Source organism: Vreelandella sp. ssv (assembly GCF_059448525.1).
Genome location: NZ_CM182545.1, coordinates 2,419,217 through 2,880,589, shown reverse-complemented (window position 1 = coordinate 2,880,589; position 461,373 = coordinate 2,419,217). Strand labels below are relative to the sequence as shown.

Annotated in this window: 393 protein-coding genes, 7 tRNA genes, 3 rRNA genes and 1 riboswitch (1 of these 404 running past the window's edge); of the genes, 244 read left to right on the top strand and 159 right to left on the bottom strand. The window is 54.1% G+C overall.

What is annotated here, in order from left to right; translation table 11 throughout:
* Positions 1-81 precede the first annotated feature (81 nt).
* The 4 genes from AC5TBW_RS13130 to AC5TBW_RS13115 all read left to right on the top strand — a co-directional run bounded on the left by AC5TBW_RS13130 (position 82) and on the right by AC5TBW_RS13115 (position 3,237).
* Complete coding sequence (locus tag AC5TBW_RS13130) at positions 82-573, top strand: metallophosphoesterase family protein (RefSeq protein WP_495508991.1); 492 nt, start codon at positions 82-84, stop codon at positions 571-573.
* A 102-nt stretch (positions 574-675) separates the two neighbouring features.
* Positions 676-1,407 carry an oxygen-insensitive NADPH nitroreductase gene (gene nfsA, locus AC5TBW_RS13125; RefSeq protein ID WP_495508990.1) on the top strand — a complete coding sequence of 244 codons (732 nt, stop codon included), beginning with the start codon at positions 676-678 and terminating at the stop codon, positions 1,405-1,407.
* Between the two features lie 95 nt (positions 1,408-1,502).
* Positions 1,503-2,468 (top strand): zinc-binding metallopeptidase family protein, encoded by a 966-nt coding sequence (locus AC5TBW_RS13120; RefSeq protein ID WP_495508989.1) that lies wholly within the window; start codon positions 1,503-1,505, stop codon positions 2,466-2,468.
* A 145-nt stretch (positions 2,469-2,613) separates the two neighbouring features.
* Entirely contained in the window at positions 2,614-3,237 is a 624-nt protein-coding gene (locus AC5TBW_RS13115; protein WP_495511968.1) for a hypothetical protein, read from the top strand.
* Positions 3,238-3,272: 35 nt separating this feature from the next.
* Here the strand turns inward: AC5TBW_RS13115 and AC5TBW_RS13110 are convergent, their stop codons facing one another.
* The 4 genes from AC5TBW_RS13110 to AC5TBW_RS13095 are packed head-to-tail and all read right to left on the bottom strand — an operon-like array spanning position 3,273 to position 8,629.
* Positions 3,273-4,076 (bottom strand): PEP-CTERM/exosortase system-associated acyltransferase, encoded by an 804-nt coding sequence (locus tag AC5TBW_RS13110; protein ID WP_495508988.1) that lies wholly within the window; start codon positions 4,074-4,076, stop codon positions 3,273-3,275.
* A 27-nt stretch (positions 4,077-4,103) separates the two neighbouring features.
* The gene (locus tag AC5TBW_RS13105) at positions 4,104-6,938 is read right to left on the bottom strand and encodes a bifunctional diguanylate cyclase/phosphodiesterase (protein ID WP_495508987.1); all 2,835 of its coding nucleotides are present in this window, start codon (positions 6,936-6,938) and stop codon (positions 4,104-4,106) included.
* 37 nt (positions 6,939-6,975) lie between these two features.
* Positions 6,976-8,187 carry a hypothetical protein gene (locus AC5TBW_RS13100; protein ID WP_495508986.1) on the bottom strand — a complete coding sequence of 404 codons (1,212 nt, stop codon included), beginning with the start codon at positions 8,185-8,187 and terminating at the stop codon, positions 6,976-6,978.
* Entirely contained in the window at positions 8,156-8,629 is a 474-nt protein-coding gene (locus AC5TBW_RS13095; protein ID WP_495508985.1) for a hypothetical protein, read from the bottom strand. The genes AC5TBW_RS13100 and AC5TBW_RS13095 overlap by 32 nt, the downstream gene beginning before the upstream one ends.
* A gap of 631 nt (positions 8,630-9,260) precedes the next feature.
* Here AC5TBW_RS13095 and AC5TBW_RS13090 point away from each other — a divergent pair.
* On the top strand, positions 9,261-10,154 hold the full coding sequence (locus AC5TBW_RS13090; RefSeq protein ID WP_495508984.1) for a dihydrodipicolinate synthase family protein: 894 nt from the start codon (positions 9,261-9,263) through the stop codon (positions 10,152-10,154).
* Positions 10,155-10,208: 54 nt separating this feature from the next.
* On the opposite strand, the gene AC5TBW_RS13085 is transcribed toward AC5TBW_RS13090, so the two are convergent.
* The 4 genes from AC5TBW_RS13085 to AC5TBW_RS13070 form a co-directional block, all read right to left on the bottom strand.
* Complete coding sequence (locus AC5TBW_RS13085; protein ID WP_495508983.1) at positions 10,209-11,408, bottom strand: acetate/propionate family kinase; 1,200 nt, start codon at positions 11,406-11,408, stop codon at positions 10,209-10,211.
* Positions 11,405-12,829, bottom strand: a complete 1,425-nt coding sequence (locus AC5TBW_RS13080) for a bifunctional enoyl-CoA hydratase/phosphate acetyltransferase (RefSeq protein WP_495508982.1) — start codon at positions 12,827-12,829, stop codon at positions 11,405-11,407. The genes AC5TBW_RS13085 and AC5TBW_RS13080 overlap by 4 nt, the downstream gene beginning before the upstream one ends.
* Positions 12,816-13,061, bottom strand: coding sequence for an SDR family oxidoreductase (locus AC5TBW_RS13075; protein ID WP_495508981.1), 246 nt, complete (start codon positions 13,059-13,061; stop codon positions 12,816-12,818). Before AC5TBW_RS13075 ends, AC5TBW_RS13080 begins: the two co-directional genes overlap by 14 nt.
* A gap of 170 nt (positions 13,062-13,231) precedes the next feature.
* Positions 13,232-15,013 (bottom strand): PHA/PHB synthase family protein, encoded by a 1,782-nt coding sequence (locus AC5TBW_RS13070; protein ID WP_495508980.1) that lies wholly within the window; start codon positions 15,011-15,013, stop codon positions 13,232-13,234.
* A 252-nt stretch (positions 15,014-15,265) separates the two neighbouring features.
* On the opposite strand from AC5TBW_RS13070, the gene AC5TBW_RS13065 reads away from it, so the two are divergent.
* The gene (locus tag AC5TBW_RS13065; RefSeq protein ID WP_495508979.1) at positions 15,266-16,207 is read left to right on the top strand and encodes a DnaJ C-terminal domain-containing protein; all 942 of its coding nucleotides are present in this window, start codon (positions 15,266-15,268) and stop codon (positions 16,205-16,207) included.
* A 3-nt stretch (positions 16,208-16,210) separates the two neighbouring features.
* The gene (locus AC5TBW_RS13060) at positions 16,211-16,525 is read left to right on the top strand and encodes a chaperone modulator CbpM (RefSeq protein WP_495508978.1); all 315 of its coding nucleotides are present in this window, start codon (positions 16,211-16,213) and stop codon (positions 16,523-16,525) included.
* A 41-nt stretch (positions 16,526-16,566) separates the two neighbouring features.
* Here AC5TBW_RS13060 and AC5TBW_RS13055 read toward each other — a convergent pair whose 3' ends face one another.
* Positions 16,567-16,803 (bottom strand): hypothetical protein, encoded by a 237-nt coding sequence (locus tag AC5TBW_RS13055; protein WP_495508977.1) that lies wholly within the window; start codon positions 16,801-16,803, stop codon positions 16,567-16,569.
* Between the two features lie 164 nt (positions 16,804-16,967).
* Between AC5TBW_RS13055 and AC5TBW_RS13050 the strand changes: the two genes are divergently transcribed.
* A complete protein-coding gene (locus tag AC5TBW_RS13050; protein ID WP_495508976.1) occupies positions 16,968-17,732 on the top strand; it encodes a Crp/Fnr family transcriptional regulator in 765 nt (254 codons plus the stop codon).
* Here the strand turns inward: AC5TBW_RS13050 and AC5TBW_RS13045 are convergent.
* The 9 genes from AC5TBW_RS13045 to atpD are packed head-to-tail and all read right to left on the bottom strand — an operon-like array spanning position 17,695 to position 24,271.
* Positions 17,695-18,531 carry a F0F1 ATP synthase subunit gamma gene (locus AC5TBW_RS13045; RefSeq protein WP_495508975.1) on the bottom strand — a complete coding sequence of 279 codons (837 nt, stop codon included), beginning with the start codon at positions 18,529-18,531 and terminating at the stop codon, positions 17,695-17,697. The genes AC5TBW_RS13050 and AC5TBW_RS13045 overlap by 38 nt on opposite strands.
* Positions 18,528-20,087: a F0F1 ATP synthase subunit alpha gene (locus AC5TBW_RS13040; RefSeq protein WP_495508974.1), complete on the bottom strand. Its 1,560-nt coding sequence runs from the start codon at positions 20,085-20,087 to the stop codon at positions 18,528-18,530. The genes AC5TBW_RS13045 and AC5TBW_RS13040 overlap by 4 nt, the downstream gene beginning before the upstream one ends.
* A complete protein-coding gene (locus tag AC5TBW_RS13035) occupies positions 20,077-20,814 on the bottom strand; it encodes a F0F1 ATP synthase subunit delta (RefSeq protein ID WP_495508973.1) in 738 nt (245 codons plus the stop codon). The genes AC5TBW_RS13040 and AC5TBW_RS13035 overlap by 11 nt, the downstream gene beginning before the upstream one ends.
* Positions 20,815-20,818: 4 nt before the next feature.
* A complete protein-coding gene (locus AC5TBW_RS13030) occupies positions 20,819-21,064 on the bottom strand; it encodes a F0F1 ATP synthase subunit C (RefSeq protein ID WP_495508972.1) in 246 nt (81 codons plus the stop codon).
* 13 nt (positions 21,065-21,077) lie between these two features.
* Positions 21,078-21,776 carry a F0F1 ATP synthase subunit A gene (locus tag AC5TBW_RS13025; RefSeq protein ID WP_495508971.1) on the bottom strand — a complete coding sequence of 233 codons (699 nt, stop codon included), beginning with the start codon at positions 21,774-21,776 and terminating at the stop codon, positions 21,078-21,080.
* Entirely contained in the window at positions 21,773-22,159 is a 387-nt protein-coding gene (locus AC5TBW_RS13020) for an N-ATPase subunit AtpR (RefSeq protein WP_495508970.1), read from the bottom strand. Before AC5TBW_RS13020 ends, AC5TBW_RS13025 begins: the two co-directional genes overlap by 4 nt.
* Positions 22,114-22,401: an AtpZ/AtpI family protein gene (locus AC5TBW_RS13015; protein ID WP_495508969.1), complete on the bottom strand. Its 288-nt coding sequence runs from the start codon at positions 22,399-22,401 to the stop codon at positions 22,114-22,116. Before AC5TBW_RS13015 ends, AC5TBW_RS13020 begins: the two co-directional genes overlap by 46 nt.
* On the bottom strand, positions 22,398-22,808 hold the full coding sequence (locus tag AC5TBW_RS13010; RefSeq protein WP_495508968.1) for a F0F1 ATP synthase subunit epsilon: 411 nt from the start codon (positions 22,806-22,808) through the stop codon (positions 22,398-22,400). The genes AC5TBW_RS13015 and AC5TBW_RS13010 overlap by 4 nt, the downstream gene beginning before the upstream one ends.
* Positions 22,805-24,271: a F0F1 ATP synthase subunit beta gene (atpD, locus tag AC5TBW_RS13005; protein WP_495508967.1), complete on the bottom strand. Its 1,467-nt coding sequence runs from the start codon at positions 24,269-24,271 to the stop codon at positions 22,805-22,807. The genes AC5TBW_RS13010 and atpD overlap by 4 nt, the downstream gene beginning before the upstream one ends.
* 164 nt (positions 24,272-24,435) lie before the next feature.
* On the opposite strand from atpD, the gene AC5TBW_RS13000 reads away from it, so the two are divergent.
* The 3 genes from AC5TBW_RS13000 to AC5TBW_RS12990 all read left to right on the top strand — a co-directional run bounded on the left by AC5TBW_RS13000 (position 24,436) and on the right by AC5TBW_RS12990 (position 26,464).
* Entirely contained in the window at positions 24,436-25,125 is a 690-nt protein-coding gene (locus tag AC5TBW_RS13000; protein WP_495508966.1) for a VIT1/CCC1 transporter family protein, read from the top strand.
* Between the two features lie 95 nt (positions 25,126-25,220).
* A complete protein-coding gene (locus AC5TBW_RS12995; protein WP_495508965.1) occupies positions 25,221-25,850 on the top strand; it encodes an SDR family oxidoreductase in 630 nt (209 codons plus the stop codon).
* Between the two features lie 8 nt (positions 25,851-25,858).
* Positions 25,859-26,464 carry a class I SAM-dependent methyltransferase gene (locus AC5TBW_RS12990; RefSeq protein WP_495508964.1) on the top strand — a complete coding sequence of 202 codons (606 nt, stop codon included), beginning with the start codon at positions 25,859-25,861 and terminating at the stop codon, positions 26,462-26,464.
* Positions 26,465-26,470: 6 nt separating this feature from the next.
* Here AC5TBW_RS12990 and AC5TBW_RS12985 read toward each other — a convergent pair whose 3' ends face one another.
* Positions 26,471-27,385: a LysR family transcriptional regulator gene (locus tag AC5TBW_RS12985; RefSeq protein ID WP_495508963.1), complete on the bottom strand. Its 915-nt coding sequence runs from the start codon at positions 27,383-27,385 to the stop codon at positions 26,471-26,473.
* Positions 27,386-27,530: 145 nt separating this feature from the next.
* On the opposite strand from AC5TBW_RS12985, the gene trpB reads away from it, so the two are divergent.
* On the top strand, positions 27,531-28,760 hold the full coding sequence (gene trpB, locus AC5TBW_RS12980) for a tryptophan synthase subunit beta (protein WP_495508962.1): 1,230 nt from the start codon (positions 27,531-27,533) through the stop codon (positions 28,758-28,760).
* Between the two features lie 20 nt (positions 28,761-28,780).
* Positions 28,781-29,617 (top strand): tryptophan synthase subunit alpha, encoded by an 837-nt coding sequence (gene trpA / locus AC5TBW_RS12975; RefSeq protein WP_495508961.1) that lies wholly within the window; start codon positions 28,781-28,783, stop codon positions 29,615-29,617.
* Between the two features lie 89 nt (positions 29,618-29,706).
* On the opposite strand, the gene AC5TBW_RS12970 is transcribed toward trpA, so the two are convergent.
* Entirely contained in the window at positions 29,707-30,054 is a 348-nt protein-coding gene (locus tag AC5TBW_RS12970) for an antibiotic biosynthesis monooxygenase family protein (RefSeq protein ID WP_495508960.1), read from the bottom strand.
* Positions 30,051-30,398 (bottom strand): NIPSNAP family protein, encoded by a 348-nt coding sequence (locus AC5TBW_RS12965; protein ID WP_495508959.1) that lies wholly within the window; start codon positions 30,396-30,398, stop codon positions 30,051-30,053. Before AC5TBW_RS12965 ends, AC5TBW_RS12970 begins: the two co-directional genes overlap by 4 nt.
* A gap of 74 nt (positions 30,399-30,472) precedes the next feature.
* Here AC5TBW_RS12965 and AC5TBW_RS12960 point away from each other — a divergent pair, with 74 nt between their 5' ends.
* The gene (locus AC5TBW_RS12960) at positions 30,473-31,177 is read left to right on the top strand and encodes an ArsR/SmtB family transcription factor (protein ID WP_495508958.1); all 705 of its coding nucleotides are present in this window, start codon (positions 30,473-30,475) and stop codon (positions 31,175-31,177) included.
* A 45-nt stretch (positions 31,178-31,222) separates the two neighbouring features.
* Positions 31,223-31,543: a hypothetical protein gene (locus AC5TBW_RS12955; RefSeq protein ID WP_495508957.1), complete on the top strand. Its 321-nt coding sequence runs from the start codon at positions 31,223-31,225 to the stop codon at positions 31,541-31,543.
* Here AC5TBW_RS12955 and AC5TBW_RS12950 read toward each other — a convergent pair.
* Together AC5TBW_RS12950 and AC5TBW_RS12945 are read right to left on the bottom strand one after the other, a co-directional pair.
* The gene (locus AC5TBW_RS12950; RefSeq protein ID WP_495508956.1) at positions 31,527-32,138 is read right to left on the bottom strand and encodes a LysE family translocator; all 612 of its coding nucleotides are present in this window, start codon (positions 32,136-32,138) and stop codon (positions 31,527-31,529) included. The two genes, AC5TBW_RS12955 and AC5TBW_RS12950, sit on opposite strands and share 17 nt — an antisense overlap.
* A 29-nt stretch (positions 32,139-32,167) precedes the next feature.
* Positions 32,168-32,998, bottom strand: a complete 831-nt coding sequence (locus AC5TBW_RS12945) for a helix-turn-helix transcriptional regulator (protein WP_495508955.1) — start codon at positions 32,996-32,998, stop codon at positions 32,168-32,170.
* A gap of 141 nt (positions 32,999-33,139) precedes the next feature.
* Between AC5TBW_RS12945 and AC5TBW_RS12940 the strand changes: the two genes are divergently transcribed.
* The 4 genes from AC5TBW_RS12940 to AC5TBW_RS12925 all read left to right on the top strand — a co-directional run bounded on the left by AC5TBW_RS12940 (position 33,140) and on the right by AC5TBW_RS12925 (position 36,048).
* Positions 33,140-34,219, top strand: a complete 1,080-nt coding sequence (locus AC5TBW_RS12940) for a DUF3541 domain-containing protein (protein ID WP_495508954.1) — start codon at positions 33,140-33,142, stop codon at positions 34,217-34,219.
* A gap of 11 nt (positions 34,220-34,230) precedes the next feature.
* Positions 34,231-34,590 carry a VOC family protein gene (locus AC5TBW_RS12935; RefSeq protein ID WP_495508953.1) on the top strand — a complete coding sequence of 120 codons (360 nt, stop codon included), beginning with the start codon at positions 34,231-34,233 and terminating at the stop codon, positions 34,588-34,590.
* 442 nt (positions 34,591-35,032) lie between these two features.
* Positions 35,033-35,500 (top strand): 2TM domain-containing protein, encoded by a 468-nt coding sequence (locus AC5TBW_RS12930; RefSeq protein ID WP_495508952.1) that lies wholly within the window; start codon positions 35,033-35,035, stop codon positions 35,498-35,500.
* A gap of 89 nt (positions 35,501-35,589) precedes the next feature.
* On the top strand, positions 35,590-36,048 hold the full coding sequence (locus AC5TBW_RS12925; RefSeq protein ID WP_495508951.1) for a nucleotidyltransferase: 459 nt from the start codon (positions 35,590-35,592) through the stop codon (positions 36,046-36,048).
* Positions 36,049-36,072: 24 nt separating this feature from the next.
* Here the strand turns inward: AC5TBW_RS12925 and AC5TBW_RS12920 are convergent, their stop codons facing one another.
* Positions 36,073-36,846, bottom strand: a complete 774-nt coding sequence (locus AC5TBW_RS12920; RefSeq protein WP_495508950.1) for an SDR family oxidoreductase — start codon at positions 36,844-36,846, stop codon at positions 36,073-36,075.
* Positions 36,846-37,172, bottom strand: a complete 327-nt coding sequence (locus AC5TBW_RS12915; protein ID WP_495508949.1) for a nuclear transport factor 2 family protein — start codon at positions 37,170-37,172, stop codon at positions 36,846-36,848. Before AC5TBW_RS12915 ends, AC5TBW_RS12920 begins: the two co-directional genes overlap by 1 nt.
* 92 nt (positions 37,173-37,264) lie before the next feature.
* On the opposite strand from AC5TBW_RS12915, the gene AC5TBW_RS12910 reads away from it, so the two are divergent.
* Together AC5TBW_RS12910 and AC5TBW_RS12905 are read left to right on the top strand one after the other, a co-directional pair.
* Positions 37,265-37,639, top strand: coding sequence for a winged helix-turn-helix transcriptional regulator (locus AC5TBW_RS12910; protein ID WP_495508948.1), 375 nt, complete (start codon positions 37,265-37,267; stop codon positions 37,637-37,639).
* A gap of 10 nt (positions 37,640-37,649) precedes the next feature.
* Positions 37,650-38,093 (top strand): GNAT family N-acetyltransferase, encoded by a 444-nt coding sequence (locus tag AC5TBW_RS12905; RefSeq protein ID WP_495508947.1) that lies wholly within the window; start codon positions 37,650-37,652, stop codon positions 38,091-38,093.
* 91 nt (positions 38,094-38,184) lie between these two features.
* Here the strand turns inward: AC5TBW_RS12905 and AC5TBW_RS12900 are convergent, their stop codons facing one another.
* The 5 genes from AC5TBW_RS12900 to phnC are packed head-to-tail and all read right to left on the bottom strand — an operon-like array spanning position 38,185 to position 42,609.
* Positions 38,185-39,045 carry a LysR family transcriptional regulator gene (locus AC5TBW_RS12900; protein ID WP_495508946.1) on the bottom strand — a complete coding sequence of 287 codons (861 nt, stop codon included), beginning with the start codon at positions 39,043-39,045 and terminating at the stop codon, positions 38,185-38,187.
* Entirely contained in the window at positions 39,039-40,049 is a 1,011-nt protein-coding gene (locus tag AC5TBW_RS12895) for a phosphonate dehydrogenase (protein WP_495508945.1), read from the bottom strand. The genes AC5TBW_RS12900 and AC5TBW_RS12895 overlap by 7 nt, the downstream gene beginning before the upstream one ends.
* Before the next feature lie 9 nt (positions 40,050-40,058).
* On the bottom strand, positions 40,059-40,889 hold the full coding sequence (gene phnE, locus AC5TBW_RS12890; protein WP_495508944.1) for a phosphonate ABC transporter, permease protein PhnE: 831 nt from the start codon (positions 40,887-40,889) through the stop codon (positions 40,059-40,061).
* 8 nt (positions 40,890-40,897) lie between these two features.
* Positions 40,898-41,767: a phosphate/phosphite/phosphonate ABC transporter substrate-binding protein gene (gene phnD, locus AC5TBW_RS12885; protein WP_495508943.1), complete on the bottom strand. Its 870-nt coding sequence runs from the start codon at positions 41,765-41,767 to the stop codon at positions 40,898-40,900.
* Positions 41,764-42,609, bottom strand: a complete 846-nt coding sequence (gene phnC / locus AC5TBW_RS12880) for a phosphonate ABC transporter ATP-binding protein (RefSeq protein WP_495508942.1) — start codon at positions 42,607-42,609, stop codon at positions 41,764-41,766. Before phnC ends, phnD begins: the two co-directional genes overlap by 4 nt.
* 299 nt (positions 42,610-42,908) lie before the next feature.
* On the opposite strand from phnC, the gene AC5TBW_RS12875 reads away from it, so the two are divergent.
* Positions 42,909-44,585 carry a methyl-accepting chemotaxis protein gene (locus AC5TBW_RS12875; protein WP_495508941.1) on the top strand — a complete coding sequence of 559 codons (1,677 nt, stop codon included), beginning with the start codon at positions 42,909-42,911 and terminating at the stop codon, positions 44,583-44,585.
* Between the two features lie 87 nt (positions 44,586-44,672).
* Here the strand turns inward: AC5TBW_RS12875 and AC5TBW_RS12870 are convergent, their stop codons facing one another.
* Complete coding sequence (locus AC5TBW_RS12870; RefSeq protein ID WP_495508940.1) at positions 44,673-44,774, bottom strand: ester cyclase; 102 nt, start codon at positions 44,772-44,774, stop codon at positions 44,673-44,675.
* Between the two features lie 89 nt (positions 44,775-44,863).
* On the opposite strand from AC5TBW_RS12870, the gene AC5TBW_RS12865 reads away from it, so the two are divergent.
* Together AC5TBW_RS12865 and AC5TBW_RS12860 are read left to right on the top strand one after the other, a co-directional pair.
* A complete protein-coding gene (locus AC5TBW_RS12865) occupies positions 44,864-45,199 on the top strand; it encodes a zinc ribbon domain-containing protein YjdM (RefSeq protein ID WP_495508939.1) in 336 nt (111 codons plus the stop codon).
* Positions 45,200-45,266: 67 nt separating this feature from the next.
* Positions 45,267-45,962 carry a haloacid dehalogenase type II gene (locus AC5TBW_RS12860; protein WP_495508938.1) on the top strand — a complete coding sequence of 232 codons (696 nt, stop codon included), beginning with the start codon at positions 45,267-45,269 and terminating at the stop codon, positions 45,960-45,962.
* A 44-nt stretch (positions 45,963-46,006) separates the two neighbouring features.
* Here AC5TBW_RS12860 and AC5TBW_RS12855 read toward each other — a convergent pair whose 3' ends face one another.
* Positions 46,007-46,885 (bottom strand): LysR family transcriptional regulator, encoded by an 879-nt coding sequence (locus AC5TBW_RS12855; RefSeq protein WP_495508937.1) that lies wholly within the window; start codon positions 46,883-46,885, stop codon positions 46,007-46,009.
* Between the two features lie 171 nt (positions 46,886-47,056).
* Here AC5TBW_RS12855 and AC5TBW_RS12850 point away from each other — a divergent pair, with 171 nt between their 5' ends.
* From AC5TBW_RS12850 to AC5TBW_RS12825, 6 genes are all read left to right on the top strand, one after another.
* Positions 47,057-48,331: a YbfB/YjiJ family MFS transporter gene (locus tag AC5TBW_RS12850; RefSeq protein WP_495508936.1), complete on the top strand. Its 1,275-nt coding sequence runs from the start codon at positions 47,057-47,059 to the stop codon at positions 48,329-48,331.
* Positions 48,331-48,933 carry a glutathione S-transferase N-terminal domain-containing protein gene (locus AC5TBW_RS12845; RefSeq protein ID WP_495508935.1) on the top strand — a complete coding sequence of 201 codons (603 nt, stop codon included), beginning with the start codon at positions 48,331-48,333 and terminating at the stop codon, positions 48,931-48,933. Before AC5TBW_RS12850 ends, AC5TBW_RS12845 begins: the two co-directional genes overlap by 1 nt.
* 203 nt (positions 48,934-49,136) lie before the next feature.
* Positions 49,137-49,931, top strand: coding sequence for a carbon-nitrogen hydrolase family protein (locus AC5TBW_RS12840; protein WP_495508934.1), 795 nt, complete (start codon positions 49,137-49,139; stop codon positions 49,929-49,931).
* Between the two features lie 84 nt (positions 49,932-50,015).
* Positions 50,016-50,336: a DUF427 domain-containing protein gene (locus tag AC5TBW_RS12835; RefSeq protein ID WP_495508933.1), complete on the top strand. Its 321-nt coding sequence runs from the start codon at positions 50,016-50,018 to the stop codon at positions 50,334-50,336.
* 220 nt (positions 50,337-50,556) lie between these two features.
* The gene (locus tag AC5TBW_RS12830; RefSeq protein WP_495508932.1) at positions 50,557-51,585 is read left to right on the top strand and encodes a potassium channel family protein; all 1,029 of its coding nucleotides are present in this window, start codon (positions 50,557-50,559) and stop codon (positions 51,583-51,585) included.
* A gap of 181 nt (positions 51,586-51,766) precedes the next feature.
* Positions 51,767-52,237 carry a DUF4365 domain-containing protein gene (locus AC5TBW_RS12825; RefSeq protein ID WP_495508931.1) on the top strand — a complete coding sequence of 157 codons (471 nt, stop codon included), beginning with the start codon at positions 51,767-51,769 and terminating at the stop codon, positions 52,235-52,237.
* Between the two features lie 809 nt (positions 52,238-53,046).
* On the opposite strand, the gene AC5TBW_RS12820 is transcribed toward AC5TBW_RS12825, so the two are convergent.
* Positions 53,047-53,961, bottom strand: a complete 915-nt coding sequence (locus tag AC5TBW_RS12820; RefSeq protein ID WP_495508930.1) for a LysR substrate-binding domain-containing protein — start codon at positions 53,959-53,961, stop codon at positions 53,047-53,049.
* A 154-nt stretch (positions 53,962-54,115) separates the two neighbouring features.
* Between AC5TBW_RS12820 and AC5TBW_RS12815 the strand changes: the two genes are divergently transcribed.
* From AC5TBW_RS12815 to leuD, 4 genes are read left to right on the top strand one after another with little or no spacing between them, the layout of a single operon-like run.
* Positions 54,116-55,621: an SLC13 family permease gene (locus AC5TBW_RS12815; RefSeq protein ID WP_495508929.1), complete on the top strand. Its 1,506-nt coding sequence runs from the start codon at positions 54,116-54,118 to the stop codon at positions 55,619-55,621.
* A gap of 49 nt (positions 55,622-55,670) precedes the next feature.
* Positions 55,671-56,582, top strand: a complete 912-nt coding sequence (locus AC5TBW_RS12810; protein ID WP_495508928.1) for an alpha/beta fold hydrolase — start codon at positions 55,671-55,673, stop codon at positions 56,580-56,582.
* Positions 56,582-57,997: a 3-isopropylmalate dehydratase large subunit gene (gene leuC / locus AC5TBW_RS12805; RefSeq protein WP_495508927.1), complete on the top strand. Its 1,416-nt coding sequence runs from the start codon at positions 56,582-56,584 to the stop codon at positions 57,995-57,997. Before AC5TBW_RS12810 ends, leuC begins: the two co-directional genes overlap by 1 nt.
* Entirely contained in the window at positions 57,994-58,635 is a 642-nt protein-coding gene (gene leuD / locus AC5TBW_RS12800) for a 3-isopropylmalate dehydratase small subunit (RefSeq protein ID WP_495508926.1), read from the top strand. The genes leuC and leuD overlap by 4 nt, the downstream gene beginning before the upstream one ends.
* Before the next feature lie 501 nt (positions 58,636-59,136).
* On the opposite strand, the gene AC5TBW_RS12795 is transcribed toward leuD, so the two are convergent.
* Positions 59,137-62,172, bottom strand: coding sequence for an EAL domain-containing protein (locus tag AC5TBW_RS12795; RefSeq protein ID WP_495508925.1), 3,036 nt, complete (start codon positions 62,170-62,172; stop codon positions 59,137-59,139).
* 512 nt (positions 62,173-62,684) lie between these two features.
* Here AC5TBW_RS12795 and AC5TBW_RS12790 point away from each other — a divergent pair.
* The 11 genes from AC5TBW_RS12790 (at position 62,685) to AC5TBW_RS12740 (ending at position 74,748) form a co-directional block, all read left to right on the top strand.
* Entirely contained in the window at positions 62,685-64,052 is a 1,368-nt protein-coding gene (locus AC5TBW_RS12790) for a carboxylesterase family protein (protein WP_495508924.1), read from the top strand.
* Between the two features lie 296 nt (positions 64,053-64,348).
* Positions 64,349-65,398 (top strand): T6SS phospholipase effector Tle1-like catalytic domain-containing protein, encoded by a 1,050-nt coding sequence (locus AC5TBW_RS12785; protein ID WP_495508923.1) that lies wholly within the window; start codon positions 64,349-64,351, stop codon positions 65,396-65,398.
* A 14-nt stretch (positions 65,399-65,412) separates the two neighbouring features.
* Positions 65,413-65,652, top strand: a complete 240-nt coding sequence (locus AC5TBW_RS12780) for a hypothetical protein (RefSeq protein WP_495508922.1) — start codon at positions 65,413-65,415, stop codon at positions 65,650-65,652.
* A 203-nt stretch (positions 65,653-65,855) separates the two neighbouring features.
* Positions 65,856-66,176 (top strand): DUF427 domain-containing protein, encoded by a 321-nt coding sequence (locus AC5TBW_RS12775; RefSeq protein ID WP_495508921.1) that lies wholly within the window; start codon positions 65,856-65,858, stop codon positions 66,174-66,176.
* A gap of 194 nt (positions 66,177-66,370) precedes the next feature.
* Complete coding sequence (locus AC5TBW_RS12770; RefSeq protein WP_495508920.1) at positions 66,371-67,183, top strand: sigma-70 RNA polymerase sigma factor region 4 domain-containing protein; 813 nt, start codon at positions 66,371-66,373, stop codon at positions 67,181-67,183.
* Positions 67,184-67,220: 37 nt separating this feature from the next.
* Complete coding sequence (locus AC5TBW_RS12765; protein ID WP_495508919.1) at positions 67,221-67,742, top strand: hypothetical protein; 522 nt, start codon at positions 67,221-67,223, stop codon at positions 67,740-67,742.
* Between the two features lie 139 nt (positions 67,743-67,881).
* On the top strand, positions 67,882-71,133 hold the full coding sequence (locus AC5TBW_RS12760) for a UvrD-helicase domain-containing protein (RefSeq protein ID WP_495508918.1): 3,252 nt from the start codon (positions 67,882-67,884) through the stop codon (positions 71,131-71,133).
* Between the two features lie 81 nt (positions 71,134-71,214).
* Complete coding sequence (locus tag AC5TBW_RS12755) at positions 71,215-72,129, top strand: multiubiquitin domain-containing protein (protein WP_495508917.1); 915 nt, start codon at positions 71,215-71,217, stop codon at positions 72,127-72,129.
* Positions 72,126-73,526: a ThiF family adenylyltransferase gene (locus tag AC5TBW_RS12750; protein WP_495508916.1), complete on the top strand. Its 1,401-nt coding sequence runs from the start codon at positions 72,126-72,128 to the stop codon at positions 73,524-73,526. The genes AC5TBW_RS12755 and AC5TBW_RS12750 overlap by 4 nt, the downstream gene beginning before the upstream one ends.
* A gap of 2 nt (positions 73,527-73,528) precedes the next feature.
* Complete coding sequence (locus AC5TBW_RS12745) at positions 73,529-73,897, top strand: ubiquitination-like system serine protease family protein (RefSeq protein ID WP_495508915.1); 369 nt, start codon at positions 73,529-73,531, stop codon at positions 73,895-73,897.
* Between the two features lie 149 nt (positions 73,898-74,046).
* A complete protein-coding gene (locus AC5TBW_RS12740; protein WP_495508914.1) occupies positions 74,047-74,748 on the top strand; it encodes a hypothetical protein in 702 nt (233 codons plus the stop codon).
* Between the two features lie 133 nt (positions 74,749-74,881).
* Here the strand turns inward: AC5TBW_RS12740 and recD are convergent, their stop codons facing one another.
* Together recD and recB are read right to left on the bottom strand one after the other, a co-directional pair.
* Entirely contained in the window at positions 74,882-77,110 is a 2,229-nt protein-coding gene (gene recD / locus AC5TBW_RS12735) for an exodeoxyribonuclease V subunit alpha (RefSeq protein ID WP_495511967.1), read from the bottom strand.
* Positions 77,111-77,130: 20 nt separating this feature from the next.
* Entirely contained in the window at positions 77,131-80,988 is a 3,858-nt protein-coding gene (recB, locus tag AC5TBW_RS12730) for an exodeoxyribonuclease V subunit beta (RefSeq protein ID WP_495508913.1), read from the bottom strand.
* A gap of 159 nt (positions 80,989-81,147) precedes the next feature.
* Between recB and pncB the strand changes: the two genes are divergently transcribed.
* Positions 81,148-82,329, top strand: a complete 1,182-nt coding sequence (gene pncB / locus AC5TBW_RS12725) for a nicotinate phosphoribosyltransferase (protein ID WP_495508912.1) — start codon at positions 81,148-81,150, stop codon at positions 82,327-82,329.
* A gap of 5 nt (positions 82,330-82,334) precedes the next feature.
* On the opposite strand, the gene recC is transcribed toward pncB, so the two are convergent.
* Positions 82,335-85,973 (bottom strand): exodeoxyribonuclease V subunit gamma, encoded by a 3,639-nt coding sequence (gene recC, locus AC5TBW_RS12720; RefSeq protein ID WP_495508911.1) that lies wholly within the window; start codon positions 85,971-85,973, stop codon positions 82,335-82,337.
* A gap of 144 nt (positions 85,974-86,117) precedes the next feature.
* Between recC and ilvD the strand changes: the two genes are divergently transcribed.
* Both ilvD and chrA read left to right on the top strand, forming a co-directional pair.
* Complete coding sequence (ilvD, locus tag AC5TBW_RS12715) at positions 86,118-87,800, top strand: dihydroxy-acid dehydratase (protein WP_495508910.1); 1,683 nt, start codon at positions 86,118-86,120, stop codon at positions 87,798-87,800.
* An 88-nt stretch (positions 87,801-87,888) separates the two neighbouring features.
* Complete coding sequence (gene chrA, locus AC5TBW_RS12710) at positions 87,889-89,082, top strand: chromate efflux transporter (RefSeq protein WP_495508909.1); 1,194 nt, start codon at positions 87,889-87,891, stop codon at positions 89,080-89,082.
* A 140-nt stretch (positions 89,083-89,222) separates the two neighbouring features.
* Here the strand turns inward: chrA and AC5TBW_RS12705 are convergent, their stop codons facing one another.
* Complete coding sequence (locus AC5TBW_RS12705) at positions 89,223-89,495, bottom strand: XRE family transcriptional regulator (protein ID WP_008958942.1); 273 nt, start codon at positions 89,493-89,495, stop codon at positions 89,223-89,225.
* A gap of 220 nt (positions 89,496-89,715) precedes the next feature.
* Here AC5TBW_RS12705 and purE point away from each other — a divergent pair, with 220 nt between their 5' ends.
* The 3 genes from purE (at position 89,716) to AC5TBW_RS12690 (ending at position 93,148) form a co-directional block, all read left to right on the top strand.
* A complete protein-coding gene (gene purE, locus AC5TBW_RS12700) occupies positions 89,716-90,231 on the top strand; it encodes a 5-(carboxyamino)imidazole ribonucleotide mutase (RefSeq protein WP_495508908.1) in 516 nt (171 codons plus the stop codon).
* Positions 90,232-90,243: 12 nt separating this feature from the next.
* Complete coding sequence (locus AC5TBW_RS12695; protein ID WP_495508907.1) at positions 90,244-91,395, top strand: 5-(carboxyamino)imidazole ribonucleotide synthase; 1,152 nt, start codon at positions 90,244-90,246, stop codon at positions 91,393-91,395.
* A 178-nt stretch (positions 91,396-91,573) separates the two neighbouring features.
* Positions 91,574-93,148 (top strand): diguanylate cyclase domain-containing protein, encoded by a 1,575-nt coding sequence (locus AC5TBW_RS12690; RefSeq protein ID WP_495508906.1) that lies wholly within the window; start codon positions 91,574-91,576, stop codon positions 93,146-93,148.
* Positions 93,149-93,168: 20 nt separating this feature from the next.
* Here AC5TBW_RS12690 and AC5TBW_RS12685 read toward each other — a convergent pair whose 3' ends face one another.
* The 7 genes from AC5TBW_RS12685 to AC5TBW_RS12655 all read right to left on the bottom strand — a co-directional run bounded on the left by AC5TBW_RS12685 (position 93,169) and on the right by AC5TBW_RS12655 (position 99,279).
* Positions 93,169-93,987 (bottom strand): TraX family protein, encoded by an 819-nt coding sequence (locus tag AC5TBW_RS12685; protein WP_495508905.1) that lies wholly within the window; start codon positions 93,985-93,987, stop codon positions 93,169-93,171.
* Between the two features lie 287 nt (positions 93,988-94,274).
* Positions 94,275-95,048 (bottom strand): transporter substrate-binding domain-containing protein, encoded by a 774-nt coding sequence (locus AC5TBW_RS12680; protein ID WP_495508904.1) that lies wholly within the window; start codon positions 95,046-95,048, stop codon positions 94,275-94,277.
* 176 nt (positions 95,049-95,224) lie between these two features.
* A complete protein-coding gene (locus AC5TBW_RS12675) occupies positions 95,225-95,956 on the bottom strand; it encodes an ABC transporter permease (RefSeq protein ID WP_495508903.1) in 732 nt (243 codons plus the stop codon).
* The gene (locus AC5TBW_RS12670; protein ID WP_495508902.1) at positions 95,956-96,660 is read right to left on the bottom strand and encodes an ABC transporter permease; all 705 of its coding nucleotides are present in this window, start codon (positions 96,658-96,660) and stop codon (positions 95,956-95,958) included. The genes AC5TBW_RS12675 and AC5TBW_RS12670 overlap by 1 nt, the downstream gene beginning before the upstream one ends.
* 15 nt (positions 96,661-96,675) lie before the next feature.
* Entirely contained in the window at positions 96,676-97,446 is a 771-nt protein-coding gene (locus tag AC5TBW_RS12665) for an ABC transporter ATP-binding protein (RefSeq protein ID WP_495508901.1), read from the bottom strand.
* A gap of 226 nt (positions 97,447-97,672) precedes the next feature.
* Positions 97,673-98,650: a succinylglutamate desuccinylase gene (locus tag AC5TBW_RS12660; protein ID WP_495508900.1), complete on the bottom strand. Its 978-nt coding sequence runs from the start codon at positions 98,648-98,650 to the stop codon at positions 97,673-97,675.
* A 188-nt stretch (positions 98,651-98,838) separates the two neighbouring features.
* On the bottom strand, positions 98,839-99,279 hold the full coding sequence (locus AC5TBW_RS12655; protein ID WP_495508899.1) for a hemerythrin domain-containing protein: 441 nt from the start codon (positions 99,277-99,279) through the stop codon (positions 98,839-98,841).
* Between the two features lie 202 nt (positions 99,280-99,481).
* Here AC5TBW_RS12655 and wrbA point away from each other — a divergent pair, with 202 nt between their 5' ends.
* Positions 99,482-100,081, top strand: coding sequence for an NAD(P)H:quinone oxidoreductase (wrbA, locus tag AC5TBW_RS12650; protein WP_495508898.1), 600 nt, complete (start codon positions 99,482-99,484; stop codon positions 100,079-100,081).
* Between the two features lie 110 nt (positions 100,082-100,191).
* On the opposite strand, the gene AC5TBW_RS12645 is transcribed toward wrbA, so the two are convergent.
* Together AC5TBW_RS12645 and AC5TBW_RS12640 are read right to left on the bottom strand one after the other, a co-directional pair.
* Positions 100,192-101,220 carry an SMP-30/gluconolactonase/LRE family protein gene (locus tag AC5TBW_RS12645; protein ID WP_495508897.1) on the bottom strand — a complete coding sequence of 343 codons (1,029 nt, stop codon included), beginning with the start codon at positions 101,218-101,220 and terminating at the stop codon, positions 100,192-100,194.
* A gap of 153 nt (positions 101,221-101,373) precedes the next feature.
* On the bottom strand, positions 101,374-102,447 hold the full coding sequence (locus AC5TBW_RS12640) for a tartrate dehydrogenase (RefSeq protein ID WP_495508896.1): 1,074 nt from the start codon (positions 102,445-102,447) through the stop codon (positions 101,374-101,376).
* Positions 102,448-102,582: 135 nt separating this feature from the next.
* On the opposite strand from AC5TBW_RS12640, the gene AC5TBW_RS12635 reads away from it, so the two are divergent.
* Complete coding sequence (locus tag AC5TBW_RS12635) at positions 102,583-103,509, top strand: LysR family transcriptional regulator (protein WP_495508895.1); 927 nt, start codon at positions 102,583-102,585, stop codon at positions 103,507-103,509.
* Here AC5TBW_RS12635 and AC5TBW_RS12630 read toward each other — a convergent pair whose 3' ends face one another.
* Entirely contained in the window at positions 103,510-104,046 is a 537-nt protein-coding gene (locus tag AC5TBW_RS12630; protein WP_495508894.1) for a lipocalin family protein, read from the bottom strand. It abuts the gene before it with no gap.
* Between the two features lie 188 nt (positions 104,047-104,234).
* Here AC5TBW_RS12630 and AC5TBW_RS12625 point away from each other — a divergent pair, with 188 nt between their 5' ends.
* Both AC5TBW_RS12625 and AC5TBW_RS12620 read left to right on the top strand, forming a co-directional pair.
* Positions 104,235-104,663 carry a secondary thiamine-phosphate synthase enzyme YjbQ gene (locus AC5TBW_RS12625; RefSeq protein ID WP_495508893.1) on the top strand — a complete coding sequence of 143 codons (429 nt, stop codon included), beginning with the start codon at positions 104,235-104,237 and terminating at the stop codon, positions 104,661-104,663.
* A 78-nt stretch (positions 104,664-104,741) separates the two neighbouring features.
* Complete coding sequence (locus AC5TBW_RS12620) at positions 104,742-106,988, top strand: glycosyltransferase (RefSeq protein ID WP_495508892.1); 2,247 nt, start codon at positions 104,742-104,744, stop codon at positions 106,986-106,988.
* Here the strand turns inward: AC5TBW_RS12620 and AC5TBW_RS12615 are convergent.
* The 3 genes from AC5TBW_RS12615 to AC5TBW_RS12605 form a co-directional block, all read right to left on the bottom strand.
* Positions 106,970-107,674, bottom strand: a complete 705-nt coding sequence (locus tag AC5TBW_RS12615) for a TVP38/TMEM64 family protein (RefSeq protein WP_495508891.1) — start codon at positions 107,672-107,674, stop codon at positions 106,970-106,972. The two genes, AC5TBW_RS12620 and AC5TBW_RS12615, sit on opposite strands and share 19 nt — an antisense overlap.
* 98 nt (positions 107,675-107,772) lie before the next feature.
* Positions 107,773-108,711, bottom strand: coding sequence for an ABC transporter substrate-binding protein (locus AC5TBW_RS12610; protein ID WP_495508890.1), 939 nt, complete (start codon positions 108,709-108,711; stop codon positions 107,773-107,775).
* Between the two features lie 62 nt (positions 108,712-108,773).
* A complete protein-coding gene (locus tag AC5TBW_RS12605; protein ID WP_495508889.1) occupies positions 108,774-109,961 on the bottom strand; it encodes a TauD/TfdA family dioxygenase in 1,188 nt (395 codons plus the stop codon).
* 139 nt (positions 109,962-110,100) lie between these two features.
* On the opposite strand from AC5TBW_RS12605, the gene AC5TBW_RS12600 reads away from it, so the two are divergent.
* The 3 genes from AC5TBW_RS12600 to AC5TBW_RS12590 all read left to right on the top strand — a co-directional run bounded on the left by AC5TBW_RS12600 (position 110,101) and on the right by AC5TBW_RS12590 (position 112,041).
* Positions 110,101-110,967: a LysR substrate-binding domain-containing protein gene (locus AC5TBW_RS12600; protein WP_495508888.1), complete on the top strand. Its 867-nt coding sequence runs from the start codon at positions 110,101-110,103 to the stop codon at positions 110,965-110,967.
* A gap of 134 nt (positions 110,968-111,101) precedes the next feature.
* A complete protein-coding gene (locus AC5TBW_RS12595) occupies positions 111,102-111,710 on the top strand; it encodes an FMN-dependent NADH-azoreductase (protein WP_495508887.1) in 609 nt (202 codons plus the stop codon).
* A gap of 31 nt (positions 111,711-111,741) precedes the next feature.
* A complete protein-coding gene (locus AC5TBW_RS12590) occupies positions 111,742-112,041 on the top strand; it encodes an MGMT family protein (protein ID WP_495508886.1) in 300 nt (99 codons plus the stop codon).
* Positions 112,042-112,097: 56 nt separating this feature from the next.
* Here AC5TBW_RS12590 and AC5TBW_RS12585 read toward each other — a convergent pair whose 3' ends face one another.
* Both AC5TBW_RS12585 and AC5TBW_RS12580 read right to left on the bottom strand, forming a co-directional pair.
* Positions 112,098-113,666: a GNAT family N-acetyltransferase gene (locus AC5TBW_RS12585; RefSeq protein WP_495508885.1), complete on the bottom strand. Its 1,569-nt coding sequence runs from the start codon at positions 113,664-113,666 to the stop codon at positions 112,098-112,100.
* Positions 113,667-113,705: 39 nt separating this feature from the next.
* Positions 113,706-114,623: a DMT family transporter gene (locus AC5TBW_RS12580; RefSeq protein WP_495508884.1), complete on the bottom strand. Its 918-nt coding sequence runs from the start codon at positions 114,621-114,623 to the stop codon at positions 113,706-113,708.
* Between the two features lie 160 nt (positions 114,624-114,783).
* Here AC5TBW_RS12580 and AC5TBW_RS12575 point away from each other — a divergent pair, with 160 nt between their 5' ends.
* The 5 genes from AC5TBW_RS12575 to AC5TBW_RS12555 all read left to right on the top strand — a co-directional run bounded on the left by AC5TBW_RS12575 (position 114,784) and on the right by AC5TBW_RS12555 (position 123,174).
* Positions 114,784-116,805 carry an FAD-dependent oxidoreductase gene (locus tag AC5TBW_RS12575; protein ID WP_495508883.1) on the top strand — a complete coding sequence of 674 codons (2,022 nt, stop codon included), beginning with the start codon at positions 114,784-114,786 and terminating at the stop codon, positions 116,803-116,805.
* 191 nt (positions 116,806-116,996) lie between these two features.
* On the top strand, positions 116,997-118,043 hold the full coding sequence (locus AC5TBW_RS12570; protein ID WP_495508882.1) for a threonine aldolase family protein: 1,047 nt from the start codon (positions 116,997-116,999) through the stop codon (positions 118,041-118,043).
* 295 nt (positions 118,044-118,338) lie between these two features.
* Positions 118,339-120,261, top strand: a complete 1,923-nt coding sequence (locus AC5TBW_RS12565; protein WP_495508881.1) for a PrkA family serine protein kinase — start codon at positions 118,339-118,341, stop codon at positions 120,259-120,261.
* 36 nt (positions 120,262-120,297) lie between these two features.
* Positions 120,298-121,584 carry a YeaH/YhbH family protein gene (locus AC5TBW_RS12560; RefSeq protein ID WP_495508880.1) on the top strand — a complete coding sequence of 429 codons (1,287 nt, stop codon included), beginning with the start codon at positions 120,298-120,300 and terminating at the stop codon, positions 121,582-121,584.
* Positions 121,585-121,608: 24 nt separating this feature from the next.
* A complete protein-coding gene (locus AC5TBW_RS12555; protein ID WP_495508879.1) occupies positions 121,609-123,174 on the top strand; it encodes a SpoVR family protein in 1,566 nt (521 codons plus the stop codon).
* A gap of 93 nt (positions 123,175-123,267) precedes the next feature.
* On the opposite strand, the gene AC5TBW_RS12550 is transcribed toward AC5TBW_RS12555, so the two are convergent.
* Positions 123,268-123,582: a high-potential iron-sulfur protein gene (locus tag AC5TBW_RS12550; protein ID WP_495508878.1), complete on the bottom strand. Its 315-nt coding sequence runs from the start codon at positions 123,580-123,582 to the stop codon at positions 123,268-123,270.
* Between the two features lie 270 nt (positions 123,583-123,852).
* Here AC5TBW_RS12550 and AC5TBW_RS12545 point away from each other — a divergent pair, with 270 nt between their 5' ends.
* Entirely contained in the window at positions 123,853-124,128 is a 276-nt protein-coding gene (locus tag AC5TBW_RS12545; protein ID WP_008958975.1) for an Lrp/AsnC family transcriptional regulator, read from the top strand.
* A 96-nt stretch (positions 124,129-124,224) separates the two neighbouring features.
* A complete protein-coding gene (locus AC5TBW_RS12540; RefSeq protein WP_495511966.1) occupies positions 124,225-125,085 on the top strand; it encodes a DNA/RNA non-specific endonuclease in 861 nt (286 codons plus the stop codon).
* Between the two features lie 88 nt (positions 125,086-125,173).
* Here AC5TBW_RS12540 and AC5TBW_RS12535 read toward each other — a convergent pair.
* From AC5TBW_RS12535 to AC5TBW_RS12525, 3 genes are all read right to left on the bottom strand, one after another.
* Positions 125,174-125,260: transfer RNA gene (locus AC5TBW_RS12535), tRNA-Leu, on the bottom strand.
* Between the two features lie 60 nt (positions 125,261-125,320).
* Positions 125,321-125,407 (bottom strand) — tRNA-Leu (locus AC5TBW_RS12530).
* A 65-nt stretch (positions 125,408-125,472) separates the two neighbouring features.
* Positions 125,473-125,559, bottom strand: a tRNA-Leu gene (locus tag AC5TBW_RS12525).
* A 249-nt stretch (positions 125,560-125,808) separates the two neighbouring features.
* Here AC5TBW_RS12525 and rnr point away from each other — a divergent pair.
* From rnr to AC5TBW_RS12480, 9 genes are all read left to right on the top strand, one after another.
* Entirely contained in the window at positions 125,809-128,241 is a 2,433-nt protein-coding gene (gene rnr, locus AC5TBW_RS12520) for a ribonuclease R (RefSeq protein WP_495508877.1), read from the top strand.
* A 2-nt stretch (positions 128,242-128,243) separates the two neighbouring features.
* Entirely contained in the window at positions 128,244-129,029 is a 786-nt protein-coding gene (gene rlmB, locus AC5TBW_RS12515) for a 23S rRNA (guanosine(2251)-2'-O)-methyltransferase RlmB (protein WP_495508876.1), read from the top strand.
* A gap of 235 nt (positions 129,030-129,264) precedes the next feature.
* Positions 129,265-129,642, top strand: coding sequence for a 30S ribosomal protein S6 (gene rpsF, locus AC5TBW_RS12510; protein WP_007113338.1), 378 nt, complete (start codon positions 129,265-129,267; stop codon positions 129,640-129,642).
* Between the two features lie 33 nt (positions 129,643-129,675).
* Positions 129,676-129,903 (top strand): 30S ribosomal protein S18, encoded by a 228-nt coding sequence (gene rpsR, locus AC5TBW_RS12505; RefSeq protein WP_008958980.1) that lies wholly within the window; start codon positions 129,676-129,678, stop codon positions 129,901-129,903.
* A gap of 12 nt (positions 129,904-129,915) precedes the next feature.
* Positions 129,916-130,767 carry a hypothetical protein gene (locus AC5TBW_RS12500; RefSeq protein WP_495511965.1) on the top strand — a complete coding sequence of 284 codons (852 nt, stop codon included), beginning with the start codon at positions 129,916-129,918 and terminating at the stop codon, positions 130,765-130,767.
* 15 nt (positions 130,768-130,782) lie between these two features.
* Positions 130,783-131,229 carry a 50S ribosomal protein L9 gene (gene rplI, locus AC5TBW_RS12495; RefSeq protein WP_495508875.1) on the top strand — a complete coding sequence of 149 codons (447 nt, stop codon included), beginning with the start codon at positions 130,783-130,785 and terminating at the stop codon, positions 131,227-131,229.
* Positions 131,230-131,503: 274 nt separating this feature from the next.
* The gene (dnaB, locus tag AC5TBW_RS12490; protein WP_008958983.1) at positions 131,504-132,892 is read left to right on the top strand and encodes a replicative DNA helicase; all 1,389 of its coding nucleotides are present in this window, start codon (positions 131,504-131,506) and stop codon (positions 132,890-132,892) included.
* Positions 132,893-133,043: 151 nt separating this feature from the next.
* A complete protein-coding gene (locus AC5TBW_RS12485) occupies positions 133,044-133,337 on the top strand; it encodes a hypothetical protein (RefSeq protein WP_495508874.1) in 294 nt (97 codons plus the stop codon).
* A gap of 231 nt (positions 133,338-133,568) precedes the next feature.
* A complete protein-coding gene (locus AC5TBW_RS12480) occupies positions 133,569-133,871 on the top strand; it encodes a DUF6482 family protein (protein ID WP_280104006.1) in 303 nt (100 codons plus the stop codon).
* A gap of 15 nt (positions 133,872-133,886) precedes the next feature.
* Here AC5TBW_RS12480 and AC5TBW_RS12475 read toward each other — a convergent pair whose 3' ends face one another.
* Both AC5TBW_RS12475 and AC5TBW_RS12470 read right to left on the bottom strand, forming a co-directional pair.
* Positions 133,887-134,285: a thiol-disulfide oxidoreductase DCC family protein gene (locus tag AC5TBW_RS12475; protein WP_495508873.1), complete on the bottom strand. Its 399-nt coding sequence runs from the start codon at positions 134,283-134,285 to the stop codon at positions 133,887-133,889.
* Between the two features lie 9 nt (positions 134,286-134,294).
* Positions 134,295-135,881 (bottom strand): cryptochrome/photolyase family protein, encoded by a 1,587-nt coding sequence (locus tag AC5TBW_RS12470; protein WP_495508872.1) that lies wholly within the window; start codon positions 135,879-135,881, stop codon positions 134,295-134,297.
* Positions 135,882-136,024: 143 nt separating this feature from the next.
* Here AC5TBW_RS12470 and hemH point away from each other — a divergent pair, with 143 nt between their 5' ends.
* The 12 genes from hemH to rloA3 all read left to right on the top strand — a co-directional run bounded on the left by hemH (position 136,025) and on the right by rloA3 (position 147,097).
* On the top strand, positions 136,025-137,104 hold the full coding sequence (hemH, locus tag AC5TBW_RS12465) for a ferrochelatase (protein WP_495508871.1): 1,080 nt from the start codon (positions 136,025-136,027) through the stop codon (positions 137,102-137,104).
* Between the two features lie 235 nt (positions 137,105-137,339).
* Positions 137,340-139,691 (top strand): putative monovalent cation/H+ antiporter subunit A, encoded by a 2,352-nt coding sequence (locus AC5TBW_RS12460; protein WP_495511964.1) that lies wholly within the window; start codon positions 137,340-137,342, stop codon positions 139,689-139,691.
* Positions 139,684-140,115, top strand: a complete 432-nt coding sequence (locus tag AC5TBW_RS12455) for a Na+/H+ antiporter subunit B (RefSeq protein ID WP_495508870.1) — start codon at positions 139,684-139,686, stop codon at positions 140,113-140,115. Before AC5TBW_RS12460 ends, AC5TBW_RS12455 begins: the two co-directional genes overlap by 8 nt.
* An 18-nt stretch (positions 140,116-140,133) precedes the next feature.
* Entirely contained in the window at positions 140,134-140,481 is a 348-nt protein-coding gene (locus AC5TBW_RS12450) for a Na+/H+ antiporter subunit C (RefSeq protein WP_495508869.1), read from the top strand.
* Complete coding sequence (locus AC5TBW_RS12445) at positions 140,478-142,082, top strand: Na+/H+ antiporter subunit D (protein ID WP_495508868.1); 1,605 nt, start codon at positions 140,478-140,480, stop codon at positions 142,080-142,082. Before AC5TBW_RS12450 ends, AC5TBW_RS12445 begins: the two co-directional genes overlap by 4 nt.
* Positions 142,079-142,552, top strand: a complete 474-nt coding sequence (locus AC5TBW_RS12440; protein WP_495508867.1) for a Na+/H+ antiporter subunit E — start codon at positions 142,079-142,081, stop codon at positions 142,550-142,552. The genes AC5TBW_RS12445 and AC5TBW_RS12440 overlap by 4 nt, the downstream gene beginning before the upstream one ends.
* Complete coding sequence (locus tag AC5TBW_RS12435) at positions 142,552-142,821, top strand: MrpF/PhaF family protein (RefSeq protein ID WP_008958995.1); 270 nt, start codon at positions 142,552-142,554, stop codon at positions 142,819-142,821. Before AC5TBW_RS12440 ends, AC5TBW_RS12435 begins: the two co-directional genes overlap by 1 nt.
* Complete coding sequence (gene mnhG / locus AC5TBW_RS12430) at positions 142,814-143,218, top strand: monovalent cation/H(+) antiporter subunit G (RefSeq protein ID WP_495508866.1); 405 nt, start codon at positions 142,814-142,816, stop codon at positions 143,216-143,218. Before AC5TBW_RS12435 ends, mnhG begins: the two co-directional genes overlap by 8 nt.
* A 191-nt stretch (positions 143,219-143,409) precedes the next feature.
* Positions 143,410-143,556, top strand: coding sequence for a DUF2256 domain-containing protein (locus AC5TBW_RS12425; protein ID WP_495508865.1), 147 nt, complete (start codon positions 143,410-143,412; stop codon positions 143,554-143,556).
* A 145-nt stretch (positions 143,557-143,701) separates the two neighbouring features.
* A complete protein-coding gene (locus tag AC5TBW_RS12420; protein WP_495508864.1) occupies positions 143,702-145,108 on the top strand; it encodes a DASH family cryptochrome in 1,407 nt (468 codons plus the stop codon).
* A gap of 132 nt (positions 145,109-145,240) precedes the next feature.
* Positions 145,241-146,509, top strand: coding sequence for a lytic murein transglycosylase (locus tag AC5TBW_RS12415; protein WP_495508863.1), 1,269 nt, complete (start codon positions 145,241-145,243; stop codon positions 146,507-146,509).
* 33 nt (positions 146,510-146,542) lie between these two features.
* Positions 146,543-147,097, top strand: a complete 555-nt coding sequence (gene rloA3 / locus AC5TBW_RS12410) for a retropepsin-like aspartic peptidase RloA3 (protein ID WP_495508862.1) — start codon at positions 146,543-146,545, stop codon at positions 147,095-147,097.
* Between the two features lie 41 nt (positions 147,098-147,138).
* On the opposite strand, the gene AC5TBW_RS12405 is transcribed toward rloA3, so the two are convergent.
* Positions 147,139-147,852: a 16S rRNA (uracil(1498)-N(3))-methyltransferase gene (locus tag AC5TBW_RS12405; protein WP_495508861.1), complete on the bottom strand. Its 714-nt coding sequence runs from the start codon at positions 147,850-147,852 to the stop codon at positions 147,139-147,141.
* A gap of 134 nt (positions 147,853-147,986) precedes the next feature.
* Between AC5TBW_RS12405 and phaR the strand changes: the two genes are divergently transcribed.
* The 7 genes from phaR (at position 147,987) to AC5TBW_RS12370 (ending at position 152,628) form a co-directional block, all read left to right on the top strand.
* On the top strand, positions 147,987-148,517 hold the full coding sequence (gene phaR / locus AC5TBW_RS12400) for a polyhydroxyalkanoate synthesis repressor PhaR (protein ID WP_495508860.1): 531 nt from the start codon (positions 147,987-147,989) through the stop codon (positions 148,515-148,517).
* An 82-nt stretch (positions 148,518-148,599) separates the two neighbouring features.
* A complete protein-coding gene (gene purD, locus AC5TBW_RS12395) occupies positions 148,600-149,886 on the top strand; it encodes a phosphoribosylamine--glycine ligase (RefSeq protein ID WP_495508859.1) in 1,287 nt (428 codons plus the stop codon).
* 77 nt (positions 149,887-149,963) lie between these two features.
* Positions 149,964-150,404 carry an acyl-CoA thioesterase gene (locus tag AC5TBW_RS12390; protein WP_495508858.1) on the top strand — a complete coding sequence of 147 codons (441 nt, stop codon included), beginning with the start codon at positions 149,964-149,966 and terminating at the stop codon, positions 150,402-150,404.
* Entirely contained in the window at positions 150,404-151,276 is an 873-nt protein-coding gene (locus AC5TBW_RS12385) for a phosphoribulokinase (RefSeq protein ID WP_008959627.1), read from the top strand. The genes AC5TBW_RS12390 and AC5TBW_RS12385 overlap by 1 nt, the downstream gene beginning before the upstream one ends.
* 97 nt (positions 151,277-151,373) lie before the next feature.
* Positions 151,374-151,715, top strand: coding sequence for a histidine triad nucleotide-binding protein (locus AC5TBW_RS12380; RefSeq protein ID WP_495508857.1), 342 nt, complete (start codon positions 151,374-151,376; stop codon positions 151,713-151,715).
* Positions 151,716-151,753: 38 nt separating this feature from the next.
* Complete coding sequence (coq7, locus tag AC5TBW_RS12375; RefSeq protein ID WP_495508856.1) at positions 151,754-152,395, top strand: 2-polyprenyl-3-methyl-6-methoxy-1,4-benzoquinone monooxygenase; 642 nt, start codon at positions 151,754-151,756, stop codon at positions 152,393-152,395.
* Positions 152,396-152,469: 74 nt separating this feature from the next.
* Positions 152,470-152,628, top strand: coding sequence for a DUF1328 domain-containing protein (locus tag AC5TBW_RS12370; RefSeq protein ID WP_495508855.1), 159 nt, complete (start codon positions 152,470-152,472; stop codon positions 152,626-152,628).
* Between the two features lie 84 nt (positions 152,629-152,712).
* Here the strand turns inward: AC5TBW_RS12370 and ettA are convergent, their stop codons facing one another.
* From ettA to AC5TBW_RS12350, 4 genes are all read right to left on the bottom strand, one after another.
* Positions 152,713-154,374, bottom strand: a complete 1,662-nt coding sequence (gene ettA, locus AC5TBW_RS12365; protein WP_495508854.1) for an energy-dependent translational throttle protein EttA — start codon at positions 154,372-154,374, stop codon at positions 152,713-152,715.
* A 168-nt stretch (positions 154,375-154,542) separates the two neighbouring features.
* Entirely contained in the window at positions 154,543-154,755 is a 213-nt protein-coding gene (locus tag AC5TBW_RS12360) for a PA3496 family putative envelope integrity protein (RefSeq protein WP_495508853.1), read from the bottom strand.
* 187 nt (positions 154,756-154,942) lie between these two features.
* Positions 154,943-155,377, bottom strand: a complete 435-nt coding sequence (locus AC5TBW_RS12355; RefSeq protein WP_495508852.1) for a PAS domain S-box protein — start codon at positions 155,375-155,377, stop codon at positions 154,943-154,945.
* A gap of 216 nt (positions 155,378-155,593) precedes the next feature.
* Positions 155,594-156,907, bottom strand: coding sequence for an MFS transporter (locus AC5TBW_RS12350; protein ID WP_495508851.1), 1,314 nt, complete (start codon positions 156,905-156,907; stop codon positions 155,594-155,596).
* A gap of 95 nt (positions 156,908-157,002) precedes the next feature.
* On the opposite strand from AC5TBW_RS12350, the gene AC5TBW_RS12345 reads away from it, so the two are divergent.
* From AC5TBW_RS12345 to AC5TBW_RS12310, 8 genes are all read left to right on the top strand, one after another.
* Complete coding sequence (locus AC5TBW_RS12345; protein ID WP_495508850.1) at positions 157,003-157,272, top strand: Rdx family protein; 270 nt, start codon at positions 157,003-157,005, stop codon at positions 157,270-157,272.
* Positions 157,269-158,141 carry a DMT family transporter gene (locus AC5TBW_RS12340; protein ID WP_495508849.1) on the top strand — a complete coding sequence of 291 codons (873 nt, stop codon included), beginning with the start codon at positions 157,269-157,271 and terminating at the stop codon, positions 158,139-158,141. The genes AC5TBW_RS12345 and AC5TBW_RS12340 overlap by 4 nt, the downstream gene beginning before the upstream one ends.
* Positions 158,142-158,386: 245 nt before the next feature.
* On the top strand, positions 158,387-160,243 hold the full coding sequence (locus AC5TBW_RS12335; protein ID WP_495508848.1) for a TolC family outer membrane protein: 1,857 nt from the start codon (positions 158,387-158,389) through the stop codon (positions 160,241-160,243).
* Positions 160,244-160,453: 210 nt separating this feature from the next.
* The gene (locus tag AC5TBW_RS12330) at positions 160,454-162,529 is read left to right on the top strand and encodes a type I secretion system permease/ATPase (RefSeq protein WP_495508847.1); all 2,076 of its coding nucleotides are present in this window, start codon (positions 160,454-160,456) and stop codon (positions 162,527-162,529) included.
* Positions 162,529-163,959 (top strand): HlyD family type I secretion periplasmic adaptor subunit, encoded by a 1,431-nt coding sequence (locus AC5TBW_RS12325; protein WP_495508846.1) that lies wholly within the window; start codon positions 162,529-162,531, stop codon positions 163,957-163,959. The genes AC5TBW_RS12330 and AC5TBW_RS12325 overlap by 1 nt, the downstream gene beginning before the upstream one ends.
* Complete coding sequence (locus AC5TBW_RS12320; protein ID WP_495508845.1) at positions 163,959-164,585, top strand: response regulator transcription factor; 627 nt, start codon at positions 163,959-163,961, stop codon at positions 164,583-164,585. Before AC5TBW_RS12325 ends, AC5TBW_RS12320 begins: the two co-directional genes overlap by 1 nt.
* Before the next feature lie 204 nt (positions 164,586-164,789).
* Positions 164,790-177,044, top strand: coding sequence for an immunoglobulin-like domain-containing protein (locus AC5TBW_RS12315; protein WP_495508844.1), 12,255 nt, complete (start codon positions 164,790-164,792; stop codon positions 177,042-177,044).
* Positions 177,045-177,147: 103 nt separating this feature from the next.
* A complete protein-coding gene (locus tag AC5TBW_RS12310) occupies positions 177,148-177,471 on the top strand; it encodes a tryptophan synthase subunit beta like protein (protein WP_495508843.1) in 324 nt (107 codons plus the stop codon).
* Between the two features lie 67 nt (positions 177,472-177,538).
* On the opposite strand, the gene AC5TBW_RS12305 is transcribed toward AC5TBW_RS12310, so the two are convergent.
* The 3 genes from AC5TBW_RS12305 to AC5TBW_RS12295 form a co-directional block, all read right to left on the bottom strand.
* Positions 177,539-179,443 (bottom strand): bifunctional diguanylate cyclase/phosphodiesterase, encoded by a 1,905-nt coding sequence (locus AC5TBW_RS12305; protein ID WP_495508842.1) that lies wholly within the window; start codon positions 179,441-179,443, stop codon positions 177,539-177,541.
* A gap of 14 nt (positions 179,444-179,457) precedes the next feature.
* Positions 179,458-180,162 carry a transglutaminase-like cysteine peptidase gene (locus tag AC5TBW_RS12300; protein WP_495508841.1) on the bottom strand — a complete coding sequence of 235 codons (705 nt, stop codon included), beginning with the start codon at positions 180,160-180,162 and terminating at the stop codon, positions 179,458-179,460.
* 94 nt (positions 180,163-180,256) lie between these two features.
* The gene (locus tag AC5TBW_RS12295) at positions 180,257-180,943 is read right to left on the bottom strand and encodes an arylesterase (protein WP_495508840.1); all 687 of its coding nucleotides are present in this window, start codon (positions 180,941-180,943) and stop codon (positions 180,257-180,259) included.
* On the opposite strand from AC5TBW_RS12295, the gene AC5TBW_RS12290 reads away from it, so the two are divergent.
* The 4 genes from AC5TBW_RS12290 (at position 180,942) to AC5TBW_RS12275 (ending at position 186,578) form a co-directional block, all read left to right on the top strand.
* Positions 180,942-181,814 (top strand): ABC transporter ATP-binding protein, encoded by an 873-nt coding sequence (locus AC5TBW_RS12290; RefSeq protein WP_495508839.1) that lies wholly within the window; start codon positions 180,942-180,944, stop codon positions 181,812-181,814. The genes AC5TBW_RS12295 and AC5TBW_RS12290 overlap by 2 nt on opposite strands.
* Positions 181,811-184,390, top strand: coding sequence for an ABC transporter permease (locus AC5TBW_RS12285; protein WP_495508838.1), 2,580 nt, complete (start codon positions 181,811-181,813; stop codon positions 184,388-184,390). Before AC5TBW_RS12290 ends, AC5TBW_RS12285 begins: the two co-directional genes overlap by 4 nt.
* Before the next feature lie 227 nt (positions 184,391-184,617).
* Complete coding sequence (locus AC5TBW_RS12280) at positions 184,618-185,523, top strand: alpha/beta fold hydrolase (RefSeq protein ID WP_495508837.1); 906 nt, start codon at positions 184,618-184,620, stop codon at positions 185,521-185,523.
* Positions 185,524-185,537: 14 nt separating this feature from the next.
* On the top strand, positions 185,538-186,578 hold the full coding sequence (locus AC5TBW_RS12275) for a patatin-like phospholipase family protein (RefSeq protein ID WP_495508836.1): 1,041 nt from the start codon (positions 185,538-185,540) through the stop codon (positions 186,576-186,578).
* A 3-nt stretch (positions 186,579-186,581) separates the two neighbouring features.
* Here AC5TBW_RS12275 and AC5TBW_RS12270 read toward each other — a convergent pair whose 3' ends face one another.
* Positions 186,582-187,151: a Smr/MutS family protein gene (locus tag AC5TBW_RS12270; RefSeq protein WP_495508835.1), complete on the bottom strand. Its 570-nt coding sequence runs from the start codon at positions 187,149-187,151 to the stop codon at positions 186,582-186,584.
* 177 nt (positions 187,152-187,328) lie between these two features.
* Here AC5TBW_RS12270 and prmB point away from each other — a divergent pair, with 177 nt between their 5' ends.
* The 5 genes from prmB to phaC all read left to right on the top strand — a co-directional run bounded on the left by prmB (position 187,329) and on the right by phaC (position 192,576).
* Positions 187,329-188,288 (top strand): 50S ribosomal protein L3 N(5)-glutamine methyltransferase, encoded by a 960-nt coding sequence (prmB, locus tag AC5TBW_RS12265; protein WP_495508834.1) that lies wholly within the window; start codon positions 187,329-187,331, stop codon positions 188,286-188,288.
* A gap of 13 nt (positions 188,289-188,301) precedes the next feature.
* Positions 188,302-189,393: a chorismate synthase gene (gene aroC / locus AC5TBW_RS12260; protein WP_495508833.1), complete on the top strand. Its 1,092-nt coding sequence runs from the start codon at positions 188,302-188,304 to the stop codon at positions 189,391-189,393.
* Positions 189,394-189,484: 91 nt separating this feature from the next.
* Positions 189,485-189,892 carry a hypothetical protein gene (locus AC5TBW_RS12255; RefSeq protein ID WP_495508832.1) on the top strand — a complete coding sequence of 136 codons (408 nt, stop codon included), beginning with the start codon at positions 189,485-189,487 and terminating at the stop codon, positions 189,890-189,892.
* A gap of 238 nt (positions 189,893-190,130) precedes the next feature.
* Positions 190,131-190,541, top strand: a complete 411-nt coding sequence (locus AC5TBW_RS12250; RefSeq protein ID WP_495508831.1) for a phasin family protein — start codon at positions 190,131-190,133, stop codon at positions 190,539-190,541.
* A 139-nt stretch (positions 190,542-190,680) separates the two neighbouring features.
* Positions 190,681-192,576: a class I poly(R)-hydroxyalkanoic acid synthase gene (gene phaC, locus AC5TBW_RS12245; RefSeq protein WP_495508830.1), complete on the top strand. Its 1,896-nt coding sequence runs from the start codon at positions 190,681-190,683 to the stop codon at positions 192,574-192,576.
* A gap of 178 nt (positions 192,577-192,754) precedes the next feature.
* On the opposite strand, the gene ahpF is transcribed toward phaC, so the two are convergent.
* A complete protein-coding gene (gene ahpF / locus AC5TBW_RS12240) occupies positions 192,755-194,311 on the bottom strand; it encodes an alkyl hydroperoxide reductase subunit F (protein WP_495508829.1) in 1,557 nt (518 codons plus the stop codon).
* Positions 194,312-194,497: 186 nt separating this feature from the next.
* Positions 194,498-195,061 (bottom strand): alkyl hydroperoxide reductase subunit C, encoded by a 564-nt coding sequence (ahpC, locus tag AC5TBW_RS12235; protein WP_495508828.1) that lies wholly within the window; start codon positions 195,059-195,061, stop codon positions 194,498-194,500.
* Positions 195,062-195,458: 397 nt separating this feature from the next.
* Here ahpC and AC5TBW_RS12230 point away from each other — a divergent pair, with 397 nt between their 5' ends.
* The 4 genes from AC5TBW_RS12230 to AC5TBW_RS12215 all read left to right on the top strand — a co-directional run bounded on the left by AC5TBW_RS12230 (position 195,459) and on the right by AC5TBW_RS12215 (position 199,627).
* On the top strand, positions 195,459-196,562 hold the full coding sequence (locus AC5TBW_RS12230; protein WP_495508827.1) for a polyamine ABC transporter substrate-binding protein: 1,104 nt from the start codon (positions 195,459-195,461) through the stop codon (positions 196,560-196,562).
* 100 nt (positions 196,563-196,662) lie between these two features.
* Complete coding sequence (gene potA, locus AC5TBW_RS12225; RefSeq protein ID WP_495508826.1) at positions 196,663-197,844, top strand: polyamine ABC transporter ATP-binding protein; 1,182 nt, start codon at positions 196,663-196,665, stop codon at positions 197,842-197,844.
* Between the two features lie 47 nt (positions 197,845-197,891).
* Positions 197,892-198,800, top strand: a complete 909-nt coding sequence (locus AC5TBW_RS12220) for an ABC transporter permease subunit (protein WP_495508825.1) — start codon at positions 197,892-197,894, stop codon at positions 198,798-198,800.
* Positions 198,800-199,627 carry an ABC transporter permease subunit gene (locus tag AC5TBW_RS12215; protein WP_495508824.1) on the top strand — a complete coding sequence of 276 codons (828 nt, stop codon included), beginning with the start codon at positions 198,800-198,802 and terminating at the stop codon, positions 199,625-199,627. Before AC5TBW_RS12220 ends, AC5TBW_RS12215 begins: the two co-directional genes overlap by 1 nt.
* A gap of 21 nt (positions 199,628-199,648) precedes the next feature.
* On the opposite strand, the gene AC5TBW_RS12210 is transcribed toward AC5TBW_RS12215, so the two are convergent.
* Entirely contained in the window at positions 199,649-199,858 is a 210-nt protein-coding gene (locus tag AC5TBW_RS12210; protein WP_495508823.1) for a zinc ribbon domain-containing protein, read from the bottom strand.
* A 144-nt stretch (positions 199,859-200,002) separates the two neighbouring features.
* Between AC5TBW_RS12210 and AC5TBW_RS12205 the strand changes: the two genes are divergently transcribed.
* Complete coding sequence (locus AC5TBW_RS12205; RefSeq protein ID WP_495508822.1) at positions 200,003-200,431, top strand: DUF3617 domain-containing protein; 429 nt, start codon at positions 200,003-200,005, stop codon at positions 200,429-200,431.
* A gap of 139 nt (positions 200,432-200,570) precedes the next feature.
* Here the strand turns inward: AC5TBW_RS12205 and AC5TBW_RS12200 are convergent, their stop codons facing one another.
* Both AC5TBW_RS12200 and AC5TBW_RS12195 read right to left on the bottom strand, forming a co-directional pair.
* On the bottom strand, positions 200,571-203,711 hold the full coding sequence (locus tag AC5TBW_RS12200; RefSeq protein WP_495508821.1) for an efflux RND transporter permease subunit: 3,141 nt from the start codon (positions 203,709-203,711) through the stop codon (positions 200,571-200,573).
* Complete coding sequence (locus tag AC5TBW_RS12195; RefSeq protein ID WP_495508820.1) at positions 203,711-204,793, bottom strand: efflux RND transporter periplasmic adaptor subunit; 1,083 nt, start codon at positions 204,791-204,793, stop codon at positions 203,711-203,713. Before AC5TBW_RS12195 ends, AC5TBW_RS12200 begins: the two co-directional genes overlap by 1 nt.
* Positions 204,794-204,941: 148 nt before the next feature.
* Here AC5TBW_RS12195 and AC5TBW_RS12190 point away from each other — a divergent pair, with 148 nt between their 5' ends.
* Positions 204,942-206,126, top strand: a complete 1,185-nt coding sequence (locus AC5TBW_RS12190; RefSeq protein ID WP_495508819.1) for a BaiN/RdsA family NAD(P)/FAD-dependent oxidoreductase — start codon at positions 204,942-204,944, stop codon at positions 206,124-206,126.
* Between the two features lie 34 nt (positions 206,127-206,160).
* On the opposite strand, the gene AC5TBW_RS12185 is transcribed toward AC5TBW_RS12190, so the two are convergent.
* The 4 genes from AC5TBW_RS12185 to AC5TBW_RS12170 form a co-directional block, all read right to left on the bottom strand.
* Positions 206,161-206,472, bottom strand: coding sequence for a YqjK family protein (locus AC5TBW_RS12185; RefSeq protein ID WP_495508818.1), 312 nt, complete (start codon positions 206,470-206,472; stop codon positions 206,161-206,163).
* On the bottom strand, positions 206,447-206,851 hold the full coding sequence (locus AC5TBW_RS12180; RefSeq protein ID WP_495508817.1) for a phage holin family protein: 405 nt from the start codon (positions 206,849-206,851) through the stop codon (positions 206,447-206,449). The genes AC5TBW_RS12185 and AC5TBW_RS12180 overlap by 26 nt, the downstream gene beginning before the upstream one ends.
* Positions 206,851-207,183 carry an ElaB/YgaM/YqjD family protein gene (locus AC5TBW_RS12175; protein ID WP_495508816.1) on the bottom strand — a complete coding sequence of 111 codons (333 nt, stop codon included), beginning with the start codon at positions 207,181-207,183 and terminating at the stop codon, positions 206,851-206,853. The genes AC5TBW_RS12180 and AC5TBW_RS12175 overlap by 1 nt, the downstream gene beginning before the upstream one ends.
* Positions 207,184-207,260: 77 nt before the next feature.
* Positions 207,261-208,292, bottom strand: a complete 1,032-nt coding sequence (locus tag AC5TBW_RS12170) for a phospholipase A (protein ID WP_495511963.1) — start codon at positions 208,290-208,292, stop codon at positions 207,261-207,263.
* 205 nt (positions 208,293-208,497) lie between these two features.
* On the opposite strand from AC5TBW_RS12170, the gene mscK reads away from it, so the two are divergent.
* Positions 208,498-211,809: a mechanosensitive channel MscK gene (mscK, locus tag AC5TBW_RS12165; RefSeq protein WP_495508815.1), complete on the top strand. Its 3,312-nt coding sequence runs from the start codon at positions 208,498-208,500 to the stop codon at positions 211,807-211,809.
* A gap of 22 nt (positions 211,810-211,831) precedes the next feature.
* Here the strand turns inward: mscK and AC5TBW_RS12160 are convergent, their stop codons facing one another.
* The 3 genes from AC5TBW_RS12160 to AC5TBW_RS12150 are packed head-to-tail and all read right to left on the bottom strand — an operon-like array spanning position 211,832 to position 215,917.
* Positions 211,832-212,590, bottom strand: coding sequence for a TlyA family RNA methyltransferase (locus AC5TBW_RS12160; protein WP_495508814.1), 759 nt, complete (start codon positions 212,588-212,590; stop codon positions 211,832-211,834).
* A gap of 30 nt (positions 212,591-212,620) precedes the next feature.
* Positions 212,621-214,663 (bottom strand): hypothetical protein, encoded by a 2,043-nt coding sequence (locus AC5TBW_RS12155; RefSeq protein ID WP_495508813.1) that lies wholly within the window; start codon positions 214,661-214,663, stop codon positions 212,621-212,623.
* 30 nt (positions 214,664-214,693) lie between these two features.
* The gene (locus AC5TBW_RS12150; RefSeq protein WP_495508812.1) at positions 214,694-215,917 is read right to left on the bottom strand and encodes an ATP-grasp domain-containing protein; all 1,224 of its coding nucleotides are present in this window, start codon (positions 215,915-215,917) and stop codon (positions 214,694-214,696) included.
* Between the two features lie 206 nt (positions 215,918-216,123).
* Between AC5TBW_RS12150 and AC5TBW_RS12145 the strand changes: the two genes are divergently transcribed.
* The 3 genes from AC5TBW_RS12145 to AC5TBW_RS12135 all read left to right on the top strand — a co-directional run bounded on the left by AC5TBW_RS12145 (position 216,124) and on the right by AC5TBW_RS12135 (position 217,863).
* Entirely contained in the window at positions 216,124-216,453 is a 330-nt protein-coding gene (locus tag AC5TBW_RS12145; protein WP_007113264.1) for a DUF1820 family protein, read from the top strand.
* 88 nt (positions 216,454-216,541) lie between these two features.
* Positions 216,542-217,177, top strand: coding sequence for a TIGR04211 family SH3 domain-containing protein (locus AC5TBW_RS12140; RefSeq protein ID WP_495508811.1), 636 nt, complete (start codon positions 216,542-216,544; stop codon positions 217,175-217,177).
* Positions 217,178-217,230: 53 nt separating this feature from the next.
* Complete coding sequence (locus AC5TBW_RS12135) at positions 217,231-217,863, top strand: class I SAM-dependent methyltransferase (RefSeq protein WP_495508810.1); 633 nt, start codon at positions 217,231-217,233, stop codon at positions 217,861-217,863.
* 68 nt (positions 217,864-217,931) lie between these two features.
* On the opposite strand, the gene AC5TBW_RS12130 is transcribed toward AC5TBW_RS12135, so the two are convergent.
* The gene (locus AC5TBW_RS12130; RefSeq protein WP_495508809.1) at positions 217,932-218,525 is read right to left on the bottom strand and encodes a YajG family lipoprotein; all 594 of its coding nucleotides are present in this window, start codon (positions 218,523-218,525) and stop codon (positions 217,932-217,934) included.
* Between the two features lie 178 nt (positions 218,526-218,703).
* Here AC5TBW_RS12130 and AC5TBW_RS12125 point away from each other — a divergent pair, with 178 nt between their 5' ends.
* Positions 218,704-219,321, top strand: a complete 618-nt coding sequence (locus tag AC5TBW_RS12125; RefSeq protein ID WP_495508808.1) for an alpha-ketoglutarate-dependent dioxygenase AlkB family protein — start codon at positions 218,704-218,706, stop codon at positions 219,319-219,321.
* Positions 219,322-219,378: 57 nt separating this feature from the next.
* Here the strand turns inward: AC5TBW_RS12125 and AC5TBW_RS12120 are convergent, their stop codons facing one another.
* Genes AC5TBW_RS12120 through cysP form a run of 4 tightly spaced genes read right to left on the bottom strand, consistent with a single transcriptional unit; the run spans position 219,379 to position 223,188 of the window.
* On the bottom strand, positions 219,379-220,473 hold the full coding sequence (locus tag AC5TBW_RS12120) for a sulfate/molybdate ABC transporter ATP-binding protein (protein ID WP_495508807.1): 1,095 nt from the start codon (positions 220,471-220,473) through the stop codon (positions 219,379-219,381).
* Complete coding sequence (cysW, locus tag AC5TBW_RS12115) at positions 220,470-221,297, bottom strand: sulfate ABC transporter permease subunit CysW (RefSeq protein ID WP_280103941.1); 828 nt, start codon at positions 221,295-221,297, stop codon at positions 220,470-220,472. The genes AC5TBW_RS12120 and cysW overlap by 4 nt, the downstream gene beginning before the upstream one ends.
* Positions 221,297-222,151: a sulfate ABC transporter permease subunit CysT gene (cysT, locus tag AC5TBW_RS12110; RefSeq protein WP_280103940.1), complete on the bottom strand. Its 855-nt coding sequence runs from the start codon at positions 222,149-222,151 to the stop codon at positions 221,297-221,299. Before cysT ends, cysW begins: the two co-directional genes overlap by 1 nt.
* Before the next feature lie 26 nt (positions 222,152-222,177).
* Positions 222,178-223,188, bottom strand: coding sequence for a thiosulfate ABC transporter substrate-binding protein CysP (gene cysP, locus AC5TBW_RS12105; RefSeq protein ID WP_495508806.1), 1,011 nt, complete (start codon positions 223,186-223,188; stop codon positions 222,178-222,180).
* Between the two features lie 223 nt (positions 223,189-223,411).
* Between cysP and rpe the strand changes: the two genes are divergently transcribed.
* Positions 223,412-224,107: a ribulose-phosphate 3-epimerase gene (gene rpe / locus AC5TBW_RS12100; protein ID WP_495508805.1), complete on the top strand. Its 696-nt coding sequence runs from the start codon at positions 223,412-223,414 to the stop codon at positions 224,105-224,107.
* A 49-nt stretch (positions 224,108-224,156) separates the two neighbouring features.
* Here the strand turns inward: rpe and AC5TBW_RS12095 are convergent, their stop codons facing one another.
* Positions 224,157-225,455, bottom strand: coding sequence for an NAD(P)/FAD-dependent oxidoreductase (locus tag AC5TBW_RS12095; protein WP_495508804.1), 1,299 nt, complete (start codon positions 225,453-225,455; stop codon positions 224,157-224,159).
* A gap of 219 nt (positions 225,456-225,674) precedes the next feature.
* Between AC5TBW_RS12095 and AC5TBW_RS12090 the strand changes: the two genes are divergently transcribed.
* Both AC5TBW_RS12090 and trpE read left to right on the top strand, forming a co-directional pair.
* Entirely contained in the window at positions 225,675-226,394 is a 720-nt protein-coding gene (locus AC5TBW_RS12090; protein WP_495508803.1) for a phosphoglycolate phosphatase, read from the top strand.
* A gap of 2 nt (positions 226,395-226,396) precedes the next feature.
* Positions 226,397-227,884, top strand: a complete 1,488-nt coding sequence (gene trpE, locus AC5TBW_RS12085; RefSeq protein WP_495511962.1) for an anthranilate synthase component I — start codon at positions 226,397-226,399, stop codon at positions 227,882-227,884.
* A gap of 32 nt (positions 227,885-227,916) precedes the next feature.
* Here trpE and AC5TBW_RS12080 read toward each other — a convergent pair whose 3' ends face one another.
* A complete protein-coding gene (locus AC5TBW_RS12080; protein WP_495508802.1) occupies positions 227,917-228,837 on the bottom strand; it encodes a metal ABC transporter substrate-binding protein in 921 nt (306 codons plus the stop codon).
* Positions 228,838-229,034: 197 nt separating this feature from the next.
* Here AC5TBW_RS12080 and AC5TBW_RS12075 point away from each other — a divergent pair, with 197 nt between their 5' ends.
* From AC5TBW_RS12075 to trpC, 5 genes are all read left to right on the top strand, one after another.
* Positions 229,035-230,786, top strand: coding sequence for an NAD(P)H-dependent oxidoreductase subunit E (locus tag AC5TBW_RS12075; protein WP_495508801.1), 1,752 nt, complete (start codon positions 229,035-229,037; stop codon positions 230,784-230,786).
* Entirely contained in the window at positions 230,783-233,572 is a 2,790-nt protein-coding gene (gene fdhF, locus AC5TBW_RS12070) for a formate dehydrogenase subunit alpha (protein ID WP_495508800.1), read from the top strand. The genes AC5TBW_RS12075 and fdhF overlap by 4 nt, the downstream gene beginning before the upstream one ends.
* A 120-nt stretch (positions 233,573-233,692) precedes the next feature.
* Positions 233,693-234,283, top strand: coding sequence for an anthranilate synthase component II (locus AC5TBW_RS12065; RefSeq protein ID WP_495508799.1), 591 nt, complete (start codon positions 233,693-233,695; stop codon positions 234,281-234,283).
* Between the two features lie 36 nt (positions 234,284-234,319).
* On the top strand, positions 234,320-235,336 hold the full coding sequence (gene trpD, locus AC5TBW_RS12060) for an anthranilate phosphoribosyltransferase (RefSeq protein WP_495508798.1): 1,017 nt from the start codon (positions 234,320-234,322) through the stop codon (positions 235,334-235,336).
* 40 nt (positions 235,337-235,376) lie between these two features.
* Positions 235,377-236,180: an indole-3-glycerol phosphate synthase TrpC gene (trpC, locus tag AC5TBW_RS12055; RefSeq protein ID WP_495508797.1), complete on the top strand. Its 804-nt coding sequence runs from the start codon at positions 235,377-235,379 to the stop codon at positions 236,178-236,180.
* A gap of 12 nt (positions 236,181-236,192) precedes the next feature.
* Here the strand turns inward: trpC and AC5TBW_RS12050 are convergent, their stop codons facing one another.
* From AC5TBW_RS12050 to AC5TBW_RS12030, 5 genes are all read right to left on the bottom strand, one after another.
* Complete coding sequence (locus AC5TBW_RS12050) at positions 236,193-239,336, bottom strand: efflux RND transporter permease subunit (protein ID WP_495508796.1); 3,144 nt, start codon at positions 239,334-239,336, stop codon at positions 236,193-236,195.
* A gap of 17 nt (positions 239,337-239,353) precedes the next feature.
* Positions 239,354-240,415, bottom strand: coding sequence for an efflux RND transporter periplasmic adaptor subunit (locus AC5TBW_RS12045; RefSeq protein ID WP_495508795.1), 1,062 nt, complete (start codon positions 240,413-240,415; stop codon positions 239,354-239,356).
* A gap of 247 nt (positions 240,416-240,662) precedes the next feature.
* Positions 240,663-243,764 carry a D-2-hydroxyglutarate dehydrogenase YdiJ gene (gene ydiJ, locus AC5TBW_RS12040; protein WP_495508794.1) on the bottom strand — a complete coding sequence of 1,034 codons (3,102 nt, stop codon included), beginning with the start codon at positions 243,762-243,764 and terminating at the stop codon, positions 240,663-240,665.
* A gap of 102 nt (positions 243,765-243,866) precedes the next feature.
* Positions 243,867-244,457 carry a DUF4202 domain-containing protein gene (locus tag AC5TBW_RS12035; protein ID WP_495508793.1) on the bottom strand — a complete coding sequence of 197 codons (591 nt, stop codon included), beginning with the start codon at positions 244,455-244,457 and terminating at the stop codon, positions 243,867-243,869.
* Between the two features lie 155 nt (positions 244,458-244,612).
* Positions 244,613-245,860, bottom strand: a complete 1,248-nt coding sequence (locus AC5TBW_RS12030; protein WP_495508792.1) for a dicarboxylate/amino acid:cation symporter — start codon at positions 245,858-245,860, stop codon at positions 244,613-244,615.
* Positions 245,861-246,203: 343 nt separating this feature from the next.
* Here AC5TBW_RS12030 and serS point away from each other — a divergent pair, with 343 nt between their 5' ends.
* Positions 246,204-247,481, top strand: coding sequence for a serine--tRNA ligase (gene serS / locus AC5TBW_RS12025; protein ID WP_495508791.1), 1,278 nt, complete (start codon positions 246,204-246,206; stop codon positions 247,479-247,481).
* Here serS and AC5TBW_RS12020 read toward each other — a convergent pair.
* Positions 247,426-248,280: an SIMPL domain-containing protein gene (locus tag AC5TBW_RS12020; RefSeq protein ID WP_495508790.1), complete on the bottom strand. Its 855-nt coding sequence runs from the start codon at positions 248,278-248,280 to the stop codon at positions 247,426-247,428. The two genes, serS and AC5TBW_RS12020, sit on opposite strands and share 56 nt — an antisense overlap.
* A gap of 217 nt (positions 248,281-248,497) precedes the next feature.
* Here AC5TBW_RS12020 and AC5TBW_RS12015 point away from each other — a divergent pair, with 217 nt between their 5' ends.
* Positions 248,498-249,601 carry an AI-2E family transporter gene (locus AC5TBW_RS12015; RefSeq protein WP_495508789.1) on the top strand — a complete coding sequence of 368 codons (1,104 nt, stop codon included), beginning with the start codon at positions 248,498-248,500 and terminating at the stop codon, positions 249,599-249,601.
* 48 nt (positions 249,602-249,649) lie between these two features.
* Here the strand turns inward: AC5TBW_RS12015 and trxA are convergent, their stop codons facing one another.
* Positions 249,650-250,033, bottom strand: a complete 384-nt coding sequence (gene trxA / locus AC5TBW_RS12010) for a thioredoxin (protein ID WP_495511961.1) — start codon at positions 250,031-250,033, stop codon at positions 249,650-249,652.
* 314 nt (positions 250,034-250,347) lie between these two features.
* On the opposite strand from trxA, the gene cysB reads away from it, so the two are divergent.
* Positions 250,348-251,322, top strand: a complete 975-nt coding sequence (cysB, locus tag AC5TBW_RS12005) for an HTH-type transcriptional regulator CysB (protein WP_495508788.1) — start codon at positions 250,348-250,350, stop codon at positions 251,320-251,322.
* Between the two features lie 13 nt (positions 251,323-251,335).
* Here cysB and AC5TBW_RS12000 read toward each other — a convergent pair whose 3' ends face one another.
* Together AC5TBW_RS12000 and pabB are read right to left on the bottom strand one after the other, a co-directional pair.
* Positions 251,336-251,956 carry a phosphoadenosine phosphosulfate reductase domain-containing protein gene (locus AC5TBW_RS12000; RefSeq protein ID WP_495508787.1) on the bottom strand — a complete coding sequence of 207 codons (621 nt, stop codon included), beginning with the start codon at positions 251,954-251,956 and terminating at the stop codon, positions 251,336-251,338.
* 117 nt (positions 251,957-252,073) lie between these two features.
* Entirely contained in the window at positions 252,074-253,429 is a 1,356-nt protein-coding gene (gene pabB, locus AC5TBW_RS11995; protein ID WP_495508786.1) for an aminodeoxychorismate synthase component I, read from the bottom strand.
* Between the two features lie 255 nt (positions 253,430-253,684).
* Here pabB and AC5TBW_RS11990 point away from each other — a divergent pair, with 255 nt between their 5' ends.
* The 6 genes from AC5TBW_RS11990 to prpD all read left to right on the top strand — a co-directional run bounded on the left by AC5TBW_RS11990 (position 253,685) and on the right by prpD (position 262,216).
* Positions 253,685-254,458 carry a GntR family transcriptional regulator gene (locus AC5TBW_RS11990; RefSeq protein WP_495508785.1) on the top strand — a complete coding sequence of 258 codons (774 nt, stop codon included), beginning with the start codon at positions 253,685-253,687 and terminating at the stop codon, positions 254,456-254,458.
* A 35-nt stretch (positions 254,459-254,493) separates the two neighbouring features.
* Positions 254,494-255,384, top strand: a complete 891-nt coding sequence (gene prpB / locus AC5TBW_RS11985; protein WP_495508784.1) for a methylisocitrate lyase — start codon at positions 254,494-254,496, stop codon at positions 255,382-255,384.
* Positions 255,385-255,600: 216 nt separating this feature from the next.
* The gene (prpC, locus tag AC5TBW_RS11980) at positions 255,601-256,728 is read left to right on the top strand and encodes a bifunctional 2-methylcitrate synthase/citrate synthase (RefSeq protein ID WP_495508783.1); all 1,128 of its coding nucleotides are present in this window, start codon (positions 255,601-255,603) and stop codon (positions 256,726-256,728) included.
* A gap of 67 nt (positions 256,729-256,795) precedes the next feature.
* Positions 256,796-259,405: a Fe/S-dependent 2-methylisocitrate dehydratase AcnD gene (gene acnD, locus AC5TBW_RS11975; RefSeq protein ID WP_495508782.1), complete on the top strand. Its 2,610-nt coding sequence runs from the start codon at positions 256,796-256,798 to the stop codon at positions 259,403-259,405.
* A gap of 88 nt (positions 259,406-259,493) precedes the next feature.
* On the top strand, positions 259,494-260,693 hold the full coding sequence (prpF, locus tag AC5TBW_RS11970) for a 2-methylaconitate cis-trans isomerase PrpF (protein ID WP_495508781.1): 1,200 nt from the start codon (positions 259,494-259,496) through the stop codon (positions 260,691-260,693).
* A gap of 38 nt (positions 260,694-260,731) precedes the next feature.
* Entirely contained in the window at positions 260,732-262,216 is a 1,485-nt protein-coding gene (prpD, locus tag AC5TBW_RS11965; protein ID WP_495508780.1) for a 2-methylcitrate dehydratase, read from the top strand.
* A 79-nt stretch (positions 262,217-262,295) separates the two neighbouring features.
* Here prpD and AC5TBW_RS11960 read toward each other — a convergent pair whose 3' ends face one another.
* Complete coding sequence (locus AC5TBW_RS11960) at positions 262,296-262,577, bottom strand: ComEA family DNA-binding protein (RefSeq protein WP_495508779.1); 282 nt, start codon at positions 262,575-262,577, stop codon at positions 262,296-262,298.
* 269 nt (positions 262,578-262,846) lie between these two features.
* Here AC5TBW_RS11960 and pyrF point away from each other — a divergent pair, with 269 nt between their 5' ends.
* Entirely contained in the window at positions 262,847-263,548 is a 702-nt protein-coding gene (gene pyrF, locus AC5TBW_RS11955; RefSeq protein ID WP_495508778.1) for an orotidine-5'-phosphate decarboxylase, read from the top strand.
* A 23-nt stretch (positions 263,549-263,571) separates the two neighbouring features.
* On the opposite strand, the gene lapB is transcribed toward pyrF, so the two are convergent.
* The 3 genes from lapB to AC5TBW_RS11940 all read right to left on the bottom strand — a co-directional run bounded on the left by lapB (position 263,572) and on the right by AC5TBW_RS11940 (position 265,479).
* Positions 263,572-264,777 carry a lipopolysaccharide assembly protein LapB gene (gene lapB, locus AC5TBW_RS11950; protein WP_495508777.1) on the bottom strand — a complete coding sequence of 402 codons (1,206 nt, stop codon included), beginning with the start codon at positions 264,775-264,777 and terminating at the stop codon, positions 263,572-263,574.
* Positions 264,778-265,083: a lipopolysaccharide assembly protein LapA domain-containing protein gene (locus AC5TBW_RS11945; protein ID WP_495508776.1), complete on the bottom strand. Its 306-nt coding sequence runs from the start codon at positions 265,081-265,083 to the stop codon at positions 264,778-264,780. It lies immediately after the preceding gene.
* A 99-nt stretch (positions 265,084-265,182) separates the two neighbouring features.
* Positions 265,183-265,479: an integration host factor subunit beta gene (locus AC5TBW_RS11940; protein WP_007113226.1), complete on the bottom strand. Its 297-nt coding sequence runs from the start codon at positions 265,477-265,479 to the stop codon at positions 265,183-265,185.
* Between the two features lie 206 nt (positions 265,480-265,685).
* Here AC5TBW_RS11940 and AC5TBW_RS11935 point away from each other — a divergent pair, with 206 nt between their 5' ends.
* Both AC5TBW_RS11935 and AC5TBW_RS11930 read left to right on the top strand, forming a co-directional pair.
* On the top strand, positions 265,686-265,979 hold the full coding sequence (locus AC5TBW_RS11935; protein ID WP_495508775.1) for an FAD assembly factor SdhE: 294 nt from the start codon (positions 265,686-265,688) through the stop codon (positions 265,977-265,979).
* Positions 265,939-266,370 (top strand): hypothetical protein, encoded by a 432-nt coding sequence (locus tag AC5TBW_RS11930; protein ID WP_495508774.1) that lies wholly within the window; start codon positions 265,939-265,941, stop codon positions 266,368-266,370. The genes AC5TBW_RS11935 and AC5TBW_RS11930 overlap by 41 nt, the downstream gene beginning before the upstream one ends.
* Here AC5TBW_RS11930 and nadB read toward each other — a convergent pair.
* The 7 genes from nadB to uvrY form a co-directional block, all read right to left on the bottom strand.
* The gene (nadB, locus tag AC5TBW_RS11925; protein ID WP_495508773.1) at positions 266,364-267,977 is read right to left on the bottom strand and encodes an L-aspartate oxidase; all 1,614 of its coding nucleotides are present in this window, start codon (positions 267,975-267,977) and stop codon (positions 266,364-266,366) included. The genes AC5TBW_RS11930 and nadB overlap by 7 nt on opposite strands.
* A 274-nt stretch (positions 267,978-268,251) precedes the next feature.
* Positions 268,252-268,338, bottom strand: a tRNA-Leu gene (locus AC5TBW_RS11920).
* A gap of 59 nt (positions 268,339-268,397) precedes the next feature.
* Positions 268,398-268,471, bottom strand: a tRNA-Cys gene (locus AC5TBW_RS11915).
* 76 nt (positions 268,472-268,547) lie between these two features.
* Positions 268,548-268,622 (bottom strand) — tRNA-Gly (locus AC5TBW_RS11910).
* Between the two features lie 84 nt (positions 268,623-268,706).
* Positions 268,707-269,255, bottom strand: coding sequence for a CDP-diacylglycerol--glycerol-3-phosphate 3-phosphatidyltransferase (pgsA, locus tag AC5TBW_RS11905; protein ID WP_495508772.1), 549 nt, complete (start codon positions 269,253-269,255; stop codon positions 268,707-268,709).
* Positions 269,256-269,349: 94 nt separating this feature from the next.
* On the bottom strand, positions 269,350-271,164 hold the full coding sequence (gene uvrC / locus AC5TBW_RS11900) for an excinuclease ABC subunit UvrC (protein WP_495508771.1): 1,815 nt from the start codon (positions 271,162-271,164) through the stop codon (positions 269,350-269,352).
* 41 nt (positions 271,165-271,205) lie between these two features.
* Positions 271,206-271,856, bottom strand: coding sequence for a UvrY/SirA/GacA family response regulator transcription factor (uvrY, locus tag AC5TBW_RS11895; protein ID WP_240718451.1), 651 nt, complete (start codon positions 271,854-271,856; stop codon positions 271,206-271,208).
* Between the two features lie 203 nt (positions 271,857-272,059).
* On the opposite strand from uvrY, the gene AC5TBW_RS11890 reads away from it, so the two are divergent.
* Positions 272,060-272,135, top strand: a tRNA-Ala gene (locus AC5TBW_RS11890).
* 58 nt (positions 272,136-272,193) lie between these two features.
* Here the strand turns inward: AC5TBW_RS11890 and argF are convergent.
* Complete coding sequence (argF, locus tag AC5TBW_RS11885) at positions 272,194-273,114, bottom strand: ornithine carbamoyltransferase (protein WP_495508770.1); 921 nt, start codon at positions 273,112-273,114, stop codon at positions 272,194-272,196.
* A gap of 210 nt (positions 273,115-273,324) precedes the next feature.
* Here argF and grxD point away from each other — a divergent pair, with 210 nt between their 5' ends.
* The 8 genes from grxD (at position 273,325) to AC5TBW_RS11845 (ending at position 279,474) form a co-directional block, all read left to right on the top strand.
* Positions 273,325-273,675: a Grx4 family monothiol glutaredoxin gene (grxD, locus tag AC5TBW_RS11880; RefSeq protein ID WP_007113218.1), complete on the top strand. Its 351-nt coding sequence runs from the start codon at positions 273,325-273,327 to the stop codon at positions 273,673-273,675.
* Positions 273,676-273,867: 192 nt separating this feature from the next.
* A complete protein-coding gene (dnaX, locus tag AC5TBW_RS11875) occupies positions 273,868-275,895 on the top strand; it encodes a DNA polymerase III subunit gamma/tau (protein ID WP_495508769.1) in 2,028 nt (675 codons plus the stop codon).
* A 70-nt stretch (positions 275,896-275,965) separates the two neighbouring features.
* On the top strand, positions 275,966-276,292 hold the full coding sequence (locus AC5TBW_RS11870; RefSeq protein WP_290696077.1) for a YbaB/EbfC family nucleoid-associated protein: 327 nt from the start codon (positions 275,966-275,968) through the stop codon (positions 276,290-276,292).
* 3 nt (positions 276,293-276,295) lie between these two features.
* Entirely contained in the window at positions 276,296-276,901 is a 606-nt protein-coding gene (gene recR / locus AC5TBW_RS11865; RefSeq protein ID WP_495508768.1) for a recombination mediator RecR, read from the top strand.
* A 47-nt stretch (positions 276,902-276,948) separates the two neighbouring features.
* A complete protein-coding gene (rnd, locus tag AC5TBW_RS11860; RefSeq protein ID WP_495511960.1) occupies positions 276,949-278,085 on the top strand; it encodes a ribonuclease D in 1,137 nt (378 codons plus the stop codon).
* The gene (locus AC5TBW_RS11855) at positions 278,082-278,396 is read left to right on the top strand and encodes a YcgL domain-containing protein (RefSeq protein WP_495508767.1); all 315 of its coding nucleotides are present in this window, start codon (positions 278,082-278,084) and stop codon (positions 278,394-278,396) included. Before rnd ends, AC5TBW_RS11855 begins: the two co-directional genes overlap by 4 nt.
* A 12-nt stretch (positions 278,397-278,408) precedes the next feature.
* Positions 278,409-278,984 (top strand): acyl carrier protein phosphodiesterase, encoded by a 576-nt coding sequence (locus AC5TBW_RS11850; protein WP_495508766.1) that lies wholly within the window; start codon positions 278,409-278,411, stop codon positions 278,982-278,984.
* 34 nt (positions 278,985-279,018) lie between these two features.
* Positions 279,019-279,474, top strand: a complete 456-nt coding sequence (locus tag AC5TBW_RS11845) for a YcgN family cysteine cluster protein (protein WP_495508765.1) — start codon at positions 279,019-279,021, stop codon at positions 279,472-279,474.
* A gap of 11 nt (positions 279,475-279,485) precedes the next feature.
* Here AC5TBW_RS11845 and AC5TBW_RS11840 read toward each other — a convergent pair whose 3' ends face one another.
* Together AC5TBW_RS11840 and AC5TBW_RS11835 are read right to left on the bottom strand one after the other, a co-directional pair.
* Positions 279,486-279,641, bottom strand: coding sequence for a hypothetical protein (locus tag AC5TBW_RS11840; RefSeq protein ID WP_495508764.1), 156 nt, complete (start codon positions 279,639-279,641; stop codon positions 279,486-279,488).
* Between the two features lie 211 nt (positions 279,642-279,852).
* The gene (locus AC5TBW_RS11835; protein ID WP_495508763.1) at positions 279,853-283,326 is read right to left on the bottom strand and encodes a putative bifunctional diguanylate cyclase/phosphodiesterase; all 3,474 of its coding nucleotides are present in this window, start codon (positions 283,324-283,326) and stop codon (positions 279,853-279,855) included.
* Positions 283,327-283,856: 530 nt separating this feature from the next.
* On the opposite strand from AC5TBW_RS11835, the gene AC5TBW_RS11830 reads away from it, so the two are divergent.
* From AC5TBW_RS11830 to AC5TBW_RS11820, 3 genes are read left to right on the top strand one after another with little or no spacing between them, the layout of a single operon-like run.
* The gene (locus tag AC5TBW_RS11830) at positions 283,857-288,422 is read left to right on the top strand and encodes an EAL domain-containing protein (protein ID WP_495508762.1); all 4,566 of its coding nucleotides are present in this window, start codon (positions 283,857-283,859) and stop codon (positions 288,420-288,422) included.
* Between the two features lie 7 nt (positions 288,423-288,429).
* Positions 288,430-289,911, top strand: coding sequence for a GAF domain-containing protein (locus AC5TBW_RS11825; RefSeq protein WP_495511959.1), 1,482 nt, complete (start codon positions 288,430-288,432; stop codon positions 289,909-289,911).
* Positions 289,904-290,467, top strand: a complete 564-nt coding sequence (locus tag AC5TBW_RS11820) for a biliverdin-producing heme oxygenase (protein WP_495508761.1) — start codon at positions 289,904-289,906, stop codon at positions 290,465-290,467. The genes AC5TBW_RS11825 and AC5TBW_RS11820 overlap by 8 nt, the downstream gene beginning before the upstream one ends.
* Here AC5TBW_RS11820 and AC5TBW_RS11815 read toward each other — a convergent pair.
* The gene (locus AC5TBW_RS11815) at positions 290,436-292,538 is read right to left on the bottom strand and encodes a S9 family peptidase (protein WP_495508760.1); all 2,103 of its coding nucleotides are present in this window, start codon (positions 292,536-292,538) and stop codon (positions 290,436-290,438) included. The genes AC5TBW_RS11820 and AC5TBW_RS11815 overlap by 32 nt on opposite strands.
* A gap of 62 nt (positions 292,539-292,600) precedes the next feature.
* Between AC5TBW_RS11815 and AC5TBW_RS11810 the strand changes: the two genes are divergently transcribed.
* The 16 genes from AC5TBW_RS11810 to arsJ all read left to right on the top strand — a co-directional run bounded on the left by AC5TBW_RS11810 (position 292,601) and on the right by arsJ (position 313,051).
* The gene (locus tag AC5TBW_RS11810; RefSeq protein WP_495508759.1) at positions 292,601-293,026 is read left to right on the top strand and encodes a hypothetical protein; all 426 of its coding nucleotides are present in this window, start codon (positions 292,601-292,603) and stop codon (positions 293,024-293,026) included.
* A 46-nt stretch (positions 293,027-293,072) separates the two neighbouring features.
* Positions 293,073-293,852, top strand: a complete 780-nt coding sequence (locus tag AC5TBW_RS11805) for a class II glutamine amidotransferase (protein ID WP_495508758.1) — start codon at positions 293,073-293,075, stop codon at positions 293,850-293,852.
* A gap of 214 nt (positions 293,853-294,066) precedes the next feature.
* Positions 294,067-295,737 (top strand): AMP-binding protein, encoded by a 1,671-nt coding sequence (locus tag AC5TBW_RS11800; protein ID WP_495508757.1) that lies wholly within the window; start codon positions 294,067-294,069, stop codon positions 295,735-295,737.
* Positions 295,738-295,995: 258 nt separating this feature from the next.
* Positions 295,996-300,030, top strand: a complete 4,035-nt coding sequence (gene hrpA, locus AC5TBW_RS11795) for an ATP-dependent RNA helicase HrpA (RefSeq protein ID WP_495508756.1) — start codon at positions 295,996-295,998, stop codon at positions 300,028-300,030.
* 126 nt (positions 300,031-300,156) lie between these two features.
* On the top strand, positions 300,157-301,278 hold the full coding sequence (locus AC5TBW_RS11790; RefSeq protein ID WP_495508755.1) for a beta-ketoacyl-ACP synthase III: 1,122 nt from the start codon (positions 300,157-300,159) through the stop codon (positions 301,276-301,278).
* A 42-nt stretch (positions 301,279-301,320) separates the two neighbouring features.
* The gene (locus tag AC5TBW_RS11785) at positions 301,321-302,160 is read left to right on the top strand and encodes an MlaA family lipoprotein (protein WP_495508754.1); all 840 of its coding nucleotides are present in this window, start codon (positions 301,321-301,323) and stop codon (positions 302,158-302,160) included.
* Positions 302,161-302,168: 8 nt separating this feature from the next.
* Positions 302,169-303,362 carry a PP2C family protein-serine/threonine phosphatase gene (locus tag AC5TBW_RS11780; protein ID WP_495508753.1) on the top strand — a complete coding sequence of 398 codons (1,194 nt, stop codon included), beginning with the start codon at positions 302,169-302,171 and terminating at the stop codon, positions 303,360-303,362.
* A complete protein-coding gene (locus AC5TBW_RS11775; protein ID WP_495508752.1) occupies positions 303,352-303,870 on the top strand; it encodes an STAS domain-containing protein in 519 nt (172 codons plus the stop codon). The genes AC5TBW_RS11780 and AC5TBW_RS11775 overlap by 11 nt, the downstream gene beginning before the upstream one ends.
* A 178-nt stretch (positions 303,871-304,048) precedes the next feature.
* The gene (locus AC5TBW_RS11770) at positions 304,049-305,236 is read left to right on the top strand and encodes a multidrug effflux MFS transporter (RefSeq protein ID WP_495508751.1); all 1,188 of its coding nucleotides are present in this window, start codon (positions 304,049-304,051) and stop codon (positions 305,234-305,236) included.
* A 44-nt stretch (positions 305,237-305,280) separates the two neighbouring features.
* Positions 305,281-306,012 carry a sulfite exporter TauE/SafE family protein gene (locus AC5TBW_RS11765; RefSeq protein WP_495508750.1) on the top strand — a complete coding sequence of 244 codons (732 nt, stop codon included), beginning with the start codon at positions 305,281-305,283 and terminating at the stop codon, positions 306,010-306,012.
* 128 nt (positions 306,013-306,140) lie between these two features.
* The gene (locus tag AC5TBW_RS11760; protein WP_495508749.1) at positions 306,141-307,154 is read left to right on the top strand and encodes a substrate-binding domain-containing protein; all 1,014 of its coding nucleotides are present in this window, start codon (positions 306,141-306,143) and stop codon (positions 307,152-307,154) included.
* A 153-nt stretch (positions 307,155-307,307) separates the two neighbouring features.
* Positions 307,308-308,558 carry a phosphate ABC transporter permease subunit PstC gene (pstC, locus tag AC5TBW_RS11755; RefSeq protein ID WP_495508748.1) on the top strand — a complete coding sequence of 417 codons (1,251 nt, stop codon included), beginning with the start codon at positions 307,308-307,310 and terminating at the stop codon, positions 308,556-308,558.
* A gap of 18 nt (positions 308,559-308,576) precedes the next feature.
* Complete coding sequence (gene pstA, locus AC5TBW_RS11750; RefSeq protein ID WP_495508747.1) at positions 308,577-309,743, top strand: phosphate ABC transporter permease PstA; 1,167 nt, start codon at positions 308,577-308,579, stop codon at positions 309,741-309,743.
* Positions 309,744-309,767: 24 nt separating this feature from the next.
* Positions 309,768-310,607: a phosphate ABC transporter ATP-binding protein PstB gene (pstB, locus tag AC5TBW_RS11745; protein WP_495508746.1), complete on the top strand. Its 840-nt coding sequence runs from the start codon at positions 309,768-309,770 to the stop codon at positions 310,605-310,607.
* A 175-nt stretch (positions 310,608-310,782) separates the two neighbouring features.
* The gene (locus AC5TBW_RS11740; protein WP_495508745.1) at positions 310,783-311,814 is read left to right on the top strand and encodes an ArsJ-associated glyceraldehyde-3-phosphate dehydrogenase; all 1,032 of its coding nucleotides are present in this window, start codon (positions 310,783-310,785) and stop codon (positions 311,812-311,814) included.
* A gap of 16 nt (positions 311,815-311,830) precedes the next feature.
* Entirely contained in the window at positions 311,831-313,051 is a 1,221-nt protein-coding gene (gene arsJ / locus AC5TBW_RS11735) for an organoarsenical effux MFS transporter ArsJ (protein WP_495511958.1), read from the top strand.
* Positions 313,052-313,058: 7 nt separating this feature from the next.
* Here arsJ and arsB read toward each other — a convergent pair whose 3' ends face one another.
* Positions 313,059-314,129, bottom strand: coding sequence for an ACR3 family arsenite efflux transporter (gene arsB, locus AC5TBW_RS11730; protein WP_495508744.1), 1,071 nt, complete (start codon positions 314,127-314,129; stop codon positions 313,059-313,061).
* 151 nt (positions 314,130-314,280) lie between these two features.
* Between arsB and AC5TBW_RS11725 the strand changes: the two genes are divergently transcribed.
* From AC5TBW_RS11725 to AC5TBW_RS11715, 3 genes are all read left to right on the top strand, one after another.
* Positions 314,281-314,694, top strand: a complete 414-nt coding sequence (locus tag AC5TBW_RS11725; RefSeq protein ID WP_495508743.1) for an arsenate reductase ArsC — start codon at positions 314,281-314,283, stop codon at positions 314,692-314,694.
* A gap of 25 nt (positions 314,695-314,719) precedes the next feature.
* On the top strand, positions 314,720-316,420 hold the full coding sequence (locus AC5TBW_RS11720) for a methyl-accepting chemotaxis protein (RefSeq protein ID WP_495508742.1): 1,701 nt from the start codon (positions 314,720-314,722) through the stop codon (positions 316,418-316,420).
* 143 nt (positions 316,421-316,563) lie between these two features.
* Complete coding sequence (locus tag AC5TBW_RS11715) at positions 316,564-317,637, top strand: SLC13 family permease (protein WP_495508741.1); 1,074 nt, start codon at positions 316,564-316,566, stop codon at positions 317,635-317,637.
* Between the two features lie 45 nt (positions 317,638-317,682).
* Here AC5TBW_RS11715 and AC5TBW_RS11710 read toward each other — a convergent pair whose 3' ends face one another.
* Positions 317,683-318,870 carry an acetyl-CoA C-acyltransferase gene (locus tag AC5TBW_RS11710; protein WP_495508740.1) on the bottom strand — a complete coding sequence of 396 codons (1,188 nt, stop codon included), beginning with the start codon at positions 318,868-318,870 and terminating at the stop codon, positions 317,683-317,685.
* A 126-nt stretch (positions 318,871-318,996) separates the two neighbouring features.
* Between AC5TBW_RS11710 and AC5TBW_RS11705 the strand changes: the two genes are divergently transcribed.
* The 7 genes from AC5TBW_RS11705 (at position 318,997) to rrf (ending at position 329,802) form a co-directional block, all read left to right on the top strand.
* A complete protein-coding gene (locus AC5TBW_RS11705; protein ID WP_495508739.1) occupies positions 318,997-319,566 on the top strand; it encodes a TetR/AcrR family transcriptional regulator in 570 nt (189 codons plus the stop codon).
* 207 nt (positions 319,567-319,773) lie between these two features.
* A complete protein-coding gene (locus AC5TBW_RS11700) occupies positions 319,774-321,444 on the top strand; it encodes an AMP-binding protein (RefSeq protein WP_495508738.1) in 1,671 nt (556 codons plus the stop codon).
* 26 nt (positions 321,445-321,470) lie between these two features.
* A complete protein-coding gene (locus tag AC5TBW_RS11695) occupies positions 321,471-322,238 on the top strand; it encodes an SDR family NAD(P)-dependent oxidoreductase (RefSeq protein ID WP_495508737.1) in 768 nt (255 codons plus the stop codon).
* Positions 322,239-322,492: 254 nt separating this feature from the next.
* A complete protein-coding gene (locus AC5TBW_RS11690; protein ID WP_495508736.1) occupies positions 322,493-324,298 on the top strand; it encodes an acyl-CoA dehydrogenase C-terminal domain-containing protein in 1,806 nt (601 codons plus the stop codon).
* A 515-nt stretch (positions 324,299-324,813) separates the two neighbouring features.
* Positions 324,814-326,346, top strand: a 16S ribosomal RNA gene (locus AC5TBW_RS11685).
* Positions 326,347-326,655: 309 nt separating this feature from the next.
* Positions 326,656-329,547, top strand: a 23S ribosomal RNA gene (locus tag AC5TBW_RS11680).
* A gap of 139 nt (positions 329,548-329,686) precedes the next feature.
* Positions 329,687-329,802 (top strand): 5S ribosomal RNA (rrf, locus tag AC5TBW_RS11675).
* The 16S, 23S and 5S rRNA genes sit together here, the layout of an rRNA operon.
* Positions 329,803-329,909: 107 nt before the next feature.
* On the opposite strand, the gene rnk is transcribed toward rrf, so the two are convergent.
* The gene (gene rnk, locus AC5TBW_RS11670; protein ID WP_495508735.1) at positions 329,910-330,323 is read right to left on the bottom strand and encodes a nucleoside diphosphate kinase regulator; all 414 of its coding nucleotides are present in this window, start codon (positions 330,321-330,323) and stop codon (positions 329,910-329,912) included.
* Between the two features lie 294 nt (positions 330,324-330,617).
* Here rnk and rlmM point away from each other — a divergent pair, with 294 nt between their 5' ends.
* Positions 330,618-331,685: a 23S rRNA (cytidine(2498)-2'-O)-methyltransferase RlmM gene (gene rlmM, locus AC5TBW_RS11665; protein WP_495508734.1), complete on the top strand. Its 1,068-nt coding sequence runs from the start codon at positions 330,618-330,620 to the stop codon at positions 331,683-331,685.
* An 18-nt stretch (positions 331,686-331,703) separates the two neighbouring features.
* On the opposite strand, the gene AC5TBW_RS11660 is transcribed toward rlmM, so the two are convergent.
* Positions 331,704-331,991, bottom strand: a complete 288-nt coding sequence (locus tag AC5TBW_RS11660) for an antibiotic biosynthesis monooxygenase family protein (protein ID WP_495508733.1) — start codon at positions 331,989-331,991, stop codon at positions 331,704-331,706.
* Between the two features lie 29 nt (positions 331,992-332,020).
* On the opposite strand from AC5TBW_RS11660, the gene tusA reads away from it, so the two are divergent.
* The gene (gene tusA / locus AC5TBW_RS11655) at positions 332,021-332,275 is read left to right on the top strand and encodes a sulfurtransferase TusA (protein WP_495508732.1); all 255 of its coding nucleotides are present in this window, start codon (positions 332,021-332,023) and stop codon (positions 332,273-332,275) included.
* A 173-nt stretch (positions 332,276-332,448) separates the two neighbouring features.
* Here the strand turns inward: tusA and AC5TBW_RS11650 are convergent, their stop codons facing one another.
* The 3 genes from AC5TBW_RS11650 to AC5TBW_RS11640 all read right to left on the bottom strand — a co-directional run bounded on the left by AC5TBW_RS11650 (position 332,449) and on the right by AC5TBW_RS11640 (position 335,679).
* Positions 332,449-333,144, bottom strand: coding sequence for a hypothetical protein (locus AC5TBW_RS11650; protein ID WP_495508731.1), 696 nt, complete (start codon positions 333,142-333,144; stop codon positions 332,449-332,451).
* A gap of 124 nt (positions 333,145-333,268) precedes the next feature.
* Positions 333,269-334,210: a DUF3080 family protein gene (locus AC5TBW_RS11645; protein WP_495508730.1), complete on the bottom strand. Its 942-nt coding sequence runs from the start codon at positions 334,208-334,210 to the stop codon at positions 333,269-333,271.
* 50 nt (positions 334,211-334,260) lie between these two features.
* On the bottom strand, positions 334,261-335,679 hold the full coding sequence (locus AC5TBW_RS11640) for an MATE family efflux transporter (RefSeq protein ID WP_495508729.1): 1,419 nt from the start codon (positions 335,677-335,679) through the stop codon (positions 334,261-334,263).
* A gap of 120 nt (positions 335,680-335,799) precedes the next feature.
* Between AC5TBW_RS11640 and AC5TBW_RS11635 the strand changes: the two genes are divergently transcribed.
* On the top strand, positions 335,800-336,402 hold the full coding sequence (locus AC5TBW_RS11635; protein ID WP_495508728.1) for an elongation factor P hydroxylase: 603 nt from the start codon (positions 335,800-335,802) through the stop codon (positions 336,400-336,402).
* Here the strand turns inward: AC5TBW_RS11635 and AC5TBW_RS11630 are convergent.
* Together AC5TBW_RS11630 and AC5TBW_RS11625 are read right to left on the bottom strand one after the other, a co-directional pair.
* Positions 336,399-336,878, bottom strand: a complete 480-nt coding sequence (locus AC5TBW_RS11630) for a hypothetical protein (protein ID WP_008959945.1) — start codon at positions 336,876-336,878, stop codon at positions 336,399-336,401. The genes AC5TBW_RS11635 and AC5TBW_RS11630 overlap by 4 nt on opposite strands.
* Positions 336,879-336,891: 13 nt before the next feature.
* The gene (locus tag AC5TBW_RS11625) at positions 336,892-337,743 is read right to left on the bottom strand and encodes a TatD family hydrolase (protein ID WP_495508727.1); all 852 of its coding nucleotides are present in this window, start codon (positions 337,741-337,743) and stop codon (positions 336,892-336,894) included.
* 131 nt (positions 337,744-337,874) lie between these two features.
* On the opposite strand from AC5TBW_RS11625, the gene AC5TBW_RS11620 reads away from it, so the two are divergent.
* The gene (locus tag AC5TBW_RS11620; RefSeq protein WP_495508726.1) at positions 337,875-339,791 is read left to right on the top strand and encodes an ATP-binding cassette domain-containing protein; all 1,917 of its coding nucleotides are present in this window, start codon (positions 337,875-337,877) and stop codon (positions 339,789-339,791) included.
* Between the two features lie 61 nt (positions 339,792-339,852).
* On the opposite strand, the gene AC5TBW_RS11615 is transcribed toward AC5TBW_RS11620, so the two are convergent.
* Positions 339,853-340,305 (bottom strand): universal stress protein, encoded by a 453-nt coding sequence (locus AC5TBW_RS11615; RefSeq protein WP_495508725.1) that lies wholly within the window; start codon positions 340,303-340,305, stop codon positions 339,853-339,855.
* A 196-nt stretch (positions 340,306-340,501) separates the two neighbouring features.
* On the opposite strand from AC5TBW_RS11615, the gene AC5TBW_RS11610 reads away from it, so the two are divergent.
* On the top strand, positions 340,502-341,068 hold the full coding sequence (locus tag AC5TBW_RS11610; protein WP_495508724.1) for a preprotein translocase subunit YajC: 567 nt from the start codon (positions 340,502-340,504) through the stop codon (positions 341,066-341,068).
* Here AC5TBW_RS11610 and slyA read toward each other — a convergent pair.
* Positions 341,047-341,499: a transcriptional regulator SlyA gene (gene slyA, locus AC5TBW_RS11605; protein ID WP_495508723.1), complete on the bottom strand. Its 453-nt coding sequence runs from the start codon at positions 341,497-341,499 to the stop codon at positions 341,047-341,049. The two genes, AC5TBW_RS11610 and slyA, sit on opposite strands and share 22 nt — an antisense overlap.
* Before the next feature lie 76 nt (positions 341,500-341,575).
* Positions 341,576-342,730: a DUF5924 family protein gene (locus AC5TBW_RS11600; RefSeq protein ID WP_495508722.1), complete on the bottom strand. Its 1,155-nt coding sequence runs from the start codon at positions 342,728-342,730 to the stop codon at positions 341,576-341,578.
* A gap of 256 nt (positions 342,731-342,986) precedes the next feature.
* On the opposite strand from AC5TBW_RS11600, the gene fadB reads away from it, so the two are divergent.
* Positions 342,987-345,173, top strand: coding sequence for a fatty acid oxidation complex subunit alpha FadB (gene fadB / locus AC5TBW_RS11595; RefSeq protein WP_495508721.1), 2,187 nt, complete (start codon positions 342,987-342,989; stop codon positions 345,171-345,173).
* 23 nt (positions 345,174-345,196) lie between these two features.
* A complete protein-coding gene (gene fadA / locus AC5TBW_RS11590) occupies positions 345,197-346,375 on the top strand; it encodes an acetyl-CoA C-acyltransferase FadA (RefSeq protein WP_495508720.1) in 1,179 nt (392 codons plus the stop codon).
* Positions 346,376-346,465: 90 nt separating this feature from the next.
* On the opposite strand, the gene AC5TBW_RS11585 is transcribed toward fadA, so the two are convergent.
* The 4 genes from AC5TBW_RS11585 to AC5TBW_RS11570 all read right to left on the bottom strand — a co-directional run bounded on the left by AC5TBW_RS11585 (position 346,466) and on the right by AC5TBW_RS11570 (position 351,567).
* The gene (locus AC5TBW_RS11585; protein ID WP_495508719.1) at positions 346,466-347,554 is read right to left on the bottom strand and encodes a histone deacetylase family protein; all 1,089 of its coding nucleotides are present in this window, start codon (positions 347,552-347,554) and stop codon (positions 346,466-346,468) included.
* A gap of 300 nt (positions 347,555-347,854) precedes the next feature.
* Positions 347,855-348,325, bottom strand: a complete 471-nt coding sequence (locus AC5TBW_RS11580; RefSeq protein WP_495508718.1) for a flavodoxin family protein — start codon at positions 348,323-348,325, stop codon at positions 347,855-347,857.
* Between the two features lie 150 nt (positions 348,326-348,475).
* On the bottom strand, positions 348,476-349,816 hold the full coding sequence (locus AC5TBW_RS11575) for an HlyD family type I secretion periplasmic adaptor subunit (RefSeq protein ID WP_495508717.1): 1,341 nt from the start codon (positions 349,814-349,816) through the stop codon (positions 348,476-348,478).
* Positions 349,813-351,567 carry a type I secretion system permease/ATPase gene (locus AC5TBW_RS11570; RefSeq protein WP_495508716.1) on the bottom strand — a complete coding sequence of 585 codons (1,755 nt, stop codon included), beginning with the start codon at positions 351,565-351,567 and terminating at the stop codon, positions 349,813-349,815. The genes AC5TBW_RS11575 and AC5TBW_RS11570 overlap by 4 nt, the downstream gene beginning before the upstream one ends.
* A gap of 751 nt (positions 351,568-352,318) precedes the next feature.
* On the opposite strand from AC5TBW_RS11570, the gene AC5TBW_RS11565 reads away from it, so the two are divergent.
* The 5 genes from AC5TBW_RS11565 to AC5TBW_RS11545 all read left to right on the top strand — a co-directional run bounded on the left by AC5TBW_RS11565 (position 352,319) and on the right by AC5TBW_RS11545 (position 369,460).
* Positions 352,319-367,192: a carbohydrate-binding protein gene (locus tag AC5TBW_RS11565; RefSeq protein WP_495508715.1), complete on the top strand. Its 14,874-nt coding sequence runs from the start codon at positions 352,319-352,321 to the stop codon at positions 367,190-367,192.
* A 317-nt stretch (positions 367,193-367,509) separates the two neighbouring features.
* Positions 367,510-367,884: a thiol-disulfide oxidoreductase DCC family protein gene (locus AC5TBW_RS11560; protein ID WP_495508714.1), complete on the top strand. Its 375-nt coding sequence runs from the start codon at positions 367,510-367,512 to the stop codon at positions 367,882-367,884.
* 197 nt (positions 367,885-368,081) lie between these two features.
* On the top strand, positions 368,082-368,483 hold the full coding sequence (locus AC5TBW_RS11555; RefSeq protein ID WP_495508713.1) for a hypothetical protein: 402 nt from the start codon (positions 368,082-368,084) through the stop codon (positions 368,481-368,483).
* Between the two features lie 37 nt (positions 368,484-368,520).
* On the top strand, positions 368,521-368,997 hold the full coding sequence (locus tag AC5TBW_RS11550; RefSeq protein ID WP_495508712.1) for a YbhB/YbcL family Raf kinase inhibitor-like protein: 477 nt from the start codon (positions 368,521-368,523) through the stop codon (positions 368,995-368,997).
* Positions 368,998-369,121: 124 nt separating this feature from the next.
* Entirely contained in the window at positions 369,122-369,460 is a 339-nt protein-coding gene (locus AC5TBW_RS11545; protein ID WP_495508711.1) for a zinc ribbon domain-containing protein YjdM, read from the top strand.
* Between the two features lie 70 nt (positions 369,461-369,530).
* Here AC5TBW_RS11545 and AC5TBW_RS11540 read toward each other — a convergent pair whose 3' ends face one another.
* On the bottom strand, positions 369,531-369,734 hold the full coding sequence (locus tag AC5TBW_RS11540) for a putative motility protein (protein WP_495508710.1): 204 nt from the start codon (positions 369,732-369,734) through the stop codon (positions 369,531-369,533).
* A gap of 302 nt (positions 369,735-370,036) precedes the next feature.
* Here AC5TBW_RS11540 and AC5TBW_RS11535 point away from each other — a divergent pair, with 302 nt between their 5' ends.
* The 7 genes from AC5TBW_RS11535 to AC5TBW_RS11505 all read left to right on the top strand — a co-directional run bounded on the left by AC5TBW_RS11535 (position 370,037) and on the right by AC5TBW_RS11505 (position 376,864).
* Entirely contained in the window at positions 370,037-370,501 is a 465-nt protein-coding gene (locus AC5TBW_RS11535; RefSeq protein WP_495508709.1) for an SUF system Fe-S cluster assembly regulator, read from the top strand.
* Positions 370,502-370,579: 78 nt separating this feature from the next.
* Positions 370,580-372,022, top strand: a complete 1,443-nt coding sequence (sufB, locus tag AC5TBW_RS11530; RefSeq protein ID WP_071695926.1) for a Fe-S cluster assembly protein SufB — start codon at positions 370,580-370,582, stop codon at positions 372,020-372,022.
* 73 nt (positions 372,023-372,095) lie between these two features.
* Complete coding sequence (gene sufC, locus AC5TBW_RS11525) at positions 372,096-372,845, top strand: Fe-S cluster assembly ATPase SufC (RefSeq protein ID WP_495508708.1); 750 nt, start codon at positions 372,096-372,098, stop codon at positions 372,843-372,845.
* Positions 372,842-374,182, top strand: coding sequence for a Fe-S cluster assembly protein SufD (gene sufD / locus AC5TBW_RS11520; RefSeq protein ID WP_495508707.1), 1,341 nt, complete (start codon positions 372,842-372,844; stop codon positions 374,180-374,182). Before sufC ends, sufD begins: the two co-directional genes overlap by 4 nt.
* Before the next feature lie 69 nt (positions 374,183-374,251).
* A complete protein-coding gene (locus tag AC5TBW_RS11515) occupies positions 374,252-375,517 on the top strand; it encodes a cysteine desulfurase (RefSeq protein ID WP_495508706.1) in 1,266 nt (421 codons plus the stop codon).
* 36 nt (positions 375,518-375,553) lie between these two features.
* Complete coding sequence (sufT, locus tag AC5TBW_RS11510; RefSeq protein ID WP_071693604.1) at positions 375,554-376,123, top strand: putative Fe-S cluster assembly protein SufT; 570 nt, start codon at positions 375,554-375,556, stop codon at positions 376,121-376,123.
* An 18-nt stretch (positions 376,124-376,141) separates the two neighbouring features.
* Positions 376,142-376,864 (top strand): SanA/YdcF family protein, encoded by a 723-nt coding sequence (locus AC5TBW_RS11505; RefSeq protein WP_495508705.1) that lies wholly within the window; start codon positions 376,142-376,144, stop codon positions 376,862-376,864.
* On the opposite strand, the gene AC5TBW_RS11500 is transcribed toward AC5TBW_RS11505, so the two are convergent.
* The 4 genes from AC5TBW_RS11500 to AC5TBW_RS11485 all read right to left on the bottom strand — a co-directional run bounded on the left by AC5TBW_RS11500 (position 376,861) and on the right by AC5TBW_RS11485 (position 379,860).
* A complete protein-coding gene (locus AC5TBW_RS11500; protein WP_088700490.1) occupies positions 376,861-377,307 on the bottom strand; it encodes a hypothetical protein in 447 nt (148 codons plus the stop codon). The genes AC5TBW_RS11505 and AC5TBW_RS11500 overlap by 4 nt on opposite strands.
* Before the next feature lie 87 nt (positions 377,308-377,394).
* On the bottom strand, positions 377,395-378,303 hold the full coding sequence (gene rimK / locus AC5TBW_RS11495) for a 30S ribosomal protein S6--L-glutamate ligase (RefSeq protein WP_071693601.1): 909 nt from the start codon (positions 378,301-378,303) through the stop codon (positions 377,395-377,397).
* A 42-nt stretch (positions 378,304-378,345) separates the two neighbouring features.
* Positions 378,346-378,786 (bottom strand): ATP-dependent zinc protease family protein, encoded by a 441-nt coding sequence (locus AC5TBW_RS11490; RefSeq protein WP_280103839.1) that lies wholly within the window; start codon positions 378,784-378,786, stop codon positions 378,346-378,348.
* A gap of 36 nt (positions 378,787-378,822) precedes the next feature.
* Positions 378,823-379,860, bottom strand: a complete 1,038-nt coding sequence (locus AC5TBW_RS11485; RefSeq protein WP_495508704.1) for a DUF3549 family protein — start codon at positions 379,858-379,860, stop codon at positions 378,823-378,825.
* Positions 379,861-380,172: 312 nt separating this feature from the next.
* Here AC5TBW_RS11485 and AC5TBW_RS11480 point away from each other — a divergent pair, with 312 nt between their 5' ends.
* Complete coding sequence (locus AC5TBW_RS11480; protein ID WP_495508703.1) at positions 380,173-380,508, top strand: YqcC family protein; 336 nt, start codon at positions 380,173-380,175, stop codon at positions 380,506-380,508.
* Positions 380,509-380,590: 82 nt separating this feature from the next.
* Here the strand turns inward: AC5TBW_RS11480 and AC5TBW_RS11475 are convergent, their stop codons facing one another.
* From AC5TBW_RS11475 to AC5TBW_RS11450, 6 genes are all read right to left on the bottom strand, one after another.
* On the bottom strand, positions 380,591-381,217 hold the full coding sequence (locus AC5TBW_RS11475; protein ID WP_495508702.1) for an OmpW/AlkL family protein: 627 nt from the start codon (positions 381,215-381,217) through the stop codon (positions 380,591-380,593).
* Positions 381,218-381,615: 398 nt separating this feature from the next.
* Complete coding sequence (gene putA / locus AC5TBW_RS11470; protein ID WP_495508701.1) at positions 381,616-385,281, bottom strand: bifunctional proline dehydrogenase/L-glutamate gamma-semialdehyde dehydrogenase PutA; 3,666 nt, start codon at positions 385,279-385,281, stop codon at positions 381,616-381,618.
* Positions 385,282-385,404: 123 nt separating this feature from the next.
* Positions 385,405-386,898, bottom strand: coding sequence for a sodium/proline symporter PutP (gene putP, locus AC5TBW_RS11465; protein ID WP_495508700.1), 1,494 nt, complete (start codon positions 386,896-386,898; stop codon positions 385,405-385,407).
* Positions 386,899-387,315: 417 nt separating this feature from the next.
* A complete protein-coding gene (locus AC5TBW_RS11460; RefSeq protein ID WP_495508699.1) occupies positions 387,316-388,149 on the bottom strand; it encodes a helix-turn-helix domain-containing protein in 834 nt (277 codons plus the stop codon).
* Positions 388,150-388,173: 24 nt separating this feature from the next.
* Positions 388,174-388,533, bottom strand: a complete 360-nt coding sequence (locus AC5TBW_RS11455) for a hypothetical protein (RefSeq protein ID WP_240719348.1) — start codon at positions 388,531-388,533, stop codon at positions 388,174-388,176.
* A gap of 269 nt (positions 388,534-388,802) precedes the next feature.
* Positions 388,803-389,207, bottom strand: coding sequence for a CBS domain-containing protein (locus tag AC5TBW_RS11450; protein WP_495511957.1), 405 nt, complete (start codon positions 389,205-389,207; stop codon positions 388,803-388,805).
* Positions 389,208-389,450: 243 nt separating this feature from the next.
* On the opposite strand from AC5TBW_RS11450, the gene AC5TBW_RS11445 reads away from it, so the two are divergent.
* The 8 genes from AC5TBW_RS11445 to AC5TBW_RS11410 all read left to right on the top strand — a co-directional run bounded on the left by AC5TBW_RS11445 (position 389,451) and on the right by AC5TBW_RS11410 (position 395,704).
* The gene (locus AC5TBW_RS11445) at positions 389,451-389,993 is read left to right on the top strand and encodes a YqaE/Pmp3 family membrane protein (protein ID WP_495508698.1); all 543 of its coding nucleotides are present in this window, start codon (positions 389,451-389,453) and stop codon (positions 389,991-389,993) included.
* Positions 389,994-390,081: 88 nt separating this feature from the next.
* Complete coding sequence (locus tag AC5TBW_RS11440) at positions 390,082-390,951, top strand: carboxylate/amino acid/amine transporter (RefSeq protein ID WP_495508697.1); 870 nt, start codon at positions 390,082-390,084, stop codon at positions 390,949-390,951.
* A 135-nt stretch (positions 390,952-391,086) separates the two neighbouring features.
* Positions 391,087-391,992, top strand: coding sequence for an NAD(+) kinase (locus AC5TBW_RS11435; protein WP_495508696.1), 906 nt, complete (start codon positions 391,087-391,089; stop codon positions 391,990-391,992).
* Between the two features lie 2 nt (positions 391,993-391,994).
* Complete coding sequence (locus tag AC5TBW_RS11430; protein ID WP_495508695.1) at positions 391,995-393,011, top strand: metallophosphoesterase; 1,017 nt, start codon at positions 391,995-391,997, stop codon at positions 393,009-393,011.
* Positions 393,012-393,223: 212 nt separating this feature from the next.
* On the top strand, positions 393,224-394,075 hold the full coding sequence (locus AC5TBW_RS11425) for a rhomboid family intramembrane serine protease (protein WP_495508694.1): 852 nt from the start codon (positions 393,224-393,226) through the stop codon (positions 394,073-394,075).
* Positions 394,076-394,085: 10 nt separating this feature from the next.
* Positions 394,086-394,370, top strand: a complete 285-nt coding sequence (locus tag AC5TBW_RS11420; RefSeq protein WP_495508693.1) for a YeaC family protein — start codon at positions 394,086-394,088, stop codon at positions 394,368-394,370.
* Positions 394,354-395,199, top strand: a complete 846-nt coding sequence (locus AC5TBW_RS11415) for a DUF2797 domain-containing protein (protein ID WP_495508692.1) — start codon at positions 394,354-394,356, stop codon at positions 395,197-395,199. Before AC5TBW_RS11420 ends, AC5TBW_RS11415 begins: the two co-directional genes overlap by 17 nt.
* Positions 395,200-395,278: 79 nt before the next feature.
* Entirely contained in the window at positions 395,279-395,704 is a 426-nt protein-coding gene (locus tag AC5TBW_RS11410) for a CopD family protein (RefSeq protein ID WP_495508691.1), read from the top strand.
* 10 nt (positions 395,705-395,714) lie between these two features.
* On the opposite strand, the gene AC5TBW_RS11405 is transcribed toward AC5TBW_RS11410, so the two are convergent.
* The gene (locus AC5TBW_RS11405; protein WP_495508690.1) at positions 395,715-396,176 is read right to left on the bottom strand and encodes a DUF2231 domain-containing protein; all 462 of its coding nucleotides are present in this window, start codon (positions 396,174-396,176) and stop codon (positions 395,715-395,717) included.
* Positions 396,177-396,212: 36 nt separating this feature from the next.
* Between AC5TBW_RS11405 and coxB the strand changes: the two genes are divergently transcribed.
* From coxB to AC5TBW_RS11385, 4 genes are read left to right on the top strand one after another with little or no spacing between them, the layout of a single operon-like run.
* Positions 396,213-397,256, top strand: a complete 1,044-nt coding sequence (gene coxB / locus AC5TBW_RS11400) for a cytochrome c oxidase subunit II (RefSeq protein ID WP_495508689.1) — start codon at positions 396,213-396,215, stop codon at positions 397,254-397,256.
* Positions 397,253-399,793 (top strand): cytochrome c oxidase subunit I, encoded by a 2,541-nt coding sequence (ctaD, locus tag AC5TBW_RS11395; RefSeq protein WP_495508688.1) that lies wholly within the window; start codon positions 397,253-397,255, stop codon positions 399,791-399,793. Before coxB ends, ctaD begins: the two co-directional genes overlap by 4 nt.
* Positions 399,794-399,797: 4 nt before the next feature.
* Positions 399,798-400,154 (top strand): hypothetical protein, encoded by a 357-nt coding sequence (locus AC5TBW_RS11390; protein ID WP_495508687.1) that lies wholly within the window; start codon positions 399,798-399,800, stop codon positions 400,152-400,154.
* Positions 400,155-400,159: 5 nt separating this feature from the next.
* A complete protein-coding gene (locus AC5TBW_RS11385) occupies positions 400,160-402,349 on the top strand; it encodes a heavy metal translocating P-type ATPase (protein WP_495508686.1) in 2,190 nt (729 codons plus the stop codon).
* Here AC5TBW_RS11385 and AC5TBW_RS11380 read toward each other — a convergent pair.
* Both AC5TBW_RS11380 and AC5TBW_RS11375 read right to left on the bottom strand, forming a co-directional pair.
* A complete protein-coding gene (locus AC5TBW_RS11380) occupies positions 402,346-402,645 on the bottom strand; it encodes a winged helix-turn-helix domain-containing protein (protein ID WP_495508685.1) in 300 nt (99 codons plus the stop codon). The genes AC5TBW_RS11385 and AC5TBW_RS11380 overlap by 4 nt on opposite strands.
* Positions 402,646-402,687: 42 nt before the next feature.
* On the bottom strand, positions 402,688-403,770 hold the full coding sequence (locus AC5TBW_RS11375; RefSeq protein WP_495508684.1) for a PA0069 family radical SAM protein: 1,083 nt from the start codon (positions 403,768-403,770) through the stop codon (positions 402,688-402,690).
* A 171-nt stretch (positions 403,771-403,941) separates the two neighbouring features.
* Between AC5TBW_RS11375 and AC5TBW_RS11370 the strand changes: the two genes are divergently transcribed.
* Positions 403,942-404,673 (top strand): SDR family oxidoreductase, encoded by a 732-nt coding sequence (locus AC5TBW_RS11370; protein ID WP_495508683.1) that lies wholly within the window; start codon positions 403,942-403,944, stop codon positions 404,671-404,673.
* A 70-nt stretch (positions 404,674-404,743) separates the two neighbouring features.
* Positions 404,744-405,280 carry a DinB family protein gene (locus AC5TBW_RS11365; protein ID WP_495508682.1) on the top strand — a complete coding sequence of 179 codons (537 nt, stop codon included), beginning with the start codon at positions 404,744-404,746 and terminating at the stop codon, positions 405,278-405,280.
* A 130-nt stretch (positions 405,281-405,410) separates the two neighbouring features.
* On the opposite strand, the gene pgi is transcribed toward AC5TBW_RS11365, so the two are convergent.
* The 4 genes from pgi to ptsP form a co-directional block, all read right to left on the bottom strand.
* Positions 405,411-407,075, bottom strand: a complete 1,665-nt coding sequence (gene pgi, locus AC5TBW_RS11360; RefSeq protein WP_495508681.1) for a glucose-6-phosphate isomerase — start codon at positions 407,073-407,075, stop codon at positions 405,411-405,413.
* Between the two features lie 185 nt (positions 407,076-407,260).
* Complete coding sequence (locus AC5TBW_RS11355; RefSeq protein ID WP_495508680.1) at positions 407,261-408,994, bottom strand: PTS fructose-like transporter subunit IIB; 1,734 nt, start codon at positions 408,992-408,994, stop codon at positions 407,261-407,263.
* Positions 408,991-409,974, bottom strand: a complete 984-nt coding sequence (gene pfkB / locus AC5TBW_RS11350) for a 1-phosphofructokinase (RefSeq protein ID WP_495508679.1) — start codon at positions 409,972-409,974, stop codon at positions 408,991-408,993. The genes AC5TBW_RS11355 and pfkB overlap by 4 nt, the downstream gene beginning before the upstream one ends.
* Positions 409,974-412,844: a phosphoenolpyruvate--protein phosphotransferase gene (gene ptsP / locus AC5TBW_RS11345; protein WP_495508678.1), complete on the bottom strand. Its 2,871-nt coding sequence runs from the start codon at positions 412,842-412,844 to the stop codon at positions 409,974-409,976. The genes pfkB and ptsP overlap by 1 nt, the downstream gene beginning before the upstream one ends.
* 297 nt (positions 412,845-413,141) lie before the next feature.
* On the opposite strand from ptsP, the gene cra reads away from it, so the two are divergent.
* Positions 413,142-414,119, top strand: a complete 978-nt coding sequence (gene cra, locus AC5TBW_RS11340; RefSeq protein WP_495508677.1) for a catabolite repressor/activator — start codon at positions 413,142-413,144, stop codon at positions 414,117-414,119.
* A gap of 18 nt (positions 414,120-414,137) precedes the next feature.
* Here the strand turns inward: cra and AC5TBW_RS11335 are convergent, their stop codons facing one another.
* Positions 414,138-414,614, bottom strand: a complete 477-nt coding sequence (locus tag AC5TBW_RS11335; RefSeq protein ID WP_495508676.1) for a methylglyoxal synthase — start codon at positions 414,612-414,614, stop codon at positions 414,138-414,140.
* A gap of 215 nt (positions 414,615-414,829) precedes the next feature.
* Here AC5TBW_RS11335 and gap point away from each other — a divergent pair, with 215 nt between their 5' ends.
* Positions 414,830-415,834: a type I glyceraldehyde-3-phosphate dehydrogenase gene (gene gap / locus AC5TBW_RS11330; RefSeq protein ID WP_495508675.1), complete on the top strand. Its 1,005-nt coding sequence runs from the start codon at positions 414,830-414,832 to the stop codon at positions 415,832-415,834.
* A gap of 15 nt (positions 415,835-415,849) precedes the next feature.
* Here gap and AC5TBW_RS11325 read toward each other — a convergent pair whose 3' ends face one another.
* Positions 415,850-416,899, bottom strand: a complete 1,050-nt coding sequence (locus tag AC5TBW_RS11325) for a LacI family DNA-binding transcriptional regulator (RefSeq protein WP_495508674.1) — start codon at positions 416,897-416,899, stop codon at positions 415,850-415,852.
* Between the two features lie 567 nt (positions 416,900-417,466).
* Here AC5TBW_RS11325 and AC5TBW_RS11320 point away from each other — a divergent pair.
* The 4 genes from AC5TBW_RS11320 to AC5TBW_RS11305 all read left to right on the top strand — a co-directional run bounded on the left by AC5TBW_RS11320 (position 417,467) and on the right by AC5TBW_RS11305 (position 421,067).
* Entirely contained in the window at positions 417,467-418,966 is a 1,500-nt protein-coding gene (locus AC5TBW_RS11320; RefSeq protein ID WP_495508673.1) for a carbohydrate porin, read from the top strand.
* A gap of 186 nt (positions 418,967-419,152) precedes the next feature.
* Positions 419,153-419,674, top strand: a complete 522-nt coding sequence (locus AC5TBW_RS11315) for a DUF3455 domain-containing protein (RefSeq protein ID WP_495508672.1) — start codon at positions 419,153-419,155, stop codon at positions 419,672-419,674.
* Between the two features lie 107 nt (positions 419,675-419,781).
* Complete coding sequence (locus AC5TBW_RS11310; RefSeq protein ID WP_495511956.1) at positions 419,782-420,336, top strand: sigma-70 family RNA polymerase sigma factor; 555 nt, start codon at positions 419,782-419,784, stop codon at positions 420,334-420,336.
* Positions 420,333-421,067: an anti-sigma factor gene (locus AC5TBW_RS11305; RefSeq protein WP_495508671.1), complete on the top strand. Its 735-nt coding sequence runs from the start codon at positions 420,333-420,335 to the stop codon at positions 421,065-421,067. The genes AC5TBW_RS11310 and AC5TBW_RS11305 overlap by 4 nt, the downstream gene beginning before the upstream one ends.
* Before the next feature lie 56 nt (positions 421,068-421,123).
* Here the strand turns inward: AC5TBW_RS11305 and trkA are convergent, their stop codons facing one another.
* A complete protein-coding gene (trkA, locus tag AC5TBW_RS11300; RefSeq protein ID WP_495508670.1) occupies positions 421,124-422,497 on the bottom strand; it encodes a Trk system potassium transporter TrkA in 1,374 nt (457 codons plus the stop codon).
* 206 nt (positions 422,498-422,703) lie between these two features.
* Between trkA and kdpF the strand changes: the two genes are divergently transcribed.
* Genes kdpF through AC5TBW_RS11270 form a run of 6 tightly spaced genes read left to right on the top strand, consistent with a single transcriptional unit; the run spans position 422,704 to position 430,606 of the window.
* A complete protein-coding gene (kdpF, locus tag AC5TBW_RS11295) occupies positions 422,704-422,784 on the top strand; it encodes a K(+)-transporting ATPase subunit F (protein ID WP_495511955.1) in 81 nt (26 codons plus the stop codon).
* A 9-nt stretch (positions 422,785-422,793) separates the two neighbouring features.
* A complete protein-coding gene (kdpA, locus tag AC5TBW_RS11290) occupies positions 422,794-424,485 on the top strand; it encodes a potassium-transporting ATPase subunit KdpA (protein ID WP_495508669.1) in 1,692 nt (563 codons plus the stop codon).
* Positions 424,486-424,495: 10 nt separating this feature from the next.
* Positions 424,496-426,532, top strand: coding sequence for a potassium-transporting ATPase subunit KdpB (gene kdpB, locus AC5TBW_RS11285; RefSeq protein ID WP_495508668.1), 2,037 nt, complete (start codon positions 424,496-424,498; stop codon positions 426,530-426,532).
* A 10-nt stretch (positions 426,533-426,542) separates the two neighbouring features.
* Positions 426,543-427,202, top strand: a complete 660-nt coding sequence (gene kdpC / locus AC5TBW_RS11280) for a potassium-transporting ATPase subunit KdpC (RefSeq protein ID WP_495508667.1) — start codon at positions 426,543-426,545, stop codon at positions 427,200-427,202.
* Positions 427,203-427,206: 4 nt separating this feature from the next.
* Positions 427,207-429,894 (top strand): ATP-binding protein, encoded by a 2,688-nt coding sequence (locus tag AC5TBW_RS11275; RefSeq protein ID WP_495508666.1) that lies wholly within the window; start codon positions 427,207-427,209, stop codon positions 429,892-429,894.
* Positions 429,884-430,606, top strand: a complete 723-nt coding sequence (locus AC5TBW_RS11270; protein ID WP_495508665.1) for a response regulator — start codon at positions 429,884-429,886, stop codon at positions 430,604-430,606. The genes AC5TBW_RS11275 and AC5TBW_RS11270 overlap by 11 nt, the downstream gene beginning before the upstream one ends.
* Here the strand turns inward: AC5TBW_RS11270 and AC5TBW_RS11265 are convergent.
* Positions 430,603-432,093 carry a TrkH family potassium uptake protein gene (locus tag AC5TBW_RS11265; protein WP_495508664.1) on the bottom strand — a complete coding sequence of 497 codons (1,491 nt, stop codon included), beginning with the start codon at positions 432,091-432,093 and terminating at the stop codon, positions 430,603-430,605. The genes AC5TBW_RS11270 and AC5TBW_RS11265 overlap by 4 nt on opposite strands.
* Before the next feature lie 289 nt (positions 432,094-432,382).
* Here AC5TBW_RS11265 and zwf point away from each other — a divergent pair, with 289 nt between their 5' ends.
* The 4 genes from zwf (at position 432,383) to AC5TBW_RS11245 (ending at position 437,144) form a co-directional block, all read left to right on the top strand.
* Entirely contained in the window at positions 432,383-433,888 is a 1,506-nt protein-coding gene (zwf, locus tag AC5TBW_RS11260) for a glucose-6-phosphate dehydrogenase (RefSeq protein WP_495508663.1), read from the top strand.
* 1 nt (position 433,889) lies between these two features.
* Entirely contained in the window at positions 433,890-434,555 is a 666-nt protein-coding gene (pgl, locus tag AC5TBW_RS11255) for a 6-phosphogluconolactonase (protein WP_495508662.1), read from the top strand.
* A gap of 72 nt (positions 434,556-434,627) precedes the next feature.
* The gene (locus AC5TBW_RS11250) at positions 434,628-435,290 is read left to right on the top strand and encodes a bifunctional 4-hydroxy-2-oxoglutarate aldolase/2-dehydro-3-deoxy-phosphogluconate aldolase (protein ID WP_495508661.1); all 663 of its coding nucleotides are present in this window, start codon (positions 434,628-434,630) and stop codon (positions 435,288-435,290) included.
* Between the two features lie 258 nt (positions 435,291-435,548).
* Positions 435,549-437,144 carry a solute:sodium symporter family transporter gene (locus AC5TBW_RS11245; RefSeq protein WP_495508660.1) on the top strand — a complete coding sequence of 532 codons (1,596 nt, stop codon included), beginning with the start codon at positions 435,549-435,551 and terminating at the stop codon, positions 437,142-437,144.
* A gap of 97 nt (positions 437,145-437,241) precedes the next feature.
* Here the strand turns inward: AC5TBW_RS11245 and AC5TBW_RS11240 are convergent, their stop codons facing one another.
* From AC5TBW_RS11240 to AC5TBW_RS11220, 5 genes are read right to left on the bottom strand one after another with little or no spacing between them, the layout of a single operon-like run.
* Positions 437,242-438,138 carry an SMP-30/gluconolactonase/LRE family protein gene (locus AC5TBW_RS11240; RefSeq protein WP_495508659.1) on the bottom strand — a complete coding sequence of 299 codons (897 nt, stop codon included), beginning with the start codon at positions 438,136-438,138 and terminating at the stop codon, positions 437,242-437,244.
* A gap of 15 nt (positions 438,139-438,153) precedes the next feature.
* A complete protein-coding gene (locus AC5TBW_RS11235; RefSeq protein ID WP_495508658.1) occupies positions 438,154-438,759 on the bottom strand; it encodes a 2-dehydro-3-deoxy-6-phosphogalactonate aldolase in 606 nt (201 codons plus the stop codon).
* 22 nt (positions 438,760-438,781) lie between these two features.
* Complete coding sequence (locus AC5TBW_RS11230) at positions 438,782-439,765, bottom strand: 2-dehydro-3-deoxygalactonokinase (protein ID WP_495508657.1); 984 nt, start codon at positions 439,763-439,765, stop codon at positions 438,782-438,784.
* Between the two features lie 18 nt (positions 439,766-439,783).
* The gene (dgoD, locus tag AC5TBW_RS11225) at positions 439,784-440,932 is read right to left on the bottom strand and encodes a galactonate dehydratase (protein WP_027957639.1); all 1,149 of its coding nucleotides are present in this window, start codon (positions 440,930-440,932) and stop codon (positions 439,784-439,786) included.
* Positions 440,933-440,975: 43 nt separating this feature from the next.
* The gene (locus tag AC5TBW_RS11220; protein WP_495508656.1) at positions 440,976-441,695 is read right to left on the bottom strand and encodes a FadR/GntR family transcriptional regulator; all 720 of its coding nucleotides are present in this window, start codon (positions 441,693-441,695) and stop codon (positions 440,976-440,978) included.
* Between the two features lie 149 nt (positions 441,696-441,844).
* Here AC5TBW_RS11220 and AC5TBW_RS11215 point away from each other — a divergent pair, with 149 nt between their 5' ends.
* Complete coding sequence (locus AC5TBW_RS11215) at positions 441,845-442,552, top strand: inorganic diphosphatase (RefSeq protein ID WP_495508655.1); 708 nt, start codon at positions 441,845-441,847, stop codon at positions 442,550-442,552.
* Between the two features lie 102 nt (positions 442,553-442,654).
* Here AC5TBW_RS11215 and AC5TBW_RS11210 read toward each other — a convergent pair whose 3' ends face one another.
* The 4 genes from AC5TBW_RS11210 to edd all read right to left on the bottom strand — a co-directional run bounded on the left by AC5TBW_RS11210 (position 442,655) and on the right by edd (position 447,455).
* Positions 442,655-443,617 (bottom strand): carbohydrate kinase family protein, encoded by a 963-nt coding sequence (locus tag AC5TBW_RS11210; protein ID WP_495508654.1) that lies wholly within the window; start codon positions 443,615-443,617, stop codon positions 442,655-442,657.
* Between the two features lie 66 nt (positions 443,618-443,683).
* A complete protein-coding gene (locus AC5TBW_RS11205) occupies positions 443,684-444,553 on the bottom strand; it encodes an aldo/keto reductase (RefSeq protein WP_495508653.1) in 870 nt (289 codons plus the stop codon).
* Between the two features lie 47 nt (positions 444,554-444,600).
* Positions 444,601-445,566, bottom strand: coding sequence for a glucokinase (gene glk, locus AC5TBW_RS11200; RefSeq protein WP_495508652.1), 966 nt, complete (start codon positions 445,564-445,566; stop codon positions 444,601-444,603).
* Positions 445,566-447,455 (bottom strand): phosphogluconate dehydratase, encoded by a 1,890-nt coding sequence (edd, locus tag AC5TBW_RS11195; protein WP_280103791.1) that lies wholly within the window; start codon positions 447,453-447,455, stop codon positions 445,566-445,568. Before edd ends, glk begins: the two co-directional genes overlap by 1 nt.
* Before the next feature lie 282 nt (positions 447,456-447,737).
* Here edd and cobT point away from each other — a divergent pair, with 282 nt between their 5' ends.
* The 12 genes from cobT to AC5TBW_RS11135 all read left to right on the top strand — a co-directional run bounded on the left by cobT (position 447,738) and on the right by AC5TBW_RS11135 (position 458,792).
* Entirely contained in the window at positions 447,738-448,787 is a 1,050-nt protein-coding gene (gene cobT, locus AC5TBW_RS11190; RefSeq protein WP_495508651.1) for a nicotinate-nucleotide--dimethylbenzimidazole phosphoribosyltransferase, read from the top strand.
* Complete coding sequence (locus AC5TBW_RS11185; protein WP_495508650.1) at positions 448,784-449,476, top strand: adenosylcobinamide amidohydrolase; 693 nt, start codon at positions 448,784-448,786, stop codon at positions 449,474-449,476. The genes cobT and AC5TBW_RS11185 overlap by 4 nt, the downstream gene beginning before the upstream one ends.
* Complete coding sequence (gene cbiB / locus AC5TBW_RS11180) at positions 449,473-450,477, top strand: adenosylcobinamide-phosphate synthase CbiB (RefSeq protein WP_495508649.1); 1,005 nt, start codon at positions 449,473-449,475, stop codon at positions 450,475-450,477. The genes AC5TBW_RS11185 and cbiB overlap by 4 nt, the downstream gene beginning before the upstream one ends.
* Positions 450,474-451,580, top strand: a complete 1,107-nt coding sequence (cobD, locus tag AC5TBW_RS11175) for a threonine-phosphate decarboxylase CobD (protein ID WP_495508648.1) — start codon at positions 450,474-450,476, stop codon at positions 451,578-451,580. The genes cbiB and cobD overlap by 4 nt, the downstream gene beginning before the upstream one ends.
* Entirely contained in the window at positions 451,564-452,115 is a 552-nt protein-coding gene (locus tag AC5TBW_RS11170; protein WP_495508647.1) for a bifunctional adenosylcobinamide kinase/adenosylcobinamide-phosphate guanylyltransferase, read from the top strand. The genes cobD and AC5TBW_RS11170 overlap by 17 nt, the downstream gene beginning before the upstream one ends.
* A gap of 16 nt (positions 452,116-452,131) precedes the next feature.
* Positions 452,132-452,902, top strand: a complete 771-nt coding sequence (gene cobS / locus AC5TBW_RS11165; RefSeq protein WP_495508646.1) for an adenosylcobinamide-GDP ribazoletransferase — start codon at positions 452,132-452,134, stop codon at positions 452,900-452,902.
* Positions 452,839-453,492 (top strand): histidine phosphatase family protein, encoded by a 654-nt coding sequence (locus AC5TBW_RS11160; RefSeq protein ID WP_495508645.1) that lies wholly within the window; start codon positions 452,839-452,841, stop codon positions 453,490-453,492. Before cobS ends, AC5TBW_RS11160 begins: the two co-directional genes overlap by 64 nt.
* Positions 453,444-453,869, top strand: coding sequence for a bifunctional adenosylcobinamide kinase/adenosylcobinamide-phosphate guanylyltransferase (locus AC5TBW_RS11155; protein WP_495508644.1), 426 nt, complete (start codon positions 453,444-453,446; stop codon positions 453,867-453,869). The genes AC5TBW_RS11160 and AC5TBW_RS11155 overlap by 49 nt, the downstream gene beginning before the upstream one ends.
* 80 nt (positions 453,870-453,949) lie before the next feature.
* Positions 453,950-454,185: riboswitch (cobalamin riboswitch) on the top strand.
* Positions 454,186-454,329: 144 nt separating this feature from the next.
* Positions 454,330-456,147, top strand: a complete 1,818-nt coding sequence (locus tag AC5TBW_RS11150) for a TonB-dependent receptor domain-containing protein (protein WP_495508643.1) — start codon at positions 454,330-454,332, stop codon at positions 456,145-456,147.
* 34 nt (positions 456,148-456,181) lie between these two features.
* Positions 456,182-457,051: a cobalamin-binding protein gene (locus AC5TBW_RS11145; RefSeq protein WP_495508642.1), complete on the top strand. Its 870-nt coding sequence runs from the start codon at positions 456,182-456,184 to the stop codon at positions 457,049-457,051.
* The gene (locus AC5TBW_RS11140) at positions 457,051-458,022 is read left to right on the top strand and encodes a FecCD family ABC transporter permease (protein WP_495508641.1); all 972 of its coding nucleotides are present in this window, start codon (positions 457,051-457,053) and stop codon (positions 458,020-458,022) included. Before AC5TBW_RS11145 ends, AC5TBW_RS11140 begins: the two co-directional genes overlap by 1 nt.
* Positions 458,022-458,792, top strand: coding sequence for an ABC transporter ATP-binding protein (locus AC5TBW_RS11135; RefSeq protein ID WP_495508640.1), 771 nt, complete (start codon positions 458,022-458,024; stop codon positions 458,790-458,792). The genes AC5TBW_RS11140 and AC5TBW_RS11135 overlap by 1 nt, the downstream gene beginning before the upstream one ends.
* A 3-nt stretch (positions 458,793-458,795) precedes the next feature.
* Here the strand turns inward: AC5TBW_RS11135 and AC5TBW_RS11130 are convergent, their stop codons facing one another.
* Positions 458,796-459,686: an NAD-dependent epimerase/dehydratase family protein gene (locus AC5TBW_RS11130; protein WP_495508639.1), complete on the bottom strand. Its 891-nt coding sequence runs from the start codon at positions 459,684-459,686 to the stop codon at positions 458,796-458,798.
* 141 nt (positions 459,687-459,827) lie between these two features.
* On the opposite strand from AC5TBW_RS11130, the gene AC5TBW_RS11125 reads away from it, so the two are divergent.
* Positions 459,828-461,141, top strand: coding sequence for a cobyrinic acid a,c-diamide synthase CobB (locus tag AC5TBW_RS11125; RefSeq protein ID WP_495508638.1), 1,314 nt, complete (start codon positions 459,828-459,830; stop codon positions 461,139-461,141).
* 88 nt (positions 461,142-461,229) lie between these two features.
* A protein-coding gene (locus tag AC5TBW_RS11120) for a YtoQ family protein (protein WP_495508637.1) crosses the window boundary here: on the top strand, positions 461,230-461,373 show its beginning. It continues 291 nt past the right edge of the window; only the first 144 of its 435 coding nucleotides appear in the window; its start codon is at positions 461,230-461,232; the stop codon falls past the right edge of the window.

Below are 461,373 nucleotides of genomic sequence, written 5' to 3'. Positions count from 1 at the left end.
TATTACCTATTTGTTCTAAAGATATTTTGCTAACAGTGAGCAGCATGCGGTGCAATTTAGCAACACCAATGGAGGGTGTTAATGAGCCTATCAATATCGCGTTACAACATCGTCTCTCCCGTCGGGGTCATTGCCGATACCCATGGGTTGTTACGTGATGAGGCGCTTATATTATTACAAGGGTGCGAGCTAATCCTGCATTTAGGTGATGTAGGCAATAAAGACGTGGACAAAGCGATTTTAGAGCGTCTGGAAACGCTGGCACCCGTTCACTGTGTACGAGGCAATATCGATACGGCCGCTTGGGCGGGGAGCTTGCCGATGCAGCAAGACATCATTGTTAATGATCGCCATCTGCACCTCGTTCATCGCTTAGAAGATTTTGATCCGACGACTTCTTGCGATGTCATTTTGCACGGCCACTCACATAAACCCCGTAATGAGCGTCAAGCGGACAAGCTGCTGTTCAACCCTGGCGCCGCCGGAAAGCGCCGTTTTAATCTGCCTTTAACGCTGGGTAAACTATGGATAAACCAACGCGGGGTGCGAGGCGCGGTTATCCATTTGTTTTAGGCAGCTTTTGGTGCAACAGGCTAACCCTGTCATCTTGTACAAATCTGTTACCCTGTATTCAGTTGTTATTCAGATAAGTGTTACCCAGAAAAGAGAGGCTCCATGAACGACGTAATTGAGTTACTTAAATCCCACCGTTCCATTCGTAAATTTAGTGATCGGAAGATACCGAGCGAGTTACTACATGAATTGATTCAAGCCGGGCAGGGGGCTGCTACGTCCAGCCATGTTCAGGCATACACCGTCATCCATGTGAAAAATCAGGCGAATCGCGAAAAGATCGCCGAGCTTGCCGGTGGACAAGATTACGTTGCCTCGTGTGCTGACTTTTTAGTGTTTTGTGCTGATATGAAGCGTCCCACCGAAGCATCTGAGCGCACAGGGGCGAACGTTGTGCGTGGCATGACGGAACAATTATTAGTAGCGACTGTGGATACGGCGCTCATGGCGCAAAATGTAGCGGTGGCTGCAGAATCTGAAGGATTGGGTATCTGCTATATCGGCGGTATCCGTAACAACCCGCAAGAAATTAGTGACCTATTACACTTACCCGAACACGTTTACCCCGTATTTGGCATGTGTCTTGGCTATCCAGATCATGACCCTGAAGTTAAGCCGCGCCTACCAGTGGAAGCAGTTCTTAAAGAAGACTACTACACTGAAGACAGTGAGCAGGTGAAAACCTTTGATGACACCATGCAGGCTTACTACCAAGCCCGCAGCAGCAGTAATAAAGATACCGATTGGTCGCATAATCTTAAGCCGCTTTTCGACAATAAGCTTCGCCCCCACATGCGTGATTTTTTAATCAAGCGTGGTTTTGAGATGAAATAGGGGCTCAGCACACTTTTTAATGGAATTTTTGGAAAAGAGAAGGCTCTGTTCGTTATTAGAGATTCTCTTTTCCTCGCTATCAGGAGCTTCACCGCATGCGCGTATTTGCTAACCCCGTCGGTTCCGGCTCTCTTTGGTTCGACAACCTCACCACTGCTGACGGAACGCCCGTTGCCTATGACCCTCAGGCCCGTGCTTTTGTCCCAATGCCGCCGTTCTGCATCAATCGAGACATTATTGGCTGTAATTGGATCGCACCTGAAGAGGGCGCTTTTTGCCGCTCTTGCGCCATGACAGCTTTAGCACCCGATCCAGAACTACCCAACGCGATACCTAACTGGGCGAAAACCGAAGCGGCCAAACGCTGGGTGCTGGATAACCTGGGTCGATGGCACTGGTTCCGTCCGGAAGACCCCGGCGCACCGCCAGCCTTCCATCTGCTGGCAGAGGGGCGCTCACCCGTGCCGATGGGACATATAGAAGGCGTGGTGACCATTAGTGTGGCGGAAGTAGATCCCGTTCTTGTCACAACCCGTCGCGAGGCACTAGAAGAGCCTTATCGCACGATGATTGGCCACATGCGACACGAAATCTCGCACATGCTTTGGTGGCGGCTTAGCCTGCGTGAGGATTTTCTTGATGCGTTTCGTGAGATGTTCGGTGACGAGCGCCAGGATTATACGGCCGCGCTTCAGCGCCACTACACAGAGGGCCCGCCGCCGAACTGGAAGGAGAGCTTTCTGACGACTTATGCGTCTGCCCACCCTCACGAAGACTGGGCCGAGACTGCTGCACATCTGCTGCATTTAACGGATATAGCCGATAGTTTTGCAGCCTCAGAACTCTCATCGCCGCAACTGCCAAGCCATCAGTGGGAGCCGTATGCAGAGACAGATGCTGAGCGTTTGATTTATGTAGCAGCAGAGCTCACGGTGGGCGTTAATCACGTTAACCGTTCAATGGGCTTGCCGGATCTGTACCCCTTTGTGCTTTCTGAAACGGCTCGCCATAAGCTTGCGTTTGTACATGATTGGCTACGTCGGGGAGCGCAAGGGCTGTAATAGAACTATACATTTGGATATCGCCGCGTCATAAAGCAGTCGCGGCATTGCCTCAACGTTATAAGCATGGTGATAACGAAAGATAATAACAACAAAGGCCGATTATCCACGCATAATATCGGCCATACAGTATGGAGAATGAATGATGAACCTAGATCGCGCTTACCGCCTTTTAGCAGCTTTCTACACACTGATACTTATCATTGGTGCCATCGCTATATTGGCAGGAGGTGGAACGCTGCTTTCACCTGTGTATTTGCTGTTGGGGGCACTAGCAGTGATTGGGCTGTGGGGGTATATCCTCAAGCGCCGGTTTATGAACCCGCGCATGTGGCGGCCTCTAGCGGTGGTATTAGCGATTGGAATTGTGCTTCAGTTATTCATCATGCTCACTACACCGCTGTCGAGCGTCCTTTTAACCTGGATGCTTACCAGCAGCATTTTTTCAGTCATGTTAGTCATCATGCTTTACCATTATGGAAATCGTGATCAACCGCTATGGGCCACCGAAGAAGAGCAGGCGGATGCTCGCCAGTTGGATGATTTATTAGCGACTAGCTCTCCAATAACGGCCGTTACACGTGATGGGGCTCGGGAGAATAGCGTTAAAGTGTCAAAATATGAGGGTGGCTATCAAGCGAGCGTTACGCGACGTACACAAGATGGCCAAGAGCGATTTGAAGAGCGTTTCAAGTATCCTGAAACACTAGTCTTTTTTTTGGAGAAATTTACTAGCGTTAAGGTTAATGACTTTAATGAATCTACATAACTTTGAAACTATAGTTGCCTGGAGAGGTTGAGAGTTTAAATTCTAATTAGATGATGAGGTTGTGATTTTCGAGAGATTGTTTGAATAGCAAGCTCTTTTTCTATACATGTGTATAGCGGTATTAGTTGTGGTGGTAAGTTTGCAATAGCTACATTCTGGTCGATATAATATGCTGCTCGATTTCCACAATAGTTTATAATTTCGCCTACTTGTTGAAAGTGAAGGCCAGATGCCTTAAGCAGTCTATTAAATCTTGGTTCTAACATTGCAAAGACGTGTCTTCTGTGCGCTAAACCGACAATGGCCGTGGCGGCAAGGAATAAGCTTAAACTAATGACTGAGTGATTTCCGATGTCGTTATTTAAATCGATATAGTTGATTGGAGGGTTTTTTTTCTTTCTGAATAGCGGGTTGACTGCTAATCTAGAAACTTCGCAAATAGAGTTTTTAGCCATTTTTTCTGGATGGTAGTCAGGGTTGGTTAAGCTATTAGAGCAGTAGTCTTCAAGGGGTAAAGTTTGTGGAAAGCCGTTAATATTTTGGTCTATGACGACAATTCTTAAACATCCAGCATCGATTCCACTTTCTCGATGCTGAAGAAGACAAAGTATTGAGTGTTGGTCATGTGAGTCTTTTTCTAGAGTGGAGCTTTTTTTATCTCCAATGTTGTAGTTCAACTCATCATTGAAAACTTGATGGCGTAATAAAAATGCGCGTTTCTTCTCATCAGGAGAGTGGGCGATAATGAATTTAAAATTATTGAAAAATTGATGTGGGTCTATGCTTGATTTTAATGGTAATGCAGCTGGCTCTAAAATATGGTCGATTTTTGTTGACATCTTTGATTCCTTGGTTTTGTGGTGTTTTTAATATATAGATGTGATTAGTTTCTGAAGTTGCGATGGCTTCCCTAAATAAAAACCTTGACCATAAGTTATTCCATAGGATTTTAAGATAGGTATAAGTGCTTCCTGATCAACAAATTCAGCAATCGTTTGCTTGCCAAAACCTTTAGCAATGTCAGCAATAGCGCGAACAATGACGCGACTGTCAGGACTAATTAGCAAACTGCGAATAAAAGAGCCATCAATTTTAATGTAATCGACGGGCAGTTGCCCGAGGTAGTGGAAACTGCTGAAGCCTACCCCAAAGTCATCCAGTGCGGTACGGCAACCCAGATCGCGAACTGCTTGTAATACTCCCCGTGCGGTAGAAAAGTCAGTAACCGCAGCTGTTTCTGTTACTTCCAATATTAAGTGGTGAGGATCAGCGCCACTGGCCGTCAGCTCGTCTGCCAAATACTGTTTTAACCCTCCATCGTGTAGGGACTGGCCAGAGAGGTTCACCGCTAGTGTGATACCCCGATCCTGTAATTGGCTAAGTGCCTTTAAGCTGTGCCGCAATACCCAGCGATCGATTAAGACAATTTGTCCGCTCTGCTCAGCAATAGGAATAAAGTGCGCGGGAGCAATGAGGCTGCCATCTGCGTCAAGCATTCGCAGCAGTACCTCATGGTGTTTTACGTCTTGGTCTTCCAGGCGCATGATGGGTTGGATCATTAGCTCAAAGCTATTTTCTTCAAGCGCATCGTGGATGCGTTCAACCCAGTAAACGCGTTCTTGTAGCTCGTCTTTGGCATTTTCCGACTTGGAAAGTATATGCCAATGCTGGATACCGCTTGCCTTGGCTTTGTACATAGCCACGTCGGCACTAGCCAGTATGTCGGCAGGCGTATTGCCATGGGTTGGGAATAGGGCAATACCAATGCTGGCCGTTACCCGATGTCGTCGCTCTCCGACAACGAAGCCGATGCCGTCTAATAACTGCACTATATATTGCGCGACTCTGATCGCTTGTTCAGCATTAGCATCTTCCAGGAGCAGCGCAAACTCGTCACCTCCTAGGCGGGCAATGACGCCGCGGCGGCCTAGATTATGAAAAAGCGTGTCTGCTACTTCTCGCAATAACTTGTCACCCACATGATGCCCGCTCAGTTCATTAACTTCTTTGAACTGGTCTAAGTCCAGCAGTAGCACGGCTCCTTTTGCATTGGCAGCGCGTTCAATGGCGATTTGTAGCGCATTTTGGAAGTAGCGTCGATTGTAAAGCTCCGTGAGCGGGTCACGTTCGGCAAGCCACGTAAGCCGGGCTTCAGCGGCCTTGCGTTCGGTAATATCGAGGCCAACTGAAATGCGTGAAACCTTCCCGTCGTTACCTGTATGCAAAGGCGCGTGATACCAGGCGATGGTGTGGATGTGTTGGTCAGGTGTGCGTAGCGTTTTCTCTTCTTGCTGAGGAAGGGTAAATGAAGCCACCGAGGTGGTAATGCCAGCATCAAATACATCCGCAAAAAGACGACCGAGCAGGGAGGATTGACTCATGCCTAACACTAGCTGGGTATATGCATTGACTAGACTGATGCGGCCTGTGCTGTCCTGGGCAATGATAAATACCTGAGCAGTATCCAGTAAGCCATTGACGAAATCACGCTCTTTGGCTAGCTCATCAATCCGCTCAGCTAATTGGTTCCCGCGCTCCTGGACTTCACATTGAAGCAGTTCAAGTTGGCGTGAAAGCTCAAGCGTGGTGCTTTCAAGTACGTCTATTTCGTCTGGAATGCCACGGCGATGGTTGGGGATGGCGGCATGGATATCGCTAAACTTTCCGTTGGCCAGGGCAGGCAGCAAGCCGGCGACACGGCGCAATCGAGCCATAGGGCCAAGGAGTATGACGAGGAGCAGTAGCTCAGCGGCAAACCAGCCGAGCACCCCTACGAACAGCAACGTGCGAGTATCCTGATTAATGGCTTCAATTTGGCCAGTAATATCCGATATCAGCAGGAAATAGCCAATATTGCTACGCTCGTTGTCCTCTTCCATTCGTACTGCGCTGAGTTCCAAATGCCTGCCCGCGTGCTCAAGGCTTAATGGTGTTTCCATCAAACGGCGCACTGGCACTGCCTCCGCCGCACGCTTCAGCGGTCCCAGGCTTTGTTCTTCACTGGTTAACGCTAACAGATGACCGTTCCATGCTTTCAACTGACGAGCGGCTGTTATATTGCTTTCTTCCGCTAAGCCTGTAACCAGTAACGCAACTTCGCTCCCAGAGACTTCTTTTGCTTGCCGAGTGACATCAGCTAATGAGCGGGAAAGCACAACCATGCCAACGCTCTCGCCTTCTACCAGCACCGGCACAGCCGCGAATTGTTGGCAACTTATTGAGCAGCGAAGCGTTGTTAATGGCCGTTCGGTATTCATGACACGCCGCACCCAACTGAGGATGGGGAGCTGCATTTCTGAATTACCTGAGCCCCAGTTGCCAAGCACCTGGCCACGAGTGTTAATGATTAAAATTTCATCGATGCCCGCTTCAAGCTGAAGTGCTGGCCATTGGGAGTCCAGCGCTTGTTCCACATCAACGTTATTACCTGCTAGTAAAGGAGGGCCTAAGCTAGCAGATGCAGCAGTTAAGCCAGCCAACTGGCGTAAATTCTCAGAGGAACGAGCAAGCGCTAAACGAATTTCACGCTGCTGGCGCTCATGGTGTTGGCTACGGCTTTCTTGAAACTGGCGAGTAAGGTTTTCGTGGCCCAGCCAAGTAAATAGTGTCACTAGTGCTAAAAGCAGTAGGCTACTTAAGGCGATGACGCGCCATGTTAAGCTAAGGCGCCGAGGTATCCGAAAGAGGTTAGGTGATTTCATCGCAGCAGCAGCATCCTAGCCAGGAACGAGTAAAACGTCAGAAACGTAGCGATAACTGAAACAGCCACATGTTCCATCTTCGGCTAGTTGCGGCTGAGTCTGGATTATCCTGATTCGGTAGCCAACCAGTACCATCAACATGGTGATATTCACCTGCCAACATTACTTGAGGGTACGGTGTCCACTGCAGGCCAAATGTTAGATCGTCTGCAAATTGAGAGTGAGCAGATCCTAGACCGTTTGCTTCAAAAGACTTTCCAGAACGGTCATTATTATTATTAATTAAGCTGTCATATCTAACAAGCCAACTCCACTTTTGATTAATAATGCGCTGATACTGCACATACCAGCTTTGTCCGGTGATTTCAAAGTTCCTGGGGATATTACGCCCTTGAAGAGATTGTTTCCTAAGCGCAAATTCAGTAGTGAGGCTCCACAGCTCTTGGTTATATTGTATTGATGCAATCCACGGTTGAAAGTCAAAAGTGCCTGCCCCTGTAGGAAAATTGACATTTAATTTAACATCAGCTGCGCTGATGGCAGCAACAAAATTGCTATTTTCGTGTTCGTATAAAAGCTGGGCTATTGCTGAATAATCTTCTGAAGAAACATTTGGTCTAACATTACCAGCAAAAAGCTGTCTTGCTAGGTCTGAGCCTGTTTGCGGGCGCCCTAAACCGCTTCGAATACGTAGCGAGCCAGTGGGTATTCGTTCGTCTAGATATAAACTGATCCCGTCTGCAGCAATACCAATTGACCGAGTGCGGTCAAAATAAATAGATTGGGGCAGAAGTATGCTAGGGCGTGTAAAGGCTACATCACGAGTTTGGTTATAAAATCCGAAAGGATTCTTGAACCTTCCTAGCTGAACACCAAAGGTACGTTCTTGGTCCGAAATCATTTGGTAATCAATTAGACCATAATCCAGCTTAGGCTCAGCATCGCTGCTATCGCCACCAGCTCGACGACTCAGCACCTGAGCAGCAACAAGCACATCCTGATGAGGTCGTAATGATGCGTTGAGGCCGATTTCTGTGAATTCTAAGCTGCCTTCCTCACGGCTACTGTGGCCAAAGAAGTTGTTATGGTCAGTAACGACTAGCGCCTGACTCAAAAAACCGTGCACCTGGAGGGTGTCCGTCATGCCTTCATCACTTTGGGCGTAAGCAGAAAAAAACATCACCACAGCACCTACCAGCGCGGCTAAAGCTGGATATTCAATCCATCGAAATGACTTGGACACTATCATCCAGATACTCCCTTTCAAGGTAGCCAATGGCGCCGGGTGTGGTTGCAACATGCTCGCGCATCGCCGCTTGGTCACTTACTCGGTCTGGGGCTTGCCCAGTCCCAGAGAAGACCATGCGGTCCCAGGCCAACTGCAGCTGATGCGGGTAAACCGCCAATTGCTCTTTGGCAAAGCGAGCATGCACGGGATTGCTATTATTTAATACGAAGACTCTGACAGCCTGGCCGTCCGGCCATGAGCGCTGACGCATGGCGAAAATCGCACGGGTGGTATCGCGATTCAGCCAGCGGGTGGCGACATCAGGATGAGCCACTAAACAAAGCGGTGCTTCCCGAGCAACGGCATTCGTTCCAGCGAAAGTGAGCCCCACCAGTAAAAAGAAGGTGGTCACTAGAAGTAAGGCCAATCGTAATGAAGAACCGTTCACAAGGGGTGATGACATTGGCGGTGGCTTACTGCTTGATTGCTGAACGCCAGGATCATGCACGATGCAGATACGTTCTGCACTTTAGATGTGTATGAGTTAATGACGTGTTCTCCCTCGTAGCCCTAATGGCATTGTTCTTTTAAAATCAGAGCTAATTATAATGACTGAACGATTCGCACGAAAAAAACAACTATGCCATATCGATACAGCACATACACAAACACTACATTAATCCGAGAAAAATAACAGGAAGATATGTCAACGAATAGGGAGGGTCCGTTGCTGTTGTTATTCTGTAAATCAAGACATAAGCGGAACCCAACCATGTTCAGAACCAATCGAAAACGATACAGCGACCAGCAATCCTGCTATCTCCTAATTAAATCCCTAATGATCCCAATGCTATTAATACGGTTATCTACCAAGCGGCGCGCATCCTGAATAAGGATTTTATCTCGACGAAAGTCAGCCGTACTTTCGCAGCCAAGTACATCAGCGAACAGCGGCTTGAGTTGCCCATGCCGACCCTTCTCTGGTTAATCCCTGCGGCTAGCTTATGCTCCCCCTGCCGATGAATGCTTGTACATGATGCATAATCGTCTGTGCGACACTATTTGCAATTGGCATCTTAAAAGGATCATTCACCATGTTTACCGGCCTAAGTGCATTTCCACTAACCCCTATGAACGAGCACAGCATTCAGGAACGTGAGTTTAGTTGTTTAGTGCAAAACGTGGCCGCAGCTGGCGTGGACTCCATTGGCGTGTTGGGATCGACGGGCAGTTACGCCTATTTAAGCCATGACGAGCGTGCTCGTATTGCCAAACTTAGCGTGGAAAGCGCAGGAAGTGTGCCGGTTGTCATAGGGATTGGTGCGTTACGTACCCGCGATGTGCTGGTCAATGCCGAAAACGCCCAGCAAGCCGGTGCCAGCGGGGTGCTGCTGGCACCGGTTTCTTACCAAAAACTCACCGATGATGAAGTATTCGACCTTTATGAAACCGTCTGCCGATCGCTGAGTGTTCCGCTATGTGTGTACGACAATCCTGCCACTACTCACTTTGAGTTCAGCGATGCGTTGCATGGACGTATCGCCCAATTGGCGCAAGTTCGTTCAATCAAGATTCCGCCGGTGGCTAACGACGTAGAGATTGCCCGAAAGCGTGTCGCAAAGCTGCGTAAGCTGATTCCCTGTGATGTCACCATCGGCATCAGTGGCGACCCGGCAGCAGCAGCAGGGCTAAATGCTGGCTGCGATGCTTGGTACTCTGTTATCGGTGGGCTTTATCCAAAAGCCGCACTAGCGCTAACGCGGGCTGCGCAAGAGGGGAATGCGCAACAGGCCAGCATGCTTTCCGACACCCTTGAGCCCTTATGGGCGCTATACCGTAAGTACGGTGGTAGCCTGCGGTTAGCCGCTACCATGGCAGAAATAACCGGAAAGGTAAGCCACCCGTGCTTGCCCCAGCCGCTTAAAACCCTTCAAGGGGATGACCGCAAACGCGTTGAGCAAGTGCTGGAGCAGCTTGGTTTCGATTAACACCCGGTAGTAGATTAATGCCAAGTGGGAGCCTCTAGCTGCCGATTAACCATGCTATGAGACAGGGAGGTTTCCTGTGGTTAGTCGGTGAGTAGAGCCCGCCACCACGATCTCCTCGTCGGTCGGAATGATAAGTACGTCGACACCTGATCTCTCGGTACTGATGCGTATGGCATGCTGTTCGTTGGCGTCGGCGTCTAATGCGACCCCTAGCCATGCCAACCGTTGGCAAATGAGACCACGGACTAGTGCCGAATGCTCGCCAATCCCGGCAGTGAACACAATCGTCTCGAGTCCTCCGATCGCCGCTGCCAGCTTGGCAAGCTCTCCTGCCGCGCGATAGCAGAATAGCTCAATGGCTTCTCGCGCTTCGAAATCAGTGCTGGATTGAAGTATCTCCATATCGTTGCTGATGCCCGACACGCCGAGGAGACCCGACTCTTCATAAAGAAGGTGCTCAAGCTCTGGGGCCGTCATTCCCAAACTGGTAATAAGATGTAGGAGAACACCAGGATCAATCGTACCGCAGCGCTGGCCCATCATTAGCCCATCAAGGGCAGTAAACCCCATGCTGGTGGCCACACTGCGACGGGCCTTCATGGCACACATACTGGCACCATTTCCAAGGTGAGCCACGATCACACGCCCATCAGCTCTAGCGCCGATGTGGTGAGGCAAGGTATTGGCGATATAGTCGTAGGAGAGACCGTGAAAGCCATAGCGAATAATACCCGATTCCGTCAGTGCTCGGGGCAGTGCAAACAGCTGGGCTAAGCGGTCTTGGGTCCGGTGAAAGCTGGTATCGAAACAGGCGACTTGCGGCAGGCCTGGCAGAGTAGACGAGACGGAGCGAATTGCCCTTAAACTATGTGGTTGGTGAAGTGGTGCCAAAGGTACGAGTGCCGTAAGTTCGTCGAGCAGTGCTTCAGTTACCTTCGCTGGGCCAGCATGGTTGCGTCCGCCGTGCACGACTCGATGTCCTGCGGCGATGATATTGACACCACCACGGTGGTTGTTGAGCCACTCAAGGAGTATGGGAATAAGGTCATCTAACGCTGCGCCGGCTGCTAGAGATAACCCTTCGCTGTCCGGTAGGGTGAGGCCTTCTCTGTCACGTGCTGAAAAAACGCAATGGCTGCCAATACCCGCAATTTTACCCCGCAAAAGAGCAACTGCCGGGGTGGCAGTATCAGGATAGAGGGCAAACTTGAGGCTCGATGACCCCGCGTTCAAGACCAGAATCGCGTCAGTCATGCTACTTTATTTTCTCTGTTGTTTATAAAGCACTGTGCCAGGGCACATGAAGCGAGACGAGCCATTGAGCTATCCGCCCGGCTGGTCAGAATGATTGGTACGCGCGCGCCGAGCACAATGCCTGCTGCGTCGGCACCGGCCAAATAAATTAGCTGCTTGGCCATCATATTAGCCGCTTCGAGGTCGGGGGCGACCAGTATGTCGGCGTAACCAGCAACCTCAGACACGATGCCCTTGTTTGCCGCTGCCGAAGCAGAAATGGCATTATCGAAGGCAAGCGGTCCATCGATAAGGCCACCGGTGATTTGTTGCCGATCAGCCATTTTGCACAGCGCCGCTGCATCGAGCGTCGAGGTAATACGAGGGTTAACGGTCTCGACCGCGGATAATATCGCCACCTTTGGCTGTGGGATGCCTAATGAATGAGCAAGATCGATGGCGTTCTGCACGATATCACGCTTAGTCGCGATGTCGGGATAGATATTAATAGCAGCATCAGTGATAAAAAGCGGCTTGGGATAGGGAGGGGCATCAAGCACATAGACATGGCTCATCCGCCGTTCCGTGCGCAGGCCTGCTTCTGCACTCACTACCGCATTCATCAGCTCATCGGTATGCAGTGACCCCTTCATAAGCATGTCCGCACGAGAGGCACGTACCAAAGCCACGGCAGCTTCCGCAGCTGCATGGCTATGCGCTGCATCGACTATTTCGATGCCTTCGAGGCTCTCACCTGCGGCGCTGGCCGCTGCCTGGATCTTGGCCGTCGGCCCCACTAGAATCGGCACAATCATACCTTGGCGTGCAGCCTCAAGCGCCCCTCTGATAGAGAGCTCGTCACAAGGGTGAACCACAGCGGTACGAATAGCGGCAAGATGATGCGTCGCAGCGATCAACTTGGCATATTGCGCCCCTTGCACGTGCAAATGTACTTCGGGCAACACGACGCGAGGGCGTCGCACCTTTTCGCGTGGTGCAATCACTTCAGCAGTGCCTTCAATGACTAAAGTGTCGTGCTGGTTGAAACATGTGCAGGCCAGGATTAAACGGTCTTTACTGTGTTTTTCGATGACCTCGACCCTAACAACGACCGTATCCCCCAGGCCCACTGGGGCAATGAATTTCAGGCTCTGAGTGATAAAGATAGTACCGGGACCGGGGAGCTGAGTGCCAAGCACTGCCGAGATCAATGCGCCCCCCCACATACCATGCGCAATGACTCCATGAAAGATATCGGTTTTAGCGTATTCAGCATCAACATGCGCGGGGTTAACGTCGCCTGACATAACAGCAAAGAGTTCAATATCTTGAGTTTTTAATGTCCGGGTCAGTTCTGCGTGATCCCCGATGGAAATCTCATCGTAGGTTTTGTTCTCTATATACTGAATGGTGTCAGCGTCTGTTGACTCAAGCTTGGACATGGAAACCTCCCTCGACGTAGGCAGTATCGCCTGAAACGCAGCGCGCTTGATCGCTGGAAAGCATCACCGCCATATTGCCGACCTCCTCTACCGTAACAAGCACTTGTTCCGGCGCCTGCAAGCGTGCTGCATCAATCAATGCATTAAAGTGTGCAATCCCCGAGCCCACCCTGGTCATCAGTGGCTCGGCAAGGTGTGCCATGTGTATCAGTGAGTGAACGGATATATCCATCGCCCTTGAAAATCCAGTATGCGAGTAATCAGTGACACGGCCATGAATATCCTCGACAGGACAATGAAGACAGTCCTTAAGACAGCCCTTAAAACTGTGTTTAAGACAGTGCTTAAGACAGTTTTCAGGGCCGCTTTTAAGTTCGTTTGCAAGGTCGTTGTGAAGAGCTTTCATGTTTGCCTCACATAAGTGCCGGGCGCATCGCCAAGCACCGCAAACCGTCCTGAAGTAGCACCCATGGGCGGAGGAGGGATAGGCTCAGACGAATGTTCTGCAAGCCAGGCCGCGAACGAGGGCCACCATGACCCCTCCTGTGAAGCAGTATCAGCACACCATTCGGCAGGTGAACGGTAAGTGGCATCAGCCTGGGTGTGGGCGATGCGAAAATGTCGATTATGGTGACCTGGAGCCGACACAATGCCCGCATTGTGTCCGCCACTGGTGAGAACGAAGGTCACATCCATATCAACGAACAGGTGAAGTTTGTAGACGGAACGCCAGGGAGCGACATGGTCGTCCTCTGTACCGACGGCAAAGATGGGGGCACGAATGTCGGTAACCGCGATGACTTTTTTACCCACATGATAGCGCCCTTCGGCCAAGTCATTATTCAGGAAAAGCCAGCGTAGATACTGTGAGTGCATCCGGTAGGGCATGCGTGTCGCGTCAGCATTCCACGCCATTAGGTCAAAGGAATGACTCTGCTTGCCCAGTAAATAACGCTGGATAGCGGGAGCCCAGATCAGGTCTCGAGCACGCAATAAGGCAAAGGCTCCGGCCATCTGTTCCGAAGACAAATAGCCTGTATGCGACATCATGTCTTCAATCATGGTCACCTGGGAGTCGTTGATAAACAAACGCAACGGCCCCGCCTCGGTGAAATCAATTTGAGCGGCTAGAAAGGTAATTGTCGCGCAGCGCTCATCGCCTTCGCGTGCCATGGCCGCTGCCGCAATGGCCAGCAGTGTACCACCGAGACAGTAACCTACCGCATGGAGCGTTGGCGCGTGGGTAATCGCCTGAATAGCATCGATGGCCTCCATGATGCCAAGTTGTCGATACTCCTCCATGCCTAGTTCGCGATCCTCAGCATCGGGGTTTTTCCAAGAGATGATGAAAACGGTAAATCCCTTATTTACCAAAAAGTTAACAAGTGAATTGGTCGGCGATAAATCAAGGATGTAGTATTTCATGATCCAGGCAGGCACGATTAAAACGGGTTCGGGACGAACCGTTTCGGTGCTGGGGGTATATTGAATTAATTCAATCAATTCGTTACGGAAAACGACTTTGCCGGGGGTGACCGCAAGATTACGCCCGACTTCAAAGGGCTGCGGCCCCTTGGGCTGAGATAGGCCTGCTTTGTGATAGAGATCGTCAGCAAATTGCTTTGCGCCTCGGATAAAGTTCTGACCCCCTTCGGCGTACATTGCGGCCAAGACTTCTGGATTGGTAAGGGTAAAATTGGAAGGCGCTGCCGTGTCAATCATAAGACCGGCCACAAAGGCCATGAGGTTTTCATGCGCGGGCGCAACGCCATGAACCCCCGTCATAGCCTCTTGCCACCATTGCCAGTTCTGTTGATGGACCTGTGCCAACAAGTTAAAAGGATAGTGCTGCCAACCCTCCCCAGCGAACCGCCGGTCCAAGGTGGCGGTCTCGTCGCTTATTGGTTGGGGGTTTAGCGCTTGAGTCCATAGCATCTGCGTATTACACATCGCTGATGCCATCAATTGCAGCTGCTTGCCAGGCGAAACTGTCAGGTGCACAGCCCAGTCCATCCACGCCTCACCCAGAACCGATGGAGCAAGTCCAGACGTGGCTTTTGCCACAGCCCGGTGGGCAATTTGGTCTATAGCTTGATAGAAAGTGGGTAAACCGTTGTGCTTAACAGGACAGTCGATATCAGCAGGTGTCGTATCAGCCGCCGCTATTGCCGAACGTTGTAACATCGTTCCTCCCTGGGGATGGTATTGCTATTCCATCCTCTATAAGACGAGATGTTAGTCGTTTCACTGCTGTGCCAAACTGATCAACATCAATTATCTTCGCTAAAGTAGGTTTTTTTTACTTATTTCAGAACCTGTGTACCGAGCTTCTCCCTTCTGATCATTTTCAACTATCTTTGAGTCAATTGCTGCTTGTCGTCCGGGGGGGCTTTGGCTATCGCCTGTCGCCCATTCCGGCTGCCGGAGGCCCCACACATGGAATTCAAAGATTATTATCAGATACTCGGCGTGGCGAAGACCGCCACTACCGATGAGATCAAGAAAGCCTACCGCCAACTGGCACGCAAATTTCATCCCGATGTGAGTAAGGACCCGGAAGCCGAGCAGCGCATGCAGGAAATTAATGAGGCTAAGGCGGTATTGTCCGATCCGGAGAAACGCCTCGCCTACGATCAACTGGCTCAGCAGTATCACTCTGGTCAGGATTTCCATCCGCCTCCGGATTGGGATGCGGGTTTTGAGTTCAGCGGACGAGGCTTCGAGGAAGCTGATCTAGGTGTGTTTAGTGACTTCTTCGCCAACTTGTTTGGTCAGGGCGGGCGGGCAGGTCGAGGCAGACGTGACCATCAGATGCGCGGCGAGGATCGCCATGCCAAAGTCGTCATTGATCTTGAGGATGCCTACCATGGCGATATCCGGACGATTACGCTACAGGTGCCGCAGGTTGATGCCATGGGACGTGTTACCTCTCAGCAACATACTCTCAATGTGCGCATACCGAAGGGCGTTAAAGAGGGCCAACATATCCGTCTTTCGGGACAGGGCAGTCCTGGGATTCGAGGAGCCCCAGCAGGAGATCTGTTTCTCGAGATTCACTTTCGTACAGATCCACGCTACCAGATTGACGGGCGGGATATTTATCAAACGGTGCCGGTCACGCCTTGGGAAGCCGCCTTGGGGGCAAGTATCAAAGTATCCACTCCCTCGGGAGTAGTAAAAGTTAAGGTACCCGCAGGCTCCCAGACCGGACGCCGGTTGCGCCTGAAGGGGCGCGGTATTCCGGGGCCTGCTCCAGGCGATCTTTATATAGCGCTTGAGGTAGTATTGCCCCCAGCGAATACTGCCAAGGCACGTGAATTTTATCAGGCTATGGCGCGTGAGCTTGCGTTTGATCCACGCCGCCACAAAGGAGGCTAGGACATGGCACAGCCGTTCATTGCTAGCGGTGAACTCATTGACGATACGACCTTATCTCTCGATGAGTTGGCTCGCGCCTGCTCGGTAGCCACCGAATGGGTCGTGGAGCGCATCGAGAGCGGCCTGCTGGCTGATGGCTCACCCTATGTGGCGAGCTGGCGCTTCACCAGTCGTGATCTAACGCGTGCGCGACGGCTGTGTCAATTGGAGCGGGACTTTGAAGCCGCACCCGAACTCGCTGCCCTGACGACCGACCTGATCGAAGAGAACCAGCGTCTAAAGGAACGGTTACGGGCCGCTGGGTTAAGAGTCAAATGATATCCAAATAGTGAGCGCCGACGAAACGCTACCCGCTGCATTTAAAGCCGTCGCACCGAATTCCCACCTTCGATAATGCGGTTGATCAATGCCACAACCCCTAGGTGTGCTTGCGTTTCATCGTCCAGCCCTTCTGCATTCGCATGGGCATTGGCGGCGTCCTGCAGAACACCAATAATTTCACTTTCCGAAAGGAGTTGGTGGTCATTCAAGGCAAGTAGTAGCGATTCACAGATGGCCAGTGCCGCCAATCCTGCATAGTCATGTTGTTTTGACATGTGAGTTTCTCCATGTGGGTAAGTGGAGAGTGTTGGAGAGTGTAAAAGCAGCGAAGCATCCCGCCTGATTAGCAGCGAATTGATAGAAACCCCGCTATGCTAGGCTAATCAAAAGCAGTCACGCTGTGGCTTTTTGATTATATTTTACTCCATTGGGAAAGGTTATGACGGCGATTGAAACTCTCCCGCTTGCCCGTAAACTTGGGGCATATATGGCGTTGTCGCAGGCCGAACGTACTCTTATCTCGGACTTGCATCAGTCCTGTAAACCAGTGGCGGCAGGAAGACACTTAGTCGATCAGGGACAAACAAATCATTTAGCTTATATTCTCGCGGCAGGGTGGGCCTGTTCGTATAAGATCCTGCCCAATGGCGCTCGCCAAATCGTAGATTTTCATATTCCGGGCGATTTCCTGGGTCTGCGACATGTATTGCTGCACACATCTGATCACACTATTGAATCCATTACCGATAGCGAAGTCGCTGACGTACCAGTGAAAGAGCTGCTTGAAATTCTATCTCGCAATCCGCGGCTTGCAACAGCTGTCCTGTGGGCAGCGTCGCGGGATGAAGCCATGGTGGTTGAGCATCTCGTTGATATTGGCCGACGCAGTGCCGTGGGGCGCATGGCACATTTTCTGCTGGAACTTGGCTCAAGACTCAAACTTGTGGGTTTAGGGGATAAACAAGGGTATGTTTGCCCACTCACCCAATACCATCTGGCCGATGCGTTAGGGTTGACGGCGGTCCACGTTAATCGTGTGCTCAGGCAATTGCGCGAAAATGGGTTACTGACCTTTCGTCATGGGGTGGTGACCTTCGACAATTATCATGCGCTGAGTACAATGGTCGATTTTGATCCCACGTATTTGGATCAAGCGGGCACCGCTTCTATCGTGACAATGCGAAACCGGTGCCCAGCTCAATGAGCTCTGCGGTGATCGTCTCCTGCCTGACTCGACGCAACGTGGCCTGGAATACCCCCAATTCTTGCTCGATCTGGCTTCCCGCCGCAGACATCGTGGACATGCGTGCTTCATTTTCTGCGCTAAAGGCATGCAGTGCCGCCTTGCACACCAGGGCATGAAAATAGTGTCCACTCAGGTCGCTGATCAACGTTTCCAGGGGGGTTTGTGTCAAATAGCGTTTCCCTGTGCTCGGTGGAAAAGTTGAATGGTCAATGGGGAAAATGCCCTGTCGGATGATCGTGGGATGGCCAGCATTCCAGGCAGTGAAGAGGACATCCAGACGCTCGATCTCCCCTCGTTCGATATCGCGATAGATTACTTTGGTGATCTCATCCGCCAGCTTGGATATACCCAGCGTTCGTGCTGGCATTGCCAGACTCCAGCGTGGTACTAAGCCGCGGGCTAAAGCAATGAACTCCCCGCGCGTACCGACCATAAACAATGGCTGGGCTTCAGGGCTGGCGATACTATCCAGCACCCGCTCGCTAAATGCGCCAGCGAACCCCTGTTCGGCACAGAATACCAGCAGCCCCCGTTTGTATTGTGGGGAGCTAGCCTGCGCTTCGATAGGGTAAGGGGAGGGGCCAATAACGCTAGAGATTGCAGTGGCAATGGCCGCCGCATAGCTGTCGATAGCTATGATCTGTGTTCGCGCAGTATAGGCACGTGAGGCTGCGATGCTTTTCATGGCATTCACGACAGCGCCTAGCTGGCGGACGCTTTTGATTCGAGCACTGATATCCGCCAACCGTTCGGTCATGGGGCTGTTACCTCGTTAGGGGGCGCGGTGATCCTTATATCCGCTTTGTCGTCTGATAAGGCGTTGGCAAAGCGTGTCATCACAGACATGAGTGTCTCGTGGATTTCGCTGTTCAGCGCTCCCGTTTCGGCAATCATTGCCACCGCTTCCGCAGCGTGGGTATCCAATATGGCCGGTAGACCTGAGCAGAATGTCGCTATCGCGTCCAGTGAGAGTGGGTCAAGCAGGCCTGCCTGAACGGCTAGCACTAAGCCGACTTCATCGGCTAGGCGTAAAGGCATATGCTGCGGCTGGCGCAAAATGGCTCGAATTCGCCCGCCGCGGGTCAACTGCTGGCGCACACGGCTATCGGGCATGCCACCAAACCGGGTAAATACCTCCATCTCCAGGAACTGAGCATAGTCAAGCCGCAGAGTGCTGGCGGCCTCGCGTAACGCTACCGCCTGTGTCTTGCCGCCCACTCGGCTGACGCTAAGTCCCACATCGACCGCCGGTTTTTGTCCTTGATGGAACAGCCCCGCATCGAGCACTATCTGGCCATCGGTAATGGAAATAAGGTTGGTGGGGATGAAGGCTGAAAGGTTGCCCGCGTCGGTGTCGGCAATCGGTAGTGCGGTCAGCGAGCCACCTCCGCGTGCCTTTGATAGCTTGGCGGCGCGTTCCAACAACCGGGCATGAATGTAAAAAACATCTCCTGGATAGGCTTCGCGCCCCGGTGCCTGACGTGTCAGAAGCGCGATTTCGCGGTGGGTGGCCGCATGTTTGGAAAGGTCGTCAATCACGATCAGGGCATGCTGTCCCTTATCGCGAAAATATTCCGCCATCGTGATCCCAGCATAGGGTGCAATCCATTGAAGCCCAGGAGCGCTTGCAGACCCCGCCACTAGCACGATGCAACGAGTGAAGTCCCCCTGGGTTTGCAGGGCATCAATGACGCGCCGAACGCTGGATGTCTTTTGCCCAACCGCCACGTAAACACAAATCATATCGCTCGACTTCTGAGCAATCAGCGCGTCGGTTGCCAGCGTGGTTTTCCCCGTGGCGTGGTCGCCAACAATCAGTTCGCGTTGGCCGCGGCCTAGGGCAAATAGCGTGTCGACCACCAATATCCCGGTCTGAACCGGTTCGGTGACTAGATCACGTTCGATAATCGAAGGTGCGGGGCGTTCGATGGGTAAGTGAGTGGTGACCTCTATCGGTGCCTTACCATCGAGTGGGCGGCCCAGAGGATCAATCACCCGGCCGAGTAGTGCCTCGCCCACAGGAACGTTAACCACTTCACCAGTGCCGAATACGGCGTCACCTGCTTTTACATCGGTCGCCGCGTCAAAAAGAACGCAGCCAATCAGGTCGGCATCCAGAACGTGGGCAAAGCCAAGCTGCCCCCCTTCGAACCTCATTACCTCGTCAAGGCGGGCATTACGAAGTCCCGAGATCAGTGCCACGCCATCGCCAATTTCCTCAACCCGGCCTTTGTGTTCAGTGTAGCTGCCGATCGATAAACAAGAGACTTTGCGTTGTGTGGCCGCAAGCCAGTCGAGAGTGTTATACGGCATGGTTGAGTGCCTGAATGATCTTGGCGAGATCCGACTGCCAGCTATTATGAAGCGCAAAATAGGGAGTGCGCATCTCAACGCCCGCCACCAGTTCGGGATCCACCTGAAAGGTTAGCGCTGGTGTTCGGCCGAGGGCCTGACCAACCGCTTGCGTTAGGGTTACCTTGTCTTCCTCGTCAAGCTCTGTTGCGCTGATCACTTCAATAGCATGCTCTGCTTCCATGAGTGCCTGTCGGTCTTGTGCGGAAAGCTGGCCGATGGCCTCAACGAGGAGCCCCAGAAAGGCACTTTTGACAACGGGGGTGTTCAGTCGCGTGAGTAGCTTTTGGGCAATGTCCACGGCAAGCAGGGAGGCGTGAGACGTGAGTTCGACGCGCAGCGCATTGGCCTCTCGGGCGTTGCTAAGCTTGGCTTCCTCAATGAGTGCTTCTGCCTTTTTGTTGGCGTTTGCCAGCACACTGTTGGCTGCGCGTTCCGATGCCTTCTTGGCTTCGTTTAGCATTGTGTCACGCTCGGCTGCAATGTCTTCACGGGCAGCGGTCAACTCAGCAAGGACGGTCTCGGCATTGGTTTTGGCCGTTTGTGCATCACTTAGCAGGGCTTGCGCGGTTTCCTGGCGGTTCTTAATCGCGGCAGCTACTGGCCGCCAGAATACGCGCGACAGCAACCAGACCAAGATAAGGACGTTAACGGCCTGCAGTCCGAGGCTCCAAAAGTCGATAGTCATGCCGTTACCCCAGTAACGGATTAGCGAACAACAGTAGAAGCGCGATGACCAGACAGTAGATGGCCGTTGTTTCTATCATGGCTAGGCCGACGAAGAGGGTTCGCGAGATAGTATTCGCTGCCTCGGGCTGACGCGCGATGGCATCCATTGCCGCCGCGACGGCACGCCCCTCTGCCAGTGCCGGACCGATAGCGCCAAACGCCACCGCTAAGGCGGCACTGATAATACTGACCAGGCTGAGATAGTCCATCACGACTCCTTCTCTATAGGCGGTGGTGCGGTTGCTGGTTATCCGGTGCTCGTTGACCTTCTTCGATTGTCGCTGCGATAAATACCATCGCCAGCACGGCGAAGATGTAGGCTTGTACCAGCCCCGTCAGCAGGTCGAGCGCCATCAAGGGAATGGGAACCAGAAGGCTCGCCAGAGAGGCGATAATGCCAATGACAAAAACGCCGCTCATCACGTTGCCAAACAAACGGACAAACATTGAAAAAATCCGGGTGACGCTTTCCAGAATATTAAGTGGAATCATCACCAGATTGGGTACGGCGAAGGATTTAAGATAACCCTTCAGTCCCCCTTGACGGACGCCGAACCAGATAATCGATAGAAAGACGAGCGCCGCCAACGCCGCGTCGGTTTCGAACTGCGCCGTCGGGGGTGTCACCCCAGGGATAAGGGAGGACCAATTCGCGACCAGGATGAAAAGAAAGAGTGTGCCGATGAAACTACGATATGGTGCCGGTTCAGCACTGGACGTCTCGCGGATTTGAGTATCCAGTGTAGTGACAATAAGTTCGAGTGCTGCCTGGCGCTTATTGGGTCGTGCATCAAGGCGCCGGGTGAGTAAACACGCACCCAGGACGAGGACCGCGATGATGGCCCAGGTCGTGACAACAGCCTGGGTGATCGGAATCGGTCCGAGTTGAAAAAGTGGGGTCGTCTCTAGAGGGGAGTTCATGGGGTGATATGCCCTAGTTTGCGGAGCATGAGCGTTTTGGCGGATACAATACCTGTCAGCATGGCCAAAAGCGTTAAGGCGCCCATCAGTACGGCGACGTAAAGCCCAAGGACAAGTAGTGTAAGCCGCCCCAGTGTGAGGGTCATTGCCATCAAGGGGCGCCCGTGACTAACGTTCACAAACAGATCGATCGTTTTCTGAAGGGCGTAAAAGTAGATATAACCGAGCGCCAGCCCACCCAGAAAACACAACGGTATCTTGAGCAGCAAGGGCCACGTTAATAGCAGGGGTAACGAGCCTTGTGGGAATGATAAGAGCGGTAAAGAGAGAGTGTTCATCATCGTGCGTTCATCCACTTCCAGGCGATCCATCCGCCAAGGCATAGGCCAATCACCAACAGTGGCATGGTCCATAATGTGCCGGTCCCCAGTTGGCTATCCAGCCAACGTCCGAAAAACAGGCCTGCCAGGGTCGGTACGATAAATATCCAGCCGAGTACCCCAATTTGGGCGAGACGGCGTCCAACGGACATATCACCTTCACGCAGCCAGCGTTCATGCCGATCGTGCCGCCGCCGAGCCTCACTGACCAGAGGGTCATCCTCGGGGGGGCGATCTGCGCTCACTGGAACTCGCCTTTATTAGAGCTACGATGAAGGCGGCTGATCATCTGGCGGATAACGTTGAGCTGCAGGCGAACACTTTCGATATGCTCTGCCCGTTCCTCTTCCGCCTCCGTCTCGAAGCGCGCTAAAACGTCGGCATCCAGTGTGGCAAGGTCATCGCCCATGACCGCCTCCCGAGTCGCGATCTCAATGTCGCCACTGTTATCCACGGTGAGTACACCCCCTCTAATCGCACAGAAGTGCTCGGCGCTAGCCACCCGCCAACTGATGATTGAGAGCGTCAGAGAGGTCAGAAATGGCGCATGATGTGCCAGAATGCCAAAGCTACCGCTTGCGTCCTCGGCACGCAGGCTATCAATCTCCTCTTCAACAACGATAGCCAGCGGGGTAACGATGGAGAGATTCATGCCGCACCCTCACTGAGCGGGGTGTCTTTGTCATTTGCTTTCGTTGCCACTTCCTTAGCACGCGCCTGCTCTAGTGTGCCCACCATATAGAGCGAGCTTTCCGACCAATTGTCGGTAGCGCCATCTAGAATAGCTCGGCAACCCGCTAGCGTTTCTGCCAGGGCAACGCTAGCGCCAGGGGTGCCGGTAAAGGCTTCAGTAACCATGAACGGTTGGGTAAGAAAGCGTTGCAGTCGGCGTGCGCGATTGACGATCAGTCGATCCTCGGTGCCTAACTCCTCGATGCCCAACAACGAGATGATATCGCTCAACTCCTTGAACCTTGCCAGCGCCTGTCTGACATCCTCAGCAGTTTGGTAGTGTTCGTCACCTACCACCGATGGATCAAGCAGCATGGACGATGAGGCAAGCGGGTCAATAGCGGGATAGAAGCCCTCCGCCGCTTGGGCGCGGGATAGCATAATGACGCAATCCATGTGGCTGGAAATGGTGGTGACGGCAGGGTCGGTGAAATCATCAGCAGGCACGTAGACGGCCTGAATAGCCGTTACAGCAGCCCCGGCCACCGAGGCGATGCGCTCCTGAAGTCGCGCGACTTCGGTAGCCAAAGTGGGTTGATACCCAACGCGTGATGGCAGCCTCCCCAGCAGGTTGGATACTTCGGCACCTGCTTGGACAAAACGAAACACATTGTCCATTAACAGCAGTACATTTCGGTGCTTCTGATCACGGAAATACTCCGAGATCGTCAGCGCTGTCAATGGTGCCCGCCAACGCGCCCCAGGAGGCTCGTTCATTTGGCCATATACCAACACGGTGCGGGTTAACACCCCTGATGCCTGCATTTCAGTCAGTAGTTCGTGCCCCTCACGCGAGCGCTCCCCAATCCCCGCGAACACCGAAATGCCTTGATATTTTTCGACCATAGCTCGAATGAGCTCCATCACCAGTACCGTTTTGCCGACGCCCGCACCGCCAAACATGGCGGCCTTGCCGCCCTGTGCCATTGGGGTCAATAGGTCAATTACCTTGATGCCTGTCTCAAACACCTGCGTGCTGGTGGTTTGTGTTCTCAGCAAGGGGGGAAGCGCATGAATCGAGCGGCGGGGTATATCGTCTGGTAACGCAGTGCCGTCATCTTGGGGGTGGCCAATAGCATCCAGTAGCCGTCCTAGTACCGCCTCTCCCACAGGCACGGTGACAGGGCTTCCCGTTGCACGCACCACCACTCCACGCGATAGTCCAGCGGTTGATCGAAACGCTACCGCGCGAAGCGTCGTCATATCAAGGTGGCTATGTACCTCAAGAAGCAGCACCGTGGGCTGGTCCCACTCCACGTTTAACGCGGCGTTAATGGGCGGCATCACGCCATCTTCAAACACCACGTCAACCACTGCACCTCTCACTGCATGTACCACGCCGCAAGCGGTGATACTTTCTGACTCCGCGCTATCGAGTGCCATAGTGAGCTTCCCTATGTGAACCCACTGAACCCATGGGGGCCGCAATCTATCTAGACATGTTAGAGGTGTTTAAAAACCGCCGCGCTGATCTGTGTCAGTATTAAAGGGTACCTGCCACTCCCCCCTTAACAGACAAAAGGGGAGGACCATCATAAGGTGATGCCATGCAACATATTGAATCCCATCGATCGCACCGTACTGGATGGCTGCGCGCTGCGGTGCTAGGCGCCAATGACGGTATTGTTTCCACCAGCAGTCTAATACTCGGTGTCGCAGCGGCCAGCTCGGTGCATAACGACATCCTGCTGGCGGGTATTGCGGGGTTGGTGGCTGGCGCCATGTCGATGGCGGCGGGGGAGTATGTCTCGGTCAGCTCGCAAGCCGACACTGAAAACGCCGACCTCGACATTGAGCGCAAGGCGCTGGCGGAGCACTACGAACTGGAGCAGGAAGAGCTTGCCAATATTTACGAAACCCGCGGCCTGACGCCAGAGCTGGCGCGGCAAGTCGCCGAGCAACTAATGGAGAACGACGCCCTGGGCGCGCACGCACGGGATGAAATTGGCATCACCGACACCAGCCAGGCACGCCCCCTGCAAGCCGCGCTTTCCTCGGCTGTGTCTTTCACAATGGGGGCATTACTCCCACTGCTGGTCGCTTGGCAGGCGCCGCCATCACTGTTATTTCCTCTGGTCGCACTCTTCTCACTACTTTTTTTGGCTCTATTGGGTGCCATTGCAGCCCGTGTAGGTGGGGCGCCAATACTAAAAGCTGCGGCAAGAGTGATGTTCTGGGGCGCGCTCGCGATGGCCTTAACATCCGCCATCGGTCACGTGTTTGGGGTGATAGCTTAAATGCCTCAACTACTGCGGCGTGCCACGCTTCAGGGTTGAATTCCGCCTAAATGCCTGCACTCATATGAGGAGTAAGCAATCCACAAGGAGGCGTTATGACGACGTTAGTGATTGGTGCGAACGGACAGATTGGCAAGCAGTTTTGTGAACTGGCCCAAAAAGCGGGCACGCCTATCAAGGCGATGATTCGCAGCGAAGACCAGGCAGCTTGGTTCAAAGAGCACGGCATTGATACCGTGGTCGCCGATTTAGAAGGTGAGTTTGAACAAGCCTTTGAAGGCTGTGACCAAGTGGTCTTCACGGCGGGATCAGGCCCACACACCGGGCCGGATAAAACTTTGATGATTGACCTTTTCGGCGCCATTCGGACTGCCGATATCGCCAAGCAAAAAGGTCTCTCCCGCTACATCATGATTAGCGCCATGCGTGCAGAACAGCCGCTAGAGGCGCCCGAGAAAATGCGCCCCTATATGGCCGCAAAATTTGCCGCCGATGCGCACCTTCGCAACAGCGGTGTTCCCTACGTCATTCTCAAGCCTGGTCGTTTGACCGACGAAGCTGCTAGCCAGCAGTTCGCCAGCTCACTGGATGAAGCAGGCGACAACCAAATCTCACGTGCCAACGTAGCCCATGCGCTACTTCACGCTGTGCAAAAGCACGATGTGGTCAATCAGGAGTATCTGCTGCTGGATGGAAAACGCTCGATTGGCGAGATCATTGAATAAGGTTGCCTATGAACCCTATCGATATTGGCAGCGCCTACGATCAGATTACCCACCTTTGGCAAAGTGAGAAATTCAATCTCGCTAACGGGATGGAAGCGCACAAGAGGGCGCTTTCGTTTGTGAAAGGCCGGGGTAAGGCACTGGATATCGGTTGCGGGTGTACCGGCCGCTTTATCGACTTCTTGCAACAAGAAGGTTTTACGCCTGAAGGCGTGGATGTTTCCGATGAAATGTTACGTTTGGCTAAGCTGAAGCATCCCGAGGTGATCTTTCATCATCAGGATATTTGCCAGTGGCTGCCGCCGGAAAAATATGACTTCATCACCGCCTGGGACAGCATCTGGCATATTCCGCTAGCGCAGCAGGAAAGTGTGATGACCAAACTCATCGAAAGCTTGAATGAGGATGGGGTGCTGATCTTCTCTTTCGGCGGTACCGACGAACCCGGTGAGCATAGCGACAGCTTCATGGGGCCAGAGGTCTATTACTCTACGCTTGGCACCAACGGCTTCTTGTCCCTGCTGATTAAACTAGGCGCGGTGTGCAGACATCTGGAGTACGACCAGTACCCGGAGCTGCATACTTATTTGATAGTGCAGAAGGGACAATCATAAAAAGTATTAGCAGTATGCAACCCCCAGCTCCCGCTTGAACCATTCTGCCAGCGGCTCGCAGCGACGGGGGTGAGTTAGAAGTTTGGTTTGGTTGGGTAGCCACAGACAGAGGCGCGCAGGGGTTTGGATACTTCCCCAAGGGGCCACAAGCCGCCCACTCTTTAGATCATCTTCGACTAGCAATCTGGGTGCGATCGCGACACCTAAGCCCGCCACCGCTGCCTCCATCAAGTAATAAAGGTGATCGAACCCCTGGCCTTTGCTTAGCGCCGCATCAAGCTGTGCCCGCTCCAGCCCTTTGGCAGTCGCCCACTGCGGCCACGCCTGGGGTCGGGAAGAGGTATATAAAAGCTTATTCGCAAGCAGCGATTCAGGCTTGGTCGCATCGCACTGGGCCGCCAGCTGCGGGCTTGCCACCGCACATATCTGCTCTGCCATCAGCTCGAATACCTCTACACCTGCGGGCCAGGGCGGCTCGGCAAACGCCAGGGTGGCGCTGGCATCCGTTTGCGTGCCCGGCTGCTCGCTTTCACTCACCACTACCTGCAATTTCAGCTGGGGCAGCTCGCGGTGCAGGCGATCCAGGCGGGGAATCAGCCAACGGGCCAAAAGACTGCCAGGGCAGGCTAGAGTGAATGGCGCCTCTTCGACATCACGCTTGAGCGCTGCACAACTATCCTTCAAGCGTGAGAACGCTTCACTCACACCACTCTGCAGCTGCTCCCCGTGCGCGGTCAGTACAATGCCTCGGCCCGCTTTGGCAAAAAGCGCGACAGCAAAATGTTCATCCAGGCTCTTTAGCTGGCGGCTAACAGCGCCGTGAGTCACGCTTAGCTCATCGGCCGCAGCCGTCACGCTGCCTAACCTGGCGGTGGCTTCAAAGGCGCGCAATGCGCTAAGCGGGGGCATGCTGTGTTGCATGGGGTATCCTGCTAACAGTTGACTTAAACTCACGTATTGATGACATCTTATCGATTTTTATCCCCACCTGCTTGCGCTATTTTCATTGGACTGTTTTCACTGAACGGTTTTCACCGACTGTTCGATAACGCATTCAGAGGTCGCGATGAATCAACCTGTAGACGTATCCAAAAGCCTGCCCGATGCCAACGGGCTATTTGGCAGCTTCGGCGGTCGCTTTGTCGCTGAAACGCTTATGCCGCTGATTTTAGAGCTGCAAGACGAATACGCCACCGCTAAAAATGATCCCGAATTTCAGCGCCAGCTGGCCTACTTTCAGGGTGACTACGTGGGTCGGCCCAGCCCGCTCTACTTTGCCGAGCGGCTGACTGAGCACTTTGGCGGGGCAAGTATTTACCTAAAGCGCGAAGAGCTGAATCACACCGGCGCGCACAAGATCAACAACTGCATTGGTCAGGTGCTGTTGGCCAAGCAGATGGGCAAAAAACGCATCATCGCGGAAACCGGTGCGGGTATGCACGGCGTGGCTACTGCCACCGTGGCGGCGCGCTTCGGCCTGCCCTGCGTGATTTATATGGGCAACACGGACATCGAACGTCAGCAGCCCAATGTATTCCGCATGAAGCTACTGGGTGCGGAAGTCATCCCCGTGACCTCGGGCACCGGCACGCTAAAAGACGCCATGAACGAAGCGCTGCGCGACTGGGTAACCAATGTAGACGATACCTTTTACATCATTGGCACCGTCGCGGGGCCGCATCCTTACCCGGCCATGGTGCGCGACTTCCAGGCCGTGATCGGCCACGAAACCCGCGCCCAAATGCTGGAAAAGAAAGGTCGCCTGCCGGATTCCCTGGTGGCCTGCATTGGCGGCGGTTCAAACGCCATGGGACTGTTTCACCCCTTCCTCCTTGACCTTGATGTGAAGATGATTGGCGTGGAAGCCGGCGGTAAGGGCGTGAAAAGCGGCCTACACGCCGCCAGCCTGAACGGTGGAACGCCCGGCGTGCTGCACGGCAACCGCACATACTTGCTGCAAAACGAAGATGGCCAGATTATCGACGCTCACTCGATTTCCGCCGGGTTGGACTACCCCGGTATCGGGCCAGAGCACGCCTGGTTGCACGAGCAGGGGCGGGTCGAGTACGTCTCAGCCACTGACGACGAAGCGCTGGAAGCCTTCCAGGTTTGCTGCCGTCAGGAGGGCATTATTCCTGCCCTGGAAACTGCCCATGCATTGGCGGAAGTTGCCAAGCGGGCGCCCAGCTTGCCCCGTGAGCACTTAATGGTGGTCAACCTCAGCGGTCGGGGTGACAAGGACATGATGAGCGTGGCCCATCACCTGGGGGATAAATTCGGGGTGAAAAACGCATGAGCGCACCACAGGAGATTATGATGAACACTACTTCTCGTCTTGAAAGCTGCTTTGCTGCGCTCAAGCAGCAAAACCGCCCGGCGCTGGTCAGCTACCTCACCGCTGGCGACCCGGATCCGGACACTTCGCGCCGCCTGTTGCACGGGCTGCCAGAGGCGGGGGTGGATATCATCGAACTGGGTATGCCGTTCAGCGACCCCATGGCCGATGGCCCCGCCATCCAGAAAGCCGCGCTGCGTGCCCTGAATAACGGCCAGACCCAAGCCAAAACGCTGGAAATGGTGCGCCGCTTCCGTGAACAGAACAGCACCACGCCCATTGTGCTGATGGGCTACTACAACCCCATTTACTGCTACGGCGTCGAGCGTTTCTTGACCGATGCCGCCAAGGCCGGGGTAGACGGCCTGATCGTGGTAGATCTGCCGCCCGAGCACGACGAAGAGCTCTGCCAGCCAGCAGCGCAACACGGCATTGATTTTATTCGCCTGGCCACACCTACCACCGATGCCAAGCGCTTACCCAAGGTGCTGGCGAACGCCTCCGGGTTTATCTACTACGTTTCCGTTGCCGGTGTCACTGGTGGAAGTGCCCCTACGCCAGAACGGCTGGAAGGCGCCGTAGCAGGGCTCCGAGAACATACGGAACTGCCCATCGCCGTGGGTTTTGGTATTCGCACTGCGGAACAAGCCGCCACCATTGGCCGCTTCAGCGATGCGGTCGTCGTTGGCTCTGCACTTGTCGACTGTATCGAAAATGCCAACACGCCTGATAAAGCCGTTGAGGGAGTGCACGGACTGGTGAGCGAACTGGCCGAAAGCGTAAGGGCGTGTCGTACGGCACTGAAGCCTGTATTGTGATTTGCGCTATCAACGGATCCCACGCAACGCCTCGCTATTGAAAAATTTAGCTATCGAGAACAGCTGCTCAGTGGGCTAGCCCGGCTGCTTCAAGATGGGTGCGCGTCAAGCGAATCCTTCGGTGCCTCGCGGCGGTCATTCATTCCGTAGTCTCGGATGACGGAAGCGACGCGGAGCCGGTAGTCAGCAAAGATATCCTGCCGGCCCGCTTTCTGGACGCATCGGTGAGGTTCGAACGTGCGCCACTGCCTGACGGCTTCTTCGTCCCGCCAAAAGGAGATCGACAGGATCTTTCCAGGATGCGTGAGGCTCTCGAAGCGCTCAATCGAGATAAAGCCGTCGGTGTCTTCCAGGTGCTGGCTCAGTCCGCTGGCTGCGTCCAGGTAGTCCTGCTTACGGTTCGAATGCGGTAGCACTTCAAATATCACGGCGATCATAAAACACTCCACGGATAGACAGATTCAACGCCCAGTGTGCCGTCCACCACCTCGACGAAGCTGCGCTCCTCCTTGAGAATAAACTTGTTCTCTTGAGCCATGATGAAGTTCGCATTCCCACCTTCGTCAGATTTCAGCCGGGCACGGTAGGCTTCATAGGTAGCCAGGCTATCGAATGCGATTAGCCCCCATGCAACATTGTTAGTGCCCTCGTAGGGAAGAAAATAACCGATAAGGTGGCCACCGCACCGGGGGATGATTTGCCCCCAGTTCTCGGCGTACGTCTTGAAGACGTCCCGTTGGAAGGGATCAATCTCGTAGCGGATAAAGCAGGTAATGCTCATGGGGTATCTCCTTTGAACGGTGGCTAGGACGATACCGCGTTGTCGCCCCCTGATGGTTCGACTAGAATCGAACCATGAGTGAAGGCCCTAACATCGTGCGCGTTGCAGCGCTTATCGGCGATAACGCTCGGGCGGAGGTTCTCTCCGCCCTGATGTCTGGTCGTGCGCTGACGGCGACCGAACTGGCGTACACGGCCGGTGTTACCAAACAGACCATTAGTTTTCATCTTGGCAAACTGCTAGACGCAGGGCTGATCACGGTTGAGCAGCAAGGCCGACACCGCTACTTCAGCCTAGCGGGTCCGGATATTGCTAACCTCCTGGAGTCACTGATGGGCCTCGCTTTCCACAGTGAGGGGAACCGCCTTTTTACCGGGCCACGCGATCCCGCCCTGCGCAAGGCCCGTATCTGTTACGACCACCTTGCCGGAGAGTTGGGTGTTTCAGTTTATGAACAGATGCTGCGAACGAATATCCTTCATCAACACCCAGGGGGGCTAAAACTCACTGAGAAGGGAAGGGTTTGGTTTAATCAATTTGGCATCGATACAGACGCGCTTGCTTCTTCAAAACGCTCATTTTGCAGGGAGTGTCTTGATTGGAGCGAGCGCAGGCATCATCTAGCGGGCGCGCTTGGCAGTGCGCTGCTTACCCGAATTCAGGAGCTTGGCTGGGCAAAGCGAGAAAAAAATTCTCGCGTTATCGTATTCAGCGCTCAAAGGGAGAAGTTGCTATGGGCAATGTTTGAACCGCAGAATGCGCCATCCGTTTCAGCCTAACAAGCTGCTGTCACCTTTTAAGATTCTATAAAACTGAGATAAATAATGGGAAAGCTCTTTTCACTGGTTGTATTGGTAGCGCTTGGCTATGCCGGTATCTACTTCTATTACGGCGTTGTCGTTGAACGGGAAATCCAAGAACAGCTGGATGACCGCGGCCTTTCAGCTGTTAACATCGATAACGTTGAGTATGATTTGCTGGCGCCCGTTAGCACCTCTGCGGAAATCGCCGTTACCGTCACTTATCGCGGCTCTCAAGCAACGCTGGATTTGGCAGTGCAGGGCCACCCTCTGTTTTCTGATGAAGTCACGGTCGAATTTGATGGCCTACAAGCGCTACGGCTGGGCATCAGCTTCGGGCAGTGAGCGGCAGCCACACATGCTCCACGCCTATAGAAACCGCCACAGCTACCAGCAACCCCGCCATTAGCCAATTAAACCCCTTAACGATGGCAGGGCTTTTAACACGACTGCCTACGGCGCTGCCAATCGCCATATAGCTACCGGGGGCGCCCGCGGCCAGCAGCGCCAACCCGCACGCCCATACCACTAAACTAGGCCCATGAATGTCAGCGGCAGGAAACTGCAGTGTGGTAATGGGTAGGGTGGCTACAATGGCTTTGGGATTCAGTAACTGCATGACCAGTCCATCCCGAAAACTTAACAGCCGAGGGGCGTTATCCGGCTCGCTTAAATCAACGCTAGAACGGGCAATTTTACTCGCTAGATAAACGATATAACTGCATCCCAGCGCGCTGACTATCACCAGTGCGCCATCATCGATCCATGCAGCGCCCGCCCAGCCCAATACTAATAAGTACGCCAGCATCGCGGTGCCCACGCCAAGGCAAAATCCCACCGACTGCCTGGCTTGGCCATTGATGCCAACGTTCAAGCCAAGCAGGTTCACAGGCCCAGGGGTGTACATGACGCCCAGGGCATAGGCGACGATTGCTAACATGGTGAAACCTCTATTTGCGTATTTAGGTATTAGCGGGCGATATCACGCTGGTACTGGTGGGGTGTCATGCCATAAATGCGCTTAAAGCGGCGATTGAAGTGGCTAAGGTCGGCAAACCCGAAGCGCAGAGCGACCTCCGTTAGGGAGGCGCCTCGGTCTAGCGCGGAACGAGCCGCATTGATCCGGCAATTGATCACATATTGATGCGGCGTGATGCCGTAATGCTGACGAAACAGTCGCAAGAAGTGGTATTTGGAAAGGTGAGCCGCTTGGCTAATGTCGTCGAGGGAGATGTCCGTATCCAAGTGGGCGTGTATATACGCTTTCGCTAGCCCCAGAAGGGCATCGGGGCGTGTGGTCAGTTGGCTTGGCTGATTAATACCGCCCAGTTGCACAGTGCGCTCGATCACCTGATAAAGCGCATTCTCCTGATCGATACAGCTACCTGTGTGAGACGTGACCAAACGCGCCAGTTCCAAAATGGCGTTGCGCAGCTGAACATCCTGAATCAGCGTGCTCCGTGAACGAAAGCTAGCCGATTTTTCGTGCCCCAGGAGTTCCGCAAACTGCGCGTTAACCTGTTCAGGGTGCACATATACCATCAGGTAATCCAGCGCGTGCTCGCCGCCGGGTTCACCATCGTGAACTTGCTCTGGGTTGAACAGAATAACGTTGCCGGGAGGGCTGCGGTGAAAACGCCCACCGCTGAAAAAATCCTGACGTCCCGCCAGGGTGACACCGAAGGCATACTCCTCGTGGGCATGGCGGTCGTAGCTGAAATCCTCAATGGCCGCGTGCAGCACCGTCAGCGTTGGCACGTGCTGGCTTTTAATAAATTGAAACCGGCTTGCGTTACCCATGCCGCCCCCTCCTGATAAGTCACACCAACTCGAAACACAGCCCTAGCTTAGGTCGGTAGCGCTACGGATGCTTGTACATAATTGCTCATCGACTGTGCAATGATGGCCTAACGATAGTGAACACACCACCAAGGGGCCGTCATGAAAAAACTCTTTTCACTGATGATTGTGCTGGCGTTGGCCGGCTGCGCCGCCATAGCACCGCACGAGGAGCGTGACGTCCAGCACGACGTCGGTTTGGCCATCCAAGAGGTCTACGAGCGGGCGCTGCCGACGCTGTCCGAGAGCAAGCAGCGCCACTTTGCCCAGCGGCTCTACCGCCTGACTGGCGAGCAGCGCTGGTGGGCCCTCAATCATGCCTATGGCGAGCGTCTAATAACGCTACTTGAGGATGACATCGTCGGCCTAGCCAAGCTCGGGTACGCGGCTGCCCGCAGCCGGGTGATCGTTGCCGACTACTCGCAACGCACGGCCAAGCAGCGCGCCCGGCGCGCCATGCTGGGTAAGTGGGGGGAGATCGCCTTCGTCCGTTCGCTGCTGTTTCGGTTGGTCCAGGCCGAATACTACGGCCTGCTGCCGACCATTGAAAACCACGAGCGGGCGCTGGGCTATCAGGCAGAGGTTGACTGGGCAGCCTTCCTGACCGACCCCGCGGTGATCGGGATTTATGCCGCTCAGGTTGCCAACCAAACGTACTTCCTGCATCAACTCGGCGTGATGGATCTGCGCCGGGAGGTGGAGGCGGCCTTCCGACGACACTATCCGCCTGATCGAGTCGCCGGGCTCGACGACGCCGAGTACCGTAACTGGCTCTATGGCCTGACTCATTTCGTCATCGCTGACAGCCGCTATTACCAGCGGAAGGTGGACCCGGAGGTGCACGCCTGGGTGCTGGAAGCGCTGGCGCGGGAGACGGCCGGCATCATGGCCCGGGCCACGGCCGACATCCAAGCCGAGGTGGCATTGACCTTCCTGCTTGCCGACCGCGAGGATCATCCGCTGGTGGGCCGGGTGCGTGAGGCGCTGGTGGCGGCGGTGGATCCAGCTAGCGGCATCATCCCCGCGCCCACTGGGGAAAAGGGACTGACGAGTGGTGAACACCGCAACGTTTTGGCAATAATGGTATTGCGCTGGCCGGGCCGCTTGCATCCCGGCCCCGATCTCGGACGGGCTTGGCAGGCGCTCAGCGGAATTCACAGACAGCCGCCATCCACAAAATAAAGGAGCAGGGCATGAACCAACATGAAAAGCTCAACTACGTCGAGCTCGCCGCCAAGGACTTGAACGCCACCAAAACCTTTTTCTCAGCGGTGTTTGGCTGGGAGTTCACCGACTACGGCCCGGAATACAGTGCGTTTTCCAACCAGGGCTTGGATGGCGGCTTCTACCAGGCGGACGCCTGCAGCCGTACCGACAACGGCGCCGCCCTGCTGGTGTTCTACAGCGATCACCTGGAAGCTACTTACAAAAAGGTGGTGGACCACTGCGTCCAGATTATAAAGCCAATTTTCGAGTTCCCAGGTGGCTTTCGTTTTCACTTCATCGAGCCCAGCGGCAACGAGTTTGCCGTGTGGTCAGAGGCACGGGCATAGTGCAGCGGGCAGTGCAATCAGCGCTGGCCGAGCCTTGGTGAGGCGGACGCGTTAGAAAATAGCCAGCAGGCCTATTCCCTATAGGAGGATTCGTGCACCAGTTAGCCGCCCAATGGATAGTGGGGTTATTGAAGGATCGCCATATTCCTTTTCAAATCTGCTTATATAAGCCTTGTGCTAATTACATGATGCTAGCGGCTTCAATTCAAATAGGCATATTGCGCACCTAAACATTTTTAATGAGCTAAGCTTTGAAAATTCCATAGCTAATTAAGTACTTGGTGCTGGCGAGAGCCAAACCGCAGTTTTAAGAAGTATGAACAGATATGGAGTTAAGCTTCTGAAAATAAAGAGGTGTCAGGCAAATGTCATGTTTGTGACGTCACTCTCAGTACATGCTAGATCATATAGTGATTTTTGGAACAGTAGGAAGGATTCAATAATGTTTGTTAGAAAACTTAGATTACAGCGAGGTTGGTCTCAAGACCAGTTGTCTCAATTCAGCGGATTAAGTGTAAGAACTATCCAGCGAATTGAGGGAGGACAAAAACCAGGTCTTGAATCTCTTAAATCGTTGGCTGCTGTATTTGAAATTAACGTCGCAGATCTTGAAAGGGAGCCTGAAATGAACAATGAGATACAAGTGACAGAGAATGAAAAAGTCGTTATAGAGCAAGTAAGAGCAATCAAGGACTTTTATACACACCTCACTTCTTATGTGTTAGTTATCGCAATGCTGTTTGTTATTAACGTTGTGACTGGGAGCGGGTATATGTGGGCATGGTGGCCAGCCATGGGTTGGGGGATAGGCATTATAAGTCATGGTCTAAGCGCCTTTGAAGTGTTGAATTTTTTTGGCCCAAATTGGGAGAAAAAGCAAATTGAAAAAAGGTTAGGAAGAAAACTGTAGTCGACATCTCATTAGACGTTAAGAGAGCTAAACAATATGACCTTTATAATTCAGTTTTGCTGTCGTCTTTACGGATAAAAGGAGGATGCGTGCACCAGTTAGCCGCCCAATGGATAGTGGGGTTATTGAAGGATCGCCATATTCCTTTTCAAATCTGCGGAGGCCTCGCCGCAAAGGGGTATGGCGCTGAGCGAGCGTTGAACGATATTGACCTGTTCGTACCCGGCGAACATTTTTTGACGGTGGTGCAAGCTGGCCAGGCGTATGTATCCAAACCCGCCGCGCACCGCTGCGAGGAAGGCTGGGATTTAACCTATGTTCAGTTCAAGTATGCAGGCATCAAAGTGGAGGTTGGTAACGCTGACGGCGCGCAAATTTTTGATGCCGCCAGCCAAGTCTGGGTGCCGCTAAATATAGAGTTTGACCGCTATGAAACAGTCAGCTTACTGGGCCTGGAGCTTCCCTTAATGTTGAAGGAAGACTTGATCCGCTATAAGGCCTTGCTCTCGAGACCCGTCGATACTGACGATATTCGCGCCATACGATAGGCAATCGCCATTTCACCGTCACCCTCATACAACCGGCACAGTGCCACCATCAATCACGTATTCCGTTCCCGTGATGGTAGCTGCCAGCGGTGATGCTAGAAACCCAATCAGGTTAGCCACTTCAGCAGGCTTCGAAGGGCGGCCAATCGGGATACCCCCCAGCGCATCCATGATGAGCTGCTTGCCGCCTGCGTAATCGGTGCCGGCCTCTTGGGCGATCCGCTCGGCCAGCGCAACGGCCGCTTCCGTCTCGATCCAGCCTGGCGACACTCGAACCACGCGCACCCCTTTGGGTGACACTTCTTTGGACAAGCTCTTGCTATAAGTGGATAGCGCTGCCTTAGCCGCCGCGTAAGCAGTGGTGGATTCGGGCAGGGGGAGCTCACGCTGAATAGAGGTCACGTGGATAATCACTCCATCGCCCTGGGCCAGCATGCCGGGCAGCAGGGCGCGATCCAGCCGCACGGCGGGAAACAGATTGAGATCAAGCTCCCGCTGCCACTCCTCCTCCCCAAGCGCTGCGAACCCACCGCCGGGCGCGGATGAACCACCCAGCACATGAACGATAATATCCACTCCGCCCCAGCGTTCGTTGACCGCATCGGCCACCGTGGCACAGCCTTCGGTCGTCGTCAGGTCAGCGGTTACCAACAGCGCATCAGGTAGGTCGGCGGGGCGAGTACGGGCGGCGGTCAGCACTTGCGCGCCTTCCTCGCGAAAGAGTGACACCACGGCCGCGCCAACCCCTTTGCTGCCACCGGTGATCAATACACGTCGTCCGCTCAAGTTCAGGTTCATTAGTGGATCTCCAATGACTGGATTAGCGTTTCGGCAATCAGGAAAGCGTGGTCAAGTTGTACCGGGCTGCCGGGGAAATTACCGGTCACGGTGGCGGTCACCACCAGGGTGTTGCCTTGCTGGGAAACACTGACCGGCTCGACGCGATACTCAATTTTGGCACGGGTAGCGCGCAGCCAGGCTTGAATAGCGGTTCGCCCGCGGTGCGTCTCCCCCTCATCAAACACACAGGCATCCTGGGTGAAGCATTCGCCAAGCTGGGAATCATCCGCCCCGTTACTGATACTGAAGTAAGTGGTAATCGCGTCTGGCAGTGACAAACTCATGATGGTCATCTCTCGCAGGGGTTAATATGCGAGAATCTTCTGCCTAGACTGACGCGTTAACAAGAACGCACAAAAAGGTAAGTGGCTTACCCATGAGAAAGATTTATACGCCCGCTACCGCCGCAAGCGATGTGGAAAATGTATTAAAAATGCTGGAAGGGCGCTGGAAGCTCATCATTCTCTTTCATCTCTTCGATGGAAAAGTGCAGCGCTACTCCGATTTTGAAAAACTCATTCCTGACATCTCCCAGAAAATGCTGGCCCAACAGCTGCGCCAACTGGAAGCGGATGGCATCGTGGCGCGCAAAGTCTATCCCCAGGTGCCGCCGAAAGTGGAGTACCGCCTGACCGAATGGGGGCAAACGCTCTGCCCGGCGCTGGATGCTTTACTGAAATGGGCCGAGCACAAGGATGACTTCAACGACCCAGCCCAGCAGAACAACCAAGACGATGCCGCCACCCAATGAGAGCCGCCTAATGCACTACCGCACCATGACCATCAACGACTATGAAGCCGCCATTGCCCTGTGGAGCGAAAGTGAAGGCGTGCGCCTGCGCGATACCGATTCACGGGAAGGCATCGAGAAATATCTGCTGCGCAATCCCGGCCTGAGCTTTGTGGCAGAAGTAGAAGGCGAAGGAGAAGAAGAACTGGTGGGAACGATCATGGCGGGCCACGATGGCAAGCGCGGCTATGTTCAGCACTTGTCGGTAGCAGATTCTCACCGCCGGTTAGGCATCGCCACGCGGTTGGTAAGCCTCTGCCTGGAAGCACTCAAAAGCGAAGGCATCCAAAAATCTCACCTGATGATTCTTCCCGAGAACGAAGCTGCCCAGACGTTCTGGACCAATCAGGGCTGGGCCTACCGATCCGATATTCTGCTCTATTCATTTGTGAATGGGGATAATCATAACGTTTAGTTTCAGCGAAGCTTGCGAGGGTCTCAAAGGTACCTATTCTTAGTCACCCATACGCCTTCCCTGGCTCTAAACTAAAGAGGTCACTCGGTTTTCACTGACATATATGGCTGACGAAAGTGGAGACTGGCGGTTGCCTTGCTAGAGTCTCAGGGCAAATGACCACCAGTTTTTTTGCCAATGCGGCATCACTGACCGGGATGGCACACAAGGTACCCGCTTGAACCTCCGCTTCGACGCAAGCCGCCAGGACCAGTGATACGCCAAGGCCAGCTTTGACAGCCTGTTTAACCGCTTCGGTACTGCCAAGTTGCATTGAAACCTTCGGGAACGGCCCTCTTTCGCCGAAGAAATTCGCCAGCAACCGGCCAGTACCTGTTCCGGGTTCACCACCAAGCAAGCTCATTCCGGCAAGGGTTTCCCGGTCTATTTCATGCCATCCCGCATAAGGGTGATCTGGGCGGGTAATTAAAACCACTGGTTCCTGTCGCCAATCCATTGCCTGGAAGCCAGGTTTTGGGTGCCACCACTCCATAACCGCTATATCCAGCTCGCCGCTAGTCAGTTGTCTAGCAATGTTAGGATTGTTATCTATCACAAGATCCAGCTCAGGTACCGCCGGAATGTCCTTGAACGTGCTCACGTAGGGCTGGAGCATGTAAATACCTATGTTGGAACTTGCCCCTACGCGTAAACGCGTACCGCTAACAACTTCTCGAGCACGCTCATCCAGTTGCAACATACTAAGCGCTAGAGGCATAAGTGCCAGGGCTGCTTTGGTGGGCTCGCAACCCGTTTTGCTACGGCGTATCAACAAGGCGCCTAGCTGTTCTTCAAGTTTTTGAATATGCAGTGAAAGCGTGGGTTGGGCGATACCAAGGGCTTGGGCGGCGGCCTGAAAACGTCGGTGCTGAACCAGGGTGGTAAAACTTTTCAGCCAGACCAAGTTCAGCATGGAGTCTCCTCATAGTTGGTTAGCGAATTAGCCGCATCTTGCGGGCGTTCTCCTTGTAATGCTTGAAGAATATTGTCGGCAGCCCGCTGTTCAATCATCAACCGCACATCCTGAACAGCAGAGCCGATGTGCGAAGTGAATAGTGTGTTCGGATGGGCCCGCAATTCGGGGCAAATAGCCTGCGGACGATCCTCTCGAGCCCAATCCTCCATTTCAAAAACATCTGCTGCGTAGCCGCCTAACTGCCCTGACTCCAAAGCTTCCAAAACGGCAGCTTCATGCACTACAGAACCCCGACATGGGTTGATCAAAAAGGCGCCTGGTTTCATCAGAGCCAAGCGCGCAGAGTTCATGGTATGCAGGGTTTGTTTATTGAGCGGCAGGGCCAAAATGACAATGTCGGCTTGCCCGAGCAGTTCTTCAAGCGACTTGCGCGCCATGCCGAGCGTTTCCTCCTCAGCGGCGGGCAAGGCGTCTGGCTGAGAATAGAGCAAGCTCGCGCCCCACCCCTGGAGCCGTGTTGCCACTGCCTTGCCGATGGGCCCCATGCCGACGATACCCACGGTAGCGCCTGCAATTCCAAGTCCATAAAACGTTGGCTGCCACCCCCTGAACTGGCCAGAACGAACGTGCTCGTCGGCCGCCCGAACATGTCGGATTAAGCTAATGGTTAGCCCTATGGTTAGTTCAGCCGTTGGCACTGTCAGCAAATCCGGTACGAAGGTCAGCCAAACACCATGTCGCGTACAGGCCTCCACATCGAAATTATCGTAACCCTTCAGGGCGGCGCCAATCACTTTCAGGTTGGGGCAGCCAGCTAGAAATTCTTCGCTGACCTGGTCCGGCATAAACACCATCATGCCATCTGCGGTTGCCGCGCGGGCCTTGACCACGGCGGCGGGCAAGGTAGTGTCTGACTGGTTGGTGATTAAGTCACAACTCTGTTCCAGCTTTTTCAGCACGCTGTTGTGTACCCGGTGGGTAATGAAAACCCTTGGTTTCATTTGAATTCCTTACTTGAATTTCTTACGAAGGTGGCCGCTAAGGCTATCCACCATCGTCACCATAACGAGTATGACAATCAGGATGGCGCTGACTTCCTGATACTGCATGACGCGTAAAGAGCCCATTAGCTCGAAGCCGATCCCGCCAGCCCCCACCATCCCCATGACCGTAGAGGCGCGAAAATTGTATTCCCAGCGATAGATGGAAACATCGGCAAACTGCGGAAGAACCTGCGGCAGCACCGCGTGCCAGTGAACCTGTAATCGAGTCGCGCCAGCGGCATTGGCGGCTTCCACTGGGGCTGGGTCGACATGCTCGATCGCTTCGGCAAAGAATTTACCCACCATGCCGATAGAGTGAAGGCCGAGCGCGAGCACGCCCGGCAAGGCGCCAAACCCCACGGCAGCAACGAAGATAATGCCCATAATCAGCTCGGGTACCGAGCGCAGAGCGTTTAGCAACGTGCGGGTTACGTGGAAGACCACGGGATGGGGCGACGTATTGCGAGCAGCCAGGAACGCCAGGGGTACGGAAGCGATGACCGCTATTGCCGTGCCAGCAATGCTCATGGCGAGCGTATCGACCAGCGGAGACATCCAATCACTGGCATTGGTGAAATCGGGCGGTAGTGATTCACCCAGCAGGGTAGCGATGGCAGGCACCCCGTTGGCCAGGGTGCGAAAATCCAGCAAGTCCACGTACCAACTCGCCAGGAGAACCACTGCCAGTAACGAGCCCACTTGGAAGAGCTTGCTCCGCCAGCCGCGCGCGTGTTCGGCCAGCACCGCGTCAGAAGAAAATGATGAAACGGCCGGCGGGTCCGTTTTGGTCTGATTCATCATGCCCCTTACATCTCGCCGAAGTCGAGGTTGAGCAGACTACCCATTTCCCTGATCACATCGTAATCGGCGTCCGTGATAACGGCGAAACCTTCGGCTTTTAGGTTGTCCAGAATCTCTTCATCATCGATGCTGATGAAGGCATCCTGGATCTGCTGCTTGAGTTCTGGGTCCAGATTGGATCGCATCGCCCAAGGGTACTGAGGGTACTCCCCGCTGTGACCCAACACCCTAACCTGGTTGCGGTCTATCAGGCCGCGGTCTATTACGTGCTCAAAGATCACTTCCGATAGCCCGCCTGCATCCGCATTACCATTGGCCACGTTCACCGCCACGGCATCATGGGAGCCAACGAAATGGGCTTCATAGTCCTCGCCTGCTTCCAAACCAGCCGATTCAAGCAACACGGTTTTGGGAATCAGGTGGCTTGAAGTAGAGGCTGGGTCGCCATAGGCCATCTTCATGCCCTCGATATCGGCATAGGACTCAACGCCGGAATCGACATTGGCAATGATGATGGAGCGGTAGGTGGGCTTGCCATCCACAATCATGGCCGCAAAGGGTTCGATCTCGCTTTTGCTTTTTGCCATCACATAGGAGAGGGGCCCGAAGTAGGCGAGGTCGATGCGACCAAAGCGCATGGCTTCGATCATGGAGGAATAATCGGTAGTGACGATTAGCTCAATTTCTTTGCCAAGCGTGCTTTCAAGATAGTCTTTCAATGGCTGGTTGCGTTTGATCAGTTCAGAAGCGTTTTCATCCGGGAGCAGTGCGACTTTTAACAGGTCTGGATTTGGATCAGGATCCGCAGCTAAGGCCGACACGGTCATTCCAGCCATAAGACAGATAGCGAAGAAAAAGCTGAATAGCGGTTTCATTGTGCAGTCTCCAGTTTTATCGAAGGGGTATTAGCGGATTGAGAGGTGGACTTGGTGGTTTCATCGGCTTCGGGCAAACCCCCTGGCGCACCGTGGTAAATCTCATCCAGGTGGCATTGCTGTAACTGTGCCGGGGCTGCATCAAAAACGATTTGGGCATTCGCCAAACCAATAATGCGGTCAGCAAACCGCTGGGCATATTCCAGCTGGTGCAGTGAAATAATGGCGGTAATACCATCTTCACGGCATATGTCTCGCAGTAACGTTAGAACTCGCTCAGACGTGGCTGGGTCAAGGCTGGCCACTGGCTCGTCCGCCAAGATCATGGCGGGCTGCTGCGCCAAGGCGCGAGCAATACCCACGCGCTGCTGCTGCCCTCCGGACAGTTGATCGACTCTGGTAAGCGCCTTCTCAGCCAGGCCTACGCGGTCCAGGCAGTGCAGGGCAAGCTCCTGTTCCTGCCTGGGTAGTGGAAACAAACTGCGCCAGGTGCTGTGGTAAGCAAGCCGACCCGTCAGCACATTCTGGAGCGCCGTGTGGCGTTCAATCAGCTGGTGGTGCTGGAAAACCATGGCGGTTTTGCACCGATGGCGGCGTACCGTATTAATGGTTTCGAGCGCACCTAGTTCGGCCGAGATCACTTTGCCAGTGCTGGGCCGCACCAAGTGGTTAAGGGTGCGCAGTAACGTAGATTTACCTGCACCGGAAAGACCGAGTAGAACCGTAAACTCGCCTTTGTGGAAATCAACGGTGGTGGGTCGGAGTGCGAGAATATTCCCAGGATATGTCACCCCCATTTTCTCGATGCGGAGCATTAAGTCAGAGGATTGAACAAGCTCCATTGGATCACCTTCTGCAATGTATAAGCTCACTTTATTGTGACTTACAATGCAACGTTAGCGCTCCTAGGTGACAAAGCTGTGTCATGCAGATGATAAGTTAATGACCATCAAAAGGGCGGGTGGCATTAATGACATAAGAAATTGGCGCTTTATAAGTTAAAAAATTTAATGTTTCTGAGCGTCTGCCGATAGTGCTCATTGTTGGTAGCAAGATCCGCTCTGTGAGAGCGCTTTCGGTTACCGAGATAGTCACCCCTACCCAAGGCAGCGCGCTAAGGGTTTTATGAGATCCCTACTCCATGCTATTTCTGAATCGAAGCGTCAAACTGCGCCTTGCCGTGAGTTTAGGCGCCTGCATCCTGATGTTAATCGTTATCGGTACTATCGGTCTCTATAGTCTCAGTAAAACCAACGATGCCCTCAATCGGACTTATGAGGGGAACGTGCTCACATTGGGTAATCTTACACAGATCAACCAGGCACTGGTCGGTAACCGGGTGAAAGTGACGGCCGAACAGCGCGACCGGAATCCAGCCTCTGCGATAACCACGCAGCAGGAGGTCGCTGAGAACGATGCCATTATCGACGCCGCTTGGAATGACTACTTTCCTGATCGTGTGAGCAGTGACAATGAACGCGAAGTAGCCGGTGACTTCATCGAATCGCTGGCCAGTCTGCGCGCCGGTATTGACGAGATTAACGCAGCCATGATTGGCAACGATTTTGACGGTGCGAGAGTCATTGCCACCACCACGCTACGTGCTGAATACCCCAAAGTGCTAACGGCAATCCAGGAGCTGATCAACCTTAACAGCATGCAAGCCGCCGCCAATAACCAACAGTCCTCAAGCGACTATGTTTGGACGCGTAACTTCGTGATTAGCGTGATGGCGGCAGCGGTCATCTTCGGCATTCTGCTCGCGATATGGTTGATTCGTGGCATCATGACCCCGCTGGGCAAGGCGCAAGAGCTCGCCAACGCCATGGCTCAAGGAAGGCTTGATAACAACATCGACATTACCTGTAAGGATGAATTTGGTGTGATGCTCAGGGCGTTAAAGAGCATGGAAACCAAGTTCTCGCAGGTGGTCATGTCCGTTCGCAATAACGCCGAGTCCGTGAATGTGGCCGCTGACGAAATCGTGCTAGGGACCGACGATCTGAGTCGCCGTACTCAGGAGCAGGCCTCAAATATCGAAGAGACCGCGGCGTCAATGGACGAAATCACCTCGACCGTGCGTCAGAATGCAGACAACGCTGCCGAAGCAGACAAGCTCGTGTACGAGGTCAGCCAGCAAGCCAACGCAGGCGGTGAGATCGCTACTCAAGCTGTCACAGCGATGGAGGGAATCAATGCCTCAAGCCGCAAGATTGCCGGTATCGTGGGCTTGATCGATGAAATCGCCTTCCAGACCAATTTGCTGGCGCTGAACGCGTCGGTTGAAGCCGCTCGTGCGGGCGAACAAGGTCGCGGCTTTGCGGTCGTGGCTAACGAAGTGCGCAACCTGGCAGGGCGCAGTGCCAACGCCGCCAAAGACATCAAAAAGCTCGTCGAGGAGAGCATCGGCCAAGTCGATACCGGCTCAAGCCTGGTCAATCAAGCAGGCAAGTCGCTCGAAGGTATCGTCCACGGCGTTCAGCGTGTCTCTGTGTTGATGGGTGAGATTGCCACCGCCAGCCGAGAGCAGTCCCAAGGCATCGACCAGGTCAACACCGCCGTCTCGCAAATGGACAGTGTCACCCAGCAGAATGCGAGCCTGGTAGAAGAGTCCAGTGCAGCAGGGCGTTCACTGCAAAGCCAAGCAGAGGCGTTGTTGAACGAGGTGTCGTTCTTTAGAGGAGCGACCACCGGCCAAAATCAACGCGCGCTACCCGCTACGCCAAAACCGCGTGACAGCCAGCCCAGGGCCAATAAAAGCTTGCCGACTCACGTGATTGGTGGCAAGCAAGACACCGAAAAATGGACCTCTTTCTAATCATTTGAAGCCACGAAAAGCGCCCCACCTGGGGCGCTTTTTTTGTGCTTACATCCGAGGGCAAAACCATGCGCACGTGGGTGCCGCTTAACCAAGTTGAGCTTCGATCGCCGTCTTGTCGATAACCGACCAGACTTCCTGAATCTTATTATCTTGGAAGCGATAGAACGCGTTCTCGCAAAACGTCACTTATTCCTGGGCAGGCGTGAGGCATTCGCCAAGGGTACACAGGCTCAGTATCATAAGCAGCCTAACCCAAGCCACAGAAGTCATCCTTCATGTCGTGTCCACCTTGCCCACACTGCCAATCCGAATTCGTCTATCAGGATCAAAGCCTGTTCATCTGCCCCGAGTGCGCCCACGAATGGAACCCCGCTGAGTCTGAGGCGGAAGACACCGTGACGGTAAAAGATGCCCACGGCACGCTGTTAGCGGAAGGCGACAAGGTAACTATGATCAAAGACCTCAAGGTCAAAGGCAGCTCACTGGTACTCAAGGTGGGTACCAAAGCCGTGATCAAGCGATTAATGGACAGCAGGGATCACCAACTAGACTGTAAAGTAGACGGCGTCGGCGACATGATGGTGACCGCCCATTTTGTGAAAAAAGCCTAAATAAGCCCAGGATTTTCTAGCTACCTCACGACGCAGTCAGCAATAACCAACCAACAAGGAGACTCTAATGAAAGCGATCGTGTTTGACGTGTTTGGCACTATTGTTGATTGGCGCTCCAGTTTGATTAATCAATTCAATGAGCTAGAGAAAGAGCTGGGAATTGAGCTGCCCAGTGACGTATTGACTGATCAATGGCGCCATCAGTATGCCCCTTCGATGAATAGGGTACGCCAAGGCGAAATTCCATGGATGGGGTTGGATGACCTGCACCGAGAAAGCCTCGTCAAACTACTCGATCAACACGGGATTGCGCTAGACGAGGCGACCATTGATCGCATCAATCACTTTTGGCACCAATTAGAGCCCTGGCCGGATGTTCAGAACGGCCTACAGCGCTTAAAAGAGCACTATATTATCGGCACGCTGACCAACGGCAATTTATCACTAATGGTGGACGTGGCTCGTCACGCCAAACTGCCCTGGGACATGGTGTTTTGCGCCGAGCTGTTCCAGCACTATAAACCTGACCCAGAGGTCTATTTAGGGGCCTGCCGCCTGCTGCGCCTGCCGCCTGAAGAAGTGATGCTATGCGCAGCGCATAATTATGACCTGGGTGCTGCCCGTGCACTGGGAATGAAAACGGCGTTTATACCCAGGCGCACAGAGTATGGCCCCCAGCAGAGCAAAGATTTAGCAGCAGAAGAAGCATGGGATTTTGTGGCTGAGGACCTCGTCGCGTTGAGCGAGCGGCTAATAGAGTGAGCCAACAATCAGTAGCGTAAATGCAGGGTAGGGGGTTAGTACCATTAAGTCCCTGCATTCACCACCGCGTCACGTAACGTGTCAGCGAAGCTTGCCAGGGCGGGTGTCCAGGTCTCCGGTTCGGGGGCGACAAAATAGGTATCGACATTGGCGATGGCCGCGGGCAGTTCCAGCGTGTGAATCCCGAACCGGTGCTGGTGGGCGTCAACCGTCCCACGGGGGAGCACCGTGTAACCCATTCCGGCAGCAACGCAGCCAAGCATCGCGTCCAGCGAACCAAACTCAAAAATCCGACCTGCATTGACACCCTGGGACGCCAGCAACAGCTCGATACGCTGGCGGTAACTGCACCCCTGGCGAAACGCCAAGAAGGCAGAGGTCAGCAGCGCTTGTGAAGAGGGCATCTTCATCATCGGCGTTGAGCCCACTAAAACAAGCTGCTCGCTAAACGCTTTGAGCGAGTAGTAGCGGTCATGCTCGAGCCGCCCGGCCACGAAGACACAGTCCACCTGCCCGTTAAGCAACAACTCGACCAACTCAGCCGTTGGCCCGGTCTTGATCTGGATATCGACGTCAGGCTGCGCTGCGTGAAACGCCGCCAGTATCGGCGGGAGGCGCAACGCCGTCGTGGTCTCCATGGCGCCGATGCGCAGCCGCCCACACGCCTTCTCCTGGCCTTTGAACAGCGACACCGCTTCGTCGTGGGCCGTCAGCATGCGCTCGGCGTACTCCACCAGCGCCAACCCGGCACTCGTAGGGCGGACCCGCCCCGCACGGTGAATCAGCTGTGCGCCTAACTCCTCCTCGAGCTTTTTAATGTGGGTGGTCACATTGGATTGCACCGTGTGCAGGCGTTTGGCCGCCGCCCCAAAACTGCCGGTTTCGGCCACGGCCACGAGCAGTCGCAGCGATTTAAGTTGCACGCGCCGTCTCCCTGTCAGGTTATCTATAAACAAGCCTATTTAGATTATCTATAAAAAAGATAGTAGCGATCAAAACTAATCGTTTCTAGAAATAATTTATCGTGCGTAGTCTGGCGGTGTACCAACGTGCTGCCAACCCACCAAGGGGCGGCAAAAACAGGAACTGGCGTGATGAAGCGAACACTCACTACCCACGATCTGCCCGCTCTGATGACAGGCATAATGGCGACCCTGGCGGCGATTGGCATCGCACGCTTCGCCTATACGCCGCTACTACCCGCAATTATTCAAGAGGGTTGGTTCACCGCGAGCCAAGGCGCCTACCTGGGGGCCGCTAATCTACTGGGGTATTTTATCGGCGCACTCGCCGCCCACTCGCTGAGTGAGCGTTTTTCTCCTCGCATGGTGATGGCCGCAAGCTTCGCGGGTATCGCGCTCAGCTTTGTGCTCTGCGCCGGGGCGGGCGGTTTCCTCTGGTTCTTCTTCTGGCGGTTGGTCTCGGGGGTTGACGGGGCCATCTTAATGGTCGTTGGCCCCTCGCTGGCGCTGGCGGCCACGCCGCCTGAAAGGCGAACGCGTGTCGGTGCCATGGTGTTTACCGGTATTGGCTTTGGCGCACTGCTGTCGGCCTTCATCGTACGGTTACTTCTAGGGTTAAGCCTCTCCGTCACCTGGGGCACGCTTGGGCTGCTGTGTATTGCCGCTGGCCTTTTGTGCGACTATTTTTTGCAACAACAGGGAGTAGCTCACTTAGCCTCACCGATCACAGCTAGCCCAAGGGGGAATAGCCCCACAGGGGGTGCGGGTGTAAAGATAATCGTACTGCTGGTGATTGGCGCTTACGCCCTGGATGCGATTGGCTTTGTGCCCCATACCGTGTTCTGGGTGGACTATCTCGCCAGGGAAAACGCCCTGGGTAATCAAGCGGCTTCCCTGCAGTGGGGGATCTTCGGATTGGGCGCCCTGTGTGGGCCGTTTATGGTCGGCGCGCTGGCGCATCGAGTGGGTTGGCAGGGTGGCTTAATGATCGCCTTTGCGGCGAAGGCCGCCGCCGTCTTGCTGCCGGTGTTCTCGCTTGCACTGCTCAGCCAGTCGGTTTCCTCGTTCATGGTTGGGGCGATGATTCCCGGCATTGTCGCACTCACCTCTGGCCGCCTTGCTGAGTTGGTAGGGCCAACCGCCCACAAGAAGATCTGGGGGCAAGCCACCGCTGCTTTTGCTGCCGCCCAGGCAGTGGCAGGCTATGCCATGTCGGCGCTTTATGGCACCTGGGGCAGCTACACGCCACTGTTTGCCATCAGCGGACTTATCCTCGTCGCGGGCTTTTTGCTGGTGCTGCTTAGCCGTGGCGTACAGCAGCGCCAAGCGCAACTTTCTGCCCAACAACTTACAAAGCACTCTACACAGCACTCTTCAAAGCACTCTACACACCACGGGAAGCAATAATGGAACTCTACCTGAACGCAACTTCGCCCTATGCGCGCCTAGTGCGCATCGTATTACTGGAAAAAGGCCTAACGGACACCGTGACGTTGAAGTGGTGCGACCCCTGGGCAGACGATGCCGATCTATTAAAAGCCAACCCTGCCGGGCGTATTCCCGCGCTGGTAACAGAGGAGGGCACCACGTTAAGCGAATCCATGCTGATTGCCGTTTACCTGGATAGCGTAAGCCCCAACAAGCCAATGCTGCCAGCCGCCAGCCTGGGGGATGTGCTGCACCTAGCGGGGCTAGGCCAAAACCTGATGGATGCCGCGTTCACGACCGTGATTGCCAGAAAGCATTATGGCAACGAGATTGACGAGAGCGAGCTGGGCCAGCGCCGTTCGCGAGCCATTCAGCGGCTACTAAAACAGCTGAACAGTGAGCTTGGCGAAGAGCAGCAGACCTCACCGATTAACCTGGGCGAAATCGCCACCGCAGTAGCGCTAGATTACTTGTCTTTCAGGCTGCCAGAGGTGAACTGGAAAGAAGAGTATTCGCAGCTTCAAGTTTGGCATTCTGGTGTGACCTCACGTGCGAGCTTTCAGCAGACTGTATTCGCTTAGCAAAGCCTACACACATGCTCTGGCTGGCAGTATCGCCTCGCGACTGCGGAGTGTTATCGTTTGGTCAAACCTTACCTAGCCGCTTTTTTTGGTCTAGAAGCGATACTTACCTTCTTGTATGGCAAAAAGCCGTATGACAGGCGCAGTGGGAGGTGGCTTTAGCCCGCGACCTTTTCAGCACCCAGCCAGCTAAGCGATAAAAAATGACAACCACTACAGCAGCACCCATCACCATTGCCCTTGCCCAACTGCCCGTCAGCAAAGCGGCGGTAGACGAAAATCTACAAACCCACCTGGCCTACATAGAACGCGCCGCCGCGCTGGGGGCCAACGTGGTGGCCTTTCCTGAACTCTCGCTCACCGGCTACGAGCTGGCGCTACTTAGCCAACTGGCCATGCACCGCAACGATAAAACCTTTGCCGAACTCAGCGCCGCCGCTGTGGCTACCAATACAGTAGTGATCGCAGGCTGCCCGTTGCACAACCCCAACGGCAAGCCCTTCATCGCGGCCGTGATCTGCTTCCCCAACGGCGAAAACACTTTCTACCTAAAACAGCATCTTCACGAAGGGGAGGATGTTTATTGTGCTCCCGGCCACGAAGGCGGCCTGATCAACGTCAACGGCACCCGCATAGCCTTAGCCGTTTGCGCCGACTTTACCCACCCCAGCCACTCGGCCATTGCCGCCGCACAACAAGCGGACGTTTATCTAGCCAGTGCACTGATCTCCCCAGGCGGGTACGCCAAAGATGCTGAGCTACTTGCTGCTATCGCTCAGCACCACCAACTACCGGTACTGCTCGTTAACCATGTTTCCACCACGGGCGGCTGGCAAACCTGTGGGAATAGCGGCGGCTGGAACGCAGCAGGCGAGTTAAGCGTGAAAGCCAACGGCACCCAGCCCAGCTTAGTACTGTGCCAAATTAATCACGGTGCCATAAGCGGTAGAGTGGAAGTGATGACTTACCCTCATTACAAAGAATCATTTGTCGACTAAATACTAAGCTGTCGAGGTAGGCTTAACTTATATTTGCTGCTAGTCTCGAAGCATTAGAGCGAACAACGCCGCAGGGAATTTATAATGCATGATGCCCGCATAACGCTTCACCCAAGCAAGCAGCGCATGCAAGTTCAGGTTGATGGCATTCTGATAGCCGACTCCACCAATACACTTGAACTCCGCGAATACGGCTACCCGCCACGTCACTACTTCCCACGTAAAGATGTGCGGATGAACTTACTTACGGTTTCAGAAACGTCCACTTATTGCCCCTTTAAAGGGCATACGGTGTATTTTTCGCTGGGTGAAACCCAGGATGTTGCTTGGAGTTATGAGGAGCCGATTGATGGGATGGAGGCTTTAGCAGGTAGGGTGGCCTTTTATGAAGAAGTGCGCGAATGACTCTTTTCGACCCAAAGCGGCCATTCCGGAAAATGCAGCAGGAGCGCGAATTTTGGCGATGCGCCCTAATGAAAATTAATATCCCTAAGGATCATAGGCTTGTGAGAATCTGTCAGGCTGCATTTGCCGGAAAAAAGTTCCAGCACGTTCATTCAATCATAGAACGCGCTGTCTAATACACTGTTAGGTGTCATAGTCATCATAAAATATGAAGAAAAAAATGAGTTCAAATAAAATAAACCTAATGGATCCCCATAAAAAGGACTACCTTACAACGAGATTTGGTCGACGTGTCGACTCGATCTCCTACCTTCAACTGCTAGGTGGCACTTTCATTATTTGGTTATGTGTTAGTTTGTATTTTGTAATTGCGACATATTTCCAACAAGGTATGAACTTTGACCCGACTTGTATTATTGATACAAGCAATCAATGTACCGAGAGAACTTTGATTGAAGTGGTTTTGTCCGCATTGTATTTCTCGGGAGTAACATTAACTACGCTTGGTTATGGTGATATATCACCTATTGGGTTTGGGCGTGCTATAGCTGTTTTGTTATCAATGTCTGGTTTGACTATTATTGCTATTTTGATAGCAAAAATTTCATCTGAGCGACAGTCTTCATTGTTGCTGCTTCTGCATACTAGTGATGTTGAAAGAAGAATGTCAGATTTTGTGACTCAAATTGAGATATATAATAATGAAATATCAGATAGCTTTAAAGCTAATGATATAAACTTGACTCACAAAAACCTTAGAGGCTTAAGATCCCTTCTGGAAGCAGTTAGCAGTTATATAGCTTTTCATGTAAACCAAGCAATGTTTCTTGAAATCGGCACAGATACGACCATAAAGTCTTTAATGTCAGAAATGGGGGAAGTACACCCTGTTTTAGAAAGTTTGGAGCCAATGGCTCTAAATGCCGAAAAGGTTGAAATCGGATGTTTAAGTGTTGCGAAAAGAATGAGAGATATTGAAACATTTTTGGTTGCTCAAAATGAACATAAAGGAACCGATGTACGAAATATAGATACCTCGAAGCTTGAACAGAAATATATAAAGCTACAGCAGAAATACAACTCTGCATTTACTGAAACAAAGATTACTAAGGTGAAAAGGTTACTACCTAACATCCCGAGAGGTCAATGGCCTAAAAAGCTTAACCGAACGATCGCTGATGAACTAGGTGTGTCAGTTAAAATGGTCAAGAAGTGTATAAATGAACTAAAAAACCGAGGTGAGTGCTAGCAAACAACTAACAAAAAAATTTAAGCGTACTGAATCACTCTTAAATTTTTTGTTCGGGTCTAGTTTAGTGATTACGGCGTTCAATTTGAGTGTTGTGTATGCCTGCTTTACACCTTAATTGGGCGTTAGGTGAATCAGGAAGTGTAGTGTATGCAACGACCAATAATAACAAAAAAATAATATGCTAGAAGCTGATTCTGAACAGCATTTTAGGGAGGTAATGCCAAGAGGATGGACTGCGAATAAACCGAATCCAGATATTGGTTTAGACCTTGTAGTCGGTATAATTGAACGTAATCGAGCATCATCAAGGGAATTACTTTTTCAATTAAAAGCATCACAAGAATCAAATGTAACTTCTGACGGGTTATATGAGCGGGTAACACTAGATGTATCAACATATAACTATTTATGGGATCTTTTACCTGTAGCAATACTTATTAAGTACGTAGCTTCCGAACGAGTTGCTTACTGGCAGCTTATAAGCCAAGTGGCTGAGCCTAATCAAGAAAATTTGACCATGACTGTTAAACTTCCGCGTTCACAGGTGCTCAATGATGAGAGTTGGCAAATAATAAGGCGCTACGTCGAAGCAATTCATTTAAGAAAACTCGGTGCTAGAGAAAGAGTTGATTTAGCGCAATTCACCTAACAAGTTGCTCAAACGGACAAAAAACAGTTGGCTTTTGCTTTTTCCTCGCTAATTTTAGCCAATAATTTTTCGCCGCTTAGCAAGGCGTTATATCAGCACTACCTCAAAGACCGCATTTAGCCGAAACCGGTATGCACGAACATAGGCGCTATCGACCCAAAGCCGACCTCCATACCTGACATAGCATCTGGCTGGCAGTCTATTGCTGCCGTGGGCCCGAAAGGTTGAGCCGAAGTTCGCTCCATGGATGGCTAAAGTCAGTTTGTGGCCGAGAACTGCCGTAACCAGCATCGGTATTGTCAGTTTTGATTACAACCTCTCCAACCCGCTCACCCTCATAACCTTCCTAGTAATCGCATCATTTAACATTCCGCGTTTGGCTTCGATGAACGTGGGCTAGTCGCGTGTTTCGTATCTGGGGGTGACCTCTTTGTTTGAATAGGGGCGTGAGGTTGCCTTCCTTGCAGGTCATGTTTATGTCTTCACGCAGGCCTTAGCAGCTTCCATATCAACTGGGGGTGTGTCATAAGTCACCTCCTTCCTCTTAGGGTAAAAGTGACACAGAATTCTGAACACTACTGATTTGCGCCCAGCCAGTAGCAAGGGGAGCCACAACACTGCAGCCCAGCTGTTTGAATTCAAGTGAGACAAGAAGGCTTCAACTACCTGACCTGGCTTATCTTGGTTGGGAAAAAGCCAAAAATTTGATCAGGCGAATTCATACTTTTTTCTGGAGGATGACCGGATTACTAACGATGCCCAAGGACCGCAGAGGCTACAACTTGATAGTTGTCGTCCACTCTAAGCCATTAGTCCTGTAGCTGGCCGAAGTACTGCTCCAAAAAATCTAGGCACACACGTAGCTTGGCCGAATTAGCCGCCCTAGTCGAATAGATCGCCCAGACATCAGCGTTCTCGCTGTATTCATCCAGTATCCGTACCAATTTATTCTGCTCCAGCAACGGCCCAACATCCCACATAGAACGCAGCAATATGCCACGACCATGCAATGCCCACTGAAGCACTATCTCGCCGTTGTTTGAAGACAATGGGCCACTAACTCGAACACTTTGTGTCCTTCCATCACACTCTAGATTCCATACTCCAAAAACATTATTTCTTTCTTTAATCACAAGACAATCGTGCTGAGCCAGATCTTCTAAAGAGGACGGAATGCCACATCTTTCTAGATAAGAGGGAGCTGCACATAGCACCCGTTGGTTAGAGACCAATAGACGGCTAATGTGCTGGCCTGGAAGGTCGTCGCCGACACGGATTTCCAAATCGAAACCTTCACCCACGATATCGACGACTCTGTCGAACACTTCAAGACGAACCTCCAACTCCTGAAACTGCTCAGCAAGTTTTGCCACGGCCGGCGCTACATGGTTACGTCCAAAACCAAAACTGCTGCAGATATGTAGCAAACCACGAGGAGTCTGCCGTGCCTTGCTCAGGTCGTCGAATAGCGTGTTCATATCATCTAGGATCTGCACCGCCGAACGCTCTGCCAATACTCCTTCATTGGTTAACGCGCAGCGCCGACTCGTTCTATGAAATAGGCGGGTATTTAAAGCCTTCTCAAGAACCCCGATACGCTTGCTCACATAGGCTGGTGATACACCTAGTTCATCAGCAGCTGCCGTAAAGCTCTGCTTTCGGATGACAGTCAAAAATACACGAAGGTCTTCTGGAAGCGGCCATCTATCACGAAACGTGTTCATAGTCCTCACGATTTGCCACTTAAAAATACGTTTTGTAAATAATAGTATTGCTGCCACAAGACTTTAAGACAAGTCTGAAACACATTCATTTTCGATCAACTGCTAACGAGCAACTCTAACAATATCTAATAAGTATAAATAAAGGAAAAACTCAATGAACCATGATCACTCCACTCCACCACCCGCAGACCAAGTGCTGGAGCATTCACTTAAAGATGAAACTGTTTCCAGAAATCTTACTGCTAGGATAGGTTTTTATCTTGCCCCACTTCTGCTGATTATTTGTCTAGTCACTTCCCCACCATTGGGTATGTCGAGCTCCGCATGGGTAACAGTAGGAATGACACTGTTGATTGCGATTTGGTGGTCTACAGAAGCTATTCCGATTCCAATTACCTCTTTATTGCCGATCTTACTGATTCCAATGCTAGGCATTAGTGATATTAAAAGTGCAACTGCCCCATATGCCAACCCAATCATCTATCTGTTTCTAGGTGGCTTTATGATTGGTTTAGCGATGGAACGGTGGAATTTACATCGACGCATCGCGCTAAACACTTTGGTGCTAGTGGGTAGTCGCCCCTCTCACCAAATCGCAGGTTTCATGTTGTCCACAGCATTTATAAGTATGTGGGTTAGTAACACTGCGACCACTATTATGATGCTGCCGATCGGCATGTCAGTGATTCACTTACTAGACTCCACCGGAAACGGCTCGGATAAAGTCGAGCGTTCGCGCTTTGCAACGGCTCTGTTACTGGGTATTGCCTATGCAGCAAGCATCGGTGGAGTTGCAACGCTAATTGGTACACCGCCGAATGCGATGCTGGCCGGTTTTCTGCAAGCCAATTACAAGGTGACAATCGGCTTTGGCCAGTGGATGTTGCTGGGTATCCCAGTAGCAGCGTCGATGCTGTTATTTTCGTGGTGGTGGCTGACTCGACGCGAGTTCAAATTTGAGGGCGAGAATAGCCAAACCCTAATACGTGAGGAACTTGCGTCGCTCGGCCCCTGGTCCAAGGGAGAGAAGTTGGTTTCGATAGTTTTCATCCTCACCGCACTTGGCTGGATCTCCAAGCCGTTCATAGAAAATTATCTTCCTGGTATCAACGATACCAGCATCGCGCTAGCAGGTGCCTTGTCGTTATTTCTGATCCCCGTTAACACCAAGCAACGCATTTTTCTCATGCGTTGGGAAGATGCCATCAAGCTCCCGTGGGGGGTATTGCTGTTATTCGGTGGTGGGCTGGCGTTAGCTTCAGCTATTCAATCATCTGGTCTAGCTGAGTGGATCGCCAACAGTATCGGATCGCTGGCAACCCTACCGTTATTGTGGATGATCGCATTAGTCGTACTAGCCATCATATTTCTGACCGAGGTGACTTCTAATACCGCGACAGCAGCAACTTTTATGCCATTGCTTGCGGCTGTTGCCGTAGCTCAGGGATTCCCTGTGGAAATGATCGCAATACCTGCAGCTATTGCCGCTAGCTGTGCCTTCATGATGCCTGTCGCGACACCCCCAAACGCTATCGTTTTCGGCACCGGTCACATGCGAATCCAATCGATGGTAAACGCTGGTTTTGGATTAAACCTTGGTGGGGTCGTTCTCGTGACGCTGCTGACATACTTCATCGTGGGAGCCATTTGGAGCCACTAGAACTATCCGTTTAAACGATCAACCAGAAACCGAAAAAACAGGAGAAAAAATGATGTCTCCAAATATCAGCAAGCTCTTCCCAGGCTTTGAAACGAGACGTATCGAAGTTCAGCCACAGATATACATCAACGCTGTTATCGGCGGTAGCGGGCCACCGTTGCTTTTGCTGCACGGTCACCCGCAGACGCTCGCGATGTGGCATAAGGTAGCTCCAGCGCTCGCTGAGCAATTCACCGTTGTTGCCGCCGATCTACGTGGTTACGGTGACTCGTCAAAGCCGACTGGCTTACCAAATCATGAGAACTACTCTAAACGAGTGCTAGCTCAGGATCAGGTGACGTTGATGCGCCATCTTGGCTATGAGCGCTTTGACCTAATTGCGCATGACCGCGGTGCCCGTGTCGCGCACAGGCTCGCAGTCGATCACCCCCAAACCGTATCACGCTTAGTCCTGCTTGATATCGCGCCGACACTTTCCATGTACCAGCAGACGAGCGATACGTTCGCGCGCGCCTACTGGCACTGGTTCTTTCTAATTCAGCCTGCGTCACTCCCCGAACGCCTAATTGAAGCCGACCCAGCGGAATACATCATCAATATTATGGGACGGCGCAGTGCCGGTCTGGCCCCGTTCGATCCCCTTGCTCTCAATGAGTATCAGCGGTGTATGTCGATTGAGGGGACCGCTCATAGTATCTGCGAAGATTATCGTGCCTCAGCTGGTATCGATATGGAGCACGAGCGCATTGATATTGAGAATGGTCGCAAAATAGAAGCACCTTTACTCGTTCTTTGGGGCAAACAAGGTGTGATCCACAAGTGTTTCAAACCTCTTGATGAGTGGCGCCGTTTGGCCAACAAGCTTGAAGGCGAGGCTCTGGCCTGTGGCCATTATATCGCAGAGGAAGCACCAGATACGCTGATCGCCAAGGTTATACCTTTTCTGTTTGAGGAAGACTGATGGAACCAAAGTCTCTATATCGCAAGCTTGTTGACTCGCACACGATTGCAAAACTCGACAACGAGAACTTACTGCTCTTTTGTGATCTGCACCTGATGAACGAATATACCAGCCCTCAGGCTTTTGCAGGCTTATACGAGCAGGGCCGTGATGTATCCATGCCAGGCCAAAACGTTGCAGTCGTGAGTCACATCATTCCAACGCACCCATCCAGAATTCGAGTTATAGAAGATGCACCATCAGCACTTCAGGCAACGAATCTGAAAAAAAACTGCGACCACTTCAGTATCCCCTTATTTGATACCAATGACGCATTACAAGGCATTGAGCATGTAGTGGCTCCAGAGCACGGAATGATCCGCCCTGGCATGGTGGTGATCTGCGGCGACAGCCACACTACGACGTATGGCGGGCTTGGTGCTCTTGGGTTCGGAATCGGCACAACCGAGGTGGAGCATGTGTTGGCGACACAAACACTGGTCTACCGTATTGCCAAAGACATGCGTATCCGTATCGATGGTACCTTGCCTTTTGGTACGACGGCTAAGGATCTAGTGCTAGCGATTATAGGCCACATTGGAGCACAAGGTGCACGCGGGTACGTCGTGGAATACTGCGGCACTACAATCGACGCGCTATCGATTGAGGCTCGTTTCACCTTGTGTAATATGACGCTAGAAGCAGGCGCACGCGGTGCTCTTATAGCACCTGATCAAAAAGCGGTTGACTATGTGATGGCCCGCGCACCTGACATCGCTACTGAGCATCGGCAAGAGGCCATCGCGGCATGGCAAGAACTGTACTCCGATTCTGAAACAGTTTTCGATATCGAATACCAATTCGATGCCAACGACGTTGCACCTCAGGTCACTTGGGGTACTAGCCCAGACCAAGTAGTTGCCATTGATGGTCAGCTTCCAATGCTTAATGAACTCCCGGATGGCCCTATTCGCAGCAGTGCTAGCCGCGCACTAAATTACACAAAACTGCAAGAAGGAACAGCCATCCAGGGCACACCAATTCAGCACGTTTTTATCGGCTCTTGTACCAACGGCCGGATCGAGGATTTGCGTGCTGCAGCCAGCGTATTAAATAAAAGACACGTTGCTCAGGGTGTGCGAGCGATGGTGGTACCGGGTTCAGGGGCTGTCAAAGCGGCGGCTGAAGCGGAAGGCTTGGATCAGGTTTTTATTAAAGCAGGATTTGAATGGCGTAATTCAGGGTGCTCAATGTGCCTAGCGATGAATGACGATGTCCTTGCAGCTGGCGTGCGCTGCGCTTCAACAACCAATCGCAATTTCGAAGGCCGACAAGGCCGGGGGGCCATCACGCACTTAGTGAGTCCAGCGATGGCGGCAGCTGCGGCAATTACTGGGTGCCTTACCGACGTACGCCAATTGGAGCTTCAACCATGACTGAGCATCATCGTATAAAAGGGTACGCTGCGGCACTTCGTATAGAAAACCTTGATACAGACCAAATCATGCCTAAACAGTTTCTACGCGGCATTGATAAAGCAGGGCTCAAGGAAGGCTTGTTTTACGACCTGCGTTTCGATGAACAAGGCCAGCGTCGGCCCGACTTCGTACTCAATCAACATTCATACGCAAATGCATCTATTTTGATTGGTGGCTCTAATTTTGGGTGTGGATCAAGCCGAGAACACGCCGTATGGGGCCTACAGCAGTTCGGAATTAGGGCCGTGATAGCGTCGAGTTACGCCGAGATTTTCTACTCGAATGCTATGAACAATCGACTGCTACTAGTAACTTTGTCACCAGAAGAGGTTACAAAGTTAATGGACGATGCAGATGATATAAATAGAAACAGAATTGAGATAAATATTGAAGAACAATCAGTAGTTAGCCACAGTATTCAGACGCATTTCAAAATGATCCCTCGTCACCGCCAGATGTTTCTGGAGGGGCTGGATAGTATCGGTCTGTCGTTGACGCACAAAGATAAGATATCCAGCTTTGCTAATGCTTATTGGGCTCGCTACCCTTGGCTGCGTAATGTCGCGTCAGTTACCAGACGGCGTCTCGAACATTAGATATTTGGATCGTTTTTATACCGAAAATTTTGAAGCCTTGCGCAGTACATTACTATCTCTTTAAAGTGTCTCAGCAGGTAATTAGCTTGTTGAGCCACTTTCTATAAGCAACATCGAAACTCCAGCTATACAAAATTTCAGCCTATGGTTATAAGAGATTTAATATAGATGCATGGTTGTTAAAATAGACTGGCGATTTCTCTGGTAATAGGGCGGTCACGCCTGGGCGAAAAAGAGGGATCGTGGTTGTATTTGATGTCATTGGAATCTCTCCTTAGTGGGTTTGTTACTAAGGAAAGGCTAGCGAGATACAGTGATTATGAATAATGAAGATCTGGTCAGGGACACCCATCAGCAGGTGCCCCGCGATTATGGGTTGTTGCATGGCACTCACCGCCTAAGAAGTTCAAGCAACTTTCAACCCAGTATTTCCTCTAGCCGTTTCAGGCTTTGTGTCATCTCTGGCTGACTATGGTACCGCTAAAATAGCCATTCATATGATCAACGCCGTGCTGCATTGATGGCCTCTTGATAGGGTAGTGGCGGAGAAAACAGGTACCCCTGAGCTTGGTCACAACCGCGCTCATGGAGCATTGCCAGTTGCTCCTCGGTTTCTACGCCTTCAGCAATCACCTTTAATTTTAAGCTGTGTGCCATCGCAATGATCGTATTGACGATAATCTCGCTGTCCGGGTTCGTGGCCACTTCGGTAATGAAAGACTTGTCGATTTTGAGAGTATCGATCGGGAAGCGTTTCAAGTAGCTCAAACTGGAATAGCCGGTACCAAAATCGTCAAGAGAAATGCTAACGCCCAAGCCTATCAGTTCTTCCATCGTGGTAATGGCCGACTCGACATTGTAGATCAGCGCGCTTTCGGTGATTTCTAGTTCCAAGTCGGCTGGCGGCATACCGGTTTCTATCAAGATCTGTTGGACGACAGCGACAAGGTTATCCTGGTGGAACTGTCGCGCAGACAGGTTCACCGCCATTTTCAGACCCGGGGTAGCGACTGCTTGGCGGCATGCCTCGCGCAGCACCCATTCGCCGATGGGTATGATCAGCCCTGTCTTTTCCGCCAACGGAATAAACCTATCCGGAGCGATCATGCCTTGCGTGGGATGCTCCCAGCGTATCAGGGCCTCCAGCCCCACGACCTTTCTGGAAGTAATGTCGATCTGAGGCTGATAGAACAATTGGAACTGATCTTGTGCCAGCGCATGTCGCAATGAGGTTTCCAACGCCAGACCATCACTGTGAGTGTCCTTGCTGCCAGGCACGAAGTGCTGATAGTTGTTACCGCCATGCGCTTTAATAGCGGCCATTGCGCTCCTGGCGCCGTTGATCAGCACGTCCATATCCCTACCACTCCGCGGATATTCTGCAATCCCTATGCTGCAGGAGATGAACAACTCCTGACCATTATCCAGGATGATTACCGAATGCAATTTGTCAGTAATACAGTTAGCAATGGTCGTCACTTCTGCAGCACTTTGACCTGGCAGCAAGACAATAAATTCATCGCCGCCCCAGCGGGATATCGTATCGGTCTTGCTAATACACGCTCGTATACGGTGCGCTACCTGACGTAGCACTTCGTCACCACCCGAAAGTCCAAGGCTCTCGTTAACCTGTTTAAAGCGGTCGATGTCCAGATACAAAATACTCAGAACATCCTGGAGTTTATCGACCTGATACATTGCTTGAAGCAGCCGGTCGGTGAGAAGCATACGGTTCGGCAAATCGGTGACATTGTCGAAATGCGTTAAGTACTCAAGTCGCTGGTTCTTTTCCAGAGTAGTAATAGCGAACGATATATCGCCTGCCACCTCTTGCAAAAGCTTCATTTCAGTTTGATCAAAGGCAAACGGCTCGCGCCGGAAAAGTACGAATGCCGCCTTCTTTGATCCCTGCGGAAGCGTCAGCGGTAAAGCCGCCATGGCCTGTATGTCGAGCGCTATCAAATCCTTTAACTGAGCGTCGTGAGGTTGCGCTCTCAGATCGTTGTGCACCACGGCGCAATGCTTTTCCAGGCATTCGCGAATCGTGTCTGTTTCAAATTCTGAAAGCGGTCGAGTTTCTATCGCTTTGTGGGCAGCGTGTACATACAAAATCTTGCAACGTCCTGCTTCATGATCGTATTCCACGACCAGGGCGGCAAAAAGTTCGCCTTCTTCCACCGTAATGCGCGTGGCTTCCTCGCATAGAACGTCACGACTCTGGGCTCTTACAATTAGGGTATTGATGCCGCTTAATACTTTGTGTGTACGATTAAGGCGCAGAATTTTCTGCTCAGCCTGGATACGCTCGGTAATATCGACAACCGCCGTCATCACAAAGCGTGCTTCCGCCGTTTTGACTGGGTTGAGCGCGATTTCAGCAGGAAACTCGGTTCCATCCTGACGCAAGGCAAACAGATCTCGACCTGTGCCCATCATCCGCTGTTTGGGGTCATTGATGTACTGTCGGCGGAACCCAGAATAGTTCTGATGGAACCGCTCAGGTATCAATCTTTCTATTGGCTGCCCCACTAACTGGTGGGCCTGATAGCCAAAAAGCGATCGTGCCAACTGATTCGCCATTTGGATGATGCCATTTTCGTCGACCATGAGGGTCGCAACAGGTGCGCTGTCGAGCGTCGAGCGAAAGCGTTCCTCCTCGTAGTTGAGAGCAGCCGCTCCAAGCCAACCAACAAGAACAAGCACCATAATGCTGAACATGCTGCTCAGCGCGAAACCAAACTCATCGGTATAGTAGCCAGCGGCGACACCCTGCATGCTCAGCCAGGAGGTCAGTAGCGGCGTTAACACGATATAGGGCAGCAAGCGCCGCAAAGAGCGACCGCCGATATAGGCACTGGCCGCAGAACTCATCAAGCCTTTGCCAGGGCGGGCTAGAAGCATGCCGACACTACAAATCGCGAATAGAATTGACGTGTGAAGGGCCATCGTCGAAAAAACAGACAACCTAAACTTTTGAACGCCAAATAAATAGCCGGTTAACGCCGAACCACTGATGGTGATGGTAATCAGTGCAGCGATCTGCAGCATTAGGGAGGAGTAGCGCACGGGGATTATCGTGGTTAGCCACCCGATCCCTATCAAGCAGAAGCAGATGGCCGTGCCAACCGACATCCGCCCCGGCCAGTTCTCAGCCGGCGTGGCCTTATCCATGATCAAAAGGTTGTCGATACCTATCGGCCAGTGCAATGCATATTCTAAAAGCGTAAGCCCTGAAACCATCAATATAAAAGCAGCCAGCATAGCGACCACTGAATGTTTTGCGCTGGTGATAACGGGCTGAGAGGCAAGCCATAAAATGAACCCGCAGGCGAGAAAGCACAGTGCCGTATTGACTTTCATTGAATCGAAGTGAGGCAGTATGTGTTTTCCAGCCTCCAAATCAAAGGCCCATGACAACAACACTAGCGTGCTGATAGCGATGACTGTCCAGCCAATATAGCCAGTGGTCGTTCTGTAAATTTGGTGGTAAAGCTCCTCGGCATCTATGTTCGATGGGTTTGTCTCTTCCCTAGACATTATTACTAACTCCCGATTATTTTTGTGACGCTACCCAGCAAGCGACATCGCAGCCTAATATCAGTGTATCCACGTCAACACATAAACCACCAGGCTAGCTACTAGCGTCTATCTCCATAACGTACGCCTGATGACGCATATATAAAAGGTGGGTATTTATTCAAGTACAAGCTGACAGAGCGAAAGTAGAAACCAGCGAGCGCTATTGTAGTGTCAATCTTCCTTCCTAATATGAATTAATCATAGACCTAAACTGAAAAGAGTATCTAATGCCACAATATACGAACAATCCATGGTCTAACCCGTCATAGCGGATCGTTCGTTTGTCGTGTTCTATATAGGCGTTCTACTGGGACTTTTCATGCTGGATAACGATGCGTTTAATGCCCTGACCCTGCGACCTCAATGATGCCCGGTGGCCAGAGCTTATGGCTGTACGCTGGCGTATCAGGCATTGTTGGCACTTAGCAGCATTGCTGCGCGTATTTCATACTAGGAACCCAAGGAGCGGCATGCGCTACGTTGATTTAACTGACCGTGATGAGCTAAACCACAACGATGCCCCGCGCTTTACCACCCCTGCAGGTGAGATCATCGGCTGGCGGGATCGCGGCGTTATCCGCGCCACGGGCATACGCTATGCCCGCACCCAGCGCTTTTGCGCCCCAAAAGATGAGTTGCCCTCAACCGCGCCTATCCAAGCCACCGAGTGGTCGCCTTGCGCGCCGCAAAACCTCATTCCCGAGCTAAACGCTGTGCTGGGGATTAGCGCCCAGGCGTTCTCCCCCTGCGAAGGCGCGTTACATTTATCGGTCACCCTGCCGGAAAGCCCCTCGCCAACGCCGCGCCCCGTCATGGTCTGGATACACGGTGGTTCTTACGTGTTTGGTGCCGGGGATCTCCCGGTGTTCGACGTACGCCCGCTGGCGCTTGAGCAAGACGTGATCGTAGTGGCGGTGACGTACCGGCTTGGCTTGTTAGGTTTTCTGGGCGGCTACGCCAATCGGCCTGCTAATTTAGGCCTGCTCGACATGATCTCGGCCCTGCGCTGGGTGAACACCAATATCGCGGCCATGGGGGGCGACCCAGCCAATGTCACCCTGTTTGGCCAGTCCGCCGGGGGCGACGCAGCGGCGCATCTGATGATTGCCAAAGGCACCGAGGGGCTGTTCCAGCGCGCCATTATTCAGAGCGCGCCGTTGGGCATTAGCCGTGGCCGGGCGAACATGTACGCCAAGATGAGCCAACAGGCGGCCACGCTAAACGACGATGCACCGCTTGATGAGGTTTTGCGCCGACAGACCCAGGTGGCGGAAGCTGCCCGTGGCTTTGGCCTAAAAGCGGCCATGCCGTTTGGCACCCAGTACGGCCACTACCCGCTGCCCACTGAGGCCGAGGCCGATGCGGCCTGGCGCCGCGCCGCCGCAAAGATTGACCTGTTTATGGGCTATACCGCAGAAGAGAACACGCTGTTTGTGGTGATATCGCCGAGCCTGATGCGGCTGCGCAACACGCCCTTGGTGGGGGAGGCGCTCAGCAAAGCGATGGTGGCCGTCACCACACGCAAGGTCTACATACGCGATGCGCATAAGTTTGCCCGCCGCCATGCGCAAGCGGGTGGGCGCGCTTACCTGTATCGGCTGGACTGGTGCAAAGGCCGCTACCCGTTTGGCGCCGCCCACACGATCGACCTGCCGCTGCTACTGGGCGAGCCATCCAGCTGGCAACATGCCGATTTGGTAAAAGGCGTGGACGAAGCCACCCTGCTTGAACACGGCCAACCTATGCGCGCCCTATGGGCAGACTTCGCGCGTACCGGCCAGCTTCCGGCCACCGGCCACATCGAGCCGCAGGTGCTTGAGTGGTGGGAGGTGAGTTGAGCGACAAGCGCCTGCATTTAAGAACGCATTTGCCGACTGGCCCCCGGCGGCTGGCCGGTGACGCGCTTAAAAGCACGGCTTGGTTTGTCCAAATACGAGATAGCAGGAGCGCCCGCATCGGGAGCGCTGCTTCAAATCGACTATCGCCAGGTGACGGAATGAATTTACGACTAACCTTCATTAAATAATGTGGAGGTCGCAGGTACGCCTTGCCCAAGAGAGCATCGCGCATTGTCTGCCTTTCATTTAGCGGTCATGAGCACTGTTCAAAGGTGCGCATCATCATGGGGAACACAATGACAAAACAAAAACTGATCCTGCTATTTGATGGAACGTGGAACGACCCTGAAGACCAAACCAATGTTTATCGTATTACCCGGCTGATCCAGGATGATGATGACGGTATCAGGCAGCGGTTCTATTACGACCCCGGTGTAGGGACATCCAAGTTTCAGCGCTTTACCGGCGGAGCCTTCGGTCATGGGCTGAGCACAAACCTACAGGAAGGCTATGACTGGCTGGCAAGGCGTTACAGTGAAGGAGATGAAATCTGGATATTCGGGTTCAGCCGTGGTGCCTACACCGCCAGAAGCCTGGTGGGGATGATTCGTAAATGCGGGCTAGTGCATGTCGTCACGCCAGGGTTGCTCGATAAGGCCGAAAGTATTTATCGAAACCGCGATTTGCACCCCGATTCTGACGTATGCAAAGGGTTCAAGGAGAGTTTCAGCCGCCAGCCCAGGATTCATTTCATTGGTGTGTGGGATACCGTTGGTGCACTGGGCGTGCCCGGAACCAACCTGTTCAAAAGCAAATACGATTGGCACGACACCGAGCTTTCCAGCATTGTGGATCATGCCTATCAAGCAGTCGCGCTGGACGAACACCGGTCGACCTACAATGTATCGCTTTGGACGAGCAAGGATGGCAAGCAGAAAACGGGTAATCGCGACGTAGAGCAGTGCTGGTTTATCGGTGCCCACGCCAATGTAGGCGGCGGCTATGGCGCTGATGACACGCTGGCCGACATATCGCTGAGCTGGATGTTAGCCAAGGCGCAAAAAGCAGGCCTAAAAGTGGCACCCTACGAAGTTGTTGAGAATGCCTGGAAGACAGCACCAAAAGACTCGTTTTCTGATTTTCTGAAGGGGCTCTACGCCAGATACAAACGCCTTGGAAAGACAACTGACGGCCGTTTTTACCGACAATATTCGGAAGTGATGCAAGGGCAGTGTGCGGTCAACATTTCAGTGGATGACAGTGTCTGGAAACGCTGGGCCGATACAACGTGTGAGTACCGGCCGCGTACCTTGACTGATGTCCCCCTTTCCCCACCGGAGGAGTAGGCGGGCGGGCACTTTTGATTAACATAGGCAGCCTTCAGGTTAGCACCCACCCCAGCCACTCCGCCGCCCAACAAGCGGACGTTTACCTAGCCAGTGCGCTGATCTCTCCAGGCGGTTACGCCAACAATGCTGAGCTGCTTGCCACTATCGCAAAGCGCCACCAACTGCCGGTACTGCTCGCCAACCACGTTTCCAGCACGGGCGGCTGGCAAACCTGCGGCAACAGCGGTAGCTGGAACGCAGCCGGGAGCTAACCGTTAAAGCTGACGGCACCCAGCCCAGCTTAGTGCTGTGCCACATTCATAACGGTGAATTAAGCGGTCGCGTTGAAGCGATGACTGGCCTAGGTCACGAAGTATCCACTATCGACTAAAAACTAAGTATTCAAAGTAGGCTTAACCTAAATTAACTGCTAGTCTCGAAGTATTAGAGCGAAAAACGCCGCAGGGACAATACGATGCAGAATGCCCGCATAACGCTTCACCCAAGCAAGCAGCGCATGCACGTTCAGGCTGATGGCATTCTGATAGCCGACTCCACCAATACTCTTGAACTCCGCGAATATGGCTACCCGCCACGCCACTACTTTCCACGTGGAGACGTGCGGATGGATTTACTCACCGTTTCAGAAACCACAACTTATTGCCCCTTTAAAGGGCATACGGTGTATTTTTCGCTGGGTGAAAGTCGGGATATTGCTTGGAGCTATGAGGAGCCGAGTGAAGGGATGGAAGCTATCGCGGGTAGGGTGGCTTTTTATGAAGAAATTCGCGAATGACGCTTTTCGACCCAAAGCGGACGTGCATTGTCCTTAAAGTATCGACTAAATCCAGAACCCAAATACAGTCATAACTATAGTCTTAAGTCAACTACGCTGAGTGCGCTTAATGAATTTGATAAGAGAGAAATATTAATAAAAATATCCGCTTAGGAGTTCTGTTAGATTCCAACTTGAATATGGATGTCGATTAAGTGAATGATACAATCAAAGTACCGCCCTTGCGCAAAGTTAAGCTGGATGGTCAGCTATACTGCCGTTTCCAGCCGATAGAAACCATGCTGGTCGAACTTACAAGCGTTCCATTCGAAGTGTTTGCAGAACGTGCGCGCATACCTGATCGACGTTCGCCAGATTACATACCTTCGGAAGTTCTAGTTCATTGGATTCGGCAAACGCGAGACCAAAAATCTGACGCACAATTCAACGCTCTCTATTCACTGCTAGAACAGCGCATTCGTCGTGCTTGTCCGAAGAAGGAATTTCGAGCGGGTTCTATTAATGCTGAAGTCGGTACTTATGCCGATCTTCAGGAACATGTCCTTGAGCGTGTAGTTAGGCTAATTCTCAGCGATCGGTCAAACTACGAAGAAAAGCTGGACATTTATGAAGTCGTCTTTGATCGCGCCGTTGCAAAGCTTCGCGATAGTGCCTTTCGAAGTGTTTTTGCCAAAGAAAACCCACTGACGCCGCTCGAGTATGACGAAAGTGGTGATGTAGCTACTGAAGTAGAAGAGAGCATATGCGGATATCGGCCAGCAGGTATGGCGCCAGCAGAAGAAGCAACTTACCGGTTTCAGCTGCGTGCTGCGATTGGCTCTCTCCCAAAGGATGAAAGGAGGCTGATCGATATGGAAGAAGCGGGCTATCCTGACCAAAGTGAAGATCCAGAAGTACAAACGATTGCAAAGCTACTTGGGCGTACACCAAAGACAGTCCGGGCAGTGCGTAAGCGTGCTTATCAAAAAATCCGCGAACGCCTCTGCATTGAGGTGCAAGATGACTAGTGACATTAATATGGAAGACATACTCGATGAGCTTACAATGGAAGAACCGCTGAACCATACGGTTCTTAAGAGCTATATCGACAGATACCCCAGCTTGGCATTGGAATTGACAGACCTTTACCATGAGTTGGTATTGACGGATGCGCGGAGTGATATAGAAGGCGCGCAGCTGGAAACAAGGCACTTAGTTTCCGCAACGGCACCTGGCCGTACTGGGGTTGAAGCAGCACTGGCTGGCGATGAACTTCGATCTTTGGCTCGGAAAGTTGGGTTGCCTAGAGACTTTTTTGCTGGTTTTCGGGACCGCAAAGTTCGGCTTGGCTCTATTCCGGAGCCAGTTGTAACAGGTTTAGCCCGCGAACTGGGTGTTGCGGTTCACTCTTTGGTTAACTTCTTGCGGAGTCAGCCTCGGAAGAACACAGGTTTTGCTTTCAAGGCCGATGGAAAGCCAGATGAAGGAGCTGTTCTTGAGTACAACGAGTTCCTTGATAGTCTCGGTTTGAGTGATCAGGAAGAGCGCGCACTGTGTCGGCTCTGCGAAGTAGATGGACGTAGTTGAATTCGCCCGACAACGTGCAGCCGCGCTGCATGATGACCTCGTCTGCACCGGATATGATCCAGCGGAGTCGTATACATTCGTCTTGGCGGAAGCCGCTAGACGGGATATTGAGGTTCGAGGGTATCCGCCAGGACACGCCATGCTCAATGGTGGCCGAGCACTTTATGACCCTGCCGGAACCATTCGACACGAACTTACGGGCGATGAATTTCTGGATGCATTTTTCGTTGCCCATGAGATTGGACACGCCGAGCTCGGTGGGCACGTTGGAATCACGGCGAGCTCAGAGATTGATCCTACCCGTCCATCGGACGGCGGTGTATCCGGTGCCGAACGAGCCGTTGATTACAGTCGGAAAGCTCGACAGGAAGTGCAAATGGATCTCTTTGCGCGCGAGTTTTTGTTTCCACGAGCGCTTGCTCGCCGCTGGTATCTCGAAGAAGGACTTTCCGCTCAGGCAATAGTGGAAAAACTTCGGGCGCCTTATGATCTGGTCGCGGTTCAGATATTTGATGCAATCTGGCTTCCTACAGTTGCAGAATCGAAAGTGTCAGAAAACGATCCGCCGAAGCCATTAAACGACGCACAAAACTGTGCTGCACGCCACCGTGGTGGGCCGTTGCTTCTGCGAGCAGGACCCGGCACTGGGAAAACTCAGACGCTCATCGGTCGGTTGGCGGAGCTTAGGGATTCTGCGGTCGATCCATCTTCCATTCTTGTCCTGACATTTTCAAATAAAGCTGCTGGTGAAATGACCGACCGGGCGATGTCTGCATGGCCAGAGGCGGCAGGTGAGCTGACTATCGGCACCTTTCACTCATTCGGACTGGACATACTTCGGCGTTTTCATGAGCGAGCGTCACTGCCAGCTGAACCGCGGCTACTTGATACAGCAGAAGCTGTCGCCTTGGTCGAGAATGAGTTTGTTGGGCTGAATCTCCAACACTATAAAGAGTTACGTGATCCGACAGATGTTCTTAGGAACCTGCTAGCTGCAATTTCCCGTGCCAAAGACGAAGTGGTAGACCACCAAGATTATAAAATACTTGCTCAATTGACATACGACTCGGCTCTAAACGATGAAGAACGCATTCATGGCGAGAAGTGTTTGGAAATTGCCCAAGTGTATGAGGCATATGAGGCGCTTAAAGCCCAACATGGAGCGGTCGATTTCGGCGATCTGGTAGCCCGTACCGTTAGTCTTATCGAGAAGGATCCAGGCGTGTGTGGGCAGCTATGCTCACGTTACTCTCATGTCCTTGTAGATGAGTACCAAGATGTCAATCGCGCAAGTGTCCGGTTATTAAAGGCGTTGAAGCCTGACGGGCAAGGCCTGTGGGTTGTGGGAGATGCCAAACAGTCAATTTATCGTTTTCGTGGTGCCTCATCAACCAATATGGTGCGATTTGAGACCGACGACTTTCCTGGTGGTCAGGCAATGGGGTTAACGGTTAACTATCGTTCTGTCCAAGAGATTTGCGATGCTTACGCAGGATTCGCATGTGCAAATATGAAAGCTGCCGAAGCTGGGTTTCAGTCGGAAGCATACCGAGGCCTATCCGGCCAAAAGCCCGTTTTTGTGCGCGTAGGTACGAAAGACGACGAACTGAATGAGCTTGCTACTCGGATCAACGCCTGTAAGGATAGCGGGATCACCTACATGAATCAGGCTGTCCTCTGTAAGTCCAATGAACGGTTGGCAGAGGTGGCCGCCAGCCTTGAAGCGCAAGATGTACCCGTCCTATTTCTGGGCCCCCTTTTCGACCGGCCAGAAACCAAAGAGGCACTCTCGTTACTTTCTCTTCTCGTCGACTCGCGTGCGATAGCACTCGTAAAGGTTGCGACAATTCCTGAATTTTCAGTGCCGTTGGCCGACGTTGTGGCCGCTGCAAAGGCCTTGGCTAATGCCTCTCCGTTGGAGCCGCTCGCCTGGCGCGACTTACTTCCTACAGGTGGCGCAAATTCGTCTGAAGGTGCAAGCGGGTTTACAGCTCTTGCAAAGGCATTTCATGGACTTAAGCCCGAGGCAACGCCGTGGAGGGCTTTCGCTTCGCTTTACCTTGATCGTACACGACTTGCTGCCCGATATGCACATGGCCTGACCGAAAATGAGCCTTTGCCTGCGATCGCACTGTGGCAACTGCAAAATTTTCTAAGATCGACGTATATTGAGCGGCATGGTTACCCAGTTGGTGACCTGCTGGATCATATTCGTCGACTCGTCATTTTGTCGGACGAGAGAGACTTGAGGGATCTTCCCGTGGCCGCTCAATCCCTTGATGCTGTCCGCCTTTTGACGATTCATAAAAGCAAAGGGCTTGAGTTCAAGGCGGTGCATATGCCCTCACTGTCTGCCGGTTCATTGCCTCAATCTGCCAATCAAATTCGGGCCTTGTCGCCCCCAAATGGATTAATTGATGGGGAAGGTATTCGGGGCCTCGATGCACTTAAGCCTGGGCATGATGAAGAACAGGAGTGTCTCTTCTTCGTCGCTTTGTCCCGTGCAGAAGACCGCCTCTTTCTCTACGCGCCTTCGAAACAGCGAGGCGCGCAATCACAGGGAGGCGCCAAATCCCAGAGGTCGTCACCGTTTATTGACCGTCTCGGTGATACGGTGAGCATCGAAGCGCCGCTGGCTGCAACCGAGGTGCCACCGCTTTTGTCAAGCTGCGTAGATGTCCGGTTTGAGGAAACGGTTACCTTGACGCCTGCACAACTCGCGCTCTTCGACAAATGCCCGCGCCGCTTCTTGTTCACGCACGTCCTCAAATTAGGTGGGCGTCGTACGGAAAGTGCTTTTATGCAAATGCATGCCGCTGTTCAAGGTGCAATTGATGCTCTTTTAAACGACCCTTCGAATGAAATTCCCGACTTTGATGAGCACTGGCAGGCACGTGGCCCGGCTGAGAACCCAAATGCAGAAGACTATGAAGTCGCTGGACGCAGGCTGTTCGACTTTTTGATTACCCTCCGAAAAGGCGACAAACCACTAGCTCCGTGCAACCTCGAAATCGACATAGGTGCGGCTAAGATAGTGGTTAAGCCTGATGATTATGTCGAGAGGAGCGACGGTCGGCTTGTATTCCGTCGCATCTGGACCGGTCGTAAGACTTCCAACTCTACCGAGTCACTCGATGCTGCAGCATACCAGTTAGCGGCTGGTCGGGGTGCAGAAGTAGAGTTTGTTTTCCTGACGGATGAGGTAGCCGCTCCTATTTCACTGAGCCAGAGGAAGCTAAAAAATCGCCAAGACAAGATCGTTGACGCTGTCGGTAAAATTCTATCTGGCGATTTCCCACCCAACCCCAATCGAACTTGCCCCCGTTGTCCGCACTTCTTCGTTTGTGGCGATCCACCAGATGGGCCGCTCATCAAAAAAAATCTCAACTGATTTACCGGTCTTGTGGAAATGCTGCGATTAACCTTCTGAAAGCGGGGCACAGTGCCCCGCAACTACAGAAGGAAGTGCCTTATGACTGATAATCCTCAAGACCAGAATGTAGATGATCTCTTTGACGCCGTTCGTGATGGACGCCCGCTCAAGCCTGGTGCCCATTTTCGGGTATTAATCGCGGATGAAACATTGGACTTCAAAAAACATATTTTTGATGACCCTATGCCTCTGGGTCGCCAGTTCATCGAAGCGGCAGGTGGTGCTCCCGTTCACGAATATACAGCGACGGCAATTCTCCCCAGTGGTGATTTCGAGGATATTCGCCTCGATGAATCCTATGATCTGCGTGGTCGTGGCGCTGAACGAGTACTGGTCGCCCAAACCGACCGCAAGTTTCTATTCAAGATTGATGACAAGGATCTCGAATGGCCGAAGAGTTTCATTTCCGGCTTCGTTGTCAAAAAACTTGCTGCTCTTGCGCCTAACTATGCGCTTTGGCTGGATGTTCCGGGCGGTCATGACCAGAAAATCAATGATAGCGATCTCATCGATCTCGGAAAACCTGGTGTCGAACGTTTCATCTCGATCATTGACCAGACTACAGAGGGCAGGGAGTTAATCCCATCTGGGGATCGTGCCTTTCTTGAAAGCCGAGCCCTTAGTTTCGACGTCGTTAAGAGTGGTGGCATGATCGGGGTCATTCTCACAGCTTACTCATTACCGGAAGGCAAGTACGACCATGATATGACTGATGTCCTGATCATCTTGCCCCCCGGATATCCGGACACTCCGCCCGACATGTTTTACACATCACCGCGAATCAAGTTATCTGCCAGCGGACAGGAAGCTCGTGCAGCGAATGTGGACCACAATTTTGCTGATCGAGTCTGGCAGCGGTGGTCGCGTCATTGCTCGGCCTGGCGTCCTGGAGTGGATGGCCTGCAAACGATGGTGGCCAGGGTTCGTGTGGCTCTCGAAGAGGCTCGTCCATGATGATTAACTTTGATCTTGTTCTTCAGGCTTCACACGAAATGCAGATCAGGTCGCTGCTTGAAAGTTCAAGCGGCCATGAGGCCGCGGCAACACTGTTATTTGGTGTCGCCGATATTGAAAAGGATCCGTGGTCTGGAGTTCGACGTCGCCGGTTTGTCAGCCACTCCTTTCAGCATATCGCCCGGAGCGAGGTGGTCGACACTTCGCCGGTTCACATCACCTGGACGACAGATAGCTTGATGCTTCTGTTTGGAGAGGCCGCGCGTGAAGGATGGATTCCGGCAATCGTTCACACACATCCAGGTGGGATTGCTGAGTTTTCGGAACAGGATGATCGCAATGAAGCTGAGCTTGCCCGTACGGCAGAATTGAAGGGTACGCAGGGCCTGATCAGCATCGTAATCAATAGCGATGGTGTAATGGCTGCACGGATATGGATCACGCGCGATCAAGTTGAGCCGATTGACCGTTTTCTTCATGCTGGACCACGCATTGCCTTGACCTCACCCAAAGTCAACATCGCACCTCCTGATTTTCTTGATCGGCAGCAGCGGCTATTCGGGGATACTGCAAATCGCACTCTTTCAAATCTTCGGGTAGGTGTAGTCGGTGGTGGTGGCACGGGCAGTGCGGTGCTTCCGCTGCTGATGCGTCATGGAGTCCAGCAGGCGATATTGTTCGAAAGAGATAAGGCGGAGCTTTCCAATCTTAATCGGCTTCACGGCAGCCGTCGCAAGGATGTCGAAGATCAAACGTCCAAGGCGGAAATTCATCAACGTATGGTTCAAGAAACTGACATTGGAATGAAACTTGTCACGATCGACGCATTTGTTGGGGATCCTGGCACAGTGGACGCCCTAAAAGCTTGTGATGTCGTGTTCTCTTGCACAGATGATCACGCTGGCAGACTGATCCTGAATAGGTTCAGCCGATTCTATGGCATCCCTGTTATTGATGTCGGCCTTGCCATGCAGCGACGGTCGGACAGCGGTTTTGATCTCTTTGCTCGTGTCTCAACCTTAGTCGACGGCCATCCGTGCCTGCTATGTGGCCGACATATTGATCCGCGGCGTGCTCATGAGGAAGCACTTAAACGCCGTGATCCGGTAGGGTATGAAGCCTTAAAACAGGAGGCCTATGTACTTGGTGAGGGAGACCCAGCCCCAGCGGTAGCTGCATTTACGACAGAGGCCGGATGCATGGCTATAAGTGAACTCCTCGCTGCGCTTACCGGCTTTCATGGGCAGTCGGGCATGCATGCGACGCGTATCCGGCGCTTTCATGCCAGTGACGATCGGTTTCCTGGTGTGACCTCAATACCTGGCTGTCCTGCTTGCCATGATCTCAATACTCTTGGTCGGGCAGATGTCGAACCCTGCCTAAATATGGTGATCTAGTTATGAAAGCGTGGATTATAAATACTGCGAGAAGGCTCGGGTTATTTAAGGCTGACTTCACCGCGGAGGTACGGACAAGGTTGCCCCCGCGTGAACAGCGTGCAGCTGAAAGCTTTGTTTTAGTCTGTGACAGCGGTATATCTAAATGGGCCACATTTCGATGCCCTGGAGGTTGCGGAGAGCGAATTGACCTTTCGCTCAATCCTCACCTGCGACCACATTGGAAAGTTACTTTGGACTGGTGGCGTAGACCCACCGTCGTGCCTTCAGTCCATCAACGAAACAACTGTGGCTGCCACTTTTGGATTAGAAAAGGCAAAGTAGATTGGTGCAAAGGTGGGCAACCTTCTAAAATCCGCGATCGATTCTAGAAGCTGAGTGAGTAGCTTATCATTTTATGTTGATGCTAATCGACTCAACATACTCTTCTTCGTAAAGTGCTCAGCACAACAAGACCTATTTTTTAATTTTAAATATAAGCTTTTCGTTATGAAGAGTTTCATTTTGGCTGGAGGTGTTCTTGGACAAGTATCTAAACGCTTTAAGGGAAGCAGGTGTTGCGGATAGTATCGCTCTTGCATTTGTTCTTTTTATCGTAGTTACGCCAGTTTTTTGGAAGCTATTGAAAGAAGCTGTTTCATTAAGGAGATCTTCGCGTAAAGATAAGTTGGAGGGAGTTTTCGAGGTTCTTAGTAACGAAGGAGTCAAATCTCATCCGCTACGCGTTGAGCTGGCCTTCAGAGAGCTTTTTAATATCCGTATGACATTTTCTGAGATCACATATTTCCTCAATGATACAAGTCCGCTGTCTAGTATTACTGACTACAAATATGGACGAAGATATATTAGTTTTAAAGAATCAATGTCTCATCCTATTTTGTCTCGAAGCTACCTTAAACTATGGTGGCAAGACAAATTGTCAGTGGTTTTCTTCATAGTGTCTGCGCTCATGCTTATCATGTCCCTTCTTTTCACAGCGGCTGCTATGTCTACTGACATTGCTGAAGACGTTGCTATAATTGGGGGCGTTGCGGTGATAGCAAGCTTAATGCTGGCTTGGTTTTGTTTAGATTCAGTACGAGCTGTGAACGCGGCCGTCCGCATTTCTGGTGGGTGGTCTGTGATAAAGGAGGAAGCAAGCTCTCAGGCCGATGAGACTAAAGCGTCTCCTCAAGTCCATGCCACTAAAAACCCTAATACATCCATATGTTCTTCGCGATGATCGGTAGCGGTTAGTAGCGGAGTTAGCATAGAACGATCAACTAGAAGTTATCCAGAGTTGGGCTTCCAGTCTAGCTCCAACAAGATGCTAAAACCTATAGCAATAGAACTTGTGAGGTTGAGGTGGATTTTAATTAACACCCAACCCCACTAACCCTAATAACCTCCCTAGTTATCGCATCATTCAAGATCCCGCGCTTGGCTTCAATCAGCGTGAGCCAATCACGGGCGCGGGTGATGCCGGTGTAGACCAGCTCTCGGGTGAGAATTGGGTTGGGCGTTTGCGGTAGCAGTAGGGCGGTGTGCTGAAACTCCGAGCCTTGGGATTTGTGTACCGTCATCGCGAACACGGTTTCCACCGCGTGCAGGCGGGAAGGCAGCACCCAGTGGATTGGGTTTTCTGAGTCGCTAGTTGGAAAGGCGACTCTTAGTAGCGACCTACCAGGGGTGCGGGGATCTGGCACCGCCATTGTGATGCCGATATCGCCGTTCATCAGTTTTAGGCCGTAGTCGTTTTGGGTGACCAACACGGGGCGGCCTTCAAACCAACCTTTTTCCAGCGTGTGGTCGTTGCCGAACAGCAGCTTTTCGCGGCGCAATGTTTTGGCGATGCGCAGGTTTAATACTTCTATCCCCCAGGGGCCTTTGCGTAGCGCACACAGCAGCTGAAAGCGGCTGTAGGCCTTAAGTACTTCCTTAGCCCAGGCATCGTAAGCTTCACTGTTCTCTTCAAATGCTAGCGATGTATCAGGCCGTTCGCTCGCCAGCGTATTCAGGTAGTACTGGTAGCCGGTGGGCGGTGCAATTGGCTCGCCCTTGAAATTGGTGCGGCCTTCGCCTGCGTTGGGAAAACGTTGCGGGCTGCCGGTGATCACTAGGCGCTCCAGGGCGCTGTCTTCGTTTTGCGCGTCTGGTTTCAACACTAAGTGGTGAAGGTCGGCGTAGCCGTTATTCAGTACGCCATGCACCGCTTGGTGTTTATCCCGTTCCCGCATTGCCTCACTTAGCGGCTGGTTAATCGCCTGGGCGAGCTGGCCGATGCCGCTTGTTTCAGTAAAGCGGTGGCTTACCCGCAGCATGGTAATGGCTTGGTCCAGAGGTTGGCCGTATGGGTCGATTAATTCATCCGGCAGCGGGTGGTCGGTGAGTTCGGCCAGCCATTGCGCCGTGGCGGGTGTGTAGTGGGCGGCGTCCGCTCGGCGGCATAGGTCGCCCAGCACGGCGCCTGCTTCCACGGATGCCAACTGATCTTTATCCCCCAACAGCACCAGCTTGGCGCTGGCGGGCAGGGCGCTGAGCAGCGCTGTCATCATTTCGATATCCACCATCGAGGCTTCATCCACCACCAGCACATCCAGCGCCAGCGGGTTGGCGGCGTTGTGGCGGAAGTGGCGGGTGTCGGCGCGGGCGCCCAGTAGCCTGTGGATCGTGGTCACTTCCGTCGGAATGTCTATGGCGTTCGATGAGGAAGCGGCTGAGTGCTCATCTAATAGCGATTCCAACCCGCTAACGGGTAGATCCTTCACCTGCCCGGCGATGGATTCATTCAGCCGTGCGGCGGCTTTGCCGGTAGGGGCAGCCAGTCGAATGCGCAGCGGGTGGGCGTTGGGCTGGGCCAGTTGCAGGGTTTGTAACAGGGCCAGCAGGCGCACCACGGTGGTGGTTTTGCCGGTGCCGGGGCCGCCGGTGATTATCGCGAACGGGCTGCGGGCAGCAAGGGCGCAGGCGTTTTTTTGCCAATCCAGGCTGTCGCTGGCGGGGAATAGCGTATTTAGTGCGCTTTTGAGTAGTGGGCTATCCGCTTCATTACCGGCGCTAACTCGGTTGGCGATTTCTTGGTGCAGGGTTTGCTCGAACTGCCAGTAGCGGCGCAGGTAGAGTTTGCTGGTGTTGCCGCTGTGGCTTACCACCAGCGGCGTATTGCCGGGGCCGTCGCTGATCAGCGTGGGGTGGTTGAGCGCGGCTTGCCACTCACTCAGCGTTAGCGTGGCCAGCACATGGCTGGGCAGCGGTGGCGGGTCGTTCAGGTCGTCGCCTTCCGGCGGCAGCGAAAGCGCAAAATCCGGGGCTTCCAGCGTCGCGGCTATGTCCAGGCAGACATGGCCACGGCCAAGCTGGTGGCTGGCCAGTGCCGCGCCCAGCAGTAGCAGCGGCGGGGCGTTTTGGGTTTCGCGGTCGAGGAAACGCACCAGGGCCAGATCCAGATCCCGCAGCCAGCCACGGGAAACCCAGCGCTCACACAGTAGGAATAGCGCGGCGGTGTCGCTTAGCGCGGGGTGCGGCTGGGCGACTGATTCTGTCGGTGGTGTTACCGGTGCGGTTGAATCGGGCGGCGCGTCATCGGCGAACAGGTCTAGGTTCATAGATTGTGTGTCTCTATTACTCATACCACCGCCTCTAGGCCTGTTTCTGATACTGCATCTGCTGCCGTGCCTCTAAAGAGCGCATCCAGCGCCTCGATCAGCGCGACTGGCGCTGGCACGGCGTGTACGCCGCGGGCGGTGGTGCGGCTGCCGCGTAGAAATACTGTCATTGAGCCGCCCAGGTGTTGGTGCGGGTCGTAGTCGGGCAGGCGCGCTTTCAGTAGCCGGTGGAGGGCGAGCATATATAGCGCCGCTTGCAAGTCGTAGCGTTTTTCAAGCATGGCATCGCGCAGGGCGTCAGTGGTGTAGGCGCTGTCGTCACTGCCCAGGTAGTTGGATTTCCAGTCGAGCACATAGAAGCGGCCTTCATGCTCAAAGGCGAGATCGATAAAGCCCTTGAGCATGCCGTTGAGGGTGTCGGCGTCCAGCGCGGGGCGCGATACCCCAGGCAGTAAGTGGTCACTTACCAGTTCGTCCAGCTTGCGCGTTCCAACCTGATGGGCGGCAAACCAGAACTCCAGCTCTACCTGATAGCTTTCGAGTTCGCATAGGGCTACCTGGCTGCCTTCTCTTGGCTGTGGCAGGGGGAGCGGCGTGGCGAGCAGTTCTTCAAACCAGCCCGCCAGGGTGTCGTGCCACGCCTGCCAGCCGCGCAGCTGTACGCGCCGTCGCAGCATATCTTCCCGGGCGGCGGGGTCTTTCAGGGCGCTGTTAAAACCTAGCTGGCCCGCCCACTCTAAAAGCCCGTGTAGAAAGGTGCCGGGGCCTGGGCCACGCGGAAAACGGTGCAGGTGAAACGCTTCGGTGTTGATGGCGTTGTCGTGGGGCTCGTCCAGCACTTCCAGGGTGGTGGCTTCCTGGGGCGTGGTGGGTTCGGGCTCGGGCGTTGTCAGCGGGGTGGTGCTAGATCCAGAGACGGCCCCAGAAGTACGCAGCGCCGAGTAGCTGGCGATCCACCACTGTTCCCGAGCGGGGCGCAGCGGGGTGCGGGCGTGGCCCAGTGCCTGCTGTTCCGGTGCCGGGGTGAAACGCAGCGCGGTGGGTTCCGGGGCGGTGCTTAAATCGATATCGCTGCCTTCCACCAGTTCGCCTAACGCATGGGTAAAGGCGCTGGGGGCGATGGCTTTGCCGCCGTTGATCAGGTGGCCGATGGCGCTGTTCTCGCTGCCTTTTAGTGGTGCAAGCCCCAGCCAGGTGGCGTGGCGGGCGCGGGTGAGCGCGACGTAAAGTTTGCGCAGGTCTTCCCCCAGCCGTTCGCGGTCGGCGGTGGCCAGCGTTGCTTCATCGGCGCTTAGGCTGAGTTGCAGCGTGCCTTCGTTGTCGTGCCAGCGCAGCGGTAGGTCGGTGTCGCTCACCGGGCGGTGGTTGGCGATAAACGGCAGGAACACCAGCGGGTACTCCAGCCCCTTGGATTTGTGAATGGTCACTACCTTGACCAAATCGGCGTCGCTCTCCAGGCGCAGCTTGTGGCTGTCGCCGTGGCTATCCGGGTCGGCAATGGCTTCGGCTAGAAAGCGAATCAGCGCGTGTTCGCCGTCCAGTTCCTGGCTGGCGTGCTGCAGCATTTCACCCAGGTGGAGAAGGTCGGTTAGCAAACGCTCACCCTCGGCGAACTCGCCCAGTAGCCGCGCGGCGATATCAAAATCGACCATCAAACGGCGCACCAATGGCAGTACGCCTTGGCGCTGCCACAGGCGGTGGTAGTCGCTGAACTGCTCGACCCGTTGCTCCCAGGCCAGCTCGCTCTGGTTGAGGTGGTCGAGTGCTTCAAGGCTCAGCCCCAGCACCGGCGTTGCCAGGGCGGCGCGCAGCTTGGCTTCCGCCTGGCGGGAGTTGGCTTGGGGCTCGGCGCAGGCGCGCAGCCAAATGGCTAGCTGCGGGGCGATGGGGGAACTGAACACCTTATCGTGATCGGAAAGGTAAACGCTCTTGATGCCCCGACTGGCCAGTGCCAGACGAATCGCTCGCGCTTCCTGCAGGCCGTTGACCAGCACGGCCATGTCTGAGGGGGCCAGCGGAGTGAGTGATTGCTCTCCGTTATCGTCGCTGTCATCGGCGGCTTTCGCATAGCCCTTCGCAAAGCCCGCTTGCTGTTGGCGGCCTGCTTCTAAAAGCATGGCCATATGTGAGGCGCAGCGCTCGGCCATCTCCGCTTGGTAGGCAGTTTTGGAGAGCGGCTCGTCGCTTTCCAGTGGCCACAGGGTCATTGCGGGTAGCGGTTGGCCGTTGATTACCAGCGTTTCCTTGGTGCCTTTGGCGTTGACGGGGTTGAACGGCAGCGGGTTTTCGCCGCCATCGGCACGGAACAGGAAAGCGCCGGCATCGTGTTGGTCGGCGTAGCTGAAGCAGTGGTTGACCGCCGCTACCATGGCGCGGCTGGAGCGGAAGTTGGTACCCAGCGTGACGTGGCGGCCATCGGTGTCGTGGCGGGCCTGCAGGTAGGTGAAGATATCCGCGCCGCGAAAGGCGTAGATCGCCTGCTTGGGGTCGCCAATCAGCAGGATGGCGCTGTCACGGCGGGGCGTTGCGACGTCATACACGGCGTTGAAGATGCGGTACTGGATCGGGTCGGTATCTTGGAACTCGTCGATCAGTGCCACGGGGAACTGGCGCTGGATCTGCGCGGCCAGGGCCTCTTTGTTGGGCCCTTTCAGGGCGCGATCCAGGTGGGTGAGCAGGTCGTTGGGGCCCATCTCGGCGCGGCGTTCCTGTTCGCGTTCCAATCGGGCGCGGCACCACTGTACGGCGTGAATCAGCAGGTCGTTGCGCGGCTCGGGCAGAGCATTCAGTGCCGCCGGTAGCTGCGCCAGCGCTTCCCAGGCTTGCGGGCAGGGCGGTGCGCCCTCTTTCCAGATATCGGCCATGCCGTCGGGCGTCATGCGTTTCCAGGCGGCGTCGGTGAGCGCGGGGCGGTCGGTATCCGTGTCGCACCACTCGCGCAATGCGCCTAGCCAGTTGGCGCGGCTTTTGGCGTTGAAGCTCTGGCCCTTGAAGGCTTTGCGCGTGGCGGCGTCTTCCAGGGCGGGTATCAGATCATCCAACCAGGCGGCCCAGGGGGCTTTGAGTTCGCTGAGCTGGGCGGCGCGTTCGGCCTGGGTGGCGGCCAGGGTCTCGCTGGGCTTGGGCTTTGCGTCGCCTAGCGCTTCGCTTTCTGGCAGTAGCCGTTGCAGCGGGGCGTGCAGGTCGTCCGGTGATTTCCAGTAACGGGTGACTATGCCGAGGGCGTCGCTGTCCAGCGGGTAGTAGAAGCTGCGCCAGTAGTCGCGCACCACTTCCTGTTCCAGTTCGCGCTGGTCGTTTTCCAGGTTGAGGGAGAACAGGCTGCCGCTGTCGAAGGCGTGTTCGCGCAGCATGCGGTAACACCAGCTGTGGATGGTGGAAACCGCGGCTTCGTCCATCCATTCGGCGGCCAGCGCCAGGCGCCGCGAGCAGGCGGGCCAGGTGGCGGGGTCATATTGGTCGCGGAGTTGGAGCAGCAGGGGATCATGAGCAGGTGGCACGGAAGCAGGCAACTGCGAGGGCGCTGTGAACCCGTCCTTGGGCGCTACTTTTTCCATCCCTGGAAAAAGACCCTCTTCGTGACCTGCTTCCTTAGCATCTGGAGCCTCACGAAACACTTCTGCGGCTTCTACCAGCCGGTTGCGGATGCGTTCGCGTAGCTCTTGGGTGGCAGCGTTGGTGAAGGTAACGACCAGAATTTCCGGCGGCGTGAGCGGGCGGATAAACGCGGTGTCGTCGTCAACGCTGTGGCCGCCGAGTACCAAACGCACATAGAGCAGCGCGATGGTGAAGGTTTTGCCGGTGCCAGCGCTTGCCTCTATTAAACGGCTGCCGTGGAGCGGGAGGCTTAGTGGATTGAGTGGTTCAGGCTGGCTCATCACTGATCTCCGGTCGCTGGCAGCAGAAAGCAAATCGGCCCAACATGGGGCCTAGACTGTATGAGAGCCCCGCCACCTGATAATCTTGTCGCCGAGCCACTCTTGGTGCAATGAGTTTACGCTACCGGCGGCTTCGGTTCACTCTAACGATGGGATCTCATGCTGACATCGCTGCTGGATAATGACTTTTACAAGATCACGATGCAGAACGCCGTGATCAAACGCTTTCCCTATGCCCAGGCGCGCTACGCGTTTATCAATCGTGGCGAGCACGAGTTTCCTGATGGCTTCGGTGCTGCGCTGCGCCGCGAAGTGGATCAGATGGCGACGCTGCGCCTGAGTGATGAGGAAAAGCGCTATCTCGAAACGACGTGCCCCTATCTCGACCCTACTTATCTCGATTTTCTGGCCGGGTTTCATTACGATCCCGCCGAGGTGATCATCGAGCAGCAGGGCAGTGACCTCTCGGTGATTATCGAAGGGCCGTGGTACCGCACCATTCTGTGGGAAGTGCCGTTGATGGCGCTGATCAGCGAGCTTTGGTATCGGCTGCGTGGTGTGTCGGTCACCCATGAGGCCGATGCGATGATCGAACAGCGCGCCCAGGAGAAGATCGAACTCTACCGCCGTCTTGGGTTGAAGATTGCCGAGTTCGGTACCCGTCGGCGCTTTTCGTTCGATGTTCATGACCGGGTGGTGGGCGCACTTTGCCACCATGGCGGCGAGGCGTTCAGCGGCACCAGCAATGTGCTGCTGGCCATGCGCCATGGGGTTAAGCCGATCGGCACCCACGCCCATGAGTGGTTCATGTTCCACGGCGCCCGCTTCGGTTTCAAGATGGCCAACAGCCTTGCCCTAGAGCATTGGGTGGATGTGTATCGTGGTGATCTGGGCATTGCCCTGACCGATACGTTTACCTCGCGGGCCTTCTTCGATAGCTTCGATAAGAAGTTCGCCAAGCTGTTCGATGGCGTGCGCCATGATAGTGGCGACCCGATTGATTTTGCCTCCCAGACCATCGCCCACTACGAGCGCCTGGGCATCAATCCGTTAAGCAAGACGATTATCTTTTCCGATGCGCTGACGCCGGAGAAGGTCGAGCATATTCACGCGTTTTGCAAAGACCGGATTGGCATGGCGTTCGGCATCGGCACCAACTTCACTAACGATGTGGGCGTCGAGCCGATGAACATGGTGATCAAGATGGTCGAGGCGCGTCCGGAAGGGCAGCAGTGGCTGCCGGTGATCAAGCTTTCCGATGTGCCGGACAAGCACACCGGCGACCCGGAGATGATCTCGCTGGCGAAGCGGGTGTTAACCCTGGGCTGGAAGAGTCATTAGATTTTTCAGCCTTTCACGGCACGATGCAGCGGCGCGTAGAGCGCTTCGGTCAGGGTGGAGAAACGGTGGCCCAGCGCCTGTTCGCTGAATAGCCGTTCGAAGCTCGGCCATTGGTGGGTAAGGTAGGCGCTTTGGGCAACTTCGCCGGTCTGGAAGCGCCCCCCTTCATAGGCGGTTTCGGCGGCGGCGTAGGCATCGCTATCCGGTTCGGATTCCGGCGTGCCCAGCTTTGCCAACCAGGCGAAAGCGGCCTGTGGGGCCAGCGGCAGCGGCGCCTGCATGCCGCCGCACCAAGTGCTTAGCAGGTTTTGTAGCTGGTAGCGGGCATTCTCGGCCTCTAATGGTTCCAGGCGCACATGGCCCGCTTTGGAAAGTAGCTGGGTGGTCATCGGGTGCTCACTGTTGCCCGCCAAGTGCGCGACCCAGGGCCGCAGCAGATGCTGCCAGCGGTACTGACCACGGCCACGCCCCTGGCTGACCAAGCTGCTGCTGAGCAGTAACAGGCGGCAGCGGTTGCCCGCCTCATCCTGACGCAGTTCTCCCAGCCAGTCCTCCAGCGTTATCTGTCCTTCAGCGCTTTCAGCTCGTTCAGCTCGTTCAACAACAACATGCACCGCCTGTGGCGCGGCTACTACTTGGGGCCACTCTTGGAGTGCCTCTTCGTAGGCGCCGAATAGTGCTTCCATCGGTTCCGCCAGCGCTTCACGCATTCGCTCGCCAAAGGCGCCCACGGCCAGCACGCCCTGGCCTTTAAAGCGTTCCAGTGCCGCATGCAGCGCTTCCATGCGCGGCTGGCCGTTATCCACGGCGTGGCGTTGGGCGGCGATTAATTGATCCTGCAACTGCCAGTTCTGTAGCCCGTCCAGGGTGAAGGGCTCGACGTCTAGTTGGGTAAGCTCTTCCTGCTCGAAATAGACCCCCAGGCGGGTGTTGAAAAAGGCCTTGGCGGGGTCGCGTAGAAAGCTGCCCAACTGATTAAGGGTTAGCGTGCTTTGCTGTTCGCTGTCTGCCTTTAGCGCTGGTGGCTTTGCGCCTTGAGTACTTTCGCCGTTAGAGGTGTGCAGGGCGTGCCACTCGTGGGCATACGTAAACAGCCGTGCCTGGGCGGGTGAGTCGCTTGATGGTTCGGTAAAGTAGCGGCGACTGAATGGCTGCAGCGGGTGCTCGGTCGTTAACGCTTCCAGCAGCGGCTCGCCGTTTTGCGTGTGCCAGCCCGCTTCCAGGTGGTCACGCAACTGACCGACCAGTACCGAGGGCGGCATGGGGTTGTTGTCGATTTGGCTGCGGCCCACCCAACTGATATAGAGCTGTTGGCGGGCGGAAAGCAACGCTTCCAGAAACAGATAGCGGTCGTCTTCGCGACGTGATCGGTCGCCGGGGCGGTAGTCGCTGCCCATCAGGTCAAAATCCAGCGGCGGCTGTGAGCGCGGGTACTCGCCATCGTTCATGCCCAGCAGGCACACGTGTTTGAAGGGAATGGCCCGCATCGGCATCAGGGTGGCGAAGTTGACCGCACCCGCCAGAAAGCGCTGGGAAAGACTGTGCTCGTCGATTTGCCCCAGCCAGTGCTCGCGCACCATGGAGAGCGGCAGGGTATCAACAAGCGCGGCTTCTTCGGTGCTGTCCAGCAACTGCTGTAGCGCGGTTTCCAGCTTGGTGAGCATGACGCTTTCTTGGGCGTCGTCGGTCAGGAAGTAGGTTTCCAGCAGTTCGCGCAGCCGGGCCACCCAGGTGGCGGTATCGGTTGGCTGGCAGAAGGTTTCCCAGGTACTTTCCAGCTTCTCCAGCAGATTTGCCAGCGGGCCTGCCAGGGAGGCTTCCAGTCCGCCAATGTCGTCAAATGGCTCGATGCCTTGCCACGACTCGGCATTGCCCACGGTGTACCCCAGCAGCAGGCGGCGCAGGCCAAAGGCCCAGGTGTTTTGGGTCAGGCCTTCGGGGAGATCCAGCCGGGTGCGCTGCTCCGCATTGAGCCCCCAGCGGATGCCCGCGCCCTCGATCCAACGGCTGAGGGTGGGGAGGTCGTGCTCATCGATGCCAAAGCGCGTGCGTAGCGCGGGGACTTCCAGCAAGTCGAGCAGATCGCTCACCGAGAGGCGCAGTTCCGGCAGGCGCAGCAGTTTTTCCAGCGCGATCATCATCGGCAGGCGGTGGCGGCTGGCTTGATCCGAAAGGGTATACGGAATGTAGCGTGGGTCGTCGGCTCTCGCATTCGCGTGATAGCCACCAAAAGCGGCGCGGTACTGACCGAACACGGCTTCAATGTGCGGCGCGTAGCGGTCGATATCCGGCACCATGACGATGATATCCCGCGGGCGTAGCTCCGGGTCGGCACTGAACGCCGCCAGTAGTTGGTCGTGAAGAATCTCCACTTCCCGCTGGGGGCCGTGGGCGATATGGAACACGATGGAGTCGTCGCTGGCCGGGTCGAGCGCGGGCCAGTGGGTTTGGGTTTCCGCTACCGGGCGTAGCTCGCGGATATCGTCCTGTAGCTGGCTCAGCAGGCAGTTGCGCTCTTCGCCGCTGAAGGGCTCGAACATGTCGATACGCAGCGCCTGCTGCTCGAAGAGCGTTTGGTAGTTGCCCGCGTCATCGTGCTCGTCGAGCAGGCGCAGGTAGTCGCGGCCTTGTTTGCCCCAGGCGGCCAACAGCGGCTGGGCGTGCAGGTGCAGTGCGTCATCGGCATCGCCGGTACCGAGGACGTCCAGGGCATCGGGCATGCCGGCCTTGCGCCGCTGGCGGTAGCGGCTGGCGCGAAGCAGGTCTTTGTGCTCGATGATATCCGCCCAGTAGTACTGGCAGGGGTTGTGCACGCAGAGCACGATCTGGCAGCACCGCGACAGCGCCGCCAGGGCTTCTAACGTCTGCTGCGGCAGCGATGAGATGCCGAAAATGATCAGTCGCCGGGGCAAGCCGTTCGGGCAGTCCTGACCTTCAAGCTGTTCTGCGGCTTCCAGAAAGCGGCTGTGTACCTGGGCACGGCTGCTGTTAAGGCCTGCGTCGCCTTGCGTCATTGCCACATCGTCGCGCAGTGCGCGCCATAATGCGGGCTGCCATGACTGGTGTGCTTCCAGCGGGCGGGCTTCGCCACGGGCGGTGATAAGTACGTCGTTACCCTTGGCCCAGGCGTCCAGCCAGTCGGCGCGATACACCTGATACTGATCGAACAGATCCGCCAGCCGCTCGGCCAGTTGGTAGTGCTTGCGCTGGTCGCGATCGACTTCTAAAAAGCGCGCAAGGGGCGCAAAGGCTTCCTGCTCGGCAAGGCTGGGCAGTAGGCGCAATAAGCGCCATATCAGCCGCGACTTATCAAACGGCGAGGTTTCAGGAACGGCTTGGTCGTCGTGGGTCAGCTGTGTCAATACCGTGCGGTAGGCCTGCCATAGAAAACGCGCGGGCAGCGTTACATTCAGCGCCGCTGCTATACCTGCACCGCCCTGGGCCGGGTCCTCCGCCAATGCTAGCTTCAACCACTGCCCAATGCCGTTGCTCTGCACCAGAATGGTTTCGTTCTCCAGCGGTGAGAGCGGGTGTCGGCGCATCCACTCCACCGCCAAACCGCGCAGGTCTTCCAGGCGATTGGCGTGCACGACCATAAAGCCCGGTGTTAACGGCGTTTGTGAGAGCAGCGAGTTTGCAGACATGCACGATGTTCCTTAGTTAATCATTCCTTTACGGCAGGGTCACAGCGGCTAATTGTATGGTGCCATAAGTTAATCATCTTGCGAGATTATGATTATATCGCCAAGCTATGCGGATATCGTGAACAATGCTAAGAGAGATCTCTAATGTCAGATTCATCGCAAAACTCCCGCCGCCACTCTGCGCCTGTGGTCGATGGCCCTGGTAAAGCCGCTAGCCGCGCCATGCTGCGCGCCGTGGGCTTTACGGATGCCGATTTCAAAAAGCCCCAGGTGGGCATTGCCTCTACCTGGAGCATGGTGACGCCGTGCAATAGCCATATTAATGAGCTGGCCGAGTTTGCCCGCGATGGCGCCGATGCTGGCGGTGGTAAAGGTGTAATTTTCAATACCATTACGATTTCCGATGGTATTGCTAACGGCACCGAGGGGATGAAGTACTCGCTGGTGTCGCGGGAAGTGATTGCCGACTCCATCGAAACCGTGGCGGGCTGCGAAGGCTTCGATGGCCTAGTGGCCATTGGTGGCTGTGATAAGAATATGCCGGGTTGCCTGATGGGTTTGGCACGTTTGAATCGCCCCAGCGTGTTCGTCTATGGCGGCACCATTATGCCCGGCAAAGGGCACACCGATATCGTCTCGGTCTTCGAGGCGATGGGCGCCCACTCCCGCGGTGATATCGACCTGATCGAGCTTAAAAACATCGAAGAAACGGCGATCCCTGGGCCCGGTTCCTGTGGTGGTATGTACACCGCTAACACCATGGCCTCTGCGATTGAGGCATTGGGCATGAGCCTGCCGGGCAGCTCCGCGCAAAATGCGATCTCTCAGGAGAAGCGCGATGACTGTAAAGCGGCGGGCGAAGCCGTGCTGGCGCTGCTAGCCGACGATATTAAGCCTTCCGATATCATGACCCGCGAGGCGTTCGAGAACGCCATTACGGTGACCATCGCGTTGGGTGGCTCTACCAATGCGGTGCTGCACTTGATTGGTATGGCGCGCACCATTGGCGTGGAGCTGACCCTGGCGGACTTTACCGAGATTGGTAAACGTGTACCGGTACTCGCCGATTTGCGCCCCAGCGGCCACTACATGATGAGCGAGCTGGTGGCGATTGGCGGTATTCAGCCGCTGATGAAAATGCTATTGGACGCGGGCCTGCTTAACGGCAACTGCTTGACCGTGACAGGTAAAACGCTGGAAGAGAACCTGGCCGAAGTGGCACCTTACCCGGCCGAGCCGCCGATCATTGCCCCGCTTGGCAACCCGATCAAAACGGAAAGCCATTTGCGCATGCTTTACGGCAACCTGGCGCCGGAAGGCGCGGTTGCAAAAATTACCGGTAAAGAGGGCACTCGCTTTTCTGGCTCAGCGCGGGTCTTTGGCTCGGAAGAAGAAGCCCAGGCGCGGATTAACGATGGCACGGTCGTCGCGGGTGATGTCGTAGTGATTCGCTACGAAGGACCCAAAGGCGGTCCTGGCATGCGCGAAATGCTCACGCCCACCTCGGCGATTATGGGCCGCGGTTTGGGTAACGACGTGGCGCTGATTACCGACGGCCGCTTCTCGGGTGGCAGTCACGGTTTTGTGGTCGGCCATGTATCGCCGGAAGCATTCGACGGCGGCCCGCTGGCGTTGGTGGAAAATGGCGACATCATCACCATTGATGCCGAAGCAGATACCATCGAGGTGGATTTGTCTGACGAAGAGTTGATGCGTCGTCGCGCGGCTTGGAAGCAGCCAGAACCCCGTTACACTCGCGGTGTGCTCGCCAAATATGCGCGTCTGGTGAGCTCTGCCAGCACCGGTGCGGTGACAGACCAAGAGTAACGCTTTACTGGTAGGTGTCATCAAGACGTCAAGCGCAAGGCTTAGCATATAAGCCTTGCGCTTTTTTATTGGGTAAAAGGTAGAGACGATGGTGGATCAACCACAGGCACGCGGTCGCATAAACGAGGTGTTTTGGGCATTCTTAGCGCTGGGCTTGACGTCTTTTGGCGGCCCGGTGGCGCACCTGGGCTACTTTCGTACCGCCTTTGTGGAGCGGCGGCAGTGGTTAACCGAAAGCGCCTATGCCGATTTGGTCGCGCTATGCCAATTTTTGCCGGGCCCTGCGAGTAGCCAGGTGGGTTTTGCGCTCGGCTTACTGCGCGCTGGCCCCTGGGGCGCGGCTATGGCGTGGCTGGCCTTTACGCTGCCTTCGGCGCTTATTCTGCTGTTGTTCGCATTGGGGGCTGCGGTGCTGGATGGCCCTATTGCCAGCGGCATTATTCACGGCTTAAAAGTGGTGGCGGTAGCCATTGTTGCCCATGCGGTATGGGGTATGGCACGCAACCTCTGCCCCGATAAAACCCGTGCAGGAATCGCCTTGGCTGCCGTGTTGACGGTGGTGCTGGTCAGCGGCCCGCTGGGGCAGGTCGCAGCAATTGTCTTGGGTGGCTTAGCGGGGCTGGCACTGTGCCGGAATAGCGCCACCATAGCAGAAAGCTCACCTCTGAATTTTCCGGTTTCCCGTCGAGTAGGCGTGGTCGCGTTGGGGCTATTCGTCGGGTTGCTGGTGCTACTGCCACTGATGGCGGGCAGTGCTGTTTGGCTTAACGTGATTGATGCATTTTACCGCTCAGGCGCGCTGGTATTTGGTGGCGGGCATGTGGTGCTGCCGCTGTTAGACGCCGAGGTGGTGCAGTCGGGCTGGATAACACCCGATGAGTTCTTGGCAGGCTATGGCGCCGCCCAGGCGGTGCCAGGGCCGCTATTCACGTTTGCGGCTTACCTGGGCGCGCTTCTGCCCGGCATGAATGGGGTAGTGGGGGCTTTACTGGCACTGCTGGCAATTTTTATCCCAGGATTATTGCTGCTGGTCGGCGTGTTGCCGTTTTGGAACCAGTTTCGTCGCTGGGGCAGCGCTCAGGCGCTAATGCGCGGTGCCAATGCAGCGGTCGTGGGCATTTTAGGCGCAGCGCTTTATCAACCGGTATGGACCAGTGCGATTATCGGCGCCGAGGAGTTTGCGCTGGCGCTCACCGGTTTCTTGCTGTTAACCGTATGGAAGTTGCCCGCTTGGGTAGTGGTGGCTGTTGTAGCGTTTGGGGGAATTGCAATTGCGCCGTGAGCAATGACACATAAACGATCATTACGAACGAAGTGAAGTAATCTAGGGGGGAGGGTTTTAGCGGGGAAAAACTTTTTTGCAGACCGCCGGGAGGCGGTCTGCCGATTGGAAACGCGTTGGGAAAAGCAGAAAAGTGTCTGCTATGGCGCCTCCAGCTCTAAGGTGCGACGCAGGGCGTGAAGTTCATCCACTCCCAGGTGCTCAAGCCTTCCGGCGAGCAGGTCGCTAATTTTCTGGACGGGAAGCCCTGCCCGACGGGCAATTTCTCTGCTTCCTAAGTCTGATACAGCGATCAGACGCGTGATAATACGCATTAATCGCGTACGTTTTTCAAGTTCCCTGACGTCGAGGTCAGGGCTGCTTCGCGGAGGATCAAGCTGTTCCGCAGTGGCAGTTGCGCGTGCCGTGCTCATGTGGCTCCATCAGTCTGAAATGACAAACACACAATGCCGCCAACCGGTGCGCATTTCAATGCCTATTTTGATGAAAATTTCACGACCCCAGCAAAGCCCGCAAGCGGACTAGCTCTGGTAAACTATCCGCCTTCCTATTTATGCGTGTGCTCGAGGCAGTACACGCTGTTTTTTTCAAATTAGCCTCGCTTTTATAGGCCATTGGGCCGAGGAGTTTTGCATGTCGTCGAACAGCGCACCCAAGGTGGGCGTGATCATGGGGTCGAAGTCTGACTGGCCGGTCATGGAACACGCGGTTTCCATGCTGGAGCGTTTGGGCGTGGCTTATGAAACTCGCGTGGTGTCGGCGCACCGCACCCCCGACCTGCTGTTCGATTATGCCAAGAGTGCTGCCGAGCGCGGCTTGCAGGTTATTGTGGCGGGGGCGGGCGGCGCTGCCCACTTGCCGGGTATGGTGGCCTCGCAAACGCCACTGCCCGTGCTAGGTGTGCCGGTGGAGTCGAAAGCGCTCAAAGGTTTAGATTCGCTGCTCTCGATTGCGCAGATGCCGGGCGGCATCGCGGTAGGCACGTTGGCGATTGGCAAGGCCGGCGCGACTAACGCAGGTTTATTGGCGGCGCAGATCGTTGGCCTGCAAGACGTGGCCGTGCGCAACGCGGTTGATGCGTTTCGCGCTGAGCAGACTCAGAAAGTACTCGATAACCCGGATCCGCGCCCCGATCCAGAAGCAGAATAAGGAGGCTCGGTCATGAACGCAGATACATCAAAGAACGCCCCGGCTAAAAACATCGGCGTACTGGGCGCAGGCCAATTAGGTCGCATGTTGGCGCTGGCGGGTTATCCGCTGGGTAATCGCTTCACTTTTTTAGATACCACGGGCAACCCCAGTGCGGGGATTGGCGATGTAATTGTCGATCCTAATAACCAGCACTTGGCTGGGTTTTTGGCCAAAGTTGATGTGGTGACCTACGAATTTGAGCATTTGCCCGTTCAGTTGGTGCGTGAAATTGAGCAGCAAAAGCCTGTCTACCCCAGTAGCCGCGCCATTGAGGTGTGTCAGAATCGGGTCGAAGAGAAGACGCTCTTCGATCGCTTGGGCATCCCGACCCCCGCTTACCGTGTAGTCGAGAGCGCCGAGCAGCTAGAAGCGGCCGCCCGTGAGTTGGGTTGCCCAGTGGTGGCGAAGTCCGTGACCGAAGGTTACGACGGCAAAGGTCAGGCGGTATTGAAGCAGCCTGAGCAGGCTAGCGAAGCGTGGAGCGCAATTGGCCATTCGCAGTTGGTCGTTGAAGCATTCGTCGATTTCGTGCGCGAAGTGTCGATGATTGCCGTGCGTGGTCGTGATGGCGAAGTGGTGTTTTACCCCATGGCGGAAAACCAGCATGTAGACGGTATTCTGCGTTACTCCGTGGCGCCGCTCCCGGATTTGGATGCTAGCGTTCAGCAAACTGCGGATGAGTATATTCGTGCGCTGCTGGATGAGTTGGATTATGTGGGTGTGCTGGCGCTTGAGTTGTTTCAAACCCGCGATGGCAGCCTGCTGGCCAACGAAATGGCACCCCGCGTGCATAATTCCGGCCACTGGACGATGGACGGCGCGGTGACCAGCCAGTTTGAAAATCACCTGCGTGCGATACAGGGCTTGCCCTTAGGCGATACCCAGGCGATTGCCCCCACCTGCATGATTAACGTGATTGGTCGTGAAGGCGATAACGCGGCGATTCTGGCGCTTGCCAATACACATCTGCATCGCTACGACAAAGCAGAGCGTGCTGGCCGTAAGCTTGCCCACGTCAATATCCTTGCGGCGAACCATGCCGAGCTGCTGGAGAAAGTTCGCGCCTGTAGTGCTTTGTTGCCGGATGCACCCCCTCCAGATCTCAGTTTTTCCTTAAAATAGTAGTGTTATTTAGCCGCCTGCTCAGCAAGCGGCTTTTTTATATATTCTGGTTAGTTAGTTGACCAACTAAACAACTTATATCGCTAAAAGTACTTAAATAAGCTAAAAAGGAGCTATAACAAAAATCAGCTAACGACGCTGGTCTTATTAGTGATCTCTTTCTAGGCGGGTAGTAAGCATGTCTCACTCCTCAACCCCTGGGCCAATGCCTGGGCTGCGTAGTGGTTTCCATCACGATCATCATGTCACCGTAAAGCGCTTGCACAGCGAAAAGGTTCGTCTTCTCTACGACAGTCTTTGGCAACCCGTACTCAGCAGCGTATTAGCAGGCATGCTATTAGTGGCAGCGATGTGGCCGGTAGTTGCGAGCTGGCTGCTGCTCACATGGCTGGGGGCATTATCCTTCGTTTCTCTGGCTCGCCTTACCTTGGCTTACTACTTCCGTCGTTTACCGGCTCAGCAACAGCAGCAGCGCCGCTGGCTATATCGCTTTAGTGTCGGCGCAATTTTGTCTGGCTGCGTATGGGGCGCTAGTGGGGTGTTTCTTTTCACAGGCGAGCATCATGGCCAGGTCGCCGCGCTTTCGATTGTTCTGGCGGGTATCGTCGCTGGTGGGATAACAACACTTTCCGCCGTATGGTGGGTGGCACTTGGTTTCGTGCTGCCGATTATTCTGCCGTTGCTGGTGCAATTTTTATTATTAGGGTCTTCGCTGGCGATTCTTATTGGCGCCATGCTAAGCCTGTTTCTCGGTCTGATTATCACCACCAGTCGTCGTTTAAGCCGCACTATTCACGACAATATTGCGCTGCGGGTGAGTATGTCCGCTCGTGAAGCGCAGTTGCAGGAGAGCGAAAACCGTTACCGCTCTATCTTTCAGCGCTCGCCGCTGGGCGTGCTGCATTTTGATGAGCATGGCCAGGTGACCGACTGTAATAGCAAGCTGTTGGATATCCTGGATGTGAATCGTGCGCAGCTGCTTGGCTATCGAATGTTATCCCACACGGCGGATAGGGATGTAGCTAAGGCTGTGCGTAATGCACTAACCAAGGGGACTGGCTACTACGAAGGAACCTACTACCTTCCGAATGCCAGTGCAGGCACACCGCTGCGTGCTTTCTTCAATGGTGTGCATAGTGTCGGTAACGAAATGGTAGGGGGTGTGGCGATTATCGAAGATTTTACTGAGCGCAAGCGCGCGGAAGCGATCATTTACCGCCAAGCTTACTATGACTCCCTCACCGATTTACCTAACCGTCGCCTGTTTATCGAGCAGTTGACCACTCTCTGCGGTGAGACCAAAAACGCGCCGCCGGGCGGCCTGTTGATGTTCTTGGATTTAGACCGCTTCAAGTTGATCAATGACACCTGGGGGCACGCCACCGGGGATGACTTGTTGGTACAAGTGGCACGCCGCCTGGAAGGCTGCCTACGCGATGGCGATATGGCAGCGCGGCTAAGCGGCGACGAGTTTGTACTGCTGGCACTATTGGAAGAGGGGCCGGAGGCAGGCATGGAAGTCGCCGCCAACGCTTATATGCGCGCCGTTCAGCAGGCACTTTCTAAGCCTTATCGGCTTGAAAGCCGCTGGGTGGAAGTGACTCCCAGCATGGGCTACACCTGCTTTACGGCGGCGGACTGTGACCACGAAGAGCTACTCAAGCAAGCAGACATTGCGATGTATCGCGCCAAAACGGAAGGCCGCGCACGCCTACGCCGCTTTGAGCCGTGGATGCGGGATGCCATGCATTAATGCGGCGTTGAAAGAACCTTTTACGTTATCTGTCCGCTCAGCAATAGCCATAGTGCGATTAAGGCAAAGTGGCCGGGATACCACGCCAGCCATAGACGCCGCGGCATCGCCAAGGTAATGGCCGGGACTCGTTTGGCGGCGCCAGCAGCAAGGATCAGCACTATCACACAGGTGCCCACGGTAAACGACTTGGCCAGGTCAGACGCGTTCATTTGACCGGCAATCCAGAGGACCGGAAACGCGGCTAAGCCTGCCCACAGGCGCGACTGAAAATCGCTGTCCGCTTGACTCAGCGCATGCATGGCAAACATCAGAAGCGGAATAAGCAGCAGTCCATTGTGGCCATACTCGACCCAAAACCCCAGCAAGTACCAGACGGTAACCCCTAACGCGGCACCGGCGAGTAGCCAAGGCATGGTGAGCGTTTGCTGCTGGTAGTGCTGCCAGCCTTGGCGCACTAATGTCCCTAAGGCCAGGCCACTGGCGAGAGTAAAGCAGACATTCAGAATAAAGGCGTCTGACGTGCGCGGCATCATCATATAAGGGAGCTGGGCAACCAAGCCAATCACTAAGATACGCCGCGAATAGCGCAACGGGTTGCGGGTATTGAACAGCCCGTGCCACGCCACCATGGCGGCAAACAGCGGAAAGGCAATACGGCCAATGGAAGAGCCCGCCCAGTCCAAATCCCAATCGCCGGGCAGTATATAGCGGGTGAGGTGATCAATGGTCATGGTAATCAGTGCTAACCACTGCCCCCAGCCTGTCCAGTGGGAAGAGGGGCGCAAAGACGCAGCCGTCTCCGTTGCTACTGAGTGGGGCGCTGATTTTTCAACCATGTTACCTCCTTGTAGGTTCGCGTTGAGAAGTAAAGACTCGTATTACGCACACGAGTTCGCTGAATTGGCTTAACGTCTCTCAACGTCATTACAAACAGGCTATGAGTTTACCCGGTTTAACCCAGCCGTGGTGTCACTTAGGGCTTTCAATGGTTAACTAAAGGGAGTTGGCGCTAATGGCGGGAGTCATGGGTTCAAAAAAAGGCAGGGGCGGCATCTAGGGACAGGGGGAGTGTTTTATTAAACTCCTCCCCGACGAGGACGTCGGAGAGGAGCGAGAAGAGCGTTTACTCTGCGTCTTTTTCACCAAAATAACGCGTGTAGATTTCGTCGTAAGTACCGTCTTCTTGCACTTCAGCTAGGGCTTCGTTGAACTTCTCAGCCAGTGCTTCGTCACGTTGACGGAAGGCGATGCCAAAGCCGTCGCCAAAGTATTCTTTAGGCTCGGTAAGCATCTCGCCGACAACAACGTAGTTGCCTTCTTCGCTGTCCAGCAGCGTGGACTTGCCGACCGGATAGTCGAGGAACAAGATGTCCAAACGCTCAGATTCCATGTCTAACACCATGTCATCGGCGGTAGAGTAGCGGTTAATGTCGGCGACATCGCCGTACATGTCGGTAACGTAGTTATCCTGCAGAGTGCCGCGTTGAACGCCGATAGTCATGCCAGCGAGCGATTCTTCATTGGTTGTATCAATATCGGTACCTTCCGGGGCAAACCAAGCGGACGGCGGAGTGATATAGGAGTCAGAGAACAGCACTTGTTCACGACGGTCATCATTGATCGTCATGGAGGACATAATAGCGTCGTATTTGCGCGCCATGAGCCCAGGAATAATACCGTCCCAGCCTTGTACGACCCACTCACATTCAACGCCAATACGCTCGCAGAGGACGTTGCCAAGGTCAATATCAAAGCCGGTCAGCTCGCCATCCGGCGTGCGATATTCCATTGGCTCGTAAGGTACATCAACCCCAATTCGTATTTGATCTTCTTGCGCCTGGGCGGCGCTTGCTGCAACGGCTAAGCCTAGCAGTGATACAGACAGCAGTTTTTTCATTATGTATCTCCATGGAAGCAGTTTTCATCTTAGCAACCACCGCGTAATGATGGTGTTGCCTAAGTGGCATTGACCACGTTTATCAGAGGTTGCTTTGCGATGATCATGATTAACTTATCCTAACTTGGCGTTGACGAAAAGCGCTTGATGATGCGTAAACCAACGTTTGTTTCACACTAGGAGGTCTGCGGCTGTAGATGCGCAAGCAGTTTCTTCTCTAGATAACGAAAGAAATACAAGATGGTGAAGGTTAAACACAGGTATATCGCCGCCACAAACAAGAATGCGTCAAAGGGCGCATAAAAACGGGCATAGACAAAGCGTGCCGCGCCGGTCAGATCCATAATCGTCACCACGCTGGCAATAGCGCTAGCGTGAAGCATGAAAATGACTTCGTTGCCGTAGGCCGGGAGGGCACGACGAAAAGCGCTAGGGATAATAATGCGCCGCATGGTCTGCCCGGGCGACATGCCGTAGGCACGAGCTGCTTCAATTTCCCCTTTCGACGTAGACTTAATCGCACCGCGGAAAATCTCGGTCGTATAGGCGGCGGTGTTGAGGGTAAATGCAATGAGGGCGGGAACGAACGGTTCTTCGAGTATCACCCATAGCCAAGTGTCTTGAATACCGTCTACAAATACCACGCCGTAATAAATCAGATAGAGCTGGATGAGCAGTGGTGTGCCACGGAAGACATAGGTGTAGGCAAAAATAGGCCACTTAATCCAGCCGTGTTTTGAACCACGCCCAATGGCAAGGGGCACCGCGGCGATCAAGCCAATGGCCAGCGATAAAAATACCAACTGCACCGTGGTGGCAAGCCCATCGCCATAGTAGGAAAGCGTTTGCAGCGTGAAAATACTGTTGTCGGCAAGCTGATTTTCGAGCCATGTCATGAAAGCGGTCATTAATCAGCCTCCCCATAGCCAATGTCGTAGCGTTTTTGCAGACGAACAAAGATCCACTCCGAAACGCTGGCGATGAGCAGATAGATGAGTGCGACAATAATCATGAAGGTGAATGGTTCGCGCGTCGCTTTAGAGGCTTCTGATGCGACTCGCACCATGTCAGAAAGCCCGATGACCGAGACCAGTGCTGTGGTTTTGAGCAATACCATCCAGTTGTTGGAAAGGCCGGGTAGCGCATGGCGCATCATCTGCGGAAAGCGGACGCGACGAAAAACCAACCCATCGCTCATGCCGTAGGCTTTACCTGCTTCGATTTGGCCATTGTCGACCGCCATAAAAGCGCCGCGAAAGGTTTCCCCCATATAGGCCCCGAAGATCAGCCCAATGGTGACAACGCCGGCTACGAAGGCATTGATATTAATAAAAATATCGATATCGAACGAGTAGTAAAGCCAGTCGGTGATCATGTTGACGCCAATTTGACCGCCGAAAAAGAACAGCATCATCAATACGAGATCCGGCACGCCTCGAATCAATGTGGTGTACATCGTGGCGGTCCGTCTTAGGAACCAGTTGCGCGACATCTTGGCGCTGGCGGTTAGCAGTCCCAGGATAATCGATAGAATCAGTGACAGCACCGCCAGTTGGATAGTCACTCCAGCCCCCTCGATCAGCCGGGGTCCATAACCTTGCAAATCAATCATGGTGAGCCTCGCGGATCAGTATTTAGGTGCCAGAAATTGCTGCAGGCGCGGAGATTGCGGATTGCCTAGTACTTGATCCGGCGGCCCTGCCTCTTCCACCAAACCCTGGTGAAGGTAGATCACTTGGCTGGAGACATCACGGGCAAAGCTCATTTCGTGAGTCACCACGACCATGGTGCGGCCTTCTTCGGCCAGCCCGTGCATGACTTTTAAAACATCGCCCACCAATTCTGGGTCGAGGGCCGAGGTAGGCTCGTCAAACAGCATCACTTCCGGGTCCATCGCCAGGGCGCGAGCAATCGCACCGCGCTGCTGCTGACCGCCAGACATCTGCGCCGGGTAGGCATTGGCACGGGCTGTTAAACCGACGCGCTCGAGCAGGGCGTGGGCATGCTCCAGAGCCTCTTTTTTAGGCTTTTTCAGTACATGGATGGGTGCTTCGATAATGTTTTCCAGCAGTGTCATATGCGCCCATAAGTTAAAACTCTGGAACACCATGGAAAGTTTGGCGCGCATTTGTACTACCTGCTTCCAATCTTCAGGTTCGCGGCCGTGCCTAGTGGTTTTAAAACGAATCGGTTCGCCGTGGACAATGAGGTCGCCATCATCAGGCTGTTCAAGCAAGTTCATGCAGCGCAAAAAAGTACTTTTACCCGACCCGGAGGCACCAATAAGAGTAATCACATCGCCCTTTTGGGCTTCTAGTGAGAGACCTTTCAGAACTTCCGTGTCGCCAAAGCGTTTTTTAATATTGCGCACTTCAAGGGGAGTAGGCGTAGCGGCCATATCATTGGCTCCAGTACAGAGTTGCCGCAGCAACAGGGTTTGCAACAACAGGGTTTGATGCGGCTGGCGCGAAAAAAAGGGGCGATTCTATCAGGCTGGGCGCATTATGCGCGCTTTCCTCATAACATTAAGCACCCGACGTTAGTCGTAACGACGCCAAGAGCCCTATTATCGCCTGACCATTATTATTGTCTCAGCTTTTGGTTAAGTGTTTGTGCCTGGCGTTCTAAGCGATAGGCGCCACCAATAGCGCGGCACGAGCGCCCACTTCCACCTGGGCGTTGGGGAACACCACGAAGAGCGGCGTATCGCCCACTCGGAAATCACCGGCCTTACTATCTTGTGCCAGCAGAGTGCCTGGCTCAAAGCGGCTGAAGTTAGCCGTCTCTTCGGCAAAACAGAGCTGGAAGTCATCGGACTGGCGAATTAACTCGTGATGCACCTGAAAAAATAGCATTTGTGAGGCTGACTGACTGGGTGGAGAGTGTCCTTCACTAAGTGCCGTCAGCAGCGTGCGCATGGGTTGCAACGATGCCATGTCGTTTTGGCCGAAAGGGGCGACACGACCCAGTTCAAAGGTAAATGCCTGGGCGGCATGATAGTGCTTGCTGTAGTGAGAGAACGTCCAGCTGTGCTGGTGTTGATGCAATACCGCCTGCATATCTGCAGCCGCTAGCCAGCCCCACTGTTCGGCGTCGGTGGGGGTGTCTGCGTGGGGTTCTACAACGAAGCGTGGGAAACGGCTAGCGCGAATGGCGGTGTGCAGGTCGTAGTGCAATTTAGGAAGCCCGGCATGGCGAGCATAAAAGCGATCCACAGCGGCCATTAATTCCCGTGCGCGATCTGGTTCTTCGCCTTCATCGCGTAACTCACGGTTAAAAAGGCGATTTAAATTGGTGGTAACAAAGCGCTGCTGGGTTTTAAGCGCGGGTAGGTTGCCTAGAATGACGAGTACGGGAGCACCCAGCGTAATACTGCCTGCTTCTAAGCCACTCAACCATTCCCCCACTAGTTCCACCGGCGCGGTTTCATTGCCGTGAATGGCGGCTGAAAAAATGCAGGCGTGGGCGTCCAGGCTCGCGTTGTCAGGAGTGAGTTCTAAAATGCCGGGCGCATGCAGAAAGTAGGTGCCGCTTGCAAAGACGCCTTGGCTGGCGCTGGGAAGCTTCCCGTCAAGCGACCAGTCGAGCCATTGGCCTAGCATTGTCGCTCCTTATTATCGGTTTTTAGTAACGGTATTCAGTATCGTTGTCAGTATACGAGCGAGCTTAGGTTTACCACGCTGGGCGTGTGTCACAAGCTTATAGGTCGTTCGCGTGAAAAAGCTCAGCGTATAGATGAAATAAAAGCGCCCATGCGGTGCATGAGCGCTTTTTCATTCTGCTTATCAAGTTACGCTGAGCGCTGACGCTGCATTTCTTCTTGATACTCACCCGCGAGAGATGTCTTCTGGTTATCTTTCAGGCCGCGGCCAGCCAGTTGAAAGACCTCCTGCTCCTCTTCGTCGAGGTGGTGAGTGACTAACTCCTGAAGCTGTTTGGCGTGGGTCAACCAGTTAGTCGCGCTGTAGTCAGTTTCGTCCAGCAGTTCTAAAAGTTCATCGATTTCATGATGCTCAGCCACACTATGGCGGGCTTTCTCTTGGGTTAAATCAATCGACATCATCGGGATATAAAGCGCGCGCTCTTCGGCGGCGGCGTGATAGTGCAACTCAGCACGTACCTGCTGATACAGGCTGTCACGCTCGTCGCTGTCTCCATGAGTCTCAACTAAGCGGGCAAGCAGATCGCGCTGAATATCATGATCCTTGCGCAGGGCTTCAAAAATCGTCATTCCAGACTCCTTGGATACGTTTGAGGTTAGGCAAGACAAAGCTAGTGCTGGATAGCCTAAAGTGCAAGGTGCGTTCGTCGATGACATCGACGCCCCCGGACGAAAACATTCGCTTTTTTCTATCCATAAGTGCGCTATGTTATGGCTATTGTTAACTGGGGTTAAGCCCATCGCACCGCAAAATGAAGTCAAGGAGATTGTAATGACAAAGGTACTGGTACTTTATTATTCCATGTATGGACATATCGATACGATGGCCCATGCGGTAGCAGAGGGCGCGAAAGGAGTGAGCGGTGTGGAAGTCACCGTCAAGCGCGTTCCAGAAACCATGCCAGCAGAAGCATTTAAGAACGCGGGTGGCAAGCAGGATTTCGATACGCCAGAAGCGACTCCGCAAGAGCTTGCTGATTACGACGCGATTATTTTTGGTACGCCCACTCGCTTCGGCAATATGACGGGGCAGATGCGTACTTTCTTGGATCAAACCGGCGGCCTGTGGGCCAACGGCGCTCTGCGCGGTAAGGTCGCGAGTGTGTTTACCTCTACCGGTACCGGCGGTGGCGATGAAATGACCATCACCTCAACCTGGACCACGCTTGCCCACCACGGCATGATCATTGTGCCGATTGGCTATGGTATTGAAGAGCAGTTTGATATTTCAAAAGTGAGCGGCGGCACGCCATACGGTGCAGCTACCCTCGCTGGCGGCGATGGTTCTCGTCAGCCTGATGAGCGCGAGCTCAAAATCGCCCGCTTCCAGGGTGAGCTAGTCGCCAAGACGGCTGCAAAACTAGCAAGCTGATTACTCGTTTCATCGTTTGCAGTGAAGTGTTTTTGTAATAAAAGCGTTAGCAATAACAAAGCCTCGCCGGAGAAATTCGGCGAGGCTTTTTGATGGACGTTATAATCTCATTATGCTCCGCGCGTCGCTGTGTAAATCGTATAGACGGACTGGCTCGCCGTCATGAAGAGGCGGTTGCGATTCGCGCCAGCAAAACACACGTTGGAACAGACCTCGGGCAACAATACGCGCCCTAGCAGGGTACCTTCCGGTGAGAATACCACCACGCCATCAATGCCCTCGCCACCGTTGGCACTCGACCAGATATTACCGTCTTCGTCACAGGCCATACCATCAAAGATCGTGTCCTCGCTGGTAACGATGACTTGCCGATCGCTGACGCTGCGGCCGTCTTCGCCAAGCGACCAGCGAATGATTCGCGCTGGCTCTTCGAAGTGCGTGGGGGCGCTGTCACTGGCGTAAAAACCCTCGCCATCCGGTGTGAGCACAATACCGTTGGGTTTAAAAATATCGTCTGTCAGCATGATGGGTTCATCTAGGCTGTCATCAACGTAATAAATGGCTGTTTCTAGTTCCAGGTCTCGTTTTTTGCCTTCGTAGTCGAAGTGGGCACCATAACCAGGATCGGTGAAAATCACGCCGCCCGATGGTAGGGCAACCACATCATTAGGGGCATTGAGCGGTTTGCCCTGATAGCGCTCGGCGAGCACGGTTGTACTGCCGTCCCACTCGTAGCGCAAAACGCGTGCAGGGTTATGTTCGCAGGAGATTAACCGGCCCTGATGGTCAAAAGTATTGCCGTTAGAGTAGCCAACATTGTCTCTCAAAACGCTGACCTGACCAGTCGATTCGTCCCAGCGCATCTGCTTGGCTCTGGGGATATCGCTGAACACGACATAGCGGCCCACGGCGTTCCAGGCTGGTCCTTCTGTCCACAACCCACCGCTCCAGTGGCGCTCTAGCGGACTATTGAAAATCATGTAGTCGCTGAAGCGTTGATCCTCGACCTTCCAGGCATCAATGGGGTAGCGGGAAGGAACGGGCCCTAGCGAGGTCGGCATGGCAAATAGTTGGGGTGACGTACCGACAGCGGCCAGGGCGGCCGTTGCCGAAAGGAACTGACGGCGTCCAAGTTTCATAGCATTGTCCTGAGTTTGTTTGTTGATGTTGTTATGAGCGAAGTGAAACTGACGTTTTCTTCGCCCTCAGGACAAATGTAGAACATTGGTGTTTAAAAAGCATACATTGGCTGCTCGGTGGGCTTTAACCGGGCAGCCAATGGCAACTGAACGTTAGTGGGAAATAGCCTTGGCAATCGCCTGACCCAAGCTTGCAGTCGTGCCCTGTCCACCCACATCGCGAGTTAGTACTTGGCTATCGCCTTCGCTCAGCACTTTTTCAATGGCGGTTACCATGGCATCGGCGGCTTCTTTATAGCCCAGGTGCTCCAGCATCATTGCGCCCGACCAGATCTGGCCAATGGGGTTGGCAATGCCTTTACCGGCGATATCCGGCGCGCTGCCGTGTACTGGCTCAAATAGGCTGGGGAAGTTGCCTTCGGGATTGATGTTGGCGGAAGGGGCAATACCGATGGTGCCAGTGCAGGCCGGACCGAGGTCGGAGAGAATGTCACCGAATAGGTTGCTGCCCACGACCACATCGAACCAATCTGGATGAAGAACGAAGTTGGCGGTCAGGATATCGATATGGAATTTATCCACCGCGATCTCTGGGTAGCCTTTAGCCATTTCGACCACGCGCTCATCCCAGTAAGGCATGGTGATTGAAATGCCGTTGGACTTGGTGGCAGACGTCAGCTTTTTGCGCGGGCGGGTTTGTGCAAGCTCAAAGGCGTATTTCAGTACGCGGTCCACGCCGGTGCGGGTCATGACCGTGTCTTGAATGACGACTTCACGGTCGGTGCCTTCAAACATTTTGCCACCCACGCTTGAGTACTCACCTTCGGTGTTCTCTCGCACCACGTAAAAATCGATATCGCCGGGTTCGCGGCCGGCCAGCGGGCTTTTGATCCCAGGCATGAGTTTGCAGGGGCGCAGGTTAATGTACTGATCAAAGCGGCGGCGGAACTGGAGCAGCGAGCCCCACAGGGAAATATGGTCGGGCACTTTATCGGGCCAGCCCACTGCACCGTAAAACAACGCATCGAAGCCTTTTAACTGTTCGAACCAGTCATCTGGCAGCATTTTGCCGTGCTCAAGATAGTAGTCGCAGCTACCAAACTCGAAGGTGGTGAACTCAAGGTCAATATTGAAGCGCTTTGCCGTTGCCTCTAGGGCGCGAACACCTTCTGGCATCACTTCAGTGCCGATGCCGTCACCGGCGATAATGGCGATACGGTGGGTCATGGTGGTTCCTTATCTTGTTAGTGATGACGCGTGCTAAGAAGTACTGAGTAGAGTGTAGCGGCTATTTTGAAAGAGATAATCAGGCTACCATTCAAGCTATTGTTGCCTAAAAGTGAAGAATGGCTGAGAAATGATATGGCACATCTGGATGATTTAGCGTTTTTTCAGCACCTAGCCCGAGCGGGGAGTTTAACGGCGACCGCACGGGAACTGGGGCTGTCGCTGTCGGCCGTGAGTAAGCGATTAAAGCTTTTGGAAGCGCGCCTGGGGGTCGAGTTGGCTGCACGCACCACGCGGCGTTTGACCCTTACCGCGGAGGGGGAGCGCTACTTTGCGCGCGGGGCGCTGATACTGGATGAGCTCGATGAGCTGGAAACGTCGTTGGGAGAACAGGCTAACCAAGCGCTTTGCGGCCGGTTGCGTGTTAATGCCACGTTTGGCTTTGGTCGGCGTCATATTGCGCCACTGTTGTCGCGCTTTTGTGCCGCACACCCTGAGGTCGAGGGCTGGTTAGAACTCACCAACTTTCCGCTTAATTTAAGCCATCATGGCTTCGATATTGGCATTCGTGTGGGTGAGCCCCCTGAGTCGCGTTTAGTCGCGCGACGCATTTTGGCCAATCGACGAATACTCTGTGCGTCGCCGGCTTATATCGCTCGGGCATTGCCCATTAACATGCCAGCAGACCTGCAGCAGCACGACTGCCTCGTAATTCGCGAAAACGACAGTGATTTTCCGTTGTGGCGTTTTGAGCGCAGCGAGCCGTCTGCAAAGGAGCAAACGGTAAAGGTCAGCGGCCGCTTGGCCAGCAATGATGGGGAAGTGATCACTCGCTTGGCGTTGGATGGCCACGGGGTGATGCTGCGCTCTTGGTGGGACGTAAACGAGCACCTTGCCAGTGGCGCGTTAGTCGAGCTGCTGCCTGGCTGGCAGGGGGTGCGCGCGGACTTCTATGCGGTGTATGAGCAGCGCAGACATGTGCCCGCCCGGCTGCGCGCCTTTATAGAATTTGTTCAGCGCGAAATGGCGGGGCGGGTATCAATCTTGCCCGAGGGGTACTGATCAGTCGCTAGGGCAGGCTTCTCCTTGGGTAACGTCGATCAATTCATCGATGGGGAAGTTAAGCTCTTCGGCACGCTGGCGGAGGCGTGTTTCGGTGGCACTATCCATTTGTGGCGTGCGTGAAAGTATCCACAGGTAGTCGCGATTAGGGCCTGCGACTAAGGCCCACTGATAGTCATCATCCAGTTCAAGGACGTTGTAGCCACCGTAGAAGGGCCCAAAAAAGCTTACTTTCAGACGGCCAACGCTCTCTTCATCAATAAAGTAGGCGCGCCCTTCAGCCTCATCCCACGCTTGCTCTTCAAGATTGTAGCCGCGGTTAATCACGCGTACACCGTCGTCATCGCGTAGGCTGTACGTTGCGGTAACGCAATCAAGGCCGCGCTCAAAGGAGTGGTCCAAACGGGCAATTTCGTACCATTGGCCCAGGTAGCGGTCTAACTCGAAGCCGGTGACGGGCTGGGTGCCATCAGGAATGCCGGTGCAACCGGTGAGTAGGGCTATGCTGATGACGCTGCTTCCTAGCACTGCTTTCATTAACGCGTTCCTTGACGATGAATCATGGGCGATCGGCTATGTTAAGTACTGTCTCAAGTGCTATTTCAAGTACTGTTTCAAGTAATGTCTTAAGCTCTATCTGTCGCTATTTTGCCATACAACAGCCATACAAGAAGAGCACGCTGGTGATGACGTGCCTCGATTAAACACCAAACAAAGGAGTGTTTATGTGGTTCCAACAAGAGATCCATTTGCCCGAAGTGACACGCGGTTTTCATCTGATTACCAATGATGTGGCGCGGGCGCTGCCATGTTTAAGCGACTGCCATATCGGCATGCTGCATCTACAGTTGATGCACACTTCTGCGTCGCTAACGCTTAATGAAAACACCGACCCAGATGTACGTCACGATTTAGATGCCTTCTTGCGTCGACTGGTGCCCGAAGAGTTGCCCTATTTTCGCCATACGCTGGAAGGCCCTGATGATATGCCCGCCCATGTGGCCGCCAGCCTGCTGGGCACCCAGCTTACTTTAGCGGTGCGCGATGGGCGTTTGGCTTTAGGGACGTGGCAGGGATTATGGTTAGGTGAGCACCGTAATCAGGCGGGCCCCAGGCGGTTAATCGCTACCCTCAACGGCTGTGAAGCTAGCTAATGTGGGAGCGCCACCTCGGCCCAGCGTTGCTGTATAGTGGCGGCTTCCCCATTTTTAATACTGAAAAAGCGCTTTTAGATGCCACGACGCTCCATTTTTCGCCTCTCCCGCCAGCGCTGGCTGCGGCTGTTTTTCTTTCTTAACCTTACCCTGGTTGGCGTACTGATCGCGCATCAAATTTGGTTGTACGTGGCCGAGCCCGAGTTTGAGTCGGTACATACTCTGCAGGTGGCGGATATTCGTGAGGTGTTGACGGGACGAACCGACTACCGGTTTGCGGTAGTCGGCAATATCAACAACTCAGTGAGCGTGTTTCAAAATGAGATTGTGCCGCTGATCAATCAGGGCGGCATCGATTTTCTGATTTCGGCGGGTAACGCCGTCAATGGCGGGCGACAGGAAAGCTATCAGGCGATTTATCATAGTTTGGAACAGCTCAATGTTCCTTACCTGCTGACCTATGGTGACAAAGAGGACAGTGATTTTGGTAGCTACCTGTTTTACGAATATTTTGGTCCGCATTTTTACTCATTTGTTGCCGGGAATAGCCACTTTATATTTCTAGACGGAACGGGCAAATCATCCACCTCCTGGCAACTGGATTGGTTATCTCGGGAGCTTGCGGCTTCACAGGCGCAGCATCGGTTTCTGTTTATTGGCCTGCCGCTGCACAATGTCGTCAGCGATGCGCCACTGTTTGAAGCGGACAACTATCTCAATGATCCTCGCCTAGCCGATGGCATTATGACGCTGGCTGAGGAGCATGATGTTGATACTGTCTTCTCTGCTAACTTAACGCTCTTTTCTCAGCAGACGATAAACGGGGTGGATTACGTCACCACAGGCGGCGCAGGCGGTATTCTGATTGATACCGGGAGCAGCTTTCATCACTACGTTATTGTCGATGTTGAAGGCGAGCGTGTGGCTATCGCGCCAGTGCGTCTAAACGTGGACAGCCCCGGCTGGTGGCGGGTGCTGAGTAGCGTTGCTTCTACGGTGTATGCGTTTTTTTACGTTAGCTATACCCGGTTTTTGCTGATCGTAGGTCTGTTAACGCTGTTAGCACTGCGCTTGTATCGGCTGGTTTTTGAAGATCGCAATTACTACCCCGACTTTGATATCGATCCTACGCCTTTCCTGGGAAAATCCCTGCGCGTTGCGATGGTGTCCAATAACTATTTCCCATTTGTTTCGGGTGTGTCGGTGTCGGTGGATCGCTTACGCAATGGCTTACGCGATCTGGGCCACACCATCCAACTGTTAGTGCCGCGTTACCGAGAAGTGTGGCAGGACGATGGCGCCATAAAACGTATCCCCACGTTAATGGCGTTTGGTGAAAAGAGAGAGTTTCGTTTAACCAATCCGTTTAGCGCTCTTTTTCGGCGCTGCCTGCGCGCATTCAAGCCGGATCTGATTCACGTTCATCACCCTTTCTGGTTAGGCTCCATGGGGCTGTTTATGGGGCGTCGGCTTAAGGTGCCGGTGATTTACACTTACCACACGCGCTTAGAGCACTATGCTCATTTTGTGCCGTTGCCGGGCGCGTTGTTTCGTAATCTGATTTCCCACTACCTGATCAAGCACTTTTCAAACCGCTGCCAAGGGGTCATTGTGCCCACTTACTCCGCCGAGGAGTATCTCCGTATGATCGGGGTTAAAACCCCCACGCTGGTGCAACCTACAGGCATTGAGGTTGAGCGTTTTACTCACGTTGAGAAAGGCGAGGTGGAAGCGTTGCGCGATCAGCTCGGCGTCGACCCTTCACGCAAAATATTGATCAGCGTCTCGCGGATTAGCAAAGAGAAAAATATCGGGTTTATGCTTGAAGCCCTCGCTGAGCTTCGGTCTCAGGGGCACGATGACTTTCAGTTATTGCTGATTGGCGATGGGCCGGACAGAGAGGCGATTCAAACCCAAATTGATACGTTGAAACTCGCCTCGCAGGTCAGGTTGGTGGGCGCTGTGCCGCCTGATCAAATGGCGCTTTACTATCATTTGGGCGATATATTTGTGTTTGCCTCCACCTCGGAAACCCAGGGGATGGTAATCCTTGAGGCGATGTCGGCGGGGCTACCCGTGGTGGCGGTGCGCTCTAGCGGCATTGATGACGTGGTGCGCCAGGGGGTAAACGGGTTTAAAACGCCGCAAAACCGTCAGGCTTGGGGCCAGAAAGTCGTGGCGTTGAAAGATGACGCTGCACTGCGCGAGCAATTGGGTAAGCAGGCCAGCCATTTTGCCGAGGAGTTTGATATCGCTAACTTTGCCTCAGCAGTTGCTACTTTTTACGCGGAAGTGTTGGCTAAATATCACTCGTCTTCGCGGTGAGGCTGCTTTTTTGAAGCTTGTCGGCGGTTGGCATAGCGCTTGAGACCTATTAAAAGGCCAACCCCGGCGGTGAGCCCAACGCCCGCTAGGATGAGGTCTTTTGATGAGGCTGCGGTAAATAGAGCGCCTAACTGGCTGCCCAATAAAATCACCGCTGCCAGCCCAGGCACGATGCCCAGGGTGGAGCCGATCATATAGTCGCGAAACTTAAGGTGAAAAGCGCCCGCCAGCATATTGGTGAGTGTGAATGGGGCAAGCGGCAGCAGATTAATCACCGTCATTGTCCGGATGCCACGTCGAGATAAGTAGCCGGAGAGCCCGCGCAGATGGCGTCCGCCGTAGCGCATAAGCGCCTCGCGGCCCAGCCAGCGGCCTACCCAGTAAGACACAATCGATGAGGTCAATGTACCCAGCGTGGCGTACGCCAGCCCCCATGTCGGGCCAAACAGTAAGCCTGTCACTACTACCAGTAGGCTAAGCGGAAACATCACCAGCAGGGCGCTGGCGTAAGTGGTCATGACTGCGGCAAACATCCAGGGCGCGGTACGCCACTGGCGAATATAGCCGATAAACTCGCTAAGGCGTGCCTGGGTCAGTAGGTCGTAGCGCTGTAGCAAATGCCACATAATGCCGAGTAGCACGACGACTACCAGCAGGCCAACGCCCTTGCTCAATGTCCGCGACATGCCCACTCCCATCGGCTAAAAAAGCGCTAGCATACGCTAGCCGTCCGATGGGATGAAGGTGCTTTTTACGCTAAGCGCAATAGCTCATCAACGTTTGATTAGTTGTTGAGTTGGGCTTCAATGACCGGCCAGGCAGGGTCACCGTCGGTGGTGGTGACGTCCGCGAGCATGGCTTCAATGCGCTCTGGGTGGTCGTTGATCCACTGTTCGGCGACGTCGGCAAGGTCTTGCTCTTCCTGGCCAAAGGCTTGAATCATCCAGCTCTGCTCTTCGGCAGAGAAAGTGAACTGCTCAAAGAAGGTCGCTACATTGGGGTTGGCTTCGGCATAGTCGCTGCGCAGGAGGGTTAACACATCGCTTTCGCCGTTGTTCTCGCCGAACAGGTTTTCAGGGTCTTCCAAGTAGCGCATCGGCAGTTCAAGGTTCATCCAGTGAGGCGTCCAGCCTACCCAGACAATTGGCTCTTCACGGGAGATGGCATCGCTTGCGGCGGAAAGCATGCCCACTTCACTGGTATCGACGACCTGCCAGTCGCCTAATCCCCAGGTGTCGTTATCAATAGCGTTGTGGAGAATCTCGCTGGCAGCGGAGCCCGCGCCGAAGCCATAAATTTCACCGTCGAACTGGTCGCGGTTTTCGTCTAAATCCGCAAAGCTTTGAATGCCGCTCTCATACAGATATTCCGGCACCGCCAGGGTCATTTGAGCCCCGTCGACGTTATTCGCCACGTCAATCAATACACCTGACTCCTTGCGTGGATTGAACATCTCACGCTGGGCGGGCAGCCAGGCCCCTAAGAAGGCGTCGATATCGCCGCTTTCGATACCCTGGTAAATCACCTGCAGGCCGATCTCCTGAGTACTGGTTTCGTAGCCCAGCGGGTTCAGTAGCTGCTCAGCGATGGCGGTTTTTACCGTGATGCCGGGCCAAGCGGGGACACCGAAATCTAGGGTTTGGTCGTCTGCCTGAGCTGTCGATACGAATAGTGCGGTGGTCGCTAGGGCAATGCCTGAGGCGAGAGGCTTAAGATATGTCATAGGATCTCCTTGCGAGGTTTTTGTTTAATAGGTGTTGTTGTTTGATAAAAAAGCATACCGCGCTAAACATGGCGAGCTAGCACGCGAAGGCGTGAGGCGAGCATGTCACGGTCTAAATAGGTGCCCTGCAGGTGGCGAGCGCCGCTGTTGGGATCGAACTCGCGCCGTCCGTGGAGTACACGGCGATTATCAAACGCGACCATCTGGCCGGGGCGTAGGGTGAACTCCAACTGGTGTGCTTCGCTATGAAATAGCTTCCACAGTAGCGCGTAGGCGCTGTACCAGGCATCCATCTGCTCTACCGGCAGGTGAAGGGCATCGCGAATCCAGTTGTTCAGGCGCATCTCAACCAGCTCGCCTGCGCTATCCAGCGTAATCACCGGCGCCCGCATAGAGATATCGTGGGTCTCGTCCTGAAAGCGGAAATCAATCGGTGTCTCGCTGAGAATGGCTAGCGCCGCCGGATCTTGCTGGCGCAAGGCCTCTATCACGCGGGCACCATCGGCAAACAGCGATTCGCCGCCGCTAGCACCGTTTTGCAGGCAGTAGAGCAACTGAATGTCCGGCGGTTGGCGCCAGTTGGGTAAATCGATATGCAGCGGTAATCCCACCGCAGTATAAGCCGCGTTGTTGGGATTAGGCTTGGATCGAACATCAAAACGGGCGCCAAAGTTGGTAGCGCGAAGCGGCCCAATGCGCTCAGCCAAGCGGCTCACCTCTTCTTCTACCAAGGGGCCATCCGTCAACAGTGCCAGGCCATCGCGTAACATGGCGGTGAGCCAGGCTTTCTCGCCTTGAGGTGTTAAAAAATCGCTATGACTGATGCGTTCAGGCGCAAAGTTATCGTCCCACGGCGTGTTGCTGGGTACCGCTGAGCTAAGGGTCGTTTCTGGGCGGCGTTGATAAAGCCAACCGCTATGAAACGCGCTGACGTGACCATCCTGCCAGGTCAGGTGTAAATGGCCATCCAGTAACGCAACGCTTGGCGGCTCAGAAATCGCTTCAAGCGGCAGGTAGAGCCTTTCGCGGGTCTGGGGGTGACGGCAGGCATGGCAGGCACAGTGGTCGCGTAGCCAGAGAAGGGGCAGTGTCGTTTGCTGACCATCTTGCCATTCAAGCGCAACGCCCTGTTGCGCGGGCGTCGCCTGGGTAAGGACAGGGCCGGTGTTGTAGGGGGTTAATTCGCCCATTTCCGGGCCATGAGTCGTGTTCGTGTTTGTCGTTGGAATCGATTGTACTGCGCTGTTCATTAAAACTCCGAATAGCTCCCTTGGCAGCAGTGCCTTAAGGGTGTTTCATCACTGTTATCTAGGATGAGGAGTAGCCGCGGCAGTGACAAACGATTAATCTGGCCCCTAAGACATCGTTTTACTTATAGGTTGGTTTTTCATGAGTCAATTACCGCCTTTGTTATGGCTGCAAGCCTTTGAATCTGCGGCACGTACATTGAGCTTTACTGCCGCGGGTAACGAGTTAGGCGTCACCCAGGCAGCGATCAGCCAGCGCGTTAGGCTGCTGGAAGATCGCGTCGGCCAAAAACTGTTTGTGCGCCATGCCCGTAGTTTGACGTTAACGCCCGCAGGTCAGGCGTGGCTGCCGAGTATTCATGACGCTTTCGTGCGGATTAGCGAGGGCACCCTGGAAGTCTTCGGCAGCACCTCCGAGCAACCGGTAACCCTGCGCGCTACTCCAGCGATTCAGCAGTCATGGTTGGCGCCACGATTAATTGCCTTTCATCAACATCATCCCCACGTCGCTATCCGTTTGGTGAGCGCGATATGGCCAGATGATTTTGGCCCGGAAGGGGCTGATATCGAAATTCGCTATGGTAAAGGTGAATGGACGGGCATTGAGATGCAGCCCCTTGGCGAAGAGCAACTGCTACCTGTTTGCTCGCTGGCGTTAGCTGAAAAGCTGGTCACTCCCGCTGATTTGGCCGGCCATACGCTATTGCATGCGGTAGGGTTTGGCGTAGGTTGGCCCGGGTGGCTACAAGAAGCTGGCTTTGCGCATTTGGAGGCGCAGTGCTGGTCTCTCACTTGCGATAATCAGGTCATGACGTTAGCACTTGCGAGCCAGAGTGGCGGTGTTGCGCTGACCCACCGACGCTTGATGGAGCAGCGTAGTGATTTGGTGGCGCCTTTTGATATCAGCGTACCCAGCACTGAACGCTTTTGGTTGGTGCGGCCAAGTAGGCGCCATATTAGCGATGAAGCCGCGCTAGTGTGGCAGTGGCTTTGTGATTCGATAAAATAAACCACCATGTCGGTTTCTTTTTATCCATGATTCGATTTAGTCGAATGTAAGTCGGAAAACGTTGCGCTTTTGCTTATTAGGAAGCGTCGTAGAATAACTACCAATTCTTCTCTTTAAAGATGTTGGAGCTTTCAATGACGACGCGTGTCCTGGTAATTACTTCTTCTATTCTGGCTGAGAACGGCCAATCCAATGCGCTGGCCAATCGCTTTGTCGACCAGGCTAACGGCCGTAATGATATTGATGTTGCTCAACGTGACGTGGTGAAAAACGCACTGCCCCATCTGGATATTGCTGAACTAGGTGCTTGGCAAGTAGTGGCGGCAGAACGGACGGCTGAGCAGCAGGCGTTGGCTGTTCGCTCCGATGAGCTACTGGCAGAACTTCGTGCGACTGACGTGCTGGTGATTGCAGTGCCGATGTATAACCTGGGTATTCCTTCACAGCTAAAGGCGTGGTTTGACCGCGTGCTGCGTGCCGGTGAAACGTTCCGCTATACTGAAAACGGGCCTCAAGGGTTGGTGGAAGGCAAGCGTGCGATTATCCTGGCGGCACGGGGCGGTCAGTACGCGGGCACCGAAAAGGACAGTCAAACACCTCACCTGAAAAGCATGCTGGGCCTGATGGGGATTAAAGATACCCATGTGGTCTATGCTGAAGGTTTGAATATGGGTGAGCAGCAGCGCGCTGCTGCCCTTAAAGAAGCTTTCCAGGCGATTGATCAATTGGTTGAGGGGCTTTAAGCGCTCTCTTGCATTAAAAGGATAACGTCATATGCCACGGCCCGAATTACTCGAACAGATCTACACGATTGTCGATCAAATTCCGGCGGGGCGTGTGACCACCTATGGTCGCATCGCCGCCATGACCGAAGGCGCTACCCCGCGCATGGTGGGCTCGGCGATGCGACATCTCCCGGATGGCCATCAGTTGCCCTGGCATCGGGTGATCGCTTCGTCATTAAAGCTTGCGGATCACGGTGGGGCTGAGCGCCAACACCGCAAGTTACGCGATGAGGGCATTCTGTTCGATGCCAAAGGCCGCGTACCCGCGCACCTCATTTGGCCTGATTAAGCGTTTTTATCGCCCTTAGAAGCAACAACGCCGCCCAATTGGGCGGCGTTGTTATATTACTCTTCTAGGTTAGCTCCCGATTTCCACGACCAGTCGCGCCAGCGTAGATCAAACAGATCCTTGCGGCGGTCTTTGAGGTTGGTCACCGAACCTTCGGCGCGCACGACCGTCAAGCGGGTCAAGTCTAAATCCGAGAAGAAAATCATCTCAGTGTTAGGCGTGGTTTCGGCCAGTACCGCATCGTGGGGGAAGGCGAAATCGGAAGGCGAGAACACTGCCGATTGAGCGTACTGGATATCCAGGTTTTCAATCGAGGGCAGGTTGCCGACGCTACCGCAGAGGACGACATAGCACTCATTTTCAATCGCCCGCGCCTGAGAACAGTGGCGAACACGCAGGTAGCCGTTTTTGGTGTCGGTCCAGAAAGGCACAAACAGAATATCCATATCCTGGTCGGCCAGCAGTCGGCCAAGTTCCGGAAACTCCACATCGTAGCAGATCAGGATGCCCACGCGGCCAGCGTCGGTATCGAACACCTGTAGCTCATCGCCGCCCTCGATCACCCAGTCTCGGCGCTCTTGAGGCGTAATATGCAGCTTGGCCTGGCGCTCAACGGTGCCGTCACGGTGGAACAGGTAAGCGATGTTGTAGAGTCGGTCATCGTCACCAACTTCAATCATCGAACCACCGACAATATTGATGTTGTACGAGACAGCCATGCGCGACAATTCAGACTTGAAGCGCTCGGTAAAGCCGGCCAAAAAGCGAATTGCTCCCATCTGGTCTTTCTGCGCATCGCGATCCTGAAGACCCATTAGCGGTGCGTAGAACAGCTCCGGGAATACCGCAAAATCACTTTGATAGTCGGAGAGCGCGTCAACGAAGTATTCGATCTGCTGAAGCGCAGCTTCGACCGATGAAAACTCACGCATCTGCCACTGCACGGCGCCCACTCGCACTTGGGTAGGTTTGTTGTCGAGCACGCTGGCAGCGGGTTCAAACAGAATGTTGTTCCACTCGAGCAGGGTAGCGTAGCCGCGTGACTGCTCATCTTCCGGCAGATATTTGCGCAGCAGGCGCTTAACCTGAAAATCATTCGCTTGTTGGAAAGAGAGGATCGGGTCGTAGATCTCTTTGCGCGAGACTTTATCGATGTATTGAGCCGGGGTGAGTTCATCAGCGTGCTGGTGGTACTCAGGAATACGCCCACCGGCAAGAATCGCCCGCAGATTCATGGAGCGGCACAGCTCTTTACGCGCTTCATAAAGACGGCGGCCCAAGCGGTAGCCGCGGTAATCCGGGTGAATCAGCACGTCCAGACCGTACATGGCGTCGCCATCCTCATCATTGAGGATGATCTCGCGGTGACCAATCAAATCATCGTATTTGTGCGGATTAGAAAATTCGTCGTAATCCACCTGCACGGTAAGGGCCACGCCGACCAGAATGCCGTCGTCTTCAATGGCGATTTGGCCGTCAGGGAACTCCTGAATTAATTTGTCGATCGTGCGCTTTGGCCAAGCGCCACCGATATCGTGATAGACAGCGTCCATCAATGCCTTGAGCTGATCGTAGTCATCGCTCATTAGGTTGCGCAGATTAAGATGCAGTTCTTCTAGGGACATATCAGGGCTTCCCAGCGTCAGACGTAAACGAGCATTCTATCATTGTTGGGCATTGCTCGGCTTATCTGAGGTTAAACCACGTGCTAAAGGGCGGGTCAGGGTCTGTGCCATGATCACTCCCGCCAGGATGAGCAGCCCGCCTGCAAAGTGAAAACCAGCTACTCGTTCGCCTAAAAAGATCATCGCTATCACTGCGCTAAATAGCGGCATCAAGTTGATGAAAATACTCGATTGATTGGCGCCAATTTGGCGCACCGCGCGCATCCATAGAAAGGTCGTGATCACTGAGGCGGGGATGCCCGCATAAAGAATTAACCCGACATTTTGGCTATCAATGGGTGTCATCGGCCCCATGAGATAAGGCGGTAGCAAGAACAGCACAGCGAAACAGACTTGAGCATAGAGCATGACCCAAGGCGGTAAATTCATTGACCAGCGCTTGAGCATCACGCCATATAGCGCATAGCAGGTTGCCGCCGCCACCATCAGCGCATCGCCAAGCGCGACCTGGAGTTGTAGCAGTGAGAACGGATTGCCGCGCCCTAGCAAAACGGTGACACCGACAAAGGCCAGTACGCCACCCAGAATGCCGCCCAAAGTGGGTGGCTCGCGCAGAATCAGCGCACTAAGCAGTACGGTTAATAGCGGCACCATGGCGGCCAGAATGCCCATGTTAGTGGCGGTCGTGGTTTCTGCCGCGACATAGGCAAGCCCCTGCCATAGCCCCATGCCGAGCAACCCCAACAGCGCAAGCTTAGGCCATTGGCGGCAGATCTCGTCGCGGTGGCGAATGACCGCAGGCAACACAAACGGGGTCATCACCGCCAGCGCTAACAGCCAGCGTAAAAAAGCAATGCTGCTCGGGGCAATGGCGCCTACGCTAAGCTGATTTATAGTCATATTGCCCGACCATATAAGAACGGTGGCGAGCGGCGGCAAAAAGTAAATCAAGGGCATAGCAACAGTTCCTTATCGTTAGCCGGGTAATGTGACGCGGATTGGCACGCTGGGCAAGCGGTTGGTTAAAGATCTAGGGGCTATACGTGATGCTCAGGATGTCATACGCTTGTTTGAATTTGTTTGTATAAAATTTCTAATAACATTAAGGAGGCCCGTGATGAGCCAAACGCCTGCGTACCCGAACCTATTTCGGCCATTGACCATTGGTCATCTAACGCTGCCCAACCGGGTCTTAATGGGCTCAATGCACACCAATTTGGAAGAGGCACCGAATGGCTTTGCACGTTTGGCTGCCTTTTATGCCGAGCGGGCGCGTGAAGGCGTTAGTCTTATTGTCACTGGCGGTATTGCGCCTAATGCAGAGGGCGCAGTTTTTCAGGGGGCCAACGCGCTTGTTGACGAAGGGCAATTGTCGGAACACCGCCAGGTGGTGGATGCGGTGCATGCAGCGGGTGGCCACCTATGTATGCAGATTCTTCACGCCGGGCGTTACGCCTATTCGCCTGATCTCGTGGCGCCTTCGGCCATTCAAGCTCCCATCAACCCTTTTAAGCCTCGGGCTTTGAGCGGTGATGACGTCGAGCAGCAAATTGCCGACTACGTGCGCTGTGCAAAGCTCGCTCAACAGGCGGGTTACGATGGCGTTGAAATTATGGGGTCAGAAGGTTACCTGATTAATCAGTTTATCTGCCAACGAACCAACCAGCGTGACGACGAGTGGGGCGGAGCGTTTGAAAATCGTATGCGCTTTGCCGTCGAGATTGTGCGCCGTGTGCGGGAGGCGGTAGGTGAACGTTTTGTGATTATCTTCCGTCTCTCTATGATTGATCTGGTGGAAGAGGGTAGTACCTGGCAAGAGGTTGTCACCCTTGGTCAAGCGATAGAAGCTGCCGGGGCGAATGTGATCAATACCGGTATCGGCTGGCACGAAGCGCGGGTACCGACGATTGTCACCAGCGTACCCCGCGCCGCTTTTACCGAGGTGACAAAGCGTATCAAGTCGGCGCTATCGATTCCGTTGATTACCACTAATCGCATCAATATGCCCGAGGTCGCTGAACGCGTGTTGGCAGAAGGTCACGCCGATATGGTCTCCATGGCACGACCTTTTCTGGCGGACCCCGCCTGGATCAGTAAAGCGAAGGCGGGTCTGGCGGATGAAATTAATACCTGCATTGCCTGTAACCAAGCCTGTCTGGATCACACCTTTGCTGGCAAGCTGACGTCTTGCCTGGTGAATCCCCGCGCCTGTCATGAAACCGAACTGGTAATAGAGCCGGCACAAACGATTAAACGAGTCGCTGTGGTGGGTGGCGGCCCGGCGGGACTGGCAACGGCTGTCACGGCGGCCAGTCGCGGACATAACGTGGTGTTGTTTGAACAGCGCAGTGAGTTGGGCGGGCAGTTTAACTACGCGCGTAAGATTCCTGGCAAAGAGGAGTTCAATGAAACCCTGCGCTACTACCGGGTGATGCTTGAGAAATACGCGGTTGAGGTACGCCTTAACACTACCGCAACCCCGGAAGCACTTGTCGACTTTGATGAAGTGGTTATGTCTACCGGTGTTCAGCCCCGCGAACTCAACTTGCCAGGTCATGACCACGGTAAGGTACTGAGCTACGCCGAAGCAATTGAGTTCCCTGATCGTGTCGGGCGTAAAGTCGCCGTGATTGGTGCCGGTGGAATCGGCTTTGATGTCTCTGAACTGCTGGCGCACCAGGGTCATCCGGCGTTGGATATCGCCGATTGGTGCGACGAGTGGGGCGTTGATTTAGCGGTAGGCGAACGGGGCGGTTTAAAAACGCCAACGCCGCCCGTGGTCGCCCGCGAAATTGTGATGCTACAGCGTAAAACCTCCAAGCCCGGCAAGAACTTGGGTAAAACCACGGGCTGGGTACATCGCGCCTCACTTAAAGCCCGCGGTGTCACCACGCTGACGGGCTGCGAATATCTCAAAATCGATGATGCCGGTTTGCATATCCGCCGTGACGACACCCATCAGGTGCTGGAGGTGGATAGCGTGGTGGTGTGTGCAGGACAAGAGTCAGTGCGTGACTTGTTGGCCCCGCTGGAACAGGCAGGGCGGGCGGTGCATATTATCGGCGGTGCCGATGAAGCCAGCGAGTTGGATGCCAAGCGGGCGATTGAGCAGGGCACACGTTTAGCGGCGAGCTTGTAAAAAAAACACATAAAATGGCTTTATCAGGAAGAGCTTAAAAGCGCGGGTGACGTTAACCCATAAATGGCGATAGACTAAATGACCTGTTATTAAGGGGTTTCTTGGCTTGGCTGTTAAGCATAGCTAGGCATTAAAGGCGCTGGTGGCACCCAGCCTGTGCCGTAAGATCGCTAGATATAAGGACAACTGTCATGACCTTGGAGTGTAGCCCGCGTTTTTTAGCCAGTGATAATACCTCCGGTATTTGCCCGGAGGCGATGGAATATCTATTAGAAGCCAACCGTAGCGATGATTTGGCTTACGGCAATGATACCTGGACGGCCCGTGCCGCAGATCGTTTCCGCGAGATGTTTGATTACGACTGTGACGTCTTTTTCGTTTTTAACGGCACGGCCGCCAATTCACTGGCGCTTTCGGCGATGGGGCGCAGCTACCATAGCGTTATTTGCCATGAGCTGGCGCATATCGAAACCGACGAGTGCGGCGGTCCTGAATTTTTCTCGAATGGCGCGAAGTTGCTCACCTCTCCGGGTGCCAACGGCAAGCTAACACCGGAAGGTATTGAAGCCCTAGTTACCAAGCGCAGCGACATTCACTACCCCAAGCCCAAGGTCGTATCGCTGACTCAAGCGACCGAAGTGGGTACGCTTTACTCACGGGAAGAGCTAATGGCGATTCGCGCCATTGCTGATAAACATGACCTGCGGTTGCATATGGACGGTGCGCGGTTTGCCAACGCCTGTGCAAGCCTAAACGCCACGCCTGCCGAGCTTACCTGGCAGGTAGGCGTGGATGCGCTGTGTTTTTCAGGTACCAAAAACGGCTTGGCGTTCGGCGAGGCAATTCTATTCTTTAACCGTGAGTTAGCCGAAGACTTCTCCTACCGCTGCAAGCAAGCAGGTCAGCTTGCATCGAAAATGCGCTTTATCTCAGCGCCGTGGTTAGGGTTATTAGAAAGTGGCGCCTGGTTAACGAATGCCCAGCATGCCAACGCCATGGCGCGCTACCTGTCGGAAGGCCTGCAGGCGTTGCCGGGTGTCTCACTGATGTTCCCAACGCAGGCCAATAGCGTTTTCGTTGAATTGCCACCTTCGGCAATTGAAGCGTTGAAAGCCAAGGGCTGGACCTTCTATACCTTTATTGGCGCAGGCGGCGCTCGGTTCGTATGTGCCTGGAACACTACCGTTGAATTACTTGATGAGTTATTAGCCGATATACGCGCTGTGCTTGAGCGTTGAGCACAACAGCAACCCCTACCTTTAGCAGCGGCTTGGCGCCCGCCACCTAGTTACGCCGCTGCTCTGGCAGCGGCGTAACTGCTCAAGTGCACCCAGTTTCATCGTTCTATGCTCTATTTAACGCAACTAATCTCTTGAATACTTCTCTTAACTATATCGCCGCTGCGTTGAAGTTTTTAGTCATCACTTTTTGCTAATGCTGACTACGCTAAAAAAGCGACACCTCGTTTGGCACACCGTTGCGAAACACTTGGCTTGGCGGTGACTGCCTGGGGATGGGCCACAGGAGAGTTCCATGAGCATCTTTGATCACGTTCAAGACCGATTTGCCCGCGTTCAGCAAGAGGACATAAGCCTTGAGGAGTACCTGGCGCTTTGTCGCCGTGATCCAAAAGTTTATGCCAGCGCCGCCGAGCGCATGCTGGAAGCCATAGGCGAGCCTGAAGTGATCGACACGGCGAAAGACCCGCGTCTATCACGTATCTTTTCCAATAAAGTGATTCGCCGCTACCCTGCCTTTGCTGAGTTTCATGGTATGGAGGAAGCGATTGAGCAAATCGTTGCTTACTTCCGGCATGCGGCTCAAGGGCTTGAAGAGCGCAAACAGATCCTCTACCTGTTAGGCCCTGTTGGCGGTGGTAAGTCGTCGCTGGCGGAGCGACTTAAACTGCTCATGGAGCGCATACCGTTCTATGCCATCAAAGGCTCGCCGGTATATGAGTCTCCCCTAGGCCTGTTCTCTCCTGAAGAGGACGGCGAGCTGTTGGAAAAAGAGTACGGGATTCCTCAGCGTTACCTTCGCAGCGTAATGTCACCCTGGGCGGCCAAGCGGCTAAAAGAGTACGGCGGTGATATCTCGCAGTTCAGAGTAGTGCGTTTATACCCCTCACGTCTTAATCAGATCGCCATTTCTAAAACCGAGCCTGGCGACGAAAATAACCAGGATATCTCTTCACTGGTGGGTAAAGTTGATATCCGCCAGTTAGAGCTTTACTCCCAGGATGATCCTGACGCTTACAGCTTCTCTGGAGGACTATGCCGTGCTAACCAGGGGCTGATGGAGTTTGTGGAGATGTTCAAAGCGCCGATCAAGGTGCTGCATCCGCTGCTTACAGCCACCCAGGAAGGCAACTACAATCCTACCGAAGGCATGGGGGCGATTCCCTTTGATGGGGTGATTTTAGCCCACTCCAACGAGTCGGAGTGGCAGGCATTTCGTAACAACCGCAACAATGAGGCGTTTCTTGACCGGGTTTATATCGTCAAGGTGCCATACTGCCTGCGGGTCACCGAAGAGATCAAAATCTATCAGAAGCTGCTAGAAGACTCGTCACTCAATGCGGCCCCCTGTGCACCGGATACGCTGCGCATGCTGGCGCAGTTCTCGGTGCTGTCGCGGTTAAAAGCGCCAGAAAACTCCAATATCTACTCTAAAATGCGCGTTTATGACGGCGAGAACTTAAAAGACACCGACCCGCGTGCCAAGTCGATTCAGGAGTATCGCGATGCGGCGGGGGTAGACGAGGGGATGCAGGGCCTCTCGACGCGTTTTGCGTTTAAAATTCTCTCCAAGGTGTTCAACTTTGACAGTACCGAAGTCGCCGCCAACCCGGTACACCTGCTTTATGTGCTAGAGCAGGCGCTAGAGCGTGAACAGTTGCCTTCAGAAGTGTTTGAGCGCTACTTGGGCTTTATCAAAGAGTTCATGGCGCCCCGCTATGTAGACTTCATTGGTAAAGAAATTCAAACCGCGTATCTCGAATCCTATAGCGAATACGGTCAAAACATCTTCGACCGCTATGTGACTTATGCCGATTTCTGGATTCAGGATCAGGAGTACCGTGATCACGAAACCGGCGAGCTGTTAAACCGCCAGTCGCTAAACGAAGAACTGGAGAAAATCGAGAAACCGGCGGGTATTTCGAACCCCAAAGACTTCCGGCATGAGGTGGTCAACTTTGTGCTGCGGGCGCGGGCACAAAACAACGGCATGAATCCAAGCTGGCAGTCGTATGAAAAACTTAAAGGCGTGATTGAGCATAAAATGTTCGCTAATACCGAAGAGCTGCTACCGGTCATTTCGTTCAATGCCAAAGCCTCCCGCTCAGATCAGAAGAAGCACGAAGATTTTGTGGCACGGATGGTTGAGCGCGGCTACACCGAAAAACAGGTTCGATTACTGTCTGAGTGGTATCTGCGCGTGCGTAAGTCCCAGTAAGGGATAGCGATTAAGATGAGTATCTAAGGAGGTCGTATGACCTACTTTATTGATCGAAGGCCTAACGCAAAACACAAAAGCGCGGTGAACCGTCAGCGCTTTCTTGAGCGCTATCGCAAGCATATTAAGCGTTCGGTTGAAGAGGCCGTTAACCGTCGCTCCATTACCGATATGGAGCGTGGCGAGAAAATCTCTATCCCTGCGAAGGATATCTCTGAACCTGTATTTCAGCATGGCCCGGGCGGAGCGAGAAATATCGTTTCACCCGGCAATAAAGAGTTTATTGCTGGCGATAAAATTCGCCGACCCAGCGGGCAAGGCGGCGGCAGTGGTGCAGGGGAGGGCGGAGCTTCTAACCAAGGTGAAGGCAACGATGAATTTGCCTTTACGCTTAGCCGTGAGGAGTTTCTTGAATTTGTCTTTGATGGACTGGAATTGCCTCACTTGCAGCGTAAACCGCTTAAATCACTGGAAGAGGTCAAAATGGTGCGGGCGGGGCTTTCCCGTGATGGTGTGCCTTCACGCATTAGCATTACCCGCTCAATGCGTGAAGCGTATGCCCGTCGCATCGCGATGCGTGCGCCTATCAAGCGAGCGTTAAGGGAGGCCCAGGAAGCGCTTCACGCCGAGGAGCGCAAAGACTCGGTGTTGCGCAATCCAGCGCGTATTGTCGAACTGAAAGCTGAGATCGAGCGCCTGGAAAAACGCATTGAGGGCGTCCCGTTTATTGATACTTATGATTTGCGTTATCACCAGTTAAGTGCGCAGCCGCAGCCCTCTAACCAAGCGGTAATGTTTTGTGTCATGGACGTATCGGGCTCAATGACCCAAAACCATAAAGATATTGCTAAGCGCTTTTTTCTTCTGCTGTATCTGTTTTTGGAGAAACATTACGAGAAAGTCGAACTGGTGTTTGTACGTCACCATACGGCTGCCCGGGAAGTTAGCGAGGAGGAGTTTTTCTACTCACGTGAAACCGGCGGCACGATTGTTTCCAGTGCGCTTAACTTGGTCAATAAGATCATTGAAAAGCGTTACCCGGTTGGACAGTGGAATCTGTATGTCGCCCAGGCCTCCGATGGCGATAACTGGGACGATGATTCCAATATTTGCCGCGACTTGCTGATCAAGCAGCTTATGCCACAGTTGCAATACTATGCTTACGTAGAGATCACGCCCCACGATCATCAGTCACTCTGGCATGAGTATGAGAGTGTGGTTAAACAGTTTCCCGAACGTTTTGCGATGCGGCAAATTGTAGAAGCGGGCGATATTTATCCGGTCTTTCGTGAACTGTTCAAGCGTCGCTTAAGTCAGTCCTAGTGACCTTGTGTAGAGGAGTGGGCTATGAGTGCGACCCGCAAGCGCAAGCCGATTGCCACCGGCTCTGATTGGAACTTCAACACGCTAGAGCGTTTTGATGCTGAACTGGCCAGGCTCGCCGATGAGTATCGGCTGGATACCTATCCTAACCAGATAGAGGTTATCACCACCGAGCAGATGATGGATGCCTACGCCAGTGTAGGCATGCCAGTGGGTTACCACCACTGGTCGTTCGGAAAACAGTTTCTGGCCGTTGAAGGGGCTTACAAGCGCGGTCAGATGGGCTTGGCCTATGAGCTGGTGATCAACTCTGACCCCTGCATTGCCTATCTGATGGAGGAGAACACGCTGATGATGCAGGTGTTGGTGATGGCTCACGCCTGCTATGGCCACAACTCCTTTTTTAAAGGTAATTACCTGTTTCGTACCTGGACAGATGCCTCTTCGATTGTCGATTATTTAGTGTTTGCGCGTAAATATATTACCCAGTGTGAAGAGCGCCACGGTGTGCAGGCGGTGGAGCAGTTGTTGGATGCTTGCCATGCCCTTCAAAACTATGGCGTTGACCGCTATAAACGCCCATCACCTATTTCTGCTGAAGAGGAAGCGAAGCGTCAGGATGAGCGTGAAGCCTATCTACAAACCCAGGTTAATATGCTCTGGCGCACCATTCCTGAATCGCCAGCCGGTCTAACCTCCCTGCAGGGGAGTTCGCACAGCGACGATGACCCGTTAGGCTTGCACAGTGGCGGTCTTTACCCTTCTGAGCCCCAGGAGAATTTGCTTTACTTCATTGAAAAAAACGCACCACTGCTGGCGCCATGGCAGCGTGAGATTGTGCGAATTGTGCGTAAGCTGGCGCAGTATTTTTATCCCCAGCGGCAGACCCAGGTGATGAATGAAGGATGGGCGTGTTTCTGGCACTACACGCTAATGAACCGACTCTACGATGATGGCAATGTCGATGAAGGACTAATGCTGGAGTTTTTGCAGTCGCATGCCGCCGTGATTAATCAGCCCGCCTTTGATAGTCCTCACTTTAGCGGCATAAACCCTTATGCGCTTGGCTTTGCCATCTTTATGGATATTAAGCGCATCTGCGAAGCCCCCACCGAAGAGGATCGTGAATGGTTCCCTGATGTGGCGGGCACGCCATGGCGAGAGACGTTGGAGTTTGCGATGCGCAACTTCAAGGATGAGTCGTTTATTCAGCAGTTTCTTTCGCCGAAGGTGATGCGTGACCATAAGCTGTTTTTAGTGGTGGATGACGATCAGGTCGAAACGCTGGAAGTGGCTGCGATTCATAATGAGCAAGGCTATCGACAGGTTCGCGAAGCACTCGCCACCCAGTATGCGCTGTCAGTTCGTGAGCCTAATATTCAAGTGGTCGAGGCGGCCATTCGTGGGGATCGCTCTTTAACGCTTCACCATGTTCAGGATAGTCGTCGTCCGCTGGGGCGCAGTGTGTATCCGGTGATTCGCCATCTACAGCAACTGTGGGGTTTCCCGGTTCATCTCGTCTCGATGGAGGAGGGGCGGGTAACGCGGCGTTTTCACTGGCCGGTTGAAGATGAGACAAATGTGTCTTAAATGTTTTTCTGTAAAAAAATCGTGCCATAAAAAGATGACCCCGCGAAATACGCGGGGTCATTTTTAATACAGCAGCAGTTAACCGATAGCTGCTTAGGCTTGCGCAGTCCAAGACTGACACCAGCCTGTTGGCGCTACGCTGTTTTCAGGAAACAGCTGACAACCCTCTGTTTCTGCATTGAAGAACATGCAGTTATTACAGCGTTCGCCATCTTCATAAGCTGGGTGATCGCTTGCTTCGCTGGCATCTTCTACGTAATTAAGCGCTTGGGCGTTGCTTGCGGAAGGATCAAGACGCGGCAGCTCTTGAGCGAAAGCAGTCTTGGAAAGAATGCCAACACCCAGCGGTAGGGCAGCTAGCCCTAACACGCTGTTGCGCATGAAGTCACGACGGCTTTGATTAGCCATGTTTTCTCCTTATCGTCACGGTCTGACGTTTGGTCATAGTTACCGGGTGGTTATCCACCTCTATTAATGCTCCGAATAAACTTATAAGTCGGAGTCCTCTCTCTTACATGCTAGCGGATGTGCAAAGCTTGTGCGAATGCCTCGAGATGTACAGCGACAATTGGTCACGCTGTCGAGGGGTGCTGCGCTCGCTTCCTGGTCGCTGCTATACTCTGCGCAGATTTGAGACGACTTTTTTGGTTGCCATAATTTTCCTATGAGGGGCGCGCTATGCAAAACGCAGTCATTTTAATCAATACCGATAAAGGTCAGGTGAAAGCTGTGGCCGAGCGCCTAGCCGATGTAGAAGGCATTAGTGAAGTTTACTCCACCTGTGGCCGCTACGACTTGGTAGCGATTGCTCGTACCCGTGATTTTGAAAGCCTGGCTGAGCTAGTGACTGAGCGCTTAAATGCTGTTGAGGGGATCAGCGATACCGAAACGCTAAACGCTATGCAGGTACACTCTCGGCACGATCTCGAAACGATGTTTTCACTGGGCTGGTAAGCTGAACCGGTAAAATCACCGCAGTGATAGTGACAGACGTTATTGATGTGTCATAAACGATAGGCGCTTGTTAGCGTTATCCAGGGAGTAAGAGTGTTGGGAACATCGCTTTCGAGCTGGCGTCGGCAGGGTCAACGTCTGGGAATCGCCGTGCTGTTTATTGCCGTTGGCATGGGCCTGTGGGAATTTCAGGAGCGCCAGCATAAAGATGCCTATACCTGGATGGGTGTGCCTACCTGGGAGGAGTTTAGCCCTACTACGATGCACCGGGTGCTGCGCAATGATGGTTATTTGGTGGGCTGGTCCGATGTGCGGGTTAATCCGCTATGGGTAAGCTATCAGGTTGAAGCGGTAGACGATTCTAGCATTGGTTCGCGGCCTAATTTTCAAGCCGATTGGCGCACGCTATGGCCTGTAGGCACTGATAGCTACGCGGGTAGCGGCTATGACCGGGGCCATTTAGCGCCCAACTATGCGATCGCCGCCGTACATGGGCGTAGCGCCCAGGTCGACACCTTCCTTATGAGCAATATGACCCCGCAGCGGCCCAACCTGAACCGCCAGCTCTGGCAGCGGTTGGAAGGAGCGGTCATGGATCACTTTGCGCCGCGCTTTGATCGTTTACAGGTGATTACTGGCCCCGTTTTTCCAGAACGCTTTATGGATAATGTGTTCAACCGGGTAGGATTGGTCGAAGTGCCCGAAGCGTTTTATAAGATTATCGTTGCGCCGCATAGTGACGCACCGTTAGCGCTGGCGTTTATTATGCCGCAGGACGTACGCGGCAATGAACCGCTTGATGACTATTTAGTAACCATCGATGAGATTGAAGCGCGCACAGGACTTAACTTCTTCCCAGAATTAGTAACGGAAGTAGAGTCTGTATTGGAAGGTGAATTACGTTTACAAGGGTGGGCACTTGAAGAAGTAGCAAAACGCCCAGGGCGATATCAATAAACCGGGAATACCACGAAAAAAGGACAGGGATAACTGAAGTACAATAGGATAGTTGGTAATAATGATGCGGACTGGCCCATGTAAGTCATGGTGCCCAGGAGAGGACTTGAACCTCCACGTCCATACGGACACTAGCACCTGAAGCTAGCGCGTCTACCAATTCCGCCACCTGGGCGCATCATTTGAAGCGTAGTCGATAAACTCTGACTTTAACCACTTGCCGTTTGTGTTCGTATGGTGCCCAGGAGAGGACTTGAACCTCCACGTCCATACAGACACTAGCACCTGAAGCTAGCGCGTCTACCAATTCCGCCACCTGGGCGAACACAAACCTTAACTGCCTGCACCGTACTGCTTATTATACAGATAGATCATATAAAAGCAGTTTGGTGCCCAGAAGAGGACTTGAACCTCCACGTCCATACGGACACTAGCACCTGAAGCTAGCGCGTCTACCAATTCCGCCATCTGGGCAATTGGCGCGTATAATACCGGGGTGATGGTTAAATGCAAGACCTCGCATGCGCTTTTTATAAAGCAAAATGTATAAACAACGTCTAAGACGGTTGGGTGATTGAACGTGCAGCGCTATACTGCGCCCATGACTAAACAAAACCCTATTCATTTCAGCCTATCAAGCGTTGAAATATCCAGCCCGCAACGTACCGCGTTTGCGCCTTTTTTATGCCTCTCGCAAATGACGCCATTAAGGATGTTGATCGCATGAAGTATTGGACGTTAAGTGATGATCCGCACGCCGAGCGCGAGTCGCATAAATATGGCAACCCAGCACCGAGCCGGGAGTATCTGCTTGCTGCCTTAGAAAGCTATGGTAAGCCGATCACCCACGAAAATATGAGCCGCATGCTGGGGCTGGAAGACGAAGAACTTATAGAAGCCGTTAGGCGCCGTTTAGCGGCAATGGAACGCGATGGCCAAGTGCTGCGCGACCGCAGAGGCGCTTATGCGTTGATCGACAAGCTCGATCTGGTCAAAGGCAAAGTGCTTGGCCATCGTGATGGCTTTGGCTTCCTACTGCGGGATGATGGTAAAAAGCCTGATTTGGTGTTGCCGCCTCGTCAAATGCGCCGTGTTTTTCACGGCGATCATGTGTTGGCGCGCATTAGCGGGCGTGATCGTCGTGGCCGTGATGAAGCGACCATTGCCGATGTTATTGCTCGTAATACCCAAACCATCGTTGGTGTTTACCGCAGTAACACGCCTGAGTTTGGCATTTTGATACCGGAAAATCCGCGTATCACTCAGGAAGTGATTATTCCTCATAGCGCCTGCGGTGGCGCTAAAGATGGCCAGGTTATCTCGGCCAAGATTGTTCAGCAGCCCGCTACCCGTGTACAGCCGGTGGGAGAAGTGGTGGAAGTGCTGGGTGAGCGTATGGATCCCGGTATGGAAATTGATATTGCGATTCGCAGTTACGATATTCCTGCAGAATTTCCGCCTGAAGTGCTCGACCAGATCGCTGGCATTTCAGCTGAAGTGTTGGAAGAAGATAAACAGCACCGCGTTGACCTTCGTGACGTGCCGCTGGTCACTATCGATGATGAGTCTGCCAAAGACTTTGACGACGCTGTCTGTGCCTGGAAAACCAAGTCCGGTAGCTGGAAACTGCTCGTCGCCATCGCGGACGTTTCCCACTATGTGCGTCCCGGCACGCCGTTGGATGATGAAGGCCGCACTCGGGGCAACTCGGTCTACTTCCCCGGCCAGGTGGTTCCCATGCTGCCGGAGTTGCTATCTAACGGGCTCTGTTCGCTGAATCCCCACGTTGATCGCCTGGTGCTGGTATGCGAGATGAATATTTCGCAAACCGGTGCGATTAGCCGCTACCGCTTCTACGAAGCCGTCATGAACTCTCACGCTCGCCTCACCTATAACAAGGTAGCGGCAATTCTTGATGAGAAGAGCGAAGAGGGTGAGGCACTACGGGCAGAGCACAGCGAGCTGGTCAAGCCGCTGAAAAACCTGGAAGAGCTTTACTACTTGTTGCGCGAAGCGCGCGCTGAGCGTGGTGCGATCGATTTTGATACCACTGAGACGGCGATCATCTTTAATGATGAGCGTAAAATCGAAAAAATCGTTCCGCGTAGCCGTAACAACGCGCACAAGTTAATTGAAGAGTGCATGTTGGCAGCCAACGTAGCGACCGCGCGCTTCCTGGACAAGCATGATCTGCCGGCTCTTTACCGTATTCATGAGCGACCGACACCTGAGCGGCTTGATAAGCTACGCCTGTTCTTGAACGAGTTAGGCCTTGCGGTCGGTGGCGGCGACATGCCGACTCCACAGGACTACCAGGCGCTGCGTGAAACGATTGCCGACCGCCCTGATTTCGATATTATCCAGACGGTTATGCTGCGCTCGATGAATCAGGCGGTGTATTCGCCGCAAAACGAAGGTCACTTTGGTTTGGCCTACCAGGCCTACGCCCACTTTACCTCGCCGATTCGTCGCTATCCTGATCTGCTGGTACACCGCGCCATTCGTTCGGTGATCCGCGGTCCGCGCCAGACCAACACGGTACTGCGTGTGGAAGGTGCGCCGGTTGAGCCGCCGAGCAAGTGGTGCCCATATACTTTCGAGCAGATGCTTGAGTTGGGTGAGCACTGCTCAATGACTGAGCGTCGTGCCGACGAGGCCACTCGTGATGTAGAGAGCTGGCTGAAGTGCGAGTTTATGTCCGACAAGCTCGGCGAGACGTTCGAAGGCACCATTGCCTCGGTCACTCAGTTTGGTCTGTTTGTACGTCTCGATGAGTTCTACGTGGAAGGCTTGGTCCACGTGACGTCGCTGCCTTCGGATTACTACCACTACGAAGCTGAGAAGCACCGCCTGAAAGGTGAACGTACAGGTACCACCTACCGCTTAGGCGATGGCCTTACCGTTCAGGTGGCGCGTGTCGATATGGATGACCGCAAGATTGATTTTGGTCTGGGGGACGAAAAACCCCGCCCACGTCGCCAGCCACGTAAGAGCCGCGGTGGTGAAGAGGGCGCCCGTGCTAAAAGTGCTGGTGTTAAAGGCAATAGTGCCAAAGCCTCTGGTGACAAGCCATCCAGTAGCGAGAAGCCCGCTACCCGTCGCGGCCCACGTCGCACACGGAATGGGCCACGCAAACCATCACCGAATAAGGGCTGAGCATGAAGTCTGCGTCTTCACGGCGGGGTCCCAAGACCCCTGATGGGCTAGATCAGGTATATGGCGTTCATGCCCTGCAAAGTCTGTTAGATAGGGGGGAAGCTCCCCGAGAACTGTGGGTGCAGCAGGGGGCGGGTAGTCGCTTGAAAGAGTTGATTGCCCAGGCCCAGGTACATGGCGCTCGTGTCAAAGAGCAGCCGCGCGATTTGCTTGATCAGCTAACCCAGGGGGCAGCCCACCAAGGAGTGGTAGCATTTTGTCCGCCGCTAACGCCTGAGGGGGAAGAGTCGCTCTGGCTTAAGCTGCGCGCCTGGCCCTCGAATACACCGCCGCTGTTGCTGATTTTGGATGGCGTGACAGATGTGCATAACTTCGGTGCCTGCCTGCGCAGCGCGGATGCCGCCGGTGCTCACGGGGTGATCGTGGCAAAAGACAAGGCTGCACCGCTCAATGCAACCGTGCGTAAAGTCGCCTGTGGCGCCGCCGAGGTAGTGCCGGTTTATCAAGTCACGAATTTGGCGCGTACGCTTGCCAAGCTGAAAGATGCTGGCGTTTGGATCACCGGTACGGCAGGTGAGGCTGAGGCCAGCGTATTTGATATTGATATGACTGGCCCTACTGCCCTGGTGATGGGAGCAGAAGGTAAAGGCATGCGGCGGTTAACGCGAGAAGCATGCGATAATCTTGCCAAGTTGCCCATGGCCGGAGAGGTCTCTAGCCTCAATGTGTCCGTGGCTACCGGAATCTGCTTGTTTGAAGCTGTCCGCCAGCGCCAGCTTGCAAGTTAGCCGCCGTACTACTAAGATACACGCGCCCGTTTGTCTGCAAGCGGGCGTTAGCTGTGAGAATTAGTAATTGAAACTGTCGTTGAAAACAGTTGCTAAAATAAAAGTTCTGTTTGATGCCCCGGTAACTGCCTAGCGCGGTGACGGAGCACTTCAGTTAACTCCTTGCTTCCTTGTCGTCGCTTATTGCGTTTAGCAGTAACACACAACGGAAGCTGTCAAACCGCAAGGAGATCCCATGCGTCATTACGAAATCGTGTTTATGGTCCACCCGGATCAAAGCGAGCAGGTGCCGGCTATGGTCGAGCGCTACACCAGCATCGTTACCGAAAACAGCGGCACTGTGCACCGTCTAGAAGATTGGGGCCGTCGTCACTTGGCTTACCCGATCAACAAGATCCACAAAGCCCACTACGTGCTGATGAACGTTGAATGTAGCGGCGAGACTCTCGACGAGATCGAGAACATCTTCCGTTACAACGACGCCATTATCCGCAGCTTGGTTGTTCGCTGCAAAGAAGCTGTTACTGAAGCTTCTCCGATGATGAAACCGGCAGAAGAAAAACGTCCGCGTCGCGAAGAAAAACCGCGCGCTGAAGAAGAAGAAACTGCCTGATTTTATTCACTGCACGTTTTAAGGAGCTAGTCCATGGCACGTTTTTTCCGTCGCCGTAAGTTTTGCCGCTTCACCGCTGAAGGCATCAAGCAGATCGATTACAAAGATCTGGACACGCTGAAGGCTTACATCACCGAAACCGGCAAGATCGTTCCAAGCCGTATTACCGGCACCAAAGCACGCTATCAGCGTCAGCTGGCGACTGCTATCAAGCGTTCGCGTTATCTGGCACTGCTGCCCTACTCCGATAGCCACCAGTAAGCGTTTAACGTGATGCTGGCACTAGCCCGATGGCTAATGCGGGGCACGCCTTACGCTGCAGGCGGGGCGGCCCTAGCAACGCTAGTGCCTTGGTTGTTCTGGTTAGGAGCAGCCATCGCCGCGTTGATGACTCTACGCAAAGGTTTTGTGCCTGCGCTACCGGTCGTCATCGCTGCAGCGCTACCGGCCGGTTGGTGGTGGGCACAGGGTGACGTGATTCCGCTTGCTAGCATACTGCTGGTAACGCTGATGGCGGTTATCCTGCGCGAGAGGATGCGTTGGAGCGAAACCTTAATTGTGGGGACATTAGTCGCCTCGGTCATGGTTCAGCTTGGCATTTTCAGCCCACCAGGCGGCACGGAGCTGATGCTCGAGCAACTGCGGGAAGGTTCAGAGGAAGTGGACCGCATGCTCACGGAATTCGCCAATCAGGGCTACGATACCCAAACTATCGCCGCATTAGTGGTGGGTGGGGTTACCGGGCTTGTCGTACTGTTGGCAGCGATAGTGTGTTTAGCGCTTGCGCGTAGTTGGCAAGCTGGGTTGTATAACCCAGGTGGCTTTCGCGAAGAGTTTCATGCGCTACGCTTAGCCCCCAAAGAGTTGGCCGTACTGGTCATTATTGGGGTGGTGGGCATGTTGCTAGGCGCTCATGCGCTGGCGATGCTTGGTTGGATTCCGCTGTTGGTAGCTGGCGTTGCGTTAGTGCACGGTTTTATTGGATTAAAGGGGATGAACGGGCTGTGGCTGGTAGCATTTTATGTGCTACTGATCACGACCTGGCCCACGATTCTCATTGTGCTGCTGTTGGGGCTGATTGATACATTCGCGAACGTTCGCGCACGCCTTGCCCGCAGCAACTGACAAGAGGTTTACGAGATGGAAGTCATTCTGCTCGACAACATTGGTAAGCTGGGCGGCCTGGGTGACAAAGTCACCGTGAAGCCTGGTTATGGTCGTAACTACTTGGTGCCTTACGGCTTAGCCGTACCGGCCACCAAAGACAACATCGAAGCGTTTGAAGCACAGCGTGCTGAGCTAGAAGCGCAAGCCGCTGAGCGTAAGGTAGAAGCCGAAGCGCGCGCTGAGCAGTTGAACGACATCGAACTGTCTTTGGTTTCCAAAGCAGGCGATGAAGGCAAGCTGTTTGGTTCTATTGGTCCGCGTGACCTGGCTGACGCCATTTCCTCTGCTGGCATCGATGTTGCCAAGAGCGAAGTGCGTATGCCGACAGGGCCGATTCGCCAAACTGGCGAATACGACATCGCTATTCACTTGCACGCCGAAGTGGATGCGGTGGTACGCGTAGTGGTAGTGGCAGAGTAACTAAGTAAGTACTAACAACGTACTAAGTACTTGGTCGCTTACTGTGCTAGCACGTACGCCTCAAAAGGCGCGGGAATTCCCGCGCCTTTTGTTATTTCTAGTGCCTGTATTTTCGGTGGTCGTACTGGATATTGTCATAAGCCGACCTGGGCTATTACGGTCAGGCGTTTTCAAACAATGTCTAGATGGGTGTGATGTCGGTGGTCGAACGCTTTCGCTCCAGCTAAGATACCCCTCTTCATCGGCTACGCTGTAGTGTTTAAAGGAGCTCGCTATGCAGGACCAGCCTTCTGCTGATAAAGAAACGGCAGCGCTAAAACTGCCGCCGCACTCTCTAGAGGCGGAGCAGTCGGTATTAGGCGGGCTAATGTTGGATAACCAAGCCTGGGATAATGTCTCAGAGCGCTTGGTAGCTGATGATTTCTACCGCTATGAACACCGTTTAGTATTCAATGTGATGATTCATCTGGCTGAGTCCGGTCAGCCATTAGACGTGGTGACGTTATCAGAAGCGCTAGAAGCGCGTGATCATTTGGATACGGTAGGTGGCCTGGCCTTTTTGGCTGAGCTTGCACGTAACACGCCCTCTGCCAGTAATATTCGCGCCTACGCCGATATCGTGCGCGAGCGAGCAACGCTACGTAAGTTGATTCGCGCGGCTAATCAAATCGCTGATAGCGCATTTTCTCCTCAAGGGCGTCCGGCGGATGAATTGCTCAATGAAGCTGAAAGATTAGTGTTCCAGATTGCCGAGGAGCGTCCCAAGACCGGCGGTCCTATCGGCATGAGTGATCTATTGACCAAAGCCGTTGATCGCATTGATGAGCTGTTTAATCTGAAAGGTGAGATGACCGGTCTTTCCACTGGTTTTCGTGACCTGGATGAAATGACCACAGGGTTACAACCTTCGGATATGGTGGTGATTGCAGGTCGACCCTCAATGGGTAAAACCACCTTCGCGATGAACTTGGTTGAACATGCGGTTATTTCCAGCGACAAGCCGGTCATGGTGTTTTCTATGGAGATGCCCGCCGAATCGCTAATGCTGAGGATGCTGTCATCGCTGGGCAGGATTGATCAAACCCGCGTGCGGACCGGGCAGCTGGAAGATGAGGATTGGCCGCGCTTAACCTCTGCCGTTAATCTGCTCAAAGACAAACAGCTGTTTATCGATGACACCGCGGCCTTATCGCCTAATGAGATGCGTTCACGGCTGCGCCGTGTGGTGCGCGAGCACGGCAATATTGCTTTGGTCATGATCGATTATCTTCAGTTAATGCAGATTCCCGGCTTCAATGAAAACCGTACCGGTGAGATTTCTGAGATATCGCGCTCATTAAAGGGCTTGGCAAAAGAGTTTAATTGCCCAGTGGTGGCCCTTTCCCAGTTGAACCGCTCCTTGGAGCAGCGTCCGAATAAGCGGCCAGTCATGTCGGATTTACGTGAATCAGGTGCCATTGAGCAGGATGCTGACGTCATTGCCTTCGTTTATCGTGATGAAGTTTACAACCCGGATAATCCTGATAACCAGGGCATTGCGGAGTTGATCATCGGCAAGCAGCGTAATGGTCCTATCGGTACAGTGCATATGGCATTTATCGGCAAATATACCCGCTTCGAGGATTTGGCGCCGGATAGTTATGGCCAGGCCTTTGGCGACTAAGTTTTTAATAACAGGTTGTTAATAATAGGTTGTTAATAGCAGCTTATTAATGAAAGTTTTTTGATAACAGGTTAATGATGAGTGGCTTGAGGATGGGGAGCGAGTTCGTATAATGCCCCACCCACGACATGCAAAAAAACGGGAGTAGCAAATGGCAGGTGGATTTCGGCGTGGTAATCGGCAGCGCCTTCCTAAGCTAGAAGGTCGCGGTGAGCTTGAGGCACTGGAGCGGGAAGGTCCTTTCAAGGAGTGGCTTGGTATGCCTGACCTGTATCGTTACCATTTGGTTGTAGAAGGTGTGAAGTATAGCTACCAAACTGAAGATGGGGAGCTCCCTGTTAAAGTAGGGGACAAAGTAGTGTTCCGCTATAAAGAGACGAAAGGCGGCAACTGGATTGACCGTAATTCGCTGGGCAAAGCCATCGACCCTTCTGAATATCAGTGAAATAACACCTTCTTGACACTTCGGTCAGGAACTCTCTTGCGATATTGTCCACCAATGCAGCTTAAAACTAGTGGCTAATAAATCAGTTGTTGAATAACCCGCTATTGTGAGTCTATCTTTTAATGGACGACACAAAACTGCAACAAGAGAGCAACAGGGATGTCATGGGGTGTGGTCATGCTGTGCCCTCATGACATTTCTGATGAGATAGCCGAATAACAGGAGGGAACCATGGAACTGAAGGACCTTAAACAATTTGTCGCCAGTCACGACAACTTTGAAATTCGCGTGATTACCCACTCGGGCAGTCGTTTTTATCAGGTTGAGCTGGAAGACGTTGAAGGCGAGCGACATATGCTGACGCAGCGTGCCAAGCCGATGCTATTTCGCTCGTTGGATGATGCCTACATGGATCTCAAGCGCGCCGGGATTCATCGGGCTTACTTAGTGCAGCATGTACCCCACGATGAAGTGATAGGCCGCGATGCGCACTATAGTGAGCCGCTCACATCGCGTATGCCGCTTGTTTTTTAATACCATTCCCATCCATTAACGCTTAGCCTGACGTTTTTCCCACCACTGCCCAAGCCGAATTCGGCGACGGGCAAAAAATCGGTAACCGGCATTCATTATGCCGCGTACTCCCGGTAAGCACGAAAACTTCACCAGCCGCCGATAGCCCAACACTGCATAGAGGGCACGGCTGGCATCCATCCCGATATACCACTCTTCTTGGCTATCTCTTAGATGTAGCTGTCCCATCATTGCATTAAATTCTTGCCCGTATGATTTGGCGTTAAAGTCACTGGCCTGGATATCTATCAGCGCGATGTGTTCCCGATGACGATGCTTTTCCAGCCATGCCACTTCTTGCTGACAAAAAGGGCAATGGCCATCATGAAACAGCGTGACAGGGGGCGATGCCTTAAGCGGTGAATAGCGGTTCATCGTTGATCCTTATTGGCTTTTGGTTGTGGAGTTTGCATAGCCTGCTGTGTGGCAGGGTTGCCCGTAGCCGGGCGATGTCTCCAGTTGATCTAAAAAGTGCTCAGCCTGTTGGCGGATAGCTTCACGTTTCTCGTCTGACATGCGTGTTAGCGAGCCGTAGATCAGCTTCATTCGCGGATTTTTGTTAAGGGTTTCGGCGTTAGTTTCGAGAAAGTGCCAGTACAAGCTATTGAAAGGGCAGGCCTTGGGGCCAGTGACTTGCTTGGGGGAATAACGGCAGTGCTGACAATGGTCGGACATTTTGTCGATATATTTACCCGAGGCGCAGTAGGGCTTGGAGCCCATTAAGCCGCCATCGGCATGGAGTACCATACCCAAGGTATTGGGTAGCTCTACCCACTCGCTGGCATCGGCATAAACCGCCAAGTACCAGTCGCAAAGCGCTTCGGGTTTAACCCCGCACAGTAGGGCAAAGTTACCCGTTACCATCAGCCGTTGAATATGATGGGCATAACTATTGTCGATGGTCATTTGAACGGCGCGCTGTAGGCAACGCATATCGGTATTAGCGTCCCAATAAAAGGCTGGCAGATCACGCTCAAAACCTAGCTGATTAGTGCTTTTGTAGCTGGGCATCTGTGTCCAGTAGAGCCCACGGACGTACTCGCGCCAGCCAAGTATTTGGCGGATAAACCCTTCGACGGCGTTGATCGGAACGTCGCCGTCATAGTAGCGCTGCTCGGCGGCTTCGCAGACTTCCTGGGGCGACAGCAAGCCAATATTCATCGCGGCTGAGAGCCGCGAGTGGTAAAGATAGGGCGCTGAATCGCTTATCGCATCCTGATAGCGGCCAAAATCAGCCAGTCCATGGTCTATAAAGTGGTGTAAATCCACCAGCGCTTGTCGACGAGTCACGGGCAGGTTGAAATTATCCAGAGACCCCATATGGTCGCCAAAATGTCGCTTGGCATCGTTTAGCGCTTCTTGGGTGATCGCATCCTTACGATGTTGAGGTAGCTCAGGGAACTTCAGTGCGGCTTTGATAGGTTGGCGATTGTCGTGATCAAAATTCCACTTGCCGCCCACGGGCTCGTCGCCCTCCATTAAGTAGCCGGTACGTTTGCGCTGTTCTCGGTAAAAGTACTCAAGGCGCAGCTGTTTGCGACCACTTGCCCACTGGCTAAAATCGTTGGGCGTTGTAAAAAAACGCTCATCTTCGAGAAGCCGCCAGGGAATCGTGGCGTCTTCACGCTGCTGCATCTTCTCCCACAGCCGCCACTCCCCAGGCCTCGCAACGCGTATCTCGTCGCAGCCATACTGTGCGGCTATACGTTCGGCTTCCTCAATGAGGGAGTGGCAGTTATCTGCATCATCCAGGGCGCTGTAATGGACTTGAAAACCCTTGTCACGCAGTGCCTGGGCAAAGTGACGCATGGCGGCCAAAAAGAGGCCAATTTTATGGATATGATGGGGTACATAGCGTGCTTCTTCGCCAACTTCGCATAGGGCAACCACGGCATTGGTTGGCGCCTTCTGTAGCGTGGTCAGTGAAAAAGAGAGCTGATCGCCGAGCACCAGAAGCAGAGGCTTAGACATGAGTTGGCCTGTAGTTATACAAATGATGTTAATAGTATAACTTTATGCCGCCACTTTGCCGAAAAGTGATAGGATTTGGCCCTCTGGTATTCATAAATTGTATTAGTGATCAGTGACACCGTTATTTTCCAGGAGCAAGTGTAATGACCGAAAATGTCGTCAAGGATCAACCGGGTGTGGGCCGGTTGGCCCATGCGCCTAGTGATCACCCGCCGGTGCCGCGTGCCAAAGTGGGTGTTGTGCTCGCTAACTTGGGAACACCGGATGCCACCGACTACTGGTCAATGCGTCGCTACTTGAATGAGTTCCTTTCTGATAAGCGCGTGGTCGACTATGCCGGCTGGAAATGGCAACCACTGCTGCAACTGATTATTTTGACTAAGCGTCCGTTTTCGTCGGGTAAGGCGTACCGAAGTATTTGGAATAACGAGAAAAACGAGAGTCCGCTGTTAACCACTACCCGAGCTCAAACCGAAAAAATGACGGCGCGCCTGAAAGCACTCTATGGTGACGATGTCGAAGTCGATTTCTGCATGCGCTATGGCAACCCTTCTACTGAAAGCGTGTTGACCCGAATGAAAGAGAAGGGCTGCGAAAAAATCGTCTTTTTCCCACTTTATCCTCAGTACGGGTCACCGACGACGGCAACAGCTAACGACGAAGCATTTCGTACGTTGATGAAGATGAAGTGGCAACCTTATATTCGTACGGTGCCCGCGTATTTCGATCATCCGGCATACATACAGGCATTGGCCAATTCGGTACAAGAAGCCTACGACAGTTTCTCGACTCGTCCCACAAAGCTTGTCGCTAGCTACCATGGGGTGCCCGAGCGCTACTTGATGGAGGGTGATCCTTACCATTGCCAGTGTCAGAAAACGACCCGTCTGCTCCGTGAGAAGCTTGGCTTGAGTAAAGAGGACGTGGATACCGCTTTCCAATCACAGTTTGGTCCCGAAAAGTGGGTTGGGCCGCAAACGGTCAAGCATGTGGCTGAGCTCGCTAAGCAGGGGCATAAACATATCGCGATTATGTCGCCGGCCTTTTCATCCGACTGTGTGGAAACGCTGGAAGAGATCGAAGAGGAGATTCGCGATAGCTTTATGGAGGCGGGAGGCGAAACGTTTAGCTATATTCCTTGCCTCAATGACCGTGATGACCATATCGACGCGCTGCTAAGAGTTATCAACAATGAATTAGCAGGGTGGTTGTCTATTGCCTAGGGGATAACACCCCATTTGCCATAGTCATTTTTTGATAACAGCCGCAGGCGAGTTTTATCGTCAGCGGCTGTTTTCGTTTAAGCGCTTGACTGTTCAGTCAAAACTGCCTGTTATAAGGTGTAAAACTTTAGAATCACACTACTTCAACGCTGGCGTGTCTGTGATAAGGCATTATGCCCATGCTTTGGCCACTTATTCGGTGGTGAGCCTTTTGTTATTTAGGAGGTTTCGCTTGATACAATTCGCCGTATTGATGGGTTTCGTATTGGCCGCATTTTCGCCGATGTTGAATCACTGGTTTGGCCAACGCACTAGCATGGTGTTGGCTCTATTTCCGGCAGGGCTAGCGGCCTGGCTGTTACTACAAGCCCCGGAAGTTATTGAGAACGGCAGCCTACTGCTGGAGTTGCAGTGGGTGCCTTCACTGGGAATCAGTCTGACTTTTCTGATCGATGGTTTATCACTTCTATTTGGATTGTTGATTACTGTCATGGGTGCCTGCGTGCTGGTATATGCGGGTGGTTACTTAAAAGATCATCCCGATATCGCTCGCTTTCATATCGCCTTAGTGGCCTTCATGGTTTCTATGTTGGGGCTAGTATTAGCAGACGGGCTGTTTACGCTGTTTATTTTTTGGGAACTGACCAGCGTTACCTCCTACTTACTGATCGGCTTTAATCACGCCGACATCAACGCTCGTAAATCAGCGCGTCAGGGCCTATTCGTAACGGTGGCCGGGGGCTTAGCATTAATGGCAGGCCTGATATTGCTGGGGATTGCGAGCGGTAGCTGGTCTCTGGCGGAGATCCTTAGTCAGGAAGCCGACCTGCGTGAGCATGCACTCTATACGCCCATATTGATCTGTTTCCTGCTTGGGGCGTTTACCAAATCGGCACAGTTCCCATTCCACTTCTGGCTGCCCAATGCCATGGCTGCCCCTACGCCGGTCTCTGCCTACCTGCACTCCGCCACTATGGTGAAAGCGGGCATTTATCTACTGGCTCGCTTGCATCCAGAGCTTGGCGGCACGGCGATGTGGATCGGCATTTTATCCGTTGTTGGGGCAACGACAATGCTGACCGGCGCGTTTCTGGCGATTCACCATACTAATATCAAAAAACTGCTCGCTTACTCGACCATCATGGCTTTGGGGACGCTGACGATGTTGTTGGGTATTGGCACTGAATATGCGATGACCGCTTTTGTCACCTTTCTGCTTGCTCACTCTCTGTATAAGGGTGCGCTGTTTATGGTGGCCGGTATTCTGGACCATGAAACCGGCACCAAAGATGTTACGCAGATGGGTGGGCTGCGCTCGCTAATGCCGGTAACCGCTATTATCGCGCTGGTCGCCGCGCTTTCACTGGCAGGGGTTCCGCCGCTGTTGGGCTTTATCGGCAAGGAGCTAATGCTTGAATCTGTATTAGGCGCCGATAGCTTCCGCATGCTGTTGGTACTATTCGCTTTTGTCGCTTCCATTTTGACCATCGCGGTAGCCTTGATCATTGCGTTACGGCCCTTTTATGGCAAGCGGTATCATACGCCGCTTGAGCCTCATGAGGCTCCATTTAGCATGTTGGTGGGGCCAGCGTTATTGACAGTGGGATCGCTATTGCTGGGCTTGATGCCTGCCATGCTTGGCGCTGATGCGCTGTTAACGTCAGCCGCAACTTCCATTTCAGGAGGGACGATAGACGTTGCACTGTCGCTTTGGTACGGGGTCAATATCGCTTTAATTATGTCGATCATTAGCCTTGGCTTTGGCTTCTTGCTGTTCAAACGTTGGGACAGCGTGCGTGCCAAACTTTCTATGCTGTCTCCGATAATGCGACATGGTCCCGAGGCGGGATATGAAGGCATGATGAACGGCATCGTGCAGTTCTCTGAGTGGCAAACGCGGCTATTACAAAACGGCTACATGCGTAATTACATCCTAGCGATGTTAATGACACTCATCACCCTGATTGGAAATTCAATCTTGTTACGCCATTCGCCCATATTCGCTTTTGATCTGGATGTTCGTTTTCACGAAGCAGTCGTGGCGGGCACCATGGCGATGGGGGCACTTTTTGCCACGACGACTCGCTCGCGCCTTGGAGCCGTTGTCTCTGTTGGGGTGATGGGCTTCTCTATTGCACTCATTTTTATTCTTTTCAGCGCTCCGGACCTCGCTATAACGCAGCTGCTAGTGGAAACCCTAACGGTGATTTTGCTAGTACTGGTGCTTTTCCGACTGCCACGCTTCTCGAATCTGTCGACGAGTATTGAACGAATTCGTGATGGCTCCGTCGCCGCGATGATGGGCATCTTGATCTGCTTATTGATTATGACTTCGTGGAGCATTCGTCAGTTTGAACCGATTTCGACTTACATGATTGAGAACAGTGCGCCGCTGGCTTACGGCCGCAATATCGTCAATGTCATTTTGGTTGATTACCGCGCTCTGGACACCCTAGGTGAGATGTTCGTGCTGGCACTCGCAGCAATTGGTGTTATTGCGATGCTTAAACTGCGTCATGGAGAGAGCAGCAATAGTAAGAACGGGGAGAGCAGTAAAGTGACCACCAAGGAGCCTTACGATGGTTAAGTCAGGCACGATTATTCTCAATACGGCGGCACGTTTTTTAATGCCGCTGCAGTTACTATTTTCTGTCTTCCTGCTACTCAGGGGGCACGATGAGCCGGGCGGTGGTTTCATTGCGGGCCTAGTGGCGGCGGGGGCCTTTACGCTCTACCTGTTTGCCTTTGGGGTGAGCGCGACCAAAGAAGTGCTGCGAATGGTCGACCCCCGCGACTTAATCGGTATCGGATTGTTGCTGGGGATGATTTCGGTAATGCCAGCTTGGTTTATGGGCCAACCATTTTTGACCGCCCAGTGGTGGACGATTCCCATCATCGACTTTAAAGCATCTACACCGCTCATTTTTGATATCGGTGTGTACTTTGCCGTACTGGGTTCCGTGACTGGAATGGTTATGACGCTTATGGAGGTCGATAAGGATGAACCTTGAGATCACAGGAGGCTCAGCATGGAACCATTGATGGCAGTGGCGATTGGTCTGCTTTATGCGGCGGCCATTTTTATGATGCTGCGTCGCTCTATCGTCAAACTGGTAATTGGTTTGATGCTGCTATCCAACGCTGCAAACTTGCTTATTTTTACCACGGCAGGCATGACCCGCGGTGCACCGCCGCTTATCGCTGAAGGGATGATGCAACCACCTAGTGGCGTAGCCGACCCCTTGCCCCAGGCGGTTGTGTTGACCGCGATTGTGATCGCGTTTGGGGTGCTGGCGTTTGCGGTGGTATTGATCCGACGCGCCTACGAAGTCGTTAAGGCCGATGATCTCGATAAGATGAAGGATACCGATACGTGAGGCCTGAAGTTGCTCTTCCCGTTCTCCTACCCTTGCTGTCAGGGGCAATTTCCTTGCTGTTTTGGCGTTCTCGCCCCATGCAGCGCTTTGTGGCGGTGGCAGGTAATGCCGCGCTGCTAATTGTGAGCCTATGGTTGTTTGTATCCACACTGTCCGATGGCTACGTCACCATGCAGATGGGCAGTTGGCCAGCCCCGTTTGGGATTACATTAATTGCCGACCTGTTAAGTGCGGTGATGGTGTTAATGACTGCCATTATCGGCTTGGCGATGGGTATCTACTCATTGGCGACGACTGGCCGTGGCCACGAAAAATTTGGCTATTACCCATTAATGCATCTACTGCTTGCCGGGGTAACCGGCGCATTTTTGACCGGCGATATCTTTAACCTCTATGTTTGGTTTGAGGTGATGCTGGTGGCCTCATTCGCGCTGCTGATTCTGGGCGGTGAGCGCGCGCAAATGGAAGGCGCGATTAAGTATGTCACTCTGAACCTGTTGGCATCGGTTATCTTCCTGACGGCAGTAGGCCTGCTTTACGGCATGGTGGGAACGCTCAACATGGCCGACATTGCCCTGCGCATGGATGAGGCTGAGCACACGGGCATGGTCGAAGTGTTGGCGGTCATGTTTATGGTGGCATTTGGGATCAAGGCGGCGGCCTTTCCGTTGTTTTTCTGGTTACCTGCGTCTTACCACACGCCGCCTGTCGCTGTTTCAGCACTATTTGCCGGGCTGCTCACCAAGGTCGGCGTTTATGCGATGTTCCGTGTCTTTACGCTGATGTTCGATCAAACCATGGGTTACCTTCAGGACATCATGCTCTGGGGAGCGGTGTTTACCATGGTAACGGGTGTTCTGGGCGCGGCAGCGCAGTATGAATTTAGACGTATTTTGTCGTTTCATATTGTCAGCCAAATTGGCTACATGATCCTAGGGTTAGCGCTTTATACACCGTTGGCGATTGCCGGTGGCGTGTTTGCGATCGTGCACAATATGGTGGTGAAGACCAATCTCTTCTTAATCAGCGGTATTACCCATCGGTTGCAGGGGACATATCAGCTTAAAAAAATGGGGGGGCTTTATCGAGAGCGCCCTTGGTTGGCCGTTGCCTTCTTTATCTCCGCTTTCTCTTTGGCAGGTATACCGCCTTTATCAGGCTTTTTTGCCAAGTTCGTGATTGTGCGTGCAGGCCTTGAAGTTGAAGCCTATGTGTCCACTGGCATTGCTCTGGCGGTAGGGTTATTAACGCTCTATTCCATGGTGAAAATTTGGAATGAGGTTTTCTGGAAATCACTACCGGAGGATAACCTTGTACCTGAAGTGGCAACGCCGACTGGCGATGACGGGCGCTTGTTAAAACCAAGCCTGTGGATGATGTATTTGCCGGTGATGGTGTTGGCGCTTACATCGTTACTTATAGGCGTATTTGCAGAACCCATTATGTGGGTCATGACAGGCATTGGCGATCAGTTGCTTGAGCCCCACGGGTATATCGAAGCAGTGCTGGGAGCTTCAGCCAGTGCAGAAGATGCATTGCTGGAGTCATCTGCCGCTACAGAAGAAGAACCTGAGGCTGACGCCGGGGAGGAGTTGCCATGACCGGTGCCATTTGGAACCTACTGTTAGGCTTAGCATGGATGCTATTAAGCGGTGATTTTTCTGGGCTGAATCTTCTCGTCGGCTTGATTTTTGGCTACATCACGTTGATTTTGATTGAGCCTCAGCTCGACTCGCTGAAAGGCTATCCCGCTCGGGTGCCTCGGTTTATTGGCTTTATCGGCTTTTTTCTTAAAGAACTGATTCAAGCTAATTTGCGGGTTGCGTTTGATATCGTGACTCCACCTTGGCATATGAAGCCCGGTGTTATTGCTATGCCGCTGTCTGCACGTACCGAAATGGAAATTACCCTGGTGGCCAATTTAATTTCCCTGACACCTGGAACGCTAAGCCTGGATGTGTCTGATGACCGTAAGGTGTTGTATATCCATGCGATGTTTTTAGATAACGAAGAGGAATTGCGGCGTAATTTAAAAGAGATGGAGCATCGGGCTTTGGAGCTGTTTCGCTAATGGATACTGTGATTCTGATCAGCCAGGTCATCATGAGCTTGGCGCTTATCCTCACCTTTGTTCGTGTGGTGCGCGGCCCCAGCCTCCCTGATCGCGTGGTTGCTCTAGAACTGTTTTCTACCACGGTGGTGGGGTTGGTAGGGGTTTACGCGATTAAATCAGATGTTGCTAGCTTCCTAGATGCCGCCATAGTGATCGCCCTGATGGGGTTTTTAGCGGCGATTGCGTTTGCGCGTTTTTTAGAAAGAGGAGGCCCGCGGGATGATTGATTTCATAAAGGGCACATTAATTATTGGTGGCGCGCTATTTATGCTGCTCGCATCCGTAGGGTTGCTGCGGCTCCCTGATTTGCTAACCCGTATGCACGCCACTACTAAAGCTGCGGCGCTCGGCGTTATCTTAATTATGTTGGCGGCAGCCATGCACTTTGCCGAGGTAGGCATTGTTGCCCGGTCGTTTGCCATTATTGTGTTTATTTTGATGACGGCACCGGTGGCGGCTCATGTCATTGGTCGGGCCGGTTATTTTGTTGGCTCCAAGCTTTGGCGTGGCACGGTAAAAGATGAGCTGCGCCCAAATTATGATCCGTTAACCCATGAGTTAAAGAGTGGCCTTGAAACACAGGAAAATGCTAAACGACAGCCGAGGGATACGGACCCAGACTAAAATGCCCGCATCACCGAGCAGTGGGTAACCACTTTTAAGCCACCTACGGGTGGCTTTTTCATGCCTCGCGTTGGAGGGCGTTGGTAAATTATTTGTACATGCTAGTCAAAACAAATTATGTACAATAATTGTACTGTATAAGATAATGTGTCCATGTTTTACGCTAAGCCATGCAACAAGTGTGATCAAACGTGACCAGGCAACGCAAACAGCATCTGCCTCAGAAAGAGTGCGTTCAGTGCCAACGGCCTTTTACTTGGCGAAAAAAATGGGCTCGCTGCTGGGCCGAAGTACGTTACTGCAGCGAGAGGTGCCGTCGTGGTGCTAGGACCGCATAGTGCTCTGTTACAGGGTGCTATAAGCCAAGTATTGAGCAAACAGGTATTGAGCAACCAAGTACTGAAGTACTGAGCACTCAAGTACTGGGACGCTAAGCACTTGCATCAACGTGCCCAGTATAAAAGCACCCAAGGAGGCGCAAGCATGAACAGCACGATGGATATCGTCTGGCTTCAAGACGACCTGCGCATAGCTGATAATCCACTTCTCTATTTTACTTCCCCCCCCAGCTATCTATTGTGCCTTTATGTCCTTGATGAGCAGTGGTTGGCGCCGCTCATTGACGGCGAGCCGACGCCACGTATGGGACCCGCGCGCTTGCGGTTCTTATGGCAAAGTTTAATCGAACTGCGTGGAGAGCTTTTACAGCGCGGCAGCGATCTGCTGGTACGCATAGGTAAACCAAGCAAAGTGGTGATTGAGCTAGCCGCATCACTTAAGGCCAGAAAGGTGCGCGTTGCCGATCATCCCGGGTTTGAAGAGTCAATTCATATTCAAACGGTTGCGCAAGGTCTTCCTGGCGAAACGAGGTTAGAGTGCCTGGAGAGTGGCCGTCTGTTTGAACGTCACGCTTTGCCTTTTGAACGTGTAGCGCTGCCCGAAAGCTTCTCAGCCTTTAGGCGTGGTGTTGAGCAGGCATGTACGATTCCGAGTGGTCGCTGCGCCCCCGTCACCTTGCCCCCTTGGCCTGAAGCGCCCAGAGGTTTTCCGCCTCTAAAAGCCATCTGCGAGCAGAGTGCCATATGGCAGCCTGATGCTCGGCAAGGATATGCGTATAGGGGCGGTGAATCTGCGGCACACGCACGCCTGAACGATTACTTATGGCATCAGAAGGGAGGTGAAACGTATAAAAAAACACGCAACGGTTTGTTAGGCGCCAACTTTTCAACCCGTGTGTCACCTTGGTTAGCACGAGGGTGCCTATCAGCCCGACAAGTGAATGATGCAGTAAAGGCCTGGGAGGCCAAGCACGGCAGTAACGAATCGAGTTATTGGATTACCTTCGAGCTACTGTGGCGTGAGTATTTTATCCGTGTCGCTGAGCTGGAAGGGGCGAAGATGTTTGGAGTTATTCAGCCTGCTAAGCCTTGTGACGCTTTTAATGCGTGGCGTAATGGTGACACCGGGTTGCCATTTGTCGACGCCGCCATGTTAGAGCTTCGTCAAACGGGATGGCTATCTAATCGCGCCCGGCAAAACGTGGCTAGCTTTTTGGTTAAAGACTTAAAAGTGGATTGGCGATTGGGTGCTTTGTGGTTTGAGCACTGCTTGATTGATTACGATGTTGCCAGTAATTGGGGGAATTGGCGTTATATTGCCGGGGTGGGGCGGGATCCAAGGCAGGATCGCTATTTTAACGTGCTGAAACAGGCGGCGAATTACGATCCAGAGGGACTTTATGTTGCTCATTGGCTTAAGCAGCTCGAAGAACTCCCTCTCGGTCTATCGCGACATCAGCCGTGGCGTGCAGACCCTTTGGTCTTTGAAGCGCCTTGTGTTATGCCCGAACAGTGGGATCAATGGTTAATTCCTCATGAGGAAGGCGTTTAAACCCGCTGTGCCTATTGCGATAGCCAGTAGTAAAAAATAATCATCACCTCTGAGCCGCCGTGAAGGGTGGTATCTATTACTTTTCTAGGCCATCATCCCAGGCATGCCAAGGACTGCCTAAGGATATAAAGAATGTCTCGTGATTTCTCTACCGGTTGGTGTTATCGCCCATTATTGTGCGTTTCATTACTAGCAGCACTAAGTACGCCTTTTGCCGCAAGCGTTACATTGGCTAGTCCTCAGCTAATGTCAGAAGTCGATGCTCAGGCGGCCACTGAAATCAGCTATGCAAACTTTCAGCAGTGGTTACAGGAGTTTCGGCAGTATGCAGCTGGCCAGGGTATAAGCGAAGCGACGCTGAGCAGTGCATTGGACGGCGTGCGCTATCGTGAGCGCGTGATTGAGCTCGACGGATACCAGCCCGAATTTGTTCGGCCTATATGGGAATATCTTGATACGGCGGTTTCCTCCACTCGAGTTAATACCGGGCGTGAAAACTTTGCCGCCCACCGCGATACAGCGCTAGAAATGCAGCAGCGTTTTGGCGTTCCTGCCGAAATTATCGTCGCTATTTGGGGGATTGAGAGTAACTACGGTAGCAACTTTGGTGATTTCTCAACCTTAGAGTCTCTCGCCACGCTGGCTTACGACGGCCGGCGTCGCGAGTTTGCCCGCAGTGAATTACTCGCCGCCCTGCGTATTATTGATGAGGGTGATATCGCCGCCGAGCAAATGAAAGGCTCGTGGGCGGGGGCGATGGGGCATACTCAGTTTATCCCCAGTAGTTTTGAGGCTTACGCAGTGGATGGTGATGGTGATGGTCGGCGTGATATCTGGGGCAGTATTCCAGATGTGATGGCTTCAACCGCTAACTATCTTGATCGGGCTGGCTGGCAAACTGGTCAACCCTGGGGTGTTGAAGTACGTTTGCCCGAAGGGTTTGATTATGCGCAAACCGAGCGACGCAGCAGTGCTGAGTGGCGTGATCAAGGTGTTCAAGTGCTGCAGGGTGAGTTACCAAACTTTGATAGTGCCGCCATCATTATCCCGGCAGGCGCTGAGGGACCTGCCTTCCTAGCAGGCGCAAATTTCCGGGCCATTTTACGCTATAACAATGCCACCAGTTATGCGTTGGCCGTCGCGACACTGGGCGATGCAATCGCCGGGCGTGATGGGATTCAGCACGCATGGCCGCGGGATCAGCAACCTCTGACCCGTGATGATGTTCAAGAGCTGCAACAAGGCCTGAACCGTGCAGGTTACTCTGTGGGCGGTGCTGATGGCGTAATGGGCCCCAATACACGTCAGGGCTTGCGGAACTTCCAGCGAGATGAAGGGTTAATACCTGATGGCTTTGCGACACAAGAACTACTTGAGCAGTTACGCCGTCGTTTAGAGTGATCATGTTGACGTTAATTTACCAAGGATGATGCTATGCAATTGATAGGCAAAAAGTTACTAGGCAGTGTCATAGTAGGAGCTCTGCTCGCTACCTCCGTGGCAATGGCCGATGACGAGCAGGTATTTGGCTGGGTAGAAAAAGCAACCCTGCAACCTTGGGGTATTGAAGTGAAAGCCAAACTCGATAGCGGTGCATTAACGTCTTCACTGGATGCGCGGGATATTGAGATGTTTGAGCAAGATGATAAAGAGTGGGTACGCTTTCGTTTAAAGTTAGAAGATCAGGAGAGCGGCGAAGTTTTCAGTGATCAAATTGAGCGCCCGCTATATCGAGAATTAGCAGTGCGCGGAGCCGGTGGCCGCGACGAGCGCCCTGTGGTTTTGCTGGAAGTTTGCATGGGCGATACCATTTATGAAGAACAATTCAGTTTGCGCGACCGCGAGGAGATGAACTACCCGCTGCTGCTGGGGCGCCGGACGATTAGCCACCTTGGCATGCTAGATGTGCGTGAAACATTCTTGCAAGATCCTGAGTGTGGAGAAAACACGACCGTTGTTCCCCACGACCCGGAAGATGAGCAGTCCTAGTTCATTTAGAACGAGTCCATACAGCTCACGTTAGTCGATGCTTAAAACAGCCGTGACAGCAAGGCGGTCACGGCTGTTTCGACGCGTAATATGCGCTGACCAAGGTGCATGCCTTCACAGCCTGCTGCCAGCAACTGTTCCACTTCCCAAGGAATAAAGCCGCCCTCTGGTCCTACCAATAATAAGGTGGGTTCACTGATATTCCTCGGGCAGGCGTTAGGCATGCCGGGATGGGCCACCAGTCCACGTCGCTGGCTAAGCAGGTCAGGCAGTTGCTGTTCAAGAAAAGGGCGAAAGCCTTTGCTCAACGTCACGGTGGGTAGCTGTGTATCACGCGCTTGCTCTAGGCCTAATACCAAGTGCTGATGAATTTTATCGGAGCGTAACTCAGGGGACTGCCAGTAGCTTTTTTCCACCCGTTTGGTATGGAGAAGAGTAATCTCTTTTACGCCCAGTGCTGTTACGTGCTCTAACGTACGCGCTAACATTCTTGGGCGGGGCAGGGCTAATACTAAATGCACGGGTAGTGGCGGTGGCGCCGACTCATCAAGATTTTCCAGCATGAAATGAGCATGCTCATGGGTAAGTTCTTTTAGCAGCGCTTTGCCCATATTACCGCCCTGCAAACCCACGGTTAGAAGATCGCCTGGGGTTGCGCGATGGACATCGCGTAGATGTGTCAGGCGACGTGGGTCCGTGATGCAGACATGACCTTCGTCGGTGAGATCAGTGGGGTCGAGCAGAATTAAATTCATAATAGTGGTCTATTGGTCACAGAATTGGCGCAGTGCGGCTATCTAAACTATCCAGGTGGCTTGCATGGGCGCGTGGTGCAGGCACAATACCAGTAACGGGAACAAAACCCCTATCGCGTTTAAGGAGATGCGCCGTGCGCGTGATTCGCAAATATGCAAACCGCAGGTTGTACGACACTCAGCAAAGTCGTTATGTCACGCTGGAAGATCTGCGGCGTCTAATCATCGAGGAAGAGCCGTTTCGGGTAGAAGATGCCAAAAGCGGTGAAGATCTGACGCGTACCATTTTGCTTTCTATCATTATCGAGCAAGAGCAGGCAGACAGCGAGGCAGAAGTATTTTCTAACGATCTGCTGGCACAGTTAATTCGTGTTTATGATATGACATCACCATTGCCCCTGTCCCGTTATCTAGAGCAGGGCACTCAACTGATGTTAGAGCAGCAAAAGCGGCTGCAAAGTCAGTGGAAACAGGCAATGCGCAACACACCGCTGGAGTTTATGCGTGAGCTAGCTGAAGAGAATATGCGCTTTTGGCAAAACACGTTAAATCAGCCTGGTCAGCCTGACGATTCGAGCGATACTCCTCAAACAGAGAGAGATAGTGACGTCACGGCGGATGATAATGGCAAAGGTAATAACGTTAATAACAAGAAAGATAAATAGGGCAAACCCTCCCGACCCCACTAACCGCTGCGCTATGGCATAATGCCGCCTATATACGCTTTCCCGTTTGAGAAGGATGCACATGAAGGTTTTGATGATAGGCGGCGGTGGTCGTGAGCATGCCCTGGCTTGGAAATTGGCCCAGTCTAGCCAAGTTGAACAGGTATTTGTTGCCCCCGGTAATGCGGGCACGGCGCATGAACCTAAAGTAACCAACGTCGCAATTGCCGCGACCGACTTGGGAAGTTTGGTCGATTTTGCTCGTAATGAGCAGATTGGCCTAACCGTTGTGGGTCCTGAAGCTCCCTTGGTAGAAGGTGTTGTTGATCGCTTTCAAGCCGCGGGATTAACTATTTTTGGGCCTACTCAAGCGGCAGCTCAACTGGAAGGCTCTAAGTCCTTCACCAAGGATTTCCTGGCACGTCATGATATTCCTTCGGCGGACTACCAAACATTTACCGAGGTAACCCCCGCGCTTGCCTATCTACACAAAATGGGGGCGCCCATAGTCATCAAAGCGGATGGCTTGGCGGCGGGCAAGGGCGTAATCGTAGCGCTTAGCGAAGCGGAAGCGGAAGCGGCCATTCGTGACATGCTCGAAGCTAATGCGTTTGGCGGTGCAGGTGCCCGTGTGGTCATTGAAGAGTTTCTCGAAGGTGAAGAGGCGAGTTTTATTGTCATGGTGGACGGCGAGAATGTCGTGCCCATGGCCACTAGCCAAGATCACAAACGTGCTTACGATGGTGATACCGGCCCGAATACTGGTGGTATGGGCGCCTATTCCCCCGCGCCAGTGGTCACCCCGGAGATTGATGCGCGCATTATGGAGCAGGTTATTCTGCCTACCGTGCGTGGCATGGCCGCAGAGGGCAATGCATACACTGGCTTTTTATATGCAGGTCTGATGATCGACACAGCGGGCAATCCTAAAGTGATCGAATATAACTGTCGCTTTGGTGATCCCGAGACACAGCCCATTATGCTCCGCTTAACCTCCGATTTAGCTGAGCTATGCTTAGCGGGTGCTGAAGGTAAGTTGGCAGGCCAGCGCTGCGATTGGGATTCTCGGGCGGCGGTAGGCGTTGTCTTGGCCGCCGGGGGCTACCCGAGCAATTACCGTAAAGGCGATGTTATCCATGGCTTAGCCGATGCCGAACAAACGGGCTGCAAAGTGTTTCATGCAGGCACTGAAGAGAGCGCTGAGGGAGAAGTTATCACCTCCGGTGGTCGCGTTCTGTGTGTAACGGCGCTAGGCGATAGCGTATCGGAAGCGCAGCAGAAAGCATATCAGGGCGTTAACGCTATTCACTGGGAAGGCGTTGAATGCCGGCGTGACATTGCTTTCAGAGCGATTGCTCGAGAAGAGTAGACAAACCTTACGTTGAGGCACTGAGCGGATAGCCCCTTTAATCAAAGGTTTCCGAATTCACTGATGAGGACATAGGCATGGAGCGTGTCAAGCTGGACTTTCCCGCTGAAGCGGTCATTCATCGTCATCCTTTGACAGTGCGGGTAACCGATATGAACTACGGACGCCACTTAGGGCACGATGCGTTAGTATCACTGCTTCATGAGGCGCGTATTCAAGCCTTTGCGGCCCTGGACTTACCAGAGTGGGATATGCACGGGCATCCTTCGGTGGTCGCTGATCTCGCGGTACAGTATCAAAATGAAGCTCGCTGGCCCGATGCCTTAGTGATTGCGACCGCTGTACCTGAGCCGCAAGGCAAGGCGTTGACCATTTATCAGCGTGTTTATCACGCTGACTCCCAGCAAATAGTCGCGACAGCCCGGGTAAACCAGCTATTGATTGATCTTGCTACAGGGCGCCCTGTCGATGTGCCGCAACAGGTTATCCAAGCACTGGCCCACGCGAGGAGTGGTTGATGTCACGGGAGTATCCAATCATTGCGGTGACCGGCTCTTCAGGGGCAGGCACCACAACCGTTCGGCGCAGCTTTGAGCGCATGTTTCTGCGTGAGGACGTGCATGCAGCGGTGGTCGATGGCGATGCCTTTCATCGCTATACCCGCGATGATTTGCACCGCATATTCCGTGAAGAACCCGAGCGTAAAGATGAGCTTTCTCATTTCGCGGTTGAAGCTAATTTGTTGGATCGCCTAGAGGGGCTGTTCAGCGAGTATGGTGAGCACGGCTCGGGTACTTTTCGGCACTATATTCACGCTGAAGATAAGCAGAAAATTGAAGCTGGCTACCGCGTGGGAACCTTCACCGAGTGGCAATCGTTACCATGTGGTACCGACCTGCTGTTTTACGAGGGTTTGCATGGAGGTCTGGTCACTGAAGAGTATGACATTGCCCGTCACGTGGATCTGCTGGTGGGCGTCGCCCCCACCATGAATCTTGAATGGATTCAAAAAATCGACCGTGACACCAAGCTTCGTGGTTACTCACAAGAAGCGGTTATTGACACTATCCTGGGTCGGATGGACGACTACGTTCGTTACATCCAGCCGCAGTTTTCGCGCACTCATATAAATTTTCAGCGTGTGCCTACCGTCGATACCTCTAATCCCTTTGAGGTGCAGGATATTCCTACCGACGCTGAGTCATTCGTGGTTATCCGGTTTCGTGATCCCTCCACGGTGGATTTCCCCTGGCTACTGGCGATGATTAAAGACTCTTTTATGACTCGGCCGCATACGCTGGTCGTGCCCGGGGCGCGAATGTCGCTGGCGATGGAGTTAATACTCGCTCCCTTGGTTAGGCATCTTCTTGCACAGCGACGCTTCCGGTAAAGGGGCCCGAGCGAAAGCTTCCTCCCATTGTCGCCATCATCAGACTGGTAGAGATAATGCCCACTTAAGTGGCAAGTAGCTAATAAAGGAGCTCTGTATGGATTGTCTGTTTTGCAAAATCATTAATCGTGAAATCCCTGCCGATATTGTGTACGAAGATGACCACGTATTGGCATTTAATGACATTGGGCCCCAAGCGCCTACGCATCAACTGATCATTCCTAAAAAGCATATCGCCACGCTCAATGATATTAATGAGGCTGATCTTGCCACCATAGGGCGTCTTCAGTTCACCGCCGCAAAACTTGCCCGTGAGCAGGGCTTTGCCGAGGATGGTTATCGCGTGGTGATGAACTGCAACGAAATGGGCGGACAGACGGTCTACCATATTCATATGCATTTAATGGGTGGGCGTGTATTTACCTGGCCTGCCGGTTGAGCTAAGCAGGCCGCTATCACAAGCAAAAGGGTGTTGCCATGGATCGTCAACAGAGTCGTTCAGATCGCGTTATTCATCAGTTGGATACCGTATTGCGCACGCTGATGCCTCATGCGGCTTCTTCGCAGCGTATTAGCCCTGCCAGCGGTATTAAGGATGACGCTCTTGACGATCATGAGCGTCGCCATTCCGCAGGTTTAATGCGCATTAACCACACCGGTGAAGTATGCGCTCAAGCGTTGTACCAAGGGCAGAGCGTCACCGCTAAACTACCTCATGTGCGTATGCAGTTGGAGCACTCTGCACTTGAAGAGATTGATCATTTAGCCTGGTGTGATGAGCGATTGGAGCAGTTGCATAGCCGAACAAGCTATTTAAATCCGTTTTTTTATGTCGCCTCTTTTAGCATTGGTGCGGTGACTGGGGCAGTCAGCGATCGGATGAGTTTAGGGTTTGTAGCCGCAACGGAAGAGCAGCTTGGCAAGTGCCTTGAAACCAACCAAAAATCCTTACCCACTGGCGACAAACGATCACGTGCCATACTGCGCCAAATGGCAGTTGATGAAGCCCATCATGCTCATCTCGCGTTAGAAGCGGGTGGACTAAGGTTTCCTGCTCCGGTGAAGTGGGGCATGCGTCTGGTTTCTAAAGTAATGACTAAAAGCGTTTATCATCTTTAAGACACATTAACGCTGCATAATGGTGTATCAGGCGATGCTTACGGGAAAGCTTTACCACGGAGAGGTGCACATCGATGCTAGGTAATGCAGTGCTGTTTTTAATCATCGCCATTATTGCGGGGGCGGTAGGTTTTTCTGGTATTGCCGGGGCGGCTTCTACCATCGCAAAAATTTTATTTGTACTGTTTATTGTTCTTTTTATTGTGTCATTCATTACCGGTCGTAGACGCTAGGCTTTGGAATTTAAAACGAAAAAGGCCCCGCTATGCTGCGGGGCCTTTTGCTGTCGACATTCCCTGTCAACGTGATGCTAATTATCAGGCATCAATGCGCTTGTACTTCATCCGCTTAGGCGTATCGCTACCAACCCGCTTCTTATGGTCTGCTTCGTACTCTGCATAGTTGCCCTCAAACAAGACCACTTCAGAGTCACCCTCGAAAGCCATAATGTGCGTGGCGATACGGTCAAGGAACCAGCGATCGTGCGAGATCACCATGGCGCAACCCGGGAAAGCTAGAAGTGCGTCTTCCAGCGCCCGTAGCGTTTCGATATCCAGGTCGTTGGAGGGCTCATCGAGCAGCAGAACGTTAGCACCTTGCTTCAGCGTCTGAGCAAGCTGTAAGCGACCGCGCTCACCACCGGAAAGCTCTGATAAGCGTTTCTGCTGGTCGTTACCCTTAAAGTTAAAGCGACCCACATAAGCGCGGGAGGAGACTTCGTAGCCGTTGATGTTGAGGATGTCCTGACCGTCCGAAACGGCTTCCCAGACGCTCTGCTTGTCATCTAGGCCATCGCGCAACTGCTCAACATAAGCGATATCCACCGTTTCACCGACGACCACTTCGCCTGCATCCGGCTGCTCTTTATCGGTAATCAGTTTGAAGAGGGTCGATTTACCCGCACCGTTACCACCAACGATGCCAACAATCGCACCTTGTGGAATGGTAAAAGAGAGGTTCTGGTAAAGCAGCTTGTCATCAAATCGCTTGGCCACATCACGAAACTCAATGACGTTATCGCCCAGGCGGGGCCCCGGCGGAATATAAATTTCATTGGTTTCATTACGCTTTTGGAAATCGCCTGACTGCATCTCTTCAAAGCGGTTAAGACGCGCTTTGCTTTTTGCTTGGCGGCCTTTGGCGTTACTGCGCACCCACTCAAGCTCCTGCTTGATGGCTTTTTGGCGCGAGGCTTCCTGCTTGGCTTCTTGATTCAGACGCTGGTCTTTCTGCTCAAGCCACTGAGAGTAGTTACCCTCAAACGGAATGCCTTGGCCACGATCAAGCTCGAGAATCCAACCCGCTACGTTATCCAGGAAGTAGCGATCGTGGGTGATGGCGACGACGGTACCGTTGTAGTCGTGCAGGAAGCGCTCAAGCCAAGACACTGACTCTGCATCAAGGTGGTTGGTAGGCTCGTCAAGCAGCAGCATATCGGGGCTGGAAAGCAGTAAGCGGCAGAGTGCTACACGGCGGCGCTCACCACCCGAGAGATTGCCCACTTTGGCATCCCAGGGGGGCAGTCGCAGCGCTTCAGCAGCAACGTCAAGCTTACGCTCCAGGTTGTGAGCATCCGCGGCTTCGATAATGTTTTCAAGCCGTGCTTGCTCGCTGGCCAGCGCGTCAAAATCGGCGTCGGGCTCTGCGTAGGCCGCATACACGCCATCCAACTTCTCCTGCGCGTCTTTAATTGCCCCGAGCGCTTCTTCGACGGTGTCGCGGACGTTTTTCTCGTCGTCTAGCTGCGGCTCCTGGGGAAGGTAGCCAACATTGATGCCGGGCATCGGACGAGCTTCACCTTCAAACTCTTTATCGACACCGGCCATAATGCGCAGCAGTGTGGATTTACCCGAACCGTTTAGGCCCAGAACGCCGATTTTGGCGCCAGGAAAAAACGATAGCGAAATATCTTTGAGAATTTGCTTTTTGGGCGGCACAACTTTGCCAACCCGGTTCATGGTGAAAACGTATTGCGCCATGGAGATCCGTTAAGTTGTTGAAAGGAAGAAAGCGACAGCAGCAGTTTACTGGCTCTTATTGCTGGCTAAGGAGTGATGATAGTGGTCTGAGCCAGGAAAGGCTAGGCTACTGGAGATGTGGGCTAGCCAAGCCTACTCAGTTTCTGAGAAGGCCGAGCTGCTCAAGACTTACTCTTCTTCGTCCCAATCATCTTCAATAGCGCGCTGAAGACGGCGTTCTTCTAGCCACGCTTCAACCTGACGTCGCGCGCGTAAGCTGTCAGCTTTACTGGGCTTACTTTTACCGTAATGGTCATCATTCACGGCATCTAAGCTTTCGAACTCGTCTGAGTCGAGTGCTTCGTTGGTAAAGGTTTCACGACTTAGGGGATCACGGCTCATGTGATGTCCTCCAACCCAGCCGGCGTGCCGGCGTAACAACGGCTTCACTTATCTAAACAGCGACCCTACAAGCGTGTGTCGTTCGCCAAGTGAAGCGCCTAGCGCAAATTAAGCGCCTTGCCGCTATATAACGCCAGTTGGGATGAAGTTCAAGCTTTGATGGTTTTTTTATTCAGAAAGTTAATGATTAGTGGTTTTCTCGTTGCTTTTGTAGCTCAGCGAGCGCAAGTTGCGCTTCAACACGCTCGGTCACATCTTTTTGTACGCCAATGTAGTACATCAACTCGTCCGCTTCGTCGTAGACCGGCGTAATGGATAGCTCATTCCAAAACATAGTGCCGTCTTTACGGTAATTACGCAGCACTTCGCGAGAGGGGCGGCCATCTTTGAGCGCCTCGCGAATGGCGACTAACGCATCCTGTTCGCGGTCTTCATTCTGCAAAAAGCGGCAGTCGCGATACAGAATTTCATCCGCGCTATAGCCCGTTAAGCGCTCAAAGCCTTTGTTGACGTAGATAAGGATATTCTCATCCCCTTCCTGTTCGGCAACGACAATGCCGTCTTCCGACGCGTCAACTATGCGTTCGAGTAGCTCGGGACTGATCAATGGAGATCGTTTCATCAAAGGGTTCCTGTTGCAGCTCCAGTCCTTTCCATTGTTCTCAGTAGCACTGATTGCCTACGGAACGACGGAATTTCAAATCATTTATTATAGGCCGAATAGCCAGGGCTGTAATAACGCCACTGATATTTGGCTCTATCATGGCGAGCGTTGTCACGCATTGCAATCTTGAGCAGCCTTATAACGTCAGTAGCACAGCCGATAGGGCCTGTCATTTCACTCAACCTCTGGCAGTTGTTGGGAACTATATATTGCCCCTACCGCGGTAGCAGCGAGAATCAGCAATAATATGGCGCTGCCAAACCACTGTGCGAAGGCGCCAATAATTGCGCCTACTATCAACATTAATACACCCGTTAATGTATTGGAGAGGGCAACATAAAGGGCGCGGTTATCTTGGTTTGCCATATCAACGAGATAGGTTTTTCGCCCCAGGCGAACGCCATGGTGAACAACCACCAATAAAGCGTAAACTGCTGCATACGGCCAAATGCTGTGTGTCCACTCGCCGGGCAGCCATGCGAGGTTGGCGCCCAGAAAACAGCAAATAGCCGTACCGATTGCCGCGTCGCGCATAACTCCACGGCTCGACTGATCTGCGCGCTTACCCCAGATGGGACTTGCGACCATTGCGGCGACGCCAGATACCACAATCAATATGCCTAAGCCGCCAAGATTGGTGCCACTTTGGTTTTGTCCCAGCAGCGCAATATAGGGGAGGGCGAGTGCACTTGAGAGCAGTAGCGCCCGGGCGAGGTTAAAGTGTAAAAAAGTGCGGTCATCTTTAAGCAGTGATAAGCCTAGCTTAATGCTGTCCCAGCCATTTTCGCCTCCCTCTATGGCTCCTGGGACTTCTTCAATGCGAGCGGCGGCTAATGCATTGATCAACCAACCGCTAGCGGCAACTGCAAGCAGTGCTGCTACGGCTAAATTGCCAGGTTGCTCATTAAGCAGTATTAAAATAGCCCCTGCCACCAGGGTGGCGGCGCCAGCTACGCTACCGCTCCACCCCATTAATGTGCCACGGCGGCGCTTGGCAATGGTCTTGCCTAGTACATCTTTGGTGGCAATGGAGGATAAGCCACGTGCTAGCGAAAGCAGTATTAGCGCTGCAAGTACTAGCGTGCCGCCGAGGGTGCCGGTAGTGAATATTGCGCATATGCTAAGTAGCAACGCTGCAAACGCTTGAACCAGTGCCCCGGTCACCCACACCCATTTCCGCTTTGGCTTTAAGCGAATAAACCCGGCCACAAAAATTTGCGGTAGTAGCGCGCCTGCCTCTCGGATGGGCACTAGCAGTCCTACCATCCACACCGGGGCGCCGATAATGCCCATCAGCCAAGGTAGCACTAAACGCGCGCTGGATAGTTCGTCAGCCAGCTTATTTCCTAATGATGCCCAAAGGTGTAGGAAAAAATTGCGTGGTTGTTCGTGGCAGGCGCCCTCAGGTATATCGTCGCACATGCGGCTATCTTCATCCCCTGTTAGCCACTCATACAGGCGAGACTGTGAAACATCCGGTTGAGCCATGAGGGTTCCTTGGCGGTTGCTAATATAAGATGACAGAATGCCTGCTTAGGATGACATATTATCCTGCCAAGGAACCTACGGATAAGGAACTCACGATGTCACGCATTCAGATTCGCTACTGCACGCAGTGTCAGTGGCTGTTGCGCAGCGCTTGGTATGCGCAAGAGCTCCTGTCTACCTTTGGAGAAGAATTGACTGAAGTCGCGTTAGCACCGTCTCATGGCGGCACTTTTGAGATTTGGTGTGATGAAATAATGCTTTGGGAGCGAAAGCGCGATGGCGGTTTTCCCGATATCAAGCTCATTAAACAGCGTGTGCGAGATCAACTGGATCCCGGGCGAGATTTAGGGCACATCGATCGATGAGTCAGGATAGGCAAGCTATCCTCTCCGGGCTCGGAGCCGTAGCGCTTTGGTCTACGGTGGCAACGGCATTCAAAGTGGCACTCGCCTGGATGAGTCCTCTGGAGTTGATGTGGCTTGCGGCATTCGTTTCCTGGGTGCTCATGGGAGCGCTGGTTATAAAGCAGGGAACTATGTCCGTTGCTCTTAGGAGAGGTTGGAAGACGGCTGCCTGGGCCGGGTTAATGAACCCAGTTGCCTATTACCTAGTGTTGTTTGCTGCCTACGATCGGCTTCCCGGGCAGGAGGCAATGGCGCTAAATTATACTTGGGCATTGGCAATGGCATTTTTGGCTGTGCCCCTGCTTGGCCAGCGCTTAACCCGAATGGATATCATTGCTGGCTTGGTAGCTTATGCTGGTGTATGGGTAATTGCGACACGTGGCTCTGTTTTCAATATCTCATTTGCCGACCCGCTTGGCGTCATTTTGGCGCTGGCTTCGACGCTACTTTGGGCACTTTATTGGCTCTTGAATGCGCGTGATCCACGCCCTCCACTGGTAGGGCAGTGGCAAAACTTTAGTGTAGGCCTGCCCGTGTTAACCCTATTGTTACTGCTCGGTCCTGGTGTCCAGTGGCACGGATGGCCTGCCTTTGGCGCGGGCGTTTATGTCGGCCTCTTTGAGATGGGAGTGGCGTTTGTGCTGTGGCAAATGGCGGTGCAAAAAGTATCGCGCACGGCGAAAGTCTCCAACCTGATTTTTCTTTCACCCCCTGTTTCACTAATGCTGCTTTTTTTAGTCGTAGGGGAACCCATTCTCCCCTCAACCTTGGTGGGGTTGGTGCTGATACTGTTTGGGTTAGGGCTTCAGCAGACACAAAAAAGTCTATGAAGCACGGCTTTTTTTAAAGCTGTGGCATTTTGGTGTGCTTTTGTGTTTTTGTGTTACGATTAGTGATTGATGAGGTGCCAATAAGTATATCGTTTAGATATGCTTAATTAATTTTGATGTTTTTTTAAATTATCACTTTTGTAATTAGGTGCTAGGCTTGGGGTGGTTAGCCGTATAAAAAAGCATGGAGGCTAAACGCTTAGCTGGGTTGCCAGTGAAGTGATATCCGCTACAGGGAACGCAAAATGAAGCAAGCAGTCGTAACGCGCACGAACAAAACCAATCTTCGCCGCATTTCAATGCCACTAATGGCAGTTACCTTGGCCTTTGCACCGTTAACGAGTGCGATAGCCCAGACGCTTCCGCAAAGTCTGTATGCGCCTGGTAATGACGATCTGCAGAGCGTTGTTCAGAAGGCAATTTCTACCAATCCGGAAGTTGAAGCCGCGTGGTCCCGTCTCCGCGCTGCTAAAAATGATATTGGCGTGGCGCGTGGAAACTACTTGCCCAGCATTGATGTAACCGCAGGTGTAGGCCGAGAAGCTCAAGAGGGCGACGGCCGTGGTAGCTATGAAACTGACTTTGCAGAGCTGACGCTTACTCAAATGCTGTTCGATGGCTTTGCAACGCGCAGCGAAGTTGAGCGGTTAGATAGGGCTGAGTTAGTTACCTATTATGAGTTGATTGGTGCCAGCGAAAATATAGCGCTGGAAGCATCAGAAGCTTATCTGGACGTGGCACGTTATCGTGAGTTAGTCAGACTGGCTCAAGAGAACTACGCCAAGCACCAGGAAGTCTATCAACAAATTGAAGAGCGCACTCTTTCTGGTGCCGGAAGAGGGGTAGACCTTGAGCAAATAAGTGGCCGGTTGTCATTGGCTGAATCGAACTTGATGACCGAAGCGACAAATTTGCACGATGTTACCGCGCGTTACATGCGTATCGTTGGTGAATTGCCGGCTCAAAACCTGATGCCCGCGCCCGAGCTTGATGAGAATTTGCCTGCAAGCGTCAGTGAAGCGGTCAATTTAGCATTTGAGGGCAATCCTGATTTTCATGCTGCCATCGAAAACATTAATGTTCAGCGTGCTGAAAAAGAAGGCACGCGCGCAACGTTTATGCCACGCCTAGAAATTCAGGGTAAAACAGGCACAAACAATCAAGATGATGCCATTGCTGGGCGCCGTGATGAGACCAGTGTTCAGCTAGTGGCAAGTATGAATCTATATAATGGTGGTAGCGATCTAGCGGCTTTCCGAGCGGCCAGTGATCGCATTGAAGAAGCCGTTGATCAGCGTGAATTGGCTTGTACCAATGTGCGTCAAACTACGCAAATTGCATATAACGATGCTCAACGACTTCGCGAGCAGCTGAATTATTTAAATCAGCATCGTTTATCAATTGATCGCGTTAGAGGCGCCTATCAGCAACAGTTTGATATTGGTGAGCGTACTCTCTTAGATGTGTTGGATAGTGAGAATGAGTACTTTGATGCCAGCCGTGCTTATGCAAATGCCCAGTATGACATTACCCTGGCGGATGCAAGAACGCTGGCAGCAACGGGCCAGTTAATGCAGTCACTTGAGATTATGCGTGATGATATGCCGACATTAGCCGAGTTGGGCAGTGACGGCGTTGCCATTACGCCAGAGATACTATGTCCGGTGGAAGGTCCAAGTGGGTTTACACTGGAAGACTTTATCGGTGGTGACTTCGCTACTCCCGCTCCCACTCGGGCGCCGGACGTAACGCTTTCTGCAGATGCTCTATTTCCGATCAATAGTGCTGAGTTAGGTGCAGATACGCGACAAGAGCTTGCAAGGTTGGCTGCTGATATCAATGCGCGTAATGACATTGCGCGAGTTTTTATAGCTGGTCATGCAGACAATACAGGTTCAGATGCAATTAATGATCCTCTTTCTCAACAGCGCGCTGATAGCGTCGCACGGTTTTTTGCAGACCAAGGCGTTGAGCCGACTTTGATCCAAACAGAGGGCTATGGCTCTAATCGCCCTGTAGCTTCAAATGACACGGTAGAGGGTCGCGGGCAAAATCGGCGAGTGGAAATTACCTTAGAGCGGTTTGATGAGATCAATACTTAAAGGACACATTTTATTCCTTGATCTGATCGAGTGCTGAGAGTGTTTGGATAAGAGTATGTGGCACATAGCGTTGAAAAAATATGCTATGTGCTATTTTATTATAAGAGGTGGACATTGTCAGAGCATGATCAAACGCTGTCTGGTAAGGAGTCGCAGGATTCTTCATTGGATCATGATGAACTTCTTCTCTGCTTACAGGCAGTGGCTAGAATGCATCAGCATGAAGTTTCTTCTGAATCGTTAACTGCGGGATTGCCACTTGAAAATGGTAAGCTGACACCCTCAGTTTTTGCCCGGGCTGCAGCGCGCGCGGGTATGACGGCGCAAATTGTTAAGAGTGGGCTAGTCAATCTTAACCCTGAACTGTTCCCCGTTATTGTGCTCCTTGAGCCTGGACGGGCATGTATCGTCAACGCCATTGATGTTAAAAAAGGGCTCGTTAAAGCTGTATTTCCTGAACTGAATGAAGCGGAAGTTGAAGTTGGTCTCAATGAGCTGGCGTCTAGCTACTCGGGAGACGCTATTTACGCTCGTCCTCGTCTTCGATTAGACAATAACCCCGAAACTAAGAAAAAGAAGGGTGGACACTGGTTTTGGAGTGTCATTCAGGAAAATAGAAAGCTGTACCGCGATATTCTTATTGGGTCAGTTGCCATTAACTTATTTGCCTTGGCAATGCCGCTATTTGTATTGAACGTCTATGATCGTGTAGTACCCAATCAAGCGACTGAAACGCTCTGGGTGCTCGCTGGCGGTGTTTTCATTGTGCTTTGTTTTGATCTGGCGCTGCGTCTGATGCGCAGTAGCTTTGTCGATTTAGCCGCTAGCAGAGCCGATGTAAAACTTTCCTCTTCCATTATGGCTAAAACGTTAGGGTTACGTTTAGAGGATAGGCCAGTCTCAACCGGGTCGTTCACCTCCACGCTCCAATCCTTTGAGTCAATACGAGCATTCATAGGTTCCGCTACCATTCTAGGTATTGTAGACCTACCTTTTGTGCTGTTATTTGCAGCGATTATCGCGCTGATTAATCCATGGCTTGTGTTGCCTGTTATCGCTGGGATCCTGTTCGTATTGCTTTATGCGTTGGCCGCTCAGGGCAAGCTCCATGAGTTATCGCAGACGACTTGGGAAGTGGGTGCTCAACGTAATGCCCTGCTCGTCGAGTCTGTTTCGCAGCTAGAAAATGTCAAAGCGTTGCGTGCTGAGAGTCGCATTCAGCGCCACTGGGAAAAAGCCACGGCTTTCTTGTCACGCACCAGTGCCCAGCTGCGATTGGTAAGCACCTCCGTCTCGAATGTGGCGCAATGGGCGCAGCACAGTGTGGCGGTCTGCGTCATTATTGTCGGCGTCTATCAGATTATTGAAGGTAACCTTTCCCAAGGCGGGCTAATTGCCGCTTATATGCTCTCTTCACGAGCCATGGCGCCGATTAGCCAGGCGGCAGCGCTGCTGGCGCAGTACCACCAATCATCAACAGCGTTAGATTCGCTCAATCAAGTGATGGATAAGCGCGTCGAGCGTCACGAAGGCAAGGTCTATGTTGAAAAGCCCAGCGTTGCTGGCGCCATTCAGCTGGAAAAAGTGACGTTGCGCTACCCCAATGAAGAGCGCGATGCGTTGCGCGATGTCTCAATTTCCATTAAGGCAGGTGAAAAAGTCGCGTTGCTAGGCCGAATAGGCTGCGGCAAGTCTTCACTCAATAAACTGATGCTTGGATTCTATCAACCCAGCGCGGGTGCCGTTTTACTCGACGGCGTTGATATCCGACAGATCGATCCAATTCAGCTGCGCCGCCATATTGGCTATGTCCCCCAAGACGTCAGCCTATTCTCTGGGTCGCTGCGCGACAATATTGTCGCCGGTGGTGGTAGTGAACGTATCGATGATGAGGAATTGCTTAAAGCATTAGATGTTGCAGGCTTGCAATCCTTGGTAAATAGCCACCCTCGCGGCGTTGATCTGCAAGTAGGCGAGCGAGGCCAGTCTCTGTCGGGAGGCCAAAAACAGTCTGTGGCGATTGCGCGAGCATTAGTGCATGACCCTGCCATATTGCTACTGGATGAGCCGACCAGCTCGATGGATAACGCCAGTGAAGAAGCCTTCAAAACGAATCTCAGTAAGGTGGCGCAAGGAAAAACAATGCTGGTGGTGACGCATCGAACGTCTCTGCTCTCGTTGGTAGACCGTATTATCGTCATGGATGCTGGCAAGGTTGTCGCGGATGGGCCTCGCGATACGGTGGTCGAAGCGCTCCGTAAAGGTCAGATCGGGAGGGCTTCCTGATGGCTAAGAAAAACACTGAGACCGCTGAGCAAAAAGGATTTGAGGCCATTGGCCGCTTCTCTGAAAAGGGCAAAAAACCGTTCCGTCCCTTTATGGATCGCTTGTTTGCGCGGCGAGTTACCTCGGCGCATTTAAGTCGTGACTGGGCGAGTGATACCGATTGGGCGCGATTGCAACAAGATCCAATGCGAGCGCGTCTGTTTCTCTACGGCGTTTGCTTGGCTTTTGCGGCACTCATCACATGGGCTTGTTTTGCGCCGATTGATGAAGTGACGCGTGGCAGTGGTCGTGTTATTCCAGCGAGTCATTTGCAGCAAATACAGTCTTTTGACGGCGGTGTTGTTGAGCAGATCATGATCCGTGAAGGTCAAGTAGTCGAAGCGGGTCAAGTATTAATGCAAATTGATCCGACCCGTTTTGTTTCTGACTTTCGCGAAAACCGGGCACAGCGTTATGCCTTACAGGCAAAAGCGGAACGCTTACGTGCCCTTGTCACTGACTCCCCTTTTGAGCCCGATGAAGAGCTGCGCCAAGAAGTACCTTCCATCGTGATTCAAGAGCGTGCGGTTTACGAGAGCCGCCGCGAAGAGCTGCGTGAGCAGGAAAATGTTCTAAATGATCGTATACGCCAGCGTAGAGAAGAGTTAAGAGAAGCTGTGGCAAAGCGCGATACCGCCCAGCGTGAAGCCAATATGTCCAGCCAGGAGCTTAATTTAACGCGCCCATTGTTGGCTTCAGGTGCCGTTTCAGAAGTTGAGGTGCTAAGACTGCAGCGAGATTTGTCACGTGCGACCGGTGAGCGTAACCAAGCTGATGCTGCTGTTTCCCGTTTAGAAGCGGCAGTAGAAGAGTCCGAGGGGCAATTGCTGGAACTGGGTGCAGAGCGCCGGAGCGAATGGCGTAATGATCTTGCCGAAACGCTGGGTGATTTGAATGCGCTTCAACAATCCGGTACCGGTCTTCAGGATCGGGTGAGATTGACCGAAATTCGTTCGCCGGTAGATGGTGTGGTTCAGCGAATTCATATCAGTACCATCGGTGGCGTTGCGCAACCTGGGCAAGAGGTGGTCGATATTGTTCCAAGCGATGACCAGTTGTTGATCGAAGCGCGGATCGCACCACAAGATATTGCATTTTTACACCCAGGTCAGGCAGCCACTATCAAGCTGACAGCATACGACTACGCCATATATGGTGGACTAAAAGCTGAACTTGATCATATCAGCGCCGATACCATTACAGATGACGATGACAACACCTTTTACTTAGTGCGAGTTCGCAGTCTTGCCGACGAAAATCTAGCGGATTCACTGCAGGTGATTCCAGGCATGACCGCGCAGGTAGATATTATAACCGGCAAGCGAACAGTGATGCAGTTTCTGCTCAAGCCTATTCTGCGGGCATGGCGTGATTCGATGGGGGAACGGTAATGGATCATTGGTTTGTGACAATGGATGGTAGCCTCAAGGCACGTTGGGAAAAGGCGTTCCCCGATGCACAGCCCTCAGCGCCTAACGTGATTGAAAAAAATGCCCAGTCTGGTGATTTGGTCTGGGTGACAACCACCGTTGCCTCTTGGCCGCAGTTGACGCAGCGCTTAGCTTTGATAGGCGTCACGGTGGTCATCCTTAGCTATGCGCCTAACGATAAAGAGGCGCTTAAAGCATTAGACCTCGGCGGCCGTGGCTATGTGCACACGCTTGCGACGGTCGATGTTTTAAAGCAAGTGGCTCTTGTGGTGACCAATCAAGGAGTGTGGGTTGGTCAAGAGTTGCTTGCAAAAGTCATTGGCGGCACCTTTAAGGCTTTGTCTCGGCGCACTGAGGAGGTCTCAACGGCTGGAAGCGATTATCTGGCTTTGCTGACCGAGCGTGAACGAGGCGTTGCCCTGGCCGTTGCACGAGGGGCAACCAATAAAGAGGTCGCTCGCCAGCTGGAGATCACTGAGCGCACGGTAAAAGCTCACTTAAGCGCTATTTTCAAAAAGCTAGCGGTACGTGACCGTTTGCAGTTAATGCTCAAGCTCTCTTCAATAAGGGAACTCGCTAGCTACTAATTGATTGTGGCGCTCTTAACTGTAATACATCGAGCAGATAAGAGCGCTTCCCTCCTTTTTTGGGCGTAGGCAGCTCTAAGCCTATTTCTGTCCATCAGTACAATACTTTTTTGTAGTTCAACCGCCTACGATGATGGTATATGCCGCTAATTCCCTAGTGCAAGGCGCTAGAAAACGGCTTCTTTATTCGTTCGGGAGATCTACATGGCAACTGCAACCGTTATTGCAATTTCTGGTCAGGCTTGGGCACGTGATGAATCAGGTAACCTGCGTGAGCTGAGTATTGGTGATGTGTTGCAGGAAGGTGAAGTCCTCATTACCTCCAGTAATGGCAGTGTAGAACTGGATTTTGCTGACGGTGCGGGTAGCAGTAGAGTGGAGGGCGGACAAGAAGTGGTTGTCTCTTCCGAACTCGACAGCGACCAGTTGGTGTCCACTGAAGATGCCAGTGCCCAGGATCAGGATCTTGAGGCGCTGTTAGCTGCCCTGGACGATGAAGATGGTGACCTTCTCGATATTCTTGATGCAACTGCCGCGGGTGGTGGCGCTGGCGGCGGCGGTGAGGGGCATGATTTCGTGCGTCTTGCCCGTATTGCCGAGCAAACCGACCCATTAAGTTTTGAAACTTCCGGTGGCCTTGAAGAGAGTGAGTTCGTTGACTTTGGCGGTGCTCCCGATGCTGCTGCTGAAGAGGAAGTGGTTGAGCCTGAACCGACACCTGAACCGACACCTGAACCGACACCTGAACCGACGCCTGGCCTGACTGGCACTATTACACTTAGTGTTCCGCAGCAGGTCATCGAAGGGCAACCTATTACAGTGACGGCGAGTGTTAATAACGCTCCTCAAGATAGCCCGCTGGTGATCACATTAAGTAACGGTCAGCAGATCACTATTGCCATTGGCGAAACCACTGGTAGCGTAACCTTCGATAGCCGCCCAGATGACGTTTACCTTCAAGGTGATGAAGCTCAATCGTTAACGGTCTCTGATGCTACTGGCGGTGGGTACGACACTCTTGATACCACAGCTACCGAGACGGTAAATGTGGTCGATGATAACGATACTACGACTATAACGCTGAGTGGTCCTGAACAGGTCGCTGAAGGTGATTCAATAACTATCACTGCTAGCGTTGATAATGCTCCAGAAAATGAGCCTTTAGTGATTACGCTTAGTAATGGCGAACAGATCACGATTGCGATAGGCGAAGTGACAGGTGCTGTAACTTATCCAGCTCGTGGAGATGATGAGTTAGTTCAAGGTGATACTTCTCAAGAGGTTAGTATCCAGAGTGCCACTGGCGGTAATTACGAAAATACTGCTTTTGGAACTGGGGTGACTACGGATGTCCTTGATGATGATAATGTCCAATTAATCGTAACTGACGCTGGCACCATCAACGAAGGCGGTACCGCCACGTTCAACGTCTCGCTGGGCAACGCGGTGGATAACGCCACCACGCTGACCTTCGAGTTCAGTGGTGACATCGAAGCCAACGACACCGGCAACCCGACGGCCACCATCGGCGGCGCAACCGTCGATGTGATTGGCAATGGCGACGGCACCTACAGCTTCGAGGTGCCCGCAGGCACCGTGGGCGGCATCGTGATCAGCGTGCCGACCACCGATGACAACGTGTTTGAAGGTGAAGAAGCGTTCACCCTCAGCGCCACGCTGAGCGGCACCACCGCGTCAGGCGATGCCCTGGGCGATAACCTTTCCGACGACGGCAGCGCCACGATCGTGGACGACGGTAGCGGTCCTGGCACCGACCCGGATGACGACACCCCGACGATCAGCGTGACCGGCGGTGGTACCGTTAACGAAGGCAGCCCGGCCACGTTCAGCGTGACCCTGAGCAACGCCCTCGAAGCCGACCACGAGATCAGCATCGGCACCCAGTTAGGCAATGCCGAAGCGGGTGACCTGGGCGCGATGACCGTCAGCTACGAAGACGCCGACGGCAACACCCAGATCCTCACCGCCAATGCCAACGGCAGCTACACCGTGCCGGCCGGTATTACCGCGCTGAGCGTCAGTGTTGAGACCACCCAGGACGACGTCTACGAAGGCGACGAAACCTTTACGCTCACCGCCGGCTCCGACCTGGTCGGTGACGGCAGTGCCGAGGCCACCATCGTCGACGACGGCAGCGGCCCTGGCGACACCCCGGACAACGACACCCCGACGATCAGCGTGACCGGCGGTGGTGAAGTCAACGAAGGCAGCCCAGCCACGTTCAGCGTGACCCTGAGCAACGCCCTCGAAGCCGACCACGAGATCAGCATCGGCACCCAGTTAGGCAATGCCGAAGCGGGTGACCTGGGCGCGATGACCGTCAGCTACGAAGACGCCGACGGCAACACCCAGATCCTCACCGCCAATGCCAACGGCAGCTACACCGTGCCGGCCGGTATTACCGCGCTGAGCGTCAGTGTTGAGACCACCCAGGACGACGTCTACGAAGGCGACGAAACCTTTACGCTCACCGCCGGCTCCGACCTGGTCGGTGACGGCAGTGCCGAGGCCACCATCGTCGACGACGGCAGCGGCCCTGGCGACACCCCGGACAACGACACCCCGACGATCAGCGTGACCGGCGGTGGTGAAGTCAACGAAGGCAGCCCAGCCACGTTCAGCGTGACCCTGAGCAACGCCCTCGAAGCCGACCACGAGATCAGCATCGGCACCCAGTTAGGCAATGCCGAAGCGGGTGACCTGGGCGCGATGACCGTCAGCTACGAAGACGCCGACGGCAACACCCAGATCCTCACCGCCAATGCCAACGGCAGCTACACCGTGCCGGCCGGTATTACCGCGCTGAGCGTCAGTGTTGAGACCACCCAGGACGACGTCTACGAAGGCGACGAAACCTTTACGCTCACCGCCGGCTCCGACCTGGTCGGTGACGGCAGTGCCGAGGCCACCATCGTCGACGACGGCAGCGGCCCTGGCGACACCCCGGACAACGACACCCCGACGATCAGCGTGACCGGCGGTGGTGAAGTCAACGAAGGCAGCCCAGCCACGTTCAGCGTGACCCTGAGCAACGCCCTCGAAGCCGACCACGAGATCAGCATCGGCACCCAGTTAGGCAATGCCGAAGCGGGTGACCTGGGCGCGATGACCGTCAGCTACGAAGACGCCGACGGCAACACCCAGATCCTCACCGCCAATGCCAACGGCAGCTACACCGTGCCGGCCGGTATTACCGCGCTGAGCGTCAGTGTTGAGACCACCCAGGACGACGTCTACGAAGGCGACGAAACCTTTACGCTCACCGCCGGCTCCGACCTGGTCGGTGACGGCAGTGCCGAGGCCACCATCGTCGACGACGGCAGCGGCCCTGGCGACACCCCGGACAACGACACCCCGACGATCAGCGTGACCGGCGGTGGTGAAGTCAACGAAGGCAGCCCAGCCACGTTCAGCGTGACCCTGAGCAACGCCCTCGAAGCCGACCACGAGATCAGCATCGGCACCCAGTTAGGCAATGCCGAAGCGGGTGACCTGGGCGCGATGACCGTCAGCTACGAAGACGCCGACGGCAACACCCAGATCCTCACCGCCAATGCCAACGGCAGCTACACCGTGCCGGCCGGTATTACCGCGCTGAGCGTCAGTGTTGAGACCACCCAGGACGACGTCTACGAAGGCGACGAAACCTTTACGCTCACCGCCGGCTCCGACCTGGTCGGTGACGGCAGTGCCGAGGCCACCATCGTCGACGACGGCAGCGGCCCTGGCGACACCCCGGACAACGACACCCCGACGATCAGCGTGACCGGCGGTGGTGAAGTCAACGAAGGCAGCCCAGCCACGTTCAGCGTGACCCTGAGCAACGCCCTCGAAGCCGACCACGAGATCAGCATCGGCACCCAGTTAGGCAATGCCGAAGCGGGTGACCTGGGCGCGATGACCGTCAGCTACGAAGACGCCGACGGCAACACCCAGATCCTCACCGCCAATGCCAACGGCAGCTACACCGTGCCGGCCGGTATTACCGCGCTGAGCGTCAGTGTTGAGACCACCCAGGACGACGTCTACGAAGGCGACGAAACCTTTACGCTCACCGCCGGCTCCGACCTGGTCGGTGACGGCAGTGCCGAGGCCACCATCGTCGACGACGGCAGCGGCCCTGGCGACACCCCGGACAACGACACCCCGACGATCAGCGTGACCGGCGGTGGTGAAGTCAACGAAGGCAGCCCAGCCACGTTCAGCGTGACCCTGAGCAACGCCCTCGAAGCCGACCACGAGATCAGCATCGGCACCCAGTTAGGCAATGCCGAAGCGGGTGACCTGGGCGCGATGACCGTCAGCTACGAAGACGCCGACGGCAACACCCAGATCCTCACCGCCAATGCCAACGGCAGCTACACCGTGCCGGCCGGTATTACCGCGCTGAGCGTCAGTGTTGAGACCACCCAGGACGACGTCTACGAAGGCGACGAAACCTTTACGCTCACCGCCGGCTCCGACCTGGTCGGTGACGGCAGTGCCGAGGCCACCATCGTCGACGACGGCAGCGGCCCTGGCGACACCCCGGACAACGACACCCCGACGATCAGCGTGACCGGCGGTGGTGAAGTCAACGAAGGCAGCCCAGCCACGTTCAGCGTGACCCTGAGCAACGCCCTCGAAGCCGACCACGAGATCAGCATCGGCACCCAGTTAGGCAATGCCGAAGCGGGTGACCTGGGCGCGATGACCGTCAGCTACGAAGACGCCGACGGCAACACCCAGATCCTCACCGCCAATGCCAACGGCAGCTACACCGTGCCGGCCGGTATTACCGCGCTGAGCGTCAGTGTTGAGACCACCCAGGACGACGTCTACGAAGGCGACGAAACCTTTACGCTCACCGCCGGCTCCGACCTGGTCGGTGACGGCAGTGCCGAGGCCACCATCGTCGACGACGGCAGCGGCCCTGGCGACACCCCGGACAACGACACCCCGACGATCAGCGTGACCGGCGGTGGTGAAGTCAACGAAGGCAGCCCAGCCACGTTCAGCGTGACCCTGAGCAACGCCCTCGAAGCCGACCACGAGATCAGCATCGGCACCCAGTTAGGCAATGCCGAAGCGGGTGACCTGGGCGCGATGACCGTCAGCTACGAAGACGCCGACGGCAACACCCAGATCCTCACCGCCAATGCCAACGGCAGCTACACCGTGCCGGCCGGTATTACCGCGCTGAGCGTCAGTGTTGAGACCACCCAGGACGACGTCTACGAAGGCGACGAAACCTTTACGCTCACCGCCGGCTCCGACCTGGTCGGTGACGGCAGTGCCGAGGCCACCATCGTCGACGACGGCAGCGGCCCTGGCGACACCCCGGACAACGACACCCCGACGATCAGCGTGACCGGCGGTGGTGAAGTCAACGAAGGCAGCCCAGCCACGTTCAGCGTGACCCTGAGCAACGCCCTCGAAGCCGACCACGAGATCAGCATCGGCACCCAGTTAGGCAATGCCGAAGCGGGTGACCTGGGCGCGATGACCGTCAGCTACGAAGACGCCGACGGCAACACCCAGATCCTCACCGCCAATGCCAACGGCAGCTACACCGTGCCGGCCGGTATTACCGCGCTGAGCGTCAGTGTTGAGACCACCCAGGACGACGTCTACGAAGGCGACGAAACCTTTACGCTCACCGCCGGCTCCGACCTGGTCGGTGACGGCAGTGCCGAGGCCACCATCGTCGACGACGGCAGCGGCCCTGGCGACACCCCGGACAACGACACCCCGACGATCAGCGTGACCGGCGGTGGTGAAGTCAACGAAGGCAGCCCAGCCACGTTCAGCGTGACCCTGAGCAACGCCCTCGAAGCCGACCACGAGATCAGCATCGGCACCCAGTTAGGCAATGCCGAAGCGGGTGACCTGGGCGCGATGACCGTCAGCTACGAAGACGCCGACGGCAACACCCAGATCCTCACCGCCAATGCCAACGGCAGCTACACCGTGCCGGCCGGTATTACCGCGCTGAGCGTCAGTGTTGAGACCACCCAGGACGACGTCTACGAAGGCGACGAAACCTTTACGCTCACCGCCGGCTCCGACCTGGTCGGTGACGGCAGTGCCGAGGCCACCATCGTCGACGACGGCAGCGGCCCTGGCGACACCCCGGACAACGACACCCCGACGATCAGCGTGACCGGCGGTGGTGAAGTCAACGAAGGCAGCCCAGCCACGTTCAGCGTGACCCTGAGCAACGCCCTCGAAGCCGACCACGAGATCAGCATCGGCACCCAGTTAGGCAATGCCGAAGCGGGTGACCTGGGCGCGATGACCGTCAGCTACGAAGACGCCGACGGCAACACCCAGATCCTCACCGCCAATGCCAACGGCAGCTACACCGTGCCGGCCGGTATTACCGCGCTGAGCGTCAGTGTTGAGACCACCCAGGACGACGTCTACGAAGGCGACGAAACCTTTACGCTCACCGCCGGCTCCGACCTGGTCGGTGACGGCAGTGCCGAGGCCACCATCGTCGACGACGGCAGCGGCCCTGGCGACACCCCGGACAACGACACCCCGACGATCAGCGTGACCGGCGGTGGTGAAGTCAACGAAGGCAGCCCAGCCACGTTCAGCGTGACCCTGAGCAACGCCCTCGAAGCCGACCACGAGATCAGCATCGGCACCCAGTTAGGCAATGCCGAAGCGGGTGACCTGGGCGCGATGACCGTCAGCTACGAAGACGCCGACGGCAACACCCAGATCCTCACCGCCAATGCCAACGGCAGCTACACCGTGCCGGCCGGTATTACCGCGCTGAGCGTCAGTGTTGAGACCACCCAGGACGACGTCTACGAAGGCGACGAAACCTTTACGCTCACCGCCGGCTCCGACCTGGTCGGTGACGGCAGTGCCGAGGCCACCATCGTCGACGACGGCAGCGGCCCTGGCGACACCCCGGACAACGACACCCCGACGATCAGCGTGACCGGCGGTGGTGAAGTCAACGAAGGCAGCCCAGCCACGTTCAGCGTGACCCTGAGCAACGCCCTCGAAGCCGACCACGAGATCAGCATCGGCACCCAGTTAGGCAATGCCGAAGCGGGTGACCTGGGCGCGATGACCGTCAGCTACGAAGACGCCGACGGCAACACCCAGATCCTCACCGCCAATGCCAACGGCAGCTACACCGTGCCGGCCGGTATTACCGCGCTGAGCGTCAGTGTTGAGACCACCCAGGACGACGTCTACGAAGGCGACGAAACCTTTACGCTCACCGCCGGCTCCGACCTGGTCGGTGACGGCAGTGCCGAGGCCACCATCGTCGACGACGGCAGCGGCCCTGGCGACACCCCGGACAACGACACCCCGACGATCAGCGTGACCGGCGGTGGTGAAGTCAACGAAGGCAGCCCAGCCACGTTCAGCGTGACCCTGAGCAACGCCCTCGAAGCCGACCACGAGATCAGCATCGGCACCCAGTTAGGCAATGCCGAAGCGGGTGACCTGGGCGCGATGACCGTCAGCTACGAAGACGCCGACGGCAACACCCAGATCCTCACCGCCAATGCCAACGGCAGCTACACCGTGCCGGCCGGTATTACCGCGCTGAGCGTCAGTGTTGAGACCACCCAGGACGACGTCTACGAAGGCGACGAAACCTTTACGCTCACCGCCGGCTCCGACCTGGTCGGTGACGGCAGTGCCGAGGCCACCATCGTCGACGACGGCAGCGGCCCTGGCGACACCCCGGACAACGACACCCCGACGATCAGCGTGACCGGCGGTGGTGAAGTCAACGAAGGCAGCCCAGCCACGTTCAGCGTGACCCTGAGCAACGCCCTCGAAGCCGACCACGAGATCAGCATCGGCACCCAGTTAGGCAATGCCGAAGCGGGTGACCTGGGCGCGATGACCGTCAGCTACGAAGACGCCGACGGCAACACCCAGATCCTCACCGCCAATGCCAACGGCAGCTACACCGTGCCGGCCGGTATTACCGCGCTGAGCGTCAGTGTTGAGACCACCCAGGACGACGTCTACGAAGGCGACGAAACCTTTACGCTCACCGCCGGCTCCGACCTGGTCGGTGACGGCAGTGCCGAGGCCACCATCGTCGACGACGGCAGCGGCCCTGGCGACACCCCGGACAACGACACCCCGACGATCAGCGTGACCGGCGGTGGTGAAGTCAACGAAGGCAGCCCAGCCACGTTCAGCGTGACCCTGAGCAACGCCCTCGAAGCCGACCACGAGATCAGCATCGGCACCCAGTTAGGCAATGCCGAAGCGGGTGACCTGGGCGCGATGACCGTCAGCTACGAAGACGCCGACGGCAACACCCAGATCCTCACCGCCAATGCCAACGGCAGCTACACCGTGCCGGCCGGTATTACCGCGCTGAGCGTCAGTGTTGAGACCACCCAGGACGACGTCTACGAAGGCGACGAAACCTTTACGCTCACCGCCGGCTCCGACCTGGTCGGTGACGGCAGTGCCGAGGCCACCATCGTCGACGACGGCAGCGGCCCTGGCGACACCCCGGACAACGACACCCCGACGATCAGCGTGACCGGCGGTGGTGAAGTCAACGAAGGCAGCCCAGCCACGTTCAGCGTGACCCTGAGCAACGCCCTCGAAGCCGACCACGAGATCAGCATCGGCACCCAGTTAGGCAATGCCGAAGCGGGTGACCTGGGCGCGATGACCGTCAGCTACGAAGACGCCGACGGCAACACCCAGATCCTCACCGCCAATGCCAACGGCAGCTACACCGTGCCGGCCGGTATTACCGCGCTGAGCGTCAGTGTTGAGACCACCCAGGACGACGTCTACGAAGGCGACGAAACCTTTACGCTCACCGCCGGCTCCGACCTGGTCGGTGACGGCAGTGCCGAGGCCACCATCGTCGACGACGGCAGCGGCCCTGGCGACACCCCGGACAACGACACCCCGACGATCAGCGTGACCGGCGGTGGTGAAGTCAACGAAGGCAGCCCAGCCACGTTCAGCGTGACCCTGAGCAACGCCCTCGAAGCCGACCACGAGATCAGCATCGGCACCCAGTTAGGCAATGCCGAAGCGGGTGACCTGGGCGCGATGACCGTCAGCTACGAAGACGCCGACGGCAACACCCAGATCCTCACCGCCAATGCCAACGGCAGCTACACCGTGCCGGCCGGTATTACCGCGCTGAGCGTCAGTGTTGAGACCACCCAGGACGACGTCTACGAAGGCGACGAAAACTTCAGCCTCACCGCCGGTTCCGACCTGGTTGGTGATGACAGCGCCGACGCGACCATCGTCGACGACGGCACGGGTGAACCGACCGATCCGACCGACCCTGTCGACGACGACCGTCCTGAGCTGACGGTCGACGATGCCGGGCGCATCAACGAAGGCGGCACCGCCACGTTCAACGTCTCGCTGGGCAACGCGGTGGATAACATCACCACGCTGACGTTCGAACTGGACGGCGAGATCGAAGCCACCGACACCGGCATCCCGACGGCCACCATCGGCGGCGACGCCGTGACGGTGACCGACAACGGTGACGGCACCTACAGCTTCGACGTTCCCGCGGGCACCGTGGGCGGCATCGTGATCAGCGTGCCGACCACCGACGACAACGTGTTTGAAGGCGAAGAGGCGTTCACCCTCAGCGCCACGCTCAGCGGCGCCACCGCGTCAGGCGACACCCTGGGTGACGACCTCACTGACACCGGCAGCGCGACCATCGTGGATAACGGTACCGAAACCACGCTCACTTTGAGCGATGTGACGGTGAAAGAAGGGGTGGGAACTGCCACGATTACTGGCACGCTTAGTAACCCAGCGGTTCAAGACTTCACCGTTACCTTAAGCAACGGCGCCACTATAACCTTTGTCGAGGGAGCCACTGAAAGCACTTCAACGCCGTTCAGCATACAGGGCGACGATGTTTACCTAGATTCAGAAAGCTATAGTGTTGAAGTTACCGAGGAAGGTGATCACAACTTCGAGAACCTCGATACCAGTGATACGGCCAACGTAACAATCAACGACACCATTGACACTACCCACGTCGATATCACTGCCATTGTGACTAAAACGTCCGAAATTAATGTTGGCAATGTCGATAATACCGATAGCTTCACTGTGACGGCTTACCGGTCGGACGGCAGTGCGGGAACCATCTCCCAAGTTACAGGTACCAATCACGACGGATTTGGCGTAATTGGCTCCACTTCTGGTAGTGGTGCTGGCAGTGAGCTTGGTTATGGCAATAACGGAGCGAGCGAAAAAATCGTTGTTGATTTTAACAATGAAGTAAAAACCTTCGACGTTCAGTTCGCATGGCGAAACAATGGTGAGAAAGCAAAAGTAGAATTCTTCAATGAAGATGGAAACTCTGTTGGCTGGGCTATTGTGTCGGGTGGCGGCACATCAACTGATGCTTTAGTGACTTACTACGATGCAGAGGGGAACATCACTAAGAGTGAGCATGCGCCTGGTGGATCTGATCGCGTTGATAATTCTTATACCTTTGAACCGGGTACTGGCGATACGTTTGTTCGAGCAGAGTTTACGGCCGTTGGTTTCGACGACGACTACCTGATTCACTCTATTAAATATAAGGAAGTGGTCGATGGTGAGGCTTCCAGTATTGGGGGGCCCTCTGAAGTTGTCTTTGAAATTGAGACTTCCAATCCGCCGGATGCTAGTCAGTACGACTTTGAAACAACATTCCCAACCGCGACCGTTTTAATTGATGGGCAAGAGTATACTGTTACGCTTGATCGTAACGGCAAAGGGACAGTGGCTGTTGAAACAAATGGAACTACCGATCTGACCGCTGAAGTTATCAAAGTCGATGGTAACTTCGAGGCGGTGGATGTGCCGGTTAGTTTGACGCTATACAAAGGAGAGCTTGAAGTCGGAGATAATGCTGATAATGACTCCTTACAAGGTGGGCAAGGGAATGACATTATCATGGGTGACGACGGTGGCACCGTCTTGGCTGTTCAGCCTGGCATGAATTATAACATTGCGCTGGTCGTTGATACGTCTGGCTCAATGAGTGAGGACTCTGGTCAGACCAAACAGGTTTGGGTTCAGAGCGGGCATTGGGGATCAGGCGGTCGCTGGGTAGACACTAGCAGCTATGTAGAAGAGCCTGTTTCGCGCATCGAACTTGTCCAGGATGCCTTAAAGAATTTAGCGACGAAACTTGCCGATCACGATGGAAAAGTTAATGTTGCTCTGATTGGTTTTAGTGGTGCAGCGACAGATGTCACTCCAATTGATCAGTGGGGAAATCCAAAGCAATCCGGCCTTGTGTTTAAAGACCTTGATGCCACATCCCTGGATGCATTGATCAATAAAATTGATGCCTTGAAAGCTACTGGGGCAACCAATTATGAATCGGCTTTCAAGGAAACGGCGTTATGGTTGGACTCAATGCCATCTGACCCTAGCTACAAGGATCTGACGTTCTTCTTAACTGATGGCGATCCCACAACGCATAATGGTGAGGGAGGTGGCGCTGTGATGAATTACGGCGACATTGCCTATGCATTAGACGACTATAAAAACGTAGCAAATCACGGCGAAGTTCATGCAATTGGAATTGGGTCTGGCGTCAATGTGAATGTTCTCAAGTTCTTCGATAACACTAATGTGACTGGACAGCACTCAATTCTAATAGAAGGTCAGACCATTACTGATAATGCCGGTAATGTTCAGATTGTTAATAATGCTGAAGAACTGAACGCCGCACTCCAAGGTGGTTCCAGTACTAACGATCTGGCTAGCGTGGGCAATGATGTTGTGCTTGGCGGCGATGGTAATGACATCATTTTTGGCGATACCATCAACACCGATGCCTTAAGTTGGGAAGGTCGAGATCTGCCTAATGGTTCAGGTCTATCGGCTCTTAATGAGTTCTTGAAAGTCAGTAATGGCGGACAAGAGCCTACTGAACAGCAGATGTATGACTATATAAAAGCTGGCCATGAAGAGTTTAACGTCGTGGGAGATTCTCGTGGAGGCAACGATGAATTGTATGGCGGTAAAGGCAACGATGTTCTTTACGGTCAAGGCGGCGATGATCTGTTAGTGGGCGGTGAAGGAGATGATCTTCTTTATGGTGGTGCAGGTGCTGATACCTTTAAGTGGGAATTGAATGACCAGGGCGCAACGAATAACCCTGCTGAAGACCAGGTAATGGATTTCCACCAGGGTGATGTTGGTGTTGATAATGAAGCAGATCGTCTGGATTTAGCAGATCTTCTGCAAGATGAAAGTAGCGGAAGTATCGATGACTATATTTTCGCCGAGCAGCAGGGTGATGACACTGTGCTACATGTTAAGTCTGATGGTGGGTTGGCAGCGGACGGTAGCAATGCTGAACAACATATCGTATTGAAAGGAGTTGAGATGCCGCAAGGCGGAAACTCTTCAGACTTTATCCAAAGCATGTTGGACAATGAACAGCTTAAAATAGACCAATAAGTAACAATAGAAGTAACAAGGCCGCCTCAGGGCGGCCTTTCTGTATCTAGTTCGGTATGCTAGTAGATAACCCTTCAATGCTTTTACCCATAGAGGAAAGGCCATGCTCTACACCAAACGCAATACGTCCGGCGAGATCGTTATGCTCAGTAAGGAGCCAACATCTGAGTGCAATGAAACTATTGCCCCAGACGCTCCCGAAGTGCTGGCTTTTCTGGCCGATCAGCCAAGCTCAACGTCTCACTTTATAGCGTCTGATTTGGCGTTTGTAAGGGTAGTAGAAGATATTTTGGAAGTACTACTTGAGAAGGGGATTATCACGTTTACCGATCTGCCCGAAGCAGCACAGGCCAAGGTGATGGAGCGTAAGTCTCTGCGGGTGAAAAATAACGTCGATTTATTAGGTGGTGACAGCGACACTATTTAGTCGTAATCCACGAAAAAGTGCCGCTAGACTCGCTGTTAACGCCAGCCCCATAATTCCCTAGTGGGGCTTAAGCGTGATGTACGCCTGGACCAGTCGCACCATCGACACCTACGCGGAACAAGCAAACGAGTTCCTCGTCGTCTGCAACACCTTCCCCAATCACCTCAATGCCTAATGAGTGGCATAACGTAGCCATGCCACGCACGATGGTTTGCTGCTCGCTTGATGAATGAAGGGCGTGAATAAGGCTGCTATCCATTTTTAAATAACTAAGTCCCACGTCGTGCAGGTCCGCGAGCTTGGTAAATTCGGCACCGACATGTTCGATGCCAAAGGCACATCCAAGCGGTCTTAAGGCGGTGCAAAGCCCACGCAAGCTACCAATGGCATGTGTGCTCAGCGTGGCAGGCACTTCAAAACAGAGCTGCTTGGCCAGCAGCGGTTGGGTGATTAGAAGTGCACGCAGGTCATTAACGAATTGGGTATTAGTGATAGAGGCAGCTGAAAGGTTAATCCCCACCGGTTTCGGATCGGTTTGGAGATTGTTTAACGCTTTTTTAACAACCGCTAAATCAAGTGCTGGCTCCATATCAAAGCGGGTTATCCAGGGAATGAATACGCCAGCGGTTTGCCACTTTCCGGCCAGATTTAACCGCGCTGGGCACTCGTAGTGGAGTATATCGCCCTTAGCATTAATCACCGGAAAGTAAGCGAGTTCTGGACCTACCAGAATCGCCGTCTCCAACGCAGTACGCCACTCTGCGTGGCTATTATAAAGGGAGACGCGTTCACGCTGACGCACCACTACCTGTTCAAAGGAAGTCAAACTTTCAGCTTGAGCCAAGGCATCATCCAAGGTGGCTAAAAGCATGCCACGCTCATCATGCGGCGCGTAAGACACAATCGCCGTGGGTAAGTACACTTGCACATCGGGCGCCGTGGCGGCTACCTCAGCCAGAGCTGCCATCACCTGAATTCTAAGTTCCTCTGCATCATCGGCTAGTGGCAGCATGAAAATGAAGTCACTGCCGTTTAGGCGACCTATTACCGGCTCAGCCGACTCACTATCCAACTGGCCTAATTTTGACACAAGGGTAACTAATAGCTGATCAGTATCGGCGTAACCTAACTGCTCGTTGAGTGTTTCTAGATCCTGTATCCGGACCATGATCAGCATGCCCGATGCTCGAGCATCATCACTGCTCAATTGGGACGAGAGCTTGCCCATAAATACATCACGATTAAGTGCTCCGGTGACCCGGTCGTGCTGTAAATGGCGGCGTAACTCGTCTAGTTTATGGCTTTCTTGACTTAGCATTTGATGAACATTAGCGGACAATACATTCATCGCTTGGGTGACTTGGCGCAGTTCTAGCGTGCGTGGTTCTTTAATGGTAGTAAATCGGCGCGCGCTGATATCTTGTGCCTGAGAGACTACGCGGGAAAGTGGGTGCTTAATACCACGAACGATTACGGTGGCAATCGCTAAACTGATCACCCCGGCGAGTAAAAACCAAGCGGCGAGTTCCAGCATGCTGCGCCATAAAGAGGTGTAGGCAAAACTGTGCTGGCTCTCAAGCTCCAAAGTGCCATATTGACGCCAGCCGTCTTGAATTGTCGCTATGCCGCTGGGCACTTCAAATTCAACGAGCTGACGAAACCAGGCAGGCACTTCGCCGCTATATTCTTCGGCTGTGCGCTCAATTAGCACGCTATCGTCTGTATCACGCAACGTGATTTGGCGGTAATAACCAGTATCAAACTGAGCCGCTATTAAAAGCTCCAATGTCACTAGGTCTTTATTCAATTGACTCATGGAGAGGGCCAGTGCGGTGGCATTGTCTTCATTCTTAATACGCACTTCCTGCTCGATATAGTCACGACTGGTGGTAATACTAATGGCGAGACTGCCAATGAACGACAGCAGTAACAGGGTAATAATGGCAAGCCAAAGTTGTTTAATAAGTGACATCGTGCCAATTCCTTTTAAATGAAACCTTGGGTTTGCATACGTTCGATGACGCTGCGCCAACGTGATAGTCGAGCCAGTGGATCGGCGCGTGATTCCGATGAACCACCAGCCCAAAGCCCTTCGCTATTGAAACTAAACAGAGGATCGAGATCGGTGCGCTGAGAAGCAGGGGTAATGGACGGGACTATATTGTCCAATACGAGCGGTTCTGCATCTGGTGTCGAGTAATAGCCCAACACCATATGGGCTTGGGTAATTTGACTACGCCCGATGCGCGCGCGAACATAAATCATACGTAAATACTGGCTGGTGACACCCAATTGCTTAAGCGTAATATATTTTGCAATTGAGTAATCCTCGCAATCACCCTGGCCTTTACCCATCGCTTCTAAAGGGGTGGCCCAGAAATCTTCCTCTCTCCAGACACGAATATCATCTACCCATCTGATGCGACGATTAAAAAAGTCATTAACGCCACGTAATTGCGTTTGTACTGCCTGATTTTGCAATTGTTGTAGTAGGGCTAACCACTCCTCTAATACGGCTAGGCCGGCCTGACCATACTGTTGCTGCATGCTTTGGCGAAGGCGCTGAGGGTCAAAAGCTGACGCAGACTTAGAATGAATGCCAAGACCTGCGCCTAGCCATAGCGCGCCGACAGTCGCTAGGAACTGTCGACGCGAAAATACAGAGGGGCTTTGATCAGAAGATGCAGGCATGAGTCGCCATAAATAACCGCCAAATAGAGCTTAAGATTACAAGCTGGCGAGGTTAAGTGCTACATCTCTCATTCAACAGGATAGTATTTGTGACTTATTCAACCGCTGCCTGATGAGTCGTTTCTAAAAGCGGCGTTAGTTTAGGCCAAACATTTTCCAAAATAATCGGCTGCGCATCGGCGGTGGGGTGAATGCCGTCGCTCTGCATTAGCGCGTTGTTCAGGGCAATGTCCTCCAATAAGAAAGGCACAAAAGAAACGTCATACTCCTCTGCCAATGAATGGAAAACCCCCGTAAAAGCGTCACGGTATGCTTGACCATAGTTTGGCGGAATATCGATTCCTAATAGCAGTACTTGTGCACCTGCCTCTTGGCTCTGCTCAATCATGCTGGCTAAGTTTGCCTGCATCTGATTGGGTGCTAAGCCACGCAAGCCGTCATTGCCGCCTAATTCCAGTAGAACAATATCCGGCTGCCGCTGTCCCATAACATCAGAGAACCTTTGTAAACCTCCGGATGTCGTTTCACCGCTAATGCTGGCATTAATTACCTGAGCATCGCCTTCAAGGCGCTCTGCTAGCAGGCTTACCCAGCCTTCATCACGCTCAATACCGTATGCGGCACTTAAGCTGTCGCCCATCACCAGTATGGTGGGGGATTGTTCCGTATTAACGGGCGCAGCGTTGATAGACGAAGAGGCAAAGGTGACTATCAGCAGCACCAGCCATCCGGTTACCATGCGGTTCAGTCCATGCCATGCCATAGGGATGCCACGCTTCATGTCTTATTCCTCAAGTTCAAACTTCTCAGATAAAACCACACCTTCATCTACTGATAACTCGATTTCAAGCGTGTCGCCCCAAGGTGAGCACTTAAGCGATTCCGACAACCAAGCAGCAGGCGATGTTCCTCAAGCCGCAGCTGGGATTGCTCATGGTGCTAACGGGTACCCAGTACTGCATGCGGATAAACTGTCTAAAAAGGTCACCAGCGGTGAACGTTCGCTCACCATCTTACACGACCTTTCGCTCAGCGTAGCAGCGGGCGAAAGTGTCGCGATTCTGGGCAAGAGCGGTGCGGGAAAATCAACGTTGCTAGGGTTGCTGGCGGGGCTTGATACGCCAAGCGACGGTGAATTAACGCTGTTTGGTCACGCGCTTAGCCGTTTAGATGAGGATGGACGTGCAGCGCTTCGGGCTGGGCGAGTAGGCTTTGTGTTCCAAAACTTTCAGCTATTGCCTACCTTGAACGCCCTTGAGAATGTCATGCTTCCGCTTGAACTATCGCCGCGCGCCGGGGAGACGCAAACGGCTGCTCAATGGTTAACGCGTGTGGGGCTTGGCGAGCGCATTGATCACTTGCCTAAACAGCTTTCTGGAGGGGAGCAGCAACGGGTTGCCGTTGCCCGGGCTTTCGTAACCGACCCTGAACTGGTCTTTGCCGATGAACCCACCGGCAACCTGGATCCGGATACCGGTGCGCAAATCATCGATCTACTCTTCACCCTAAACCGTGAAGCTGGCACCACGCTTATTTTGGTCACCCATGACCATGCTCTGGCGCGGCGTTGTGATCGCTGCCTGCGTTTAGATCATGGGAAGTTGGAAGCCTTTGTACCCACAGCGGCTTTGAGTGATGAGGGCACGCAATGAGTGATGTGAACTGGCGCTTGGCCATGCGCAGCCTTAAACGAGATCTGCGTGCAGCCGATGTACGTGCGCTATTTATTGCCCTGGTATTGGCCGTTGCGGCTTCCACGATGATTGCGTTTTTTCTGGATCGCCTAGAGCGCGGCTTGGAGCGTCAGGCAGGGCAAATGCTGGGCGGTGATTTAGTCTTAGAACAGCGGGATCCATTTTCAGCAGAGCTGCGAGAACGCCTTGAAAGCGCCGGTTTTATCCTCAGCGACCAAGTTGATCTAGTGTCGATGATTAGCCGCAACGGACGCTTTCAACCGGCTAGTTTAAAGGCTGTGGATGAGGTCTATCCTCACTACGGCGTCTCCTATGTGGATTTTGGAAATGGCACCGAACAAATAGCCTCAGGCCCACCGCCCGGTGAAGCATGGGCCGACCCTCGACTGGTCGAACTGGTCGAGATCGAGTTAGGTGATCGAGTACAGGTGGGCCAAACCGACCTGACCGTAACGGGGATCATTGAGCGTGAAGCAGATCAGTCCGGCGGTTTTGGTAATTTTAACCCGCGCTTAATGATCAATACGGCGGATGTCGATGCCACTGGCCTAGTGCAGGAAGGCTCGCGGATTGAGTTTGAAATCTTAGCAGCAGGCTCGCCTGCGGCACTTGATCAAGTGCAAGGCCTGCTGGCCGAGCTACGTCGCGAAGGGGTAGAAGTACGTGACGTACGGGTGGACCGCCCACAACTGGGAAATGCTCTACAGCGAGCTGAAAGTTATCTTGGGTTAGCCGGCTTAGCTGCGGTACTGCTAGCGGGAGTGGCGGTAGCGATGTCGACTCGCCGCTATGTGGAGCGACATTTGGATACCGCGGCACTGCTGCGCTGCTTTGGTGCCAGTCAACGCCAGTTAGTGACCATCTTTACCCTCCAATTAATGGGGCTTGCGTTAGTGGCAGCAGCCATTGGCGCGCTGCTTGGACTCATTGGTCAAGCGGTACTGATTAAACTATTGGTAAGCTTTCTACCCATGACGCTACCGCCACCTGGTCTCATGCCGCTGGGGTTAGGCGTGTTTACTGCCCTTGCCGTACTGGTTGGGTTTGCTGGCCCTACGCTGCTGCGGATAAAACGGGTCAGCGCGTTAAAAGTACTGCGTCGTGAGCTAGACCCATTGCCGCCCTCGGCTTGGTTGGTTGTCGGCGTGGCCAGTATCGTGTTTGGCGGGCTGCTATGGCTCTACTCGGGTAGCCTACCATTGGCGCTAGGACTATTAATCGGCGGAGCGCTGCTGCTGGGTGTCCTGTGGATGATTAGCGCCTTCTTGCTAAGCGGCTTATTACGCGTTGTGCAGCGGTTCTCAGGGCGCAGTGAGTGGTCGCAGGCGCTACGTTTGGGGGGCCGTCAATTGGCGCGGCGTCGTCAAGCGGGCCTAGGGCAGTTGCTGGCCTTCTCGGTGACCTTCTTTGCCATGGCGATGATTGTCTTGGTGCGTGGCGACCTGGTAAGCACGTGGCAAGATCAACTGCCTGAAAATACGCCCAACTACTTTGCCATCAATATTCAGCCTTCAGAACGCGACCCTTTTGAAGCGGCCGTTTCACCGCGTGTCGAAACCCAAAGCACCCTCTACCCAATGGTACGCGGGCGCGTCATTGCGATTAACGATCAACCACCTACTGAAGCGGTACCGCCGGACGCTCGCGGTGACAATTCGCTGCGGCGAGAACTCAATCTTACGTGGCAATCTGAGTTGCCGGAAGGTAATGAAGTCGTTGCAGGGGAGTGGTTCTCGGCACCTCAAGCGAGGAGTGAAGAGGTTGTTGAAACCCAAGGTTGGATGAGCGCTGTCGATGCAACGCAGCAGGCAACACCCGTGCCCATTTCTGTAGAAGATGGGCTGGCCGAAAGGCTCGGCTTGGGCATTGGCGATGAGATGACCTTTTCAGTGGGTAGCGATGAGATTACGACCCAAATCACCAGCCTACGCAGCCTAAACTGGGACAGCTTTCAGCCTAACTTCTTCGTTATTTTCCCGCCGGGAGTGCTGGAGCAATTCGGCCATAGCTACATTACGGCCTTCCACTTACCGGAAACCGAACAGGGGCTGATCCGTGAGCTAATCACTGACTTCCCCGGTGTCTCATTGCTAAACGTGGACGCCATATTAGGTCAGGTGCGAGATGTACTTGCCCAGGTCACCCGTGCGGTTGAGTTAGTGCTCGCATTGGTACTGTTAGCGGGCGTTAGTGTCCTGTATGCCGCGCTTACGGCCAGCCGTCCGGTGCGTGCCCATGAAAGCGGCCTGCTACGCGTATTTGGTGCAGGCAGCAAAATGATTTCAAGGGTGCAGGGGTCTGAATACGCACTGCTGGGCTTCGCCAGTGGGCTGATGGGCGCCGTGCTTGCAGAGCTGACCACGGCCGTACTTTATGTATATTTGCTGGATCTAACTCCGCGGTTCCATCTTGGGTTGTGGCTACTGCTTCCTTTCGGCGGGGCGTTACTGATTGGCGTGATTGGTCATGCGCTTTCCCGTGGACTGCGTCGACAAGCCCCGGCCGCCAGTCTGGGGCTGCTTGGTGAAGCGTAATAGCTACCTCGCTAGCCAGAAGCCAACGACGGTGGCGCTGATGACAGCAACGAAAAAGACCAGATTACGGGCGCGGGTATCGCGGCGTGGTTTCATAACGGTACCAACACTATGTTGAGGTAAAATATGTTCAGCATGGTACCGTTTGTCGCCTACGCCGTCATCTTGCCTGCTGGCTGACGGTAATCTGTTTAGGTTTGTTAGCTGTTTATCCAGGACTGTTACTTATGCCTCAATCTAGTCCCGCGACGGCGCGCTCAGGTGCGCCGCAGCCGCTTTCTCTGGCTAATGGTCGCCTTGCCGCACTGAGTTGGGGTCGCCCTGATGCTCCAACATGGTTGGCTTTGCATGGCTGGCTAGATAATGCGGCCAGTTTTACTCGGTTAGCCCCGCTTCTGGTAGAGGCATTGGGTATTCGCATTGTGGCGCTGGATTTTCGCGGCCATGGTCATTCTGCACACGCGCCCCAGGGCGCTGACTATGCACTATGGGATTACTGCCACGATGTGCTAGACGCCATGGAGTCTCTTGGTGTGGATCAAGCTCATTTATTGGCTCACTCCATGGGAGCGGCGGTAGCCTGTTTGCTCGCCGCTTCGCTACCCGAGCGCGTTGAGCGCTTAACGATGATCGATGGACTTGGTGCGCTCAATACTCCTACTGAAGAAACGGCAAGCCAGCTGCGAAAGGGGATAACGGCGTACCGTCGACCAATTTCTCGGGCTCCGCGTTACCCTGATATTGAAAGCGCCATCGCTGCACGTGTTGCTGGTGGCGTCACGCCGGTCGATAACATGACGGCCACACCGCTGGTCGAGCGCAATACCCAGCCCACCGCCGATGGTCATGTGCAAATGCGCACTGACAGCCGTTTATTGAAACCCTCTTTAGTACGCTTTACCCCCGAACAGGTCATTTCACTCCTAGCGGAAATTGACGCCCCAGTGCTATTGATAGAGGGGGAGGAGGGGATTCTCGGTAATCGCGCCTGGGCAAATCAGGCTCGCCAAGCGGTGAAAAGTTTAACCCGCCACGTTCTTAGCGGTGGGCACCATTTACACTTGGAGCCTCACGCGGTGGTGCAAGTCGCCATGGTTATTGGCAATCACTGGGGTAAGACCGGTCGCGCCTAGGGAAGGACAGTTACATGAATGAATTGGCTCACGTGAGCGGTGGGAATAAAGTTGCCCTGGTGCTGGGGAGTGGTGGTGCGCGTGGCTACGCACACATTGGTGTTATTGAAGCGCTCGAAGCGAGAGGGTTCGAGATTATTGCGGTGTCAGGGTGCTCCATGGGTGCGCTGATCGGTGGTATCTATGCGGCGGGCAAGCTGCCTGAATACCGAGACTGGGTGTGCCAGCTCGATTATCTGGATGTACTCAAACTGGTCGACGTGACCTGGAGTCCAATGGGCGCGATGCGGGCCAGTAAAGTAATGAGCAAGCTGGAAGCGTTGGTGGGGGATATCTTGATTGAGGACCTCGCAATTCCATTGACAACGGTGGCGACTGACCTCGTTCGCCAGCGGGAAGTTTGGTTTCAGAATGGCCCTTTACTCCAGGCGATCCGCGCCTCAATTGCCGTGCCGGGGGTGATCACGCCGGTGCATCTGGGTGATCAGGTGTTAGTGGACGGTGGGCTACTGAACCCATTGCCAATCATGCCTGTAGTGGCGGCGCATCAGGCGGACTTCGTGGTGGCGGTTAACGTGACTGCTCATAGTCCCTTACCGGTCACCTTGGAAGAGTTACTGCCTAAGGAGTCGGAAACGGCCGATAGTCGCAGTGCTCAAGAGCGTGAGCGCGACCAAGACATGGGTAATTGGTTTGGTGATGTACGTAGCGCTACCCGCAAGCTGTGGTCAGGGTTTGGTACAAATGGCGATGGTACAAATGGAGAGGGGGCAAACGGAGAGGGCGATGAGCTACAGGAAACCCCTGAGGCGCGTGGCAAGCGCGAGTGGAGTAAGCTCGATATGATTTTAGAGTCATTCGATATTACTCAGGCGGCCCTTGCCAAATATAAAGTGGCCGGCTATCCGCCAGATGTGTTGATCGAAATACCTAAAACGGTCTGCAGTACCTATGAATTCCACCGGGGTAGAGACTTGATTCGATTGGGTAGGCACTTGGCTGACGAAGCGCTTGAGCGACGCATGCCGAGCATCGCTTCCGACGCTACCGAGTAACGGCTACTGACCCCGCTTGCGCAGTAGGATATACACCGCCCCAGTGCCGCCATCGATATCGATCGCTGAGCAGAAGGCCAGTACACCTGGCCACTCACGCAGCCAGGTGTTGGTATGGCTTTTGAGTACAGGAAAATCTGACGTAGACCCCCACGCCTTACCATGGACTACCAATACACAGCGCAAACCCTGACCAGATGCATCGCGCAGAAAGCTTTCCAGCTCCGCACGTGCCTCTTCCAGCGTATAGCCATGCATATCCAGCCCCGCTTGCCACGCCGTTTGACCACGTTTTAGTTGGCTAAAAGTACGCCATGGTAAATCCGGCACACAAAACTCTAAATATTCAGAGGGGCGCACGGCCTCCACCCTACCATCTGAAGTGCGTCCGCTGGACTGAGGCGTATTGCTCTCGACCGCCGCATGACGTCTAGCCTCATGGGCCTTACCATCAATTTTAGGTTTGCCTGGGTCGGCCTGGTTGGTAGCGATACGACGCACGCCCGCGGCCTTTAAAGCATCGCGGAAGGCACTAATATCGTCATCATTGGGCAGGTGGCGGTGTCGCGTCATATCAGGCTCGGGTGGTCGAGAAAAGTGGCCGAAAAGAGTAGAGCAGCTAAAGAAGCACAGTATAGCGGGCTCAGCGTTGCTGTGAACCGGGCGGCGTGAAAGGTACAATCTTTTTATTCGTCATATGGCTCAGGCACTATTGCCTGCAGTCGTGATTATCGTTAACCAGGAGCCGCTGTGACCACGCATCTTAACGTTGAGCATTCTCACTCAACCCTTTCCCTGTCGGAGTCGTTGCTGGTGAGCCAGCTCTTTACGCTGCGCGACTACCTGCGCTGGGTCTCCAGCGAGTTTTATCTGGCGGGCCTGCACTATGGCCATGGCACTGACTCTGCTTGGGATGAGGCGGTGGCACTCTGCTTAGGCGCGCTGCACTTGCCGTGGAATATTGATCCCAGCGTGCTAGAAGCGCGGCTGCTGCCCGTTGAACGCCAGCGGATTATTGCCCTGGCGCGGGAGCGGGTCACTACTCGCCGCCCATTGCCTTACCTGCTCGGCGAAAGCTTCTTTGCCGGTCACCCGTTTAGCGTTGATGAGCGCGTGCTGATTCCGCGCTCGCCGATTGCCGAGCTGATTGAAGATGGCTTTGCCGCCTGGTTTCCTGAAGAGCCGCCTGCCAGCGTGCTGGATTTATGCACCGGTTCCGGTTGTATCGGCATTGCGACGGCGCTCTATTTACCGACCTGTGAAGTGGCGCTTGCCGATATCAGTCAGGATGCCTTGGCCGTCGCGCGTCAGAATATTACCCGCCATGATGTGGGCGACCGGGTACGCGCCGTCGAGTCGGACGTATTCAGCGGTTTAGAAGGCCGACGCTTTGATTTGATCGTTTCTAACCCGCCCTATGTCGACGCCCGTGATCTTGCCACCATGCCCGCTGAATTTCGCCATGAGCCATCGTTAGCGCTGGGCGCTGGCAGCGATGGCTTGGATATAGTGCGGCGCATTTTGCGCGAGGCGCGGGAACACTTAACGGAAGAGGGCTGGCTGATTGTCGAAGTCGGCAACTCCGATCGCCATGTGGAAGCGGCGTTTCCCGACGTTCCCTTTCTATGGCTTGAATTCGAGCGTGGCGGCCAGGGTGTATTTGCCTTGAGCGCCGCTGAACTCGACGCCCATGCGGCGTCTTTCCAGTGAGGAATTAATCGCCATGTCTGGCAATACGTTTGGCAAACTATTTACCGTCACTACCTTCGGTGAGAGCCACGGCCCTGCGCTCGGCGCTATCATTGATGGCTGCCCTCCGGGGCTACCGTTAAGCGAAGCAGATTTGCAGCACGATCTGGATCGCCGTCGGCCGGGCAGTTCACGGCATACCACTCAGCGCAAAGAGCCTGATCAGGTGCGCATTCTTTCCGGGGTATTTGAAGGCAAAACCACCGGTACCTCAATCGGGCTGTTAATCGAGAACACCGACCAGCGCTCTAACGATTATTCAAAAATCAAAGAACAGTTCCGGCCCGCCCATGCGGATTACACTTACCATCATAAGTATGGTCACCGAGACTACCGCGGTGGTGGGCGCTCCAGCGCCCGTGAAACCGCTATGCGGGTGGCTGCCGGGGCGATTGCCAAGAAGTATTTGGCCGCCCAGGGGGTGCAGATTCGCGGCTATATGAGCCAGCTCGGCCCCATCAAGATTGATTTCAAACAGTGGGAGGCGGTGGGTCAAAATGCGTTTTTCTGCCCAGACCCAGAGCGCGTAGCCGAGCTGGAAGCCTACATGGATCAGCTGCGTCGCGATCAGGACTCGGTAGGTGCTGAGATCACCGTGATTGCCGAAGGCGTGCCGGTAGGGCTGGGCGAACCCGTGTTTGACCGCCTGGATGCTGATCTAGCGCATGGTTTGATGAGTATCAATGCGGTAAAAGGTGTTGAGATAGGCGCAGGTTTTGGCTGTGTATCCCAGCGGGGCAGTGAACACCGTGACGAGATGACGCCTGAGGGCTTTCTCTCCAATCATGCCGGTGGCGTGCTCGGTGGTATTTCCAGCGGCCAGCCCATTGTTGCTCGCTTAGCGCTAAAACCGACGTCCAGTATCACCACACCGGGTCGCTCCATTGATGTTCATGGTCAGCCCGTCGAAGTGATTACCAAAGGGCGTCACGACCCTTGTGTAGGGATTCGTGCAACGCCCATTGCCGAAGCCATGATGGCGATTACGCTGTTGGATCACTGGCTTCGTCAGCGTGGTCAAAATGGTGACGTTAGCGTTGACACGCCCCGTTTAACTCAGCGCTAACCCAATACGGTGATGTTGGCAGTTCGCTGCTACACTCAAATAAAACAAATGCATGAGAAACAGTCATGAAACAACAGTGCAGGAGCCGCCTATGAAGATTAACGTTGAGTTTGATCTTACCCCGGATGAGTTTCGCCAATCACTGGGGCTGCCTGATGTCGAAGTTTTCCAGAAAAATCTGCTGGAGAATATTCAACGGCAGATGGAGTCTGGGGCAGAAGGTTACGACCCTATGAGCCTAATGCGGCCTTTCCTGCAGCAACCGATGATGCAACAGGGGCTTTCCCAGGGGCTTGCTAATTTCGGTACTTACCAACAAATGATGCTCGATATGCTGCGGCAAGCGGGCAGTGCCAGCGCTTCTTCGACTCACAGTAATAGTGATGAAAAGGGAGGTGATACTACCTCTAAAAGTCATCAAGAAAGTGCTACTGCCAGTAAAGCAAAGTCAACGGCATCGTCACGCTCCCGCTCTGCAACCAAACGCAGCGGTACATAGAGCGGTACATAGATTGAAGCAAGCAGTTAACGCGCATTAACTTAACAGGCGTTTTCATACCTGTTGAGGTAGGGCAGAGTAATATGGCAAAGCGTTTCAAGCTTGCACGGTGTTGCTGAGGGCGACGCTGTTGTTGCAATGCAGCATGCCAAAGATTACTCTTTTTGCAGTGCGGCAAAGCTACACACGATGAGTCACTCCAAGGCTCATGCCAAGGAACGAAACAGGAGCAGACACTATGCAAGACAATATGATGGACGCCTTCAACGCCCAAACTAAGCAGATGTTTGAGCCCATGCGCAAAATTAATTCGCTGATGCTCAATAACATGGAAAAAATGACCCAGTATCAGCTGGAAGCCATGAAGCGCTACAGCCAGATGGGAACCGAGCGCATTCGTAGCGCCACTGAAATTCAAGATGCAGAAAGTCTGCGTGATTTTGGCACGAAGCAAGCCGAAATGATGACCGAGCTTTCTCAGCAGATGCAGGAAGACGCTCGTGTAATGAGCGAAATGAGCCTGCAGTTTAAATCCGAAATGGAAAAGATGTTCAGTGAAGCCGGGCAGCAAATGTCTGAACAAGCTAAGGCGGCTACTAAAGGTGAGCAGCCTGCCAAAGCATCTAGCCAATCCTCGCGTAAAAGCTGATTGGTCATATCATCGCGGCGCCTACGGGCGCCGCGATGCATTTATAAGCTTGTCATCGAATACGGGTCATTAATCAATTTGACCACAGCAATAGCCAAAGCGGTCGGTGCGCCCGAAGATAGGCGTAGGGAGATTAAGTATGCAGTCAGCATGGCACAATCTGTTTCAGTCCATATCTGAAGGGGTCTCAGGTGGGCTGTCTCAAGGGCTTCCTGAAGGGTTATCATCCGATGAGGTTGAAGCCTGGAATCAACAGCTTAAAGAGATTGGTGAACAGTACCAAGGGTTGATGCAGGATATGCTTTCCCGAATAGCGCCCAGCGAAGCCGCCGACTCGATTTACAGTGATATGCGTGAAAGCTTTGAAGCCGGTGCGCAATCACTAATGCAAAACCCGACCCTACTGTGGGAAACACAGACGCGTTTGCTGCAAGATCAGTGGTTACTGTGGCAGCAAGCAATGCGTGGCATGGCTGGCGAACAAGTTACTCCGCTGATTACGCCGGCTAAAGGTGACCGCCGTTTTAAAGACGAAGCATGGACTCAAGATCCGCATTATATGGCCATTATGCAGCAGTACTTACTGTTCTCGCAGATGGTGGAGGAGTTGATTGAAAGCTTAAGTGGATTAGACACTAACCAGCAGCGGAACTTGATGTTTTATGCGCGTCAATTGGTTAACGCGATGGCGCCGACTAATTTTATGTCCACCAACCCTGAGGTTATGCGCCGCACCATTGAAACGCGCGGCCAGAACCTGGTCGATGGTTTAGCATGCTTACGCGAAGATTTAGGTAATTCCGCGGAAGGTATTAACGTTCGCATGACTGATCGCGGCGCCTTTGGCGTTGGCGAAAACATCGCCGTGACCCCCGGCTCGGTAGTGTATGAAAATGAATTGATTCAGTTGATTCAGTACACCCCGACAACGGAAAAGACGTTTAAAACACCATTGCTTGTGGTGCCGCCGTGGATCAATAAGTACTACATTCTTGATCTGCGTGAAGATAACTCAATGATCAAGTGGCTGGTGAACCAAGGTCATACGGTTTTCTTGATCTCATGGCGTAACCCTGGCCCAGAGCAGCGCGATATTACCTGGGCTGATTATATGCAGATGGGCCCAATTAGCGCGATAGAGGCCATTGAGCAGGCCTGTGGTGAGAAGTCAGTCAATCTCCTCAGTTACTGTGTAGGCGGTACGTTAACAGCCTCCACCGTGGCGTACCTCACCAGCACGCGGCGTGGGCGCAAAGTAAAGTCAGTGACCTACATGGCCACGCTGCAGGATTTTCGTGATCCTGGCGACATCGGTGTATTTCTTAACGAGCGAGCGGTTGAGGGTATTGAGCAAACGCTAGAAGCGAAAGGCTACCTTGATGGACGCTCAATGGCCTATACCTTTAACTTGCTGCGTGAGAACGATCTGTTTTGGTCGTTTTACATTAATAACTACTTGAAAGGTGAAACCCCCGCTGCCTTTGATCTGCTTTACTGGAATACCGACGGCACCAATTTGACGGCAGGTACCCATGCTTGGTACTTACGCCATATGTACTTAGGGAACCGCTTGGTTGAACCAGATGGCATTGAGCTGGATGGCGTGAAAATTGATCTGCGCAAGGTGTCGACACCTAGCTATTTTGTCTCGACGAAAGAAGACCATATCGCTAAATGGAACAGCACCTACTATGGGGCGTTGCTACCCAAGGGGCCGGTTACCTTTGTGCTAGGCGGCTCGGGTCATATTGCCGGTATCGTCAATCCGCCCCACAAGAACAAGTACGGCTACTGGACTAACGACGCACTGCCGGAAACCCACGAAGAGTGGCTGGAAAATGCAACGGCTCATGAAGGCTCTTGGTGGCCACACTGGCAGGCGTGGATGACCGAAAATGGCTATGCCGATAGCGAAAAAATGGTGCCCGTACGCCAACCTGGAGATGGTGAGCTCAAGGTGCTTGAACCTGCGCCAGGGCGCTATGTAAAAACGACAATTCCTGAAGTGCTAGGGGAAATCCCAACTAAGAGGTGATTACTTAGCTGGGTTCAATGGCTTAGCAGGTGCCCAAAACCTCAAAAAAAAGCCCGCTGAAATCAGCGGGCTAGACGTCACGGTCTTTTACGTCAAAAGGATCGATTCTGCCAAGTCGTTAACTACAGACTCTTTAATCGCTAATTTCTTAACTACTAGTCCCTTCACTACTCAATCATTAATTGCGAATTAAGTAGTCGAAGGCGCCCAGTGATGCCTTGGCACCTTCGCCCATGGCAATGATGATCTGCTTGTAGGGCACAGTCGTAACGTCCCCTGCGGCGAATACGCCGGGTACCGAGGTCATACCGTGAGCATCCACGATGATCTCACCGCGGGGCGTCATTTCAATCGGTGAGCCTTTCAACCACTCGGTGTTAGGCACCAGACCAATCTGAACAAAAATACCTTCCAGTGCGATGGATTTGCTCTCATCGGTGGTGCGGTCTTTATAGTTCAAGCCATTGACACGGCTGCCATCACCCGTCACTTCGGTCGTTTGTGCGTTGAGAATGATATCGACGTTAGGCAGGCTCTTGAGCTTTTTCTGCAACACCGCGTCGGCGCGCATTTCGCCCATAAATTCCACCAGCGTGACATGGCTTACAATACCCGCCAAATCAATGGCCGCTTCAACGCCCGAATTACCACCACCAATGACCGCTACACGCTTACCTTTGAACAGCGGGCCATCGCAGTGGGGGCAGTAAGCAACGCCTTTATTACGGTACTGCTGCTCACCAGGTACGTTCATTTCACGCCAACGGGCGCCGGTCGCCAGAACCAGGGTTTTACTCTTAAGCTTAGCGCCAGACTCAAAGGCCACTTCGTGCAAGCCACCTTCGGCTTCAGCAGCTTTGAATGAGGTAGCGAGCTGCAGGTTCATCACATCGACTTCGTAATCTTTTACGTGCTCTTCAAGCGCGCTAACCAGCTTTGGCCCTTCGGTATGGGAAACGGAAATAAAGTTTTCAATTCCCATGGTATCCGCCACTTGGCCACCGAAGCGCTCAGCGGCGACGCCAGTATTGATACCTTTGCGCGCTGAATAAATCGCTGCTGCGGCGCCCGCCGGGCCGCCGCCGATGACCAGTGTATCGAAAGCCGCTTTTTCACTTAGTTTTTTAGCATCGCGTTCGGCGGCACCGGTATCAACCTTGGCCAGAATCTGTTCAAGCGTCATGCGGCCCTGGTCGAACGGCTTCCCATTCAAATAGACGCTCGGCACCGACATGATTTCGCGAGATTCGACTTCATCCTGAAATAGCGCACCGTCAATAGCGACGTGGCGCACATTCGGGTTGAAGATAGCCATCAAGTTGAGTGCCTGAACCACGTCCGGACAGTTCTGACACGACAACGAGTAATAGGTCTCGAAAAGCATCTCGCCATCTAATGCTCTGATTTGGTCAAGCAATGCGTCAGACGTCTTAGGAGGATGACCACCAACGTGCAGCAGGGCGAGTACCAATGAGGTGAACTCGTGGCCCATAGGAATGCCTGCGAACACCACGCCAGTTTCTTCACCGGGACGGTTGATAGCAAATGAGGGCTTGCGCGCATCCTGGCCGTCGCTATGTAGGGTAATGTTGTCGCTCAGGCTGCTGATGTCCTCAAGCAGGCCGAGAAGTTCCTGTGACTTGGCACCGTCATCGAGGGAGGCAATGATCTCGAACGGTTGAGTCACTTTTTCCAGATACGCTTTTAACTGGGTTTTTAAATTGGCGTCCAGCATGACAGTAGCTTCCTCGCAGGTAACAGACGTATTGAACACACGTGTGTGACGGTGCTAATCATTAACTCTTTTAAAAAACAATTTTATAACAGTTTTAAAACAGAACGCCCGGGGAAACCCGGGCGTTGAACCTGCACGCGCTTGCGCTACACACCTAGAAGCAAGGGCGTGAAACCTTTAAGCGGTTTAGATTTTGCCGACAAGATCCAGAGACGGAGCGAGTGTCGCTTCGCCTTCTTTCCATTTCGCCGGACAAACTTCGTTCGGGTTGGCACGCACGTACTGAGCCGCCTTTACTTTACGCAGCAGTTCTTCAGCGTTACGGCCAATATTGCCGGCATTGATTTCCACAATCTGGATTTTGCCATCGGGGTCGACAACAAAGGTGCCGCGCTCAGCAAGACCAGCTTCTTCGATCAAAACTTCGAAGTTGCGTGAAATGCGTAACGTCGGATCAGCAATCATCGGGTACTGCAGTTTGCCGATGGTGTCAGAGCTGTCGTGCCATGCTTTGTGAGTAAAGTGGGTGTCGGTTGAAACGCTATAGATTTCAACACCCAGCTTTTTGAATTCAGCATAGTTATCGGCAAGGTCACCAAGCTCTGTCGGGCAAACAAAGGTGAAATCTGCAGGATAGAAGAAAAAGATGGACCACTGGCCCTGCATGTCCGCTTCAGTAACGTCGACAAACTCGCCGTTCAAGTAGGCAGTCGCTTTAAACGGCTTAACTTCGGTGTTAATTAAGGACATTCAGATAATCTCCAGGATTGTTGAATGAAAAATTAGAAAGTGGTGTTGATACTAAGGGCTAACGACTAAAGGCTAAAATTAAGAATAAACATGTCATCAATAGGTTTTCTCTATTGGCACATGGGCCTTTGTCATTGCGCTGGCTAATAAATGGGGCCAATAGTGCAGAATACAAGAATTTTTCACATTGGCTTGCGGTAGGCTCCACTGCACCGCAAAATTCGCATGGTTAGTATTATGGCCTACGCTATGGTTAGCCGTGGCGACGGTAGGCTATTGGCGAGCGTCCCAGGTCATACGTTGGCCGATATGGTGACATATTAAGGTAGGGCTGGCGCCGTTACTGGCGTGCAGCAAAAAATGTGGCTAAACAGTTTAGACATCAGGAGCAGTGACAATGGGGAACATCCACAAACTTTCCGCGGCCGTTGCGGCCATCTCATTCGCCGCAGCGGCAAGTACTGCCCACGCCGAAGAGGTGCGGGTGTTTAATTGGTCAGATTATATTGCCCCAGAAACGCTTGAAAAATTTACCGAGCGTACCGGCATTGAAGTGACCTACGACGTTTATGATAGCAATGAAATTCTTGATGCCGCACTGCTTGCCGGCCGCTCTGGTTATGATGTGGTCGTACCCTCAACGTACTATTTTACTCGCCAATTAAAAGCTGGCGTTTTTCAGCCGCTGAATCATGAGCTAATACCCAATTTAGAAAACCTTAACCCCGAGCTGATGGCCAACCTGGAAACCATTGACGCCGGTAGCGAATACTCGGTTCCTTACATGTGGGGCACCAATGGTATCGGTTATAACGTGGAGCGCGTCAAAGAGATTTTAGGAGATGATGCCCCAGTCGATAGCTGGGCGTTGCTGTTTGATCCTGAAATAACCTCGGCGTTGAGCGAAGCTGGCTGTGGTTTGTCGATGCTGGACTCAGCAGATGAAATGCTATCGCCCGCCATGGCCTATTTAGGCTTAGACCCGCTAAGCGAAAATATTGACGACATTGAAGCTGCTGGCGAGCTGATTGCCGGGGTTCGCGACAATATGACCTATTTCCACTCGTCGCGTTATGTCTCCGATTTAGCTAATGGTGATATCTGCGTTGCGGCTGGTTACTCAGGTGATATTTTCCAAGCGGCCGACCGGGCAGAAGAAGCCGGGCGTGATTTCTCGATTGCTTATAGCATTCCAAAAGAAGGCGCAGCCCTGTGGTTCGACATGATGGCGGTACCCGCTGATGCGCCAAACACTGAAAATGCCCACGCCTTTATTAACTTTATTCTTGATCCGGAAATTGCCGCTGAGATTACCGAGTACGTGCGTTATGCCAACCCTAACGCGGCGGCCAATGAATATCTCTCTGAGGAGATCATCAATGACCCGGCTATTTATCCAGAAACCGAGGTCATGCAAAACCTGTACGTGCAGGCTGAAAAGCCTCAAGATGTGCTGCGAGCCCGTACACGTATTTGGAATCGCGTGAAATCAGGTCGTTAATCCGATATCTATCCGACAGCGAGCCGGAGACACTTCTCTCCGGCTCGCTTTTCGTCTTTTCTTGTGCCCGAATTACCGGGCCTTTTGATGGGAGTGGCGAATGGTCACTACGCCCCTGTCGAACGAGCCTTCATCTGCTTCGCCAACCAACCCTTCAGCGTCACGTCCTCAGGGCAAAACCCCGCGGTTTGCTGAGGATGTCGTGCTGGAAGTTAAACGCTTAAGTAAGCGGTTTGACGATGCGCTGGCAGTAGATGATGTCAACTTGCAGGTTAAACGCGGCGAAATTTTCGCGTTATTAGGTGGTTCTGGTTCGGGTAAATCAACCCTGCTGCGTATGTTGGCGGGGTTTGAAACGCCCACCGAGGGTCGTATTTTATTGGACGGTGTCAACATCACCGCCATACCACCGCATAAGCGTCCTATTAATATGATGTTTCAGTCATATGCACTGTTTCCGCATATGACGGTGGCGCAGAACATTGCTTTTGGCTTAAAGCAGGACAAGCTTTCCAAAGCCGATATCGATGCGCGCGTTGCACAAATGCTGAAGCTGGTGCATATGGAGCGCTTTGCCAAGCGTAAACCACATCAGCTCTCTGGCGGCCAACGCCAGCGTGTGGCGCTGGCGCGTTCGTTGGCCAAACGGCCAAAGCTGCTGCTGCTTGACGAACCCATGGGCGCACTGGATAAAAAGTTGCGCACCGAAATGCAGCTAGAAGTGGTCGAGATCATCGAGCAGGTCGGCGTTACCTGCATTATGGTGACCCACGATCAGGAAGAGGCCATGACAATGGCTGACCGCGTGGCGATCATGGCCGATGGCTGGATCGAGCAGATAGGTTCGCCTATTGATATTTATGAGAGCCCGGTGAGTCGCATGGTGGCGGAATTCGTCGGCACGGTGAACCTGTTTGAAGGGGAGATTATTGAAGACGCTGCTGACCACTGTCGCATCGTTGCCCCTGCGCTTGAACGACCTATTTACATTGACCATGGTATTACTACCCAGGCAATGGATCGTCGAGTGTGGGTCGCGCTCCGCCCTGAGAAGATTTGGTTAACCCGAGAAAAGCCCACGACGGAATACAACTGGGCGGAAGGCAAGGTAGATGATATTGCCTACTTAGGAGGATTCTCGCTGTATTACGTGCGCACGCAGTCTGGCCAGATGATCAAGGTCAGTATGGCCAATACAGAGCGTCGCGGTGATCGGCCTACCTGGGAAGACAGCGTGTATGTCTACTGGGAAGATCACAGCACGATTGTTTTGAACCGCTAACGTCTTGCGATAGTGGCGCATTCCTTACCGCGAGGAGACTGCCTTTAATGAAGCTATCTCGTTCTTCAGCACTGCTCAAACGCCTGCAGTTAGGGCGGCGGGCGGTGATCGCGTTTCCGCTTGTTTGGTTAACGCTGTTTTTTTTATTGCCCTTTGCGCTAGTACTCAAAATCAGCTTGTCCGAGGCCGCGATTGCCATTCCACCTTATGGCCCGCTGCTTGATTATGCTGACCAGACGCTGCATGTATTTCTCAATTTAGGCAATTATCTCTACCTACTGACGGATTCGCTCTATATCGCTGCCTACTGGGGCTCGGTGAAAACCGCATTTATAGCGACGCTGGTCTGTTTGCTGATGGGTTACCCGATGGCGTATGCCATGGCGCGGGCTCCCGCACGCTGGCAACTGCTGCTGTTGCTGCTGGTCATGTTGCCCTCCTGGACCTCGTTTTTGATTCGTGTCTATGCCTGGATGGGAATACTCAGTAACAGCGGGTTAATCAATAACCTACTGATAGGGTTAGGTCTTATAGATTCTCCGCTGCGGATGATGAATACCCAGTTTGCGGTCACCATTGGTATCGTTTACGCCTACTTGCCGTTTATGGTGTTGCCGCTGTATGCCCATCTAACTCGCCTTGATAACGCGTTGTTGGAGGCTGCTTCAGATTTGGGTTCGCGCAAACTCAACACCTTTATAAAAGTCACTCTGCCGCTATCTATGGGCGGTATCGTGGCGGGGTCGATGCTGGTATTTATCCCAGCGGTAGGGGAGTTTGTGATTCCTGAATTGCTGGGTGGCCCCGATACGCTAATGATCGGCAAGGTGCTGTGGGAAGAGTTTTTCCTCAACCGCGACTGGCCCGTAGCGTCAGCGCTGGCCATGGTGATGCTGCTGCTATTACTGGTGCCGATTGTCTGGTTTCATCGTTACCAGTCCAAGGAGCTTGAATAATGAGCATGCGGAGGACTAACTTCTCAACGGTCATGCTGGTGCTTGGCCTGCTGTTTCTGTATATCCCCATGTTTGTGCTGGTGGTGTATTCATTTAACGCTTCAAAGTTGGTCACGGTGTGGGCAGGCTTTTCCACCCACTGGTACGGCGAGCTATTTCGGGACCAGCAGATTTTGTCTGCGGTGTGGACCAGTCTGAGAATCGCCTTTTTTGCTGCCAGCATGGCGGTTTGTTTAGGCACTGTGGCAGCCTTCGTGATGACTCGGTACGGCCATTTTCGTGGCAAAACAGCGCTCTCCAGTATGGTAACGGCGCCATTGGTAATGCCAGAGGTGATCACTGGGCTATCGCTACTGCTGCTATTCGTTCAAATGGCGCAGATTACTGGCTGGCCAGCTGATCGGGGGATGGCGACTATATGGATTGCCCACACCACGTTCTGTAGCGCCTACGTGGCGGTAGTGGTCGCCGCTCGCTTGCGTGAAGTGGATCACTCCATTGAAGAGGCTGCCATGGATTTAGGCTCACCTCCGGTGAAAACCTTTTTTTCCATTACGCTGCCGATTATCACTCCCGCGCTGGCAGCCGGTTGGCTTCTGGCGTTTACGCTCTCTCTTGATGACTTAGTGATTGCCAGTTTTGTTTCGGGCCCCGGTGCGAATACGCTGCCCATGGTGGTGTTTTCATCGGTGCGTATGGGGGTGTCGCCGAAGATTAATGCGCTGGCCACGTTGATTATATTGATCGTATCCCTGGCAACCCTGTTGGCTTGGTTTTTTATGCGCCGTAGCGAAACCAAACGGAAGGCGGCGTTACAAGACGTCTAATAAAGCTATATAACGTCAACGTTATAGAACGTCGTCGTCGCGCCCAGCCACGACACTATCGAGTTCGCCTGTCATCGGTGACACGATAATTTGAAGTTGGATGGGTGCGCAGCACTGGTGGCAATCTTCCCAAGTGTCATGGCTGCCCTGTGACGTATCAATCAAGAAGGTCAAGGGAGAGTCACAGTAAGGGCAGTGGAAGTCATAATTGACCAGAGCGTCATCATGCATTATTGGCTACCTTCTAAAGCGGGTGCATGTAATCAGGGGTTTCTAAGAGACTGAGTGTAGCAGTGTGTCCCTCAGGTAGGGCATCGTTGGATTGAATCAGGTAGGATATTGGCAGGTTCCTAAAGCAACGCAGTGAGAGTAGCGATGATGTTACGTAACATGGCAGTAGCGGCCCTAGTGGCTTTTCCGATGGTCGCGTTGGCTGAAACCCCCAATGTGACCGCTGGTGAATGGGAGTTTGTTAGCAAAACGAGCGTCAGCGGCGAGATGGAAATTCCGGATCAAACGGAAACCGAGCGTCAGTGTATTACTCAGGAAGAGCTTGAGGGCGCTGAATTCGGCTTCATCGAAGAAGAAGAGGGCTGTGAACTGCTCGATCAGGATTTGAATGCGGATGGTCTAAGCTACAGCATGGTGTGCCGTGCTGAAGGTGGCGAAGCGACCATTGATGGGGAAATGCATTTTATGGGCGAACATATTGAAGGCAGCGTCGATATCCTGACTCAGTCACCCATGGGTGAACTGAGCATGAACACGGTTATTGAAGGTGAGTACATCGGCGAGTGTGAGTAAACGCCCACTGCTTAGTTCAGGGTGCCGATTGGCACCCTTTTTTATTAAGGGTTTAACTGCTGGAAGTGAAACGACGATGCAATCTCAAGCCTGTGGCAACATTCAAGCACGAGATCGCTCCGCTGCGTTCGCAATAACATCATTCAGCTTTGCCTGATCCCCCTCCCGGCGCGTTAGCAATTTCCTCCTCCAACTGCCGTTTAACGGCACCCGGTGAACCCGTGTGGCGTGCGAGTAGGTCGTAAGCGACAGGCACGACAAACAGTGTAAACAGTGTGGCTGAACCGACGCCTGCCATAATCACGGTGCCGATAACCAAGCGCGACTCTGCGCCAGGGCCGGTTGAAATGATCAGCGGGATGGCGCCAGCCATGGTCGTCACTGCGGTCATTAGGATCGGCCTTAAGCGGGTGACCGAAGCTTCAATCAATGCTGCCCGGAACGCTTGGCCTTCATCACGCAGTTGGTTGGCAAACTCGACGATCAGAATGCCGTTTTTGGCGGCCAGGCCAATCAGCAGTACCAAACCCACCTGACTGTATATATTCAGTGATTGGCCGCTCAATAATAGCGCAAGCAAAGCACCGCTCATTGCTAAAGGCACGGTCAGCATGATCACAAAGGGGTGAATCAAACTTTCAAACTGTGCTGCTAACACTAAGAAGACCACTAACGCGCCTAGTATCAGTAGGAAAGCGGTGGCGCCGCTGGCTTGCTGGAAGTCGCGGGATGCCCCAGCGACATTGGTTTGAGCCTCTTCAGGTAACAGCTCAGCAGCGCTCTCCTCTAGATATTCCAGCGCCTCACCGAGCGGGTAACCATCCGCCAGATTGGCTTCGATGGTTATGGCCCGTATGCGATCAAAGCGGTTCAAGGTGCTGGCGCCAGCAAAGTCGGAAAGGGTAACGAGGCTCGCCAAGGGGATCAATTCGCCAGTGCGGGCCGAGCGCACTTGAATGTTATCCAGCGCTCGTGGGCTATTCTGGCTACTGCGATCACCTTCTAAGATCACGTCGTACTCTTCACCGTCATCCACATAACGTGTGACATTGCGGCCACCTAACAGCACTTCCAGAGTTCTGCCAATCTCCGTGACGGTTACACCTAATGAAGCGGCCCGCTCGTAATCGATTTCTACCCGTAGCTGAGGTTGGGTCTCGTTATAGTTACTTTCCAGCGCCATCAAGCGTGGATTGTTCTCACGGACATGATCCATTAGCCTGTCGCGCCAAAGCGCTAACTCTTCGTAAGTGCCGCCGCCCAGTACGAATTGAACCGGTTTTTCAGTACGCTGGCCAAAACCCTGGCGCATCACCGGGAAAGCTTGTACACCCGGCAGTGTTCGTAGAGTTTGGCGCACCTCCGCCATAATCTCCCAGGCGCTGCGACGGCTGCCCCAGTCAGCCATGTTGACGATGATAAAACCACTGTTAAAGTTCTCGATATTGCCATAGCCTCGTGGTGCGCGAACCACGACACGCTCTAGCTCTCCACTCTCGACCAGCGGTGTCATACGTGCCTCGATTTCATCCATGTAGTCCATCATGTAATCGAAGGTAGCGCCTTCAGGGCCATTCACCAATACGATAAAGTTGCCGCGATCCTCCTGTGGGGTGTATTCGTTCGGCAGCGCTGTGGCTAGCCAAGCGGTGGCCGCTATCAGCAGAACAAACATGGTCACTACTAGCCAGCGCATTTTGAGCATCCACTCTAGCGCCGTTTGATAGCGGCGTTGTGTGCCGCTTAGCAACCACTGCACGGCTCTGCCAATGCGGCTATTGTGCATGCCTGGCTTCAGAATTTTAGATGCCATCATCGGTGTGAGCGTCAGTGCCAGCAGGGTAGAGACCACGACGGCGGCGGCCATGGTAAGTGCAAACTCTGAAAACAGCCGGCCAATATCACCTTGCAACATACTCAGTGGCACAAATACGGCAACCAAAACAAGGGTGGTGGCGATGACCGCGAAAGCAATTTGGCGGGTGCCGCGAAAGGCGGCTACTAAGGGTGTTTCGCCGTAGTCATGCATGCGTCGGTTAATGTTCTCAAGCACCACTATTGCATCATCGACGATCAAGCCAATCGCCAGCACCAGCGCTAACAGCGTTAACAGGTTGATCGAGAAGTTCATGACGGCCAGGGCAGTAAACGCACCGATCACGGCAATGGGGACAGTGACCGCTGGTACTAACGTGGTACGTAAATTACCCAGAAACATAAAGATCACGACGACGACAAGCCCCATGGCGATAAACAGTGTCATCACCACCTGCTCAATGGCCCCTGAAACGAACAGCGAGGCGTCGTAGTTCAGGCTCAGTGACATGCCTTCTGGCAGCGTACCTTGCAGGCGTTCAAGCTCAACCTGTACCGCTTCAGAAAGCTCTATCACGTTGGCCGTGGACTGCATGATCATGCCAAGCCCCACCATGGGGACGCCGTTAGAACGGAAGACCGAACGATCCTCTACGGCGCCCACTTCAACCCGAGCGACGTCTGCAAGACGCACCAAATAGCCGTTTTCTTGCTGGTTCTGTGAAGAGGTAAGGGCGAGACGCTGAAAATCCTCGGCGCTGGCAAAGCTGCGCGGAAGCCGGACAATAAATTGGCGATCTTCAGATTCAATTGAACCTGCGGGTAGTTCCACATTCTCAGCACGTAGCGAATTTTCTATATCGCTCACGGTGAGCCCGCGCGCGGCAAGGGCATTGCGGTCTAGCCAGACGCGCATGGCATAATCGCTGCCGCCGCCGACACGCACCCGGGCCACACCTGGCTGAACGGAAAGGCTATCGACCAGAAAACGGTTAGCATAGTCGGTTAGCTCTGTGATTGAGTAGTCTTCGCCGGAAAGGCTTAACCACACCACAATCTCTTCGCTGCTATCGGCTTTGGTGACCTCTGGGTTGTCAGCATCGTCGGGCAGGTTGCGCAGCGCGCCGGAAATCCGATCGCGAATATCGTTGGCGGCGGCATTAATATCCATATCGATGTTAAATTCTATTTCAATCTGAGAGCGCCCATCCTCGCTTCGGGAGGTGATTAGCTCAATCCCTTCAACGCCAGCAATGCGGTCTTCCAGCACTTGGGTGATGCGTGTTTCGACCACATTTGCCGAAGCGCCAGGGTAGCGAGTATCAATGGTGACTACCGGCGGGTCGATGGTGGGGTACTCTTGCAGCGGCAGACGATTCAACGCCAGTAATCCAAAGGCGATAATCAGCGCCGCAATCACCATGGCGAGTACCGGGCGCTGAACGGAGATATCCGATAGACGCATTAGCGGTCGGCCTCCAACAGCGCTCTGATATCGGTCTCGTCATCGGCAATGCCGATTACCCTCGCTTCCTGACCATCTCGGGCAAGCTGTAAACCATGCACAACGATTAAATCGCCAGCGGCTAAGCCCTCAAGAACTTCCACCTCGCCATTGCGCCGTTCACCGATCGCCAGTTCGCGCCGTGCCAAGCGTGTTGTGCCGTCACGCTGTTCGATAAGCATCGCATAATGACGGTCACCGCTAGGCTCAATAGCGGCTTCAGGGATCACGATGGTGTCGCGGACGCGCTGCTGAACGATAACCTCCATCAACATGCCTGGGCGCAACCGACCGTCAGCGTTATCGAGTTCAGCGCGGACATTTACGCTGCGAGTGACCGGGTCAACGCGAGTGCCAATGGTGGCGATATCACCACTAAAGATGTCATCAGGAAAGGCGGCAGTGGTGGCATTCAACATTAACCCGGGTGAAAGCCGACCTAGAAATACCTCAGGCACGCTGAAGTCTAATTTCATCACATCGAGCTTATCGAGGGTCACCAAATCCATTCCTGGGGTGACCAGAGCGCCAACGCTGATGTCACGAAAACCAACGCGGCCACTGAAGGGCGCTTTTATCTGGTAATTCGCTAGCTGGGCTTCAATGGCTTGAATGTCAGCATCAGCCTGACGCAAACGAGATTGGCTATCTTCAACATCGGCCCTGGCAGCTAAATTGCGCTGTTGGAGCTGCGCAGCGCGGCCTGATGCATTCCGGCGCTCTTCACGAAGCGCCTGGGATGCTCTAAGCAGCGCCTGCTCCTCAGCATCTTCCAGACGAATTAGCAGTCGCCCCTCTTCGACCTGCTCACCGTCCTGGAAATTGATCTCGGACACAATTTCCGTAACGGTGGCCGATAGCGTCACGCTCTCTTCGGCACTGAGTGTGCCAAGGGCTTCCAAAGGGTCTGACCATGTGGTCATGACCGCCCGTGTACCGATGACAGAAGGGGCAGTTTGAGCATTCGTCACATTTGATAACAGCAGCGCGATGGGAATTAGCGCGATGCGTATGAGCAATCGTCTATGAGAGGGCAAATGCATAGTGTTCTCAGCATGGTAATATTTATACAATTATTGTATAGGGTAATTTATCAATGTAATAATTTTTAAGGATCTGTCCCTGTTAGAATGCCTTCCTTTTTATTGCGGAAGTCATCTCCCATGAGCCTACTTTTACGAGCAGTTTATTATGGTCTATGACGTCGTGATCATCGGTGCTGGCGCCGCGGGCCTGATGTGCGCGGCGCAAGCGGGCTACTCCGGCAAGCGAGTTCTGGTGCTCGACCATGCTAATAAAGCGGGTAAGAAAATTTTGATGTCCGGCGGTGGCCGATGCAACTTTACCAATCTTGGTACGACGCCACAGCACTTTTACTCTGCCAACCCTTACTTTTGTATTTCAGCGCTTAAGCGTTATCGCCCGGAGCACTTTGTAGAGCTTGTAGAGCGGCATGGCGTTGAACATGTTGAGAAAACGCCGGGTCAGCTATTCTGTGCAACCTCGGCCAAAGAGATTGTCCGCACGCTACTGACCGAGTGTGAGTGGGCGGGGGCTGAAATCAGGCTTAGCACCCAAATTACCCGCGTGGAGCAGCAGGGCAGTGCCATGCGGCTAACGACCTCGATGGGTAAAATAGATGCAGGGATAGTGGTAGTGGCGAGCGGCGGGCTTTCCATTCCGAGCATGGGCGCGACGGGATTTGGCTACGATATCGCGCGTCAGTTTGGTCTTGAGGTGTTTGATACTCGCCCCGGTCTGGTGCCGTTTACCTTAAGCGATACCTGGAAAACGCGCGCAGCAGAGCTCTCTGGTTTGAGCGTGCCGGTAGCCGTTAGTGCTGGCAGTCGCCGCTTTGTGGATCCCATGCTATTTACTCACCGTGGTTTGTCAGGCCCAGCGATGCTGCAGATATCCAGCGTTTGGCAGCCGGGGGAGAGCATGACGATTGACTTGCTGCCCGGTGAAAAAGTGGCGGAGACATTGCGCCAGGCGCGGGAAGAGACGCCCAAGCGCCAGCTTTCAACTTGGCTTGGCGAGCGCTTTCCGAAGCGTTTGGCGCAAGTGTTGCTTGAATGGTATTCCGATGATGACCCGGCTCGGCCACTGGCCCAGTATGCGAATACAGCCCTGGATGAGTGGGCGGAAAGACTTAACGCCTGGCAACTGAAACCGGCTGGAACGGAAGGGTGGCGGACTGCCGAGGTAACCATGGGCGGTGTTAATACCGACGCGATTTCCTCCAAAACCTTTGAAGTAAAAGAGTTGCCGCAGTTACGCTTTATCGGTGAGGTATTGGATGTAACGGGGGAGCTTGGCGGGTATAACTTTCAATGGGCGTGGGCGAGTGGGGTGGCCTGCGGTCAATCTTGCTAGGCAGCCCCACTGTCCCAAGGCAAGAGCAACAAGCTTAAGTAGCCACTTTGGCTAAGAGTTTAAGCTTCTTAAATAGCATATAACCCGCCAGCGCTTTTCTACCTGCCGCCATGGCGCCACCGGGGTGTCGCATCATTTTAAATGCGGCAAAGCCGCCGACGGCGTAAAGCGGTAGTTTGAAACTTTGCCAGTTTTTATCAAGGGGGGAAGCGGCTTGCTGTAAATATTCGCTATCCACCAAAATATCCACTCGCTGCTGCTCAAGTTCAGCTAATAGCAACGCCTTTCGCTCAGCGCGACTTAAGGGTTTGGGCAATGATTTAGCGGTGTCTGCGGACGATTTCATCACTTGGCTCCTCAAGCAGGGCTCGATCTGCGGCAAGCTGTTTGAGTGTTTCTTTTAGAAGAGAGTGCTGTTTTGATTGTCGAACAGCAATAAGCGCTAACAGCACACTCGCACCGATTAGTACGCCAGCACTGACCGCAATGGCGGTTAAGCGGTAGGTGTCCCAAAAAAGAACCACTACCAGGGCCGTCAATGTTGCTATACCTAGCAGAAGTAGCAGTAAACTTGCGCCCGCCAAGAGGAATAGAACTAATATCCGTGAGCGCTCTTCTTCTAACTCAAACACCGCCAAACGCAGGCGGGTTTCGCTATTAGCTATCAGCGATTTCAGCAAGCGTTTGGCGGCAGAGAAGACGCGTTGGGTTGGACCCAGAGCCATTAGCGACGACCGAGCAGCATACCCACAACCATACCTGCTGCGGCACCAATACCAATGCTCGTCCAGGGATTTTCATGAACGTAGCGGTCACATGCATCAGCTTGCTGAGTCAGTGAGTCACGAGTTTCGTCATAAATGCGCTCACCACGGGCTTCAAGCCGAGCACGGGTATCTTTCAAACGACGTTCGGCACGAGTACGTAGGTCGTTCATTTCTCCACTGGCATCTTTAGCGGTCGCGTTGACTAGCTCTTCAACAGTTTCGCTCAAATGGCGCAGGTCATCTTTAAGTTGATCGGCTTGAGTAGAGTAAGTTTGCTGACGTTTGGCCATGAAGTCTTCCTTTGACGAATGAATAATAGGACTACTACTAGCATAGCAGCCACACCATAACAGACAAGCTAATACACCTATCGGTTCAGCCCTGTAGCACTAAATAAGGGATTTAAACTAAACCCTAGGCTGAGACGGTGCACGCGATGATCATAATCGATCATGCTTTCACCGTACCCATAATAGTACTGTACATGTGCACGCAAGCTGTTGAAAGCTGGCCAACTGTAATCTATCTGAGTGCCAATATTGCCAGCGCTTGGGTTGCCGCGTAACTGACCGCTCACTTCATGGTTGTTATTGAGTCGTTTTGCTAGACGAATGTCGCCATAGCCCATGTAGCGTTCGATATCCGGGTTGTCATCATCCTCTTCCGACTCAGGAATGCGCCAGTGCGGTGCCAAGGTGAATGCCCAGTCGCCGCGCTGAAAGGTGCTTTCAAGATAAACACGGTTCCAACTGCGTGAAAGAGGTGAAGAGCGGCCATTGGATTGGTGGTTAATGGACACTCGGTTGCGCGTGTTTACCCAGCCAAGCGCTTGCCAGGCGTTGTCAAAGTCAATAAACACTTCGGGTTCGTAGTTGGTTTCCCGAAAGGGTGACGAGGCGTCAGTGTTATATGCCTGCCACCAGCTGCGCTGAGTATAACCAAAGTAGACGTCACCGTAGTTACCGAACACCTGCTCAGCCAGATTAACTTTGGCGCTGAACTGGAATTTCAGCTCAACGTCATCCACTTTGCTATCGGCAGAGATATTGCGGAAGCTTTCACGGTTCTGGTTTGTGTTAAAGCTGACTGGAAAAAGGTAATTGGTGCGGTGGGTGGTGATTGAAAACGGATTCCGGCTTGATTCCTGCTCAAGCTCACGTCGCTCGCTTAAATCTTCCCTTGCCACTTCTTCAGGCAGCTGTTCAGGCGGTAAGCCTTGTGCGGCGTCTTCGGGATTTTCTACCTGCTGTAACTGTTGATGCAGGTCATACAGCTCAGCGTTGAGGGCACGGATACGCGCCTCAATCTCTTGTTGTGACTCGGCGACGGCATTCGCACTAAATGTAGCAAGGCTCAGCAGAACAATAAGTTTCGTTAACGGCAGTTTTCGGGTGACCATCAAGGTGACTCGCAAAAGGAATGGATAGGCAAATGCCATGGCTGTTTCTATCACGCCGCCTGCGGAAGTCAACACCTCTGATTGCGCTGGCTATCAGAACGTCTGACAATAACCTTATTATCCGTGTCTGCGGAGCTATCGATGTCAACGAGGCATATGAAACGTGGTGAGATGCGCCTGTAAGTGGATCGTAACGTGTTTATTCTTGCTGCTGGTGATTAGCAGTACCGCAAATAATCTAGCCCACGCCGCGCTCCAGGCCAACATGCTTGAACGCGTGCCAGAACAGGATGAGCTGGCAACAAGGCTTGCCCAGCTGGAAGCGCTTGAGGGTGCCTTGACCGCTCAGCAGACCAGCGATAAGGAGGCCTTAGAGTCAGCGCTTGAAGCTTATGAGCGGCTAGCCTCCGTGGAAGAGCGACTTGCGGCGCTGGATACACGCGTTGAACAAGCCCCGGAACTACTAGCAGAACTGCAGCGTGAGTTGAGCGAAGCTGAAGAAGCCTCGCAACAGCTTTCCGTTGCCGACTTGAGCGATCGCCCTCTCGATGAGCTGGAAACACTGCAAACGGAGGCAGTGGTCGAGCTTCAACAGTTGCAAAGTCAGCTGGCAGAAGTGAACTCTCAGCTGCTGGCTGCGCAAACACTCCCTGAACGCGCCCAACAATCCATCGCTGAAACTCTCCAGCGCGCGGAGAGTTTACGCCGACAACACGATGAGCGCGAGGCTTTGCTAGCGGATCGTCAACTTTCTGCACTTAGCGATGCACGGCTTATCCAATTACGCCTTGAGCGCGCCCTTGCCGATCGTGAAGTGAGCTTTTATCAGCGCGAGTTAAGTGCCAACAGCCGACTGCGTGAGTTAGCCCAGGAGAGACGCGATGTGCTGATGCTGCAGATTGATTACCAAGAGCAGCAGCTTAATATGTTGCAAGGAGTGATAGACCGCCAGCGCCGATTGGCCTCTGAGCAAGCGATTGCCGATGCCGCCAGGGATAACCCTTTGATTGCCGCAGGGCATCCAGTGGTGGTGCAAGCCCAACAAACCAATCAAACATTAAGTCTCGAACTGCTGCGGGCAACAGATCGCGCTAATAGCGTTGTACGCGAGAATATCGAAGCCCAGCGACAGCTGGAAAATGTACGTCAGCTGCAGCGCAGCCTCAATGAGCAGATTGACGCTATCCGCGGTAGTCAACTGCTGTCGCGAATTCTACGCGAACAGCGCCAATCCCTTCCCCCGTTAGCCACACGTCGGGATTTGCAGGATGAAATTGCCGACCTGCGTTTGAAGCAATTTGATTTGGTTCGCCAGCGTGACCAGCTACGCCAAAGTGACCAGTTTGCCACGCAGCGCTTGGCAGAGGCGGGCATTGAGGCAACGCCAGGGTTAGTCGATTCACTCTCTCGTCTTTATCAGTCCCGTCGTGAGCTAGTCGAGCAACTGGAGCAGTCCTATGGAAGTTTGTTGAGTGCGGCAATTGAACTACAGCTTAATCAACAGCAGCTATTAACGACGTCTAGCGAGCTGCGCGAAACCATTGATGAACAGCTATTCTGGGTCGCTAACAGTCGCCCGTTGGACTTTAACTGGCTGCGTCAATTGCCCCGTAATTTACTTTTAGAGTGGCAAGAGGGAGAGTGGCGCGCCATTTTACCCACCCGTTGGCAGGGGCTCTCTTGGGAGGTTCTTAAAGGAGCGCCGATAGTGTTGTTGGGCTTGGTATTGATGGGCCTGCGTCGAACAATCAAGACTCATCTGGCCACTCTGCACTCACAGATTGGCCGCTTGAAAAGCGATACGCAGTTGCATACTCCTAAAGCAGTACTGATGAATGCGCTGCTGGCGCTTTCAGGCCCACTAGCGTTAGCGGGTGTTGGTGTTGGGCTATTAGGCGCGGTAGGGCCGCTGGCAAACAGCGTTGCCCCGGCGCTGCTTCAGCTTGCATTGAGCTGGGCAGTGGTTGCGTGGGGGCGCAGGCTGTTGGTTGCTGATGGTGTGGCGGAACGCCATTTTACCTGGTCACCACAATACACGGCTCGATTACGCCAACTTCTCGGGGGGTTAGGGGTTGCTTTGGTACCCGTCATTGCCATTGCGGCGATGTCGGGCGAGATGGAAACTCCGTTGGCTCTGCGCCCCGTCGCTCTAGCGTTACTCTCGTTAGGTTTGATTGCGATGAGCTGGTGGCTGGCGCAGTTAATACTGGCGCATATCCCCATTTTTGGCGTTCATTTGTTTCGCTTGTTCTTAGGGCTGGCGATGGCGTCGGTGCCGCTGATTCTGCTGGGATTGGTGGTTTGGGGTTACGAATACACTGCGCTGCGATTGGTGGGGCGCTTCGCCATTACCCTTTATCTGCTGGGGCTGTGGGTTGTGGTGGAAGCCACGTTGGTGAGAAGCCTCGCTGTTGCCGCGCGGCGGCTTGCCTATCGTCGAGCACTGGCGCGACGGCGAGCTCAGGTCCAAGAAGGTGCCGAAGGGGGGCTGGAAGTCGTAGAAGAGCCTCCGCTGGATATGGCGCAAATCAATAGCCAGTCGCTACGGCTTTCCAAACTAATTGTATTGATTGGCTTTAGTGCGCTGCTTTATCTGGTCTGGGCGGACTTGCTTTCAGTGCTTGGCTATTTGGACAACGTGTCACTATGGGAGGCGCAAGAGGGGGATCTGGTTGATAACGCGCTATCGATATCGGATATCTTTGCTGCCCTACTGATTGTCGCTATTACCTTTATCATGGCGGGCAACTTACCTGGCTTGTTAGAAGTGATGGTGTTATCCAGGCTGTCATTAAAACAGGGTAGCGCCTATGCCATTAGCTCGCTGCTCTCCTATGCCATTGTGGGCACGGGGATTGTTATGGGGTTATCGACCCTTGGCGTTTCCTGGGACAAACTGCAGTGGCTGGTGGCCGCCCTGAGTGTGGGGCTAGGGTTTGGATTGCAGGAGATCTTTGCCAACTTTATCTCCGGTTTGATCATTCTATTTGAGCGGCCGATTCGTATTGGCGACACGATCACGATTGGCAATTTGCACGGTACCGTCAGCCGTATCCGCATCCGCGCGACGACCGTGACCGATTTTGATCGTAAAGAGATTATTATCCCCAATAAAACCTTTGTAACCGACCAGCTGATCAACTGGTCGTTGTCGGATAATATCACCCGTGTCGTGCTGACTTACGGCGTGGCACACGGCTCGGACATGCCGAAGGTGCATCAACTGCTGCGCAAAGCCGCAGAGGAAAACCCTCGCGTGCTAACGGACCCTGAACCACAGGTTTTCTGTTTAAGCTACGGGCAACATAGCCTCAATTTTGAGCTGCGTATTTTTGTCAACGACCTTCTCGATCGGCTGTTTGCGGCTGATGAAATTAACTGCCGGGTAGATGCACTGTTTCGTGAAGCGGGTGTGCGAGTGGCCTTTGAGCAGATGGACGTATGGCTACATCCCGAGAAGGGCGAGGCTATAAAAGTGCAGTCCGCTGCTCAGCTCACCCCCCCTTCGTTGACTTGACCCTCCTATTCAAGTCTCTTGCTTACGTTTCTTTTATGGCGTGAAGGAGAAACTCCCGATTGCCATCGCCGCCGGTAATCGGGCTCTCCTGCCAGTGGCGTATGGTCAACCCGCAGGCGTCACAGGCGCTGCGAATACTGGCATCGACGTCGGCATAACGTTTAGCGTCGCGTACCACGCCACGTTTATCCAGGGCACCGGGGTTTAGCTCAAACTGAGGTTTAACCAGCGAGATCAATTGCCCCTCCCGCGGTAGCAGGGCGGCAATTTCAGGCAGAATCAGCGTTTGCGAGATAAATGATACATCCATAATGGCGCTACCGATGGGTTGCATGGCAAGCACGCTTTTTAGTGCTTCATCGTTGCTCATGTAGCGCGCATTTAACCCCTCCAGGCACGTCACGCGTGGGTCGCCACGCAGCGCGGGTGCCAACTGCCCATGACCAACTTCGACACCAATGACATGGCGGGCGCCAAAGCACAGCGCACAGTCGGTGAAACCACCGGTTGATTGGCCTATATCGAGTACCACTGCTCCATCCAGGCGCATTGCAAGCGTTGTAAGTACCGCTTCCAGTTTCAAACCCGCGCGGGATACATAGCGCTCTTCAGGGTCGTCCTCTACTTCAAAGCGAGTATCTTCTGGCCACTTTTCTGACGCTTTAGTTAATGGCCTGCCGTTACCGGCGAGACGAATCCGGCCATGCCGAATAAGCCGCTGGGCGCGGGTACGCGAATTGGCCAGCCCTTGGCTGACCAACAGTTGATCGAGTCGCATCATAATGATTAAGAGTGTCGTTAAGAGGGCAGCTTATTCTGCATCCGGTGGGGCATTAGGGCCTTGGTCAGCCTGTAGTTCGACAGGCGGTAAACGCGATGCCCCCCAGCTACGGTGCAGGTAATATTTAACATTTTCCAACTCTTCACTGGTGACAGATACTATTTCACCGCGTTCGAGTGGATCATAATGATAAATATACAGCCGCGATGCAAAGCGTTCGAAGGGCAGTGATGCTTCACCAAAGCGTTCACCGTTACCCGATGTGCTGACAATGACACCGTCGCCCCAATCCTGACCGCTATCGTTGTTGGGATTATAGAAATAAACCCGCATAACGTCAGAAGGGTCGAGGGACGCACGCAAAATGGTGATCGCATGCCAGCCAATAAAACGCGCGGCGCTATCGGTGACCGCAATGCCCGCTGGCTGTGGATGAATCAGCGGTTGATTGCCATTGTAGTAGGGGTGATAGCTGGCGTAGAAGTGGCGTACAAAATCATCCACATCGCTTAGCTGCCCAGTGGCAACATCGACATTGATGCGGAAACCACGACCTGACCACCAGCCATGAAATTCAGGATTTACCCAGCGGTGAGGATCGCCCTCACGACCAATGCAGCGTCGCCCCATTTCGGCATAAATGCGATCCAGGTGTGGCACGACAATCAGCGACACGGGGTCTAGATCCATAGGCAGTTCAGTTGCAACGCCAGAAAGGCTCTCCATTGACGAGATGGCCTGGCCCTCGAAATGCATGATGATTTCGTCATCGCGCGCTGCCCACGCTACCATCTGCAGCAGGTAGTCCGGGTCGTTGTAGGCCCACATGGAAAGGGCTCGTGCCGATTGGCAGGTAGGGTTATTACCCTGTCCTACGCCTAACGGTAGACCCAGCATGCATAGCACGCCTTCAATTAAGCGGGCGCGGGGAGAGGCAGTGTCGCCATAGGCGATAGAGAGTCGTGCCTGTGCCCACTCTGAGAGCGGTAGATTAAGCTGACGCCACATTGCCGGGGCCACCGGCGGCTGATAAAGAATGCCGCGTTCGAGCATTAGCGCAAGGCCATAGACTGCCTGAGAGGTAGCCGGATAAACCCCACCACGAATCAGTGCTTGAACCAGCTCACGATAGCAGAGTAAGCAATCACGCCCGGTCGATGACAAGCCCAATGCTTCAGAGAGTAAATGATCACCCTCTTCAAGCAGGTGACGTAGCAATACGGCGTGATAGGGCGATACTAGCCCGGTGTCGTGCATTGCCCTGGCAAAGCCCGTGGATTCAGCCTGAAGCGCCGCTTGATCCATATGTTCCAATCGATCGCGATAAACGTCGACGCCAGGATCTTCACGGCAGGCCTGGGTAGGCCCGTAAAGCGAACTCACAAGCCGGTCGGCGCCTTGGCCGCTAGCGCCAAGGTCAATCTCTGGGTTGGCCTGGCACAGCGCAATTTGAGTGATCATCTGTTTGATCGAATCAACCTGAATAGGGCGCTGTTTCAAAATTCGCCATATCTCATCAATCAGGCGATCAACGATATGTTCGTAGCCGATGCGTTCGGCTAAATGCTGGAATAGCTGGCGGGGGATGGTCGCCAGCCGCCCTTGGGTTTCCCGCTCCGCCTCACTGGGCGGTAAAAACAGCAGCCATAAATTAATGGCCATGACCTGAGTCAGGTAATGGTGTGCATGATCGGCGGAAATCAGCGGGTGAACAAAGTCGCCTTTTGCAACGGCGAGGAGCCGAAGCTCGCTTAGTGCTTCGATGACGACCACATTGGCATCCGCGCTTTTCAGCGAGAAAGTTGTCAGGGTCGGTACCAGATATTGAGGGGTTTCCCAATCGGAGCCTAAAAACAAACCAGCGTCCTCAAACGCTTGCGCGCGGGACTCCAGTGCTTCACAACCGCCATCCAAAAGCAGCACTCGCCGCGCAGTGTCCATTACGCGCGGCAGTTTGGCGGGTTTTGAGAAGGCAGGCGCCTGCGTAAGCAGGCGCACTGCGTCATCAAATTTGCTCAACAGTCCATTGAGCTTGCTATCTTCTTGAGAAGACGTAACTTGTTCAGTCTCCACGGTGACTCCTTATCCCAGCATTAGCGGGGATTATACATAGAAGTCGAGGTCTTCTTGACGTTTTAACAGATCGCGAATCGTATGCGCATCTTCGCCTTTAAAGTAGACCAGACCCCAATGGGTACCAAACGCAGTGCGTTTGGTAACGGTTTCTTCTACTGGTGAGGTTAGCTCATGAGACTCAAAATAGGGGTGATCTTCGGTCTCTTCGGGAATTTCCAAACGGCTGACCACACGACGGCGTGGGTAAACGCCAAAGCAACCGGCAAAGCCATCGGCATCGACCACTTCTTTCGGGAAAAACTTGGCCACTTCTTCTTTTGTGGTTTTCGGGTCGAACACCAGCATAGACGCTTGATAAGCATTGAAGCCGTAAACACGCTCTAACAGTTCGAATACTTTGAAGCCGGGCGGACGATACGCCACTTCGCCAAAGTACATTTCTCCATCGCTGGTGACAAAGTATTCGGGATGAATCAAACCAAACTCAATGTCGAATGCTTTGATCAGCTTTTCAATCTGCTGGGTAATCTGCTCGCGGTAAATCTCAAGTTGAGGCGACGCGGGCACAAATACTGAATAACCCAGTGTCACGTACTCAGAGATGTTCAAGAAAGCAATTTTGCCATCATGAATCCACGCTTCAACGGCAAACTCCCAGCCATCCAGATGCGATTCCATCAACACCGGAAACTCTTCTTCAGGGATGGTGTCCACTTCGTCCGGCGTACGAATAACGCGGTGACCCAGGCAGCCTGCTTTGTCGAATGCCTTGAGGTGAATCGGGTCGTTAGGGTCGCCGTCCAGCTTTAGCAGCGTCTGGTTGACGCGTTTGAGAAAGCGCACTACGTCTTCTTTATCGTGAGCTTCTTCAAAAATACCGACGCGTATACCACCTAGCTGGGCACGACGCTTCATCAGCGCCTTATCACGTAACAGTAAAGACTGGCCATATAAGCGCGGATTATCAAGCAGTAAAGAGTTGATAGCTCCAGCCCACTCTACCGTTTCTTCGTAGAGGGGGATCGCGACATCAACACCTTTTTCTTTAAGCGTCTCGGCAATTTCCATCGAGCGATCATTGAGGCGCTCAAAATTCCAAGGTACGTAGGGAATGTCGTGTTTTTGGCAATACTCTTCTGCCCAATCAGGTGCAACGACAATGTAGCGACGGTCAAAATTTTCGGCCGCTTCAATCGCATTTAGGCTCCAGCCTAATAGAGCAATATAGCCCTTATTGGGATCCTTTTGCATGTTGATGACTCCTACTTGGTGAATAAACAGAACTGCCAAATTACCTGCCCCACCATACACGAGGGGGGCATAAGCGGCTAATGAGCGCTTTGTCCGTAGCATTAACGTAGACCCTGCCAAACGCTTCCCTTAAAGGCGTAGCGGTAGGAATATGGTAAGCTAGGCGGTTCAACTTCATGTACAAATGGCAAGAGGGATAGGCCAAGATGGCGGCCAAGCCGATCTACCGTGTGGTGGTTCACCAACAGGGTGAAATTTGGGATTTATACGTCCGAGAGATATTTCAGAGCGAACTCTGGGGCTTTATTGAAGTCGAGGAGTTTGTCTTTGACGATGCTTCACGGGTAGTGGTTGACCCTGCGACTGAAAAATTGCAGCGAACCTTCGATGGTGTCAAACGTAGCTATTTACCATTAAATGCTATTGTGCGCATTGATGAAGTAGAGCGTGAGGGCCCACTGAAAGCGGTTAAAACTGATGCCCGTGTAGCAGAGTTTCCCCGTCCCTTTCCGCTGCCACCGCGCGGTGAAGGATAAGCGTATGAGACAAGCGCACCGTTAAGTTAGTCGATAAGCGCTGTTGGCTTCGTCCGCCTTGCAGCGTTTTTAATCAGGACATGATGTCATGCTAGTAAACAGAACTCGTTATCGAAATTACGCCGCTGCAGCTGGGCTTTTACTCAGTGTTACCAGCTTCAACGCCACTGCCCAGTCTGCTAACCAAGCATGGGTGACCGATGAGCTGAGCACCTACGTGCGCAGCGGCCCCACCGACGGTTACCGGATCATTGGTACGCTCAACGCAGGTGAGCAGGTAGAGGTCTTGGAAACCAGCGGTGATTACACTCGTGTGCGCAACAATGATGGCAATGCGGTATGGGTATTGAGCGACGAGCTTCAGCAGACGCCTAGTGCGGTTGAGCAGCTCCCCGCTTTAGAAGCGCAGGTAGAAGAGTTAACCGCAGAGCTGGATGGCATCAATGAGGCCTGGGAGCAGCGTGTTTCCTCAATGACAGAAACTCTTGAGGTGCGTGAGCGCCGCATTGCAGAGCTTGAAGCCAGCAACCAAGAGCTGGATAGCCAGGCCGAGCAGTCGCGCCAGCAGGTAAGGGGGCTTCAAGCTCGCCTAGAGACACAGGAAGAAGACCTCTTGATGCGCTATTTCATGTACGGCGGCGGCGTTGCTGGCGCTGGTCTGTTGGTCGGTCTCATTGTGCCGCACCTGCCGCGTCGGCGTAAAAAGCGTGATCGTTGGTTCTAATCGCGCGCAACGAACATGCAGGCAGGGCGCATTCAAAACAAGGTGGCTAAACCATGAGCGATCAATGGCGCAAGCGTTGGCAAGAAGGGCGTATCGGCTTTCACTTGCAGCAGGCGCACCCAGCGCTATTGCGCCACTGGGAGACGCTGGGTGTTGCCAAGCACACCAAGGTATTGGTGCCGCTTTGCGGTAAAAGCCTTGATATGCGCTGGTTGGCAGATGAAGGATATCCGGTGCTGGGCATTGAGTTTGCCCCTGAAGCCATTGAACAATTTTTGGTTCAACGCAACACACCGGTATCGCGGTATCGTCAGGCAGGGTTCAACATCTCCCGTCAGGGCAGTGTTGAGCTCTGGTGCGGGGATTTTTTTCATCTGCATATTCAGCAGGCCGCAGAGATTGGCGCGTTTTATGATCGCGCCTCTTTAATTGCGTTGCCGCCAGCGACTCGCCAGCGCTATGCGTTTCATCTTGCACAGTTGGTCCCGCCCGGCGCCAAGGGGCTGCTAATTAGTTTGGCGCACAGTGAGGGAGAGGCAGGGCCTCCCTATAGTGTTCCCAGCAGCGAAATTGAAAGCCTGTTTACCCCTAATTTCACACTGACATTTCTTGAACAGGGCAGTGCCGACGAGCGTGGCCGAACAGAGAGTGTGTGGGCGCTGGAACGACGCGGGCCGCGACTCTAGAAGTAAAGAGGCGCGGCCCGCGTCGATAGTACTTTTCGTCGATAGTGCTTTGTGAAAGAAGAAATGCTTTAGCGTGCGAGTAGGCGGCCCAGTTCTGGGTCGCTGAAGACGCGGTTCATGCCATCGCTAAGTAGATCGCTAAGCATCCGTGCGTTGCTTTCAGCATCGGGCTTAAGGGCGTAGCCCTGAGTGCGACGCGAGGTGTACGTGCCCGTATAGGTAGTGCCCTTGTTTTGAGCGATAGCGCGGAATACACCTTCAAGTCGCGCTTCGTCTACCAAGGGCTGGCCGCTATCGCCGCGTGCGTAGTTCAGGCTAGCAAGCTCCAGCGTTAAACTTGGTCGGCCCTCGGCCTGCTCGGTGGTGGGGCTAAAGCCCATATCGCGTACTGCGCGCTCAGCTTCTTCTTGCAGGCGCGGAATCAACTCGTGGCTACTCACGGTGATATGGGCTGTCGACATATCGCCGCCAGCACGATTGCCAATAATGTCGCTCTCGCGGCCATCCTGAGCAATCACGGTCACCTGCTGACCTGAGCCAACTTGAGGCACTGCAGCATTGCGCTCGGGTGTCAGCTGTAAGTATTGCGGGCTGGCGCAACCAACAAGCCAAGCACTGGCAAGTAGAACACCTGAAAGTCGTAAAAATTGACGCCGAAGCATGGTCTTCCTCCGCTATGGCTAAAAGGCCAGTATAACGCGGGTAGCGTGCTGGCGGTATGTTCTGGCGATGCAAGTCTGCCACGATTGATCGAAAATGCTTCTTCGCCAAGCTCAGGACAATGATATGAGGATAGCTGCTCAGTCATCATTAAACGTGGCTCCATAGGGAATGTTGTTAATGACGAATGGCGATTTATTCGAAAATGACGATATGAAGTTAATCAACCTGCTTCCACGGGACGGAGCAGCCTATTACTTCGGCAAAATCCTAGACGCTTCTACCGCTGATAAGTACTTCAATAGGTGCGTTGACGAATTGAGCTGGGAGCATGATCGCGCTCTTATTTACGGTAAAGAGATTGTCACTAAGCGTAAGATGGCATGGTACGCAGACGAACCGGTCGAATATACCTACTCTGGATATACCAAAACGGCGTTGGTATGGCCGGATTTTTTGCGTGATATGAACCAGTTGGTGGAGAGCCACTGTGGGGATGCCTTTAACTCATGCCTGTGTAATTTTTATAGCTCAGGGGAAGAGGGTATGAGTTGGCACAGCGATGCCGAGAGGGATCTAGTTGAAAATGGATCAATCGGGGCGCTCACACTTGGCGGCGCAAGGAAGTTTTCATTTAAACATAAGGCAACAGGCGAAAGTGTCTCGCTTACGTTAGAGCACGGTAGTCTGTTGATTATGAAAGGCGCCACACAAAAGAACTGGTTACATAGCCTGCCCAAAACCAAGAAAAATATTGAGCCGCGGGTGAGCCTAACGTTTCGGCAAATGCGCTTTTGAACTAATACGAGTAGTTGTTAAAGCAAGCCACCCCAGGGCGGGGCGGCGATTGAAACGTCATGCGACGCGGGTCTGCTCCGTCGTTTTCTCGGTGACTTTGGGGAAGCGTCGCCAGTGACGGGGATGGGCGAATAAGCGTTGCCCGCGGCGTAGCGCCAAGTGCTCAAAGTCAGTGTGGCGCACGGTGGCCAGCCAAGGCTGGGCCAGCCAGTCAGCCTCTAGCTCCACGCGCACTTCGGCGCCCACCGGCGAGATCGCCGTGATAGTAACCGGTAGATGGCTCTCAGAGGTGGGTTGCTCAGTTAACCGCACTTCATGGGGGCGCAGCAGCAGCTCTTCATGACCATCGGGTAGATCAACGTGCCAATAGGCGTCGCCGCAGGTGAGTACGCCGTTGGTCACTTTGCCTTCCAGATGGTTTACATCACCTAAAAACTCAAACACAAAGCGATTTTTCGGCGTGCGGTAGAGCTCATCGGGCGTATCAACCTGTTCGATGCGGCCGTTGCTCATTACCACCACACGGTCAGATAACTCCAGCGCTTCTTCCTGGTCGTGGGTAACGAAAACACTAGTGAAATTGAGCTCGTCGTGTAAATGACGCAGCCAGCGACGTAGCTCCTGGCGCACTTTGGCATCGAGTGCGCCAAACGGCTCATCCAGTAGCAATACTTCAGGCTCCACGGCCAGAGCGCGGGCCAGCGACACCCGCTGCTGCTGGCCGCCCGAAAGTTGGGCAGGGTAGCGATTGGCAAGGTGCTCCAGCTTGACCATTTCCAGTAGCCTAAACACCCGGGCACGAATCTCTCCGCTGCTGGGGCGGCGTTTACGCGACAGCACGGTCAGACCAAAAGCCACGTTGTCGTAGACACTCATATGGCGAAATAGCGCATAGTGCTGGAAGACAAAGCCAATCCGCCGGTCGCGCACATGCACGTTCGTCACGTCGCGGTCGCCAAACAGGATTTTACCTGGCTGGGCGGTGCGGTCGGCATTTTCCAGGCCGGCGATAATCCGCAGCAGCGTGGTTTTGCCCGAGCCCGACGGGCCGAGTAAGCCTACCAATTCACCTTCGTGAATATCCAGGTTGATCGGCTCTAACGCCTGGGTATTGCCGAAGTGCTTAGCGATATTGTGTAAGTGAATGCTCATGCAAATGCCTCCCGGCGCGCTGCGCGCCATTCCAGCCCGGCCTTGGCGGCGAGCGTCAGTAGGGCAATAAAGGCGAGTAGGGCCGCGCAGGCAAACGCCCCCACGGCGTTATAATCCTGATACAGCTGCTCAAGGTGCAGGGGTAGCGTATTGGTTTTACCGCGAATAGCGCCGGAGACTACCGAGACAGCGCCAAACTCCCCCACAGCCCGGGCGTTAGTCAGGATAACGCCATAAAGCAGTGCCCAGCGGATGTTGGGCAGCGTAACGCGACGAAAGGTCGTCCAGCCGGAGGCGCCCAGGGTCACCGCCGCCTCCTCTTCACGGGAGCCCTGAGCCTGCATCAACGGGATCAGTTCCCGGGCCACAAAGGGGCAGGTAACAAAAATGGTCACCATGAGAATGCCCGGCCAAGAAAACATCAGCTGAATATCATAGCCGTCCAGCCAATTGCCGATCCAGCCGTTGCGGCCATACAGCAGCAGGTAGATAAGGCCAGCAACAACGGGCGAGACCGCAAAGGGAATATCGATCAGGGTTTGCAGAATGCGCCGTCCCGGAAAACTGAAACGCGTGACCAGCCACGCCAGGGCAACGCCAAATACCAGACACACGGGAATGGTCAATAGCGCAATCATCAGCGTCAGACCAATCGCGTGCAGGGTAAAGGTGTTACTGACGTTCGACCAGAACACCATGACGCCCTGGGAGAACGCCTGAGCAAAAATGGCCACCAGCGGCAACAGCAAAAACAGCGCTGATAGTACCAAGGCGGCACCTATCAGCAGGCGCCGGATAAGCGGCGCATCACCAATTCGACGCATTACCCCTTACCTCCATGCAGGCGGCGCACAAAGCGGCCCTGCCAAACATTAATCGCCAGTAGCAGCGACAGCGATACAAACAGCACCACCGACGCAATCGCCGAGGCCCCTGCATAGTCATACTCTTGCAGCTTGACGAAAATCATCAGTGCGGTGATCTCCGTTTCGTAGGGCATATTACCGGCAATAAAAATGATTGCTCCGAACTCGCCCAGCGAACGAACAAACGCCAGCCCCGTACCGGTCACCAAGGCAGGCCAGATATGCGGCAAGATCACGCGGCGAAAGGCCACCCCGTCGGTGGCACCCAGCGACATAGCGGCTTCATCGACCTCAGCGGGCAAGTCTTCCAATACCGGCTGCACCGTGCGCACCACGAAAGGGATACTGGTGAAGGCCATGGCCAGAGCGATACCCACCCAGGTATAAGCGACTTGAAACCCTAGCGGCTCCAGCAATCCACCCATCCAGCCGCTGCTGGCGTACAGCGTTGCCAGGGTAATGCCGGCCACGGCGGTGGGCAGAGCGAAGGGGAGATCCATTAAGGCATCAAGTAAGCGTTTGCCAGGGAAGTCGTAGCGAACTAGGACCCAGGCCAGTAACAGGCCAAACACGGCGTTAATTAGCGCCGCAACGGCTGCCGCGCCAATGGTGACCATATAGCTGGCCACTACACGACCTTCGGTGATGATCGCCCAGTATTCGGCAAGGCTAAGCCCTGCTAACTGGCCAAACAGACCGGTAATCGGTAACAGCAGCACCAGCGAGATAAACAGCACGCTGATACCCATAGAAAGGCCAAAACCCGGCAGCACGCGTGTGCTGCCGGTTCGCCAGGTGGCAAGTTGACTCATAGTTCAGGCTGGCTCATAGGTGAGTATTAGCGGCGCTGTAACTGGTCGAGAAGGCCACCGCTGCCGAAGTGAGTTTCCATTGCTTCATCCCAGCTACCAAACACATCGTTTACTTCGAGCAGTTCGGTTTCTGGGAACTGGTCAGCGAACTCTTCGACCACGGTCTCGTTATGCACACGATAGTTAAAGCCTGCCAGCAGTCGCTGAGTCTCTTCCGTATAGAGATACTCTAAGTAGCTTTGGGCCAGATCGCTGTTACCGTTGCGCTCAGCGTTTTCGCCAACCACGGCAACAGGGAACTCAGCCAAGATGCTGACCGGCGGCACAATCACCTCGTAATCGTCGCTGCCGTACTCGCTGCGGATGTTGTTAACTTCAGACTCGAAGCTAATCAGCACATCGCCAATTTCACGCTCGATAAAGCTAGTGGTTGCGCCACGGCCGCCGGTATCAAATACCGCTACATTGGCTAAGAAAGTACGCATGAAATCTTCGATTTGCTCTTCATCGCCATCGAATTCGTTCTCAGCAAAGCCCCAGGCAGCTAGATAGGTGTAGCGACCATTACCCGAGGTTTTCGGGTTAGGGAAGACCACTTCTACATCTTCTTGGACTAGGTCGTCCCAGCTTTCGATGCCTTTGGGGTTGCCTTTGCGTACCAAGAAGGCAGTAGTGGAGTAATAGGGCGATGCATTGTTCTCAAACGCATCCTGCCAATCTTCTGCTACGAGACCTGCATCCGCGAGTACCTGTACATCGGTCACCTGGTTAAAGGTCACCACATCGGCACGCAGACCCTGCAGAATGGCGCGGGCTTGGGCTGAAGAACCGCCGTGAGACTGGCTGATGGCGATCTCTTCACCGTGCTCTTCCTGCCACTTGGCTTGAAACTCTGGGTTGATCGCGGCAAACAGCTCGCGAGCGATATCGTAAGACGAGTTGAGCAGTTCCCGCTCCTGGGCAACGGCGGTACCACTTACCGTAACGCCTAGCGCAATGGCAACCAGGCTGCGGCGGAAAATTGTGGGCAATGCCATAGAAAAACTCCTTAAAACAGTTAGCGCAAAGTATCGCCAAAAAGTAGTGTCGCAATGTAGGTAAGGTTAAATCTATCAATGTGGAATTACAATCATGTTTTATATTCTATTTAAGAATATGGGTGTGCGTAGATGACCAATGCAAAGGCGTGTAAGTGATGGGCTTGGTGGGGGGCTCTGTTAAGATAGTCAACTCATTCCCCTGTTAATTTAGGAAAGTGTTATGACCGCTGCGCAGGACTTTTTGATTGCCCCCTCTATCCTTTCCGCTAACTTTGCGCGGCTTGGCGAAGAAGTGGATAACGTGCTGGCTGCAGGCGCGGATGTGGTGCACTTCGACGTAATGGATAATCACTATGTACCCAACCTCACCATCGGCCCGATGGTGTGCAAAGCGCTGCGTAAGCACGGGGTGACAGCGCCGATTGATGTGCATTTGATGGTTAAGCCGGTAGACCGCATGATCAGCGACTTTATTGAAGCGGGCGCCAGCTACATTACCTTTCACCCCGAAGCGTCTGAGCACGTTGACCGCTCGCTGCAGCTAATTCGTGATGGCGGCTGTAAAGCAGGTCTGGTGTTTAATCCGGCTACACCGCTCTCCTACCTCGACTATGTGATGGATAAGATCGATATGGTGCTGCTTATGAGCGTCAACCCCGGATTTGGTGGGCAGTCATTTATCCCCGGAACGCTCGACAAGCTGCGCGAAGCGCGGGCGCGCATTGATGCATCAGCGTTTGATATTCGTTTGGAAATCGACGGTGGGGTGAAAGTGGACAACATTGCCGAGATTGCCGCAGCGGGTGCCGATACCTTTGTAGCAGGGTCGGCGATCTTCAGCGCCCACCAAGCCAGCGACACCCACGGCTATGACACAGTCATTAAGCAACTGCGGGCGGCGCTGGCAACGGCATAACTAGCGCAGCATGACTTAGAGCAGCAAAAATTAGCGAGAAGCGGGGCGTTTAGTGCAATTTCATACGCGGTTTTAAATACTTGTTGAGTTTGTCCACTAGCCAGGACAACCCTGTTTTTGGTGCCCCGTGAATCGAAAGTTGATGCATGCGGTAAAGTGAAGCGTAGGCTTGGCGTGCCAGCCAGCCCTCTAAAAACAACCCTTTGGAGGCGCCACTTCGCATTAAGTTGCCCACCGCATCATAGCGCGCCAGTGATACCAGCGAGCCGTAATCGCGGTAGCGGAAATTATTAAGTGGCTTCCCCTCTAACTGGTTGACCAGGTTTTTTGCCAGCAGTTTAGCCTGCTGGTGGGCCGCCTGAGCACGAGGCGGCACAGTGCCGCTTTCTCCCATGGGGCAACTGGCGCAATCACCCAGGGCAAAAATGCTTTCGTCATCCACGCTTTGCAGCGTGGCGGCGACGTTAATCTGATTTTTACTGTTGGTGGAAAGGCCAAGCTCTGCTAGAAACGGAGGCGCTTTAATGCCCGCTGCCCAAACGTTGATATCGGTCTTGATCTCTTCACCGTCATGGGTGACCAGTTGATGGGCCTGAGCTTCTTTGATCGCCGTGTCGGTGTGAACGGTCACGCCCATGCTTTCCAACTCAACTCTCACCGTTTGGCTCACCCGCTCGGAAAGCCCTGGCAGCAAGCGTGGTGCCGCTTCCAATAAGTGCACGCTGATTTGCTGGTGATCTAACGCCGTCACTCCATAGGCATTGAGCATGCGCGACGCATCGAATAACTCCGCGGCAAGTTCTACCCCCGTTGCACCGCCGCCAACGATTCCAATGGTCAGTTGGGTGTGCTGGCGCAAGGCTGGGTCGGTATAGCGTAGGAAGGTATTGATCATATCGCGCTGGAACGCTTTGGCTTGCTGTGGCGAATCTATAAAGTGGCAGTGCTCGGCCACGCCGGGCGTGCCAAAATCGTTTGAAACGCTGCCCAGTGCCATCACCAAATAGTCATAACTTAGCTCTCGGGCGGGGAGTACCTCTTCGCCATCTTCATCCTGGATGGGTGCTAACTGCAGCAAGCGCTTTTCGCGGTTTATGCCCGTTAGCGAGCCGCGTTGGTAGCGGTAAAAGTGAGCCGACGAGTGCCCGCGATAGTCCACTTCATCCATGCTTGAGTTCAGCACGCCAGTGGCCAGCTCGTGAAGCAGCGGTTTCCAAACATGGGTGGTGTTACGATCGAGTAGGACAATTTCTGCGCGTTTACGTTTTCCTAATGTACGGCCTAACTGCGTCGCGAGTGCTAATCCGCCCGCGCCGCCACCAACAATCACAATTCTGGGGATGGCCATTACTATCTCCTTGGCTAAATTAGCCCAAGCATAGAAGTTTCTTCGGCTTGTTACTAATGCGAAAGTTTGCCTTGAGCAGGTAAGATGGTTGGCCAACAAGTCGGGCTATCCTGAAAGTCGGTCTTTAACGACGGTATTTAAAATTTTTCTGACAGGCTAATAGCGTGGCGGCGCCTGCAAAGGTATTAAGCCGCGAATGAAGCAAGAGGGCAATGTAAGGTGCATTCAATACTATATTCAGGACTACACACTGTACTCCAAGGTAAACGACTGATTGCATTCGACTTGGATGGTACGTTGATTGATTCAGTGCCTGACCTTGCTGCCGCGATAGCGCTCACGCTAAGTGAACTCAATCTTTGTGAACCGAGCGAAGCAGAGGTACGTGATTGGGTCGGCAATGGTGCACCGGTGTTAGTTGAAAGAGCATTAACCTGGGCGCTTCAAATGGCGCCTGAACCAGCGTTTCAAGAGCGTGCATTTCAGATTTTTATGGCGCACTACGGCGCGGCCCCCAATGCCCTTACGACCCTTTATTCTGGCGTAAGGCAAACGCTTCAGACACTGCATGATAAAGGCCTGACGCTCGTGCTGATCACCAACAAGCCAGCGCGTTTTATTGAGCCGATTTTGAATCACTTTGAGTTGTTGGACTACTTCACGCTATGTATTGGCGGTGATTCACTGACTGAGAAAAAGCCCCACCCTTTGCCGCTGCTGCACGCTGCTGGTACCTGCCAAGTTTCACCCTCTGAGTGTGTGATGGTGGGCGATTCTCGTCACGATATCGCTGCCGGTAAGGCGGCGGGTTTTACTACCCTGGCACTGCCCTATGGCTACAATCACGGTGAGCCGATTGAACAGAGCCAGCCCGATTTAGTACTCGGCTCATTAACTGAATTACTGATGACCGCACCCCATGCGACAAGGACCGCTTAATGATGACCCCGGAACGTTTTCAAGAGCTTAGCCAGGCAGGCTACAACCGAATCCCTGTTTCGCGTGACGTACTCGCTGATCTAGATACGCCGCTATCTACCTATTTAAAGCTGGCGAATACTCCCTGGACCTTCTTGTTTGAGTCGGTACAGGGCGGTGAGAAATGGGGGCGCTACTCGATGATTGGCTTGCCCAGCCATGAACGCATTGAAGTGCGCGGCTTTACGGTTCGCCATATCAAAGAGGGTGAAACCGTCGGTGTCGCCGAAGTGGAGGATCCGCTGGCATGGATTGAGACATTCCAGAGCCGTTTCAAAGTGCCCAAGCTAGATGCTCAGCCACGTTTCGATGGCGGTTTGGTTGGTTACTTCGGTTACGACACGATTCGCTATATTGAGCCGCGCTTGCGCGGTGGTGCGGATAAGCCCGACCCGCTGAACGTGCCCGATATTCTGCTCATGGTGTGCAATGACTTTGTGGTCTTCGACAACCTTTCAGGGCGTCTGACGATTTGGACCCATGTTGATCCTGCCGAACCGGAAGCCCTTGAGCGTGGCCAGACGCATCTGAAACACCTCGAAACCCGCCTGCGCGAAGCGCATATCAGCCCGAATAATGCAGGCAGCGGTCGGCAGCCGGTGAAAGAGAGCGACTTTAACTCAGGCTTTACCGAGCAGGGTTTTAAAGCTGCCGTTGATAAAATCAAAGAGTATGTGCTGGCCGGCGATATCATGCAGTGTGTGCCTTCTCAGCGTATGTCGATTCCCTATCAGGCGTCGCCGCTGGATCTATACCGGGCCCTGCGCAGCCTCAATCCATCGCCGTATATGTTCTTCTTCAACTTGGACGATCACCACGTGGTGGGCTCGTCGCCCGAAATTCTGACCCGCATGGAAGAGGGCGAGGTTACCGTTCGGCCCATTGCCGGCACCCGTAAACGCGGTAAATCCGAAGAAGAAGACGACGCCTTGGAAGCAGATTTGCTGGCCGATCCTAAAGAGCTGGCCGAACATCTCATGCTGATCGATTTGGGCCGCAACGATGTGGGCAGAATTTGCCAAACAGGCAGTGTAGAAGTGACCGACCAGATGGTGGTCGAGCGCTACTCTCACGTCATGCATATCGTCTCTAATGTGACAGGCAAGCTCAAACCAGGCTTAACCGCGATGGACGCGCTGCGGGCAACTTTTCCCGCGGGCACGGTGTCCGGCGCGCCTAAAATTCGTGCACTGGAAATCATTGATGAAGTAGAGCCGGTTAAGCGCGGCATTTACTCTGGGGCCGTTGGCTATCTCTCCTGGCACGGCAACATGGATACTGCGATTGCCATTCGCACTGCGGTGATTAAAGACGGCCAGCTCCACGTGCAGGCTGGCGCAGGCATTGTTGCTGACTCCGTGCCCGAAATGGAGTGGCAGGAAACGCTGAACAAAGGACGTGCGATTTTCCGTGCAGTGGCCATGGCGGAGCGGGGATTAGATAACCTTTAGCTGCCTGTTCTGTTAAAAAACGCAACGGCCAATTACTCGGCCGTTGCGCCCCCCAGAGCGGTGTGCATGACTTCAGCATTATGATGCAACATAGCTGAGTAGTTGGCAGCCGGGCCGTCTGCACCGCTCAGCGAGTCGACATACAGCGGGCCTGCGAGGGGGAGCGATGTCTCGCGTGACAGGGCATCCATATGAATACTAGGCGTCGTGCTTTCAAAAAATAGTGCCGAAGGGCGAGGACGATTCTCCGCAAGATATTCGCTCATCTTGGCCATTGCCTGGGCACTGCCCAGCGTCTCGTGATTAACTCCCCAAACACCGAGTGCTTCAAAGGAAAAGGCGCGAGCGAAATAGCCAAAGCTCGCTTCGCTAGTCAGCAGCGTGCGGTTGGTTTGGGGAATGCCCTCCAGCCGCTCTTTGACCGCTTGTTTTAGAGAGGCCAACGCCTTGCGAGCTTCTTCAGCGCGAGCATAAAATTCATCGGCCTGCTCGGGCAGGTGCTCAGCCAGAGTTTCAGCAATGACCTCTATGTAAGCGGCGGCACCGTCGGGATCCATCCACATGTGCGGGTCTGGCTCGCCTTTGTATTGCCCGGTCGAGATCATTAGCGGCGCATAGTCAGCCTTGTTAGCCACTTCCACTAGCGTCAATTGATCGTCGGACATCGCTTCCACATGGCGTATCCAAGGCTCTAAGCCCAATCCGTTATAGAACACAATATGGGTTTCTTCTAGCGCGAGGACATTGGGTGGCGTTAACTCCCAGCGGTGAACGTCTTCACCCGCAGGCACAATGACGCTAACGTTGACCAAATCGCCCGCCACGCGTTTAACCAACTCCTCCATCACTGAAAATGAGGCGATAACGCGTAGTGATGTAGAGGCAAAAGCTGGCGTAGCGCTCAGCAGCGTGACCAATAAGAGCGCACATACCCAGGTAAACCGCTTTGACATCCCACGCTCCTAACTGGCTAGAAAATATTGCAGAAACTGCTGCAAAGGACGGCAGATAATAAAGACTGTGCTGGCACGTTGCCAGTTCCAGCCTAACGGGAAAACGAGAGAGAGAGGTATTGCCCAAGGAAGCATTCCCTCTAAGGGCAAGTGCCACTATGCTGAACAGTATTACACTCCTAAGCATAGCGTGCCTTATGACAGACCAAACGGTTTCTTCTTCGCGGCGTCGGCGCGGCCACCCCAAGGGCCGCGATCTATCGCCAGTAGCGCTGGTGACTTTAAGGGCGCTGTTGGGTGATGAGCGACTGCAGCCTGGCTTGCGCCAACGTGATCAGTTGCTGGAACATTTGCACGCTATTCAGGATGCTCATGGCCATTTATCGATGGTTGAGCTGCGCGCATTAGCCGCGTATATGAATCTCCCTATGGCGGCAGTGTACGAGACCGCCACCTTTTACGCCCATTTTGATGTGATACATGACGGCCAAACGCCGCCGCCGGATACCACGGTGCGGGTATGCGATTCGCTTTCCTGTCAACTGGCCGGGGCAACCCAGTTGAAGGCCAAACTGGAAGCAGGCTTTGACCCTCAGAAGGTGCGCGTTCTGCGTGCGCCCTGCATGGGGCGTTGCGATAGCGCGCCAGTGGTGGAAGTGGGTCATCATCATGTGCAGTTTGCGACACCGGAAGGCGTAGAAGCTATTGTGGATACGGGCCACTTTCATCCAGAGGCAATTTTATGGCAACGCCTGGAGACGTATCAGAAGGAGGGCGGCTATCAGCTTCTTGCCGAGTGCCGGACAGGCAGTATAGGCGTTAACGCACTCATGACCACCCTTGAAAGTGCGGGCTTGAGAGGCCTTGGCGGCGCAGGCTTTCCTACTTTTAAAAAATGGCACTTTGTGCGCCAGGAACTGGGGCCCCGTTACTGCGTTATCAATGCTGACGAAGGCGAGCCGGGCACCTTTAAAGATCGCTACCACCTTGAAAAATCACCCCATCAGTTTTTAGAAGGCGCTCTAATCAGCGCCTGGGCGATTGAAGCTCAGGCTCTATATATTTATCTACGCGACGAGTATCCAGGCTTGCATCGCGTGCTGCGCGAAGCGATTGGGGAGCTTGAGCAAGCAGGGCTAATTGCTGCCGGGTATATCGTATTACGCCGCGGTGCCGGGGCCTATATTTGCGGCGAAGAGTCGGCGCTGATTGAGTCGCTGGAAGGTAAGCCTGGTAAGCCACGCCACCGCCCGCCCTATGTGGCACAGCAAGGGCTATTTGGCCGCCCGACGTTGGTCAATAATGTGGAGACTGTGTATTGGATAGCACCGATTTGGCATAGGGGCGCCGACTGGTTTGCTAAGCAAGGCCGCAACGGTCGTTCTGGGCTACGCAGTTTTTCGGTCTCTGGTCGGGTCAAACATCCGGGCGTTCATTTGGCCCCTGCGGGCATCACACTGCGCGAACTGATTGATGAGCACTGCGGCGGCATGGCCGAGGGCCATCAGTTGGCAGCTTACCTGCCCGGTGGTGCATCGGGCGGTATATTGCCCGCCAGCAAAGCGGATATCCCGCTGGATTTCGATACGCTTCAGGATCATGGCTGCTTTATTGGCTCGGCAGCAGTGATCGTGCTTTCCCAGCAGGATAACCTGCAGGCAGTGGCGACCAATCTACTGGCTTTTTTTGCCGACGAGTCTTGCGGACAGTGCACTCCTTGCCGTGTAGGCACAGAAAAAATGCTGACCCTGCTGGAGCGTGACGATTGGGATGTCGGCCAACTGACCCGACTGGCGCAGGTGATGCAGGACGCCTCGATTTGCGGTTTGGGTCAAGCAGCGCCCAATCCCGTGTTGGGGTTGCTGAAAGATTTTCGAGCCGAGCTAGATCAACAGCAGATTATTGTCAGCGATGCCGCAGAACCTGTTGCTGAAAGGGGGACGCCATGACTGCTTCTTTTGCGCTAACACTGGATGGTCATGAAGTCACCGCTTACTCCGGTGAAACCCTTTGGCAGGTCGCCAAACGTGCCGGAGAAACCATTCCCCACCTGTGCTTTAAAGATGCCCCCGGCTACCGTGCCGACGGCAACTGCCGTGTCTGCATGGTTGAGGTGGAGGGGGAGCGTGCCTTAACGGCGAGCTGTCTGCGCGAGGCTGTGCCTAATATGGTGGTGTATAGCGCCAGCTCTGAGCGCGTAAAAGTCGCTCGGGAAGGCGTGCTGGAACTGCTGATGGCGGATCAGCCCTCTCGTGAGAAGAGTCCAGATCGCTCCAGTCACTTTTGGGCAATGGCCGACCAGCTAGGTGTTGCAGAGGACGCCGTAAAAGCCTGGCTACCGCCAAGTCGTGAAGGGTTGGTGAGCTTGGATAAAACGACCGACGCCAGCCATCCTGCCATGCAGGTCAATTTAGACGCCTGCATTGAGTGTACGCTCTGCGTGCGCGCTTGCCGTGAGGTACAGAGTAACGATGTTATTGGCATTGCACACCGCGGTGCTGTATCCAAAATTGTGTTCGATTTTGACGATCCTATGGGCTCAAGCACCTGTGTCGGCTGCGGCGAGTGCGTCCAGGCATGCCCGACAGGCGCTTTAATGCCAGCGACGCTAATGAACGCCACGGGGCAGGGTGATTCAAAGGCAGTCGACCGCCAAGTCGATTCAGTTTGCCCATACTGCGGCGTGGGCTGCCAGCTGACCTACCACATCAAAGACGATGTCATCGCCTTCGTGGAAGGACGCGACGGCCCCTCTAACCATAACCGGTTATGCGTAAAAGGCCGTTTTGGTTTTGATTATCCTAATCACCCGGCGCGATTGACCACCCCGCTGATTCGCAAGCCCGGCGTTCCGAAAAGCTTGGATCCTGCCTTTGATCCAGCCCAGCCTCTCACCCACTTTCGGGAGGCAACCTGGGAAGAGGCGCTAGCGTCTGCAGCCGGCGGTTTGGTTACGCTTAAAACCGAGCATGGCCCCAAGGCCCTGGCAGGGTTTGGTAGCGCCAAGTGCTCTAATGAAGAGGCGTGGTTGTTCCAAAAACTGGTACGCACCGGCTTTGGCAACAACAATGTCGATCACTGCACGCGACTATGTCATGCAAGCTCGGTGGCAGCGCTGATGGAGTGCCTAGGCTCTGGTGCGGTAACCGCCTCTTTTATGCAAGCGTTGGAGGCGGATGTCGTCATTCTCACTGGCTGCAACCCGGCAGTTAATCACCCCGTGGCCGCAACGTTTTTCAAACAGGCGGCCAAGAACGGCACCGATATCATTATTCTCGACCCCCGCGGCCAGGCGTTGGATGCCTACGCCACACTGAGCGTGCGTTTTAAGCCGGGCGCCGATGTGGCACTGTTCAACGCCATTCTTCACGTGATTATTGCCGAAGGGTTGTATAACGAAACGTATATTGCCGCCCACACCGAAGGCTTTGAAGCGCTGAAGCAGAGTGTGGCGATGAGCATGCCAGAAGCGATGAGCGAGTTATGCGGCGTTGAGCCTGCCGTGATTCGTGATATTGCCCGGCGCTATGCCAGTGCCGAGAAGGCAATGATCTTCTGGGGCATGGGTATCTCCCAGCATACCCACGGTACTGACAACGCCCGCTGCCTGATCTCGCTGGCGCTGGCCTGTGGTCATACTGGCCGCTCTGGTACCGGCCTCCATCCACTACGTGGGCAAAACAACGTGCAGGGTGCCTCGGATGCAGGCTTGATCCCGATGGTGCTGCCGGACTACCAGCCGGTAGGCGATGCTCAGCTGCGCGCGGCCTTTGAGGAGCTGTGGAGCATGCCACTGGATGCCCAGCCGGGCCTCACGGTGGTAGAAATTATGGATGCTATTCACGGCGGACAAGTGCGCGGTATGTACATTCTGGGCGAAAACCCGGCAATGTCTGACCCGGATTTACATCACGCCCGTGCGGCGCTGGGCAAACTGGAACATTTGGTAGTGCAGGATCTGTTTGTCACCGAAACCGCACAATTTGCCGATGTGATTCTGCCCGCTTCCGCCTGGCCGGAAAAAGAGGGCACGGTCACCAATACCAATCGCCAGGTTCAGTTGGGCCGCATGGCACTACCGCTACCTGGTCAAGCCAAGCCCGACTGGTGGATTATTCAAGAGATCGCCAATCGCTTCGGTCTGGGGTGGGAGTACCAACATCCTGGCGACGTTTTTGAAGAGATGAAGCAGGGCATGGCATCACTGAATCACATCAGTTGGGAGCGCTTGACGCGGGAGGGGTCGGTCACCTATCCCTGTGCCGCCGAGGATGCTCCCGGGCAAGACGTGGTGTTTAGTGACGCTTTCCCTCGCGCGGGTGGTCGTGCCAAGTTTGCCCCTACACGACCTTTACCACCGGATGAGCCGGTAGACGACGACTACCCCACAGTGCTGACCACCGGTCGACAGCTGGAGCATTGGCATACAGGATCGATGACGCGGCGTAGTGTGGTATTGGATGCGCTGGAGCCTGATGCCGTCGCCAGTCTGTCCCCGGGGGAGCTCATTCGTTTAGGCGTTTCGCCGGGAGACCCACTCACCATTACGACCCGGCGTGGCAACATTACACTCGCCGCACGGGTCGACCCAAAAATTCCCGATGGCATGGTGTTTGTGCCGTTCGCCTACGCCGAAGCTGCCGCCAATTTGCTCACCAATCCGGCCCTCGACCCCTATGGCAAAATCCCAGAGTTTAAGTATGCGGCCTGTCGGCTGAGCCGAGGCGATACTTAACCCCTGCAATAGAGCGCTTGGTTGCGGTATCATCGAAGGCATTAAGTAGATGGCAACACATTACCGACCTGGGTAACGCATGAGCCATTGCAATGATAGTAATAGGAGTATCAAGCAGTTATGGCTCAGAAAGTCCTTATGCTGGATAACTATGACAGCTTCACGTTCAACATCGTGCAGTATCTGGGCGAGCTGGGCGCAGAAGTGATCACTCATCGTAATGACGAAATCACCATTGAGCAGATCGAAGCGCTGGCGCCAACGCATTTGGTAGTGTCGCCGGGGCCCTGCACGCCCAATGAGGCGGGGATCTCCATGGCTGCTATCGAGCACTTTGCCGGCAAGCTGCCTATTTTGGGCGTGTGCCTGGGTCACCAGGCGATTGGCCAGGTTTACGGTGGCAAGGTGGTTCGCGCCCCGCAGGTTATGCATGGCAAAACATCAGCCGTGCTGCACGATAACCAAGGCGTGTTCGAAGGGCTGGATAACCCTGTTGAAGTAACCCGCTATCACTCGCTGGTGGTCGATAAAGAGTCGCTGCCTGATTGCCTGGAAATGACCGCCTGGACCGGCGACGACGATGTGACCCCCGGTCTAGTCATGGGGCTGCGCCACCGCGAGCTGGATATCGAAGGGGTACAGTTTCATCCTGAGTCGATTCTTACCCGCCAAGGCCATGAGCTGTTGGCCAACTTTTTAAAACGCGGCTAATTGCCGGTTTCACACGCTTTAGGGGCTCCTCTGCTCATGCAAATGCGAGACGCGATTAATGCGGTAATGCGCCGCGAAGACCTCTCTTTCGATGCCATGCACGCTTTGATGCGCCAGATCATGACCGGCGATGCCACTGATGCGCAAATTGGCGGCCTACTGGTAGGCCTAGCCATGAAGGGCGAAAGCGCCATTGAAATTAGCGCCGCTGCCCAGGTAATGCGCGAGCTAATGAAGCGCGTTGAACTGAAGGCAGAAAACATTGTGGATATCGTCGGCACTGGTGGCGATGGCGCGAATCTTTTTAACGTTTCAACCGCTGCCAGTTTTGTTGCTGCTGCTGCCGGTGCGCACGTTGCCAAGCATGGTAATCGCAGCGTTTCGTCCTCCTCAGGCAGTGCTGATTTGTTCGATGTGGCGGGTATTTATCTTGATCTGAAACCAGAGCAAGTAGCGCGCTGTATCGAGCAGGTAGGGGTCGGCTTTATGTTTGCGCCCAATCATCACCCGGCCATGCGCTATGCGATTGGGCCACGTCGGGAGATGGGCGTTCGCACGCTGTTTAATATTTTGGGCCCGCTGACCAACCCTGCTGGCGCACCCAACCAAGTACTGGGTGTTTACGCCCCAGAATTAGTGCCATTGATGGCGGAAGTGCTGAAAACCTTGGGCAGCCGCCACGTGATGGTCGTCCACTCCGAGGACGGTCTAGACGAGATCTCTCTGGCCAGCCCCACCTTGGTAGCTGAGCTAAAAGAGGGTGAGATTACCCAGTACACCATTACGCCTGAAGAGCTGGGCATTGAGCGCCAGAGCCTGGCAACGCTGAAAGCCGCCAGTGCTGAAGACAGTCTGCGCTTGGTCAAGGCAGCGCTTTCCGGTGACGGTGCCGCTGCCGATATGGTCGCGCTAAACGCCGGGGCCGCGCTTTACTGTTCGGGCGTTGCAGATACGTTAAAAGAGGGGGTGATGGTGGCCCAGGACGCGCAAGCCTCCAAACTGCCGCTTGAAAAGCTTAAAGAGCTTTCGCACTTCACCAGTGTTTTTAAGTAGTAGGTTCTTAAACAAAATAAGTTTGAAAAAAGAGATCAGCATGACTCAACAGGCAACGCCAACTATTTTAACGCGCATTCTTGCTCGCAAAGACCAAGAAGTGGCTGAGCGCCGTCAGGCCGTTTCAGAGGCGGATCTGCTTGCCCTCGGGGAGGAGCAGAGCGCCCCGCGTGGCTTTATTGAAGCGCTTAATACGCGCATTGCAACGGGTGATCCGGCGATTATCGCCGAAGTGAAAAAAGCCTCGCCCTCAAAGGGGGTTATTCGTGAAGAGTTTCACCCCTCGGATATCGCCAAAAGCTACGCCCAGGGCGGCGCTGCCTGTCTCTCCGTGCTTACCGACGCCGATTTTTTCCAAGGCCATGAAGACTATCTCATTGCCGCTCGGGATGTCTGCACGCTGCCGGTGATTCGCAAGGACTTTATCACCCACGGCTACCAGGTGTGTGAAGCTCGGGCGATTGGTTCGGACTGTATTCTGCTGATTGTTGCTGCCCTGGACGATGCACAACTGCGCGACCTGCACCAGCAGGCCAACCAGTTGGGGATGGATGTATTGGTCGAGGTGCATGACGCCGAGGAGCTTGAGCGCGCCCTGACGCTGGATCTAAAGCTGGTCGGCATCAATAACCGCAACCTGCATACCTTTGAAACCAGCCTAAATACCACCCTTGATCTGCTGCCGCGCATTCCAGAGGGTGTGACGGTGATTACCGAATCGGGTATCCATACCCGCGATGACGTTGAACTAATGCGTGACCACAACGTTAACGGGTTCCTGGTTGGCGAAGCCTTTATGCGCGAAAGCGATCCAGGGCTGGCACTTAAGCGGTTATTCTTTTAACCCCGCAGCTTGTTAGCTCGCCGACCGTTGGGTTCTCCAACTGAGCACGGCAACAGTAAGCGCTGGTAAGAAGGTAATGGTGACAATTGCCGTACCGAGCAGCCCAAATAGCACAATGGCACCGACGCCGCGGTAAAGCTCGGTACCTTCCCCGGGTAGAAACACCAGCGGTGATAGGCCGCACAGAGTGGTAAGAGTCGTCATGGCAATCGGCCGTAAGCGACTCTCTACTGCCTGTTGAACGGCCTCACGAGCGCCCATCGACGCCGTGCGTAGATTCTCCCTCGCCTGATGAACCACCAGTATCGGGTTGTTGACCACCGTCCCCATCAGAATCAGAAAGCCCAACATAGTGATCATATCGAACGGCTGGCTGATGGCATTCAAGCCAATTTTCGGCAGCTGAGCGCCCACCGTATTCATCAGCCACAGCCCTACAATCCCCCCGGCGGCACCTAACGGAATAGTGGCGAGAATCAGCAGCGGGTAACCCCAGTGGGCAAAAATCGCCACCAGCAGCAGATACACAATCGCCAGCGCGATTAACGCATTGCCGGTAAGTGCTTGGCGGGTGGCATCCAACTGATCCCCCGCACCGGTCACGCTGACATTAATGTTGGCGGGTATGACGCCTTCATAGCGCAGTGGGTCGATCACCTCGCGCTGCATCCGCTCGATACCGGCTTCCAGCGCTACGCTGCGGGGTGGAATGACGTCCAGCGTCACACTGCGGCGACCATCCACCCGCCGAAGGGTGGCCGTTCCCACGGTTTCGCGAATTTCGGCAAGGGTATTGAGCGGAACGCTCACCCCAGAAGGGGTATAGATAGGCAGGGTGGCGAGGGCGTCCAGGTCGATATCGCGCGCCTCGGGGCCATAGCCGTAAAGGTCGATTTTCTCGTCGTCGAGGTAAAAGTCATCCAGATAGGCGCCGTTGGTGAGCACCGCGACGGTGGTTCCCAGGGCGTTGGTATCCAGGCCGACTTCTGCGGCGCGCTCCCAATTGGGATACACCTCAATCAGCGGCTGGCCAAGATCCAGGGCGGAGGGCCGCGACTGAATGCGCGGGTTGTCGAACACTGTCTGCGCGCGCTGATAAATCGCGTTGGCGGTTGTGTAGAGTTCGTTTAGATCGTTGCCGGCAATGTCCAAAGTGATACTGCGCGTTCCGCCGTCATTGCTGGAGATAATCGAGCCGCGGGCGGCAAAGGCGCGCATGTCGGGGTATTTCTCAAAGCGCCGGGTGAGGGCGTCCATCAAGGCTTCAATATGGGTGGGGTCGATAGTTTCTGCAATGATCCGCAGGCTTTGGGCTTCGGCTTGAATGCCCATGGTGCGAATCGCCGGGATGTCGGTATCGCCGCGCTCGAAGCGCTCCGGCTCAGCGCCCACATGGGGCTCCAACTCCTGTTGTAGGGTTTGGGCAATCGTATCCATGGTGGCCAGGTTGTAACTCGCCGGGGCGTTCATACTGGCAAAGGTTTTGGCCTCCTCGCCTTCGGGCAGGTACTCAGCCGGGGGGGTCAGCCAGACAAAAATACCGATACCACCCACAATGCCTAGCACGATAGCGAGAAAGCGTCGGGAAGCCGTACGAATCATGCCATCCACCACCCACAGGCAACCGCGTACCCAGCGTGGCGATGATGTTGAGGCGCTCTCCTTGCCACGAAAATCGATATGTGCTCCCAAGGTGGGAATAACGGTAATGGCGACCACCATGGAGACAATAATCGAGGTCGAGATGGCCACCGCAATATCAGAGTAGAGCTGCCCGGCTTCCTGTTGAATAAAGAAGATCGGCACAAAGACTAAAATGGTGGTTAGCGTTGAGGCGAGCACCGCGGGCCACACTTGCTTGACGCCCTCGAGAGCCGCTTCAAAACGCGCCAACCCACGGCGGCGCTGGGTCTCAATGCTCTCCAGCACGACGATGGTGTTGTCTATTGTCATGCCAATAGCGAAAGCAACACCCGCCAGCGAAATGACGTTGAGCGTGCGGCCCGCCAGCAGCAGGCCTAGAAAGGCCGCTATGGTGCAGATGGGAATGCCGATCACCCCGGCCACGGTGGCGCGGGCAGAGCGAAGAAAAGCGTACATCACCAGGGTGGCAAACAGCGCGCCAAGACCCAGGTTGACCCAAACATTGGCAATCGACGACTCCACGTAGCGCACGTCGTCGCTGGAGAGCGTCATACGCATACCCTGCTCGGCTAGCAGGCCTTGATTAAGCGCCGCGACTTCATCGAGCATGGCGCGCTTGATATCGATCACATTGGCGCCCGGTTCTCGGCGCACCTGTACGCTCAATACTGGCTGTCCGTCAGAGCTGTAAGCGCGGGATGTGAGTTCGGCATAGGATTGGCGAACCTCGGCGACATCGCTGAGCCGGGTGACCGCGTCGCCGTCGCGGATGAGGACAAGCGCTTCAAGGCTTTCAACATCCTCAAAGCGGCCCACAGTTCGCAGCAGGTAGCGGCGTTTACCGCTCTCTAGATTGCCGCCGGAGACATCCTGATTGCGGGCCAGAAGGGCGGCCTGAATATCAGCAATACTCAGTTTACGGGCGACTAGCGCTTCGGGGTCGATCAGCAGCTGCATTTGCCGCTCGGCGCCACCGGAAACCGTGACTTCCGATACACCGGCAACGCTCTCCAGGCGCGGGCGGACATTGTCCTCCAGGTAGTCGCGCATGGCGGGCATATCGAGCTGGCGCGGATTGCCCTCCCGGGGGGCAACGTTATAGTACATAAAGGCGTTGGCGGAAAAGGAGTTGGCGACGATGCGCGGCTGGTCGACATTGTTGGGGTAGGAGGGCACCTGGCTTAGCGCGTTGTTAACCCGAATCAAGGTTTCGGTGAGATCGACGCCAAACGGAAACTCCAGCTCGATTTCAGCGCTGCCGCTGCTGGCGGTGGACTCCATGCGCTGTAGGTTGGGCACATTGCGCAGGAACTCCTCTTGCTCGATCAAGATATCCTTTTCAATATCCTGCGGCGTGGCACCCGGCCACTGGGTCTCGATACCCACCACGCGGGTTTCCAGGTCGGGGATCATCTGTACAGGGATGCGCCAGATGGCGGCGATACCCAGAATCAGCAGGATCAGCGTAATAACGCTAACCAAGATACCGTGACGAATAATGGCGGCAAACATACGCGGGTATCGCTCCTTTAGTCGTCGCTCAGGGACACGGTTTGCCCCTCTTCAAGTCGCTCATTACCGACGACGATAACGCGGTCTCCCGGTGATAGGCCCTCATTGACGGCGACCTCTCCCTGGTAGCTGCTGCCGATCTCAACCCGCTGCTCAAACGCCTGCCATATGTCATCGCTCTGGCGTGCTAGCCAAACGCTAACGCTGCCATCTGGGCGTCGAATGAGGGCATCTCGCGGCACGCTGGGCCCGCTTTCGCCATTAAGTTGCAAACGGCCTTCCACCGCCATACCCGGTAGCATTTCAAGTGGTGCTTCCGGCGCCGCGCGAAGCAGAAACTGCCTTGAGCTGGCATCGAGGGGGATACGCGCGAGGGTGCGCGCCGGGTGCCATTGATCGCTGCCTTCTATGCGAACCTCTAATTGAGAGCCCTCAAAGCGTTGGTAGGCGGAAAGCGGCACCGAAAAATCTAACCGAAGTGAAGCTAAATCGACCAAGGTGAGCAGGGTGTCGCCGGGGTTGACCCACTCACCGACATTGCTCTCCCGGTGGGTGACCATGCCATCAAAGGGCGCGCGGATCTGGTGACGCTCGAGCTGCAGCTGGGCCAAGCTGTAGTCGGCTCGGCGCGCTTCAAGGGTGGCCTGGGCCGCCGCCAGAGCGCTTTCACGCTGGCGGCGCTCGCTGGCGGCAAAGTTTTGCGCCGAGAGCTGGTTGGCTTCGCTGACTAGGCGTTGCGCTTCGTCACGTTCGGCTTCGGCCTGAGCTAGATCCGCGCGGGCACGCTGGGTTTCCAGGCTAATATCGCGGGTATCGAGTGATAAGAGGGGCTGGCCTTCAGTGACTGCGTCGCCCATCTCAACCGTTAGCTCGCTGACCTGACCGGCTTCAGCGCTAGACAGCTGAGAGGTTTTTGGGGCGCTAACGCTGCCGGTAAGCGGCAGTATCTCAATCCGCAGAGCCTCCGCCACTACCTGCGTCTCAACACGGTTTTCCTGAGCGACCGCGAGGGCCGCTAGGGTCAGGGTTAAAACAGCGCCTGTGCCTAGGCGAGTCAGGGAGGGGAGTAGAAACAACAAGGCAGCTCCTGAAAAAAAGGAAACCTCTGATTAACTATTGCGCTTGCCCATACGGTGTTAAAAATCACCTCAAAATGCTCATTTACAATTCGTAAACTCCGCTTTTTCGTTGATTTTTGCCTTGTCTGGCCTGCGCTCATTACGTTAATTAGAGGCTCCCTGCAGTCAATGAACAGCGTGACAGCTTTCTGCGCTGCACGCCGTTAGCTCCCTCAACGTTATACAAGGTTTAATGTTTGTACAAACTTTAGCTGCGCTTTAGGGCGATGAGTAGTGCCTGCAAAGGATGCAGCAGAACTTGTTCCGAGTAGCGCTTTACCTGGCTGCGGCAGGAGTAGCCCGTGGCTAGCAACTTGCCTGCGTTGTTTTCGGCTTCCACTTGGGGCTGCCACGACTGGGCATAGATAGTTTTTGACGTAGCGGCGTTGCGGGTTTCGTGGCCGTAGGTGCCCGACATACCGCAGCAGCCGGTGGCCACTAGCTCAAGCTCCAACCCAAACGCCGCAAACACCTGCTGCCACGCTTTGGGACTGCCCGGCGCGTTGGTTTTCTCGGTGCAGTGGGAGAGCAGCTTAAACCCTGGGTCGGTTAGCTTAAGCTGGTTGGGCGCAAGCGTGTTTATCCGGGTCGCCAGCCACTCCTGTAGCATCAGCACCTCCGGCACTGCCTCATTGCCGAGCGCTTTGACGTACTCCTGGCGATAGGTGAGCGTCATCGCCGGGTCGATGCCCACCATGGGGATATCAAAGCGGGCCAACGTGCGTAGCCGTTCGGCCTGCTTGGTGGCGGTGCGCTCGAAGGCGCCCAAGAAGCCCTGAACCTGGAGCGGTTTGCCGTTAGCCGAATAGGGCATCACGAACACGCGTAGATTGAGACGCGATAGCAGTTCCACAACGTCCATGACCAGCTTGGCTTCAAAGTGGGTGGTAAAGGCGTCCTGAACAATAATCACGCTGTTGGCGCGCTGCTGTTCGGTTAACAGGGCCAGCGAGAGCGGCGTTGCCTCGGCAACGCCCCAGGCGTTGAGCTGCTTTTTAACACTGGCCCGCGAAAGCGCCGGGGAGTCGCTCATGCCCAGTGTGCGGCGCATCAGTTGCTCTACCCAGCGCTGGCCAATCACGGCGTTATAAAGCGGTGCCGCCTTGGCCAGGGTGGGCAGCATAAATTCAGTGCCGCCAATCACGTAGTCGCGCAGCGGGCGCAGGTAGCGGCCGTGGTAGACCTCCAAAAACTGTGAACGGAACTGAGGGACGTTGACTTTAACCGGGCACTGCCCCGCGCAGGACTTACACGCTAAACAGCCCGCCATGGCGTCATAAACTTCGTGGGAGTAGTCGTGGTGCTGCTTGCGGCTGAGAGTGTTCGCCACCCGCATCGGAAAGCGTTTAATAAACCCCCAGCCACCTTCGGCTTTCTTTTTGCGCGATTCTTCAACAACATCGATTCCCGCCTGGGTCTGCAGGCGAAGCCACTCGCGGATCAGACTGGCGCGGCCTTTGGGCGAGTGGCGGCGATCCCGCGTCGCTTTCCATGATGGGCACATGGGGTCATCAAGGTCATAGTTGTAGCAGGCGCCGTTACCGTTGCAGTACACCGCGGCGTCATAGGCCTGCCAGGCACGCTCATCGATGGTGCGATCAAACTGGCCGCGCATGGGCACACCATCGACCTTCAACAAATCGGGGTCGCTATCTTTGGCGATTAGTTCGCCGTTTTCGGCAGGTGAAGCTATTTTGCCGGGGTTAAGCTGGTTATAGGGGTCAAAAGCCGCTTTTACCCGCTGTAGGCTGGGATAGAGTTCGCCAAAGAACTTAGGCGAATATTCGGAGCGTACGCCCTTGCCGTGTTCGCCCCACAGCAGACCGCCATATTTCTGGGTCAGCGCCGCCACTTCATCGGACACCGCGCGAATCAGTTTTTCCTGCTCTGGATCCTTCATATCGACGGCGGGGCGCACGTGCAGTACGCCGGCGTCTACATGGCCAAACATCCCGTAAGAGAGCCCCCGGGCATCCAGCGCGGCGCGGAACTCAGAGATAAAGTCCGCCAAGTGCTCCGGCGGTACGGCGGTATCTTCGACAAACGGGATCGGTCGTTTCTCGCCCTGCACATTTCCGAGCAATCCCACCGAGCGTTTGCGCATGGCGTAGACTTTCTGGATCTGCCCGCGCCCCTCGGCCAGGGTGTAGCCTAAGCGCTCAACGGTGGTATCTTGGCTTAGATGCTCGGTGAAGGCGCGTACCCGTTCGGTGAGGGCGCTCTCATCGTCGTCATTAAATTCGATCAGGTTAATGCCGCGAATCGCCGTGTTAGCGGTCGCCGGGAAGAACTCCGCCACGCTGTCCCAGACGAAGTCCTCCATGGCCAGTTGCAGCACGCTGTCGTCGATGGTCTCAATCGAGGTAGGCTTCGCGCTGGCAGTCATTAATGCTTTGGCATCCCGCAACGCATCCATAAAACTGGTATAGCGAACGTTGACCAGGGTGGAGTGCTTGGGAATCGGCAGCACGTTCAACACCGCTTCGTTTAAAAAGCCCAGCGAGCCTTCCGAGCCGCACAGCAGGCTGTTGAGGTTGAGCTGCCCCTCGCTATCGCGCAGGTGAGCCAAATCGTAGCCGGTTAAGCAGCGGTTGAGCGGCGGGAACTTGGCTGCAATCAAGTCGCGCTGCTGGTCAATAATCTCGGCGGCGGTGGTATGAACGCGGCCCAGAATGCCTTCCTGCTGGCACTCAGCCTGCTCTTCATCCTGTGTTAACACGCGGCTGTGCAGGTGCTTTCCACCGATCAGAATAGTATCGAGCTCCAACACATGGTCGCGGGTTTTACCGTATTCACAGCTGCCCTGGCCGCTGGCATCGGTAGAGATCATGCCGCCTATAGTGGCGCGATTGGAGGTCGAAAGCTCCGGAGCGAAAAACAGCCCATGGGGCTTGAGCGCGGCGTTAAGTTGATCCTTGATCACCCCGGCCTGTACGCGGACTCGACGGTTTTCAGTGTCGATCTCGATGATCTTGTTCATGTGGCGTGATACGTCCACCACGATACCGTCGGTGAGCGACTGGCCGTTGGTACCTGTGCCGCCACCTCGTGGGGTTAATACAATGCCTCGATGGGAGGTCTGCGCCGCCAGCCGGGTGATGCGCTCCAAGTCTTCTGCATGCTTGGGATAGATTGCTGCCTGAGGAAGGCGCTGGTAAATCGAGTTATCCGTCGCCAGCACCGTGCGGTTGGCATAGTCGGGGGAAATTTCACCTTCAAATCCGCAGGTTTTGAGGGCTTGTAGAAAACGTACATACGAATTTCCCAAGCGTTCAAACGGGGCGGTACGGGTATCCAGGGATGCAATCATAGTTGAGCAAGCCGTCAGTGCCGGGGGCGCAAAAAAAGAAGACGGCTACTTTACCGCAGTGACTGCCCGGCTGCATCTTACGGTAACGCTTTACTACCCTGCTTACTCAACACCCAGGGCTTCTTTTACCAGCGCTGCTGAGGCGTCTGACATCGGCAGCGTTAAAGCTAGCTCGTGAGCGCGGGGCGACATTTTGCGCCAGGTCATCTGCACGATACGCACCATGTGGTCATGCTCTATCTTGCGCGAGAAATCGGCAAAGTAGTTCTCTAGAAACACCAGGCATGCGCAATCTTCCAGGGCTTGTACATCGGGGTCGCGGCCCAATCCTTTCTTGCCAATAATTGCTGCGGCGCGCTCGGCTTCTTTATCACTGTAGCCTGCGTCGCGCATTAGCTGGGCGGTGGTATCGCCTGCGCGCTTGCCCTGGTCGCGCCGCCAGGTTAAGTAGCCTACGCGCCCTTCGGGGTACTCCTCTCGCGGCACTAACCAGCGCTGCAAGTGCTGGGCGCGTACGGCTAAGCGCAGCACTTCATCTGGGGCGTCATGTGCGCGGTCTAGCCAGTCGCTCATGCGCTGGGCATAAGCCAATTCCTGAGGCATGGACGTGCCATCAGCAAGGTTGGTATCGCGCGGATCCTCGGCATGCAGGGTATCGATGGCGATGAGCGTTTGATCAAAAGCGGTAGGCATAGCTGCGTAGCTCGGCTAGAAATGATGCTAATAGGTTGCCGAGAAACTGTGCGAATCACAACTGCTGTATGGCAGGGGAAGGCTATGAAGGGAGGGCGCAGTGCCCGCTGCTCATCACAGCGGGCGCCGAATCTTGCTAAATAGTAGCGCGAGGATCAGCGGCTGTTGTAAATGTCCTCGTTGAGTTCCCCCTCGCTTTTGCCTACCAGCGTGGTGACCATTAAATCGCCCGCAACGTTGACGCTGGTGCGTGCCATATCAAGGATCCTGTCAATCCCCGCGACCACGGCGATAGCTTCCAGCGGCAGGCCAACCTGCGCCATCACAATCGAGAGCATAATCAAGCCCGCGCCCGGTACTCCCGCCGTACCGATAGAGGCCAGCGTGCCGGTGGCAACGATCATGCCGTAATCCATCATACTCAAATCAGTGCCGGTCATTTGGGCAATGAATAGCACTACCACACCCTGGTAAAGCGCCGTGCCATCCATATTGATGGTGGCACCCACGGGAAGCACAAACCCAGAAACCCCTTCGGAAACGCCCAGGTTTTTCTGCGCACAGCGTATAGAGACCGGCAGGGTGCCCGCAGAAGAGGCGGATGAGAACGCCACGACAATAGCGTCCAGGCTGCCCTGCAAATAGCGCATAGGGTTTAGCCGCCCCAATAGCGAGATCAAGCCCGAGTAGATTACTAGCACGTGAAGTATGCTGGCTAGATATGCAACGCCAATCAGCTTGGCCAGCGGCAGCAATATCTCTAAACCGTACTGGCCCGAGACGTGGGCGATCAAGCCAAAGACGCCGAAGGGTGCAAAGGCCATCACAATGCCGGTTAGCTTGTACATTGCCTCAGCAAAGCTGTCGAAGACCTTCATGACCGGTTCACCTTTCTCGCCGATCAGCGTTAAAGAAATACCCAAACCAATGGCAAACACAATGATCTGCATAATGTTGCCGTTGGCCAGGGCGTCCAGCGGGTTACGCGGTACTAAGTTAACCAGAATAGAGACCAGCGATGGCGCTTCGTTAGCGGCCACTTCAGAGTCAAAACTTAAATGAACCCCCACGCCTGGCTGCAGGAGGGTGGAAAGTACCAGACCGATGGAGATAGCAAAGGCGGTAGTGACCAAATAGAGGGTAATCGTACGCGCACCAATGCGGCCCATTTTCTGCGGGTCGCGCATGGAGGTGATGCCTACCACCAGGGTGGAGAACACGAGCGGTACAATCAGCATCATAATAGCGTTGATGAAAATATCGCCGAGTGGCTTAAACACGCTGGCGGTATCGCCCAAGAGCGCACCTGCCAGAATGCCCAGTGCCAAGCCCGCGAGAATTTTCTTCCATAGGGCGATTCGTCGCCACCAGGCAAACTTTCCTTGCTGTGCTGTTTCCTGCACTGCCTTTCTCCTGTCAAAAAGTGTGAAAACCTATTTTTCAGCGATTCGCCAGTCGAATCGGCGGGCACTCTATCATTTTTGGCTAATGGGCGGGGATGGATATGCAGAGCGGTCATAGCGCATGCGGTAGATTCGGTCATGCTAGCTAAGCTAGTGGTTTACCACTCGTTACTTAAGTGTGGCGCTACAAATTAGTTGAGTGATTCAACCTGTTAATATTCCTTAACCCGTGATGTGGAACACCGGGCATGGCTCCCTGGCGCGCTTTTGCCTACAATAGGCGCCTTTCTGCACGTGCATTGACGCGTTGCTTTTATTGTTTTCAGGCCAAGGGACAGGATTCATGCTCGATCCGAAACTGCTGCGTGGTGATCTTGACACGGTTGCTCAACAACTGGCCCGCCGGGGCTTTGTGCTTGATAAAGCGGGACTACAGGCGCTGGAGTCGCGTCGCCGCGAGCTGCAAACGCAAACCGAGCAGCTGCAAAACGAGCGTAATATGCGCTCTAAAGCGATTGGCAAGGCCAAGGCCAACGGTGAAGATATTCAGCCGCTGCTAGATGAGGTCAGCGATTTGGGCGATCGTTTGGATAATGCCAAACGTGAGCTGGCTGAGGTGCAGGCCGAGTGGGACGATGCCATTAGCGGTATCCCCAATCTGCCCCACGAAAGCGTGCCGGAAGGTAAAAGCGAAGACGATAACGTTGAGCTGCACCGCTGGGGCACGCCGCGGGCGTTTGATTTTGAGGTGCTGGATCACGTTGACCTGGGTAAGAAGTCGGGTTATCTCGATTTTGAGCTGGCAGCTAAAATCACCGGTGCCCGCTTTGCGGTAATGCGCGGGCCGATTGCTCGCCTTCATCGGGCGCTGGCGCAGTTTATGCTGGATACCCAAACCGAACAGCACGGCTACGAAGAGTGCTACGTGCCCTATATGGTCAACCGCGATTCACTAATGGGTACTGGCCAACTGCCGAAGTTTGGCGAAGATCTGTTCAAGCTGGACGATGAGCGTGAGTACCATCTGATCCCGACCTCCGAAGTGCCGCTTACCAACTTTGTGCGCGATGAAATCGTTGAGTTGTCCGCATTGCCAATGAAGCTGACTGCCCATACGCCGTGTTTCCGCTCTGAGGCGGGCTCACACGGGCGCGATACCCGCGGTATGATTCGTCAGCATCAGTTCGATAAAGTCGAGATGGTGCAGATTGTAGAGCCGGAGAAAAGCTTCGAAGCATTGGAAGAGATGCGTGGTCACGCCGAGGCGATACTGCAGGCGTTGGAATTGCCGTATCGCGTGGTAACGCTGTGTACCGGGGATATGGGCTTTGGGGCGACTAAAACCTACGACTTAGAAGTGTGGTTGCCCAGCCAGGAAACCTATCGGGAGATCTCTTCAGTCTCTAATTGTGGGGATTTTCAGGCACGCCGTATGCAGGCGCGTTATCGCCACCCAGACTCGAAAAAGCCATTGCTGCTTAATACCTTGAACGGTTCAGGGCTGGCGGTAGGACGCTGCCTGCTGGCGGTGCTTGAAAACCACCAGCAGGCGGATGGCTCGGTAACTATTCCTGAGCCGCTACGTCGCTATCTGGGCGGCGTGGAGCATCTGGCCCTTTAAGTGCCCACTCAACGCTGACTCCGGCATCAATACGAATGGTGCCGGGGCTGTAATCACTGGCGGCACCGGATTGGCTTGCAGCCGTGTCGCTCTCTGCCCGCATTGCCATCATGCGCGGCTGGAAAATAGGTGATTGCGTTTCTTCAATGCGCTGCACATGGCCCAGTTCTGCGTCTAGGCTATCGGCCATCAGGTTTGCCTTGTGCTGCGCTTTCTCAAGCGCTTTGACCAATGCCTCGTCAGTCGCCGCATCGCGGTCTTGCAGGTCGAACTGGACACCGTCCAGTGAATTAACACCGGCAGCAATCAGAGCATCTAACACCTGGCTTAACTGATTGAGATCGGTAAGCTCGACAGTGATCGGGCGTTCAAGGCGAGTGCGTTGCAGGGTTTCATGTTCGCCGTCTTCGTTGCGCGGGCCTTGAATATGCTCAGGATAAACATTGAGCGAGCCAGCGTTAATGGCGGTGCGCTCAAGACCCGTGGCTTCCATCTCTTCAATTAATTCGCTAGCACGGGTCTCTAAACGCTCACGGGCATCGCTAAGTGCGCTACTATCGCTCTCCTCCAAGGTGGAAAGGGCTGGCGTATTTTCCCACAGGCGTGCATTCAAAGTGGCTTTGTCGGGCTCCACCTCTACCCAAGACTGAGCTTGAACATGCAGGCTGGGCTGAGGCGGGTGTGACGATGACGCGTGTGCCAAGGGAGCGCTTATGAGTGCCAATAAGGCACTGCCTAGTAGGCCGTAACCTAGAAGTTGAGCGCGTAGTCCTGGAGAGCTAATGGGAGTTGCTTTCATAAATGGCTTCCTTTGTAAGCGGGGCGTCATGCCGCCAAGTTAAATCATGGTTTTAAACGCTGTTTCAAGACGTTAGGACAGACATAGCTTGGAAGCATCGTAGAAGAGAAAGTTCAGCATGGAAGGGAAGTCGCACAACAGTTGCTCATTGTTTGCATGGTTTGTGCAATATGAACAATGCAGCCATTATATATGGATAACAGGCTAGGGATGGATTATGTCAAACTTGTCGGATGAGGATTATCGCAGTATTCCACTCAATGCCACCTTGGCTCTCGCCGCGTTGGTAGTGATTATTGCTGGAATGAAAGTAGGTGCTGACTTATTAGTGCCGTTGCTATTGGCGACATTTATCGCGGTCGTGTGTACCTCGCCTGTGCAGTGGCTGCATCGCTGTGGCCTGAGTATGCGAATGTCGGCATTCCTCACGTTAATGGTCTTGCTGGCGTTTATATCGCTTATTGGCCTGCTGGTGGTGAACAGCTTTAGTACTTTTCTGACCGCATTGCCGGACATAGAGTCGCGACTTTATGAGCAGTATTGGAACTTACTCAATGCGCTCTCTTCTCGGGGATTAGCGATAAATCCAGACCAAATCAACTCGCTCTTTGAGGGGGAGGATGAAGGTTCCTGGATGCCAGCGTTATTGAGTCAGCTTGGCAATCTCTTCATGCAGAGTGTCATTGTCGGGCTGCTGGTCATATTCATGTTGTTTGAAACATTAAATGTACGTGACAAAGTCTCACGTGCCTTAGAGAACCCTGCGCCCAGCTTGAAGCGCTTCAGTGAGTTCAGCCTAACGCTAAAGCGCTACCTTGCCGTTAAAACCATGATCAGCCTAGCCACGGGTGTGCTGGTTTGGCTCTCCTGCCTGATTGTGGGCGTTGAGTTTCCGCTGCTATGGGGAGTGTTAGCCTTTGCGCTCAACTTTATTCCTAATATTGGCTCCGCGCTGGCCGCTATACCGCCGGTACTCTTACTGCTGATTGCGCAAGATGGTGGTCCTTTCCAAGCGATGCTTTTGGCTTCGGCCTATCTGGTTATCAACTTTGTGCTCGGTAACTTGATTGAGCCTCGGGTAATGGGGCAAGCGCTCGGGCTTTCTACCTTTGTGGCATTTTTATCGCTGGTGGTATGGGGGTGGATATTCGGTGCAGCGGGAATGTTGCTTTCGGTAATGCTGACAATGACGCTGAAAATTGCCTTGGACAGCCACCCGGAGACGCGTTGGATTGCTCGTTTGCTGGGGCCTGGGAAGAGGCGCTTAAAAGATAGCCGCGCAAGTGATGCAAGCTTGCCGCCGTGGAAGCGTAAAAGATAAAACGACCGCCGACGAAGTCGGCGGCTATTACAAACGCTTACTGAGTTATCAGGCGTTTTGTTCGATGAACTGCGTCAGCTGTGATTTCGATTGAGCGCCAACCAGTGATGCGACCTTGGTGCCAGATTTAAACAGCATGACGGTAGGTACACCGCGTACACCTTGCTCGGCAGCAATTTCAGGTGCGTCGTCTACATTAACACTAACCACTTTCAGGCTGTCCTGACGTTCTGCAGCCACTTCATCAACGACCGGGGCCATGACTTTACACGGGCCACACCAAGGCGCCCAAAATTTCATTAGCACAGGCTGTTCAGCGTTGAGGACTTCTTGCTCAAAATTGGCGTTGGTGACATCAACATTATTAGCCATTTGATTCTCCCGTTTGCGTTGCTCTTGCTGTTTCGTTGCCTCAAATGGAGCAACGGTCATTACGCGATTCATTGGCGCTCTTTCACCGCGCCTAAGTTCTTACCGCGCTAAGTCGTGGGCAGATGTTAGCGGGCGCGAAGGTTGCTGGCAAATTTCCCGTATGGTGATTTATCTGAATAGCAGAAATTAATGGATGCTGGTAGCAACATTTTTTTATAATATAAAAGTATCATTCAGATGTTTTTTATTCTATCTGGTGCTGTAAAGTGCGAAGCCTGCACCGCTGTCCGTTCATCCCATCACAGCAGCTGCGCAAGGATGTGCTTCAAGGGCGCCCTACATAGATCTGTTTAGAGAATAAATAAGGTGAGGATATGAAGCTACAACAGCTACGCTATATCTGGGAAGTCAATCGACATAACCTGAACGTCTCAGCCACAGCGCAAAGCCTATTTACCTCACAGCCCGGGATCTCCAAGCAAATTCGGTTATTGGAAGATGAGCTTGGCGTTGAGATTTTTGCTCGCAGCGGCAAGCATTTAACCCGAGTAACGCCCGCCGGGCAGTCGATTATTGATCTGGCCGGACAGGTCCTGCGTCTCACCGAAAACATCAAACAGGTGGCTCAAGAGCATAGTGATGAGCGCCGTGGCAGCTTGGCCATTGCAACCACGCATACCCAGGCCCGTTACGCGCTACCGCCCATTATCAGTGAATTCACCCTTAAATATCCTGATGTGGCGCTACATATGCAGCAGGGTACCCCCAAGCAGATCGCACAGATGGTCAGTGAAGGCCAGGCCGATTTCGCCATCGCGACCGAGTCGCTTGAGCTATTTACCGATTTAGTCCTATTGCCCTGCTATCGCTGGAACCGCTGCGTACTGGTGCCTAAGGGGCACCCGCTAGCCACTCATCAGGGCCCGTTGACTCTGGAGGCACTCGGTGAGCATCCCCTGGTCACCTACGTGTTTGGATTTACCGGCCGCTCCCAGTTGGATGATGCTTTTAAAGCGAAAGGCTTAACGCCTAACGTGGTGCTAACTGCTGCCGATGCAGACGTCATCAAAACTTACGTGCGCCTGGGTATGGGGGTGGGCATTGTGGCGCATATGGCCGTGGATGAGGCGTTAGATGCTGATTTAGTCGCGCTTGATGCTAGTCATCTGTTTGCCAGTTCCACTACCAAGATCGGCATTCGTCGCGGTACTTTTATGCGTGGCTATATGTACGACTTTTTGGAGCGCTTCGCGCCTCATTTAACCCGTGACCGCGTCGACGAAGCGTTAACGGCAGGCCCTCGTCATGAACAGTCATTGTTCGATGAGCTGGACCTGCCTGAGTATTAATCAATCGTCAGCGTTAATGCTGTAAATGAAGGCCGCACTCGCGCTTCTCTTCCACCTTGGTGGGGTCAAAGTAGTCGAAGTTGTTGGGCAGATTATGCGCCTGTAGATACTGGTACATATCTTTGGCGCTCCACTGCAGCAGCGGGGCGACTTTCAATAGGCCATCGCTGTTGCGGCTCACCGGCTGCATTTTAGCGCGTTCGGGGGTGTCTTCAGCGCGCAATGCGGTGAACCATACGTCGGGCTGCATTTCACGCAGTGCACGCTCGAACGGTTCCAGTTTTACTTCCTGGGTAAAGGCCGCGTGGTGCGGATCGTCAATACCCGGCATGGGGCCTTCCAGCGCTTCGCGGTGGGCGCGGGTGCGTCGAGGCACAAAGCTTACTATGTTCAGGTTGAGCTGCTTTATCACCTCGTCGGCGAATTGATAAGTCGCTTCAGTGTTGTAGCCGCTGTCCATCCACACAATGGGAATGTCCGGGCGGACTTGGCTCACCATGTGCAGAATCACCGCCTCGAAGGGGCGAAAGTTGGTGGTGCAAATAGGTCGTGAACCCTGGGCTAATGCCCACTCAACCAAACCCTGGGGATTGTTAGCAAATTCGTTATTGATCGCTTCAAGCTCTGAGGACATGCTGCCTCCTGTTCGGGTGTAGAGTCATGGTGACTAGGCTATCAAACCAGACCCCTGACTCCCCAATACCGTTTAGTTAGGCTTTTATATTCCTTTTTGATTTAGAAAGATCGTTGCTTATTCCAAAGCGCCAATAAGGTGGCGGATTTTATCCAGCGTTTCGGTGTACTCTTCGTCTGCTTGGGAGTCTGCCACCAGGCCACCACCGCCCCAAACATGCAGTCTTCCCGCCTCGGCGACCATAGTGCGTATAGCAATGGAGGTATCCATGCTGCCGCGGACATCCACATAGCCTAGGCTGCCGCAATAAACACTGCGCTTGCAGGGCTCTAATTCATCAATGATCTGCATAGCACGAATTTTGGGCGCGCCAGTTATGGAGCCGCCGGGAAACGCTGCCTCCAAAAGCGATAGAGGCGTGTAGCTGTCAGCTAACTTTCCCTGCACCACACTGACTAGGTGGTGCACGTTTGGGTAGCTCTCTAAGCGACATAACTGCGGCACGCGAATGGAGCCAGGCTGACACACACGGCCCAAGTCGTTACGCAACAGGTCAACGATCATCACATTCTCAGCGCGATCTTTAGTGCTGTTCATTAGCTCTTCAGCTAGCGCTTGATCTTTTTCAGGTGTCGCGCCTCGCGGGCGGGTACCTTTAATCGGCCGTGTTTCGACCTCGCCGTTGCGGCACTGAATAAACCGCTCGGGAGAAAGTGACAGTACGGCCTTATCGCCCCAGGCCATAAAGCCCGAATACGGCGTGGGTGTCGCTTCTCGCAACTTTAGGTACGCCTGCCACTCATCCCCCTGGTAATCGGCATAAAAGCGCTGAGCCAGGTTGATTTGATAGCAGTCACCCGCTCGAATATAGCGCTGAACGGCGTTAAATCGGGTGACGTATTGGGCGTGACTTAACTCGGCCTTGAAGTCGCTATTGAGCGCAAAATCGCTTGGCTGGGCTGGCGGTTGGGCAAGCCAACTTATTACTTGCTCACGGCGTTCCGGAGTGGCGACTAACCACGCCTGTTGGGCCACGTGGTCGAGCGTAATACACCAATCGTAAAGACCTAGGCGTGCCTGAGGTAATGAGACCGCTTGCGCTTGAAGGCGGTTAATGGATAACGACTCTCGGCCTAGATCGTAGCCCCAGTAACCCATAAGCCCACCGAGGAAAGGGAGTTCACTGATCGCATTAGGGATATCAAGCTGATCCAGGAGCCATTGTTGAAGCGCAAATGCATCGTTGGCTATTTGCAGTGGAGCGCTGAGCTGATGGGACGAGAGAGTCGCATTACCGTCGCTGGACACCTCCAGCGTGGCAAGAGGATCGCTGCTGATGATGTCAAAGCGTCCGTTAGCAACGGGGCGGCCGCTATCAAGCAGCACGGCACCTGGCCTGACGCGCAAGCAGGCGAATAGGCCCAAAGGATCGGGAGAGTAGGGCAGGGCAGTTATCGTCAACGCCTTGATCATTAAGCAAACGCCTCGCCAGTTAAGGGCGAGCCATTTTAGAGGGGCGTAGACAATGACACCAGCATTAGGCTTCGACGCCTTTCTCACGCAACGTCATTAAACTGGAAACCATTAACCGGCTGATTGTTGACAGGTAATGATTTAGCTAGCTGATGAATACAACGAAAGACGTATAAAATCGGCAAACATGGTTAGTTGACGGTTCATTAAGCACGCGCTAGAGTTTGATGACTTTCCAATTGTCGACAATTAACTATGGCAACGCTTGTTTCTGACACTCCAGCCGCCGCTGATATTTTATCTGAAACTTCTACTGCTGAAACAGGGGAGCTTGAAAGCAATGTGCCTGAAGTACGCACGCTCGCGGAGCGGGTATTTCATCAATTGCAGGGTGCCATCGTGCGCGGAGAACTTGCTCCTGGCAGTAAAATCACCGAGCCAGGGCTGTCTAAAACCTACGGTATTTCCCGTGGGCCCTTGCGTGAAGCAATGCGGCGCTTGGAGGCTCACCGCCTGATTGAGCGCGTTCCTCATGTAGGCGCGCGCGTGGTTCAGCTCTCAATGAAAGAGCTTTTAGAACTGTTTGACCTGCGTGAAGCCCTGGAAAGTATGGCGGCGCGCCTAGCGGCAGAGCATATGTCGCCGGAAGAGGTACAGGGGTTGCGGGATGTGCTGGCGCTCCACGAAAGCCAGGCCGATCTAAAGCGTGGCGAAGCTTACTACCAGCGCGAAGGCGATCTCGATTTTCACTACTGCATCGTTCAGGGCAGCCACAACAAAATGCTGATGAACCTGCTCTGCGACGACCTTTACTACCTTGTACGCCTTTACCGTACTCAGTTCAGTGCCAGCGGCACGCGACCACAGCGCGCCTTTGTGGAGCACCATCGCATTGTCGATGCCATTGAAGCGGGCGATGCGGAGCTGGCCGAGCTGCTCATGCGCCGCCATGTCAGCGCCTCCCGCGCCAATGTAGCGGATCGTTATGCGGCGACTCTAGAACAGTCAGCATCTAAATCGCAAAGCTAAAACATAACTAGAAATTAGCAATAGGAGAAACGCTCATGTCCCAGATAACTCCCGGCGCCCGGTTTCGGGCCGCGCTTGAGGCTAACCGCCCGCTGCCGATCTTAGGTACCATTAATGCCTACACTGCACTAATGGCCGACAAGGTAGGCCACCAAGCTATTTACCTTTCCGGTGGCGGTGTTGCCAACGCCTCATTCGGCTTGCCGGATCTGGGCATGACGACCATGAATGACGTGGTGGAAGATGCTCACCGCATCTGCGGCGCCACTGAGCTGCCGCTGCTGGTGGATATCGATACCGGCTGGGGCGGTGCCTTCAACATTGCCCGCACCGTGAAAGAGATGCAGCGGGCTGGCGTGGCCGCAGTACATATGGAGGATCAGGTGGCGCAAAAGCGCTGTGGTCACCGTCCTAATAAGGCAATTGTCTCCCAGCAGGAGATGGTTGATCGTATCAAAGCCGCCGCCGATGCCAAGATCGACCCCGACTTCTATTTGATTGCTCGCACCGATGCGTTTCAAAAAGAGGGCCTTGATGCGGCCATTGAGCGCGCCAACGCCTGCGTGGAAGCGGGGGCGGATGCCATCTTTGCCGAAGCGGTTCACACCCTGGATGATTACAAGGCTTTCTGCGAAAGGGTCAACGCGCCGATTTTAGCTAACATCACAGAGTTCGGCGCTACTCCGCTGTTTACGCAAACGGAGCTCGGTGACGTTGGCTGCCGCATGGTGCTTTACCCGCTCTCGGCCTTCCGCGCCATGAACGCTGCGGCACTGCAGGTCTATCAAAGCATCTTGGACAACGGCCATCAAAAAGACGTTGTGCCTATCATGCAAACCCGCGATGAGCTCTATGATTTTCTGAACTACCACGACTTTGAACAAAAGCTCGATGCACTGTTTGCTGAAAAAGGCGATGACCATTAAGCCCGGCTGGTTGAAGCGAGGGTCTTTTGTCATGGCCGGAAAGTGTTCCCGACGATTCCGGCATTTCCGCCATCCATGGCGGTCAGATGACAAAAGTAGCGCCCAAGGATGGGTTCACAGCGCCCTCGCGGAAACCTGCCCTCTTCCCGAGGCAGCCTTGCCGAAAGTTAAATGAAAAACACAATTTAAAATAAAAGCAGAGTTAGGAGACACACCATGGCTGATAAACCCGCAACAGGTGCAGGACTGCGTGGGCAGAGCGCCGGTTCCACCGCGCTGTGTACGGTAGGTAAAACAGGTTCAGGCCTGACCTACCGTGGATTTGATATTAAAGAGCTCGCCGAAAAAGCCAAATTTGAAGAGGTCGCTTACCTGCTGTTGAAAGGCAAGCTGCCCAACCAGGATGAATTAGATCACTACATCAGCAAGCTCAAAAGCCTGCGCGGTTTGCCCGATGCGCTGAAAACGGTGCTTGAGCAGATTCCTAAAGATGCCCATCCGATGGATGTGATGCGCACCGGCACTTCAATGCTGGGCAATCTAGAAACCGAGGAAAACTTCGATCAGCAGCAGGACGTGGCTGACCGGCTGCTAGCCGTGCTTCCCTCGATTATTTGCTACTGGTACCGCTTCTCCCATGACGGCGTGCGCATCGATACAGAGACCGACGATAATTCCGTGGGTGGGCATTTCCTACATATGCTGCGCGGTGAACCTGCGTCTGAGCTGCATGCACGGGTCATGAACGTCTCGCTGATTCTTTACGCCGAGCATGAGTTCAACGCTTCCACCTTTACCGCTCGGGTATGCGCCTCCACGCTTTCGGATATGCACTCTTGCGTGACCGGGGCGATTGGCTCGCTGCGCGGCCCCCTACATGGCGGCGCTAACGAAGCGGCCATGGCGATGATCGAAGATTGGCAGTCGCCTGAAGAAGCAGAAAGCAAAATCATGGGTATGCTGGAACGTAAGGATAAAATCATGGGCTTCGGCCACGCGATTTATCGTGAGTCCGACCCGCGCAATGAGATTATTAAGTACTGGTCTAAAAAGCTCTCTGACGATGTGGGCGACACGGTGCTTTACCCGGTTTCAGAGCGGGTCGAAGCGGTCATGTGGCGTGAGAAGAAGCTGTTCTGTAACGCGGATTTCTTCCACGCCAGTGCATACCACTTTATGGATATACCCACCAAGCTGTTCACGCCGATTTTCGTTTGCTCGCGGCTGACCGGTTGGGCGGCACACGTATTTGAGCAGCGCGCCAATAACCGCATCATTCGCCCCAGCGCCGATTACACCGGCCCCGAGAAGAGCGAGTGGGTGCCGATAGAAGCGCGAGACTGAACTGCGTAATGCCCGGTGGCTTGGCAACCGGGCTTTTTTTCAGCCCCTTCTTGTGAGTCTGCCTGCTATGAATACCCAATACCGTAAACCCCTACCTGGCACAGAGCTTGAGTTTTTTGATGCTCGCGAGGCGGTGGAAGATATCCAGCCCGGTGCCTATGCGCAGTTGCCCTATACCTCACGTGTGCTGGCCGAGCAACTGGTGCGCCGCTGCGATCCTGAATTGCTCACCGATGCACTAAAACAGCTGATCGAGCGCAAGAGCGACCTAGACTTCCCTTGGTACCCAGCACGTGTCGTCTGCCATGATATCCTCGGCCAGACCGCGCTGGTCGACTTGGCAGGGCTGCGTGATGCCATCGCCGAGAAGGGTGGTGACCCCGCCAAGGTTAATCCTGTAGTGCCCACCCAACTGATCGTTGACCACTCGCTGGCGGTGGAGCACGCAGGCTCAGAAGAGGGCGCCTTCGAGAAAAACCGTGCCATTGAAGATCGCCGCAACGATGACCGCTTCCACTTTATCAACTGGACTAAGACGGCATTTGAGAACGTCGATGTGATTCCCCCTGGTAACGGCATCATGCACCAGATTAATCTGGAGAAGATGTCGCCGGTGGTGCAGAACCGAGACGGTATTGCCTACCCCGATACCTGTGTGGGGACCGATAGTCATACGCCCATGGTCGATGCCCTGGGCGTTATCTCCGTAGGCGTGGGTGGCCTGGAAGCCGAAAGCGTCATGCTGGGGCGTGCCTCTATGATGCGCCTGCCGGATATCGTCGGCGTAGAGCTCACCGGCAAACTGCAGCCCGGCATTACCGGCACGGATATGGTGCTGGCGATTACCGAGTTCCTGCGTAAAGAGCGGGTAGTTGGCGCTTACCTGGAGTTTTACGGCGAAGGCGCCGACGCTCTCACCGTAGGGGATCGCGCCACTATCTCCAATATGACCCCCGAATACGGCGCGACCGCGGCGATGTTCTACATCGATGGCCAGACTATCGATTACCTGAAAATTACCGGTCGTGAAGATGAGCAGGTGGCGCTGGTGGAAACCTACGCCAAGCACACCGGCCTCTGGGCGGACAGCTTGACCGAGGTTGAGTACGAGCGGGTGCTGACCTTTGACCTCTCGTCGGTGACGCGCACCCTGGCAGGGCCATCCAATCCTCACGCTCATTTGCCCACTTCAGAGCTTGCCCAGCGCGGTATTGCGGTAGGGCTTGAGGCAGCTCAGGCGGAAGAGAAAGCGGGTAAAATGCCCGATGGCGCGGTTATCATCGCGGCCATTACCAGCTGCACCAATACCTCCAACCCGCGCAATATGGTCGCGGCAGGGCTGATCGCCCGTAACGCCAATCGGCTGGGTCTGTTGCGTAAGCCGTGGGTGAAGTCGTCGCTGGCGCCGGGCTCGAAAACCGTCAAGATGTACCTGGAAGAAGCCGGTTTGATGAGCGAGCTGGAAAATCTCGGCTTCGGAGTGGTGGCTTACGCCTGCACCACCTGTAACGGTATGTCCGGGGCGCTGGAACCAAAAATTCAGCAGGAGATTATTGAGCGTGATCTTTACGCGACTGCCGTGCTTTCTGGCAACCGCAACTTCGACGGTCGTATCCACCCCCATGCCCAGCAGGCGTTTTTGGCGTCACCACCTCTGGTGGTCGCCTACGCTATTGCGGGCACGATTCGCTTTGATATCGAAAAAGACGTCCTGGGCGTGGATCAGGGGGGAAATCCCGTCACGTTGAAGGATATCTGGCCCGCGGATGAAGAGATCGACGCGATTGTTAAATCATCGGTGAAGCCGGAGCAGTTCCGCCAGACCTATATTCCCATGTTCGATCTGGACAAGAGTGCTCGCGCCCAGGTCAGCCCGCTATATGACTGGCGGCCCCAGAGTACCTATATCCGCCGTCCGCCTTACTGGGAGGGCAATATGGCGAAAGTACGCACCCTAAAAGGCATGCGGCCATTGGCGATACTGCCGGACAATATCACCACCGATCACTTGTCGCCTTCCAACGCGATTCAGTTGAACAGCGCGGCGGGAGAGTACCTAGCCAAAATGGGCCTGCCTGAAGAAGACTTCAACTCCTACGCCACTCACCGCGGCGATCATCTCACTGCCCAGCGCGCTACCTTCGCCAACCCTAAGTTGTTCAACGAAATGGTGCGCGATGCCGACGGCAAGGTAAAACAGGGCTCACTGGCGCGGGTCGAGCCTGAAGGCGAAGTGACCCGCATGTGGGAAGCGATTGAAACCTACATGGCTCGCAAGCAGCCGCTGATCATTATCGCCGGGGCGGATTACGGCCAGGGCTCCTCACGAGACTGGGCGGCCAAAGGCGTGGCGCTGGCAGGCGTGGAAGCGATTGCCGCCGAAGGCTTTGAGCGCATCCACCGTACCAACCTGATCGGTATGGGGGTGATGCCGCTGGAGTTTGAACCCGGCACTACGCGTATGACCCTGGGCCTGGACGGCACCGAAACCTTTGATGTTGAAGGCGCCGTTTCGCCAGGGTCAATGCTCACCCTAGTGATTCACCGTCACAATGGTGACAGCGAGCAGGTTGCGGTGAAGTGCCGTTTGGATACCGCTGAGGAGGTGTCGATTTACACCGCCGGTGGTGTACTGCAACGTTTTGCCCAAGACTTTCTTGAGTCCACGGCGGCTTAATTGAAGTGGCCTAGCTGACCAAGAGAACCCGGTGCCTTTAGCTTTTTCAGACGAAGCTTAAAGCACCGGGTTATTTTTAGGAGTGGTAATGATGAGCGCATCAGTTCAAAACAAACACGTGCCGCAGATAAAAATTCCGGCTACCTATATGCGCGGCGGCACCAGCAAGGGCGTATTTTTTAAACTAAGCGACCTACCCGAAGCGGCCCAGCAACCGGGCGTGGCGCGCGATCAGTTGCTAATGCGTGTCATCGGTAGTCCCGACCCTTACGAAAAACAGATTGATGGTATGGGGGGCGCCACTTCAAGTACCAGCAAGACGGTGATTTTGTCTAAAAGTGAGTCAGCTGAGCACGATGTGGATTACCTGTTCGGTCAGGTCTCCATCGACAAGCCCTATGTGGATTGGAGCGGTAATTGCGGCAACCTCTCTGCGGCGGTCGGCCCTTTCGCTATTAGCAATGGTCTGGTTGACCCAGCTCGTATTCCTGAAAACGGCGTAGCCGAGGTGCGCATTTGGCAGGTGAATATCCAGAAAACCATCGTCTCAAGGGTGCCTATCGTCAATGGCGAAGTGCAGGAAACTGGCGATTTTGAGCTGGATGGCGTGACCTTTCCTGCTGCTGAGATACCGGTGGCCTTTATGGACCCCGCCGATGGCGAGGGGGCCATTTTTCCTACCGGTAACCTGATTGACCAGTTGGATGTGCCAGGCGTGGGTATCTTGAAAGCGACCCTGATTAATGCTGGCATTCCCACCGTGTTTATTAACGCCGCCGACATTGGCTATACCGGCACCGAGCTGCAGGATGCCATCAATGGCGACAGCCGGGCGCTTGAGATGTTTGAAACCATTCGTGCCCATGGCGCTGTGCGGATGGGGCTAATCAGTGATGTCAGCGAAGCGGGTAAACGACAACACACTCCCAAAGTCGCTTTCGTAGCGCCGCCAGCGGATTACGTATCATCGAGCGGTAAAAACGTACAGGCGTCAGATATCGATCTGCTGGTGCGAGCGCTCTCAATGGGCAAATTGCACCACGCCATGATGGGTACCGCCGCCGTTGCCATTGCTGCCGCAGCAGCCATTGAGGGCACGGTAGTGAATTTGGCCGCCGGTGGTAGTAAGCGCAACGAGGTCACCTTCGGGCACCCCTCCGGCAGTCTGCGGGTGGGCGCTGAAGCAAGCCTGGTGGAAGAGCGTTGGCATATCGAGCAGGCGGTGATGAGTCGCAGCGCCCGGGTATTGATGGAGGGTTTGGTTCGCATACCCGGCGACAGTTTTTAGGCCATACTGAATAGATCGGTATACAAGAGGAGAGTGCTATGTCCGCTACATCCGAAGCCAATGAACGCCCGGATTATGATCCTGAACTACAGGCTATTGCCGACTACGTACTCAATTATCAGGTGGAATCCGAGGAGGCATTGGAAACCGCCCGTTACTGTTTAATGGATACGCTCGGCTGCGGTCTGCTGGCCCTACGTTTCCCTGAATGCACCAAGCATCTTGGGCCGATAGTGGAAGGCACGGTAGTGCCGTTTGGCGCGCGAGTCCCGGGCACTTCGCTTCGTCTTGACCCCGTTAAGGCAGCGTGGGATATAGGCTGTATTATCCGCTGGTTGGATTATAACGATACCTGGCTTGCCGCCGAGTGGGGCCACCCCTCCGACAATCTTGGTGGGGTACTCGCCGTTGCCGACCATCTTTCCCAGCAACGGGTCGCTCAAGGCGAAGCGCCCCTGGTGATGCGCGATGTGCTAAACGCCATGATCATGGCCCATGAGATTCAGGGCGTGCTGGCACTGGAGAATAGCTTCAATCGCGTGGGGCTTGATCATGTGGTGCTGGTGAAAGTCGCGTCAACGGCGGTGGCCGCCAAGCTGTTGGGCGCCAATCGCGAGCAGCTGCTTTCAGCGCTCTCCCACGCCTGGGTGGATGGCCAGAGCCTGCGCACCTATCGTCATGCGCCCAATGCCGGTTCGCGTAAAAGCTGGGCTGCAGGGGACGCCACCTCACGAGGCGTGCGCTTGGCGGATATCGCCTTGCGCGGTGAAATGGGTATTCCCAGCGCGCTGTCGGCGCCCCAGTGGGGCTTCTATGATGTGCTGTTTAGCCATGCCAATAAAGATTTGAGTCTGAAGCCAGAAGCAGAGCGCCGCTTGCGCTTTCAGAGGGAGTTTGGCAGCTACGTGATGGAGAACATTCTGTTTAAGATCTCCTTTCCCGCTGAGTTTCATGCTCAAACCGCCTGCGAAGCCGCCGTGACGCTCCACCCGCAGGTGAAGGATCGCCTAGCCGAGATCGATAAGATCGTACTCACCACCCACGATTCGGCTATTCGGATTATTTCCAAAACCGGCGCACTAGCCAATCCGGCGGATCGTGACCACTGCCTGCAATACATGACAGCGGTGCCGCTTATTTTTGGTTCGCTTACCGCTGAGCACTATGAAGATAGCTTTCATGCGGAGCATCCGCTGATAGATGAGCTGCGTAATAAGATGGTGGTAGAAGAAAACGCCGAGTATTCGGCTGCGTACCATGATCCTGAGCAGCGCTCCATTGCAAATGCAGTGCAGGTGTTTTTCAGCGATGGGAGTGCGACCGATAAAGTCGTCGTGGAGTATCCAGTAGGCCATCGACGTCGTCGGGAAGAAGGGATGCCGCTGTTGGTTGAAAAGTTTGAACGCAGTCTGGCAACACGCTTTCCAAAAGGTCGTTGCCAAAAAATCGCCGAGCTGTGCAGCCAACAAACAACACTTGAAGCGATGCCGGTACACAAATTTATGGATTTGTGGATGATTTAAAGCGCGCTATTCACAGTGCCCGGTGCTTATACACACCAGGCACTGTAGCGTTTAATGAACGGTATGCTCCCCAATGAGGTTATTCAAACACTACTTGTTCGCGCATGCGGTCAACGGTGGCAGGCCCAATGCCGCTGACGCGCTCAAGATCTGCAGTGCTTTCAAAGGCACCGTTGGTTTCGCGCTCTTCAATAATAGCTTCCGCACGGCTGGGGCCAATGCCCGGTAGCTCAGCCAGCAACTCAGCATCCGCGGTATTGACGTTGATTGGGGCTACCTCTTGAGCCAGCGCGCCACTGGAAAGTCCCAAGCTAACGCTAAGTAACAGTGCAGCCAAGATGCCCTTAATTGTGATATTCATCTTCGTGATCCTTATTAATAGCGGTTATTAACAGAGATTGCGTGCGCGAGGTTCAAGATTAAGTACTACTCACGCCTTAAGCGATATAAGTAATAAGAACGACGCAACATGACTAATTTAGCTTTACTGCGTGGGCGATTATGTCAGCAATGTGTGACAGGAATTGTAAGTTTTAAGCTATATGCGAATGGCAAATAGCTTACATAAGGAGGGCGCGAAGAGATGTGTGAGGCTGATATAATGGCCGAAAATGCACTTGGAGCGATGTTGTGGCCACTGATTCCCCGATTATTATTGCGCTTGATTACCCTTCATTAGATGCTGCGCTGTGTATGGCGGATCAGTTAGACCCTGCCCGCTGTCGCGTTAAAGTGGGCAAGGAGCTGTTTACCCGCAGTGGCCCCGCAGTGCTTGAGGCACTACATGGGCGTGGGTTTGAGGTGTTTTTAGACCTTAAGTTTCATGATATTCCCAATACCGTTGCCAGCGCGGTTCAGGCAGCCGCGGAGCAGGGCGTGTGGATGGTCAATGTGCATGCCAGCGGCGGTAGGCGGATGATGGAGGCGGCCATGCAACGACTGGCGCAGCACGGATTAACGACTCATTTAATAGCCGTTACCGTATTGACCAGTATGCAAGCCGAAGATTTAGTGGATGTGGGTATCAACACATCGCTAACAGAGCATGTCGAGCGCTTGGCGCAGTTGGCGAGACAGAGTGGCTTGCAAGGTGTTGTATGTTCGGCCCAAGAGTCCGCTCGGATTAATACACTTTGCGGTGATTCGTTTTTGAAAGTGACGCCTGGGATTCGGCCCAGCTTTGCCGTGGCCAATGATCAACAGCGGATCATGACCCCTAGCCAAGCCATTCAGGCAGGAAGTACTCATTTAGTAATAGGTCGACCCGTTACTCAGGCTGAAGAGCCCATGGCGGCACTCATGGCGATTGAAGCCGAGCTAGGCGTTGGCTAAACACTCGCTGCATCCAGTTCTTGCTATTCACCTTCTACACCGATAACGGGTTTGATGGTTCCCCAGTACCGACAGCTGGGGCATTGCCACTGCAGCGCATCACTAGCAAAACCACAGTGCCTGCAGCGGTGGCGGGTGCGATTAAGCAGCATCGCATCGGTATGGTGCTTGAGTAGCAGTAGACGCGTATCAGGAGAGGGTTTGCCACTGAGACGCTGGCTTTCTATATAGAGGTCGATCAGGTAATCCAGCCCGCCTAAGCTAGGCACCGCACGTAATCGCTCACCAATCAATTCAATGGCTTTATCAACGCCATCACGCTGATGAACGAGCTGTCCTAAAGCAATAATAATGCTGGTGTAAGGGGCTTGCTCTAATAGGCGGTAAAGGTGATTTTCATAACCAGCTTGATCATCGTTGCGTAAATAGGCATTTTTTAGAGCGGGCAACATGGTAGGAATGTGGGCTATTTCCTGGCGCGGGATATTTTCTAGCCGCTCTATGGCGCGGACATAATGGCCGTTATCCATCTCTAATTCGGCCAATAATAGCGTGGCCCGAACGCAGTTCTCATCCAGTTGTAGGGCTTTTTTAAGGTGCTTTTTAGCTAGCGGTCGGCTCGCCTCGCTAATCTCTTCGATGGCTTGCTCGCACAGCCAGTGTGCGGCGGGGCGGCGCATCTTAGGGTGCTGTTTAAGCAGTGGTTGAATAACGTCCAGTGCTTGCTGCCAGGCCTTTTCACGCTCCAGTAAATCGACGAGCAGCTGTTTAGCCGCATAGCGGTGGTGGTCATCTCGGCTTTGGTCAAGGAGAGTGTTGAGCAATCGCTGAGCTCGATCATGGACACCCAGCGCCATAAAGTCTCGAGCAAGCTCTAGTTGGATTTGTTCGTTGGTATATTGCGATAAGGCGGGACGCGCTAATAGATTTTGGTGGATGCTAACTGCCTTGTCAGCCTCGCCTCTGGCGCGAAACAATTTGCCAAGAGCAATGTGGGTGTCCACCGTGTCGCTGTTGATAGCAAGCAGGTTAATAAAGGTATTGATGGCTTCGTCGGGCTGCTCGTTAAGCAAGTAGTTCAGCCCGACAAAGTAATCTCGCGACAGCGCCTGTGAAGACGCCGCAGGCGTTTGGGAGTGATGTCGGCGGCGTCCCGCTTGGCGATAACCTAACCCGTAACCGATGGCAATAGCGGCCAATAATACGCTTAGCAGCGCGACATCCAGCATTTATGCTAGTTCCTTGAACTCCTGGGTGCGCAAGCTATCAAGCTCTTTACGCTGCTGCTTATTATGACGCTGGCTACTGGCCAACGCTGCTTTTAGTCGCACGTAGACGCCCAACATGGCGAGCATTCCTAGCACGACGCCGAACACCAGTGTCGCGAGCAGCCACACGGAGAGCGATACTGCAGGCAGCTCCAGCCAAATGAGATTCAAGGCAATCGCTTGCTGATTGTTAACAGCAAACAGAATGCCTACCAGCACTACTACCAGCAAAATAACGGCTAATATCAGCCCTTTGATCCAACGCATTGTGAGTTTCCTAGTCAGTGACGTTCACGGTAGCGCTATTGTGTACGACTCAGGCCGCGACGTCATCCCGCAGAAGGTCGGGTAACGCCATTGGAGCGTTTAATAGCCGAGCGCTCGACTAGCATCTACCTGTTCACGCAACTCTTTGCCTGGCTTAAAGTGCGGTACATATTTACCTTCCAGATCAACCGCATCGCCTGTTTTAGGGTTGCGGCCCACACGTGGCTCGCGGTAGTGCAGTGAAAAACTGCCAAAACCACGAATCTCAACGCGACCTCCGCTGGAGAGAGAGTCAGTCATATCGTCCAGGATAATACGCACCGCCGTTTCGACATCTTTGGCGGATAATTCCGGCTGACGCATCGCGATTTGTTCGATTAATTCTGATTTAGTCATCGGTTAGCTCCCTGCGAACATTGAAGGCCGTAACGCGCTCTCGGCCTCACTAACATCAAATTCAGCATACTGCTCAATTCAATATAAAACAATTCAGATAAAACAAGGTTCTAGACTCATTAACAGCATAGGCGAAGGAGGGCGCTGGCGCGACCCCGCAGCTTAGGTATACTGGTCTTTCATTTTTGTAATTGGAGCGGCTGACGTTGAACGACGACAATTCCCCTGCAGCCATTTTGCGTAAACGGCTTTACTGGCACTCTCGGCGCGGTATGTGGGAGCTTGATCTACTGCTAATTCCGTTTCTAGAACAGCGTTTTGATCATATTAGCGAAGCGGATCAACTGGCCTATCAGCAGCTTATTGAAGGTGAAGACCAGGATCTGTTCGTCTGGCTGATGCATCGTGAGTGGCCTGAAGAGCCCAGCCAGCGGCGTATCGTAAAAATGATCGTTGAGCATGCTGAAAACACCGATAATTCTGCCTATCGTACCCTCTAGACAGTGGCAGTTAACTCAGTGCTGTCTATTGATTGGCATAGTGGCGCTTAGCTACTGGGTCGGGGGTAAGCTCTTGGCAACGGCTGTAGTGATAATAGGGCCTGCTCTTGTTTGGCGTGATTATCGGCGCCAACCAAAAGGAGTGCTCTCGCTTACATCGGCAGCGTCACTGTGCCATGGCCGCTGGCTGTATAGCGATCAACCAAACATTGAGAGAGATCCAGCCCTGAATGAGCCTCAGGGTAAAGAGTATCAAGTGCGCTGCGACTACCTGGGGCCCTGGATAATCGGGCTTTATGTGGGTAAGCAGCGGGTTTGGTTGTGGCCAGATAGTGCGCCTAAGGCGCGCTTACGTGAAGTGCGCAAATTATTTCATCGTCCCGGTCAATAAGGCCTCGTTCTACTTCCTATTTTTAAATCGTTTATGGACAGCGTTGAGGCCGTAGCTATCGGCTGCTGCTTGGGCCAGTCGGTGGTGAAGTGCAGGCCGCGCGACTCATGACGCCTCTGGGCTGCTAGCACTGTTAGCTGGGCTAACTGCAGAGCTTGATGTAAACGGCTTCCTTCCGGGTTGGCGAGCACGCCCTCTAACTCCTCCAGCGTATTTAACAACCGCTGTAATTTCTCAAGCGCGGTATTGAGCCCTGTCACGCTGCGCACAATCGAGACATGCTGGCTCATGGTCGCTCGCATGCGCAGGCGGATATCGTTAAGGACGGCGGAGGGCAAGTCATTGACCTGTCGAGAGGGCTGGAATTCAGCATTTGGCGAGAGTGGTTCTTGTGCACCGGTTTCTTGTGCATCGTTCAACAGCGCCTGGGCGCAGCTGCGTGCAAACACTAAACACTCTAATAGTGAGTTGCTGGCCATTCGGTTGGCGCCATGTAATCCCGTGCAGGCTGTTTCTCCGATGGCATATAAATTTGCTACGTCGGTGGCGCCTTGTAAGTTGGTAGCAATACCGCCGCAGCTATAATGGGCGGCAGGCACCACCGGAATGGGTTGCCGGGTAATATCAATACCGCGAGAGGCGCAGTGGGCCAGAATAGTGGGGAAGTGGTGATGAATTGCCTTTTCGCCCAAGTGGCGAATATCCAGCCATACATGACCCAGCGCGCCGTGCTGTATCTCGGCATCAATAGCGCGGGCTACTATATCGCGTGGGGCGAGTTCAGCGCGTTTATCGAGCGCCAGCATAAAACGCTGTCCTGCCTCATTGAGTAGATGGCCGCCTTCACCGCGGACCGCCTCGCTAATCAAAAAGGCTGGGCCTTCTGGATCAAATAGGCAGGTGGGGTGAAATTGCTGAAACTCTAAATTCATTAACCGAGCGCCCAGCATTGCGGCCATCATCATCCCTTCGCCGCTGCTAGGGGCTGGGGTAGTCGTGTGGCGGTAAAGGCCGCTTGCCCCTCCTGTGGCTAGAACGGTGTGATGTGCAGTCAGTGAGTGCCAGTGTTGGTTAGCATCACTGCCATAGGCCCCGCAGCAGGCGCCTGTGGCATCCTTTCGTAAACCAACCACGGTTAAGTCGTTCCGCTGGGTAATATTGGGGTGCTGCGCTACTTTGGCTAATAGAGTATCTACCACGGCGCGTCCGGTGGCATCATCCGCGTGGATAATACGCCGAGCGTTATGGCCGCCTTCGCGGGTCAGGTGATACGGATAGCGTGCGGCGGGGTCGGTCTCTGGCGTAAAAGGGACGCCCTGATCAATCAGCCACTGAATAGCAGCAGGGCCGTGGGTAACGGTAAAGCGTACTGCCTCGACATCACACAGTCCGTCACCCGCTATCAGGGTGTCGTTAATATGTGCTTCAAGGTCGTCATCGGGCGAAAGAACGGCGGCAATGCCGCCTTGCGCCCAGCGGCTGGCGCCTTGGTCATCTTGAGCGGGGCGAACTAGCGTAACTGATTTATGATCAGCAATTTCCAGAGCTAGGGTTAGCCCTGCGACGCCGCCGCCAATGATAAGTACATCGGATGTAGGCGTGCTCATAGTCCCCGCTCCTTCATCATGCTGACTGATATCTTGCGCATCGCTAGCTTTGTATAGGAAATAGCTAGAAGGCAGGCATCATAGCGTGGCAATTAGCGTTTAGCGACGTTTGAAAGCAATAAAAGGACGAGTTGGGGGGTGGCTAACGGCGATGGCTAAGGCAAGGAAACTCACAGCGAACAAGAGCCTGGTTAAGGAAGCTAACGCGGAAGCAAGAATATCAGGAGGGGGCAGTCTTTGACTGTATAAAAGAAGTAAAAATGAAACTAAGAAATGGTGCCCGGAGCCGGACTTGAACCGGCACGGGGTTGCCCCCGAGAGATTTTAAGTCTCTTGCGTCTACCGATTTCGCCATCCGGGCAAAACATCGCAATGTTGTTTTAAAAGAGCGTTCTTTAAAACAGCACTGCTACACAAAAGTGGAGGCTGGAGTCGGAATCGAACCGGCGTACACGGAGTTGCAGTCCGCTGCATAACCACTCTGCCATCCAGCCTCAAAAGTCGTTGGAGCGAGAAAGTGATTCGACCGGGCTGGCGTTCCAGCTCACGACCTCGTCTTCAATTTCGCTTTGGAGCGGGAAAGGAGATTCGAACTCCCGACCCTCGCCTTGGCAAGGCGATGCTCTACCACTGAGCTATTCCCGCTCGACTCGAGGGCGAATTATACGGATCACCGTCGGCTTGTCAATCAATGAATAGGTGCGTATTCATTATTTACTTATCAGCAGCTTACATGGAGCGGCTAAGATGCGGCCAGGCGGCTTTCAGATACTGAATCATCGACCACAACGTTAGCATAGCGGCCGTATACAGCACGACAACGCCGAGTAGGGCCAGTTCGTGCGTTGGGGGCAGCGCTAGCAAGATTAGCAGCGACACCATTTGCAGGGTTGTTTTCAGCTTGCCGACCCATGAAACCGCCACCATGCCTCGTTTTCCCATTTCAGCCATCCACTCACGCAACGCCGAAATAACAATTTCACGACCAATAATGACCAGCGCGGGTAGCGTCAGCACTAGGGTGTCATAACGCTCAATCAATAGCGCCAAGGCAACCACCACCATAAGCTTATCGGCCACCGGATCTAGAAAGGCGCCAAACGGCGTTGATTGATTCCAGCGCCGGGCTAAATAGCCGTCCAGCCAGTCGGTAATAGAGGCTGCCGCAAATAAGCCCGCCGCTAGGGGCATGCTCCAACTGAAGGGTAGATAAAACAGCACCACTAGCAGTGGAATAAAGGCGATTCTCGCCAGTGTCAGTATGTTGGGTATATTCATCGCAGGGTGCGATCCTTGCCGGAAAATCAGAGGATTCGAAGTCTGGGGCTCATTCTATCCCCCTTGGCCGATAGCATCCATGCCAAGAGGTGGTTTATCCATTAAGCGCCCGGTAAATACTGTCGGCTAATGAAGCGTTAATGCCCGGAACGCGGGCAAGTTCATCCCGGCTAGCTTTTTGTACGCCCTGAAGGCCGCCAAAGAAGCGCAGTAGCTCACGCCTGCGTTTAGGGCCAATGCCAGGAATATCCTGCAGCGTTGAGGTACGCCTCGCTTTATCACGCTGGGCGCGGTGGCCTGCGATGGCGAAGCGGTGTGACTCATCGCGAATATGCTGGATCAGATGGAGCGCGGGTGAGGCTGGGTCCAGGTTGAGCGGGTTGTCGGCAGTTTCTAAAAAAAGACTTTCAAGCCCCGCTTTACGGGTAGTGCCTTTGGCTACGCCCAGTAGAATGATGTCGCTAATATCGAGTTGTTTAAACACCTCGCGGGCCATGTTGAGCTGGCCCTTGCCGCCGTCCACGATCAAGATGTCGGGCGCCACCGCTTCACCGCTTTTCACCCGCTTGAGTCGCCGTGTGAGGGCCTGCTGCATGGCGGCGTAGTCATCACCCGCAGCGACACCTTCAATGCGGAAATGGCGATAGTCACTTTTACGTGGACCCTGGTGATCAAACACCACGCAGGAAGCTACGGTTGCCTCACCGTGGCTGTGGCTGATGTCGAAGCACTCCAGGCGTTGCGGCGTTTGTTCCAAGCCGAGTGCTTTCTGTAACGCAGTAAAGCGCTGAGTAAGCTGCGTTTGATTGGCAAGTTGCGAGGCTAGCTGTTGTTCAGCGTTGGTAATCGCAAGTTGTTGCCACTGGGCGCGGTGACCGCGAACTTGGCTAGTGACGCGAATGTGCTTACCGGCCTGCTGGGTCAATGCCTCAGCAATCAGTTCGCTGTCGTCTAGCGGGTGGCTAGTGATGACTTCGCTGGGCACGTTATGCGGTTGACCAAAATAGTACTGGCTAACGACCTCGGTGAGCAGTGTCTCTAGCGGCAGATCGAGGTCGTTTTTTGGCGTGTGATGACGGGCGCCAAGTAGACGGCCATCGCGCACACTTAATACTGAAACGCCCAGAGCGCCGGGTCGCTGCGCAAGAGCAAAAATATCGGCATCGCCACCACCGGTGTCGACAAACTGACGCTGTTGGATCTGTCGTAGCTGCTGAACCTGATCGCGAAGGCGAGCGGCCTCCTCAAAATCAAGGGCCTTGCTAGCAGCCTCCATTGCTTCCATCAGTTCCTGGGTAACATTTTCGCTTTTGCCTTCCAGGCACATAACGGCGTGCGCAACATCGCGCTGATAATCTTCGGCGGAAATGTAGTCGACACAAGGGGCGCTGCAGCGCTGAATTTGATACTGCAAACAGGGACGAGAGCGGTGGGCGAAAACGCTGTCTTCACAGTTTCTGATATGAAATATTTTTTGCATCAGCGCAAGGCTTTCACGTACAGCGCCGCTGCTTGGGTAAGGGCCGAGATAGCGACCATCGTCGCTGCGTTGGCGAGCGCGTTTATACTCAAGGGCTGGGTAAGCGTGACGATCGGTGACAAATACAAAAGGGTAGGACTTATCATCCCGCAATAAAATATTGTATGGAGGGCGAAGCTGTTTAATCAGCGTCTGTTCAAGAAGAAGAGCTTCCGTTTCCGTGCGAGTGACGGTCACCTGAACATCGGCGATACGTCCTACCATGGCCTGAGTTTTGGTATTCAACTGACCGCGAAAGTAGCTGGCAAGGCGCGCTTTTAAGCGCTTGGCTTTGCCCACATAGAGGGTATTGCTTTGTTCATCGAGCATGCGGTAAACGCCAGGGGAGGAGCTAACCGAGCTCAAGAACTGTTTTGAATCAAAGGTCATATCAGCGTGTCGGTACCCGATAACAGCAGGGAAGGTGGGGTTTATATCTGGGTGGCGTCAAACCCCTCGACCAGCCCATGGCGGAGCGCTAAATGCGTAAGCTCAACGTCAGTGGCAACCTGTAGTTTATCAAACAGTCGATAGCGATAGGTATTTACTGTTTTAGGGCTTAAATGCAGGCGGTCAGAGATATCTTGCACACGCTGGCAGTTAACAATCATGAGGGCAATCTGCAGCTCACGGTGGGAGAGGTGACTAAACGGGTTATCTTCATTGGTAAAGTGCGAAAGAGCTAGGCGCTGGGCAATTTCCTGGCTGACATAGCGCCGTCCGTGAAAGACCTGGCGTATGGCATCGGTCATTTCTATTGCATCGGCACCTTTGCTTAAAAATCCCGACGCACCGGCTTCCAGCATACGTCGCAGCACGCTGTCTTCCATATGTGCAGTTAAGATTAAAACCTTAACGTCTTCCATCGTGCGATGAATTCGCCGAGTGGCTTCAAGCCCACCTATACCCGGCATCCGGATATCCATCAATACGATATCGGGCTTTAAATGGCGACACTGTGTCACTGCGCTTTCGCCGTCGTCGACCTCGCCCACAATTTTAATGTCACACTCTTCGTTTAGCAGGTGAGCAATGCTGGTTCGTACTAAGTGATGATCATCGGCGATAAGTACACTGATCAAAGGACAGGCTCCTGCATGGAAGTATCATGGGCTCAGGCGTTGGCCTTATTCGCTACTTTAATTGCTGGCTATATATCTTGCTAACTGTATATAGAGTGCCACAGCTGGAGGCAAAGGAGAATTAGTTAGTGCGGATGGTTCGAAAACTTGACCGGGTAAAATGTTCAACGTAGTATCCGCCTCGCTGCTGTAAAGCAGCGCGTGGGGCCTTAGCTCAGCTGGGAGAGCGCAACACTGGCAGTGTTGAGGTCAGCGGTTCGATCCCGCTAGGCTCCACCAATATTCTATAAAAAAGCCTCGTTTTTAAACGAGGCTTTTTTTATTTCCAGTAAATCGGTTATGCAGCGACCTTGCCCAATAGCAAAAACTCGATTAATGCTTTTTGCGCATGCAGCCGGTTGCCTGCTTCCTGCCAAACGACTGCGCGGGGATCCTCGAGCAGCGTTTGGTTAATCTCTTCGCCGCGATGCGCTGGCAAACAGTGCAAAAACAATACGTCTTGGTTCGCTTGATCAAGCATGGCTTCTGTGACTTGGAAGCCTGCGAAATCCGCTTCACGTTTCGCTTGCTCTTCTTCCTGGCCCATTGAGGCCCATACGTCGGTAGTGATTAGGTCAGCTTGCTTGACCGCTTCTTGGGGATCGTGCGTTAGGGTTACCTGATCGCCAGCCGCTGCCATAATGTCTGCACGGGGCTCGTAGCCCTTCGGGCAGCATATGCGCAGATGAAAACCGAACTGCCGTGCGGCGTTGATCCAGGAGTGACACATGTTATTGCCATCCCCAATCCACACTGCGGTAAGCCCTTTGACGCTGCCACGTAGCTCAGTCCAGGTCATGACATCAGCGAGCAGTTGACAGGGGTGGTAATCATCACTTAAAGCGTTGATGACGGGCACGCTGCTGGCGCTGGCGTAAGTTTCCAGCCCTGCATGTGAGAAAGTGCGGATCATTACCGCATCAACCATTTCAGACAGTACCCGAGCGGTGTCTTCAATCGGTTCGCCGCGGCCTAGTTGGGTATCGCGAGGAGAGAGAAACAGTGCATGACCACCAAACTGTGCCATTCCCGTTTCAAACGACACTCGCGTGCGCGTCGATGATTTTTCAAAAATCATCGCCAAGGTGCGGTTGGGTAATGGTGTATAAACAGGACCTTGGGCTTTTAGGTTGGTTTTGATCGTAATGGCGCGCTGGATTAAATAATCCAGCTCATCTGGGGTCAAATCTAGCAAGGTCAGGAAATGGCGTGTCGCCATAAGGGCTTCTCTCCGCGCAAAAACACTATCCTAGCTATGCGGCAGGGGATGCGCAACGCGAACGGCATGCGTAGAATGCTACCTACACGTTAAAGCCGAGCGCTCTACTCAGGTACTTTTTCTAGTGCTACGTTCAAATGCTAGGTTAAGGGCTGCGTAGCGAAGCAACTGAGTCGTTAAGCATCGGTCATTGATAAAAGAGGATGTAACATGAGCACAACTGCCGAAAACATTCAGCGTCAAATTAGCGAAAACCCAATCCTGATTTACATGAAAGGATCGCCCCAACTGCCCCAGTGCGGGTTTTCTGCCCAGACCGTTCAAGCGCTAATGAGCTGCGGTGAGCGCTTTGCGTTCGTTAATATCCTGGATAACCCGGATATTCGTGCTGAACTGCCCAAAATTGCAAACTGGCCCACCTTCCCTCAGCTATGGGTCGAAGGCGAGCTTGTGGGTGGCTGCGATATCGTGGTTGAGATGCACCAAAACGGCGAGCTGGAAAAGCTGGTAAAAGCGGCGGCCGAGCGTGCCGGTGCGGCGGAAGGTGGTGATAACGCATAGGCATTGATGAACACTCCGCCTTTTCAGGCGGTTGGCGGGCTGCGGTGCAGCCGCTAGAATGACGTTTGTTCTCGCATAGTTCTTATTATGCGCCGTCTTTGTTATGCATCACCTTTAGTTATGCATCGAGGCACTTCCCTCGCGCTGTCTTCAGCGTGAGGGAAGCCAGCCCGCCGAAGGAAGTACAGCTTCATGAGCTATCAGGTTCTGGCCCGCAAGTGGCGACCTCGCACATTCCACGAACTCGTTGGTCAGGCCCATGTTCAGCGCGCCTTGGTTAATGCCCTTGACCAGGGCCGTTTACACCATGCTTATCTATTCACGGGGACCCGTGGAGTGGGTAAGACCACCTTGGCACGTATTCTAGCCAAGTGTTTGAACTGCACGGCGAACGGTCGGGGTGATGAAGGCATTACCTCTACTCCCTGTGGGCAGTGCGATAGCTGCCAAGCGATTGATGAAGGGCGCTTTGTAGATTTGATTGAGGTTGACGCGGCCTCAAGAACCAAAGTGGAAGACACCCGCGAGCTGCTCGATAATGTGCAGTACGCCCCCACGCAAGGGCGTTATAAGGTGTACCTGATTGATGAGGTGCACATGCTCTCTACCAGCAGTTTCAACGCGCTGTTGAAAACCCTGGAAGAGCCGCCTCCCCACGTCAAATTCCTGTTGGCAACAACTGATCCGCAAAAACTGCCGCCAACGGTTCTTTCGCGCTGCCTTCAATTTACCCTCAAGCATATGCCACCCGAGCGCGTGGTCGAGCACCTCACCTATGTGTTAGGGGAAGAGGGTGTAGCATTCGATGAAAGCGCCCTGTGGCTGTTGGGTAAAGCTGCAGAAGGGTCTATGCGCGATGCCATGAGTCTTACTGACCAAGCCATTGCGTTTGGCCAGGGAGCGGTGCGTCACGCGGATGTGGCTGCCATGCTGGGCACCTTGGATCATCGCCATATTCTTGCTCTGGCAGAAGCTTTGGCTGATGTAGATGTCCAACGCCTGCTGGCCGAAGTGGCTGAATTAGCCGAGCAAGGCCCAGACTTTGCCGCCGTGTTGGATGAGCTTTCAAGCATGTTGCACCGCTTAGCGGTGGCGCAGATGGTGCCAGATGCGGTTGATAACAGTCATGGTGACCGTGACGTCATCCTGCAGTTAGCCAGCCGTTTTACCGCTGAAGATATTCAGCTCTATTACCAGATTGGTATTCAAGGGCGCGGAGACATGGTGCACGCGCCGGATCTGCGCAGCGCGTTAGAAATGACGCTGCTGCGTATGTTGGCGTTTCGCCCTCAGGGCGTGCCGAAGCCGTCGCGTACACCTCTTCCGCTGCGTCCTGAGCCTGCCCAGGCGGTAGCGACGGAAGCGAGTGCTCAAGCGCCAGGAGCGGCTATGGCTCCCACAGCGCCCGAGCCCACGCCACAACCTGTAACAACGCCAGAAGCCCAGCCCATGGCAGGCGTTCAGAGTGCGCCTGAGGTTGAAACAAATCCTGAGCAGCCATCTGCGCAAAGCGATCACGACCACCATGTGGCCGATCAAGATGCTTTAGCGCAGTCGGCGGAGCCTCACGCCGAGGCCGAGGTGTCATCAACAGTCCCTTTCGCTGAAGAAGCGCCGCCACTTCAGGAGCCACCGCCTTGGGCGGTTGAGGCTGAAACAGAGGTATCAGAGGCGGCTGCTTCCCAGCCACGTTCTGAGTCAGAACCTGCTAATGAGCCCCAGACCACTTTGCAGCCTCAGGCGATAGAGCCCTCTACGGCAACAGAGCCAACACCTCAGGCAGCACCCCATGCAGAGAGTCTGCCAGCTATTCAGTCAGGTGAATTGGATAATGCACAGTGGTTGCAGTGCTTTGACTCTCTGGGCCTTGGTGGCTTAACCCGCAATTTGGCGGGCAACTGTTTGGTAGAGAGTGACGACGGTACTTTGTTGACGCTTCGCCTAGACCCCAGTCAAGAGGCAATGCAGGCGGAAATTCATCAAACGCGAATTGAACGGGCGCTGAAAGAGCAGGGCATGCCGCGGCGAATAGCATTTTACGTGGCTGAATTGTCCAACAGTTTAGAGACTCCTCGCCAGCGAGAGAATCGTCTAAATCAAGAGCGTCACGCTAGTGCAGTTGATCTGCTCAATCACGACCCCCATGTACAGAAGTTACAGCAGGCGTTTGGTGCAAAGCTGATAGAATCCAGCGTTAAACCATCCGATGAAATGCGCTAAGCTCGTTTTTATATAGTCGTAATGCAGATATAGACATAGACATCCTTTTAACCACGTTGGAGATCGGATCATGCTTAAAGGTGGAATGGGCAACTTGATGAAACAAGCCCAAGAGATGCAGGAAAAAATGCAGCGCGTCCAGGAAGAAGTCGCCAAAGCTGAAGTTCAGGGCGAGGCTGGTGCGGGTATGGTCAAAGTCACTATGAACGGTCGCCATGACGTGTCAAACGTGTCTATTGACCCCAGCGTTATGGAAGAAGACAAAGAGCTATTGGAAGATTTGTTAGCTGCGGCGGTCAACGATGCGGTACGCAAATTGGAAGTTAACTCTAAAGAAAAAATGGAAGAAGCGACGGCTGGCCTGAACCTTCCTCCCGGCTTTAAGATGCCATTCTAAGCAATGCGTTTTTCTCCTCTCGTTGAGCAGTTAATGGATGCTTTTCGCGTACTGCCAGGCGTTGGGCCTAAAACGGCTCAGCGCATGGCGATGCACCTACTTGAGCGGGAACGCCCAGGTGGACAGCGACTTGCTGCGGTTATCCAACAGGCGATTGAAGAGGTCGGCTACTGTCAACGTTGTCGAACGCTCACTGAAGCCGACATTTGTATGCTGTGTGAGAGCCCTCGCCGCGATGATGCTCTGCTTTGTGTCGTTGAGTCGCCTGCCGACCAACTGGCGATTGAAGAAGCCGGTGGCTTTAAAGGACGCTACTTTGTGCTCCATGGGCACCTTTCGCCGCTAGATGGCGTGGGGCCTGAGTCGATTGGTTTAGACTTGCTGGAAGCGCGAGTTGCAGAGGGGCTCATTGAAGAGGTGGTATTGGCGACGAACCCTACCATCGAGGGTGAAGCGACTGCCCACTATATTGCTTCGTTGCTATCCGAACACGGCGTCAAACTCTCGCGGCTTGCCTATGGTGTGCCCATGGGTGGAGAGCTGGAGTACGTTGATGGCGGCACTTTGAGCCGTGCGTTTAACGGTCGTCTGCCTTTTGCCAGCGAATAAGCCTACCTAAAACGCAAACGCTTTAGCGTTTGCGCCAACCTGGAAGAATACTTTTGTCCTCTCTTACCCCTTCTTTTCAATGGCTTGATACTTCAGAGGCGCTCGATGCCGCGTGCGAGCAAGTAGCCGATGCTTCCGTAATTGCTCTGGATACCGAGTTTTTTCGAGAGAACACGTTCTTTCCAGTACCTGCGTTGATTCAATTCACCGCAGGAGAAGAGGCTTATCTGATTGATCCGGTAGCCGTCCCCTGTACCGATAAATTCCGTGCTCTGCTGCAAAATAGTGCGATCAAGCTACTTCACGCCTGTAGCGAAGACCTGGAAGTCTTCCAACACTGGGCGGGAGTGTTGCCAGTGCCGTTAATCGATACCCAGGTGGTGCAAGGTTTTATAGGCGACAACCCGGGGATGGGATATCAAAAACTGGTCGAACTTTGGATGGGCGAGACCTTGCCTAAAGAGGAAACACGCTCAAACTGGCTAGTACGACCGCTAACGCCTGCACAGTGCCATTACGCCGCGCTGGATGTTATCTATTTATTGAAAGTTTGGACGCTTCAGGCAGAAAAGCTCGCCATGCTGGGACGGCGCGAGTGGGTAGACGCTGAGTGCGCCAGTTTGATTGAACAGGCCGGGCGCAGCGTTGATAACGATCAACAGTGGTATACCCGTCAACGCCAATTATGGCGCTTGATGCCTCGTCAAATGGAAGCGTATCGGCTGATGACCACATGGCGTGAAGGCGAAACACGCCGTCGTGATTTACCGCGTAACTGGCTAATTAGCGATAAATTACTGTTCGCCATCGCCGAAAAGATGCCCAGCAACCGCTTCGAACTCGCTGAAGTGGAAGGTGTTAAGCCAATGCTGGTCAAAAAAGAGGGCGATGCACTCTTGGCAATGGTGAAACAGGCGCAGCATTGCGATGAAGCGTCACTGCCAACGCGCTGGCCAGACCCCATGCACCCGGCCTTTAAATCACGTTTTAAGGCACTCAAAAAAGCGGTGACGGCTAAAGCCAGCGACTTAGGGGTAGCACCGGAAATGCTGTTGCGTCGCCGCGATATTGAAGCACTGGTGATGCAGGACTTGGCGGGGGAGCCTTTCACTTGGCCGACAGGTTGGCGTGGCGAGTATTTGAATGCTGCGCTGGCTGAGGCTCTTGAGGAGCGACCATCATGAGCGACAAATTGATTTGCGAAGTTTTCAAAAGCTCGCGTAAAGATGAGATGTATTTATACGTTGATAAGCGTCAAGGGTTGGCAAACGTTCCTGAGCCACTGCTCGAAACGTTTGGTAAGCCGCTGCCGGTTTTCACCATGCTTCTAACGGCCGATAAAAAACTGTCGCGCGTTAACGCGGCTGATGTGGTCGAAGGGATTAACGATAAAGGGTTTTATTTACAGATGCCGCCGCCTAAAGAGGCCTACTTGCTCGACGTGCATCGCGCCCACGTTGCCGCGCATCCTAATGCGCGTTCTGACGATGAGTAGCGTTAGCTTTACATGAATTTTCTTGCCCATGCGTGGCTCGTCAGAGCGGGGAGCGATGATTTTCTCTACGGCAATTTAATTGCAGATGGGGTTAAGGGGAGCGACTTAAGTGATTGGCCTGCGGCCATTGCGTTAGGCATTCGCCATCACCGCTGTGTGGACGCCTGGGTGGATAGTCATCCCAATGTTGTGAGTGCGCGCCGTCGTGCACCGCCTGCTCAGCGCCGCTACGCGGGCATTGCGCTCGACATGGTGTGGGACCATTTTCTGGCCCGGGATACGGCGGGGCAGGTCGACCAAGAAGTGATTGTAAAGCGCTGCTATCGACTGCTCTTAGCGCGCTCTGCGCCGAATCGGCTGGCGGGTATGGTGCCATCACTCGTCGAGCACGACTGGTTAAGAGGCTACGCTGATTTTGCGTTCACCTGTCGCGCCGTTGAGGGAATCGGGCGGCGATTATCTGGCCCCAATCAGCTTGCCGCTCTGGTGCCCTGGCTGCGCGGTGATTACCAAGCGCTAGAGGGTGATTTTCAGGCTTTATGGCCAGCGCTATTGGCAGAATTAAGCCACACTGATACACCACCATAGGACATGTTTCTGTGTGGTAGTGGAGGAGAAACCGATGGAAACCGCGATGCGCGAGCGTTTTTGGGAGCGCTATACCCTAGAAGAGTTGACGCCCCAGGAGTGGGAAGCGCTATGCGACGGCTGTGGGCAGTGTTGCCTGCTAAAGTTGCATGACGAGGATACCCAGGAGCTGGCAGTGCTGAACGTGGCTTGCCGCCTGCTGGATATCCACAGCTGCCAGTGTAGCGATTATGCGAACCGTTTTGAAACGGTTCCCGACTGCACCCAGCTTACCCCCGCCTTGGTCAAAGAGTTCACCTGGTTACCACAAAGCTGTGGCTATCGGCGAGTGGCAGAAGGCCGCAAGCTGGCGGGCTGGCATCCTCTGCTAAGCAATGACGCCGAACGGGTACACCGTAAAGGTGTCAGTGTGCGAAGCTTTGCGGTGTCCCAAGATGATGTGCCTGAGCAGCAACTTGAGTCACATATCATTGCCGTACTACCAATGTAATTCCTGACGCTTTAAGCGCTGGGCTGACGCTTAGGGGTATCCCAAATAGACAAAAACGCTTCTTTAACCGGTGAAAGCACCTGTTTAGCTGGCGCTTGGTTAGCGGATTTAGCGCTAGTCTTCTGAGGTGCGTCCCAAATTGTCGGGAAGTGATCTTGGTATTTCATGGTTTCAACTGACTCCTTGAGAACTGTCATAAGCATTGGGCGTATAAATCGCGCTTAGACATTGGTGTATGCGACTAAGGTTTAGTATGACGCAGAACCAAGGGCGAGTGAATAGTTTGTGGAAAATATTTTCACAAATAGTAGATGCGAATCCAATATGCTTAAGCACCCACTGAAAAGTTTGCTCAAAGAGCTGAGTCGAGTAATGGCGCTAATTACCCCGTGAGTGGTCTTTCAGCCAGTCCTGTAAAGCCTCAAAGGGCATCGGTCGAGCAAATAGGTAGCCTTGAAATACATCACAGTTTAATGCCGCCAATAACTGTTGCTGCTGCAGTGTTTCCACTCCTTCAGCAACCACCGCCAGTTCCAGGTGATGAGCAAGCGCAATAATGCCCTGAACAATAGCGGCATCCTTGCTGTTATTGGCAATATTGTTGATGAAGCTGCGGTCAATTTTCACCTTATCAACCGGTAAATGGCGCAGGTAGCTAAGGCTTGAAAAGCCGGTGCCAAAATCGTCAATGGCAATACTAATACCCATCTCGCTCAGCGCATGAAGAGTATCAATCGCTGTGTCGGTATCGTTCATCAGTATACCTTCAGTCAGCTCTAGCTCTAGTGATGTTGGGCTGAGGCCGGTAGCGTTAAGTGTGGCGGTAAGTGATGTTAAAAAGCTTGGCCGATGAAACTGCATCGGAGAAAGGTTGACCGATATACGGCAGTAACGGGGAAGTTGTGGCTGCAAAGTCAGAAAGTCACGGGCAGCGCGTTCCATTACCCATTGACTTAGGGCAATAATTTGCCCTGTCTCTTCAGCAATGGGGATAAATAGCTCCGGTGATATAGCGCCTTTACTGGGATGATTCCAGCGTACCAGGGCTTCAAAGCCCTGAACTTGGCCTTCACGCGTTAATAGCGGTTGATAATGCAGCTCAAACTGCTCATTCAGTATCGCTTCCTGTAAATCATTCCTAAGCGTCACTCGCTGGGTTAGTTTTTGGTTAATATCCTGAGTGAACGTTTGCAGTGTGTTACGGCCCTGCTGTTTGGCTTTATACATTGCCATATCGGCGTGTTGCAGTAGCTCTTCCGGTTGCGCCAACTGATTGTCGTTAAGGGCAATGCCTATACTTGCTGACAGATAGAGCTCATGGCGGCCAATGCGATAGGGCAACGCCAATGCTTCCAGCAGTCGCTCGGCAATTTCCTCGGCTTGAATGGGACTATCAAGATCTGGCAGTAGTAATACAAATTCATCTCCCCCGAAGCGGCATAATGTATCGGAAGGCCTTATGGCCAGTTCAAGCCGGCGGGCGACGTTAATAAGCACCTGGTCGCCAATACCATGGCCTAACGTATCGTTAATCGGTTTAAATTCATCCAGATCGATAAACAGAACGGCTAATTGCTGATGATGGCGTCGGGCAAGCTCTACGTCGTGTCGCAAATGGTCTTCAAACAGCGCGCGGTTACCCAGGCCCGTCAATGCATCGTGAGTGGCGTGAAACGCGAGCGCATTTTCGTGATCGCGGCGCTCAGAGATATCATTAATACTCCCCACAAAATGGGTTACTTGACCGCTATGGGCGCGCACAGGCGATAAAAATAAATTGTTCCAGAACGCTTGGCCATTTTTACGATAATTGCGAAGCGTTAGGATAATATCGTGCTGTTGCTCAAGGGCATGGTGTATTTCCGCAATTTGTTTTGGGTCGGTGTCTTCGCCCTGTAGGAACCGGCAGTTGTGTCCTTTGGCTTCTTCAAGCGTATAGCCAGTGATGGCTACAAAGGCTGGGTTGACGTACAAAATAGGGTAGTCAGGCTGTTGAGCCTCGCAAATTAAAATACCGTTACTGCTGGCTTCAATGCTGCGCTGATAGATGCGCAGTTGAGATTCTTTTTGCCGCAGCGCGGTCATCTCTTTGGCAATGCCGTAGACGCCAACGACGTGATCGTTTACGACGGTCGGTAAAAAAGAGACATCCAACTGGCGAGCACTGCCTTGTTGGCTGATGACTTCCAAATCAAAGCGTTGTGCAGCGCCCTTGAGCGCTTGTTGGAAAGCAGCATCGACCATGGCGTGGTGTTTGGGAGCAACAATATCCGTCCAGTGACTGCCAATAATCTGTGCTTCGCTAATTTCCAGCAGAGTGAGAACTGATCGATTCACGCTCAGGTATCTGCCGCTGAGATCAAGCGAAAACACCGCTTCAGGGTTTTGCGTAAACAGTGATCGAAACCGCTGTTCGCTGTCCTGTAGAGTCTCTTTCGCTTTAGAAAGCTCATTAGAGCGCTGGGCACGGGCTGATATCAGCGCAAGGCTGAAAACCAATTGGTAAGTAAGTAATAGCCCTGACAGCCCGCCCCCCGCGGCAATAAAATTGGCGAGTATTGGTGGCTGATTAGTTTGTTCAGTGAGCGCTAGGTTAACCACGGTTCCGCCTGCCAGTATCGTCGTATGTTCCGCCAGTGCGTCTGCCGGTGGCATGACAGATGTCGTAGGTAAAAGGCCGTCGCCGTCGTTCAACAAGTGGCCATTAGAGTGAAGAAAATGCAACGCATAATCACCATGGGCTACGCTGGTTTCCTGCTCCATGAGCAGCGCTATGTCGAGAACGACGACTAACTGATAAGCGTGGCTGGGTGGCTGAATGGAGAGTAACACCAGCGTGGGCCGCTCGTGATCAGGAAACGACCACTGTGTGGGATTTTGTTGCTGATTGAGCCAGGTCAGTGTTGCTAACGTCGTAAGCTGGGCATCAAGCCAGAGAAGGGCGTTGTCATGGCGGGCGCGACGCCATATATCATTGGTACCAGGATTAAAGTACGCAATGGCTAAGATGCTCGGGTAGTCGGTCCAGTAGCGCTCCACTTCCCGACTACGTGAGGCCGAATCCTCGAAGACTTGGCGCCAGCGCTCTGCCAGGCGTTCAAGGACAATCGCCCGTGACATCAGCGTTTGATCGATATTGACCGCAATACTCTCCAGGTTTTGCTGAGCGCTTTGGCGCATTTCCTGGTGCTGGTTCCAACTGACAAGAAACCAACCACTTATGCTCAAGCTAACGCCCAGAATACCGGCGAAAACGGCGGCGCTGCTTAACGACGTTCTCAAATGAGGAATACGTCGACTCACCATCAGCATTGCGATACCAAACAAGAAGCAGAGCAAGCCGGGTATTAGCGCACTTGCTCGCGGTAGCCATGCAGGTACCGGCCAGCCAAAGTTAACCGCCAAGGTAATGAAGCCAATGACCCATAAAAACAGCCCGCCAAGCTGCCAAATGCGCCGTTGCCAGTCCCCTTGTGCACCGACCCACAGACAAAAGGCAGCCATGATAAGTATAGGAGTGGCTTGGCTGGGGAGGCGGGAGTGTCCACTTAATAAAGAAATTGCGTAAGAAGAGGCGTCGAGAGCGTTGTGCAGTAAGGTATAAAAGGCAATCGTCGCGAGTGCTAATGCTGTCGCTTTACGCCAGCGCGGGCAGTTTGCCATTACTGCACTAAGGCCTACCCCGCAAAGTAAAATAACCAGCGCACTGTCGGGAATCAGGGCGAGAGATTTCGGCTGGTGCATGCTAGGGAAAAAACCTAGCAGGAAGCTACCCGTGCCAATGACGACGGTCGTGACCAGCAGCATAAGAAGGCCTGCTTGAAGAGCAAGCTCGCGATTATTGACTTCCATTAGTAGTTATTCGCATCTCGGTTTCAGGCACTCAGGGTCTTTGATACATAAACTACCTTTAGAAACCAACCGGTCACCAGCCCATATCATCAACGTAAAAGTAAGATATGTCAGTATTCGTTCCAGTTTTTTATCTAATCAAATGAAATAATAGGATTTTTTTGATTCGTTAAGGTAAGAGCTTAGCGGTTTTCTAAGCATAAAGAAGTAGATGTTTTTTCTGAATAATATGTACGAAAGTGATCGCGAATATAATCATTGCATCGTTTTTAGTTGTATTTGAGGCGAGGTGCACCATGCCAAATACGATCGGGAAATTGCTATTTCATAAGTAGAGTTTGACTTAAATCTTAAGCAGGATTAGGTGCGTATGGATTCTGAAGTCGTTGTCAAATGCAGTAGCAGGTTCGAATATAATCTGCATTATAAAACAGGCGCTTATTGGGCTGTTTCCAGACCTTGAAATGTCGCTTTGCGCAATAAGGTGTGTAAACTGAATGGTGACTGTTACCCATAAGTAAAGGACGATCATGACTGCTGCCAGCTTCCCTCCAATCTCTCCCCTTGTGGTGGGTATCGGCGCCTCTGCTGGCGGTTTAGAAGCCATTTCAAAATTGATTAAGCCGCTTGATCCGGGTCTACCCCTAGCGTATGTCGTGTTACAGCATGTATCACCAACGCATAAAAGTATGCTGGTCGACATTTTAAGTCGTGAGACCCGTTTACGAGTGCAGCGCTTTGAAAACAATCAAACCCCAGAAGCTGGGGTTATCTATGTGGTGCCAGCGAATAACAATGCTTTGATCAAAGAGGGGATTTTTTATACTACCCCCATAAAACCCCATGTGGGACCAAAGCCATCGGTGAACGAGTTTTTTATCTCGCTAGCGGCGGATGCCCATGAGGCTGCAGTGGGTATCGTACTATCGGGCACAGGCTCCGATGGCACGGCGGGTTTACGCGCTATTATGGCGGCCGGTGGTATCACTATGGTGCAAACGCCCGCGAGTGCTAAATACAATGGCATGCCCCAATCGGCGCTAGATGCTGGCGTCATTGATTATATATTGGATGTAGAGGCGATGGGGGCACGTTTGGCGGATCTTTCTCGGCTTGAGCGTTCAAGTCTTGAGGATAACCAGGCCTACGTGCCGGAACGCTTATTAGCGTTATTAAAAGAGCACCGACAGTTAGATTTTTCCGGCTATAAAAAAGGCACGTTAAGCCGACGAATAAGGCGACGCCTGATTGCCACTAATGTGGCGGATATGCACCAGTATTTAGCGTTAGTGGAGTCAAGTCATGCGGAGTTAGAACAGTTAGGTCGCGATATTTTAATTTCGGTGACGGCATTTGTACGCGACAGACCCGCGTTTGATGCTTTGGATGGGGCGGTGAATAGCCTTATCCAAGAGGCTGGTCGCGAGCCTATTCGGGTTTGGGTGGCGGGTTGTGCGACGGGGGAGGAGGCTTACTCCATTGCGCTAATGATTGCCGAAGCCAGACGGCGGCATGGCGAGTTCAGCCGGGTAGTGCAGATTTTTGCTACCGATATCGATGAAGATGCTTTGGAAATCGCTCGACGTGGGCGCTATATAGCGGCTGCCCTTGAGGCGTTGCCGTCCGAGTGGGTGGAGCGTTATTTCACTGCTGACGAGCATACTTACGAGGTCAATAAAGAACTGCGCGATATGGTGGTGTTTGCCAAGCATAATTTGGTCGACGACCCGCCATTTTTGCGTTTGAACTTGGTTTCTTGCCGTAATGTATTGATCTATTTTAATAATGAATTACAGGCGCGGGTGCTGCAGCGCTTCCATTTTGGCTTAAGAGCGAGAGGCGTGCTTTTTCTCGGACGTTCGGAAAGCATCGCCCAAACCGAAAGCTTATTTACGCCGCTTAATAGACGTGAGCGCCTGTTTCGTAAACTGGGAGAAAGTCGCGAAGTAGCCGTGCGCTCATCGCAAGGGGCCGTTGAAAGCCAGCCTTCACGTCGGCGTGATCGCGATATGCAACAACTGTTAGATGCGCTGGTTTCCCACATGGAAGCGACCGTCGCCCTTTGCGATACCCAGGGAAGCGTCTTACATACTGCGGGTGAGGTCGGCAAATTTTTACATTTTCCCGCTGGTCGTACGCAAGTGGGTATCAGCGATGTGATTAGTCCGGTTTTTCGCGGTGAGCTGATGGCGATGTTGCATCAATTTCAGAAGCTGCGAGAGCCTCAGTTAGGGCGCCGTCGGCGCTTTGAAGAACGCTGGTGGCAGCTCAGCGTGCGGTCGCTCTCAGAGAGCGATGACGACCGCCGTCTTCTGGTGATTCTGACACCGAATCAAACTATCGACACTGTTCCGGTGACCGATGCTTCATTAGGTCGGTTGATGGAGCCACTGCCGCTGGACAAAGGTAACAGCTTAGAAGATGAACTGGTGGCTACCCGGGAGCATCTCCAAGCGCTGATTGAAGAGCTGGCCACGGCCAATGAAGAGATGCAGTCGCTTAATGAAGAGGCGCAGGCGTCCAATGAGGAGCTTCAAGCCGCTAATGAAGAGATGGAGGCCTCCAATGAAGAGCTTCAAGCCACTAACGAAGAGTTGATAAGCCTTAATGAAGAGCTAAATGTTAAAACCAGTGAGCTGACGAAGCTTAACGAAGAGTACACCTACCTCTACGATGCGCTTGATTTTCCGCTGCTGGTGTTTGATACCGACCACTGTCTGAAGCGTTACAACGCACCTGCGGCGCGCTATTTTAATTTCCGACCCACCGTCCTTCAGCGGCATGTGGCGGGATTAAATCTACCTTCTGCGATCAATAACTTGGAAGAGCAGCTTGTCAGTGTTATGGCCAGCGGGGTGCCGGAAGAGGCCGTGGTTGACGTTGAAGGGCGGTTGCTGCAACGAGTGCTGACCCCCGGCGTTAGTCGCGAGGGCAAAGTAGAGCTGCTGATAGTGACGCTGATGGACATCACCGACCTGAGCCATGTGCAGGCCAAGTTACGCCAATCTCAGGCGCAGTTGCATGCACTTATGGAAAATAGCACGGTGATGATGGCGCTCAAGGATCTCAATGGCCACTACACTTTTGCCAATCCCCAGTTTTTAAATACGTTTGGTTTCTCCCAAAATGAGCTTGTAGGCCATACCCCCTTTGAACTATTTCCGGAACCTTATGCTAGCTCCTTGTGGACATGTGACCTTGAGGCGCTGCGCTATCAACGTATGGTAAAAGCGGAGCACGTGTTGACCGCGCCTGAAGGGGGAGTACGCATTTTCTCGACGGTTCACCAGGTGTTGCGCGATGAGCAAGGCCACCCCCATCTGATCCTGACAGAAGCTGAAGATATTACGTCACGCAAGCAGGCCGAGCGGGAAATGCAGGTAGCCGCCAAAGTATACGAGCAGGCGGGTGAGGCCATTGTTGTCATCAATGCCTTGGGTAATGTGCAGTCAGTAAATGCTGCCTTCTCGCGGATTACTGGATTTTCCGCCCACCAGGTGTTGGGTACGCCGGCGCTTCCGGTTCTATACAGTGAACAAGAAAATGGAGTGGATGCTGAGCCTTCTGATTCCTGCCACATATTATGGGAGCTGGTTCAACAGCATGGTTTTTGGCAAGGAGAGGTTTGGAACCGTCGGCAAGATGGCACGCTTTTCTCACAGTGGTTGACGCTTAACAGTATTGAGCCGGATAGCCATGAAGAGATGCTCTATGTAGCGGTATTTTCGGATATCACTCATATTAAAGAGTCTCAGCAGCACGCTGAGTACCTGGCCACGCACGATGCTTTGACAGGGCTCCCCAATCGAACCTTGTTTCAAGACCGTCTTCAGGTGGCCATTGCCCACTCCCGACGCAATAACCAAATCAGCGCATTGATGTTTCTAGACCTGGATAACTTTAAAAGCATTAACGACACTCTGGGTCATGACGTTGGCGATGAGCTGCTGATTCAAGTAGCTGCCAGACTGCGTGAACTGGTGAGAGATATGGACACCGTGGCTCGGTTGGGGGGCGATGAATTTACCATTATCGTCACGGAAACCACGATTGAAGGTGCCGAGCAGGTGGCCAAGCGGATTGTTGAGTCGCTTGCCAAACCCTTTGAAGTTCGCCGTCACTCGCTATTTGTCACCTCAAGCATTGGTCTGGCTTTTTGCCCCGATGACGGTGAAGATGTGGCAGGTCTAACCAAAGCTGCCGATACGGCGATGTACCGTGCCAAAGAGAATGGCCGCGATCGTTTTGAACTGTTCAAACCTGAGCTGCAAGAGCGCTTAATGCGTGACGTTGCCATTGAGCATGCCCTGCGTGAAGGTATGGAACAAGGTCGTTTGCACTTGGTTTATCAACCTAAATTTACTAGTGCGTCCCCTAACCAGCTTGTGGGGGCCGAGGCGCTACTACGCTGGAACGACCCTGCTCTGGGCGAGGTAAGTCCTGCCGATTTTATCCCTGTCGCGGAAGCCACAGGCTTGATCTTAGAGCTGGATCGGCATGTCGCACTGCTGTTGGTTAATCAGTTGGCGCAATGGCTTGCTGATGGCCTTCGCCCGCCGCCAGTGGCCATGAATGTCTCCGCCCGCAGCTTTCAGGAGGAGCGATTCATCTCCCACTTGTTTACCTGTTTAAAGCAGAACCGTGTTCCCCACGAGCTTATCCAGGTGGAAATCACCGAAAGTACGCTTGTTGATCGCTCAAGTGCGGCATTAGGCAATATTGAAAAGCTGCGTGAAGCCGGTATTAAGCTGGCGGTCGATGATTTTGGCACCGGCTACTCCTCTCTGGCGTACCTAAAACGGCTACCGTTGGCAGAGTTGAAAATAGACAAAAGCTTTGTTGACGGCCTAGGCAGCGCTGATGAGAGTGACCAGGCGATTGCGCTGGCTATTTTAGGCATGGCCAAAGCGCTTAATATCCGCACGGTGGGTGAGGGCGTGGAAACTCAGTCCCAACTGAGTTGGTTGACCGCTAATGGCTGTGATTACGTTCAAGGGTATTTATTATCAAGACCCCTACCGCTGGCTGAGTTTACCGTGTTAGTAGCGGCCTATGCTTTGCCTTCAAGCAACGATGATAAGGAAAGGAATTCCTAACGTGGCAATGCAAGACAGATTTATTGAGGGGTGTGAGCAAGAGCAGCTGCATCTTTCCGGCGCTATTCAGCCCCATGGGGCGCTGGTGGTGAGTGATCTTCAAGGACTTGTCAGCCATGTATCGGCTAATTTGGTTAGTTTACTTGCTTTGGATACGCGTATAGAGCAGCTACTAGATCAGCCGCTGCCCGATTTTCTAGAGGAGGTTCACAATAATGCCCCACCCCTTAACCAGGGGGAGCGCTATATTGGTCAAGGGAATATTGGGCAGCAAGAGTTTGATGTGGTCATTAGTCATAACGGCGAGCAGCTGATCTATGAGCTTTACCCAGTGGATGCTTATGCTGAACCTATGCCAATAGGGGGTGAGGCTTTTCCTGTACCTGAAGACCGCCATGCGCTGGAAAAACAGTGCCAACAGCTATTAGTGGCCCTGCTGGCGCTAAGCGGATTCGATAGGGTGCACTATTACCGCTTTATGCCGGAAGGTGACGGTGAAGTAACGGCGGAAGCCCGCCAGCCGGAGGTGACGGGCAGCTATTTAGGCCTGCGTTTCCCGGCCAGCGATATTCCGCAGGTGGCACGTCAGCTCTACTTACAAAACCCCTGGCGCTCTATTCCCCACGCCAGCGCTGAACCTACGGCCATTGTAGGTCGTGGCCAGTCATCAAATCCCAATCTTACCTGGGCTGATCTACGCAGTGTATCGCCTGTTCATCGAGAGTATATGGCCAATATGGGCGTTGGGTCGGCTATTTCTCTCCCCATTACCCAGGCCGGTGAGCTTGATGCGCTTATCTCGTGTCACAATGCGGTGCCAAAACAGTTAACGGTTAGCCAGTTACAGGCCATGAGTGCGCTTTCAGAAGCCTTTAATTTACGTTTGCGAGACTATAAAGCACGCCGACGGTTACAGATATTCGATGGATTGCAGCGCCAGTTTGACCAAGCCAAGGCAGTGTTGATGCGCCATGGTGAGCTAGAGAGCGCTTGGCCCGAACTAAGTCGCTGGCTAATGGAGACGTTTAGTGTTGATGGCGTTATTTTGCAGGTGGGAAGTGAGTACCATCAAAGAGGAACAGTGCTATCGGCGCACGCTGTCAACGTAGTCGCCGAGGCGGTCAGGTTTGAAACGTCGTCCGTATGGATAAGCGATAATCTGCAACGCGATTGTGCTGATATGCCATTGAGTGAGATTGCGGGCGTTGCCGTGGTCAGTGATTTGCCCCTGGATCAGTATCACAACGTTAACCTCTACCTTTGCCGGCTGGAACACCTCTATGAAGTCACCTGGGGCGGTAATCCAGATAAACCAGTCGACTATCGTGATGGCAACAGTGCAATTGCCCCGAGACGATCATTTGAAGCCTGGGTGGAGCAGCGTGTGGGTCACAGCAGGCCCTGGTTTTCAAGTACTCGTATCTACCTACTGAAACTTCGTGCCTTACTTCAACAGGCAAATTCATTTAGCTGGACTACGAATGAGTAATCCAACCCTTAGCGAATGGTTGAAGCGAGAAACACGGGCAGACCATAGTCGAGTAGATCAGCACCCCGCGTTGAGACCGCTGCTTAAGCGGGAGTTAACCCTGCCAGAATATGCCACTGCGTTAAGTGCCCTTTATGTGCCGATAGCCAGCTTAGAAGAGGCGTTGAGCATTGGCTTAACCGCTCACGGTGCTCATTACCCCCTCATTCAACGAGCAGCGCTGTTGAAGGCGGATATGGATCAACTAGGCCAGCATGTGAGCGCAACCCATTGCGCTTCGCTACCTAAGAGTATGGCGAGCATCGTAGGCATGCTCTATGTGCTGGAAGGGTCGCGTTTGGGTGGTGCCATGATTGCCCGACACGTTAAGCGCGTGATGGGAGATCAGGTGCCACTGCGTTTTTTTACGACTCACCCTTTAGGGGAGGCGCAGTGGGCCGACTTTTGGCGTTTCGCTGAGTATCACTGCCCGCCCCCTACCTGGCCTGCTGTTTTGGCGGGGGCACAGCAGGCCTTTATGCTCTTTATGCAGGAGCTGGAGATGGTTGAGCGTTAAGGCCCAACGCCCAAAGAATAAACGCATCTTGCCGCGCCGTATCACGCCAGGCTTTGAAACGCCCCGATGCGCCACCGTGTCCGCTGCTCATGTCAGTACGCATTAGAACTGGCGCTGAACCCTGCTGCTTTAGGGATACTTGGGCATAAAACTTGGCTGGCTCCCAGTAGCTGACTCGGGTGTCAAACCAACTGCCTTCAATCCACAGGGCTGGGTAAGCCTGCGACTTGATATTGTCGATAGGGGAGTACGCGGCTATTCGCTCGGCCACTTCTGGGTCTTCGGGGTTCCCCCACTCGCTGTACTCAGCGGTCGTCAGAGGAAGTTCCGGGTTCTGCATCGTGCGCAGCACGTCCAAGAAGGGCACTTCAAGCAGGGCCGCACAAAAAGCGTCAGGCGCACGGTTAATGCAGGTACCGACCAGTAGCCCGCCCGCGCTAGCCCCATAGGCCACGATATGCCGAGAATCACTAACGCCTTGCTCAACCAGTGCCTCACGCGCGGCCAGGAAATCATGGAAGCTGTTTTCCTTATGGGCCATCTTCCCATTTAAATACCAGGGCTCACCGCGCTCACCACCGCCTCTTACGTGGGCCACGGCAAAGGCCGCACCTCGCTCAAGCAACTCTAATCGGGCAATAGAGAACCAGGGGTCTAACGCCTCGCCATAAGCACCATAGCCATATAGCAGTGTGGGTAAAGGCTGATCCGCTAGGTCGGCGCGCATGACCACCGATACCGGTACCTGCTCGCCGTCATGGCTGGTGGCCCATAGGCGCTTACTGATTAGCTGTTCAGGCTTAAGATTGCCATAAACCGGCGCACGTTTGAGTAGCGTTCTTTCGCCGCTGGCGAGATCAAGCGCGAACCAGCTGGGCGGCTGGGTAAACGACTCTTCGCGTAAGCGCAATATCTGGCTATCAAAGTGCGGTGCATCTTCCAGCAGTTGCGAACATGGCTGTTCGGGCAGGGCAAGATACTCATCCAATGTGCAGGCATGCTGTTCGTCAAACACTAATCGCCTTAAACGCACCTGCGCTTGGTCATGATCGCGCTCACCCAGCATCAGCCCCCAGGAGAACGCATCAACGCCTTCAAGCGTGGCCCCTTCCCGGTGAGCGATTAAGGTTAGCCACCCTAATTGACGCTGGCCAAGCTGGCTTTCTGGCAGAAAATCAAGCTGAAAGTGAGCGCCTGTTTGATTATGCAGTCGATAAAAGCTGCCCGGGCGATGGTCGATACTGTACTCGACGCCAGCTTGGCGGGGCTGGATACACAGCGGCGCCGCGGCCGGAGCGTGCGCTGGCAGCAAATGGATTTCACTGGTGTCCTTTGAGCCGCTTTCGAGTAGTAGCCAAGACCGTGAACGCGTTTTGCCAATGCCAATCCAGAACTCTGGGTCATCCTCGCGTAGCACCAGTTTAGGCGCTAGTGAGGCGCTGGGATTATCCAGGCGTAGCGGTATGCGCCATACGCTATCGGGGCGCTGAGTGTCATCAAAACGGGTAAATAGCAGGGTGGCCGTCGCGGTCGTTTGATCTTCTGCCCAGCACAGGCCAGCACCAATATCGCTTAGCAGTTGAAAGGGTGCGCCGTTAGGCAAGGCTTTCAGCCATAACGTAAAACGTTCATCCCCTTGGGTGTCTTCTGTCCATGCTAGCCACTGCTCATCGGGAGAGAGCGCCATGTCGCCCATGTCGTAAAAATCGTGCTCGGCAGCACGGGCGCTAACGTCGAAGAAACATTCAAGCTGTTCGGGCTGTTGGTTGGGATAACGCCACCAGCAGGGGTAGTCGTCTTTGGCGCCGGTCTCGCTCCAGAACGTAAAGTGGTCAAGTGGTGTCTTAAGGCTAGTCACGGCCAATTCGCGACGCGCTAGATGACTCTGGTATAACGCTTCCTCCAGTGGGGCTAGCGGGGCAAACCAATCGGCTTGTTGCTGGTTGGCAGCTTCTAAAAAGTCGCTCACTTCAGTGTTGTCGCGCTCTTCTAACCAGTGCCATTGCGGGTCATTAGCGCGATAATAGCGCGCAGCGGGTAAGTCTGATTGTATGCCTAGCTGTGCTTTCATAAATTGATAGGTACCATAACGGGAAATCAACGTCGGGTGAGTTCACCCATATGAGGGGTATTATGCTGTTTGCAAATTCCACATCACTGCTGTGGTTAAGTTATTACGGGCTTTCGCTGTTAGTGATTGTCGCGGTCTATTTTGCGCTCACTTTTTTGCCTCGCTTGCCTCGCCTAGCGCTGACCTGGGCAGTCGCTGGGGCTATATGGGCGCCCGCTGGTTTTCGATTGCCGCTAATAGAAGAGGGTGAATTCTATACCGGTTGGGCACCTGCGGCGATGGTGGCGGCGGTTGGCTTTTTAGAAAATAACGGTTCAGCGCTGCGAGGCGGGTTGATGTGGCTGGTGCTGGGCATGGCACTAGGCGCACTTATCGGTGTCGCCCTGTGGTGGTGGCGTCGTGCTAGCGATGCTGAGTATGTGACGCAAGAAGAGGAGCATGATGATGACCAGCCGCCTTCTCGTCGTCGTGAACCGGTGATTGGTTAATGATCCTCTTAACCAACTATTCGACGTTAAAGCATGTGTGAAGCATATGTGTGAACTGCTTGGTATGAGCGCCAATGTGCCTACCGATATATGTTTTAGCTTTTCGGGGTTTTTGCATCGCGGTGGGGGCACCGGCCCTCACCGCGATGGATGGGGGATCGCCTTCTATGAAGAGGGCGGTTACCGCGACTTTCGAGACCCTCACCCCTCGGTGGATTCGCCTATTGCACGGCTAATTTGCGACTATCCCATCAAATCCAACGTGGTGATTAGCCACATTCGTCAGGCGAACGTGGGTGGCGTAAAGCTCGCCAATACCCACCCGTTCACCCGTGAAATGTGGGGGCGGCCCTGGTGCTATGCGCATAATGGCCAATTAAGCGGCTGGGAGAGCCTAGCGTTAGGAAACTACACTCCCGTTGGTAGTACGGATAGTGAGTATGCCTACTGCTGGCTAATGGGTGAACTACGTCGCACTTTTCCTTCCCCACCTGCAACGCCAGAAGTGCTGTGGGAACGTTTGCATCAGCTGTGTGAGCAACTCAGAGCATTGGGCGTATTCAATATGCTGCTTTCCGATGGTCGCTATTTATATACGTTTTGTGCCACTAAGCTGGCCCACATCACCCGCTGTGCGCCTTTTGGCGATGCGGAACTCTCCGATGCAGAAATGACGGTAAATTTTGCCGAACACACCACCCCAGACGATATTGTTTCGGTTATCGCCACTGAGCCTCTTACCCATAATGAAGCGTGGAAGCGTATGGTGCCTGGAGAGCTATTGGTTTGGCGGGATGGGGAAATCCAGGCCCGATACTGCCCATAAAGAGTGTCCATATTAGGCTGAGTGACTTACGTTAATGGTAGGAGTCATGATTTTTACCTACCGAGCACTAGAGCTAAAGTTGAAACGTAAGTTTCAATCGATCGTTTTACAGCCTGTCGTGGGTCGTATATTGTTGGGCGTCTGTACTTTGCGACAAGCCTAGCGACAACAACAAGGTCGGTGAGCACGCCGACATGGATAGCGGAGATTGCCCATGAGCGAACACGCCAACGCCGCCGTTTTACGTGGCCCAGCGCTTGAAGGGTTGGATCAATATGATTCAGTCACGGATGTTTTTCATACCGCAGTAGAGCGTTTTAAGGACAAGCCTGCATTTTCCTGTATGGGGAAAACGTTGACCTTCGCCGACCTTGATCGCCTATCAGCAGACTTTGCTGCTTGGCTGCAGCACGAAACCGACCTCGTCCCTGGGGATCGAATTGCTATCCAATTACCGAATGTACTGCAGTTTCCGGTGGCGGTATTTGGCGCGCTTCGAGCGGGGCTGGTAGTGGTGAACACCAACCCGCTATATACCGAGCGGGAAATGGCTAACCAGTTCAAAGACTCCAACGCTAAGGCCATTTTAATCTTGGCCAATATGGCGGATAAACTGGAGAAAGTGCTCGATAAAACTGACATCAAGCACGTTTTGATCACCCAGTTAGCTGATTTACATGATGTACCCAAGCGCTGGTTGATCAATGCCGTAGTGAAGCACGTTAAAAAAATGGTGCCAGCTTATTCGCTACCCAGTGCGACCGGCTTTCGGGATGCGCTGAAAAAAGGTGCCTCGCTAACGCATACTGAGGTTAAGAGAAGTCCCGACGATTTAGCTGCGCTTCAATACACCGGCGGCACGACGGGGATGCCAAAAGGGGCGATGCTCACACATCGTAATCTGATTGCCAACATGCTGCAGGCACGCGAAGCCATAGGACCTCATCTGAACGATGGTGAAGAGCTGATTATTGCGCCCCTGCCGGTTTATCACATCTACACATTTACCGTTAACTGCTTATTTTTGATGGAAACGGGCAGCCACTCTTTGTTCATCACCAATCCTCGCGATTTGGATAGTTTTGTTAAAGAGCTTAAGGGACTACCGTTCACCGCTTTCATTGGCCTCAATACGCTATTTAATGCGCTATGTAATCGGGACGATTTTAAACAGCTGGATTTTTCTAAGCTGAAGCTGACAATCTCAGGCGGTATGGCGCTTACCAAAGCGGCCGCGCAGCGTTGGGAACAAACCACCGGCTGCCCGATAGCCGAAGGCTACGGCTTAACGGAAACATCACCTATTGTAAGCTTCAATCCCTCCGATGCGATTCAGTTGGGCACCATTGGTAAGCCGGTAGCAGGTACCGTTGTAAAAGTCGTCGATGCGGATGGCAACGCGGTGCCAATGGGCGAGCCTGGCGAGCTGTGCGTTCAAGGGCCTCAGGTGATGAAAGGTTATTGGCAGCGCGAAGAGGAAACTCGTATTTCTATAGATGAGAGCGGCTGGTTTCACACCGGTGATATCGCCGTGCTGCAGGATGATGGCTATATTCGCATTGTCGATCGTAAAAAAGACATGATCCTGGTTTCTGGCTTCAACGTTTATCCCAACGAGGTTGAGGATGTGGTTGCCGCCCACCCGGATGTCCTTGAATCGGCAGCGGTGGGGGTGCCGGATGAACATGCTGGTGAAGCAATTAAACTATTTGTGGTGAGCAGAAATAGCCAGCTTGACGAGAAAACGCTGCGTGACTGGTGCAAAAAAGAGCTAACCGGTTATAAGGTGCCTAAGATCATCGAGTTTCGAGATGAGCTGCCCAAAACCAATGTGGGCAAAGTGCTCCGCCGCCAGCTGCGTGATGAGGAGCCGTCAAAAACCTAATCAGATCGTTATTAATAAACACTTGGTACGTAGATGAGGACAGGTTGTAATAAGGGTCTTTCGACATGGATGGGTTCATAGCGTCCTTGTGCAAACCTGGACTCGTTCACTTACTACTAACTGAGTGGTTAGGCGTCGAGCTGCTGAAAGCGTTACACTAATGACCTGTGCTAATGAACTTTGTATAAGACCCGCTCAATTGAGCGGGTTGATTTTTTATATCTCTCGTTAAATGTCTATTGTTAAATGCCCAAGTGAATGGAAGCCGACTCAATCGTGACCACCGACACATCCCCAGCCCCCACCGATAGCCAACGTCTCGCGTCGCTGCAACAGGCGGCCGGGAGTGTGATGCTGCGCGATGCAGAGCGGCTGGAGCGCCGCTTGGCGGTCTTGTACCGCCGTCAGCGCGACAACAAGCCCATCAGCCGTGGTTTGGATGAAGTGCAGCGTGAACTCCATCGCTCTCAGCAGCAGCTTAGCCTGCGTGAAGCCCAGCAAGTCGCGTTTAATTATCCGACCGAGCTACCGGTAGTCGAACGCAAAGACGATATCGTTAACGCGATACGCGATCACCAAGTGGTGGTGGTGGCAGGGGAGACCGGCTCAGGCAAAACCACACAGCTACCTAAAATGTGCCTGGAGCTTGGGCGAGGTCGCCGTGGTTTGATTGGTCACACCCAGCCGCGTCGTCTGGCTGCCCGCAGCGTTGCAGGGCGTTTGGCCGAAGAGCTACAGGTCTCTCTGGGTGAACAAGTAGGTTATCAGGTGCGCTTCACCGACCAGAGCAGCCCGAGCACGTTGGTTAAATTGATGACCGACGGGATCTTGCTGGCCGAGACCCAGCACGATCCGCTGCTGCTGCGCTACGACACCATCATTATCGATGAAGCTCACGAACGTAGCCTGAATATTGATTTTCTGCTCGGCTATTTAAAGCGTTTGCTACCTAAGCGCCCCGACCTGAAAATCATCATTACCTCAGCGACGATTGACGTTGATCGCTTTGCCAAACACTTTGGCACTGCGACAACGCCCGCCCCGGTCGTTGAAGTCACCGGGCGTACTTATCCCGTTGAGGTGCACTATCAGCCGCTAATACGTGACGACGAGGATGAGGAAGACCGCACGCTGCAAGAGGGAATTCTGCACGCGGTGGGTGAGATTGAAACTATTGAGCGTGAGAAAGGCTGGTTGCATGGCCCCCGGGATGTGCTGGTGTTCTTACCCGGCGAGCGTGAAATTCGTGAAACTGCCGATATTTTGCGCCGTGCCGATTTAAAGGGTACAGAGATTCTGCCGCTTTACGCCCGACTCTCCAATGAAGAGCAGAATCGCGTGTTTGCGCCTCACCGAGGGCGGCGTATCGTGCTGGCCACCAACGTCGCGGAAACCTCGCTAACGGTGCCGGGCATTCGCTACGTGATCGACCCAGGACTGGTGCGTATCAGTCGCTATAGCTACCGCTCCAAAATACAGCGCCTACCGGTGGAAGCGGTAAGCCAAGCCAGCGCCAATCAGCGTAAGGGGCGCTGTGGCCGGATTGCCGAAGGCGTGTGTATTCGCCTCTACAGTGAAGAGGATTTTTTATCCCGACCTGGTTTTACCGACCCTGAAATTCAGCGCACCAACCTGGCGTCGGTGATTCTCTCGATGCTGGGGCTCAAGCTTGGCGATATTGAGGCATTTCCGTTTGTAGATCCCCCTGATAGCCGCTTTGTTAAAGATGGCTTTCGACTGCTGTTCGAGCTGGGTGCCGTCGATGAGCGACAGCATCTCTCGCCGCTTGGCCGTAAGCTGGCGCGGCTGCCGATTGACCCACGCCTAGCGCGCATGGTGTTGGCGGGCGCTGAATTCGGCAGCCTGCGTGATGTACTGATCGTGGTCTCGGCGCTGGCTATTCAAGACCCACGTGACCGACCAGCGGATAAGCGCCAAGCCGCCGATCAAGCCCACCAGCGCTGGCACGATCCTGATTCAGATTTTGTCGCCTTGCTGAACCTCTGGCACGGCATTGAGAACGCCCGGGAGGCCCTGTCGGGCAATCAACTGCGCCGTTGGTGCCGCGACCACTACATCAACTACCTGCGCATGCGCGAGTGGCACGATACCTTCCGCCAACTGCGTCAACTGCTACGCGATATGGATATCGACGTGCCCGCGCCTCCTGTCCGTGATGAAGAGGAGAGCGAAGAGCAGGCTAAGCAGGCACGACGTAAAACCTCCGGTAAAGTTCACCAGGCGCTGCTTTCAGGGCTACTCTCCAATTTGGGTACGCTGGTGGAGAACCGTGAGTATCTCGGCGCTCGCAATCGTAAATTTATGATCCACCCCGGTTCTGGGTTGGCCAAGAAGTCGCCCAAATGGATAATGGCGTTTGAGATGGTGGAAACCTCCAAGCTATTTGCCCGCACCGTGGCCAAAATCGAACCGCAGTGGATTGAGCCCCAGGCGCAGCACTTGGTTAAGCGCAGCTACAGCGAACCGCATTGGGAGATGAAACGCGCCCAGGTGGTGGCTTTTGAGCAGGTCACATTGTTTGGACTGCCGATTGTGGCGAGGCGTAGGGTGCACTACGGATCAATCGCGCCCCAGGAGTCCCGAGAGTTGTTTATACGCCGGGCGCTGGTGGAAGGGGAATTTCACACCAAAGGGGCTTTCTTTGCCCATAACCGCGCGCTGATTGACCAAGTCGAAGCCCTGGAGGATCGTGCTCGGCGGCGGGATATTCTGGTCGATGAAGACACGCTCTATGACTTTTACGACCGGCGGATCCCGGCCGACATTGTCAACGGCAAGGGTTTTGAGCACTGGCGCAAGCAGGCCGAGCAGCAAGACCCGCAATTGCTGCATTTTGATATTGATTCGCTTAAAGCACGCGATGCGGACGACGTTACCCAGACGCAGTATCCTGATCATTTAACCCTTGCTGGCGTAGCCTATCCGGTGAGCTACCACTTTGACCCGGAAGCTGAAGATGACGGGGTCACTCTGACCGTTCCCGCCGCTATGCTGCCGCAAGTGCCGATGCATTCGCTGGAGTGGCTGGTGCCGGGGTTGTTGCGCGAAAAGTGTATTGCGCTGCTGAAGTCGCTCCCGAAAAGCATTCGTCGCCAGGTAGTGCCGATCCCCGACTGGGTGGATGCCGCGCTGGAAACCTTGGTGCCCGATCAACGCCCGTTAACCGAGGCGTTAGGGGAATTTATTCGCCGCCGTACATCAACGCGGGTGCATCCTGACGACTGGCGTTTGGATTTGCTCGAACCGCATTTGAGCATGAATATTCGTGTGGTGGATCATGCGGGCGAAACCCTTGGCCAGGGACGTGATCTGCGGGCGCTGGAGCAGCGCTTTGAGGCTGCAGCCAGCGCTGGCGCCCAGGCGCTGGCCGAACAGGTGAGTTCTGAGCCTGCCGTTGCTGGCCTGCCCAAGGCGCCGCTGCCTGCGTCGCGTGTCACGACACAGGCAGGTATTCGCGTAGAGGCGTATCCTGCACTGGTTGCTGAAAACAGGATCGCTGAAGCCAGGGGCGCCGGCGCCAGCGAGTTCAAAGTCGCGCTGTTTGATCACCCGGCAAAAGCTGAAGCCGCACACCAGGAGGGCATCGCCCGACTGGCGATCGCCAAACTGCCCGAACAGGTTAAAGCAATTAAGCAATTGCCCGGTGTGGAGAAGTGCGCACTGCTATTTGCCAAAGTGGGCAGTAAGCAGGCTTTGATTGAAGACCTGCTGCTAGCGGTGTTTACCCAGGTCGTCGCGCAGCACCCGCTGCCGCGTTCAGAAGGCGAGTTTGATCAGCGGCTGACAGCCACTCAGAATCAGCTTGTTGAAGAGGCAAAAGCACTGTTGGTGAAAGTGGAAGCCGCGCTGCAAGGGCATTTAGCAGTCAGCAAGGTGCTAAAAGGTAAGCTCAATTTTGCCTTGGCGCTGGTGTACAGCGATGTTAGTGCGCAAATGCAGCGTTTGGTTTACCCAGGGTTTATAAGCGATGCCGGTGAGTGGCTGGATGAATATCCACGCTACACCGAGGCGGCGCTACTGCGGCTTGAAAAAGCCGCTCGTGAACGCGGTCGGGATCAAATGATGATGCAGGATGTTCAGGCATTAGAGGCCCGTTTTGATGCCCGTCGAAAAAGTGAGCGGCGAGGGAGCGTAGAAGACCCGACGCTAGTGACTTTTGGCTGGTGGCTGCAAGAGCTCAGGGTGTCACTCTTTGCGCAGCAGTTGGGTACCCGTATGCCCGTATCGGTGAAGCGCCTTGAAAAGCACTGGCAAGAGATTATCAGCGTTTAGCAAGTGGTTAAAAAGTTGCTGGAAAAAGCGCTATTTTACGCACACAGTAACGTTATGGGTTCGTCGCAGGTATGCGCTAGCCATTAATGGCCGGCCATATAGGCACGCCGCTTAAAGGAGATTGGCATGACACATGCGGTGATTACCGGTACAGGACTCTATACACCGGAACACGCCATTGATAATGCGGCCCTGGTGGCGGCATTTAATGCTTGGGTAGATGGTGAAAACGAGCAGCACGCCGAGGCCATTGCGAGGGGAGAACGCGAGCCGCTGGCACACTCAAGCAGCGAGTTTATTGAAAAGGCGTCTGGGATTCAGAGCCGCTATGTACTCGATGCGTCAGGTATCCTTGACCCACAGCGTATGCGGCCTAAACTGCCACAGCGGAGTAACGACGAGCCCTCGCTTCAGTGTGAGATGGCGGTCGAGGCTGCACGCCAGGCAATGGCCGCCGCTCAAGTGGATGCCGCTGATATCGAGCTAGTGATTGTTGCCTGCTCAAACCTTGAGCGTGCCTATCCTGCCGTGGCAGTTGAAGTGCAGCAAGCACTGGGAACAAGTGGCTATGGGTTTGATATGAATGTGGCCTGCAGTTCAGCCACGTTTGCTTTGGAAACAGCGGCAAATGCGATAGCCTCCGGTAGCGTTAAGCGCGCGCTGGTGGTCAACCCTGAGATCTGCTCAGCGCATCTTAATTTTCGAGACCGTGACAGCCACTTCATTTTCGGCGATGCTTGTACCGCTGTGGTACTAGAAAATAGCGCTGTTGCCGTTGCTGATGAGCAGTATGAAATTCTCGGTACGCGTTTGGTCACTAAATTTTCCAACGCGATTCGCAATAATGCAGGTTTTTTAAATCGCGTGACGGACAGTGATCCGCTGGTCTTGGATAAGCTGTTCGTGCAGGAAGGGCGGCGAGTATTTAAAGAAGTATGCCCAATGGTGGCCAAATTGATCACCGACCATTTGGCGTCCTTGGAGTTAAACGGAAACGACCTGAAACGCATGTGGCTGCACCAAGCTAACCGACATATGAACGATTTAATTGCTCGTAAAGTGTTGGGGTATGACCCAACTGAAGCCCAGGCACCGATCATTTTAGATCGCTATGCAAACACCAGCTCAGCGGGCTCCATTATCGCGTTTCACCTTCATCGCGAGCAGTTCAATCAGGGTGATATTGGTGTGATTTGTTCATTTGGAGCAGGCTATAGCGCGGGCAGTGTCGTCATTCGGCGGGTGTAGCTCTCTGTCAGCGTGCTGCGGAATCGGAAAAAGGAAAATGTCATGTGGCAGTGTTTAAGTAACGATAAGTCAACGCTGACGTGGCGCTCAAAAGGGTTGCCGCTATTGCTGGTGGCGTTATTAGCAAGCGGCGGTTGTGCCAGTACACAAACGGCAGAAAGCACCAACCCAGACGACCCATGGGAAGGTTTTAACCGCAAAGTGTTTGCGTTCAACGATGTATTGGATCGTTACGCGCTTAAGCCGGTGGCAAGAGGCTATCGAACTATTACCCCTGATCCGGTGGAAACGGGGGTAGGCAACTTTTTCTCTAACTTAGGCGAAGTACGCACCGCGCTTAATAGCGTGCTTCAAGGTAAGCCCGCTAACGCAGGTCTCGCTACCTCACGCTTTCTGATTAACTCCACTGTGGGTATTGGCGGGTTGTTAGATTACGCAACGTTGATGGAAATTACTGCGGATAAAGAGGATTTTGGCCAAACGTTGGCGGTATGGGGCTGGGATGATTCACGCTATTTGGTGCTGCCTTTCTTGGGTCCCAGTACATTGCGTGATACCACGGGCTTACCTGCTGACATAGCCGCGTATCCGGTTACCTACATAGATGATGATACTGTTCGCATAAGCCTGACAGCGCTCAACTTGATTGACACCCGAGCGGGGTTGCTCGACCAGGAGGAGTTGATTCGCGGTGATCGCTACCGCTTTATTCGTGACGCTTACTTACAGAGCCGCCAGTTCGAGGTGCGCGATGGAGAATTGGGCGATGACCCCTTTGCCAGCGATACCTTTGACTTTGATGATAGCGACTTTGATGACAGTGACTTTGAAGACAGCGACGCTGGTGAAGACAGCGTTGGTGGCGAAAATAACGCCGATTGAGGCTTATGATGGCGCATTCTAAGCAGTTGATCGCCGTGATCGACGAGCCGGGTCGAGAGCGCGACGCGCTGGCCGAAGCAATTACCTGCGACGACATGTGGGTATTTGCCGCTGAAGACATCGACCACTTGCCTGCGGATACGTCGCTGATTGTGGCCCACGCGAGAGCAGTACCGCGCCAGCAGTGGTCGCAGCTAACACGACGTTTGCCGACGCTGGTCGTGAGTGAATCTCGCCAAGACGCTGACCTTATAAAAGCTATTGACGTAGGGCTGGTGGATTATATCGTCCACCCTCTGCGCCATGCCGAGTTGCTGCGGCGCATGATCCGTAAAGCCATCGAGCTGAATGATTTGGCCCTTGAGCGTGAGCGTGATCACGAGCGTCTCGCGGAGTTAAACGAGAGCCTAGAGACGCATTTGGCGCTACTGCGTATGGATCAGCAGAGTGGCGGCCATATCCAACGGCGTTTGCTGCCACTGCGTCCAAAAATCATCAACGGGGTGTATTACGACTATGTGTTTGCGCCTTCGCTCTATCTGTCCGGTGATTTTTTAGACTATCAACGCTATAACGAGCGATATAGCGCCTTCTATTTTGCCGATGTGTCGGGACATGGCGCGTCGTCGGCCTTTGTCACGGTGCTGCTCAAATATTTATGTAATCGTTGGCTGAGTGAGTGGGACGGCCAGCAGCCGGAAAAGCTGCCACCGGATTGGCTAAAGGCCATGAACCGGGAATTGCAGGGTACGGATATCGGCAAACATGCCACCTTATTTGTCGGGGTTATTGACCATGAGGCGCATACTCTGCACTATTCGCTCGGCGCTCAGCTTCCCATGCCGCTTTTAGCAGCAGAAGGAGAGCTAAGACGTCTTGAAGGCGAAGGAATGCCGGTAGGCCTTTTCCCCGATGTGGAGTATCCTTCACTTAGCTGTGCATTGCCGAACGACTTCCGTTTATGGCTTTGCTCAGACGGTGTATTGGAATGCTTGCCGGGTAAAACGCTCGACACGCGGCTCAAGGAGCTTGAGCAATTAGTAAGCGAGAGTGTCACGCTTGAGCAGTTGCGCGATCGGCTAGCAGAAACAAATGCTCTCCTTGCAGAAGGGGATGCAGAGTTCGATGCTAACCAGGAACGCGATGCTTTACCCGATGATCTAACAATCATGATGGTGAGCGGATTTGGTCATGCTGATTGAAGAAGGCCGCATTAAAGCGGCGTTCGATTCTGGTGTTTTTGTTTTAAAGCTGTGTGGCGATGTGCGTTTGACACTTTGTGCGACACTCGATACCCAAGCCCAACGTCTCGCTGAGACACCGGGGTTGCGTGTCGTGCTGATTGACCTGCGCGAGGCCACCAACGTGGACTCTACTGCGTTGGGTTTCTTAGCCAAGGTCGCCATGGCAGTAAAAGGGCGCTTAGAGCAGCCACCGACGATTATTGTCGATAATGATGACGTTCGAAAAATGCTGGACGTGATGGGTTTTGCGCGCTTTTTTACGCTGATGGAAGCACCTCTACAGCAAGCAACAACGCTGAACGATGCTCTCGAAGAGTTACCTGAAGAGCCTGCCGATGAAGAGGGGCTGCGTGACCGTATCCTGGAAGCTCATCGCATTTTGATGCATATGAACGAGCATAACCGCGAGCAGTTTCAGCCGCTGGTTGACATGCTTGAGTCGCAAGACGCCCCCACGCATCAATAAACATTTACCTTTACTCTGACCTGACTTTTTCTCAGCGCTATCGCAGCGGTGATCCACCGTAATCACCTGCTGCGATAACGCTGCCTCGATAGCGTTTAGCCCCGACAAGTGCCTGAAAATCGGCTATGATTAGCGGCCTATCTATTCCCGCGCGTTCGTTATCGCCGTAAGGAGACCCATGCATCTTAATCCCCGCCGTGTAGCGTTGTTAGTTGCTGCCAACACGGCGCTTGCCCCCTTTGCGATCGACGCCTATTTGCCTGCGATGGGAATCATCGCCGAGAGTATTGGGGCTAGCATTCATCGCACGGAACTTTCCATTAGCGTGTTTTTATTTGGCTTTGCACTGGGCCAGCTATGTTTTGGGCCATTATCGGATCGTATGGGGAGAAAGCCTGTACTACTGGGCGGGCTGGTGGTGTTTATGCTGGCTAGTCTAGCTATCACCACTGTTGATAGTCTGCCCTCGTTGCTGGCCTGGCGATTTGTGCAGGCACTGGGAGGCGGTGCTTGTGTAGTGAATTCGGCAGCGATTGTGCGCGACTGCTTTAGCGGTCGAGAGGCCGCCAAAGTCATGTCGACGATGGCAATGATCATGATGTTAGCGCCTCTGGTGGCGCCTGCAGTCGGCAGCCTGTTATTACATATTGCTGGCTGGTGGCTGATCTTCGTTTTTCTCGCCGTGTATGCGGGGTTCTTGCTCTGGTTGTTGGGTACACGGCTACCCGAAACCCGCGATATGTCATTACCGGCAGCCTCACCCCGTCAAGTCATACGCAACTACGCTAGTGTGCTCAAGCATCGGGAAGGAATGGGGTATATCTGTGCGGTAGCGGCTTCGTTTGCGGGACTTTTTGCCTTTGTCACCGCTTCGCCGTTTCTCTATCTCGACTATTTTGGTCTTTCGCCAAGTACCTATCCGATTGTATTCGGGGTTAACGTCGTGGTGATTGCGCTTTCTAATCGAGTCAATATACATCTATTGCGTAAGCGTACACCTCAGCAAAATTTGCGACTAGGTCTGCTCATTCAGTTAATCGCTGCACTTGGGCTCGTCACGGTCACTGCACTTAACATTGCGTCGCTAATGGTCGTGGTTCCTCTGATTATGCTGTTTACCGGCATGATTGGTTTGATTACACCTAATGCCATCTCATCCTTGTTGGATCATTTTGGCCATATCAGCGCTACGGCCACGGCACTGTTAGGCGGCATCCAGTTTACCTGCGGAGCGCTCGCTGGCGTGATGGTAGGGCTATTCGAAGTTGAGCATCTCTGGCCAATGGTGCTCACCATGCTGGGGGCTGCGCTGCTGGGCAATATCGGTGTGCGTAAATTAACCAAGGCACCCGTTGTAAGCGAGTAACAGCGGTGAATCGTAGGAATGAGTAATAAGAATGAACAGCCGTGATGGATAGCATGCTGGCTTGGGTCAATATGCCGATGAGTACTTGGTTAGCTTGCGCAGCAGTGCTGCTGCTGGGGGCCTTTGTCCAGCGCGCGACCGGTTTCGGTTTGGCCGTTATCGGGGCGCCGCTGCTGCTGATGCTTGAACCACGGTTGGTGCCGGTCATTTTAGTGCTGTTTGGCTTTACCGTTTCGTTAATGATGGTGCGTCACTATTGGCACGAGGTGCGTCTGGATTCCATTGGTATGGCGTTAGTAGGTCGCCTGCCTGGCAATGCGCTAGGTATTTGGCTGCTGCTCGCCGCGCCGATGTTCCTGTTAGAAAAGCTAATCGCCATCATCGTACTGTTTGCTGTGCTGGTGACGCTGTGCCGATTTAGGCTGCCGGTAAATCGAATAACGCTATTCGGCGCTGGTGTGCTATCAGGTATTTTTGGCACCGTGGCTGCCATCGGTGGCCCGCCCATGGTGATATTAATGCACGGGTTGCCTGCTGATCGGGTGCGGGGAAACCTGGCGGCCTTTTTTATTTTGACCTCACTGTTGACCATTATTACTCTCGCCTTTGCTAACCAAATTCAGTTATGGCATTTCCAGGTTGCGCTTACCTTCCTGCCCGCGGTACTGGTAGGTAACGCAGTGGCGGACGCCATTGCCCATCGCTTGGATAGACGCTTACTGCAAGGCGCTTCGTTGGCTTTGTGTACCTTGGCGGCACTGGGTTTGCTGCTATAAACCAAAGCGAATTTCTCCGCGCAGCAAAAAAAATTTCGCGTATGACTCACTGTCATGAAGTTGTCATGGAACCAGTGCAAGGTATGCCTTGCGAAGGTTAGATCCCTACATGAACAGGAGTTTTTCGCATGAACCGTATTCTAAAAACCACCGTTATCGCGGCTGCCGTAATGAGCGTTGCCGGTGTTGCGCAAGCCCGTGATCAAATCCGTATCGTGGGCTCCAGTACCGTTTACCCGTTTGCCAGCTACGTAACTGAAGAGTTCGGTGCCACTACCGGCAACCCGACACCCGTTATCGAATCAACCGGTTCGGGCGGTGGTTTGCGTCTGTTCTGTAACGGTGTTGGCGAAGGCACGCCAGACATTACTAACGCTTCACGCCGCATGAAAGTAGCAGAGTTTGAGCGTTGTGAAGAGAATGGCGTCACCGATATCACCGAAGCCAAAATCGGCTCTGATGGTATCGTGCTTGGTCAATCAAGTGAAAACGATGACGTTGCTTTAACTCGTGAGCAGATCTTCATGGCGGTCGCTGCCATGGTGCCGGTTGACGGTGAATTGGTTGAAAACCCCTACACCAACTGGAGCGAGATCGACTCAGCTTTGCCTGATCGCGAAATCTCCATCTATGGTCCGCCAACGACTTCCGGTACACGTGACGCTTTTGAAGAGCTAGTGATGGAAAGTGCCTCTTCAGAAATGGAAATTTATGGCGAAGAAGGCTACACCGATATTCGCTCTGACGGTGTTTACATCGATGCAGGTGAAAACGACAACCTGATCGTTCAGCGTCTAGCAGAAGACACTGGCGCCTTTGGTATCTTCGGTTACTCCTTCCTAGAAGAAAACATGAACACCATCAGCGCTGCTACCATTGACGGTGTGGCGCCTGAAGCTGACGCAATCAGCTCCGGTGACTATCCTATCGCGCGTTCACTGTGGTTCTACGTGAAGAACCAGCACGCTGAAGAAGTTCCGCCGATGTATGACTACGTCGACATGTTTATGAGCGAGATGATGATCGGCTCAGATGGTTATTTGAAAGATATCGGCTTGATCGCACTGCCGGAAGACGAACGTGAAGAGTGGCGTGAAGCGGTAGCAGATCGTACTACGATGACAGTAGACGTTCTTAAGTAAGTCGTTAAGTTGGGAATGAAAATGGTCGGCAGCGAAAGCTGTCGGCCTTTCGTTTTATGACAGCGATATATTGGCGTTTGTCACATTGTTGTAATGTTTGTGCCCCAAAGTAGTCGCCAATACGATTTCATTAAGTAATGCGAGAGAAATTCGATGCAGACTAACCAGCTTCTTCTGATTTTTTGCGGTGCGTTACTACTGCTGGGGCTGCTGGCGTTTTTTGCTGGCCGTTCAAAAGCCACTCGTTTACGTAGCGCGGGTACGGCGATGTTTGCTCAGCCAGACCAATACGCTTGGTTTACCGTGCTCTCGACCGCAGGCCCAGCCGTACTGGTGAGTACGCTGGGGGCTTTTGTGCTGCTTTTAATGGGCGCCGATATACCCATGCTCTATTTGCTGGCAGCGAGTCTGGTGGTAGCAGCCATAGGGCTGATGGTAAGTCTTAACCAAGTAAAGCCTGATTTTCATGCCCGCCAGGCCATTGAGCGGGTCATCCGCATGGCTTTAGCCGGTGCAGCGTTAATCTCGATTTTTACTACGTTCGGCATTTTGTTCTCGATCATTTCCGAGGCGCTGCGCTTTTTCCAAATGCACAGCTTCTGGGAGTTTATTACTGGCACCACATGGAACCCAGGCGCGAGCTTTTTAGCGTCAGCGGGTCGTGGCGATGGGAGTGGGGCGGAGTTTGGCTCAGTGCCGCTGTTTGCCGGTACCTTTATGATTACCGCTATCGCCATGCTGGTCGCTGTTCCTATCGGCCTGCTCTCGGCGATTTATATGTCCGAGTATGCCCCGCGTAATGTGCGCACCGTTGCTAAGCCGGTGCTTGAAGTTCTGGCGGGTATACCTACGGTGGTTTACGGCTTTTTTGCCGCGATTACGGTAGCGCCTATTATCGTCAACATCGCCGGATTTTTTGGGCTCGACGCTTCTTACAATAACGCCGTCGCCCCAGGTGTCGTGATGGGGATTATGATTATTCCGTTTATCTCATCGTTGTCTGACGATGTAATCAACTCGGTGCCGGATAGTATGCGCCAAGGGTCGCTGGCACTAGGCATGACCAAAGGTGAAACCATTCGAGACGTGGTCATTCCCGCTGCTCTGCCGGGTATTATTTCAGCAGCACTCCTGGGTATGTCGCGCGCGCTGGGTGAAACCATGATTGTGGTCATGGCCGCAGGTATGCGCCCCAATCTTACTGCTAATCCGCTGGAAGATATGACCACGGTGACCGTGCGTATTGTTGCCGCGCTTACCGGGGACCAAGAGTTTGAAAGCGCAGAAACACTGTCAGCCTTTGCACTAGGGTTGGTGCTGTTCGTTATTACACTTGTGCTTAATTTGGTGTCGGTTTTGATGATCCGTCGTTTCCGCGAAAAATACCGCGTGAATAACCTGTAACGCTGAGGAACTGTTTCGATGAGCCATACTTTTGACGAAATCAGCCAGCAGCTAAAAAAGCGCCACCGAAAGTCTGCCCGGCTTAAGTGGATAACCATGGGGTCGTTAGGTCTCGCGGGTCTTTTTCTGGTGCTGTTTTTTGCCGATATGCTGAATAAAGGTCTTCCCGCTTTTCAGCAGGCGTATATTCAAGTCGAGATCAACTACACCGAAGAAGCAGAAACTGACGGACGGCGGGCGTTTGATGAAGAGCTACTGCCCATCATCAGTCGCACGATGGTGCGCGTAATACCGATGGAGCTTCGCAACAATCCTGCCATGATCGGCACCAGCGAAAACGATTGGGTATTGGCGACCAGCGAAGTGGATCAATACTTAAAGGGGCACCGAAATAGCTTAAGCCCCGAACAGCAGGCCGCCATTGATGAGCGGGTTGAGTCTGGCCAAGTGGATATGCGTTTTAATACCACGTTTTTTACCAATGGTGATTCAAAAATCGCCGAATATGCCGGGATTATATCGGCAGTGGTGGGCACCGTGATGACGATGATCGTCACGCTGGCGATTTCGTTTCCCATCGGCGTCATGACGGCAGTTTACCTGGAAGAGTTTGCACCGGATAACCGCTTTACCCAAGCGATTGAAATTAATATCAATAACCTAGCCGCGATTCCCTCGATCTTATTTGGTTTGCTGGGCTTGTCTATTTTTATCAACTTCTTTGGGGTGCCACGTTCTTCGCCTCTGGCCGGTGGTATGACGCTGGCGCTAATGACATTGCCGGTGATTATTATCTCAACGCGAACTGCGCTACGTAGCGTACCGGACTCCATTCGTCATGCCGCTTTTGGGGTGGGGTGTTCTCGCTGGCAAGTGGTACGCGACCACGTTTTGCCGTTGGCAATGCCGGGTATTATGACGGGCTCCATCATCGGCCTTGCGCAAGCGATGGGTGAAACGGCGCCGCTGATAATCGTGGGCATGGTGGCCTTTATCCCCGATGTCGGCGCATCCTTTACTAACGCGGCCACCGTTATGCCTGCACAGATATTTACTTGGTCAGGCGAGCCTGAGCAAGCGTTTGTAGAGAAAACAGCCGGCGGTATTTTGGTGCTACTCACCATACTCATCTCACTTAACGCCTTCGCCGTTGTGTTACGTAAGAAATTTGAGCGTCGCTGGTAGGCCAGCGCGATAGAGGACATGACTATGAATAGCCGAGCACCTGTAATGAACGACCAGCATGCACCTGCGGTTGGGCAGCCCTACACGCGTAACGATCAAGCCTGCCACGATTTGAGTATCCGAGTTCGAGATTTGAACCTGTGGTATGGCAAAAACCAAGCGTTGAATAACCTTAATATTGATCTGTTCCAGAAAAATGTGACGGCGCTAATTGGCCCTTCCGGGTGTGGTAAGTCGACCTTCTTACGCTGCTTGAATCGTATGAATGACTTGATTCCCAGTGTACGTACCGAAGGGTTGGTTGAGATGGACGGGCTAGACGTTAATGCGCCTAAAATGGATGAAGTGGCGCTGCGTCGTCGGGTGGGCATGGTCTTCCAAAAGCCGAACCCCTTTCCTAAGTCGATCTATGAAAATGTCGCCTATGCACCACGTATGCACGATTTGGTCAGTCGTAAAGCAGAGCAGGATGAGCTGGTTGAAAAGGCATTGCGTAGCGCTGGCCTTTGGAACGAAGTGAAAGACAAGCTACAAGAACCCGGTACTTCGCTGTCGGGTGGTCAACAGCAGCGCTTATGTATCGCCCGTGCTATTGCCGTTCAGCCTGATGTGATTTTGATGGATGAACCAACGTCGGCGCTTGACCCGATTTCGACTGCGACCATCGAAGATTTGATGGACAAACTGAAAGAGCAGTTCACCATCATCACCGTGACGCACAATATGCAGCAGGCGGCGCGAGTGGCGGATTACACGGCGTTCTTCCACCTGGGTGAAATTATTGAGTACAACGATACCAAAGTGATGTTCTCAACCCCCGCTAAGAAAAAAACTGAAGACTATATTTCCGGTCGTTACGGTTAATTAACGTCTTTCAAGCAGGCCCATCATCCAACGGTGGGCTTTTTTAATGTGGGGTTTTTTTTATGCGTTAATATATGTTTATGCGTATATGAGAGATTTTCTTTTTAGAAATGAACATTTTTAACAACATAAACCTGGAAATAGACACCATAGAACTTAGAGTCTAGGAGGCATCATGGCACTTCGAATTGGTATCAATGGGTTGGGGCGTATTGGCCGATTAGCGCTGAGAATTTTGTGGCAAAAAGTGTCGACGGGTGACGTTGAACTTGTGCGCATTAATGACCCGGGCGGCGATGCGGCAACCTTTGCTCACTTATTGGAATTTGATTCTGTACATGGCCACTGGGCTCCTGGGAAGGGTATCACAACCGCTGATGACGCTATTATCTTCGACGGAAAATCCGTTGCCTTTAGCACTAATAAAGCGATTTCGGACAGCGATTGGTCGAGCTGCGATGTAGTCATCGAGTGCTCTGGCAAAATGAAAACCACTGACAAGCTTCAGGCGTATCTCGACCAGGGCGTTGGCCGTGTAGTGGTGAGCGCGCCTATGAAAGAAGCGAGCGTGCTCAATGTGGTATTGGGGGTGAACGATCATCTCTTTGATCCTTTGCAGCATAAGATCGTTACTGCTGCCAGCTGTACCACTAATTGCTTGGCACCGGTGGTCAAAATCATTCTGGAAGCCTTTGGTATACGCCATGGCTCGATGACTACGGTGCATGACATCACCAATACACAGACAATTCTAGACGCACCGCATAAAGATCTTCGCCGTGCTCGTGCTTGCGGCATGAGTCTGATTCCCACCACAACGGGTTCGGCGAAAGCCATCACTGCCATATTCCCTGAGCTAGAAGGCAAGCTAAATGGCCACGCGATTCGTGTCCCGTTGGCTAACGCATCGCTTACCGATATGGTGTTTGAACTTGAGCGTGAAGTCACCGTCGACGAGGTGAACGCAGCATTGAAAGTCGCAGCAGATGGCCCGTTGGCAGGCATTCTGGGCTATGAAGAGCGCCCGTTAGTGTCGATCGATTACCGCACTGACCCCCGCAGCTCCATTATTGATGCGCTGTCTACCATGGTGATCAATGGCACGCAGCTAAAACTCTACGCCTGGTATGACAACGAGTGGGGCTATGCCAACCGAACTGCTGAGCTTGCTCTTATGGTAGGTCGTGAGCAGGTGGGGCGTGGCTGATTCGTCGTTGTTGAAAATGCTTACGCGAGTAAGGGCGCTACCTTTCGAGGTGCGCCAGTACATGCTGATTACCGGCAACTACTGGGCGTTTACGATTACAGACGGCGCGCTTCGCATGCTGGTGGTGATGCATTTCCACCAGTTGGGTTATTCGCCGTTAGCCATCGCGATGCTCTTTTTGTTCTACGAAGCCTTTGGCGTTGTGACCAATTTGGTGGGTGGTTGGCTGGGCGCGCGCCTCGGGCTCAACCGCACCATGAATGTGGGCTTGGGTTTGCAGATTGTTGCGCTGACCATGTTAACGGTGCCCGCAAGCCTGCTAACCGTTGCTTGGGTCATGGCCGCTCAGGCGCTGTCGGGCATTGCGAAAGACCTTAACAAATTGAGCGCTAAAAGCGCTGTCAAGGTACTGGTTCCTAAAGAGAGTGTGAACGCCAGTAGCTCGCTCTACCGATGGGTGGCCATGCTGACCGGCTCTAAAAACGCACTAAAAGGGCTGGGCTTTTTTGTCGGTGGGCTGCTGTTAACATTGATTGGCTTCCAGGCTGCTGTGTTTGTAATGGCGGTGATGCTGGGATGCGTACTACTGCTCTCGCTGCTGCGTTTAAAGACGGATCTCGGGCGTCCAAAAGTGAAGCCAAAGTTCTCCGAAATTTTCTCAAAATCACGCGCGATTAACGTGCTTTCCGCCGCGCGTTTTTGTCTTTTTGCAGCGCGTGATGTGTGGTTTGTGGTGGCACTGCCGGTCTTCCTATACGACCAGCATGGCTGGACGCACTGGACCGTGGGGGGGCTGTTGGCGATATGGGTGATTGGTTACGGTGGGGTGCAGACCCAGGCACCAAAATTAACCCGGCTAATTAAAGGCGATATTCGAGTGCTGACTGCCGGGTGGGCGGCGGCGCTGGCCGTGCTGGCAATTGTGTTGGCGATGCTGCCGTTAGCACAAGTTGGTTGGTTAGTGATTGGCTTACTCGCCTTTGGGGTGCTGTTTGCCATTAATTCCAGCTGGCACAGCTATTTGATTGTGCATTATGCCCGTGCTGATGGCGTTTCCATGGATGTCGGCTTTTACTATATGGCCAATGCCATGGGGCGTTTGATGGGGACGCTGCTGTCGGGTTGGCTTTATATGGCTTACGGACTGAGTGCCTGTCTGTGGTTATCGGCTGCCTTGGTGGCGGCAAGTTCAGCGATGGCGTTAGCGTTATCACGAGGCAGTGATTCAATATTGTAGATAGCGGCTATTTAACAGGGAAGTGATTGCGGGTCTTATTGGCAATTCTCACCAACGCCAGCATTAGCGGCACTTCAACCAATACGCCAACGACAGTGGCTAGCGCAGCGCCCGACTGTAAGCCAAATAGCGCGATAGCCGCTGCCACCGCCAGTTCAAAGAAGTTGCTGGCGCCGATCATTGCCCCCGGAGCGGCTATGTTATGCGGCAATCGCCAGGCTTTAGCCCAACCATAGGCAATAAAAAAGATTAGAAACGTTTGAATAATCAGTGGAATCGCGATGAGTACAATATGCAGCGGGTTATTGAGAATAACCTCGCCCTGGAAGGCAAATAGAAGCACGAGTGTGATGATCAAGCCAATCGGTGTGATGGGGCCAACACGCTTCATAAAGACGTTGTCATACCACTCTGCGCCGCGTTTGTGGATCAAGGTTTGGCGCGTTATATAACCTGCCGCCAGGGGGATCACAATATAGAGCATTACCGACAGGGCAACAGTATCCCAGGGCACCTGAATATTGGAGATACCTAGGAGAAATACCACGATGGGCGCGAAAGCGAACAGCATGATCACGTCATTGAGGGCCACCTGCACCAGCGTATAAGCGGCATCGCCGCGGGTTAAGTAGCTCCACACGAATACCATTGCGGTGCATGGGGCGGCACCGAGAAGAATAGCGCCCGCTAGATATTGACTGGCGACTTCGGTGGGAATAAAAGGCCGAAAAATAACCATTAAGAAGAGCCAGGCAATGGCGAACATAGTGAAGGGTTTGATCAGCCAATTAACCGTGGTGGTAATAATCAAACCTTTTGGCTGGCGCCGCACGCCAAGCAGGGAGGTAAAATCAATTTGCGCCATCATCGGGAAAATCATCGCCCAAATAAGCACGGCCACCGGAATCGATACCTGGGCCACTTCAAAGCGCGAAAGCGTTTCCGGCACCACGGGTATAAATTGTCCCAGTAATATTCCTGCCACAATGGCCAATGCCACCCATAGCGAGAGATAGCGCTCGAAGATCCTCATTCCTTCTGCGGTTGAGGGTGATTTGTTATCGCCCAGTGCGGACATGTGAAGCTACCTGTTTAACGCTCTTTAAGGATAATGACTCCATCATATATGTTTTTTCGTATATTTCTAGTGTTGCCTGCAAGCTGCAATATTGCCGTCATGAACACAGCGTAAAGTAACCACTATTAGTTACATTAGAGGCTATTTACTTATGTCGAAGCGTCGCGTGTTGTTTCTTTGCAACGCTAACTCTGCACGGTCGTTAATGGGAGAGGCATTACTTCGCCATATGGCAGGTGATCGTTTTGACTCGTTTAGCGCTGGTTCCGAACCTGATGAGCCCCATGCATTGACGCTTGATGCATTGCGTAAACAGGGACTACCCACCGAAGGTTTACACAGTAAATTGCTGGATGAGTTTGAGAGCGAGGCCTTCGATTTTGTCATTGTGCTGTGTGATAAGGCTCAGCAAGTCTGTCGGGACTGGCAAGGGCAGGCGGGTGAAGTGCTGTTCTGGGATATTCGCGACCCTCGTCTGATTGGCAAGCCTGATTCTTATGAGCAGGCGTTATTAGAAATTCGTCGTCGGCTGCAGCTGTGGCTGCCCCTTCATAAGTCTTATTAATCTTACTAATAGGGGCCGGGTCGAGATGAAATGGATCAATAACTTAAGTGTCAAAGCGAGTTGGACGCTGGTGCTGTTAGCGTTCAGTGGTTTGATCGTCGTGATTGGCGCATTGGGGCTGTTCGCTAACCATTTTGGCCGAGAGGCTTTTACATCGCTTCACGACCGAGACATGGCGCAAATCCGTGAGTTAGATGGCGCCTACTCTCAATTACTGCGAGCGCGTATTCAAATGAACCGTGCGGCGGAGTTAATCCGAACCCCTTCGTTTGACCGACCTGACCCGCTAATAGAAGAAGCCCATCGGTTACTCGACTCAGCGGCTGAGAACTTCACTCAATTTGCATCGAGTGATTTTGAAACTGATCAACAGGCGCTGGTCGATCAACTGGCTACGGAGTTTCAATCTTTCGTTAACAATAACCTCAATCTACAGATGATGATGCTTGAGGAGCGCGATGTCTCTGGTTTCTTGTCTGGGGAGTCGCGGGTAGATGAAAGCAGCCAGCGTTTTGTATCGAGTGCCGAGACCTTTTTGGAGGCCGCAAACCAGCGAGGTAACGCGCTACTTGAGCGTTTTGAGCAAGTATCGTCGCTACTGTTTTGGGGGGTGATAGCAGTGCTTGGGGCAGCGCTCTTAGTGGTGGCGGTGGTCGCTTGGGGGGTGCGTAACAATGTGCTTCGTCCTTTAACCTCGATAACCGGCCATTTCCAGCGTATTGCTAAAGGTGATCTATCCGCACCCGTTACCGCTCACTCAACCAATGAAATCGGTCAGCTGTTTAGTGAGCTGGCCAGTATGCAACAGGCGTTGACGGCGACGGTAAATCGTCTCACCAGCAGTAGCCAGCAGGTCTACAGCAATAGCCAAGAGATGACTGAGCAAAACCAGCTCTTGGCCACCCAAACCGATACCCAGGTGTCTGCCTTGCAGCAAATGGCGGCGAGCCTGGAACAGCTAACCGCTACGGTAAAACAGAATGCGGAAAGTGCGGCGCATGTTAACCAATCGACTGCGGATGTTTCCCATAAAGCGCAGCAGGGTGACGAGGTCATTACCCAGTTTATTGCGACGATGGAGGCGATCAATGATCACTCAGACGAGATCCAAAGCATCATCCGAATGATTGAGAGCATCGCTTTCCAAACCAATATATTGGCGTTGAACGCATCGGTTGAAGCGGCGCGTGCTGGTGAGCATGGCCGTGGCTTTGCAGTCGTGGCAAATGAAGTCCGGGCGCTGGCAACCCGCAGTGCCAATGCTGCCAGCGAGATTCGATCACGCATTGAAGCGTCGAGTGCGAGTGTTCAACAGGGCAGTGTATTGTCGCAGCAAGCGGGTGAACATACTCGCGCGATAATGCAGGCTGCCAGTAACGTGAATACGCTGATGACTCAAATTGCCACTGCATCGGAGGAGCAGCGACGCGGCATTGAAGAGGTTAATCAGGCGGTGGCGCAAATCGATACCACGACTCAAGAGACTATGCGCTTAGTGAATCAAGCTGCCCATAGTGCAGAAGGATTGTCACAAGAAGCATTACAAATGCGTGAATATGCCGGTCAATTTAGTGTGGTAGAGGAAGGCACTGAAACACACTTGACTGACATCAATGAGAACAACGCTGAATATCCAGAATGGGAGCAGCTAAGCAATCAGCACAGCGCTTTACCTAGCTCTCATGGGCAGCGTTATCGTCAAACCGATGCTATAACGTCTGTTTAAAATCCTAAAAACAGTAATTTGCGTTTATTCAGAGGCAGTCAACGCTATCATGCGGTTTTCTCTGAGCGACTAATTTTTTGCTATTGATCCAACGGCTCATCTCGTCCGTCGTCTTTTTCTCTCAGCGTTTACTGAAAGACCCTATGTTGCTCTCAATGAGCGGCCTATGGATCGTTTTGTTGTGGCTGCAGCCTCAATCATTGATGGATATGGCTGAGCGGGTGCATTGGAACACGCTTGCCGTGTTGACCGGTCTTATGCTGCTCAGCCGGTCGTTGGAGCTCAGTGGTTATTTAACGCTCTGGGGGCGCCAGTTGTTGGCCTGTCTGAAGGGTGAAAGGCGCCTGGCGGTTGGCTTGGTGCTGTTTTCAGGCTTGCTTTCTGCTGTCGTCACCAATGATGTAGCACTGTTTATTGTAGTGCCGCTGACGCTTGGCTTCGCCAGGATGGCAACGCTGCCTATTGCACGTTTAATTGTGTTTGAAGCGCTGGCAGTGAATGCAGGGTCATCGCTGAGTCCGATTGGGAATCCACAAAACCTTTATCTATGGCAGCTTTCAGGCCTACGCTTTGGCGAATTTCTATGGGTAATGCTACCGCTTGGTGTTGGTCTGATGTTGTTGCTCTTGCTGCTTATTCCCTTGGCGTTTCCTAAAGCGTCAATACAGTTGGAACCAGCTTCTATTGGAGCAGCAATACGGCAGCAAAAGCCGCTGTGGGCGGCACTAATCGGCTACCCGCTTTTTTTGATTGCGGTGGATATGGGCTGGGTATTGCCAGCGATGGTAGGCGTAATGCTTGCGATGTTATTGGTGGCCCAGCGAGCGGTGTTCAGTATCGATTGGCTACTGTTAGTAGTGTTCGTATTAATGTTCATCAATTTAAGTGTCATCGGTGAGTTAAGTGTCGTTCAGCAGACAATCAACACAATGCGCCAGTGGCCCGGTGGAGATATCAGCGTAGGGGTATTGCTTTCACAAGGTGTTTCCAACGTACCGGCAACGCTATTACTTGCGGAGCAGAGTGAGTGGCAGCCGCTTGCCTGGGGCGTCAGTGTCGGTGGCTTTGGTTTGGCGATAGGCTCAATGGCTAATTTAATTGCCCTGCGTTTGGCTCGCCAGCGGGGCATTTGGACAGAATTTCATCGTTGGTCTCTGCCTATGTTGGGGCTTGCCTGGCTGTTTACTGTGCTATGGAAAAACGCCCTGTCGTTATAGTGACAGGGCGTTACCCTCTCAGGGTTAGATCCTAACGAAGAGTGGCTAGTCGATTAGCTCTACGGCAACCGCTGTTGCTTCACCGCCGCCGATACATAGGCTGGCAATGCCGCGCTTGCCGCCTTTGGTGCGCAGCGCGTGTATCAGCGTGGCAATAATGCGCGAGCCGGTAGAGCCAATCGGATGGCCCTGGGCGCAGGCGCCGCCAAAGACGTTGACCTTGTCATGGGGCAAGCCTAGATCATCCATCGCCATCAGCGTGACCACGGCAAAGGCTTCATTAATCTCAAACAGATCGACATCGTTAACGCCCCAGCCTAGCTTTGTCATCAGCTTTTCAATCGCACCCACCGGCGCGATAGTGAATTCGCTTGGGTGGCGTGAATGGGTAGTGTGGCCAAGCATGCGTGCTAAAGGTTTAAGGCCGTGCTGGTCCGCCGCTTTCTGGCTGGCCAAAATCAATGCCGAAGCGCCGTCTGAAATTGAGCTGGCGTTGGCAGCGGTAATGGTGCCATCTTTAGCGAAGGCAGGGCGCAGCTGACGGATTTTGTCGAGTTTTGCTTGGAAGGGTTGCTCATCGTGTTCGACAAGGTGTTCACCCTGGCGAGTGGATACCATGACGGGGGCCATCTCAGCGTTTAGGTGGCCTGCGTTAGTGGCCGCCATGGCGCGCTCGAGCGAGGCAATGGCAAAATCGTCTAAGCGTTCGCGCGTGTAGCCGCGCTCTGTGGCAACATCCTGAGCAAACACGCCCATCAACTTGCCCGTTTCAGCATCTTCAAGACCATCTAAGAACATATGATCTTTTAGCTCTCCGTGCCCGAGCCGATAGCCGCTGCGTGCCTTGGTCAGAACGTGCGGGGCATTCGACATCGACTCCATACCGCCAGCCAGCAAGATATCGCCGCTGCCTGCTTTGATTAAATCGTGAGCAAGCATCGCGGCTTTCATGCCGGAACCACACAGCTTATTGATGGTGGTGGCGCCATTGGCATCGGGAATGCCTGCCTGTCGCATGGCCTGGCGCGCCGGGCCTTGTTTTACCCCTGCTGGCAGTACACAGCCCATTATGCCTTCGCTGATCAGGGCGGGATCAATGCCCGCCTCCTCCATTGCGGCCTTAATGGCGATTGCGCCAAGCTCTGGCGCTGACATGCTCGAAAGGCTGCCCATCATGCCACCCATAGGCGTACGTTTAGCGGCGAGAAATACTACATCAGTGGGGCTGCTCATGGTCAATCTCCTTCAGAGTTCTTATGATTATCAGGTTGAGTAGCGGGTGATACGTTGACCCGTGGGCGGTGCTGTGGTTCTCTCCTGAGTAACCAAGCAAGCGCTAGTGTAAATGACATGAATGTAATGAATGCATCTCCTCGTCGCAAGGAATTGACACGGCTGGCTGCTCAGCTATTCGTCCAAGAGGGCTTTGATCGCACCACCGTACGCATGCTGGCGCAGGAAATGGGGATTAAGTCCGGTAGCCTGTTCCATCACTTTAAAGATAAGCAGGAAATCCTCGCAGCGGTTATCGAAGAGGGCACCCAAAATGCCTTAACGATTGCCCGCAAGGCTTTGGCGGAGTGTGCTACTGATCCGGAGTTGCGCCTACGTGCTATGGCGCGTGCCCATCTCGAAACCCTGTTTACTGACCGCAATGCTCACGTGGTGGCACTCTTTGAGTGGCGCCGACTCGACCCCATAGCAAGTGCCCATTTAAGTCATTTACGCGATGCCTACGAGGCACTATGGGTCGCCGTAATTGATGATGCCCTTGACGCTGGGTTAATTCATGGTGATCGTTTTCTTGTTTCACGCTTTGTACTCGGGGCTTTAAATTGGACCGTACGCTGGTACGACCCTAACGGACCCCGCTCGCCTGACGATCTAGCGGACGAGCTTGTCGCCATGATTATGCCTACGCCTACTTGAACCACCTCTTTTATATAGCTCCTACCAACGTCTAACGCTTTAATCAATCACAGTGCTTGCTCTCCACGACGATTGCTTTTAGCGTTGCTTTTATCCTTAGGTTTCCGTTAACGTCAACGGATAATTATAGCAGCCTTACTTGCAATCTACCTTTGCTGCTTTGTGCTCATTACCAATAACAATGATCAACCACATTAGAGAGCCATCATGACAGCGACATCACAATCACTGCCCGACTATCAGCACTACCTTGAAAATTTTTCTATCGATAGCGTTATTGCTCGCCTGGATGACCATCAGGATGGAATGTTGAATGCTTTCGAAGCCTGCTGTGGTCGGCATGTGCGCCAAGGGCGCGGCGATGTGCTAGCGCTGGTTCAAGAAGATACCCAAGGGGCAACGCACACCCTGACCTACGCTGAGCTGGATGAGCAAAGCGCCAAATTAGCGGGTTGGTTCCAATCCCAGGGGTTAGTGCAGGGTGATAGAATTGCCTGCATGCTGCCGCGTTCGCCCCAGTTATTGATAGCAGTGTTGGCGACGTGGCGTATTGGCGCGGTTTATCAACCACTATTTACTGCCTTTGGCCCTGATGCCGTGGACTATCGTTTAGGGCGTGCAGATACCAAACTAGTGATCACGGATCACGCCAATCGCTATAAATTTGATGGTTTGAACCAGTGTCCGCCAGTGCTGGCAGTCGGTGGTGCTACCAGCGAACATGTTGATGATTATGATTGGCAAGCTGCATTGACGCATACGTCAATGAGCGATAAGCCGCCCAGGCTTTCGCCTGAACAACCGTTTCTGCAAATGTTTACCTCTGGCACCGTGGGTAAGCCCAAAGGCGTTGCTGTTCCACTGGCCGGTATGACTGCCTTCGCGATCTATATGGAGCTGGCCATTGACCTGCGTGACGATGACCGCTTTTGGAATATGGCTGACCCCGGCTGGGCGTATGGTCTTTACTATGCGATCACGGGGCCGCTGCTACTCGGTGTGACGACCCATTTTTGTGAAGCGGGCTTTAGTGCGGAGGGGGCGCTGGCGTTTATGAAGCGCCACCACATCACCAATTTTGCCGCTGCGCCTACCGCTTACAGGCTGATGAAGGCATCAGGCCTGTTTGATGATGCCCATCAAACCTTGGAGCTGCGTGCAGCTAGCTCAGCCGGCGAGCCTTTAAACACCGAAGTGGTCACCTGGGTTGAGAAGTCGCTGGGCTGTCCTGTCATGGATCATTATGGGCAAACTGAAACCGGCATGACTTGCAATAACCACCATGTGCTTGATCACCTTAAGCATGTGGGCGCGATGGGTGTGCCAATGCCGGGTTATCGACTGGCGATTTTGGATGCCGAGTATCACGAGTTGCCTGCTGGTGAGCCGGGTGTGCTCGCCGTGGATATCAAGAACTCACCTGCGCACTTCTTTCAAGGCTACACCTGGCAGGAGAAGAACCCCTTTGTAGAAGGCTATTACCTTACCGGTGACGTAGTGATCCGCAATGAAGATGGCACCTTTCAATTTGCCGGGCGGGACGACGATATTATTACCACTGCAGGTTATCGGGTGGGGCCAACGGATGTTGAGAACAGCGTAATGACACACCCGGCTGTTGCAGAGTCGGCGGCGGTGGGGCAGCCAGATGAGATTCGTGGCGAAGTGATTAAATCTTATGTCGTACTGCGAGAAGGTTATGAAGCAAGTGAAGCGCTTGCCGATGAGATCAAGCAGCGAGTGCGCGAGAGGTTATCAACTCACGCCTTTCCGCGCGTTATTGAGTTTGTCGATGAGTTGCCCAAAACCCCCAGTGGCAAGATTCAGCGCTTTAAATTGCGAGCTCAGGCAGCAGAAGAAGCTAAGACAGCCAAATAAACATAGCGCTTACAGGGAATACCGTTATGCAGGTTAAGGACAGTACTTTTTTAATTACCGGGGCCGCTTCTGGCCTTGGGGCGGCAACGGCAGAGCGCTTGGTGGCTGCGGGCGCTCGGGTCGTTTTATGCGATTTAAATAACAGCGTAAACGCTCATGCTGATCAGTTGGGGGAGCAAGCTCAGGCGTGTTTGGCGGACATAACCTCTGCCGAGCAAATGCAGCAGGCGGTCGATGTGGCGGTAGCGCTGGGTGGCGAGCGCGGTCTCTGCGGGGTGGTTCATTGTGCGGGCGTCGTTAGCGTGGCCAAGCTGGTTGATCGCGAAGGCAATCCAGCTGATCTAGAAAGCTATAAGAAAACAATCAATATTAATCTGGTCGGCACTTTTAACGTCATGCGCCTTGCGGCTGCCGCAATGGCTAAAAACGCGCCTAGCGAGAGTGGTGAGCGCGGGGTGATCATTAATACCGCGTCCATTGCTGCTTTTGATGGGCAGGTAGGGCAGTGCGCTTATAGTGCCTCTAAAGCGGGTGTGGTGGGTATGAGCTTGCCAGCAGCGCGGGAATTGTCGCGTCATGCTATTCGGGTGATGGCAATCGCTCCTGGCGTATTTGAAACACCGATGATGAGTGAAATTCCTGACGAGGCCGCCCAGGCACTAGCGGCGGCGGTGCCTTTTCCTAAGCGTTTAGGTAAGCCAGATGAGTTCGCTCAATTAGCCGAGCAGATTATTACCAATCCCATGCTCAATGGCGAAGTGATCCGCTTAGACGGTGGCATTCGCATGCAGTAACTGTGAGGTCAGTAGCTAAAATAGAAATAAAACGACTCGTCGGCTTTTGGTTGACGAGTTTTTTATTATTTGCACCAGGGGGTTACTGGTTGGGCGACCAAAGTTCTAGAGTGTTTTAAGACTAAATTCAAACGCTCGCTTGACTCTGGGGGACGCTCGCGCTAATTTTCAAACATGTGTTTGAAAGATCTCTGCTACTATTCTTACCACTAAGAGTGGCAAGGCTTTCAATCCCCCTTTTCAGGAGAAGTGCGATGCCCAGCTATCAGGCCCCTATTCGTGATATGCGTTTCGTTATGGACGAGATGCTTGACTACCCCGCTCACTACGCGCGCCTGCCAAGCGGTGACGATGCATCGCCAGATGTTGTTAGCGCTATTTTGGAAGAGGGGGCACGCTTCGCCCGCGATGTGCTGCTGCCGATCAATCAGAGCGGCGATGAAGAAGGGTGCCTACTGGAAGGGGGGGAGGTCAAAGCGCCTAACGGTTTCAAAGAGGCCTACCAGCAATACGTAGAGGGTGGTTGGCCGAGTCTGGCCGCCGACCCTGCTCATGGAGGTCAGGGGTTGCCGCCTTCATTGGCAATGCTGCTGTCAGAAATGATCTGCGCCACTAACTTGGCGTGGGGCATGTACCCAGGGCTCTCTCATGGTGCGGCAGACGCACTGCGCCATCATGGCACCGATGAGCAGAAGGCGACGTATCTCACCAAGCTGGTTGAAGGGGTATGGACGGGCACTATGTGCCTAACCGAGCCGCACTGCGGTACTGACCTAGGCTTGATCAAGACCCGAGCAGTGTCCACTGATGGCGATGCCTATGCAATTACCGGCACCAAAATTTTTATCTCGGCCGGTGAGCATAATCTGGCTGAAAATATCGTCCATTTGGTATTGGCAAAACTGCCTGGCGCACCGGAAGGTTCTAAAGGTATCTCGCTATTTGTAGTACCTAAGTTCTTGCCCGATGCCCAGGGTAATGTGGGTGAGCGTAATGGCGTCACCTGCGGTTCGCTCGAGCACAAGATGGGCATTCATGGTAATGCCACCTGCGTGATGAACTTCGATGGCGCAACCGGCTACCTAGTAGGGCCGCCCAATAAAGGGCTGGCGTGTATGTTCACTATGATGAACGCTGCGCGTCTTGGGGTGGGGATTCAAGGGCTGGGGTTGATTGAAGCCAGTTTCCAGAATTCATTGAGCTATGCCCGTGACCGGTTACAGATGCGCGGCTTATCGGGCAAGCAGGCGCCTGAAAAGCCCGCTGATCCGATTATCGTCCATCCTGATGTGCGCCGCATGCTGCTTACCCAGAAAGCCTTCGCTGAAGGTGGGCGTATGTTGGTGCTTTATACCGCGCAAATGCTCGATGTGGTGGAGCATGGTGAGCCGGGTGAAGAGCGAGATCACGCTGAAACCCTACTTGGCTTGCTAACACCTATTGTTAAAGCATTCCTGACCGAAGTTGGTTTTGAAAGCACCAACGAGGGTGTGCAGATTTACGGCGGTCATGGCTTCATTAAAGAGTGGGGCATGGAGCAATTGGTACGCGATGCTCGCATTACTCGGCTCTATGAAGGGACTACCGGTATCCAGGCGCTTGATCTGCTAGGCCGTAAAGTACTCATGAGTCAGGGTGAATCGCTGAAGGTATTCACCAAAGAGATCCATAAGTTCTGTAAAGCTGAAGCCGCCAACCCTGCCCTTGAAGAGTTTGTCGGGACCCTCGCCAAGCTGAATGCTGAGTGGGGCGAACTGACCATGGGTGTGGGTATGAAGGCAATGCAAGACCGCGAGGAAGTAGGTGCGGCGAGTGTTGATTATCTTATGTACTCAGGCTACGTCACTCTGGCGTACTTATTTGCTCGCGCGGCCAAGCAGGCGTCTATTTCTCTAGAAGGTGACGATAAGGCTTTCTATGCCGCTAAGTTGAATACCGCTCGATTCTATTACCAGCGGCTATTGCCGCGTACCAAAGCACATGCGCAGATGATACAAGCAGGGGCTTCTAGCCTGATGGCTATCTCCAGTGAAGACTTTGGCTTGGGCTTTGAAATTTGATTAACGGCTAAGATGTGAGCAGAGCACTCTCTGGTCAGGCGTTCTGATCGGTGGTTTGCGGCAGAAGGGTAGCCTTCTGCCGCTTTTTTATACGCAATAGCTTCTTTTACTTGCTATCTTATTAGTCAGGCCTTAAAGTACGCATCCGCTGCCGGGGACGCCTAGCGTTGCCAGCGGTGAATGAGGTGTAAAAGCCTTGGTTAGTCAACGAGTTAGCGGTTTTGAAAATCGCATATTGACAACCGCCAGGAAGTGCGTAGAATACGCCTTCCTCGCTGAGGCAAGCCAAGTCAACGGCAAGCCGGTTGCTTTCACAGTAACCCTAGTAGCGAAACGCTCTTTAACAATTTGATCAGGTAATTCATGTGGGCGCTTGCTGATGTTGGTGACAAATCACCAAATATCAAGGCAAGCGGTCATGACAATGTAAATTGAAATGAATTCGTTTGAACCTTGAGCCAAGTTTGATTCGCTTTTGTTGCCTTCGGGTGACGAGTAAGGATCACAATGATTGTAAACTGAAGAGTTTGATCATGGCTCAGATTGAACGCTGGCGGCAGGCCTAACACATGCAAGTCGAGCGGTAACAGATCTAGCTTGCTAGATGCTGACGAGCGGCGGACGGGTGAGTAATGCATAGGAATCTGCCCGGTAGTGGGGGATAACCTGGGGAAACCCAGGCTAATACCGCATACGTCCTACGGGAGAAAGGGGGCTTCGGCTCCCGCTATTGGATGAGCCTATGTCGGATTAGCTAGTTGGTGAGGTAATGGCTCACCAAGGCGACGATCCGTAGCTGGTCTGAGAGGATGATCAGCCACATCGGGACTGAGACACGGCCCGAACTCCTACGGGAGGCAGCAGTGGGGAATATTGGACAATGGGGGCAACCCTGATCCAGCCATGCCGCGTGTGTGAAGAAGGCCTTCGGGTTGTAAAGCACTTTCAGCGAGGAAGAACGCCTAGTGGTTAATACCCATTAGGAAAGACATCACTCGCAGAAGAAGCACCGGCTAACTCCGTGCCAGCAGCCGCGGTAATACGGAGGGTGCAAGCGTTAATCGGAATTACTGGGCGTAAAGCGCGCGTAGGTGGCTTGATAAGCCGGTTGTGAAAGCCCCGGGCTCAACCTGGGAACGGCATCCGGAACTGTCAGGCTAGAGTGCAGGAGAGGAAGGTAGAATTCCCGGTGTAGCGGTGAAATGCGTAGAGATCGGGAGGAATACCAGTGGCGAAGGCGGCCTTCTGGACTGACACTGACACTGAGGTGCGAAAGCGTGGGTAGCAAACAGGATTAGATACCCTGGTAGTCCACGCCGTAAACGATGTCGACCAGCCGTTGGGTGCCTAGAGCACTTTGTGGCGAAGTTAACGCGATAAGTCGACCGCCTGGGGAGTACGGCCGCAAGGTTAAAACTCAAATGAATTGACGGGGGCCCGCACAAGCGGTGGAGCATGTGGTTTAATTCGATGCAACGCGAAGAACCTTACCTACCCTTGACATCTACAGAAGCCGGAAGAGATTCTGGTGTGCCTTCGGGAACTGTAAGACAGGTGCTGCATGGCTGTCGTCAGCTCGTGTTGTGAAATGTTGGGTTAAGTCCCGTAACGAGCGCAACCCTTGTCCTTATTTGCCAGCACGTAATGGTGGGAACTCTAAGGAGACTGCCGGTGACAAACCGGAGGAAGGTGGGGACGACGTCAAGTCATCATGGCCCTTACGGGTAGGGCTACACACGTGCTACAATGGCCGGTACAAAGGGCTGCGAGCTCGCGAGAGTCAGCGAATCCCTTAAAGCCGGTCTCAGTCCGGATCGGAGTCTGCAACTCGACTCCGTGAAGTCGGAATCGCTAGTAATCGTGAATCAGAATGTCACGGTGAATACGTTCCCGGGCCTTGTACACACCGCCCGTCACACCATGGGAGTGGACTGCACCAGAAGTGGTTAGCCTAACGCAAGAGGGCGATCACCACGGTGTGGTTCATGACTGGGGTGAAGTCGTAACAAGGTAGCCGTAGGGGAACCTGCGGCTGGATCACCTCCTTAAACGATGCGTCACAGTCAGTAAGCGTCCACAATGAATTACCTGATCAGAATGCTGTTGATACGCAGTGATAAGTGGCTCTGATTTTTTCACGTTAAAAGAAAAAAATAGCTTTTAAGGTCTTAAAGGTCTTTTTCTTTTTTACTATGAAAGAACGCTTATCACTGCTTATAGCAGTCGCTCTTTAACAATGTATATCATGCTGACAAGAACACTTCGCAAGAAGTGCTTCTTAAATTGTGATACGTCTCAAGCGTATCCGGCAAAATGAAACGTGATCATTGCGACATCCAGACTCCTTCGGGTTATAGGGTCAAGCAATGAAGCGCACACGGTGGATGCCTAGGCAGTCAGAGGCGATGAAAGACGTGGTAGCCTGCGATAAGGTTCGGTGAGGTGGCAACAACCTGTGACCCGGACATTTCTGAATGGGGAAACCCACTGGCCATAAGGTCAGTATCTTACACTGAATACATAGGTGTAAGAGGCGAACCAGGGGAACTGAAACATCTAAGTACCCTGAGGAAAAGAAATCAACCGAGATTCCCCTAGTAGCGGCGAGCGAACGGGGACCAGCCCTTAAGCATGTGAATGATTAGGCGAACAGATTGGGAAGTCTGGCCGTAGCGGGTGATAGCCCCGTAGTCGAAAATCTGATCATGTGAAATCGAGTAGGTCGGGGCACGAGAAACCTTGACTGAAGACGGGGGGACCATCCTCCAAGGCTAAATACTCCTGACTGACCGATAGTGAACCAGTACCGTGAGGGAAAGGCGAAAAGAACCCCGGAGAGGGGAGTGAAATAGATCCTGAAACCGTGTGCGTACAAGCAGTAGGAGCAGACTTGTTCTGTGACTGCGTACCTTTTGTATAATGGGTCAGCGACTTATATTCAGTGGCGAGGTTAACCGTATAGGGGAGCCGTAGGGAAACCGAGTCTTAACTGGGCGACACAGTCGCTGGATATAGACCCGAAACCGAGCGATCTATCCATGAGCAGGGTGAAGATTGAGTAACATCAATTGGAGGCCCGAACCAGGATCTGTTGAAAAAGATTTGGATGACTTGTGGATCGGAGTGAAAGGCTAATCAAGCTCGGAGATAGCTGGTTCTCCTCGAAAGCTATTTAGGTAGCGCCTCACGTAGTACCGCCGGGGGTAGAGCACTGTTTCGGCTAGGGGGTCATCCCGACTTACCAACCCGAGGCAAACTCCGAATACCGGTGAGTAACGCGTGGGAGACACACGGCGGGTGCTAACGTCCGTCGTGAAAAGGGAAACAACCCAGACCGTCAGCTAAGGTCCCGAAATCCTGGTTAAGTGGGAAACGATGTGGGAAGGCTCAGACAGCTAGGAGGTTGGCTTAGAAGCAGCCATCCTTTAAAGAAAGCGTAATAGCTCACTAGTCGAGTCGGCCTGCGCGGAAGATGTAACGGGGCTAAACCAGGTACCGAAGCTACGGGTTCATCCTTAGGGATGAGCGGTAGAGGAGCGTCGTGTACGCCAATGAAGGTGGATTGAGAAGTCTGCTGGAGGTATCACGAGTGCGAATGCTGACATGAGTAACGATAAAGGGAGTGAAAAACTCCCTCGCCGGAAGACCAAGGGTTTCTGTTCGACGCTAATCGGAGCAGAGTGAGTCGGCCCCTAAGGCGAGGCCGAAAGGCGTAGTCGATGGGAAACGGGTCAATATTCCCGTACCGGACATGGTTGCGATGGGGGGACGAAGAAGGCTAGGTGAGCCAGGCGTTGGTTGTCCTGGTGAAAGTGAGTAGGCTTGGATCTTAGGTAAATCCGGGATCCTTTAAGGCCGAGACACGAGATGAACTGACCACGGTCAGGAAGTCACTGATGCCACGCTTCCAGGAAAAGCCTCTAAGCTTCAGATCATGTGCGACCGTACCCCAAACCGACACAGGTGGTCAGGGTGAGAATCCCAAGGCGCTTGAGAGAACTCGGGTGAAGGAACTAGGCAAAATGGTGCCGTAACTTCGGGAGAAGGCACGCCGGCGTAGGGTGAAGAGACTTGCTCTCCTAGCCCGAACCGGTCGAAGATACCAGGTGGCTGCAACTGTTTATTAAAAACACAGCACTCTGCTAACGCGCAAGCGGACGTATAGGGTGTGACGCCTGCCCGGTGCCGGAAGGTTAAATGATGGTGTTAGCCGCAAGGCGAAGCTCTTGATTGAAGCCCCGGTAAACGGCGGCCGTAACTATAACGGTCCTAAGGTAGCGAAATTCCTTGTCGGGTAAGTTCCGACCTGCACGAATGGCGTAATGATGGCCACGCTGTCTCCACCCGAGACTCAGTGAAATTGAAATCGCCGTGAAGATGCGGTGTACCCGCGGCTAGACGGAAAGACCCCGTGAACCTTTACTATAGCTTCACACTGGACGCTGATGTTGCCTGTGTAGGATAGCTGGGAGGCTTTGAACTCTGGACGCCAGTTCGGAGGGAGCCAACCTTGAAATACCAGCCTGGCATCATTGGCGTTCTCACTCAGGTCCGTTATCCGGATCGAGGACAGTGTGTGGTGGGTAGTTTGACTGGGGCGGTCTCCTCCTAAAGAGTAACGGAGGAGCACGAAGGTACCCTCAGCACGGTCGGACATCGTGCATTGAGTGCAAGAGCATAAGGGTGCTTGACTGCGAGACAGACACGTCGAGCAGGTGCGAAAGCAGGTTCTAGTGATCCGGTGGTTCTGTATGGAAGGGCCATCGCTCAACGGATAAAAGGTACTCCGGGGATAACAGGCTGATACCGCCCAAGAGTTCACATCGACGGCGGTGTTTGGCACCTCGATGTCGGCTCATCACATCCTGGGGCTGAAGTCGGTCCCAAGGGTATGGCTGTTCGCCATTTAAAGTGGTACGCGAGCTGGGTTTAGAACGTCGTGAGACAGTTCGGTCCCTATCTGCCGTGGGCGTTGGATGTTTGAGAAGGGCTGCTCCTAGTACGAGAGGACCGGAGTGGACGACCCTCTGGTGTTCCGGTTGTCACGCCAGTGGCATTGCCGGGTAGCTATGGTCGGACGGGATAACCGCTGAAAGCATCTAAGCGGGAAGCCCCCTTCAAGATGAGACATCCCTGAGGCCTAGAGCCTCCTGAAGGGCCCAGCGAGACCAGCTGGTTGATAGGCACGGTGTGGAAGCGCTGCAAGGCGTTGAGCTAACGTGTACTAATGGCCCGTGAGGCTTGACCCTATAACACCCAAGGGGTCTGGTCGTGATGATGACGTGAAGGAACCGGATACGCAGCGTGTGGCCCCGGCAACCGCCAGGGCGGCAGGCAGTGAGACGATCACAATGTAGCAATAGTCAGCATGATATATAGCCAGTTACGCCTGACGACCATAGCACGCGTGAACCACCTGATCCCTTGCCGAACTCAGTAGTGAAACCGCTTAGCGCCGATGGTAGTGTGGGGTCTCCCCATGCGAGAGTAGGTCATCGTCAGGCACTTATTTAACAAGAAACCCAGCCATCCGGCTGGGTTTCTTGTATGCGTGGAAGAAAAGTCAAAGTCCCCCATGGTGTTAGCCGTGGGGGATTTTTTATATCAACTATTAACGATGAAATTGCCCTTCGCTTTCAGGTTGCCAAAGTATGGCATCAATCCGTAACTGTGTTTGGTTGTTATTTGGCAGAGGCCAGTCAATGGTATCACCTACTTTTAAGCCCAGTAGGCTGGCACCGATAGGCGCCATTACCGAAAGACCGTCATCGGTGGAGCTTATTGCATGAGGATACACCAGTGTTCGAATCATTTGCTTGTCGCGGGTAAGATCGGTGAACTGAATCTGGCTATTCATACTGACAACATTATCAGGAATTTCTGTTGGATCAACGACGACCCCGCGGCTGAGTTCGTTCTCTAGCATTTCCGCCACTGCTTGATCCTTTTCTGAAGCATCATCAATCAAGCGTTGTAAACGTTCGGCGTCAAGCCGATTAATTAAAAGGGGTGGTCGCTGCCCCATTTCGCTCTCCTTGGCAAAAGTGTCCGCTATCAATTAGCGGTATAAAACGTTAGATAGGAAGTTAAAATAGATAATAAAAACAGCTCTTTCCAGAAGTTAAGAAAGGGCTGTTTTAGTGATTTTACGACACTTTTTAGCAAAAGACGATTTTCACTTACGTTACCTGAGTGCTGCGCAATGCCAGCCGTATCGGGGCAATAAAATGCTATGATGCTGGCCGCAGTTCTTCGTTAAGGGTTATTGGTTAGGTCATAATGGCCCATCATGTTGATATTCAAGGTTTGAGGTGAAAGGGTGAGTGAAATAGTACCCACGTCGTGGCTCGTTTACTGCCGTCCAGGATTTGAGAATGATGCATTAGCAGAAATGCAGCATCACGCAGCATTAAACGATGTCGCCTGTGAAGCTTCTTACGGCGAGGGGTGGGTAAGCTTGATGCGTCTCGACGGCGAGCCGGTGAACGATTTACATCGTCAAGCAGCGTTTATAAAGCTAATTTTCGCACGGCAAAGCTTGGCTGCTTTACCTGCACTCACGCTTTCACGTGACGACCGCCTTACCGCGATCTTGGAACAGGTTAAAGCGAGCCGTTGGAGCTTTGAAGAGATTTGGCATGAAACGCCGGATACCAACGATGGCAAAGCACTGGCCGGGCTGATTAAGGCACTGACAAAACCACTGGAAAGTATGTTGAAAAAACGTGGTGCGTTAAGGCGCAGCGCGGGCGCGCGACGCTTACATATTTTCTGGACTGATGGTGATCAAGTGCAGCTAGGGATGAGCTTTCCCGGCAATCGTAGCGATTTGATTAATGGCATTCGTCGACTGCGCTTTCCTTCCCGTGCGCCCAGCCGTTCAACGTTGAAGCTGGAAGAGGCGTGGCATGAGTTTATTCCTAAAGAAGAGTGGGAGACTCGCCTTGCACCGCATATGCAGGCAGCTGATTTAGGTGCTGCTCCAGGCGGCTGGACATGGCAACTGGTTCAGCGGGGTATGTACGTGTATGCCATCGATAATGGCCCTATGGATACACAGTTGATGAAAACAGGGCAGATTGATCATCTAAAAGAGGATGGTTTTACCTGGGAACCACCTCAGCGCTTGGATTGGCTGGTTTGCGATATTGTTGATAAGCCGGTGCGCGTGTTAGCCATGGTAGAGCGCTGGCTGATTCGTAAATGGTGTAAAGAGGCTATCTTTAATTTTAAGTTGCCAATGAAAAAACGCTGGGATGAGGTGACACGTTGTTTAAACATCCTTGAGGAGTCTCTCGAAAAAGCAGGGGTTCGTGCCAGTATTTCATGCCGTCACCTCTACCATGATCGTGAAGAGGTAACGGTGCACGTAAGGTTAAGAGATTAATGGGTAGATAGTGGCTGTTTAGTAGCTGGGTTCATAGATTCGGATAGTTTCATCTTCGGTTAACAACGGTAATATACGCTGCATGGCCATCGACCGAGCTTCACTAGAGTGCCACTCTTTCCAAGCGCGGATATCACGCCATTTGGTAATCATCAGGCGACGGTCGGTATTACCAAGTTCGACGAGCGTTTCGCCACCGACGAACCCCCTTGCACCCAAAGAGACTCGCATTGCCTCGCGTGCTGCTTGCTCAAATTCTTCTTCAAGACCGGGCATAATTCGCCGTTCGATGATAACTTTAATCATACGTTTTGCTTCCTACATCGAGGATATTAATGGCTGATAATACGGGTACGTTACCCAACGTTGATGCGGTATTAGACACCACTGGGCTTTACTGCCCTGAACCGATCATGTTGATGCATAACAAGGTGCGCGATATGTCGCCAGGGCAAGTGCTCAAAGTAATCGCTACCGACCCTGCTACCACGCGAGATGTTCCCAAATTTTGTCAGTTTTTAGGGCACGAACTGCTTGAGCAGGACACCTCTTCTGCCAATAACTACCTCTACTTTATTCGTTTAGTGTAGCTATGTGGGATAGTTCTTTTGGATAGTGACCATCGCTAATACTTAGCGGTTGCTCTTAAAGACAGCTCTTAAAAATAGCTATTTGAAAGATCGCAAAAGACCAAGCAAGAGCCAAGTCGAGTAATCGAAGTTGGCTTGGCCCTTGCCTAAAGTAGCACCAGATAAATGCGTAGTTAATCGCTTGCCACTACCATCATCGCTAACGCATCCAGTGTGGCTGGATCTTCTTCCAATATACGGTTGGCAATATGGCGCTGGAAAAAGTAAACGGTCTGATGGCGGGTGTGCGCACTATAGAGACATTTATCCCCTAAAAGAATGGGCGTCATGGACGCCTTTTGGTCGTCGGCAAGAAGCGCGTCAAGGCTACCGTCGCTGTAGAGACGCCAACCGTAAACGGGTTTCATATGCCAGGGCGAATTTGGGTGGTTCATGCACAGGGCATGAGTGCCCAGAGTGTCAGGGATTTGCTGAATAAGAGTGACTTCTCCTGAAGCCTCGTAATCAAAATATTCAGCTGCTGCGACCAGTTCGTGGTACTTGTGATCTGGTGGTGAGTCGAACATTTCTTCCGTTTCAGGATCACGGTATCCCACGAAGTAGCCGTTCTCTTGGCTGTTCATATCATGGCAGGCGGCTAGGGTTTCCATCCATGGCACCAAGCCGATGACGCTACCATCCACTCTTAACCCCCAGGCCAAAATAGGCAAGCCATAGTAGCTGTCGGGACTCGCAGCGAGTTGGTACACCATCTCTAGGCCATCTAGCTCAGGGGCTAAACGAACTAAGCACTTTTGCGCCTGCTGACGTTGGCGCACAGTTTCCAGGTCGATGACCTGGGCAGAGCGGGGTGACAGGGATGCGCCCATTGTGTCCCTCCTTGTGCTGCATGGTCATCACATTGGCGATACGGGTACATGGCTTGCCGCATTACTCGCCTCTTCTATTCACCAATAGCACAAGTTGCTCATAAGGTTAAGGGTTCTGCGCTTTTTAATTATCTGAGCACAGTGGGAAGCCCGCTCGTAGCGCTTCATGTTCAAGTCGAGCTTGTTGAAACTGGATCCAGGGCGCGTGAGCATTTTGCAGTGAAAGCCACCGCGTCTGGTAGCGTTTAATCGGCAGTGGTTTGGCTACCTGCTGCGCATCAATTAAGCGATTGATGGCTGTTAGCCACTGGTAGGCTGTGTTTGCCAAGCGATCAAGAGGTTGTGATTCCCAGCTATTTAAGCAGTGTGGCGCATCGCTCTGCTGAGCTAATAATGCATTCGCTTCTGTTAAGCGCTGAGTGGCGAGTAGCAGAGCACGTAGCACTTCGGCGGTTAGTGGGCGCTCTTGAAGGGTTTTTAAATGGTTTTCAAGCGTTGAGGAGTCTTGCTGCCAGTCGAGGTCAAATTGATGGTCGGTCATTTTTTGTAAATAATCTATGGCATCAAGCTGATCCGCAATAACCGTTTCATTGGTATTGGTTAATGGCTGGCTGGCCCGTGAAAAGCTTTTAACCCACTCGCTGGAATCAAAAATAGCGTTCCAACTCACCGCGGGTAATTGTGCCGTTTTAGTGGTTGTTAAGCGATCTAGACGCGCTCGATCTTCATCGCTTAACTGCTCGGGGATCTCGCTATTGGTACAGGCACTCAGTCGCTGCCATAGCGCCCGCTCATATAACCACTGCTGACTGGGTGGCGCTACACGCCCGAGTTGATTGTTACGTGCCGCGATCAGCGATGTTATTTGGCATTCTCGCAGGGCGTAAACATTGAGCATACTCTCGCGGGTTTCGGGAATATCTATGAGCCGATCGGGGCGCTCAGGGAAGTCGCCAATATTAATCGGATCGGTTCGTTCAATGGCTGGCTGTGCGAGATCATCGGCAAGTTGCTGATGGTAGCTTTGCCAATACTGCTCGGCAGCGTTATCGCCACAGCCAGCCATAAGTGCGCATAAGGTTATTGTTAGAGAGAGTTTTCTCCAGCGAACCACGTTTACCCCCGACTACCAATACGCTGTAAACGCCAGCCAAGTAGCAGTGCTGCGGTACTCAAGCCCGCAATCAAGCCAATCCAATAGCCATGAACCCCGAGTGGAGCAATCCTATCACCCACCCCATAGGAGCCCAGCCAATGCCCGCCTCCCAAGCCTACAATCCAGTAAGAGAGCACCGTGATCACCATCACAATGCGCGTATCTTTATAGCCGCGTAAAGCCCCGGCTAAATTGACCTGTAAAGAGTCTGAGAGCTGAAAAATAACGGCCAAGGCAATGATCGATAGCGCTAGCGCCTGTATCTCAGCATTAGAGGTATAAAGTGCTATCACCGGTACGGCACTCACCCACAATATTAGGCTGTTAATAGCGGCAATGATGATGCTTATGATAATCCCATTCCAGGCAACTTTTTGAGCTAGCGCTAAGCGCTGCTGGCCCAGCGTATTACCCACCCGCACGGTCAGCGCCATGCTCAGCGACATTGGCAGCATAAAGAGAATTGAAGTGAAGCTGAGCGCAATTTGGTGAGCTCCCACCGTGACTTCACCAAAGCTGGCAATGAAGAGCGCAATGAGCGTGAACAGGGTCACTTCAACAAATATAGCCACGCCAATAGGAACACCCACCACAATAAGCTCGCGAATGCCGATCCATTGGGGGGGCGTTATCCGCTGCCAGATAGCCACGCTTTGGTAAGTACTTCCCTTACGCGTGTAATAGGCCATTGCCAGCGCCATCGTCCACATAGAAAGAGCTGTTGCAATGCCGCAACCAAATGCCCCCAAAGCAGGCAGTTGCTGCAAGCTAGTGGGAATCCAGGCGCCAAATAGATCGACTAAGCCATCTCCGCCGTAGATCAAAATGTAGTTGGCAGGAATATTCACAGTTAAGCCTACCAGACTGATCCACAGCGCCGGGCGGGTGTGATTCATTCCATCTGAAAACGCCCTAAGTGCCTGAAAAAGGGCAATTCCAGGCATGCCAAAGGCGACAGCTGAGAGATAGGCGGCAGACTGGCTGGCAACAGCAGGGGGCACATTCATTAATTCAAATATCGGCATGACGGCCGACCAGAGCAGTACAGACGAGACGGCGCCTAGCACTAACGCAACCCAAAGCGCCTGGTGAACGGCAGGAAGAATAGCCGTATTGCGTTGTCCACCCAGCAAATGAGCCACAATCGGGGTAAGCCCCATTAAAGTGCCCGTCATAAATAACATGAGTGGCATCCAAAGGCTTGAACCCACAGACACGGCAGCGAGAGAAGTAGCATCATGACGCCCCGTCATCATGACATCGACGACACTCATCCCTGCTTGAGCCAACTGTGCACCGCAAATAGGTAGTGCCAAGTGCATCAACGTTCGTGTTTCTGGCCAGTAAACCGATTTAATTTGCTGAGTAAAGCCGCCCAATTGTTGGCTCCTAATGGGTATAGTGATTCAAACAAGGCCATTATATTAGCAGGCGCGACTCTGTTCTGGCGGCTAGCCGTTAGCTCGCTGCAGTTGGGAGGGTATAATGCACCAAAACTGATGACAAATGAGGTCTATGTGAGTCATACGAAGGATCGGTGGACACTTGAAGATATCACCGCACTGTTTGACGGTATTTTTGCCCAACGGTATCAGACCCGGTTGATTCGCGGTGGCGATGAACCCCTTTATCGACCCGCGAATTCAGAAACATCCTACCATCAGGTTATTTTCGCACGTGGCTATTATGCCAGTGCGCTACATGAAATTAGCCATTGGTGTATTGCGGGCGAGAAACGTCGCCAACTAGAAGATTACGGCTACTGGTACTGCCCTGATGGGCGCGATGCTGAGCAGCAAAAAGCGTTTGAGCAGGCTGAGATAGCGCCACAGGCGTTGGAGGCTATCTTCACCCGCGCCTGTGGTCGTGTGTTTCATGTCAGCGTAGACAATTTAGGCGGTGATATAGAGGTCGATATAGAGGCCTTTGCGACTCGAGTAGAGGACCGCGCGCAACGCTACTTAAAAGAGGGCTTGCCAGCCCGTGCCAACGCCTTCCAATTGGCGCTTGAGTGCTTCTATCAACACAAGGAAACGCTTGCGGTGGCCGTGAGCCAAGCGCATGCCGCGTTAGATAAAATGGATAAAGCGCAGGCGTTTTAATCTTCTTCGGTCAGGCGCTGATGCATTGATAGCATAACCTCAAGCTCATGTTCTGGGCGCATCGGTTCTAAGCCCAGCTCGCTGAACGTTTCGCGCCGCTGGCGGTGCCATTCGCCTGGCGTGATTGAAGGGTAGAGCACCGACGCTGGGGCGAGCTCCACGAAAGGATCTAGCCCATAGGTGTCAAACAACCGCGCCAACGCCGCTTCGTCGTCACCGTTGTCGCTGGTATACAGCGTTGCGGAGAAGTGGTCATTTTCAAGCTCGCGAATTACCTCTAGCGGGCTGACCCCCAGGCTTTCCAGCTCTTCCATGCTGTAGGCGCCCAAGGCATTGGTGTCTTCTTTGATCCAGCTATCGTCCGGCTGAATCAATGTTTGTTTCACTCGGCCATCGGGTAGCGACCAGGCAATGGCTAGCGGGAGCCCATCGTCTTCGCCCGTTTCAATGGCTATAAAGCCTGGATAATCGGCCACGCTAATACTCCTTTTAAGATTCCGTGGGAAGACGGAAAAACCGCTGAGCGGTCTGTGTAGTTGCCGCACCTAATTCAGCTTCGCTAATACCTTGCCAATGGGCGATCTCGCGGACAATCCACGGTAGCAACGCCGGTTCGTGTCGGCGACCCTTTAACTTTGCCGGTAAGTTGCGGGGCAATAGATAAGGGCAGTCGGTTTCTATCATCAAACGCTCTAAAGGTATATCGCATACCAGTGGCCGCAGGTGGTGACCGCGCCGCTCGTCGCAAATCCAACCGGTCAGGCCTATATGCAAGTCTAGGTCGAGATAACCAAACAGCGTATCGCGATCAGCGGTAAAACAGTGCACTACCGCGTGGCTGATGTCGTCTCGCCAGGCGTGCAGGATTTCACGCATACGCTGGCCTGCATCTCGTTCGTGTAAGAACAGCGGTAAACCGCTTTCCACTGCAAGAGCCAGCTGCGCTTCAAAGGCACGCTCCTGTTCCAGGGGCGTCGAGAAGTTGCGATTAAAATCCAAACCACACTCGCCTACGGCGACGACCTCGGGCATGGCATGCAGGGCCGTCATGGCGCGCTTAAGTGGCTCGTCCCAGCGACTGGCATCATGGGGGTGAACTCCCGCCGTGGCGTAGAGGCCAGGATACTGCTTAGCTAGCGCAACCGCTTGCTCGGCGTGGGCAAGGTCGGTGCCAGTAACGATCATGGTCGTTACCTGCGCCGCCTTGGCGCGCTGGATAACCGCCTCAAGATCACGACCAAAGCTTTCATGGGTCAAGTTAGCGCCAATATCCACCAAAGGGGTGCTAGGCCGAAACTGGAGTGCTTCGGGTAAAAAATCATCGGCATACGCGGTGGCCAAAGGTATCTCCCGTTTGATATGCGAAGGCACTATTGTAACGGTATGCGCGAGCATCGACTAATGCATAACGTTCCCCCTCCCGGCGCGCTCATGCGTTACACTGTGCGCCTCACGATTAAGGAGGACACCGCGTGACCCTGTTACGACTCGAACAGCTGCAACTCGCCTACGGCACCCATGTACTACTCAATCGCGCCGACCTGACGGTTGAAAAAGGCGAGCGGCTGGCGCTGGTCGGGCGCAACGGCACCGGAAAGTCCACTCTGCTGAAGCTGGTAGCGGGGGATATCCTGCCCGACGATGGCTCAATCTGGCGCGCACCTGGCCTCAAGATCGGCGTGCTGGCTCAGGAACTACCCGAGTCATCTGGCTTGACCATTTTCGATATGGTGGCCCAAGGCCTGCCAGAAGCCGGAGAGTTACTCTCTGAGTATGATCATCTTATTAATGATCCCGATCCTGATATGGATCGCATGGCGACACTGCAAACACGTCTGGAAGCCATCGATGGCTGGTCCTTTCACCAGCGTATCGACACCGTGCTGACCCGCTTAGGCCTGCCCCCAGCAGCTGAAATGAGCTCGCTCTCTGGTGGCTGGCGCCGCCGGGTGGCGCTAGCGCGCGCCCTGGTCGCTGAGCCCGATCTGCTGCTGCTCGATGAACCTACCAACCACTTGGATCTGGACACCATTGCCTGGCTGGAAGAGCAACTGCTGGCGTTTAACGGCGCGGTACTGCTGATTACCCACGACAGGGCGTTTCTTTCCAAGCTGGCGACCAATATCCTGGAGCTAGACCGTGGCCAGCTAGGGCGCTACCCCGGCAAGTACGAAGAGTACCAGGGCCGTAAACAGCATGAGCTGGAAGTAGAAGCGCGGGAGAACGCCGAGTTTGATAAAAAACTCGCTCAAGAGGAAGCCTGGATTCGTCAGGGGGTCAAAGCACGGCGTACCCGCAACGAAGGCCGGGTGCGCGCGCTGGAAGCGATGCGTAACGAGCGGAGTCAGCGCCGTGAGCGTCAAGGCAATGCTAATTTAACGGTAGATCGCGGCGAGCGCACTGGCAAGCGCGTTGTAGAGCTGCAGGGCGTCACCCAGCGGTTTGGCGATGACGTGATACTGCGCGATATTAATCTTGAGGTACTGCGCGGTGACCGTATCGGCTTCCTGGGGCGCAACGGTGCCGGCAAGACAACCCTGCTGAAAATCCTGCTGGGTGAGTTGGAGCCCAGTGAAGGCAAGGTGCAGATGGGCACCAACCTGAAAGTGGCCTATTTCGATCAGCTGCGCGCCGGTTTGGAGCTTGATAAAACCGTTTACGATAACGTTGCCCAGGGTAGCGATCGCGTCAGCGTGGGCGGTAAAGATCGCCATGTGATGAGCTATCTGCAGGACTTCCTGTTCACCCCAGAGCGGGTACGCCAGCCGGTGAAAGCACTTTCTGGTGGCGAGTCCAACCGTTTACTGCTGGCCAAGTTGTTCACTCAGCCAGCTAACGTTCTGGTGCTCGATGAGCCGACCAACGACCTCGACATGGAAACCCTGGAGCTGCTCGAAGAGCTGTTGCTTGATTTCGATGGCACGCTGCTGCTGGTTTCCCACGACCGAACCTTTATGGATAACGTCGTCACCAGCATGCTCGCTTTTGAAGGCGATGGTGTTGTGCGTGAATACGTGGGTGGCTATACCGATTGGATTCGCCAGGGTGGCAAACTGCCGCCAGCGCCTTGGGAAGGGGCCGCGCGTCAGCGTACCGAACCCACCTCTGAAGCGCCCAAAAAAGTAGCTGAAGCACCCGCCGCAGCGGCCAAGAAAAGCGTCAAACTCTCGTATAATCTGCAACGTGAGTTAGATGCACTACCCGCCGAAATCGAACGCCTTGAAGGGCAAGTAGAGGCATTGGAGAGTGAGATTGGTGATCCTGCGTTTTATCAGCAAGATTCAGAGGCCGTGACGGCTAAGCTACAAACGCTGGAAAAAGTGCAGAAGGCGTTAGAAGTTGCTATGGAGCGCTGGATGGCGTTAGAAGCGATGGCTGCAGGCGAATAAGCGCACTAGCGTTAAAAAGGCGCCTGAGGGCGCCTTTTTGTTAGCGACAGCACGCAGGCGTTTACTCGTCGCTTTTTTCGCCTTTTTTACCTACGCGTACTGCTAACACATCGCACTGGGCACCATGAAGAACCCCTGTGGAAGTGGAGCCAAGCAGCAGTGCAAAGCCGTGGCGACCATGTGAGCCCACCACGATCAAGTCCACATCGTGCTCTTCGGCAAAACGATGGATTTCGGTGTCGGGCATACCGACGACAACGTGCTGGTCAGCCTCGGCAACATGGGGGGCGGCAATTTCAGCCAAGCGTTTTTTAGCATGTTCATCCAACTGGTCTTGGATACTGGTCAAATCCATGGGTATATCGCCACCGTAAGCAAACCCCAGCGGTTCCAGAGTATGCATAATGGAGATTTTAGCTTGATCATTGCGAGCAGCGATCGCAACGGCACGTTCCAGAATCTTGTGGGAGTCTTTGGTTAAGTCAACGGCAACTAAAATGTGGTGATAGCTCATGGCGTATCTCCTTGGCATGGATAGCACTAGTTAACAAAGAAAAAAGCTCTTTGTTCAATGACCGTTACTTTAGATGGCGTGTCTGATTTTAACAATGGCTAGAGTTTTAACAATGACTTGAGTCAAAACAGCGACCTGAGTCAAGGTCTTTAAAATAGTGTAATACAGTCTGGCTCCTGTGGAGGGAAATGTAGAGATGGAATGGTTAATTGTCGTGTTTATTATGTTATTTGTCATAGCGCCAGTGATGTGGTTAAAGCCCAGCCCGCGTCAAAAACGCCAACAGTCGCTGCGCTCGCAAATCTCAAAGCAGGGCGTCAGCATCAAACTGGAAAAGCCGCCTCTGCACCATTTTAAAGGTACTATGCCTGCTTACCGTTGGCACTTTTCTCAGGAAGAGCCCGGCCCGGATTTCCTGTTGGTAAGAGACAGTAATGCCAGCGAGGCTTTAACACCTTATTACGCAGGTTGGCGTTGGCGGATAGCCCCTTTGCGCCCGCTACCCGATAATGCCGCAATACCCTTAAGAGCGTTACTTGAACGCTTGCCGCAAGATGCGCTAGTGGTGCAATCAACGTCTAATGCGCTGACGCTTTGGTGGTGGGAGTCGCAAACCGCGGAGCGGTTCGCGACTTATTTACCCGAATTTCAGCAGTTGAGGGATGCACTGCGTGGGCGTGCCGACCAACCTGTCAGTCAGCCGTTGAGGGGCACTGATCAGGCTTCCTCCAACGTCAGTAGTCAAGATGCTGGGCTGTCTTGATCCCGAGCCTGTATCGCCATCCCATTGGACTCAATCACCGCCAGCCACTCGTTGAGCTGCTCGAGGTTTTCGTCAGTGAGGCCGGCAAACATCTCCTTGCGTGCCTGTTGAGCCACGCTGTCGATCTTTTCCAGCAACGGCATGGCGGCGGGTGTCAGATAAATCCGTTTGCTGCGGCGGTCATTGTCACAGGCGCGTCGTTCAACCAGGCCTTGCTCTTCAAGCTGTCCCAGGGTACGCACCAGGGACGGCGCTTCCACCCCAATGGCCCGCGCAAGGTCGCACTGTGGGTGCCCTTCACCTAAGCGCCAAAGGTGATAGAGCGTGACCCAGCGAGTTTGAGTCAACCCCAGCGGCGCCAAACGGCGGTCTAGAATAGAGCGCCATAGGTGGGGCAAGCGAGCGATACGAAAACCAATTGTTGAAGCCATAGGCCATTAGCTACCAAAAAATGTGAGTATGCGAATTGTCATAACCTGCGCCGCTGAATGCAAGACGCTTAACAATTCAGTCTTCTGGCTGTGCTTCTTCATCGTTGGATCGACCAGGCACAAAACGCTTTAAATTCAGGGCGCTCAGACCACTGGCACGTATTTCACCATCAGCCTGAGAAGCTTGCTGGCTGTCCTCCGATACCTCAAAGCGTATGAGCCCCAAGCGTTGGCCTGTTCCCGTCATAATATCAATACGCCACTCTCCAGAAGGGTCTGCAGGAAAGTTTTGCTTGTGGCTCCACGCGCGATAACCCTCTTCACGCCCGCCATTGATGTTCAGTTCCACAACATCCATTGCTTCACCGTTATGATGCCAAGCATGGGTAATGGTTTCACTCAAGCCTCGTGGTGCCCGAATGGCAGTATAGACATAAAGGCCATTTTCGCTGATGGCCTGAGGAGTAAGTGGCATTGTTCCTTGAGGGAGACGCTGTTCAACATCAAAGCCGGGAGAGAGAGCACTGCTTGTCATCCACATGCTGGCGGGTGGCACCCAGATACGTCCCAACCACGCTCCGTAGGCTAGTAATAAGGTTAACGCAAAAAAGGCGAGCCAGCGTTTTAGCGTGTGCTGTTTAAGTAAATGCCAAAAGCTGGGCAGAGCTACCACGATGGTAATGCCAAGGGCCAGCAGCAAACTCTGCCCTGTGGTCAGGTGGACCATGATGGGCAAAGTCACCAGTAGTACCAAAAATACGCAAAGGGCGTGAAAAGCAAAATAAAGACTGCGCGCGCGTTCCGCGACCTTGAAGTACAGCGGATCAATAATCGACAGTAGTGCCATTCCGCCTACCAGTAGCGCAAAAAGAGTTTGTCCGCTATTCCATACGGTGGTAACTAAAACAAACGGTAGCGTGAAAAATAGCGTTTCCTGGTGAATCATTTGCGCAATAAAAGTGGTCACACCGCGTGGCGGGGTAGGATGCCCCCGGCGGGAGAGCCAGCGGGTAATCAAACCTTCAGAAAGCAGTAACAGCCAGGCAAGCAATAGCCCCAGCGCTAGTGCTGCGCCAAGCCACTGCTGACGATCGACCAGAAAGAAACTACCCAACCCAGCTGAAAACGCCATCGGAGGCCATAGCCAGCTCCACGGCTTTAGGCGTTCGACAAGGCTTTCAATACGCCGCTGAGTGGCTTCAATGCGCGATGGCGTGAGCAATTCGCCCATAACAAGGTAACCTGCAAAATAAAAGGAAGCGTGATCCTAGCAGTATGAACGCAAGCAGGGGAGTGTTGGTCTGATTAGTTTTGCAGATTAGCCAAAAGTCAGGGCTTGACGTATACCGGCAACTCAACCAAGCTAAAGCAATCAAACGACCGTATGAATCGCGTACGCGGTAGTAACTGAATCAAGCTTTAGTAACTGAACAAAAGTGTGGCGGGTTCTCTTTTCAGAGCCAGCCCGAATTGTGGAGAGAGCACGGATGATCTATCAAGGCAATGCCATCACGGTGACACGTCGTGACACCCCGAGTGGCAATGATATCGCAATGCTCACTTTCGATCTGAAAGATGAGTCCGTCAATAAACTCTCAAGCGCTGTGGTAACAGAGCTGGGGGAGGCAGTGAGCGCCATTCAGGCTGAAAACAGCTTAAAAGGTTTGGTCATTGCAAGCGGTAAAGATGTGTTTATCGTGGGCGCTGATATCACCGAGTTTCACACGCTGTTCGATAAGGGTGAAGAGTACCTGGTAGAGATGAATCTGAAGGTACACGACATCTTTAACGCCATTGAAGACCTGCCGTTCCCTACGGTAACGGCGATTAATGGTCTGGCGTTGGGTGGCGGCTGTGAAGTATTGCTGACCACCGATTTTCGTGTGATGAGCGAGAAAGCCAAGATTGGCCTGCCAGAAACCAAGCTCGGCATTCTGCCCGGTTGGGGTGGCTGTGTACGCCTGCCTCGCATTATCGGCGCCGACAATGCCATCGAGTGGATTGCCGGTGGCACCGAGAACCGTGCCGATGCCGCACTAAAAGTAGGCGCCGTGGATGCGGTGGTGACGGCTGAACAGTTGGAAGATGCCGCACTGGATATTCTTGACCGTGCCAATGCTGGGGAACTGGACTATCAAGCCCGTCGTACTGAAAAAACCAGCCCGCTGAAGCTCAATCCTATCGAGCAGATGATGGCCTTTGAAACCGCCAAAGGGTATGTCGCAGGCAAAGCGGGTCCCCACTATCCTGCGCCGGTAGAAGCGATCAAAGTGATCCAGAAAGGTGCGGGTGAACAGCGAGGCCGCGCTCAGGCGATTGAAGCCAAGGCATTTGCCAAGCTGGCGCTGAGCAGTGTGGCTTTTAACCTGGTTGGCCTGTTCCTTAACGACCAAGTGGTCAAGAAAAAAGCCAGCAAATATGAGAAGCAGTCCCAGCCGGTAAAACAAACGGCTGTGCTGGGCGCGGGTATTATGGGTGGCGGGATCGCTTACCAGAGTGCTTCCAAAGGCACGCCGATCCTGATGAAAGATATCAAGGATGATGCGATAGAGTTAGGCCTGAAAGAAGCCCGCAAACTGTTTGCCAAGCAGGTCGAGCGCAAAAAGCTGACTACCGAGCAGATGGCTGAAAAACTCACCAATATTCGTCCCACGCTCTCTTACGGTGATTTTGGCAACGTCGATCTTGTCGTCGAAGCAGTCGTTGAAAACCCAAAAATCAAAGACGCCGTACTCACTGAAGTGGAAGGCATGGTGAGTGAAAACACCATCCTTACGTCGAACACCTCAACGATATCGATTAATCGATTAGCGCAGAACTTGAAGCGGCCCGAGAACTTTTGCGGTATGCACTTCTTCAACCCCGTGCACCGTATGCCGCTGGTGGAAGTGATTCGTGGCGAAAAAACGTCGGATGCCGCTGTTGCAGCTACCGTGGCTTATGCGCGGGCCATGGGTAAAACGCCAATCGTGGTGAATGACTGCCCCGGCTTCTTGGTCAACCGGGTACTGTTCCCTTACTTTGGCGGCTTTAGCTTCCTGGTTGAGCAGGGCGCCGACTTCCAGCACGTTGATAAAGTGATGGAGAAGTTCGGTTGGCCTATGGGCCCCGCCTATTTGTTGGATGTGGTCGGCCTGGATACCGCCGTTCACGCCAATGAAGTAATGGCCGAAGGGTTCCCTGATCGCATGGCTCGCGAGGGTAAAACCGCCATTCAGGTCATGTACGACAATGAGCGTCTTGGCCAGAAGAATGACAAAGGCTTCTACGCTTACGAAGAAGATAAGAAGGGTAAGCCGAAGAAAGTCACCGATGAAGCGGCTTACACCTTGGTTAAAGAGGTGGTGAAAGAGCACAAAGAGTTTTCAGACGAGGACATTATCGCTCGCATGATGGTGCCGCTGTGCTTGGAAACCGTGCGTTGCTTGGAAGATGGCATTGTAGCCACCCCAGCGGAAGCCGATATGGCGCTGATTTATGGCATCGGCTTCCCGCCATTCCGCGGTGGTGCGCTGCGCTACATTGATGCCATGGGCGTGGCAGAGTTTGTGCAACTGGCGGAAGGGCTAGCCGAAGAGCTGGGGCCGCTGTACGCCCCCACCGACAAGCTGCGTCAGATGGCTCAAAACGGCGAGTTATTCTATTCCAGCGATAAGTCTGCCAGCCAAGCTTAACCACCACCTATAGGAGAGAAAAGATGAGTTTGAATCCGAGAGATATTGTGGTGGTTGACGGTGTCCGTACCGCCATGGCGAAAGCCAAAAATGGTGCTTTTCGCAACGTTCGCGCTGAGAATCTCTCCGCTGCGGCTATGCAGGCACTCTTTACTCGTAACCCAAACCTAGACCCATCAGAAGTTGACGATGTGATCTGGGGCTGTGTAAATCAGACGCTTGAGCAATCAATGAACATTGCTCGCAACGCGGCAATCATGACCGGCATTCCCCGCTCGGTGCCTGCGCAAACCGTTAACCGTTTGTGTGGCTCTTCGATGACGGCGCTGCATATCGCAGCCGCCAACATTAAAGCAGGCATGGGTGACTTCTTTATCATCGGCGGTGTGGAGCACATGGAGCACGTACCCATGGCCCACGGGGTTGATGTAAACCCGGCGGCTAGCAAGTATGCGGCCAAAGCGGCGATGATGATGGGCCTGACTGCCGAGCTGCTGGGTAAAATGCACGGCGTCTCACGGGAAGAGCAGGATAAGTTTGGTGTGCGTTCCCACCAGCGTGCTCAGGCGGCGATGGAGAAGGGCTACTTCGATAATGAAATTATCGGTGTTGAAGGCCACGATCAGCGCGGCTTCAGGGTGATGGTTCAGCGCGATGAGGTGATTCGCCCAGACTCAACCCTGGAATCCATGGCGAGCCTCAAACCGGTATTTGACCCGCGTAATGGTACCGTGACTGCAGGTACGTCCTCGGCGCTTTCTGTTGGTGCCTCAGCAATGGCAGTGATGAGCTACGAGCGCGCCCAAGCGCTGGGCTTAGAGCCCATCGCGCGAGTGCTTTCGACCGGTGTTGCAGGTTGCGATGCCTCCATCATGGGCTATGGTCCCGTGCCCGCGTCTAAGAAAGCGCTTAAAGCTGCTGGCCTCTCAGCCGCTGATATCCAAACCGTTGAGCTCAACGAAGCGTTTGCCGCTCAGGGTATTCCAGTGCTGAAAGACTTAGGTTTCCTGGATGCGATGGACGATAAGGTTAACCTCAATGGTGGTGCCATTGCCCTTGGGCACCCGCTAGGCTGTTCGGGCTCGCGCATTTGCACTACGCTGTTGAATGTTATGCAGCAGCGCGATACCACCCTGGGTTTGGCGACCATGTGTATCGGCATGGGACAGGGCGTTGCAACGGTTTTTGAACGACTGAAATAACTATAGCGCTTAGGTATTCAAACGGCATCCTTCGGGGTGCCGTTTTTATTTGTCAGGTCTCTGTTCAGAAAAACACTCTTCAGAATGTCTCTATTCAGACTGAAACGCATTGCGGTGAAAATCCGCTGCGGCTTGTACTTCCGCAATGCCACAGGTATCGGGTTCTGGCACCTTGCTGCCCGCCAGAACCGCGAGCACGGCCCTTGTGCCGTTGGCCAGTGACTCAAGGTTGTAGCCGCCCTCTAATACAAATACCAAACGGCCATCACAGTGCTGTTCGGCCAGCTGTTGTAAGAAGCCTGCTAAAGCGCCAAACCCCTCATAGGAAACATTGAGCGCTAAGTCATGCCAGTGGGGGTCAAAGCCGGCAGAAACTAAAATAATATCAGGCTTAAACCATGCCGCCGCAGGTGCAAGAATATCGTGAAACGCTTTCAGGTACGCCTCGTCGCCCGCCCCAGCGGGCAGCGGTACGTTGATGGTGGTGCCTTCGCCCAGACCGGCGCCTACTTCTTCCAGGTGGCCAGAGCCGGGGTAGAAAGGCGCGGCGCGGTGGATGTCAAAAAACATCACATCGGGCTCTGCCCAGAAAATATCCTGAGTACCGTTGCCGTGGTGGGCGTCCCAATCAACAATGAGCACTCTTTCACAACCTAACGCGCTGCGGGCATGGGCTGCCGCCACTGCTACATTGTTAAACAAGCAAAAGCCGCGGGCGCGAACGGGTTCGGCGTGGTGTCCCGGTGGGCGCACAAGAGCAAAGGCGCTTTTAGTGCGTTTTTCCATGACTGCTTCGACCGCGGCAATGGCCGTTCCAGCGGCGACTTCAGCGGCATCAACGCTACCCGGGGAAACGGCTGTGGTGTCTACATCCAGCCAGGCATTTTTGCCGCGTAGGCTAAAGATATCACTTAGATAGGAAGTGGTGTGCACCCGTGCTAACTGCTCATGGGTAGCCGCTTTGCCCCCTTCAATTTTTAGGCCTTCAATGGGAGCTTTCTCAAGCAGTTGTTGAATAGCGGTTAATCGCCCAGGGTGCTCGGGATATTTCCAGGGCCCGGGTAAGCCAGCAAGGAGATGGCGAATGCGCTTATCGATACGCTGAGGTAAAAAATCGGCCTCGATATTGGGTTCGTGAGCGAGTACGCGATCATCATAGAAGGCAATGACGTTGTGCATAATGGCTACCTAAGATACGTGCGTTGATTACTCTCAATCGTGCTGATGGCACGAAATGCTTACCTACAGTAAGGCAGGCTAGGCAAGGTTATACAATGCCGTTATCAACACTAAACGCTAAGGTCATGCTAATTTCTTCCACCTGGTCGGGTTGAGTAATGGTTTAAAAATGGTAATAAAAAAGGCTAATTATGAGGATTTTATGCAAAAATTTGCTCCTAAATATTAAGTTTTAGCTTATTCGAAAAATTTAGACCATATTAAACACCATGTTAAAAGTAGGTAGTGCCCATTATTTTCTTAGATGATTCCTGCTTCCAAACTAGCAGCCACCGCTAATCCTAGCTCTTCACACTGATCAATGAACTCTGTCTGAAAGCCTCCCTTGCAAACCAGAGGGGCTTGGACCAACCTCCAGCTCAACCCCTTGGTAATGCTCTCAATCGCTCTGCAGGTGCCTGTACCATCGTGACCAGCTCGAACGTAAAATGCGAACGGCAAGCCTTCGGTTTTATCCAAACAGGGGTAATAGCATCTATCGAACATATCCTTTACTAGCCCTGACATATAACCCAAGTTTTCAGTGGTGCCAATGATGATGGCATTGGCTGTCATGATGTCCTCAGGCTGAGTTTCGAGAGGCGAAAGCGACTGCACCTCCACGTTCTCTATATCAGGATTATTCGCGCCACAAATGGCGGCTTTCAACATTGTTTGGGTGTTCTTGGAGGGGGCATGAGCAATAATCAGCAGTTTCTTATTTACAGTCATGACAATCTCATCATTGGTCGCCCATTTTCTACCCAAGTGTTAGTGCGGAACTTATGAAATGCAAGACCGTGCAGCATAGCTAAATATTAGCCAGCAACCGAGTAGGCCAGCGCGAGGACATCCTCATGACGCACGCGACTGATTTATACCTCAATCTTCACGAATGGCACGGGCTAGCATGTCGGTGATGGGTTTGACCATGTAGCTTGAAAAGGTTCTTTCGCCTGTACGCAGCATCACTTCAGCTGGCATGCCGGCGAGCAATTTCATGGTTTCGGTCATGTTTTCTTGTCCTTCAGTGGTGACACGAAGGCGCACCTTGTAATAGCGAGCCCGGGTCGCTTCATCCTCGAAGCTGTTGGCACTTACGTGGATAACCTCTCCGTCGATGACGTTTGAAAGACGCTGGTTGAAAGCGCTGAATCGTATCTCGGCAGGCTGACCCATATAAAGGTGATCAATATCATGGTCCGGCACCTTGGCTTCTACAATGAATCCAACATCGGTTGGCACAATATCGAGCAGTGGATCACCGGAACGGATAACGCCTCCCAAAGTATGCACTTGTAGCCCTACCACCGTTCCCGAAACTGGTGCCAGCACCTCTGTGCGCTCTACCTTATCCATCAGGGCGGTAAGGCGCTCTTCAGCGTCGGCCACTTCAGCCTGGGTCTGGCGTAAGGCTTCGCCCACCTGCTGCTGAAACTCCTGCAGGCGAACCTGCTTTTGCAACGCGTTTTCACTGATTTGTGAATGCAGCCGGGCGACTTCCGAGGCGTGCTGGGCATTGACACTCTGATACTCGAGGCTTTCACGTTCCAATTCATGCATTCGTTGGCTACTGATCATGCCATTTTGGAACAGTTTGCGGTGATTGGCGGCGTCACCTTCGAGCGAGCTGATGCGTCGTTGATTAATGTGCTGCGTATTGATCAAGCCTTCAATCTGTTCGTTCATTTGCACGATTTGCTCATCGAGGGAAGCAAGTGTGCTAGAGAGAGACTCACGTCGGGAGTCGAATAAACGGTGCTGCACTTCAAGCACCTCTTTAACCCGAGGGTGATCGGAGGTCGTTAGCTCTTCGGGAAAGCTCAGCGTCTCTGCGTCGCTAAGTTCGGCCAGCAGTCGCACCTCGGTAGCGCGACTGATGAGATAGTCAGAGCGGGTGACGCGTAGCTGGGAGCGTGCCTGGGTATCGTCCAGGACCATCAGAACATCGCCGGTTTCTACATGGTCGCCGTCTTCGACCTGAATGCTTTTGACGATGCCGCCCTCAAGATGCTGCACGGTTTTGGTGAAACTTTCTACAGAGACGGAGCCTGGGGCCACCACAGATACGGCTAGATTGGCAAACACTGACCAACTGCCGAAACCACCAATGGCAATAATTAATATGGCGATGCCCAGCCGACGGTATCTTGTATCTTCGAGTGGTAGCTCGTCGTTTTTCTGGAGTGCCATTCCAGACCCTTGGGGCTTCTGCATATTCATGACGGAATCTCCTCGCCGCCATTGCGGCCGCGTGCACTGGGTTTTAGTGATGCCACGCGAGGGCGGCCACCGTCTGCCGTCATGCGGGTGACAAGTGCTATTCTGGGTGGTTTGAGCGAGCCGATCTGGCCTTCTTTCAACACCAGTACCCGATCGACATTGCTTAGCAGGAGCGAGCGATGAGTAATGATCAGTGCCGTGGTGCCTTCCTGGCGTAGCCGAATCAAGCAGTGGGCAAGTGACTGCTCACCTGCATCGTCCAGATTGGCATCGGGCTCGTCCAGGACTACCAATACGGGCTGGCCATATAGCGCTCGCGCAAGGCCGATGCGCTGGCGCTGGCCTGCGGAGAGGGCATTGCCCCCGTGGGAGAGCCAAGTGTCATAGCCGTTCGGCTGTTCGAGAATCATCTCGTGCACGCCGGCTCTCTGAGCCGCCAATACGACAGCCTGAGGATCTACTTCGTCAAACCGGGCAATATTTTCCGAGATGGTGCCATCAAACAGCTCAATATCCTGGGGTAGGTAACCAATGTGAGGGCCCAGCGCCGTGCGGTTCCACTGGGTGATATCGGCGCCGTCCAAGCGAACACAGCCGTACTGGCTCGGCCAGATGCCGAGAGCCACGCGCGCAAGTGTCGACTTTCCGGACGCGCTGGGCCCCACGATGGCTAGATGTTCGCCTTTGGCGATGGTGAGGTTGATATCACGCAAGGTGGCCAACTTCTGTCCGGGCGGCGCCGCCGTCACTCCCTCAAGCGCGAGGCGCCCTCTAGGTTTAGGAAGTGGCATGCGCGGTTCTTCAGCAGGAATAGCCGTTAGCAGGTCTTCGAGACGCGCCTTAGAGGTGCGAGCCCCAGAAAACCCCTTCCAGCCGTTAATCATCTGATCGATAGGTGCCAATGCGCGCCCCATCAGAATTGATCCGGCAATCATCATGCCGGGCGTCAGGTCGCCCGTCAGTACCAGATAAGCCCCTAACCCGAGAATCAACGACTGAAACATCAACCTGAGTACTTTGGAGGTGTTAGTTATCAGCCCTGCCCTGTCACTAGCTTTTGATTGCAGGATCAAATATTCACGATGGCGCGCGCTCCAGCGGCCCATAATACCGGGCAGCATGCCCATGGCGTGGAGGACTTCGGCGTTTCTCAGGTTGCTGTTGGCTAAGTCCTGGGACATTACATGCTGGCTGTTGGCGTCGTTCAGCAGCGACTTGGTGGTGACTTCATTGATGATGGCAAGTGCTGTCAGAAGGATGCCTGCCCCCAAGGCGAACAGCCCAAACCAGGGGTGGAAAAGCGCGAGTACGCCGATATATACCGGGACCCAAGGTGCATCGAAAAAAGCGAAAAGGCCGTTACCGGAAAGAAATTGGCGGAGCGTCGTCAGGTCATTCAAGGGCTGCGCCGAGGGCTTGCCGGGTACCATTAGTGAGCGCTTGAACATGGCGGAGTAGAGGCGTTGACTAATCATAACATCAAGCTTGTTGCCGATCCGTACCAGTATGCGCGAACGCATCAGCTCCAGCCCGCCCATAACAACAAACAAGAAAACCACGACCATGGTCAACATCAGCAGTGTTTCCTGGCTCCGAGTAGTGATAACCCGGTCATAGACCTGCAGCATGTATAGCGGCGGCACGAGCATCAGCAAGTTGATGAACAAGCTGAACATGCCAACGTAGATAAAGCTGCGTCTGCAGGTACTAAGCACTTTTTGCAGATCCGAACCTTCGTGTGAATTCGACATGACCGAGCTCCAAGGCATTATTGATTTTCTTGCGGCCCAGCTATCACGACATCTGCAACGCCGTCTTGCTAGTCAATGATTGGGGTCGGCTTGAGGCGGTATGAGGCTTCTTTTTTTTGTAATTAATTTGTAAGTGGTGCGTTAGTTAGCGTATCAGGTTCTTTTTAAAAGCAGGTTACTAATTTTTTAGTTTTATTAGTGTTAATTACTCATTATAACTTCCGTTTTTCTCAAAAATTAATGTGGTGTGTTAGGCGTTATTTTTACCATTAAAACCGCTTAATTTGTTTGCCATTTTTTATAAGTGTATCTCTGCTCGTAACGAATGAGAGCTTTTTAACCCATTGTCTTTGTTAGTTTTAAACATAAAAAATAGCTAAAATTTTGTAACATTTGGATACAAAAAAGCACCTTTGTCTCTCGCTTGCCACCTCACAAAGCGCGGTTAAACTCACCAATAGTCCCCACAATTGCCAGCGGTGAACACGTTATGTGGACGCTAACGACTTACGGGGAGTTGTAACAGAATGTTGGTGATGGCCTACAAGTGTACGTCTTAGTGCGCTTGAATATTCTAATTAAAAACGTGGGGTGGACCATGTATTCAATGTCGTTTTTTTCTAGCCAAGCTCAGTCTCTTTTGGGTTCCGTTAGTGAAGGAAGTCGCTGGAGAAAAGATGCGTTTCATGAGAATCACCTTGCTGTAGTTCCAAATCCCTCCCCTTGGGAATCGTCTATCAAAGCCATGCGAATGGCTTGGGAAGATGCCCGTAATGAAATCTCGGTTTTTGAAAGCTTCGAGCGCCCATTCGTCTTCGAAAATCTGCCCACGCCGCCCCTGGGAAGGCTGAAGATGCGTCTGGAAGCCATGGATGAGTTAGGAAAGGTGCTGCCCAACTCAGAGATGAACATTGATCTTGATGTAATCCCAGAAAATGACCTTGCCGAGACATCTTCACCTGAACCCGTGGACGCTGCGATAACGGCGTTGGTGGCTGACGAGCCGATGCTTCTAACGGCTGATGAAAGCGTTATGGCCCAGGCTATAATGGCCGATACCTTCTCGCCTATACGCATTCAGGCCGAGGCTGGCGATGTTGGTGATGGAACGTCAGCGGTTATTTCGGGTACTGGTATCAACGTGGTCGACGACCCCATTAGCCAGCCAAATGCAGTCGATGCCGACGGTCAGGCGTATGTGGACTATGGCGACGGCGTCAATAGCGGTGAGACGCTGACATTCACGTTTAGCGTTGCGGAAGCAGGGGAGTACGAGCTGGCATTAGGCTATGCGCTTAGCCAGAACGATGATGGCACTGATCGAAACCGCCCCCTGCGGCTGGACGTCAACGATGAGTTGGTAGACCGTATATTCGATCTGCCCAGTACCACTCTAACGAGTACTTCAACCGACTTCAGCGACTTTGGTGAACGCACGATTCGCGTGCAACTAGAGGCAGGCGAGAACAAGGTAATCTTTACCTCCAATGGAGCCAGTGGCCCCAACATCGACTACCTGGAGGTACGCGCGCCAGACCCGGATGTGTATGTAATTCAGGCGGAAGATTTCACGCTTTCGCCAGCGGCTGACAACGCAAATAATGCAACCAACCGCGTGGTCACCGTCGACAACATCGCCGATTTTACCAATGGGCTGGAAACCTTCCGCGTGGGCGCCGAGGGCGCAAGCTATCTCGACTGGGCATTCGGCAATGAAGATGCCTACGGCGAGTTCACTCTGGATGTCGTCACAGCGGGCACCTACAGCGTGACCGTGACCTATGCGACCAGTTCTGCGCGTCCGTTGGATCTCTCCTTGATTGACGCGGCTGTGTTGACCCAGGTAGGTACGTTCAATTTCGCCCCGACGGTTGAGCCTAACTACTACCCTGATGACGTCAGCGATGTACCCACGGCCAACCAGGCAGCGGGACCCAGCGCTAACAACCCGACACGACAGACCGAATGGGAAGGCTGGTCCACCGAAACCATTGAAATCTCTCTCGCCGCAGGCAGCAATACCCTACGCCTCGGCGGCGCTGCCAACGGCCCCAATATCGATAAGTTCGAGGTGGCGCTACTGGCGGCAGACCCGATCGACCCTACGACGCCAGTGATTGATGCCATTGTGGTGCAGGCTGAAGACGCCGAGCTTGGGGCTGGTAATGACCCTGGCACCTTGGTGCGTAATGCCGAGAACCCCGAAAGCGGGGCAAGTTTCCAAGGTCTTCGTCCTGATTACTCCGGCACCGGCTATGTCGATTATGGCAGCGCACCGGGTGATAGCCTGACCTTCACGGTCAATGTCTCTGAAGCCGGGAGCTACGATGTTAATTTCCGGTATGCCAGCAATGGCGCTCGCCCCATGGATCTCGCCATCAACGGCGCATCACTGCCACAGCAGGCTTTTTTGTCCACGGATCCCAACGCAACTAACCAAGCGCCAGAAGGCTTCGATGTATGGGCCTATCAAAGCCTGACCACCGAACTCGTTGCTGGTGACAATACCATTGTGGTGAGCATTCCCGCTGGGGCTGGCAGCGGGCCGAATCTCGACCGCCTGGAAGTCACCACCGCGGGGACCGGCCCGGTCGGCGATGTCGAGGCAGACGCCGACGAAACGCCGCTAGTATTCAGCGCTGACAACAGCGTAATCAATGGCGCTACCGCGGGCGAGGCCGGTTTCAGTGTGACCGGGCTTGATGACGACATCGCCTCCGTGGGAATTAGCTTCGATGGCGGTGTCACCGTTGAGGAGGTGACGCCTAATGCGGATGGCAGTTTTACCCTTGACCTGTCAGCCCGCGACGATGGCGATCTCACGGCTACCCTGATCGCGATGGACGCCTTTGGTAACCGCGTCGAGCAGTCGATTGACCTTACCCTGGACACCACGGCCGATGAAGGCGGCGATCTTGCACTTGACGGCCCGGACGACGAAATCGCGCCTGCCGACAGCGCCATCGTCGTATTCGGCGTTGCCGGCATTGATGCCGATTCGACACTTGAAGTTAGCTTTGACGGCGGCGCAACGCGCCAGTCTGCCTCTAGTGATGGTGACAGCCTTACGGTAGATCTCAGCGGGCAGGGCCCAGGCGATGTGACGGTGACGCTGATTGTCACCGACGCCGCCGGTAACGAAGCCACGGTGCAAGATACGGTTACGCTGGCCGCGGCGCCTGGCCCGGTAGCGATCAATGTCAGCTTCGATGATGCGATCATCAGCGCCTATAACGACACTCAGGACAACCCCGCAAGCGGTACCGGCGCTGCGGTAGAAGACGGTGGCGCCACGCTTTCGCTAACCGATAACGTCTGGAAACGGGCAGAGTTGCCGAGTAGTTACACCATTACCAATCAGACGCTGCTGACGCTGGACGTAACGATTTCAGAATCGCCAGTTCCCGAAATCGTCGCGATTGGTTTTGATAACGACGATAACCCCTTCAACGGCGGTAATAGCGTCTATCAGCTCGGTGGTACCCAGACTCAGGGTGGTTTTGTTGATCTGCGCGGCCAGGGGGTCGACAACGGCGACGGTAGCTTCCGCTTCACTATCGATCTGTCGGCGCATTCTGGAATCACTATCGACTCGCTGGTATTCGTCAACGACGATGACGTAGGGGCCAAGGGCAGCACAAGCTTCAGCACCGTGAGCCTTTCCGAAGACGAGGGTGTGGATACTAACAGCGCGCCGCGCGTTGTCGGCGGCGGCATCGCCGATCTCAGCCTCGATGAAGGCGCCAACATTGAGGTCGATCTGCCCTTTGTCGATGATGATGGCGACGCGCTGAGCTACAGCTTCGTGGTCACCGACGGCGACGGCCAAGAAGTAACCGTAGACGGTTTGAGCATAGCTGACCAAGTGTTGAGCGGCAGCCTTGAGGGATTGGAACCCGGCGACTACACCGTCTCGGTGACCGCCGATGACGGTACCGCCAGCACCTCGACCGACTTCACCCTAACGGTCGATAACGTCAACGAGGCGCCGGTGGCCGAACCGATAGCGCTCGAACCTTACTTCGGTGAAGTGGGCGAGAGCTTCATCCAGATCCCCCTTGCGGACTTCGCCGAGCTGTTCTCCGACCCCGACGGCGATAGCCTGACGCTCTCCGCCGAGGACCTGCCCGCCGGGCTTGAGGTGGTGGATGGTATTATCCAGGGAATTCCCAGCCAAGGGGGCTCGTTCGATGTAGTGATTCGCGCCTCCGACCCGTCTGGCCTTTCCGATACCCAAACGCTGAGCTTCGTTATCGAAGGCACGCAGGTAGGGGATGCCATCACCATTGAGGCTGAAAATTTCACCGACCTTGATGCCGCCAATTTGATCGTGACCGGCAGCGCGAGCGCGTCCAACGAACAGCTGATCCGGTTAACCAGTAACGAGCCCGCCACCATCGGCACCGACTTGGCCGCTGGCGGTGTCGAGCCTGGCTGGTACGTGGCGCGGCTGTATGTGTTTGACGAAAACGATGGTGAAGGCTCATTGACGCTCACCATCGGCGATACCGTGCTACAGGCGCGTAATAGCGCAAGCGATAGCCTAAGTTCCGATGTGGTGCTTAATGAAGACTTTGGCACCATCGTGGGCAGCGGGCCGCGGGGTAACGCAGGGCAGAGTGGTAACCGCAAGGAAATCGTTTTCGAAACACCCTTTGAGGTGACCGCCGGTGATTTGGCAAGCCTTGAGCTTCGCGGCGCCGGTGGCGAACAAATGCGCATTGACTCGCTGACCTTCGAGCGAATCGATGAGCCGGTTAACGCGGCGCCGACCCTCGAAGGCTTAGCGGCCGATCTCAGTATCGACGAAAACAGCTCCGCCGTGGCTAACCTAGTAATTGACGATGCCGATGGTGACAGCCTGACCGTCACGTTATCCGGTGCCGATGCCGCGCTCTTCAGCTTCGATCAAGCATCTGACGAACTGGCGTTCATCAACCCGCCAGACGCAGAGTTGGCCGCCGACAGCAATGAGGACGGCGTCTATGAGCTCACCGTGATCGTTTCTGACGGCGAAGACAGCGTTTCCCAGGACACCCTGATCACGGTGGCGGATATCAATGAGAGCATCGTCATTGATCAGACCACGTACGTCATCGATGAGAATCTGACCGAGATTGGTGCGATTCCGGTGGTCGACGAAGATGGCGCCACGACTGGCCTTAACGCGCCGGTATTTGCCATCACCGGCGGCATCGATGCCCCGCTGTTTAGCATCGACGAAACGACCGGCGTGCTGAGCTTTACCAGCCCCCGCGACTTCGAACTGGCGGTGGATGATGACGAGGATGGGGTCTATGAAGTAGAGGTCACCGTCACCGATGGTGAGCTGACCGACGTCCAAACCCTGGAAGTCACCGTCAATGACGTTGACGAAGCCCCCTTCACGCCGCTCAGCCTGCAGATTCAAGATGGCACGGTGACCAGCTTTGATGACGATGACAATGCAACGGATACCACGGTGCGCAATGCGGGCAATCCCGAAGATAACCCGAATTTGGAAAACGGCCTGCGCCCGGACTTTTCCGGTACCGGCTATCTGGACTTCGGTGATACCGCTGGCGATAACGTTACTTGGCAGATCGAGGTGGCCCTGGCGGGCCAGTACGACATCAGCGTTCGCTATGCCTCCAACTCCGATCGTCCGCTTGATTTAGTGATTAATGGCGGTACTCCGGTCGTTCTCGACATGCTGGCAACTGATCCGGATGGCACTGGTCCAGTAGAAGGGTTCGACAACTGGCTGTTCGAGACCGTCACCGTGACCCTCGAAGCAGGCATTAATAGCATCGAGCTGGCGATTCCAGAAGGCGCGACTACCGGCCCTAATATCGACCGCATCGAAATCACCGAGGGGGGCTCAGGCCCGATTCCCATTGATGGCAGCGCTGATGTAGACGGTGATCTGACCCTGACCTCTTCAGCTGACACTCTAGAGCCTAGTCAGCTAGCCACGGCGTTGTTCAATGTTGCCGGTGCCGATGACGATATTGTCACGTACGAAATCAGCCTCGACGGCGGCTCGACGCGCAGCGAAGTAACGCCAGCGGCGAACGGCGATATCTCGGTAGATCTCAGCGACCAAAGCGGCAGTGTCACCGTCACCCTGATCGTCACCGACGCTGTGGGTAACGAAGCCCAGGCTAGCGATAGCGTGACTATCGATGATGGCAGCGTGGTGGTAGAGCCTTTCACGCTGCAAGGCGAGGACGCGAGTGTTACCGATGTTGGCGGTACCGCCCAAGGGGCCGTTACACGGGTAGTGGATGCCGATAACCCCGACGATTTCGGCAACTTCCGTGAAGGTGCAGTGGGCGGCGCCTACCTGGATTTCGGTACCGATGCCGGCGATCAGATCACGTTCAACATCGATGCACCCGCAGCGGGCACCTACACAGCCACCATTCGTTATGCTAACGGCGCCGCCACACCTCGACCGCTCGACCTGACGGTCAATGGCAATGCGCAGTCGCAGGTTCCGTTTGCCAATGAGCCCGATGATGGCGTCAACGACCCCTGGGATGCGTGGTTGGAGCAGGAGGTACAGATCACCCTTGAGGAGGGCGCCAATACCTTCACGTTGACCATCCCTACGGCAGCCAACGGTGGTACGAACAACGGCCCCAACATCGACCAGATCGTATTCAGCTTCGATGATGACGCTACGACACCTGTTCCGTTCAACTTCGAGATCCAAGGCGAAGCGCTTGCCATCAGCGACCCTGATAACGTCGGCGATACCCTCGATACACAGGTTCGCGATGCCAGCAATCCCGAGACCAATACGGCTACCGGTCCCGATGGTTTATGGGACGGTTTCTCCGGCACCGGCTACCTGGATATGGGTAGTGATGTAGGTGATGCCGGGTCTTTTGATGTCGTCGTCGATGAGGCGGGCACCTACACCCTGACGGTTCGCTATGCGAATGCCGGTGGCAACGGTGCAGACCGGCCGATGGATATTCTGGTGGGGGGCGAGTCTCAGGGCAGCTTGGCCTTCGCGTCTACCGGTGCTGATCCCGATGGTTGGGATAACTGGACGGACGTCGAGATCGAGGTTGAACTTGAGGCGGGCAGTAACACAATTAGCCTGGAGAACCTGACGGCAGCCGGTCCCAATATCGATCGCCTGAGTGTTACCCGTGATGGCGTGGAACCGCCCGATGTCGTCGAGCCTGTTGACCGCTTCTCGGTCAAAATCAACTTCCAGCCCGAAGATGTAGCGGTGCCGGAAGGCTATATTGCCGACAATGGCAAAGCCTTCGGCACGCAGTCGGTGACCATCGACGGCCAGACCTATCAGTATGGCTGGGTGACTGAAGAATCGATCTATGACGACGAGCCCGGTACCATTCCATTAGATATTTCGAGCCTTACCAGCGTGGCGGTCAATGACCGTACCGATGATATTGCCGGGCTCGATCCACGTCAGGGTACCTATGCCCACTTCGACCAGCCTGGAAGCGAGTACGTGCGCGCTGGCTGGGAAATAGAGCTGGAAGACGGCTACTACGAGGTCACCATTTCGATTGGCGATACCTCAGGTCCGTACGACAGCCGCAATGTGCTGAATGCGGAAGGCGAGTTGTTCAACGACCCCTTCACCCCGTTCCGCCCTGACGACTTTCCGGCGGACAGCAACCCGGGCGACGACACCGAGGGCGCACGCTCTGATCTTGTTACTCGCATCGTGCAGGTGAGTGACGGTCGTCTGACGCTTGATTCGCTAGGACTCGACAACGAGAACACCGAGATCCAGTACATCGAGATCCAGTCGCTTCCCGACCTGACCCCAGATGACGCTCGTGAAGCGCCAGAGGACTACGCCTTCTTCACCGACGCGCGAGCTATTGCCGGTGTGGGGCAAAACGAGGTTGAGGTGGATCTTGATCCTGAGGACGGAGCTATTCCCTCCGGTGTTGATCCGACCTCGGATATCTTCGTGGGTATTTCGGTAGTCGACGGGCGTGGCGGTGCCTTGCTTGAAAGTCTAAACGATGGCTCGGTGAGGCTGTTTGAAACGGTCACCGGCGAAGAGGTCTCGTTCAACGTCAATACCACTGGCGGCTTTGACTCCCTGACCATCTCGCCCAGCCAGATACTCAAGCCATTTACCAGCTATACCCTAGTGATTGATGGCTTCCAGGATCGCGGCCCCAACGATGATGCTGATGCGCCGACCCGTGAGTTCCAGAAGTACACCAACACCTTCGTGACTGGTGAGGAGCCGGAGGTGGTCGCCCGCGATGTGGCTTTCAACGATGTGGTCGAACTTAATGGCGCGGCGGACAATGCCTTCGGCTTCACGTCGCTGGAAATTACCTCGGATGGCTCGACCATGTACGTGGCCACCATCGGCGGGCAGATCCTGCGATTCGACATCGACCCGAGTGACGGATCGCTGATCAATCGCCAGGAGCTTTCGCTACCCAGCGATTACTTCTTTGAGCCGGGCGCTCAAAGCGGCAATGATCGGCGGGGCATCATTGGCCTAACGGTCGATCCCACTGACCCGAACGTGCTATGGATCACCGACAACTACCCGATCCCGCTCAACGGTCGCGATAACGGCGTGCCGGAATTCAGCGGCCGCATTACCAAGATCACGCTGGACGGTGGTAGTGATTTCTCCGGTACCGCTGAGCCCTACATCACCGGGCTGCCACGCTCCAACGGCGACCATGTGACCAACAGTCTCGAGTTCCGCGCCAACCCCGACTACGACGCGGCCACCAATCCCGACGTGCCGACGCACCTGCTGTATCTGATTCAGGGCTCCAACTCGGCCATGGGTGAGCCGGATAGCGCCTGGGGCAACCGCCCCGAGCGTTTGCTGAATGCCTCGGTAATGGAGATCGATCCAACTCGTGATGCGCCTCCTGGGGGCTTTGATGTCTCCACCGAGCCTGTGCCCGATAACGGCCAGAACACTCGTTTCAATGACCCGGACGGCCATCCCAAGGATGATCCTATCCCCATGGGCAACGGTGAATTTCTGGTGTTCGATGAACGCGGTGTGGCCACGGTGCAGGACGCCGACGGCACCGTGCTCCAGAGCTACTACGACCCCTTCGCCGAGGGCGCAGTACTGACCCTCTTCGCCACCGGAGCGCGCAACGCCTACGATCTGGTATGGCACTCTAACGGCTTCCTGTACGTGCCGACTAACGGTTCGGCGGCGGGCGGTAATGTACCCGACGACCCCTCGACGCCAGAGAACGAGCGTTACACCAACGTCGAAAAGCAGGACGACTATTTGTTCAAGGTCGTCGAAGGTGGCTACTACGGTCACCCGAATCCGCTCCGGGATGAGTACATTATGAACGGTGGCAACCCCACAGGGGGCACCGATCCTAACCAGGTTGATAGCTACCCAACCGGAACGAACCCCGAGGGGAACTACGATATTTCTGGTGTCTACTCGCTGGGCGAGAACCGCTCCCCCAACGGGGCGGTGGAATATACCAGCGGTGTGTTCGGCGGCAACCTACAGGGCAACGTGCTGTTCACGGAGTACTCTGGCGGTGACGACGTGCGCAGCATTACCCTCGATGCCAACGGTAATGTGATCGGTGACGATGTGCTACGCGATCCTGACGGTAACGTCATCAGCTACGTTGATCCGCTGGATATTATCGAGAACCCGGTGACCGGCCAGCTATATCTGTTGACCTTGAATCGGGGGAATGGGCAGAGCCAGATCATCCGCCTTGATCCGGCACCAGGCGGTGTCGTTGATCCGGTTGATCCTGAGCCGGGCGACGAACTGGTCTCGCTGCTGGTCATCCAGGCAGAAGATAATACCCCCAATGACGGCACTTCCGTGACGATTGCAGACGCGGAGATACAAATCCGTGACATTGACAATCCAGAAACCACAGCCGGCTTACCTAACGGCCTGCGCCCCGGCGCCTTTGGTCTGGATGGCAATACGAACGGTGATGACGGTGTACCCGGCGGCTATGCAGATTTCGGTGCCACCAATGCCGATTTCCTCACTTTCAGCTTCAATCTTGATGCCGAACAGGCTGGGGAATCGGTGCTACGGCTGCGCTACGCCAATGGCGGTACCGCTGATCGCCCGCTTGAGGTATTCGTCAATAACGTCAGCGTTGGGGTGTTCGGCTTTAGTCCTCCTCCAGGACTTACTGGCGATGCGGCTTGGGCCGAGTGGTTAACCGAAGATGTGGCGGCGTCGCTGGTGGTGGGAGAAAATACCGTCCGGCTGCAATCTACGGAAAATATCGGCCCTAATATCGACCAGCTTGAAGTACTGCAGTCTCCGCCAGATACCACACCAGGCTTCAACGAGTACGAGGCTGAGAGCGCCTTGCTTGATGGCCCTGTAGTGGTGCTGGAAAGCGTTGATGACCGCAACGCCTCTGGCGAAGGCTACGTTGATTTCAATGGCACAGGCGATCAGACCATCACCTGGACCGTCGATGTCAATGAGACCGGCAACTACGAAATCGGCTTCCGCTACGCCCTGGCGGCGAGCAAAGCCGATCGTCCGATGGAAGTAACCATCAACGGCGTTAACTTAGGGCTGGTCAACTTCGTCGGCCAGAGCAATGAGGCGGAAAACGACTGGTTCTTCCAGGAGCTATTGGTCAACCTGCAAGCGGGCAGCAACACCATTAGTGTGACGGCTCCTGAGGCCAACGGTCCCAATGTGGATCTGCTTCGGGTTCCAGACGCACCTACCGACACCTTTATGCCGGTGTACGCAGATGTCTCCGACGGTGCGCGCATTGAGCTGGAGAGTGGCGACAATGCGCGCACGATCAACGACCTGACGGCCGATTTCTACTTTACGGTGGATGCCGATGGCCTTTATCGCCTATACCTAGCGGCCAACGCTGGTGCCAGCGATGGCCAGGGGCTGACCCTAACGCTCAACGGTCAGCCAGTGGATGTGCTGGCCTATCCGGGCCAAGGGGATGCCGGGGAAGAAGGTACCTATGTCGAGCTTGAGGCGGGCGTGGAGTACAACCTGCGAGTGGTTTCCACTGCCGATGGTGCCGATGAGCTGGACTATCTCGACGTGACGCCGGTTGTTGGCGACGCCAATGCCGACATTGCCATACAAAGTGGTGATGCCGCCTACTACTCGGATCGGTTGCACTTTAGCTACTTGGAGAACAACAGCGCTTCGGCGGACGATCGTGATTTCAAGGAGAGTGCTAGCGTCACGATCTCCAATACGGGGACCAGCGAGCTTGCGATTTTCGATGCCGATATTGATGGCCCCTTCGTGCTGCAGGATCCGAGCGCCTTTGAGGGCCTAACGCTCGCCGCCGGTGAGTCGATTGAAGTCACGGTACTGTTCGACCGTGACAGCTATACGGCGCCCACCTCCGACGCCGGGGATGGGGTTTTCGAGGGGCGTATTCGCCTGGTGACCAACGATGCCGATTCGCCGATTGCCGAAATCCATATGGCCGGCTTCTGGCAGGCGCGTGATGAAGGCGGCTGGGAACCCAACGTCAATGAAGTGTGGGAGGTGTTCGGCTTTGGAAACCGTATCGACGGCCTGACCACCGTGGGAGGCGGCGAGAATTCAGTATTAAATGATTTTGACCTCTATCGTCCCGTTAACGATGACGAAGTGCTGTCGCGCTACTGGACGCTGGCTGATGGTGTCGGAGAGGCGAAGATCACCCAACTGGCGGCTTATCATGGCCCCAGCGGAGCAACGCTGGGCATCCATAACCCTGGTAACAAAGGCCAGGACATTATCTTCAGCAACCATGCTGGCGATAACAACCAAAGCCTGCTGCCAGTGAAGAGCGATGGGCAGTTTGCCACCGCGAGCTTCTCGTTAGCGGATATTCCCGGCGGTTGGACCGGCCAAGGGATATTTGGTATTGAAGTGGCCGATCTATCCACCGATCCCTCACTGAACCCGGAGGGAGGTGGCACGCCGCCGGCGGATGCCGAAGGTATAGAGCGTGGTTATACAGTGCGGATGTTCCGGGCGCTGGACGCCGAGGGCAACGTGATTCCCAATACCTATCTGGGTGTCATGGATTACACCGGCATCAACTACGACTATAACGACAACATGTTCCTCATCGAGGGCGTTACGCCGGTAGCCGGGGGTGAGCTGACGGTGATCAATAATGACGGCGTACCGTCCAATGATCGCCTGGTAATGTCACGCATCGAGAATCCGGCCAACGCAGCGCAGGAAGTTCACGATGAAGCCACCATCACGATCAGAAACGATGGCTTCGAAACCCTAGATATCAACAGCATCGAGGTCAGTGATACGACCCTGTTCGAGCTGACGGAGGCTTTTGCTGCAGTGAGCCTGGAACCGGGCGAGTCCATCGACGTCACAGTGCGCTTCATCGCCAATGATCCTAACGACGCCAGCCTGTACGAAGCAAGTCTGGTCATTAACTCAAGCGATGCCGACGAGGGTGAGAAGGTCATCCAGCTCGCCGGCTTGGCCCAGAACCAGTCGGAGAGCGGTCAGGAGCCCCTCGTGCAGGAAATCATCAACGCCTTTGGTTATACCACCAATGTGGCTGAAGGACAGATGAACCAGGGCGGGCTGGTGGAAGCTAACGGCGACGAGATCTTGTCACCGTACTTCCAGCGGGCTGACGGTAGCTCGCCGATCAAGATCACCCAACTGGCGGCGTATCACACCCAGGGCGACGTGGCCCGCCTGTTCGTCCACGATGTGGATAGCCGTAATCTCGATGAGATTCTTGCCCACGATGAGGCCGATGGTCAGACGCTGTTGCCACGCACGCTCAACGACGGGGATCTGTTGACTACAACGACGCTGGATCGCGATGCGCCGTTTGGTTTCTTTGCCGAGATATCGGGCCGTCAGGGCTACATTTCCTGGTCAGATCCGGATGCCAACCTGTATGAGGACACCATTGATGCCATCGGCAACCCAGGCACCAATCTCAACTGGGACCAGAACGATGGCCATCTGATCCGCGTCTATATCGCCAAGGACGCCGCGGGTAACGTGATCCCGGACACCTACATCGTCATCCAGGATTACGCGGGGGTTAACTACGACTACAACGACAATATCTTCCTGGTCGAGAACGTCCAGACCTATGACCCCAGCGGGGCGGAAGATGCTGATGGCAACGGTCGCGTGGACCTTTACGACGACGATGACAACGATGGCGTGCCGAACTTCATCGACGACCCGGACCCGGTCAGTCAGACCGCCTTTAATGCCAATGAGACCGCCTGGGCGGTGGGTAGTGATGGATTGACGCTGGAAGCTAAGCTTTATGATAACGGCGGCCAGGGGATTGCGTATAACGACACCACTGCCGCCCACCAGGGGGCAGCATTCCGCTCCAACGAGGCGGTAGATATTTCGAATGGCACCGAAGCGCTGGGCTACATTGCGGATAGTGAGTGGGTCGAATATACCCTCAATGTGGAAACGGCGGGTACCTATACCCTTAACTTCTCTACGTCAGCGGTCACCGATGGCAAAACCATCACCGCGGCCTTTGAGCAGGGGGGCGGCTTCTATACCCCAGCTCAGGTGCAGAACCTGCCCAATACCGGCAGCTTCACCAGCTTCCAGACCGTTGGTCCGCTGACCTTTGAACTGGAAGAGGGCGAGCAGGTGCTAAGGCTGACCTTTAACGGTGGCCAGCTGGATCTGGCGTCGTTCACCTTGGACTTTGAAGCACCTGTGGATGATGGTCAGAGTGCCTTCAATGACACCGAAACCGCTTGGGAGGTAGGAGCCGAAGGTCTGAACCTGGAAGCGCGCTTCTATGACAACGGCGGTCAGGGCGTAGCCTACAACGACTCGGATGATACCCATCAGGGTGACGCCTTCCGGTCAGACGAGGCAGTGGATATCTCCACCCCATCGCAGTCGATCGGGTTCGTCGAGGATGGCGAGTGGGTGGAATACACCATCAATGTGGCGGAAGACGGCGTTTACGACCTCGGCTTTCTGACCTCACAGAATTCATCCTTCCCGGGGCCTCGTTCGATTACCGCCAGCTTCGCCAAGGGCGACACGCCCTACGTGACGGCTTCACCGGTCGGCGTATCACCGACGGGCAGTTGGACCAACTTCACCGAGACCGATACCACTCAGGTATCGCTTGAGGCGGGCGAGCAGGTGTTGCGGCTGACTTTCAACGGCGGCCAACTGGATCTGCTGTCTTTCAACCTGGCCCCCGTTGACTCGACCCCGCCCAACCAGGCGCCAGTGGTGGAGGCCGGTATCGATGATTTCACGCTGACTGAAGGTGAACCAATTAACTTTAGCCTGCCTGATGACGCTTTTGTCGACAACGATGGCGATAGTTTGACCTTTACCGCTAGCGGTCTGCCGACCGGCATCTCAATGTCACCGGAAGGGGTATTCTCCGGCACAGCGACCAGCGTGGGGAGCTTCGACATTATTGTGACCGCTTCGGATGGTCAGGAGAGCGTTCAGACGGAGTTCACCTTAGCGGTAGAAGAGGTCCCGGTAGTGGACGGCCAGCAGGCTTTCACGGATGACGGAGATCCCTGGCAAGTTGGCAGTGACTTCACGTTGGAAGCAGTCAACTACGATGAAGGCGGCCAGGGAGTTGCTTACAATGATGCTGATGCCGACCAGATAGGCACGGCGGTACGTCCTGGTGACGGGGTGGATATCGTCGGCGACGGTGATGCTATTGGCTGGGTCGATGACGGCGAGTGGGTGGAATACACGCTGAATATTGCTCAGGATGGCACTTACGACCTGTCGTTCCTGTCAGCTCTGGGCGATGGTAGCGGTCCTCAACGCAGCATCACGGCGACCTTTACCAAAGGCGACGGCTCGCCCTACGCGTCGGTAGACCCGGTGGTGATATCGCCGACCGGTGGCTGGGGGAATTTCCAGCCCACTGATGCTATCCAGGTGGCGTTAGAGGCCGGCGAGCAGGTACTGCGGTTGACCTTCAATGGCGGGTCACAGGATCTGGCCTCATTCAGTCTAGCGCGCGATGGTCAGCAGGCCTTTAACGCGGGGGGCACTCCCTGGTTGGTGGATGCCGATGAAGGCCTTGCGCTTGATGCAGCTCAGTACGATGAGGGTGGTCAAGACATTGCCTATAACGATGCTGATGCTGATCAGATTGGTTCAGACTTCCGCCCGGATGAAGGGGTGGACATCGTCGGGCAGGGCGAGGCGATAGGCTGGGTAGATGAAGGTGAATGGGTGGAATACACCATTAACGTCGAACAGGCTGGAAGTCACACACTGTCGTTCGTGACCTCGTCACCCAACAATGGTCGTACTATCTCTGCTTCAGTTGAGCAGGATGGGGTCTTCTACGATCAGTCCGGCCCGGCTTCGGTTCCTAACTCTGGCGCTTGGGGAACCTATGTGGACGGGCCCACGGTGACGTTGGATCTTGAGGCAGGCGTTCAGGTGTTACGTCTTACCTTTAACGGTGGTTCGCAGGACCTGGCCTCGTTCCAGCTAAGTCGAGATACTGACGTCAGCACGGCGAGCATGTCGAACATGGAGATGATGACCATGGCAGGAACGAACGACGATGCCGCCAGTCTGGATGAGCTCGTCGCGATGAGCGACGATGTCAGCCTCAGCGGGGTACAGGAAACTGATCAGGGGGCCTTGCTGTAAGAAGTACCATTGGCTTGTTCATCAGCCAGCCTAGCTAAGCTGATTCACTAGCAAGTGCCGATAAAGCCTGCGAGCAATCGCAGGCTTTTTTATGCCTAAACCTATCCTCGTGGGAGTAATTGTCGGTTAATGGCTGCTTCATACCTCACTTAAAATAAAATAATTCAATGGCTTATTTTGAGGGTTTTAAACCGGGTCTAGACGGAATATTTAAGCGCGAGCTACGTTGTTGCCTTTGAGAAAGCAAGGCATTGTGGTTTGCGTTGGGCAAGGGAAGTGCCACACTTAACCAGTAAAAAATTATCTAAAGAGCCTATATGCCCAGTAAGACCTCTATCAATGTCTTTTACGATGCCCAGTGCCCATTGTGCCGTAAAGAGCGGCGTCGGTATGAACGCTGGTCGGGGCAACACGCCGTTGATATTGCTTGGCTAGATGTGAGCGAACATCAACAGGCGTTGCGGGAAAAAGGGGTCGATCCTGCTATGGCGTTGCGTTCTCTGCATGTAGAAACCGCGCAAGGGCATCTGATAGAAGGTATTGATGCCTACCGTTTGTTAATGTCGCGTATTCCCTTATTGAAACCAGTCGCTTGGATCATTGGCCTTCCGGGCATTAAAACAGCATTGCGTACGCTGTATGATATTTGGGTTAAACGCCGTCTGCAAAAACAGGGGCGGTGGCCCTCTTGAGGTCTAGCATAGGAAGCCTGACGATGCAGCGAAGTGTGGTAAATCAATGGGCGGTATGTATAGCAGTAAGTGGCAGCATGTTATTAACGGGCTGTGCGGGCGGTCAGCGACCGGCACCCTCACAGAATCAAACGGCACCTGAAACGCCGCAAACAGTCACGCAACCCATGACGAGTACAGCTACGGGTGTATCGGCCATGCCAGCTATCAACATGGCAAGTGACTGGCTACCGCCGCTGTTTGTCAGTCCAGAAGAAGAAGCGTCTTACTACGTAAGCCGTTTGGCTGATCGTCGCTTTGTCACCAGTTATGGCGATCGTGATAACCGTCGGCCTTGGTACATTGCGGCTGAAAAATTGGGCGAGATAGGGCTTCCTGCTGTTCCCTTGCTGTTTGCTCGGTTGAACACCACCGATGAGTATGAACAAATGTTGGTGCTTTACGCACTGCAGCTAGCCACTCTAGATCCTCAGCTAATGGTCAGAACAGGTGGCGAATATGTGCAGTTGGACGTTGTGCTTGATCCGGCATATAACGCTGAGAATGCTGCTACGGCCCAGCAGTGGTGGCAACAGCATGCATCGCAGCTCGATTTTTAAAGCTTATTCAGTCCTCTCGATTACTTAGGAGAAAAGTATGGCATTTGCACTTTCATCAATGCAGGTCACCAGCGCTGCGTTTGCGAATCATCAAGCAATTCCTTCCAAGCATACCGGCGAGGGCGATGATGTTTCACCAGCGCTAGCTTGGCATGGTGCTCCTGAAGGAACACAGGGCTTTGCAGTGATCTGTCACGACCCTGACGCTCCCTTGGTTAAAGAAGGTAGCTACGGCTTTGTGCATTGGGTACTTTACAATTTGCCTGGCGACGTTGATGAATTAGCTGAAAAGTCCGTCGTCGGCACCGCTGGCGCCAATGATAAAGGGGATATTGGTTACTGCGGTCCTATGCCCCCTGAAGGGCACGGTAAGCATCTTTACTATTTCTGGGTACTGGCGTTGGATCATCAAACGTCGTTGCCTGAAGGGCTGACGCTTGCTGAGCTTCTCAAAGAAGTAGAGCCTCATCTGCTCGGAATGAATCGCTTGGTAGGTACTTACCAGCGCGGTTAATGCGCCGCTGCTGGACATTTTACGTAACCCGTGTAGGCTCCATCGCTTTCTAAACCCCTGTATTAGACCTTGTACTTGATCTTTGTACTGGGTCTTTTTATCAGCCAAGTGATGGAGCCGTCTGATGAGTGATCTTCCTAACTGTCCTGCCTGTGCCTCTGAGTTTAGCTACGATGATGGGCTTCAGTATGTGTGCCCAGAGTGCGGCCACGAGTGGTCAAAGGTAGCAGAGGAGAGCACTGATGACGCATCAGGCGTGCGTGATGCCAACGGTAATATGCTGGCCGACGGCGATAGCGTTACAGTAATTAAAGATTTGAAGGTTAAAGGCAGTTCACTGGTGGTTAAAGTAGGTACCAAAGTGAAAAGCATCCGGCTGGTGGACGGCGATCACGATATCGACTGTAAAATTGACGGCATCGGTCCCATGAAGCTTAAGTCCCAATTTGTTAAGAAAGCCTAGCGCTAAAATAGCTAGTCAAAAAATAGCCCCCTGCATGCAGGGGGCTATTGGTTTATCAGCCGTCAATTTTTTATGCAGTGGTATTAATTTGCGTACCGACGCTTCCGCTCGTGGCCAGTTGTGGCGCCTGTGCAACACTATCCATTAGCGCAGTAATATGCGCGGCTTGCCCGTCTAACGCCTCTTTAAAAACGCTGAACTGGGCCTGCTGGACGACTTGCACCTGCTGCATCGCCATTGATGCGCTGACCATGTTATTTACCGCTGAATCCATTTGTAGCCCTCGAGTAGCTCATCGCCATCCGTAGTGATGGCATCCAATACTCAATCGAAATTATCAAACACTGTTGATTCATGCAAAGCAGTAGCCAGCCTGAGTGTCGGCGTCATAGTTTTTTAAATGATAATGATTGTTGTTTTTGATGCCATCAGCGTCGAACGTGCGGTTATTTCGCGTAAATTGCTATCCATTTTGCTCAAGGGCTTCACATCAAATTTATACAGGACTAAAATGGTACTCAATTGACGTGGCGACCATTTGATTCGCTGCGTACTGATGACATAAAGGGAGTCGACATGCTTAAGCTTTCTCGGCTGACAGACTATGCCGCGGTAGTAATGGCGCAAATTGCTCGTCATTCCCAGGCGTCGCATGCAGCGACAGAGTTAGCAGAGGCCGTGCAGTTGCCCCATCCGACGGTAAGTAAAACGCTCAAAATGCTGGTGCGGGCAGGGCTGTTGGTCTCCCAGCGTGGGGCCCAAGGCGGTTACCGCCTGGCCCGGCCCGCATCGCAGATTACTGCCGCCGATATTATTGCGGCGATTGAAGGCCCCGTCGCCATGACCGAGTGTAGCCAAGCAGAAGGCGATTGTGAGCTTGCGGCTACCTGCGGCGTGGCAGACAACTGGCAACGGGTCTCATTAGCCATGCGTACGTTGCTTGAAAGCGTGACGCTGGCGCATTTAGCCGATACAGCGCCGATCAAGCTGCCGGTGCAACTACCAATTCAAACGATCAGCCTGTCGGCAGCGTCTGCTTAACAGCGGCGTAAGTACAGCAGGCATAACTTATTATTAAAGGCGATGACCTCGCCACCCAACTGCCCGGAGGGTATCACCATGGCAAGCGAAGAAATGGAACAGTTGGTTCGTCGCGAATACAAAGATGGCTTTGTAACCGATATTGAGAGCGACACCCTGCCACCTGGCCTGGATGAAAACACCATTGCCTTTATCTCTAATAAAAAAGGCGAGCCCGAGTGGATGCTTGAGTGGCGTCTGGATGCTTATCGTCAATGGCTAAAAATGGAAGCTCCTTCCTGGGCGCATCTTGATTATCCGCCGATTGATTACCAATCGATCTCCTATTTTAGTGCACCGAAACGCCCGGAAGACCGCCCGCAGAGCTTGGATGAAGTGGATCCCAAACTGCTGGAAACCTATGAAAAATTGGGTATTCCGTTGCATGAGCGTGCCGCGCTGGCAGGCGTTGCGGTAGATGCGGTGTTTGACTCCGTTTCTGTCGCCACTACGTTTAAGAAGCAACTGGGCGAAGCGGGCGTTATCTTCTGCTCTATCTCTGAAGCTATCCGCGACTATCCAGAACTGATCAAACAGTATTTGGGTACAGTCGTCCCAGTGGCAGATAACTACTTTGCCGCGCTGAACTCCGCGGTATTTACTGATGGCTCCTTTGTGTTCGTGCCAGAAGGCGTGACTTGCCCGATGGAGCTGTCTACTTACTTCCGTATTAACGCGGCCAACACTGGCCAGTTTGAACGTACGCTGATTATTTGCGAAAGCCGTGCCCAGGTCTCTTATCTGGAAGGCTGTACTGCCCCCATGCGTGACGAAAACCAACTTCACGCAGCTGTGGTTGAGCTTGTTGCGCTAGATGATGCCTATATCAAATACTCCACTGTTCAAAACTGGTACCCCGGTGATGAAAATGGCGTTGGTGGCATCTATAACTTCGTGACAAAACGCGGTGATTGCCGTGGCGACCGTTCACGGATTAGCTGGACCCAGGTTGAAACTGGCTCTGCGATTACCTGGAAATATCCTTCCTGCGTACTGCGCGGCAAAGATAGTATTGGCGAGTTCTACTCTGTCGCCGTGACTAACGGACGCCAGCAGGCCGATACCGGCACCAAAATGATTCACATTGGTGAAGGCACGCGCTCTTATATTGTTGCCAAAGGTATTTCCGCGGGCAGAAGTGATCAGTCCTATCGTGGCCTAGTGAAAATCGGCCCGCGTGCCAAAGGTGCGCGTAACTTTACCCAGTGTGACTCCCTGCTGATTGGTGATAAGTGCGGTGCCCATACCTTCCCGTATCAGGAAATTGGCAACAGCACGGCGACCATTGAGCACGAAGCGACCACCTCTAAAATCGGTGAAGACCAGCTGTTCTACTGCCAGAGCCGCGGCATCTCGGAAGAGGACGCTGTCAGCATGATCGTTAACGGTTTCTGTAAAGACGTCTTCCAAGAGTTGCCCATGGAATTCGCTGTCGAAGCGGAAGCGTTGCTCAACGTGACCCTGGAAGGCGCGGTAGGTTAATCGTTAGCCGTTTAGACTACTTAATTATATCAGTGTCGCCGTAGCGACTCGTCAGAATTAGAAGGTAATCAATATGTTGCAAGTGAATGATTTACACGTCTCCGTCGAAGGTAATGAAATCCTCAAAGGCCTGACCCTGACTATCAAGGCCGGTGAAGTGCACGCCATTATGGGGCCGAACGGCGCGGGTAAATCGACACTATCGGCGGTTATCGCCGGTAAGGATGGCTACGAAGTCACTCAGGGCACGATTACCTTTGAAGGTAAAGATGTGCTTGAGATGGAAATTGAAGAGCGTGCTCAGGCCGGTCTGCTGTTGGGCTTCCAGTACCCTGTCGAGATTCCTGGGGTTAAAAACATCTATCTGTTGAAGTCTGCGCTAAATGCCCAGCGCGTGGCACGTGGTGAAGGCGAAATGCCTGCGCCCGAGTTTATGAAGCTGGTGAAAGAGAAGCTGGGCTACATGAAAATGGATGCCAGCTTTCTCCAGCGCGCGGTAAACGAAGGTTTCTCTGGTGGTGAGAAAAAGCGTAACGAAATTCTGCAAATGCTGGTATTGCAGCCGAAGCTCGCCATGCTAGATGAGATCGATTCGGGCTTGGATATCGACGCCATGAAAATCGTCGCCGATGGTGTCAACAGCCTACGCGCTGAAGATCGCGCCATTCTTCTGGTGACTCACTACCAGCGTCTGCTCGACTACATTATTCCGGACAAGGTTCACGTCTTGGTTGATGGTCGCATTGTGAAAACTGGCGACGCTGAGCTTGCCAAGCAACTGGAAGCCAACGGGTACGAAGGTATCGAGGAGTCTGTGGCATGAGCGATACGCAAACCTTTTTAGACACATTGAAGGCGCGTAGCCCGCACTATAAGGCGGAGCCAACGTGGATCGCTGCTCGTCGCCAGGCAGGTGCCGCGCGTTTTGAGGCGCTGGGTTTTCCCACTCGTCGCGATGAAGAGTGGAAGTACACAGACGTGCGCTCGATTGCCCAGGGCAACTTTGCGCTAGCCGACAACGCCGAATTCTCCCAGGCCAGTGCCGCGGCGCTAACGCTGCCCATTGATGCCTATCGACTAACGTTCGTGGATGGCGTTTTCTCGTCAGCGCTCTCAGACCTAGATTCGCTACCTTCAAGCGTTCAGGTGTTACCGCTTTCCAAGGCGCTAGCAGAGAACCACGAAGCCGTGGGTGGTCCGCTTGGCCGTTTGACCGGTGTGGATTTCTCGCCCTTCGCTGCGCTTAACACGGCGTTTATGGAAGAAGGCGCAGTGGTTCGCATCGCACCGGGAACAGTGGTTGATAAACCCATCCTGCTGCAGTTTTTGTCCCGTGCTGGTCAGCCGGTAATGTGTCATCCGCGGGTGCTAGTGGAAGCGGGAGGCCGCAGTGAGGCCACGCTGATCGAGCACTACACCGGCGAAAGCGAAGCGGCTAACTTCACCAACGTGGTTGGCGAGCTGATGCTCGACCGTGGGGCGATCCTGGCTCACTACAAGCTTCAAGAAGCACCGTTGGGCGATATGCATGTGGCGAGCATTCATGTCGAGCAGGGCCGCGATACACGCTATACCTCTTACAACCTGAGCCTGGGCGGCGCACTGGTGCGCAACGACTTGATCAGCGATTTGAACGGTCAAGGCGCTGAAACCAATTTCCTGGGTCTGTTCTTTGGTCAAGGTCGGCAGCATGTCGATAACCACACCAAGGTCAACCACAATGCACCGCTGACATTCTCCAATGAGAACTACAAGGGCATTTTGGATGACCGCGCTCACGGTGTGTTTAATGGCAAGGTGTACGTCAAACGCGATAGTCAGAAGATTGAAGGTTTTCAGAGCAATCAAAACCTGCTGCTGTCGGATCGTGCTCACATCGATGCCAAGCCTGAACTTGAGATCTACGCTGATGACGTCAAGTGTTCACACGGCACCACCACGGGCCAGTTGGATGAAGAGGCGATTTACGCTCTGCGCACGCGCGGTATCGATGAAGCCACCGCACGAGGCCTGCTAACGCTCGCCTTTGCCGGAGAGGTATTGGATAAAGTTAGCCTGGATGCGATTGCCGAGCGTGTTGAACTCGCGGTGGCGGGTAAGTTGCCAGAGCGCTTTAATCTTGCTGGGCTGGTTGAAGCGGCAGCTGCACTCAACGACTAGCTCTTTAAGGCCAGCTTTTAAAGGCTGGCTTTTAAAGACTAGCTTCAAGGGCTCTATAAGGAGTGATCGATGCCACATACCGTTATTGAGCGGGCGCCCGCGAAAATGCAAGCACCCTTTGATGTCGCCCGTCTGCGTCAGGATTTTCCAGTGCTTGCCCGTGAAGTGCATGGCAAACCGCTTATCTACCTAGACAATGCGGCGACTAGCCAGACGCCACAACAGGTGATTGACGTCTTCAGCGATTACTACTCACGCTATAACGCCAATATACACCGTGGTCTGCATACCCTTGCCGATGAGGCAACGGCGGCGTTTGAAGGTACTCGTCACAAGGTTCGGGCGTTTCTCAATGCGGAAGATGCACGTCAGATCATCTTTACCCGCGGCACCACAGAAGCTATCAACTTGGTCGTGCATAGCTGGGGACGCGCAAATCTTGCTCCCGGCGATGAAGTGTTGATTTCGATGCTGGAGCACCACTCCAATATTGTGCCCTGGCAGCTGTTGGCCGCCGAGATTGGCTTTAGCATTAAGGTGATTCCCGTTGAGGCCAACGGCGCATTGGATATGGCTGCCTATCGCTCGCTGCTGAGTGAGCGCACTAAGCTGGTGGCGGTGAACCATGTCTCTAATGCCCTGGGAACCATTAACCCGGTGCAAGAGATGGCAACGCTTGCTCATCAGCATGGCGCCCTGATCTTAGTTGATGGTGCTCAGGCAGCACCTCACCAAGTGGTCGATGTGCAGGCAATCGATGCTGACTTCTATGCCTTCTCTGGCCATAAAGTGTATGGGCCGACAGGCGTTGGCGTGCTCTACGGCAAGCAGGCGCTGCTTGAAGCGATGCCGCCCTGGCAGGGGGGCGGGGAGATGATCAGCACGGTCTCCTTTGATTCGGGTACCACTTTTGCCGCTATTCCGCATAAGTTTGAAGCGGGCACCCCCGCTGTTGCGGAGGTCATTGCTCTGGGCAGAGCGCTTGAGTGGATGGAGAGCATTGGCATAGATGCCATCGGTGCCTGGGAAGGCCAACTGCTCGATCACGCTACCCAGGCGGTTGGTAAAATTGATGGGCTACGTATTTTAGGTACGGCGCCTAACAAAGCGGCGGTGCTCTCTTTTATCGTTGAAGGAGCGCACTCCCAGGATATCGGCCTGCTGATCGATCAGCTCGGCGTTGCTATTCGTACCGGCCACCACTGCGCACAGCCCTTGTTGCATCATTTTGGGGTCGACGCGACGTGCCGTGCTTCATTTGCTGCGTATAATACGCTCGAAGAAGTGGATAGCTTTATTGAAGCACTCCAGCGTGTCATTGGTATGGTGCGTTAAGGTCGGTTCTTTAAGAATCGTCATTTAAGGACAGTTATGGATCTTGAGCAAGTTGCCAGCCTCGAACGGGGTCAACAGTTGCCGCTCCAGCGCGATGTGGAGGCTATTGCTATTCCGTTTGGTAGTACGGAAACACTAGCCGAAGATAGCGTTGTTAGCGTCATGCAAGCGAAGGGCAGTACGGTAAGTGTCGGGTTTGAGGGGCGACTCTACCTGGTTGAGGGGAGCAACCTGGATGCGCTGGGCCTTGAGCCGCTACCGCGTCCTACGCTGCCCGAGACGGCTACCGAGGAAGAGATTGAGCAGTTCGTGTGGGATCAGCTACGTACCTGCTTTGATCCGGAGATTCCGGTCAATATCGTTGACCTGGGTCTGGTTTACGGTTGCCGAATTGAGCGTCTTATCAGTGGTGAACGCATCGCTACTATCCGTATGACATTGACCGCTCCCGGTTGTGGGATGGGTGACGTGATCGCTGCTGATGCGCGCAATAAGATTCTCGGCGCGCCACAGATCAGCAAAGTACACACCGAAATAGTCTTCAGTCCGCCCTGGAGCCGTGACATGATGAGTGACGAGGCCAAGCTTGAACTCGGCATGTTCTAACCCCGGCTGGGGAGCTGGATGCATAACCTTTTGTTAAAATGGCTAAAGCGTTTATTAATGTCGCTAGGAGCACTGTTGCTGCTGGCGACATTGCTGTTTATAGGCGGCAATTTTTGGGTGCTCGCGACGACCGCTGCTTACATTGAACGTCAGCCGCAGCAGTGTCGTCCAGCAGAGGTGGGGATTGTCTTTGGCACCTCTCACTGGACGCGTAGCGGGGTGCGAAACCCGCACTTCCATGCGCGCATGCGTACCGCTGCTACTTTAATTGAGCAGTCCCAGGTCGAACACCTTTTGCTCTCCGGGGATAATCGTACCCAGGCGTATAACGAGCCACGGGCAATGTGGCGCGAGCTGTATAGACGCGGCGTCGCATCTGATCAGTTAACCATGGATTTTGCTGGCTTTAGCACCTACGACACGCTAGCGCGTGCCCGGGACGTTTTTCAGCTTGATAAAGCACTGCTGGTCACCCAGAGCTGGCATCTTCCCCGCGCGGTATATATTGGGCGCGCGCTAGGCATCGATGTCACTGGCTGTGTGGCAGATGATCCTAACGTAACGGTGGGATGGCGTTTAAAGCTTCGCGAGTGGGCAGCGCGGGTGGCCACCCTGGGCGATCTCTACGTGTGGGGCAGAGAGCCGTATTTCCTTGGTACGCCAGAGCCTATTGAGATACCGAGACGTGCCCCTATCGACCTTATTCTGCCGTCATTGAACGATCGTTTTACCAATCCCTAGCGGTGAGTTTTGCGCTTTTGCAGCGCATACAGCTCGCGGATTAGTTTGCGGCACCCCTGCATGCACTCTTCGACTACCGGTTCGATCGGGTCGGGTAACGGGTGGGTATACAGCGAGGAGAGCGCCTGCATTAATACACGCTCTTGCTCCAATAGCTCATTGATCAATACTTGGCTATCGTTGCCGACAAAGCTTTTTAGGCGGCTCCACAGCCATAAAAAATCATCGCGCTCAACGTCCGCATCCCGGGGCAGCATTTTTAAATGCGCACGTGCAAGCTCTTGCAACTTCCGCATCTGCTTAAGCCGTGCAGCGTAGTGCGGCTTTAAAGCATCGCGTAGCGAGGGGCGCAGGCGTTCTATATTGTCTTGGAAATAATCAATGCTATCGGCCAGCGCTTCCAATACGCTGTCCATCGCCACTTGGCGATTATCGAGAAACATGAGCGTCTACCTCCTTCGGTGACGCAGATTGTGGGGGGGACAGCGTCGATTTGCCACCCCCAAATCGGATTATTTTAATATTTTGCCTTAGCCTTTAGGCTTGGGCGGCGCTTTACGGGCTGGCGTGGCATTTCTTTCAATGTGCTCAATGATCATTCCCGCAATATCTTTGCCGGTGGCGTTCTCAATGCCCTGCAAACCAGGCGAAGAGTTAACCTCCATAATCACCGGGCCGTGATTCGAGCGCAGCAAGTCGACACCGGCAACGCGCAGGCCCATGGCCTTGGCTGCACGAATCGCCGTTGAACGCTCTTCAGGAGTGATCCGAATCACGCTGGCGGAGCCGCCGCGGTGTAGGTTCGAGCGAAACTCACCATCCGCCGCCTGGCGCTTCATCGAGGCGACTACCTTATCGCCGATTACAAAGCAGCGGATATCGGCGCCCCGAGCTTCTTTTATATACTCCTGCACCATGATATTGGCTTTCATACCCATGAACGCCTGAATCACAGACTCTGCCGCTTGGTTAGTTTCCGCCAATACCACGCCAATCCCCTGGGTACCTTCCAACAGCTTAATAACCAGCGGAGCACCTTTAACCATGGTGATCAGATCGGGAATGTCGTCCGGTGAGTGGGCAAAGCCGGTGATAGGCAGGCCTAGCCCTTTGCGTGATAGTAACTGCAGCGAGCGCAGTTTGTCCCGGGAGCGGGTAATTGAGACGTTATCGTTGATAACGTAGGTGCCCATCATCTCAAACTGGCGTAACAGCGCGCAGCCATAAAAGGTGACTGATGCACCAATGCGTGGGATAACCGCATCAAAGTGCTCAATCTCTTGGCCTTTATAGTGGATCGAAGGATTGTGCGAGGTAATGCTCATATAGCAGCGCAGCGTGTCCACCACGCGTGCGGTATGCCCACGCTGCTCTGCGGCTTCAACCAAGCGGCGGGTAGAGTACAAATTGCGATTGCGTGACAGCAGAGCGATATGCATGTAAGGGACTCCGAGCCTAGGTTAAGGCGACTAATTAAGGGGTTAAGGCTCACCGTGCAAAAATGCAGCACCGGGTGCAACCATGAGGCGGCGCATTGCGCGGCGTCCCAGTAGCATCGGGTGACGCATGTCGCTGCGGTCAGTAAGGGTGAGTTCAACAGGAAAATTTAAATCGCCCATCTGCATAGGGGTGCGGATAACATAACGCCACTCGCTATGACCGTTGGAACTCGTGATACGGCGCCGATCATGCAAGTGCAAACTGTATCGGTGGGCCGGCGTTGTAGGACCACCACTGTGGGTAATAAAACTGACCCAAAGTTGACCATGTTCATCTTCATGTGTCTCTATCTCTTCTGCATGCAGAGCAGAAGTGCGCGCGCCAGTGTCTGCTTTACAGCATAGGTGAAGCCCTAGTTCTGGTAACGTCACCATCTCGCGGCGGCCAATGACCGCTTTGGCTTGATAGGGTAATTCCTTCACGGCTCACTCCTTGCAATTAAAAGTGACAACATCGAATCAAGCGTTCCTCTGTGACATCATCAGGGACAAGCGGTGTTGAATAGGGGAGCCAGCAGGCGCATCTCGCAGTGCCATCATGACCGGTAAGCGTAGCCTGGGTATTAACGCAATATCACGTACCACGGTGGCAAAATCGCTAAGCTCATCTTCCGCTAAGCGTTGCAGAAAAAGCGGCAGGCGCTGGGCGTCTTCAAGATGGCCCCAGCCGCGCCCGGCTATTGCCGCCAGAACATCCGGTCCACAGGCCGCTGTATCATTGAGTAAGGCCGTGTACCAATTGCCCACCACTGAAGCATCCGTATTGCCCACTGCACGCAGACAGGCACACAGCGTTTCAATGTCGCCCGCTTGGGCGGCAGCTTCGCCGCGATGCTGTAGTGCGTCCACTAACGCTTGTGGTAATGGCTGGTGCTCTAAACAGTAGCACAAGGAGTGAATTACGGCGGTAGGCAGTTCAGGTAGCCGCTGCGCGAGCGATTCAGCGTCAAGCGTTTCCATCCTAACGACGTAATCGGCAATCCCTTGTAATCCCAGCGCCTGCCAATCAATCGCTTGCTGGCCGCTCAAATAAGCGTCAACTGGCTCAAAATGCTGGCTGGCAGGCAGCCCTCTCGCATGGGTGGCGCGGGCATTGAGCATGGCTTGGAAGGTGACGCTAGGTGTGAAGGCGAGGGGATTATCCTTCATTAAGTGATCCACGTCCGCTGTTTCTTCACGACCCACGTTAGAAACCGCGCGGCCGAGTGTTTCCAACAAACGATTTAAAAATGCATCGCGCTGGGCGGGGGCAATTATTCCTTGCTCATCAAGTGGTAAGGCTAAAAACCAAATAGCCGGTTCGGGCATATCGCCAAGCCGAAACACCATGGCCAAGCGCGCTTGGCCATGCCATGGTTCTGGCCAGGCCATTTCGCCCCGTTCAAAGGCAGCAAGTGAATCCCGCGGGCAGGAGACGACATGGCGCCCCATATGGTAAAGGGAAACCTCGCCACCGCTGCGGGTAAAAAACTCATCTAGGGTTTGAATCGGTTGCATGACATCCTTCCGCGTTGCAAGCCTGCACTCTACCTTGATGAGGTGATACTGTCAGCCGCACACGCGTTAAATATCGTTCAAATGACATACCTTTCATGACAGTGCGGTTAAAAATTAAACAACTGGGTGAAAGGCCCATGAGAGCAAGCGCTGCGACACCTTTCCATAGTTTATCCACAGGCTCATGCAGGTTTTCTGTGGGTCTATGGATAACTACCTTTAAGCGATCACGATTGGCAAGCAGTCCAACGTGTAGGGATAATAGAAGGCCGATAAACTTTTTCATTTTTCGAGGTATTTACAAACGTATCCATGAGTACTTATCAACCGCTACAGACAGCGCTTCTTGAACTCGAAGCCGCGATGAAGGCCGCCAATCTATGGCGCATGCCAACCCCCGATTTAGAGGCATTTGCGAGCCAGCAGCCATTTTGCATTGATACGATGTCGCTACCTCAATGGGTACGCTTTGTATTTATTGCCCGCTTGAACGCCTTGATTGATGCACGTGCTGCCATGCCAGCTAAGTGTGAGGTTGCCCCCGCAGTGGCAGCCTATTTACAGCAGGAGAAAACGCCTGCCCACCACCAGTTGCTGGTAGTGCGGGCGGTAGAGAAGATCGATCTGATCGTCACTGAAAGCACTTAAAGCGGCATGCTATTAAACGCACAAAGCCCGCCGTGAGGCAGGCTTTGTGGATAACATCGGCTGTAGCGGTTTTTCAGGCGCTTTAGAATCGGTAACTGAGGCCTGCCATGACAACGAGAGGGTCGATCTCAACGGTACCTGCAGATGCCCCGTTAACGCTCGCATCGGTATCGATATCGATGTACCAAGCGGCAGCGTTCAGCGCCCAGTGGTCATCAATCAGTAGATCAACACCTACCTGGCCCGCCGCGCCCCAGGAGTCATCCAGCTCTAAATCTCCAATCGTCAGCTCTTCATCGGAGAAGTAGGTGTAGTTAATACCGGCGCCGACATAGGGCTGGACCCGCGACTGGGTACCGCCTAGCGGGTAGTACTGCAGCGTTAGCGTCGGGGGCAGGTGCTTGGTGGAGGCGATATTATCACCGTTCAAATGAATGTCATGCTCAAACGGCTGGGCGGCTAATAACTCGACCCCGACTTTATCGTGGAAGCGATAACCCAGCGTAAACGCAAAGCCGGTTTTATCTTGCACATCCACTGCCAGCGCGCCATCGGCCAAAGAGCCGTTGTCGCTGGCGGGGGCTACCTTGGCCACACCAACGCGGGTGAAAAAATCGCCAGCGCCATAGGCGAATGCCTGGCTGCTGACCATCATTGCCGCAGCGGCAACAGTAGTTACAAGTACGGTAGGCAGGGCGGCTTTACGCATGGGTTCACTCCTGATGTTAAAACAGACAGTTTCAAAACGGCTTGCTTGCTGTAAAACAGCGCGGACTTTTGATAGCCGCTTAACGATGTGGCCAGTATAGCGAGGCCAAGAGAGTGGATTATTGACCCAGAGCAAGGGTTGTTAGACAACGTTATTGAGCAATGCAGGGCAGGACGACCGAGTAGTAAAAAGAACGAGGCCTGATATCACCTTACGAAAAAAACAGCCGGAAAACCCGACTGCCAAACAAGCCAAAAAAAGCCACTAACGAGTAGTGGCTTACGATTGATCATTGAGGCATTGAGCCGCGTTTGCTGGGTCTGGGAGCAGGGCGAGCGGTATCAATTAACCGCTCGCCCTAAGCACCAAACGCTAAGCACACAGAACTCAGTGCCGACCTATTCGGCGGTGGCCAGCAAGCTGGCATTACCACCCGCCGCGGTGGTGTCGATGCACAAGTGGCGTTCCACGACGTAGCGATCCGGCGAGAGGATTTGGGTCTCTAGCGGTATGATCGCGCCGTCGCGCTTGGCCAGCGCAATCCGCAGTTCACGGGTCCAGTCACTATCACCCGCCGCGGCAACCGCCGCAATCCCTTTGACCTCACTCAGCGTGTCGGCAGAAACACTTCCATCGAGACCGACTACCGGCGCACCAGCATCGGTCAACGGCTTCACGGCCTGTTCAGCACCTGGTACGGCCACAACGGCTGCGCAGCCTGCGCCAAGGGCCTGTGCGGCTTGAGCAATGGCAATATCCAGCGTCGGCCCAAGGCACAGAACCGTTCCCTTCGGATACATCGCCAGGCGGTTGCTTTCCCCTGTTGGCCCCGGCAGTGTCTGAGATGTCATATCCAGCGCTGCCGTCTCGGCTAGCGCCTTGCGAATCACGCCGCCTTTGCCGGAGAGCACCTTGCGCAGTACCTCAATACGATTGGGCCGTACCGCCCAGTTACGTGCATCCCGCCCATCAATCGCCGATTGGAGATCGCTGAGTGATACGGCTTCTCCATCTGGCGCCGTAACGCGCTCGGTGGCGGCGGTGCGGCGGAAGCGATTCACATAGAGCGGGCCACCGGCCTTGGGCCCGGTGCCTGAGAGGCCCTCGCCGCCGAATGGCTGTGAGCCGACGATAGCGCCGATCTGGTTACGGTTGACGTAGACGTTGCCGACATGGATGCGCTCGACGATCTGCTGTACGCGGTCGTCAATGCGGGTATGCAGACCGAAGGTGAGTCCGTACCCCTTGCCATTGATATCGTCGACCACCTTGTCGATATCCCGCGCCTTGAAGGTAGCCACGTGCAGCACCGGGCCGAAAATTTCACGCTCGAGATCCTCAATGCCGCTGACTTCGACAACCGCTGGCGTGACGAAAGTGCCAGTGTCCGGAGCGGTCAACTTCTTCAGGACCTTGCCGTTCTTTTCTTGTGTCGCCACATAGTCGCTGATTTCCTTTTGAGCATCGGCGTCGATCACTGGCGAGACATCTGTATCGGTGTTCCAGGGGTCGCCAATGGTGAGCGCGTCCATGGCGCCGTAAAGCATGTTGAGTAACCGATCGCGCGCCTCTTCCTGGACATACAGCATGCGCAAAGCGGAACAGCGTTGACCGGCCGACTGGAAAGAGGAGATCAGAATATCGCGCACGGCCTGCTCGGTCAGCGCGGTGGAGTCCACGATCATGGAGTTGAGCCCACCGGTCTCGGCGATCAGTATGGCATCGGGCCCTGCGTTCTCAGCCAGCGCCTTGTGGATGATCTGTGCCACCGGTGTCGAGCCGGTGAAGCAGACACCGGCGATACGCGGGTCGCTGGTCAGCGGGCCGCCTACGGTCGGGCCGTCACCAGGCAGCAACTGCAGGGCCGCTTCCGGCAAGCCGGCTTCGCGCATGAGCTCGACGGCGCGGGCGGCGATCAGGGGTGTCTGTTCAGCAGGCTTGGCGATGACAGCGTTGCCAGCCACCAACGCGGCAGCGATCTGCCCGGTGGTGATGGCCAGAGGAAAGTTCCACGGGCTGATACAGACGAAGATGCCGCGGGCGCTACCGGGCTCTTCCGCTTCCAGCCGCTCGCCTTCGTTAGCGTAGTAGCGCAGGAAATCCACTGCTTCGCGCACTTCGGCGATACCGTCGAACATCATCTTGCCCGCTTCGCGGGTGGTGATCACTGTCAGCTCGGCGATGTGTTCCTCGTAGAGGTCGGCGGTGCGGCGCAGTACCGCGGCGCGTTCGGCCGCCGGGCGCGCCGACCACTCTTTGAAGCCTTGCTCGGCGGCATCGAGAGCCGTAGCAACCTCTTCCGGGGTGGCCTCGTATACCTTGCCGATCACCCGAGAGCCGTCGGCAGGGGAAACGGCATCGCGCGCTGGGCCTTTGGGTGCGGGGCTGCCTACCAGCATGGGGCCAGCCGTCCAGGTGGCGTCTGCAAACGCTTCCCGTGCCTTAAGCAGCGGAAGGATCGAGGCGGGTTCGTTGATGCGGTAGCCCTTGGAGTTCTTGCGCTCGGGCTCGAACAGCTCGCCGGGCTGCCGGATCAACGGGCTTGAGACCTCGTTGCCGAGTTGCATAAACCCTTCAATGGGGTCCTTTGAGACCTCGCTCGCCGGAATCGAACTATCCACTACCTGGTTAACGAACGAAGAGTTTGCCCCGTTCTCCAGCAGTCGGCGGACCAGATAGGCCAGCAGGTCACGGTGCGCGCCGACCGGTGCGTAGATACGGCAGTGGGTGCCTTCCGACTCCTTGACGATGTGATGCAGCGATTCGCCCATCCCGTGCAAGCGCTGAAACTCGTAGCTGTCCTTGTCATCGCCCGCCATTTCTACCACTGCAGCGCAGGTGTGAGCGTTGTGGGTGGCGAACTGGGGATAGATGCGGTCTCGGCGGTCGAGCAGCATTTGAGCGCAGGCCATATAGCTGACATCGGTGTTGACCTTGCGGGTGAAGACCGGGAAGGTCTTGACGCCCATCTCCTGGGAAAGCTTGATCTCGGTATCCCAGTAGGCGCCTTTCACCAGGCGTACCATGATTTTGCGGTTAAACCGCTCGGCCAGTTCGTAGAGTGTCTCGATCATTGGCGCAGCACGGCGCCCGTAAGCCTGCACGACCACCCCGAAGCCATCCCAACCGTCTAGGCTCGGGTCGGCCATCAGTGCTTCGATCACGTCGAGGGACAGATCCAACCGGTCCTGCTCTTCGGCGTCGATATTGAACCCGATATTGGCCTTGGCCGCCTGCTGCACCAATTCCTTGGCGCGTGGCACCAGTTCCGCCATCACCGTGTCGCGGTGGGTGTATTCATAACGCGGATGCAGCGCTGAGAGCTTCACCGAAATGCCGGGGCTACCGCGCACATCGCCTTTAGCCTGCTCGGCGATCGCGGCGATCGCCTCTGCATATGCTTGATGATAGCGGATGGCATCTTCGTCGGTGCGCGCCGCTTCGCCCAGCATGTCGTAGGAGTAGGTATAGCCCTGCTTCTCAAGTTCGCGGGCATTCTTCATGCCTTCTTCGATGGTCTGGCCGAGCACGAACTGACGGCCAAGAATCTTCATCGATTGCCCAACTGCCTTGCGTACTACCGGCTCGCCCATACGACGAACCAAGCCGCGCAGCGCTCGCGTGGGTCCTTTGGGATCCTCTTCTAGCACCTTGCCGGTTAGCAACAGTGCCCAGGTCGAGGCATTGACCATCGATGACGAAGACTTGCCCAGGTGGGCGCCCCAGTCCGACGGTTCGATCTTGTCGTGAATAAGATCGTCGATGGTTTCCGCATCCGGCACGCGCAGCAGCGCTTCTGCCAGACACATTAAGCCAACGCCTTCGGTGGTCGAGAGCCCATACTCGGCCAGGAACGCCTCCATCATGGAGGGCGACCTTTCCTTGCGGACACGCTCCACGTAGTTGGCGCCCACTGCGGCGACTTGCTTGCGGTCATCCTCCGTCAGCTTGATACGCTCGACAAGCCCGTGCAGCACATCTGCTTCATTGGCGTCGTAATTGCTGCGAATGCGTGAGCGTAGATCACTCACGTCGCTATGCGGATGAAGATCGGCTTCGTTCATACTGAATCTCTCCTTGCTAGCCGACACTTAGGCGTTGCCTCGTCGGTCAGGATGTCGTCGTTCTCTAACCTGAAGAGGGCTCCCGCAGGAGCCCTCTCGATACGCTAAATGTATCCTGAGCGCTTACTTGCGATCGATATGCTGATATTCACCGGCATCGGCAGTAACGCTGCTTACCACCAGAATGGCAATAAACGCAGCGATGAAGCCAGGAATGATTTCGTACACACCGGGACCACCCATGAATTCACCGTTCCAGCCCAGCGCAATCCAGATCATCACGGTAGCGGCGCCTACCACCATGCCAGCGATAGCGCCAGCGCCATTGGTGCGCGACCACATCAGTGACAGGATGATAAGCGGGCCGAATGCTGCACCAAAGCCTGCCCAGGCGTTGCTGACCAGCCCCAGTACCTGTGAGTCCGGGTCGGAAGCAATGACAGCGGCAACCAAGCCAACCAGTACAACACTGACCCGACCCACGCCGACACACTCCTTGTCCGTCGCTTCCTTACGAAAGAAGAGACGGTAGAAGTCTTCGGTCAGTGATGAGGACGCTACCAGCAACTGGCTGGAAATGGTGCTCATGACCGCAGCCAGCAGGGCAGCATAGAGGAAGCCGGTAATCAGCGGGTGGAACAGCAGCTCGGCCAGAATGATAAAGATCGTTTCCGGGTCTTGAACATCCATACCATTGCGAACCGCATAGGCACGTCCAAAAATGCCCAGAGAGACTGCACCGATCAGAGAAATGGCCATCCAGCTCATGCCAATGTTGCGGGCAATGGGAACATCTTTAAGTGTACGGATAGCCATGAAGCGCACGATGATGTGCGGTTGACCAAAATAACCCAGGCCCCAGGTAACGGCAGAGAGCCAGCCAATAAACGTCAACCCTTCTGTCCACGACAGTAACGTGGGATCGACTTCATTCAGGGTCTGCGAGGCTTGGGAAAAACCACCACCACCTTCGCCGAAGAGCACCACCGCTGGCATGATTACCAGAGCGAGCATCATGATGCAGCCCTGGACAAAGTCCGTCATGCTCACCGCCAGGAAGCCGCCGACAACGGTGTAGGCGAGAACCACACCCAGGGTGATGATAATGCCTGCCGCATAGTCGCTCATACCGCCAATGTTAATGACTCCAGCAAAGGCGCTTTCGAACAACTTGCCGCCTGCTACCAGGCCTGACGCCGTGTAGATTGCGAAGAAAATAACGATGACGATTGCGGAAACGGTTCTCAGCGACATTGCCCGAGTGGGGAAACGGTTCGCCAGAAAGGCGGGAATGGTAATCGCATTACCGTAGTGAACCGTCTGTTCACGCAGGCGCGGTGCGACCAGAACCCAGTTGAAAAAGGCACCCACGAATAAGCCGATACCGATCCAGGCAGAGCCCAGGCCAGATACGAACATCGCACCGGGTAAACCTAGCAGCAACCAGCCGCTCATGTCCGATGCACCGGCTGATAGGGCCGCTACTTTAGGGCTGAGGGTCCGGCCACCCAGCATGTAATCTTCAGAGGACGAGGTAGATGTGCGCATCGCATAAATGCCGATGGCGATCATGAGCGCAAAGTACGCCAAGAGACTGATCCAAACACCAATAGCCATTTAACTTCTCCAGTTCATCAGGACGGAATTAGTTCCGCCCGGTTAGCGCCGCTACCGTGCAGAATCCGGTAGTGGCCCGTATTGTTTTTTTAACTCCGGTTGCTATTACGTTGCGAGGCCAAACGAGCCCCCGTCAGACCTGTCGCTGGAGAGGTTTGTAATACGTTGATATGCAATGTTCCCTATGCCCCCTATAAAGCCTAGATAGGCCGTTAAGGTGTAGGCAATCCCTATATTATTGTCGACCATAAGATGGTTTCCTGTTCAGGAGTTCAGGTTAGTGATATTGATGAGCCGTTCACTCATCGTCTAGCGCCAAAAGCAAATAACTGAATGTAGAGTGCAGCCACCTCAGTTGTATGCTGGTTTCACGGCAAAACGTGTCAATTTCATGGCAAGAATAATGATTGTAAGACTTTAGTAGAGTTTTTGCTGGCCCGCTATAGAGCCCAGAGTTGCGCTGGAGACACCTGCGGCTGTAGATGGTAGGTCACCTTGGCGCAGCTTACGCGGCGACAACCCATAGCTTCGCCGAAAGGCGTGGGAAAGCGCACTCTGGTTGGCAAAGCCGGTCTGGATGGCAATATCAGTCAGCGGGAGTCTGCTTTGCAGAATCAATTGGCGTGCCGCATTTAACCGCTGACGCTTTACGTATTGCCAGGGAGGTAGCCCGGTTTGAGCTCGAAAACAGTCGGAGAAATGCGCTTCGCTTAAACAGGCCAGTCTTGCCAGATCGGCGACGCGCAGCTCTTCGGCCAGATGCTGGCGGATAAAATGGTTAATACGGGAAAGATCCAAACGGTGCTGAGTGCTACTGTTAGTCGTCGCCAGTCTTGCTTTAAGGGAACCTAGGAGCGTGGCTGCTAAACGGTCTTGCTGAAAGGAATTGGCGGAAGTATCGCTCCCTTGAGCAAGTTCGCTCTCCATAAACGCCAAGTAGTGGCGCAGTGCGTTGTCCAGGCCAAAAAAGCGTGGGGCATCAAATAGCGCTACTAATTCGCGGTTTTCACCCGTTAAGGCAGGGGCATCTTCAGGCAGGTCGAGAATCAATTGTCGGTTATGGCCGTTGCCTGAATAATAGTGCTCGTGGTTGGCGGGCACGATACAGCCTGAAAACGCATTGACACGGCCACCCAGCCCCTCGATTTCAAATTCAGATGAGCCACACATCGTGATCACTATTTGGTGGAAGTCATGGGTATGGTGATGCGTCGCACTGGCTAGTGGAATTTGTCGAATGGTGCTCGGCATAGCAGGTCTCCTTGACCGCAACAGCTACTGCTGGCGGAGGGCCGTATGGGCGGACAAATGATCGCGAAGCGCCTGCAGTTCAGCTTGGCCTTCTTGATTGAGCAGCGGTTTGCCCTGGGCAATCATCCAACGTCTGCCGTGCTGCTCCATTAAGTGAGCGGCCCGGCGTCTGATATCGTCCAAGTACTCGTTATGCCGAATGGGGTAGCCGATCATGGCGTTCCATTCGGTTTCACTCACTTGGCTGTTGAGCGCTTTATCAAAAAGCGCCAATAAATCCTTGGGCTCAGTGCGGTAGCGAGGAGTACTTGAGGTCATGAGTACCAGCATGACAGCGCCAATCACCAGCAGGCATACTCCAAACACTAATAAATACAGCGCCATTCGCTGTGCTCCTCGGCGTCATTCGTTAAAAAATTGCCACTTAATTATACGCTTGGCGCCGCTCAGGTCGAAAATTTTACTTTTTTTGCGAACTTTTCCTTCACAGCGTGTCTGAGTTAGTACAGGCAACATCGCGATAGCAGTCGCTAAAGTTGTTGTTCTGGCTCTATATGTTTTGATCCCTTGCTTCCGCTACTTACGAGTAGCGGTTTTTTTTGTCTAAACATTGATGAGTATGCCAGCTAATTACAACGGTATTAAGATCGCCACTAGGGTCGCATAGCCAGTAAAGCAATTAGAATATCACGTCGCGTCACGATGCCTATCAATCGCTCCTGTTCCACTACCGGATATACCTTGGGTTTGGGGCCGCGCATTTCTTGTGCCAAGTCGGTAATGCTTTTATTAGGCGACACGCTAAGTACTTCATGGCGCATCATCTCTTTAACCAGTGGCGCTTCGTCACCATGGTAAATACTATCGAGTACGCGGCTCAATACATCCTGCTCTGAAATAAAACCGATTAAGCGATCAGAGGCGTCAACGACAGGTGCGCCTGGTAAACGGTGCAGCGCTAACCCCTTGGCTAACGTGGTAATCGATGCCTCAGGAGATACGCGATAGCAGTCGCGGGACATGATCTCACGGACAATGCTGGGGGCTGCTCTGTTCATCATGGTCACTCCTTGCTCACCGTATTCAGCGCTGTAGCGCATAAGCACCGCAGGCAGTGCATTTTGATCATTTGTCTTAGTAGGCACTAGGGTAGAATCGACTCTATTTAATGTAGGTGATTTAAAGCGTGGCGTGCGATTGGCAAGCTATCTTTATTCAACGCTGTAAGTACTGAATTAAATATGCCGTTAATTTTCTAACTGTATTAACTGATCGTTAATTAAGGCATTTGGGAGACTTTCATGGATGCACGCGAGTATCTAAATCGCAAAGGGGTAGGGCTTGATCGAGACCCGGATCGCCCGAATACGCTTGAGGAGAAAGCCTGGGAACGGGCCCGTGGCTCAGGTCATCAGCGGCCTAAGTCAGGCACGCCTCATGATTGGGAAGATTGGGAGCGCCATCACGATGATCTCGCAGAAGGGGCTGAAACACTGGAGCAGAAAATCGATAAAGAGGCGCATCGTGTTGGCCAAGAGCGCGCAGCTAAGGCCGCTGCAACGCCAGCTGCAAGCGCGGTAGAACATTTTACGCCGCCCCCCAAAGCCACTTTAGCGCCTGTCGAACCAGGAGCTCAGGCGACAACTGTTCAGCCACCAGAACAAGCAATGCCAGAGTCAGGGGCATTGAAGCTGGCCTACTATGCCTTGGCGCTACTGCTGCCCCCCCTAGCGGTAGGGCTAACGGGAGGTGGTGGTCAGCGCGTAAGGATCGCACTGCTATTAACACTAGCTGGTTGGCTGCCAGGGGCTGTATATGCATGTTGGTGGCTACAGCGACGTTAACTAAAGTCGTTCGCTAACGTTTACTGCTTGGCAGCCTCTTTCAAGTGCGTATAATCCGCGTAAACTATTTTATATATTGAGGTTTACGATGGGTTATCTAATTGGCGTCACCGCCCTGTGGGCATTCTCATTTTCGCTGATAGGGGTTTATCTGGCAGGGCAGGTCGACAGTTACTTTGCGGTACTTGTAAGGGTGACGCTTGCGGTGCTGGTTTTTTTACCGTTTTTACGCCCCAGCCTCTTGCGCGGTAAGCAAAGACTTGCACTGATGGGCTTGGGCGCCATTCAACTTGGGGTGATGTACACCTTCTTTTATCAATCCTTTTTACTGCTCTCCGTCCCTGAAGTGCTGCTGTTCACTATCTTTACACCTGTTTATATCGCGCTGCTGGATGATCTGATGTTTGGCCGCTTTACCCCCATCTATCTCGTTACTGCTCTACTCGCGGTTGTCGGTGCAGGCGTCATTCGTTACGACGGAATCGATAGCGGCTTCTGGGCGGGCTTTTTAGTGGTGCAAGGGGCAAATCTCTGCTTTGCAATTGGCCAGGTGGGTTATCGTCGGCTAGCGGCTGATTTGCCTCCTACACTGGCATGGCACAATGTATTTGGCTGGTTCTTTATTGGGGCGATGGTCGTGGCGCTGCCTACTTATTTGCTCTTTGGCAACAGCGCGGCGCTGCCTAGCACTCCACTGCAATGGGGTGTGCTTGCTTGGTTGGGGCTAGTGGCGTCTGGCGTTGGCTATTTTGCGTGGAATCAGGGCGCTACCAAAGTGGATGCTGGCACGCTAGCGATTATGAATAATGCGCTGGTGCCAGCGGGCTTAATCGTTAACCTGATGATTTGGAACCGCGATGCCGATATTCCGCGCTTATTGCTGGGGGCGCTGATTATTGCAGCCTCACTGTGGCTAAACCATTGGTGGTGCCAGCGTCGTCAAGTGGCCGTTAGTTAAGCTTATTTGCCCGATGCATATGGTGTCTCCATAATGGCGGCTTATGCTAGCGAGAGTCGGCCCATGAGCAACACCTTATCATCAGGTGACAAGTCCTCAGAGACTAGGTCTTCAAGTACTGAGTCTTTAAGTGCTATGTCGTCCTCCAACGATCAATCAGGTAGGCCCTTTAAAACCATCGGGCTGATTGGTCGTCTGGGCAGTGACAAAGTGATCGATTCCCTGCAGCGTCTGGTGACTTACCTTGTTGCCCATGAGTACTCGGTGTTGGTAGAGGACCGCACGGCCACCGCCTTGCCTCACCATGGTCAGCCGGAGGCTAGTCGCCGCATGCTGGGTGAACTGTGCGACTTGGTCATTGTTGTGGGTGGCGATGGCAGCTTATTGGGCGCGGCGCGAACGCTATGCCGCAGTGGTACGCTAATTTTAGGTGTCAATCGGGGTCGTTTGGGGTTTCTTACCGATATTTCACCGGATGAGTTGGAAAGCCGCGTCGGTGAAGTGCTCGCAGGTGAGTTCGAGATAGAGCAGCGGTTCCTGCTTGATGCGGTGCTTTATCGTAATGGTGTCGCCGTGGGTAATGGCGATGCGTTAAACGAAGTGGTGCTGCATCCGGGTAAAGCGGTGCGTATGATCGAGTTTGAGCTGTTTATTGACGGCCAATTCGTCTACAGCCAGCGCAGCGATGGCCTGATTGTCGCTACACCCACCGGCTCCACGGCCTATGCGCTCTCGGGTGGTGGGCCGATAATGCACCCCAAACTCGATGTGGTAACGCTGGTGCCTATGTTTCCTCATACGCTCTCGAGTCGGCCGATCGTGATTGATGCCGCTAGCGAAATCCGTATTCATATTGGTGAAACCAACCAATCCTACCCCCATATAAGCTGCGATGGACAAACCCGTGCAGTGGCGAAGCCCAACGATGTGCTGGTGATTTCCCGCAAACCAGAGCGCGTTCAGCTAGTGCATCCTATTGGTCACAATTTCTACGAAGTGCTTCGCAGCAAGTTAGGCTGGAGCCATCGGTTGGGGGATTAAGCATGCAGCGTGAAACGCAAGGCAGGCCTCCGCTGGAAGGGTATGACCTGATAGGGGATGTTCATGGCTGTGGTGCAACGCTGGCTGCACTGCTTGAAAAGCTGGGTTATCACCAGCGCAGCGGCGTCTATCGGCATCCGCGCCGCAAAGTTATTTTTCTTGGAGACTTGATTGACCGTGGGCCACGTATTCGCCTTGCGGTCACCATTGCCCGCCGAATGGTAGAACAGGGCGAAGCGTTCATCGTGATGGGTAACCATGAATATAACGCCTTGGCGTACACCCATCCTGGGCCGGCAGGTAGCCACAAACGCTGGCTGCGTGAGCATACTCCCAGGCATAATCGTATTATTCAGGACACCTTAGAACAATATCGCGATTACACCAATGAGTGGGATGATACCCTCGCATGGTTTAAAACCATACCGCTGTGTCTTGAGGTTGACGGTATACGCGTGGTGCATGCCTGCTGGGACGACCAGTTGATCGCGGAGCTTAAACTTCGGCGCCCCGATCAGTGTATGGATACCCAATTCCTGATTGAATCCACCGACCCTGCTACCCAAGCGTTTCGGATATTGGATCGCCTCACCCGTGGCCCGCATGTCACGCTGCCAGAAGGGGTTGCAATACACTCTGGTGATGGCTTTACGCGAAAAAGTTTTCGCGCCCACTTTTGGGCCAAGGCTCCGCAGCAGTGGGGAGATGTGGTCTTCCAACCAGATAACTTGCCCGGTGATCTTGAAACCCGGGAGCTCACTGACGATGAGCGGCAACAATTAAGTTATTATGGACCCGAGCAACCACCGCTATTTATAGGCCATTATTGGTGTGAAGGTATACCGGCACTACCCGCCCGCAATATCGCATGCTTAGACTACAGCGCGGTGAAATATGGGCGTTTAGTGGCTTATCGCTGGAGTGGTGAGGCGGCATTAAATGCCGACCACTTTGTTTGGATTAAGGTGCCAAAAGAGGAGCGGGCGTTGCCCAAACCCTGGGAAATCGATTTCGATTAACGTTCGCTTCTAAAAAATTACATATCGTTACATAAATTTTGCAAAACAGATGAACTAACCGCGCCGTCGGCTATCAGAGTTAGTGTTCCCTTGAATGATCCCTTGCTTTTATTCCCCGGCGGTCCCCACCGCCGGTTTTTTTTGCCTGTTTGTTGATAAATACTTACTCGCTGCGGTCAGCGTGCCGTTAGCGCATAGATTAGAGGGATATTATGCATCCAGTGATGCTTTTGCCCGGTCACGCGGATACAAGCGAACTGCGCCAGGCGCTGTGGCGCCACCGTATTGGTCACCGCATTACCGATGAAACCGACGGCCAGCTGCTATGGATCGCCGACCCACGCCAACTCGATGCGCTTAAAGCACTGGTCGCGTTCTGGCAGCAGGGTGAACCCCTTGTGCTTCAGCAGCCTGCTCAGCCACCACGCACTATGACCAACTCACTGGTATCGCTTAAAAAAGTGCCGGTGACGGCGCTGATGATTGTGATTAGCCTAGTGGTATTTGCGCTGATTGGTATTTTTGGCGACCAGTTGATCGTAACGTTAACCATTGTGCCTGTCGGCATGTCAGGGGGGGAGCTGGTGTACGGTACGCTGTCGCAAACGCTTTCTTCTGGGCATATTTGGCGTTTGCTATCGCCTGCCTTTCTGCATTTTGGTTGGATGCATCTGATTTTTAATCTTATGTGGGTATGGTACTTCGGTCGTCAAGTTGAGGTGCTACAGGGTAGCCGCACCATGTTATTGCTGCTCGTCGTGGCGGGGATTGGCGCAAATATCGCTCAATATATGACGGGCACCGTCCTGTTTGGCGGTATGTCAGGGGTGGTTTACGCGTTGCTAACGCACGTTTGGTTGATGTCTCGGCGGGTACCGCAAAGTGGTTTTTTTGTACCCCAGATGCTGGTGGTATTTATGCTCGGGTGGATGGTCTTCACCATGACCGATATGGCGGGCAGCGTAGGCTTTGGCAACGTAGCCAACGAGGCGCATTTGGGTGGGCTACTCGTGGGGCTTGTCACAGGCTGGTATTATTCATCACGCCGTTTGAAAAATCGTTAAGAGGCCTGTAATGAGCGAAATGACGTTCGAAAAAATGATTAACCAGATGACGCCAGCGATCTATGAGAGCCTGAAGCAGGCCGTATCACTGCGCAAATGGCCTGACGGTCGCCGCTTAACGCCTGAACAGACTGAACTCTGTTTGGAGGCAGTGATGCGTTTTGAGGTGGAAAACAATGTACCGGAAGCAAACCGCGTAGGTTATCTAGAGCAGCGCACCTGTGGCGCAGCAGCCAGTGGCGCTGGCGTAACGCCTGAAATGGCGGGATTGGCACGGGATGCCACGCGTGATTGAAGCGGCAGTACAAGGGTGTTTACGCAAAATGGCGGCTGAGCTACCAAGTCGCCAAGAAGAGCAGGTGGTTTATCATTTGCGTGCCGGTGAGGACCGTGTCGCGCTTAATGAGCGCATCGGTACGCCGCTTAGTTTGCGCTGGACTGGTGCGATTGCCTGTACTCACTGCGGCCGGGCAACCAAGAAAAGCTTTGCTCAGGGCCACTGTTACCCTTGTTTCAAACGGCTAGCGCAGTGCGATACCTGCATTATGAAGCCGGAAACCTGCCACTATTTTCAAGGCACATGCCGCGAACCGGAGTGGGGCGAGCGGCACTGCTTCCAGCCCCATATCGTCTATTTGGCTAACTCGTCGGGGCTCAAAGTCGGCATTACCCGCAAAACGCAAATGCCGACCCGCTGGTTGGATCAAGGCGCAATTCAGGCGCTGCCCATCCTTGAGGTGGATACACGCCAGCAGTCCGGGTTCGTCGAAATGTTATTTAAAGAGCAGGTGGCTGACCGTACCAACTGGCGGGCGATGTTAAAGGGTGATGTGGAGGTAATGGATTTAACCGCCGAGCGTGACCGATTACTCAGCCTGTTGGCCAACGGCCTAAGCCAACTACGTGAAGCCCATGGTGCAGACTCCATTCGCACACTGGAACAGCCCGCACACCATTTTCACTACCCCGTCAGCGTTTTCCCGAAAAAAGTGGCTTCACATAATTTTGACAAGCAACCGCTGGTAGAAGGTGTGTTGCAGGGTGTCAAAGGCCAGTATTTGATACTCGATAGCGGGGTGATTAATCTCCGCAAATTCACGGGTTACGAGATCCAAGTAAGTTAAACGGCTAGCTAGAGTGCGGCGAGTTGGCTAAGGTTATGGAGTGAATTTATCCTGCCTTATGCAACGCAAGGAAGCTTCGATGCCCTGGCTAAAACTGCTTCACATTGCCGCGCTAGTGATCTGGTGCGGTTCGCTGCTGTATTTGCCCGCCTTGCTCAGCCAAACGCTGCAGCTACGTAAAGACTCGGGCTTTGCCCAGGGCACGCCGCCGATGCCGCGGTTTTTCTATAACTCTGTTGCTACGCCAGCCGCCTTGGTGGCCATTGCCTCGGGAACATTACTGTTTCTTGTTCATGGTATTTTAGGTGGGTGGTTGATACTGAAACTTGGCGCCGTGGTGGCGATGGTGGCCGCCCACGGTTGTTTTGGCTGGTTAATACTGCGCCTGGAAATGGGCCATTATCGCTGGGTAAAACCCGTCAATTGGAGCGCGCTATGCGTTGCTTTGACGGCTATTCTCAGCGTGCTTGCCTTTGTATTAGCTAAACCGCTGGATTGGAGCTAACAACGTGGCTCTAATCCTCAACATCGACGCCCACTGCGTGCTCATAAACCAGTTGCCCACCCAGCCAACCCGCCAACGCAATCAGCCCCGCGGTAATCAGAGAAACCGCCAATCCCCATGGCAAAATTGCATCAGGGTCATTGAAGCGCAGCAGCCAGTTCAGCGACGCCAGCGACAGCATCACCACCGCAACGATGGCATGACTCCAGCCGGTAATCAGGCGACGTATGCGCGGCACGGTGACCAGGTCGATAATCCCAGCAGTACTGGCAACCCAGCCGCCAAAAGCGCCTACCCCCGCCAGCCACAAACTGGCGCGCAGCCAGAATGGATCACCGCTCAGCAAGAAACCAATATCGCTAGCGACCAGCGCCATCAGGGCTGCAACGGGGAAGTGAATCATCACGGGATGAAGCGGATGGCCGGCGAGAGACGCGCGGCTTTTAATCGAGCGCTGGCGAGGTTTTGCCATAGTCACTTCCTGTGGGCAGAAAAAGGAACTCAAGGGATGAGGCTCAGTATTCAACGCATAACCCAGCAGCGGGTCAACCTGCTGGGCGCACCACTGGGACTATTAGCGGCGCTGCTGCTAACCGGTTGCGCTGGCGATAAGTCTATTCTAGACCCGGCAGGCCAAGCAGCGCGAGATGTTGTCATGATCTGGTGGGTGATGCTCGGGTTCTCGACCGTCGTGTTTATCACGGTGGTGGCGCTGTGGCTTTATGCCTTTAAGCGCAAAGCAGTAACGCGCACGCCCTTGGAAGAGCGCCGGATTGCCCGCCGCTGGATCATTGGCGGCGGTATCATACTTCCCGTGGCGAGCATTACTGCGCTGCTAGCGTTTGGCGTGCCCGCCGGGCAACGGTTACTGCCGCTACCGTTAGGAGAACCGCCGGAAGTCATCGAAGTGATCGGCCATCAGTGGTGGTGGGAAATACGTTACCCCGGAGCGGAAGGGGGGGAAGTGGTCACCTCCAATCAATTGATCATGCCTGCTGGCGAGCCGGTCGATTTTCACGTTACCGGCGCCGATGTCATCCACGCTTTTTGGGTGCCGCGCCTGGGAGGGAAAATCGACATGATTCCAGGGCGCATCAATAAAATTCGTTTGGAAGCGGATGAGCCAGCGGTGTTTGGCGCTCAGTGCGCTGAGTTCTGCGGTGCCCAGCACACCCAAATGCAGCTCTACGTTGAAGCCGTCGAACGTAGTGAGTATGACGCGTGGTTGGCTGCTCGCCAAACGGATGACTTAACGTCGCTTGCTGAAAACGACCAACAGCACGAACCTGCCAGGGAGGCATTTATGACCCATTGTGCGAGCTGCCACCGCGTCGCGGGGCTCTCAGCTGCTGGGGAAGGGCCTGACCTTTCTGATTTAGGCAGTCGCACCAGCTTAGGGGCGGGCATCATGGCCATGGAAGATGGTGCAGTGACTCACTGGCTTAAGCATCACCAACGTTTGAAACCGGGCAACAAAATGCCGCCCCACGACGATATTGAGACGGCCACTTTGGAGTCCCTGGGTGCTTGGCTGGAGACGCTAACGCCATGACCACCATCAACCGTGAAGTGACCCCAGAAGGCGATAACATCGCTGGCCCTGACCAGTTGCACAGTGACTTGCACGAGATCTGGGGCAATCCGCGTGGTTTAAAAGCACTGACGATCGTTAACCACACCACTCTCGGCCTACGCTTTATGGTCACAGGGATGGTGTTTTTCTTAATTGGCGGCCTATTAGCCATGCTGGTGCGCACCCAGTTGGCGCTGCCTGATCAAGACTTCATGACGCCGGATATCTATAACCAAGTCACCACCATGCACGGCACGGTGATGATGTTCCTGTTCGCTATTCCTATGCTGGAAGGGTTAGCGATTTACATGATTCCCAAGATGATCGGTGCCCGCGACCTGGTCTGCCCGCGGCTGACATCACTGGGCTATTGGTGCTATCTGTTCGGCGGCATCATTTTAACGTTTAGTTTGGTGCTGGAAATGGCACCGGACAGCGGTTGGTTTATGTATACCCCGCTCAGTAGCAGCGAATATTCGCCTGGTTTAGGATCCGATTTTTGGCTACTAGGAATCACCTTTGTTGAAATCTCTGCGCTCTCTGCCGGGGTAGAGCTGGTGGTCTCAATACTGCGTACGCGTACTCAAGGCATGGCACTTCACAAAATGCCGTTATTTGCCTGGTATATCCTGGCGATGGCACTGATGATCGTGGTTGGTTTTCCGCCGCTGATCCTGGGCAGTATTTTGCTGGAGCTGGAGCGCGCGGTGGGAATGCCCTTCTTTGAAGTGGCTGGTGGCGGTGACCCAATCCTTTGGCAGCACTTGTTCTGGCTGTTTGGTCATCCTGAGGTTTACATCATTTTCTTGCCAGCAGCGGGGATTGTTTCCACGCTGATACCGGTGTTTGCTGGTCGTCCGATTGTTGGCTATGGCTGGGTGGTGTTTGCCATTATCACCACGGGCTTCATCAGCTTTGGTCTCTGGGTCCACCACATGTTTACCGTGGGTATTCCTCAGTTGGCTCAAGCCTTCTTCTCTGCCGCCAGTATGTTGGTGGCGGTGCCTACAGCGATTCAGGTGTTTGTGTGGCTGGCCACGCTATGGCTGGGTAAGCCCAAAATGAAGCTGCCCATGCTGTGGATAATGGGCTTCTTGATTATCTTTGTATGTGGCGGTCTCACCGGGGTAATGCTGGCGCTGGTGCCGTTTAACTGGCAGGTGCACGACACACACTTTGTGGTAGCGCACATGCACTACGTTTTGGTGGGCGGGATGTTCTTCCCGCTCATTGCCGGGCTTTACTACTGGTTGCCACTTTTCTCTGGGCGCATGCCTTCTGAAACGCTAGGCAAGTGGGGCTTCTGGCTCACCTTTCTGGGCTTCAATGGCACCTTCTTAATTATGCACTGGACTGGCTTGCTAGGGATGCCACGCCGGGTTTACTCCTATGAAACGGGGATGGGCTGGGATCTTTTCAACCTGCTCTCCTCCATGAGTAGTTTTATTATGTCGGCGGGGATTGCCATGGTGCTGCTCGATTTTGCGCTGCACTTCCGTTTTGGCAAACCTGCCAAGCATAACCCTTGGAACGCTGACACTTTGGAGTGGGCCAACAGCATGCCACCCAGCGCCTATAACTTTGTCAGCCTGCCTAAAATTGAGACTCGTCACCCGCTGTGGGATGACCCTGATCTGCCGCGCACCATGGCGGAAGGCAAGCATAGTCTCGCGGTGGCGACCCATGGACGGCGTGAGATGTGGGGCACCGACCCGTTGACCGGTAAAGTGCGCGAAATTATCCACCTTCCGGGCAATTCATGGTGGCCGCTGTTCGCTGCCATGGCGTTGGCCGTCGTGTGTATCAGTTTGCTGACCCGGCTCTATCCGCTGGCTGGGATTGCCGTGGTAATCGCCGCGCTGTTTCTGCTGCGTTGGTCTTGGGAAAACGGGGCGCATCCTAAAGCAGCTCCAGATGCGCATGTGGCGCCCGGTGACCCGCCGCTTCACTCGCGCACCATGGATGGCCCCGGCCTTTGGGCGATGTCGATTACGATGCTCGCTAACGGCTCATTTTTCCTATCTTATCTATTCGGCTGGTTCTATCTCTGGACGGTTTCGCCTGAATGGCGGATGCCTGAGAACTCGCCGCTCTCTTTGGTAGGGCTTGTGGTTGCCGCGATAGCACTGACAGCGGGGGGCGCTATTCTCGAAAAGCTCGTCCGCAGTTTACGCCAGCAGCGCGATGCAGGACTGGCGATGGGCATGTTCAGCATCAGTGCTTTAGGCTTTTTGCAGGTTGGCATCACACTCTGGGTATTACTGAGCGCAGACCTCGCCGTTACTGAGACCTCCCATGATGCGATTATCATGGTCGGGCTGGCCTATGCGTTATTACACGGTGGCCTGGGTGCCGTGCTAACGCTGCTTCAAGGGCTACGAGTGGGGTATGGCTATGTAGGTGCTCATGCACCTTTCGAGCCTGCCGTTGTGGCGCAGTTATGGCGTTATAACGTGGTCACGTTTTGGATTATCGTGGGTGCGCTGGCGGTGCTGCCCCGCGTAATAGGGAGCTAAGCCGATGACGACAACCATGCAGCGTTTACACCTTACCCATCCCTTACATTTCGTCATTGGCTTAACGCTTTGGTGTACTTGGTTTGTGGCAGTGTACGGCGGGCATGCGGTGGCCTGTTCAGTGGCCCCGCCTGATCCCGAGCTAGGTGTTTTTACGTTGGTTAATGCGCTGCTACTTGTGGTCAGCATTGTATCTATTGTGATACTGGCGGTGTTAACGCTGGGCTGCTACCGAATAGCTAAGCAACATCAAGGGCGGTTACGCTTCAATGCGAGGGTTTCCGCCGGCCTCTATCTGTTCTCTACTCTGGGCGTTGTGTTTGCGGCAATGCCGATTATCGGCATTCCGCCTTGCCTGTGAGTGGCATGGCGGAAACCAATTCAGAGCAGCTCTATACGCTCCACGGTATGTGGTGCACCAGTTGCGCCCTGGCAGTAGAGGGTTCTCTTAAACGCCTTGATGGAGTGGACGAGGTAAGCGTGCACTATCCGAGTGCCACGCTTTGCATTAGCGGCACTTTTGCCGCCACTCAGCTCTCAGTACTTGCCTCCAAGGTTAAGCGCCTGGGTTATCGGCTTAGTGAACTTGAGCCACTGGTCGATGCTCATGCGCGGCTGGAAGAGGAGAGTCGTTACTTAACGCTCAGGCTGATGGTGGGATCGCTATTTGGCATGTGGACCATGCTGGCCTCGATACTTATTTACGCAGGCGCACTGCCTAACGAGAAGATTGAGCTGGTAGTCGCCTGGGTATCCGGGGCTTTTTCTCTTCCCGTTGTGCTGTTTGCAGGCCTGCCTTTTTACCGCGCGGGATGGCGCACGCTGCTTGCCAAGCGTCCCGGTATGGATGTACTGATCAGCCTTGGCGTTATTGGCGCGGTAGTGGTTTCCGTCGGGCTTTTATGGCGTGGCTCCTCAGACGTCTATTTTGATACCGCTGTCATGCTAATCGTGCTTTTGCTGGTGGGGCGCTTAGTGGAAACGCTGTGCCGTCACCGTGGATTAAAAGCGCTGGATGCCCTGGCGTTACCAGACGAAAACGTACGCGTTTGGCAAAACAACACCTGGCAATCGCTCCCCGTGGGGGAGGTGAGCGCTGCAATGCGGGTAGAGCTAGCACCGGGTGGACGGGTAATGTTAGATGGTATCCTTGAGGGCCCTGGCTGGATCGATACCGCCTCCCTGACCGGTGAAAGCCTGCCTCGGTACTTCAACTCAGGTCAGAAAATATACGCGGGCTGCTGTTATCTTGGCGCAACGCCTTTAGTCATGCGGGTAAGCGCAGGAGTAGGCCAGCGGCGTTTAGATCGATTATGCGATGAAATGCGCCGCTATCAGGCAAAAAAAGGCGAGCTTCAAAAGCTCGCTGACCGCTTTGCCGCCTGGTTAACCCCACTTGCACTGTTACTCGCGCTGCTAACACTCCCAGGTGCGCTGTTATTTGGCCTGGGTTGGGAAGAAGCCTTAGTACGTGCGCTTTCGGTATTGGTTGTCGCTTGCCCCTGCGCCGTTGGGCTTGCAGTGCCGCTGGCGAGTCTTGCGGGCAGCGGGCAGGCCATGCAGCAAGGTATAGCGCTGCGTGATCCCGCCGCCCTCGAAACCTTGGCGCGCATTCGCTCGGTCGCGTTTGATAAAACCGGCACCTTAACAACCGGTACCCATTCAGTACTGCACTGGCAGGCGCGGGAAGGCGTTGATGAACACATGTTGCAGCGCAAGCTTAACGCTGCCGTTGCAGGAAGCGAGCACCCGTTAGCGCAAGCGTTGGCGCGCTGGTCAGGCAGCCAAGTTGACCAGCGCCCTGAGCAATGCTTGGAAGTAAACGAATCCCCTGGCGAAGGGCGCCGCGTGCAACTTAACAACGGTGAGTGGCTCACGGTGGGTAGCGCCAGTTGGCTTTCTTGCCAGCAAATAATGCTTCCTTCCCAGGCGGAGAACCCAACGCTAGCTTTTGCTTCTCAAGTGATGATGGCCGATGACACCGGCTGGTTAGCAACGCTCTATCTTACCGATCAACCAGTGGGCGACGCTGCAACAAGCGTGAAATGCCTGCTTGATGCAGAATATGTAGTGGCAATGATCAGCGGTGACCGACAGGGCGCGGTGAGTTGGTTAGGTGAGCGTGTTGGGCTTACGCGAGAAGCTTGCTATGCACAGCGCTCGCCCGAGGCCAAAGCGCGCCTATTGCAGGCACTGCCGTCGCCAACGCTCTACGTAGGTGATGGCTTGAACGATACCTTGAGCTTAGCCGCGGCCGATGTGGGTGTCGCTCCGCTAAGTGCCAGCGAGGCCGCCCGGGAAGGTGCTTCCGCACAGCTAATGACGCCTGGGATTGGTGGGGTAGTCAAACTGCTCAGCATTGCTAAACGCACGCGGCGCATCATGTTTCAGAATCTGTTTTTTTCGGCGATCTATAACACCTTGGCGCTAGGGCTGGTGGTGCTCATGACAATACCACCGCTGGTGGCGGTACTTGCCATGGCAGCAAGTTCGTTAAGCGTCACGCTGAATGCCGCAAGGCTTGCATGGGCAGAGCCAGATGAAAAAAATGGCTAAAGCGCATAGCCAAGTGCCTGCTTAAGCCGCTCGGCATTCGTGGCCACCCAGCGTGGATCTACCGCCCCCCAATCACGTATCTGGTAGCGACCAATGTTGTGGCGCTCGCCGTCATCCTTAGTAAATACACACTCGATATCCAACTCGGCAAGTGACGCAATCGTATCTTGAGCAGTGCGCCTTGGCATGCCGGTGGTTTCGATTAATGCAGGCACGCTGGCAACGCCCTGGTCGATCAAATAGGCAACATACAAGCGTCGGTAAAAGCTTGATTTGGTTTTACTAAGAGAGGGCATTTGGTTTCCTTTACAGCAAGTTAGTGTACGACGCTGCCTAGCTTAAATGAATAGATCTTGCTGCGCCCGTGGTGGGCGAAAATCCCGGGTGTTCAAGCCCTGCTCGGTACGACTCTGCATATTCCACTGGCGGCTTGCACGGGCAAAGCGTTGCTCAATTAAATCAGCAAAGACTCCTTCACCGCGAAAGCGTTTTCCAAATTTGGCATCGTACGCCTTACCACCTCGACACTGGCGCATTAAACTCATCACTTTAGCGGCGCGCTCGGGGTAGTGGGCTTCCAGCCATGCCTCAAACAGCGGTGCGACTTCATAAGGTAGACGCAGTAGCATCCAGGACGCTGTACGTGCGCCCGCGCGGCTAGCAGCTTCCAGAAGCTTTTCGATTTCATTATCCGTCAGCCCTGGAATAACTGGAGAGATCAGGGTGCCAACCGGAATGCCTGCGGTATTTAGTTCGCGGATTGCCCGTAGTCTGGCCTGGGGGGATGCCGCCCGTGGCTCTAAGGTACGTTTTAAATTGGCATCAAGGCTGGTCAAGCTAACAAATACTCGTACCAAACGGTGTTCGGCCATTTCCGCCAATAGCTCTAAATCGCGCAGTACCAGCGTACTTTTAGTCACCAGCGTTACCGGGTGGCGGCACTCCAGCAGCAATTCCAGCAAGCGGCGCGTGGTTTGGTAGGTGGCCTCTAACGGCTGGTAGCAGTCGGTGTTACCAGAAAGATTGATCGGGCGGCACACGTAATTAGGGTGGCAAAGTTCTTCGGTTAGCCGCTCTACCAATCCGCTTCGGGCTATGAGCTTAGTTTCAAAGTCCAACCCAGGCGATAAATCCCAGTAAGCGTGAGAAGGGCGGGCATAGCAGTAAACGCAGCCGTGCTCACAGCCACGATAAGGATTAAGCGAGCGATCAAACGGTAAATCCGGCGATTTATTCCACGACAGCGCGCTTTTGCTCACTTCTTCTCGCACTTCAGTGGCGATGGTCGTGGACGCTTCCTCACGCCACCAGCCGTCATCTTCCACCTCGCTGCGGGTAGGCGCAAAACGATTGTGCGGGTCGTAGGTCGCCCCGCGTCCTTTGTAAATGGCTGACTGATCAGGAGAGCCAAGAGATGCCATGGGTTCACCTCTTTTATGTGGTTTTATATACAGTAGTTTTGATGCTGTAATAAATCAATAAAAAGCACATGGCTGAGGCCGATAGGTAGCTAAAAGGGAGTTAACCAAGCCATTATCACGAGGCTAATATTCAAAATGGGCTTTTGACCAAATAGTCAGCGAGGAAATGTCATGTCGAAAGTGGTTATCGTGACGGGGGGAGGACGAGGTATCGGAGCAGCCACCGCAAAACTGCTAGGCGCAAAAGGCTATGCGGTTTGCGTCAACTATCTTGCCAATAGTGAGCGGGCTGATGAGGTGGCTGATTGTATTGTTCGAGAGGGTGGTCGAGCGTTTAGCTACCAAGCGGATGTTAGCCGTGAAGATGACGTTATCCGCCTCTTTGATGCAGCAGAAGAGCGCTTTGGCAAGGTGACACATTTGGTCAACAATGCAGGCGTTCTGTTCACTCAATCCAAGCTGGTTGATATCGACCTTGAGCGCTTCAATAAAGTACTTAATAGTAATGTGGTCAGCTGTTTTCTTTGCTCTAGGGAAGCCATCAGGCGCTTTCTTCCAGGTAGTGGCATCGTCAATGTCTCATCGCTTGCCTCGCAAACAGGCTCGCCCTTTGAATATGTTGACTACGCTGCATCGAAAGGTGCCATGGATACCCTAACAAAGGGGTTGTCTCGCGAAGTGGCTGGCTCGGGGATTCGTGTTAATGCCGTTCGTCCCGGTTTTATCTACACTGATATGCATACCGACGGTGGGGAGCCAGGGCGAGTCGATCGCTTAGCTCCCCAGATTCCCATGCAGCGTGGCGGTAGCGCTGAAGAAGTGGCTAATACTATTGCTTGGCTGCTGTCGGACGAAGCTTCTTATGTAACGGGGTCATTTATTGATGTTGCAGGAGGGCGTTAATGCATTCTCTACCCGTATTTCAAGCGTCCTGTAGGGGTTCAACCTTTGACATGGAAAGGCCTTTTAACCCATGAAACTTCAACAGCATTTCGAACAGTTGGCCATTTATAATCAATGGATGAACGCCAAGGTATACGGTGCCGCTAACCAGATGAGTGCCGCAGAGCTTAGCGAAGAGAGAGGCGCCTTCTTTGGCTCGATTTTTGGCACCTTAAATCATATCGTGGTTGCAGATACTCTCTGGCTTAAGCGGTTTGCTACCCATACGTCCTCAGTTGCAACGCTTGCGGTAATGGTGCCTCTACCCACTCCAGAGCGCCTTGATCAAATCATGTTTGACGATTTGGAAGGCCTGAAAGCACATCGCCAATGGCTAGATAGCGTAATTATCAACTGGATAGCCGCGCTGACTGACGACGACCTCAATACCGTGCTGAATTACCGAAACACTAAGGGAGTGGCATCAACCCGGAACTACTCAAGCTTGATTGCTCACTTCTTCAACCACCAAACCCACCACCGCGGTCAGTTAAGTACTTTGTTCTCCCAGGCCGGTATCGATATTGGTGTCACTGATCTGTTGGCGCTGATTCCCTGTGAGTCTTAAAAGATTGCTTGGATAATGGGGCCGAGTCGCTGGCATCAGTCATTTATGATTTACCGAAGGTCCAATGTTGCAAAACGCCTTGGCTTGATGGGGCCAAGGCGTTCATTTTTCACTTATTGAGCAAACTAGCCTAGCGCTTCTTCCTCGTGGGCTTTTTGTCCGCACTGGGCGGTGCGCTCTCCTTTTCTCTGCTGCCATTAGGAAAATGCGCCCGTACAAGCTCCAGCAACCCTTGCGTGGAAGCATCGAAGTCGGCGGCGTGGGCGTCGATGCGTTCGCTGATTTCACCGGCGATGCGCTTGCCGAGCTGAACGCCCCACTGGTCAAACGAGTTGATATTCCAGATAACGCCTTGTACGAACACCTTGTGCTCGTAAAGCGCGATTAGTGCCCCCAGGTTTTTTGGCGTTAGCTCATCCAGCAGTAGGGTGCTGGAAGGGCGGTTGCCGGGGCAGCTGTAGGGGTCGTGTTGGCTTAGCTCTTTGCTATCCCCTTGGCTACCTTCCATAAAGGCGTTGGCCTGGGCGAGCATATTGGTCAGCAGGGCGAAGTGGTGGTCTTCCACGCCGGGTTCGGGCTTGAGCGAGGCAATAAAATCAATTGGCACGTAGCGTGTGCCCTGGTGCAGTAGCTGGAAGAAGGCGTGCTGGCCGTTAGAGCCGGTTTGCCCCCACACAATCGGGCCGGTTTTGTAGTTCACCGGGTGGCCAAAAATATCCACCGACTTACCGTTAGACTCCATATCCAGCTGCTGCAGGAAGGATGGCAGCTGGTTCAGCGCCTGGTCGTAGGGCACGATGGCTTGGGTCTCGGCGCCAATAAAATTGATGTACCAAATACCAATCAGCGCCATCAACACTGGCATGTTTTGTGAGAAGGGCGCGTTGATGAAATGGTTATCCATCTCATGAGCGCCTTCCAGTAGCTCAATAAAGCCTTCGAAACCGATCGAAAGCGCAATCGGCAGGCCTATGGACGACCACATGGAGTAACGGCCACCCACCCAGGCCCAGAATTCAAACACATTCTCTTCGCGAATGCCGAATTCCATGGCCGCTTTTCGGTTAGTGGAGGCGGCAATAAAGTGCGCGCCCACGTCGGCATCTTCACCAGCGTTCTCCAGGAACCAGCGCCGCGCGGTTTTGGCGTTTAGCAGGGTCTCCTGGGTAGAGAAGGTCTTGGTAGAGACGATGAACAGCGTAGTCGCCGGGTCAAGGCGCGAGAGCACCTTCTGAATATGGGTGCCGTCCACGTTGGAGACAAAGTGGAAGTGGAGCTCCGGGTGGCGGTATTTGAGCAGCGCGCGAACCGCCATATTGGGCCCAAGATCCGAGCCGCCAATACCGATATTGACCACGTCTTTAATGCGTTTGCCGCTGTAACCTTTCCACTCGCCGCTGCGTACCGCCTCAGAGAACAGTTTGATCTGCTCGCGGGTGCGGGTGATCTCCGGCATGACATCTTCGCCGTCCACATAGACCGGCTCATCGCCTAAGTGGCGCAGAGCCGTATGCAGTACCGGGCGGTTTTCCGTCACGTTGATAATATCGCCGGAGAACATCTGTGCCCGACGCTGTACCAGCGCGGAGTGGTCGGCCAGCTCAATCAGCTTGGTAAGCACTTCATCGGAGACGTGGTGCTTCGAGTAGTCAAGAAACAGACCGCCCACCCGTAAGCTCATTTTCTCAAAGCGCTGCGGGTCATTGGTGAAGTAATCACGAATGCGGTCGTTGGCGGTTTTGTCGCGCAGGCGGTCAAGCGCCTGCCAGGTAACGCTGCGAGTGAGCTGAAACATAGGGCGATCCGTTTGTTATAAGTGAATTGGGTGATCAAAATCGAAAAATGGGCTATGTAAAAATACTACATAAAAAATGACAAAGAGTAGAGGGTATAAGTGGCATGAAAAGGTATTAAATGCGTAAAGCGACGTATTTAAAAGGGCAGGCATGTTCGCCTGCCCTCACTTTTTGGTAACAGCGGTTAGGTGGCGAGGGCTACCTGGGCCGCATCACGTTTGATAAACGCATAGCCTAAACCGGTCACCAACGAGCCAGCCACAATAGCGCCAAGGTAGAGTAGCACCGGGGTGATGGCGTTGGGGATGAGCAGTACAAAAATACCGCCATGAGGCGCCATTAGTTTTGCACCTACCAGCATCGAGAGAGCACCGGTGAGAGCGCCCCCTGCGATACAGGCGGGGATAACACGTAGCGGGTCTTTCGCTGCAAAGGGGATTGCACCTTCACTGATAAAACAAAGGCCTAGTACAAAAGAGGCTTTGCCCGCTTCGCGCTCCGGTGCAGAGAACTTGTTGCGCGCGACAAAGCTGGCAATCCCCATACCAATAGCGGGTACCATGCCTGCGGCCATAATCGCCGCCATGGGGCCATAGGTTTCAGAGGCGAGCAGGCCCACGCCAAAGGTGTAAGCGGCTTTGTTGACCGGGCCACCGAGATCGAAGCACATCATCGCACCCAGCAGAATACCCAACAGCACCGCATTAGTGGAGCCCATGGACTCCAGGAAACTGGTCAGCGCATTAAGCAGCGCTGCGACCGGTTCGCCAATGACGTAGATCATGGTCAAGCCGGTGACCAAACTGGCGACAAGTGGAATGATCAGAATCGGCTTAAGGGATTCAACGCTGGAGGGCAGTTTGACGTAGCGTGTCACCGCCAGGGCCACGTAGCCCGCCAGAAAACCTGCCAAAATACCGCCGATAAAGCCGGAGCCGATATTGGCCGCCAGCATGCCACCAATCATACCCGGTGCGATGCCGGGACGGTCGGCGATGGAGTAGGCGATATAGCCTGCCAGTACTGGAATCATCAGCGCAAAAGCGGTGCCGCCACCGATCTGCATCAGCGCTGCGGCCAGGGTGCCTTCCTGCTCAAAGGCCTCAATGCCAAACACAAAGGAGAGCGCAATCAGCAGGCCGCCCGCGACTACCATCGGCAGCATAAAGGAAACGCCGGTGAGCAGGTGCTTATAAACGCCTTTCTCTTTGATGCTCTTATTCGCTGTGCCCGCATTGCTGCTGCCGCTTTCTATAGCCGCCTCGTTGAGCGCAGCTTCAAGGGTGGGGCGCGGCTTTTTCAGCGCATTGCCGGTAGAGGTGCGGTAGATGCGCTTACCAGCAAACCGCGACGGATCAACGTCGATATCACAGGCCAGTACGACTATGTCGGCGTCGGCGATCTCTTCTTCAGTCAATTTATCTTGTGCACCCACCGAGCCTTGGGTTTCCACGCGAATGGCGTGGCCCATAGCTTTGCCCGCCTCTGCGAGTGCCTCGGCGGCCATAAAGGTATGCGCCACGCCGGTAGGGCAGGCGGTGACGGCAACGATTTTCTGGCCACCCGCGCTGCTTGCAGCGGTAGGTACGCTAGAAACGGCAGGTGCGCTATAAATCGGCGCTTCACGCTTAGCCTGGGCCAGAAAAGCGCTGGGGTCAGGGAGTGCGCTGGCAATCGGCGCTTGGAATAGCCTTTTGCCTTCAAAGCGCTCCGGGTCTGGCACGTGATCAGCGGCGACTACGATCAAATCGGCATTGGCGATCTGCTCGGCAGTAGCGGCCTGGAGTGGCGCGACTTCGCCGTGCATTTCCACATGCGCCGACCAGCCTTGACGCTGGGCGGCTTGTTCCAGGCGCTTAGCCGCGAGGAAGGTGGTCGCCATGCCGCTGGGGCAGGCGGTAATCAGAATAATATTCATAGCGTGGCTCCCTCGGTGATGGTGTCATCAAGACGCCGTATCCGGGTGTGTTGTTGGAGTGAATCGAAATCGGCAGCGTGGGGGTTGCCCACGCCAACGTGGCGCACGGCTTCGGCCGAGAGCGCGGTGGCAAAGCGCAGCGTTTGTTCAGCGTCTTGCTGGCCGTTCTGATAAGTCAGCAGGCCGTGGAGCATGCCCGCTACAAAGGTATCGCCAGCGCAAACGGTATTCGTCGCGGTAACCTTAGGGGGTGTGGCGTGCCAGGCACCTTGAGCGTTAACCCACAGCACCCCTTCGGCACCCGCTGAAATCAGCGCATGGGCGATACCGCTTTCATGAAGCCGCTTGGCCGCATTCAAGCGCGCATCGGAAGAGGTCATATCTTCGCCCGCCCACTCTGCCAGTTCGTTTTCATTAGGCTTAACACCGGCGGGGTGAGTCGCTATCGCCGCATTGAGTGCCGGGCCACTGGTATCTACCCAGAGCGGTACGCCGCTGGCGTTTAGGTGGTTTAACAGCGCGCTGAAATCAATCAGTGATAGTCCTGGGGGCAGGCTGCCCGCCACAACGACCGCCTGGGGGGGCGTCGTGCCGGAAAGCTCGCTATTCAGCGTGTCGATCAGCGCCTGCAAATGCGCGGCTTCAATGGGCATGCCGGGGCCGTTAATATCGGTAACGCGGCCGCTCTGTTCAGCAATTTTGGCATTGATACGGGTTTCTCCCGGCACGCGCACAAAGGCGTCGGTTAGGGAGTACTTGGCAAAAGCTAGCTCGAAAGGAGCGTCGTTATCGGCACCTAAAAAGCCGCTGACGGTGACGTCGTGGCCAAGACCTGCCAATACGCGGGCAACGTTAACGCCTTTGCCAGCCGCTTCTAGCTGGGCGCTAGTGGGGCGGTTGACGCGACCCAGTACCAAGGAGTCAAGATTAAACGCCAAATCCAGCGCCGGATTCAGGGTAATGCATAGCACGCGGGCCATTAGCGGGCCTCCAGCGCATCGCGCACTTCATCGCTGGTCGCTTGGGCAAGCGCCAACTGAGCACTGGCTTGGGCATCAGCGAAGTCAAACTCGCGCAGGCGGGCTTTGACCAGCGGGATCTGCCGCGCGCTGACGGAGAGCTCGTCCACGCCAAGGCCTACCAATACGGGAATGGCCACGGCGTCTGAGGCTAATTCGCCGCACACTCCGACCCATTTTCCTTGTGTATGGGCCGCCGCCACGGTCATTTGAATCAAACGCAGCACTGCGGGGTGCAAACCATCGGCTTGGGCAGAGAGTTCCGGGTGGCCGCGGTCAATAGCCAGGGTGTACTGGGTCAAGTCGTTGGTGCCTACCGAGAAGAAATCGACTTCAGCGGCAAGGCTGGGTGCCAGCAGCGCGCTGGAGGGTATTTCAATCATTACCCCCAACTGCACATCGGTGGCCCGCTGGGAAGCAGGGATCTCTTTGAGTAAGCGGTCGTAGATGGCTTTGACGGCGCGGAACTCGGCGATATCTTTGACCATCGGCAGCATAATCCGCAGGGGGCTATCCTTACCTGCCATCAATAACGCGCGCAGTTGTGTTTCGAGTACCTCGGGTTGGGTCAACGCTAAACGAATACCGCGCAGGCCTAGGAAGGGGTTGTCTTCTTGGGGCACCGGCCAGTAGGGCAGTGGCTTATCACCGCCGACATCCAGTGTGCGCGCTACCAGCGGGCGGCCATCCAGTGCGTCAATTGCCTGACGGTACTCGCTAATCTGAGTCGCTAAGTCTGGTGCGCTGGCGTGGGCCATAAACAGGAATTCGGTACGCAGCAGGCCAACGGCTTCGGCACCGCGCTCCACCGCATCAGCGGCGTGGGCAGTGTTGCCCAGGTTGGCGGCGACTTCGACGCGGTGCCCATCGCGCGTTTGGGCGACCTCAAAACGGGTTTCCCAGGCATCGGCTTCGCGCTGCTGGAGGTCGAGCAACTGCTGCTCAGCACGCTGCAGGCGCTCTTCGGAAGGTTGCGGTGTGACACGGCCGCGCTCGCCATCCAGAATCATCATGCTGGCATTGTTAAGCGCCATTACTGCCTGCCCGGCGCCGACGACCGCAGGGATGCCCAGTGCGCGGGCCAGAATAGCGCTGTGCGCCGTGGCGCCACCGCGCACGGTGAGTAGCCCGCGCACACGGGAGGTATCCAGGCGGGCCACATCGGAAGGGCCGATATCGTCCATCACCAGAATGTAGGGGTGATCCGGCGGTTCGGGGAGCGTTACATCGCAGAGTACACCCAACACCCGGCGGCCTACGTCGCGTAGATCGGCAGCGCGCTCGGCCAGCAGCCGGTCGGCGAGCATTTCCTGGGCGTGGGCTGCGGTTTCAATCGCTTCCCACCAGCCTGCTTCCGCCGAGCGTCCTTCGCGAATGGCATCCGTCGCCGCGTGATGGAGCTCCGGGTCGTCGAGCATCTCTTCGTGCATCGAAAGAATATCGGCAACTTCGCCACCGGGAGCGTTATGCACCAATGTGTGCAGCTGGGCGGCACCCTCTTTCAGCGCGCTATTTAAACGGCTGATTTCGTGTTCAGCATCGCTAGCGTGCTCAGGATAGTCGAACTGCACCGGGCGAATGACAAGCACGGGCGCAATGGCCAAACCTGGCGACGCGGCTACACCAGCGTGGGGCATATCGGCAGTGAGGGGCACGACGGCCGGTGTAGCAGTACTTGTTTCCTTTGCGCTATCAAAGCCACCGTCAAAGGAGGTGACTTTCTCTCCTAAGCCCGACTCAACCGCCTCGGCGACTGCTGCTAGTGCTGCGCTTGCCTGTTCGCCCTCGGCTGAAAGTACTAACCACTGCCCACGACGCGCGCCCAAGCCAATCACTTTGGTCAAGCTGGCCGCAGAGACCAGCGTGGCGCTTCCTTCTTCGAGGCGCACATTAATGGCTATCCCTTGGGCACGAGCAACTTGCACGAGTTGTTTAGCAGGCCGGGCGTGCAGGCCATGAGGGTTAAGTACCCGCACGCGACGGGTTTGCGTGCTGGCAGTTTCGCCCGCCAGTAGGCTGAGTAACTGGGCGCTATTACGCGTCATCAGTGTGTCGCTGGCGCCACTATCCAGCAGGGCCATTAATTGCTCTAACAGCGGTCGATGGGCATCGCCGTGGGCAGCTAAGCAGAACAGCGCATGCACGGAGTGCCCATCGCTTTGCATGGTTTGCTCGGCAGGCGTGGCAACGCCTAACGCGGGCTGATTAACCCCTTGCGGGCTGCTGGCCAGCCACAGTCCTTTACCTAACCAGGTTGGCTCCGCTGAGGCGATGGCGGTAATAAAACTGTTATCGACACAGCCGCTCTGACGTAGTCGTGCGGCCGCGGCCAGGGCCAGCTCTTGAAGATCGCGAGCAGGGAAGTTAACACATAGTGTGTCGGTATCCAGGCGTGTCTCAAGCGTCGGTTTGGAAAGCAGGCGTGCCACATCAACGGCGGAACTGGCGCTGGCCAACTGTTCGGCAACGCCGTCACGATCCAGTACGTGGGTCAGCTGGCGCAGGATGTCCAGATGTTCATCATTTTGAGCCGCGATGGTCACCAGTACATGCACCTGCTGGCCATCGTGCCACTCAATGCCTTGAGGAAACTGCAGCACGCGCACGCCCGTTTGCTTAACGTGCTGACGACTTTCAGGTGTGCCGTGGGGAATCGCAATGGCATTGCCTAAAAACGTGGATGACTGCGCTTCGCGGGCGTGCAGACCGTCGCGGTACTCGGCCTCAACTAATCCGGCGTCTACCAGCGCTTCAGCGGCACTGTCCAGCGCGGTTTGCCAGCTCTCAGCATGGCGGCCTAACAAGATGTCATTGGGGCCGAGTGTCAACATAGTATTCTCCTGTAAACGCGCGCTGTGGCAGCTAATGCTTAACTACGTACTTAACTAAGCACTTAACTACGTACTGCTTGTAGGATGCCAGGGCGTGTACATAAGTGATCATGTATGGGTAGTTATGCCAGTTAGATAAACCGCGTTATCTCTATCGATTCATCCTTGCCAGTGAGGCTAGATATAGTGCTATGCTGAATCGATTCACTTAATGACACAAGGTTTACGCTTTTAGACTTTGGTCTGATGAGCGCTTTCTTGCTGATAAACTGGCCGGTCACACCAAGGGGAACCTGCATGACACTCGCCGATATTGCCCGGCTAGCCGGCGTCTCGCGCACGACCGCTAGCTATGTCATTAATGGTCAGGCCGAGCAGCGGCGCATTAGCGCGGCAACCATTGAAAAAGTGATGGCGGTGGTGCGGCAGCACCGTTACCACATTGACCCCCAGGCGGCCGCTTTGCGCCGTGGAGCCAGTCGCTTGGTGGGGCTTATCGTGCCCGACTTGGAAAACATCAGTTACGCCCGATTGGCGAAACGCTTGGAGCGCGGCGCCCGTGAGCAGGGCTATCAGTTGCTGATCGTCAGCTCAGATGACAGTGCAGAGAGTGAGCGAGCGCTTGCCCTGGCCCTGCGTGCTCAACGCTGTGAGGTATTGATCACCGCCAGTTGTCTTCCCAGCGATGACACTTTCTATGCCGATTTGGTGAAAGAGGGCTGGTGCGTGGTGGGGATGGACCGAGGTCTCAATCCAGCGCTATTTTCCAGCGTGGTGAGCAATGACTGCGAAGCGGCCGAGACACTGACACGCTCGGTAATCGGTGAGGGAACCAAACGTGTTGCGTGGCTGGAGGCAATGCCGAATTTGTCGATTAGCAGCGAACGGCGGGCCGGCTTTCAGGCGGCGTTAAGCGGTACTGATATTGAACCGTTTATCTTAAGTGGCGCGCGATATGAGCGTAGCGAAGGGGCACGCTTAGCGGCACGTCTATTAGACGAGCAGGGCGGTGCTGACGCGCTTTTGACGGCGTCATACGCGCTGCTGGAAGGGGTGTTTGATGTGTTCTTGGAGCGCGGTGGCTTGCCAGAAAATGTCCGCTTGGCCACCTTTGGCGATCATCGGCTGCTGGATTTTCTCCCTCAGCCGGTCAATTCTGCGTTGCAAGACTACGACCGTATTGCCGAGCTAACGCTGAGCTGCGCATTGGCCGCCATGAACGGCCATTACGAGTGCGGGCTGCAGGTAGTGGCACGCCACCTGCACACCCGGTAAACACTAAGCCCTGGCCCGCTAGGCCGTTCTGGCTTGGGCCCAGGCGTTAGCATCGGGGATCGACATGTCGTAGCTTTCATTCAGGTAGGGTGATGAAAGCAGGAAGTCTGCGGTGGCCGCATTGCAAGCAACGGGCACATTCCATAGCGCGGCCAAGCGTAGCAGCGCCTTGACGTCCGGGTCGTGGGGCTGAGGAGAGAAGGGATCCCAAAAGAAGATCAGTACATCGAGCCGCTGCTCAGCGATGCGCGCGCCAATCTGCTGGTCGCCCCCTAACGGCCCGCTCATTAGCCCCTCTACATCAAGTCCTAAGGCAGTTTTTAAGCGGCCGGCCGTGGTGCCGGTGCCGATCAGTTCGTGCTGGCTGAGCGAATTTTGCCAGCGAGTGGCCCACTCCAGCATCTCACTCTTTTTGCCGTCATGAGCGATCAGGGCAATGCGCTTGCGCGCTTGCAAAGTGCGGATGGCTTGACGGGGTGGTTGCGCGTCACTCATGGCGTTACTCTCCTTTAAAAGGGTTTTGTTGTTGATGATTAAATATTGGACTACGATAGCGTGTATATAGTAATTTTACTACATATTGGATATTTACTAGCCTTTTGAGGCGATTGTAAGACGATATATCAGCCTCATGACGTTTAAGTACGTATTTTTAGTAAATTATTTACAGGGTGCGCCACTTGCCAACATTGGTCGATTGAGGAGCTATCATGACAATAAGAGTTGCGATTAACGGTTTTGGACGTATTGGCCGCAATGTGCTGCGTGCACTTTACGAAAACAGCTACCGTGATCGTATTCAGGTCGTCGCTATTAATGATCTCGGCGACCCTTCGTTAAATTCCCACTTACTGCGTCATGACACCGTGCATGGCCACTTTCCCTTTAAGGTAGAACACGACGCCGAAAGCATCACGGTGGATGGCGATCGCATTGCCATCTCTTCGGAGCGGGACCCGTCGAAGCTGCCATGGTCAACCATGAAGATTGATCTTGTGATGGAGTGTACCGGGTTATTTACCAAGCGCGAGGCGGCGGCGAAGCATATTGAAGCGGGCGCTAAGCGCGTGCTGATATCTGCACCCAGCCCCGATGCTGATGCCACCATTGTGTATGGCGTGAACGACCAAGTGCTAACTGCTGAGCATACGGTAGTATCGAATGCTTCCTGCACTACCAACTGCTTAGCGCCCGTGGCCAAAGCGCTGAACGATGCTGTGGGTATCGAGAATGGGTTGATGACGACGGTGCATGCGTACACCAATGATCAGAACCTGTCGGATGTTTACCACTCCGACCCTTACCGTGCCCGCAGCGCCACCCACTCAATGATCCCGACCAAGACCGGCGCTGCCGCAGCGGTCGGCTTGGTTCTACCAGAGCTGGCTGGCAAGTTTGACGGCTTAGCCGTTCGCGTACCGGTCATCAATGTCTCACTGGTGGATCTGACCTTTACCGCCAGCCGTGATACGACTAAAGAAGAGATTAACGCCATCGTTGAGAAGGCTGCGGCTAACTCACCGGTACTCGCCGTTAACGCCGAACCTCTTGTCTCCATCGACTTCAACCACGACGCCAATTCGTCGACCTTTGATTCGAATCACACTCGTGTGAATGGCCGTCTGGTCAAAATCATGGCCTGGTACGACAACGAGTGGGGCTTCTCCAATCGTATGTTGGATACAGCTATCGCTATGCAGAAGGCTGCCAGCTAACTGATTAGGTAAAGCTTAAGGGCAGGTATCGCCCAACAGTAGCTCCATTTTGAGCAACTGTTGGGCAAACGCGGTACGGCCCAAGATCATTTGCGCTGCTATCCGCCCTTTGCCAGCGTTATCCTGGCGAATCGTGGTTAAACGCGGTGTACGGTATTGCCCCTCGGCAATGCCATCGAAGCCCGTGATACGGAGTTCTTCTGGTACCTTAATGCCTCGCTGTTCGGCAAGCGTGAGAGCTGTCAAAGCAATACGGTCTGACATGCACAGCAGTAAGTCAGGGCGTTGTTCTCCAGGCTGATCCAGAATTTCGGCAATGACTGTCGAACACACTTCAAAAGTGTTTTCTTCTATATTCCACAGTGGTACCTGTTCAGAGGTCACGCCATGCTCTTTTAGTGCGTTATGGAAGCCTTCTAGTCGTGCCCGGCTGACGGTGCTGGAATTGGGAAGCAGGGTATGTTCGGGCAGAACGCGACCGTTGCAGGTTTCTTTGGTCAAACGTAGGTTGATAATCGCAGGGCGCTTGGGTGACCCGCGAAGTGCGTGCTGGGCGATTTTGTAGCTAGCCGCTGTATTGTCGACATGTACCGTTGGATAGCCTTCAATATCGAAATCCACTGATACCAAGGTGCGCTGGACGGGCAGTTCATCAAGCAACTTACGATTGGGCATTAACCCATACACGATAAAACCATCGGCGATATTGGCAGCGCCAGGTGGCTGAGAGGCATGGCCACGACCAGGAAGTAGCAAAAGCGTATGTCCATGAGCATCTAGTACCTCGGCTACTCCTGATAGGAACTCACTAGCCACGGCGTCGTTTAAGCTGGAGGTAAGACTTTCTGCAAGGATCACCGCAATGATTCTCGAGCGTCCAGTGCGCAGAATTCGTGCTTTAGCATCAGGGCCGCTATACCCCAGTCGCTTTGCTTCTTTAAGTATACGTTCCCGCAGGGCGGGGGATAGCTGATCTGGGCGATTAAAGGCATTGGAAACGGTCGCGGTGGAGACGCCGAGTTCCTGAGCCAGATCCTTCAATGTCATATTGCGATGTTCAGTCACGATGCATCCTTGGCAGCCTCACATACGTTATAAACTTTTATTTATAAGTAAGTTAAGTACAAAATTAATGTATCACGAAGTTTAATTAAAACTGGCTGTCGTCGGCTTATAAACCGACGTGCAATGCCTTCTTGTGACTGCTTTCCCAACAGTGTAAGCGCAGGGAAGAATAGGCAGAGGTTGATAAGAGTATAAAGAATATGACCTCAATCACCTTGAGGTAGCAAGTCACTGCCTGAGGTATCTGCAGTGTCACATTGATTCATTGATAAGCTGTACCTATTAAGTTTCTCTTAGACATTGGTCGATAATTGATACTCAGCGGTTGTGAATTGCTGACTTAATCGATTAAGTTTTGGCTATCTTTCCTTAATCACCCTCCCGTTGGGTGAGCAGCTTCAACCAAGCGAGTTTGAGAAGCAGCCTTGCAGCAAGTAGCCCAGTTAGACCGCTACTCCCTTGTACAGAGGCTGTGTCAGGAAAGTGTTAGCGATAGAAGCTTAATCGATTCAGATGAATGCGACGATAATAATAGCGCCTGCAAATAACAATAGGGTACTCAAAACAATGCATAAGATGACATTTAAAACGCCACTAGCGATTGCCATAGCGGCTGCCAGCTTGGGGGTCAGTGGCACTGCCACAGCACAGGTGTCCATGGAGCAACGCTTTGCCGAGCTTGAAGCCCGCATTGAAGCTGCTGAACAGCGCGCCGATGCCGCCGAGCGCCGTGCCGCGATTGCCGAGCAGTCTCAAACAGAACCCCAAAGTGATACTGAGATCGAAGAGCGGTTAGCTCGGGTCGAGCGGTATGCCGATGGTGAAGAGGGGTTCTCTTTCAACGTTTATGCACGGTCGGGCCTGCTGATTGGCGAAGATGGTAAAAGTGAAAACGCTGGACCTTACCTGACACCGGCGGGTGGGGAAGGCGGCGCCGTTGGCCGTTTAGGCAATGAGCCTGACACCTACGCCGAAGCGATTTTCAATTACCGCATGCAGTTCGATAATGGCGCCAAAGCCCTGTATCGCACCATGATTGCCGATGGTACCACTTCAAGCAATGACTGGACCGGCGGTGAGTCCGATCTTAACGTGCGCCAGGTGTTTGCTGAATTCAGCGATCTTCCCAGTTTTACCGGAGTCTTTGAAAACGCCTCAATTTGGGCTGGTAAACGCTTTGATCGTGATAACTTCGATATTCACTGGCTCGACAGTGACGTGATCTTCCTGGCGGGTACCGGTGGCGGTATTTACGACATGCAATTAGCGGATAACTGGAAATCCAACCTCTCGATTTATGGTCGTAGCTTTGCGGACTATCCGATTGTTGACCGCGAGAACCCGGGGCTGGAAGGAGACACTGACAATTTGATCCTCACTTCCAACAACTACTTTGGTAACTGGCAGTGGATGGTCAACGGTATGTCCGCTGCGGACAACGACGAGCGCGATATTAACGTTGGCCAAACCGCTGCCGATACCGGTTTCCATACTATGATCGCTTATCATGGTGATAGCTTCTTCGGCATGAGCGAGGGCAATTTCAAGGCGGCAGTGCTGCATGGCCAAGGACTGGGCGCCGAAACCAAAAGCCTTGGTTCGAGAGGCGAGCTAACCGATGATGCGACTGCCACGCGTTTGGCGGTTTATGGCACCACTTACATTGCCCCTCAGTGGCGTATCGCTCCCTCTATTTTGGCTGAAACCAGCGAAGATCGTTATGCCCAAGGTGATAAGTACAACTGGGCAGGTTTTAACGTCCGCTTAGCTAACGAGTTAACGCAGAACTTTGAGATGCAGTACGAAGCGGGCTATCAGTGGATGGATCTTGATCCCCAAGGTTATAGCGGCCGCAATGCGGTCGATGGCGGCTTCAGCAAGTTCACGATTGCGCCCACCTTCAAGCCTGAAGTCGGCGGCTTCTGGCAGCGCCCTGAGATTCGCCTGTTCACGACTTTCAGCGATTGGGATGACGACCTTAATAATTACGGCGCTAGCTCACTTGGCAACGAGGGCTTTACCGGTGGCCAATGGACCTTCGGCGTCCAAACAGAAGTGTGGTTCTAAACGATACAGGCTCTTTAACGTAACCGTTTCTTCTCCAGTGCACGTTGCCCGCGATCCGTCGCGGGCTTTTTATTGCGACAATTCAAAAATATTTTTGATTGGCTGCATCCAATCACGGGTCTCGCGGGTATTCACTATACAGCCGCCATTTACGGTAGCTGATAACAACCCTTTTAGGAGACTGAAATGACACTTCATCATCTAACGCGCGCTACCTTGGCCGCCACACTGATTGCATCCTTCAGTCATGCCGCTTTGGCCGAAACGCCTGCGGATGTCCAAGTACCGGACGGCAACACCATCGCCCTCGAAACGGTTGGCGTTGGCGCTATTACCTACATGTGTGAAACCAAAGACGACGGCAATATGGGTTGGGTATTTAAAGGCCCACACGCTGCGCTTAATGGTAGCGATGGTAGCCAAGTGGGTAGCTATTATGGCCCGCCAGCAACATGGGAAGCGCTGGACGGTTCTAAAATCACCGGCACCCAGCTAGCCACAGCCGCCAATGGCGATGGCAACATTCCGCTCCAGCTTGTTGAAGCTAACCCTGCTGAAGGCGAAGGCGCAATGACGGGCGTTAGCTATATTCAGCGCTTGAATACTCAGGGCGGTGTCGCTCCTGGCGTCGCTTGCGATATGGATCACGACGGTGCTACCGCCGTTGTTACCTATCAAGCCGATTACATCTTCTGGACTGCTGAGTAAGCCTAATCTTGCTAGGGACTCGTTTGCCGAGTCCCTAGCGGCTATGCTGTCTGTGAATACGACGACTGGCGTCGGAGCCGTCACCAGGGAGCTAGGGTTTGACTGACGTGTCTTCAGAATTTGATCATGCTGCTGTATTGGCCAAATGTGCCCGCGGCGAGCATGACGCTTTGCACCAACTCTATGTTCATGAAGGTGCCAGGCTTTTAGGTGTGGTATTACGAATCGTCAAGGATCGTGGCATGGCGGAAGATATTGTTCACGATGCCTGCCTAAATATTTGGCAACGCGCCGATAGTTTCGACCCTGTCAAAGGGTCTGCGCGAGCATGGATATTCAGTGTCGCGCGTCACTTGGCATTAAATGCTATTCGTTACCGTGACCGTGAAATTACCTTCGATAGCGATTCCCCCACTGAATTAGATCATGACGAACATTTTCAGCACGCTTCCGTTGTCGAAGAAGCCTTCGATTGGCAGACCGGCCAGCGGATGGATAGCTGTTTAGAAGCGCTTGAGCCCGAGCGGCGTAACTGTGTACTCCATGCCTATGTCGATGGTCTTAGTCACGCGGAAATTGCTGCCCATACAGGGGCGCCCCTCGGCACCGTTAAAGCCTGGATAAAACGCAGTTTACTGCGCTTACGGGAGTGTATGACATGACCCGCCTTAATGATCACGAACGCGAAGATGACCATGCCTTGGCGGGTGAATACGTGCTAGGCACACTGTCGTTAGAGCAGCGCAAAGCGCTGGAAGCTCGGTTACCCAATGAGCCTGAACTGCAGAGAGCCGTGATGGCCTGGGAGGAGCGTTTTTTACCTTATACCGCTATCACCACCCCCGTCGCGCCCTCCGATTATTTATGGCCACGTATTGAGCGCAGCTTAAAGGCACGAGAAGCGTCCGCTAAACGTACTGGTTCCTCTGTTCTGCCCCCAAGGCCCTGGCGCATGCTACACAGCTTGCCACTTTGGCGTGGCGCTGCCGGGTTTGGCCTGGCGGCGGCGTTAATAATGGGCGTAATGCTGGCAAATGAAGTTACTGAACCGACGACCCCTGAGTACATGGTAGTTCTGCTTGCCCCACAAACACAGTCGGCGGGCTGGGTAGTCCAGGCTTCATCGCGGCAGGAAATAGAGCTTATTCCGTTGGGAACGTTCGAAGTGCCTGAAGGTAAGGCGCTAGAGTTCTGGACCAAGGCGGATGAGTGGCAGGCACCGGTATCGCTGGGTTTGGTGGAGCCAGGCCAACCCATTCGGATGCGCTTAGACCAGTTGCCGCCGCTTGAGGATAACCAGCTGTTTGAGCTAACGCTGGAAGATGAAACCGGTTCTGCCACCGGCCTGCCCACCGGCCCCATTGAGTTTATTGGTCGCGCGGTTGAGATCTAGCGTACAAGGTCAGAATCAACCCGTATCGGGGTCTGCGCCAAGGATGGCGAATACAGCTAAAAGAACGATAGACCGACTTGGAATAAGCGCTCCACATCGCGAATGCGGCGTTTGTCGACTACGAACAGAATCACGTGGTCGCCGCTTTCCACCTTCACATCGCCGTGGGCGATAATGACCTCTTTGCCGCGCACAATCGCCCCAATCGTCGTGCCATCGGGTAGGTCGATCTCGCGGATGGTGCGGCCCACCACTTTCGACGACTGCTTGTCGCCGTGGGCAATGGCTTCAATGGCTTCAGCGGCACCCCGGCGCAGCGAGTGAACGTTGACAATATCGCCGCGCCGCACGTGAGTCAGCAGGCTGCCAATCGTCGCCTGCTGGGGCGAAATAGCGATATCGATCTCGCCACCCTGCACCAAATCCACATAAGCGGCGTTGTTGATCAGCGTCAGTACCTTCTTGGCCCCTAAACGCTTGGCCAGCAGCGACGACATGATATTGACCTCGTCGTCGTTGGTCAGCGCACAGAAGATATCGCACTCTTCGATGTTCTCCTCTTCCAGCAGCCGCTTGCTGGTGGCGCTGCCGTGGAGCACCACGGTGCGATCCAACCGCTCCGACAGCGTGGTGCAGCGCTCCAGGTTGTGCTCGATGATCTTGACCTGATGGCTGTGCTCCAGATGCTCCGCCAGCCGCTCGCCGATATTGCCGCCCCCGGCAATCACCACCCGACGGAAGTCCCGCTCGACACGGCGCAGCTCGCTCATGACCGCACGAATATCGCGGCGAGCGGCGAGGAAGAAGACCTCATCGTCAGCTTCAATCACTGTATCCCCGCGAGGGATAATCGGTCGATTGCGGCGATAGATCGCCGCCACGCGGGTATCCACGTTGGGCATGTGGCGACGCAAAAAAGCCAGGTCCTGTCCTACCAGCGGTCCGCCATAGAATGCCTTGACCGCCACCAGTTGTACCAGGCCACCGGCAAACTCCAGCACCTGAAGGGCGCCAGGGTGCTCGATCAGGCGGCGGACATGATCGGTCACTACCTGCTCGGGGCTGATCAGCACATCAATGGGGATCGCTTCATGGGCGAACAGCCCCTTGCGGGTCAGGTACGCCGTGGCGCGGACCCGGGCAATCTTGGTCGGGGTGCGAAACAGCGTGTGGGCGACCTGGCAGGCGATCATGTTGATTTCGTCGCTGCTGGTGACGGCGATCAGCATATCGGCGTCTTCGCAGCCTGCCTGGCGCAGCACAATGGGGTAGGAGCCCGCCCCGGTGACGGTGCGGATATCGAGTTTGGTATGCAGATCGCGCAGTTTTTTGGCATCGGTATCAACGACGGTGATGTCGTTTTCCTCGCGGGCGAGGTGTTCTGCCAAGGTGCCGCCGACCTGGCCGGCGCCGAGAACGATGATCTTCATTAATGACACAGCCGCTTTGGCTTAAAGGTATCTTGATGTTCGCTTATTCAAGGGGAAGCTGTCGAGAGGGCGTTGACTCGTATCTATCCTGAATCCGATTTAAGGCTATATTTTTACGTATTTTTAACGCCTACCGTCGTAATCAGCATCGAATTTTTACGCGCTATCTCACTAAGCTCGAAGTGCCCATAAAAGGAGGCACTTCCATGAATATCGTACTGTTGATTATCGCCACGGCAACGGCTGGGTACCTGTTTTACGCCCTTCTGCACCCTGAGCGTTTTTAGGAGATCGTGATGAACGATATGGTCGCTATTTACGCATTAGTCGCCCTGTTAAGTGTTCCCCTCGGTCTCTACATGGCCAAAGCACTGAGTGTCCAACCGGGCCAAATAGACAACATTTTTGGGGTGATCGAGAAGCCTATTTATCGATTAGCGGGCATCAATAGCCAGCAAACCATGACATGGCAAGCCTACGCGGTGGCTATTTTGAAGCTGCATATCGGTTTAGTGCTGTTGGCATGGTTAGTCTTCATGTTTCAGGATGTTTTGCCCTTAAACCCCGATGGCATCGAAGGCATGCGCTGGGATACGGCGCTGCATACGGCCGTGTCGTTTGCGACCAATACCAATCAGCAACACTACTCAGGACAAGCGCAGCTTTCCCATTTAAGCCAAACTTTCGCCATCGTGACGCTGCAGTTTCTAACTCCTGCCACAGGGCTGGCGGTATTGATCGCGATAGCCAGAACTCTTTTGATAACTCAGCCACGTGGCCTGATAAAAGGCGTAGGCAACTACTATTACGATCTGACACGCACGGTGATACGTGTGCTGCTCCCGCTAGCTGTCGTGGTGGCACTGCTGCTGACATGGCAGGGCGTGCCGGCCAGTTATCAGGCTGCCCATCAGATAGATATGCTGGATCCACAGGTGGAAGAGGTGCAGTCCATACCCGTTGGGACAGTGGCCTCAATGGTGGCGATTAAGCAATTAGGGACGAACGGCGGCGGCTGGTATGGCCCCAACTCAAGTGTGCCGCTTGAAAATCCCACGCCTCTGGCGAATGTGATTGAAACCGCTTCACTAACGCTGATCCCCATCGCATTGCTAATTACTATCGCCGTGATGACGGGGCGACGCCGGTTAATGGTGGGCATTGGCTGCGTGATGCTGGCGTTCTCGTTGATATCTACATCGCTGGTGGTCTATTCAGAGCGAATGCCAAATCCAGCGCTCGCCGAGCTTGCCCAGACTGCCGGGAACTTAGAGGGTAAGGAGCTACGTTTTGGCACCGATCTTTCTGCACTGTGGGGGAGTTGGACAACCCAAACATCCAACGGCTCAGTCAACGCCATGCACGATAGCTTTAACCCCTTTGGGGGCATGGTTTTATTGATGGATATGTTTGTCAATGTAACGTTTGGCGGCATTGGTGTGGGATTGATCGGCTTCTTTCTGTATCTCATGTTGGCGGCGTTTGTCGGCTCATTGATGGTGGGTAGGGCGCCAGAACTGCTCGGAAAACCGTTAGAAACGCGCGAAATACGCTGGATTTCACTCGCCATTCTTGCCCAGCCATTACTCATTTTGGGGCTGACCGCGCTGACGGTGGCGCTACCCGGTGCCGCGCAAATCTCAAACCCTGGTTTTCACGGTTTATCCCAAGTGCTTTACGAGTTTACCTCGGCCTTTGCCAACAATGGCTCCGGCTTCGAGGGGCTGGGCGATGGCACTTTGTGGTGGAACCTGACCTGTGTAACAGCCCTGTTTATTGGTCGTTTTTTGCCCATGCTGGTTCCGCTAGCCGTGGCTGGATGGCTAGCCGTTAAGCGCACAGCACCGGCGGGCCGCGGCACGCTACCAATCGATAGCCCAGCCTTTATGGGCTTAACCGCAGGCGTCATTGTGATTATTAACTTACTCGGCTTTTTACCGGTGCTTGTGCTTGGTCCTATTGCAGAAGCCGTCGTGCAAGGCTTCTAGGAGAAACGAGATGTCATATACAGAAGGGGCTAAACAGCCGCGGCAGTCACTCTCTTTCAGCCAGATAGCGGCCGGAGCAATTAAAGGGCTGGCACCGCGTCAACTGGCGCGTAACCCAGTCATGGCGGTGGTGGCCATTGGCACGGTGGTGTGCTTTGGGCTCACGCCTTTCGCCTTTGCTCAAGGCGAAAATGGCGGTTTTGCGCTCACCATCGCTCTGCTGCTGCTCGCCACCGTGCTGTTTGCAACGGGGGCGGAGTCATTAGCAGAGTCGCGGGGTAAGGCACATGCAGGTGCGCTACGCCAAACCAAAGGGCAGTTAAAAGCCATTAAGCTCCATGCCGATGGCACCATCAGTAGTGTGACGGCTGATTCTCTGCGCAAAGGAGACCGAGTTAAGGTCGTTGCGGGTGAGCTCATCCCGGCAGATGGTGAAATTGTTGAAGGTGCAGCCTCGATCAACGAGTCAGCGGTGACTGGCGAATCTGCTTCCGTGCTGCGTGAAGCGGGTACCGATAATAGCGGGGTCAGCGCTGGTACCAAGGTGCTTTCGGATCAGCTGATTATTGAGGTCAGTGCCAACCCAGGCGAGTCGCTGCTGGATAGGATGATTGCGCTGGTTGAAGGGGCTAGTCGTCAGAAAACGCCCACTGAGCTGGCGCTTTCGGTGCTGCTGGCGATGCTGACGTTGGTATTTCTGATAGTCGTAGTCACGCTGGTACCCATGGCGGCTTTTGTGGGAGTCGACACAACACCGATTATGCTGGTGGCGCTGTTGGTATGCTTGATCCCCACCACCATTGGCGGCTTGTTACCGGCCATTGGAATTGCGGGAATGGAGCGTGCCATGCGCGCTAATCTGGTCGCTAAATCGGGTAAAGCCGTCGAAATTGCAGGCAGTATCGATACCTTATTGTTGGATAAAACCGGCACTATCACCCTGGGTGATCGGCGCGCTACCGAGTTCGCTACCTGCCAACAGGTGTCACATCAGCGAGTGCGTGACGTGGCGTTTCTCGCCTCACTCAATGACCCCACCCCAGAAGGCCGCTCAATTATTGCGCTAGCAAAGGAGCAGGGGGTTGATTCCCAGTCAAGTGAAGAGGCGGAAGGGGCTACTTTCGAAGCCTTTAGCGCTGAAACAAGGCTATCAGGCGTCGATCTCACCAATGGGCGACAGCTCAGAAAAGGTGCCCCTAATGCCATTGCTGAGTGGGTAAAAGTTCAGGGGGGTGAGATACCCAGCGACTATAACCAAGTGATAGAGCGAATCTCTCGGGATGGCGCAACGCCTATTGCAGTCGCGGAGGATAGACATGTGTTGGGTGTGATAGCGCTGTCTGATGTGATTAAAAGCGGAATTGCCGAGAAGTTTGCCGAGCTGCGCGCCATGGGTATCAAAACCGTGATGATCACGGGCGATAACCCGATTACCGCCTCGGCTATTGCCGCTACAGCTGGGGTGGATGACTACATTGCTGAAGCTACACCTGAACGAAAGTTGGTGTTAATTCGTGAAGAGCAGGCTAACGGTCGCTTGGTCGCGATGGTGGGTGATGGCACCAACGATGCACCGGCACTGGCCCAAGCCGATCTTGGCCTGGCAATGAATTCGGGCACCCAGGCCGCCCGCGAAGCCGCCAATATGGTCGACTTGGACTCCGACCCCGGCAAGCTCATCAGCGCGGTGGAAATTGGTAAACAGCTACTGATAACGCGTGGCGCACTGACAACGTTCTCTCTCGCTAACGATGTTGCTAAGTACTTCGTGATACTGCCGGCGCTATTCGCGGCCAGTTTTCCAGCGCTAGGCGTGCTGGACATCTTGAACTTACATTCGCCGACGACGGCTGTGCTAGCAGCAGTGCTTTTCAATGCATTGATTATTCCTGCCTTGATTCCCTTCGCTCTGCGCGGTGTGTCGGTGAAAGCGGCCTCGGCGACGGAACTGCTGCGCCGTAATCTGCTGATCTATGGCCTTGGCGGCCTACTTTTGCCGTTCCCTGCCATCAAGCTGTTCGACATGCTCATTGCACTATTCATTTAGGAGAGACCACATGAATATGCCACATTCAATAACGGACCAGGACCAAGAGCTACAAGGGCCAGAACTTCAAAATAAGGCCTCTTGGAGCAGCGCGCTTCGCTTTATGGCGGTGATGGCGATGTTGCTAGGAGTGTTATACCCCTTTGTCACAACCACCTTAGGCGGCTGGCTATTTCCCGAACAGGCCCAGGGCAGCTTGATCCGGGACACGTCAGGGCAAGTCGTGGGTTCACGCCTAGTGTCACAAACCTTTGTCAGCGACGAGTACTTTATTGGCCGCCCGTCAGCGGCGGGTAACGATGCGGGCGGCGTCTCAGGTTCGAATCTAGCCCCCAGCAATCAAGCGCTCCGCGAACGTGCCCAAGCAGAGGCGGCTGCCATCGCTCAGCGGGAAGGGGTGAGCGTAGAGCAAATTCCGATCGATTTAATCGCCGCCTCTGGGTCAGGAATTGACCCCCATATCTCATTGCCAGCCGCTGAATTACAGGTCGAAAGGGTAGCGCAGGCGCGTGGAATCGACGAAGCTAGCGTCACTGAGCTGATCGGCCAAGCGCTTGAAAACACGGGCTGGCTGGGGTCGCCCGTGGTCAATGTATTGCGGTTGAATGTGAGTTTGGATGAGCGTTTTCCAGCAGCCACAACCGCGTCGTCCGTCACCCCTGTGGAGTAGCTAAATGTATTCAGCGGATCAACGCCCCGATCCCAATGCATTGTTACAAGCCGCGCGCCGTGAGGCGCGCGGCTGTTTGCGTGTATTTTTAGGTGCCGCTCCTGGCGTAGGCAAAACCTATACCATGTTGCGCACTGCCCGTGAGCGCGCCGAAGAGGGGGACGATATTGTGATTGGCGTGGTTGAGTCCCATGGCCGCGAGGACACTGAGGCTCTCTGCGAAGGGCTAACGCGCTTACCGTTAGCACCTATCGAACATCACGCACGCACCTTTTATGAATTTGATCTCGACGCCGCGCTTGAGCGCCGCCCCAGCATTCTATTGGTGGATGAACTGGCTCACAGGAATATCCCGGGTAGCCGTCATCCTCGCCGTTATCAGGATATTGAAGAGCTTTTAGACGCAGGCATTGATGTTTGGACAACGGTTAATATTCAGCACCTTGAAAGCCTCAATGACGACGTAGTACGGATCACCGGCGTTCGAATGCGGGAAACAGTACCCGATGAGTTGCTGTCACGCGCTCGCGATATCTCATTAGTGGATTTAACCCCAGAAGAACTGCTGGAACGGCTAAGGCGCGGCAAAGTATATATTCCCGAGCAGGCTCGGGCTGCCATAGAAGGGTACTTCAACGAATCGAATTTGAACGCACTGCGTGAGCTTGCCATCCAGACCATGGCGGAGCGCGTTGATGCCGACGTTAAAGTGGCGATGAGCGCTGGCGGTAAAGAGGGCCCATGGCCGGTAAGGCCACACTTACTGGTGGTGTTAGACGGTAGTGACGACGATTTAACCCTGATCCGTTCGGCTCATCGCATGGCAGAGCGCCGCTTGGCGGTTTGGCGAGCGGTCTACGTTGATAAAGGCAGCGCATCCTCCGAACACCAACTGGCCATTGAGCATGCCTTTAGCTTAGTCGCTAGGCTAGGCGGTGAAGCCTTTCGTCTTCAAGGACATAACCAACTGGCCGAAATCCTCAACTATGCCCGTTCAATCAATGCAACAACGATTGTGGTGGGCAGGCAGGCACATCGCAGCTGGCGGCCTTGGACGCGCTCGCTGGCTCAGCGTCTTCTATCGCATGCGGATGCATTTGATGTGGTTGTGGTAGCGCAAACGGGGACAAGGCGCCGTTTGCATAAGCGATTACCGTCTTTGTCATTATCACTACCGCGAATACTGGTAAGCGGCATGTCGCTTGTCGCTGCGCTTGCCGTCGCGCACTTATTAGAACCCTGGCTTGAGCTGGCTAACTTGTCGCTGGTGTTTCTATCGGCCGTGCTGTTTAGCGCGGTATGGGCAGGCACGACCATGGCCATGTTAAGCGCAGTCGTAGGCTTCCTGATCTTTAATTTCTTTTTCACCGAGCCTCGGTTGACGTTAGCCATGGTAGAGCAGGGGCAACTGCTTACTGTGGTGTTTTTCTTTCTGGTGGCCCTGGTGGTCGGCCAGTTAGCCGGGCGAGGAAGGCAGCGGTTAGTCGCGTTACGCGCCAGCCGGGACCAAACGCAGCTGTTGCTGCGCTACGCCGAACAGCTCTCCACGGCGACCGACAGTGCGAATGTGGCAAAAATTGGCGTTGATACACTAGCGCGCTGCTTTGCGGTACCCATTGCTTTTATCGACTCGGCAGAAAGCGCCAGTGATGTACGTATCGAATACGCTTGGCCTGAGTCAGAACGATTGGATATGCAGGCAAAACAAGCGGCAGTCTGGAGCTGGCAACACGAAAAAGCGAGTGGCCACGGTACACAGACCCTGAGCAAGCAAGCCTGGCGTTTACTACCTTTAACGGTGCAGGGGCAAAAAGTCGGCATGCTGGCGCTAAAACTCTCAGCCAGCCAGACAATGCTTACCCAGGAGAGTGAGTCATTAATTGATACGCTTACGCGGCAACTGAGTATGGCGCTGGAGAGAACGCGTTTAGTGGCAGAATTAAACACTACCCGTGTTTCTGAGGAGAATGAACGGTTGCGTTCCGCGCTGCTCTCTTCGGTATCTCATGATCTGCGCACACCGCTATCGTCGATCATCGGTGCCGCCAGCTCACTGATCGAGCTTAAACCGCAGTTAAATGATGACAATCAGCGTGAGCTATTGGATGGAATTTTATCGGAGGGCGAACGCCTCAATCGCTACATCCAAAACCTGCTTGATATGACCCGCTTGGGCCACGGTACGCTGAAAATTGAGCGTGACTGGGTGTCGTTCGATGATGTCATTAATTCCGCCATTAAGCGTTTGGGTCAGTCGCTTAAGCACGTGGTGGTTCGCAAGCAATGGCCATCATCGTTACCGCTTTTATATGTGCATCCTGCGCTGGTGGAGCAAGCTATCGTCAACGTACTGGATAATGCACAGCGATTCTCCCCACCCGGCGGAGAGCTATTGATAAAAGCGCATACAGCACACCAAGAAGGACAGTCAGTGCTGGTCATTAGCATCACCGACCAAGGCCCTGGCATACCGGCCGAACTGCGTGAGCAGGTCTTCGATATGTTTTACAGCGGCGGCGATGGCGATCGTAGTGCCCATGGTAGCGGCTTAGGTCTCGCTATTTGCCGTGGCATGATTGGCGCGCACGGCGGTTCTATCAAGGCCGATATCGGCGAGAACGGCCATGGCACCTCCATTATCATTACACTGCCTTTGCTGGGCGCTGAAACCCGAGGAATAGATGAAGAGTGAGAACAGCGGGCGAATCCTAATCGTAGACGACGAGCTACAAATACGACGTTTTCTGCGCATCAGCTTAGCGTCTCAGGGGTATGAGGTCATCGAAGCAGAGAATGGAGAGCAGGCGCTAGCGGCGGTGTATACCCAAGCCCCTGACGTTGTGTTGTTAGATCTGGGGTTGCCCGTCCAGGATGGTCAGCAGGTGCTGAGCGCCATTCGCGAACACAGCGCGGTGCCGGTAATCGTTGTCTCCGTACGAGAGCGGGAGGAAGAGAAGGTCCTAGCGCTTGATAACGGTGCCAATGACTATGTCATAAAGCCTTTCGGTATTCAGGAGATGCTCGCTCGTGTACGAGCCGTGCTGCGTCGTTCCCAGCAGGCAAGAGGGGAGACGAGCTCAAACTACTACATCAGTAAAGAGCTCGTTATCGACTTAGCCTTGCGCCGCGTCACGCTTCGTAATGAAGAAGTGCACTTGACTCGTAAAGAGTATGCCGTAGTCGAGCGTCTCTGCCGCTATGCCGGTCGGGTAATGACACAAACCCAGTTGCTAAAAGAAGTGTGGGGCCCCACACATGTGCATGACACTCACTACTTACGTATCGTTGTTAGCCGCTTAAGACAGAAACTGGGGGACGACCCGCAAACACCTGCTTTGTTACAAACCGAGGCAGGTGTTGGGTATCGTTTATTGGTAGAGGCTGCCACGAATCCAGGCGTTTAACGTCGCCAGAACATCGGGGTTAGCAGCACCACCACGGTGAGTATTTCTAGACGGCCCATCAGCATTCCGGCACACAACAGCCACTTTGCAGCATCCGGCAGGGGAGCAAAGTTGCCCGCAGGGCCAATGATATCGCCAAGGCCGGGGCCCACATTTGTAACCGCCGTGGCGGCGCCGGAAAGCGCGGTGACTAAATCCAATCCCAGGGCTGAAAGGCTCAGCGCCAGGGCGGCAATGGTGATAAAGAAGAAGAATGAGAACGCCACTACGCTGCGTGAAATATCACTAGTGACGAGCTGTCCATTATAGCGGGTGGTAAACACGCCATTAGCGTGGATCAGATAGCGCAGCTGGTTGAGCAGCATTAAGGTAGCAATCTGAAACCGAAAAATTTTCATCCCGCCGCTGGTCGAGCCGCTGCAGCCGCCTACAAAGGTCAGATAGAAAAAGGCAACCACCGGCAGTGCTCCCCACTGAGTGTAATCATCAGAAGCGTAACCGGTGGTCGTTACCACTGAAATGACGTTAAAAGTGACGTTGGTAAGCGACTCAAACCAGTTGTCCCCTTGAATGACCCGCCAAGCACTGAGTACCAAAACGGCAGCCAGCAGCAGTTTTAAAAGCCCACGTACCTGCTGATCTTTCCATAGCGCATCGCGTGATGTGCGTAAAAATCGGATATAAAGCACAAACGGTAGCGCGCCGCTCAGCATAAAAAAACTGGCCAACCAGAGTAACCATGGTTGCTCGCTATAGGCGCCAAAGGAGGCATCGGAATTAGCAAAGCCGCCGGTAGAGAGCGAAGTCATGCCATGGACGGTGGCGTCCAGCAGCGTCATGCCACCGAACCAATAACTACCAATCGCAACGAGGGTTAGGGTGACATAAATCGTTAGCGTCGCTTTAGCGATGCCGCCAGTGCGTGGCATCACTTTATCCGACCAGTCAGAAGACTCGGTATGAAACAGCCGCATGCCGCCGACTTTAAGGAACGGCAAGATCGCAATGCCCATGACGATAATGCCGATGCCGCCCATCCACTGCATCAATCCCCGCCATAGCTTTAAGCCGTCGGAAAAGTGCTCAATGCCCACCAGGATGGTAGAACCCGTGGTGGTAATCGCTGAGACCGATTCAAATACCGCATTGGTAAACGTTAACTGGGGCGCGCCAAGTATTAGCGGAAGGCTGGCAAAGCCGCTAATGGTGACCCAGCTGGCAGCGGTAAGAATAAACATTTGCCATGGTTTGAGTTCCAGCGGTGCCCGGTAAGTGAGTAGCCATGTTATGACGGCAGCACTAATCACTATCAGCACAGAAATGCCAAAAGCAAGCGCGTCAGGGTCATTCTCAATGAGCAGTACTATTAGCGGCACCAGCATGAACAGCGCTAGCACGACCCATAGGACTGAAATGATTTTAAAAACAGGCGCCCAGTGTCGATACGTATCCCTGCTGCGATGAAACCACGGTGTAAAAGGTGTCATATACCCAGCTCGCAATTTAGTATTCTTAAGCATGCGCTAGGAGAACATGCGCTTCCATAAAAAGTCTGTAAAAAAGCCGACCGATTAAAGAATTAATCGTGTGAAGACGCGACTACCACTAGCCAAATTCGCGCTTTATAGGGGTAGAGTAGGTGTCTTAGGTGGCTGATAGTCACTCAGCGCATATTTTGTAGTAAAATTACACGAATTGTTGCGTATAATGCCCTCTATACGGTAAATTTTAGGTAATCTAACTACATTAGATGTCTAATTATAAATAGGAGCAACGATGAGCCAGTCCAATGCTTCCCAAGGTGCACCGCTGGGTGATCCAAATCATGCTATCGATTTAGCGCTGTTTGGGGCGCTGGGTGATCTTGCCATGCGCAAGCTGTTTCCTGCCTTATACCATCTTGATCGTGAAGGCTTGATGCCCGAAAGCACGCGCATTATGGGACTGGCTCGCCAAGAGCACGATGCAGCGTCATTTCGAAAAATGGTAAATGAAGCGCTGCAAAAACGGTTAAAAAGCGGCGAACAGGATAAGCAAAGCCTTGAGCGTTTTCTCGCCCGGCTGGATTACTTAAAACTCGATTTTTCAAGTGTCGAAGGTTACGACGCTATTCGCCAATGGCGTAAAGGGTCTCCCCGTCCGATGGTGGTGTACCTTTCCGTTGGCGCACGCATATACGGTGATATTTGCCGCCACCTTCAGGCCAGCGAAAGTCTGGACGATGAGTCACGCGTGGTCGTTGAAAAACCCATTGGCTACGACCTGCACTCTTCGGTCGAAATTAACGACGCCATTGGCGAGGTATTTCCGGAATCGCGGATTTATCGCATCGACCACTATTTGGGCAAAGAGACTGTCCAGAATTTGATCGCACTGCGTTTTGCCAATCCGTTGTTTGGTACCCAGTGGAATCAGAACAACATCTCCCACGTGGAGATTACGGTTGCTGAAAAAGTGGGTATTGAGGGGCGCTGGGGCTACTTCGATGAGGCAGGGCAGTTGCGCGATATGGTGCAAAACCATCTGCTTCAACTGCTGTGCCTGATTGCTATGGACCCGCCTTCGAACCTGGATGCTGATGCCATTCGTGACGAAAAGGTAAAGGTGCTTAAAGCACTTAAACCCTTTGTGGGCGAAGCGTTAGGCAGGGATGTGGTCCGCGGTCAGTACATTGCGGGCACTAGCGATGGTCAGCCGGTACCTGGCTATTTAGAAGAAGAGGGTGCCAACACCCAGAGCCAGACCGAAACCTTTGTGGCGATGAAAACCGAGGTTTCCAACTGGCGCTGGGCAGGAGTGCCGTTCTATCTGCGCACCGGCAAACGGATGCCGGAAAAGCTTTCGCAGATTGTGATCCACTTCCGCCAGCAGCCGCACTACATCTTTGATCCTGATCAGCGCGGCATTGCTTCGAATAAACTGATTATTCGTCTGCAGCCGGAAGAAGGCATCGCCCTGCAAGTATTGACCAAAGATAGCGGCCTGGACAAAGGCATGCGGCTACGGCCCGGCCCGCTGCACTTGGACTTCAATAGTGCCTTTCCCAAATCGCGGATTCCCGATGCTTACGAACGCTTGCTGCTCGAAGTGATGAAAGGGCAGCAGTATCTGTTCGTTCGTCGCGATGAAATCGAACACGCCTGGCGCTGGTGCGATCAATTGATCGATGGTTGGAAAAAACGCGATATCCCTCCGCGCCGTTATCCGGCGGGCTCTTGGGGTCCGGTCGCCTCTATCGCCATGATTACCCAGGATGGCCGCAGTTGGTACGAGGATTATTAATATGAACCAAGCACGCCAACAGCTGGCCGAGCAGCTTGCCGAAGCCGTTTTTCAGGCGCTGCATGATGACTTGAACCACCAGGAGCGTGTGCTGCTAGTGGTTTCAGGTGGATCGACACCAGTGCCTTTTTTTAAGGCGCTGGCAGGAAAGCCGCTGCCCTGGGAACGCATCGATGTAACGCTTGCCGACGAGCGCTGGGTAGATGAGCAGGGCAGCGATAGTAACGCCAGGCTGGTGCGTGAGCATCTCCTTCAAGGCGAAGCGGCGGCGGCCACTTTTATACCGTTAACTTCCGATGCGGCAACTCCCGAAGAGGGTGTGGAGGATGTTGCAAAACAAACGGACAGATTGGCGTGGCCTGCTAGTGTGGTCATTCTGGGTATGGGCGGCGATGGCCACACGGCATCGCTGTTTCCCGATAGCCCCGAACTGACCCTGGCACTCGCGACTGGTGAACCGCTAGTCGCTGTGCGCACGCCTAGTCAGCCTCAGCCGCGTATTACCTTCTCCGCGGATCGCTTACATCAAGCGCGCCGTCATTTTCTACATATTACCGGCGACGATAAGCGCGCCGTATTGGCCAAGGCACTAAGCGGTGATGATGTGCGTCAACTGCCGATTCGCGTCTTTTTAACCTGCCCATTGGCAATTTACTGGGCGCCTTAAGGCCAGCCCTTAAGCGTCGGCTCATATGAGTTAGCCGCTTTAGCCAATAATAATTTGCTTGGAGACTCACTAATGACTATCGATAAACAGTTACCGTCTACACGTACCGCCGAGCTTGATAGCATCTGCTTAAAAGCCGAAGTGATTCCTGTCATCACGATTGAGCGTTTAGAAGATGCCGTACCGCTGGGTCGCGCTTTAGTGGAAGGGGGACTAACCGTACTGGAAATCACCCTGCGTACTGATTGTGCCCTGGAAGCGGTTAAACGTATGCGTGAAGCCTTGCCCGGTGCCAGCATTGGCGTGGGCACGGTTTTGACCCCGGCCCAGTATCGCCAGGCCGAGCAGGTTGGTGCTGATTTCATTGTGACGCCTGGGGCAACGGATGCGCTTTATCGCTATGGCGTTGAAAGCCCAGTGCCGATGCTGCCGGGTGTTTCGACCATTTCTGAACTAATGACCGGTTGGCAGTACGGCTATCGCCGCTTTAAGTTCTTCCCGGCAGAATCTAGCGGCGGCGCTAAAGCGATCAAAGCGTTTGGTGCGCCGATTCCTGAAGCACGTTTCTGTCCGACCGGCGGTATCACCGTGGATAACGCCGATGACTACTTGTCATTACCTAACGTCATGTGTGTCGGTGGTTCCTGGTTGACACCTAAAGCCATGGTGGAAGCGGAAGATTGGGACGGTATTCGTGAGCTTGCACGCCAAGCAGCCGAGCGTTTTCATCATTAAGTAAGACCGCTGTGTATCTATAGCAGCGCTGGCCATCGCCCTGGTTTATGTTTTTAAACGCCATGTTTAAGAACATTACTGGGGCTTTTTTATGCGCTTAGCGCATCCTATTGGCGATTTGAAATAGCGTATAAGACCAAAGATGTATAACGGGAATATATTCAGCTCATCTAAAATGACCGAATAATATGTCTGACATTTTAATCCGCGCATATCGAAACGTGCGTGCCACTTGTAATGATAATGAGGTGAGTCAATATGCACGCGTTGACCCTGGCGTCCTTCCTGTTCTTTACAGGACTTGTCGCCTTTATCACTTGGCGTATCACCCGCAGAGATGATCACTCAAGCACCAGCGGCTACTTTCTGGCAGGCCGCACGCTAACCTTTCCATTGATTGCCGGCTCGTTGCTGATGACCAACCTTTCTACCGAGCAAATGGTAGGGTTGAACGGGGCAGCCTTTGCCGATGGTTTAAGTGTAATGGCCTGGGAAGTGGTGGCGGTTATTGCGCTGGTAGCGCTGGCGCTGTTTTTCCTGCCGCGATTTTTGAAAAGTGGCATTGCCACGTTGCCACAGTTACTCGAAATACGTTTTGATAAAACCACTCAACTAATCACCAATATTATTTTCCTGATTGCCTACGCGGTAATTCTGCTGCCGATTATTCTCTATTCGGGCGCCATAGGTTTGCAGGGAATGCTTGATTTGCCGGGCTTAACCGGCATTGAGTCTTCCACTACGTTGCTATGGTTAACGGTGTGGATCGTTGGCATTATCGGCGCGGTATATGCCTTGTTTGGCGGGCTACGTACGGTTGCTGTCTCGGATACGCTGAACGGCGTCGGGCTGCTGATTGGTGGTTTTGTGATTGTCTACTTCGGCCTGCAGGCCGTGAGTGGCGGCACGGGTATTATGGAAGGTTGGAGCATCCTTAAAGAAAGCGACCCAGAAAAGCTTAATTCGATTGGCGGTGCTGATCAGCAGGTACCGTTCTTTACGCTGTTTACCGGCGTTTTCCTGATTAACCTGTTCTATTGGAGCACTAACCAGCAAATTATTCAGCGTACTTTTGCAGCCAAAAACCTTGCCGAAGGCCAGAAGGGCGTTCTACTGACCGGTCTTTTCAAACTGCTTGGACCGCTCTACCTCGTGTTACCCGGTATTATTGCTTATCACCTTTATGCCGATCAGGGCGTGCGCGCTGATGAAGCCTACGGCCACTTGGTGTTTAATGTCTTACCGCCCTATCTAACCGGGTTCTTTGCCGCGGTGATGGTGGGGGCGATTCTGTCGTCGTTTAACTCGGCGCTTAACAGCACCACCACGATTTTCAGCCTGGGCATCTATAAAGGAGTGCTCAACAAAGAGGCTACTGAAGCACAGGTGGTTAAATCGGGTAAGGTGTTTGGCTGGATCATGGCCATCATCACAATGATTATCGCGCCGCTGCTGGCCGGTCAGGAGAGTCTGTTTGGCTACTTGCAGAAGATGAACGCGATCTACTTTATTCCAATTCTGGCCGTGGTGCTGGTTGGTCTGCTGACCAAACGTGTTCCGCCCATGGCGGCTAAAATTGCCCTAGTGGGCGGCTGTTTATTGATTGCTGCCGGTTACTTTGTGCCGCCCTTTACGCTGCTGCCCCAGATCATGCACGAATTCCACTTTGTGGCGTTGGTTTTTGTGTTGCTGGTCGTCGTGATGCTGATGATCGGCAAGCTTCGCCCGCGTCAAACGGATTGGGTTCAGGAGTACAGTGGCGATGTGGATCTAACACCCTGGAAAGGCGCCGTTCCCGCCGGTGTCGTGCTGGTAGTATTGGTTATCGTTATGTATATAAGCTTCGCTGGCTAATGGCCACCTAGAATGACCAGGAGGTGAATTCGTAACCACAAGGCCCCGCTAGCATTAACTAGCGGGGCCTTGTGGTTTAGGTAGCTCACTGATGATGTTAAGTGAGGCGCAGTGGCGGTTCAGCTAGCCCAGCGATACCGAGTTCGGCTACATAAAGCGAGCCTGCAGTAGGTTGCTGAGCTAGCTGCTCAGCACTGAATCCCTCTTGTGCCGTGGTGATATACAGCGTTTTCAGATCAGGGCCTGCAAACGCCGGGCAAGAGGGCTGGCTAACCGGCAGCTCAACGCGACCCATAATTTCGCCATCGTGATTTAAACGCACGACCTGTCCAGCTCCCCATAGGGCCAGCCAAAGACAGCCTTCGCTATCGACTACCGCGCCATCGGGATTACCCAGAGTAGAGGAGAAGTCGGCCCAGGGCTGGGGGTCACCAGTGGGCCAGCCGTCGTTATCCAGTGCCCAGCGCATCACGACGCCTGTGACGGTGTCGGTAAACCAGGCAAACTGGCCATCCTCAGAGAAACAGATAGCATTGGGAATCGTCAGGCCTGAGCGCAGTTGGGTAAGCTTGCCGCGGTGTAAGCGGTAGAGACTGCCAGCGCCTTGCTCGGCGGATTTCCCCATACTGGAAAGCCATAGGCTGCCATGACGATCCACGCGAGCATCATTGCTACGAGTAATGGGATTGTCAGCTTCGAAATCGCAAAATTTTTCCACACTGCCACTGGTGGGGTCGAAGTGGCTTAGGCGATCCTCACCGACTAGCAGCAGGCCACCTTCTTCAAGTGGCGCGGCAAGCGATACCCTGTGGTCAAGCTGATAATGGCCGCTTTCCCCGCTGGCGGGGGATAGCCAGTGCAGCTGCTTTTCAAGAATATCGCACCAATAAAGGCGCTGATGTATGGCGTCCCACTGCGGGCCTTCACCCAAGGTGCAGCGGCAATCGACCGCTAATTTGGCCTGCCACGTTGCAGCGCTGATGTCTGTATTCATTGTTGTTTGTTCTCCTTATTGTTCTCCGGCTAACCAGGCATCGACAAGGGCTTGAGCCTGCTTCCCTACCTGAGAAGCGCTTTGGCCGGGTTTGTATAGCGCGCTGCCCAGGCCTGCACCGTCAACCCCAGCCGCGCGCCATTCGGCGAAGTTATCGACGCCAGCACCGCCAACGGCATACAGAAGTGTGCCAGTTGGCAGCACCGCACGAACCGCTTTCATTCCTTCTAAACCTACCTGCACCGCGGGGAAGAGTTTAAGCCCTGTGGCACCTGCATCCAGCGCATCGAAGGCCTCTGAAGGGGTCACAATGCCCGGCCAGCTTGCCATACCCAACCGATGTGTCTCTTCAATCACCGCTGGGCGACAGTTAGGGGAGACGATTAAACGCCCCCCAGCAGCATGAACATCGCGTACCTGGGCGGGAGTGAGTACCGTGCCTGCACCAATCGCTGCGCGATCGCCAAATGCGTCTACCAAGCGGCGAATGCTCTCCAGCGGATTGGGTGAATTAAGTGGCACCTCAATCTGTGTGATCCCTGCGGCGAGCACCGCTTCCGCGATATCCACGGCCTCATCAGGCGTTACACCGCGTAAAATACCAATCAGGGGCAGTGACATAGCAAATTTCTCCAAGCTTAAATTATTTTAACGCGTGATGGGCGAGGCGCAGGCCAGCTAACACGGCTGTGTCGCCATCCACATGCTGTGTTTGATAGCCGATAATATTGAGCGCCAACGTATAGCGCTGGCTAAGCGCTTGGTTGCCAATCAGCATGATTGGCTTATCGGTGGGGCACTCTCGGCACGCGCCAGCAAGCTCAAGGCCGATGGCGAGTCCGGAGAGCCTGGCCGCCAATACCGCAGCACGCATGTCGCCAGCAGGTAACCGACCATCGAGTAAATCTTGCGCGCGTAGGCCGAACAGGCGGCTACTAAAGACTTCTGGCGCTGTATTAATCTCACTGACTGCCGCAGTAAAGGCCTCACGGCAAGCCGGGTCGTTGAGGTCGTTACTGGCAGCAGAAGGTAATGAAACGGAATGTTTTAGCACCGATTGATTGGCTAATAGCTGATACAGCTCACCGGTTAAATAGGTCGTGAACTGAGTAACGCTACCCGCTTCAAGGGTAGCCCACTTAGCGTGGGTGCCGGGCAAACAGGCAAGGCCAGAAAAATCGGGGGCGTTGGCGATGAGACCTGCCAACTGGGTCTCTTCACCGCGCATCACATCAAAGTGGCTGGAAACACTGCGGGTTTGGCTTAAACCAGGCAGCAGATAAACACGCAGCCGATTGCCCGTAAGCGTCGGCGTCACCGCGCCCTGGCTGAGTTGATCAAGCCGCGTTGGCACCGGTAAATAGGCGGCTTCAAGCCAGCCCTGGCGGGCGCCTGCCATCCCACAAACCATCACATTCGTCAGGCCAGAGGCGGGCAACCAATCACCCACCAGCCTTAACAGCTCGGCTTCGTACTCGTTGGCCTTAAGCGCCAGCATGCCCTTATCGCTGTTGGCTTGGGCAATCACGTGGTCATGTTGATCCAGCCCCCAGGCACGAAGATTGCTGGAGCCCCAGTCAACGGCAATCCAGGTTAATCGATCTGCAATGACAGATGTTTCGCTCATCTCGGTTAATCCCATGGCTTACCACTCCGCAATAGAGCCATCTTCATGAGTCCAGACCGGGTTGCGCCAGCGGTGACCCACTTTGGCACGTTCCTCAACGAATTCTTCGTTGATCTCAACACCAAGGCCTGGGCCTTGGGGGATGGCGCAAAAGCCGTCTTCAATGGCGAGGGCGGATTTATCGACCAGGTAATCGAGGACGTCGTTGCCCTGGTTGTAGTGAATGCCCATGCTCTGTTCTTGGATAAAGGCGTTGTGGCTGACCGCATCCAGCTGTAAAGAGGCGGCCAGGGTTAACGGGCCGAGGGGGCAGTGGGGGGCTAAGGCGACATCATAAGCGGAGGCCAGGGCGGCGATTTTGAGACCTTCGCTGATGCCGCCGCAGTGGGAAATATCCGGCTGGATAATGTCGATCATGCCGTCGGCCAGCAAATCGCGGAACTGGAAGCGGGTATGCAGCCGCTCGCCAGTCGCCAATGGGTAGCCCAAACCACCGGCGATATCTTTCAAGCAGGGCAGATGTTCGGGGGCGACCGGCTCTTCCACAAACATGGGGTGGAAGGGTTCCAGCTCACGCAGCAGCGCTTTGGCCATGGGGCGGTGCACGCGGCCATGAAAGTCGATGCCGATGCCTACATCTGGTCCAACGGCGTTGCGGGCTTCGGCTACCCGGGCGACGGCTTCATCGACCTTGCGATGTGAATCGACGATTTGCATCTCGGGGGTGCCGTTCATTTTAAAAGCCGTGAAGCCTTTTTCGACCAGCGCTTTAGCGCCAGCTCCCACATCGCTTGGGCGGTCGCCACCGGTCCAGGCATACATGCGCATTTTGTCGCGCACGGCACCGCCTAACAGCTGGTGAACGGGCACACCCAGATCACGACCTTTAAGATCCCACAGCGCCTGGTCAATACCGGCAATCGCACTCATCAGAATAGGGCCACCACGATAAAAACCGGCGCGATACATGATGTTCCAAAGATGCTCAATGCGGTGTGGGTCTTGGCCGATCAAGTAGTCAGAAAGCTCGTGCACGGCGGCTTCAACGGTTGCCGCGCGGCCTTCAATCACGGGTTCACCCCAGCCGTAGCAGCCTTCGTCAGTCTCTATTTTAAGGAACAGCCAACGCGGAGGAACTTGCCAGGTCTTGAGTTTGGTAATTTTCATGTTCGGTCATCCTTCTGAATAGGAGGTATTCATTGCGTATTTGTCAGCTGACGATGCCAAGGTCGATAGCAGTCCTGCGCAGCACTTCTCTTGCGGCGGATTCTGCGGCGCTGGCATCGCGGTTGCGGATCGCGTCAAGCACCTGGCGGTGGCGCGTGAGACTGTCGTCTAAGGTGCCAGTGCGGTGTTGCGAGCGGTGTATCAGCGCCATGATCGAAGGGCGCAGTAAGTGGCCCATTTGCCGCCAGACTAAATTGTGGCTGGCCCGGTAGGTGGCGTCGTGAAAGGCGACGTCGTACTCGGCATGCTCAGCACGGACTTCCACACTGCCTGCGGTGCGCTCCATGCCCGCAAAGGCGCTCTCCAGACGTTCTATGTCTTCAGCCTGGGCTGCCTGGGCGGCAAGCCCTGCGACCACCGGTTCAGCAGAAAAACGAAAGGCGTAAATGGCCCTTACCAGCTGCGGATCAAGATCTACTAGCCCGGTCATCCATTCGCTCATCAGCGGGTCGAGTAGATGCCAATCGCCCATCTCGCGAACCAGCGTGCCACGGCCCGCGGTGCGCTCTAATAGCCCTGCAGCGGTGAGGCTGGTGAGTGCGTTACGCACTTGGTTCCGGCTAACGGCAAAGTGTTTGCCGATATCCAGCTCACGGGGGAAAACATCACCTGGCTGCCAATGGCCTGCCAGCAGAGCCTGGGCGAGCAAACGGGCTAACTGTTCAGCGCCACCCTGGTGGGGCGGCAGAGCGTCCAGCGTCATCTGTAATCTCTTGTTCTTTATTGGATGAATTCTAGTCTATTAAATGTCTGACATTTAAACAAGTCGTGACATGTTGGTCTCCATTTAAGTCTGTCATTACTACGTCATTTATCCACGCTAACGTATTTGAATAACTAACGGAGAACATCATGCGGAAAAAACTATTACTTACTTCTCTAGCGTGCATTGCTGCTTTGACATCCACGGCTCAGGCTGAGTCTTTAGGCGGATTGGGGTTTTCTGACACCACGCCCATTGCCCATAACATGAACTCAACCGATGAGTTCACTATTGTGGGTGATGTCGACTTGATGTCTATAGATGCCATCAATGCCGATGGTTCGGTAAGAGCCATTGTTGAAATACCAACGGGCACATCGGCGAAATGGGAAGTCAGTAAGGATGATCCCAAAGCGGTTTATTGGGAGTATAAAGACGGTGAGCCGCGCGTTGTGAATTACCTGGGCTACCCCGGTAATTATGGCGCTATTCCAGGCACTGCTCTGCCAAAAGAGTTGGGCGGTGACGGCGACCCACTCGATGTGATTGTTTTGGGCCAAGCTGTTCCACGTGGTGAAATTGTCGACGTGAAGGTTATTGGTGTTCTGAAAATGCTGGATGATGGGGAGCAAGACGACAAGCTAATTGCTGTTCTCACCCAGGATTCACCTTTTGCACATATTGAAAGCATGACGCAGCTGGATAGCGAGTACCCAGGTGTTAGTCAGATCATTGATCTGTGGTTTGCCAGTTACAAAGGGCCGGATGGCGGTATGGAAGGTCTAGGGTTTGAAGATGCGGAAGTGGCAAGGGAGGTGTTAGAAGCTGCCGCTGAAAACTTCGTGGCGACGCAATAATGGCCAAATTGCAGTAATTGGAAGTAGAACCTTTTAGCTGATCGTTGCTACTACCTAACTAACATCGGTGACCGCCCAGGCGGTCACCGAATTTGATAGCCATTAAGTGTTTCGAAGTGCTTCAATATCCCCTCGCGTTGGCAGCGCTGCATAAGCGCCTGGCCGAGTAACGGCATGGGCGCCGCAGCGGCAGGCGGTATCCACCGCACGGTGGAGAAAATCAGCATCGCTCTGCCAGTTTTCATTGATGCCATGGGCCGAGAGCTCCGCTAGCAGTCCGCCAATAAAGGCGTCGCCTCCCGCGGTGGTATCCACCGCCTCTACTTTGGGTGGCGCAATTCGCTGGTCGATACCGACACCTTTGAGTACGACGTCATTGGGGCCGTCAGTAAGCAAAATAACTTTTACCCCGGCCGCCAGCCGCTCTGATAGCCACGATTCTGCAGGATGATCGGCGCGCAAGTAGTCGAGCTCTTCCATTGACAGCTTGAGCAGCTCAGCGCCGTCCAGCAGTTGTGTAACTAAGTTGGCATCCGCTTCGCCATTGGGCCACAGGTTGTGGCGTAGGTTGGCATCGACACTGACCAGGCAGCCTGCGCGCTTGGCCATGGTGGCCATCGCCAGGGTAACGTCGGCGATCTCTGGGTCGGTCAGACTGTTACTGCACAGGTGCAGAATGGCAGGGTTCTCGAATACGCCATGGGGTAAATGTTCAAGGCGATAAAGCAGATCAGCGGCGGGCGGACGGTAAAAATCAAAAGTACGCTCGCCAGCTTCATCACGGGAAACAAACGCCAGCGCCGTGCGCGACTGTTTAGTGAACACAACGCCGCTGGTGTCCACGCCGTGACTTTCGAGTTCACGTACCAGGAAGTGTCCAAAGGTGTCGTCGCCCACCATGCCTAAAAATTGACTCGGTACTCCCAGGCGAGCGCAGGCGACTGCCACGTTAGCGGGAGCGCCACCGGCGTAGGGCGTAAAGGTTTCCTGGGCATCCGTAGCCGCCCCTAAACGGCTGGAGAGCATATCGACCAGGGCTTCGCCAAACGCGATAACTGGCGTCATAAGTGGCTCCTTAGTGTCATTAACGTAATAGTTGTTTTATACCGCGTCGATTTTATAGAAATAGCCTTATGCCACGCAGTGGCCACGGGCAGCTTCAAGCAATTCATACCACACTTCCCTGGGCAGCGTGGCAGGGCCTTCGAGCATGTCGCTGACTCGCTCAGGCTTAACGCTGCCAATCACCGGTACCGGCGAGCTGGGAAGACTACGCAGCCATCCCAGCGCTAAAGCGCTGGGTGAGCTATCAAGCTCCGTCGCCCACTTAGCCAAACAGGCGCCAATGTCGCCTTGCATCAGTTGCCCGCCTGCCAGTGGCGACCACGCCATCGGTGCGTGGCCATCGGCACATAGCTCATCAAAGCTGCCGTCAAACAGCGGCGTTGTATGGGCAATCGAGAGTTCGATCTGGTTGGCTGATAAGCGGTGATGCATGGCGCCTTGCAAGCGCCGCCACTGGCTGGGTAGATGGTTGGAAACCCCTGCCGCGCCAATTTTGCCTGCTTCAATGGCATCGTCCAGAGCGCGACCGGTCGCTTCCGCGTCCATCAAGAGATCGGGACGGTGTATCAAAAAATGATCGAGGCGTTCGACATTTAACCGCGCCAGCGAGGCATCAATGGCGCTATTAAGATAAGCAGGGCTGGCGTTGTAGTGCTTTACCTTGCCTGAGCCGGGTTCGGGGTTGTCGTTGGCGATACTTGCTTTGGTCACGATATTGACCCGCTGAGCCAGGGCAGGGCGCGCTCGTAGCGCGGCGCCAAAAAGCGTCTCTCCTTGGCCGTTGCCGTAGATGTCAGCATGGTCAAACCAGTTAAGACCCTGTTCCAGGCGTGCTTTGATCCAGTCTGCCAACACTTCGGGGTCGTGCATGGCGGGTGATTCGTGCAGACGCATCATGCCGAGAAGAAACGGCACGTCAAAGGTGGCGGCGGGCATAGCAGGTTCCATATTGATATTGTTAGGAATGTTATTAAAAAATGTTGTTAGAAAACTTCTTCGTTATGCAGTGCTTCGGCGGCACCTAGCAGGCCGGTCCAGGGTGCGGTCACTACCCATACGGGGATATCAGCGTTATAAGCGCCCATACGGCCTTTATCGACAAAAGCAGCGCGCAGCTCACTTTTCGGCAGCCACTCCAGCAAGCGGGGAAGAATGCCACCACATAGATAAACCCCACCCCTTGCACCCATGGTCAGGGTGGCATCGCCACACACATCGCCAAGAATTTTTAGAAAGCGCAGCAGGGCAGCGGTGGCAAGGCTATCGCCTTCATTAGCCGCTGAAGTCACCTCTGCAGGGCTGTTGAGGCTTGGCTTGATTCCCTCAAGAGTGCAGTGGGCTTGGTAAAGCTCCAGTAAGCCTTGACCGCACAAGATGCGTTCTACGCTCACCCGTTTGTGACGCTGCAGAAATACATCCAGCAGTGCCCGCTCGGTACTATCCGTGGGGGCAAAGGTGACGTGACCGCCTTCGGTGGGCAGCGGAATCCAGGCGTGTTGCCCAGGAAACACCCCGGCAACGCCCAACCCGGTGCCTGGGCCAATAATTAAGCGTGTGGAGTGCGCCTGGGTTTGACCCGGTTGAACCTCGATCAAATCACTGGCTGCCACATGGGGAACGCCCAGCGCCTGGGCGGTAAAGTCGTTGATCACTTTGAATAGCGATAGATTCAACGATTGCTGAACATCACTTTTCAAAAAATCCCAGTGGTTGTTGGTCATTTTGACCCGCTCGGCGTGAACAGGGCAGGCGAAGGCTAGGCACGCTTCTTGAGGTGCGTTTTCACCGGTGGCACCCACACGGTTCAAGTAGTCTTGAACCGCTTCTACAACACCAGGGTAGTCGGCGCAGGGTAGGTTCAAAATATCGTATGGGGTTGTTTCACCGGGAGAGACCAACGCCAAGCGAGCGTTGGTTCCCCCTATATCGCCGATGAGCGCCGGTCGCATCAGGCATCCTCTTCTGAGATTTGCCCCTGCTGACGGGCGAGATCATCGGCTTCAAAGCCACCGAAGACTCCAGCGCCTTCTTCGCCGCGCATGGCCAGGTGGCGGAAGCCACCAAACAGTTCACGACCCAAGCCCACGTGGTAGTGATCCAGGTTGCCGATGGCCAGTTCCCGCTTAGCCCAGGTGGCGGGGTCGACTTTGGCTTCGAGCGTACCCGCGTTGGCATCCAGGCGTATAATATCGCCATCGCGCAGTTTGGCCAGCGGGCCGCCGTCCAGGGCTTCGGGGCTCATGTGAATGGACGCAGGTACTTTGCCTGATGCACCTGACATGCGGCCATCGGTAACCAGTGCCACTTTAAAGCCACGATCCTGTAGCACGCCCAAGAAGGGGGTTAGCTTATGCAGCTCGGGCATGCCGTTGGCTTTGGGGCCCTGGAAGCGAACTACCACAATCACGTCGCGATCCAGCTCGCCGGATTCGAAGGAGGCCTTCATTTCGTTTTGATCTTCGAAGATCTTCACGGGCGCTTCTACCACGCGATGCTCTTCCGTCACCGCAGAGACTTTGATCACACCGCGGCCCAGGTTGCCTTTCATGACGGTCAAGCCACCTGTCGGTGCAAAGGGTGTGGCGACGGGGCGCAGCACGTCTTCATCAAGACTTTTTTCGGGGCCTTCATGCCAGACGACTTTGCCATCTTCCAGGAACGGTTCCTGGGTGTAAGCGGTTAGGTCAGTGCCAAACACGGTGGGGATATCGCCGTGGATCAAGCCCGCGCCCAACAACTCCCGGAACAGGTAACTCATGCCGCCCGCGGCTTGGAAGTGGTTGATATCCGCTTGGCCGTTGGGGTAAACCTGCATCAGGCTGGGAGTAACCGCCGAAAGGTCGGTGAAGTCATCCCAGTTCAGGGTAATGCCCGCAGCGGCGGCCATGGCGATCAGGTGCATCGTGTGGTTGGTTGAACCACCGGAAGCCAGCAAGCCCACCACGGCGTTAACAATCGCGCGCTCATCAATCTGTTTAAAGAACGGGCGGTAGTCGCCGCCGGGTTCGGTGTTACGTATAGCCTGCTCTGTGGCGTAGCGGGTCAGTGCTTCGCGCATTTCGGTGCCAGGGTTTACAAAAGAAGTGCCGGGCAGGTGTAGGCCCATCACCTCCATCATTAGCTGGTTGGAGTTGGCGGTGCCGTAAAAGGTGCAGGTGCCGGGGCTGTGGTAGGACTCCGACTCAGCTTCAAGCAGCTCGGCGCGGCCCACTTTACCTTCTGCGTAGAGTTGGCGGACGCGCGCCTTCTCTTTGTTCGGCAGACCGCTGGGCATTGGGCCCGCGGGGACAAACATGGCGGGCAGATGACCAAAGCGTGCGGCAGCGATGAATAGGCCTGGAATTATCTTGTCGCATACACCCAGGTAAAGGGCAGCATCAAACATATTGTGTGATAGGCCAACGGCTGCGGACATGGCAATCACATCGCGAGAAAACAGCGATAGCTCCATGCCCGGCTGGCCTTGCGTCACACCGTCGCACATGGCGGGCACGCCACCAGCAAACTGGGCGGTTGAGCCCATGGCACTGGCGGCTGCTTTAATCGTTTCAGGAAACGTCTCAAACGGCTGGTGCGCCGAGAGCATATCGTTGTAAGACGAGATAATGCCCAGGTTGGCGCTGTTCATCAGCTTGAGTTCGTTTTTATCACGCGGGTTGCAGGCAGCGAAGCCGTGGGCCAGGTTGCCGCAGCTTAGCTCAGCACGGTGCACGCCACGTTTGTGCTGGTCAGCCATGCGCCGCTCGTAGAGGGCGCGACGCTCAGCAGAACGCTCACGAATGCGCTGGGTAACCTCAGCAACGGTGGGGTTTAAAGTGGCGGGTGTTGAGCTCGGCATAGGGACCTCTGCATGATAGAGACGGTGAGTAAATATTGTAGTTATTTTACATTTTTTAGCGTCGAATAAAGAGACTTTACGGCAATAAAAACCACATTTGTAGTTTTATTACCCGAATGTAGGGTGGCAGATACGCCACGCTAAATACGCAAATGAATGCTTAACATCCTGACAGGGTGGAAGACCCACTAAGGAAATAGCAAGTATAGCACCCAGGCTTTTGCTACCCTTTTGGGCGCTGAATTTGATTGTTTGATGACTACTCACTGAGCCGGAGCCTACATGCACGCCATTGTTGACCACATACAGTCAGTTGATTCCCATGCGGGTGAACAAGCGCGATGCTATCTGGATACGCTCACAAAGCCGCCAGGCAGCTTGGGCGCTTTGGAGGATTTAGCCATCCAATTGAGCTCCATCACCGGTGAGCTCAATCCCAGCGTGACGCCGCCTGCCGTTATTGTATTTGCCGGGGATCATGGCGTGGCGGCTGAAGGTGTCTCCGCGTTTCCACAAGAAGTGACGGCGCAGATGGTGGCCAACTTTGCCAGCGGCGGGGCGGCGATTAATGTCTTTGCTCGGCAGATCAATGCGCTTGTTGAGATAGTCGATGTTGGCGTGGCTTCGACGATAACACTCACGGGTGTGACCTCCGCCAACGTTCGCCATGGCACGGCAAACATGGTGGATGAGGACGCAATGCAAGCGGCGGAAGCCAGTGAGGCTATTAATGTGGGCGTGGCGGCCGTGGAACGAGCAAAAAGGGCAGGTGCAAAGTGCCTCATCGTTGGTGAGATGGGCATTGCCAATACCACTGCCAGCAGCGCGATCTTAGCGGTACTGACGGGTGAGTCGGTGGCAAGCGTGGTAGGTGCGGGCACTGGGATTAACCCACAACAGCAGGCGCACAAAGTCGCGGTAATTGAGCGTGCTATCGCTGCGCGCAACGCTGACCCACTGGCTCCTTTAGAAGTGCTTGCCAAGCTAGGCGGCCTGGAGATTGCCGCGATGACGGGCGCGTATTTGGCAGCAGCGGCTCAGCGTTTACCCGCCATTGTGGATGGCTTTATTGCCACCGTCGCCGCGCTGACCGCCTGCCGAATCTGCCCGGCAGTGCGTGGCTATCTAATATTTGGCCACCGCTCCCAGGAGCCCGGCCACGATGTTGCGTTAAAAGCATTGAAGGCCAAGCCGCTGCTCGATATGGGCATGCGGCTAGGGGAAGGCAGCGGTGCTGCGCTGGCATACCCTTTGGTGCAAGCAGCGGCAGCTATGATGGCAGAAATGGCCACGTTCTCCGATGCCGGTGTGAGTGATAAAGCTGCCCTATGACCACGTTGGAAACGCTTCCCTTTAGCCAGCCATTAACGCTCTCGCAAAGCGAGCAGTGTCTGGCGATAACCTCTCCGTTACCGCTGCGCACTCTGAGCAGCGCCCTGATAGGCGATGGTTTTGGCAGCAGGCGGCACTTTGCCAACTTTCATGTTGATTTCCGGTACGATGGGCGCGCTCCCAAGGCGGATCTTAGTGGCTGGTTGATTGCACAGGGGCTGCCTCCCTCATCCGTTGGCATGATGACAGCAGTGCGTTTAAGCAACGCCTCCATCGTCAGCATGCCATTGGCACAGTTAGACCGTGGCGTTATGGCGCTGGTGACGGCGGGGGTGGGCAATGCGGTGGATATCACCGCGCTTCACTCACAATATCCCCGTTTAGTAGCAGGCACTATCAACGTTTTTGTATTTGTCGATGCCCACCTAACCGATGGTGCGCTAGTGAATGCGTGCCTGTCGATTACAGAGGCCAAGGTTAAGGCGCTCAATAAGGCTGGCGTTATCGATACCTTTAGCGGGACAGCGGCTACCGGCACGTCGACGGATTGTGTTTGTGTGGCAGCCACCCAGCGTGGAGAACTGACTCCCTACGCAGGTTCAGGAACGGTTCTTGGTCGAGCGATTGGAAGGGCGGTGTATCAAGCAACGTTGAACTCGCTAGCCAGCGCTAATGAGAGGGCTCTATGAATATGCCTTTCGCGCTATCAAGTATCGTCATGGTGTTGCTTGCGATAGCGATCGATTTAGTGGTTGGCGATCCGCGCTCGATACCGCATCCGGTGGTGCTCACCGGGCGGTTTATCAGCAGCTTTGAGCGGCTATGGAATCGCGGTACGGCGCAGCAGCGTAGAGTCAGTGGTTTTCTGCTAACGATTATTGTTGCTGGCGGCGTATGGGGAGTTAGTTGGCTGCTGCTCTTGGTGCTAACCCAGTTGCATCCAGGTTTGGCGCTGATCGCAGAACTTTGGCTACTCTCCACCACGCTTGCGATTAAAGGTCTGGGCGATGCGGCTCGCGCCGTCGTTGCGCCACTGGCCAAAGGTGATTTGCCTACCGCACGCCAAGCGCTGGCGATGATTGTCGGGCGCGATACCCAACACTTAGACGCAGCAGAGATCACCCGAGGTACGGTGGAAACCGTGGCTGAAAACACCGTCGATGGCATTACCGCACCGCTGTTTTTTGCCCTGATAGGCGGGGCGCCTTTAGCCCTGGCGTACAAGGCGGTGAACACCCTGGATTCGATGGTCGGCTATAAAAACCAGCGCTTCACTGACTTTGGTTTTGCCTCAGCGAAGCTGGACGATGTAGCCAACTGGATACCGGCACGCTTAACGGCGCTGTGTTTATGGCTCGCAGGTTTGTTACTCAATGCGTCAGGCGTATTGAGCTTGCGCTGGCGAGGTGCACTTAGAGGTACCTGCCAGGATGCGCCGCGCCACCCGAGCCCCAACGCCGGTTGGCCGGAGGCCATGGTAGCTCACTTGCTCGGGGTGCAACTGGGCGGCACCAATGTCTATCAGGGCGTGGCATCCCATCGTGCCACCCTGGGCGAACCGCTTGAAGAACTTGAGGTTACGCATATCAGTGCCACACTTCGATTAATGCACGGCGCTTGGGGGCTGTTTTTGCTGCTATCAGTGGGCATGATCGCTGGGCTAATATTCACTCTGCAGGGGCGTCTATGAGTACACTTGTATGGCCCAAGCATGGCGGCCAATCCGAAGGACTGCTTGCCCATTTTGAGTTGCCCGCCGATCACCGCCTGGAAGATTTTAGCGCCAACCTCAATCCGCTGGGGCCGCCCGCATGGGTTCGCGATTGGCTAACGCGGCAGCTAGCGGGCCTTGATCATTACCCATCGCCAGATTATTCCGCTGCTCGTCAGGCCATCGCCGCCCATCACCAGCTTCAGCCCGAACAGGTGTTGCTGACGAATGGCGGCGCTGAAGCTATTTTTCTAGCCGCTGCACTGCATGCCGGTCAACGGGCGACGATCATTACCCCGAGCTTTGGTGAGTATGCCCGCGCCTGTCGCGCCCATCGGCTTTCGATCAACGAGATTCCGCTGTCTTCACTGGATTTCAGTCTGGATATTGACGCGCTGCTGACGGCGTTAAGCGACACCGATGTGCTGTTTCTATGCCGACCCAATAATCCTACCGCGACGCTTATCGACTCCTCGACCATGGTGGTCTTGCTAGAGCGGGCCGCTGCTCTGAATTGCCGTGTGGTGGTCGATGAGGCCTTTATCGATATGGTCGATAACACCCAAGGCGAGACTTCGCTCACATCGTTATTGGCGCGCTATCCGCCCCTGATCTTGCTGCGCTCGATGACCAAATTTTATACCTTGCCGGGTCTCCGACTGGGCTACCTGTTGGCAGATGCCGCCACGGTTCAAGCGGCACAGGCCCATCAACCGCCCTGGAGCGTTAATCACCTGGCGGCGGAATTGGTGGCACCATTGCTGGAAGATGATGCCTTTGCCCGTCGCACTCAGCGGTGGTTGGCCAGCGAGCGTCCGCGTATGACTCAAGCGCTTACTGAGTTGGGTTTAGAGGTGGTACCCAGCCAGGCGTGTTTTTTTCTAATTCGTCCTAGCCCTAAACATGCAATGACCAGCGATGCGCTGTTTGAGCGGCTGCTGCGCCGAGGCATGCTGGTGCGCCATACCCACAATTTTGCCGGGCTCAATGGCGAATGGCTCCGGGTGGCGCTGCGCGATGCGCCTGCTAATCAGCGGTTGATCAACATGCTGAAAAAGGTGCTGAATGATTGTCTTCATTAGCGGTGGTGCGCGTTCGGGTAAAAGCGATGTCGCCGAGCAGCAGGTAGTCAATGCAGCGGGCAGTTCGCCCTGTTACTACTTAGCCACCGCAGACGTATACGACACCGAAATGGCTGCACGCGTCGCTCGTCATCGTCAATCCAGACAAGAGGAGTGGCAGGGCGCTCAATGGCAAACGCTGGAGGAGCCCCTTGCCATTGATCAAGCGCTGGCTAAAGTGCCAAGTGGGAGCGCCGTGCTGCTGGATTGCCTAACGCTCTGGGCCAGCCAAGTGCTGTATGCCAGTGCGCTAAGCGAGGAGGAGGGTTTGGCGTTGCTGGCAAGTGCACTTGCTAATGCCCGAGCGCGCGGCCTCTATCTAGTCATGGTCTCCAATGATATCAACGAAGCGCTCCCGCCCACGGATGCTGAAACCTGGCGCTATCTGGCATTTCTTCAACGCGTTCACCGCTGGCTGTCAGCAGAGGCAGACTCGGTGCTTGAAGTGGTTGCGGGATGCGTCATCGAGTGGAAGTCCGCAAAGGCATTTCGTTAATGAAGGAGCTGTCGATTTGAAAAAAGCCCTGTTCGGTCTTCTGCTTGCGCTGCAGTTCCTTACCCGCGTGCCTATTCCAATAGCCGTTCCCTGGACACCTGATACCCGGCGCTGGGCAGTACGCGCCTATCCGTTCGTGGGGCTATTGATTGGCACCGTGCTGGCGCTGGTCGCGCTTGGAATGCACAAAGTTCCAGCGCCGATCACTGCGCTGACATTGCTAAGCATTTGGGTGGCAATATCGGGGGGGCTGCATTTAGACGGCGTCATGGATATCGCCGATGCGTTGGGCAGTAATCAGCCTTTAGTGCGCCGTTGGGAAATCATAAAAGACCCGCAAATCGGCAGCTTTGGTATGTTGGCGCTGGTGTTTTTGTTAGCTTGGAAGGCCGTACTGTTGTGGGCATTACTGGCTTATCACGCCCCCTGGTGGTGGCTATTCGTCGTTCCCGCGCTAGGGCGCTGGGCAGGTGTGGCGTTACTGGTGCTGACTCCCTGCGCCCAGCAGAAAGGTTTGGCGTGGAGCTGGCAACAGTCGCTTATCGGCCAGGATGTGGCGCTTGCGTTGGTGCCGATCGTGCTGATAGCACTGCTAGCGCCCGCGATAGTGTTGATGATGCTAATGGTGACTGTTTTTGTGTTACTAATGCGCTGGCTAATGCTGCGACTGTTTAACGGAATTAACGGCGATATGGTAGGCGCCACCATCGAAGGGGGAGAGCTTTGGCTACTGATCTTACTGTGGAGCTGGTGGCCGTTCGCCACGGTATCACCGCTTGGAATTTAGAGCGCCGTTATCAAGGCCAGCAGGATATTCCGCTGCTGTTTCCCGATGCCGAAGCTGGGCTTCTAGAACTGCGTGACACACTGGCGGAGGAGCGCTTTGATGCCATCTATTCAAGCGATCTTAACCGCTGCCAGCAAACCCTGGCGTGGGCAGACGCTGCCAAGGGTGGCGTGCCGCTCGCCCTTGAGCCACGCTTGCGCGAGCTCGATTTTGGCGAGTACGAAGGCAAGGTTTACGACGAGCTAAAAGACTTACCCCATTACCGTGCCTGGATTGATAGCGTAGGCGAGCTGCAAATTCCCGGTGGCGAATCGGCGGCTCAGCTGCGCGAGCGTCTGGATGCCTGGCTTTATGATCTGGCAACGAATGCTCGTGCTGATGGCCACAAAAAAATCTTGGCTGTCACCCACGGCGGTGTGATCCGCGAGCTACGTCGCCGTTTTGAGACAATTCACTTCTGGGACGGTACCGTGCTTCAGGCCCAAGGCAGGCGCTGGCAGCTTACTTATCAGCAAGACGAACATGGCAAAGGGGAATGGCAATGCAGCTCTTCATCGGCGGTGCCTCCGCTGGCAAACGCAACGCTGTAGCCGCACGCTTTCCTTCGGCAAGTTGGTACCGGCTTGATGGGGGGCAATCACTCAGCGATAGCCAGCAGGCGATAGTCGCCAATACACCGCTGGTGATTACCGGCGTACTTGAGTGGCTTGGCGCAGCCCTTGAACGTGCGGATAACGATGCCCTGCGCCAGCAGTGGCAGCGCGACATGGCAACAATCTGCCAGCGTGCCGATGCGCTTGATGCTGTGTTAATCATCATTGTCAGCGAAGTCGGCCGTGGAATTGTGCCCATGCAGCCAGAACAGCGTCGCCTGCGCGATCTCAACGGCTGGTTCACCCAAGACGCCACTGCCCAGGCCAGCCATGTGTGGTATGTGCGCCATGGGTTGGTGATGGCGCTCAAATAGCCCATCAACTGCTTGTTGGCTGGCTTGTACCGCGCTCCAATTGCCCCCTGTTTCAATTGACCTCCCTTTGGCAAGTTGCTAGTTTACGCCCACTCTCAGGTGCTAGCGGTTAAACAGCCGCTAGTGAAACGGGAAGTTGGTGAACGCTTTGCGTGATTCCAACGCTGCCCCCGCAACGGTGATCGAGATAAGAACGGCTAATACGCCACTGTGCTCACGCACGGGAAGGTGGTCGTTCGGAAAAGAGTGGCTCTGTTCTTGCTAGAGGCGCCTTTCGCTCGTCAGCCCGGAGACCGGCCCGAGAGTAACGGTTCAATCGAACCGATACATGCCGAGACGCGGTGGGCGCTCTCAGGGCAGTGAACCATAGCGCAATGCTACGGTGACGCCCTTGTTGTGCCCTTCGCTCGGTCAAAAAAACTGCGTTGTGCGGGTGAGCACGACGAGCAAGGGATCTCACATGAACCACCTTTTCCACACTACCGCCAAACGGGCGGCGTTTGTCATGGCCGCGCTACCGCTGGCCGTGCATGCTCAGTCCAACGAGCAGAACCCAGTCGCCACTTCCGCTGATGCTAACCTTAATCCCGTAGTGGTGACCGCGGCACTTGCCCCGCGTACCGCTAATGAAAGCCTCTCTTCAGTCACAGTGTTGGATGAAGCCACTTTTCGACGCCAAGACCCGGTAAGTATTACCGACCTTTTCCGTGGGCAGCCAGGCGTGGATGTCTCCTCGAATGGCAGCTTTGGTAAAAACAGCAGCGTTTATATTCGTGGCACGGGCAGTAGTCAAAATGTGCTGTTAATCGACGGCATTCGCTTGCGTTCTGCTACCAGTGGTGGCGCTGCCTGGTCGTATCTCGATCCGCGTATGTTTGACCGTGCTGAAATCGTGCGTGGCCCCCGCGGCAGCCTTTACGGTGCCGATGCGATTGGTGGTGTCATTCAGCTCTTCACGCCTGACGGTGACGAAGAGGGCCCGCAACCCAGTATTTCAGTCGGCGGTGGTTCATTTAATACTCAGCGCTTAAGCGCCGGCATCAGCGGTCGGGAAGGGGGCACCCGTTACAGCTTTGCCGGTAGTCACTTTTCTACCGACGGCCAGCCCATTCGCCGCGACGGTGACGACAAGGGGTACGATAATACATCTGCTCTGGCACGGGTTTCTCACACCTTCGATTCCGGGGCAGAAATGGGGGTGCTGGCGCTACGTGCCCGCGGTAACAACGAATACGACGGTGGCGAAAACGACTTTGTTCAGCAAGTGGCCGGTGTGTATGGCGAGCTGCCGCTCACCGACTATTGGCGTAGCCGTATCACGTTAAGCGAGTCACGCGATGAGAGCGATAATTTTGCCGATTCGGGTGCGTCCGTGTTCAATACCAAAGTGCATACAGCACGCTGGGAAAACACCTTTACGTCCGGCGCCCATGAGCTGGTGGCCGGGGCTGAATACAGCCAGGACAAGGTCGACAGCAGTGTCGATTACGATGAAACCAGTCGCAGCAATGCCGCGGTATTTTCACAGGCCCTGCTGAATTTTTCCCCTGTCGTTTTGCAGGCCAGCCTTAGGTTCGACGATAACGAATCTTATGGGGAAGAAGTAACGGGCAGCCTAGGGGTAGGTTACGAGCTGGACGGCTACCACACACTACGAGCCAACTATGGTACCGCTTTCAATGCACCGACCTACAATCAGCTTTACTACCCAGGTTTCGGTAATCCGGACCTCGAAGCTGAAACGTCTGAAACGTTGGAAGTTGGTGTGCGTGGCCAATACGCCTACTGGTTCTGGGACGCGGCTCTCTACCAAACCGATATCGATAATTTGATTACCGGGCAAGGTATTCAGTCCAATGTGCCTACATCACGAATCCGCGGTGCTGAACTTTCCAGCGGCGTTGAAATAGCTGACTGGACCCTGGCCGCTGCACTGACCTATACCGACCCCGAAAACCGATTGACTGGTCATCGCTTGCAAAACCGTGCAACGCAGAGCGTGCGTTTCGATATAGACCGTGAGCTTGGGGATTGGTCCCTGGGAGGCTCTTGGATTGCACAAAACCACCGCTACCGCGACGCCGAGAATGACGATCGCCTAAGTGGCTACGGTCTTGTTAATTTAAGGGCTGGCTGGCAATTTGCCCCGCTATGGAGTGCGCGCGTGACGGTTGAAAATGCGCTGGATCAAGACTACATTACCACCCGTTCGTTTGATGGTGCCGATTATATCAACGCTGGCCGAGCAGGGTTTTTGAGTGTCCATTTTGGCCAATAGAAAAAGTAGTTTAGCGCGCGGGGCCTTGGGCCTCGTGCTGTTGTTACTGGCGTCTGTTTCCCACGCCCACGATCACTCGCGCTGCGCAGTGGATGATCGTGACCGTGAGGTCTGCCTGTATAATGCTGCTCAGCGAATTGCCACGCTCTCGCCAGGTGCAACCGAACTGACCTATGCGGCTGGCGCGGGGGATCAGGTAGTCGCCGTTGTCTCGTATAGCGACTATCCGCCGGAAGCCAAACAAGTGGCATCGGTGGGTAGCCATACCCGGATCGATTTAGAAAAGCTGGTGGGCTTGGCGCCGGATTTAGTGATTGGGTGGGTAACCGGCAACCCCGCTGAACAGCTTGAAACCCTCGAAGCCTTGGGCATGCCGGTGTTCTATATAGAGCCTCGCGATATGGATGGCGTGGCCAGCGCCATCGAGCGCTTGGCGCGGCTGGCAGGAACGGAAGCGGCCGGTCAGGCGGTGGCCGATAATTTCCGTACTACCATGAATGCCCTGGAAGAGCGCTATCGAGACCGCGAGCCGGTAGCGACGTTCTATCAAGTGTGGGATGAGCCATTAATGAGCGTTAACGACCAGCACCTGATTGGCCAAGTGGTGGAGATTTGTGGTGGTGAAAATGTGTTTGGCGAGCAAGCCCGGCTTGTGCCGCGTATCGACGATGAAGCCGTGTTGGCAGCCAATCCCGAAGCGATTGTGGCCGGTGGCATGGGCGAAGAGAATCGCCACTGGCTGACCCACTGGGAGCAGTACGCCAACTTGAAAGCAGTTGCGGTAGGTAATCTCTTCTTTGTGCCGCCTTCACTGATTCAGCGGCCCACACCGCGACTGATGGAGGGCACTGAGCTCCTCTGTGAAAAGCTCGAAATCGCCCGTCAAAAACGTGAGCGCAGCTAATGCTCGCGCGCCTGGGTCTGCCGCTTAGTCTGCTACTTCTAGCGGCGTTGGCTTCGCTGATTATCGCCATTGGGGTCGGCAGCGCGCAGATTTCGCCCGCGCAAATTTGGGACTTATTGCAAGGCGAAGGCGATGCACTGGCGCGGACCATGGTGATGGAACTGCGCTTACCCAGGGCGCTATCGGCGTTTGCCGTGGGCGGTTTGTTGGCGGTAGCCGGTGCGCTAATGCAGGTGCTATTGCGTAACCCACTTGCGGATCCATACGTGCTTGGCCTTTCCGGCGGCGCTTCCATAGGCGCATTGGCGGCCATGCTGGGTGGCTTAGGCGGGCTGGCGATTTCAGGGTCGGCATTTGGCGGCGCGCTGCTATCGACGTTTTTAGTCTTTGGTTTGGCCCACGGCAGCGGCGGCTGGACGCCTTCACGACTGCTGCTCACCGGCGTCGTCGTCGCGGCGGGGTGGGGCGCAGTGATTACGCTGATGCTGGCGTTGAGCCCCGCCGAGCGCCTGCCGGGCATGCTCTACTGGCTGATGGGCGATCTTTCCTATTCGCGCACGCCCTGGCCGCCGCTACTGCTGTTACTGGCCACCTGCGTGGTGTTGATTCCGCTTGGGCGTAGCCTGAATGTACTGGCCCGTGGCCCGCAGCAAGCCGCCGCCCTGGGCGTGGCGGTTCGGCCGCTGGAGTGGTGTATCTACGTTGCCGCTAGTTTACTGACTGCTGCTGCAGTCACCACCGCAGGCAGCATTGGGTTTGTCGGGTTAGTGGTGCCGCATATGCTGCGTCTGCTGCTAGGCAATGACCAGCGGCTGATACTGCCCGCCTGCGCATTAGCGGGCGGCACGTTGTTAGTGTTGGCCGATACCCTGGCGCGCACCATGATCGCTCCGGAACAGCTGCCCGTTGGGGTCATCACCGCGCTATTGGGCGTGCCCACCTTCCTGTTCCTGCTCTACCGGAGCCGCTGATGAGCGTACTGGCTACCCGTGATCTCATCATCGATGTACCCGGCCGCGCAGGCGGTACGCCCCTTAATATCACCATCGAACCAGGGCAAGTGTGGGGCGTACTAGGGCCTAACGGCGCGGGTAAAACGACGCTATTGCACACCCTGGCCGGGCTTCATGCGCCGCGTTCAGGCAGCGTACAGCTCAACGACGCCGCGCTTGGTCAGCTGCGCCGCCGCCACGTTGCTCAGCGATTGGGATTGGTGTTTCAAGACCGTCAGGATGGCTTTCCCGCGACCGTGCTGGAAACCGCGTTGATCGGTCGTCATCCCTATCTTTCTCCGTGGCAGATGGAGGGCGCCGATGACTACGCCCGCGCGGAAGCTGCCCTTGAGCGCTTGGATGTAGCGCACCTGAGCGGCCGCTTAGTGAGCACACTGTCCGGCGGTGAGCGCCAGAGGGTGGCGATTGCCACCATCCTCACGCAGGCACCCAATGTGTGGCTGGCAGATGAACCGACTAACCACCTGGACCTACATCATCAGAGTGCCGTGATGGCGCTAATGGCAGACCAGGCCGCCCAGGGTCAGGCGGTCATCATGTGTTTGCACGACCTAAACCTGGCTGCCCGCTGGTGCGACCACGTGTTGCTGCTGTATCCCAACGGCGAGGCGTGCTGGGGCCCGCGAGATAGCATGCTGGTGCCCAGCGCGCTGGAAAGTCTCTACCGCCAAAAGCTAGCGGTGGTAGAGGTGGATGGCGCGCCGGTGTTTGTGCCGATAAAGGGATAATGCCTACTGCGCCAGTTCATCCCGCCAGGCGTGGCGGGGTGCGAAGCCGACCAGGCGACGGGCTTTTTCGATATTGTAGAAGGTCTCGAATTCGCCCATTTCGCGCTTGATGGGCACACCCGAGTAGAAGCGCTCGATCACTTGGGCGTTGGTCAGACTAACCGAGAGATCGTCATTGGCGACGTTGAACACTTCATAGCCCAGGCCATCCGTTTTCAGACAGCAATCGACCATCTGGCCCAAGTCGCGGGCGTCGATGTAGGCGAAGATATTGCGGCGACGCAGGGCGGGGTCGTCTATGTAGGCCGGAAAATCCTGGCGGTACTCGTGGGGCTCGATAACGTTGTTGATGCGCAGGCCGTAGATGTCGATGCCTGAACGCGCCTGAAAGGAGCGTGCGGTTACTTCGTTAACCACCTTGCTCATGGCGTAGCTATCTTGAGGCACGGTGGGATGCTCTTCATCGACAGGGAGGTAGTCCGGTTTCTTCTCGCCATCGGCGAAACAGACGCCGTAGGTGGTCTCGCTAGAAGCGAAAATGATTTTGGGAATGCCCAGCTTGGTGGCGGCATCAAGAATGTTGTAGGTGCTCAGCGTATTGATGCGGTAGGTCTCATTATCCGGCCGGTGCAAGATGGCGGGAATAGCGGCGAAATGCACAATCGCATCGTAACGCGGCACGCCGGTGCCTGGCTCAAGCTCGTCGAACCCGGCGTAGGCATGGCACGCATTGAATACCTGCCCGGCATCGGTCAGGTCGGTTTTCAGGGTGGTGATGCCGGGCACGTCAGACGTCACCCAATCCAGATTGGTGATGCGGTGACCTTGATCGCGAAGATAAGCGGTGGCATGGCGGCCAGCCTTGCCACTGCCGCCAGTAAATAGAATACGCATGCGGTAACCCCGGTTGATGAAACGAAGCGGAAAATAGAATCAAACGAAGACCTTCACCTTAGCAAAGAAAGGTTCGACCCGCCGACACTCAGCCCTGATCGCATGAAAATTGCTTAACCAACAACCGTTAAAAGGATCGTTATGTTTCAGGGCAAAGCACACGCGGCGTTAATCAGCGCACCCGGCTCTGGCCAGGGCAAATCAATGGTTACCGCAGCGCTGGCAAGGCTGCACCGCAATGCAGGGCTTACCGTGCGGGTGTTCAAACACGGCCCCGATTACCTTGATCCCATGATTCAGGAAGTGGCCTCCGGCCAGCCGGTGTATCAGCTTCATCCCTGGATGACCGGCGAAGAGGAGTGCCGCTGGCGCCTGGCCGAAGCCGCCCAGGAAGCAGATGTCATTCTGGTCGAAGGCTCCATGGGATTGTTTGATGGCTCGCCCTCCAGCGCCGACTTGGCGATCTTGGCAGGTATTCCCGCACTGCCGGTGATTGATGCCTGGGGCATGGCACAAACCTTTGGTGCGGTGGCGCAGGGCCTGGCCAACTACCATCCCGACCTCGCCATTCATGAAGTGATTGCCAACCGCGTCGGCAGCCCCGGCCACGGCAAGCTCCTCGCCGACAGCATGCCGGAAGGCATTGCGCTACTGGGAGCCATTCCCCGCAATGAGGCAATGAAAATCCCTGATCGCCATTTGGGCTTAGTGCAGGCCAGCGAGCTAAGCGGCCTGGATGCGCAGCTTGATGCCGCCGCCGAGGTACTGAGAGAAGCGGGTTTAGACCGCTTGCCCAAGCTGGTCACGCTTAGCGCGGAGTCGCCAGCGCCGGTGCCGGATTACCTGAATGGCGTGCGCATTGCGATTGCCCGAGACGACGCCTTTGCGTTTATCTACCGCGCCAATGTCGACGTGCTGCGCGCCATGGGCGCAGAGGTGAGCTTCTTTTCACCGCTTACAGATCACCAGTTACCCGAGTGCGACGCGCTTTGGTTGCCGGGTGGCTACCCCGAGCTTAACGCAGCGCGGCTGAGCGCCAACCACGACATGTTCGAGGCGATTCGCGCCCATCACCGCGCGGGCAAACCGATACTCGCCGAATGCGGCGGCCTGATGGCCTGCGTTGAGCAATTGGTGGATGGCGAAGGCGAAAGCCACGCGATGCTTGGGCTACTTAATGGCACTGCGAAAATGGCCGGTAAACTCACCGCGCTAGGGCTGCAAAGCCTGCACGCCGGGGCAGGTGAGCTGCGCGGCCATACCTATCACCACTCGTTGCTTGAAACCGCGATGACGCCGCTGGCGCGCACGCGCAAACTGGCTGGTAGCGAAGCCGAGCCTATTTACCGTGAGGGCGCGCTGGTCGCGAGCTACTTCCACGGCTACTTTCCCTCTGCGCCCAAGATGGTCGCGGATATTTTTACCGGTCAGCCGATTAGCATCAATAATGGCTAACGAAGTCTGTGGAAGATTTTTCCATAAAATTGAACTGCGCTATGCTGTCTGCCTTTCATACCTGAATTTAACTCAGCAGGAGAACACTATGAGCTTTTACGTCTACCTATCCGGCGAGATTCACACTGATTGGCGCGAAGAGATTCAGCGCGGCGCTGACGCAGCGGGCCTGGATATCGTGTTTACCGCCCCGGTAACGGACCACGCTGCCTCTGACGCCGCCGGCGACCAC

Excerpts from the sequence above, each read along its gene's own strand:
- AC5TBW_RS12970 (WP_495508960.1), bottom strand. The coding sequence starts at position 30,054 with ATGATCGCCGTGATATTTGAAGTGCTACCGCATTCGAACCGTAAGCAG.
- AC5TBW_RS12825 (WP_495508931.1), top strand. The coding sequence starts at position 51,767 with ATGCTAGAAGCTGATTCTGAACAGCATTTTAGGGAGGTAATGCCAAGA.
- AC5TBW_RS11545 (WP_495508711.1), top strand. The coding sequence starts at position 369,122 with ATGAGTGATCTTCCTAACTGTCCTGCCTGTGCCTCTGAGTTTAGCTAC.
- cra (WP_495508677.1), top strand. The coding sequence starts at position 413,142 with ATGACACTCGCCGATATTGCCCGGCTAGCCGGCGTCTCGCGCACGACC.
- arsJ (WP_495511958.1), top strand. The coding sequence starts at position 311,831 with ATGCTTACGCGAGTAAGGGCGCTACCTTTCGAGGTGCGCCAGTACATG.
- AC5TBW_RS13080 (WP_495508982.1), bottom strand. The coding sequence starts at position 12,829 with ATGTCCAAGCTTGAGTCAACAGACGCTGACACCATTCAGTATATAGAG.
- pgsA (WP_495508772.1), bottom strand. The coding sequence starts at position 269,255 with ATGAATATACCCAACATACTGACACTGGCGAGAATCGCCTTTATTCCA.
- AC5TBW_RS12620 (WP_495508892.1), top strand. The coding sequence starts at position 104,742 with ATGCCACGACGCTCCATTTTTCGCCTCTCCCGCCAGCGCTGGCTGCGG.
- AC5TBW_RS11335 (WP_495508676.1), bottom strand. The coding sequence starts at position 414,614 with ATGAGTGACGCGCAACCACCCCGTCAAGCCATCCGCACTTTGCAAGCG.
- AC5TBW_RS11635 (WP_495508728.1), top strand. The coding sequence starts at position 335,800 with ATGACAAATGAGGTCTATGTGAGTCATACGAAGGATCGGTGGACACTT.
- phnE (WP_495508944.1), bottom strand. The coding sequence starts at position 40,889 with ATGAATCAGACCAAAACGGACCCGCCGGCCGTTTCATCATTTTCTTCT.
- AC5TBW_RS11270 (WP_495508665.1), top strand. The coding sequence starts at position 429,884 with ATGAAGAGTGAGAACAGCGGGCGAATCCTAATCGTAGACGACGAGCTA.
- AC5TBW_RS11790 (WP_495508755.1), top strand. The coding sequence starts at position 300,157 with ATGACACATGCGGTGATTACCGGTACAGGACTCTATACACCGGAACAC.
- AC5TBW_RS11720 (WP_495508742.1), top strand. The coding sequence starts at position 314,720 with ATGAAATGGATCAATAACTTAAGTGTCAAAGCGAGTTGGACGCTGGTG.
- AC5TBW_RS11535 (WP_495508709.1), top strand. The coding sequence starts at position 370,037 with ATGCTTAAGCTTTCTCGGCTGACAGACTATGCCGCGGTAGTAATGGCG.
- nadB (WP_495508773.1), bottom strand. The coding sequence starts at position 267,977 with ATGAGCACGCCTACATCCGATGTACTTATCATTGGCGGCGGCGTCGCA.
- rpsF (WP_007113338.1), top strand. The coding sequence starts at position 129,265 with ATGCGTCATTACGAAATCGTGTTTATGGTCCACCCGGATCAAAGCGAG.
- AC5TBW_RS11645 (WP_495508730.1), bottom strand. The coding sequence starts at position 334,210 with ATGGCTGGCTGTGGCGATAACGCTGCCGAGCAGTATTGGCAAAGCTAC.
- AC5TBW_RS11830 (WP_495508762.1), top strand. The coding sequence starts at position 283,857 with ATGACTGCTGCCAGCTTCCCTCCAATCTCTCCCCTTGTGGTGGGTATC.
- AC5TBW_RS12590 (WP_495508886.1), top strand. The coding sequence starts at position 111,742 with ATGCCACGGCCCGAATTACTCGAACAGATCTACACGATTGTCGATCAA.
- AC5TBW_RS13055 (WP_495508977.1), bottom strand. The coding sequence starts at position 16,803 with ATGTCAAAACAACATGACTATGCAGGATTGGCGGCACTGGCCATCTGT.
- prpF (WP_495508781.1), top strand. The coding sequence starts at position 259,494 with ATGATGAGCGCATCAGTTCAAAACAAACACGTGCCGCAGATAAAAATT.
- ahpC (WP_495508828.1), bottom strand. The coding sequence starts at position 195,061 with ATGTCCTTAATTAACACCGAAGTTAAGCCGTTTAAAGCGACTGCCTAC.
- AC5TBW_RS12635 (WP_495508895.1), top strand. The coding sequence starts at position 102,583 with ATGGCACATCTGGATGATTTAGCGTTTTTTCAGCACCTAGCCCGAGCG.
- AC5TBW_RS12630 (WP_495508894.1), bottom strand. The coding sequence starts at position 104,046 with ATGAAAGCAGTGCTAGGAAGCAGCGTCATCAGCATAGCCCTACTCACC.
- AC5TBW_RS11575 (WP_495508717.1), bottom strand. The coding sequence starts at position 349,816 with ATGAATATGCAGAAGCCCCAAGGGTCTGGAATGGCACTCCAGAAAAAC.
- AC5TBW_RS12335 (WP_495508848.1), top strand. The coding sequence starts at position 158,387 with ATGAAGCAAGCAGTCGTAACGCGCACGAACAAAACCAATCTTCGCCGC.
- AC5TBW_RS11365 (WP_495508682.1), top strand. The coding sequence starts at position 404,744 with ATGAAACTTCAACAGCATTTCGAACAGTTGGCCATTTATAATCAATGG.
- AC5TBW_RS12290 (WP_495508839.1), top strand. The coding sequence starts at position 180,942 with ATGTCTTATTCCTCAAGTTCAAACTTCTCAGATAAAACCACACCTTCA.
- AC5TBW_RS12860 (WP_495508938.1), top strand. The coding sequence starts at position 45,267 with ATGAAAGCGATCGTGTTTGACGTGTTTGGCACTATTGTTGATTGGCGC.
- AC5TBW_RS11870 (WP_290696077.1), top strand. The coding sequence starts at position 275,966 with ATGCTTAAAGGTGGAATGGGCAACTTGATGAAACAAGCCCAAGAGATG.
- AC5TBW_RS12270 (WP_495508835.1), bottom strand. The coding sequence starts at position 187,151 with ATGACGCGACACCGCCACCTGCCCAATGATGACGATATTAGTGCCTTC.
- trpD (WP_495508798.1), top strand. The coding sequence starts at position 234,320 with ATGCAAATGCGAGACGCGATTAATGCGGTAATGCGCCGCGAAGACCTC.
- AC5TBW_RS11850 (WP_495508766.1), top strand. The coding sequence starts at position 278,409 with ATGAATTTTCTTGCCCATGCGTGGCTCGTCAGAGCGGGGAGCGATGAT.
- rloA3 (WP_495508862.1), top strand. The coding sequence starts at position 146,543 with ATGCAATTGATAGGCAAAAAGTTACTAGGCAGTGTCATAGTAGGAGCT.
- AC5TBW_RS12545 (WP_008958975.1), top strand. The coding sequence starts at position 123,853 with ATGCAAAACGCAGTCATTTTAATCAATACCGATAAAGGTCAGGTGAAA.
- recD (WP_495511967.1), bottom strand. The coding sequence starts at position 77,110 with ATGAACCTAGACCTGTTCGCCGATGACGCGCCGCCCGATTCAACCGCA.
- AC5TBW_RS12185 (WP_495508818.1), bottom strand. The coding sequence starts at position 206,472 with ATGAAATCGTCCGCAGACACCGCTAAATCATTGCCCAAACCCTTAAGT.
- rpsR (WP_008958980.1), top strand. The coding sequence starts at position 129,676 with ATGGCACGTTTTTTCCGTCGCCGTAAGTTTTGCCGCTTCACCGCTGAA.
- AC5TBW_RS11170 (WP_495508647.1), top strand. The coding sequence starts at position 451,564 with ATGATTGTCTTCATTAGCGGTGGTGCGCGTTCGGGTAAAAGCGATGTC.
- AC5TBW_RS13075 (WP_495508981.1), bottom strand. The coding sequence starts at position 13,061 with ATGGATATATCCGTTCACTCACTGATACACATGGCACACCTTGCCGAG.
- sufC (WP_495508708.1), top strand. The coding sequence starts at position 372,096 with ATGTTGCAAGTGAATGATTTACACGTCTCCGTCGAAGGTAATGAAATC.
- AC5TBW_RS11305 (WP_495508671.1), top strand. The coding sequence starts at position 420,333 with ATGACCCGCCTTAATGATCACGAACGCGAAGATGACCATGCCTTGGCG.
- recB (WP_495508913.1), bottom strand. The coding sequence starts at position 80,988 with ATGAGCCAGCCTGAACCACTCAATCCACTAAGCCTCCCGCTCCACGGC.
- AC5TBW_RS12095 (WP_495508804.1), bottom strand. The coding sequence starts at position 225,455 with ATGGCCATCCCCAGAATTGTGATTGTTGGTGGCGGCGCGGGCGGATTA.
- AC5TBW_RS11765 (WP_495508750.1), top strand. The coding sequence starts at position 305,281 with ATGGATAGCATGCTGGCTTGGGTCAATATGCCGATGAGTACTTGGTTA.
- AC5TBW_RS11990 (WP_495508785.1), top strand. The coding sequence starts at position 253,685 with ATGGCAACGCTTGTTTCTGACACTCCAGCCGCCGCTGATATTTTATCT.
- AC5TBW_RS12035 (WP_495508793.1), bottom strand. The coding sequence starts at position 244,457 with ATGCCTACCGCTTTTGATCAAACGCTCATCGCCATCGATACCCTGCAT.
- prpC (WP_495508783.1), top strand. The coding sequence starts at position 255,601 with ATGGCTGATAAACCCGCAACAGGTGCAGGACTGCGTGGGCAGAGCGCC.
- AC5TBW_RS12275 (WP_495508836.1), top strand. The coding sequence starts at position 185,538 with ATGAATGAATTGGCTCACGTGAGCGGTGGGAATAAAGTTGCCCTGGTG.
- nfsA (WP_495508990.1), top strand. The coding sequence starts at position 676 with ATGAACGACGTAATTGAGTTACTTAAATCCCACCGTTCCATTCGTAAA.
- hrpA (WP_495508756.1), top strand. The coding sequence starts at position 295,996 with ATGGAAGCCGACTCAATCGTGACCACCGACACATCCCCAGCCCCCACC.
- AC5TBW_RS11235 (WP_495508658.1), bottom strand. The coding sequence starts at position 438,759 with ATGTCACTGCCCCTGATTGGTATTTTACGCGGTGTAACGCCTGATGAG.
- AC5TBW_RS12255 (WP_495508832.1), top strand. The coding sequence starts at position 189,485 with ATGAAGATTAACGTTGAGTTTGATCTTACCCCGGATGAGTTTCGCCAA.
- AC5TBW_RS12695 (WP_495508907.1), top strand. The coding sequence starts at position 90,244 with ATGAACGCAGATACATCAAAGAACGCCCCGGCTAAAAACATCGGCGTA.
- prpB (WP_495508784.1), top strand. The coding sequence starts at position 254,494 with ATGTCCCAGATAACTCCCGGCGCCCGGTTTCGGGCCGCGCTTGAGGCT.
- AC5TBW_RS12895 (WP_495508945.1), bottom strand. The coding sequence starts at position 40,049 with ATGAAACCAAGGGTTTTCATTACCCACCGGGTACACAACAGCGTGCTG.
- rnk (WP_495508735.1), bottom strand. The coding sequence starts at position 330,323 with ATGGGGCAGCGACCACCCCTTTTAATTAATCGGCTTGACGCCGAACGT.
- AC5TBW_RS11785 (WP_495508754.1), top strand. The coding sequence starts at position 301,321 with ATGTGGCAGTGTTTAAGTAACGATAAGTCAACGCTGACGTGGCGCTCA.
- pgi (WP_495508681.1), bottom strand. The coding sequence starts at position 407,075 with ATGTTTCAGCTCACTCGCAGCGTTACCTGGCAGGCGCTTGACCGCCTG.
- AC5TBW_RS11210 (WP_495508654.1), bottom strand. The coding sequence starts at position 443,617 with ATGACGCCAGTTATCGCGTTTGGCGAAGCCCTGGTCGATATGCTCTCC.
- AC5TBW_RS11250 (WP_495508661.1), top strand. The coding sequence starts at position 434,628 with ATGACTATCGATAAACAGTTACCGTCTACACGTACCGCCGAGCTTGAT.
- AC5TBW_RS13035 (WP_495508973.1), bottom strand. The coding sequence starts at position 20,814 with ATGACTATCGACTTTTGGAGCCTCGGACTGCAGGCCGTTAACGTCCTT.
- AC5TBW_RS12960 (WP_495508958.1), top strand. The coding sequence starts at position 30,473 with ATGAGTGAAGGCCCTAACATCGTGCGCGTTGCAGCGCTTATCGGCGAT.
- AC5TBW_RS12075 (WP_495508801.1), top strand. The coding sequence starts at position 229,035 with ATGACAGACCAAACGGTTTCTTCTTCGCGGCGTCGGCGCGGCCACCCC.
- AC5TBW_RS11125 (WP_495508638.1), top strand. The coding sequence starts at position 459,828 with ATGTTTCAGGGCAAAGCACACGCGGCGTTAATCAGCGCACCCGGCTCT.
- AC5TBW_RS12325 (WP_495508846.1), top strand. The coding sequence starts at position 162,529 with ATGGCTAAGAAAAACACTGAGACCGCTGAGCAAAAAGGATTTGAGGCC.
- AC5TBW_RS12900 (WP_495508946.1), bottom strand. The coding sequence starts at position 39,045 with ATGCTGAACTTGGTCTGGCTGAAAAGTTTTACCACCCTGGTTCAGCAC.
- aroC (WP_495508833.1), top strand. The coding sequence starts at position 188,302 with ATGTCTGGCAATACGTTTGGCAAACTATTTACCGTCACTACCTTCGGT.
- AC5TBW_RS12345 (WP_495508850.1), top strand. The coding sequence starts at position 157,003 with ATGTCACGCATTCAGATTCGCTACTGCACGCAGTGTCAGTGGCTGTTG.
- AC5TBW_RS12420 (WP_495508864.1), top strand. The coding sequence starts at position 143,702 with ATGAACAGCACGATGGATATCGTCTGGCTTCAAGACGACCTGCGCATA.
- coxB (WP_495508689.1), top strand. The coding sequence starts at position 396,213 with ATGAGGCTCAGTATTCAACGCATAACCCAGCAGCGGGTCAACCTGCTG.
- AC5TBW_RS11135 (WP_495508640.1), top strand. The coding sequence starts at position 458,022 with ATGAGCGTACTGGCTACCCGTGATCTCATCATCGATGTACCCGGCCGC.
- AC5TBW_RS11370 (WP_495508683.1), top strand. The coding sequence starts at position 403,942 with ATGTCGAAAGTGGTTATCGTGACGGGGGGAGGACGAGGTATCGGAGCA.
- hemH (WP_495508871.1), top strand. The coding sequence starts at position 136,025 with ATGACCGAAAATGTCGTCAAGGATCAACCGGGTGTGGGCCGGTTGGCC.
- AC5TBW_RS12920 (WP_495508950.1), bottom strand. The coding sequence starts at position 36,846 with ATGAACCTGAACTTGAGCGGACGACGTGTATTGATCACCGGTGGCAGC.
- AC5TBW_RS12385 (WP_008959627.1), top strand. The coding sequence starts at position 150,404 with ATGTCACGGGAGTATCCAATCATTGCGGTGACCGGCTCTTCAGGGGCA.
- AC5TBW_RS12140 (WP_495508811.1), top strand. The coding sequence starts at position 216,542 with ATGCTAGTAAACAGAACTCGTTATCGAAATTACGCCGCTGCAGCTGGG.
- AC5TBW_RS12745 (WP_495508915.1), top strand. The coding sequence starts at position 73,529 with ATGAAAGCGTGGATTATAAATACTGCGAGAAGGCTCGGGTTATTTAAG.
- AC5TBW_RS12300 (WP_495508841.1), bottom strand. The coding sequence starts at position 180,162 with ATGCCTGCATCTTCTGATCAAAGCCCCTCTGTATTTTCGCGTCGACAG.
- AC5TBW_RS12850 (WP_495508936.1), top strand. The coding sequence starts at position 47,057 with ATGAAGCGAACACTCACTACCCACGATCTGCCCGCTCTGATGACAGGC.
- AC5TBW_RS12985 (WP_495508963.1), bottom strand. The coding sequence starts at position 27,385 with ATGCAACACAGCATGCCCCCGCTTAGCGCATTGCGCGCCTTTGAAGCC.
- AC5TBW_RS12785 (WP_495508923.1), top strand. The coding sequence starts at position 64,349 with ATGACAAAACAAAAACTGATCCTGCTATTTGATGGAACGTGGAACGAC.
- AC5TBW_RS12310 (WP_495508843.1), top strand. The coding sequence starts at position 177,148 with ATGCTCTACACCAAACGCAATACGTCCGGCGAGATCGTTATGCTCAGT.
- AC5TBW_RS12135 (WP_495508810.1), top strand. The coding sequence starts at position 217,231 with ATGAGCGATCAATGGCGCAAGCGTTGGCAAGAAGGGCGTATCGGCTTT.
- AC5TBW_RS11690 (WP_495508736.1), top strand. The coding sequence starts at position 322,493 with ATGCCCAGCTATCAGGCCCCTATTCGTGATATGCGTTTCGTTATGGAC.
- trpE (WP_495511962.1), top strand. The coding sequence starts at position 226,397 with ATGACCCCGGAACGTTTTCAAGAGCTTAGCCAGGCAGGCTACAACCGA.
- AC5TBW_RS11445 (WP_495508698.1), top strand. The coding sequence starts at position 389,451 with ATGGATGCACGCGAGTATCTAAATCGCAAAGGGGTAGGGCTTGATCGA.
- AC5TBW_RS12940 (WP_495508954.1), top strand. The coding sequence starts at position 33,140 with ATGAAAAAACTCTTTTCACTGATGATTGTGCTGGCGTTGGCCGGCTGC.
- AC5TBW_RS11550 (WP_495508712.1), top strand. The coding sequence starts at position 368,521 with ATGGCATTTGCACTTTCATCAATGCAGGTCACCAGCGCTGCGTTTGCG.
- AC5TBW_RS11275 (WP_495508666.1), top strand. The coding sequence starts at position 427,207 with ATGTATTCAGCGGATCAACGCCCCGATCCCAATGCATTGTTACAAGCC.
- purD (WP_495508859.1), top strand. The coding sequence starts at position 148,600 with ATGAAGGTTTTGATGATAGGCGGCGGTGGTCGTGAGCATGCCCTGGCT.
- lapB (WP_495508777.1), bottom strand. The coding sequence starts at position 264,777 with ATGCTGGATGTCGCGCTGCTAAGCGTATTATTGGCCGCTATTGCCATC.
- AC5TBW_RS11945 (WP_495508776.1), bottom strand. The coding sequence starts at position 265,083 with ATGCGTTGGATCAAAGGGCTGATATTAGCCGTTATTTTGCTGGTAGTA.
- AC5TBW_RS12820 (WP_495508930.1), bottom strand. The coding sequence starts at position 53,961 with ATGAACACGTTTCGTGATAGATGGCCGCTTCCAGAAGACCTTCGTGTA.
- pabB (WP_495508786.1), bottom strand. The coding sequence starts at position 253,429 with ATGATCAAGGCGTTGACGATAACTGCCCTGCCCTACTCTCCCGATCCT.
- trpA (WP_495508961.1), top strand. The coding sequence starts at position 28,781 with ATGAACACTACTTCTCGTCTTGAAAGCTGCTTTGCTGCGCTCAAGCAG.
- AC5TBW_RS12200 (WP_495508821.1), bottom strand. The coding sequence starts at position 203,711 with ATGCGTCTATCGGATATCTCCGTTCAGCGCCCGGTACTCGCCATGGTG.
- AC5TBW_RS12565 (WP_495508881.1), top strand. The coding sequence starts at position 118,339 with ATGAGCATCTTTGATCACGTTCAAGACCGATTTGCCCGCGTTCAGCAA.
- AC5TBW_RS13085 (WP_495508983.1), bottom strand. The coding sequence starts at position 11,408 with ATGACTGACGCGATTCTGGTCTTGAACGCGGGGTCATCGAGCCTCAAG.
- AC5TBW_RS13065 (WP_495508979.1), top strand. The coding sequence starts at position 15,266 with ATGGAATTCAAAGATTATTATCAGATACTCGGCGTGGCGAAGACCGCC.
- ptsP (WP_495508678.1), bottom strand. The coding sequence starts at position 412,844 with ATGTTGACACTCGGCCCCAATGACATCTTGTTAGGCCGCCATGCTGAG.
- AC5TBW_RS12815 (WP_495508929.1), top strand. The coding sequence starts at position 54,116 with ATGAACCATGATCACTCCACTCCACCACCCGCAGACCAAGTGCTGGAG.
- AC5TBW_RS12660 (WP_495508900.1), bottom strand. The coding sequence starts at position 98,650 with ATGCTAGGCCAATGGCTCGACTGGTCGCTTGACGGGAAGCTTCCCAGC.
- AC5TBW_RS11315 (WP_495508672.1), top strand. The coding sequence starts at position 419,153 with ATGACACTTCATCATCTAACGCGCGCTACCTTGGCCGCCACACTGATT.
- AC5TBW_RS11725 (WP_495508743.1), top strand. The coding sequence starts at position 314,281 with ATGTCGAAGCGTCGCGTGTTGTTTCTTTGCAACGCTAACTCTGCACGG.
- ilvD (WP_495508910.1), top strand. The coding sequence starts at position 86,118 with ATGTCAGATTCATCGCAAAACTCCCGCCGCCACTCTGCGCCTGTGGTC.
- AC5TBW_RS12215 (WP_495508824.1), top strand. The coding sequence starts at position 198,800 with ATGAGCATGCGGAGGACTAACTTCTCAACGGTCATGCTGGTGCTTGGC.
- AC5TBW_RS12665 (WP_495508901.1), bottom strand. The coding sequence starts at position 97,446 with ATGGCCGCTACGCCTACTCCCCTTGAAGTGCGCAATATTAAAAAACGC.
- AC5TBW_RS12285 (WP_495508838.1), top strand. The coding sequence starts at position 181,811 with ATGAGTGATGTGAACTGGCGCTTGGCCATGCGCAGCCTTAAACGAGAT.
- AC5TBW_RS12370 (WP_495508855.1), top strand. The coding sequence starts at position 152,470 with ATGCTAGGTAATGCAGTGCTGTTTTTAATCATCGCCATTATTGCGGGG.
- AC5TBW_RS12950 (WP_495508956.1), bottom strand. The coding sequence starts at position 32,138 with ATGTTAGCAATCGTCGCCTATGCCCTGGGCGTCATGTACACCCCTGGG.
- AC5TBW_RS13105 (WP_495508987.1), bottom strand. The coding sequence starts at position 6,938 with ATGAAATCACCTAACCTCTTTCGGATACCTCGGCGCCTTAGCTTAACA.
- AC5TBW_RS12340 (WP_495508849.1), top strand. The coding sequence starts at position 157,269 with ATGAGTCAGGATAGGCAAGCTATCCTCTCCGGGCTCGGAGCCGTAGCG.
- AC5TBW_RS11540 (WP_495508710.1), bottom strand. The coding sequence starts at position 369,734 with ATGGATTCAGCGGTAAATAACATGGTCAGCGCATCAATGGCGATGCAG.
- AC5TBW_RS12405 (WP_495508861.1), bottom strand. The coding sequence starts at position 147,852 with ATGAATTTAATTCTGCTCGACCCCACTGATCTCACCGACGAAGGTCAT.
- AC5TBW_RS12575 (WP_495508883.1), top strand. The coding sequence starts at position 114,784 with ATGAGCCAAACGCCTGCGTACCCGAACCTATTTCGGCCATTGACCATT.
- AC5TBW_RS12160 (WP_495508814.1), bottom strand. The coding sequence starts at position 212,590 with ATGATGCGACTCGATCAACTGTTGGTCAGCCAAGGGCTGGCCAATTCG.
- cysB (WP_495508788.1), top strand. The coding sequence starts at position 250,348 with ATGAAGCTACAACAGCTACGCTATATCTGGGAAGTCAATCGACATAAC.
- AC5TBW_RS12190 (WP_495508819.1), top strand. The coding sequence starts at position 204,942 with ATGGTCTATGACGTCGTGATCATCGGTGCTGGCGCCGCGGGCCTGATG.
- AC5TBW_RS13110 (WP_495508988.1), bottom strand. The coding sequence starts at position 4,076 with ATGTCAACAAAAATCGACCATATTTTAGAGCCAGCTGCATTACCATTA.
- AC5TBW_RS12760 (WP_495508918.1), top strand. The coding sequence starts at position 67,882 with ATGCTCAATGGTGGCCGAGCACTTTATGACCCTGCCGGAACCATTCGA.
- AC5TBW_RS11480 (WP_495508703.1), top strand. The coding sequence starts at position 380,173 with ATGAGTACTTATCAACCGCTACAGACAGCGCTTCTTGAACTCGAAGCC.
- AC5TBW_RS12295 (WP_495508840.1), bottom strand. The coding sequence starts at position 180,943 with ATGAAGCGTGGCATCCCTATGGCATGGCATGGACTGAACCGCATGGTA.
- AC5TBW_RS12130 (WP_495508809.1), bottom strand. The coding sequence starts at position 218,525 with ATGCTTCGGCGTCAATTTTTACGACTTTCAGGTGTTCTACTTGCCAGT.
- AC5TBW_RS11700 (WP_495508738.1), top strand. The coding sequence starts at position 319,774 with ATGACAGCGACATCACAATCACTGCCCGACTATCAGCACTACCTTGAA.
- AC5TBW_RS11385 (WP_495508686.1), top strand. The coding sequence starts at position 400,160 with ATGGCGGAAACCAATTCAGAGCAGCTCTATACGCTCCACGGTATGTGG.
- AC5TBW_RS13045 (WP_495508975.1), bottom strand. The coding sequence starts at position 18,531 with ATGACCGAACGGTTGGCGGATATCAGTGCTCGAATCAAAAGCGTCCGC.
- AC5TBW_RS11585 (WP_495508719.1), bottom strand. The coding sequence starts at position 347,554 with ATGCACAACGTCATTGCCTTCTATGATGATCGCGTACTCGCTCACGAA.
- cobT (WP_495508651.1), top strand. The coding sequence starts at position 447,738 with ATGCACGCCATTGTTGACCACATACAGTCAGTTGATTCCCATGCGGGT.
- AC5TBW_RS12020 (WP_495508790.1), bottom strand. The coding sequence starts at position 248,280 with ATGAAAGCAACTCCCATTAGCTCTCCAGGACTACGCGCTCAACTTCTA.
- AC5TBW_RS11565 (WP_495508715.1), top strand. The coding sequence starts at position 352,319 with ATGGCTTGGGAAGATGCCCGTAATGAAATCTCGGTTTTTGAAAGCTTC.
- AC5TBW_RS12470 (WP_495508872.1), bottom strand. The coding sequence starts at position 135,881 with ATGTCTAAGCCTCTGCTTCTGGTGCTCGGCGATCAGCTCTCTTTTTCA.
- AC5TBW_RS12680 (WP_495508904.1), bottom strand. The coding sequence starts at position 95,048 with ATGAAAAAACTGCTGTCTGTATCACTGCTAGGCTTAGCCGTTGCAGCA.
- AC5TBW_RS12560 (WP_495508880.1), top strand. The coding sequence starts at position 120,298 with ATGACCTACTTTATTGATCGAAGGCCTAACGCAAAACACAAAAGCGCG.
- AC5TBW_RS11825 (WP_495511959.1), top strand. The coding sequence starts at position 288,430 with ATGCAAGACAGATTTATTGAGGGGTGTGAGCAAGAGCAGCTGCATCTT.
- AC5TBW_RS11570 (WP_495508716.1), bottom strand. The coding sequence starts at position 351,567 with ATGTCGAATTCACACGAAGGTTCGGATCTGCAAAAAGTGCTTAGTACC.
- cysP (WP_495508806.1), bottom strand. The coding sequence starts at position 223,188 with ATGGCATTGCCCACAATTTTCCGCCGCAGCCTGGTTGCCATTGCGCTA.
- AC5TBW_RS13070 (WP_495508980.1), bottom strand. The coding sequence starts at position 15,013 with ATGTTACAACGTTCGGCAATAGCGGCGGCTGATACGACACCTGCTGAT.
- AC5TBW_RS11140 (WP_495508641.1), top strand. The coding sequence starts at position 457,051 with ATGCTCGCGCGCCTGGGTCTGCCGCTTAGTCTGCTACTTCTAGCGGCG.
- AC5TBW_RS11455 (WP_240719348.1), bottom strand. The coding sequence starts at position 388,533 with ATGGCGCTGTATTTATTAGTGTTTGGAGTATGCCTGCTGGTGATTGGC.
- edd (WP_280103791.1), bottom strand. The coding sequence starts at position 447,455 with ATGCCGAGCTCAACACCCGCCACTTTAAACCCCACCGTTGCTGAGGTT.
- sufT (WP_071693604.1), top strand. The coding sequence starts at position 375,554 with ATGGATCTTGAGCAAGTTGCCAGCCTCGAACGGGGTCAACAGTTGCCG.
- glk (WP_495508652.1), bottom strand. The coding sequence starts at position 445,566 with ATGCGACCGGCGCTCATCGGCGATATAGGGGGAACCAACGCTCGCTTG.
- AC5TBW_RS11580 (WP_495508718.1), bottom strand. The coding sequence starts at position 348,325 with ATGACTGTAAATAAGAAACTGCTGATTATTGCTCATGCCCCCTCCAAG.
- AC5TBW_RS12455 (WP_495508870.1), top strand. The coding sequence starts at position 139,684 with ATGGTTAAGTCAGGCACGATTATTCTCAATACGGCGGCACGTTTTTTA.
- AC5TBW_RS12230 (WP_495508827.1), top strand. The coding sequence starts at position 195,459 with ATGGGGAACATCCACAAACTTTCCGCGGCCGTTGCGGCCATCTCATTC.
- AC5TBW_RS12550 (WP_495508878.1), bottom strand. The coding sequence starts at position 123,582 with ATGGCTAATCAAAGCCGTCGTGACTTCATGCGCAACAGCGTGTTAGGG.
- sufB (WP_071695926.1), top strand. The coding sequence starts at position 370,580 with ATGGCAAGCGAAGAAATGGAACAGTTGGTTCGTCGCGAATACAAAGAT.
- AC5TBW_RS12440 (WP_495508867.1), top strand. The coding sequence starts at position 142,079 with ATGACCGGTGCCATTTGGAACCTACTGTTAGGCTTAGCATGGATGCTA.
- coq7 (WP_495508856.1), top strand. The coding sequence starts at position 151,754 with ATGGATCGTCAACAGAGTCGTTCAGATCGCGTTATTCATCAGTTGGAT.
- AC5TBW_RS11375 (WP_495508684.1), bottom strand. The coding sequence starts at position 403,770 with ATGGCATCTCTTGGCTCTCCTGATCAGTCAGCCATTTACAAAGGACGC.
- AC5TBW_RS13095 (WP_495508985.1), bottom strand. The coding sequence starts at position 8,629 with ATGTCATCACCCCTTGTGAACGGTTCTTCATTACGATTGGCCTTACTT.
- AC5TBW_RS11840 (WP_495508764.1), bottom strand. The coding sequence starts at position 279,641 with ATGAAATACCAAGATCACTTCCCGACAATTTGGGACGCACCTCAGAAG.
- mnhG (WP_495508866.1), top strand. The coding sequence starts at position 142,814 with ATGATTGATTTCATAAAGGGCACATTAATTATTGGTGGCGCGCTATTT.
- AC5TBW_RS13120 (WP_495508989.1), top strand. The coding sequence starts at position 1,503 with ATGCGCGTATTTGCTAACCCCGTCGGTTCCGGCTCTCTTTGGTTCGAC.
- dnaB (WP_008958983.1), top strand. The coding sequence starts at position 131,504 with ATGCAGGACCAGCCTTCTGCTGATAAAGAAACGGCAGCGCTAAAACTG.
- AC5TBW_RS11355 (WP_495508680.1), bottom strand. The coding sequence starts at position 408,994 with ATGAATATTATTCTGATTACCGCCTGCCCCAGCGGCATGGCGACCACC.
- AC5TBW_RS12065 (WP_495508799.1), top strand. The coding sequence starts at position 233,693 with ATGGCTCAGAAAGTCCTTATGCTGGATAACTATGACAGCTTCACGTTC.
- grxD (WP_007113218.1), top strand. The coding sequence starts at position 273,325 with ATGAGCACAACTGCCGAAAACATTCAGCGTCAAATTAGCGAAAACCCA.
- AC5TBW_RS12945 (WP_495508955.1), bottom strand. The coding sequence starts at position 32,998 with ATGGGTAACGCAAGCCGGTTTCAATTTATTAAAAGCCAGCACGTGCCA.
- AC5TBW_RS11450 (WP_495511957.1), bottom strand. The coding sequence starts at position 389,207 with ATGAACAGAGCAGCCCCCAGCATTGTCCGTGAGATCATGTCCCGCGAC.
- rpe (WP_495508805.1), top strand. The coding sequence starts at position 223,412 with ATGACCGCTGCGCAGGACTTTTTGATTGCCCCCTCTATCCTTTCCGCT.
- AC5TBW_RS13130 (WP_495508991.1), top strand. The coding sequence starts at position 82 with ATGAGCCTATCAATATCGCGTTACAACATCGTCTCTCCCGTCGGGGTC.
- AC5TBW_RS12865 (WP_495508939.1), top strand. The coding sequence starts at position 44,864 with ATGTCGTGTCCACCTTGCCCACACTGCCAATCCGAATTCGTCTATCAG.
- cysW (WP_280103941.1), bottom strand. The coding sequence starts at position 221,297 with ATGCGTCGAATTGGTGATGCGCCGCTTATCCGGCGCCTGCTGATAGGT.
- AC5TBW_RS12555 (WP_495508879.1), top strand. The coding sequence starts at position 121,609 with ATGAGTGCGACCCGCAAGCGCAAGCCGATTGCCACCGGCTCTGATTGG.
- AC5TBW_RS12305 (WP_495508842.1), bottom strand. The coding sequence starts at position 179,443 with ATGTCACTTATTAAACAACTTTGGCTTGCCATTATTACCCTGTTACTG.
- cbiB (WP_495508649.1), top strand. The coding sequence starts at position 449,473 with ATGAATATGCCTTTCGCGCTATCAAGTATCGTCATGGTGTTGCTTGCG.
- AC5TBW_RS12610 (WP_495508890.1), bottom strand. The coding sequence starts at position 108,711 with ATGACATATCTTAAGCCTCTCGCCTCAGGCATTGCCCTAGCGACCACC.
- AC5TBW_RS12205 (WP_495508822.1), top strand. The coding sequence starts at position 200,003 with ATGATGTTACGTAACATGGCAGTAGCGGCCCTAGTGGCTTTTCCGATG.
- fadB (WP_495508721.1), top strand. The coding sequence starts at position 342,987 with ATGATCTATCAAGGCAATGCCATCACGGTGACACGTCGTGACACCCCG.
- AC5TBW_RS12690 (WP_495508906.1), top strand. The coding sequence starts at position 91,574 with ATGTCTCACTCCTCAACCCCTGGGCCAATGCCTGGGCTGCGTAGTGGT.
- dgoD (WP_027957639.1), bottom strand. The coding sequence starts at position 440,932 with ATGAAAATTACCAAACTCAAGACCTGGCAAGTTCCTCCGCGTTGGCTG.
- AC5TBW_RS11205 (WP_495508653.1), bottom strand. The coding sequence starts at position 444,553 with ATGCCCGCCGCCACCTTTGACGTGCCGTTTCTTCTCGGCATGATGCGT.
- AC5TBW_RS11230 (WP_495508657.1), bottom strand. The coding sequence starts at position 439,765 with ATGAGCGAAACATCTGTCATTGCAGATCGATTAACCTGGATTGCCGTT.
- potA (WP_495508826.1), top strand. The coding sequence starts at position 196,663 with ATGGTCACTACGCCCCTGTCGAACGAGCCTTCATCTGCTTCGCCAACC.
- AC5TBW_RS12580 (WP_495508884.1), bottom strand. The coding sequence starts at position 114,623 with ATGCCCTTGATTTACTTTTTGCCGCCGCTCGCCACCGTTCTTATATGG.
- AC5TBW_RS11715 (WP_495508741.1), top strand. The coding sequence starts at position 316,564 with ATGTTGCTCTCAATGAGCGGCCTATGGATCGTTTTGTTGTGGCTGCAG.
- pstA (WP_495508747.1), top strand. The coding sequence starts at position 308,577 with ATGAGCCATACTTTTGACGAAATCAGCCAGCAGCTAAAAAAGCGCCAC.
- AC5TBW_RS12350 (WP_495508851.1), bottom strand. The coding sequence starts at position 156,907 with ATGGCTCAACCGGATGTTTCACAGTCTCGCCTGTATGAGTGGCTAACA.
- AC5TBW_RS12250 (WP_495508831.1), top strand. The coding sequence starts at position 190,131 with ATGCAAGACAATATGATGGACGCCTTCAACGCCCAAACTAAGCAGATG.
- AC5TBW_RS12415 (WP_495508863.1), top strand. The coding sequence starts at position 145,241 with ATGTCTCGTGATTTCTCTACCGGTTGGTGTTATCGCCCATTATTGTGC.
- AC5TBW_RS12210 (WP_495508823.1), bottom strand. The coding sequence starts at position 199,858 with ATGCATGATGACGCTCTGGTCAATTATGACTTCCACTGCCCTTACTGT.
- AC5TBW_RS13090 (WP_495508984.1), top strand. The coding sequence starts at position 9,261 with ATGTTTACCGGCCTAAGTGCATTTCCACTAACCCCTATGAACGAGCAC.
- AC5TBW_RS11695 (WP_495508737.1), top strand. The coding sequence starts at position 321,471 with ATGCAGGTTAAGGACAGTACTTTTTTAATTACCGGGGCCGCTTCTGGC.
- AC5TBW_RS12595 (WP_495508887.1), top strand. The coding sequence starts at position 111,102 with ATGACGACGCGTGTCCTGGTAATTACTTCTTCTATTCTGGCTGAGAAC.
- AC5TBW_RS12705 (WP_008958942.1), bottom strand. The coding sequence starts at position 89,495 with ATGAGCACGGCACGCGCAACTGCCACTGCGGAACAGCTTGATCCTCCG.
- AC5TBW_RS11940 (WP_007113226.1), bottom strand. The coding sequence starts at position 265,479 with ATGACTAAATCAGAATTAATCGAACAAATCGCGATGCGTCAGCCGGAA.
- AC5TBW_RS12990 (WP_495508964.1), top strand. The coding sequence starts at position 25,859 with ATGAACCCTATCGATATTGGCAGCGCCTACGATCAGATTACCCACCTT.
- AC5TBW_RS11430 (WP_495508695.1), top strand. The coding sequence starts at position 391,995 with ATGCAGCGTGAAACGCAAGGCAGGCCTCCGCTGGAAGGGTATGACCTG.
- AC5TBW_RS13100 (WP_495508986.1), bottom strand. The coding sequence starts at position 8,187 with ATGATAGTGTCCAAGTCATTTCGATGGATTGAATATCCAGCTTTAGCC.
- kdpC (WP_495508667.1), top strand. The coding sequence starts at position 426,543 with ATGAATATGCCACATTCAATAACGGACCAGGACCAAGAGCTACAAGGG.
- trpC (WP_495508797.1), top strand. The coding sequence starts at position 235,377 with ATGACTCAACAGGCAACGCCAACTATTTTAACGCGCATTCTTGCTCGC.
- AC5TBW_RS12450 (WP_495508869.1), top strand. The coding sequence starts at position 140,134 with ATGGAACCATTGATGGCAGTGGCGATTGGTCTGCTTTATGCGGCGGCC.
- zwf (WP_495508663.1), top strand. The coding sequence starts at position 432,383 with ATGAGCCAGTCCAATGCTTCCCAAGGTGCACCGCTGGGTGATCCAAAT.
- AC5TBW_RS11845 (WP_495508765.1), top strand. The coding sequence starts at position 279,019 with ATGGAAACCGCGATGCGCGAGCGTTTTTGGGAGCGCTATACCCTAGAA.
- AC5TBW_RS11435 (WP_495508696.1), top strand. The coding sequence starts at position 391,087 with ATGTCGTCCTCCAACGATCAATCAGGTAGGCCCTTTAAAACCATCGGG.
- AC5TBW_RS12355 (WP_495508852.1), bottom strand. The coding sequence starts at position 155,377 with ATGAAACGATCTCCATTGATCAGTCCCGAGCTACTCGAACGCATAGTT.
- AC5TBW_RS12000 (WP_495508787.1), bottom strand. The coding sequence starts at position 251,956 with ATGTCCTCAGAGCTTGAAGCGATCAATAACGAATTTGCTAACAATCCC.
- phnC (WP_495508942.1), bottom strand. The coding sequence starts at position 42,609 with ATGGAGCTTGTTCAATCCTCTGACTTAATGCTCCGCATCGAGAAAATG.
- AC5TBW_RS11215 (WP_495508655.1), top strand. The coding sequence starts at position 441,845 with ATGCGGAAAAAACTATTACTTACTTCTCTAGCGTGCATTGCTGCTTTG.
- AC5TBW_RS11460 (WP_495508699.1), bottom strand. The coding sequence starts at position 388,149 with ATGCCGAGCACCATTCGACAAATTCCACTAGCCAGTGCGACGCATCAC.
- AC5TBW_RS12435 (WP_008958995.1), top strand. The coding sequence starts at position 142,552 with ATGGATACTGTGATTCTGATCAGCCAGGTCATCATGAGCTTGGCGCTT.
- AC5TBW_RS11420 (WP_495508693.1), top strand. The coding sequence starts at position 394,086 with ATGAGCGAAATGACGTTCGAAAAAATGATTAACCAGATGACGCCAGCG.
- AC5TBW_RS11740 (WP_495508745.1), top strand. The coding sequence starts at position 310,783 with ATGGCACTTCGAATTGGTATCAATGGGTTGGGGCGTATTGGCCGATTA.
- AC5TBW_RS11505 (WP_495508705.1), top strand. The coding sequence starts at position 376,142 with ATGCATAACCTTTTGTTAAAATGGCTAAAGCGTTTATTAATGTCGCTA.
- AC5TBW_RS12810 (WP_495508928.1), top strand. The coding sequence starts at position 55,671 with ATGATGTCTCCAAATATCAGCAAGCTCTTCCCAGGCTTTGAAACGAGA.
- trxA (WP_495511961.1), bottom strand. The coding sequence starts at position 250,033 with ATGACCGTTGCTCCATTTGAGGCAACGAAACAGCAAGAGCAACGCAAA.
- AC5TBW_RS12570 (WP_495508882.1), top strand. The coding sequence starts at position 116,997 with ATGACCTTGGAGTGTAGCCCGCGTTTTTTAGCCAGTGATAATACCTCC.
- AC5TBW_RS11245 (WP_495508660.1), top strand. The coding sequence starts at position 435,549 with ATGCACGCGTTGACCCTGGCGTCCTTCCTGTTCTTTACAGGACTTGTC.
- AC5TBW_RS13050 (WP_495508976.1), top strand. The coding sequence starts at position 16,968 with ATGACGGCGATTGAAACTCTCCCGCTTGCCCGTAAACTTGGGGCATAT.
- AC5TBW_RS12995 (WP_495508965.1), top strand. The coding sequence starts at position 25,221 with ATGACGACGTTAGTGATTGGTGCGAACGGACAGATTGGCAAGCAGTTT.
- trpB (WP_495508962.1), top strand. The coding sequence starts at position 27,531 with ATGAATCAACCTGTAGACGTATCCAAAAGCCTGCCCGATGCCAACGGG.
- AC5TBW_RS11600 (WP_495508722.1), bottom strand. The coding sequence starts at position 342,730 with ATGGGCGAATTGCTCACGCCATCGCGCATTGAAGCCACTCAGCGGCGT.
- AC5TBW_RS11930 (WP_495508774.1), top strand. The coding sequence starts at position 265,939 with ATGCTGAAAACACCGATAATTCTGCCTATCGTACCCTCTAGACAGTGG.
- slyA (WP_495508723.1), bottom strand. The coding sequence starts at position 341,499 with ATGGCTTCAACAATTGGTTTTCGTATCGCTCGCTTGCCCCACCTATGG.
- AC5TBW_RS12765 (WP_495508919.1), top strand. The coding sequence starts at position 67,221 with ATGGAAGAACCGCTGAACCATACGGTTCTTAAGAGCTATATCGACAGA.
- ahpF (WP_495508829.1), bottom strand. The coding sequence starts at position 194,311 with ATGCTGGACGCCAATTTAAAAACCCAGTTAAAAGCGTATCTGGAAAAA.
- AC5TBW_RS12145 (WP_007113264.1), top strand. The coding sequence starts at position 216,124 with ATGGCGGCCAAGCCGATCTACCGTGTGGTGGTTCACCAACAGGGTGAA.
- AC5TBW_RS12795 (WP_495508925.1), bottom strand. The coding sequence starts at position 62,172 with ATGTCTAGGGAAGAGACAAACCCATCGAACATAGATGCCGAGGAGCTT.
- AC5TBW_RS12475 (WP_495508873.1), bottom strand. The coding sequence starts at position 134,285 with ATGAACCGCTATTCACCGCTTAAGGCATCGCCCCCTGTCACGCTGTTT.
- AC5TBW_RS11150 (WP_495508643.1), top strand. The coding sequence starts at position 454,330 with ATGAACCACCTTTTCCACACTACCGCCAAACGGGCGGCGTTTGTCATG.
- purE (WP_495508908.1), top strand. The coding sequence starts at position 89,716 with ATGTCGTCGAACAGCGCACCCAAGGTGGGCGTGATCATGGGGTCGAAG.
- AC5TBW_RS12875 (WP_495508941.1), top strand. The coding sequence starts at position 42,909 with ATGCTATTTCTGAATCGAAGCGTCAAACTGCGCCTTGCCGTGAGTTTA.
- AC5TBW_RS12080 (WP_495508802.1), bottom strand. The coding sequence starts at position 228,837 with ATGTCAAAGCGGTTTACCTGGGTATGTGCGCTCTTATTGGTCACGCTG.
- AC5TBW_RS11500 (WP_088700490.1), bottom strand. The coding sequence starts at position 377,307 with ATGTTTCTCGATAATCGCCAAGTGGCGATGGACAGCGTATTGGAAGCG.
- ctaD (WP_495508688.1), top strand. The coding sequence starts at position 397,253 with ATGACCACCATCAACCGTGAAGTGACCCCAGAAGGCGATAACATCGCT.
- AC5TBW_RS12670 (WP_495508902.1), bottom strand. The coding sequence starts at position 96,660 with ATGATTGATTTGCAAGGTTATGGACCCCGGCTGATCGAGGGGGCTGGA.
- AC5TBW_RS11960 (WP_495508779.1), bottom strand. The coding sequence starts at position 262,577 with ATGAATATCACAATTAAGGGCATCTTGGCTGCACTGTTACTTAGCGTT.
- kdpF (WP_495511955.1), top strand. The coding sequence starts at position 422,704 with ATGAATATCGTACTGTTGATTATCGCCACGGCAACGGCTGGGTACCTG.
- AC5TBW_RS12180 (WP_495508817.1), bottom strand. The coding sequence starts at position 206,851 with ATGGCTCTGGGTCCAACCCAACGCGTCTTCTCTGCCGCCAAACGCTTG.
- AC5TBW_RS11835 (WP_495508763.1), bottom strand. The coding sequence starts at position 283,326 with ATGGAAGTCAATAATCGCGAGCTTGCTCTTCAAGCAGGCCTTCTTATG.
- AC5TBW_RS12360 (WP_495508853.1), bottom strand. The coding sequence starts at position 154,755 with ATGAGCCGTGATCCCCTAAGTCGTGAAACCTTTACCAACGAAGCACTC.
- rnr (WP_495508877.1), top strand. The coding sequence starts at position 125,809 with ATGAAGTATTGGACGTTAAGTGATGATCCGCACGCCGAGCGCGAGTCG.
- leuC (WP_495508927.1), top strand. The coding sequence starts at position 56,582 with ATGGAACCAAAGTCTCTATATCGCAAGCTTGTTGACTCGCACACGATT.
- sufD (WP_495508707.1), top strand. The coding sequence starts at position 372,842 with ATGAGCGATACGCAAACCTTTTTAGACACATTGAAGGCGCGTAGCCCG.
- AC5TBW_RS12600 (WP_495508888.1), top strand. The coding sequence starts at position 110,101 with ATGAGTCAATTACCGCCTTTGTTATGGCTGCAAGCCTTTGAATCTGCG.
- AC5TBW_RS11650 (WP_495508731.1), bottom strand. The coding sequence starts at position 333,144 with ATGGGCGCATCCCTGTCACCCCGCTCTGCCCAGGTCATCGACCTGGAA.
- AC5TBW_RS12315 (WP_495508844.1), top strand. The coding sequence starts at position 164,790 with ATGGCAACTGCAACCGTTATTGCAATTTCTGGTCAGGCTTGGGCACGT.
- phaC (WP_495508830.1), top strand. The coding sequence starts at position 190,681 with ATGCAGTCAGCATGGCACAATCTGTTTCAGTCCATATCTGAAGGGGTC.
- AC5TBW_RS11185 (WP_495508650.1), top strand. The coding sequence starts at position 448,784 with ATGACCACGTTGGAAACGCTTCCCTTTAGCCAGCCATTAACGCTCTCG.
- AC5TBW_RS12150 (WP_495508812.1), bottom strand. The coding sequence starts at position 215,917 with ATGCAAAAGGATCCCAATAAGGGCTATATTGCTCTATTAGGCTGGAGC.
- AC5TBW_RS13115 (WP_495511968.1), top strand. The coding sequence starts at position 2,614 with ATGAACCTAGATCGCGCTTACCGCCTTTTAGCAGCTTTCTACACACTG.
- AC5TBW_RS12750 (WP_495508916.1), top strand. The coding sequence starts at position 72,126 with ATGATGATTAACTTTGATCTTGTTCTTCAGGCTTCACACGAAATGCAG.
- AC5TBW_RS12905 (WP_495508947.1), top strand. The coding sequence starts at position 37,650 with ATGCACTACCGCACCATGACCATCAACGACTATGAAGCCGCCATTGCC.
- AC5TBW_RS11710 (WP_495508740.1), bottom strand. The coding sequence starts at position 318,870 with ATGAGCAGCCCCACTGATGTAGTATTTCTCGCCGCTAAACGTACGCCT.
- AC5TBW_RS11660 (WP_495508733.1), bottom strand. The coding sequence starts at position 331,991 with ATGATTAAAGTTATCATCGAACGGCGAATTATGCCCGGTCTTGAAGAA.
- AC5TBW_RS12220 (WP_495508825.1), top strand. The coding sequence starts at position 197,892 with ATGAAGCTATCTCGTTCTTCAGCACTGCTCAAACGCCTGCAGTTAGGG.
- AC5TBW_RS12330 (WP_495508847.1), top strand. The coding sequence starts at position 160,454 with ATGCATCAGCATGAAGTTTCTTCTGAATCGTTAACTGCGGGATTGCCA.
- rimK (WP_071693601.1), bottom strand. The coding sequence starts at position 378,303 with ATGCATATCGCTCTGCTGTCACGCAATCGCAATTTGTACTCTACCCGC.
- recR (WP_495508768.1), top strand. The coding sequence starts at position 276,296 with ATGCGTTTTTCTCCTCTCGTTGAGCAGTTAATGGATGCTTTTCGCGTA.
- tusA (WP_495508732.1), top strand. The coding sequence starts at position 332,021 with ATGGCTGATAATACGGGTACGTTACCCAACGTTGATGCGGTATTAGAC.
- AC5TBW_RS13000 (WP_495508966.1), top strand. The coding sequence starts at position 24,436 with ATGCAACATATTGAATCCCATCGATCGCACCGTACTGGATGGCTGCGC.
- AC5TBW_RS12640 (WP_495508896.1), bottom strand. The coding sequence starts at position 102,447 with ATGACCCACCGTATCGCCATTATCGCCGGTGACGGCATCGGCACTGAA.
- AC5TBW_RS11155 (WP_495508644.1), top strand. The coding sequence starts at position 453,444 with ATGCAGCTCTTCATCGGCGGTGCCTCCGCTGGCAAACGCAACGCTGTA.
- ydiJ (WP_495508794.1), bottom strand. The coding sequence starts at position 243,764 with ATGATTGCATCCCTGGATACCCGTACCGCCCCGTTTGAACGCTTGGGA.
- AC5TBW_RS11425 (WP_495508694.1), top strand. The coding sequence starts at position 393,224 with ATGCATCCAGTGATGCTTTTGCCCGGTCACGCGGATACAAGCGAACTG.
- AC5TBW_RS12835 (WP_495508933.1), top strand. The coding sequence starts at position 50,016 with ATGCATGATGCCCGCATAACGCTTCACCCAAGCAAGCAGCGCATGCAA.
- AC5TBW_RS12645 (WP_495508897.1), bottom strand. The coding sequence starts at position 101,220 with ATGAAACTTGGACGCCGTCAGTTCCTTTCGGCAACGGCCGCCCTGGCC.
- cysT (WP_280103940.1), bottom strand. The coding sequence starts at position 222,151 with ATGAGTCAACTTGCCACCTGGCGAACCGGCAGCACACGCGTGCTGCCG.
- AC5TBW_RS12675 (WP_495508903.1), bottom strand. The coding sequence starts at position 95,956 with ATGACCGCTTTCATGACATGGCTCGAAAATCAGCTTGCCGACAACAGT.
- AC5TBW_RS12500 (WP_495511965.1), top strand. The coding sequence starts at position 129,916 with ATGCTGGCACTAGCCCGATGGCTAATGCGGGGCACGCCTTACGCTGCA.
- AC5TBW_RS13040 (WP_495508974.1), bottom strand. The coding sequence starts at position 20,087 with ATGCCGTATAACACTCTCGACTGGCTTGCGGCCACACAACGCAAAGTC.
- AC5TBW_RS11130 (WP_495508639.1), bottom strand. The coding sequence starts at position 459,686 with ATGCGTATTCTATTTACTGGCGGCAGTGGCAAGGCTGGCCGCCATGCC.
- AC5TBW_RS12790 (WP_495508924.1), top strand. The coding sequence starts at position 62,685 with ATGCGCTACGTTGATTTAACTGACCGTGATGAGCTAAACCACAACGAT.
- AC5TBW_RS11820 (WP_495508761.1), top strand. The coding sequence starts at position 289,904 with ATGAGTAATCCAACCCTTAGCGAATGGTTGAAGCGAGAAACACGGGCA.
- AC5TBW_RS13060 (WP_495508978.1), top strand. The coding sequence starts at position 16,211 with ATGGCACAGCCGTTCATTGCTAGCGGTGAACTCATTGACGATACGACC.
- pncB (WP_495508912.1), top strand. The coding sequence starts at position 81,148 with ATGCTGACATCGCTGCTGGATAATGACTTTTACAAGATCACGATGCAG.
- AC5TBW_RS12320 (WP_495508845.1), top strand. The coding sequence starts at position 163,959 with ATGGATCATTGGTTTGTGACAATGGATGGTAGCCTCAAGGCACGTTGG.
- gap (WP_495508675.1), top strand. The coding sequence starts at position 414,830 with ATGACAATAAGAGTTGCGATTAACGGTTTTGGACGTATTGGCCGCAAT.
- AC5TBW_RS12930 (WP_495508952.1), top strand. The coding sequence starts at position 35,033 with ATGTTTGTTAGAAAACTTAGATTACAGCGAGGTTGGTCTCAAGACCAG.
- AC5TBW_RS12605 (WP_495508889.1), bottom strand. The coding sequence starts at position 109,961 with ATGAACAGCGCAGTACAATCGATTCCAACGACAAACACGAACACGACT.
- AC5TBW_RS11380 (WP_495508685.1), bottom strand. The coding sequence starts at position 402,645 with ATGCCCTCTCTTAGTAAAACCAAATCAAGCTTTTACCGACGCTTGTAT.
- AC5TBW_RS11780 (WP_495508753.1), top strand. The coding sequence starts at position 302,169 with ATGGCGCATTCTAAGCAGTTGATCGCCGTGATCGACGAGCCGGGTCGA.
- AC5TBW_RS12280 (WP_495508837.1), top strand. The coding sequence starts at position 184,618 with ATGCCTCAATCTAGTCCCGCGACGGCGCGCTCAGGTGCGCCGCAGCCG.
- rplI (WP_495508875.1), top strand. The coding sequence starts at position 130,783 with ATGGAAGTCATTCTGCTCGACAACATTGGTAAGCTGGGCGGCCTGGGT.
- AC5TBW_RS11815 (WP_495508760.1), bottom strand. The coding sequence starts at position 292,538 with ATGAAAGCACAGCTAGGCATACAATCAGACTTACCCGCTGCGCGCTAT.
- AC5TBW_RS12615 (WP_495508891.1), bottom strand. The coding sequence starts at position 107,674 with ATGTCGCGGACATTGAGCAAGGGCGTTGGCCTGCTGGTAGTCGTCGTG.
- AC5TBW_RS12120 (WP_495508807.1), bottom strand. The coding sequence starts at position 220,473 with ATGAGCATTCACTTACACAATATCGCTAAGCACTTCGGCAATACCCAG.
- trkA (WP_495508670.1), bottom strand. The coding sequence starts at position 422,497 with ATGAAGATCATCGTTCTCGGCGCCGGCCAGGTCGGCGGCACCTTGGCA.
- AC5TBW_RS11805 (WP_495508758.1), top strand. The coding sequence starts at position 293,073 with ATGTGTGAACTGCTTGGTATGAGCGCCAATGTGCCTACCGATATATGT.
- AC5TBW_RS11440 (WP_495508697.1), top strand. The coding sequence starts at position 390,082 with ATGGGTTATCTAATTGGCGTCACCGCCCTGTGGGCATTCTCATTTTCG.
- serS (WP_495508791.1), top strand. The coding sequence starts at position 246,204 with ATGCTCGATCCGAAACTGCTGCGTGGTGATCTTGACACGGTTGCTCAA.
- AC5TBW_RS12830 (WP_495508932.1), top strand. The coding sequence starts at position 50,557 with ATGAGTTCAAATAAAATAAACCTAATGGATCCCCATAAAAAGGACTAC.
- AC5TBW_RS11855 (WP_495508767.1), top strand. The coding sequence starts at position 278,082 with ATGAGCGACAAATTGATTTGCGAAGTTTTCAAAAGCTCGCGTAAAGAT.
- AC5TBW_RS13020 (WP_495508970.1), bottom strand. The coding sequence starts at position 22,159 with ATGCCTTGGCGGATGGATCGCCTGGAAGTGGATGAACGCACGATGATG.
- AC5TBW_RS12585 (WP_495508885.1), bottom strand. The coding sequence starts at position 113,666 with ATGTCCCTAGAAGAACTGCATCTTAATCTGCGCAACCTAATGAGCGAT.
- AC5TBW_RS11220 (WP_495508656.1), bottom strand. The coding sequence starts at position 441,695 with ATGACGCTGGACGCTCTGCCGCCCCACCAGGGTGGCGCTGAACAGTTA.
- leuD (WP_495508926.1), top strand. The coding sequence starts at position 57,994 with ATGACTGAGCATCATCGTATAAAAGGGTACGCTGCGGCACTTCGTATA.
- cobD (WP_495508648.1), top strand. The coding sequence starts at position 450,474 with ATGAGTACACTTGTATGGCCCAAGCATGGCGGCCAATCCGAAGGACTG.
- wrbA (WP_495508898.1), top strand. The coding sequence starts at position 99,482 with ATGACAAAGGTACTGGTACTTTATTATTCCATGTATGGACATATCGAT.
- AC5TBW_RS11775 (WP_495508752.1), top strand. The coding sequence starts at position 303,352 with ATGCTGATTGAAGAAGGCCGCATTAAAGCGGCGTTCGATTCTGGTGTT.
- kdpB (WP_495508668.1), top strand. The coding sequence starts at position 424,496 with ATGTCATATACAGAAGGGGCTAAACAGCCGCGGCAGTCACTCTCTTTC.
- fadA (WP_495508720.1), top strand. The coding sequence starts at position 345,197 with ATGAGTTTGAATCCGAGAGATATTGTGGTGGTTGACGGTGTCCGTACC.
- AC5TBW_RS11515 (WP_495508706.1), top strand. The coding sequence starts at position 374,252 with ATGCCACATACCGTTATTGAGCGGGCGCCCGCGAAAATGCAAGCACCC.
- AC5TBW_RS11555 (WP_495508713.1), top strand. The coding sequence starts at position 368,082 with ATGCCAGCTATCAACATGGCAAGTGACTGGCTACCGCCGCTGTTTGTC.
- AC5TBW_RS11265 (WP_495508664.1), bottom strand. The coding sequence starts at position 432,093 with ATGACACCTTTTACACCGTGGTTTCATCGCAGCAGGGATACGTATCGA.
- putA (WP_495508701.1), bottom strand. The coding sequence starts at position 385,281 with ATGAACGAAGCCGATCTTCATCCGCATAGCGACGTGAGTGATCTACGC.
- AC5TBW_RS11800 (WP_495508757.1), top strand. The coding sequence starts at position 294,067 with ATGAGCGAACACGCCAACGCCGCCGTTTTACGTGGCCCAGCGCTTGAA.
- AC5TBW_RS12125 (WP_495508808.1), top strand. The coding sequence starts at position 218,704 with ATGACGAATGGCGATTTATTCGAAAATGACGATATGAAGTTAATCAAC.
- pgl (WP_495508662.1), top strand. The coding sequence starts at position 433,890 with ATGAACCAAGCACGCCAACAGCTGGCCGAGCAGCTTGCCGAAGCCGTT.
- AC5TBW_RS13010 (WP_495508968.1), bottom strand. The coding sequence starts at position 22,808 with ATGAATCTCTCCATCGTTACCCCGCTGGCTATCGTTGTTGAAGAGGAG.
- AC5TBW_RS11320 (WP_495508673.1), top strand. The coding sequence starts at position 417,467 with ATGCATAAGATGACATTTAAAACGCCACTAGCGATTGCCATAGCGGCT.
- AC5TBW_RS12910 (WP_495508948.1), top strand. The coding sequence starts at position 37,265 with ATGAGAAAGATTTATACGCCCGCTACCGCCGCAAGCGATGTGGAAAAT.
- dnaX (WP_495508769.1), top strand. The coding sequence starts at position 273,868 with ATGAGCTATCAGGTTCTGGCCCGCAAGTGGCGACCTCGCACATTCCAC.
- AC5TBW_RS11810 (WP_495508759.1), top strand. The coding sequence starts at position 292,601 with ATGCTGTTTGCAAATTCCACATCACTGCTGTGGTTAAGTTATTACGGG.
- AC5TBW_RS12050 (WP_495508796.1), bottom strand. The coding sequence starts at position 239,336 with ATGTTTGCCGCCATTATTCGTCACGGTATCTTGGTTAGCGTTATTACG.
- AC5TBW_RS11610 (WP_495508724.1), top strand. The coding sequence starts at position 340,502 with ATGGAATGGTTAATTGTCGTGTTTATTATGTTATTTGTCATAGCGCCA.
- AC5TBW_RS12390 (WP_495508858.1), top strand. The coding sequence starts at position 149,964 with ATGGAGCGTGTCAAGCTGGACTTTCCCGCTGAAGCGGTCATTCATCGT.
- AC5TBW_RS12935 (WP_495508953.1), top strand. The coding sequence starts at position 34,231 with ATGAACCAACATGAAAAGCTCAACTACGTCGAGCTCGCCGCCAAGGAC.
- acnD (WP_495508782.1), top strand. The coding sequence starts at position 256,796 with ATGAATACCCAATACCGTAAACCCCTACCTGGCACAGAGCTTGAGTTT.
- AC5TBW_RS11475 (WP_495508702.1), bottom strand. The coding sequence starts at position 381,217 with ATGCGTAAAGCCGCCCTGCCTACCGTACTTGTAACTACTGTTGCCGCT.
- AC5TBW_RS11415 (WP_495508692.1), top strand. The coding sequence starts at position 394,354 with ATGCCACGCGTGATTGAAGCGGCAGTACAAGGGTGTTTACGCAAAATG.
- AC5TBW_RS11405 (WP_495508690.1), bottom strand. The coding sequence starts at position 396,176 with ATGGCAAAACCTCGCCAGCGCTCGATTAAAAGCCGCGCGTCTCTCGCC.
- rlmB (WP_495508876.1), top strand. The coding sequence starts at position 128,244 with ATGAAGTCTGCGTCTTCACGGCGGGGTCCCAAGACCCCTGATGGGCTA.
- AC5TBW_RS12380 (WP_495508857.1), top strand. The coding sequence starts at position 151,374 with ATGGATTGTCTGTTTTGCAAAATCATTAATCGTGAAATCCCTGCCGAT.
- AC5TBW_RS11485 (WP_495508704.1), bottom strand. The coding sequence starts at position 379,860 with ATGCAACCGATTCAAACCCTAGATGAGTTTTTTACCCGCAGCGGTGGC.
- pstB (WP_495508746.1), top strand. The coding sequence starts at position 309,768 with ATGAATAGCCGAGCACCTGTAATGAACGACCAGCATGCACCTGCGGTT.
- AC5TBW_RS12655 (WP_495508899.1), bottom strand. The coding sequence starts at position 99,279 with ATGACGATTTTTGAAGCCCTGCGCAAGGATCATGATATTCAGCGCGAT.
- AC5TBW_RS12755 (WP_495508917.1), top strand. The coding sequence starts at position 71,215 with ATGACTGATAATCCTCAAGACCAGAATGTAGATGATCTCTTTGACGCC.
- putP (WP_495508700.1), bottom strand. The coding sequence starts at position 386,898 with ATGGCTATTGGTGTTTGGATCAGTCTCTTGGCGTACTTTGCGCTCATG.
- ettA (WP_495508854.1), bottom strand. The coding sequence starts at position 154,374 with ATGGCGCAATACGTTTTCACCATGAACCGGGTTGGCAAAGTTGTGCCG.
- recC (WP_495508911.1), bottom strand. The coding sequence starts at position 85,973 with ATGTCTGCAAACTCGCTGCTCTCACAAACGCCGTTAACACCGGGCTTT.
- kdpA (WP_495508669.1), top strand. The coding sequence starts at position 422,794 with ATGAACGATATGGTCGCTATTTACGCATTAGTCGCCCTGTTAAGTGTT.
- AC5TBW_RS11410 (WP_495508691.1), top strand. The coding sequence starts at position 395,279 with ATGCCCTGGCTAAAACTGCTTCACATTGCCGCGCTAGTGATCTGGTGC.
- AC5TBW_RS11760 (WP_495508749.1), top strand. The coding sequence starts at position 306,141 with ATGAACCGTATTCTAAAAACCACCGTTATCGCGGCTGCCGTAATGAGC.
- pstC (WP_495508748.1), top strand. The coding sequence starts at position 307,308 with ATGCAGACTAACCAGCTTCTTCTGATTTTTTGCGGTGCGTTACTACTG.
- AC5TBW_RS13025 (WP_495508971.1), bottom strand. The coding sequence starts at position 21,776 with ATGAACTCCCCTCTAGAGACGACCCCACTTTTTCAACTCGGACCGATT.
- AC5TBW_RS12175 (WP_495508816.1), bottom strand. The coding sequence starts at position 207,183 with ATGGCCAAACGTCAGCAAACTTACTCTACTCAAGCCGATCAACTTAAA.
- AC5TBW_RS11705 (WP_495508739.1), top strand. The coding sequence starts at position 318,997 with ATGAATGCATCTCCTCGTCGCAAGGAATTGACACGGCTGGCTGCTCAG.
- pfkB (WP_495508679.1), bottom strand. The coding sequence starts at position 409,974 with ATGGCCCGCGTGCTATGCATTACCCTGAATCCGGCGCTGGATTTGGCG.
- argF (WP_495508770.1), bottom strand. The coding sequence starts at position 273,114 with ATGGCGACACGCCATTTCCTGACCTTGCTAGATTTGACCCCAGATGAG.
- AC5TBW_RS12485 (WP_495508874.1), top strand. The coding sequence starts at position 133,044 with ATGGCAGGTGGATTTCGGCGTGGTAATCGGCAGCGCCTTCCTAAGCTA.
- phnD (WP_495508943.1), bottom strand. The coding sequence starts at position 41,767 with ATGAAACCGCTATTCAGCTTTTTCTTCGCTATCTGTCTTATGGCTGGA.
- AC5TBW_RS13030 (WP_495508972.1), bottom strand. The coding sequence starts at position 21,064 with ATGGACTATCTCAGCCTGGTCAGTATTATCAGTGCCGCCTTAGCGGTG.
- AC5TBW_RS12845 (WP_495508935.1), top strand. The coding sequence starts at position 48,331 with ATGGAACTCTACCTGAACGCAACTTCGCCCTATGCGCGCCTAGTGCGC.
- AC5TBW_RS12955 (WP_495508957.1), top strand. The coding sequence starts at position 31,223 with ATGGGAAAGCTCTTTTCACTGGTTGTATTGGTAGCGCTTGGCTATGCC.
- AC5TBW_RS11560 (WP_495508714.1), top strand. The coding sequence starts at position 367,510 with ATGCCCAGTAAGACCTCTATCAATGTCTTTTACGATGCCCAGTGCCCA.
- atpD (WP_495508967.1), bottom strand. The coding sequence starts at position 24,271 with ATGGCACTCGATAGCGCGGAGTCAGAAAGTATCACCGCTTGCGGCGTG.
- AC5TBW_RS12015 (WP_495508789.1), top strand. The coding sequence starts at position 248,498 with ATGTCAAACTTGTCGGATGAGGATTATCGCAGTATTCCACTCAATGCC.
- AC5TBW_RS12685 (WP_495508905.1), bottom strand. The coding sequence starts at position 93,987 with ATGGTTGAAAAATCAGCGCCCCACTCAGTAGCAACGGAGACGGCTGCG.
- uvrC (WP_495508771.1), bottom strand. The coding sequence starts at position 271,164 with ATGACCTTTGATTCAAAACAGTTCTTGAGCTCGGTTAGCTCCTCCCCT.
- AC5TBW_RS12480 (WP_280104006.1), top strand. The coding sequence starts at position 133,569 with ATGGAACTGAAGGACCTTAAACAATTTGTCGCCAGTCACGACAACTTT.
- AC5TBW_RS12840 (WP_495508934.1), top strand. The coding sequence starts at position 49,137 with ATGACAACCACTACAGCAGCACCCATCACCATTGCCCTTGCCCAACTG.
- AC5TBW_RS12915 (WP_495508949.1), bottom strand. The coding sequence starts at position 37,172 with ATGAGTTTGTCACTGCCAGACGCGATTACCACTTACTTCAGTATCAGT.
- AC5TBW_RS12170 (WP_495511963.1), bottom strand. The coding sequence starts at position 208,292 with ATGGTCACCCGAAAACTGCCGTTAACGAAACTTATTGTTCTGCTGAGC.
- AC5TBW_RS11240 (WP_495508659.1), bottom strand. The coding sequence starts at position 438,138 with ATGAATACAGACATCAGCGCTGCAACGTGGCAGGCCAAATTAGCGGTC.
- AC5TBW_RS11390 (WP_495508687.1), top strand. The coding sequence starts at position 399,798 with ATGACGACAACCATGCAGCGTTTACACCTTACCCATCCCTTACATTTC.
- AC5TBW_RS12775 (WP_495508921.1), top strand. The coding sequence starts at position 65,856 with ATGCAGAATGCCCGCATAACGCTTCACCCAAGCAAGCAGCGCATGCAC.
- prpD (WP_495508780.1), top strand. The coding sequence starts at position 260,732 with ATGTCCGCTACATCCGAAGCCAATGAACGCCCGGATTATGATCCTGAA.
- AC5TBW_RS11615 (WP_495508725.1), bottom strand. The coding sequence starts at position 340,305 with ATGAGCTATCACCACATTTTAGTTGCCGTTGACTTAACCAAAGACTCC.
- chrA (WP_495508909.1), top strand. The coding sequence starts at position 87,889 with ATGGTGGATCAACCACAGGCACGCGGTCGCATAAACGAGGTGTTTTGG.
- AC5TBW_RS12625 (WP_495508893.1), top strand. The coding sequence starts at position 104,235 with ATGTGGTTCCAACAAGAGATCCATTTGCCCGAAGTGACACGCGGTTTT.
- arsB (WP_495508744.1), bottom strand. The coding sequence starts at position 314,129 with ATGTCCGCACTGGGCGATAACAAATCACCCTCAACCGCAGAAGGAATG.
- AC5TBW_RS11770 (WP_495508751.1), top strand. The coding sequence starts at position 304,049 with ATGCATCTTAATCCCCGCCGTGTAGCGTTGTTAGTTGCTGCCAACACG.
- AC5TBW_RS12965 (WP_495508959.1), bottom strand. The coding sequence starts at position 30,398 with ATGAGCATTACCTGCTTTATCCGCTACGAGATTGATCCCTTCCAACGG.
- AC5TBW_RS12195 (WP_495508820.1), bottom strand. The coding sequence starts at position 204,793 with ATGCATTTGCCCTCTCATAGACGATTGCTCATACGCATCGCGCTAATT.
- fdhF (WP_495508800.1), top strand. The coding sequence starts at position 230,783 with ATGACTGCTTCTTTTGCGCTAACACTGGATGGTCATGAAGTCACCGCT.